This is a genomic window from Paenibacillus sp. PDC88 (assembly GCF_900106725.1).
Taxonomy (GTDB): domain Bacteria; phylum Bacillota; class Bacilli; order Paenibacillales; family Paenibacillaceae; genus Paenibacillus; species Paenibacillus shunpengii.
In genome coordinates, this window is sequence record NZ_FNNT01000005.1 from 1 (window position 1) to 432,393 (window position 432,393).

Sequence of the window (432,393 nt, forward strand, 5' to 3'; positions counted from 1 at the left end):
TGCAAAATTCTGCTCACTCGTTGTTCAGTTTTCAAAGATCAACTTCGTTGCGTTTCAACTCTCGTCGTCAGCAACTTTTATATCATATCATGTCCAGTTTCGAAATGCAAGCTTTTTTTAAAAGTTTTTTTAACTTCTGATCGAAGCTTACTTGCCACGTTCTTGTTTGGAACGGCTTATTTCTTGGCCGGAATTAGAATATACCATGCACATAAAAATTATGCAACACTTTTAAAAAAAAATTAGTTCTTCATTTAGTTTCTATCTATATAAATGGACCGGCTATATAAATGGACCGGCACTCATATCGTTCTCTCTCAGATCAGTCGCTATTGATAGCAAGGCAACAAACAAAGAAAACCCCGTTCATCATGAACAGGGTTTCGCATTCGTAATATAGCACTCTACTATATCTTCTATATATATGTGTTATTCTGCACCAATAAAAATGTATCTAATCAATACAATGATAAACAGCACCCACATCAACCAATGGATCTTCACTTTGCGGCTTGTTGCAATGTTAGAGAAGGCTGCAAGTACTACATAAGAAATAATACCAAGAGATATACCGTTAGCAATACTATTCGTCAGCGGCATCATAACGATTGTCAAGAAAGCTGGGAATGCGTAAAGGAAATCATCCCAATCAATGTTGCGAACTTGACTCATCATCAGAACCCCTACAATAATAAGCGCAGGAGATGTCGCAGCTGAAGGAACGATAAGAGCCAGAGGAGCAATGAACAAGGCGAGCAGGAACATAATCCCTGTTGTTACAGCTGTTAGCCCAGTACGTCCGCCTGCTTCTACACCAGAAGAGCTCTCTACATAAGAAGTGATTGTACTTGTACCAATAACCGCACCAGCACTTACGCCGACAGCATCAACGAGCATTGCTTTGCCGACAATTTTCTCACCTTTTTCTTTATTCTTAAACAGTCCCATACGTGTCGTTGTTCCAACCAAAGTACCGAAGGTATCGAACAATTCCACAAAGGTAAATACAAAGATAATTTCAAAGAGTCCAACCTGGAGTGCTGCTCCCAAATCCAGCTGACCAAATGTCAAATCGTCAAAGCTAGGAAGCCAGCTTGCAGATGACAATCCACTTACATCGGTTACACCCATCGGAATACCGATCAGCGTGGTTGCAACGATACCGATAAGCATCGCACCTTTTACTTTGATTACCATGAGTACTGCAATAATTAAGAGTCCAATCAGCGTCAAAATAACGTCTGCATGTGTCAAGTTACCAAAAGCAAGGTTAAAGCTGCCACCTGGCACAGGGCCAGCAATGTCAGTTCCCGGATTAACATTTGCTACTACAATATTAGCCATTTTCAGACCGATCACAGCGACGAACAAACCAATACCAACGGTTATAGCCATCTTAATGCTCTCAGGTACAGCTACTAGCAGCATCTGACGAACTTTCGTTACCGTAAGCAAGATAAAGATCAAACCTGAAATAAATACCGCACCGAGCGCAGCCTGCCAAGTAATAGCGCCACCCGAGCTAAGTACGACCGTCATAAAATATGCATTAAGACCCATCCCTGGAGCGAGCGCAATCGGAACGTTGACTACAAGCCCCATCAATATGGTTATAAGACCTGCACCCACTGCTGTGGCAAAAAATACACCGTTAGCCGGCATCCCTGCTCCGTCTGGTCCAAGGAATACGTTGTTGACCACCAAAATATAAGCCATGGTCATAAACGTGGTTAAACCTGCAATTACTTCTGTTCTGACATTTGTCCCGTGTTCCCTTAATTTAAAGAACCGCTCCATAATCCGAATATTCCTCCTTAGAGATAAGTCGGTTACCTTAAAACGACAAAAAGCCCGCAAAGATGATTGATCTTCATGGGCTTACGCTAAAAAGAGACGCAAAAGCAACCAAAAAGCAGCTTACACTTTATTCCGGTCAATATGGACAGTGTCAGTACCTTTTGCTCCGAATTGCACTTCTCTTCTTTTCGTAGCCAGATCATTATGGTGATCTCGTAGAAACTCCCGGGCCAAATCCCCGAGATTATACGAAAAAGCATGTGTTTATTGGTTTTCCTTGTCTCATTCTAGGAGGGATATGTAAAATTGTCAATATAAAAATACGAATAATACAAACTTTAATCGTTAGCAATGTTCGGTAATTTCATATTCATGAAAATTCACAGAAAAATGTTGACATCTATTTTCACATTTTTTCTAACACAATTTTCCTAAAAAAAGAAAAGCCTCCGACATTATGTCGAAGACTCTTCGCATCAATACAAGGTGGATTAATCCTACCAAGTAATCCTATTCCCATTCAATGGTTGCTGGCGGCTTGCTCGTCACATCATAAACGATACGGTTTACGTTATCGACTTCGTTGACGATGCGGACAGAGATTTTCTCAAGCACATCCCAAGGGATACGTGCCCAGTCTGCAGTCATACCGTCGATGGACGTTACTGCACGAATACCTACAGTGTAGGAATACGTACGCGCATCACCCATTACACCAACACTCTTCATATTCGGAAGGGCCGTGAAATACTGCCAAATCTCACGATCAAGGCCTGCTTTGGCAATTTCCTCACGCAGAATGTAATCCGAATCACGAACGATCTTCAGCTTCTCTTCTGTTACTTCACCCAGCACACGAATTGCGAGACCTGGACCAGGGAAAGGCTGACGATGAACAATCTCATCCGGCAATCCGCACTCAGATCCTACGATACGCACCTCATCCTTGAACAGAGCGTTAAGCGGCTCGATCAGTTTAAATCTCATATCTTCAGGCAGTCCGCCTACGTTATGGTGAGATTTAATGGTTTGTGCCGTAGCTGTACCACTCTCGACAATATCGGTATACAGCGTACCTTGTGCCAGGAAATCGAAATCGTCGAACTTGCTGGACTCTTCATCAAATACGTAGATGAATTCGTTACCGATGATTTTGCGTTTTTTCTCAGGATCGTCAACGCCTTTAAGCTTGGACATAAACCGCTCGCGAGCATCAATCTTAACAACCTTCATATCGAATTTGCCGACAAAGGTCTCCATAACACTCTCAGCTTCACCTTTACGCAGCAAGCCGTGGTCGATAAACATACAAGTCAACTGATCGCCGATCGCTTTATGGAGCAGGATCGCAACCACTGAAGAATCAACACCGCCGCTTAGTGCACACAGTACCTTCTTGTCACCAACCGTTTCACGAATGTCACGAATCTTATCCTCGATGAAGGTCTCCATGCTCCAGTTGCCTTCACAGCCGCACACTTCATACAGGAAGTTACGAATCATATCGTTACCGTTCAAAGAATGACGTACCTCTGGGTGGAACTGAACCGCGAACAAGTTACGCTCTGGATGGCTCATCGCCGCGATTGGCGCACTTTCCGTACCTGCGTCAAGACGGAAGCCGGAAGGCAGTGTAACCACATGGTCCCCATGACTCATCCATACCGTTTGGTTCGCCTCAAGTCCTTTGGCAAGATGAGAGCCTTCATTGAACAACACGTCCGCTTTGCCGTACTCACGCTTATGCGCACGCTCTACTTTACCTTCAAGCTGATGCGCCATGAGCTGCATACCGTAACAAATACCGAAGATTGGCAAACCCAGGTCATAGATAGCTGGATCTACATGTGGTGCATTTTCTGCATAAACACTGGACGGTCCACCGGAGAAAACAATCCCCTTAGGTGCAATTTCACGAATCTTCTCAACAGGCGTGTTATATGGAAGCAGTTCGCTGTATACTCCGAGATCACGAATTCTTCTCGCAATTAGTTGGTTATATTGTCCCCCGAAATCAAGAACGACAACAATTTCATTTGGCTTTATCATTACCGAGCCTCCCTCAATTAATGAGATTAATTATACTGAACGACAAAACCTAACGTCAAGGATAGCTCGTCCTCTTCATCATTAAGAAATAATGTAAATCAGAATGTCATGGTACAAACTGTTTATATCGTAAATAATTTACTCATTTAAGTGACCTCGAAATCCGCAGACACCGATTCAGAAACGCTACGCTCGATGACCGGGAGAACGGCACTGATGCATAAACCAGCTTCTCCCAATCAGCAGCGAACTGTCGCACGTCATCATGTACGGGAGTACCGCTTAAAGGCAGGGCTGCAGTGTACTCACGCAGCGTCACGCCCTGCTCGCGCACACCATATTTCTGCGCGATCCGTTCCCAGACCGGAGCCCCCACACGCAGTAGGCGCTCACGGTCTGGAAAGGCAGGGCTGTGCGGCCAGCTCAGCATCAGCCGCATCCTTATAGCGGGGCTGTAGCTTCGCCCCGCCTGCACCGCTGCTGCAAGCAGAAGTGCGCAGGCAGCTGCCACAGACAGTGTCAATGGCTGCATGATTAATGTTAGTCCGCTCTTTAGTGAGCTGGCGATTTTTTGCACCACCATGCTGATTACATTGTGTTGTTCTGATGGTACAGTTTCGTCAGTCTCGGCAGCTCCCGCAGCCACAAGCTCTTCTGTGCTATATCCCGGTGTCGCCTCAAAAGGAATCCACCCTACTCCCGGAAAGTACACCTCAGCCCATGCATGAGCATCACCATGAGTCACCGTATATTCATTGGACTCTGGATCACTACGTTCGCCAGGGCCAAATCCCTGTACATATCTCGCTGGAATTCCTTGACTGCGAAGCAGCACAACCATGGCAGTGGAGAAATGATTGCAATAACCCTTTTTCGTGATGAACAAGAAGTCATCTACAAAATCCTTGCCTGACGGAGGCACTCGGGTATCTAGACTGTACGAGTAGTTCGATCTCAAATAGGATGCAACCTTAGTTACAGCATCGTATCTATTCGTTGATCCATCCGTTATATTGGCAGCGAGTTCTCTAACCCTGACTGGAAGAGCCTCAGGGAGCTGCAAATTCATGCGCTTGATCTCTGCCGGATCACTGCCCGTTACTGTGGACAGGCTGCTTAGATCGTCGACGGGAATCAAGACATCAGCACTGTAGCTGGTCACAGACTTATAGCCGCTTGAATACATATCATCAAACCTTAAATTCCCTGAGACATAATCGCTTACTATATACGGAAACTGCTGGTTGCCTTTATTTTGTCCAGTGATCCCTTTCTCATTCTGTGGTGCATCGACATTCTCTGATGGATGAAGAGTCAAACGAACAGGCACTCCACCTGTAAAAATGTCTGCGCCGCCCTGGGCTGGTGTCTGCAGCTCAACAGTTTGTTGAATAAGGCGAAAATACGGATTTTCTTCGATCTCATCCTCCCGGATCCGACCTGAGGTACTTATGTAATGCTTAGATTCGGCATCATTGTATTCACTCTTCCAGCTTCGTCCATCATAAATTGAACGGGACTGGCCTCTCCAGTAAGTTGCCACCGGACTATATGCCGTAAAAAACACTTCATTGTTGGCAACGAGGGGGGCTCCCATTTCACTTCCTCCATTGTCATACCCGGTCCTCGCCAAGGCGGCTTCAGATGGAGATGATTGCAGTCCTTCCGCCCAGTTGATGAGGCGGTCCCTCGTATTAGCCAGAGCATTTAGATCTGGGGACTTGGCAGGAAGAACCGAAGACACAGCAGCCGCACCACCGGCTAGGAGCACAGATCCCATAGCAATGCCTATCCACAACAGATAGCGATGCTTGTCTTTTCCACGAACCGAGAAGCTCATACTGTTAAGCTTCGGAAGCTGCATAAGTGTCTGCAAGAATAAAAAGCAGCTGATAATTCGAATCATTGCACCTGTCGTATTTTCTCCATTTACCAATTCAACACCAAAGATATACAAGGACGTTATCACACCGAATAATAGGACGGTCCTTAATTGGATGACCAGTATTTGTACAGCACTTACGAACAAGGACCAGCCCAGCGCAACCAAGATTGTCTTGGTCTGATCACTGATGAGCCAGAAGCCATCGCGATTTAACCAAATGAATATATCCTGCCTTAGGATCAACGGATAGTGAAGCATCCAATCTGCACCTGAAACCTCCTTCACCATCCACCACAAGCCTGCGAATGAAAGGACACACCGGATCATAAGGGACTTGCCGAGTGACATATTCCATGTGCCAATCAGCAGCAAGAGAAAAGTCATTACCATCAAACTAATGGAGGAGGGGCTCCATAAATCTCCGCTTATCCCTCCGGGTCTGAGCCATTCCAGGAACATAATAAATAATGCGATAGAAGCCACTGCGCGAAAATACCATGGTTCATGAAAGGCTGCTGCTTGCGCTGCCGTCACTGCCGAACCGACTTCTTTTTGCTCAAGACGGTTACGATCGTACATCTTGTCATTCCTCCTCCCTTAGTTCCGATTACACGGCACTTTCACTTGAATTCATCTGATCCGGGCCGTTTCCGGACGTTTCACATAAAATAACTTGTATATGCTGCATGCTGTAATGCTGACAAATTGCTTTATTCAATTCCGTTGACAAGCCAGTAATTATATAGACTTGGGAGCCTGGAACAAGATTGCCGTAAAAAGAGGGCGCATAGATCCTGCTTCCCGTCTCTTGAATCTCGAATTTCCTACTTTGATCTGTCCAGGTCCCTGTCGGTTCAAGACCGGCCAGATAATCCAACTGTTCGTAACCCTTCCCTTCTCCGGCAGCAGCATCAGGTAAAACAGTCCATTTCAGCACAGAATTATTCTCGCCTCCGCCTTCACCCTCAACCGTATCCAAATGAAAAACATTCAGATGAGCATCTATTCCCTCTTCATATGAAGAGCGGAGGAGCTTCGCACAGGTAGAAACTGCCGCCTCATAGGCATCCCATGAAAACTGACTGCCGCCATCTGCCCGTTTAGACATATAGGCATGGATATTGTTATCCAGCAGGAGATAAACCTGCCCGCATCTCTGTTCCTCCGGAATACGTACCTGCAGCTTCCCGCTGCGAGCCGAGCTCTTCCAATGGATATAGCGCATCGGATCACCCTCCACATACTCTCTGACTTCAGTCCCTAATGAGGTCGGATGATAGCGTGATCTTGAAACCTCTCCTTCCCAGGATCTGGTGAAATCAGTACTTATATGACCTGGGCCTGCCTGGAGCGATGGATGAACAATCAATGTACAAGGTGCCTCAACCCGGCAGCTGCCTGTAAACCATCCGAACACATCTCCCCATACCACCTTGCAGGAGTCAAATTCATATACTCCCCTATGGACTGCACGAATGGTATATTCATATTGATAAGAACGTGATCGTGCCGTAAAAATGAACTGCTTGTGTTCAAGCTGAGAATAAGCTGCGGACTCTTCAATCCTAAGCCAGCGCAGTAATATGGGTATATCTGCCTCAAAGCGAACATGCATATTCACTATATTTCCAGCTGCTACTCTGTCCGCTTCTAAAGTCCGAACGATCCGTATATTACGGGGCTTTGCCCATAGAATCAGTAATCCATAACCCGCTATGGCTGCACAGCAAATCAAGAGAAACAGCAACGTACCTCCACCTTGGATTAGGTAAGCAAGTGACAAACCAGCTAACAGCAACGCCATGAACAGCCAGTTAAGATATGTCCTCCACATCTTCCATCACCCTCTTGCCCGTGCAGGCTGAACAGGGACAGGCATTTCCTGAAGCAAAGATCGAATAATGGATTCTGAATTATAAGGATGAGATAAATCTGCACGACTCCGAATACGGTGAGACAGTACGGGAATAGCCACTTCCTTGACATCATCAGGAATGACGTACATTCGGCCGTTCATGTAAGCCGCTGCTTGAGCAGCACACATCCAAGCAATACTTCCTCTTGGACTAATACCAAGTACGAGCTCTGGATGTATTCTCGAGTTAGCTGCAAATCCGGCGATATATTCCTTGATCACGGGATCCACAAAAACAGCCGATGCTTCTCTTTGCATTTTGACAAGCTCTTCTGCCAGCATAACTGGTCTGATGAATTCGTCGCCGAATCCACCCTGCCGGTTCATCATTTCCACTTCCTCATGGACTGTGGGGTAACCCAAGCTCAGCCTCATCATGAAGCGGTCCAGCTGTGCCTCTGGCAGACGAAACGTACCCTCAAATTGTAAAGGATTCTGTGTAGCCATCAGCAAAAAGGGTTTAGGCAATGCATAAGTGGAGCCGTCCACCGTTACACTTCTCTCTTCCATGGCTTCAAGCAGGGCCGATTGGGTTCTTGGGGCAGCCCGGTTAATCTCATCGCCGAGCACAATATTCGCCATAATGGGGCCAGATCTATATTCAAAGTCTCCTGTGATCGGCTTAAACACGGACGTGCCTGTCACATCCGAAGGCATCACATCTGAAGTGAATTGTATTCTCCCGAAGCTTGCGCCGAGACATGAGGCAATCGTCTTGATGAGCTTGGTCTTGCCTGTCCCCGGAACATCTTCCAGCAAAATATGACCTCCCGATAACATCGCGATCAGGATTAAACGAATTTCCTGTGTCTTTCCAACCATCACTGTCTCGACTCGCTGCACCAATCTTTCAAGCAAACTGGCAGCATAATCGCTAGATTTTGAGAATTCCATAATCGCTATCCCTCCTTATTTGGCGCTGGTTCTATGTTAATTTTCACTTGGTTTACTTCTATTATTTCCAATCCACAATTGATATAGACACTAGTACAGCTAAAGTGCTTATAGGTACAAAAAAAGACCCGGAGTTCATATTGAACTCCGGATCTCATCCTCAGTTAGTGCTCTATAAAATTAATTCGATGTATCTTTACCAGGCTGTACTTCCTCGACTTCCTTCGTTGCCACATCCTCAGCAGGAACTTCTTTCTTCGAAGAAGCGAACCATCCAACAACAGCGATCAGCACAAGCACAATATAGAAGCTTGCTTTCCATGCTGCATTATGTGGGAAGTGTTCATCAATCAGAGCTACATCAGGGTGAGCCAGTGTAATTACTGCCAGCTTAACACCTACCCAGCCTACGATAACGAAGGCCGCAAGCTCAAGACCTGGACGTTGCTGCAGCAATTTAACAAAGAAGGTCGCTGCGAAACGCATGATAACAAGCCCGATGAATCCGCCTAAGAAGATAACGATGAACTGTCCGCCATCCAAACCGCCGATTGCAGGTATTCCACTTGGAGGCAGGGCAACAGCAAGAGCTACCGCTGCAAGAATGGAGTCAACCGCAAAAGCGATATCGGCTACTTCCACTTTGAGTACCGTCATCCAGAAACCAGACTGCTTCTTCTGCTTCTCCGGCTTAGGCTTCGCATCCTCTGTCTGCCTCTTGCCAACAAAGTGTTTGACCACATGATTTATGGAAATGTATAAGAGGTAAAGCGCACCAATAGCCTGTACCTGCCATACATCCACCAGGAACGAGATAATAAACAGTGACCCCAAACGAAATACGAATGCACCAAGCAAACCGTAGAACAACGCCTTCTTACGCTGATCCTCAGGCAGGTGCTTAACCATGATTGCGAGAACCAGGGCATTATCTGCCGCAAGTAATCCCTCTAGAGCAACGAGCACAAGCAGTACCCATGCATACTCTAAAAACAGCTCCATGTAACATCCTCCTAGTAATAAAATAAATTAAAAAAACCTTCACCGGCCGGCAAAGGTCTCACAAAAAAGAGACCTCTACCACAGTCTGTGGTAAAGGTCTCGCTAACAACGAATGGTTGCCAACAAAGCCGGGGACTATTCCCGAACTGACGACTTTGCTGTACAGCTACTCCCCTTTAATCACGTTCCTGCTTAACTGATATGATGATCAGCTAAACCGTGATATAAACATATTAAAATCAGAGCTTGAAGTCAAGCATTTTTTGACAACGCATGAATTCCAAGTCTTATCAACGGTTTGCCGGATTTGTATGCATAAAATTGGAATTTCCTACTGTTTACTTAGCGTAGACGACAATTTCTCCTGTTCCACGGACCAGGGATTTCACCTCGAAATGGGCAGCATTCAGTAAGGATCTTAATGGAAGCCACAACACTCCGTTTTCCATATAAATATCGGTCTCTGCTGTATATCCGTGTTCTGAAACAGTGACCATCTGCTCGTCCGCTCTTACCGTAATTGCTCTATTTCCGAACACCGTTTCAGCACTGCGCTCAGTTGTATTCCACTTCACTGAGCCTCCGAATTTCTCGATCACCTCTCTGAGAGGAACGATATACTGTCCATTCTCTAATCGGTATTCGCCGAACTTGAGCTCTGCCACCTGTTTACCTGCCTCAATGACAAGCGCAGGTCCCTCCTCGAATAGTTCAGCGTTAGGAGCGATAACATTATTTATCCATTTGCTGCTCGGCTGAAACTTCTTCTTCGTGGATTCGTCATTTTTCACACGGAACTGAACCGGCTTCTCCGCAGGATCGAGCACGGCAAACTGGTACTTGTGTTTCTGATAGTATTCAATAATGTCCGGCAAGGCTTTAACGGTCTCGCCATGATTTCCTCCATCATGCAGCAGAATAACCAGGTCTTTATCTGAGCTGACCTCTGTTGCCTGCTGAGTGATTTCTGCTGCCGGGACTCCGCTGCGCTTCGAATCACCGCTGTCCACATTCCAATCCACAACGGAATAACCTGCCTGTTTCATCAGTTCAAAATAGGTCTCGTCGAAATGACCAAACGTTCCTCCAGGTGCGCGAACCAGCTGCGGTCTACTGCCGGTAATATGTCGAATTGCTTCTTCTGTTTCTTTAATCTGTGACCAAAAATCAGGGAAATTATCATAAAGTTCATCATAATTGTGATTATACGTATGATTGCCGATGGCATGCCCTTCTTCATGCATTCGATAGATCAGTTCAGGATACGTCTCTACATATTTTCCAAGTACAAAAAAAGTAGCAGGCACCTTGTAACTCTCCAATATATCGAGTACTTCAGCAGTGTGCTTGCCCGGACCGTCATCAAAGGTTAAGTAAACGGTCTTTGGACTGGGTTGAGGATCAGACTTCTCCTTTGTTTCTGCGGATACTTCATTCAGACGACGATTAGCTTCTTTTACTGCACTTGCTTCCTGCTTATTTGCTGCCTGAACAGCTGTCTCTTTTGGCTTCGAATGGTTGAGGTTACGGGGAGCTGCATAAGCTATTTGAGTGATTTCTGCCTGTGGCGAATATTTCACTTCTCTATCTTCAGCGATTACAGAGCTGTTATCTAATCTGCTTTCTTTTTCCGCAGAGGAATTGGCCGAGCTAATGATTTGGGAAGGAACGATGTACGCTGTTATTGCCAATATAACCAAGACAATCATACCTGCTACGATATTCATTTTCGCTTTCATCCTCATTGCCCCCATCTTTTATATTCAATAAGTAGATTTTGAGATTCACAATGCTATCTTATGAAACGGGCGGCTAAAAAAGACTATACAATTGCAAATTGCTAGATTCATATTTTTGTATGAAGTCGGATTCATAAAGGGCATTTAGGGTTATTTCCTATAAAAAAAGCCGATCCTTAATTGGACCGGCAGATATACTCGACTTCTTGGATCGAGACTACTTCTCCATATTGTTCTGAATAAACGCAAGCGCATCATCAATATGGCCCTTCACTTTAACCTTACGCCACTCTTTCACTAATATCCCTTCTTCATTAATTAAAAAGGTGGAGCGAACGATACCCATATACTCTTTGCCGTACAGCTTTTTGAGCTGCCAGACACCGTATAATTCAGACACCTGATGGTCCTCGTCTGACAACAGTGTAAATGGAAGTTCATACTTGGCAATAAATTTATCGTGCCGGCTTGCTGGATCCGTACTTACTCCTAAGATCACAGTATTCAGTGTGCTGAACGATTCGTGAGCATCTCGAAACTGGCATGCTTCATCCGTACAGGAGGCCGTCATATCCTTGGGATAAAAGTAGAGTACAACGCGTTTACCGCGATAGTCAGACAACCGAACCTTCTGTCCTCCGCTTCCTTCAAGCACAAAATCAGGCGCATTTGCGCCAATAGTTAGTTCCATGTTGCAGCAATCCCTTCTTCTATTATGTTGCCTTCATGTGCACAGCCATCCAGAATTGATTTGTATCCTTAAAAGAACTTATAATGTACAAGATATCATATGTATATTATTGTAAATCAACGCCTTCTTGACCTTTATATAACTCATGTGACTGTGAAAGGAAGAGCTCCAGATGACCAAGAAGACCAAACGAATTCTGTGGACCGTTGTTACCGTTGTGATCCTTGCTGTCTTACTGCCTGCAGCTTATTATTTTACTTCGGTTGTAAATGAACTTCAAGATTTGCAGAAGGAAGGTGAGGAGTCCCCTTTCTATAACGTCGAGAAGGTAGACCAGGAGAGAACACCCGAGCCACCAAAATGGGAAGGTAAAGAACCTGTGAACATTCTGCTCATGGGCGTTGACGCCAGAGGCATGGCCGAAGGTGAAATACCAAGATCAGATACGATGATGGTCGCCTCCCTCAACCCGGTTACCAAGAAGATTTCACTGTTCTCTCTCCTTCGTGATACATACACCGAAATTCCCGGATACGGCAGCGATCGCATCAATACTGCGATTACCCATGGTCCTAATGTAGCGATGCAGGCAGCCAGTGATCTGCTCGGCATACCTGTTCAGTATTACGTCTATACGGACTTCCAAGGCTTTATCGCACTGGTCGATGCGATCGGCGGCATTGAATTTGAGGTTGAAAAAGATATGCACTATGTCAGCAAGGCAGATCATCATGAATATGATATTGACCTTAAGCAAGGGCTGCAGCATCTGGATGGTGAAAAGGCATTAATGTATGTCCGATTCCGGCATGATGCCATGTCGGATTTCTCAAGAACCGAACGGCAGCGTGAGCTGATCGGTGCCATTGCGGATAAAATGCAGACAACAACGTCAATAGCCAAGCTGCCAACCATTTTGAATGAGGTGAATCCATATATCGATACGAATCTCACCTTAAATGACATGTGGAAGCTGGCCTCTCTTGGATATCAGAGCAATTTTCAGGGCAGTGAGCAGATACCGCCAATGAGCCTGCTTGTTGAAGAGAAAATCGGCGGCGCTGCTGTTCTTAGCGTAAGAAATGAAGAGGAATTAAGAACCTATGTTCAAGAGATTGTTAACCCAACAGAAACGGAAAAGGTTAATGATCCAACGACCATCGACAAATCAGCCAGCGGCGACAGTCAGTAGGCAGCTTGCCAGAAGTTATTTTCAATCCTGCTGTCTCCCTGCCATAACCATTCACGAAGTGATATACTATAATAGATAAGAACAAGTAAGGGCAGCGAAAGCTGCCCTTTTGAGTTGTCCGCCTGGAGACTTAACTTTACAATATAGAATGCAGAAAGGATGATACAAATGAATCGTACGCAATCGGAGCATCATTACGCTGAGGCTCTTGAGCATATTGTTGGAGGCGTCAACAGTCCTTCACGTTCTTTTAAGGCCGTTGGAGGCGGTGCACCTGTATTTATGAAGCGTGGAGAAGGAGCTTACTTCTATGACGTGGATGACAACCGCTACATAGACTACTTGGCAGCCTATGGTCCAATAATTACGGGACATGCCCATCCGCATATTACGAAAGCCATTACGGATGCAGCAGTGAATGGAACATTATACGGTACACCGACTACACTTGAGGTCAAGCTAGCCAAAATGCTGAAGGAAGCCATCCCCTCCATGGATAAAGTGCGCTTCGTCAACTCCGGTACGGAGGCAGTCATGACGACAATCCGGGTAGCCCGTGCCTATACGAAGCGAAACAAAATCATCAAGTTTGCCGGTAACTATCATGGTCACTCGGATCTGGTACTCGTTGCCGCAGGCTCTGGTCCTGCGACACTCGGAATACCGGACAGTGCGGGTATTCCTGCAAGCATTGCTCAGGAGGTCATTACTGTACCTTACAATGATCTTGGCGGTCTGGAAGAAGCACTTAAGACATGGGGCCATGATGTTGCGGCCGTCATGGTTGAGCCGATTGTCGGCAATTTCGGTATGGTAATGCCAAAGCCCGGATTTCTCGAAGGACTGGTTAAGCTTGCGCATGAGCATGGCTCGCTTGTTATTTACGATGAGGTCATTACCGCATTCCGATTCCACTACGGTTCGACGCAAACCTATGCAGGGCTGGATAACCATGATCTGATCAAACCGGACCTGACTGCCCTCGGGAAAATCATCGGAGGAGGACTCCCTATCGGAGCTTATGGGGGATCGAAGGAGATTATGGAGCAGGTTGCTCCGCTGGGTCCCGCCTATCAGGCCGGAACCATGGCTGGTAATCCAGCTTCGATCTCCGCAGGAATTGCTTGTCTTGAGGTGCTCAGTCAGACTGGTGTGTACGAGGAAATGGAACGCTTGACGATTAAATTGACAGATGGGATTAAAGCTGCTGCTGATCGAAACGGTATTCCGCTGACCATTAACCGGATTCGCGGCTCGTTCTCTACCCATTTCTGCAATCATCCGGTCACGAATTATGAAGAGGCACAGGATACGGATGGAGAAGCGTTTGCGGCATTCTTCCGCCATATGCTGAACCGCGGTGTCCATCTGGCACCTTCCAAGTATGAAGCATGGTTTCTAACCACCGCGCATACAGAGGCAGATATTGATGCCACCATTGAAGCGGCCGAGCAATCCTTTAAAGTAATGGCAGAAGCCTAAACTATATAATAATGATTAGAAGCTGCGGCTTTCAGGAGGGACAATCCCCCTGGAAGCCGCAGCTTCTTTACATCGTTACGCCATATTTTCTTTGTGAATGAAAATTTATACAGCTGCGCACAATTAAATAAGTCTCTCGATATATTTTCAAAGGTGAGCGTATCTAAACAAGAAAGAGGCTGTTTAATGAATCCAGTGAAACCTTCCTTTTTGCAAGCGGCGATGCTGATCATGCTGTCTGTGGGCTTAAGCAATCATGTGTTTATTATTCCGGTTCTGCTCCAAGTCGCAGGTCGGGATTCCTGGTTGTCTGTAGTGATCTCTTCCCTTCCCATCATCCTGTTTACCTTGGTGGTATTTCTCATATCCAAGCAACTGAAAGAAAATACGCTGGCTGAATGGCTATCAAGTAATTTGGGCAAGGCAGGCGGGTTCCTGTTCAAGCTGGTCAGTTCGATTTATTTCCTACAGGTCAGTTATTTTACCTTCTATGACACGGCCATGTGGGCAAAATCATCGTACTTGATAGAGTCCCCCATGTTTGTGATTGGTTTGATTCTGGCCATCCTCTCTGTATTAACAGCCTGCTTGGGGATGCGCACTTTGGCCTTCGCTTCTGGTATTTTGCTGCCTCTGGTCGTCATCTTTGGCTTCTACGTTGCTACCGTTAACGTGCAGTACAAAGACTATAATCGACTTCTGCCCTTATTCGAGCACGGATACACTCCGTTGTTCAGAGGTATATTCTACTGTATGTCCGGTTGGGTTGAAATTGCGCTAATTCTATTCATCCAGCCCTATCTCTCGAAGAAAATCAAGCTTTGGCAGCTGCTTCTGCTCATGTTTATTATGATCGGCCTGACATTCGGCCCACTGACCGGAGCTATAATGGAGTTCGGTCCGTATGAGGCAGAACACATGCGATATCCTGCATTCGAGGAATGGAGGATTGCCTCACTTGGGAAATATATCACCCAGACGGACTTTTTCTCTATTTATCAATGGCTTGCTGGAGCCTTCACCCGAATTAGTCTAGCCATGTATATTGCCGTTGTGGTTTGGGACATTAAGAAGAAACGTAACTTAATCTTCATTATCTGGGGGATTCTGATAAGTGCAAGCTTGATCTACCCTATGAATGACACTGTCTTTCAAAACCTGCTCATCACTTTGATATTCCCGGTAAATTTTGCTTACTTCAGCTTTTTAATTGCTATTGCTCTGATGGCCATTCCAATCGGGAAGCTTAAGAAAAAAAGGAGGGGGAACGGTGCAACCTCACGAGGAAGAAGCTCACCTTAATTATGAAATGCTGAACAACTTGTTTCAGAACTGTGCCGACGTAGTCGTGCACCATTTTACAAATATGTCCACGCCCATCACGCTGGTGTATTGCGACGGATTGACGGATCAGAAAACGATTAACGAAATTGTATTGCCGCGGCTTACCTCTGTGGACTTGACTGATAGCTCCAATCTCTCTTCCAGGCTGGCTCTCACCTTGAATGAAATTGAATTCCCTGTTGATTCCGTTCAAATTGAAGAACCGGTATTCAGTGGACAGCTTCTGATCTTGACTGGAAGTGAACAGAATTCTCGAATATACACACTGGACATTGCCAGTGTGCCGGGCAGAATGCCGGAGGAATCTGCACTTGAATCGGCGGTGAAGGGGGCACGGGATGGATTTACCGAGGAGCTTGCAATCAACGTTGGATTAATTCGGAAGCGGCTGCGAACCAAATCCTTTTGCTATGAGCAATTTGTAACCGGCGAGCGCTCACATACCAAGATTGCTCTGTTCTATGTAGAAGATATTATCAATCCAGAGATCTTAAAAACCATTCGGGAGCGGTTGAGTCAGATTAATATAGATGGGCTCGTTGGGTCATCTATCATTGAACGAACCATTATGGGCAGCATTCCGTCCATTCTGCCGCTCACGGATATGACGCAGCGTCCCGACTATATTGTCACATCTCTCCTTAATGGCCGTTTCGCTGTCATGATGGATGGATCCCCCGTTGCGCATATCGCACCGACTACACTGTTTAACCAGATCCATTCGCCGGAAGACGCCAGCACGCCTTTTTTTATGGTCGCTGTAGAAAGGATGCTTCGAATCTTCGGTCTTCTGGTTGCTTCGGTCTTCTGGTTGCTTCTCTCTTCCCTGGTTTCTATATTGGTCTGACGACCTTTAATCTCGAACAGATTCCGCTGCCGCTCCTGGCTACGGTTGCCGGTACACGGGTCGGACTGCCGTTCCCCGTTCCGCTCGAAACATTTATGATGATCGCAATGTTCGAATTATTCAACGAGGCAGGAAGGAGACTTCCACGTGCGCTTGGGCAGACGGTTACGGTCGTAGGAGGACTGATCATTGGTGACGCAGCAATCCGTGCAGGGGTTACTTCCCCAACCATTATTGTGGCTGTCGCCATCTCCGTTATCTCTTCCTATATGCTCGTTAACACGGTCCTTAGTTCGGTAACATCACTCATTCGGCTGTTCATACTTGCGTTTGCTTCATTGTTGGGAATGTATGGTTTCTTTATTGCAACGTTCATTCTTGTTATTCATCTGGCCTCACTTGAAAGCTACGGCGTTCGCTACCTGTCTCCCGTCACGCCTCTTAAGCTTGGGGATGCCATACAAACCGTTCTCATGAAGCCAAGCTTTGGACGCAAGAAACGACCTGAATCCCTGCAAACTCAGGATAGTACACGTAACGGTAACAAATCATGAGAGCGAGAATACTGCTGCTATGCCTCCTCCTTTCTCTCATGCTTCCACTTAGCGGATGCTGGAGTACGAAGGAAGTTCAAAGCATCAACTTTATTACAACGCTGGGTGTCGATTACCGAGATAAGCAATTTATCGCCTATGCGCAGGTTGTAGATTTTGCCAATATAGCCAAACAGGAAGGCCCCAACCAAGTTAATGAAGGAACGATATGGGTAGGTGAAGGAAAAGGGAAGACACTGATGCTCGCAATTTATGATTTGTACCGCACTTCACAGCAGAGAACCATGTGGACACATGTGAAGGCCATCGTCCTCTCGGAAAATATATTGAACGAGAAGCTGGAGGAGACGCTTGATGTCATCCTGCACTCCGGTGAACTGCGATATACACCATGGATGTATGGTACAAACGAAGATATTAAGACACTGCTGACCGCCTCGTCCTTACTAAACCAATCGGTGCAAAGTATTGAATTGTTTGAGCCTGTTTCTCTTTATCGTCAGAGCTCCGAATACGAGCCGATTCGTATTCACTTTCTGCTGGACGGTTTCCGCGAGCCTGCTTCCACCGTCCTGCTTCCTTCGGTCGCCACAAATACGGGGGCCTGGAATCAAGAGAGTAACAAGAAGCCACGAATGACCTATTTCAATGGTCTTTACCTGATTTCTAAGAAGAAAAATACAGGAAAAGTCAGTGGACAGGAAGCAGATGGCGCAAGGTATGTCAGCTACCGTAAAATGCAGCAGTATCCTCTGGACCTTGATCCTGAAATAAAGAGCTCACATGTAATGCTCGTTCGTGATGCGAAGTCCAATATTTCTGCCAGATCAAAGGGTAACCATACCGTTACCTTCAATATTTCCGTAAATGCCGAGGCGACGGTTCTCGAGGACGAGCAGCTCGCTTCGGACCTTCAACTGAAAAAGGAAACCGAGCGCCGAATTGCGGAGAAAATACGTTACACATTTGAACAGACCAAGGCCAAGAAAATGGATATTTACAGCTTGGAGGAGCATTTGTATCGAAGGCATCTTGACTTGTGGAAGAAAGTGTCCAAGGATAAAGAGCACCCGATTGACAATTACGAGCTGGGAGAAGTAAAGGTGAATGTCCATCCGGTAAATACGACTACCTACAAATAAGCCTGAATATTAGATAAGCCTGAATATTAGAAAGAGGAATGACCAATTTGAGTCATTCCTCTTTCTAATATGAATCTAGATCGGATAAGCCATTACACTCATCAGTGCCAGCTCCGGCTGTGTTGTATCCAGCCTGCTATATTGAACAATGATCGGAATATTACTCTGCACTGTAATTGCATAAGGTACACCGGTAGGGATCTTCTGTCCCTCTACTTCAAGTCCCGCGGTTCGAATATGGCGGGTTCTTCTGGCAGGAACGACGGTCTCGACTCCCTCCAGCGGCTCCCTGTCTTCGAAATAAATGGTCATCACCAAATGAGCATCCTCGCTGCCCGTATTGAGAACACAGATGCTTTCATGACTTTTAAGACGGCCGCTGCTGTCAGGCGGAATGTAACCGTCAGGAATCATCCACGTAGTGCGTCCAAGCGGTTCATATCCCTTTGCCTCTGTTGGATTCATTGCGCTAAATCCCTCACTTATCGATTGATTTGGCCCCGAAGATACATTTGAAGCGGCTGCAATTGAAGCTCGGATATGGCAGCTGCCACCTCTTTGGCCAGCCGGGTGGCTCCGCGGACAGAGAAATGCGTATTGTCCTCGACTCCTGCCGGATGGTTCATGTATTCGCCCGGGAACGCCCATAAAAAGTCATGCTTGCTCGCTTCCACGCCTGCTTCTTCAAAGAGCACCCTGCTGCGTGCGGCTAGGTCGATCATTGGAACCTCTTCCTCCGCGGCAAGCTCCTTAACTGCTGTAATGTAGTCACCATGCGTGTCGATCAAGCTTCCATCCTCATTAAAATATCTTCGGTGCACGGGTGTAATAAGAACCGGATGAGCCTCATGACGCCTTGCCGTATCTATGTATTGGTGTAAGTACTCTTTATAAGTTGTAAACGGCTGTGTCCCCCGCTGCGCATCCGATTTCTCATCATTGTGTCCGAACTGAATGAACAGATAATCCCCAGGTTTAATGCGTTTCTCGATTGCTGCAAGTCTTCCCTCGTCAATAAAGCTCTTCGTGCTGCGCCCGGAATGCGCATGATTGTCCACTACCACGTCATGCTTGAAGCAGGCAGGAAGCATTTGTCCCCAGCCCGAGTACGGGTAGCCTGCTGCAGGCTGGTCGCATACGGTTGAATCTCCGGCAATAAATACCGTCAGTGTTTGATTGGCAGGCATAATCTCCATCGCATTAATCCGCGGCGCAGCTCCCGAGAAAGAGAGTCGTAATGAATCTCCCTCCCTTACATGAACAGTGCATTTCTCCTCAATCCATTGTCCTGGCGGCGTTTGTATCTCAGGGAGAATCAACCTTCCTTCTCCTGCCTTTATGATCGTTCTCGTCTCGGTCAATTCATCACCGATGAGCATATGAATTCGGTAGCTCCCCGCAGGGACATCCAGGCGAAATACGGTGTTCAGCGGAATGCAGAAGCTGTCCTGCAAACGCTTCCTAACTGATCCAGACCCTTCCCCGTTCACTTTGCTCTGTTGATTGGTCGGAGCGAGTCGTGCTTCCGCCCGGTCTCTTCCATAAATTGTGCCGACTGGCTCAAACCCGTATCCAAGTCCCTCATCGTAAATCGTGTCAGGCTGGATTCCAATGTAACCGTTTGCAGTGTTGCCGGGACCAAAGTCAAATTTGAAATGGGACAATGTGCTTGTGCTCAAAGAGTTCGTCCTCCTTACCTACCTTTTACAAAACATCATCTTGCCCTTCTCTTGTAATGAGACGGTGTCATCCCTGTCCATCTCTTGAATACTTGGCTGAAGTAACCTGAATTTCCTCCAAATCCAAACCATTCTGCCAACTCAAAAATTCTGACATCCTCATCTTCCTGCTGGATGTAGCTGCAGGCTTGTCGTATCCGGTATTGATTTAAATATTGAGAGAAATTAAGCCCTGTATCCTTCTTGAACATTTTACCTAAATAATCCGGATTCATGTACAGCATATGTCTTGCTACCGTATTCAGGGATAAATCAGCATCGGCATAATGATTGTGCACCAGCTCCAGCATGGAGCTGACAATCGCCGATTGTTTGACACTGTCCTTCTCCTCTCGGAAGACACGGAGTCTGATTACAGGTGCGGACCTTCTGCTGCCAGAATCCCGAGCACGACTAACAACATGCTCCAAATTATTCATGCATTCGCACGCCTCCTTTTATAGAAGCCTGACCTCAGTACGCCGGTAAATCGGAACAAAATCTGTGATACAGAAATATAAATCATTAATTCTTCTGTGTTTATCTGTAGAAGTCTTTGTTGTTGATTATATTACAAATTCATAATTATTGTACAGTGAATCGAATATGATTTATGAAATTGATTCAATCAATTTTAATTCATTAAAACGAATATTTCGAAACGGAAGTGCAACTAAGAATAATATATAAAAAAGCTGCCCTCATGAAGAGAGCAGCTACAACTGTGAACAGGTATGAAGAGCTGTCATCAGCCTTATTTTTACGGATTGATAAAGACGGCCTTAAGCTTGGCATTGTACTGCACATCATAACCCAGCCCTTCAGCGATAAGGGCAAGAGGTACATAAGTCTTCGCTTCCTTGCCTACTTTATGGAGGAATGGAGCATTCTTTACAGGGATCAGCTGATCATTTACGAGTACGTTCGGCTCATTAATCTGGATCTGCACACGATTCGCATTATAAGTAATCATCGTCGCCTTCGCTTCATGAATCCACTGTGATTTAGCGCCTACGGCACTTACAATATCCTGAATGGCCACATAATTCTGGTTGTTTCGCAGCACCGGCTTATACGGAGTATCCAGCAGCTTCCCGCTGACGATTATGTTCATCGGCTCCCCGGTCTCTGCCGCCTTTAATTTAACGTATTGCCCCCATATCGATTCTGCAAATACTTTGGCAATTGCCTCATAACCGAGCTGATTCGGATGAAAATCCCGGCTGCCGATCATGTGGGTCATCGTCCCCTCGCCGCCGACGAACGCCTCGGCGATGTGTGCGACCTTGATCGAGACGCCCTGAGTGCTGAGTTCAGCAGCTAGTAGATCCACTGTGCGGGTAAAGGCAGCACTTGCTTCCATAAGCTTAGCATAGAGACCTGCATTCCCTACCTTGGGTACCGGCTGATACTGGTCTGCCAGCACGATCATAGCATCACCATTCATGGTGTGAAGCTGCTGAACAGCGGCCGTAACCTCTAATGTATATTTTGCAAGCAGCTCCTCAACTCTGCGATCCAAATCTGAAGCATTCATTCCGTCTGCGGTCATAAGCAGCTCCGATACATCATTGCCGCCGATCGTGATCGTTATGACATCTGCCTCAGTCACATCCTGATTAATCTGATCGATACTTGCCAAATAAGAGGCCACACGAGCATCTGGAAGTCCGGGCTGTATATCCTCAGGTGATACGGACTTCTCGTTTAATATCGCTTCCGTAAACTGCTTCAATCCACTGCTTTTTAAGCCGCCAATTCCGTAGTTTGTTACCACGGTCCGCTCATGCAATAGACCCTGCTCAAGTAAACGCTCGACGTAGCCGTAAGGAGCAGTAGCGTAATCCTCCATTCCCGGTTCATAGCCTACCGTGATGGAGTCCCCGAGTGCCACAATCTTAAACGGCTCAGTGCCAGTCACTTCCTGCGCTTCCACCGCCGTGTGCCCTGCGCACAAGAAGAGCACCCCTGCAAACATTGAGACAACGCCTTGCTTAGCTCTTCTCTTGAAGCCTGCGATCTTCATCATATGTAACAATATCCCCTCTCTCATGCCATGTTCCTTATTTTACCACCAAGCGTATAGAGGGAGATACTACTATTTAAAGCTTCACACGAAAAAAGAGATGCCCCTATATCGGGGCATCTCTGCAGTATTAATTAATGAATAGCGGTTATTACTCGGATAAACCGGCTTTCTTCATATAGTCATCATACCGATGATCTACTTCCTTCGCCATGCTGCGGAACTTCTTCGTTTCTTCTACAATCGGATCAAGCTGTGTTTGAATGCGGATTTCGTGCTTCGGAGATATGTTCTGCCGCTCTCTTTCCTTACGGTCTCCAAATTCAGGTTCTCCTTCGGTCAGCATTTCGCTAAGCTGGCGTTCCAGTTCACGTGAATCCTTCACGATCCATCACTCCTTAGTTTTTTACATACATTATTCCACCGCAGAGGAATTTCTTATGCAGAACTGGCATCAGTTTACGCCGGTTGCATTCTCTTCTGTCAGTGTATGAATGAGTTCTTCATGAATTTGGCCATTGCTTGCTGCAATATACCGAACCGCCAAATGATATGGATTGCCCTGCGTATCCGTCACGGTTCCCCCGGATTCTTGAACCAGCAGGGCCCCTGCAGCGATATCCCAAGGATTGAGTCCAATTTCGGTGTATGCGCTGAGTCTGCCTGCTGCCACATATGCAAGGTGAAGTGCAGCCGAGCCCCCTGCTCTCAAATTGCGAACTTTGGGTGCCAGCGCCTTAGCAACACTCATGTTTGCAGGGAGCGCAAATTCGGGATCAGGAGGAAATCCAATTGCTACCAAGCTGTCTGCCAAGCTCTCTTCACGAGAGACCTTCATTCGATCTCCGTGAACATATGCACCTTTCCCCTTCTCAGCTACAAAGAGCTCATCTCGAACAGGATCATAGATTACACCTACGATAACTTCCCCACGATAGGCAAGTGCAATGGATACAGAGAAAAACGGAAAGCCATGCACGAAGTTGGTCGTGCCGTCAACCGGGTCTACGATCCACAAATATTCTTCCTCACGTGCAGCCTCAAGCGCCTTGGCCGATGCTTCAGCTCCCGGCTCAACCCCTTCTTCGCCAAGAATTGCATGATCGGGGAAATGAGTCAGGATCAGTCTGCGAATCATCTGTTCTGCTCCTTTATCCACCTCGGTCACCAAATCCTGAGCTGAATATTTCGTCGTTGTTTTAAAGGCGGAGCCAGCGCGGCTCTTAATCCACTCTCCCGCTTTGGCAGCAGCATTAATTGCAACAGCAGTATAACTCTTACTAGTGACTACATATGGAATCTTCTGATTGTCGTTCAAAGCGATCACACTACTTTCTTTGTATCTTTGCGCTATACTGAATGAACTATAGCTAAGCTTACTATAATAGTAACGTTTAAAACGTGTTCTCGTTACACGTAAAAAGCCCTATTTCACAATATTGTGCATTTCCTTACATACGAATTGTAGCTCCGTCTAATATTTCAATACCTTCCCCCGAGAGCTTCTCGAAATCCTTCATTAAATTGAATAACGCCTCATCCTTGCGTTTCGCTTCAATCATCACATCAATAGCAGGGGTCCGGTCGGCAATATGACGCAAGAAATCAAGCAGCGGCTCCAGCACAACACCATCTGCATGGCTCCGGATATCCTTCTCATTCTTGGGGCTCGATACGTGAATTTTGGGAGGCAGGGCTTCTTCAGGGGAAGAATCCGCCTGGGCATAGATCGTCTTCCATGTCTCCAGAATATCATCCCACAATTCCCAGGATGCTTCTCCGTCGTTATTCACCCATTGATGATGTATGTCGAGCACCATAGGGAGGCTTGTCTTCTTACATACCTCCAGCGTTTCGACCGCTGTGAAGGTCTTATCATCATTCTCAAGCGTGATCCGCTGCAGTAACTCGGGAGGCAGGGCTTCCGCATTGACGATAAATCGTTCTGCTGCCTTCCTCTTGTCCCCGTAAGCACCGCCGATATGAATATTGTTCTTCGCCCGTGCATCCAGTCCCATCGCATCAAGCATCGCCTTATGGTGCATCAGATCACGAATGGAGCTTCTCAGCACTTCCTCCCGTGGTGTACTTAACACCGTGAAATGATCGGGGTGAAACGAAACTCGCATCCCATGTTTTTTCACAAAATCACCAACCTCCTGAAAAGAGGGGGTTAATGCCGCAAATGGATCCCAATCGGCCAAATCTCCATGTGTAGCAAGCGGAATGAGCTTGGATGAGAAGCGATAGACTTTAATATCACTTGCAAGGTTATGCCTCAGCAGCCTGAGGGTGTTATGTAAATTCTCGGTTGCAATGCGTTCGAGCTTGCGGATCGCTGCTTCCCGGTCTTCTATTTTGTTAAAACTCGCCATCGTCATCGTCTTGGACGGTGACGCGTTCGCTACCACCATTGACATGGCTACATATCCGAATCGTACGATCATGGAAGCGTTTCAATCCCTTCGTCATAATAGTACAGTTATACCCTATGTCTACGGATTAAAACCTTCTTGGAACCTTATTAAAGGCTACTGATTCTGCTCTCCAAAAAACATTTCATAAGCAAGCGCAGTCTGAATCCGGGATTCCTCTTCGTTCAGCTTGCGTTCAAGCACCATTTCCACCTCAGTGACCTCTTGTCCTTGAAAATTAATCTCGGCGATACAGCCGACGATCTTCACTATGGCAACCGCGGTATTCTCAGGTGTATAGGCAATGACCTTCTGGCCAGTGGGGAACACCCGGAAGCCCTGCTTCACCATTTTGCCCCGGCCATATTCCAGCAGCTCGTACAGCTCCTGATCGCTCTTGAATTTACAGACTGAATTAAACTCTGTTTGAAACCCCATCATCAATAACCTCCTGTATCCAAAATGATATGTCCACAAGATTCTGTGGACTTCCTGTATATATGAAAAAAGGAGAGCATATCACTCTCCTTTGTGTTCACATCGACTACCGGTTACCATTCTCGTAATTCAGTGCTTGTTTCTGAGCATACCGCTCCAGAGCAAGCTCAATCATCCGATCCAGCAGCGCTTTGTAGGATACACCTGTCTCCCGCCACAGCAACGGATACATGCTGAACGGCGTAAAGCCCGGCATCGTATTTACTTCATTGATAAGGAGTGCTCCGTCAGATCTGCGAATGAAGAAATCTGCACGTGTAATGCCGTTGCCCTCAATGGCACGAAAAGCCTGGAGAGCAGCCTCACGAACACGGTCAGCCTCTTCCTCATCAAGCGGTGCAGGAATCAGCATCTGTGACTGGCCGTCGATATATTTTGCCGCATAATCATAATACTCACTGGAGGATACAATCTCCCCCGGAACAGAAGCGATCGCTTCCTCGTTACCGAGTACGCTGACTTCGACTTCTCTCGCATCTACAAACTCTTCGACGATGACTTTAATATCGTAGCGGAATGCGAATTCAACCGCCTGAACGAGCTCATCGCGATTACGTGCCTTGGAAATACCAACACTGGATCCAAGATTCGCCGGTTTAATAAACATGGGATAGCCCAGCTGGTCCTCCATTCCCACGATGAGATCGTGACTTGAACGCTTCCACTGCACATGATTGAAATACGCAAATTCACATTGCGCAAGACCCGCCTGTGCAAACAGCTTCTTCATCACGACTTTATCCATGCCTGCTGCAGAGGGCAGCACACCAGCACCCACGTAAGGGATATCAGCCATCTCAAACAAGCCTTGAATCGTGCCGTCTTCACCGTTCGTACCGTGCAAGAGCGGGAACATCACATCTAGTTCACCCTCCGTACCATACAGGCGTCCAAACACGGAATTCAGTGCATCTCTTGTATCTTCCGCACTTCCACCGAGCTTAAGCTCATCTATACTGGCAGGAGGCGCAGTGAGTCTGCCGCCCTTAGCCCAGCTTCCCTGCTTCGAAATAAAGAAAGGAATAATTTCATATTTATCAAAATCAAATGCGCTGATGACGGCAAATGCAGTCTGCAATGATACCTCATGCTCTCCTGACTTGCCTCCATAGACCACGCCTATGGTCATCTTGTTGTCTTTACTGTGTACCATGACTTACCTCCGGTTTCTTAACGGTTACAGGTCCAAGGAAGAAAATCATCTAGATTATCGTATCCGCCAAGGCCTACCGAATTATGCCAGTAGTATATTCATCTTAAGGATGAGCGTTACGCTTTTTTTAGGCTCCAAAAGTATCTGCGATATGGAATAACCGGTATGTTGTGTTCTCGGTCCAGGCATAAGAATCCTTGTAATCCCAATAACGATGCCTGCTGCTTACAGTGTTCGCATTCACAAGGGGCATTCCACCCGCATCAAATGCTGTCACAATCGTACTGTGCTGATACCTGCCGTCCCCATTCCAATCATAGAAAATAACATCGCCCAGCTGCAGCTGCTCGGGCCTCTCAACAAGCGTTGCTGTCAGCCCGCTACGATTGCGCGCAAGATAATTCTCCAAACTATCCGACACAGCCCAGCTGTAGCTCCATTGCTCTTGTCCGGAAACGTAACCTTTATACCACCAGCCTGTTTCTCTCCTACCAGTATAGTTGATCGGCGCTCCCCCTGCAAAGAGACATTGCGAGATATAATTGGTGCAGTTCACTTCGAATTCTTCAAACTCCGGATTACCCGAATTCCACCATTGATCTGCATAAGCCACCGCATCTTCTCTCCGGTATCGAACCAGTCTGGCCGGGATACCTGGATACAGCACTTCTCTATTCAGCAGAGGCTTCCTCTGGATACCTGCCTGCTTGGCATTCTCGGCTGCGATCAACGTCTCATAGGCGACCGGCTTTCGCTCCTGTACATCTCTGACCACACGCGATACGACCCAATGATTACCATCCTTGGTGAAGGTCAGCCGTTCTTTCTCGATGCGGTCCTCCCGGTGAGTAATCCCTCCCTTAGAGTAGAATAACCGGCTGTACAGCTGTACATCGGCCACCGCCTCACCCTTCCGATCCGACAGTGTCCGGAGCAGTTTAGCGCTTGTCTCGCAGCGGAGGGGTACGGCCTGACGATCGCGATACCACTCATCCAGCTGCGCTGCCCGCTTGCCTCGTTCGAGCAGGACTGCAAGGTCCGTAATGATATGCTGCTCCTGCGGCTTATAATCAATCTCGCTCCGATTATACTCTTTCACATAAGAATATAAGGTGTTTTTCCATTCTCGCTCCAACGGCCCATGTCCCCTTTCTTCTCCTCCGCCCAGCCTCTCGATCGTATGTTTACCTTCTCTTTTCACTATATGACTAAGTTTATCTTGGTATGTACGGGGCCTATCCAGAGAGAGCTGAAGCATTCTCTTCCCTGCAAAAATAGGCTTCATTACAAGAAAAAAAACTTTACGTTAATGGATGAAAACGGTATACTAAAGTCAAAAGTTCATTTTTGAAATTACGTTTCACAGCGTGAAACTCCATGGACATTGATCGGATAAAATGAACTTCTGGCATACTATTAATCAAGGAGGTACATCCATGTCTCAACAGAATCATTTCTCTGCTGCAAGCTCGCTTGAAGTCGGAGGCAAAACGTACCGCTATTACAGCCTCAAAACGCTCGAAGAGCAAGGACGCGGCGACATTTCCAAGCTGCCTTTCTCCATTAAGGTGCTCCTCGAAGCGGCGATCCGTCAGTTTGATGGACGCGCTATTACTGAAGATCATGTAAGCCAGCTTACAGGCTGGGCAGAAGGCAAAGATAACAACAAAGAAATTCCTTTTATTCCTGCGCGTATTGTACTGCAGGACTTTACTGGCGTTCCGGTGGTCGTTGACCTTGCCGCTATGCGCGATACGGTGAAGAAAGCCGGCGGCGATCCGAAGAAGATCAATCCGCTCGTTCCTGTCGATCTCGTTATTGACCACTCGGTCATGGTCGATGCATTCGGAACAAACAGCGCACTAGACTATAACATCAAAGTAGAGTTTGAGCGCAATGAAGAGCGTTATCGCTTCCTTCGCTGGGCGCAGACTGCTTTTGACAATTTCCGTGCAGTTCCACCTTCTACAGGGATTGTTCACCAGGTTAACCTTGAATATCTCGCTTCCGTAGCTGCAACCAAAGAGATTGACGGTGAAACCGTTGTGTTCCCGGACTCTCTGGTGGGTACGGATTCTCATACAACGATGATCAACGGTCTCGGCGTCGTAGGCTGGGGTGTCGGCGGTATCGAGGCAGAAGCCGGAATGCTTGGACAACCTCTCTACTTCGTAACGCCTGAGGTTATCGGATTCAAGCTGACAGGCAGCCTGGCAGAGGGCTCTACAGCTACTGACCTTGCCCTGACGGTTACCGAAATGCTTCGTAAGAAGGGTGTTGTCGGCAAATTCGTAGAATTCTATGGTCCTGGCCTGTCCAACATCAGCTTGGCTGACCGTGCGACCGTAGCTAACATGGCTCCGGAATACGGTGCAACTGTTGGTTTCTTCCCGGTCGATCAAGAGACGCTGAACTACCTTCGCAATACGGGTCGTTCTGAAGAACAAATCGAGCTGGTTGAAGCATACTACAAAGCCCAAGGCATGTTCCGTACGAACCATACCGAAGATCCAGTCTTTACAGATACCATTGAGCTTGATCTGGCATCCGTTGTACCGAGCCTTGCAGGACCTAAACGTCCTCAAGATCGGATTGAGCTGTCTCATATGAAAGAGAATTGGGAAGGCATTGTCCGCACACCAATCGACAAGGGCGGTTACGGACTAAGCGATGAGAAGATTGCAGAGAAAGTGCCTGTTACCCATCCTGACGGTTCCAAGAGTGAACTGGCTCCAGGCGCAGTTGTAATTGCTGCAATTACGAGCTGTACGAACACTTCTAACCCAAGTGTTATGGTCGGCGCAGGTCTTCTTGCGAAGAAAGCGGTAGAACGCGGACTGACCAAGCCTGGTTATGTGAAGACCTCGCTGACTCCAGGATCTCTTGTTGTTACAGAGTACCTGACCAAGGCAAACCTGCTCGATCCGCTTGAGAAGCTGGGCTTTAACGTTGCCGGCTACGGATGTGCAACTTGTATCGGTAACTCCGGTCCGCTTCCAGATGAAGTGAGTCAGGCGATTGCTGACAACGATTTGACCGTTGCTGCAGTACTATCGGGTAACCGTAACTTCGAAGGCCGTGTTCATGCTCAGGTCAAAGCAAACTACCTGGCTTCTCCGCCGCTGGTTGTTGCTTATGCGCTGGCAGGTACGGTGAACATCGATCTGCAGAACGATCCGATTGGCTATGATCAGAGCAATCAGCCTGTATATCTTAAGGATATCTGGCCGACTTCCGCAGAAATCCAAGAAGCAATTAATGTCTCGCTTAGCGCAGATATGTTCCGGAATAAATACGCGAACGTCTTCACTGCCAATGAACGCTGGAATGCAATTGAAGTTCCAGAAGGCGAATTGTATGAGTGGGATGAGAACTCGACATACATTCAGAACCCGCCGTTCTTTGAAGGACTTGAAGGTGATCTGAACGATATCCAGAACATTCGTGATGCACGCGTGCTTGCGCTGCTTGGCGATTCTGTAACGACCGACCATATCTCGCCTGCAGGTAATATTTCGCCAACCAGCCCGGCTGGTCTGTACCTCAAAGACCATGGTGTAGAACGCAAGGACTTCAACTCCTACGGTTCTCGCCGCGGTAACCATGAAGTTATGATGCGCGGAACATTTGCCAACATCCGTATTCGTAACCAAGTGGCACCAGGCACGGAAGGCGGGGTTACCAAATACCTCCCTACCGATGAAGTCATGTCCATCTACGATGCTTCTATGAAGTATCAGGAGAAAGGCAGAAACCTCATCGTACTGGCTGGTAAAGAGTATGGTACGGGAAGCTCCCGTGACTGGGCAGCCAAAGGTACGCTTCTTCTAGGCGTCAAAGCTGTTATCGCTGAGAGCTTCGAGCGGATTCACCGCAGTAACCTGGTTGGTATGGGCGTACTTCCGCTTCAGTTCAAAGAAGGCTATGGATGGTCCAGCCTTGGATTGAACGGGCGTGAAACGTTTGATATCGTAGGTCTCTCCAACGAGGTCACTCCAGGTGAAGAATTGACTGTAACTGCAACACGCGAGGACGGTACTAAATTTGAGTTCCCTGTTATCGCGCGTCTCGACAGCATGGTTGACGTGGATTACTACCATAATGGCGGTATTCTGCAAACCGTACTTCGTCAGTTGATGAAATAATCGACGTACAAATAGTAAGGCCGTATCCCCTGCCTCTCGGCAGCTGGATACGGCCTTTTTTAATATCACCTGATTAATAGGTCTCACTGAGATGACAAGCAAGATATACCTTGAGCCAATCATCGGGATCGTTTAGACTGACCTGCATCAGCTCCTCAATCTTATGCAGCCGGTGGTACAGCGTATTGATGTGAATATGCAGCACTTCAGCTGCTGCTGAAGCGGAACGATTCGCAGCCATGTAAGCTTTTAACGTGCGCTCCAGATCCTCACCCTGCTGCTTACCCCTTGAATACAGTGGAGACAGCACACTTTCGATATAATGCCCGATCTTTGCAGGCTCCTGATTGAGAAACAATTGGTTCACCCCGATATCCTCATAACGGGTAAGCCCTGTCTTTTGCCTGCGGAGCAGAAAGGATAAGGCATCGAGTGCCTCATCGTTACTTCTGGCCACCTGTTCAAGACCACTGTACAAGCTGCCAATGCCCCCGCTCACGGATTTGCCTGTAGATTTTGCCCATCGCTCGGCAGCTGCTCTCATCCGTTCCACCATTTGCTTTTGCTGAGTGGAATTCAGCGCTGCTGCAATGATCGTTACTTTATCATGGGAGCCAAACAGCAGCTTCTCAGTATGGCCAAGCTCTTTTTCCAAATCGAGTATTAATTTACGCAAAAAAATCTCACGCTGTTTCAGATCTCCGTGCTCTCCCAGAAGATGAAGGACACTAACGAATAGAGGAACGTCCTTAGGCAGTCCAAAATTACTCATCTTGGCCGCTACACGCTCAGGCTCACGAAACTGCACCAGCTCATTAAAAAACTCATGACTCCGTTTGTAATACATTTCCGTGGCAGAATGCGTGTTCATTAGCTGGAGTGCAACGATCGCACCTCCCTGCTCTAGTACAATATGATCGAGCGGCTCCAACGGACGAAGGAGTGGAATCACGAACACACCCAGCAGCACTGGGCCATTCACGACGGGGTACAGGTAATACGCAGGATCTTGACTACCCGGTATCGTGACAGGAGCTTTATTCTCCTCAAACATTTGGAACAAGTCCAGATCGGAGAGCTCATGCTTATCGTCAGCTGCAGGATGCCAGTTGTTCAGCAGCAGGTCAACAAATTGCAGCGGCAGCTTCAGCATAGCAAGCACTTGACCAACCAGCACCTCCACACTTTCCTGGCGAACAGACAGCTTGGTAAATACATTGTGAATATCGCTCCGTTTCACGAGATACTCATTCGCTTCCCGCAGCTCTGAGTACATCCTCGCATTGGATATCGCAATAGCGGCCTGATCTGCAAAGCCCTGAAGATGCAGCAGGTCCTGATCATGAAAAGGCCTCCTGCCATCCTCTAGCTGATGGACCAGCATGACCCCGATCCGATCCCGATTCATCGTGACTGGGACTGCTATGACAGATATTACCTGCACCACGTCTCCGCCAAAAGCGTTAACAAGATAACTCAGCGCATCCTTTGGAACATCATCCATCGCATCCAGGGCCGATCTTGAGGTATATATTTTGCCGATCCCGCTCGTAAATACTTTACCTGTAATCCCCTGGCTGTGCCTTGTCTGAAACTGATAGATTGTATCTTTAATTCCAATGCTCGCCCTGGGCACCAGCCTCTTCTCTGCCTCGTCATACATCATGAAGAAGCCGCAGTCCGCAGTGGGAATGACCTTCAGTGCATTTTGCATAATGTGCAGAAGCAATTCATTCAGGTCAAGGGAAGAGGTCAGTGCCCGGAGCCCCTCAAGCCAGCGTTCGTGATCCAGCTTTTGCTTCGCAAGCCTTCTCGTCAGCAGCTCCATTCTGGTCAGCAGCTCCAGCTGCTCAAGCTCTCTGTCTGTCATTCCACCTTCGGCTTCAATCAGCATCAGCATGTGTCTCTGCTCTGAGGTATCATTCGGTGTAAAATAGATGGATAAGAGTGCAGATTTCTCCACTCGCATGGAACGGCATACCAGCCTCTCCATATGCTGTTGAAGCGGCAATCCCATTGCGCTCTTCTTCACTTTCTCGATCAACCTGTCTGCTCCGTCTGTTCCCAGCCACAGGTATAAGCTTCCATCATTCTCCGTAAGAAACCATGCTCCATACTCTACGTCTCCAAATTTCTTCTCCAAAAACCGGCGCAAATCCACCTTACCCCCCTCCCCACTCGAATTATGTTAGACAATATAACATAGATGAACACCTTTTAACTTAAAATAGATTGTCATTGGAAATTCATACAATTTTCTATATAAAACATTAGTCAAATGAACAATGATTTTCGTTAACTCACATTATAAAATGTTACCATACTTAACACAACCGTTTGGAGCGTGATGCTATGAAAAAAGAACCTAACAGTAAATGGATACTTACCGCCTTATTTGCAGCCTGGATTGTCTCCTATATCGACCGAGGAGTAATTACGCTTGCTCTCAGTCAAATGGGCAAAGACATGAGTCTGGATGCTTCGGCACTCGGAATTGTGCTGAGCAGCTTTTTCGTCGGCTATGCGCTCATGCAGATTCCCGGCGGATGGCTCGCGGACAAGTTCGGTTCACGCAAGGTCATTGTCGTCGCAATCCTGTTCTGGTCCCTCTTCACCGGTTTATCCGGCGCCGCCTGGTCCCTGGCCTCTCTGCTCGTAATTCGTTTCCTCTTCGGAATTGGGGAAGGGGCTTATCCTTCTGCCAGCACCAAAGCCATCTCTGATTATTTTGCCAGAGAAAAACGCACCAAGGCTCAAACGACCATGATGTCCTCCAATGCACTCGGAGGAGCCATCGCTCCTATAATTTGCACACCGCTGCTCCTGTGGTTAGGATGGAGACATACATTTCTCGCCATTTCCCTGCTTGGTGTAGTTCTCGTTATATGGTTCCTATATATCACCCGCGGATCTTCTGTCAAACAAAGTACGGCTTCACCCCAAGCGGAGAAAGGTGTATACAAGGAACTGCTGCGCAATACGACTTTGTGGAGGGTCATGGCGCTCTTCTTCTTCGCCAACATTGCCAGCTGGGGACTCTCTTCGTGGATGCCTACCTATCTCATAGAAGCACAAGGGATTGATCTGAAGGCAGCTGGTCTTGTGTCCGCTATTCCCGCAGTCGTCGCTGCTCTTGGCATGCTCATCAGCGGCCGGATTATCGATCGAATCGGAGCCAAGGTGAAGTATGTGGTCACAAGCTGCCTGTTCATGTATGCTCTATTCTTATTCCTCGTTACACGTGCCGGCGGACTCGCCGAAATTATGCTATGCATGAGTCTTGCCATGGCGTTTGGCTCCTTCACACTGTCCTTTGTGTTCACGCTGCCTCACCGGCTGATGAAGCAAAGAGTCGTCGGTACCGCCTTTGGTATGATCAACTTTGGTGGACAGGCTGCAGGTATCCTCTCTCCCGCTATAATGGGTTTTCTTATCTCAGCTACAAGCTCTTACAACAGTGCTTTTTTATTCCTCACGGCATCCTGCCTTGTCGCTGCAATCATTTCATTAACCATCCCTAAATTGGACAAACAGCCTGACGAGCCTATTACAGATTCATCTGCAGTCGCTTTGACGGCAAGACACTAAATCTTAGGAGGTATAAGGCATGAGCAAATCAAACCTGATTCAAGCCCTTAACGAAAGTGAGCCGCGTTTCACAAAAATGGCTAAGGATATATGGGAGCATCCGGAGGTCGGCTACACGGAATCCTACGCCTCCTCTCTTCAGGCTGGCCTGCTGGAACAGGAAGGCTTTCGAATCACAACTGGCGTGGGTGAAATTCCTACTGCCTTTGTTGCCGAATATGGTCAGGGCAGTCCGGTGATCGGCATCCTCGGCGAGTTTGACGCCCTTCCTGGTCTGTCCCAAACGGTAAGTCCAGATCAGACACCAATTGTTCCCGGCGGACCCGGTCATGGCTGCGGACACAACCTGCTTGGCACAGCGGGAGTAGAAGCGGTCACCGCGCTTAAGCAGCTCATTCACGAAGGAACGCTCCCCGGTACCGTTCGATATTATGGCTGCCCGGCAGAAGAGCTGTTATCCGGCAAGACCTTTATGGCTCGTGACGGCGTGTTCGACGATCTGGACTGTGTGCTCACTTGGCATCCAGGCAGCTCCAACATGGCGGCGAATTACAGCATGCAGGCACTGACTGGTGTGGAGTTCTTCTTCTCGGGTCGTACCGCACACGCCGGAGCTGCCCCTCACCTTGGCCGCAGCGCCCTGGATGCGGTTGAGCTGATGAACGTCGGCGCCAATTACCTTCGTGAGCATGTGCCGGACGGCAGCCGGATTCATTATCAGATTACAAACGGCGGTCAGGCTCCGAATATCGTGCCGGATGCGGCAAGCGTATACTACTTTTTACGCGGAAAAGACCGTGCAGCCGTCGATCATCTGCTCGAGAGACTCATCAAAATCGCTCAAGGTGCAGCATTGATGACAGAAACGAGTGTACGCTCGAATATCAAAGCAGGCTGCTACGATACACTGCCAAATGCCACGTTGAATGATCTTATGCATGCTCAAACCGAAATTGCAGAAGCTATCCGTTTCACTCCGGAAGAAGAGGCCTTCGCCGAACAGCTGCTGAAAAGCGTTCATCCAGACGTCCTTGCAGCCAATGCAGAAGCTGCCCTGCTCTCTGAACAATCTATTCTCCCAACGGAGTTTATTAACAATAAACATGTCTTCGGTATGACGATGGGCGGCTCCTCTGATGTGGGTGATGTGTCCTGGATCACACCGATGGGTCAGATCATGACGACCTGCGCTCCGCTCGGTGTCCAAGTTCACACTTGGCAGGCCACGGCCGCCTTCGGCTCCTCCATTGGAATGAAGGGGATGCATTATGCCGCGAAGCTGATGGCTCTATCCGCCTATGATCTGCTTCTGAATACGAATGGTGTCATTGAGCAGGCCAAAGCTGAATTTAAGGAAAGAGCAAATGGGGTCACTTTCAGAGCCGGAATTCCCGCTGAAGTGAAGCCTCCGGTGCCGGCTCATATCAAAATGACGGTACCGGCAGGCTGACTATAATGCGTATACTAGATATGCGACCAAGTCGGCGCGCGAATCATGTTCATTCTCTAGCCGATTTTGTTCCCATTAGAAAAACTCCAGCTTCCTCGCTTTCAGGCAAGGGGGAAGCTGGAGTTTTTATGTTGGTTCTACTCGTATTTTCATAAGAAAACCAGGCTGTTATGTGTTTAAATCATTAAGACCTGGGGCATGCTCATTTGGCATGTCTGGCAGCATGGGTACCGGATGACCGATTGGAGGAGGTGTTACCTCAAGCTCACCACCATTGCGGCTTGGAGATTTACCACTGAAAATTTCTCCGATCCGGGTATCGTCCAGCCTAAAGTTAAACTGTGCGTTATGAAAGCCCATGTCCACATATTTTCTGCACTCCGGATACTTGTTGATATCATAATTAGGTACCGGGAACAGTTTGCCCCACTCTACACCAAGCGTCTCAAGCGCTTTGGCGAACGCATTCTGATGGGCATTATCCCGCACGATGAGAAAAGCCAAGGTTTCTCTGAACGTCTTATTGGAGCTCATTTCATAAATACGGGATTTTTGCAGAACTCCTGTTGATTCAAGAACCAGATTATCCATAAGGTCAGCTACAAGATTACCATGGTTATATACGTAGTTGCCCATCCATGGATTCCCGGCCGCATCTACGGGCAGAGACCCTTGTGCACCAACAATGTAATGATGCGGATTTGCATGGCGAACAGCCTCATCCAATGGAGCGCCATCTACTCCTGCATTACCCGGCGTCTCTTCGCCTGATCCATTCAGCAGCTGATTAATGGTCGTTTGCACCAGCTCCACATGGCTGATCTCCTCCAGAAATACACCTCGCATCAAATCCCGATACTGGGTCTTATTCCCACGGAAATTACTGCTCTGAAAAAAATACTGCATCATCGTACGCATTTCGCCGAACCGTCCACCCAAAGCTTCTTGCAGTACCTTAGCTGCAGCGGGATCAGGCTTGTCAGGCACGATAATGTTGATAAGATCTTCTTTGTAGAAATACACAGGGAACACCTACTTTATTGGCGAATTTGAAATACATCCTATTTTGTTTCAAGAGCTCCTGTTTTATGCAAAAAGAGGAAGTCACGATATCTTTCTAGAGCACCTGAAAGGAGTGTACAGATGAATATCGGTTCTGCCAGACAAGCAGCAGTAAATTGGGTAACGAGCCACGGAAGTCAATGTCCCGGTTATCTCGGCGCTTATTTCAGCGGCTCTACTGTTCCTCTACCTGACAACGCTATGCTGCCTCCTGCTTCGGATGTTGATATTGTCCTTGTTACTCAAGAAGTACCTTCTATTAAACTCGGGAAATTCCGATATCAAAATGTCTTGCTGGAAGTAACCTATCTGCCGTGGGATCTGTTCGATTCAGTAGAGAAGGTGCTTACAAACTACCATTTGGCCGGAAGCTTTCGCACGAACACGATCATCGCCGATCCTTATTCACGTCTGTATCCGATATACCAGCAGGTATCTCAGCACTATGCTCAAAAGTCATGGGTCGAGAAGCGATGTAAAAACGCCCTTCATAAAATAGAGGCAGGGCTCCAATCCATAGATATGACGCTGCCTCTCTATGATCGAATCACAGCACTTCTCTTCCCGGCTGCCATTACAACACATGTCCTGCTCACCGCTGCACTGCAAAATCCGACGGTCCGTTTACGGTATCTCCGCGTGCGAGAGGTACTCGCCCAGTATAATCAGCTCCCGGTATACACTGAACTACTGCAGCTGCTCGGCTGTGATCAGATGACCGCGGAACAAGTTCGTCAGCATCTTGAACAGCTTGAAATAACCTTTGATACAGCTGCGGATGTATCGTCTACCCCTTTCTTTTTCAGCTCCGATATTACAGTAAGCGCACGACCCATTGTGATCGAGGGAAGCCGCGAGCTTATTGAATCCGGAAATCACCTTGAGGCTGTGTTTTGGATAGCAGCCACTTTTGCCCGATGTCACAAAATTTTGGATGCTGACGCTTCACCGGAGACTAAGCAGTCACTTGCACCTGCCTTCCAGGCGCTGATCAATGATCTAGGCATCGGTACACCTGAGGATTATCTGAATAGGGCAGGGCAAATTCTAAACTACTTGCCTGCACTTTCCAAGACAGCTGATGATATTATCAACGCCCACCCTCAAATATGGAGTTGATTCACAGCATTAATAATTCATCGCACAAAAAAAGTGGAGGCCCATAGACGGGCCCCCTTTATGTGCAATCCTGTACAAGCTCCGTCACAGATCTACGGTCTTGTTCAAATCCATCTCATTCTTGCCTGTCATTTTGTTGAACAGATTCTTGACCAGCTTCGTTTTACTGCCTGTTTCCCAATACTCGGCGGTATCTGCCTGAATCTTGATGAGCACCAGCGAAGGGTCGTCATAAGAAACATCAAGCAGCATCTCATAGGCTTTGTTCCAGAACTCCTTCACTTTCGCCGGATCCTGAATCAGCTCCGCTTCACCCCGAATGGAAACATAGGATTTACCGACATAGGCTACATTGACCAGCGGATTTTGCATCAATTCCCGATACTTATTTGTGTCCTTTTTCGTCAGGAACCAGAGATCTCCGTCAAATTCAACCTCCTGTGTCTTCATCGGACGCGAGACCAATCCTTCTGGAGTTACGGTGGTCAGCATCGCTGTATCTATATCCTTGATCAAACCTCTTACCGTCTCAATTGCTTCTTGATTCACTACTGGAGTATTCATAAATGTGATTCCCTCCTTGGCTTCTGGCTCTCACATTTATATTAACCAACTGGAGAATCTGCAATCTACGAAACGGGATCTCACATTATTTTCCTCAATCATAGGGAGATCATTCATTCATCTATTCTGACCCCGATATTCTTCTGCCTTCTCCTGCATACCTGCATGGATCGCTTCCTTCTCACTAACTCCCTTAACGGATGCCATATTTCGAATATCCTGAGTGATGCGCATGCTGCAGAATTTCGGACCGCACATCGAACAAAAATGCGCCGTCTTCGCCCCTTCTGCAGGAAGAGTCTCATCATGATAGGATAAGGCACGCTCCGGATCAAGGGACAGATTGAACTGATCCTTCCAGCGGAACTCAAATCTCGCTTTGGAGAGGGCATCATCTCTTCTGTGCGCTCTAGGATGACCCTTGGCCAGATCGGCAGCATGGGCAGCGATCTTATAGGCAATGACCCCTTCCCTTACATCATTCTTATCCGGCAGTCCCAAATGCTCCTTCGGCGTAACGTAGCACAGCATAGAGGTGCCAAACCAGCCGATCATCGCTGCCCCGATCGCAGATGTAATGTGATCATATCCCGGAGCAATATCTGTTGTAAGTGGACCCAGCGTGTAAAATGGAGCTTCCTGACAAATCTCCATCTGCAGATCGACGTTCTCTTTGATCTTATGCATGGGTACATGTCCGGGACCTTCAATCATCACCTGCACATCATGCTTCCAGGCGATCTTCGTCAGCTCCCCGAGCGTCGCCAGCTCTGCCATCTGGGCTTCATCGTTCGCATCATAGATGCTGCCGGGTCTTAGTCCATCTCCAAGTGAAAAAGCAACATCATATCGGCTCATAATCTCACAAATCTCTTCAAAATGAGTGTACAAAAAGTTCTCCTGATGATGTGCCAGACACCAAGCTGCCATGATGGAACCGCCCCGTGACACAATTCCAGTCATCCGCTCTGCTGTCATTGGAATATATCTTAGAAGAACGCCTGCATGAATCGTAAAATAATCAACACCCTGCTCCGCCTGCTCGATCAGCGTATCTCGGTATATTTCCCAGGAGAGCTTCTCTGCCTCCCCGTTCACCTTCTCCAACGCTTGATAGAGTGGAACTGTCCCAATGGGTACAGGAGAATTGCGGATAATCCATTCTCTAGTCGTATGAATATGGCGGCCCGTCGAGAGGTCCATGACTGTATCCGCTCCCCAGTGCACAGCCCAGCTCATCTTCTCTACCTCCTCCTCAATCGAAGAGGAAACAGCAGAGTTTCCGATATTCGCATTGATCTTAACATGGAATCGGCTTCCGATCAGCATCGGCTCACTTTCCGGATGATTAATATTTGCAGGCAGGATTGCCCTTCCTCTTGCAATCTCACTCCTTACAAGCTCCGGATCAAGCCCCTCGCGGATCGCTGCAAACTCCATTTCAGGCGTCACGATCCCTTTTCTGGCATAATGCATCTGAGTTACACATCGCCCTGACTTGGCTCTGAGCGGCTGTCTTCTGACGCCCGGGAACACCTCTACCTCCTGCTGGGCACTTCTGTCCGATCGAATCCCATTATCCTCTGGCCGTATTTCTCTTCCTTCATAAAACTCAACATCTTCACGCTCAAGGATCCAATTCTGACGCAAGAGTGGAAGGCCTTGACGAATATCAACTTCAGTATTCATGTCACCCATGGGTCCACTCGTATCGTAAACCCGAAATGGCTCATTCTGCTCTACTCCTTGGGGTGTGCTGGTGGGATGGAGCTCAATTTCACGTTCGGGTACGGCAATGTCCGGCCTTGATCCTTGGATATATACCCTCTTGCTGGCGGGGAATGGCTGTAGCCTTCCAGATTCGATCTTTAATTGTTCTCCTCTTATAGCCGATGTCTCTGTGTTCAATCCTTTGTTCGAATGATTCATATGTGCTTCCTCCTTTGTCGAGTTGGGTAGCCCTCTCCTGAGCTGCGTTTGAAAGACAGAAGCTTCACAAACGATAGCCAGTTATATAGAAGCTGCGGCAACAAAAAAAGAGCCCATTCCCACAGGGGAATCAGCTCTAATCCAAATAAGATCTTGGTGTACAGGCTAATAGATCTGCATAGACCACTAACAGAGCCATCACCGCATACAACGGATCCTATCCACATTATATCGCCAATTACTTCCCTACGCTGGTATGATCCAGATCAGGTCCAAAGAGTCCGGCACCTTGCAGTGCCATCTCAGCCCGGCATTTCGGGCTCCCCTAGTAAATTGTTATTGTTGTTTAAAAGAAATGGATTGACCTCATCCTTCGTCTGCATCAAGGTCCATACAAGATTATCTCATTCAGAGCATATTTTCAACCTTTATTTTCCATCCAATCCGAGAGAATTACCTCAGCATGAAACCCATTTGTGCCGCCGTCTCCATAACAATAGGCGCATATTCCCGAAGTGTCTCTTCCGACAGCCTGCTGACGGGTCCGGATAATGACAGTGCCGCTGCCACCTTACCCTTGCGATCAAAGATCGGCGCTGATACCGCTGCTGCTCCAGGCTCTCTCTCTTCATAGCTCGTTGCATATCCCAATTCTCGGATCTCTTGCAGCTGACTCATATAAATATCTTGATCAACGGACAAGGGGATATCAAAATTGCGTATCAGCTGCTCCTGCTCTTCTCTTGCTGCAAACGCAACCAACACTTTGCTTGATGCACCAACGGACAAGGGCAGCCTTACACCAACAGGTGCTACCCTTCGGATCGCTTGATTGCTCTGTACGGCCTGAACGCGTATCCGCTCATTGCCGTCCTTCAAATACAAGCTAACGGTCTCTCCCAAGCGATCACGAAGGCGCTCCATCGCAGGCAGCAGTAGAATCGCCGGGTCATCACTCTGGGACATATGTGCCGCAAGCTCCCATATGCGAATACCAAGCCTATACTTCTCCGTTGAAGGATTGCGCACAACAAACCCCCTGTCCTCCAGTGTTGTCATTAAACGATGAACGGTACTTTTATGTAAACCGATCTTACCCGAAATTTCTGTAAGACCCAGATCTGATTGCTCTGTAAAGCATAACAAAATATCCAATGCCCTCTCGACCGCTCGAACCGTTAATTTGCGATCTTGCTCTTCCATGGCATAATCCCCTCTCTGTTTCATCACGTGAAACCTGGTTACATAAATTATATGAGAATCGATGACCAAAGTAAAGGTTTAATTGAGAATTAATCTCAATTAAACCGCTCATTTCTCTCAACAATCGATCATAATGGAGAAATTTTGGAATAAGTCTTCCTTCACTTGACAAACATTTTTCACCAATAATTTCACTTACATTACAAGTGTGTAACAATTAGTCCCAATCAATTGACATTAGACAGGACGCATCATAGGATAAAGAATAAGTTATACCAACCTCAACTTTATTCATAGGTTGGATTTAGTAATTTAGTCCTATATAACATTCTATTGGAAGGAGGAGTATGATGTTTCCTATCTCCGAGAATAGATCCCTTAATCAGAACGTATCGAGTGCTCCTCCCGCACTTTCCACTCGGCTCATCCGTTTTAAGCATATTGTGGTTGCTCTTATTTTATCGATTATATTTTTCCTCGTATTTTGCTTTATTGCTCTTCATGCCTATATCGCATGGGTACTGTCCTACCCGGCAGTAGCTCCGGTATATTCCAATCCCCTGCTGTCCAAGGGTATGGAGTATGAAGAGGTGACTTTCCCTGCTACGGACGGAAGCCGGGACGTCAGCGGCTGGTACATTCCTGCCGAGGAGAACAGCAGCAAAACGATTGTGTTCAGTCACGGCTATGGGGCCAACCGGGAAGAATCCTGGATTCCCATGTATGATTTGGCCCATTACGCTCATCAGCAGAATTTTAATGTCATTATGTTCGATTATGGCTTCGCCTCCCAGAGCACAAGAGTCGTTGCTACGGGCGGGAAGGCAGAATCGAAGCAGCTTCTCGGCGCAGTTCAGCTCGCTAAGCAAAAGGGAGCTCAAGAAGTTGTCGTATGGGGCTTCTCGATGGGTGCAGGGACCGCCCTTCAGGCTGCCCTTCAAACTGAGGACATTGATGCCATGATTCTTGACAGCACCTTCCTGCTGGAGCCGGATACGCTGTATCATAATATACAGAATCAGATTGACTTGCCGAAGCAGCCTACGCTACAAATTCTGACCATGCTGTTTCCAATCCTGAATGGCACCAGTCTAAACTCCATCCCTTATCAGGAGGTAAGATCAAAGGCTTATGACATTCCTATCTTCTTCATCCACGGGACCCAGGATGAGAAGGCGCCTTACCCAATGGCAGAGCTCTTTGCGAGTAACCAGACGAATCCAAACTCTGATGTGTGGATTGTAGAGGAAGCACGTCACGAGCTCATATACAGAGAGCATCCAAGAGAGTACTTGAACAAGGTGTCTTCATTCCTTGGCGGTATAAGTCTCGCTCAAAAATAGATCAAGCTGAGGCACCTTTAAATAGGTGCCTTCTTCGTATTCTTTTTTAAACGCTCTCTTATTTTGACAAGTCATCATAGTCCAAGCCCTAATGAGAATAAGTATACGTTAGATCATTACGCCGCCTGCTGTTATGCACAACATTGATTTGATAAGAATGATTCTTGGGAGGTGCCGAGCTTATGGAGCTCAGTTATGGACCCTATTTACCGCTGCGCGCGCTGGAAGAGATAAGGACTTGGAAGGATACTGAAATGGGTTGCACAAATATGATTACATCGATTGCACCGGAGCTTGAGGAGGCCTATGTGAAGCTTCTCAATGAATGGGGAAGCGTATTCCAGCGATCGGCTGATGCAGCAGATGATCTGCTTCAGCGGGTAAGCACAGGCGTACAGCCTCCAGATGATTATGCGCTTGCTCAGCTGGATGTGCTGCTGGCCGCTTCGTTTACCCAATCGAAGGAATTCCATCGTCACCTCGGCCACATTCTTGAGCATAGCACCGCGTTATCAAGCAACCCTGCTGCCGAGGTTGTTTTTCGATATATCCAGGGCCAATCAGAGCAGACGGTGAACAGGCTCCGAGGACTGGATCAACCCGCAGCCATTTCCCAAAGAGTAAAACCTATAAGCATCTGGAACGAAGAGCCCTTCCCTTATCCGGAGGTGTCGACACCGCGAACTGGAGCTTCGGAGGAATTGGTTCAGCAATTATCCTCAGCTCTCACTGTATCAGACACTGCATCAGCAGACAGTTCCCCTCCTGAGTCTCCTGTTCCGATTGGAGGACACAAGCTGCCGCCGCTGCCTTATCCCTACAATGCGCTGGAGCCCTATATTGATGAGAAGACGATGCGCATCCATCATGACAAGCATCATAAGACGTATGTCGACGATCTTAACACCGCGGAGAAGAAGCTTCAGGAAGCACGGCAAACCGGGAATTTCGAGCTTGTGAAGCATTGGGAACGAGAGCTGGCCTTTAACGGAGCAGGGCATTACCTTCATACCATCTTCTGGAACATCATGAGCCCAAATGGCGGCGGAAAGCCTGTCGGGTCACTGGGAGAACAGATCAGAAAGGATTTTGGAAGCTATGAAGCATTTAAGAAGCACTTTACAGAAGCAGCCAATAAGGTGGAAGGCGGCGGCTGGGCTGTATTGGTGTGGAGCCCAAGAGCGCATCGGTTAGAAATATTACAGGCAGAAAAGCATCAAAATCTATCTCAGTATGATATTGTTCCTCTTCTTCCGCTGGATGTGTGGGAGCATGCCTACTACTTGAAGCATCAGAATGAACGCAAGAAATACATTACCGACTGGTGGAACGTTGTATACTGGCCTGCTGTGGCAGAACGTTTCCAAGAAGCCCGCAAGCTGAAATGGACTCCTTATTGACCGTAGGGAGAACATCAAGGCAGCTCTCCTTATTTTTTCAAAATAAATGTGGGCTCTCTAACTGCACCCCTATTCTCAAAGTAAAAGACCTCCCTCCGAGGTCTTTTATTGTCACTACACCTTTTGGGGATGAGCTTAATCGTAACGTTCCTTTAATACAGCCACTGTGCGTTCCACCTCGGATCGAGGAACAGACGGTCTAACTCCGGTATACACCTTCTCTGCCGAAGAACCGATCGTTTCTATTAAAGACTGCATATACGCCTCAGCAGAAGGTACATCTGACAGTTCATTTAGACTCCCCATACTTCCGTACTTCACTTGAGGATAGCCCTCATCAGCATCTCCGGCTGCCTGATCATAGAACTGGATGATGTCCTCTGTCAGCTCATCCCCTCTTCCTTCCACGATAATAAAGCCAGTAACAAGATAAGCCTTGGCCAAACGACGCTGGGCAATTCCACAAAACTTCCGTCCATTGATCGCTACATCATAGTCTCCCGGGCAATAGGCTCCTTCGATTTCTCCTGCCACTGCATGTCCTCCCCAGGGAAGAATCGCTTTCCGGATATATTCAACCATGGATTTAAAATCATCATGAATATTAATCGCATGTCCAGGGTTCGGAAGAATGAGACTAAGATTCACCACTCCTCTGGTCAGTCTGACCGCCGCACCTCCGGAAGGACGCACACAGGAGCTTATCCCCTTATTCCGAAATTGCTGCATGGCCTCCTCAGCCTGCTTCAGCCTGTGGTCCCGGAGACCGATGACAAGCGCATTCTCGTGACGCCAGAGATGAGCGACAGGGCGATGCCCCAGCCCCACTTGCCTGCACATCACCTCTTCCCATGCAAAAGCTTCAAGCACGTCCTCATCCTTCTTCATGAGCGGCGATTCCCAGATTTGGATCTCCTTGAATTTGTGAAGCATTGTATCTTCGCTCGCCATGCGCCTCATCTCCCCCTAATAAAAAAGCCTTGATCAGTACGATCAAGACTTTCCGAAATTTCAAGATTAACCTTTAACAAGAGATAGGAACTCAGCCCGGGAAGCTGCATTATCCCGGAATGTACCACGTGTAGCAGAAGTTACTGTCTTGCTGCCCGGCTTCTTCACACCACGAGCACACATGCATAGATGTTCTCCTTCTACAACAACCATGACCCCATTCGGGTTAAGCGCATCCTCAAGGATGTCCGCAATTTGAGAAGTAATCCGCTCCTGTACCTGCAGACGACGAGTTACCGCCTCAACCAGTCTCGCAAGCTTGCTAAGCCCGACAATTTGTCCACTTGGTACATATCCGATATGGACCTTACCGAAGAACGGAGCCATATGATGCTCACACTGACTGTAGTACACAATATCCTTCACAATGACAAGCTCTTCATGATTCTCATCAAAAGTGACACCAAGTACATCTCTAGGATCTACTTCATAGCCCGCAAAAATCTCTTCGTACATACGGGTAACTCTAGCCGGTGTTTCCAGCAGACCTTCGCGTTCTGTATCTTCACCGATCAGCTTCAATATCTGTTCAACATGATACTCAATCTTCTCGCGATTAGCGCCGACAGAAGAGTTCATGTAATCTTTAACTCCAGCCATTCCTTCTTCCTCCTCCCAAGCGGCATACACCTGTACCTGGCAGGCAAGATAGCAGCATTATCTTTTTCTTCCCTGATTCTTGCGCATAGGCGGCTGCATCTTGCCTGCACCATTTCCGCCCTGCTGGGATTTCATCATCTGTTGAGCACGCTGCATCTGCTTGCTGTTCAAATTGTAGCCCATTTGTTTTGCCATTTTTTGTAGAGCTTCAGGATCACTCTGCATCTTCTCAAGCTGCTTGCGCAGATAGAATGCACCGATAAAGAATCCCCCAACGAGGCCTACAATTAGTGTAATAATGGGAATAACGATATCCATACTTATACACCCCTGTTTTTTGCTTGATTGCTATTCTTAACGCATCATACACGATATCATAGCATGTAGAAACGCGGCTAGCAAACGCAATTTGGAGTTTTTGTCAATTCGTAGTCTGTGCTTCCAATGAGAGCAGGCGTTCCTTCACATGGAGCCCTCCAGGGTATATCGTTACTCCACCCTCACTTCCCGTCAAACGGTGATGAGGAATAATAATAGGAAGCGGATTTTTTGAAACTGCCGCTACAACCGAGCGAACAGCCTTCGGTCTCCCTATCTTCTCCGCTAATCCGAGACTTGAGACATGCTGACCATATGAAATCTCCATTAGCGCCTGCCATACCTGCAGCTCAAATGGGGTTCCTCTTAGATCCAGCTGAAGCTCGAACTCTGTACGCTCTCCAGACAAGTATTCCTGAAGCTGCCATGTCACCTCTTGGAACCGGGAAGGATCATGTACAAAATGATATTCACCCAGCCAAGTGCGTGCCCACTGCTGCAGATGCGCCTCTCTTACCGTGTAGTTACCAAAATCGAGTCTTGCAAGTCCTTGTTGCGTGGCACAAAGTGTAAGCTCTCCTGCTTCTGTTGATATTTCATGATAATATACAGGCTCACCCGTAAGCTTGGTTACCGGAGTAGGCTTCCAGGCTGCCGTGTTGTCATTGCGATTCAGCGCCATATTAGACTCATTGTTATTGCCATCCGATGAACTCGATTCAGACGAACTATATTCAGCAGCAAACTCTGCTTCGTATTTCTTCTTCTCGGATAGAGGCCCCATGAGCAGCTTCTCCTGGGCTCTCTGCAGCATGTTCAGTACGTTCCCATCTTGTTCTCTTGCAGCAGCTTCCGATATCACATTCATTGCTTCTTCTCCTCCTATTTGGCTGAGCGACCAAGCAGCGGTTCCTCTCAGTTCGGGACGAGGATCCCGCAGCAACACTTCGCTCAGCTCGGGTACAGCGCTTTGATCTTTAAAATTACCAAGCGCGATGACGGCATTGCGTTGTATTGGTTTTTTACCTCGCCAAGCGGCAGAGCTGTGTCCAAACCGTTCCTTAAATTCCTTATTGCTCAGGGAGAGCAGTGGTTTAAGCAAAGGCTTGACAATTTCGGGGTCGGGTGCAAATTCAGGATGATGATCCCAATTCTTCCCTCTATTCTTCGGGCATACGATCTGGCATGTGTCACAGCCGTACAGCCGATTCCCGATTTTCTTCATATATTCTTCGTCCAAAAAGCCTTTGGTTTGCGTCAAAAAAGAAATGCACTTCTGGGCATTCAGCTGTCCCGGGCCAACAAGCGCTCCTGTAGGGCAGGCATCAATGCACTTCGTGCATTCTCCGCATCCTTCTGTCACCGGTGCATCCGGTGTAAAAGGAATGTCTGTTATGAGTTCCCCTAGAAATATCCACGAACCGAATTTGGGTGATATGATTGCGCAGTTCTTGCCGCTGAAGCCAATACCCGCCCGCTCTGAAACAGCCCGGTCCACCAGAACACCCGTGTCCACCATATTCTCAATGCGCGCCTCTGGAACCCTCTCCTGGATAAAGGCGGTGAGCTTGTCCATCGCTGCCCTCAGAACATGATGGTAATCCTGCCCCCACGCTGAGCGGGCCAATATCCCTCTATAGCTGCCAGGCTCCGACTTTGGCGGATCCTTCATCTTGGAAGGGTAGGCGATGGCAATAGCAATAAGCGAAGCAGGCTTACCCGAATCCAGCGCGGGATTCACCCGTTTCTCGATATCAGGCTCTTCAAATCCTGACTCATAGCCTTTGGCACGATGCTCCAGCAATATGGAACGCAAGGATTCAAACGGTTCCGCAGAGGCAAATCCAACATCATCGATTCCAAAAGACGGTGCTGCCTGTTTAATTTCCTGCTTCAGCCACTCAAAATGTACTCCCGGGCTTACAAGCGAATCTCGACTAATCATATTATCACCTCTAATCCAATCAATCTCATAATAACTTTGCTGTCACAAATGGAATAAACGTCAATTCCTCACATATATCTGTATAGCCTGATCTTCTGTTCCCATTCACAGCTTCTTCATATCACTCATGGGCCAAAAAATAAATTCAGCTTTCCCGACGATCTCTTTAGCCGAGACACTCCCGAATGATCGGCTATCCTTGCTCTTACCTGCATGCCTGTTATCTCCCATGACGAAGTAACGGCCTTCTTCCAGCCGGATTGGACCAAAATCCGGATCCTCAATTGAAGTATTTGTATAAGGTTCCGTCTGTGGCTCTTCGTTGATATATAGTACGTGTTCCCGTATTTCTATCATATCGCCGGGAATACCAATGACTCTTTTGACAAGAAACTCTTTACGATCAGGCGTATGGCTCGGATCATGCAGCACGACGACGTCATGACGCTTCGGCGTATCAAATTCGTATACGATCTTATTAATGAACAATCGATCTTGTTCAACTAGGGTTGGCTGCATCGATTCACCCTTAACAATCGAAATATTGAAGACAAACAAATTAAGAAGCAGCATCAGTACGACAGCAATCAAAATGGTCTTAAGCCAATCCAGAAGCTCTCCGGACAGAGTTGAGCCCGAAGAGGATGTTGTCGCCGTATTCTCTATATCTGGCGGTATTTCCCGGCTCATTTGCTTCTATCACCTCAAGGTTATAATAAAAATGCCATATCAATAGAAAAGCATATCTCGGTTCCATTTGCAATTGGACGCCAAGATATGCCTATTATGGATTAACAATAAAAAATAGAATAAAGTCTGTGTTCTCTCTCTCTCTATATCTGATCTCGCTCATTGCTTGAACATGAGACGCCAATCTAGCAAAACTATAACTTGCATTCAGTACACTTCATTAGCTGTGTGCCAGAATACTAAGATTCTGGAATGCCTTCATGACCTGACTAGCTCCGTAACCCATCGCTTCATACAGCGGCATCGCGGCTTTGTTATGCTCGTCACCAGCGACCCACACCCCTCTTACCTTGCGCTGTTGAAAACGCTGTTCAAGCGCCTTAACCAAGGCTTTTCCAACGCCTTGACGTCTGAAATCAGGGTGAACCGCAATACGATAAATACAACCATGGTTCTGATCAATAGTACCGATTAAAGCACCGATCAGCTCCCCATCCTGCTCAGCAACCATAATAAGGTCTGAATCCCAGGATAACTGGCGAGCGAAAGGACCCATCGTGTTCTCAAAGCAATCTTCCGACAAAGCAGCCGCAAGGAGCTCTGTTACACCATTTGCGTCACTCAACTGAAAGGAACGAATGTTCATCTGCTAAATCTCCCTTTTCGTTATCTTTAGTGAGGTTTTACAAAAAAGGCACGCCCTTTTTACCAAAAACCCGATGATGATCCATCTGAATATATTAGAATGATATGTACAGACGGAAAAACCGGCAAAAAGCCGGCCGAAACATCTGCCACGCCTATTAAGGAGAGCCAGAAATGTTCAGGAAATGATAATATGACAAAAAACGAGATATATCTTCTTCATCGTCCATTAAACCACACTTTGCTCCAGAAAACACGCTTTTTCTTCTGTAAGCGCTTAATATCAAGCGCTTACATTTTTATTGCTAAACTTTGTATATTTGGTATTAAACTAGTTAACACAGTAATAGACTTCAAAAACTGTTTTGTTAATTTCATGTTATATTAAAACCCTTTTATAACAGCTTAACAAACAAAAATGTTGATTAAATAGACTGAATAAGGTTTAATATAAGTGTCGAGGGGAAATCTACATAAAGATTTAACCTTTAATTTATTTTTAGGAGGAATTTCAATCATGGCATTCCAATTACCAGCACTTCCTTACGCAAACGATGCATTAGAACCACATATCGACGCTCAAACGATGGAAATCCACCACGATCGCCATCACAATACTTATGTAACGAACCTGAACGCTGCTTTGGAAAGCGCTCCTGAGCTTCAAGAGAAATCCCTTGAAGAGCTGCTTGCGAACCTCGACAGCGTACCTGAGAGCATCCGTACAGCAGTCCGCAACAACGGCGGCGGTCATTACAACCACAGCCTGTTCTGGGAAATTATCGGACCTAACGGCGGCGGCGCTCCTACAGGCGAAATCGCTGCAGCAATTGACAGCGAGCTGGGCGGCTATGACAAATTCAAAGAAGATTTTGCAAAAGCAGCAACAACTCGTTTCGGCAGCGGCTGGGCTTGGCTGGTTGTCGGCAAAGACGGCAAACTGGCAATCACTAGCACACCTAACCAGGACAGCCCTGTATTTGAAGGCTTGACTCCAGTTCTTGGTCTGGATGTATGGGAGCATGCTTACTACCTGAAATATCAAAACAAACGTCCTGACTACATCGGAGCATTCTGGAATGTAATCAACTGGGATGAAGTAAATAAACGTTACGCTGCAGCGAAATAAGAATTAGACCTCTGCAGTTCAACAGCGGTTACCGCTGTTTGCTTCTAAAAAAGCAGTCCAGAATAAAGCGGCCTTTGCCATTTTATTCTAAGACTGCTTTTTTTCTTATACTCTTCACTATCTATTCATTCAATTCATTAAAATAATCGCGCAATAATTTCAGGAATACATTCGGAAAGGCCATGGTGTCCATATCCTTCGGCTCGATCCAGCGGTACAGATGTCTCTCTTCCTTATAAGCTTCCACCTGTTCTGCAACCATAGTGGATGTCAGCACCGCTTCCGCCTCTGCACAATGATATACCTGCAGATTCCAGTGAATATGACTGAAGGTATGCTCGGCCATTCTCCAGAACGAGTTCGGCTTAATATGATAGCCCTCCTCAAGCAAATGTCCAGCAATCAGATCCATCGCAGGCTCGTGAGGAACCAGATGGGCCAGCTCGCCAGGTGCTGATGCCTGCATATGAGGAAGCTCCCACATCTTGGCCAGCAAGCCGGTTGCAGGACGCTGACGAACCAGCACCTTCCCTTCGTTCACCCCCGTACCGACAACAAGCGCAGCAATTCTCTGCTCGGGACGAGGCGGCTTGGCCTTTTTCTTCACTGGTAATGTGTCTTCTCTTCCTTCAATCCGTCCCGTGCACATCTCCATCACTGGACAAGTCAAACAATGTGGGGATTTTGGCGTACATACGAGCGCTCCGAGCTCCATTAATGCCTGATTGAAATCCGATGCTCGTCCCTCCGGGATGAGCTCCTCTGCCAGCGTCTCCATCTTGACTCTTGTGCTGCCCTTCATAATGTCATCTTCGATCAGAAAATAACGTGACAGCACCCGCATGACATTTCCATCCACAGCAGGCTGCGGCTGATTAAACGCGATGCTGAGAATTGCACCCGCTGTGTAAGGACCTACACCTTTAAGATGAAATACCGCATCCTTCTGGTTCGGCACTTCCCCGCCATGCTGCTCCATGACCTGCCTTGCGGCCGCCTGCAGGTTACGGGCACGAGAGTAATATCCGAGCCCCTCCCACAGCTTAAGCACATCCTCCTCAGGCGCCTCTGCCAAATCCTGTATTGTCGGAAAGCGTTCGATAAAACGCTGAAAATACGGAATCACCGTATCTACCCTTGTCTGCTGCAGCATGATCTCCGATACCCATATATAATAGGGGTCCCGATGTCGCCGCCACGGAAGATCACGTTTATTTTGCATATACCAATGAAGCAGCTCCGTACTAAAGAACTTTTTTGCATTGCTCTGATTCATTCGATTCCTATTCTCCCATTCTGTATTACTAAATGATTCGTATAATCCTCAGTTACATCCGTTCAACGATGGCGAACGCAGCTGCAACGCTTGGCTGATGCGAGATGCTGATGTGAACCATGTAAGAATACTCGCCGCTAAGACCAAGCCGTTTCCGAGCAGGCTCAGAGATGGCCGCAGTCGGCTTACCCAGCTTGTTCGGTAAAATCTCAATATCCTGGAAGCCCAGCAGCTCCCCGATTCCACAGCCAAACGCTTTAGATATCGCTTCCTTCGCTGCAAATCTTCCCGATACATACTGAACTTCACTCTGTGTACGCTCACTAAGTATAGCTCGTTCCTCTTCAGTCAGCACTCGGCTGAGAAATCTGGCCCTGTGAGCGCCTTCCATAATTCGAGCAATCCGGTCTGTCTCCAGCACATCGTTGCCAATCCCGTAGATCAAGCTCTTCACCACCTTTTCAACCTAATCTATTGTATCAGTTGTTTGGACAAATCAAAAACCCTCGTCGGGGCAGTAAATTGTCCCATATTACGAGGGTTCTCTTGTTTATAGGTTATAGGTAGCCGCTAATTAGATACCCGGAATCGCATTACGCTTATGTGCTGTACGAAGGTAGGCTGCTTCAAGCTTCTCTCTTGCTTCTGCATGAATTTCCTTGCCTTCCAGATAGTCGCTGTTATCGTCATATGTAATACCAAGTTCCTTCTCATCGGTCTGACCTTCCCATAGTCCCGCTGTCGGCGCCTTGTCCAGAATCTCCTGCGGCACTCCCACATAGGCTGCAATTTGGCGGACCTGACGTTTGTTCAGGCTGGTCAGCGGAGTAATATCAACGGCGCCATCGCCCCATTTCGTGTAGAAGCCCGTAATGGCTTCCGATGCATGATCTGTCCCGACAACGAGCAGATTCATTTCAAACGATAGTGCGTACTGTACAACCATCCGAGTTCTGGCCTTCACATTCCCTTTACCCTGCGGTGTCATATGACGCGGAGATCCAAGAGCTTTGAAGCCATGCTCTACTTCAAGGGCAATCTCGTTAACCGCTTCTTCAATGTTTGTCTCAACCGTATATTTCAGGTCAAATGCCTTCGCTACCGCATAACTGTGCGCAATATCCACTTGTTCTCCGTAAGGCTGGAACACACCCAGTGTCTTGTATTCTTCGCCATTCTCCTCTGTCAGTTCATCCGTAGCCTGCTTGCACAGCGCTGTTGCTACTGCACTATCAATGCCGCCGCTAATCGCAATAAGCAGCCCTTTTGTGCCGGACTTCAGAACATATTCCTTTAGGAAATCCACCCGTTTCCGAACCTCTTCTTCCACGTTGATCTGTGGTTTCACTCGTAATTCTGCGATGATTTGCTCTTGTAAACTCAAGTTTACGCACCCCGTCTCTTAGAGATTAGTAAGTATGAATAATGGAAAAAGCCAAAACGCCCCGTAATTTCGGGACTAATCCGAAAGAATCGGGGCGTTATGTAACTAGCTTATTTGCAATACTGGTTAAAGGCCCCCACTAAATCGGCAGCAATTTCTTCAGCAGAACGATTCTCGATCTGATGACGCTCGATAAAGTGTACCAGCTCTCCATCCTTCATCAAAGCAATGGAAGGGGAGGAAGGCGGGTATGGAGCAAAATATTCACGAGCCTGAGCAGTGGCTTCTTTGTCCTGACCTGCAAACACCGTAAACAAGTGGTCAGGGGTTACTTCATTCTCAAGCGCTCTGGCTACACCAGGACGTGCTTGGCCTGCTGCGCAGCCGCAAACCGAATTGACGACAACAAGGGCAGTTCCTTCAGCACCCGGCAGTTTAGCTTCTACTTCTTCTACGGTACGAAGCTCTTCGATACCGAGGCGTGTCAGTTCATCCCTCATGGGTTGAACCATATCTTTCATGTATTGGTCAAAAGACATTGACATGTTCTATTCACTCCTTCACTAACTTTTATTATACATTCCTAAGTTGTGAACGCAAGAGATGGACATGTCAAACCAGCTGGTGTAACTTACGACACCTCAGATCTTGATGACCAAGATGGGCCTGTAATCTCATGGAGTAACAAACCTACGTTGCCGGGAAATTGTCCCCTTCGAGCTTCTTGTCAACGATTTGACCTTGTCCTCTCTGGTTCTTCTTGTTGGACTGCTTCTGGATTTCCTGTTGTTTGGAATCATTTTTTGCCATGGGAAACTCTCCTTTTTCACTTCAAGATTAGGATTCTCACCCGTTAACTAACAGATGGCCATGTTATTATGACTCCAGACGATCGTTTCTATCCTTCAAGCAGCGTATGCATAGATGCCTCTTTACAGCTTAAAAACAACCGTGAACATCGTGCCTCGTCCATCACCAGATTCCACCTGAATGACGGCATTATGCCGCTCAGCAATACCCCGGCATAACGCAAGTCCGAGACCGGTGCCCTTCGATTTGGTCGTATAGAAAGGCTCGAACAGCTTCTCTTGAACTGCCGGTGGAATACCCGGACCTTCGTCTATCACCTTAAGCAGAATTCGATTCTGCTCACACGATGTCTCGATATAGAGTGTTCCCTTGCTGTCCATGGCCTCCATACCGTTTCGTGCCAAATTCAAGATCAGCTGCTTCATTTCCTTTGAGTTCAGATGATATCTAGGTATCCTATCGCTCAAGTTAAGCTTGACCGTCTGCCCCCTCATGTTCGCATCCGCCTTTAGCAGCGGAAGCATATCATGGATAATGTCATGCAGATGAACCTCTTCCTTCTCGACGATCCGATTCTGAGCAAGGGACAAAAAATCTGTGATAATTCCGTTGGCCCGGTCTAATTCCTCCATAACAATCCGATAATAGTGATCAAGTGACCGTGGACTTCTCTCATGCATCAATTGCAGGAACCCTCTTACGACGGCCATTGGATTCCTCACCTCATGCGTGATGCTTGCAGCCATTTGTCCAACCAGGCTGAGCCTTTCTACATGGGCAAGCTCACTGCGGAGTTTTTCTAGCTCCGTGATATCCTGAAGCACAAGCGAGCTTCCAATCAAGGATCCTTCATAAGGGTCTCTGACTGGCGAGATTAACGTATGGAAGATATAAGGTCCCACATTTAAATACTCTGATGAGATCTCTCCACTCTTCGATGCAACTCGAATTCTCTCTGTTACTCGCGACCCATGCTCTTGTCCAACGATCGATTCAATACGCTTGCCGATCATGTCAGACTCATGATCCATGCCCGGATTTCTTCTCCGCAGCTCATCAAGCATTCGTTCATTCATGTTCACAATTCGACCATCAACATCAAAAGCGACAACCGAGACAGGGATCGTGTTCAGCAGCTGCTTGTTTAAATTAGAATGATGTATGAACTGCCTGCGTTTGGCTTCGATCTCCGAGGCAAGCGCCTGCTGAACGAACTGAAGCTCTATGAATTGAATAATGGCTAGTCCCGTCACTACAGACAAGACCGAGTAAACAAGAGAGTATAGGATAAAATCAATGTGAACCGAGTCTGCCTTGGCGAAATATGAGGCATACGCAGCAGCCATGCTGATCATTGCGAAGAGTGCAAATGGGACGAGGAACAGCTTTCTTTTACCTTGTATTCTGTCTTGCTTGAAGCGCTTTGCCAGCAGCAGCATAATAGGATACAGCAAAATGCCGGATTGAAGAAAGATCAGAGGATCATTCCATAAATCCGTCGTAGTTACAAACAGTAACGTGCTAAAAATCGACACAAATAGACCCGCCGAAGTGCTTCCATACAGAATTGCCACCGTAACAGCGAGCGTATCTAAATTCAAATACAGGGAATCAAATAAAGTCGTAGAGAAAATAACACATAACACCATGGATATTATGCATGCCAGCAATAAATGTCTCTCTGCAGTCTTTGACCTATGAGACGAATTCAAGTCATGAAAATGACTACGCATGCGCCCAATAAATAACGAAAAGAGAAGTGGGGTAATTCCTGCCAGCAGAATCTGCAGCAGAATATTCTTGACAGCAAACACAGGCGTTTATCTCTCCTCTCATTTCGTTCACTATCAATCGACCTTATGTAACCTTATGTAACCTGATTAAAACATAGGCGACACTATATTACAATATTTTCTATGTGTAGTTATGCAAATGCACCATTTTATCTCGGAATAAAACGATGAACTTGTTGATAATAAACAAAACATAAACAAAAAACGACAAGAATCTGGTACGATGTTTGAAGGAATTTGTATTGAAGAGGAGATTTTTAAAATATGAAAAAAGTAATTGTCATCGGTGGAGGACCTTCCGGCCTTATGGCTTCCGTTGCCGCTGCTGAGCATGGTGCATCGGTTGTTCTCGTTGACAAAGGCAATAAACTCGGGCGTAAGCTCGGCATATCCGGCGGAGGACGCTGCAATGTGACCAATGCCAAAGATCAGGATGAGCTAATCAAGCATATCCCCGGGAACGGAAAGTTCCTGTACAGTGCATTTCAGCATATGGATAATCAGGGGATTATGCGCTTTTTTGAAGATCTCGGTATTGCCTTGAAGGAAGAAGATAACGGAAGAATGTTTCCCGTGTCTGACAAAGCCAAGACGGTCGTCGATGCATTGATCGGCAAAGCAAGCTCGCTTGGTGTGAAGATGCTGACAGACTCTCCCGTAGCTGAGGTTCTCTACGAGGAATCCAAGGTTGCTGGTGTGAAACTAGCTTCGGGGAGAGTTCTTGCAGCTGATGCAGTCATTGTAGCTACAGGAGGCAAATCTGTGCCGCAAACCGGGTCAACCGGCGATGGCTATCCATGGGCAGAGGCCGCTGGCCATACCATAACAGAGCTGTATCCAACAGAGGTGCCCATTACCTCTAATGAAGCCTTCATCACCTCTCGGGAGCTGCAGGGTCTGAGCTTAAGCGATGTCGCTCTATCTGTTCACGATGCGAAGGACAAGACGGTCATTCGGCACGAGGGAGATATGATCTTCACCCATTTTGGACTGTCCGGCCCCATTGCGCTGAGATGCAGCCAGTTCATTCGCAAGGTGCAGAAGAAGACGGGGACGAAGAACGTTATTATGAAGCTGGATTTGTATCCGGCATGCTCCTTATCCAAGATGGAGCAGGACCTGAAGCACAAACTTGAATCGGAGCCTAAGAAAGCCATCAAGAACGCGCTGAAGGGCATTGTCCAGGAGCGGCTGATTCCTATCGTATTGACAAAAGCAGAGCTGGACGGTGAGACAACCTATCATCATCTTCCAAAAGGCTCTATTGAAACGCTGGCTGCTGTCATTAAGGGCATGCCGATTCAAGTGAATGGCACACGTTCGCTTGCCGAAGCATTCGTTACCGGGGGCGGGGTGCATTTGAAGGAGATTTACCCCAAGACCATGGAATCTAAACTCATGCCCGGTCTCTTTTTCTGCGGTGAAATCCTGGACGTTCACGGCTATACCGGGGGTTATAATATTACATCCGCCTTCTCCACAGGCTATACGGCTGGCAAGCACGCTGCTATGGAGGACACTTACTAAGGGTCATAAATAAACAATTTAAGATAAGTACACACCAAAAAAAAGCGATCCCTTCTTCATCCATATTGTCGATACGGTGAAGGAGGATCGTTTTTTTGGTGTACAAGCTATTTGAAGTAAAGTTTGCTTGTTATTCAATCACTGTTACGAGACCCGGAGTATTACGCCTTTACGCTTCCAGAGAATCCGCCAAATGAGCCTCCGAATTCGGTATCCTCGGTTCGGTTATGCTCTTCGGCGAACTCTGTGTCATCATCCTCTGATGCTAAATCGTAGCCTGATGACTCCATTCCATAGGGTGAATCGGAGTAACCTGCCATATAGGATTCATCCAAATCCTCATTTACGGTATGTGCAGGAATCGGCATATAGGCAAACTCCGTATCACTTATTTGATTCATCTCTGGAGTCAAAGCCTCATGCACCTGCTCATTGCTGTCATCCTGAACCTCTCCGCCATAGGCTTCAATAATTTCGAGCGCTGAGGTTACATCCTGCCGCTCAATGTTGACGTCCATCATGCCACCGCCAATCATATTGGGCTTGTATCCCAGCTCCACGAGCATATCAAATGCCCCGCGGGCCTTCTGCTCATTCTCAAATTGCACGAGAAATGCTGCATCATTCATTTTACTTCACCCTTTCCTTCTGTCTGTATAAATTAATTACCCTTAACTGTGCCCGTCACGCTAAGGGTAATATTCCACAAGGTGAAGTAAATTATATTAAATCGTTCTTTCGAAACAAAAGAAGCCCGGCTGCTGTTGACACAGTCCGGACTTCCTCTATATAAACACCAATATATAATAACTCTCGTTCATGGATCTCGAAGAAGAATGGCATATTGACTATCACGCTAGCTATTCTTCTCTCTTGCCTGCAATCTGCGCCTGTGCAGCCACTCCTGACTCGACCGGTGACGGCGGCTGCTTGCGCAATCCCGCTGTGACAATAAATCCGCAGATTCCAATGATAAACATGATAAGAAATAAAGAATGCAGGCTTAGTTCCAGTACTTGCTGCAGCAATGCCTGAATTCTCTCGGGCAGCTCAAGCGTTCCGTGCGGCGCCAGAATCGTATTGATATCCTTCTGTGTTACGCCCTGCTCAGCTAAATTCATGGTCTCTGTATGTGCAGAAATCCGTGAGTTCAGCCATGTTCCAAACGCCGCTGCCCCAATCGTTTGTCCTAACGTACGCATAAAGGTGTTGAGCGCAGTCGATGCTCCTCTCTGCCGATAGCCGACAGAGGATTGGGCAATAATCGTAAATACAGTGAAGGAGAAGCCGAAGCCCAGCCCATATACGAACATATAGAAGAGCAGCAGCCAGCTTGGTGAACTCGCGCTAAGGAAGATCAGTCCGGCTGAGCCGGCGACAATCCCGGTCAAACCGATCAGGGAGGTATAACGAGACCCCAGCCTCATCAGCAGCCTTCCTGCAAATATACCGCCAATCAGCCACCCGATGGACATCGGCGCAAGCGCAAGTCCTGATGTCGTAGCGTTCCCGCCCTGCACGCCTTGTATCCATAAGGGAAGGTAACTCGTCAGACCAATCATCAGCGCGCTGGTCAGCAGGCCCGCAATGTTGGCCAATGTAATATCCCGTATCTTAAACAGTCCGAGCGGTACAATTGGCTCCTTCGCTTTGGTCTCCACAAATAGAAAAGCCGCAATAAACACGACGGCAGCTAGTAATAGACCCATGATGAAGGGAGAGCCCCACGAGTAAGCGTGCCCGCCAAGGGATAAAGCAATGAGGAGGGAAGTAATGCCGACGGTAAATGTAATCGCTCCCAGATAGTCAATTTGCACTTTTTGCTTCACAACATCTTCTTTCAAATACCTGCCCACATACCACATGGCCAGCAGACCAAATGGAATATTGAAACCAAATATCCACGGCCAGCCCAGGTAATCTACAAAATATCCACCAATCAGCGGTCCCAGTAACGAAGAAATACCCCATACAGAGCTGATCATGCCCTGAACCTTACCGCGTTCCTCAATGCTGTAGATATCCCCGATAATCGTAAAAGTCACCGGCACCACAGCACCAGCGCCAATCCCTTGTATCGCCCTAAACAGAATCAAGCTCTGCATATTCTCAGCAAAACAGCATAGCAGGCTTCCGATCAGAAATAGCCCGACACCGATCAAAAAGACGGGCTTACGCCCGAACAGGTCACTGATCTTCCCAAAAATCGGCGTACTGACCGCCATCGTCAGCAGATACGAGGTGAAGATCCAGCTGAGCAGCGATACATCACCCAGTTCACTCACGATGGTCGGACCTGCCGGACCGATCACCGTTCCTTCAATTGCGGACAAGAACGTGGCAAGCAGTACACCCGTCAGAATAAAGCCCCGTTTTGGAATGTTAGCCTGTGTATTCAAGATTTATGTACCTTCTCTCTATAATTTACATCACTTCAACCATCATAACATGAGCTTACTTGCCATGGAATAATGAAGTAAAGTTTCGAGAAGGGATGTGGCTTCTTACTTCTGCACATCCAAACGCCCATCTGCAAGATGCCATATTTGATCGGCATGCGCAGCCAAGAGCTCTGTATCATGCGTAATCATCAGGATGGCGGCTCCCTCATTCAGCTTCTGTCTGCACAAATGTATAAGGACCTCAATCAAGGCGTAATCAAGCCCGGCTGTCGGCTCGTCCAAGATGTAGAGCTGCTTCGGGACGACCAGCTGGGCGATAATACTAAGCAGCTTCTTCTCACCGCCGCTGAGCAGATAGGGCGAAGCATTCTTTTTGCCGATTAATCCGGTTACCCTAAGCAGATCCATTGCTGCTTCAGCATGAGCTTCCGGAATAACATCTTCAGGCTTCAGCGACAGTGCTCCCCGAATCCCGTAAATGCATTCCTCCCACACCGTACTCGCCACGAATTGATGCTCCGGCTGCTGAAAGACGTATCCCATCTCTCTGGACAGCTGATGTACTTTGAGCTCAGCGATATCCCTGCCTTGAAAATACAGGCTGCGCTTCGGCACCGGCAGCAAGCCCATCATAAGCCGGCTCAGGGTCGTCTTGCCTGAGCCGTTCTCGCCGGTCAGCAGGGTCCACTGACCTGCTGACAGCGTACCGTTCACCTCCTGCAGCGCCTTGCGGCCAGCAGGATAGGTGAACGTAAGCCCCCGCGCCGCGAGCAGCGGGGGCTGGCCTTGGGCCCGTGCCTCCCGCCCCGCAGCTTCGCGTGTCGGCGGCGGCAGCAGGCCCAAGGCCGCAAGCTCCGCGGCGTGCTCGCGGAGCAGCTCCTGCGGCGTGCCGGCGAAGCGCACGGCACCGCCATCCAGGACGATCACGCGCGACGCTTGCAGCGCGTGATCGTCAAACCGCCCGGACGCGGTGATCAGCGTCCGGCCCTGCTCGTGCAGCGCGCTGCATAGCTGCACGAGTCTGCGCTGCGCCGGCGGGTCAAGGCTCGCCGCCGCATCGTCGAAGACGAGCACCTCTGGTGCGAGCGACAGAATGCTGCTGATCGCTGTCCGCTGCTTCTGCCCCCCAGACAGTCTGGACACTTCATCGTACCGTTTCTCCACAAGCGACACAGCGCTGAGGGCGTCACTTACCCGCTGTTCCAGCAGCTCAGGGGCAAGGCATAAATTCTCCGGGCCAAAAGCCACCTCGTCCTCAACGATGCCTTGAACAAGCTGTGCATCCGGGTCCTGAAATACCAGTCCGCAGACCGCTGCAATATCGGCAATCGAAGCGACGGCCGGGTCCAGTCCACGAACCCGCAGTTCTCCCGAGCGTTTCCCTCCGCCGGACCGGGGCAAGTAACCGTTAAGCAGCTGACATACCGTAGATTTGCCGCTTCCGCTGCCTCCGATCAGAGCAACCCGCTCTCCTTGGCAAATGGAAAAAGAGAGGCCCTTCAGCACAGGGCTGGCCTCTCCTTCGTATTGATAGCTGACATTTTTGAATTCAACCATGGGTTTATGAATCATAAGATTGTCGTGTGCATCCTCCATATCTCCCGCTCCCTTACACTTCTAACGGCTGCTCGGATGAACGATATCTCTTCAAGAGGCCCGTGCGAATCAATCCATCCCCAAGCACTTTCGTCAGCCATCCGCACAGCACGGCACCACTTATGACACGGGTAACAAAAGCACTAATAAGAACAGGCCAGCCCCACGCCGTGTAGCCGAACATTTGCGCTGCGAAGACAAACCATAACGGCACAAGAGCCGCACCTGCGATGAGCATAAAAGTTAGATTCCATTTGTTATATCTTGTGATCCAGCATAGTCCTTCCAGAACGACCATATAGCATAGTGCCGCAACAATGATGGATGCCAGACCGTAGGCGGAGCCTATAAAGCTCTGCACCAGTGCACCTATACTGTATGTAATGACGGCCGTACCGGGCTTGCGGATAATGTAATAGGCCAGTAATCCATAGATCATATATAATCCCACAATTGTCGAAGTGGCAATAGGGCCTCCGAAATTGTTCAGCATTTTGTTCACGACCGACAAGTAAAAGGTCATGGCTCCGTTCGCTGTCGCCAGCATAGCCATCAGAACAATGTCCAGGGTAGTAAACGCTGCAAAATGACGTTTAAGCCGAGATTCTTTTTTTGACACGATCCTCTCTCCATTCTGTTCAGATGTGATATAGCGATATACTCATTCAGATCAGCACGCTCAGTTCAGTCGAGATGTAGGTGCCTTGAGAATGCTTTACTGTACTTAATTTATAGACATGCAGTTCAATTGTCAACATAAAAATGATCGTTATAGGTTAACAATAAGTCCAGAACGAGACGCTATGATGAATGAACCCCGATCACCACAGCGTTCCGATCAAGACCATCAGAACGCTCCCCCCTGCATACCACGCACTATAACGCGAGAACCTGCGAACTCTTAGATAAGTACGCTCCGGATAGGCCCCGAACCCTTTTGCCTCCATTGCTCCAGCCGTTTGCTGCACTCTTCGGACACAGTTGACCAGAATTGAAACACCATAATTTCGATAATAACGAAGCTTATTGCGGATTCCTGTCTTCGGTTCACTTCCTCTCACCTTATGCGCCTGAGCAATCACTCTCCCCTCCTCCTCGAGTAAAGGCAGAAACGTGAGGGCAATCGAGACGCCAAACGCAAACCGGTACGGCACCTTCAAACGAAGTGTCAGTGAATGAACAAAATCCCGTGGATCCGTTGTTGTAATAAACAACAGAGATGAAACAAACAGATTAAACATACGCACGGTTAGCGCGCCGGCCAGCATCATACTGTCCTCTGCGATATGAATCGGGCCCAGCTCCCATAACAGTTCCTTCCCAGGCACTGCGAGTGTAGTTAAGACAAAATACGGAAGACCAAAGCTAAGCACGAAGAAGACCGCTTTTCTCAGCTGTGAGAAGAGCAGTCCTGCACCTAATTTTCCAATTACCAGCAGAACGAGAAACATCAGTCCCTGTACCAGCAAATGCTCCGAATTCAGAACTGCTGCGGTCCACGCCGCAAGCATCACCAATTTGCTTAATGGACTGATCCGGTGCAGTAGAGAGGCTCCCCTCCGATATTGAAGCAGCATTACTCCATATTCCTCCTTTATTCTTCACATTTCTATTTATATTTCCATTCCTCAAACAAAATGGAGTGCATTTGCATATCCTTATATCCAGTCGATGTATAGTGCAGCTGCCTAAGCAGGCCCTCACACTGGAATGACAACGCATGAAGCAGCTGCTGTGAGGCTGTATTTCTAGGATCCACCAGCGCTTCAATTCGATTCAGTCCCATCGTTTCAAATCCGTATTGCAGCAGGGCTCGAAGCGCTTCTGTCATGTATCCCTTGCGCCAATGAATGGAAGCAAGCTCATAGCCAATCTCTCCACGGAATGCACCTTGAAGCTGCCAATAATTAAATCCGCAGCTGCCGATAACAGCGCCGCTCTCTTGGAGAATGATCGCATAGCGGAAGCCGTCTTCTGTCCGTGAGGCCTGATCCAGCAGATCAATCATATCCTCTGCCTCCTGTACGCTGTGCATCGCTGAGATGTTCATATAGGCAGTAACCTTTGGATCGGACCAAATGGTGTAGATCTCTTTGCTATCTTTTCTCATAAGCTTGCGAAGCAGCAACCGCTCCGTCTTCAGCTCAGGAATGTAACCGCCGCATACATACATTACTTCATACTCCTTTTTGCTCATGTACTGAAATGAATAATTCCAATTGTAGTTTATCTAATCACAGGATTGAAATGGTGACAAGCGTTTAATAATAGGTAAATGTGCCAAGTGGACATGAATGGCCGCCGTCATTCTAACAAATACTATTACCGATGTTGAAAGGAGGGTTTTCCATATATGTATCAAATCGCTTTTCTGCTTCTCTCGGTCTATTTCCTGATTGAAGGCATCGTTTCGTTTGGATTTAGGCAAATGATACGGATGAAAGTACGCAGTGAAGACTACCTGTTCTCACTCCTGGAGAAAGCCGGTGTGTATCATCGTTCTGATTTTAAGAAGCTTCAGAAAGAGGATGTCTGGATCCGAAGCCGTGATGGACTTAAGCTGCATGCTGTGATGATTGAAGCGAATCCTTCCTCCAAGCGCTGGATGATTATCGTTCACGGCTATACCGCCTCACACTTTATTTCCACACAATACATTCAAATGTTTCAGGAGTCGGGCTTTAATCTCCTGCTTGTAGATCAGCGCAGACATGGCAAGAGCGAAGGAGTCTACACCACGTTCGGCTATAAGGAAAAGTACGATATTGAAGCCTGGGTGGAATACGTGAATCAGCGGGCTGGCGAGAATTGTATTATAGGTCTGCATGGTCAATCCTTTGGCGGAGGCACCGTACTGGAATATAGCGCAATGGCTGCTTCGAATATCCGGTTCATTATTGCGGACTGCCCCTACTCCGATCTGACCGAGCTGATGAAGTATCAGCTGCGAAGGGTTCGTCTATATCCTGTATCCTGCTTCTACTATCTGGTAAGCCGGCGTGTGATGAAAAAAGCAGGCTTCCGTTTCGAGCAGGTATCCCCGACAAAGGCTGTCCAAATCAGCGATATTCCCACCCTGTTTATTCACGGAACTGAGGATCGCTTCGTACCTACGAAGATGAGCGAGGATTTATATAGGGTCAAAAAAGGGGTCAAGCGGCTGCTCCTGATCGAAGGGGCTGTTCATGCCAACGCTTATATGGTCAATCCGCAATTATATCGTACACAGGTTCTTGAATTTATTGACGAAGTGCTTGAGCATGAGCATATTCAGCTATATCCTGCATCCTCTATTCCTGCTTCCTCTGCTTCGGTAGAACAGCAGCTACGGACCCAATGGGGCTAGAGAAGATGATGATGTTCATAAAAAAAAGTCCGGTACCCCTGAATCGAGCTTCCTGTGACTGTCAGTAATGACAGTAAGGAAGCCTCGCCTTAGAGGTGACGGACTTTTTTTGCCGATGACCCAAATGAAGAAGCCACCGTTGCAAACTACACTTTATTCTTTTCTCCCACTTCAGAGCACACCGTATTCAGAACCGTCTGAATTTCCTTGAATTCATTAATTCCTGCACCGGTAATGCTGAATTGATCATTATGGGAAGTCAGAAAGTTCTCCTGCGTCAGTCTCTCCAGCTCCTGTTTCACTTCCCGTTCACCGACTCGGTAATCTAACGCCTCCAGTCGTGTCAGGACGTCTGTAACCGTCAGATCCTCCGTTTGAGCGAGATGAAGCATATGAATACGAATGAATAAGTTTTGCACATCTGCGAGCATAATCATATCCCCTTTCCGACTTCAATTACAGTATTTACTTCACCAATCCTCTTGCTTAAGAAACGCCAATCCCTTACAATGACAAGGATATTCATTCAAAATTATAGCTGGTGAGTCAATTTCATAACTTTGCACAAAACGTGAAAAGATTTATGGAATGGGCATACCCTATTCATACCGGAAGGTGATAAGAAATGTTCCATGCGATGACTTATGAGGGTACTAGAAGCGAGCAGTACCAAGCTGTTATTGATCAATTGAAGGGCTTAATTTACGAAGAACCCGATGCTGTAGCGAATATGGCCAATGCCTCCGCTCTGCTGAATGTATTCCTTAAGGATATTAACTGGGTCGGATTCTATGTATACGACGGCACAGAGCTTGTGCTGGGTCCCTTCCAAGGGCTGCCTGCCTGCATTCGCATTGCGCTTGGACGCGGCGTGTGTGGAACTGCGGCAGCGGAGCGCAAGACTCAGCTCGTTCGCAATGTTCATGACTTCCCTGGACATATTGCTTGTGATGCTGCGACGAACAGTGAGATTGTCGTGCCGATCGTGAAGAATGGCGAGCTGTTCGGTGTGCTTGATATCGATAGTCCACTGCTTAACCGTTTCGACGAAGAAGATCAGGCGTTCTTGGAGAGATTCGTGAGCATTCTGGCAGAGCAGCTGTAGCTTGCGATATATAAAATCTATCAACACAAATAGCAGGGCGTGGATGGACCACCCCCTGCTATTTGTGTTACGAGCTTCTACATACCGCGGTTCATGACAACCAGTTTCAGCTCTGTCATTGCTTCTATCGCATATTTAATTCCTTCCCGTCCATACCCGCTTTGCTTAACTCCGCCGTATGGCATATGATCCAATCGAAAAGTAGGAATATCATTGATGATGACGCCTCCGACCTCCAATAAATCAGCGGCCATCAGCGCGTGCTGAATATGATTCGTATAGATCCCCGCTTGAAGGCCGTATACCGAATCGTTCACCTTCTCAATTGCCTCTTCAATCGAGCTGACTTCATGAATGACCACCACCGGACCAAACACTTCCTGGCTGGACAGCTTCGCCGAATGCGGCACATGGGTCATGATCGTTGGCGCAAGTACTCGTTGTGAGACCTCACCACCGGTAATGAGCTCAGCACCTTCATGAACGGCTTCCTCGATCCACTCCAGCACCCTGCTCGTATCCTCCTCCGAGATCAAGGCGGATACATCCGTAGCTGAGTCCAGTGGATCGCCAATTACCAGTGCCTCTGTCTTCTCTCTGAGCAGCTCAATAAATGAAGAAGCTGCCGACTCATGGACATAAATCCGCTGGACCGAAATACAGACTTGTCCCTGATAAGAGAATGAACCCTGTGCAATTCGCTCTGCAACAGCATCCAGATTGTCGATATCTTTATCAACAATGACGGCTGAATTCGAACCGAGCTCCAGCGTAACCCCTTTGAGACCTGCCCTCTCCCGAATCCCCTTGCCCACGCCTGGACTGCCTGTAAAAGTAATATGCTTGACCCGTTCATCAGACACCAGCAAATCTCCGATCGTTTTGCCGCTGCCGCTCACTACATTCAGAGCCCCCTTGGGCAGTCCCGCCTCCTCAAACAGCTCGGCTATGAAATAAGCAGATAGCGGGGTCTGACCTGCAGGCTTCAGTACCACTGTATTTCCCGCCGCCACAGCCGGACCCAGCTTGTGTGCGACCAGATTCATGGGGAAATTAAACGGAGTGATGGCCCCAACTACACCGATCGGCTCTCTCACGGTGTAAGCGACTCTTCCCTCTCCTCCAGGCGCAGCATCCATCGGCAGCGATTCCCCCTGGATCCGGCGAGCTTCCTCTGCTGCAAAACGATAGGTCTCAATTGTTCGCTTAACCTCGGCTCTTGCCGCCTTTATTGGCTTGGCTGCCTCCCTTGCTATAAGAGCAGCCGCTTCCTCCTGCCGATGGTGGAGCAGATCCACCACCTTGTTCAATATAGCTGAACGCTCATGCGCCGGCATACGCCGGGTCACTGCATAGGCTTTTTCGGCACTGGCGATCGCTGCTTCGACATGCTGCTCCCCAGCCACTGCAATCTCTGCAAGAGCTTCCCCGGAATAAGGGGAATACAGCGTCTTCCACGAGGTCCCTTCTATCCATTCTCCTCCGATGTATAACTGTTGTTTGCGCATGCTGCTTCCTCCTCATTGTCAATCATTTATCGATATTCTTGTACTTCTCCACAGTCTCTATTACCCAGCGGGCTAACCTAAGTTCAGGACAGCATACATAGGGCCAAGCCAAAGGGACATACAATAAACAAACTAAAGTGCGGACGGTTCGTCCTAAGTACGAAAGGAGCAGCACCATGAAATACCGTATTATTGGTGTATATGGATCAGGTACGATAACCCATACTTCCCGGCAAAAGTATACTGTCATTATCGTGAGCAGCTCAGATATTGCTTATTTTGTATTTACGGATATACTGCTCAATTCATGCTTGTATGCAGCACTCCGTTATATTCATGCCCCATCCCCGATGCTGACTAGCATAGCCGGTACGGAGGCCTTCAAACGCTGGATTATGCGCTCTCCGAAGCACCGCCAGTTGACGATCAGCAGCAGCCGGAGAAAAGCAAACAAGCTGAAATCCTTGCGAAATGCAGGAGCATAGAGCATTAAATCTTATTCCTTGACGGGCTGCATAAACTGCCATCGGAAGCTAGCCGGCTGAACCAAAAAAAAGCTTATTCTCTCCCAGTGAAGAGAATAAGCTTTTTGCGGCCTGCTTGCAAAGGGTCAGCCTTTATATTTCAAGATCCGCATGGAATTGAGTACAGCAAGCACTGTTACACCTACGTCCGAGAATACAGCCTCCCACATCTCTGCCATTCCAAAGGCCCCGAGGATGAGAAACAATCCCTTCACCACAAGAGCAAAGATGATGTTCTGCCAGATGATCACTCTCGTCCGTTTCGCTATACGAATGGCCGTGGCGATCTTCGACGGTTCATCTGTCATAATGACGATATCAGCGGCCTCAATCGCAGCATCCGAGCCCAGACCTCCCATGGCTGCGCCAACATCCGCGCGTGCAAGCACAGGTGTATCATTAATGCCGTCTCCGACAAACATGACCTTCTCCTTGGCCGGCTTGTTCTCCACCAGCCGCTCCAATTGCTCCACCTTGCCGGCAGGCAGCAGCTCTGCATGAATCTCATCGATTCCGAGCTCCTCTCCCACCGACCGCGCAACGGAACGCGCATCCCCGGTCAGCATGACCGTCTTCGTTATATTGAGTGCCTTCAATTCCTTGATAGCTCTTGCCGCATCCTGCTTCACCTTATCCGAGATAACAATGTGTCCTGCATAGCTTCCGCCTATTGCGATATGAACCACGGTACCGTGCTGCACAGGCTCAGCGTAAGAAATTCCGTGCTGCTCCATAAGCTTCTTATTTCCCGCAAGCACCTCTGTACCGTCAAGCAGAGCCCTGATCCCATAACCGCTTAATTCTTCATAGCTTCCGACCCGATCCTGATTCAGCTCCTGACCATATGCGCTTCGGATCGACTCAGCAATCGGATGATTGGAATGATACTCTGCATAGGCTGCATACTTGAGCAGCTCTTCTGGATTCTGCTGCGCGTTATCTGCAGGATATAGGCCAGTAACCTGAAATACGCCTTCTGTCAGCGTACCCGTTTTATCAAAAACGATCGTTGTTACATCACCCAGCGCCTCCAGGTAATTGCCGCCTTTCACTAGCACGCCTGCCCTTGAGGCTGACCCGATCCCTCCGAAGAAGCCCAGCGGAATGGAGACCACGAGCGCACATGGACATGAGATAACCAGAAAGACCAGTGCACGATAGAGCCAATCGGCAAATTCCGCCCCGCTGATGACGAATGGCGGCACTACAGCCAGCAATGCGGCAACAATGACCACAATTGGCGTGTAGACACGCGCAAATTTATTAATGAACGTCTCTGTCGGTGCTTTTTTGCTCGTTGCATTTTGAACAAGCTCCAAAATTTTAGACACCGTTGATTCACTATAATCCTTGGATACTTCCATGGTAAGCACACCATTCAGATTCACGAAGCCGCTAAGCACTTCACTGTCTGGCTGAGCTTCTCTGGGAACAGATTCTCCTGTAAGAGCGGAAGTATCCATCATGGAGGTTCCGCTGATGACTTTCCCGTCGAGCGGTACACGCTCGCCTGGCTTTACAACGATGCGGTCGCCAATGCTCACCTGCTCTGGTGACACTCTGACCACACCCTCCGCTGTTTCGAGATTAGCGTAGTCAGGACGTATATCCATTAGTGATTGAATCGACTTTCGAGAACGGTTTACCGCAAGGCTTTGGAACATTTCACCGACCTGGTAGAACAGCATGACAGCGACGGCTTCAGGATATTCCTGAATGGCAAAGGCGCCAATCGTTGCAATGGTCATCAGGAAATATTCATCAAACACCTGTCCCCTTGAAATATTGCGAACCGCCTGCCATACCACATCACCGCCGACCAAGAGATACGCAAGGATGAATAAACCAATCTCAGCATAGCCTGACATCGGTACGAGCGCAGCTAACGCTGCAAGCGCTGTGCCGACGGCAAGGCGTGCGCCGCGTTTCCACAGCTGAGCCGCTCCTGCGTCATGCTGATGTCCTGCATGTGAGTGTCCGTCCGCATGCTCTTCAGCGTGTGAAGCTGCGTGGTCATGATGATCTTTATGACGATGAGCTGCTGCACTTGCCGGCTCGATTACGGAAACACGAATATGCGGCTCAATGCTTCTCACTTTCTTGGCAGCTTCAGTGAGCACTTCCGCTGATCTGTCAGCATCGGCGGTGATACTCATTCTCGTCGTTGCAAAATTGACAGCAACGGAGGAGACTCCACCGATCTTACCTACACCTTCTTCAATCTTACGGGCACAATTGGCACAATGCAGCCCTTCCAGAAGCAGTTCTTTTTTTATTTGACTTGTATTTGTACTCACCATGTGTCATCTCCTCTTCCCACCGAACAACATCAATATATGAGCAATCATTCATATGTTATGAATCCATTATATGCACCGGGTCAAAAAGAAGTCAATCTTTTGTGTTCTTCAAATTTATCTTTATGCAGACCGCCTGATTTTGGCTATAATAGAGCTATTAAAGAGGCGGTGATATACATGAAAGAACAAAAGGCAACCCCTGTCGTCGAGGAATGCGAGCCTACCTGCTTCGGAACCGAGGCCCAGCTTGACCAGACGAAGATGTCCCTAATGGATAAACCAACTTCGGTGCAAATGGCGGATTGGTTCAAGGCATTCAGCGACCCTACACGTCTCCGGATTATAGATGCGCTTCTGCAGCGCGAATTATGCGTTCACGACCTGACTGTACTGCTTGAAATGGGCCAGTCTGCTATCTCTCATCAGCTGCGCTCCCTGCGTAACATGCGTATCGTCAAGCGTCGCAAAGAAGGTAAGACCGTCTATTATTCCCTTGATGACGGACATATTGAGCAAATTTTTATCCAGACGCTTCAGCATATTAAGCATGAATAGGATTAATTTCATCATATCTTTAACTGCTTAAATCAAGGGTATATAGAGTTTCTAATTCACCTTTTTGATGAAATGGATTCAATAGAGCAAAAAAAGCGCTCAGTGGAATCAGGCTGTACAGCCCTGATACCCTGAGCGCTTTATTTTTATAAAAAAAGAGAAAATCTGCTGCTTAATACACTTAACGTTTGTAGCTGTCTTCCCTGCTCTCCGGACCGTACAGTCCCGATTGGTTCTTAAACCAATTAAAGAGGTGGGTGAATACCACCTTCAGTACAGCATAGCCTGGTACAGCAAGCAGAATTCCGACGACTCCAAACAGATTGCCCGCTGTCAGAATAACAAAGATAATCGTAATCGGATGCACCTTGAGCGATTTGCCCATAATCTGAGGTGAAATAAACTTACCTTCAACGAGCTGTACAATCGTCCATACTGCAATCATCTTGAGCAGCATGATCGGCGAAGTCACCGCTGCGACGATGAGCGCAGGCGTGATGGCAATAGCCGGACCAAGATAAGGTACAATCGCGGTACAAGCTGCGATGACCGCAAGGATCAATGCATAATCAAGTCCGATGATAATGTAGCCGATGTATAGCAGAACACCGATACAGAAGCTGACGATAATCTGACCACGAATATACGAGCTGATCTGATGATTGGACTCCGAAAGTACTCTGGAAGTGCCGCCACGGATATTGGTAGGCAAGAAAGACAGCAAATAGCCAGGAAGCTTCTTCCCGTCCTTCAGCAGGTAGAACAGAATAAAAGGCACCGTAATGATAGCCAGAATAGTTTCGGTCAGTACACCCAGGAAGCCGCCGATTCCCGTAACGGTCGAATCCACAATAGTACTCACCCGCTCAGACAGACTTCCCACAATATCGTTAAAATTAATGCGGAGCGTGTTCTCGATCTGCGTTAAGTAGCCTGTGCCAATGAATTGTTCAAATTGTTGAACAACATTCTCGTAATAGACAGGGAAGTTTTTAACCAGATCCGTAATTTGCTGACGAACAACCGGTATAACCGCGAGTACAACAATAGTAATAATTGCTGCGATCAGCAGATATAAAATAAGTATGGAGTATACACGCTTCACTCTTCGTCTCTCGAGCATATCCACGATCGGATTAAGCAGATAATATACAACACCCGTCAATATGATGGGCAGTATAATCGTCTTGAGCAATACTTCAATCGGGAGAAAAATAAAAGATATTTTGCTGAACACCATTACATTCAGCCCAACTAATAAAACGACCAGCAGGAACAACACAAATTTATTGTTAAGAAAAAATCTCTTGAACCTGTCTGGCCACACCTTCTCTTGTTCCATGCAGCCGCATCCCTCTCTAACTGAATAAAAGCTCTAACTACTTACATACATTCTACTGAAAATAACGTAACAATAATACGTTCATCTCTTATTTTCGTTTCAACAATTGTATAAATGATGCTTCATGTTAACTATTCTATCAATTGAACCGGCTATTTGCCATTATATAAACTCAAATATAGGGCTAATTGCCATTCTATAAATTCAAACAAAAGTCGGAGTTACAAGGTCAATTCGTATGTCGTCTTCACAATATAGGTGATAAAGTGCAAATAATTATGCAAATTTTATGAAAAAACAAGAAAATATAAAAGTTCTTATGTTAGATATATTGACAACAAGTGCTTTTGCACCTAAAATACGGTCAGAGCCTTTAAATAAGGAACCTTAAATCTTCTGAGATTCACTGGTGACTAACCGACTGGAGACGAATCATGATACATACACTGCTTCAGCTTCTTGCAGAATACATGAACGTTCAGATCCTGGCGAGGAAGGTTGTCTATGATTCAACGGCCAAGTCATTACCTTTGCAGCTGAATAGACTGATTTCATGAAACAAGGGGAGTTCGACACTCGCTTGTGCCATAACCATTCTATTTTGAAGCGACTCGGCTATCTTGAAGGTTGTGATTTACAGATTAAGGTTGAAGTAACGGATGTTAAGAAGTCAGAAGGGGCGCATCACACATCATACACAAGGAGTGGATCAGATGGAAATCGGAATCAACAGCGTATGGGTAATGCTCGGAGCTATTCTTGTACTGTTCATGCAAGCCGGATTTATCCTGCTCGAAGCAGGGTCGACTCGGATGAAGAATGCCGGGCACGTCGCAGGTAAAACGATCTTTACAGTTGGTATTGTGTCTGTAGTATTCTGGGCAGTCGGATATGCACTTATTTTTGGTGGTCAAGGTAATTCAATCATCGGATGGGGAGATTACTTCTTCTTTAACGAACCGGAGGTTCCGGCTGACAGCACAGTAGCACCTACCGTTATGTTCATCTTCCAGCTGGCTTTTGCAGCAGTCTCAATGTCCATTGCATGGGGCGGCTTCGCAGAGAGAGCTAAGCTGTCCGCTTACTTAATCTTCGCAGCACTGTTCTCTATCCTTGTATATCCGGTTATCGCACACTGGATCTGGGGCGGTGGCTGGCTGGCAGACCACGGAGATCAAGACTTCGCCGGATCTACCGTTGTCCATCTGACAGGTGCTTGTGCGGCGCTTGCAGCAACACTCCTGCTCAAACCACGTATCGGTAAATATAATAAAGACCGCAAACCTCTTAATATGCCTGGTCATAACCAAGTTTTCACTACACTCGGTGTCATGATCCTCTGGGTAGGCTGGTTTGGATTCAATGCCGGCAGTACGATTACGGTTGAAGATGGTAACTTCTTCGGATATGTCGCTATCAATACGCAGCTCGGTGCAGCAGCCGGTGCCGTAGCCGCCCTTCTGATCGCTTGGGCTGTTATGGGTAAAGCAGATGTATCCATGATGCTTAACGGTGCTCTTGCAGGTCTCGTTGCGATTACTGCATCTTGTGCTTATGTAGATTCCTGGGCAGCCATTGTGATCGGTCTTATCGCTGGTATTCTCGTATTCTTCAGTATCCGTATGTTTGAAAACCTGGGTATCGACGATCCTATCGCAGCACTTTCCGCTCACGGTACAGCAGGGATCTGGGGAACACTCTCCACTGGTTTCTTCGCAACTCCAGAGCTCGTTGAGAAACTGGGTGTTGGTAATGCGGGTCTCTTCTACGGCGGCGGCTTCGGTCAGTTAGGTGTTCAGGCTATGGGTGTTATCGCTTGTGGACTATACGCTTTCATCGTATCCTATGCAATTTTGTGGGTAATGAAGAAGACGATCGGAATTCGTGTATCAGAAGAGGAAGAATTGATCGGTCTGGATATGAGTGAGCACGGAACTTACGGTTATCCAGAGCAATTGTCCGTAGAGAATAACAAAACAAACGCGACGCTTTAAATGTTATAAAATTATGGTCAGTACCCAAACCAAGCCCAGGTCAAATTTGATCTGGGCTTGGTTTTTTTGCGTTGACTATTCCTCTCCTTCAGCTTCCGATATTTACCTGATCCATCACTAAAACAAGGGTATGATATAATAGAAGGAGATGCCTCGGTCATCTTGTATATTAAGCTCCAAGTCTCAAGCAAAGTTGTTGGAGGATAAGATCGTCATCTGGCTTAATCGATGTCGTTATGATTGCGATTATTGATGCTTTCACTCCATTAAAAGTTCACATCTTTAGATCTTAGAGAAAAGGAGTCTTTATTCATGTATCAAGTAGGAGATTGTGTTTTTTATCCAATGTACGGCGCAGGCTTTATTCATTCTTTAGAAGAAAAAGAAATTCTTGGGGAGAAGCAATGGTACTTTGAGGTCCGCATTGACCATCCTCTTATGAATGTATCTATCCCTGTAGCGAAAGTAGATTCTCTAGGAATTCGCTGCATCAGTGATGAAGCAACATTGATGCTGGCCAAAGCCATTTTTCAAGAAGAATGCGGGGATATCCCTTCAAATCCGAACACAAGACAACAACTGATGCTCGGCAAGCTGAAAACCGGAGACATCTGTATGGAGATTCAAGTTATCCGCGACCTAAGTAATTTGATGACTCGCAAAACGTTAGGATGGTCAGACAAGAACATGCTGAACAATGCGCGAAAGCTCGTGATCAGCGAGCTTATTTATGCTCGGAATGTATCACCAGAGCAAGCAACGGAGTTACTTAACGATTCTCTAGTTGCTCTTAATTAAGAATAACCCGGTAGCGCTGACCTTCTCGCGTTCCGGGTTATTTTGTGTTTAATCTCTGCTTAATCTCCCAGCATCAGCGATCAGCAGGATATACGAGTCCGATCTGCTTGCGAACGGTATCCATAATTTCCATCGTTATGCTGGAATGCTGGTGTGAATTGTTAACCGATTGAAGCTCACCGCTCTGAACGAGCCTGATAAACTCTTCCGCTTCATACTTCATGGCTGGTGCTTCGTCCAGTTCAGATATTTGCAGGGAATCGCCGTTTCGATATCGTAAGGTGACCGCTCCGGGTACGTTAATATGATCAATGATCATACTGCCCTCTTCACCTTGGATCTCCGAAGGCAAATAGGAATTGGTGATCTTGGAATAGCTGATCACACCCTCCATATCTTTATATTGAAGCACGATGCTGCCTTCACCATCTACTCCCGAATCCAGCATGACACTTGTCGCTTTGACATTCTCCGGCTGGCCGAACAATACCACCATCGGGTAGATGCAGTAGATCCCAATATCCATGAGTGAGCCATTGGAGAACTCAGGCTTGAATGCATTCTGAATGTCCCCTTGCTTGTAAGCATCATAGCGAGATGAATACTGGCAGTAGTTCACCATATATTTACGCACTTGTCCAAGCTTAAGGATATGCTCCTGCATCGCCTTAAACCCCGGCATAAGCGTTGACTTCATCGCTTCCATGAGCACAACCTTATTGGCTTCTGCCGCAGCAACCATATCTGCTAACTCTTTGCTGTTGGATGCCATTGGCTTCTCACAGAGAATATGCTTGCCGTGCTGCATCAAGAGAACAGCCTGCTTACTGTGATACGAGTTCGGACTCGCTATGTATACCGCATCCAGCACATCGCTTTGGGCCATTTCCTCAAGATCAGTAAATACGTGCTCCGCACCATGCTGTTCCGCAAATTCTCGTCCTCTCTCCTCTGTACGAGAATAGACAGCTGTCAGCTTAAAATCAGGAAGAGTCGATGCCGCTTCAATAAATTGAACCGTAATCTTATTCGTTCCGATAATTCCAAAACGTACCATGTTACCTCACATCCTCTCTATATCCGGCCCATTATAACATATTTTCGTGCAAGGTCAGAATTCAACACTTGGCACTTCCAACTGCCAGCTAAAATCCACATATCCGAAAAAATAGATGATAAAAACAACGGACTCCTTTCTTTATAAGTTGTTTGTCAGCTCTTCACAAAACTGCTTAATGACGTCTTCATTGCGTCTGTAATACGTCCACTGTCCCACTCGTTCCGATATGAGCAGCCCGGCCTTCTGCATCGCAAGGAGATAGCTTGAGATCACCGATTGGGCAAGTCCAGCCTTGACCTGAATATCTCCGACACATACACCCTTTGATACATCACCACCCGGCGGACGATGATACTTCTCGCCGAAATGCTCTTCCGGATTCTTGAGCCATTCAAGAATATCCCGACGCGTCTCATTCGATAACACTTTATGAATCATTATAGGTTCCATGAATATAATTATATCTGCCCTCCTTCATTTGTAAACAAAAGGACCCGTTGTCTAGGTAAAGCCCCTTTCGTTCAAAAGGACGGATTCATCTCATGGATGTACACCTGCTCCTGACGTAAGGGGCTTCGAATTATGCCTTCTTTTTTATTGTACACAGAGCATCACTGCTGCGTAGGCACTCATGACAAACACAAGTCCTGCTATCAGGGAGCTGCCAGGTCTTGATTGATTCCGTCGGAACGAATACACGATGGTTCCAAGGCTGAGCAGCGCAATGATCCCGGGGATCAAGGCCCAGGCAGTTAGGCTGATGGATAGCGGAAGACTCGCTTCCGGATGCAGCATTGTAAACATAGCGGACGGTTCGCTGTATTTAAGCGTCTCCGCCACTTCATGCGGAGGTGTCTGCAGCTTCATAAATGCCGTGAAGCCGAAGACGAGAATCACGATAATAGCTTCTGCTCGAAGCCAAGGAATCGGATTAAAGCTAGGATTGGACTTTAATTTGTGCTTATAAATAAAACCGTTGCCAAAACCAAACACGATCAGCGGAATGAACAGCAGATGTTTCATTAGCAGTGCTTGGCCATAGGATAGTATCCAGGAATTCACATACTCCGGTGTCGTGTAAGACATGGTCATGAGACCGGAGACCAGAATCATGAGCACACCGGCAATCGCCACAGGTGTGTACCATTTTAGAAATGCAGGCCAGTTCCTCGCCTCTTGTGTAAACCAGGCAATCACAAGCAGAATGCCAATCCATACCGCTACACCGAGCATATGCAGAAACTGTATGGCCGCTCCTTTAAGCCCGGCGATCGCCCCCAGATGGCTGGACCATCCGAAGATCGCAATGATACAAACAGTAATCAATACCGATGGATACAGTACTTTCTTCTCCTGCAGTGAATTCTTGAATAGCAGGAATTGGAGCAGGAGCAGGATACATAATCCAACGACAATTAAATACGCTCTGCCTTCTTTGAAAGTAAATAATACACTCGAAATCGCTTGACCATAACCGATGCTCGGCCCAAATCTTATGATGATCTGCAGGAGAGGAGCAGACGCAAGCAGAATAATGCCGACGATGCTCAAATTAACGGTCCAGCGCGGAATCTCTACCAGCGGTTTAGAGCCTGCCGGTGCAAGCTGCACCAGCAGGCTCCCCATTAGAAATGCATAGCAGATATATAATAGTCCATCGCTTAGGAAAGACATGTTTATTTTTTACCTCTCTTACGCATCGCTACATAAACACCCGCAATTACAATGGCAGCCACAATACCAATCCAGAGAGCTGTATTGTTAAAGCCGGATGCTGTCTCAGGCTGTGCAGTCTCTGCCGTATTCTCAGCTGCTTCTCCTGCCGGAGCTTCTGTACTTGTATCCGCAGCAGGCTCCTCTGTTCCCTGATCCTCATTAGATACGGGAGTATCTCCGTTATTCTCCTCTGTAGGCGGTGCATCTGCTTCCGGCGCTGTCTCAGGTGCATTTACGGTAAACGCAACACTGCCTGTGACTTCATGGCCATCTTCCCCGATAATCTTCCAGTTCGCTGTATACTTGCCATTCGCAAACGGAGCAGCTGCGGTTCCCGTAAGCACATTTCCTTCAACTTCCGTTGAAGCCAGCTCTACCTTATCGCCATTTTCACCTACGACTTCTACCGTGCTCAGCTGCTCAATCGGTCCTTCAAAGGTCAGCTGAACCTCTGTCAGCTCTGCGGTGATCTCTTCCCCATCGGCAGGCAATGAGCTCTCGAGATGCGTATGCGCAAACGCTGCTCCCGGCATCAGTAATAGAAATAGGACTAACATTAATACGACTTTTTTCATTATTTTCGTTCCTTTCTGTGCTCAATATTAAATTGATTAAACTCTATGTACATCAGCATAACTTAAATGACTTGCAATGTTGAATAGCCCACTCGGGCCATTCTAGACAACAATGCGGAAGTAATTATCTCAAAAATTGAACAAAAAGCAACAGATTCCCCCCACTGCTATATATATTAGACAAGTTTATCCCACTTCCATCCTTTGCCCGCCAAAAAAACCTTAACCGAATGAAATACTCATTCAGTTAAGGTTCATATATGTTCATTATATATAATAGAAGAAAAAATATTACCAGGCTGCAATGGTACCATCTGTACGGTAATCCGTACCTCCTACCAGCACCCCATTCTCGTTGTCCCGTACAATAATCTGTCCGCGGCCAAAGCCGCCTGTACTGTTCGCCCGCCTTATGTCATGACCTTTTCTGGACAGGCTGAGTGCAATATGATCCGGGAAGTTCGGCTCGACTTCCACTGTCTTGCCTTCAATCCACTGCCAGCGAGGTGCATCCAGTGCAGACTGCGGGTTCAGATTAAAGTCAATCATGTTCATCACAACCTGCATATGACCCTGTGGCTGCATGAATCCACCCATAACACCAAATGGTCCGACCGGCTTGCCATCCTTGGTCAAGAAGCCCGGAATAATGGTATGGTAGGATTTCTTACCGCCTTCGAGCCGGTTGGCATGCGTCTCATCCAGCGAGAAGGAATGTCCGCGGTTTTGCAGCCCGATTCCTGTACCGGGAACGACCACTCCAGAACCGAAGCCCATGTAATTGCTCTGAATAAAGGAGATCATATTCCCTTCACCGTCGGCAGCTGCCAGATATACTGTGCCGCTTCTGGCCGGATTACCCGGTTCCGGCTGGATCGCCTCTTCGCCGATCAGTGCTCTTCTCTCTTCCGCGTACGCATCAGACAGAAGCTCTTCCACGGTCACATTCATTTTGTCAGGCTGAGTGATGTATTTGAGCCCATCCGTAAAGGCCAGCTTCATCGCCTCCATCTGTAGATGGTGGGTATCCACCGTATCACGAGCGGCGAACTCATCCTTCTTCAGCATGTTCAGTGCAAGCAAAGCGACAAGCCCCTGACCGTTCGGCGGAATTTCCCATACGTCATAGCCTTTATAATTTACAGAGATCGGATCTACCCATTCCGGATAATAAGCTGCCAAGTCCTCTTTGCGCAGGAATCCGCCATGCTCGCGGGAGAAGGCATCGATCTGATCAGCAATTTCTCCGCGATAGAAGGACTCTGCTCCTGTCTCCGCAATAGCACGAAGGGTCTTCGCATGTCCCGGTGATTTCCAGATCTCTCCGATCTTCGGAGCTCTTCCTTCCGGTGCAAAGGTTTCGAACCATCCGGCAAATTCAGGACCGTCCAGCTTCTCCTTGAACTTGTTATAGGCCAGATTCCAGTAATAACCCAACGTGGGTGTCAGCGGAAATCCATTCTCCGCATAGTCGATAGCAGGCTGAAGCACTTCCGCAAGTGGAAGCTTGCCGAAGCGGTCAGATAACGCCTTCCAAGCGGATGGCGCACCAGGGACGGTAACAGGAAGCCAGCCATATGTTGGCATCTTGTCATGTCCTTGCTCCTTCACGGACTCAATGGAAATACCTGCGGGTGAAGGTCCACTCGCATTCAAGCCGTGGAGCTCGCCTTTCGTCCAAACGATGGCAAATGCATCTCCGCCGATTCCATTCGAAGTCGGTTCAACGACGGTAAGACAGGCTGCTGTTGCTATAGCTGCATCAATCGCATTGCCTCCGCGCTTCAGAATGTCGAGCCCTGCCTGTGCGGCAAGTGGCTGTGAGGTAGCCACCATTCCGTTCTTTGCGTAGGTCGCATTGCGCTGGGATGTATATGGGTAAGATAATGGGTCGAACGTCTTCATGGATGATTTCCCCCTTGATAGATTGAACTAGTGCACAACACCTTGTGACTCCTTGGCCCGCAGACTCTCGAGTATTTGCTCTGCATAATGGCAGGACACCTGATGTCCGTCGCCAATATCTCTTAGCTGCGGCGCTGTCGTCTTACACTCTTCTGTCGCAAAGCGGCAGCGCGGATGGAACGTGCAGCCTGACGGTGGATTTGCCGGACTCGGCAAGTCGCCTGTCAGCAGGATGCGCTCTCTCTTCAGTCTTGGATTCGCCTGCGGCACCGCAGACAAGAGTGCCTGGGTATAAGGATGACTTGGATTCGCAAACAAACTCCGCTTATCCGCAATCTCTACAATCCGGCCGAGATACATCACGGCAACCCGATCGCACAAATGCTTAACGACAGACAGATCATGAGAGATAAACATCAATGTAAGGTCGAAATCCTGTTTCAAATTCTTGAGCAGATTCAATACCTGTGATTGAATTGAAACGTCCAGGGCAGATACCGGCTCATCGGCAATAATGAGTTTCGGATTCAGCACAAGTGCGCGGGCAATCCCGATCCGCTGGCGCTGCCCGCCGGAGAAGTCATGCGGATGACGATCCAGGTGCTCCCTTTTCAAGCCGACGATCTCGATGATCTTCTCCACCATCTCGTTCCGTTCCTTCGTTGTACCGATCTTGTGAACCGCTAGGGATTCAAGCAAAATCTTACGGATCGTCTTCCGCGGATTAAGCGAGGCGAATGGGTCCTGGAATACCATCTGGATATCGCGTCTTGTCTTACGCATCTCCTCTTTGCCCAGCTTCGCGAGGTCCTTGCCGCCGAAGATCACTTCCCCTTCTGTCGGCTCGTTCAATCTCATAATTGTTCTGCCCGTGGTTGATTTACCGCACCCGGATTCACCTACGATACCAAGGGTTTCACCGGGATAGACTTCCAGATCAATGCCATCGACGGCGCGGACATGTCCGACCACTTTATTGAAGGCTCCGGCATGAATCGGAAAATGCTGCTTCAGACCTTTCACACGTAGTATTGGTTCCATCTTACTCATCCCCTTCCGCGTACAGCCAGCAGCGGCATTTCTGTCCGTCCAGCTTAAACAGTGAAGGCTCCTGCTCCTGACAGATCGGCATCACCTTGCTGCATCTTGGAGCAAAACGGCAGCCCTTCGGCATCTCATGTGCCAGCGGAACCGAACCCGGAATCGTCTCCAGGAACTCCACCTCTTCTGACAGCTCAGGAATCGAGTTCATCAGCCCCACCGTATACGGATGCTTCGGATTCTCGAACAGCTCGAATTTCTCGGCTTCTTCCACGACCTGTCCCGCATACATCACGATAACCCGGTCGCACATCTCTGCTACGACACCGAGATCATGTGTAATCAGCATAATAGACGTATTCGTCTCTTCCTTCACTTTCTGCATAAGCTCCAAGATCTGTGCCTGAATCGTTACATCCAGCGCAGTGGTCGGCTCATCGGCGATAATCAGCTTCGGCTCACAAGACATGGCCATAGCGATCATCACCCGCTGCCGCATACCGCCGGAGAGCTGATGCGGATACTCTCCGTAAATTTCTCCCGCACGCGGCATGCCGACCGCCTTCAGCATTTCGATGGCCCGCTCCTTCGCTTCCTTCTTCGATACCTTCCGGTGCAGCAGGACGGCTTCCTCGATCTGATGACCGACGGTTTGAAGGGGATTCAGCGATGTCATCGGCTCCTGAAAAATCATCGCGATATCGTTACCCCGGATTTTCTGCATTTGTTTCTCCGAAATATCCAGAAGGTTGTTTCCTTTGAATAAGATTTGTCCCTCTGAGGCTCCATTCCCTGCCAGAAGCCGCATGATGGACAAGCTGGTCACGCTCTTGCCGCAGCCAGATTCACCCACGACGCCGAGCGTTTCTCCTTCTTTTATGGAGAAGTCCACGCCATCAACGACCGCGACTTGTCCATAATCAGTCTTAAACCGCGTTCTTAGCTGTTGTACATCTAATATAGTTGTCATGGTTTACGGACCCCCCTTTCTATTTCCTTGCGCGCGGATTCAGGAACTGCTGCAATCCATCACCAAGCAAGTTAAATCCAAGTACAACGACGAAGATCGCCAGACCCGGATACAATGTTGCGTAAGGCGCTACACTCATCAGGCTCTGTGCCTGATTCAGCATGCTTCCCCAAGACGGCGTCGGCGGCTGCACACCCAGTCCCAGATAAGACAGGGAAGCTTCAGCCAGGATTCCACTCGCCATCGTCAAGGTCGCCTGAATAATGATGGGACCCAGTGCATTCGGCAAAATATGACCGAAGATAATACGTCCGTCTTTCGCCCCCACGGATTTGGCTGCATGCACATACTCCATGTTACGGAGACTAAGCACCTGTCCTCTCGTAATCCGTACAAAGGTAGGCGCAAAGCCGATACCGATGGCCAGCATCGCATTACCGAAGCCGGCTCCAAGAACCGCCGAGAGTGCGAGTGCCAGAATGAGAAACGGAAAGGCTTGAAACGAATCGACAATCCGCATCACGACCCACTCATCCCAGAACCCCCGGTAATAACCGGTGAGCAGTCCAATCGGTACCCCGATGCAGACGGCAATGGCTACAGACATCAAGGCTGCTTTAATAGAAATCTGTGCTCCGTATACGACACGGGAGAAGATATCCCGGCCCAGATCATCCGTACCGAACAGATGCTCACTGCTTGGCTCTTGCAGAATCTTGTTATAATCCTGCATATTCGGATCATATGGAGCAATAGAGCTTGCAAATACAGCCGTTATAATAAGGACAAGAATAATGAGTGTTCCTAGGACACCAAGTCCGGATTTAAAGAACTTTTTGAACTTTTTCATCCGTCTATGCCCCCTTACCTGATTTGATACGAGGATCAATGACCGCATAGAGCAGATCCACGATGATGTTGATCACGACGACGAGAAGCGCCGATACGAGAATCGCGCCCTGTACCGTTACATAGTCACGTTTGAACACAGATTCTACGATCAGTCGGCCGAAGCCGGGGATCGAGAAGATGGACTCGGTGATGACTAGACCGCCGATGAGTCCAGCTATAAGAATACCGGAGCTTGTCACGACAGGGATCAAGGCATTTCTCAGCACGTGCTTGAATATCGTTGCCCATTCATTGAGCCCTTTGGCCTTGGCCGTACGGACAAAATCCATATTAACGACCTCAACGAGTGAGGAACGAAGCATCCGCATCAGTTCAGCCGATTCTCTAAGTCCTGTTGCAATACAAGGAAGAATAAGTGCTAATAAATTGGCCTTCCAGTCCACGGAAAAAGGAACGTATCCCGATGAAGGAAGCCAGTTGTTTTCTACGGTAAAATAAATAATGAGCATCATGGCGAGCCAGAAACTCGGAATACTCATGCCGCCAAGCGCTCCAAATGAACTGAGATAGTCAAGCCAAGTGTTACGTTTAACTGCGGCAAGAATCCCCGCGGGTACTGCGATCAGCAGCGCAACGATAAAGCTTCCGATCGTCAGCTGTATCGTGGCAGGCAGCCGCTGTGCGATGAGTTCACTTACGGGTACATGGTCTGTAATCGATGTCCCCAAATCTCCCTGAAGCACATTGCCAAGCCATGTAAAATACTGCTGTACAATCGGCTTGTCGAGGCCAAGCTCGGCTCTCAAGCTCGCGAGCGCCTCCGGTGTAGCCTCTTGACCCAGAATGACTCGGGCAGGATCGCCCGGTATGAGATGGATCAAGGAGAACGTCATGATCGACACCAAGAACAGAATGGGGATCGCGAGTAAAATACGCTTTAATACAAACATCATGAGCTCTCTCTCCCAATTTTGTTTATTTGACAAAAATCCATTATCAATGACACAAGAAAGCGAAATTTGAATTTCGCTTTCTTGTTGTGTTAGAGTGTTATTTTGCAGACTGAGAAAGGGATTATAGGCTTTAGAGGTGAGATGCTAAACATCCTATATTCCTTTTCTCTCCACTGTTATTGAATATCCAGGTTCGCTGTACGAATGATGCCGTCAGGAATGTAGGTAAAGCCCTGTACTTTGTTTGATACACCGAATTTATCGTAGTTATGATAGATGTAGACATAGCTTCCGTTCTCATGAACGATATCCATCGCCTGCTGGTACAGCTCTGCACGCTTCGCTGTGTCCTGCTCCGCACGAGCGGCAATCAATACTTCATCAAGCTCAGGCTCAGAAATACGGCCTTGGTTGTTCGGCATGCCCGTTACCAGGAAGTCATACACGTTCTGATCCGGGTCGATCCGGCCAGACCAGCCCAGTTGCATCGCTTCGAAGTTACCGCTGTCGCCATTCTCCAGCATCGTACCGTACTCGACTTTCTCAAGCTCAACGTTGATCTTGTGTGTCTTCAGCATGTTCTGGATGACGGCACCGAACTGCTCATTCTCTGTCGTTGTAGAAATTTGCATTTTGAAGCTGAAGCCATCCGGCTTTCCGCCTTTTTCAAGCAGCTCTTGAACTTTGGCTGCATCTACTGCAGGAGACTTGTCCTGCTCTTCGTTGTAAGCAAGGCTGCCTGGTGCAAATGGTGTATGTGCCGGTGCACCGTATCCGTCGAACAATACTTTGACAATCGCTTCCCGATCAAGAGCCAGATCAACAGCCTGACGCAGATATTTGTTCTGCAGATCGCCTACGGTGTTATTCAAATGAATCCCCTGGAAGCCCATGTTTGCTTGGGCAACGACCGTCAGGTTCGGGTCACTTTCTACGGTTGGAATTTCTTTCACCGGAATCTCATCAATAATATCGACAACGCCGGAGCGAAGGTTCTGTACCGCCGCACTCGTGTTCGTGAACACTTTGTAGTTCACTTCGTCGATCTTCACTTCATTCTTCCAATAGTTCTCATTCTTCTTCAAAGTCACGTGGTCACCGCTGACCTGCTCAACGAAGGCATATGGACCCGTTCCTACCGGATTCTTAACATAGTTATCGCCATGCTTCTCAACCGCTGCCGGAGATACCATCATGCCGGAACGATCAGATAATACCGACAAGAATGGAGCAAATGGCTCCTTAAGTGTAATCACTACCGTTAACTCATCTGTTGCTTCAACCGTATCAATGGGGTTCAACTCGCTGATCCGCTTCGAGCCTTCCTGCTTATAGCGCTCAAGGTTGAATTTAACCGCCTCTGCATTAAACTCACTTCCATCCTGGAAAGTGATACCGTCATGAAGCGTTAAAGTATACGTAAGACCATCTTCAGAAACCGTATATTCCGATACGAGCATCGGTACCACTTCGCCGTCCGCATTTACATCAAACAGCTTGTCATAAATACTGTTCTGTACTTGGCGGTCATATAGCGAAGAGGATGACATTGGGTCAAGACTTGGAGGATCCGCCTTCAGACCAATGTTAAGCACTTTTTGTCCTGTAGTAGAGCTGCCGGCACCACCTGCATCTGTTGCTGTTTCTCCGCCACCGCCGCCGCCGCATGCAGTTAGCACAAGCAAGCTGCTTAGCACTGCGGATGATAAGAGTTTGTTCATTTTTTTCGTAAACATCTTCATGACCTCACTTTTCTATAGAATAAATTTATAACCAATCCCCTAATTAGGGACAGATCGGAATGAATAACGTGCATAAATATGCACTGAGGGTTAAAAAGATGAAGCTCTAGCGAACGAACTTCAACTTCGATTTGAGAACCTTGAGCTCCATGATGACATTGGTACGAGTAATGCCTTTGACTTTATTCAGCTTTTTCATTAAAAATTCGGAGAATTCATCGGTGTCCTTCGTGAACACTTGAAGCATCAGCTGATATTCACCGGTAATCAGAAGCATCAGCCTGACCTCAGGCATATCGTGAAGTGCTTCTGTGACTTCCTCCATCATTTGATCCTCTACAGCGATAAAGATCAGTGTTTCGGTTCGGATACCGGCTTTTACCGGATTGACGATCCCTACTAAGCTCAGGACACCTTCATCCTGCATCTGCTGGACCCGCAGCCGAACTGTCTTCTCTGTAACGTTTAACTCCTTGGCAATTTGGGTAAAGGGTATACGGGCATTCTCTTGCAGAAATCCAACAATACCGCGATCCAGATCATCAAGACCGGAGTACATTGCCCGCTGATGTTCTTCTTCAGTCACATTAGGGCTCCTTTTTCGACTCGTTTTTTCACTACATTTCCTAATTACATATAGTTTTAGATATTTTTGAGTCTATTTACGATACTTTTTTAGTGAATAGGTACGAATTTAGTTTTTCTGATAGTAAAGCAGGATGGATTTAAAATCAAGCCTTTTTCCAACAAAAATCGACATTTTTAACATAGACTAAATTTATTAGATAAATAAAAATAATTTATCACTTCTATTATCTATATAATTCACTGATTTCCTCTCTCAAGCTCGTTTTATTAGTTTATTAGGTTAAAGTATTATCGCATTGCACCTTTTACATAACGATGTGATGTAGATGTTAATTTCTTCTTTTATTTGGAAAGCAGTAAAAAACACAGGCATCATGAATATCATGACACCTGCGTCTTAATGATAAGGTATAAGTAAATCCATTAACCTTCTAATTTCAGCTCAATCTGAATGATTTCGGAACGGCTGGCAATTCGAATGGGTGGTCCCCAGGAACCGAAGCCGGACGACACAATCACATGCATTTTATCCTTCAGCATATAACCCCAGTCCAGCTCAAACAATCGCTTGGTAATCCAGTGGTTGGGTGCAAATTGTCCTCGGTGGGTGTGTCCGCACAGCAGCAGATCGGCCCCCGCTTCAGCAGCCTTCTCAAAAGCATACGGCTGATGATCCAGCAGAATAATCGGCCGTTCATGATTCAGCGGCTCCAGCAGCTCGGCTACAGGGAGGCGTTTCTTCGGATCCGTCTTCTCCGCAGTAAGATCCTTTCTTCCGGCAATCTGAAGGGCTCCTCCCGCCGTCGTTACCGTCTCATCCTGCAGAACTCGAATGCCGAGCAGCCCCATTTCTTCTACATACTGATCAACGTGTCCGCCATAATACTCATGATTGCCGAGAACAGCATACACTCCATGCTTCGCCTTCAGCTTCTTCATTCCTTCTGACATCTTGTTCCTGAGGAATGGCTCGATTGAATCGTCCAGCACATCTCCGGCAAGCAGAATAAGATCCGGCTTCATTTCATTCATAATGGATACGAGTCTGCCGAGGTGACGATTTCCAACGATGTTGCCTAAATGGATATCCGAAGCAACGGCAATGCGGTACGTTCCAGGCTGACCTCCTGGTTTCTTTTTGTGAATAGAAATCTCATGCTGCCGTACAATAGGACTCCATGCGTTATAGGAACCTGCGACAAGGAACAGAACAAGCAGTCCCGCTACCAGCCAGCCGATAACCGGGATATATACTGCCGATTCTACCCCTGCCAAATGGCTGATCCAGCCGGCAATGTCCGCAATGGGGAGAACGATGATGAAGAACTCCAGCAGCGCGAAATAAAATGAACCCAGTACTTTAATGAACCGCCCTGCATGTCCAAGCCATTTGATCCGACCAATTCCATAGCCAAGTGCAACAATGATCATAATGAGACCCAGCCATAACGGAGAAACTGCCTCAAAATACTGCGTAAGGAACAGATAAATGTTCCAGCCGATATACGTATTGATCCCTGCAAAAGCGACCACAAAGAGCAAAAGATTAATAACCATTCGTCCCGTAATCCTCATCCTGATCTCAAGGCTCCTTTATCCCATAATTCGATGTATAACAATCTATTTTGATTGTATTATACCGATGGATACAAAGCCATTCCACTAAATAATCCGAGCAGCACGATGATCCATGGCGGCAGCTTCCACCAGACCAGCATGACAAACAGGACGAGCGCAAGTACGAAATCATATGGACCGCGGACAGCTGAGGTAAATACCGGATCATAAAAGGCGGCAAGCAATAGTCCGACAACGGCGGCATTCACGCCTTTCAGCGCACCTTGTATTCCATTTCTCCCTCTAAGCTGCTGCCAAAAAGGAATCGCTCCCATAATCAGCAAGGCACCTGGGAGAAATATGGCTACGGTGAATATTACCGCGCCGAGTGCGCCCTCCATAATGGTTCCCAGATAAGAAGCAAACGTAAAGAGCGGCCCTGGAACTGCCTGAGTAAGTCCATAACCTGCCAGGAAGAAGTCAGCATCAATCAATCCTGGCGGAACCAGCTCTCTCTCCAGCATGGGAAGAACGACATGCCCTCCGCCGAATACGAGAGCACCCGCTCGGTAGAAGCTGTCAAAATAAGCGATCCAGGATGAGCCGGTCATTTCACTCAGTAGTGGCAATCCAAAGAGGAGTAGAAAGAATAGCACAAGACAGGAGATACCGAATCCTTTTCCAATCGGAACGTTCTCCACTGATGTGATGCTTTTCTCTTGTGCCCCCCGATACAAGTAGATGCCTGTAATTCCTGCGGCAATAATGAGTAGAACCTGCGTGATAGCGGAAGGCCATATTACGACCAGGACACAGGCAAGCACGGCAATAGTCATTCTACTCCGATCCGGTGCAAGGCTTTTTCCCATATTCCAGACGGCATGTGCCACAATCGCTACAGCAACAATCTTAAGTCCATGCATCCAGCCGATCTCGACGATGCCAGCCTGCTGCAATAAGGAAGCCGCAATAAACAAGGCAATGACAGAAGGCAGCGTAAAACCAAGCCAAGCTATAATCCCGCCGAGTACACCCGCCCTCATCATGCCTACACCCATTCCAACCTGGCTGCTGGCCGGACCCGGCAGGAAGTGGCTTAACGCAACCAGATCTGCGTAGGTACGTTCATCAATCCATTTTCTCCGCATGACATATTCATTGTGAAAGTAGCCGAGGTGAGCAACCGGACCTCCAAATGAAGTGAGTCCGAGCTTTAATGCGGTTGTAAAGACCTCCCATAGTCGTGCTCCCAAGCCCGATATATGAATCTCCTCCTTCATGATCTAATCCTACATTTAAAGTCGTACCGCTTCGGGTAAGCTCTACGTAAATGATGAAGCTCTGAGCAAGCCGTAGACAGTATAACAGTGAAGTATTCGGGCAATGTTAAATTGCAGTTATTGAAGTTGTTGACAACAACTTACACTTGTAACTATAATGATTACATGTTATTGTAACTTATATAGTTACAGGTTTATATACAAATCATTACTAATCCCAAGAACAAACCCATTATTGGAGGAGAATGAAATATGAACATTGGAGTTATTGGAGCAAGCGGCAAGGCAGGAAGACTCATTGCAAAGGAAGCCGCAAGCCGTGGTCATAACGTCACCGCCATTGTCCGTGATGCAAGTAAAGTCTCAGAATTTCCTGTGATAGAGAAAGACGTGTTTCAAATTACAAAAGAAGACCTTCAGGGCCTGGACGTCATCGTTAACGCTTTTGGCGCAGCTCCAGGGCAAGAGCATCTTCATGTGGAAGCAGGGCAGGCTCTTATTCGCCTGCTAAGCAATACCCATATTCGTCTTATTGTAGTCGGAGGTGCAGGCAGCCTCTACGTAGATGAACAGAAAACAACGCAACTTGTCGATACACCCGATTTTCCGGATGCTTACAAGCCAACCGCTAGCAATCAAGCGAGAAACCTTGAGGACCTGAAAGCATCCGAAGGTGTAGACTGGACCTTTATCAGCCCTGCTGCATTCTTTGATCCAGAAGGTGCAAGAACCGGTTCTTATCAAATAGGACAAGACAACCTGATCCTAAACAGCCAGGGCAACAGCTATATCAGTTATGCGGATTATGCAGTAGCGCTCGTGGATGAGATTGAAGCGGCCAAGCATAAGCAGAAGCGTTTTACAGTCGTAGCTGAACAAAGCTAATGACTCTATATAATGAAGAATGGAGATGCCGTTCCTAAGGCTTCTCCATTTTTTTGTATAATGAACTGAATCCATATCGTCCTTTAAAATCCTAAGTTATGAAATGACTAGTACGGCTTGCTGTTATAATATACTCATGTATACTTCTTATATAAGATCGTACAAAGGAGTTATCCGTTTATGATTACCAGCCGATTCTCTGTAGGCATTCATATATTGACACTGCTGCACTACAATAAGGAAGGTGTAAATACATCCGAATTCATTGCTGCAAGCGTAGGAACGAATCCCGTCGTGATCCGCAGAATTATGGGGATGTTGAATAAAGCCGGACTTGTGGAGGTCAGACCCGGGGTCGCAGGTGCAAAGCTTAAAAAAGACATTTCCGATATTACGCTGCTAGATATCTATCACGCGGTTCACGCCGTCAACGAGAATGCCCTGTTCTCACTTCATGATTCCCCCAATCCCGCGTGCGAGGTAGGACGCAGCATTCAAGGGAGTATTGAGCCCATCTTTACTGCTGCACAAAGGGCTATGGAGGACCAGCTTGCACAGGTCAAGCTCCGTGATATCGTAAATGATGTAGCACAAAAAACAGTTCAATAAACGAAAGCATAAGCGAAAGGACAACCCAAATGATTGATTGGATTGTCCTTTTTGGTTAAGCCTCCGGCAGTAAAGGTGTATGCTGCTCAAGTGACGTATTCACTTTAACTTCTGAAAAAATAACATGCGTCAGCGTATTGGCATACGTCGATATCGCATCAATGAACTCCTCAATCTCATCCAGCTGGCTGACGGTAAGCAGCACCATATAGCATGACTTGCCTGCAATCCGGTAACAGGACAGCACCGTCGGATAACTCTCGATCAATGGCTTGAAGCGCTTATGGTCTCCGTGCTGCAGCGTCACTTCGATGAGGCAGTCCATCGTAAACCCAAGCTTCTTGCGATTGACCTGTATGGTATAGCCCTCAATGAGTCCCTGCTCCTCCATTCGTTTGACCCTCTCTGTTACCGAGGGTGCAGACAAATTAACCAGCCTTCCCAGCTCTCTCATAGACAGACGCGCATCCTTCTGAAGCTCGGTCAGGATAGACATGTCCACACGATCTATTTTCATTTGTAAATCAACCTCTCCTAATTCATTCCATTCATAAAGCATTACTCTACATATACCTTAATATTGATATGCCAATAATGCAATCCACCCGATAAAATAGATATCAAGAAAGGTTGTGATCCCTATGAAAGACAACGAGAAAAACCACTGCAGTCAACCTCAACAAAATTCCACACTACATAATCATGGTAAGCCGGCCGACAGCACCCTTGGAACAGAAACCAATACAACAGCCCAAGCTCCGTCAAAGTCCGAAAAAAACTGGATGTACTACTTCCATGAAATCCTGAAGGGTATAGCTATATTCAAGTAACAACGATTAAACTATATCGATTCGTCGTTTACACTCGAAGGCTAGGAGCCCACCATCGTCCCTCCGTTTACATGCAGAACCTGGCCTGTAACATAGCTGGAGTCGTCTGAGGCCAAATACACGTAAGTGGGTGCCAGCTCAAAGGGCTGACCTGCACGCTTCATCGGCGTATCTGCACCCAGCGTCTTGATATACTCTGCCGGATAGCTTGCTGGCTGGAGCGGGGTCCATATCGGACCCGGGGCAACCGCATTGACGCGAATGCCACAGCCGACCAGCTGCTCGGACAAGGACCGTGTGAAGGATACCATCGCTCCCTTGGTAGAGGAATAATCAAGCAGGAGCGGATTGCCTGCATAGGCCGTAACCGAGGTTGTCGAGATGATGGAGCTCCCCGGCTTCAAATACTTCAGTGCTTCCTGTGTCAGAAAAAAGCTGGGGTAAATGTTCGTCCGGAACGTATCATCCAGCTGCTGTGCCGTAATCGAAGTGATGCATTCCTGCGGGAATTGTACGGCCTGATTAATAACAAGAATATCCAGCCTGCCGAAGCAGTTCGCGGTTTCGTTCACGACTGCCCGGCAGTGTCCCTCATTTCTAAGATCGCCGGGAAGCAGAAGACAGCTCCCACCATAGGCCTCCACCATTCGTTTCGTATCTTCTGCATCTTGGTGTTCATCTAGATAAGGGATCGAGACGCTGGCACCTTCCTTGGCAAAAGCAATGGCCACCGCTCTGCCGATTCCACTATCTCCTCCTGTAATGATCGCAATCTTCCCTTTGAGCTTGCCGCTTCCTACATACCCTGGATTGTCCGCAATCGGCAGCGGGTTCATCACATACTCAAACCCGGGCTGGCGGTCCTGCTGCTGGGGCGGGAATGTAATGGGAACTTCTTCGCACTTCACTTCCTTGCCGTAGTATGGATACATCGGAATCATATATTAGCCTCCTGTTCAGCCGTTTTCATCTCGGGTGCATTATATGTGCCCATCTGCCCATTGGAAACTTGCTTTTTTTATGTAAAAAAGTTGTATTACCCTGCACAAGCCTGTAGTATAATAACATTGTTTTACAGAAAACCCTTTATTACCTTTGACAAAAAGGGGGTGAATGATTGGATTGAGTTATGAGTTCCGGAATTTGAGCTTTAAGCTTCACCAATTTAAAAGCGCTTACACTAATAGAATGCGAGGGATTGCATATGGAAAGTAACTTGCAGCAACGCGAGCCTGCCAAGGCAAAACGTACTCCCGAGGAATATTCTAACATTGCTAAGTCTGCTCATTTTCAACAACTGCTTCGAGACAAGAAACGCTTTATTATTCCCTTCACGATCTTTTTCTTCTGCTTCTATTTTGCTCTGCCAATCCTCACCTCCTACACGACGATTCTGAATACACCGCTCATCGGCAGCATTACCTGGGCTTGGGTACTGGCCTTCCTTCAATTTGTCATGACATGGGCTTTCTGCATGATCTACTACAGAAAAGCGTCCAAATTTGATCAGCTGTCCAATCGGATCATTGATGAGGAAAAGAGAGGTGACCTATGAATACAGCTGCTTTTATCATGTTTCTCGTTATCGTCGCCGCCACACTGCTCATCACGTACTGGGCTTCCAAGAAAACGACCTCCGCAAGCGACTTCTACACCGCTGGCGGAGGGCTGACCGGCTGGCAGAATGGACTCGCTATCGCCGGAGATTATATGTCGGCAGCCTCTTTTCTTGGCATTGCGGGTATGATTGCCCTGTCCGGATTTGATGGATTCTTCTACAGCATCGGCTTCCTCGTCGCTTATCTCGTCGTCCTGTTCCTGGTGGCTGAGCCGCTGCGGAATCTGGGCAAATATACGTTTGCCGACATGATCGCCGTTCGCTTCCATATGAAGAAGATTCGAGGCTTCGCCGCCTTCAATACGATTGCCATATCCATCTTCTATATGATTGCACAGCTGGTCGGAGCGGGTGCGCTGATCAAGCTGCTGCTCGGGATCGAATTTACAACCTCGGTCATAATTGTCGGCATTCTAATGACGGTATACGTTATTTTTGGCGGAATGCATGCTACCAGCTGGGTACAGATTGTTAAGGCCTTTCTGCTCATGGGCGGAACCTTCGTTATCTCGATCCTGGTACTCTACAAATTCGATTTCAGCATTACCGGCATGTTCTCACATATGACTACTGCCACGCCGCATAACGAGAACTTCTTGAATCCCGGAATTAAATACAAGGATGGGCTCGACACGCTGTCGCTGACAATGGGTCTTGTACTCGGAACGGCAGGACTCCCGCATATTTTGGTCCGCTTCTTCACCGTAAAAGACGCCAAAACAGCACGCAGCTCTGTCGTATATGCGACCTGGGTCATCGGTATCTTCTATGTTATGACGATCTTCCTTGGCTTCGGTGCTGCCGCATTCGTAGGCAATAGCGCCATCATCGCGCAGGATCAGGCAGGCAACATGGCCGCGCCCCTGCTGGCACAGGCGCTTGGCGGGGACATGATGTTTGCTTTCATTTCTGCTGTAGCCTTTGCCACGATTCTGGCGGTCGTTGCGGGTCTCGTGCTCACTGCGGCTACGGCGTTCTCACATGATTTTTATAATCAAATCTTACGCAAGGGACAGGCGACGGAGAAGGAGCAGATGAACATGGCTCGTTATGCTTCCATCGGAATCTCCATTCTGTCTATTCTGCTTGCGCTTGTCGCGCGAAATCTGAATGTCGCCTTTCTCGTCTCTCTTGCGTTTGCCGTCGCAGCCAGTGCTAATCTGCCGGTTATTTTATACACGATCTACTGGAAAAGATTCAACACCAACGGCGCCATCTGGGCCATGGTGGTTGGTCTTGTCACGTCGGTGGGCCTGGTGCTCGTCAGTCCGAACGTCATTCACCCGGAAGCGGGCAAGGCGATCTTTACTGGCGAACCCCTCTATCCGTTCTCTACACCAGGGCTGATCTCGATTCCGCTAGGCTTCCTCGCTGGTTATGTGGGAACACTGCTTTCCCGCAAGAAAACAATTGAGGAGGACGAGCAAGCAAGCTACGACGAGATTCTGGTGAGGTCCAATACTGGGCTGGATAATACGGTATAGCTAATTCATTATCTTAAATTCAGATGCTTGTATTTTCAGTCATGAAAAAACTGCACCTCTAATGGTAGATCGTACCTACCATTGGGGTGCAGTTTATTTTCAATGTCTATTCAAAGGGGGGCACATTGGATAATTCGAGGTATAAATCATTTCATAAAAGAAATGAAAGTATTTATAAGTCCATGAATGATGTATTGATCTGATACGAATTTGAATTTCATGGTATGTTCCTCGTGGCTGCCTCCAATTTGACCTGTAATGACTAACTGGCCTAACCGACTAACCTTAAATATTATATGTGCATCAGAATCATAATCGTCCAGAGTAATACTACCTAATAAATTTTCTTGCATTTCTCTTAATTTCTCAATTATCAGATTTATTCTTTCTTTTGAGATACAAAAGTTAGACTGACCGCTGAACTCCCCTGATTTTACTCTTATGCTCAAGGTGATATAATCTTCAACTGTATATAAATACTCTAAGCAAAGTAACTGACTATCATTAGATATAACTGCATCTATATCATTCATTTATTCTTCCGCCTTCAACTTTACTATTCAGGCTTTTATTAATTCATAATTTCGAGCTACAACCCAACCACTGAGCCCAAAGGATGATAGTATTTCATAGTAATTATAATTCTCTGTGACTAGTTTTTCTGATAATTCTTCAATGGTGTTATAATCCATCGGCCACGTAGAGTTCTTATATTTATCTAATACATCACGATGATCAATAACAAAATTAGAAATCTCTGATTTTTCAATATCAAGAATAATACTGTTTTCTAATTCAGTTTCAAACATATGGGCAAAAACATCAGAAAACACGACCTTAGTCAGCGATTCAGTTTGATAATCAAATGTGTTCATTATAATCGTACGATTCTTCAAACTAACTTCATAAGATATGATCTCATTATCATGGACACTTGTCATTTTCTTCATCTCCCGCTCTAAATCCCAAGTTAAACGAGCTTGTTAACATTATTCTAGTTAATAGAAACATTAGTTCTAATTCCTAAATCTGGACTTAATCTCATACAAAGTACTCCCTGTTCATCTATAAATAAAGCCTTCCAATCATAATTCTCTTGTTGGTCCAAATAAATCGATATTTCAACACATAGACTTGTTATTTTAGTTACATCTTTAAGATGAACGTCGTCCCATTTCAACATTAAATGCTCAAATAGAGAGCGATACTTATCTTCACTATATCCTACAGCTATTTTTCGTATTTCTTTTCTCATTGTATCTAATTTTAATTCCTGGAAGTGAACCCTACTTGATAAAAACCAATGTAATAAAATATCAGTAGGATTGGCATTAGTTATATACTCCTGATCATCTTCAAAAGCATAACCAAGTCCGTCCCATAATTTCATCAAATCAGACTTTGAAAAGATGAATTGATTTGCGTATTTATAATGCGCATTCATTGGTAGTAATAAGAGATACTCTTCCAAACATTTGATGCTATACAAATAATACGAATATTCTATTCCTGAGAAACCAAAATTCAGATCAAGCCCAAGAACATTATCTACAGAAGTTACTAAGCTATAAGAGGGACCCTCATAAATGATCTGTGACTCTACCTTTAAGGTTACTATTTGATCTGTACCCTCTCCGGTTATTTTGTAGGTGAAGCTATCCATTTTACCCTCCTGACTGGAATAACACTTAAGTATAGAACTTCATCAACTTCGAGGTAATCTCTTCAGGAACGATACAATTTTTAAATTGAAGTGATACTAAATTAGTAATGGCTTCATCCATCGTAAACCACAATTCTTTGTTATAGTCTTTTATCTCGTCACTGAAGCCTGCAACACAAATACCGTAACTCCTCTCTCCCCATATCGCCCATTTCATAGACGAAGACAGCCACACGACCACTTCTGAATTGGATACGATCGAGTCCGCAGGGCTGTCTATAGGACTCTCATTAAGCATATTCCAATATTCATCTGCTGTTGTTCCTTTATTAAGCGTACACCAGTTATACCGGGAGAACTCATTATAGTAGTAGTCTACAGGATGTGGGTCTAAGACAGCCATAATGACATAAGAGTCACCGAATGTATCGATTAGTCGCTTCAGTTCATCCCAAAAGTGATAACTCATTGCATAATCAAAATCAAGTACAGCTGTTTTTTGAAACGGCACTCTAAATACTTGGTTCGGTAGTCGCTGTCGTAAAATACTTTTGAAACGAAGTGTGACGCTTCTTCAAAAACGTTTGTATCTTTTATAAATTGGCTCAATTGGTAGCCCCCTGTCCTCGTCAAAAACACCCCTAATATATCTTCGGTTAAACCCAAGGGTTTTTCCAATATCTATTCTAAGGGGGAGTTTATCTTTCTTGTATTAAAAAATGACTTATTCCTTCAATACAATTAGATCTTTACTTAATATCTCAAGATCCAGAGGCGGCATAGAAATCTTACACTTGAAGTATTTTATTCCATTATAAATACAGTCCTGAAGCTCAATGTTCTGCAAAAAGTACGGGAGTTGATTCCTGGTTAGTTCACGAACAGGCTTCTCTTTATCATAATTTAATGCATGATTGTACTTTATTTGATAACAATTAGAGAATTTTAAAACGACCTCACGATCATCATCCTCATAAATTAGATCCAGTTCATCACCAAAAAAGCTAGTACTTAATCCTTTAACTCTCGCATCCCAATAGTGGGACTCTTCGATCTTCTTTAATAGTTGTTCTGCTTCCATCATGATTACCTCACTTTTTCTCAAGGTTCTATAAATTAGTGTTTTTCTACAAACAGTCCTAAACCTTCAATTCGGGGTATCAATGAATCAATGGATTTGGAAGTATGGAATCCCATTAAATAGTCATATCCAATAAAAACTTTCATTCTCCTAGGATAAAAAACATCAGCACCAAGATCTTCACGTAATTGCAGTCTGCAGAAAGAATCCAATTTATCTTTATCTAACTGCTCTAAGTCATTAGCATTGCTGTATATTTCCAATACTTCTTCAGTATAAAGCTCACGATAATCCTGGATCATTTCCATAAAAGTATCATATGAAAAACTTCGAATCACCTTGTTGATCAACAAAAATGGTGTTTCGAGATAATCCATAACTAAATGAATTGCTTTGATATAACTGTCTTCAACTTCTACATATTTAGCGACAGTCAATGTTTCACCATCAAATGACTTGCCAATGTCACTAATCGCAGTCCAAACTTCCTTATCATCTCCATTTTTATCAACAGTAAGAGGATCATATTTTGTGATTCTATATCTGTGCAAATCATTCACCTATTATTTTCTTTTATTGTCTCCGGATATTGTATAGAGATTATCATTTATTCAATAGCCTGTCGCTACCCTCATGCCTACCCACTTCAACTAACTGTGACCTACGCTGTTTTTCTATGTAAAGCGTAACTTCCTACTAATTTCTGCGTTTAAAATGTGGCAAAGTGCGAGTTCACTTGTCCATAAAGCTATCATTCCAGACATCCAAGAAGGAGAATCAAACAGATGAAACACAAATGGAAGCAAGCCGCTCTCTTCGGTTGTGCCGTTCTTGGCATAACAGCAACGCTTAACTTATCGGGACAAGCTGCTGCAGCGGTGAATACGAGCCCGGATCTCAACACCCTCTTGAAGGACAGCGTAGCGTTGTCGATCGGGAGCCCGAACAGCCTGTCTTTTGGAGAGGCAAAATTCATTGATAAAGAAAATTCCGAAATAACCCCTTATATTAAAAATCAGCGCACATTGACGCCGCTTCGCTTCATCAGCGAGAATCTCGGAGCTACAGTAACTTGGAATCAGGCAGCCTCGACTGTAACGATCAAGGATGGCCCAAATACGATGAAAATTACGCTGGGCAGCAGCACCGTATGGGTTAACGGCAAGAAATCCTTACTGGATGCACCAGCCGAAATTAAGCAGGGCCGTGTCTTCGTGCCGCTCCGTTATATTAGCGAAACCTTGGGACTAACCGTATTTTATGAGCGTGGTCTTATTGTCATTGGTGATAAATCGGTTCTTACACCGAAGCAGGATGCTCAAACGGTCGATTATATTCAGTATGTACTTGCCCCGGATCAGAAAATGCTGCTTACCGAGCATGTTACTGAGGCTGTAAGCCACCCCGACAAGCCGGTCATCTATACGATTGACGACAGCAAATCTCGAATCCGTGCATATGATCTTGTGAATCAAAAACAGGCGGCTGTCTCCCCTGCCTTTAAGGAAACACCAAGAAAGATGACCTACGCAAACGGTGAGTTATACGTCATCTTCACTTACACAGAATACAATAATACGGAGACCGAAGCTGGGGTGATACGGGTGCTTGACCCCGACACGCTGAGTGTTAAGGATTCGTGGGAAATTGATATTACTCCTTACAACATCGTTGCTGACGACAGCGGAAAAGTCTATGTAAATTCTGGTTCCGACAGACAGTACGTGTTCAAGAGCTATGATCGTTATACTCACCAGGAGCTTTCCTCTATACGAAATTATTACAATAAAACCAACATCGTCATGCACCCGGATCAAACTAGAATCTACGGTGTTAATCAAGGGGTAAGTCCAAGAGACATGGAAGTATTTCATGTAAATGAAGGGATATTCACCTCAAGATATGACTCACCTTACCACGGTGATCATGACATGGGTACTGTCATTGCAGTGACTGGCGATGGACGCTATATTATTAACAGCTCAGGCGCTGTATTTACTTCGACCAAAAGCAAGAGCAGTGATATGTATTATGTTGGGGCTATTCCTGCTTTTGATTCCATTGCAACCAGTCCTGACCATGAGGATCAGTTCTTTGTCGTCAAAGGTAATCTGGTCTATCAAATCGACGCAGATACAATGCTGCCTCTGAATACCTTCCGTACAGAGGGCACCGCGGTCCAATTAATGATGTCCAAGGACAAGCTTATTGCCATTACCAAGATCAAAACATCAGGCACCAACATTACCAAATCAGCGATAGAAATGTTGAAGCCTCTATAACCAAGCTATAGTTGCTATATCACTTAAATGAACTTCTCAATTGTTTAAAACATCAAGAAGAGCCTTCCCTTGCGGGTTAGGCTCTTCTTGATGTTTGTTCTTGATCTTTAATGCTATGAAATAAAAGATTCAGCGAATTAATTATCATGATACATATCTCTATTACAAAATAAGAAGCCACAGGTACAAGCCCAGCAGCGTAATAAACAAGGTTGGAATCGTAATCATGATGCCTGTTTTAAAATAAGTCCCCCAGGAGATCTTGATTCCCTTGGCAGACAGTACATGCAGCCAGAGCAGGGTCGCAAGCGACCCGATCGGCGTTATTTTCGGTCCAAGATCAGAACCGATCACGTTCGCATAGATCAGTGCTTCCTTCACCGCATGAGTCGTCTCTACCGCATCAATCGCAAGGGCGCCAATCATTACGGTCGGCAGATTATTCATAATGGATGACAGGATTGCGGCAATGAAGCCCATCCCCATCGTAGCCGCGAACAAACCTTGATCAGCTACAGCACCGATGGCATCCGCCAAAATGTCCGTAAGCCCTGCATTCCGCAGTCCATACACGACGACATACATCCCCACCGAGAAGAACACGATGCTCCACGGTGCACCTCGGACGACCTCCTTGGTCTGAATCGCCGGACTTCTTCTCGCGAGTACAAGGAACAGAATTGCAATGATTCCTGCTACCACCGATACCGGAACACCGACAAACTCACATACAAAATATCCGATGAGCAGCAGTCCCAGCACATACCACGAAATACGGAACAGCTTCGGATCCTTGATCGCTTCAGATGGTGCCTTCAGCTCTGAATCGTCAAACCGCTTGGGAAAGCTCTTACGGAAGAACAGATACAATACGAGGATGCTGGCACCGAGAGAGAACAGACTTGGAACGATCATTCTGCCCGCATATTCGCCGAAGCTGATGCCGAAGAAGTCGGCAGAGACGATGTTAACCAGGTTGCTCACAATGAGCGGCAGTGAAGTTGTATCCGCAATAAACCCGCTTGCAATGATATAAGGGAACACCTTCTTCTCATCGAATCGGAGGGCACGGACCATCGCCAATACAATCGGAGTCAGAATCAAGGCCGCTCCGTCGTTGGCGAAGAAAGCCGATACCAGCGCGCCGAGAACACTGATATACACGAACATCCGAATTCCATTTCCTCTGGCCGCCTTGGCCATATGGAGAGCTGCCCATTCAAAGAACCCGATTTGATCCAGAATCAGGGAGATCAGAATGATGCCAATGAAGGCCAGCGTCGCATTCCAGACAATCTGGGTGACATCATAGACATCTCCGAAGCTCACGACCCCGGCCAGCAGTGCAATAACCGCCCCGCCGCATGCGGACCAGCCGATCGACAGGTTACGAGGCTGCCATATGACAAGTACTAAAGTAATTACAAAAATAACGCAGGCTAATATTGCTGTAGCCACAAATGACATCCCCCATGCTCACGAACTATATTCTTTAAATGCTAATCCATTTCAATATAACGAAACTCATTATATAAGTAATGGCTGATGTTCACAATCATTTTTGAAATGCCATAATCAGACGCAGAAAAGCACCCCTTATCGGAGTGCTCTTTGGAGTGCTCTTCCCTAGTCGCAGGAAAAAATTCAATTACTGCACGCTCGTATACCTCGCATACGCTTCGGTCCGGATCTGAACCAATCGCTCCAGTCCCATATCATTCAGCTGCTTGAGGTATCCATCCCATTCCTCATCAATGTTGCCTTCCGTAATCCATTTGGCACGATTGGTACGGACATAGCCATCAATATCCGTCGTCAGTGTCGGCAGCTCCTGGAACTCCTCACTGCTGTACATGACATTCGGGAATGGTGTCGTCACATAGTCAGCTCCCAGCTTATCAATGACCAGCTTCAGACCATCTCCGACCGTTTCATCCAGAATAATGTTCTGTTCAAAGCTCGGACTGACATATTTCGGTCCAAAATCTCGCAGTGACTGCTCCCAATACCATGCATCTGCGCTCGTACCCTCTGGTGGACTCATCAGTGCATACGTATCATCGTCCTTCTTCTCAATGACAGTACCGATCGCTCCCCAGAAATTCTGGATACTGGCTTCATTCGTATAGAACTGATCTGCCCAGCGGGCGACGACTTCAGGGTATTTGCTGGAAGTCGTGATCAGCAGCTCATTGCGTCTGAAGCTGAGCCCTACAGGGTCTCCTGCCTGATAACGCTGCCCGTCAGGTCCTGCAAGGGTTGGGATCGCCTCATATTCATCCTTCCATTTGCCGAATACCGCATCCGGTATCCACTGGTTCGTGAATCCGATGAGCGCGGCATCCGGGTTCTGATGCTTCGCTGTAGACATCGTATTATCCTGTGTGAACAATTCAGGATCAATCAAGCCTTCTGCATACAGCTGATGCGCCCATTTAATCGCTTCTTTATATTGCTCGGTTACTGGATAGAAGACCGGCTTGCCATCTTGAATCATCATGCTGCTGGCATTAATATCCGTAATACCAAACGGACTCAGCAGATCACTGCTGATATCACCCGAGCCGCTGATCGGGATTTCATCCTGCTTGCCGTTACCGTTCGGGTCCTGCTCCTTGAAGGCCTTGAGCACCTGATACAGTTCATCCGTCGTTTCTGGAACCTCGAGTCCCAGACGATCCAGCCATACCTTGTTAATAATCGGCTGATTCATGGACTTCGGTCTCGAAGGCAGTCTTGCCGGCAGAGAGTAGATTTGCCCATCCGGGAAGGTGCTGATCTTCTTCAGCTCCGGTGTCTCCTCCATAGCAGCCTTCAAATTCGGCATATACTGATCAATATACTCATCCAGCGGACGGAAATAAGCCAGGTTGTTCACAATATCCGAATCCGAGAATACCGCATCACCCAGGATCACGTCCGGGAGCGTGCCGCTCGCCAGCATGATCGATTTTTGCTCACCCCAGTCATTGGAGGACATGACCTGCCAGTTGATCTTGACATTGGTCTGCTGCTCCAAGTCCTTAAGCCACTGGTTTTGCGTAAATGTATCCCCCATATTGCCCCACCGCACCGTCAGCACATCCAGCGTAATCGGTTCATTAACGACAGGCAGCCCCTCTTGATTAAAGACAGCTTCATCTACGGCCTGCGGCTCCTCTGCTGTTTCATTGCTGCAGCCGATCAGCCCCAGGAGCAGTGTTGACGCCAGGACAACCGAAGTCAGCAGCTTCAATCGATAGGCTCTATTCCTATACTTCATCCCCATATTCATCGATCCCCTCTTATAAGATCCAGACCCGATTTCAGAGCACTACAGAATCATGACGACTATTGCTTCACGGCGCCAATCATCACCCCCTGATTGAAATACTTCTGTACGAACGGGTAAATACACATGATCGGCACCGTTGCGACAATAATGACCGCATAACGCATCAGATTGGCAAGACGCAGTGCAACGGCCGCCGCCTCTCCGGTTCCCATACTGGACTGCATCTGATTGGTAATCAGGATATTGCGCAAAATGAGCTGCAGCGGATACAGATTCGGGTCCTTCAAATAGATAAGTGCATTAAAATACGAGTTCCAATGGCCCACCGCCGTCCATAAGGCAATCACAGAGATCACAGCTTTGGACAGCGGAATAACGATCTGCAGGTAGTATCTCAAATTGCCGCAGCCATCGAGCTGTGCCGCTTCCCACAAATCTTCAGGGATGCTGTGCTGAAAAAAAGTCCGGGCGACAATAATGTTATACACGGCAACCGAGAACGGAAGCACCATCACGAGAAAGGTATCATACATATGGAAGTCCCTGATCGTAAGGAAAGTCGGAATGAGCCCTCCATTAAAAAACATCGTGAAGATAAAAAAGAGCGAGATGGCTCTGCGGCCAAACAAATCCTTGCGGGATAACGCATAGGCTGCGGATATATTCACCACAAGGCTGATGACCGTACCAATGACCGTATACAGAATCGTGTTCCGATACCCAATCCATATATTCTCATGCTTTAGCAGCTCCTGATAGCCTGCCAGTGTGAACCCTTTGGGGAACAGCCACACCTGACCGTTCGCCACAGCTGCCGGATCACTGAACGAGGCGATGATAATAAAATATATCGGATACATGAGCACAATGAGCAGCATGACAGCAAACACATACATAGCAATCTCCAGCACTCTATCCGAGGAACGATTGTTAACAGGCCGGGCCGCTTGCCGGGGCGCATCCACATGGTCCACTCTTTATTCCTCCTCTCCTGTAAGCTTCCTACCACAGGCTGTTTTTGCTGTATTTCTTGGATATCTCATTCACCATGATGAGCAGGATGAAATTAATGATCGTATTCGCGAGGTTAATGGCGGACGAGAAGCTGTACTGGCTGCTGAGCATCCCTATCTTATAAACATAAGTGGAGATAACCTCACTTGAGGAGATGTTCAGGTTGTTCTGCATCAGGTAGACCTTCTCGAAACCGACACCAAGCAGGCTCCCCACTCTCAGGATCAGCAGTGTGACGGCTGTCGGCATGAGCATCGGCAGGTCGATGTACCATATTTTTTGCCACCGGCTTGCTCCGTCCATCGTGGCCGCTTCGTACAGACTCGGGCTCACGGCAGACAACGCCGCAATGAAGATAATGCTGTCCCAGCCGGTATGCTGCCACACATCGGACCATACATATACACTGCTGAACAACCCCGGTGATCCCATTAGATTAGGAGCCTCCGCGCCGAACAAGCGGTAAATGTGGCCGATCAGCCCTGTGCTTGGCGATAAGAGGATCAGTAGCAATCCCACCATAACGACGGTCGAGATGAAATGCGGCATATAGGTTACGGTCTGAAAAAAACGCTTGAACCGGTTCTCCCTCATCTGGTTGATCATCAGTGCAAGCATAATGGGAATCGGAAACGTGGCCAGACTGTACAAGCTGAGGATCAGCGTATTCTTGATCGTCGTATCAAATTGATAGGAATTGAAAAACTTCTCGAAGTACTTGAGCCCTGCCCAGGGACTGCCGCCGATGCCAAGGGCCGGACTGTAGTCTTTGAAGGCAATGACGATGCCGTACATCGGAATGTAAGCAAATAGCAGCAGCAATATTACAGCAGGCAGCAGCAGCAAATATAGACCCCAATTCCGCTTGATCTGCTGCACCGCAGGTACTCTTTTCCGATGACTCTGTTTTACACTTAAACCCGCTGTTCTCACATCCGCTCCCCTTTCCTGTCAGCTGCTTATCGAAGCGCTTTCAAACTTAACTCTCTTTTCATGTCTTGAGTATACTCTGCGTGAAGGGTACGTACTGGACTTGTAACCGAGAGGATTCGGACCTTTCTACCGCCCAGCTCCTCTAATCTGTCCTTACACGGCTCGTGCATTATGGGGGATTACGGACTTCTTCATGCACAATCCAGACTTTGTGCAAAAATGACCTGACAGCCATGTTCTTTTGACAGGAGAGGAATTATAATATCAATACCATATAATAAAACGCTTACATTATAAGCGTCAGGAAAGGAAGCTTGACGATGGATAGGGTAATCAAGCATACGCACCGAAGGTCACATCCCATCCGGCATTATGTCAAAATCACGCTCCTGATCACGATCTCCGCTCTTCTGCTTGATCTCGCCATCAGCATGGCCTCCATCTCGATTGTTAAACAGCAGTCCACACGTTACCTCCAGGATACGGCCGATCTCTACCTGACAAGAATCAATCATGACTTTGATTATATCAATCATTATATGGGCTGGACGCTGGCCAACGACGACAACATTGAAGCACTGGTACCCAAGCGGCAGGACGTTAACTACGACGAATTTCTCGCAGCCAATGATAACCTGCGCAAACGCTACACGGAGCTGCAGAAAAATTACGGGCCCGCGTACAATTTCTTCTATTATTCCAGCGATGAGAAGCTCCTCCGCAATTACGCGCCCATGAGCATCACTTATCCCGAGTATCAGGAGCTTGGACAGCAATTGGTCAGCTATACAAGTGATCCCAATGTCTATGACAAGTTCTATTCCAACTGGACGCCCATTCTCATTCAGGATAAGTACTACATTATCAACATCGTGCCTTATCATGAGCAATACCTGATGTGTCTTATTTCTGCGGATGATCTCATCGCGCCGCTAAGACAGATTAATTTAGGAAAGAACGGCTTCTCTACTCTGGTTGATCAGGACGGCAGAATCTTGTCCAGTCCTGCAGCAGATATGGAACAGAGTCAAGAATCCGGGCTCAGCTTCCCATTCATCTCAGGTCCACGGACGACCGTAAGCAAGGCGTTCACCGATTCTACCATTAACGTGAGAATGTTCATTGAGTTCGGCGCATTTGAGAAGATTATGGTCGCTCAGCTCTTGATCCTGCTCCTGTTCGTTCTCGTCGCGTCCTCTCTGATCATTGTCGTTATGTATTTCAAGGGCAGAGTGCTGAAGCCAATCCAGCAATTCTCCAAAAACCTCTCGAGGATGGCAGAGTCCAGCGAGCCGCTGGACTTCACCAGCAGCCCCATTATTGAGCTGTCGGAAGCAGGATTACAATACAGAAATCTCATCGAGCAAATGAAACAAATCAAGATCGATATGTATGAACAGGAGCTGTCCAAGCAGCAGGTACAGCTTGAATATATGAAAATGCAGATCAGGCCGCACTTTTTTCTCAACTGCCTCACCAACATCTACAGTATGGCCCAAATGCAAATGCACAAGGAGATCGAGTATATGGCCCTCTCCACCTCCTCGTACTTCCGGTATATTTTCCAGAATAACGATCACTTTGTACGGCTTGGGGACGAGATTGAGCATGTTACAACCTATCTTGAAATCCAAAAGCACCGGTATCGGAATGCCTTCAGCTACGACATTAAGGGAAGTGACGCTGTCCGGGAGATGCTGCTTCCTCCACTCGTGCTTCAGACCTTCATAGAGAATGCCGTGAAATATGCCGTATCGAGAGATAACAAGCTGCAGATTCAGCTGCAATTGGAACAGAAGATGGATAGCAGCCGCCGTGTCCTCAAGATTGTAATTGAAGATTCAGGACCCGGATTTCCCGCAGAAATTCTGGAGCAGCTTCAGGCTGGTCAGCCGCTTGAGATGCTCCAAGGGCATAGAATCGGGATTATGAACACGCTGAAGCGGCTGGAGTCACTGTATGATGGAGAAGCCCGGGTGGTTTTTTCGAATCGCAGGTATGGCGGTGCCTGTATTCAGCTGTTTCTGCCACAGCCCTTGCAAGCCCAACTTGAAGGAGAAGGAAGGTACAAACATGAATGTATTGCTAGTGGATGATGATTACTTTGTCGTTGCTGCACTGGAGCAGAAGATCGACTGGAGCGCTCTATCCATTGATCAGGTCTACACTGCCTACAATATAGCCCAAGCCAGAGAGATCTTGTTGCAGCAGGATATTGAGATTATGGTATGCGATATTGAAATGCCGCAGGGCAGCGGGCTTGAGCTTCTAGCCTGGATTCGGGAGGAGAACTATGCAGTCCAAACGATCTTCCTAACAAACTATGCCGACTTTAATTACGCGCAGAAGGCGATCGAGCTGCAAAGCTTTGACTATTTTCTGAAGCCGATCGCCTTCGACAAGCTCACGCTGATCCTGTCCAAAGCGATATACAAGGTGCGGGAACAACGAAGGAATGAATCAGCGATTAAGGAGGGGCAGCTCTGGCAGAAAAATCAGCGCAAGCTGGTGGAGCATTTCTGGAGACAGCTCAGCACCGAGAAGAAAAATGCCCCAAGCTCAGCAGCTCTGGCTGAGGCGATCATTGAGCAGAGTCTGCCATATCAGTTGTCCGACCCGTTCCTGCCTCTGCTGATATCCATCTATGCTTACGACCAAAGCCTTGGCAAGGAAGACAAGGCTTTGTTCAACTATGCTCTTCATAACGTACTCACGGAGCTATTTCATCATCCCTCCTTCACCTTGGAAGCTATGATTGAGGTCAAAGACAATCACTATTTTGTCATCCTCAGATGGTCTTCAGATGAAGAAGCCGCTCTTATCGAAACGGCGTGTACCTCCTTTATTCAAAAAGCAAACCGTTTCCTGAAATCCGATGCCTCGTGCTGCATCGGCGTAACCGCCCCCCTGCCAGAGCTGTACCAAGGAATACAGAATTTACTTCGCATGAATGAAGACATCATCAAGCACCGCAATCAAATGCTATATCTGGAGCAGTACCCTCAGGCAGAGGGAGTAAAGGCAGCCGTCTATACAGCGCCGGATTTGACACGGCTTGAAGAATGGCTGCATAAGGATGATCCGGTGTCGTTCTTGATTGAGGCGAAGTGCTGCCTGTATGACCTGATTGCGAACGGGCAGGGTCAAATCTTAAGTGCTTCCGTACTCCGTCTATTCCGATTAGACATGATTCAGCTCGTCTATTCCTATCTAAAGAGCAGAGAAATCCAGGCACATAAGCTGTATACCGGAAAAATTCATGATCAGTTATACGAAGCGTCCCTCTATTCAATAGAGGATATGGAGAAGTATATTGAATACCTGATCACAACTGCAGCGGAATACCGTCGTTATGCAGCCCAGCAGGACTCCGTCGTCGAGGAGATCAAGCAGCATATTCATAAGCACTGCGGTGATGAGCTGACAAGGAACAGTTTGGGGGAAATGGTATATCTGAACCCTGATTATTTGGCACGCATCTTCAAGAAGGAGACCGGCATATCGCTCGGCGCTTACATTATTCAGACCCGGATCAGAAGTGCACGTCAGCTGCTGGAGAGTACATCACTATCCGTCTATTCCATCGCCGGGAAGGTCGGATATGCTAATTATCCCTATTTCTCCAAGCTGTTCAAGCAGGATGTTGGCTGCACTCCAAGTGAATATCGCAAGCTGAGGCAGGAAGCAGCCACCAGCATGTAGCCAGCTTGATTCTCAGACTGCAGCTTTCGTAGACCGCAATTTTCGTAGACCGCAATTTTCGTAGACCGCAAAAGCCCGGAGTTCCCTATCGGAACGCGGGCTTGAGCTCTAGATATCAATGTCATATTCCATTCTCTTCGCCGTCTGTCTCGCTGTCTCTTGACCACAGAAGCGCGATACGAGATGGAAGGACATATTAATACCTGCCGATATCCCCCCTGAGGTTACAATATCTGCTTCATCCACATATTTAACACCCCGCAGCACCTCTACTTCTGGAAACTCCTGCTCGAGACGCTGAGTATCCATCCAGTGGGTTGTAGCCTTTCTGCCGTCCAGCAATCCAGCTTGAGCCAATAATAGCGCTCCCGTGCAGACTGAAGCCATTACAGTGACTGATTTCTTCTGCTCTCTGATCCAGCTGATCACCTCCGGATTGTGAATTTCGATCTCCTCTGCTCCTTTCCCTCCTGGAATGATCGCAATGTCGAGCTTCGGATGGTTTGTCAGGAGATAATCACTTTTCACTTTGAGCCCATTTCGTGCAGAGAGCAGCTCATCCTTCTCTGAAATCGTAATCACGTTGAAGCATTTTTCTCCGCTATCTAGAGCGCTTGCAAGTGAGAACACCTCAAAGGGTCCTGCAAAATCGAGAACCTCTACCTCATCAAATAACAGAATTCCTACTGTCAGCTGCTTCATGGTACTGCCCCCTTTTATAAGAACTTATCATCTAATATATTCTCATAGATTACTATAAAATAGTTCTTCTATACCAGATATCAATTGACGATGATAATCGTTATCAAATATAATAAGCGAAGATAAACCCGATAGGCAATTGTACAACTGACTATGCGGAAAGAAGGAACGTAAATGATGAGCGAACAGCTTGAATTATATGATGTGACGATCATCGGCGGGGGCCCTGCCGGTATGTATACGGCTTTTTACAGTGGAATGAGAGATTTGAAGACCAAGCTGATTGAGGCACGGGAAGAGCTGGGCGGCCGAATTCTGATCTATCCCGAGAAGATGATCTGGGATGTGGGCGGATTAACCCCTACTCTCGGTAAAGACCTGATTAAGCAACTGTCTCAGCAGGCGATGACCTTTGATCCGACGATTGTACTCGGACAGCATATTACCGGGCTGGAGCGTCAATCAGACGGCACCATTATTCTGACATCAGCAACAGGCGAGCGTCACTGGACCAAGACCGTTGTCATGGCCATCGGCTATGGTATTCTCGAAATGGCGAAGCTCGAAATTGAGGGTGCAGACCGCTACGAAGTAAGCAATCTGCATTATACGGTACAGGAGCTGGAAGTATTCCGCGGCAAGCGTGTGCTCATCTCCGGCGGCGGTGATTCTGCCGTGGATTGGGCGAATGCATTGGAGCCGATCGCAGAGAGTCTGATCGTCGTTCATCGGCGGGATCAATTCGGCGGTCATGAGCGCAATGTGGTGAAGATGAAGGAATCCTCCTGCATGGTGCGCACGCCTTATGCTATTGATTCACTGCACAGTGCGAACGGAACGGATATTAACGAAGTGAGCATCCGCCATGTGGAGACAGGTGAACAGGAACGGATCGAAGTCGATGCCGTCATCGTTAATCATGGGATGCGCTACAATTTTGGCCCGATTCGAGAATGGGGCATTGAAATGGGAGATTGGACTTGCAAAGTAGGGAGCAGCATGAACACGAACATTCCGGGTGTATTTGCTGCAGGTGATTTTGTGGATTTTGAAGGTAAGGTGCGTCTCATCGCAGGTACATTCACTGATGCCGTAAGTGCACTGAATGGAGCGAAGCTGTACATAGAGCCTGAAGCTGATAAATACGCCTACGTCTCCTCCCATAACGCGAAATTCAAAGAGAAAAACAAACAGCTCGGTGTTGTGGAGCAACACGAACACTAAGATAAGACCGGTCCTTCTTGAGAAGGCACCGGTTTTTTTGTCTGCAGGATATAAGGACAAGATATTGATATTTCGTGCTAAAATGCTGCAAGAGTCTCAAGCGCTTGAACCTATAGTATATAAGCATACGAGATTTCAATCGAAACGAGGAATGGTTATATGACACAATCAACAACAGCTTTCTCAAACGTTCAAGTCGGTGTCGATTATTATCCTGAGCATTGGGATGAGACCATGTGGGAGCAGGATGCCGCGCTCATGCAGACGACAGGTGTGAAGCTCATTCGGGTTGCCGAGTTTGCTTGGAGTCGTCTTGAGCCTGAAGACGGTCGATTTGATTTTGCCTGGCTGGATCGCGCGATCGATATCTTTCACCGCTACGGCATCCAAGTCGTCATCGGTACACCGACGAATACACCTCCACGCTGGCTTACGAGCATGCATCCAGATATTCTGCCTATCCAGCACAACGGAGATATAGTTCAGCCTGGTGTCCGAGGACATCGCTGCTTCAACAGCCCCTCCCTGCTCCAGTACAGTATCCGGATCGTCAGCGAGCTTGCCAAGCACTATTCTAAGCACCCGGCGGTATGCGGCTGGCAGATTGATAATGAATACTGGCTGCTGGAATGCCACTGCCCCTCCTGTAACACGAGGTTTCGAGAATGGGCAGAGGCAAGATACGCATCGCTCAAGGAACTGAACGATGCATGGGGAACGGTTGTGTGGAGCGGCGAGTACAGTGACTGGAGCGAGATCACCACTCCGCTCGGAGGGACAGCGAATCAGAACCCCTCCTTCCTGCTGGAGTATCACCGCTTTCAGTCCGATTCAGCACTTAGGTTCCAGCGTAAACAGATGGAGGTCATCCGTCAGTATGCGCCCGGGCATTTCATTACTCACAATTTCCACAGCTATCCGCAGAAGATGGATATTCATCTCCTCGGAGCAGAGCTGGACTTCGCTTCCTTCGACTATTATCCGAATACATCACCGGACAAGACAGCGACCGGACCTTACAGCGGAGCGTTATCCCTCGATCTGACCCGCGGCATCAAACGCCGCAACTTCTGGATTATGGAACAGCTCAGCGGACCTCCAGGCTGCTGGTTCCCGAATTGGCGTACGCCTTATCCCGGCTTTATTCGTGCCTTCTCCTGGCAGACGATTGCACGCGGAGCCGATACTGTCGTCCATTTCCGCTGGCGCAGCGCAATTCAGGGAGCTGAGCAATTCTGGCATGGACTCATTGATCACAGCAATGTACCGGGCAGAAGATTCAAGGAGTTTGCAGATCTATGCCGGGAAGTGAACTCCGTTGCTGCACAGCTGGAAGGAACAACCCTGCGAAATGATGCAGCTATTCTATACTCAAGTGACCAGCTCGTTGCCCTTGGCAGCCAGAAGCCCGTCGATGGTTTTGACTATTATGAGAATATCAAAGCATGGCACAGAGCGTTAACGAAGCTCGGTATTGGCGTTGATGTCATCCATACGAAGGAAGCACTGGAGGGATACAAAATTCTCCTTGTCCCTCATCTCTATCTTCTCGATGACCATCTAGCCGGACGAATTGAGCAATTCGCAGCGAGAGGCGGTACCGTCATATTGACACATCGCTCAGGGGTTAAAGACCATTTAAGCGTTTGTCACATGCAGCCCCTTCCAGCGCTGCTGTCTAATTGTGCGGGTGTTGTTGTGAGTGAGTACGATCCTATCGGAAATGATGTCCATCACATCCGGACAAGTGATCAGAAGCAGTTCACTTCTACACAGTGGAATGATCTGCTCGAACCGGTCACCGCAGAAGCCATCGCATGGTATGCGGATGATTTCTACGAAGGGGTACCTGCTGTGACAAGGAACCGCTACGGTAATGGGACAGTCTATTATGTAGGAACCCAGCCTGACGATGCTTACATGGAACGACTGATTCAAGAAGCTGCCGAGGGAGCCGATCTACCGTACTACGAGAATCTGCCAGAAGGCGTGCAATTGTCTGTACGCCAGAACGAGACGAAGGCCTATCTCTTCGTGCTTAATCTAAGCCGGCAGGAAGCTGTCATTGATCTCGGGTATTCCTATGTCAGCTTATTAACCGCTGGCAAGCAGCCTTCCACCTTAGTCCTGCCACCGTATGGGGTTGAGATACTAAATATCTCCACACCATCCTGAAGTAAGAAAGTACAGGGATGATCACAGAGATAAGAAAGAGCATTGTTGTGCATTAAGCGCCAAGCAAAGAAGCCCGATCAATGATCAGGCTTCTTTTTATATTTTTAAACTTGGGGGTAATCCTTCCTTAGATGTTCTTACTTTTGCTGTGCGGGAATGAATAGAGCAATAATACCGAGGCCGGCAAATAGTGTGAAACTAAAAGGATAGCTTGACATTTCTATCGTGCTCCCGGCAATAAGAGAACCCAGGGACTGACCGATTCCTAATGCTAAGAAAGATAAGCTGACACCTAATGCTGGTAAGATGGTGAAGATTCTCGTCGCCCAAACAATAAATAAACCTGTAAGAAAGATATATGTGCTCCCGAACAACCCAGCTGAAATGTAAACTGTAACCTGATTAGGGACCGTAAGGAGCAGGATTGAAATCAGCATGACAACAAGAAGTAACCGGTACGACCTTGACAAGCCCAGCCTTTGTATGAAGCCCCCTGCAAATCCGCCCATTATGCCTGCTATACCTAATATAATCCAGAAAACAACACTCTCATTGGTCGTAAATCCATATTCACTGGTAATAAAGCTTCTGGAAAATGTCCAATATATAGACGAACTAATACCGATCACAAGAGACGCTGTAATCAAAAATTTCGCCTTGTTTATAGCCGACAGCCATTTTGTTTGTGAACGAGCGGATGACTTCTTATCTTGATCAGACGGGATAACCAAATAGTTCCATATCCATACGATGACAGCGATGAATGCAAAGAAGTAGTACGATAGCCGCCAATGCTCTGTAAATAGCAAAACAACAGGTCCTGTTAGAATAACACCAACACTGGTTCCACTATTGATCCACGTGTTTCCTTGATCAAGCTCTTTATTGGACAACGTATGCTGCGCCATCTGACTTAAGGCAGGTGAAGCCAATCCACTTCCCAAGCCTGCTACTAACATACTAATCACTAAATGTAAAAAAGATTGTGAAGCAGCAATGCCTAATAGTCCCAATACCGCTGTCATGCCAGCAATCAGATTCACCTTATACTGTCCTGCTCTCTCAATTAAGAATGATGAAATTAGCAGAGCCAACGAATAGGATACATAAGCTGTTGATCCCACAATCCCACCTTCGCTCTCACTTAAGCCTAACGAATCGGATATATTGGGAAGAAATAGCCCAAAGCTTAAACGAGCCAATGCATAGGTCACTGCAATCATTCCCAGTGCAGGAAAAACAATTCTCCACATAATGAATGTTCACCTCATCTACAAAAGAATTGTATGAATCGTTTTTCTGTGGAATAAGAGTTCATTACCCTTTTATTTCAGAAATTAACTTTTTGAAAGAATACGCTGTTTCCAGAATAAGCATGAAAAAAGAGAAGCCAGATCATATCGATCTGACTTCTCATCCCTTCTAACATTTCTGACTATAGCTGTTCCTTTACCCAGACGGACATTTCGCCCATATCCCGATTCGCCCAGGCATAATACGGAATGAACTTGATTTGCGCCTGCTTCAGCGGTACCGGCTCATCATATTGATACAGTGCTTGACCCCAATGATCCATATTCATCCGCAGCGCTTCTCCTGAGATGGCTACAATTCCCCCGGCAATGGCAGGATCATCGCTCACATGCAGCTCGCTGTCCTGCGGCAGGATCAGCTGCTGAAGCTGCGCCCCATTATCTGCTTCCTCGATACAGTAGACGAACGGACCGCGCTGGAGTGCAACCTTACCCGCGTTTCCTTTGATCAGCGGATGACTTCTAACGCGCTTAATTGGCATCTCCATCACCAGCTCAACCCGGTCACCCGATTTCCACACCCGTTCGATGACGGCATAACCACTCGCGATCTTGTTTGTCACATCGTAAGCCTCGCCATTAACCGTCACCTGTACATTCGCTGCCCACTGCGGTATACGGAGTGCGATACCGAATTCTGCAGATTGATCTACTTCCATCTCGAAGCTGGCCTTGCCTTCCCAAGGAATGCTGGAATCCTGCTTCAGCACCATCTTAGTTCCCGCCACTTCAATCGCAGCTTCACCGCCGATGTATAGATGGGTATATACGGTCTTGTCCTGCACCGAATAAATATATTCACCGAGCGAAGCCAGCAGTCTTGCGATATTCGGCGGGCAGCAGGCACAGCCGAACCACTCCTGACGAACCGGCTTGATATGGTTGTAATTGTGGTTTGCGCCGCTGCACACCTTAGGATTTACCTCCAGCGGGTTGACATAGAAGAAGCGCTTGCCATCTCTCGACATCCCCGCAATGACGGTGTTGTAGAGCGCGCGCTCCATCACTTCCGCGTAAGCACTGTCAGGCTCAAGCTGCAGCATGCGCTGCGCGCTGAACACAAGACCGATGGAAGCACAGGTCTCGGAATATACCGTATCATTCGGCAGATCATAATCGACCGAGAAAGCCTCGCCCTGCGCCATGGAGCCGATGCCGCCTGTGACGTACATTTGCTTGGAGACGATATTATCCCATAGCTTCCGGCAAGCCTCAAACAGGGATGTATCGCCCGTTTCACGTGCAACGTCTGCCATGCCGGCAAGCATGTATACGACACGTACCGCATGCCCCTTCGCTACATCCTGCTCCCTTACCGGCTTATGTGCCTGATAATAGGCCTCATCGAGCTGCAATTTGTTATTACTCCAGATCGTGGTCCAGCCCCTGCGCTCTGCTTCTGCCTCGAAGAAGCTTGGCTTCTGTCCTCTCTCATCTATGAAGTACTTGCTCAGCTCCAGATACTTCTTCTCCCCTGTCACTTCATACAGCTTAACAAGTGCCAGCTCAATCTCCTGATGGCCGTCATAACCTCGAATCTGATCCGGACCATACCCGAATACACGCTCTATGTCATCCGCCGTACGGCAGCATATATCGAGCAGCTTGCGCTTGCCTGTCGCCTGATAATACGCAACACCTGCTTCGATCATGTGACCTGCTGTGTACAGCTCATGGCATTCCGTCAGATTCGTCCACTTCTTATCTGGTTCTTTAATGGTAAAGTAGGTGTTCAGGTAGCCGCTGGATTGCTGTGCATCCCCGATAATATCAATCATGCCGTCTGCAATCTGTTCCAGATCCGTATCCCGCTCATTGATCAAGAGATAGGCGACGGCCTCCAGCCATTTGGCCACATCGGTATCCTGAAACACATAGCCGTAGAATTCCCCTTCCTGAAGACCAGCAGCAATCTTAAAATTGCTCACCGCCCCGCTTCGCTCTGCTCCTTCCACCCGGTCGTTAATCGCTTCCCATTGATAGGGCACAACCACATCCCTGACTAAATCTATGTAATAGCTCCAGAAGTCGTCCTTAATGCTTACTTGCTTCATGGATACCGGCTTGATTCTGTTCATCCGTGCAGTTTGTCCCATACGTATTGCTCCTTTTCATCAGAAGTTGATTCCATTTACTGTTCGACTTCATTTTATGCGTTACAATAGAACAGGAATATAGCTGATACCAACCTGATTTTTATAAAATATCACACAAGCATAGAATAAGGAGCTCATGAATATGCAAGGGAATGGACATATCTATTTCGCCGCGCCTCCCCTGCCCTATTATTTGGAAAGTGGTGCGACAGAATATGCAGCCGGCGACCAGCATCCGAACCGTAACAATCTCGGGATCTTTGATCTGATTCTAGTGGAATCGGGCTGTCTCTACATCGGTGAAGAGGGTACTTCCTGGGCATTGACATCAGGGCAAACGCTGCTTCTACTGCCGGACAAGCATCATTATCCTGTACAGCAGTCAACCGGGCATACCCAATTCTACTGGATACACTTTCAAACCATAGGAGAGTGGATGCAATCGGATCAGGAGGGATTCCATATGGATCAAAATGCACATTATGAGCGTTTCCTGACCTCACCCTACATGCTGCATCTGCACAAATCGTGGACCCTGCCCTATCCAGAACAAGCCTATCGGCTGATGAACAAGCTGAATGCAGCGGCAACCGAGCGTCAGTCCCGTGCATTTTGGACTCAGCAGCAGACCTTCGAGGAGCTTCTCCGATTGATGGATATACGTCAGAACGACGCTTTTGCAGGTCCGGTGATCGCGCTTGCGGAGCAAGTAGAGTCCTATATCAAGAACCATTACCGTTCCGAAATCACGAGCACTACACTGACCGATGCCTTCAATTTTCACTACAACTACATCACCCGCTGCATGAAGCAGGTATATGGAGTAACTCCTGGAGAGTACTTGATGAAATACCGCCTGGAGCAAGCGAAGCTGCTTCTGCTGCAAACCGAATGGCCGGTTGCCGAAATAGCGGTTCAGGTCGGATTCGAGAATATCCCCTACTTCTCTGCCTGCTTCAGCCGGCATATCGGTGTGTCCCCTACCAAGTTCCGTAAGCAATATACGATATAAGAGCTGCTATAGTCAGCCCATGAGACGTGCCATGTCGCACGTCTTTCCTGCTTCCAGATGTCGTCGGATAATAAAAAACAATAAAATTGTGACCACGGATCATGGTCGCCAGTCTAATTAATATCAAGACAAAAACAACGAAAGGAGCAAACGTTGTGGAGATAGCAGTTCTAGCCGCGAAGGCAGCAAAAGGCGATTCCGATGCTTTTGTTCAGCTCGTACAGCAATTGGAAGGATCACTGTATTATATGGCAAGATCCTTGCTGGGCAAGGAAGAAGATGTTGCAGATGCTCTGCAGGAAACGATATTAAAAGCCTTTAAATCCATAGGCACTTTACGAGAACCGAAATTTTTCAAGACATGGCTCTTCCGAATTCTGATTAATGAATGTAACAATATTGGTTCCAAACGCTCCCGTACGATCGCTTACGCCGAAATACCAACCACAGCTGCTTCGATGGGCGGCTACGAAATGGTCGATCTAAGAGAGTCCGTTGAACGGCTTGAGGAGCCCCAGCGCACTGTAGTTATTCTTCATTATTTTGAAGACCTCCCACTCCGTCAGGTAGCTGAGGTTCTCAGCATTTCAGAGAGCGCCGTCAAGATGCGGCTGTCGAGAGCAAGGCAAGCGTTGAAGCACAGTTTACCCAATATCCAAGAAGGGAAGATAAACTATGGCAGCATTTAATATGGAGAAAGAACTTAACAAGGTTGACGTGAGCAATACGGAGATCTCACCCCTGGTCCGGGCAAGGCTCGATGAGACCTATGCCTCTCTGACAGTACAGAAGCAGCATACGACACGGAGGAGATCCTCCACCCTGCGCCGGGCCGTATTAACAGCGGCAGCTGCGGGTATATTGGGTGTCGGGGTGTTCGCTTCCGGCTTCATATCTCCCGTGATGGCAGCTTCCATTAAGAGTATTCCCATTATCGGAAGCCTCTTCAGCATCATTGAGACAGACAGCGGCCTTCGTGCCGGTGGAGAGCTCGGACTTGCAACTAACGTTAACGATGCCGTGTCTTATGAGGATGTAAAGCTCGAAGTCACAGAGACGCTGTATGACGGCACACGAGCGGCTTTTATTGTGAATGTAACTGCACCGAATTTGGATAACGGAACCTATGATAATGGCAGGAAGACGATGAAGCTTAGCAATGCGATTGAGAATGTAACTCTATCCATTAATGGCAAGACTGAGGGGGAAGCCGCTTCTGTATTAGAAGGAGGACTCTTCTACGGAGGTGCGGGTGAGGCGCATCCGAATACGCTTGTATTCGAGCAAGTGCTGAGTCCAACAGATACGAACAGCTTACCAGACCGCTTTACCTCGAAGGTCAGCATCAAGCTGGATGGAATAGATCATGAGTTCAACGTGGATGTCCCTTTTGAGAAGAACAATGTAGAAACCATCGCGCTTAATCCTAATACTGCCATGACGAAAGAGGATCTTACCTTTGGCGTTGCAAATGTTTCCGTATCCCCTATTACGACCCGTTTGACCACATCCATAGCACTTAATAGTGCCAGCTCATTGACTCAGCGTGAGGAAGAGCGTTTACGTGAGATTGGGATCGCGGTCTATGATGATCAAGGCAGACAGCTGACCGCATTGTCCGGGGATGGAGTATATGAGGGTAACCGTCTTATTTTTGACCGGCGCTATGCAACTACCACGGGTGAGAGCAAGTACCTCATCATTAAACCTTTTATAATTAAGGATGACTTTGCAGAGGATGTGCAGGAAGATCAGTTCATTGCAGGACTGGAAACCAAGATTGACCTGTCGGGGAACTGAGAAAGTAACTGTTGCTCTAAAATAACAGAGTTATATAGAAAACAGACTGCGATATGCAGTCTGTTTTCTTGTGTTTTGTGTTTTGTGTTCTGTATTCTGGATTCTTACGTCCAAGCCCAGAGAAATCCATCCCGATCCCAGGCAATTCTTCCTTTATGCAGCTTACGAAATGCCTTCTTCACTTCCTTCTCCAAGGAAGCATTTCCATTCTCATTCACATATACAAACTCTTCTCCAAAGTGCTCTCGTACATATTCAATCGCCTCTGTCTGATAGAGATTCCCTTTGAACCGGATCGTCTCTACCATCCATTCAGCAACCTGCTGTGGTGTATATTCCATATATTTTGATTTCTCCTTGAGCTGCCACTTATTTTATCCCATACGACTTCACGACATTAATCCTACACATCATGTATATTTCTTATGATGAACTTTCCTTTGCTTAGACATTCGTGATAAAATTAAAAGATGTGCCATTTGATACATATACAATTGAGAATGATACAGGATGCTCCTATTTTAATCCATCATCTCCTGTAAATAAAGATTTTGCGTCAATCTAGATCTTCTACAGATGAAATGGCAGGATGCAAAATCCTTAAATATATAAAAAACAAAAAGGGAGAGTTAAATGAAGAAGCACGGATTGCTGGAACATATTCGCAAGATCATTATGATTATTATCGGTGCGGTCATCACTGCTTACGGGCTGGAAGCCGTACTCATTCCTAACGATGTTATCGACGGTGGTGTGACAGGTCTCAGTATCATGGGATCCTCTCTGTTCGGACTTCCGCTTGGCGTATTCCTCTTCGTCTTGAATATTCCTTTTGTCTATCTCGGCTATAAGCAGGTCGGTAAGACCTTTGCCTTAATGAGTGTTGTCGGGATTGTTGCTCTGTCTATATCTACGGTGGTTCTGCATCATGTGGATACGATTCTGGGACCAGAGGACCCGCTCCTCGTTGTCCTGTCTGGCGGAATGCTGCTCGGGATCGGGATCGGGATTGTACTGCGTAACGGGGGTGCGCTGGATGGCTCTGAGGTACTGGCTGTTCTCGTATCACGCAAGATCCCTTTCTCTGTCGGAGATATTATTCTATTCCTTAACGCCTTCGTCTTCATTGCGGCAAGCTTCGTGTACAGTCTGGAAAGTGCATTGTACTCTGCTCTGACCTACTACATTGCGAAGAATGTGATCGATATCATCCAGGTCGGTCTGGAAAAATCCAAATCGGTACGTATTGTCAGTCAAAAATCGGTGGAGATCGGGGATACCATCCAATCCCGCCTGGGGCGGAACGTAACCTATACCCCTGGCCGGGGCGGCTTCTCTAATGAACAATCAGAAATCCTTAACTGTGTTATCAACCGTATGGAAGAGAACAAGCTGCTGACCATCGTCAAAGACATTGACGAAAGTGCCTTTGTTGTCATCTCGGATGTATCCGAGGTTCGCGGCGGCAACTTCAAGAAACGAGACATTCACTAGTATACAAAATACAAAAGCCTGTCCATCAGCTCTTCAGCTGTTAGACAGGCTTTATTGTTATTTCGTAGCCGGTTTACGGAACTTCACGATCGATGTGACGATCAATACCACCAGTACAGCTAAACAAATACTGATGCTGAAGCGGTTCTGGTCATCAATCAGGAAGCCGCACGCAATCACCGACAGGCAGATAATCGTAAAGGTCGTAATGTACGGGTAGCCCCATACCTTAAAGGACGGCTGTATAGGATACTGCTTCCGCAGCTTAAGCTGGGATGAAGCAATGCAGATCCACACGAGCAGCACAGTGAAGCCTGGCACAGCCATGAGAATCCGGAACAGCTGATCCTGGGAAATCAGCCCCAGCATGGACCCCCCGATCAAAATAACAGCACACAGCAGCAGTGTATTATAAGGACTGCCCTTGCGGCTTGTTTTGGTCAGTGCCTTCGGTGCTTCTCCTGCTGCTGCCATGGAATAGAGCATCCGGGATGCCCCGTAGATTCCCGAATTCGCGGCAGAGAGCACCGCTGTAATCAGCACGAAGTTCATAATGTGAGCAGCACCCGTAAGTCCTGTGGAGCTAAGCACCTGTACGAAGGGACTGCTCTCCGGACCAAGCTCATTCCAGGGAATGAGACCGCAGATAATGAGAATCGGCAGTGTAAAGAACAGGATGATCCGTAAAATAAAGTTGCGAACTACCTTCGGCAGAACCCGTTCTGCGTTCTCTGTCTCCGTGAGCGTCAGACCGATCATTTCCGATCCACCATAGGAGAACATGACCACTAACAGTGCAGAAAATATGGAGGTCCAGCCGTTCGGCAGAAATCCGCCATGGTCCGTATAATTGCTAAGGAATGGCGCTTCGCCGCTAGGAATGATGTCAAAGATCAGCGACACACCCAGGACAATAAAGATAATGATCATCGTCACCTTAATGCCGGCAAACCAAAATTCAAACTCTCCAAAGGTACCGACACTAAGTAAATTAATAAAGATCACGATCGCCGCACAGCCCAAGCTGAGCATCCACAGCGGCACATCCGCAAACCAATATTGTAAGAAGCTGCCCGCCGCGATAATCTCGATCACGCATACAGCCAGCCACATGAAACAGTACATCCAGCCCATAATAAACGAGACTCTCTCGCCAAAAGCTTCCCTTACAAAATCCCTCATGTTGCGATTTGGATAGACCGTAGCCATCTCAGCCATGGCCGTCATTACGACGAGAAGCAGCAAGCCCGCGATAATATAGGTGAAGATAACGCCTGGTCCTGCAAGACCAATCGTTTCCGAGCTTCCCTTGAAGATGCCGGTACCAATGACACCGCCCATCGCCATCAGGCTGATATGTCTAGGCTTCAGCTTCTTCTGTAATGATCCTTCTGTATTTCCCATTCGTATCCTCCCTGATGCATTTCATGCTAGTCATTTTATTTACGTTACACACACGTACACGTATGTATTCTTGCAAATGTATTTCTCAGTATATCCTATTCTTCAACTGGAAGCACTCAGAAATCCCCTGCTTACCATAATCTGCAACCCTGTACTTCCCCGCCTCCAATTATAAAAAAACAAGAGACGCCTTGAGCGCCCCTTGCTTGAAAGTCCCTATATCCTGTTGCTATCCGCCCTATATGATCGCATCGAGAATGAACCATACGATCATGAGCAGCTGAATAAGGATTTTGGCAATGCTTCCTCCGAGGAATCCAATGATGGTTGCAAAGCCGACTTTGACCGATTTCGAAGCATCCTTGTGAATGATAAATTCGGTTACCAGCACGGCTAGGAACGGCACAAGCAGAATCCCGAAAGGCGGAAGGATGAACGAGCCTACAATGGTCGCAATGGCTGCGATCGTCTCCGAGGTCTTCGATCCTCCGTACTTTTTAACGAAATAGCTGTTCGCTATGATATCCGCGGCAATAATAACGACGGTTAGTATCGCCATACTAACCCAGAACCACCAGGACAGCTCCTCTGAATTAATGAGGAATTGATAAATGGCGAAGCCACCCCATATGGCCAGAACAGACGGAATGATCGGATACACAATGCCGACGAAGCTAAGTATGAATAATACAATAATTAAGGTCCACCACAAAAAATCCATCTATGTACCTCCCTTAGAACCTATGTTTATCTTAGTTTATGCCATTTAAGTCTATTTTAAAAATAGTCCCAAGACGGTTTCTGGGCTAGACCTCCGTCCAGGATGAATACAGAACGAGTTCCCGCATCAACCCTTCTCCTCCATATCCACGATTGAGTACAAGGTTACGGGATAGTTATTAAATACCCTCTGAAGCATTCGGTATACCTCATTCCAATCCGTCCCATTACGATCCGCACCTATCCTGTAAGGCAGCGCAATAGAGAGATCCCGGGCTTCTGCGTAGATGCGAAGCTCAGTCAACGCCTGCTCCAGTGCCTTGATGCTTGTCAGCTTTTTTCGAAAAAAGCTCTTCTTATAATGCTTCTGTCCAAACAGGTTCGCTATGTACTTATCCTTCGTCTTCACAATCTGCATCTGCCCAAGCGGAGAAATCTCACTGTTCGTCAGTGAAATATAGGCGGCATAAACTTCAGGGTATTCATCTCTGATCTGTTTGGATATTCCGCTGCGCATGACCCCCATACAATTCACCTGGTGACCAATAATGTCTTCTGCAGCCTTAAGGAGCTCGCCCTTCTCGAATGTAATCATCCTTTTACTCTCCTGTTTAAAATAATAAACATGGTTTGATATAAATGAACCAAGTGCTATATATATCGGAATAGCAGCCCTATCGGCTTAATGTTCAGGCATTATATCATCAGCCGAAGCTCCTATTCCCCTCTCCTGATCTCATTTGTTAAGATGAATAGGTTAGAAGAACGGCTGAAAGGAGTCTATGGTCATGTCTCATTTCTTGGACATTCAAGGTTTGACTAAATATATCGGCACATCAACCCAAACGATGCTGTTCTCGGGCGTCGAGGCTCAGGTGGAGCAGGGCGAACGCATCGCTGTCATCGGCGCTTCAGGACAGGGCAAGAGCACACTGCTCCGAATACTGTCGTTACTGGATCGTCCTGATGAAGGGGAAATGGAGTGGAAGGGTGTTTCTTACCTGCGCTGTGATCCGCGATGGTGGAGAATGAAGATTACTTATGTCCCACAGCATCCCGTGATGCTGCCCGGCAGTGTTGAGGATAACCTCAGAATGGTTCATTCCCTGCATAAAGTCCCCTACGACCAAGCTCTTGCACGGCGCCTGCTGGAGAGAAGCGGCCTGTCTGCACTGGATATACACAAGCGGGCCTCTGATCTGTCTGGCGGCGAGAAGCAGCGGATCGCACTCCTCCGCTCAATGATGCTGCGTCCGGAGGCATTGCTGCTGGATGAAGTCACTGCATCACTGGATCCGGCAAATGCAGTTCTTGTGGAACAGCTGCTGACGGCATGGAGTGATCAAGAAGGAACGACTTTGATCTGGGTGACACATGATTTGGAGCAGGCCCGCTCATTCAGCACGACGACCTGGTATATGGGCAGCCATACCCTTCTCGAACGTCAGCCGACAAAACTGTTCTTCTCTCGGCCTGATACCGAATCGGCCCGCCGCTTCATTACCCAATCTATGGATTCAGATAAGGAGGAGCTATGTCCTTCCTTGCTCTAAGTTTCACCATTGTATTTGTCATGGTGACGATGCTGATCTCCGTCTGGCAAAAGCTCGATTTGGAGAAGGATATAGCTATTGGAACCATACGATCAGCCATACAGCTGCTTGCTGTCGGCTACATCCTGCAGTTTATTTTCCATACCGAGCATCCTGCGCTGATTCTGCTCATCGTTACCTTTATGATCACGGTCGCTTCAATGAATGCAGGCAAGCGTGGACAAGGCATTCGGGGTGTCCGCTGGAAGATCGCCTTGTCCATACTGACAACAGAGCTGCTCATGATGGGCTTGCTTCTCGGACTGAACATCATTGAGCCGACGCCGAGGTATATTATTCCCATCAGCGGAATGACGATTGGCAATGCCATGGTCGTATCCGGCTTGTTCCTTAACCATATGAAACGTGAAATGGAGACCTCCAAAGGCGAGATTGAAACTCTGCTTGCTCTTGGCGCTGCGCCCAAACGGGCGATTCAGGATGCACTTAAGCGTTCCGTTAAATCCAGCATGATTCCAACCATCGATGGCATGAAGACGGTAGGTATCGTCCAGCTTCCAGGGATGATGACAGGAATGATCATCGCAGGTGCAGATCCGATCGAGGCTGTCCGGTATCAGATTCTGATCGTATTTGCGTTCACAAGCTCAGCTGCAATCACCAGCATCTTGCTCAGCCAGCTCACCTATCGTGAATGGTTTACTTCAGACATGCGTCTTCGCGATCTGTGATCTGCTTGTATTATTAATGACAGCAAAAAACGAAGGCTTTCGCCGTTAGACCTGGCGATAAGCCTTCGCTTATTAGATATTAATTGACTTTCACATTGTTCTTCAGGCTGACATTGCCGGCTTTATCTTCTGCGTATACTGTCAACACGTCACCTTTTTTCGAGTTCTTTAATGATACTGAAAATTCCCCTTTTCTATTCACCGATGCTTTTCCAACCAACTTTTTGCCGTTGTACACATAGACGGTAGTGTCTGACTCGGCCTTTCCACTCATCTTTTTTATGGTGATTTCATTAACTTCCGGCATGGATGGTGGTGTTTTATCGATAATCTTGATTTTCTCAAGTGAACTCGTATTCCCCCCTTGGTCAACGGCATAAACAGATAGCTCTGTGCCTGCCTTTTGTGCTGGGATATTTATAGAGAAGTTACCTTCGCTATTCGTTATTGCTTCACCTAATACGGTTTTCCCTGCTTTCACATACACAGTAGATCCAGCCTCTGCTGTACCACTCACCGTGGTTGAATTGTCTGCAACAGGGTTTACTTTAGGTTTTGCAGGAGGTTTGTTATCCGCTTTAACCGCAATCGTTATGGGTTGTGTATAAATGTGGTATGACTTGTCTACTGATACTTGTTGTGTATAACGCAGCATCGCATGAACTGTTCCTTCCGCTTGAGCAGTTACCACATTCCCATTAACTTCAACTATATCTTCTCCATCAATAACAACAATTTCAGGCGCAATATCCTTGGTCTGACGATCATAGGTTTCAATCATTGCCTTGATTTCGGTGCTTTCACCTGCATTTAGTTTGAACTCGGCTTGCTTCGGCGTAATACGGGATGCCCACTCAGAAGCCCAATGAGCATAATCCGTTGTTAATCCATAGATACCAAGTAAAAAGTGATCTGTAAACAGCGCCTCATCTCTGTACGTCCACGGCCATACGGTCACACCACGGTGTTTAGCCGCTTCCAAAAAGTTTACACCTAATCCGCCATAGCTTGTATTAAAGGTAGAATTCAAATTTTGAACGGTATTTAAAGTAGAACGTAAGGATGGGTACACGTCTGTTTCATTTGCAATTCCGCTCGTTAAGTAGCCGATAGACATGCCCGGCATCTGCTCAGCTAATAATAGCAATTGAGATGCATTAAATGAGATCACAGATACTTGATTCTCTACGCCTATTTCTTCAATAAGGGATACCAATTTATCAATGATGGCTGGATTACCGGTTTTGATCTCAACAATGTGCTCGACATCTTTTTTGCCTTTAAATTCTTCAAAAAATTGTCTCAGTGTTGGAATCCTTGCGTCAGGATAAGCTTCTGGAAATTGATCATTCGCAAGAAATTGTTCCAATTCTGCAAGAGTATAACTTTCCACTTTTCCGGTTCCATTGGTTGTCCGATCAATCGTTTCATCATGCATGATGACGATATGTCCGTCTTTGGACAGATAAATATCGTTTTCAATATGAGTTGCACCTTTTTCATAAGACAGCTTGGCGCCTTCCAATGTATTCTCCGGTGCAAGTCCAGGTATCCCCCGATGAGCAAAAATAAACGGTGTTCGAGCAAGGGTCACATTCTCATCATAAAAGGATAAAGCGTTAACTGCTTCTTTATACTGATCCGTAACCATTCCGTTCGTGCCCGATGTAATCATGCGGTGAATATCTACATTTGTTGCAGCTGTGTTGGAGTCTTCTTCCACCCATACCGTCATTAATTTTTTCTGTAGGTAGGAGATATTTTCGATACTTCCTGCACTTTCCGGCAAGAGCACAATTTTCGCTAAATGGCTGTTGGTTGTCCTCCGAATGTCCATCAATTGTTCTTCGCTGAGTTCACCCGAAACAGGATATTCAATAATACCGCGAATAATAGGATAAGCTTCTCTTGTCTTCTTCACCAGCTCCGGACGATCAGACAGTACAAAGGCATCCTCAAGGTCAATACTCTTCAAATAATCTGTTAAAGGAACAATCGTAGCTTCTTCTTCAATCGCGAAGGCTGGAATTACGGTCTGATCCAATGTTTCTATCACTGATCCGAGCTCATCAATAACGCTCCCTGCTTCATCTGTTACTTGCAGGCGGCTGTTGACATGGAGAATGGCTGTGGCCGGACGCGTGCCTTCCACTATAGATTGCAGATCTTCACTTGAATCTACTTCTGTAACGATTGTCGGTGCAAGGGAAATGTTCGTTTCCGGTTCTTCAACATGAGTGAAGTTATCACCGGGCTGGACTACCTCAGGCAACGCCTCTGTGTGGAGTGTTACTTTGATATTATCCACCTTTGTTAAACTACCAGCGGCTTGGAATCCAATTCTTCCGGTTGAATAATGGGTTGCAAGATCTGTATCAATGAGTAATTCATCATTTATTAATTCCTGCACTCTGTTACCTTGAGCAATCACTGTATATCGGTACATTTGATCTGCAGCGATTGCCTCACTGAATGAATTTTTGGCAGCAACGTTCCATGCGTTTTCTGGAGTTCTTTCTGCAAATTCAACCCCGTTCGCTGCTGTTGCATTTTGACGGACAGCCATTTGATAGTAAGGGTAGCTATGGTTCTGAACACGGTACATGATTGAATGCCAACGGCTGTTATCATTTGCAGCTAGGTGGCTAACATCTGCTTCTATTTTATAATTACCGAACAAGCCCAAATATTCGGGAAGTAGTACGCCTTTGCCCCCACTGTTATTGCCTCTTCCATCAATTTCAAGGGCTCCGGACTTCACACTAATCTCTTCATCGGTTGTACTGCTAAGCTTAGACCAATCCTGAGGGATACCTCCATCTGCATGGTCATTAAAATCTTCTTCATAGAGGACATATTCTTCCTCATCCTCTCCTTTAACTACCAGAAGTACATTAGCAGAAGCTCCTTCTCTTGTAACCGTTAATGGATAAACCCCATTTTGATGGGCAGTCATCGTATCTTCTGTGATCTCTATTGCATCACGATTCGAAGTCCAGGTTAGCTTGTCCCCAGTAATCTGTTCCTCGGTCAAGTCATCGTAGGCTGCATTCAATATAATACTATTTAAGGAAATTGCTTGTCCGCTTGTGGCTAACACATAACCTTTTTCATGGGCTAAAGACTTTATGGCTGCTTGCCCATTCACTTCTTGTACTTCTGGATTCTGATAAACCGCTTCGCTAACCGTAGCTGCGTTTGCATTGATCGTATGATATGGCAATGTACTAAATAATAGTGTGAAACTGAAGGGTACAAGAAAGTACATCCGCTTCTTCATCAAATTCTCTCCTCTAATAAGATTATTCTTCGGATCTTTTCATTTATTTGACTGTCATTCTAGATGAATTTTTGTAATCTCCCTCCCCTTTTTCTATATGGAACGTGTAAGCATGTAACGAGCTTCACAGTAATGCTAGCAATCTTATGTAAACAGCCATGTATTATCTTGTAAATGAGGAAAAGATAGGATTTATGTAATAGGGATACCCCATTGTCTTAGTTTCAGATGTCCAAACTTAGAGGTAGCAAGTGCTTATAATCACAGAAGAATAGAAGAATTAAATACACTTGGACTGATGTTCGCAGGAGGGCCCCAATACCATTTAATTAACATCTTGAATAATTAGTACTTTAGATTTATTTACCAACAATTTACAAAACATAAGTATCCTGCATTTGTCAGTAAATAGAAAAAGCCTGCGGTTCCCGCAGGCTAGGGTTGCTCAAGGCAAGTGTTAACCACCTTTATCATATATCTAATAAGTGACCTTCTCACTCGATTCCTCTAGACTCATGTCGTTATCGTCTATCCTATTCTCAGGCACTTCCTCCGTTTGAGCATCCGCAGGCTTCAGCACATCCTGTACGTAGCTCTTGAGCTCCTCCTCGTCTCTAACTGTAAGAACCGCTGCTCCGCCAATTCTTTCTTCCTTGAGCAGGCTCATCGGCGGAATCTGTTCGCTGCCTTGGAGCGTACTCTGGTATCCGAGCGAGGCCAGCTTCCAAATATCATTAAGGGACAGATTCGTATCTATATAAGGGTTGATCTCATTTAATATGGACGGAAGCTTGGCGATGGAGGAGGAAGTCAGCATTTTGTCCGCTATCGCCTTCAACAGCTCCCGTTGACGCTCCGTTCTAGCGAAATCTGACATGGCATCATGCCGAAATCTTACATACATGAGCGCTTTCTCTCCATCCAAATGCTGAATTCCTTGCTTCAGATCGATATCATATTGATGATTATCCGCCTTGCTGACGTAATACAGATCCTTCTCTACTTCAAAATCCACTCCACCTAGAGCGTCCACGAGCTTGATGAAGCCCTGAAAATCAGTGTACACATAATATTGCACCGGAATGCCGAGCAGATCGCTCGCTGCCTGCATCGCAACATTCGGACCATGGGTGATGGCCGTATTAATTCGATTGTTGTTATAGCCCGGAATTTCAACATAAGTATCCCGCATGAGCGAGAACAGGGAGATCTTCTTCGCTTCAGGGTCAAGAGAGGCTACCAGCATAGCATCTGAGCGAGGAATCTCTCCCTCCTTCATGCCTCTGGCATCCACGCCCATAATAAGAATATTGACGACCTCATCACCTTCCCATACGGGCGGCTCGATCGTCTGCTCCTGATCAATATGCTCTATATTATGAAATGGGGAGCTTTCTCCTTCCTTTTGCAAGCCTTGAAGCTCCTTCACTATTGAAGAGACGTAGACTCCTCCGAGAGCAATGGCACAAACAACGATACAGAGAATAATTGTCAGCGTAAAACGCTTTGTTCTTCTGGTCATAGATTTGCTGTTCCTTTCACAACGGGGATAAGCTATTTTTGTTTAACTTACAAGATGAACAATTTCATCTTACCAAAGGATCAAATTGATTCTTACTTACTATATTGTAAGATCACGATCAAACCTTTCATTTAGCACGGCCTCTTCTCGAAGAAAAACAGCTTAACACCACTGCATGAAATAAGCCCAGGCATCTCCATCACTTCCGGAGTTGCCTGGGCTGTGTACACCACCCGTATGCTATTTACAATCGTTTTTTTGGCTATCGCCTGTTTAAGATAATCTATCTTCTGCCGCCGCCAAAGCCGCCGTTCACATTCCCTGTTGTTACGCCTGACTCATTCAGCCATGTGGTAGCTGTTTCCCCAAGCTCGAACGACACGACCTCGCTTCCGCCTTCGTAATTACCTGTCTTATACCATCCGCCTGTAACGTCTTCACTGGAGCTTCCTCCGGAATAGAGGGTGTAGGTCTTTCCTTTCTCCAGATCCGGTGAGCTAATGACGACAAACTGATAATCCTTGGACGGTTCAAAAGTCACGATCGTGTTGCCTTCACTGTCTTCTAGATGAACCAACGTTCCTGCAGCCTGTGTTTCAGGATAAGTCATCGCAATCGAGAGCTGAGTGGATTCATCAGATAATGCCTGTGCCATACCTGATGTGCCGGCTCCGATCAAGTAACCCCCGCTCATGTCAAATGTGCTGCCATAATCCAGTGTGCCATTTCCGTTATTGGTTGGACCATTTACGATCACGGTACCATCCGTCATTGTAATGGAACCATTGGCGTCAATCCCATCACCGCCGGCATCGACGGTGAGAAGTCCGCCAGAGATAGTCAGCTTCGCATTCTGATTGCCTTCCATTCCACCGCCGAATCCACCGCCGCCAAAGCCGCCTTGCGGCGGAGTTCCGCTTGGCATCTCGCCATCAGCTGGAGGCTCCGGCATCTCACCATCCGCTGGCCGCTGCGGCATTTCGCCATTCGCAGGAGCATCCGGTCGTTCGCCCGCTGCAGGCGCTTGTTCACTTGTTGTACCCTGTGCTTCATCCGCTGCAGAGGAAGCTTCTGGAGTTCCGGATGCAGAAGCATCCGCTTCACCTGCGGTTGTTCCTGCTGCTTCGGATGTTTCTGTTGTTTCCGCAGCGGCGTCTGTTGTATCGGTCGTCGTATCTGTACCGGACGCATTCACTCCATCATCGGAGGAAACTACATGTGTCTTGCCACCGGAGATCGTAATGTCTGCTCCTTCCAGTCCTTCATAGCTTGCGGTAATGTCCATTGTTCCGCCAGAGATGGATAGCAGAAGGTCCGCATGCACCGCATCATCGCCCGCCGCAATACTGAACTCTCCACCTGTGATCGAAATATTTTGATTACTGTGAACCGCATCATCAGCTGAGTCCATCGTAAATGTTCCGCCATTGATGACCATATCCCCGCCTGCTTTGACCCCTTTTGCACTCGTCGATTCTTCCTCAGCGGCTGTTGTATCCTCTGCATTGTCAGCATCTGCAGTGGAGGCGGCTGTGTCCGTTGTTGTACTTGCCGGCGTGCTTGTTGCTGCTGCCGTGACCACCGTACTGGCCGTATTCGTGCTGGTTGTATTCGCTGTGCCTGCTTCATCTGTATTGTTGCTTGCTTCATCTGATGGATTCGCTGTATCCGAAGGCGCTGCAGGTGCAGACTCTCGGTTCCATTCCCCTCGCATCATGCCGCCGTTGCCATTCATTCTTCCTTGTCCCATTGGATTACTCTCGGTCTTCACCTCAGCGTTCGTACTGCCGCCGCCAGTGACAAGGTTATACGTACCGCCATTAATCAGCAGTGATTTCTCCGATTGAATTCCGTCATTCTCAGCTTCTATCTTAAAAGTACCGCCAGCGATCGCGATGATCCCTTTGTCCTCATCTTCATCATTGGTCGATTTCATGCCGTCTCCACCGGCCTTGATCGTCACGGTACCGTTCTCGGCAGCCAGCCGGTCACGACCTACGATCCCGTCATCCTCGGCATGGATGTCGATGGTGCCTTCTACTAACTTCAAGTCGTCCTTGCTCGTGATTCCATCTTTATAGTTAGCGGTGATGGATAAGCTGCCTGTACCGTTGATGCTCAGATCATTTTTGGCAAAAACAGCCGCACTCGGCTCATCACTTGCTTCGTCCTCATAAACATATGTTTTGCCATCCGTCACTTTATTTTCAGTTCCATCCTCCAGTGTGATGACGGTCTTTCCCGCACCTTTGCTGTAAATCGCCGCACTGTCGCTGTCTGTAATATCGACACCGTTCAGAACCAAGCGCACCAGCTCTTCCTCTGCCGTATCCACGATGATCTGCCCATCACTGAGCGTTCCGCTGAGTACATAGGTACCCGGGCTCGTAATGGTCACAGATCCTTCGACAGCTTCTGCACCCGTTCCGCTAATCTGAGCGTCTGTTCCATTCAGCTCAATCATTACTGCATTCTCTGCACTCCATTCGGTGTTACGGTCCTCCTCATCGAAGGTAATCATATCCTCCAGCTTCAAGCTCGCCAGCTCGGCTGTAGCCTCACTCGCTGTACTTGCTTCGGCTGTTCCTGTATCGTCGGTCGCTGACGCATCACTGCATGCTGTCATCAGGGCCGCACATAAGAATACGACGCTAAGTCTGTTCGCTATGCTTGTCTTTTTCATTTTATTCATCCTTTCAGGGCGCTCGGAAATTGAATTAATTGGTGTGCGGCTTGCTTCCGTTTGTACCGCTCGGTTTTTGGCTGTCTCTCTCCGGTTGGCTTCGCCAAAAGTCGTTCGTCATCCAAAAACCTCGCTTAGTTACGTATGCAAAAACACAACAAATTCAAATTCCTCGCTAAGTATTTTGGGCTCAAATTTCATTTCATTTGAAATTTGAGCTGATTATATGGTCACTCATAACGGAGTGGATACATTAATACTCTGAGGTCGTAGGGCTCATCGTCAGGGAAAGATCCAGATTACCATTACGGCATCGGATTTCGTCCAGGAATTCTTTTTGGTTAGTAAGCTGATTCATCGTCACGCCGTACACGAGTTCATACAAGCTGCCCAGCTCGGTTGTTCTGATCTTTTTCAGCTCATATTGTACGTTGTATTTCTGGAACACCTCGTCAAAGGCATCATCGTAGCTCAAATTCTCAGGAATCGTGATTTTAAGTGTTCTTTGCAATGTTTTTCTTGCACCGAAGTTAAATTTACTCAGGACGAACATCAGGATACACAGGATCAGGGTGAATAACACCGCATACCCGAAGGCTCCCACACCACAGGCAAGACCCGCTGCCATCGTAAACAGGACAAAAGCAATATCCTTCGGATCTCCCGGCGCACTTCGAAACCGGATGATGGAGAACGCTCCCGCCAAGCTAAACGCACGTGCAATATTACTGCCAATCAGCAGAATAATAATGGCCACAATGGCCGGTAAGATGACCATAGTCAAGGAAAAGCTCTGGGTATACCCGTTTGTGTTCGTCTTCATATAGGTAAGACTGATGATGCCGCCTAACAAAATGGCGATGAGAATACTGAGCACCGTGCTCATAAATGTAAGTTCTGTCGTTGTGTCTGTAGCTGCGTTTAATAGGGAATCAAGCATAAAGCATACTCTCCTGTTTCTGTTTTTCGTTTTTGATCATTTTTTTGTATTCATTGCCGTATTTGGAGAAACTCGTCCGATACAGCTGATGCTCTGAGAGCAGGACCGACAGCCACATAGGCACTGTTTTTTCGGCCTTCACTTCCATGAGCCATTGGCCTTCATCCAGCAGCTGCTCGCCGTAATCTCCGTTCTCCAATTTCAAGTCATAGCGTCTTGTGCGAATATTGGTATCAAACGTAATTCGAAGATCGCGGCTGTCTTTGCAAAAGAGTGCTTTTCTGTCATATGACAGGTACAGCTTAGGTGCCAAATCGTACCTCCGCAGGAAATAGCTTATTTCGTTCACGACTTGGGCGTTCATGTAATCCTTCAGCTCCGGTGCCTGTCCGGTACGGACAAATTCGTACGCCTCATCCAGCTTGAGCGCGGTTCTACGCTTGTTGACCAGGCCGAACACCTTCTTCTTGATCTCGAGATACACCTTCGCGTCCTTGCCCGGAACACCGTAGGCTCTGAGTCTGAGCTTTTCCTTATACTTGGGCTTCGCCAGGCTCGCTCTGATCAATGAATCATGTGCTGTGTCGAAGTACAGATTACTTATGGAATAAAATTCATGCTGCTTGTTATATTCATCGGGTTCCATATATTCCATGAGATCGAGATACAGCCTCCGGTACGAGTTGCTGTCGAGCAAATATTTGCTCTCATAGCGGTTAAATACCTCTATAGCCATGTGCTTCAGATCCTTTCTCTGTTGTGGTAAGTCTCTTGTGGTGATGTATGTATCGTAAGCTCTCAACCTTTAATGAATCTTAAATGCATTTAACATTTCGAGAATCTTTTTTACACTGCGTTTACAATCCTGATCTCTAATTAAGAAGCTTCATATAATAGGCACTAATTATTGATCTGAAAGTTATCCATTCGTATGATGGTAGAATAAACAGCTTAAGGTTGGTTAAAGGTACTCCTGCTATACTAGGCCTATTCAAACCTACAGATAATCCATACAGAGGATGAAAAAGCGATGAGAATATTAATTGTGGAAGACGAGCTTCATCTGGCAGAGGCGCTCTCCCAAATCTTAAAAAAACAAAACTATTCCGTAGATATGGTCCATGACGGCAGAAGCGGACTTGATTATACACTCAGCGGGATCTATGATCTGCTGCTGCTTGATATTATGATGCCGGAAATGGATGGGATCAGTGTCCTGAAGGAAATTCGCAGAGAAGGACTGTCCACCCCCGTCATCCTGCTGACGGCCAAAGGCGAGATTGATGACAAAATTACCGGGCTGGATTATGGTGCCGACGACTACGTTGCCAAGCCCTTCTCCTCCGGAGAGCTGCTGGCCCGGATCAGAGCCGTGCTACGGCGAAAGAGCGAGGTTATGCCAGAGGAAGGCCTGAAATTCGGAGACATGGAGCTGAACACTTCTACGCTGAAGCTTTCGGTTAACGGAAAGGAAATGAAGCTAAACTTGAAGGAAAATGAGCTATTGGAGCTGCTAATGGTAAGGAAGCAGTCGATTACCTCCAAGGAGCAGATTATTGAGAAGCTATGGGGCTTTGACTCTGATGTCGAGCACAACAATGTAGAGGTATATATCTCTTTTTTGCGTAAGAAGCTGAACTTCCTGAATTCTGCCGTCCGCATCAGTACCGTTCGAGGCGTTGGGTATGTGTTAGAGGTGAATACCTGATGTTTACCAAGCTTAGAAACCGGTTCCTGATCTTGAATCTCGTCATCATCTCGATCATTATGCTGGTTGCTTTTACCTCCATTTATACGATTACGTATCGGGATGTTCAGCGAAATATTCATATGGAGCTGAATAAAGTAACGGATTCCTACACCCGGGACTTTGATCTTCCGCACGGAGATCGTCCAGGTGCAGATCTGAATATGGGAGGACCGGACGATGGTGAGTTCGGATTCGAAGGAGCACCACCCAAGCGCTCGATCTCTTTCATGCTGGAGACAGATCCTAACCTTACGATTACAGGTCGTGAGACTACACTTGAACTGGAGGAGACGTTCTATCCGCTTGCTCTGGATGCAGCCGTTGCGGAGAACAAAGCGAGTGGACAATTTGAACTGGATGGGAGTCACTGGACTTTTGAGATTCTTCAGACCAGCACAGGCTACATGCTCGTATTTCTCGATACCAGCTCACAGCAGGTTATCCTGACGAATCTGATCTATACCTTCGCGATTGTTGCACTCGTGATGCTGATCGTCATCTTCTTTACGAGCCGCTTCTTTGCCAACCGGTCCATTACACCGATTCAGGAGGCCTTTGACAAGCAGAAGCAGTTCATCGCCGACGCCTCTCATGAGTTAAAGACACCACTGACCATTATCAATACCAATACGGATGTTCTGCTGGCTAACAGTGAGGATCAGATCCGCAACCAGGAAAAATGGCTGTATTATATCAAGTCCGAAACGGAACGTATGACCAGACTGACCAATGATCTTCTATACCTGACGGAGATGGATGATTCTCGTTCGGGTATCCTGTATACGAAATTTGATATGAGCGAGGCGGTCGAAAATATCCTGTTAACGATGGAAGCCGTTATGTTCGAGAAGCAGGTTCACCTCAGCTATGAGATCGAACCCGGTCTTCAGGTGACCGGAGCGAGTGAACAGCTTAAGCAAGTGGTCATGATTCTGCTCGATAATGCCGTCAAATACACGAATGAGGGCGGTTCGGTTCATCTCTCTTTGAAAAAACAACAGCATGAGGTTGTCTTGTCCGTCACGAATACCGGTGAAGGTATTGCTCCTGAGCATTTGTCGCGAATATTCGACCGTTTCTATCGGACAGATTCCGGGAGAGCGCGCAAGCAAGGTGGGTACGGACTAGGTCTCGCCATTGCGAAGTCGATTGTGGAGCAGCACAAGGGCAGGATTTATGCCAAGAGCACCGTAGGTGAATCGACCACATTTTATGTGCATATCTCTTAGCATTCATGCTATGGCTTAGCAAATAAACATTTAACTTGCTTAAGGATTCATCACGTAAATGACCGATATCTTTCCTTGAGAAAATATTCCATATATAATGGGGTAAGATCAGTACATTCGAACTTCATATGTGGAGACGAAGGAGGGAATACGTATGGATCAGCGGATCAACCTCTACCCAGAGGAGCTGCAGCAGATTTCGCGGCAGTTCACTCAGGCATCCCAGAATGGACAAACGGTGGTGCAGCAGCTGAACAAGATGATTCTTGAATCGGAGGGTCAGTGGGAAGGCGAGCGGCAGCGGGAATTTCTCCAGCGGATTCAGGAGAGTCTCACCTCCGTCCGATCCTACTTGAGTGGGTTGCAGGAGACAGGTACGCAGCTGCAGCAGACGGCAGTTCGTTTTCAAAATGCGGACCAATGCAGATAAGGCTTCAGAAGCATAAAAAAAACCATGAGCTTCGGCAGAATAATGCCGTTGACTCATGGTTTTTTGCATACCTTAAAATCGTTGATAAAGTCTACTGCTTTGAGCACACTTCCAGCTAACTCATTATTCCTCCCAGCCTTTGCTGGATACAGGTAACCTCTAAGCCTCTTTTAAACGTGCAGAGAACTGCTCCTCCTCTTGATCCACAAATCCCATGAATACGATCTCCTCAATATCCTCATGATTGAAACCGTACGTATAATCCGGATTGATGTAGCCTTCCGGGTACAGGCATCCGATATAGTCAAAAGTCCGCGGAGGCTCGGTCATCATAATCTGCTTGCGTCCGTAAATCACTAACTTCTTGGACCCTTCCTTCAGTCGGACGATGGAGCCGTTAGGGAGCAGTGTTTCTGAATTGTTCATTGTTAGGTATACCTCCTTTAACCATGCTGAGCAGGCTGCTGATCTCCATTCGGAGCGCTGCTTCCTAGATGAATTCGTCTAATCCAATAGTACCGATGGAGCTCCATGATGAAATGAAACAGTACAAAAGCAAGCATCGAGTACACACACATCAGTACAATCACAACCGTGTTCTCACTCACAAACATCAATGACAGGTTCGCGAGCAGATATCCGAGTCCGGCGATCATCGTTAACGGCAGCAGACGCATCCCCTTGCGTTCTTCCTGCTGCTTCTTCTCTGGTATCCGGAGCTTCCGCAGATGAGAACGCACATAGTGATACAGCGCAAATCCATAAACGGCAAAAGAACCAATCGCATACCATGGTGTCGTTAACTCTAAGCTGCTATATGCAAACTTCTGCGTAGCCAGCATCAGACCAAGTGATGCTACAGTACCGAACACGCCCCTGAACAGAATATAGTTCAGCTGCAGCTTCCGGGGAGCTGCTATCAACGCAAGTGCCCAACCATTCATGACAGCAAGCGGCGGAAACAACAGATAAGCATAAAGCGGTTCATATGGTGCGCTTAAGATGGGAATAATCAAGAACACGTTTAAGAAAAAAAGCACGAGAATACCGGCATTTAGCCGAATGGTGCTTACCGGATACAGTGAGAGATACATCTCAAACTTTTTCCAGTCATAGTCTGTTCCTTCCCAGGTACGGATCTGAGTCTGAGACTTATGCAGCTTACTATGCTTCGCCATCTATTTAAACCAGCCCGATACGGTAGACCAGGCTTCTTTCGCTCCATGCTTAACAACATCCTTCAAGGAGTCGTCCTGTCCATCCTTGTCGAGATCCATGTCCATCTTAATGCCCTCGGCAAGATACGTCAGTCCCACGGATACACCAAGTCCAACAGCCCCGACGGCTAGGACAGGTGCTGCCGCAGGCATCACTGCTGCTGTCAGCAGTGTAGCTCCAACCGTTGTTGCTCCCCCGACGACGACATTGCCGATAATATCTCCGGCTACCTTGTCTGTTGAAGCATTGTTTGCAAGATTTTCTTTGGTATCGGTAAACACATCAATACCGACGCTTGCCCAGCCCAGCTTATCCTTCAGCGCTGCCTTGGCTCCGTACATCGGATCGGCCATGGAATAGATCTCTTTAATTTTGGGAGAGGCGGTTCCATTCGCAATCTTAGCTTCCATATCACGTAAATAATAAATCTTGTAGTTTCTAGGTCTTCCGTTAACCACGGGATTATTCCGAACCGAATCATAGTTGTCGCGAACGAGAATTCTCGGGCTTCTCCGATCCAGCTGCTGTCTGACCATGTATCCGTTATGTACCTTATATCCGAGCCGCGCCACTGCAGCTGCCCCCATGACAGTTCCCGTTATATTCCCCAGACCGTCAATTGGCGCCATAGGATTAAACCCCGTTATCCCAATACCGCCGCCTGACTGATCCTCCTGTTCAAACTGCTGACGAGTCGTATTCACAAAATTGGACAGCTCCTGCATATTCTGAGCGGCTGTCTGGAAATTGCGCTGATGCGCCTGATACATCCCTATGATGGCCTCACGGTTGCCTGTCTGCCAGGCCGCGCCATTCAGCGCATTCATCAGTGCAGTATCCACCTGTGTCAGCTGCTGTGCTACCTGCTCCAGCTGCTGAACCAGCGTGTTCAGATACGCCGATGTCATTACAATCCGAGTCATGCTTCTCCTCCTCTAGATCTGCTCCAATCTTTTAATTTGGCGTAAGAGCAGACAGTGTACGTGTCGTTATCAGATATACGGTCTGTATAAATTCGGGCTCCGTTACCGGATATCCTTGTGCGAGATCCCGCTCTGCATCCTGAATGAATAGCCAGTTTCCCTGTGGGCTTCCTATATAATAAACAGTTGCCGAACGAAGCTCTGTTCCGCGAATGACTGCCTCGAATGTTCCCTGCTGCCGGGCCGAAGCACAGGCTTCCATCAATGCGGGGAATAACGGAGAAGAAGCTTGCGCTATTTGATCATTCTCTAGAATAGATTGCAGCATCGTGTCATCTGGATGGCTCAGCTGATAGACCAGCCGATTCAGCGTCTCCCTCTCCATAGATATTCGTCCGCTTTGTTCTTCCACATCAGGCAGCAACAGATTATCCCCCATACGGGAGACGAATGTCTCAAGTCCTTCCTCAAGCGCAGTAAGCAGCACTTCTCCTGTCTCTGAACTCCACTTCATCTCAATTACCTGAGTTCCAGATATAAATCCATATGTGATAGAAGATTGACCCTGAGCTGTGCAGGCTCTAAGAATCGTCACTGCACTGCTGTATTTGCAGCTGTTTAACAACTCCAGCAGGACAACGTCAAGGATGATCTCTCTGCCCTCCATAGCGAGCAGCCCTGCATCCTCCAAGCCCTTTGCGATTGGAGCGTAGCGTTGTTCCGGCGGGATTTCTTTTCCTCGCTCCTCATTTCCTTCATATATCTTAAACCATGCTTCTCCTTCTGGTATATCCATGAGCTGGAACAAAAACGCCGCCTCGGCAGCGGTTAATTGGACTGTATATGATGATGACAACCATTCGTCCTCCTTCTATAGCAAATGCAGCTTCAATTTATTGTAGGGTGATTTAGAGCAGGACTCAATCACTCCTTACGCCCATGTCCTGCGTCCTATATTTTTAAATAGATACACATTTAGGAAATCCTTGAATCGATGTGCATATAAAAAAACGCAGATATCTTCTGTCAGTGCCTTACAGCGGCGTCCTGTCATTAGAAGATATCTGCGTTTATAGTTTTGTATTGCTGTATTCATGTGCCTGGCAACTTGCCTTTTCAATCAGGCTCAGGCTTTTTGCTTATCTCAGTGTTTTTAGTGCTCCGCTCCAAGCCACCGTTTGATCCAGCATGGCATTCACATTCGTCAAATGCAGCTCCTGTGGCTTAAACACCGTTCCGTTCTCGAAATCAGTGAACAGGGACAATGTTGGATGCACGCGTACGTCGGCAACTAATAACTCCCCAAGGATCCCACGCAGATGCTCTGCTGCACGTGCTCCGCCTGTTGAGCCATAGCTCACAATTCCGGCAGCCTTGTTATTCCATGCTTCACGAGCAAAGTCAATCGCGTTCTTCAGTGCTCCTGTAATACTGTGATTGTACTCCTGCACGATGAATACAAATCCGTCCAGACTGTTCAGCTTCTCGTTCCATGCAGCAATGCCTGGCTCTGAGCCGTCTGTAGTGCCGAGGAACGGCAATTTGTAGTCCGCAATATCGACGATCTCATAATTCGCATCTCCGCGCTTGTCAGCAATAGACTTTACCCATTCTCCTACTTGCGGACTTACGCGTCCTTCCCGTGTACTTCCCAGAATAATACCGATGTTCAATTTTGTCATTTTCTCTTCCTCCTTAGTTTCTTTTCCAAATAATCGATCCATAAAACCCATTCTCTACACCACCTGTATTTCATTTTGCTATGAGCAAAAGATGCATTAAGTTACTTTACGTAAGTTATTGTATTAATTATATTATGTGTTGTCAAGTAAGTAATTAAATAAAATTTAGATTGCATTTAGCCCACACCTCTTCGGCCTTTCGCGACGCCTACATTCTATCCATTAATATGGATCACTGCAAAGAAACATAACTTCCTGCTGTATATACTGCTCAAAAAAAGCCTGAAAGATTCATTTCTGATCCTCCAGGCTGTTAACAACATATGTTTTATTATAAGTGAGCTTGATATGCGAGATTTGAGTAAGAAAAAGCTTATTTACAATTTATACTATACCTCACTTCTACTGTCCTGCCTAGCTGCTCCATTTATGTTCTTCAAAAAAAGCAGCGATAACCTCCTCAAGTCTGCTGTCTACTTTATGCTTTACCTCATCCTTCGTAGAACCTGTGACGATGGCCATTCCTCCATAAAGCAGCTTCTGTCACCTCTTTAAGAAATTGCTGGCGGCGGACTGAATATAAGAGAAGACGATTAGGTGCCCGAATACTCTCGTTTATAGAAGATGGCTTGAAGCACCATTTGAAAGAACAGAAAGACCACCGCACATATCATAGAAGTACGAATGAATCCACTCATGAAACTCATTTGTCCAAAGAACATGCTGACAATAATACCACAGGCCGCACCCAGCAACAGATAGGCTAATAAGAGAAGGATAACTCCCCGAATTCCTTTCATACTAAATCTTCGATACAAGACCCCATCCGTGACTGGAGACAGAATCGGCCCCAATATAATGCACATGAATACGATGGGTACGAAATTAAAGGCAAATATACCAAAGTAAGATGTGTAAGCCGTATCTGCCATCCTTTCTAATTCAGGGGTGTAGATCGTCCACGAGATAAACAAGGTCAATGCAATCGCCGAAACGATGGCGGCAGCTATTTTTATAAACAGTCGTTTGTAATGGTGATCGCGCATTTCTCTCCCTCCTTCCCACCTGCGAGTAAGTAACCAATCAATTCAAATTCAAATTACAATACATTAAAATTAACGCTTCTTTGTGAAGAAAGTTGCAAACTCTAACCAATATGCTCTAAAAAAGATCAAATCGTAATAACCCCTCACCTTAAATGATGAGGGGCCTTAGTGCCTGTATAGGATAGGAGTCCGTTTCTATTTCAATGCCCTATTATCTTGCAGACAGGGGTTTGTATATGACACCTAGCTGATCCAGCTCATCCCCTGCTCTTCCATAAAAACCGGCAATATACCAGCCATCTGGAGCACTAAGCACTATCTGTTCTGAAGTAGCCTGTCCACCAGATACGGTATTCCCTAGGTTCGTCGTAAGCTGCACATAAAAGATCCGCTTCCCACCGCTGCGCGTGCCTTGACCAATAACAGCCTGGGTCAAATATTCACTCGCCCCCAGCTGAAGGGTATTCGCCGTTGCCGTTCCGCCATGGGCAAGTACCGTTCCATCCTCATACTCGGTAGACAAGCCATCCACTCTGCTGCCGCTGTGAATCGTAACAGAGCTCATTCGGGAATCCGGGATCTGATCCAGGTCGTTAAATCCGATTCCTCCCGATCCTCCGATGCTTGAGCTGATCTGCACATCTGGAGAAGTGGAATAGGCAAACTCAGCGGTAATGGGATAGTGGTCAGACAGCTGCTCTCCCGTGCTCGTCAAGAAGTAGGTGTCTTCAATCCGGAAGGACTCCGCATTTAATTGAAGCGCACTGCTGCCACGGTACAAAATTTTGTCCACGATTTCGAAGTTAGGTCCGTTCACATCAGACTCATCCATCAGTGCTTCCCCGTCTGCCGGAATCTCACCGCCCCGCACCAGATCTACCCACGGATCGCTTAATCCGTTACGCGTCATCAAGAGCTCGATATTATCGTCTGCACGGGTGTATCTCGTATTCGTATCGCCAAAGACGATCACGGCATTCCCTTCCGAATGCTGCTCTATATAATTCGACAACTGCTCTATGTTGCTGCGCCGTGCAGCAAGAGACTGTGCGTCCGAGCCCGCATCAGCGTGCAGATTATACACATCAATCTTGACACCAGGTTCAATCTCATAGGTCATGAATGTAAATCCTTTTGGCGTCAGCTCGTCACTTCCACTGTCAAACAGACCATGGCGATCATTCCAAGTGATTCGCTGCAGATCCCGATAGGGATATCTGGACAAGCTGTTCAGCCCGCTTCCAAAACCCGCGACCCCGCTACTTGGTGTGAGATACGGATGTGTCACCTCAGAGATCAGCTCAGCATGATAGTTGAAATCCTCCTGAACGTTGATAATATCGTACGCATTCAGTTTCGGAGAGATCTGCGCCGTATATTCTGCCGGATTGGAGCTTGAGAAAATATCAGGCAGACCTCCTACATTATAACTGAGCACATTGAATGAGCCTGTCTGGATCTGGGCTTCCGCCGCAGCCACTGGCTGTGAAGCCATAGGAATCGAAGTGAACAATACTAGTGCCGGCAGCAGGCTGCGCAGCCATTTGGATTTTAAATTCATTTTTTTAACCTCCTGGTCTTCGTGGATTTTATTTTGAACTTAATTCAGTCCCAGCAATGGATGAGCAACACCGTCCTTCGCCTGTAACGTATGAATCGATCTCAATCTAGCATTAGGCTCCAGCACACAGCAATATGATAATTTCCACCTTCTATAAAAATGGGATAATTCCAAGCCAGGCTGGACATTTTTGTATTTTCGAAGCTGTAATTTTACATTCTGTTAATACAAATCGTGAATGTTTCGGTCGAAGCCTGTCCCTTACATCGGTTATGCTCGAGAGTGGGAGGAGAGTTGATTTGAAAAAGCGGAATTCTGTATTTGCAAACCTGGCCATTTCTCATGTATCCATCGTTCTTGTCATCGTTCTGTTACTGTGCTCTGCCTTCTATGTATTTTTCACGAACAATTATAAGGAAGAGCTTCATAGCAAAAACAGAATTATGATGCAAAACACAGCCCAAACGATTGAATCTAACGTACTGAAGAGAGTCGAACAGATCTATCTCGACATCTCTCTCGATAAGAGTGCAGATCTTCGTTTATTTGCCGATTCTTCCTACACCAGCCATCTCAGTAAGGTCATTGACCTGCAGGAGCTGATCAAGTCCAAGGTAACGAACAATTCGGATCTGGTGCATGCGGTTCATCTCTACTATCCAGAAGAACAGATCATGCTATCTTCAAACCATGGGCTGAATTATAACGCCGATCAGGGCAGCGGCTCTGTATATTTTGCAGACTGGATCAACGGCATGCGAGCGAGCAAGGACAGCAGTCTATGGACAGCGACCCGGCTGGTTCCTCAGGATATCTACTCCAGTCAGCCGGACAGCAATGCGAGTGCCCTATTTACATATGTACACAGCTATCCCGTTCAGTCCTCAGGACAAAATAGCGACCTTCTGATTGCCATCGATGTGAAGGAGAGCGCCGTCAGCTCCATCATTCAGCGTATGATGCCCTCACAGTACAAGGATACCTATACTCTGGATTCGTCGGGAATGACGATAAGCGATGTAAGCAAGGGAAGCATCGGTGTCTATCGGGATTATGATTCGGGGGTACGCAGGGCGCTTATGTCTGAGACCCCGTCGGGAAGCTTCAAGGAAACGATCCATCACACCGACTATGTTGTTTCCTATCAAACGCTTGAGACGACCGGATGGAAGATTTACAGCGCAGTGCCCGCCAGCACCTTTTATGCACCGTCAGAATTTATTCAGAAGCTGATTGTCGGCATCTGCCTGTTTGCCATTCTGCTTGGCACTATTTTATCCGGAATATTGGCACTGGCCAGCTACAATCCAATCAAGCGCATCGTAAACAAGATCAAGGAATCTACAGATCATGCGCCTGATCAGGTTCAGAATGAATACAGCCTTATTGATACGGCCTTTAGTAAGCTTAGTAACAAGGTCAGCAGTCTGGAAGAGACGCTAAATGCAAACAGCTCCGTCATTAAGCATAATGTGGTGCTTAACATACTTCGAAACGCCTACACCCCTGAAGAATTGACAGAAGAGCTGCCTTTTCTCGGTATCCCTCAGCCTTATACGCATTACTGCTGCCTGCTGCTGAATCTGGGGGAAGCCGGCTATAATCCTGACCACGCCAAGGAGACATTTGCCTATCCTATCGTGAACGAGCTGAATGCTGCCTCCCTGCATGAGCGCTATGTGATTGCTGAGGAGCTGCCTGACAATAAAGTGGTGGTCATCGTATGCACGAATAGTGCGGGTGATTCACTGCTTGAACAGATATCCGATCTGCTGTTGTCTTCTGGCAGAAGCCAGTTTTATCGAGATATTCATGTATCCTGGGGCTGCTGGGTACAGAAGATGAAGGATATACACCGCAGCTATAGCGAGGCGGTGACGCTGATGAAATATGGTTACTTCCTGCCGGAGCAGACTATATTGAAGGACCGTCTGATTCTCGCACGAGAAAATAGTGTCGAAGAGATCCCTCAGTCTATGCTGGGCAGGTTCCGAGATAAGCTGCAGAATCGGCAGTCGGAAGACATGATCGGAGCAGTGGATGCCTTGATCAGGACTTTGCAGGAGGGAACATATCCTGCTCACTATTGCCATTTTATCCTGGCAAATATCGTATTTATGTACTCCGATCATCTGAAGAGCATCCGGTATAAGCCCCCAGGCGATGAACATGCCGATCTGTATCAGCAGTATCTTCAGCTGAATCATATTCATGAATTTCGAGCTTGGATTACCGAGTCCATCGTCACATTCACTGCCCAGATGGATAAGAGAAGCAGCGAAAGAGCTGTTTCCAGCATCGAGCTTGCCAGACAGTATATTGACCTCCATCTATCGGAGGATCTGTCACTTGATGCCGTGGCGTCGAAAGTGTTCATCAGTCCGAAGTATTTGAGCCGGCTCTTTAAGGAAGAGCTCGGGGTCACCTACACCGAGTATGTCACCACCCAGCGTCTCGAAAAGGCAAAAACGCTGATCGAAAGTAACCAGCTGACGATCGAGCAGGTTGCAAGTACGGTCGGCTATGGAACTTCCGCCTATTTTATTAAGAAATTCAAGGAAACGTACGGCTGTACGCCGCGCAATTACATGCGCAGCATCGCTGAGCATATGTAGAGATGAGCTGAGCAGCAAGCTACACGCTTCACAGATCAACACGTGAGAGACCTGATAAACGCTTATTACAAACGCCGTCAGTTTAGGATCAAACTTAGCTTAAGGTAGGTTTTCACATGATGATGAAGTCCATTATGTCTCTTACTATTCTTATTGCCCTATTCAGCATACTCAGCGGTTGTGATATGAAGCCGGATGCCGCGTCCGGCCCAGCAGATCCCCAAGCCTCCACCTCCGTGAGTTCACCGCGCTACCAGATTTCATGGACGATGCATCTGAATCTGCCGGTGCCAGAGGATGCAGAGATGGTTCAGCAGGTCGAGAATCAGTTCAGCGTGGATCTGAACATCTGGAATATCGAGAACAACCGTTATGAAGCACTACTCGATAAAAAGCTCGCCCAAGGCGAAATTCCAGATCTGTTCAGGGTTAGACAGCCGCAGGACCTACTTAGGTATCAGCAGCAAGGACTGCTCGCAGAAATTCCCGAGGACATGCTGAAGGAATATGCACCGAACATTATGAAGGCTCTCGAAGCCTATGCTCCGGACTATCAGGACGATGGAATGATTGACGGCAAATATTACGGTATTCCTGGTATCAATCCGACCAATATTTATCGTATGCCGGTCGTCTATCGCCAGGACTGGCTCGACAAGCTTGGTCTGCCTGTGCCGGACACACTGGAAGAATTCGAACAAGTCATCTACGCTTTTGCGAACGAAGATCCGGATGGCAACGGTCAGAAGGATACCTACGGCTTGTCCAGACAAGGAATGAATGTCGTCTTCGGGGCCTTCGGCCAGATCGTCTTCGCAGATCAGCTCTACTTCGGCAAGAAAGATGGGAAGCTCGTCATCGGTGCACTGGAACCGGAAATGAAAGAAGCACTGCAGTATCTTCGCAAATGGTACCAGGACGGTGTCATTGATCCTGAGTTTATTACAGGTGAGAATAAAGGAGGCTACAAGCATCTCTCTCATGCCTTCATTGATGGGAGAATCGGCATGACCTCCATGGGCAATTATTATCACTGGATTCAAGACGGCGATTATATGACACTGGATGCTTATGGCGAAGAGACTCCCGTAGAGGCCGCATTTAATGCGAAGGAATTAAACGTCAAAAATCCGCAGGCCCGAATTACTTTCGGCCGCCCCTTCAGCGGACCCGTTGGACAGCGGGGCTCCCAAGCTTATGATATGCTGATGAGCTTTACAGCCATTGGTGCAGATGCCGCGAAAGAGCCAGGCAAAATGGAGGAAATTCTGAAGATCCTGGACTACGTCAGCGCAAATCCTGATGTGGATCAATATACTTCCATGATTCATGGTATTCAGGATAAGCATTGGCGATGGGCTGGAACCTCACAGGAGGATGTCATTGTGCTTCCTCCCTATGACAAGATGTTCAGCTATCAGAATAGTATTGGCGCTAACATCGGAATGACCGTGCCCCTTATGCCTACAACACGAAGAGAGCAATGGGCGTCTACCTTGGGCCTGGATCAGGATGGCATCTACAATGCCTTGGAGGTTGCAACACCTTCCCTGACCGATAAAGGACCTGATCTGGTTCAATTAAAAAACAAGGCCTATATCTCGATCATTACGGGGGAGAAGCCCCTAAATTACTTTGACGAATTCATTCAGGACTTTATGACAGCCGGTGGAACAGAGGTGATTCAGGAAGCGAATGACTGGTACTCCAAGCATTCGGTGAAGATGGATGCAGAGCGTTGATTGTTAAAAAGAGAAAATGGCGCCTCTCACGGAAATCTCCGTAATAGGCGCCTTATTGCTCACTTTTTAAAGAAGGTCTGAATTTATCTATTTTTCATATCGTGAAAGTACCGATGACAGTGGGCAACAAAGGCCGTTGATATTTTAGTCGGATATGAGTATCGATGCCTTAATAAGCCTATCGTTCGTGTGAATTTCCTATTCATAATTTTTAAGTGCTTCAACTTATTTTCATACAAATCAACTGAGGTTTGAGGAGTAAATGCTGCCCCTCGTCCATTTTTCACTAGCTGTAATATCGTTGTCGCTTCCTCTACTTCTACTTGATAAATCGGCGTATATCCTATTGATTTACAAGCTTGATCGGTAAATTGACGAAAACTAAATCGACTCGAAAGCCCGATAAACGGAAAATCGCCTAACTCCATCAAATCTATTGTCCCTTTTGTAGTTTCTTCAAACGAGTTAGGTACCGTCAAAAAAACTTCCTCGTCAAATAAAGGTAACCACTCCACATTTGAATGATCAATTCGATCTGTCGTAATACATACATCGTATTTCCCATGCTCAATAAACTGCTGCAAATTTTCTTTTGATAAAGGAACTTGTTGGCATTTTACATTCGGGTAGTCCGTCAAAAATAGGTCTATAATATTCGTGAAAGTATATGGCAGGGTTGTGACAATAGATAAGCTTCCACCTCTTTCACCCCTTCTTTCTTCTATTGAACGTTCTAAATTGCTGACTTCAGAGAAAATACGCTCCGCTCTTTGTAATAAAAACTCCCCATTTTCATTTAATGAAATTCGTTTGCCATTTCTAAAAAACAGATCCATTTCTAACTCAGACTCCAGATTTGTGATTGCTTTACTTAATGCTGGCTGTGAAATCAGAAGTTCATTAGCCGCTTGTGACATGTTCCCTAATTTGGCTGTGGTATAAAAATATTTCAGTTTGACTAAGTCCAAGTTTAATCCACCTTTTATAACTACAAGTTATATAGAAATAAAATATATGTATTTTATATTATAAATGAACACGTTTAAAATAGGTAATGTCACTAATATGTGAACAATTTATGAATTTTATTTAGTGTGCATGAGATCTGCTCGCCAAAAAAAAATCATAATTTTGTCATAACTAACTTAGGGGGCTTTTTATATGAGATTGAAGGTAAAGTTGCAGTTATTACAGGAGCAGCATCAGGTATGGGACAAGCCGAAGCAATCCGCTTTGCCAAGGAAGGTGCAAAAGTCGTCGTCGCGGATTTAAATTTAGAAGGTGCTCAGGCCGTTGCTGATGAGATTAAAGCATCTGGTGGAGATGCTATTGCTGTCGCAGTGAACGTTATGAAGACGGAGGATATTATTAACTGCGTAAAAACAACAGAAAGCACCTTTGGACCCGTTGATATCTTAGTAAATAATGCAGGTGTATTTGACAAATATACTGCATCATTAGATACCACTTTGGATCAATGGAATTTCTTTTTAAATGTCAACCTAACAAGTGTATTTGAATTCTCAAATGCGGTATTGCCGAGCATGATTGAGCGTGGTTCGGGCTCGATCGTTAATATAGCTTCAGTAGCCGGTCTTGTTGCAGGCAAAGGCGGGGCTGCTTACACGGCCAGCAAACATGGAGTTATTGGATATACCAAGCATCTATCTTCTGAATATGCTAGATACGGTGTTAAAATTAACGCAATTTGCCCAGGAACAATTGAAACCCCATTAGTTAAAGATGTCTTGGCCGGGATCCCTAAAGATCTTGTACCAACCCGTACTTTTGGACAAGTAGAACAAGTGGCTGATCTGGCGGTATTCTTAGCATCGGACGAAGCCAAATTCATGAGTGGTGTAGCTGTACCAATTGACGGCGGATTTACTATTCAATAATTCACAATTATTAAAGCGCTTCAATTTTTCAATAATATTAAAGGAGGAGCAATCGTGCTTGCTTCTCCTTTGTCATGAGGTGGATATATGAATAAGAAGGGGAAACTTCATTATGCTTGGTGGATCATGATTGCAAGTTCTGCCATTTATGCCGCAAGCGTAGGAATTATCGTCAGCTGTGCCGGTCTACTTTACCGCGCAGTAGCAGAAGATTTTGAAGTGGGTGTTTCCGAGATCAGTTTATACACATCGTTAATGTATTTAACGATTACTGTGCTGCTTCCCTTTGCAGGGAAGATATTAAATAAGTTTGATATTCGCTATGTGTTGACACTTGCTGGGCTTGTTAATGCTTTAGCTTTTGGATTAATGGGTACTTATAACTCGGTGTTCCCATTTTATTTTTCTGGTATTGCTTTAGGTATTGGTAGTACGTTCTTAATCTACGGCTCAATCCCCCTAATCATGAATAACTGGTTCAAAGCTAAAGTTGGAACCACATTAGGGATCGCTATGGCATTTATGGGAATTGGCGGTGCGGTTTTTGCACAAATTACAGCTCTCTTCATTGAGTCGATTGGCTGGCGTTTGACCTATATCGTCTTAGGTATGATCGTAGCCATTCTAATTCTGCCATTCTCTATTTTTGTCATTCGTTCGAAGCCCGAGGAATTAAATATGAGACCTTATGGTGCCGATGAAGCGAAAAACACAGATCATGAGCCTGCTGTACAAAAAACAAGTGCCACAGGCGTGACCAAAAGTGCTGCAATGAGATCTCCCGCATTCTATTTGGTTATGCTCTTTACAGGTCTCTTTGGTTTGGCTTCGACAGTCAGCTTCCACGTACCAAACTTTGTACAATCGGTGGGATTCACTGCTGCAATGGCTGCAGTCGGTGTAACTTGTGTAACCATTGGTCAAACAGGCGGTAAATTTCTACTAGGTGCAATAAATGATAGATTCGGCGTAAAGGCGGCTTTGTTTGTGGGGATCGGCAGTGGGATGATTGGTGTAATTGCACTACTTATCTCTGACTCATTCGGAATAGGTATACTCTATGCCGGTGCATTGCTGTTCGGGGTCGGATTCTCAGGCTCAACTCTACTTCCTCCTGTGGTCATACGTGAAGTATTCGGCGGACGTGATTATGCTTCCATCTATACCACCATTATGTCGGCTTCCACATTAGGTGTCGCATTTGGTACGACATTATTTAGTTACCTATATGACTTAACAAGCTCTTACTATATCGTGTTCATTATCGTAATTGCGATTTTTATTGTTTCTATTTCTTCAAGTTTATTTTCTTTAGCTTGGAAGAAAAGATTAAATGTCTAAGAACTAAACAATCCACTAACAAAATCTTCTGAGATTTTGTTAGTGGATTGTTTGTTGTAAAAATGAAGAATACTGTACATTCCTAACGACTATTCACCATCTGACGCGAAAAACTCTGAGAGAAACTGATAAAACAGCTGCTCTGTTGGCAGTAATTTACGCTGCGTTGGAATGATGACACCGATCGTCCGAGTTACCTCAGGCTCAACGAGAGGAATTTTTACCGTTGAATGCGGAATACTGTCAACCAAGGTAACTTCGGGCATCAGCGCAACGCCAAGTCCTGCGGAGACCAAGCCCTTCAGGGCATCGATATCATCCCCTTCGAAGGCAATATGAGGAGTAAACCCGATCTCACTGCACGCTTGCAGCACAATTTCCCTGAAAATGGTCCCTTCTGGCAGCGTAACGAAGGCATCATCCTGCATTTCTGACAATTGAATTGCAGCTCGGTCCGCAAGCCGATGCTGAAGCGGCAATAGTGCCACAATGCGCTCCGTGAAGAGGAGCTTGGACCGAATCTGCGTATCCTCACTCGGCAGCGGGGCAATCATAGCCAAATTAAATTCGCCATTAATGACACCGTCTATCAAATCCCGATAAAGGGCTTGTCTCATCTGAAATCTCGCTTCCGGATACCGCTGACGGAAGGCATAGATGACAGTGGGCAGTACATGAGCAGCCAAACTAATCGGGAATGCAATGCGGACAACGCCCTTCTCCGGATCCAAATATTCCTTCACTTCTCGTTCCGCCTCACCGATCATATTCATCACTTGCTCTACACGTGCCAGCAAAATTTTCCCGATCGGTGTTAGCTTCACTCGCCGTCCTTTGCGAATAAAGAGATCCACTCCAAGCTCGCTTTCCAGCTGAACGATCTGTCTGCTGACCGAAGATTGGGCAACGTGCAGGGCATTAGCCGCGTCGGTCACATGCTCACGCCTCGCAACCTCAATAAAGTAACGCATCTGCCTAATCTCCATCATTCTCCTCCTCCCTTATGCGCAAAACGCATCAACTTTATCTTATCTATATATTGAATCGATGAATTAGTTGAATTTAATATTAAACTACAATCAGATAAAGAGAAATAGGTAAACGACAAATGTATTCTCAAACATCAAAAGGAGTGGAACAATGAGTTTAGTAAAGGAAGTAGAGCAAGCACCGACTGGGCAGACAGAGGCAGCACAGCAATACGTTAATGAGGTATTCGAAACGATTCAGAAGCGAAACCCGGGTGAAACGGAATTCCATCAAGCGGTCAAAGAAGTCCTGATCTCCTTGATCCCTGTTCTTGCGCGTAATCCGCAGTACGTAAAGCACGCTATCTTGGATCGGTTGGTCGAACCGGACAGGCTCGTATCTTTCCGTGTACCATGGGTAGATGATCATGGTAAGGTACACGTGAACCGAGGATACCGTGTCCAATTCAGCAATGCGATCGGTCCTTACAAGGGCGGGCTTCGGTTCCATCCCACGGTGAACGCAAGCATTATCAAATTTTTAGGGTTTGAACAAATCTTCAAAAATTCGTTAACCGGTCAACCGATTGGCGGCGGTAAAGGCGGCTCTGACTTTGATCCGAAAGGAAAAACCGACCTCGAAATTATGCGCTTCTGCCAAAGCTTCATGACCGAGCTGTCAAAACATATTGGACCGGATACAGATGTTCCTGCCGGCGACATTGGTGTCGGTGCCAGAGAAATCGGCTACATGTTCGGTCACTACAAACGGCTGGTCGGTGCGTACGAAGCAGGCGTTCTAACCGGCAAAGGAATCGGATACGGCGGAAGCCTGGGCCGTAAAGAAGCCACCGGCTACGGAGCCGTATACTTTGTGGAGCAGATGCTGCAGAATGCAGACCTCAGCTTCAACGGAAGCCGCGTCGTGGTATCAGGCTCAGGAAACGTCTCCATCTATGCCATGGAAAAAGCGATGCAGTTAGGTGCCAAGGTTGTCGCATGCAGTGACTCCAGCGGCTATATTTATCATGAAGCAGGTATTAACCTGGATACGATCAAGCGGTTGAAGGAAGTAGAGAATCGCAGATGTGAGGATTACGTACTTGAGCATCCGGATGCCGTCTATGTTGCAGGCTGCTCCGGCATTTGGACCATTCCTTGTGATATCGCCTTGCCATGCGCGACTCAGAACGAAATAGACAAAGCTTCCGCTGAATTACTTGTCCGCAATGGCGTGAAAGCCGTCGGCGAAGGTGCCAACATGCCTTCTACACTCGAAGCTGTGGATGTCTTCCTCGAGAACAACGTCTTATTCGCTCCCGCTAAAGCGGCGAATGCAGGCGGCGTATCCGTATCTGCCTTGGAGATGGCACAGAATAGTGCAAGGCTGTCCTGGACGATGGAGGAAGTCGATGCGAAGCTGCAACAGATCATGAGCAATATTTATAACGAGTGCATGCGCGCTTCCGAGGAATACGGTCTTGCAGGTAACCTGGTCATCGGTGCCAATATTGCCGGTTTTGTCAAAGTGGCCGATGCGATGCTTGCGCAAGGGGTTTAACGTGTGAGCTCCCTACCTCTTATAGAAAAAGCAACTATTATGCAAACAGCTATTGCCGGTATATTACCAGCAATAGCTGTTGTGCGTTAAAGCGTTAATTACAATTCAGTAGTATTTTTGAACATAGAGTCCAGCTAATGGTTCTCATAATCCGATCCGTTAAAGTGTTTGCATGTCCAAATGCAGTAGAAGGCTGCCGCTGAAACCATCCTTTAATAAAAGTTGTGAGCCTTTCACTTCAAGAACGGGAGCCAGATTATATTCCTGTTCGCTATGAGGAGAAGGCGTGACGAACACAGCGCTTGCCATCCAATGAACGCCTGGCGACAATTCTTCCGTCAAGGTCGGCAAGAACGTACTCGGGTGGCAGACATTCGTGTTTGGTTCGGTGTGAATAATTTGCGGCCTTGCTGTTCCGAGCAGCCGTTTAATTCCCGTACCTCCCCATGGAAGCAACACGGCGATTTCGTGGTCGGTTTCAATCGTATTCCAGTCCGCATGACCCTGTCCGTTTTGATCCTTAGGGAATGCAAAACCTCCCTCTGCCACATCCAATTCTCTTGCCGTTCGGATCTTATGGACTCTTGCATGCCAAGGAGCGCCTGGGATGACCCACGTTTCTACTTCAACGTCTCTCCAGGGCTTCCACTTGGCGTATACGCACGAGTCGCTGATTTCGAACTTATCGCATTTCCCGCGCGTACGGTACAGTCCATCCTTCTCCGCTAATGCAAGAGAGTTATCGTATGCCCCTTGGACTAGCCCGTAATTCCCCTTCGAAACACTAAATCCGTATATATTGGAATAAGCGAACTTGGCATATTTGGCAACGTTGTTCGCAGGCTCGAAGCCCGCATATTGGCCCGCTGGAAACATAATGACATGTTTCCCCGTATTTTCCCTTGTCAAGATCATTCGAGCTTCCCGCTGCACGGACTTCTGTTCAAGGTGCGGCAACGGCAGCTCCTCCGACTGCCAGAAGGGATGATCGTCCGCTAGAGCAAGCGGCAGGAATGACTTCATCGCCCAATATGGCGAGCCTGGTGCGTTGTATCCCTCGCTCATATTAAGATTAGAATAGCTGTAGCCTATCGTCAGGATGCCTTCAAGTGAAAAGATAGGCTGGTTGAACCACCATCGTAAATTTCTTAACAAAAGTCCCTTCACGACACCCCAAGGAAAAGCCTCGACCCCTGCGTATGCAAGCGCCCCCCAGAAGCAGCTTTGGGCGAATCGGTAAGTCATGCTTCGTCCAAAAGCAACGGCCTCTCCAGTCTCTCCGAACCAGTAAATAAAATCACGCGCGAAGAGGGAGGCTCTTTCCTTATATAGCTTGCTTCGAATGGGATCCTCATTCTCCATTTGCTTGGCGTAAATCAAGCTATAGTAATGAAAGGCAAACGGTACGTAGTAGTCAATCTGATCCGTATCCCCGTCCGTATACCAGCCTCCAGAGATATAGAATTGATCTAATCGGTTTAGATCCTCCTCCATTTTTTTCGCATCGCCCTTTAATCCCCTTTTATATAGTGCCAGATTGACGAGCACTCGGAAGAATCGCCAATTGGTATCTACGGTTTCACGGGCATTCGTCTGGTTCAGCCAATCCGCGAGCCTGATACGCTCTACTTCATCCAATCGGTTCCATGATTGTTCTGGTGCTAAAATAAGCAGTAGTGCGATTGAGGCAATCTCGACTTGTTTTTGATCATAGCTGCTGATATCGCCCCAATAATCCGCATGTCCCGGATCGGAACCATTTATCAAGCCTCTAATATAAATCTCCCATCCATCCCAACTTCCTCCCCCCGCATATAAAGGAGCAAGTCCCCATAGCGGCCTAAGACAGCCCTCCATTTGAGCAACTCTTCGAGAGGTTTGAGAATAGGTGTCCCCAATATCCAATAATGCCCCGCTATCGCTGAAATAAGGGATAAGCGGATCGCATAGCTGATTAACTGCTTTAACCATATCCGCTTTCGACTTCAGCGGATTTGATGAAATGGCTGTTTTTTGTCGGCTCATTTTTTATCCCCCATCTATATTACCAGTACGGTTTCCAATCTTTCACGAGTCGAACCAGTGCCTCGAAGTAAAAGTAATCGCCCCATATGTTGCATTCGTCAATGCCTTTGCCATGCGGCTTCGCATAAACGGCATGAAGGAGTACGCCGTTGGACTCCGGCTTTTCTTTGCTCGTGTAATGATTCATCAAGGACTGAACCATCAGCATAGCTGCATGTTCATACTCTTCTTTACGCTCGTCCGTAACAGGGAGATATTTGGACAATTCCAGAAGACCGCATGCCGCGATGGCTGTCGCCGAGCTGTCCCTCTCCTCTTCTCCTTCTGTAAAGACGAGATCCCAATAAGAAACCTGGTCTTCCGGTAACCGATTGATGAAGTAATGGGCAATTTTCTTGGCCAGATCGAGCAGTTGGACATCCCCCGTATATTTGTAGCTAAGCGGAAAACCGTAAATGCCCCAAGCTTGCCCTCTCGACCAACAAGAGTTGTCGGAATAACCTTGAACCGTTCGTCCATATTTGGGCTCACCGGTATATATATCCATGAAGTAAGTATGATAAGTCGATGCATCTTCCCGCACGATGTATTTCGCAGCCTGTTTCACATGTTGGTAAGCGGCATCGTAATACTTGGAATCACCCGTCGTCTCGGCAGCCCAATATAATAACGGCAGGTTCATGCAGCAATCGATAATCATACGTCCGCCATTCTCCGGATCGTCGGCCCCCCCCCATGCCTGAATAATGCCCGCCTTCTCGAAGTAGCGCTCCATAAGCTGATCGGCTGCGTTCAAGCTGATCTCTTTCGCCTTTTCACTGCCTGTCAACTTATAAGCCGCTACGCTTGACAACGTGTATAGAAATCCGAGGTCATGGGTTCCAGTATTGATTCTCTCTTCGATACGATGCTTATAGCTTTCAAGTTGAACCTCTGCAATGTTACGGTATTTAGAGTCTCCCGTTACCTCATACGCCAGCCAGATCATTCCTGTCCAGAATGAAGACGTCCACTCAATGTTATCGAGCGCGGGATAAACCAGATTAACGCTTGCAGGCGCCGGATATTGGGTAGCGAAAGTCCCTAGATTCTGATCCACCTTAGTTAAAATATAGGCAATGGCTTCTTCACACTGCGCTTTTGATAATGCAGGTCGATTCGTGTACTTGCTCTTATCTACAATGCCTTCGTCTCGAACTTGTTTCATAATAACCTCCATTTGATGTTTATTTATTCCTCATTATAGTTCAAATCTATCCTCCCGCTTGTTCTTAAGATGCAACAAAATAACGCTACATTGTCACAAACAATTAAAACGGTTACAATCAAGCTATAAATAGAAATCAAGTCGAGGAGATCAAGATGAAAAGCCACCTTGAATTAGGATTCAACTATAATTCATTGGATAAGTCCTTCGACTTTTTATATCGAAGTCAAACTTATCAGAAGGATTGGAATATATACCATATTCATGAGGGAATGGAGTTTCTATATGTTCATGAAGGCATTGGCCAAGCCGTAATTGGACAAAAAATATACGATATTGCGCCCAACACGTTGATCTATTTCCAACCTTACCAGCTCCATGGCGTGCGAATCGAGGCCACTCGTTCAACCTTGTATTCCCGATCCATCCTTTCATTCGAACCGTCTGTAATGCTTTCGTATTTGCACCACTTCCACGATCTGAGAGTTTTTTTTCACAAACTATGGAAATCAAAGCTTCCGACCCAAGTCATTCCATTAGGTACAGAGCGTTATCTCGAGCATTTGTTCGAGCACTATCACACACACTTATCTTCTGGTGATTCAAAAAGAAGTAATGAGCCTTTTGTTATGTTTGTATTGTCCTTCTTACAATACGCGAAAACGATATGGCCCAATCAAAAGCAGCATCAACCGACAGTCCATGAATCTAGCCATATCTCATACATCGAAAGAATTATGACCTGGATTGAAGAGAACTACGCAAAGGAGTTTCGACTTGAAGAGCTCGGTGAAGAACTGCATTTAAGCCGTCATTACGTGTCACGGTTGTTTCAATCTGCTGCCGGAACCACGATTACCGATTATTTGAATGCCAGACGCATGCGTCAAGCTTGCTGGCTGCTGCGCAACAGCGATCTCCCGGTTTACGATATATGCCATCAAGTAGGCCTCACCAACGTATCCTACTTCTGCAAGCGATTCCGCGAGTTTGCCGGGACAACTCCCTATCAGTACAGAATAGGGGTCAGAGACGGGTAGAACCAGGTATTAATTTACTAACCCTGCCCTTTACCGCACACAAGCATAGCATGGGAAAAGCCGAGCATCTGCTGCACTCGGCTTTTTCTAAACGCTATTATTGTTGGTCGCAAGCCTTAATCGTGATGACAGATTCGTTCATATAAGAAATCTACGATATGCTTGACTTCCATCTCCCCAGCCGCCCCATGCTTCTCGACCCCTAGCTTCATTTGCAGCAAGCAACCAGGATTGCTTGTGAGTAGATAACGGGCCTCCGTACGATTGGCATGCTCCATCTTATGTGACAAGATTTCTCCCGCCATCTCCGGCTGCGTTACGTTGTAGATGCCCGCTGACCCGCAGCAACGATCCGCTTCTTTCATCTCAACAAAATTGACGTTTGCGACCTGCTTCATTAGCTGTCTCGGCGCGTTTGAACTCTTCATCACATTGCGTAAGTGGCAGGAGTCCTGGTAGGTTATCGTCACCGTCCCAGACGTACGTTCTTCCGTTTCCGCGAATACAGGAATTCTGCCGTGTTCATGGAGCAGCTGACTGACATCAATCACGCGGGAAGCAAACCATTTGGCCATCTCAGCGTGTTCGCTATCTTCGTGAAGCAAGTGGTCATATTCAACAAGTAAGGCGCCACAACCGCCTGCATTAGAAACGATATAATCGATTCCGGCTTCTTTAAATACACTCAAATTCGTGCGAGCCAAACTTCTAGCCAGCTCCATCTCACCACTGTGCGCATGAAGCGCACCGCAACAAACCTGCTCATTCGGAATAACCACCTCGAAGCCAGCTTCCGACAACAGTTTTACCGTATTCACGTTCGTCTGGGCGAATAGGACGTCCATGATACATCCGCGGAACAAGGCGACACGTGCGACGGTCTCGCCCTTGGCAGGGAAGATCGTACCAATTTGCTCCACCACCCCATTAGCAGATGCCTCAGGTAAGACCTTCTCCATCTCGGCAAGGTGCTTAGGAAACATCCGCATCACTCCGCTATGCCTTGCCATTTTCTGAAGACCTGATTTCTGATAGAAGCCAAGCGCTCCGCCTAAGACCTTGAGCCTTTTTCGATGTGGAAAAAGCCCTTCAAATACTGTTCTTCGCAAGCCTCTCACGGGGATACGATGCTTAACTTCATCTTCTATAGCATCTCGCGCCTGTTCGATTAATTGTCCGTATTTAACATCTGCGGGACAGGCTGGTTCACAAGCCCTGCAGCCGAGACAATGATTCATCTGGTCCTGGAAGGCCTGATCTGGACTCATAAGTCCATCTGCAACGGCTTTCATTAGGGCGATGCGGCCTCTCGGTGATTCCTGTTCAAGCCCTGTCTCCCGGAACGTTGGACAAGCCGGCAGACAAAATCCACAGCGCATGCAATTCGTTAATTGATCGTAATCAAGCTTCAGGTGGAGTCTTTGAGCGAGCGGACTCGTAAGCTGTACATCCGGTTTACGGGGGATTGAGCTTACGTTATTTATATTATTCACGTTGAATCACCACTCTTTTTCTCGTCTCCTTGGCAAAGATCTTGCCTGGATTGAGTATATGATCAGGGTCAAAAGCTTGTTTGATCCCACGCATAACCTCGATGCCCGCCTTCCCTAATTTCCATTCCAGGAACGGTGCTTTGACGAGTCCTACACCATGCTCGCCGGTAATCGTTCCTCCCAGCTCGATCGCTGCTTCGAAAATTTCCTCAAAAGCTTTCTCAACACGATGCACTTCAGCGCTATCACGGGCATCCGTTGTTGCCGTTGGGTGAAGATTCCCATCGCCGGCATGGCCGAATGTAGCAATGGAGACATCGTATTTCCGGGCAATTTGATTAATTTTGAGCACCATATCCGCGATTTTTGACCTTGGAACCGTAGCATCTTCCAGGATTGTCGTGGGTCGCAGGCGGGCTAAGGCCGTAAAAGCGCTGCGCCGAGCGGTCATTAGCTTCTCCGCATGCTCTCGGCTCTCAGCCACTGTAACGCGGTCGGCAAGCTCCGATAAGCAAATATGGCGAATATGATCAATGTCACGTTCGACCGCTTCTGGTTCACCATCTTGTTCAATAAGCAGGATCGCCTCCATATCCCTCGGCAGTCCTAACTTGGCGAAATCGTCCACAACCCGGATTGTAGGATTATCCATGATCTCTAACGTAGCAGGTATAATTTGCGATTCGATAATTCGAGATACCGTTCTAGCTGCTCCATATAGATCTTTGTACATCGCAATCATCGTTTTCTTCGATTTTGGCGGAGGAACTAGCTTTAATGTTGCTTCCGTAATAATAGCCAAAGTCCCTTCTGAGCCGATGAGCAGTTTCGTCAAATCATAACCTGCAACATCCTTCATCAGCTTACCACCTGTACGGATGATTTCTCCGTTCGCAAGAACGGCCTCTAGACCGAGGACATAATCCTTCGTCGTTCCGTATTTCAGGCCTCGCAAGCCCCCTGAGCACTCGGCAATATTGCCGCCAATCGTGGAGATTCGCATACTGCTCGGGTCTGGAGGGTAGAACAGGCCCAGTGACTCAATGTGTGCAATGAACTCAGCCGTAATTAAGCCTGGTTGTACCGTTGCCGTCAGATTTTCCAAATCCACATCGACAATACGATTCATACGATGCATAACCATGACGACCCCACCCTCGACTGGAACGGTTCCCCCGCAGAGATTAGAACCGGAGCCTCGCGAAACAAGCGGTATTCGATGAGCAGCCAGTACGCTCATAATCTCGGACACCTGTTTCGTCGTTTCCGGATAGATAACGCCCTCCGGCAAACTTTGCAGCATCGGGGTCCCGTCATAAGAATGGGCGACCAATGCTTCATTATCGTCTCGAAATTGCTGCGCACCAACAATTTGACGAAGTCGGTTCTTTATTTCTTGTGCCAACATAGTAACATTCCTCCCAATTCATTGACGACCCCTTACCGCACGCAAGAAGAAGCTGTGAATAGAAAGCCGAGCAGCTCTGCTCGGCTATTTCTAACGCATGACGTAATACGCAATTTAGTTCGGGTTGGTTCAGTATACATTGAACCGCTTACATAGACCACTATAAGGCATTAAAGGACTCAAAAGAAATCTCATGAAACGCGATGCGAGTATCCGATGCCAGTACAAATAGAATGACATCCGCCACATCGGACGCGAGTAAAAACTTCTCTCGAGGTACCTGCCTGTTGCCCCAGAAGCCGGTATCCGCCCCTCCTGGGTTAAGCGTGGTGACTCGAATATTCTGCTCTTTGACCTGCATCGCAAGGCCTTGGGAGAACATATTGACAGCCGCTTTAGCGGTACAATAGAGCGGCGCGTTCGGATTGGCTCGCTTTGCCGCCATGGAGCCTATATTAATAATGGATGCACCACTCTCCGGACTCACCACGGGAATAAAATGCTTGCAGCACAGGAAAGTACCCTTCACGTTCACATCCATCGTCAGGTCGTATCGCTCTTCCTCCATAGCTTCGATTTTGTCCGGAATCGACAGACCTACCAGATTAACAAGCATATCGGCATGCCCATACGCCTGCGCTACCTGCTCGAACAACGACCTTACCTGCTCCTCCTTCGTCACATCCGCCCGAACAGCGATAACCGACGCGCCTTTGCCTTCCAATTGCATCCTCAGTTCGGCAAGCTTCTCCTCGTTGGTTGAGGTCAGAACAAGCTTGACGCCTTGGTTGGCGAGCGACTCCGCCAACGCACGGCCCATGCCTCCTGTAGCGCCGGTAATAACAGCCACTTTGTTCCGAAGCGATTTCATGATTATAATCCCCTTTCTCTTCCCGATACGTTGCAGTCGAGCAATATTTTCCCTAAGTTGTCCCCCGCGATCATACGCCGAATGGCTTCCTCCGCCTGCTCCATCGGCATCGTGTCGCTAATGATCCGATCTAAGTCGAATTGCCCGGATTCAACTATTTCTTCGAGCATCCGAACCGTCCGTGTAAAGTCCTGGAATGTGTACACACGGCTGCCTACCACGTTTATTTCCTTGAATATCACCTTTAGAACATCGATCTCCGGTTGCTTGTGCGGGAATCCGACGAGCACGACTGTCCCACGGATGGCACATAGCTCGATCGCGCTGGATAATCCGCCCTGCGAGCCCGACACTTCGAACACGACGTCATATCCGGCCCCATTTGTCAGCTCGGCGGACAGATCCGTAACATCCTGCCGTTTCGGATTAATTGCATCAAATCCAAAGGACTTAATGATCTCGATTCGAGCATCATTCAGCTCGGTAAATACTACCTTCTCCGCCCCGCACCGTTTGGCCGCGATGCCGATGACGAGTCCGATCGGACCTCCTCCGATGATAAGCGCTTTGTCGCCAGCTTTGATTCCTGCCCGCTGATTCACATGGAAACCAACGGCGAAAGGTTCGGTTAATGCGGCAATCCGGTCGCTGATGGAATCCTTCAGCTTGATTACCTTGGCGGCAGGAGCCTTCACGTATTGTGCGAAACCGCCGTCGGTATGAATGCCCAGCAGCTTGAGCGTACGGCATACATGCCAGTTGCCCGAGCTGCATGCCGCGCATTCGCCGCAGCTGATGAGAGGCTCCACGACGACTCTGTCGCCGGGCTGAAGATCGTTCCGTTTAATGGAACGAACCTCCTCAATGACTCCGACAAATTCATGTCCCGGTATAACCGGTGTGCGGGCGGTCGGATGCTTACCTTTGTAGATTGTCACGTCTGATCCGCATACGCCCGCATATTTAACCCGTATTAAAACTTCTTCTTCCTGGAGTTTGGGCTCCGGCACTTCCTTATAGAGGATCTGTTCCCATTCGTTCAGTACTGCCGCTTTCATTCCGGGTACACTCCCTTCAAGTTCATAATTAGAAATAACCGCCGCGCTTTACGACTTCGGTCGGAGTCAGTCCGTCCACAATCATCTGCTTAATGTCTTTCTCGTTCTCCTTGATGTATTCCGCCTTGAGCAACACATCGTATGCCAGCTTGCGCGGAATGACGATGACGCCGTCGATATCACCCAGGATGACATCCCCCGGGAATATCATGACGTCACCGAGCTTGACCGGCATTTGCCAACCGATCATGCGGAAGCGGCCCAGCATGCCGTTCGACGTTTTGTATTTGCAGAAGACGGGAAAGTCCTGCTCCAGCACTTTGTCCGTATCCCGAACGCCTCCATCTACAATAGCCCCCCGACAGCCACGGCGCTTGGATGCCATCGTCATAATTTCGCCCCATTGCGCCGATTCGTCATCACCGCTTGTGTCCCAGACGCATACCGAATCCTCATGAAGCGCCTCCAGCATTTGTGCCCGTTGCTCCATCTCACTCGTCAACGTCAGATTCTTGGAGCCTTTGACGGTAAACGCGATTCCTGCCACTTTCATCTCATCCTTCAAAGGCAATATGCTGTTCGGCAACGTCTGATAGACAAGTCCGAGCTCTCTCAGCACGTCATTAACCGCAGCCGTGAATACCTGCTCGAATCGGTCGCACAGCTCCTTATCCGGAATCGGAAGCTGCACGATCTCGTGCTGCTCCCGTGATGCTGCGAATTGTTCCAAATCCATTTCTATCAGCCTCCTTATACAAGTTGTATATCTTTATCGCTAATCCTGTACGCTCGGTTGGTACGATAATCCGTTACCAGTATCTGGCCTTGTTGCTCGAACCCGACCGCAATTCCTCCCTCGTGCGCCGGAGGTTCGGCAAAGTATTGAGCGGCCTCGTTCTTGTACATATGCCAGCCTCGAATGGACTCCAGACCATCCATAGCGAACGCGTAGACCATAACATGCTCCTTTGCGAAGCATTGGTTCTCATAGGTGAATCGGACCGCACTTCCTTCCTTTCCTTGTCCTTCCTGATTGGGCTGGGGATGATAGTACTGGTGCATGTGGCCCCAAGACATATGTCGCCTGCAAGCAGACGCCTCCCCGTCCGAGATGCTGTCCATGAGGAAAAACTTGACCGCCGCGCCGCCGCGCCGGAGCACAATCTTCGTATCGGAATATAGATTGGTCTGGAGCTTGTTGTCACGGTTATTGGTCATGAAATGAGCTCTTGTCTTTACCGGGACATCGGCCACGATCCGATCCACGATGAATAACAGATGCGGAAATGCCGTAATCCAGGTTCGTTCGGCTCTGCGAATCGGATCACCGTACACACCGGCAATCTCGGATCGAACAACGGTTATACCGTCCATCGTTCCAATCAGCTTCCTGTGCGCAAGGGGTTCGCTGGGATTCCGGAAGTTCGCTCCTTCGATGGATCGCTGCGCGATAGGCTCACTTCTTCCCTCGATCTCGAAGGTCCACGTATTATGGGATTCGGTCGCGATGGATTTCGCCTGCGCATCTAGTCGATAACATGCATGTCCAGGATCAATGAAGAACCTTTCGTTCCTGTGCGCCAGAATGAATGAGCCTTGATCATAATGGTTATGGCTGGTCACCTGCAGCGGTTCATATCCTGCCTGAATGGCAATTACGGAGCTTTCCGCGGTTCTTCCGTCTCGGACAATTACGTTGCCCGTCTCGAACGAGGCAGCCAGCGGAAGCCCAGCCTTCTCCGGAGATAACGGTTCTGCGGCGTCGAGGTAATGAACCATCGTCATGAACTGATAGGAACTGATGAAAGCAAAGGTGCCCAGCTCATTACGTTCCAGCTCAAGACGGTCATAAGTCTGCTCGAAGAGCCATCTGGAGAGACCTGCCTCCATGGGTGCCGCGTTCTTTGCCCTGCAGGCGATATGCAGGAGAATGTCCGCGCTCGGCCGGTAGATAGCCGCCGAGTCTCCGAAGTTCGCAGAGCGGGGATACACAGGATCATCTTCTTTTCCAAGCGGCTTCATGTAGAGCAAGGATTGTACAGCCCAAGGAATACAGCGGACATAACATAAGAAATCCGCGCGCTCTGCCAGCTTCGAATCGTACCGAATCAGCATCTCGTTCAGATGACTGAGATGAAGCGTCGCATAATTCCAATATTGAAGCGATTCCCCATAGCTGTCCCCATTGTACATACGGGTTGCCGTCTGGTAGAAATCAAGTGCTTCTTCGACCGCAGAGCGATCCTCCAGAATGATCGATGCCGTGCCGTAGCCGTTCAAGAGCACCATAAACCAGTTGCTGATGTTCCCCGTATCATCCTTCATCCGAATAAGAGAACGCTTGCAAGGCTCTTGGCAATGCTCTCGGATCGCTTCGAGGAGCTTTGCACGTTCCTCATTGGTAAATAAATCGCCGGCCAAATCATAAGCTGCACACATCGCGAGCCCCACATGGGACGTCTCAAGCACGCCGTGCTGCGGATTGCCCCTGCCCCGGAACCATGGACCGTGCCATTCCGTCCCCGGCTTATCCAGCAGCTCCAGCACGACTTCGCGGAGCCACTGTCCCGCTTCGGCATGGCGATCGACCGCATATACGAATGCCGCGTCGCTAATCCGTTCCCATGCCAAATGCCACCATTCCACCGTATCTCCGTCTTGCACAAGCCCCGGTGTGCAAATTTGGCGCTCCGTCCGCTCCAGCAAATTGTGCCACAGCCGCTCCAGCTTGCCTCCTTCTTGAATGGCGGCTCTTACTGCTTTCAATTCTTCTGACGTCAACATCAACATGACTGACCACTCCTTATCTCAATCGTATACCCTATCGTCCTCACTATTCCGTGATTAACTCGTGATATCCATGCCTATAAGCCTCCGAAAACGCGAGTAAGAACGAGCCGAAGCTATGATGCTCGTTGCGATAAGGAAGAGGAAGAGTAACGTAAGCCTTCACGGTTCCCTTCTCTTCTCCTTCGCCGGGACACAAATTACCGGGGCAGCTAAGCTCGGTGTCGAACTCGGGCGTCACGCCGTGTCTATATAGCCCATTTATTCCGCGCTCAAATGCAGCTCCGAAGCGTTCCTTATCTAGAAGCCCCAGCCGCAACCCCACTCCGTATCCGTACAGAATCAGCCCTGTGCCGGAAGACTCCTCGTACGAATATTCAAACGGAATTTCTTGTCTCCAGAAACCACGTTTGGATTGGTGAGGCAGCATCGCCTCGGACAGTGCCCTGAACTCCCGCTCCGCACGTTCCCGGTACGGTGATTGACGGGGCAAATATTGTACCAGCTCGGTCAAAGCGATGTACCCCCAGCCGTTCCCTCGGCTCCAGTGATCCTCGGAGAATCTTCCGGGACCAACAAAATTTTTACATTGATGAAGCAGTCCGTTCTCGGGATTTCTAAACTCCTCGATCATAAGAAACGTTTGGTTAGCCGCCTCTTCTATATAACGCTCCTCTCGGAGACCAATACCAGAGAACAGCAGATAGGGAGTAGCTGCCATCGCCACGTCGATCCAGATTAGATTTGCCTCTGGAGCGCCGGGCATCTTCAGAATGCCTTTATCATCTCTCGGAGCTTGCATAAGTTCCTCCGCATATTCCCTTATCTGATTCGCTGATTCAGGCACGTGACCTTTCATGAACGCATACGCTCTCGCAATTCCACCAATCCGATAATTCGGAAAGTTGTACGGCGGATGGTCCACTTCATCTGGAAAGCGCTTTAAAATAGCAAGACAGCGTTCCATCAGTAGATTATCTCCTCCCGCTTCTGCTGTTCGAAGCAGACCATAAATGGCTAGAAGCCCATAATAATGCTTAATTTCTTCTAACCGTTCATAATTGTCGTAAAGTTTTACCGCTACCGACAAGGTATTCATATTATTCACCCTCCACAACGACTTCTAATGATTCCATCATAATCCGATTACATTCGTCGAACCATGCCGAGTTCGCCGTTTTATTTGTACAATCTGCCTTTAATTTTCACATGAATATATAACACAAACCTCGTCTCCTGCTCTATAATATATAAAAACGACATGAGGAGGCACCGCTTCCATGAACCATGCAACAACGTTAGCCGGCCATGATTTCGTAGTAACGGATATCATGTATGTTCTCGATCGCCATCCTGATCCCCAGTGGAGGCTGCGAAGCAACTTCTGCAACCCCCATTATGTTATTGCGTATTGCAAGTCCGGTCAGGCTGAATATCATTACAACAACGAGCAAGTAAACGTAGGCAAGGGCGATGTTCTGCTATTCCCCAAGCTCTACCAGCATGGAGCCGCCAGCGACCCTCATGACCCGTGGTCCTTTCTAACCGTTGCTTTTGAACTGGCCGACTTGCAGGGAACGGCGGAAAAAGCCATTGAAAGTCTCCCGCGCTGTATGGCCTCTTCATATGGATATGAAATGCATGAGCTGTTTGGCAAGCTGTATCGGTCATGGACTAGTAAAAAACCAGGTTACTTACTTCTTTGCAGAGGTTTGCTCATGGAGATGCTTTATCTCATTGTCCGACAATTTAGTCAGCCTTTGATTCTTACACCACAAGCCCATACGATTGAAAAATTAATGGATGATTTGCAAGCCCACGTACACAAAACGTACTCTGTCGACGAGCTTGCTGCTCGTGTAGGACTAAGTCCGTCTTACTTTCGCACTGTCTTCAAACAAACAGCCGGCATGACAGCCATCGAATATCAGAACCAGCTAAAAATTAATAAAGCCGGCGATCTTCTGCTCGGGGGCTACTGCAATGTATCAGAAGCAGCGGAAGCAGTTGGCTTCAAAGACATTTATTACTTCAGCAGACTCTTCAAAAAGATAACCGGCATGCCGCCTTCGACTTATCTCAAGAACCGTTAAACGTGGCAAGAGGGGTGTCAAAAGACAGAAGGCCGTACCATCCAATAACGCAATTGGACATGCACGGCCTTTTCTATGTTTATCAAAAGCGTGATAAGCTCTAGGTAGATCCCACCTATATACCCGCAGCGCACGGTAGGTAGCGGATTGACCAAAGGCCTTATTGCTAGCATTCAATTCAAGTCATTTATTTACTCTCTGGTTTTCTTGAACGTTTAAGATCCTTATAGGTATACTTAAGAATTATAATCGCTAAAGTGCATGTAATTAGATTAGCTAGCCAGATAGCCGTCTGTTCGGTTATTAATCCGTAAATGACCCACAGAATCTGGCCTGTTGTTAGAATCAGATACATGCCGAAGGAAATTCCCGCCGTATTTTTAGTCTGAATAACCTTAATCGCCTGGGGCAGGAAGGAAATGGTTGTAAATGCAGCGGCGAGAAAGCCCAGTATGGATAGCATATCGCATGATAACTCCCTTTAAACTGAATGTTTTGTCTCATCAACAAGCTGGATAACCAGATCGAAACGTTATATCGTTCATAGGCCAATTGACAATCTTCGTATATTCGGCAAACCAATGGGATATATCGCCGTGTCCAATTTAGGAAAGTGGTCCCGTCGCTCACTGAGCTCCGGGACCACTTCACCATAAACGTTATTATTCTCCTTGAATGGATTGATACCAAGCGTTTACTTCCTCGGTAATCTTATCTCCGCCTAGTTCCTTCCACTGCGTTACAAAAGTGTCGAATTCATCAACTGGAGCCTTGCCGTAGATGATCTTTGCGAACGTTTCAGTTTCGAGCTTAATCAGCCCTTCCCACTTGGACTTCATCGTCTCTGTCATCGCACCAGTGAAAAGATCCTCAATGGATGTGTCTTTCATGTCCAAGGTGATTTGGGCAGCTTGCCATTCTAATACTGATTTAGGATCTGCTTTTTCTTTATCGGAAATTGAATTATAAAGTTTTGTTTCAAAAGGAGTAGAAGGTTTTTCCCCATTGTAGAACTTCTGGTAAGCATTTAGCTCCTGCATAGGGTCAAAGAACCACTGGCCACCAAGCATATATTTGAAGGGCTCTACTTTCGTTTTATCCGGGAAGTCAGCTTCCACGGAGGAAGGTTTGCCATCCTTCATAACGTAATCGTAACCTTCGAAATATCCATTATCAAACTCTCCGCCTGCCTTCGGATTGGAGAATTCGAACATTTTGTTGACATAGAGAAAAAATGCTTCCGGGTTCTTGAAGTCTTTGTTGATCAGGAAGGCACCAATCTGAACCGGGCTGTAACGTCTACCCGACTTGCCATCCGGACCTGTAGGCACCGGAATAGGCTTCACTGTTGCATCGGGTTCGTTCTTCCACAGGAAATTACGTACAGAGTTTCCTTGGAAGATCGGTCCGGTCATGATTCCGGATTTGCCATTCTTGAAGGATTCGTCACTTTTGCTTACATCGATCATGGCTACGTCCGGAGAGAGATAACCCTTTTTGTACCACTCAGCCAATCGGGCAAGCGCTTGTTTGACCTCCGGTTGAATGGATCCATACTCCAGCTTGTCGCTCCCGTTCCATTTGTTCCAGTAGTGCGGAATAACACCGTATGCACCGAATACCCAGCTAGTATCCCCGCGCCATGATGTATATGGCTTGCCCCCATCTTTAATGGATACAGCAAGCGGAGGGTTACCCAGCTCCGTACCTTTCATTGCTTCCATGACCTTCTCCAGGTCATCTAATGTCTTCGGCTCCTCAAGATTGGCCTTCTTCAGGAAATCAGTTCGGATCCATAGAAGCGGATCGTTATTCATGACTTTACCCAGCTGAGGAAGCCCGTAGCGTTTGCCGTCCTTGGTTACCTGAGCCCAATACATTGGGTCTTTCTCATAAATTTTCTTCACCTCAGGTGAAGCATATTTCTCGAAGTCCTCTGAAATATCTTTAAATCGGCCCGAATCAATCAGGTCGCTCATCAACTGAGGATCGGTGACATAGACAACATCGGGCATCTCCTCTCCGGAGGACATATCAAGCATGATTTTGGTCTTATATTGATCTTCTGCCGTCGTCCAATTGTACTTGATATCTATATTAAGATTGTCCTTTACCCACTTCGTTAAGATGTTGTTCTCCAAGGTCTCACCATTTTTGAATTTAAAGCTCGCGTTCACATATCCTACTGTGGTCATAGTGACCGGTGTCTCGAATTTCCCTTTTGAGAAACCGTTGTCCGAAGACGTCGCAGGAGCCGTTTCCGAACTGGAGTCGGACTGGGAACCCCAATTGCAACCCGTGATCGTCAAAGCGGTGGCTAATACAATAGCCGACAGTTTGTATAATGTTTTTGACATTTTATAACCTCCCTCGTTATTTGAAGCGTATAACAAATCCTAGTTTAAGGATAATGTAACCGGATTCAAAGAGTACATCCTTAAGTTCAGTTATGTTATCTTAAGACCCATTTAAGATTTTAATATTCGAGTATCAGCCCTTAACAGCACCCAGAACAATTCCTTTTACGAAAAACCGCTGGAGGAAAGGGTAGACTACAAGAATAGGGAGTGTACCTATAAATATCTTGGCTGATTTGAGTGTGCGCTCGGTGATATTAGCCGCGTCCTCTGCCGATGTCGTGATGCTGGGATCTGGCGCCTTCACCAAGGATTGCAGCAGAGTGCTCATCGGCCATTTATCCTGCTTCAAATAAATCAGAGCATCAAACCATGCGTTCCAATGGAAGACGGCCACGAACAGGATAATAGTCGCGATGGACGGCAGCGAAACCGGAAGGTAGACCCGAAGAAGGGTTGTGAAATGACCAGCCCCGTCGATCAGACTCGCTTCCTCCAGTTCCTTGGGAATAGCTCGGAAGAAGTTCAGCATAAGGATCATATTATAGACGTTAAGGGCGACCGGAAGAACAAGAGCCCAGATAGAATTCATCAGATGAAGCTTCTGGATGACAATATAAGTAGGGATCAGTCCGCCATGAAACAACATGGTAAACACAAAGTACCACGTGATCATACGGCCACCTTTTAGAGAATCCATCTTCGATAATGGATAAGCAGTCAAAACGGTAACCGTAATACCAATGCTGACGCCGAGTATAAGCCGGAGAACCGAGTTGGCAAACGAACCGATAAAGCCATCATCCTGGAAGGTCTGTATATAAGAGTCCAAATTAAAGTTCACGGGCCAAAAAGTTACACGTCCTGCCGTTACATCTACTCCCTCACTGAAAGAGACGGCCAATACATGGATAAGAGGAAGGATGCATCCGACGGCAACGGCGCCTAGTATCAGAACATTAAATGCGTAAAAGATTTTGTATGGTCTTGTTTTGTAATACATGATTAGTCCCCCTAGAAAATACGATAATCAGCGTAACGGTAGGCCAAAACGTAGGCTATAATGAGCATCACAAATCCTACCACGGACTTAAACATCCCTATTGCCGTAGCAAGTCCGAATTGGGAGCCTACCAATCCCACCCGATAGACGAAGGTGTCAATAATATCACCTTGTTCATAAACCAGAGGATTATACAAGTTAAAGATCTGGTCAAAGCCTGCATTCAGAATATTCCCCATAGCCAAAGTCCCCACTACTACAATAATCGGTACGATAGCCGGGAGAGTAACCGTCCATGTCTGGCGCCAACGGGTGGCTCCATCCATTTCTGCCGCCTCATATAAGGAAGGGTCTACATTGGATAAGGCCGCCAGGAACACAATTGTCGCGAATCCACATTCCTTCCAAATGTCCGATAAGACAACGATGAAACGGAACCAGTTTCCGTCCGCAAGGAACATGATGGGATCAAGACCGAAGAAAGGCAAAATCACCGTATTGATCAACCCCTGAGAAGATACCAGATCCGTAACAATGCCGCCCAGAATAACCCAAGACAAAAAGTGGGGCAAGTAGACGAGAGTTTGTACGATTCTCTTAAACATCATGTGTCGTATTTCATTTAACAACAAGGCGAAAATGATAGGTACAACTAGATTGACTATAATCTTCATAATAGCAATCAAGAACGTATTCCATATCACTTGAACACTGTCAGGTCTCGTAAAGGCTGTCCGAAAATGCTCTAACCCTACCCAATCAGAGTTAGTAATACCCAACCAAGGTTTGAAGTCTTGAAACGCAATAACTAACCCTCCCATGGGCAAGTAATGAAAAATAAATGTTAAAATAAAACCAGGGATCAGCATGAGATATAGCACGCTATTTTGTTTCCTCAAACTCATTTTTCCTCATCTCCTTCAATGTCCTCCAATAGCTGTATGCCGTTATGTTCACTCTAGCACAGGCCTAAAACACCGAAAAAGAACACGTTCTTAAGGTCCGATATGTTATATTAAGAATCCTGAACTCTACTATTTACTTTGCGTCTAGACTTGGTTTAGCATAATGTTAACTAGAGTCAGACAAGCCCGGAGGGGAATAAATTGCGGAAAAATAAGTTTCATACACTCAGTACCTTTGCCAAAATTAACCTGATTCTGCTATTTATGCTTATACCGCTTATTGGACTTAACTACTATCAAAATCTGATTGGAACGAAGGTTGTTCGCAATGAAATTCACCGTTCAAGCGAAACATACATGTCCTTATTAACCAGCCAAATTGAGACTATAGCCAACCAGATGTCAGTCTTCGCCCTGACCATGAACCGGGACAGCAATCTATCGACCTTTACTACATTCGAAGGGTCCAGGCACCCTTACGACAGGTACAACACAATATACAATATCTACGAAAAACTTAAACTCAACAGTCTGTCCCTTCCCTGGAACAACCAGATCACGGTTTATTCTCCCGCAAATAAGAAAGCGGTTTCAGATAGTGGACTAAGCACTTATGACGAGGCGTTTCTGAAGAACAACATGACGCCCGTTTGGAAGTTTATGCCGACCGACTATAAATACGGACAGCCCTATTTCATCCGACATTTTAGCGAGCCCAAGTATTCTTCCAATGCTCCGCTGGATTCCTACAGGATTGTTTCGGAGATTAGCTTTAGTTCAAATAATTTGATCAAAATGTTAGAAAAATTCAAGAACAGACACAATGTGCACGACCCTTTTCTGTACAGTCCTGGCTATGAACCACTTGTAAGCAACACTGCTCAGCTTGCACATATAGAACAACTTGGAACAATTCTGAATGACCAGACGATGACAAGCTCCGGTCATGAGACGTTGGAGCTCCAAGGCGAGAAATACTTGGTCACTTATAAACTAATTGATACGCTTGGCTGGTATCTAGTAGATTATGTTCCAATCCATGAAGCTTTAGCTCCCATTTATCGTTCCAGCCTGATCTTCTATACATCAGCTGCCGTATTAATTGTGCTTTGCCTTATTTTGTCGTATTACATTTACCGTAATGTACAGATTCCCATTCGTAAACTCTTGAAAGGTGCCCGTGCTATTGCGAAGGGAGACTTCTCCACACAGGTCGAGTACCATTCCAAGAACGAGTTTTTCGTATTGGTCTTTCAATTTAACAATATGGCCCGTCAGATCAAGGAGCTGATCGAGTCAATCTACGAGTCCAGAATCCGGTTGCAGCAAGCTACACTGAAGCAACTGCAATCCCAGATCGATCCTCATTTCCTGTACAACAGCTTGAATTTTATTAAGTACAGTGCTAAGAAAGGGGAGGAGGATGCCGTTGTCTCAATGACGGTGCACTTGGGCGCTTATTACCGCTCAGCAACTCGACTAGGTAAAGCCGAGACTACTCTGGAGGAAGAGCTTAAGCTGATATATAACTATCTTGAGATTCACAAGCTCAGAATGCATGGGATGACTTACGATATAAATTTGCCTGAAAATATGGCTGAAGTAGAAGTTCCCCGACTCATTTTGCAGCCTTTGGTGGAGAATGCCATTATTCATGGAATATCCAAGAGTGAACTAGCAGGCTATATTAGAATTACAGCCTCTACTCAGGACGGCTTCTACATGCTCTGTGTGGAGGATAATGGTCCCGGCATTCAGGAGCAGGAACAAAAAGCGTTGATTGCTCAGATCGCAAATTCGAAGGAAGAAGATGATCTGTGCGGATTATGGAACGTAGCCCAGCGGATCAATCTGAAGTACGGCGAATCAGCGGGAATTGGAATAGAATCATCATCTTATGGCGGGCTGAAGATATGGCTGTATTGGCCTTCGGCAGCAGACAAGGGGTAATGAATAATGGCTCAATTATTAATTGTGGATGACGAACGAATGGTAGCGGATTCGTTAGCTGAAACGCTGCCTTGGGTAGATCTTAATATTCACCATGTTTATACCGCATATTCCAGTAAGGAAGCATTGCAGATTCTGGCCACCTCTCCTATAGAAGTGGTTCTGACCGATATACGGATGCCGGGGTTAAGCGGATTGGAGTTGATTGAACGAATTCGCGAATTGAACCAAAAGACCAAATGTATCATTCATTCGGGACATGCTGACTTCGAATACGCCAAGCAAGCGATGGCATTTCAGGTAAGCGAATATCTGCTGAAGCCTGCCAGCGATGAGGAAATCCTTGAAGCGGTCAACCGCATGCTAGAAGCCTATCGTCAGGAGACGGAGGCACTCTATTCCGTCGAGAGCATGGCTTCTGCCATCAGGGAGCAGCTGCCCGTACTCAGGTCTCAGTTCCTCGACAGCTTGCTGGCGGGAAAACGATGGAATTCTTATGAGCTTGAAGGGAAGCTGAATCTGCTGAGACTTGCCTTTCAGCAGGACGACTCCATATCAATACTTGTCGTTCGTCTGGAGGAAGGCTTTCCCACCTCCGATTCACAGAGCCTTACACTGTTCGAGTACGCAGTTAATAACATCGCAGAAGAAACATTTGGAGAGCATTTTGATCTCCTTTCCGGTCGCGATCAACACAATTATTTGGTCTTGGTTGCCAAGCTTAAACAGAAGAAGGCTGCGGAGTTTTCCGAGCTTGGTGTAAACAGCAACGCCAGCTCTACGTTGTTTGAGCAAACCGCGCTCCAACTGCAAGAGAATGTTAAAGCGTATTTGAAACGGAATATTTCCCTGGTTATGAGCAGTTGGGGACAATTTCCTAACGATGTATCCCCGCTTTACCAAGAATCCATCACTATAATGCGACGCAACATCGGCAACGATCGGGATATATTCATACGTATGTCCGATAAAGGCTTTACTAAGCCTTATAAATCACTGCGAAGCCTATATGAAACGCCAACGTTGAATCAGATTATGGATATGGGGCAACGTGAGGCTGCTCTTGCCAAGATCGAGTCTATTACAAGAGAGCTGGAGGAGCATTGGAGCGGCTCCCAAGAGCATATGCAAGAGGTATTCCTGCATTTGGGAGCCTCCTTTACCTATACCGCACACCAGAACGGAAAGCCGCTAGAAGATCTGATTGGTATTGATTATGAGCCCTTTTATTCACGTCAACCGTTCCTGAGCATACGGCAATTAAAGGATTGGGCGCTACGGGTCACATCTAAGATCTTTGATGATCTGAATAAAGAGAACCTTAATGCCAAGAGTAATACAATTCTTCTTATTCAGCAGTTTATTAATGACAGACTGTCAGAGGATGTCAGCTTACAAGCCATATCCGACCATATCGGCATGCATCCGGCCTATCTATCCATGTTGTTCAAGAGTCAGACAGGGGAAAATTTAAGTGAATATATCATTCGTCTTAAGATGGAAAAAGCCGCTATGCTCCTCAAACATACGAATGAGAGGATTTATCAAATCTGTGCCAGTCTTGGATACCAGAACCCTCCATATCTTATTAAATTGTTTAAAAAATACTACGGTGTAACCCCGCAAGAGTACAGGGACGGACTAAACGGGCACCAGTAATAAGACAAGGGGCACCTATAAAGGTGCCCCTTGTCTTATTACGAGCCAGCTAATCTTCAATGATGTTAAATCATCGATGAAAATCCCTTGGCTCCTCACCACATCTTGCAATCAAGCGTTCAAACAATTCTTTAACGTGTCCACCATTTCCACATACAATTTCTCTACTTTTTGCTTGGCTGCCAGTGCCTTCTCCTTTGCCGCTTCGTTATGAATGGCCATATCTAGAACAGCTGGCACCAATCGGCTCATTTCTGCCTCTTGGTCTTGATCGAATAACCAATCACCCAACCCGATGTCCCTCCACATAAAGCCCTTAGTGGTCTGACCTTCCCACCGGCATACGATCGCAGGAATCCCGCTGCCAATACACATAATTGGGGAATGCATCTCACTTCCGAACAACCCCGCAGATTGTCTGTACACGCTTACAGCCTCATCCGTCAGCCAAAATTCACTTTTATAAACAACATTAGGAAGAACATCCTCCGGGAGCAGGTCATAAATCATTTCCTTCTCAAATGCCATCTGGCTCTTGTCCTCCGGGCAGAGCAGTACCTTCAGTCCCGTTTTCCTGACAACTTGAATGATCGCCTCTCGCAACGGCGCATTATCCTGTTCCTTCATTTGCTGGTTGAAAGCATCCTTATCGGCATCATACGGCCAATCTTTAATCTCCCAATATGGAGTATACCGGTGCCTCGAAATACAACAAAGAAACTTTCCTGGCTCCAACTTGTTTTCTCGGAGGAATACTTCTGCTTTCGCATCATTTTCCAAATCCACTGCGAATGCCGCATCTGGCCCGAATTTCATAACCGGACTAGAAACACCATCCTGGATTGCCTTTTGAAGGGATACAGAATCTCTAAAATAAATAAACTTGGCCAGGCTATGAATCTCCCGGCACCATTCACCTTCGTTATAGCCTCCATAAGTAATCCCGAATACCCCAAAAGGCTTCTTGTAAAACTTGACATAAGCTTCCGCCTCATCTCGCCCCACCAGCAAAGGACCGGAGCCGTGCAATAGGAAGGAACTTTCGTCAAGCGCCATCTGCAGCTCTTCATTGGAGGCTTTGCCGTCCTCTCCGATTGTGCCCTTTACCACCTTCAATTGGGGAAATCTGCGGCAGATCATATCCTCTACTTCAACCGTGAAGTCTTTAGAGGGCCATAGAACGACCTGCGTCTGCGGCATATATTTCTCTAAAATCGCTAATAGCCCAGGAGTATGAGCAATATCTCCAATGTTGACTACCTGCCAAGAGGAACGCAAAATAATCGTTTGTCTCATCTTTCCTCATCCTTTCATTATTCAATAATTCGGTTCCCTATAAATATTTTCTCTTCTATGGACCCTTGTCCCTTACAAATAAAATTGATCCGACGTATCTTCCAATAATATTACGTGTAGGCTCAAGAAGCTTAAATACCATTTTCTTAAGAGACATATGATTATCTTAATAAAAAAGATTGCAAAAACCGCTTCGCAGCAAGAAATACCTTATAGACGTCCGGCAGAATCACTTCAGATTTCGTAGTGACTGCTAAGAGCGGATGTACGCACCACAAGGCAACCAACGTATCCGGACCACAATTTGTCCAGGTTATTGTTGATTTGGTATTAAAGGAGAGTATCCAAAAGTATAATAGTGACCTAAAAAAAGAAGCAGTTCTTCAACTGCTTCCTTGTAGATTAAAGCCCAATTCCTCATTATAAAATTCTATTTAGAATCGATAGGCTGCAAAGCTTTCAGGGTTCAATAGTCCCCATCTCTCAACCTTATATCTCATCCTTTTGCAAATTCGGTAAAGCATAGCTCCAGGTACTCTGCGTTCTGTCGTGTGGCCGCTTCAGGCTTCGCCTTCGCGTAAGCCGACTCCTCCTCTACCATAATCCATCCTTCGTAGCCGGCATCACGAAGAAGCGAAACTGCCTCCGAATGAGGCAGCGTTCCCTGGCCCATGGTTCTCCACTCCCGCGTGTTCTCGTCATAATCCTTGAAATGTACATGGACAATACGGTTCCGGTGTCTACGGATCACCTCAAGGACATCCATACCTCCTCTGGCTATATGACCCGAATCCGGGCAATAGCCCACATACCGCTCATCGAGTCCGCGGAACAACACTTCATAGTCAGAAGCGGTACGGAATACAGACCCTGCCGGGGAATTCGGATGATATGCGCAGCAGATTCCAGCCTCTGCTGCCCGCTCCCCGATTGCTGTCTGGCCTCCAGCTCTCTGCGATCTGTACCGGGCAGCTGGACGGTAATCAGCTTGGCACCGGGAAAATGCTGCAGGTAACGAATTAAGCGGTCGGCCTGTTCTCGCTCCGCTGCACTCTCCTTCCCAGCCAGCCACGGCTCCGCCAGCGTTAATGCGGCAAGCTCAAGCCCTCTGGACTCAATTGCCTCTGACAGCAGGGCGGGGTCCTCATAATACGCCCCCAGCATGCAGATCTCCGCCTCGACCCCCTTAAAGCCGGTTCCGGCAATGACGTCGAGGATGTCGGAAAACCGATGTTTATAGACTTGATAAGTCATTTGCCAAGTATAGGTTTGACAGCCAAATCTCATCATTGCGTGGCAGCCTCCTTGACTAGCTGCTTAATGAAGGGAACGGCTTCTCTTCCCCACACTTCCGCCTCCGCATTGAAGCAGAAATCAACACACCACCACGAAAGTGCGTTGAAGGTGGCTGAATGGGATGCAAGGAGTGCTTGAAAGTCGATGTAACCGGCACCGAATTCGGCGTGTGTGCTAGTCTCCTCGCCGTGCAGTGTGCCGTCAGAGTCAATCAGATGAAAGTGCCCGATATGGCCATCAAGCAAAGATGCATACTCAAGGACTCCCCCGGTCAGCAGTTCCCTCTCCCCATCCTGTTTAGCACCTATCACACCGCTCATATAGGCATGGCTCGTGTCAAACAAGATCTGGAAGGAAGGATGCTGTACCTCTCGAACCGTTCTCAGCACCTCACTCGGCTTGTTCAGCCAAAAGCCCGGCTCGAACTCCCAGACCAGCCGAAGGCCGGCCTCAGCAGTGATCTCAGAGGAAGCATGCCACGTATCGATTAAACGTGCAAAGCGTTCCTGATACTCCCGACCGTTTAGCGGACCAGCCGGGGTCACTGTATCCACACGAAGCAAGTCAGCACCAAGATCCTTCGTAAATTCAACATGTCGCTTCAGCAGTTCCAGATAGGACTCCTTCGTTACGATAGCCGGAGGCACCATGCGAAAATCGGGGGCATAGGCGGATACTCCTAACCCATAAGACTGGATGAGCTGCAACAGCTCGGCCCTCATTTGCCGCGTTGGGTAAAGCTCCGGTACCGGGTGAGGAAGGAAGCCGTTCACCTCAATGCCGTCATAACCCGCCTCCTTAGCATATTTCAATACTCGCTCGAAGGGCCAAGGATTTTGCTCAAACGGTCCGAAGGCGAACGCCCAGGAGCCGATAGATAGTTGGGTCATACTTCTCAAGCCTCCCTCTGTTTCATTAGAAATGCTGTCGTAAGCCGATTGAACTCCTCCAACTGATCCCAATGGTGGGTATGCCCGCTGCCTCGGAAGACCGCCAACTCAGCATGAGGGATTTCCTGCTGGATCAATTGTGTTAGGGAAAGCGGTGTGAAAATATCCCGGTCCCCTACCGTTAGCAAGACAGGCACTTGAATTTCCCTTAGCCTTCCCATCGTATCGTGTGCGAGGCAAGCATCGCACTGGGCCTGGAAGGCGTGCACTGGCATCTGTCCTTTAGCGGCTGCAGCCGCTTGCTGCCTCAGGAGGAGATCATCCAAATGGTCCTCATGATATTGAGGAGTGAAGATAAACAGCTGCAGCAGGCGTTGGAATTCCTCTATAGGCAGAACGTCATACGCGGAGCGAAACGTTTCGAATATTCGTCTCGTGTAAGTATCACAAGCCATCCACGAGCAGTGCAAGGATAAGGAAAAGACCCGCTCAGGGCTCTCTAGAGCGACATGCTGCGCAATGGCACTGCCCATTGAGATACCGGCAATATGCGCTTTGGCAATACCAAGCTGATCCATAACCGCCAGCGTGTCCTGGGCCATTTGTTCGGTAGTGTAGGGTCCTGCTGGCTTATCTGAGCCTCCTGCCCCCCGGTTATCAATCCGTATGCACCGATAATGCTTCTCGTATTCTGCTGCATGCAGCTCCCACAAGGATCCGTCGGCCCCCAAACCCATCAGAAGAATGAGCGGGATACCCTTTCCTCGTTGCGTATAATGAATACGAATTCCATTTCGTTCGACATTCGGCATTAATCTGTTCCCCCTGCCTTAAGATGGCGACGAATATAGTCAATTCCGAGCCTGGCTGCATCATCGGTATGCTCGGAATATGCTCGCCAAATATGAAGCCGAGGGATCAGCCCCGGCACTGTTTGACTGAAGGCTTCGATGGTCAGCCATCCGTCATAGTCAATCTCCTGCAGCAGCCGGAACAGTGCTGGTGGAACCGCATGTCCTGAGCCAGGCACGCCTCGGTGATTCTCGGAGATGTGCACGTGATAAATGAACTCGGCGGCTTCCTGCCACGATGTCTCTACATCAGATTCCTCAATATTGCCGTGGTGGGTATCCGCCAGCAGGCCTACGTTGGGAAGTCCAACCTCACGGCAAAACCTCATTCCTTCCCGCAGTGTATTCACCATATACATTTCAAACCGATTCAGCGGCTCCAATGCAAGCCGAATGCCCAAATCCTGAGCATATTCCCCTGCCTCGCGAATCGTCTCTACGGCATAGTTCCACTCCTCTGGCTCGGGCCCACGTCCCGTGAAGCGACCTAATCCTTGAAATAGCGGTCCACAGAGCAGCTCCGCTCCGAGCTCCTTCGTGTTGCGGATAGCTAGCTTTAACGTGTCTGCCGCCGCTCTTCGCAGCATCGGATTCTTGCTTGCCGGGTCGGCGACGTTCGCATCCAAGGCGGCAATCGTCGTGCACTGAAGTCCCACTTCTCTCAGCATAGAAGCGATGCTCGAAGCTTCCGCGGCAGGGATGGCATCAGCGACCAGCTCGACCCCATCGAAGTCCCAATTCTTCAACTTCCATAGCAGCCCTTGGTGCTCCTCCGTTCTAAAGTTTTCTGTCCATAGAAGCGTGTTCATCCCAATTCTCATCATCGATCACCCCATGGATGTAGTAAGATCTTCCCGCTGCGCCCCGATGCCGATACCTCGAAGGCCTCTTGAATACGGCTCATCGGGAACGTATGCGTTATGAGCTGCTTCGCTTGGGGGGAGCTTTGAATCAGCTTGATGAGCTGAGGGTACTCGCGTAGATTATAGTGCCAGGAGCCGATCAGTCGAATACCCTTGCGCAGCAGATCCTGGCTGATCCGAATGGGAGTCTCTGCGTGGCATTCCCCGACAAATGCAATACTCCCCTTTCGCCGGACCGCATCGATTAGCAGACGGTGAGCGGCAACGGCTCCGGAGCAATCCAACCCGAAGTCCGGACCTTGTCCATCGGTCAATGACTTGATCTGATTCACCGCATCTTCCTGACGCGGGTCGATAATTTCATCGGCGCCGAGCCGCTTGGCAAGGTCGATGCGGTATTCGTTCGACTCTACCGCGATGACTCTCGCTCCGCGGTATTTGGCCGTTACGATGGCACCAAGCCCTACTGGTCCTAGTCCTGTAATGAGCACGGTGGAGAAGGCATCCACTCCCATCGTAGAAAAGGCCCCGTGTGACGGCCCTAGCGCGCAGCAGGCAAGCGATGCCTCGTCATAGCTAAGCTGATCCGGGATGGGAAGCAGCAGCCAGGAGGGCTTCGCAATATATTGGGCCATGGTAGGTGCGGAATAGGGAAAGCTGTGCTCGCAGTGGATGAAATCGCCCGTGATGCATAGCTGGCAACGTCCGCAAGGATACTGCGGCATGACGACAACCCTGCTGCCGACGGCAATGTTACTGCCCGAAGCTGTCTCAACGACCTCTCCTGCCGCTTCATGCCCCAGGCAGCTGCTTACATGCCCCTGCAGGAAGCTCTTGTATTCAGCGCACATTGGTGCCGTATGAATCTTCACCAAAGCCCAGCCCTCCGGCAGCGCCGGCTTTTCCCTATCCGTTATTACGGCAAGCTTCTCTCCTATGATTTCGGCTGCCTTCATCATCGACCCTCATCCTCCTTCAGCAGCCAGTGAATGGCATTGTTGATTAATCTTCGAAATTCCGGCATGGTGAACTCCTCCGGATGACCTAGGGTGGTCATGAATACATTGCCTCCCCAAGCATTCCTCCGGGTCCAAGCTACAGGTTGAATTCGAGGGGCATTGATCGTCTGCTCCTTGAGCTCCGGATCCACTGTATGACCGTTCAAGAGCAGCTGTGCTCCTTCAGGCGGATAGGGCAGTACGTGATACAGCCAAGACCGAACGTGAAAGCTTGACGGAAGCCCTTCCACTATGGGATGATGTTCAGCTCCCCGGCAGATCGAGACGTCAGTGCTCGATGAATGCCCATAGTGGCGAATCCAAGGCGCCCCAAGTACCTCGATCCCGAAGCGAGAATTCCATTCCTCCAGCGGATGTCCCTCCGGATAACGGAAACTATGCGTGCTGGTTCGAAAGCCTAAAATAGGCTTGCCAGATTGGACATAAGCGAGCAACGGACGAAACTGCTCCTCTGGCAGCTCGCGAAACCGTAGGTAGAGCACGATCAAATCCACTGAAGCCAGTTTCTCCAATCCCGGTAGATTGGCTGATTCCTTCGGTTCAGGAGAGGCAGTCAGTACTGTCACCCTCGCCCCATGCCCGTCGGAAATCTCCTTTGCTACCTGCGGTAAGGTTATTTCAGACATATACTCATCCTCTCCGGCAATAAATACAATGTGCTTGCCAGTTAGCGAATCTTTCTTCATGTTCAATATCCCGACCATCCTTTACACAAATCAATATATTCATAATTTGATTATAGCTTTCTCTTACTAACTTCACATGGACTAACCGTTTGACAATTTATCTTTTTCTTTTATGATAATTGTAAATGGCATAGGGGGATGAGTATGTCAAACAGCATCCAAGTTACTCTCATGGGAATCAACACGCCACACGAGCCTGATTTCATCTTAGATCGACCTGCCGGCTTCCATGCTTACGTGCTTTTGTGTTTTATGACTCCTTTCGTTGCCCGGACGGCGCAAGGAATGGAACAGGGCCGAATCGGCGATTGCCTTCTCCATGATCCAAGCTTCGGCGAGTATCACCGCTCGGCACCTGGAATGACGGATGGCTTTCGTAACATATGGTTTCACTTATCCGGAGAACAGGTTCCCCTGCTCGCGGAGCAATATGACGTTCCGTTCAATGAAATTATTTCTACAGGCGACCCCGGCTGGCTGCTGCCGACCGCACGTGCGCTGGAGCATGAGCTGTTTCACCGCAAGCCCTACACGGTGGAGCGAATTACCTTGCTGGTCGAGGACCTTTTCCTTCAATTAGGTAGACAGAAGAAGTTAACTCAGGAATTGGAATCATATACGCCCCTGGAGAAGGAGCTGCGATATAAGTTTACTGAGATTCGGGCACAGGTTCACTCCGAATATCAGGAGCCGTGGAACGTGGAGAGGATGGCTAAGCTTGTGAATCTCAGTCCGGAGCGTTTTTGGGTGCTATATCAGAAATTTTTTAAAGCAAGCCCCAAGGATGACTTGATTACCAAACGGCTGGAGGAGGCTAAGGTGCTGCTCATCAGCAGCAGCCGCAGTATCGAGCAGGTTGCCTTGGATTGTGGCTTTAACAGCGTGTTTTATTTCTCCCGAATATTCAAAAAGCGCAACGGCTATTCACCTAGCGTTTTTCGTAAAAACCTCGGCAATTACGACAAAGCAGGCCCTCTAGAATAGAGAGCCTGCTTTGATGTAATTGCCGGTAGGATTTAATTAGTTCCTTCTTACTGCTGTGATGCCCAGTTGTTCCATGCTTCCTTCGGTATGCGAGCTCAAACTTTCGCTGCTTATTGTTTGCCGAGCATAGTTGTTATCAAGCCTCACCTTTCTCCAGAGCGATTACCTGTCCGTCAAGTAGAGCGAAAGGTTGCTCTCTGCATTCGCGACATCGGCCCATACATCCGTTGACCCGGACGTCATATTGCTTATCTTTCAATTTCAAGAGATTATCGTACAGCTCGTGCCTCATCGTATTTCCAGCACAAAATTCCAGCCTCCGGCTTTCCATATTAGCTCCCCCTCCTAGAAGAGATAGTTTCTTGCATGTCTTTGCGTTTGTTCCCTATATTCACCAGGGGTCATCCCCTCTGCCTGTTTAAAGATTCGAATGAAGTAGGCGGAGCTGCCGAGGCCACATTCACCGGCTATCACTTCCAATGTATCGGAGGTGCTCTCCAGCTTCTCCTTTGCCAGACGAAGTCGCAGCGATTTGAGCATGTCCATCGGCGTAACTCCGTAAGTATCCCGAAACACCCGATCGAAATACACCGGATGCAGATGAACCAACTCTGCCAGTCTTTCCCTGCTAATCCTGATCGATAGATGTTCCTTCATATAATGTATTACTTTTGCGAACCGATCTTGGCTTGACATTGCTTCCTCTTCCCGTATAGGCCTGCCTTGCCGCTCCCATTCGAGAAGAATCAGATGAAACAAGCCGGACGTTTCCGCAAAAACGGCTTGATCCCGGAAAGGGTCCATCTTATCCTTCCACTTCGACAACATACGGTAAAACTGTAATACGTATTCCTCACTACGACTAAATTCCAGCGTAAGCGGAACCGGATACAAATGGAACAATTCCAAGTTCTGTGCCAATGTTGCCTGAAAGGCGAACCAGAGATGGGTTCCTGGCGTATCGGTCCACTCCGAGAACGTAATATTAGGCGGATGGAGCATCAGTGAACCGGGCAGCAGCTCCTTTCGTACACCCTTGGTCTCCGTGATGACCCTTCCTCTCTGGACAAAGCTGCAGGTCCAATAAGGAAAACAATAATCCCGGAGCTGTAAGGAAGTATAAGGAGCTTCCGCCGCAACAAGCACGGACAGCTGTAATTGGTAATGTATGCTTTTGCCTGTAACCGGCTGTAACGATTGATTCACTTTGCTCGATCTCCTCTTCTATTTCGAATAGAGATGCATCTTCTCGTATGACATCCATATAGAATTCGATGTCACTTTTGCCTAACCTCCTAAAATGTGCAATTTACCACCCCAATTGGAGCGCTTACTGTCATACGGACAGAAACGCAACACTATGCTTCTCACAACTCGGGAGAAGGCATTCATAGCCCGTTAGACCGTCAGTACCGGCTTGCCGTTTCGTGCAATGACAGGACCGTTGTCAAACTCTTTGCCAGTCCCTGGATCGAATGCGCCATCAACGGAGTATTGCATAATATAACCTTTACGGATCGTCTCGCTGCAATTTGGCGTGCTCCGATGGAAGAGCAAGGAATGGAAAGCCACCATACTGCCTTTGCGTAGAGGCACAGGAATGCCCGGATCCTCACCGAAATAACATTGCTTACCGACATCTGTATCTCGATGCTCCACCAGTCCTAGCTTATGCGTTCCGGGATGAATCCAAATACATCCGTTCTCTATCGTGGCATCTTCCAGAGCGAGCCAACAAGTTACGTAATGCTCCGGCTCAATCGGTCCATAGCCGTTGTCCTGATGCCACGGAAAGTCACGGTTTGCCTCCTGCTTCTTATAAGCGGACTGATCCCAATACAGCTTGACATTAGGACCTAACAGAGCGGTTAGGATAGAAACCATCTTCTCGTTCCCGACGAAACTGTTCATGTAGGGATCCTGTGCTGTTAAATGCATGTTAAAGCTGATCTTATTCTCTACACTGATACCTGACCGTCCAACCTGCTCCATTTTCCTTTCAAACTCTTCGTTTAAGCGGTCAACAATGCTCCGGACTTTGGCTATCTCTCCATCCGAAAACAAATCCTCAAAGATAATATAACCTTGCTCCTCATAATGCTGTAACTGTTCATCCGTAATCATAGTTAAGTCTCCCTTCGTTTTCTACTAAAGCCTTGCTCTCCCTCATTATGTTTCGATGGAGAATATCTCTCAATGGCTGGCATCAACCTGGAATTGTACCATTTCAACTTTATAGCCTCAGCTAGAAGTATCCTCCGGAGCAAGTAAACACTCCTGCGCAGATGTTTTTGCACAACAGGGGCAGCTCCCCTTCAGATCGCTTTTGACACTCCAAAAGTAATATAGAAAACTAAAAAAGAAGCAGTTCTTCAACTGCTTCCTTCGTAGATTAAACTCCTTATAAAATTCTATTTAGAAACGATAGGCTACCAAGCTGTCAGGGTCTAGTATTTCCCAGTTCTCAGGCGGCTTGCCGAAATCAGGAACTTCCATCATCTCGCCGTTATTCAACGATGGACCGCAGTCTTATTCATTAGATTAGTATGATAGATCACACCAGCACCTTTTAGAAAGCGGGATCAATAGGAGCCTTGGTTGGACGCCTTTCCTCAGAGCTGGATTCTACATCAGGTCCCCTCATAGCTAACTGAAAAGCTTTTGGCGTTGAATCGTTCCATCGCTTGAATAGCCTGTTAAAGTGGGATAGGTTGTGGATACCCACTTCGTACGCTGCTTGGGAGACGGTCCTATGATGAATGGTGAGGAGAATTTCAGCCCGCTTAATACGTTTATAATTCATGTATTCAACCATAGACATACCGATTGCCTTCTTAAAGAGGTGTGCAGTATGGTAATAGCTCATATTCAATAAACGACTTATATCGCTTGTTTTCAAGGGCTCGTTTAAATGTTCTTCTATGTAATCTAGTGCCGGCAGCAGTCGTTCCAATATTGGGCCCATCCTCCGCTCATTCAGATTCGGATCAGAACGAAGCAGCAGAAGCAGGATGGAACGGATACTATTCGATATGGCAAGCTCGAAGCCTGCCTCTTTCTTCTCTGCTTCCACATTAATTAATTGAATCTTATCGGATATTTTTTGGCGTAGGGTTGAGTTCACCATAATCACGTGATTTAGTGAGGTAAGCGAGTTCAGTGGATTGAAGAAATAAGGCATATATATCATAGAGCTGCGGTCCAATACCTGCTTCATCTCAAACTGGAGCACAAGATAGATCAGATCATGTTCATCATGATGCTTTTGAGAACGATGCATAATATTCGAGGGAATGAGCAGCACATCACCAGTACGGAGCGGGTAGCCTGTCTGCTCAATATAAATATCCATTCCCCCGTGAAGGATCAACAATAGCTCCGTCTCCTTATGGATATTCCATCTGGTCATTTCTTGGTTCCCCGTCTTCTGAACACGTATGATTCTGGCAGATAAGAATGGTGTCAAGTATTCCACTTTTTCCTTGTACACATCCACTATACTTCCCCTCCCGGTTTCATTGTAACAGAATCGTATCGATTTAGGACAGCTTTAGGAATCGTGCTTCCTCCCCCCTTGCAGTACACTGAGGGGGTATTGATATGGAAGGGAGCATGATTGCATGAAACCAATAGTCAACTGCTACGATCCGAGATTGCCGGATTGGGGACCATACTCCAAAAATTATGCAGGAATTTCACATATAGCCGACCAGGAGAAAGGGCTCCGCTTCGATCTTACTGCAGTACCGGGTATCTACCGCCGTAAGATCTGTCTGCCCAATGCCATGTACGAATGCGGCTACCATCCCACCGCATCTGCACCTGACTATTCCTACTACAGCCATCGGCATGTAATCCTCGAGAACAATCTGATCTATGGGGATATCTCCTTCTCGAAGATATCTGAATCAGCCCGCCTAATTCGATGTGAGTTTGTCAACTGCACCGATCTGCTTCAAAGCTTGACCCTTCATCTCATGGCCTCTCTGCATCCCTACAACCGGAGCAACAAGCTTTATGGTTATGACCTATTGCGGCCTGCCGAGGTGAAGCTGCCAGATGGGGCCTTGTGGGTGGATGCGCAGGATTATACATACATTCATATTGGAGAGGAACGGATGAATCAAGGCTTAGTTTCAGGTGGGGGCAAACGGGGAGAAGCCCTAGAACATGGCTTCGTCAGAGGCTCCGGAGTATTCATCGGTTATCAGGCTGATGATGCCTTAACGTATCGTTTCACTTTGCCTGCTGCGATGAAGGAGACGACTTTACTCATTCGCTGCCGTCTTGGGATCGACAGCCGTTCTTGCCTGCAGCTGTGCATCAGGAATGAATGTGGCTTGCAGCATCATCAAACGATCGAAGTTAACGGCGGTGAAGAATTCCTGCTGGTTCCGCTATTGTGGGGAGAATCGCCAGAGGGTGTCTATGATCTGCATATTGTAGCGAAGGAAGGCGGCCGCCTCCTGCTTGACGGTTTTGCAGTTGTGGAGCTGCAAGCCGCGGATCAGGTGTATTTTAAGGAGACAGAATGGAATCTTGTTCCCGATCAGCTGCCAGGGCCGGATGAACACAGCGTTTTGCTGAAGTATGAGCATACGGAACAAATCTATGGAATCAAGTGGCTGGGTGGGAAAGCACATCTGCGCGAGATCCTGAATGAACCTTTGGATGAGTTCATTCGCATTCACAGCAGAAGAAACTCCACCTCGACCTTTGTCGGGAACCGTCTCGGACATTATACGGAAATCTACATCCATCCGGTCCAAGTGGAGCCTCAAGGATCTCGTACCGTTTATGCCTTGGTCTGCAGCGGTACGCAAGAAGAGGTCCTGCAGCAATTGAATGCCTTCCCCGGGGACCGGGAAGCATGCGAAAGGATATACCTGACTCAACGAGATACGGCGGTCTGTCTTCCGCATAATTCGGCAGGTTCAGAATACGTGCAGAGCCAGCAACTTATGGTAGCCACCATCATGCAGAATGTAGTTTATCCAGTCTATGTGAGGGGTAACTATATCCGCCACTTTACGCCCGGGCACTTCTGGGATTCCTTATATACATGGGATTCAGGCTTTATCGGCATTGGCATGAGCTCCTTCTCGCTCGAACGGTCCATCGATGTGCTAAACACCTACGTTACCGATCCCGGAGATCGCCATTCTGCCTTCCTGCACCATGGTACGATCCTGCCTGTGCAACATTATCAGTTCCAGGAGATATGGAATCGGACTTTATCCAGGGAGCTGCTTGCATTCTTCTATCCGCGACTGCGTCAGTATTATCACTACTACGCCGGTCATTCCATAGGATCCACTATGAGACTCCCCTCCGGGCTGCTTCGACCCTTCGATTACTTCTATAACTCCGGCGGTTGGGATGACTACCCCGCCCAGGAGCATACCCACGAGGCCCGGCTTGCAGACCGCACAGCCCCTGTCGTCAGCACATCCCATGCTATACGAATTGCCAAGCTCCTCCGGATGTGTGCCATTGAACTGGGAGGTCTGGATGAAGATATCGACTTATATACCGGGGATATTACGGAGTGGACAGCACTGCTCCATCAACAATCATGGGACGAGGAGTCGGGCTACTTCGGCTACGTACATCACAATGAGAACGGTCAGCCGACAGGTATACTCAGACATTCAAGCGGCCAGAACTTCAATATGGGCTTGGACGGCATCCAGCCCCTGGTTGCAGGCGTCGTAACAGAGGAGCAAGAGCGCCGGATCATCGGGCATCTTACATCTTCCGAACGGCTCTGGAGCAGCGTTGGAATCTCTACTGTAGACCAGAGCGCCGCTTATTACAACCCTAACGGGTATTGGAATGGCTGTGTCTGGATGCCTCACCAGTGGTTCATCTGGAAATCCTTATTAAACTCTGGCTACAGCGAGCTGGCCGAACAGGTCGCACGCACCGCCCTTAACACGTGGAAGAGCAATGTGGAGCTTACTAATAACACAGCGGAGCACTTTATAATCGAGACTGGGACAGGTGCAGGCTGGCACCATTTCAGTGGCTTATCCAGTCCGGTAGTACACTGGTTCACCTCCCTCTACACACCTGGAACGATTACCGGCGGTTTCGATATATGGAATAAAGCGATCCAGTTTGCTGAAGGATATCGTTCTGCTGCTATCACGCTTCAAAAGCACAATGCGAACCGCTCGCGTCTTCTTGTTGTACTGAATGAGGATCTTGATTATGAAGCCTGCACGGACGAAGGGGTTTCACTGGAGCTGCGGAGTTTGCATCCAGGTACGATTGATATTGCACTGCCAGCCGGAGTTTGGCAGGGTACTATACTTATTCGCTCGACAGGCAGATGATTATAAAGGATAACAAACAGGCGCAGAAGCATGCTTCTGCGCCTGTTTGTCTGTTCTAACCTTCAGAACTTAGTTAGCATTATGCGTCGATAATCTTCGGGAGACATATCCACGAAATGTTTAAAATTGCGATAAAAGGTGGCCATACTTTGAAATCCGCAATCATAGCATATCTCGGTAACCGGCATAACGGTCGTTGCTAATAATCGTTTGGCATGTTGTATTCGAAGCGTGGACATATAGCTTTTGAACTTTCTCCCCGTTGCCTCCGAGATTAATCGGGATAAATGAGACTGGCTTATATGAAATATTGAAGCCAATTGAGACAAGTTGATTTCTTTCTGGTAATGCTGATCCATATACTCCAGTACCGGTCTGATATGCTCGTAATTTCTCATGCCATCCAGCCATGTCGTATTGCTGATCTCTTCTTTGGACATGCGAAGAAGCTCCACGCATATCGACATCAGCAAGCTTTTGACCGCCGTCCGATAACCTGGAGCACGCTGCTTTTTCTCGACATAAATCTGTTTAATCATCGACCGCAGACGTTCCATAACGTCGGTGTTGCCGTGCAGCCGATTTTGAAAATGAAACGGGTAATAACGAAAGGGTACCATGAGCTCAGGCTCTTCTTTGGCAAGCAGCCCCGCATCAAAGTTAAAGAATAGGAACTCACAAGGAAAGCCTTCATCCGATTGCGCTATATGATTTTCCAGTATGTTCACAATGAAAATATCGCCCGGGACTACGGGGTAGACCGTATCGCCAAAATAGAAACGCCCGCTCCCGGACAGACACAAACCCATCTCGAAGCTTTGATGATGATGCTGAGTCTCCAGCTCAAAGCTTGGCGTCCATTTGAAAATATTAATCGGAAGTTCATTATCTTCGTATGTAATGTGCAGAATCATAAGCAATACCTTCCTTAGACCATATTCCACTTTCCTTCCATTGTAATCGAAAAGCGCCTGAACGAGGAAGGATACATCCTCATTCAGACGCCGTAGCGTTAATTTTTTGCTCTCTGCTGCTCCTTCAATTTCAAATAGACTTCGTGACTTCTTCGAGCACACTCCGATATGGCAATCGGGTGAAAGCCGATAACAGCCGAATATAGGGTGTCATGGAGAGGTTCTACCCAGTGGCTTGGCAATGACTTGGCCCCAAGCGAGGCTCCCATAATTGAACCTACCGTCGCTCCATTGCAATCCGTATCCCACCCGCCTAATACCGATGTCGTTATCGCCTTATTGAAATCACCCTTTGCAAATACCAGAGAGGCAGCTACCAGCGCGGCATTATTATTGGTATGCACAGGATCATAATGATTAAAGGCATCCCAGATCTTCTCAACTAAGGCGAGCTGGTCTTCTGTACTTTGCGCAATTTCTACAGCTTGCTGAATATCATGGGCCAGACGGCAGTTTGCAGGGATTTCGCTTAGTCCAATCTCTACGATTTTTACCGGATCCGATTCCAGGAATGCAGCCGCAATCATAGACGCTACGAACATCTCACCATAAATACCGTTACGAACATGTGAGAAGGAGGCGTCCCGCCAAGCGAAATCGGCCGCTAACTCCGGTTGGCCTGCTGCCCCGTAAGCGAAACCGTCTGCACGAATCTGTGCGCCAATAAACTCGCGGTAAGGATTCAAATACGTACGCACCCATTCTTTCTTCTGCTTCCAATCCGCCGGCTTGCCTTGTTCCCCATAATGATACGTGACTTGGGCAAAGTTCAGATAGGACTGCGTTTCGGCCGTACAGACTTGATTATAGGACAAAACTTCATGCCAGAGCTTGCCAATATCCCATGAATCCCAATCAAGTCCTTTTCTTTCCAGCATGATTAAACCAAGCACGGTGTAACGAATATCATCATCTGTCTCCATATAGGAAATACGTTCTCTTGTGCTTGCGGACCCCCACGAAGCAAGCTCGATCCCGTATTCATCCTTTGCCGTGGAGTGCCCGGGAGTATAACCGTTAATCGGATATGCATCTGCTCCCTTGAACCATAAATGCACGTTCTCCCAACCCGCTCTGCCATGCGATCCTGCCATGAAATTGGGCCATTCCAGCGGTTTTCCCAGCGCGCAGCCAATGGCTCTGCCAAGCCATGCGCCATAGAACTTGTCCGACCATTGCTCATGGGTCAGCTCTTTGTCCAGTTGACGGGGACCGTTCGGACGAAGCCGCCGGATTTCCTCCAGTTCATCAGGCTCGTCTTGATTGGGTTGCTGAGGCTCCAAAGCGCATAGTTCCGCATAAATGTCCATTAACTCCGTTTGGTTGTCGCCGGAAGCTTCAATTCGCTCTAAAAATCCATCCACCAAGCATGTCTCATCGCTGCGCTGCTTCACTTCCGCGATCAATAAATCTTTTAGTCCAACCCATCCGGCCATCTTATTACCTCCAATAGTGTATTTCCCTCTACTTCGAGTCTATTGGAGAATGGACCGGAATTCTTCCCAAAATATGCGCCTTATTCTCATTTCTTGTGAAATCATCTATATGAACGTCTCATTGAAATTTCTAAGCTTATAATGGCCAGTAATCATAAAATGAGAGGAATGCGCGAATTCGAAATGTCTTCATCTTATTTAAGCCGCTTCGAGAGGTAATTGCGGAGGTAGGCTACCAGGATACGCCGAATTTCATGAGGAAATTCAAAAACCGGGAAGGTATTACGCCGGGACAATATCGGCAATATTGGCGTTAGCAGATGAATTGTGAAATGAGAAAGGAACCGCTGGAGCTCTCCGCTCTGGCAGTTCCTTTTTTTGCATAAGCACAGCCTACAACGCAAACAATTTGAACCACCTTTGAATCTCCTTTGAGGTATGATCAGCATGTTTAAATCGGATGAGAAAATTTCTACACATCAAAAAACTGCAGAAATGCATCCTTTCGAGTCTCGTATCACATCACTGCGAGAGTAATGCTGCGGTTAGAATAACTCCGCATAACTGTCAGGAGCTTGCTCCGAGCCCCCCTCTTTAGTGCCATCACGACAGACTGATTCTCCTGTGGGAATGTGGTTGTGGTGACTTTATTCTAGACGAATCAGTCCGTGGGCCATTTTTATATTTTTTTGAAATAGGTGTCGCACTTCATATTACAATCCGTCAAATAATATCTAAATACATAACCCTCGATACATCCATGCTTGCAATGAATCAAGGGTTCTCTTTTATTTCCTTAGAATTACTTTATAACATTTATTCCTAACAGCACCAGTATCCCCATTCCGACAGCCCATACGACTATGGCAATCGTCTGCCAAATCATCACATATCGTTTCGATGCACCCGATGCGATACAGACTAAAGCCGCAATATGGTCTCCAATCAACAAAGGACCTAGTAGCGACACTCCGGGAACACCGTACTTTTGGAATAGATTCTGCCCGCGTTCTAGACGTTTATTTTGTTTTTCTTGTTTACGTTCGGACGATTTTCTTCTCTGCAGCCACTGCCTTACGCGATCACTAGCCAGGATAACAACCATAACCGAGATCCAGTTTCCGACGATTGCCGCTACGATCGTCATCACTGCAGGGAACCCGAGCGCAATCCCTACAGGTACTGCAAAGTATCCTTCGAGAAAGGGGATCATTCCTACGAGCATAACCCCCAGGAATTGTAATATCGGACTCGAATCTTGCAGCTGTTGCAAAAATTGTTCCAACTTGCCATCATCCTTTTCTAGTTTGAAATTAATTAATAAATAAATAAATATAAATACCTTTTAATCCTGTTAAATCTTATATGCCTTCATCGCTTTTCTAAGCTCCTTGATGCTTGGGCGTTTGCCATACATCAGCACCCCTGTGCGATAGATCTTAGCCGACAACCAGCCGAACACCAGAATCGACGCAACCAACAGGATGAGCGACACCCAAATTTCCCATACCGCAATTTCACCCATACCGATACGAAGAATCATCACCGTTGGAGAAGTAAACGGAACGAAGCTTGAGATTTGCACGAGCAGGCTGTTCGGCGTACTAAGGCTGAAGATTCCGATATAAAAAGCAACTAAGGACAGCATCGTCATTGGAGTCAGCGCCTGACCCAGCTCTTCGGTACGGCTGACAATGGAACCAATGGCCGCGAACAGAACAGCATACAGGAAGAAGCCCAGGATATAGAATAAGAATCCATAGATCAGTACATCCAAATTCATAGTAGACAAGTCGATATCAATACTGCGAAGCAGCTCGATATTGTGCGGCAGCATCAGGTTTCCGAAGATCACAAGCCCAAAGATTCCGATCTGCGTCAGGCTGAGCAGGAAGATCCCGATGATCTTGCCAAACATTTGAGTCAGCGGCGATACGCTCGTAATGAGAATTTCCATAATCCGCGAGCTCTTCTCTGCCGTAATTTCAGATGCAATCATATTCCCGGTCATAATAATGGAGAAGAAGAACAAAATCATAAGAACATACACAAAAACATAATCAACAGCTGCACTCTCTGCATCTGCTCCCGCACCAGCAGCATCCTGTTCCACGCTTACCTCCTGAACATCAACGACAGCCGGTACGCTGATCGCCTCAATCTGCTCAGGACTAAGCGCATCTTGTACGATCGATTTGGTCTTTGCATTTTGCAGTCCGGTTTGAATAGTTGTCATTACTGCCGGGGACGGATTCGCATCCTCTGCATAATAGGTAGCCATTGGTTCTGTACCGTCTCCTGCAGCATGCAGCTCAACGTATCCCTCGATCACTTCATCTGCCAGGTCCGTCTTCAGCTCTGGTGCATCCGCTTGCTCATAGGATATGAAGCGGAGAGCCGGAACCTGCTGACTTGCTACAAACTCCTCAAGCGCCTGAGCGGACTCCTGCTGCTCACCTACAACAAGCCCAATAGCCGGGATATCGGCGGGAGCATTACCACCACTCTCTCCGTCATTGCCTGCAAACATATCGATTACATAAGGAATATTCATGCCGATGGTCATCAGTATAGCCAGAACCAATGTCGTTATTTTGAATGCCTTCGTCTTGGCCTTCTGCTTGTAAGTAAAACCAATAATCGTCCCGAGTTTATTCATGTCCGGTTCCTACCTCCTTGATAAAGATTTGGTTAAGCGTAGGTTCTTTGATCTCAAAATGCTCGACCGTCGATTCCTGGAGTGCTTTTTGCAGAATCAGCTGAGCCGCATCCAGAGAAGAGATTGTGATCAGATATCCTTTATCCATCGCTTCTACACGAGTGACACCTGCAATCTTCTCAAGTCCATTCAATCTATCGGTTGTTACAAGACGTACATGCTCGCGCGGATACCGTGATTTGACCTCCTGTATATTCCCCTGCACGACCGTATTCGAACGATGGAGAATCGTTATATTCTTACACAGCTCCTCCACATGCTCCATCCGGTGAGTTGAGAACAGAATCGAGGTGCCTTGATCTCGAAGCTCCTTGACCGTCGCTTTGAGCAGCTCAACGTTAACCGGATCGAGTCCACTGAACGCTTCATCGAGGATCAATATTTGCGGATTATGCACGACAGCAGCGATAAAGCCCATCTTCTGCTGATTCCCCTTGGACAGCTCTTCGATCCGTTTATCGTAGTACTCGGGGACTTCGAACCGCTCCAGCCAGTATCGCAGGCTCTGATCCGCGTCCTTCGCATTCATACCGCGCAGCCTGCCCAGATAGTTAATCTGCTCACTGACCTTGACCTTTGGATACATTCCGCGCTCTTCGGGCAGATAACCCATCATATGCTGCAATTCAGGACTGTATTTTTTCCCGTTGTACAAAATCTCTCCGCCGTCCGGGTAGATTAGCCCCAGCACCATGCGCATCGTTGTTGTCTTCCCCGCACCATTGGCGCCAAGCAGGCCGTATATTTCTCCTTCGCCTACTTTAAGTGTTACGCCGTTAACCGCCGTCTTGTCTCCATACTGCTTCATTACTTGGCTCAGTTCTAATCGATTCATCGTATCTTCTCCCCCTTTTTCGTCTCCCAGCCTGCCGGACCGTATCCTTCAATCCAATAAGCCAATATCTCATCCAGCTCTAGAATTCGGGCCTTCACTGGCGTTATGCCAGACTCGGATAGAATCTCCATGACGTCTCTCGTATGTGTTGTTACAATTCGCCGGATACTCCCGGTTTCCTCTGACCAATCCACGATCCCCGGCAGATGCGCCGGCTTGATATCGCCCTCGTACCAAATTTCTCTCCAGCTGTCTAGAAGCAGATCTTTCTCCACCATCCCGAGGGTGTGCCCTCGATGCATGAGGATAATATAGTCAGCAAGCCGCCGGATTTCGTCAAGGATGTGAGTTGCAATGATGACGGTCGTATTCCCTAGATCCATATAACGCTGGAGTTCTGTTATCATCTGCTTCCAAGAGAAGGGATCGAGTCCTGAAGAAGGTTCATCCAGAATGAGCAGCCTAGGCTGTGCTGCCAGCGCTGCTGCGATTTCATACTTCCTGCGCTCCCCCTTCGACATCTTCTTCAGTTTCGACTTGAGAGGAACCTCGAACTTACTCAGCAGCTCTTCAAACAAGCCCTGATTCCAATTGGGATACCAATAGGCCCGAAATTCAGCCGCTTCCATCGCCGTCATATGATCTTCATCCAGAATGGATTTCTCTGTTACCGAACTGATCTTCTCCCGAAGCTCTGGTGGGAGCTCGCCTTCCACTTCACTTCCGTACCAGAGAATCCTTCCCGAATCAGGCATGACAATCTTCTGCAGCATATTCAGCAGCGTGCTCTTGCCTGATCCGTTATGTCCGACAAGGGCATATATATAGCCCTCAGCCAGCTCCATATTAATGGGTCCGATCGTTTTCTCTTTTCGGGATTTATATACCTCTTGCATTGTTATTACGGGAGCTTCTGTCATGACTGCTTCTCCTCCTTACCATCGTAGACCTCACGGAGCACCTCGCTAAACCATGCGGTCAGCTCTTCCTTGGTACTGCCAACGGAGATGCCAACCTTGGCTGCCTGAACAAGCGCATCCTTGACTGCCGTCAGCTTGAACTCATTTCGCTCCTTCATTCCGACTTCAGCTACGAAAGTACCCGTGCCTTGTTTTGTACGAAGAAGCCCTTCATTCTCCAAATCCTGATACACTCTTCGTACCGTAATTACACTGCAGCTAAGACTACCTGCAAATTCACGAATGGACGGCAATAGCGTTCCCTCCTTAACCTGACCGGATATTATTAGTGAACGCAGCTGACTCTCAATTTGATGGTACAAGGGCTCCGCACTGTTCTCATTAATTTGAATGGGTATATTCACAGGATGCGCACCCCCTCAGCCTGTATAGATTCATTCTCGATTGTTCTCATTTGTTCGTCTCCGTCCTGCTCTCTTAACTCAAATCCCTTATTAACAATTGTCTGCGAGTCAACTTGAAGCTGATCGTAAGACTGGCTGCAGCGATAAGCAGCATCCCCCACATTATCGGCGATAATAAACCATAATCAGCACTTTGCTGAAGTGTAATTTTAATCAAATTCTGGTCGAACATCGCAGCTAGCAATGATACGAGCAGAGTGAATAGCATCAGAGCCATGGTTTGAACAAAATATCGCTTGCCGCTGCAATTAAATTCCCAGTAGAAGTAGATCGAGTTAATGAACAGCCCATACCCAATCCACATGATTGTGAACGCCAGGACCCCCGATAGTCCAAATTGCTCTCCTCGAAGAGCTGCTACATAGATCAAGCTGAAGAATGCAATCCCGTTAATTACAAAAGTGATCAGCATTTGAATGATACGATTCAAGAGAAGGGCATCCACAGGAACAGGAATCCGTCTCATATAAGCAAGCATTTGTGTATATGAATCTTCCTGTAAATAACGAAAGGACCTTCTTGAGAAGAAAAAGCCTAAGAATGGAACAAATATAAGAAAAAAGTTATCCCCCATTAACGTATAGCCTTTATCCTTCAGTGCTTCATGCATGGAGGCGCCGCACATAATTGCCGCATACGCTGTGAACAACAGAGTCCAGATCCATTGAAGCCAATCTCGCCCCAATTCCTGCCTCGTCATCCACCAAGCTTGCTTCCTTACTTTCGAACTCATGCTGTATATCCCCCTCACCATTCCAGGTGTGATTACTGTATATATCTTTATACACACTATACAAACTAAACTCATACCAAGTCAATCTCTTTTTGTAAAAAAAGAATGTGACCGCCTTCTGCGTCACATTCTTTACATTTTGTGTATGGCATCATATTCATACCTCTCTCACAGGCACAGCAAACTCCCTCCGCAGCACATCAACAAATGCACTTTGAACAGGTGACTGCCACCTGCTTCCATGATAATAAGCCTGGCTGTATATCTTTGTCGGCATTTGGATCTCCCGATAGATAAGCTGCCCCTTTGCTTCAGCTTCCTTCACAACCATATGCGGCAGTATAGCTATGCCTAATTGAGCCATAACCGATTGTTTAATCACCTCGATGCTCGAGCTCTCCAATGTGCGTTCAGGAGCAGCTCCATTTTGCATGAGCACCCTATGGACCAGCTTGCGGTAGCTGCACTCTGGCTCTGTATATATAAAGGGATATTGCTGCAGCAATTGATAATAACTTTGGTCTGCGTGACCCTCAGGGAGAATCCAGCCAAATTCCTCCTGACGAAGCAATATGGTCACCATTTCATCATATTCCAGCTGCTCTCCAATTCGAAAAACAATGTCTGTCTCGCCTTCTCTCAGCCTTTGCAGCTCATTAACACCAGATGAAGCTTCAATGGTAATATTCACCTTCGGATACTGTTCCCTGAACTTCTTGAGTATCCCAGGCAGTAGATATACAGCAACCGATTCATTCGCTGTAATGCTAAGGCTTCCGGTCACTTCGTGCTTCTCTCTGGATATTTCCTTCGCCTTCTCATAGATGGCAAGCAGCTCTATGGCATATTGATGAAATCGTTCCCCCGGCTCGGTCAGGATCGTCTTCTTGCCAAGACGGTCAAACAGACGCAAGCTCAAATCCTGCTCCAGGGACTGAATATGCATCGTAACGGTGGATTGCGCATAGCTAAGTGCTTCTGCCGCTTTGGAGAAGCCTCCGTGCTTCACTACAGCACAAAATGTTTTGACATGCTTGATATCCATGGCGGTGCTCCTTTATATCATCCTTTGCGAACAACCTTATCGGATCTTCTGATGATCATTATACCACCTGCTGTATTACAATGAATGAATTCAAGATGTGAGGAGGACCATTAATCCATGAAAAAAACAGAGTACCATGTGGCAATCGTCGGCGCTACCGGAGCTGTCGGAACTAAAATTAAGGAACTGCTTGAACAAGACACACATTTTGCAATCGGTCAATTGAAGCTGCTCTCCTCTCGGAGATCTGCAGGCACACTCATCTCGTTTCGAGATGAACAAATCCCGTGTGAAGAGCTGACAGCGTCCAGCTTTGAAGATGTAGATATCGCCTTTTTCAGCGCAGGTGGCGAAGTGTCAAGGCAATTCGTGCCTATTGCGGTGAGAAGCGGGGCGATCGTTATAGATAATACAAGTGAATTCCGTATGCATAAGGAAGTGCCGTTAGTGGTTCCCGAGGTCAATCCACATGTGCTGCAGACCCACCAAGGCATCGTATCCGTACCGAACTGCTCTGCCCTGCAAATGGTCACTGCTCTTACACCTATACACCACACTTACGGTCTCGAACGTATTATCGTCTCCACCTATCAGGCCGTATCGGGTTCAGGTGTCGGGGCCATAACGGAGCTGCTGTCCCAAGCGCAATCCTCTCTTCAAGGAGAACCCGCTCAAGCTAACCTGCTGCCTGCCAAAAAAGATAAAAAGCATTATCCGATAGCATTCAACGTCCTGCCCCAGGTCGATGTATTTACAGAGAATGACTATAGCTTCGAAGAGCAGAAGATGATGGATGAAACGAAAAAAATCATGGAGCTGCCCTTCTTGAAAATGGCTGCAACCTGTGTTCGCGTTCCTGTCGTCACTGGCCATTCCGAATCTGTATACATTGAGTTGGCAGCTCCTGCGTCCGTGAGTGAAATTCGTGAGCTGCTGTCCCAATCACCTGGTGTTGTCGTACAGGATAACCCCTCAGAGCAGCTATACCCCACGCCGCTAACTGCAGCAGGCAGCCCTGATGTATTCGTCGGCCGAATCCGCAAGGACCCGGATATTCCTAATGCATTCCATCTGTGGATCGTTTCTGATAACCTGCTCAAAGGCGCTGCGTGGAATTCACTGCAAATCGCCCACAGCCTGATGGAACAGGACCTTATCTGATTTTAAGCTATTGTCTTTGCTTATAGAAAAGGCCTGCCAACCACGTGTTCATGTGGTTGGCAGGCCTTTATATTACAAGTTTAAATCTTCTCAAAAAGTTTAACCTGATAAATGCTATAAGCTATGAATATTTAACCTTGTGAATCGTATTAAGTACCTATAATGACTTCCCACACAGGCTTGGTATGACCGCCCGGATACATCACGTAGAGAAGCGTATAGACGACAACCCCCGTAATGGCTGTAAAAAACCATACCATCGAGGTCACTCTCCCCAGCTTGCGATGCTTCGCATATTTCTCCTTGAAGCCCCAGACCAGGGTTGTAATCCCGAATACGGCAGCCACGGTTGCCAAAATGATATGAAAAATTAAAAACACTTGGTAGAACAGTTTCAAATCATCAGGCCCACCCCAGGAGGTATTACCAACAATAAAGGTACGGGATGAGTAGATGATAAAAAACAGGATCGCTGCCCAAGCTCCGGCAATCATCATCTTCTTATGCGCCTCTCGTTTACCCTTTACGATGAGATACCAGCCAATCCCTACCAGCACTGCGCTGATCACTATAAAGGCCGTGCTTAGCGTTGGCAGTAAGAAATCCAAGTCCATGTCTTTTCCCCCTCGAGTCTTCACCTGCTTGTAGTCGTTCCTTGAATGCTTTAGTGAATCAATCTTCCCTATAGACCTTTATGCTTCAGTTCTACCTGGTACTTGTAAGGGAATATTCTCGTCATCCTCCTGACTTTCCTTCCGATACCACTGAAAGAACACGTATGCCAGCATCACACCAAATATCAGCTCCTGAATCATCTTCATCACAATGCCGCCGACCTGCTGATCCTGCTGTGCGGTTGACAGGAAATTGAAGAACGAAGGGCCGCCGATACCCTGCAGCCGAAGCTGTGTCTCAGGTGATACGCAGTATCCCATGGCTGCCACCCAGGCATTGGGATTGCTGTAGGTCTCATAGATGGACTCTGAGGCGAAGATGATCAGACCGCAAGCAGGCGTAAGCAGCACCATGTTGAGAAAGATATAGCCGATCTTGTGTAATCCTGACCCCCTGTCCCGCTCCGGTATCGGATGGACAAGTGATCCCCACATCAGCATGGCAGTAATGAATAAGACGATATAATACAGCCGGTGCACGGTGAAATGAAGCATGACATAATCATGAATCACCGGAATGTGATAGAAGGAGAACAGTCCATTAAACAGCAGTGCCGCAACGATCGGATGGCCTAGAAACGAGAACCACCGAACAGGACGATAATCCAGCACTTTGCGCCAGACCCATGCCGGGATCCCTCTCATAATGAGAGGTGGAGCCGCAATATAGGATAAAGCCATGCTGAGCATATGGAAGGTAAACATCGTGTGGCCAAACAAGCTGATCGGCCCGCCCTGTGCCATATACAAAATGAACATCCCGCATAGAAACATCCCTTTTTGCCGTGTCGTTGCCTTCTCACTTCCTCTTGCCTTCTCGGCAATCGGACCAATTACAACAAAATACAGTGCAGTCATTATTATCATAAAAGCCAAAAACAGCGGGCTCCACAGATCATTAAAGCTGAAATATTGTAGACCGAGCATGCTTCTCCTCCTCCTGCCCTGCTCCACGTAGATGAATGGTAATGATTGTCTTTATGAAAATTCGAAAAGGCGGCGAAAGATTCGCCGCCTTCTTGCCTTACTTACCACCACATCCACAATAAGGCGGTAATAATGGCCGTAAAGGCCACGAAGAATCCGAATGCCATAAAGATGAGCGGGATCAGATGCCCTTTGTCCTTCATATGCATCCAATATGCCATCTGAATAATGACCTGAAGCACAGCCATGACCAGCAAAATAATAATCGTAAACGTATTATTTACACCGCCGGCGGCCACTGCAGCAAATGCAATTAGCGTAAGCGCGATCGAGAATATAAAGGCAACAATATGCTTCTCCGGTCCCTCCGGACGATGGCGATGCTTAACACCTTCCGCGCCAGAGCTAGATTGACCATTACCCGCCATGGATTAAACCACCTTCCCAAGCAGATATACGACCGTAAAGATGAAGACCCAGACCACATCGATAAAGTGCCAGTAGATCGCCGACACATAAATCTTCGGTGCGGTTACGACCGTTAATCCTTTTTTGTACAGCTGTCCAATGAGAAGTCCGATCCAGCCTAGACCGAAGGCAACGTGCGCCCCGTGAAAGCCGACCAGCGTGTAGAACGCCGAACTGAATGCGCTCGTTGTCATACCAAATTCTTTATGAACAACATATTCGTAGAACTCATAAATTTCGATACCGAGAAAGACCAGTCCTAGCAAAATAGTAACGCCGAGCCAGCTAATGAGCGCTTTGACGTTATGCTTATGCATCGCCTGAATCGCAAATACGCTCGTCAAGCTGCTCACCAGCAGAGTGAAGGTTGCCGCTGCAACCAAGGGAAGATGAAACAGATCATTTGCTGTTGGTCCATCCAGTGTCTGGTTGCGAAGCGCAAGGAAGGTCGCGAATAGCGTACCGAACAGAACCGCTTCTCCACCCATGAACAGCCAGAAGCCAAGAATCTTGTTGCGGCCCTCTAGCGTTGCTTTTTCCGGTTCATGAGGCAGCTGACCATTTACAGCTTCTGCGTGTGGGTTTGTCATGCTTTTGCCCCCTTATCTTCCAGTTCCTCAGGCTCGATATGCCATCCATGGTCGTCATAAAGGGAACGAACGATCATACATCCGAAGGTAATCCCCAGACCAATAATGACAACTATATAGTTATTGAACATAAAATTCATAAATGCATTGCCGAAGTCATCATTCGTAAACATCAGACCGAGACCCGCGATGAATATCCCTACGGACATTAGAAACGGTAATATGGTCGCCGAAGGCATATGAATCAGTCCGACCGGCTCAGCCGGAGTCATCTCTGAATGGCCAGCCATCTTCTCTTTCCAGTAAGCATCAATTCCGCGTACAAGCGGAGTCTGTTTAAAGTTATATTCTGGCGGCGGAGAAGGAATCGTCCATTCCAGTGTACGTCCATCCTCCCAAGGATCGTTGCCAGCATCAGCAGGCTTCAATGAAGTCTTAACGATATTTACCAGGAATAAAATGACGCCTACACCCATCATGAGTGCACCAACCGTACTGATCAGGTTCAGCATGTCAAAGCCTTGATTCGGTGCATAGGTTGCAACCCGGCGCTGCATCCCCATCAGACCGAGGAAGTGCTGAACGAAGAACGTAAGATGGAAGCCGATAATGAAGATCCAGAACGTAATCTTGCCCAGTCCCTCTGCGAGTACACGACCGAACATCTTCGGCCACCAGTAGTGCAGACCGGAGAACAGTCCGAGGACAAGACCACCCACAATGACGTAGTGAAAGTGCGCGACGACAAAATATGTATCATGGAACTGAAAGTCTGCCGGTGCAGAGGCGAGCATGACGCCGGTTACCCCGCCCATGACAAAGGTAGGAACAAAGCCGATCGCGTACAGATTTGCAGACGTGAACCGGATTTGTCCGCCCCACATTGTAAACAGCCAGTTAAAGATCTTGATCCCCGTAGGTACCGCAATCAGCATTGTAGAGATCGAGAACAGGGCATTCGCTACCGTACCCATTCCTGTCGTGAACATGTGATGCGCCCAAACCATGAAGCCAAGGAACGCAATCAGAATCGTTGCAAATACCATGGAGCTGTAACCGAACAATCTCTTTCTAGAGAAGGTCGGAATAACTTCGGAAATGATTCCGAATGCCGGCAGAATCAGGATATATACTTCAGGGTGACCGAAGATCCAGAAAATATGCTGCCATAATACCGGGTTACCTCCACCTGCAACATCGAAGAAGTTAGCTCCGAGAATTCGGTCAAAGGTTAGTAGAACAAGACCCACCGTAATGGCTGGGAAAGCAAACAGAATAATGGCGGATGTTATAAATGTCGTCCAGGCAAACATCGGCATTCTCATAAAAGACATCCCGGGTGCACGCATCGTAATAATCGTAGCAAGGAAGTTGATGCCCCCGATCAGCGTACCAAGACCTGCAATCTGGAGACCGATGGTGTAGAAATCGACACCGTGTGTGCTGCTGTACTCCGTGCTTGAGAGCGGGACATAGGATGTCCAACCTGCGTCCGGAGCACCACCCATCAACCAGCTCAGATTAAGCAGCAATCCTCCGAACAGAAAGGTCCAGAAGCCGAGCGAGTTCAGAAAAGGAAACGCAACGTCCCTTGCCCCAATCTGCAGTGGAAGCACCGCATTCATCAGTGCGAATATGATCGGCATAACGCCGAGGAAGATCATTGTCGTTCCATGCATTGTAATCATTTCATTAAATGTCTGGGTAGTCATCATACCATTGTAAGGAATAATTAATTGAAGACGAATCAGAATGGCTTCAATCCCACCGATCCCGAAGAACAAGCCTCCTGCCGCCAAGTAAAGAATCGCGATTTTTTTGTGGTCAACGGTCGTCAGCCAATCCATAATTCCTGTATACCGTTTAACCGTATGAGCGTGAGCCAAGTTCAAGTACCTCCTTCTCAATCCGCACTGTTCGTTTCATAATCCAGCTTGTAATCGGCCAAATACTCGGCTATTGCATCGACCTCTTCAGTGGTCAGTCCAAGCTCCGCCGGAGACGGCATCTCATTGCCCGGTTTGATAGCCTGCGGATCATGAAGCCATTCTTTGAGGTTCTCCTCTACAGGTGCACCCTCCTGACCTTCACGTTCATTCAGAAGCATGCTCGCAATGGATTCCCTGCCGCCGATTCCTGTAAGATTCGGACCTAGCGGACCGCCTTGATCGCCCACAGCATGGCAGCTCAGACAAGCAGACTTGAATTTCTCGGCAAGCTGCTCATCTTCAGGCAGAACAGCCGGCGCCTGCATCGCAGTCACCCAATTATCAAATTCCTCTTGGCTGACAGCCTTAACCTTGAATTCCATATATGCATGGGATGGTCCGCACAGCTCTGCGCACTTCCCGCGGTAAACGCCTTCATTCGGTGCAGAGAAATGGAATTTGTTCAAGGTTCCGTCAAAGTTCGTGTCAATCTTACCTGCCAGGGACGGTACCCAGAAGGAGTGAATTACATCATTACTTTCAAGTACAAATGAAATCGTCTTATCGGTTGGAATAATGAGGTCTTGTGCGGTCGTCACACCGAGATCAGGATAGCTGAATTCCCACCAGTACTGGTGAGCTGTCACTTTAACCTGAAGGGCGTTTTCGTCTTTGGTGTAGTCCTTGCCTAAAGCGGAGAGCTGCTGAACGGTTGGAACAGCCAGTATAATGACAAGCACGAGAGGAATGACGGTCCATATAATCTCCAGCTTGTGATTACCTTCCACTTGTTCAGGAATTTCATTCTGTCCTGGCCTCCGCCGGAACTTGATCAATACAAAGGCCGCAATCGCAAACACCACAAGGAGTACGACGACCATGATCGTTATGGCAAGCTTCATTAGATCAAGCTGCCCTTGTGCTACGGGACCCTGCGGTCTCAATACAGACAAATCCTCACGGCCGCAAGCGGACAATAACAATGAGAATGCTGCCAGCAATGGGAGGATTCTTTTTCCGTGCCGCCACCTTTTCATCACCTATCTACCCCACTTTTCCCAATTTCGCTGATTACCATCTGGTTCCAAAAAGCGAGTATTCTACCTGCTCTAGTACCTTTGTTGTAATCCTGTAAATTAATACAATCACTTATTAAATATAAGTCGACCCCCTGTTTTTGTCAATCTTTAGACACATGTTCACAAATTGTTCAAAAAGTCCCAGAAACCGCGCCATTATTATGTTTGTTAACGATTTCACGACTGAATAATAGCGCAATATTCCATTGTTTTCTTCCAAATTACGGATAATACGGGAGCTTTCGAGCAAGTTTGGCAGATTACTGATTTATGTAGTTTAGTGCAAATAATTTGCTGGCAACACTAGCAATCTATTTATAGAATGCATCTCTCTTTTTTGCCATCTCAGCATATGAAATGCCATCTCATTTCTAATTCCATCCATCATTTACCACAAAAGAAAACCCGATCCTATACAGAAGCGGGTTACTAGGAAGCCAGAAGTATCTTACTGAAAATCTCGGATAAATTATTAGACAGAATAAGCTATTGTTTCAACTCAAACGGTTAGCAGCAGAGGGCCGTCCTTTGTAATGGCTACCGTATGCTCATACTGGGCTCCGATGCTGCCATCCGCAGAACGGATCGTCCAGCCGTCATCTTCCCAGTAGACGGCACCTGTCGGCCCCATGGTTAGAACAGGCTCTACTGTGATAACCATCCCCTCTTCAAGCCGGATGCCTTGACCGGGCTTGCCATAAGGGAAAATGTCTGGCTGCTCATGCATGATGCGGCCAATGCCATGTCCGACAAGCGGCTTGACGATCCCGTAGCGCCAAGGCTTCACGCATTTTTCGATGGCGTAACCGATATCTCCTACCGTCTTGCCCGGCAGCGCTGCGGCAATCCCTTGATGCATTGCCTTTTCCGTCCGTTTCAGAAATCTCTCGGTCTTGGCATCGGTCTTCCCTACCGCATAAGTCCATGCGGAATCCGCCAGCCAGCCATCCTTGTTGACTACCATATCAATGGTTACTACATCTCCATTGACTAATGCTGTATCGGAAGGGAAGCCATGACATACAATTTCATTCACTGATGCGCATATCGCATAGGGATAGCCTTTATACCCCTTCTGTTCCGGCGTTGCGCCCTGTTCGGCAAGGAAGTCCTCAACAAAGCTATCAATCGCTTGAGTTGTTATTCCTGGCGTAAGCATGGATTCGATCTTTTGATGACAAGCCTTCAGTATTCTCCCTGCCTCCCGCATGTACCCGATTTCCTCTTTTGTCTTCAGGATCACAGACATCTACAGGTCAGCCCCTTCCCGTTGTGGCGCTAACTCTATGTATATGCATACTCCCGCGCAAAAAAAACCGCCTCTCCTGCATCCATTCACAGGCGGGCGGTTCTATTCAAATAAGAACAGTATATTCAGATGCTCGATTACAGTAGTGACGCAAAAGTGAAGAATCAGGAGACTGAGGAATTCAGTCTTGTCAGTTCACGCTCGACGACGAGCGTAAGCTCCTCTTCGTAACCTCCTGTTATCCGGTATTTTTTCACATACTCCTTCACGAATTTTTTAGGATCCTTCGGCCTGAAAATCCGAGTCATTTCTCGTAAACTTTCTTTGACCTCATTATGACCTTTTGTTGCCATGATAACTCCCTCCCAAAACGTTCAAAAGTAAATGCTCCGTTTAGAGAATCCGTAGAAAAAAAAGATCTAAGTGATACCATGAAGAAGTGTGTGCAGCTGTAATTAGCTTCAGGCCGGGAATCCCTGACTTAAACAGGTACCTGACATTATAAATACCCGAAACGATTCTTTTTGAATCACACTTCTATTGTATCATATTCAAAGCTTGCGTACAGCTTTCCAGAAATATCAATTTTGTAAAATCAAAATCAAATTCTGAATACCGTACTCCATACATAATATATCGGCCAATGTTTAATTCGGATTCAGTCAATGTCTTGAATACCAATCGTTTACATACATTTATTATGCCGTGAACACGGATAGTTATGCACCGAAACGGATAACCTAACTTACTGAAGTAAGAGCTTAAAGCCGCTTATATAAGCGGCCGCACTTCCTAAGATTCATGTTTCATTAAATAAAATAAGTTCAAGGAGGCTCCTGATATGAGCAGCAAGGATAAGGACATGCTCCCGATCACGCGGGAAAAGGTTGAGGTAGATGGAGTATATACCAATGAACGCGGACTGACGGAACATCTGCATAGAGGACAGCATTTTCCGCCGGACCCGATTCATGGAGCTACGGAATGGGAGCTGACGGAGTTTGCGTTTGAGAATCATCATGAAGGCAGAACAGACGAGCGCCTCGTTCCCAAAGAGGACGATGAGAATAAAAAAGGCAAAATAACAAGCCCGCGTCGTCAATTTCAAGGCGGAAGCTGATTCTGGTTAGAGAATACATATCACTGTTCCTTCATGGAAGAGTGATATTTTTTTATTTTGATGGTTGTTCAACTCCACGCCCCTCTCTCATATGATGCTTAAGAGAGATGGACAAAGGAGGAGGATACTTGATGTCCCCATTCAAATCATCGACCGGACTGGATGAGAATATTGCAGGTGCACTGTGCTACTTCTTCGGTTTTATCGGAGCCATATTGCTGCTTGCGCTCGAGAAGCGAAGCCGCTTCGTTATGTTTCATGCACTTCAGTCCCTGTTTGCCTTCGGAGCTATTGTCGTCGGTCATGTACTCAGCGGCTTGATCCCTTTGCTTGGCCCCCTGCTCGCTGCGCTGCTGTCACTGCTTGGTGTGGCGATATGGGTAATTATGCTGGCAGCAACACTGCAAGGGAAGTGGCTCAAGCTTCCTCTAGTAGGCGACCTTGCTGAGAAGCAGATGCGCAAGCTGTAATCTCACTCATGAACAGAGCAGCTGGCAAATATACTTTGCCGCCTGCCTGCCCCTTGCAAGCTTCATAGCACACAAAAAAACCGCTGATGACCCTCAAACAGGATAACCAGCGGCTAGAATTATGAAAAAATTAGACGGATTCAGTTGTCGTGTCCAGTTCAGCCTTTTTCTGCGGTTTGGGACCCAATCCGTTAAAAATCAGATTCAGCAAAATCGCAGTAAAGCTGCCGACCACAATTCCGTTATTCAGCAAAATACCGATCTCGGAAGGAAGCTGTGAGAACAGATTCGGTACAACCGTAACGCCGAGACCCATCCCTACGGACACTGCAATAATAAGCAGATTCTCGTATCGGTTAAAGTCTACCTGATCGGCCAGCATCCGGATACCAGAGGATACGACCATCCCAAACAAGGCTACGGTAGCGCCGCCAAGCACGGCAGGAGGAATCATCTGAGCCGTTGCTGCAATCTTGGGAACAAATCCGATCAGAATGAGCAGCAGACCGGCTACAGCGATAACGTCCCGTGTCTTCACACGGCTCATTTGGAGCAGACCAACGTTCTGGGAGTACGTTGTATACGGGAAGGAGTTAAAGATCCCACCAACCACAATCGCAAGCCCTTCTGCTCTGTATCCTCTGGACAGGTCCTTGGAGTCAATTTCTTTGTTCAAAATTTTGCCCAGAGCCATAAATACCCCTGTTGATTCCGCGATACTGACGATCGCAACCAGGATCATCGTCAGAATAGCAGACAGGTTAAAGGTAGGCGTTCCAAAATGGAACGGTTCAGGTGCACGGAACCAGCTTGCTTCAAGCATTGGAGACAAGTCTACTTTACCGAAGAACAGTCCTGCAACCAATGTGCCGGCAACAAGACCGAGCAGGATCGAAATCGACTGGATAAATCCCTTTGTTAAACGGTTCAAGACAATAATGAATAATAGTACACCAAAGCCCAGCAGCAGATTCACAGGATCGCCGAAATCCGCAGCCCCATTACCGCCGCCAAGATCGTTTAACGCAACCGGAATAAGTGTGAGACCAATAATGGTGACGACCGAGCCTGTAACGACCGGCGGGAAGAAACGAATCAGCTTGCCGAACAATCCGCCAAAGATCATGACGAACAGACCAGAGGCGATAATCGCACCATAAATGGCGCTAACACCATATTGATTACCGATTAGAATCATCGGCGAAACCGCCTGGAAGGCACAGCCGAGCATTACGGGAAGGCCGATACCGAAATATTTGCCGCCCCATACTTGCAGCAGTGTTGCCAGACCACAGGCCAGCAGGTCAATTGCAATCAGATAGGTGATTTGATCTGGAGGCAGATTCAGACCGCTCGGTCCACCGACGATCAGGGGAACGATGACAGCTCCCGCATACATAGCCAAGACGTGCTGAATGCCTAGCGAAAATGTTTTTAAAGGGTGACGATTACGGTTAAATATACGTTCACGTGACATTAGATTCCATCCTCTTCATCTGCAAATGTAACTTGTCCATTCTCAAGTGATGCAATTCGCACCAGTGATTCAACACGGTAGCCTTTCTCTTGAAGCAGACGACCGCCAGGCTGGAACGCTTTTTCAATTACGATACCGATACCGACAACCTCAGCACCTGCCTGCTCAACAATCCGCGCAAGACCAAACGCCGCTTCCCCATTCGCAAGGAAATCATCAATAATAAGTACGCGGTCGCCCGGCTTCATAAACTTCTTAGCCACCGTAATTTCGTTAGACTCCTGCTTGGTGAAGGAATAAACCTTCTCTACAAAAATATCATCACGCAGGGTCAAAGACTTCTGCTTGCGGGCAAAGATCAGCGGCGCTTCCAGCTCAAGTGCAGTCATAATGCCAGGCGCAATCCCGGAGGATTCAATGGTGAGCACACGATTAATATCCTCTCCCTCAAACCGTCTGACAAACTCGCGGCCGACTTCCTTCATTAGAATCGGGTCCATCTGATGGTTCAGGAATGAATCCACCTTCAGTACCTGATCTGACAACACAATCCCTTCGTTTATCACTTTTTCCTTTAGCAGCTTCAAGTGGTATCTCTCCTCCTGTATGGATATTTCTTAAATTTGAGCCTGACCCGGCAAAATGCAAATAACCCATTCCAAATCAACCGCCGAAAACACGGATGGATTAGAACAGGTACTGGTTAGAATAAAGATGCAGTAAAGATTTCAAGCTCACATGCAGCAGTATAGCAGAGGCCTTCAAATTTTGTTGCATTCTTCATATTCCTCCCGTAGTCCAATCATTTCCGGTGATCGGGTAGAGACATGCCGGCCCATTCCAGCACATATACGAGTTAATTGTATATTTCACGACATGAGCAAAGGAGCAAATTACCTTATCGGTGTACTCCCTCGCCTATGTTAGAACAATGTTAGAAGTATAACGAATTAATGTTGCAAAATAAAGTGTTATTTTCAAGAAACTTTTCCAAAGATCTTTTCAAAGGGCCAAGCCTAATGTTTAAATGGAGGGGAAGGTTCTTGCTCTGACGGTATATAGAGCACAGGTTAGGAGAGTTGATATGAAGAAAATATTGAATGAATTCAAGGAGTTTGCCGTTCGCGGCAACGTCATTGATCTGGCTGTCGGAGTCATTATCGGGGGGGCATTCGGCAAAATTGTAACCTCGTTCGTCAATGACATCCTCATGCCGCCAATCGGACTTCTGATGGGGAACAAGAGCTTCGAGCAATTGTTCATTCCGCTGGAGCGAGGGGTGCTGACTTCAGAAGGCAGCAAGTACACGACACTCGCCATGGCTGAAGCAGACGCCATCCCAGTGCTGAAGTATGGACAATTTATCAATGTCGTACTGGACTTTCTGATCGTGGCATTCTGTATCTTCCTGTTCATTAAAGGGATTAATCGACTGAAACGCAAAAAAGAGGAGCCCGCACAGCCAGAGCTGACAACGAAGGCTTGTCCTTACTGTCTCTCGGACATCCCGCTTGCCGCTACGCGCTGCGCTCACTGCACCTCTGTGCTGGAAGTGGAGAGATCTTCCTAGAGAAGATTCTCCAGAATTCTGCGCAGGTTCGCATCTTCCCTGTAGACTTCTTCACCTGTATCAAGCTCGGTCACACGAAGTCTGATGTAATCTGCGCCAGGATTCACCGGCTTGAAGGTCAGGTCGTCGGGATTCTCGGTGACCACTTCATAACCCAAGCGTTTAAACATCGGGATAAGCTGCTCCGGTCCGGGAGGCGTATTATTATCCATGAGCAGAAGCCCTCTTAACGGTTTAGGCTCATCTTTTTTGTAGATTATTTGAAATTTCACAATGCATTCCATCGTTTTTATAAGCTCCTTTCTATCTCATCATCCATTTTCATTGTAATTATATTCCCCTGAAAAAGATGTAATGATGCTGACATAAGATCATCGCATTGTATGTTATATCACATCTCTGGAGGTCAACCGAAATGAGTGAAGAGCATTTTGATATATACGATCCATCTGGTGCACACATCGGTACAGCACCGCGTTCTGAGGTTCACCGCGAAGGCCACTGGCACAAATCCTTTCACTGCTGGCTGGTGCGGGACACCCCGCAAGGTAGAAGGGTTCTGTTCCAGAAGCGGACGAGCAGCAAGGATACCTTTCCCTCTTGTTATGATATCACTGCTGCCGGCCATCTCACGGCCGGAGAAACGGTTCGGGATGCAGCAAGAGAGCTGGAAGAAGAGCTTGGTCTCCGTACCGAATTCGAGCAGCTTACCCATTTGTTCGAAGTCACCGAGGAAATGAGCGGCGAGATTTCCGGCGTACCCTTCATTGATCGAGAGATTAGTAATGTGTACGGCTGCCTTAGTTCTTGGGAGCTGACAGAATACAAGCTGCAAGCGAGTGAGGTTGCAGGATTGTACGAAGCAGATCTTAAGCAGATGCTCGATATGTTCCTCGGCGGTCCAAGCAACATAACAGCAACCGGCATCCTCTATCATGAAGAAGACGGCCATTATACCAAGGTTACAGAGCCTATTCGTCCAGGACAATTTGTTGCCCGCCCTTATTCCTACTACGTTTCTGCCTTCCAAAAGTTACAGCAGCTATAGACGCAGGGACATAAAAAAAGGTTCTCTGCCGTGATGGTGCACCAAGGCAAACCATCTGCGGGCAGAGAACCTGTAACCTACATACAGTACAGTGTTACCTCTCTACAACATATTTGTTCATCATATGCTCGAAGCGCCGGCCATAACGTCTCTCCAGCTCCTCACCCATATCTTCTTCTAATTCGTACAAAATCAACTCCTGCGCAAAGTACTCCAGCAGCAGCTTGACCATCAGTGGATGCTCCGTGACGAGTGCCTGTGTCATGCATTCTTCCCCTCGAAGTCCCAGCATGCACCATTGCCGGTCAATGACAAAAGAAAACTTCCGTCCGCATAACTCGGCCGAGGGCTCAAAGGGATCCCAAGGGAGCATGGAATACTGCTCCCCTGAATCAGCATCGTAAGACCAGAGCAGCCTAACGCCCCGTTCCTCTGCAGCTCTCAGCTCCTCGTGGAACAGCGCCGCCTCCTCTGCACACATATCTATGACGATCTCCTTCTCTGCCTGAGCAACCCGAACCAATAAGGTGTCCAGCACCTGGCGGTCTCCCTCCATGTTATAGAAGTTCGGAGATCCCGGATGATGTCTTGGCAAGGATCTTTCAACGAAATGAAGGGACTGTCTCACATTGTCCGAAATCTTGCTTGTCAGCTCTTCCGGTGTAAGCATGCTGTATCTAGCCGGCTCCCCCTTGCTGCAATGAAGATAGCCTTCCGCATTCAAGCGCTGGAGCATCGCATATATGTTCGAACGTGAAGCGCCAAGACGCTTAGCTACCTCATAGCCTGATGAAGCCCCCTGGCGGGACAGATCAACCATAATTTTGGATTCCATCTCTGTAAAGCCCAGATTCTTAAGATGCGCAAGCAGCTGCTCCATCGTCACTGTCCTCCCATGCTGTTAAGGAACCTATGCGTACCTTATCGTTAGATCTGCTCTGCACCACAATGCGGACACCATTTCGATCCTTTTGGCAGCTCAGAGGCGCAAATTTGACATTTGACGCTATCTCTCGGCACCTCTGCTTTGACAGGCGCCTCCATGTGCTCATTGTTCTCTTTCCAGTAACGGATTCGCTCGTCCAGCTCCTGCTGTCTCTCCCGCTCCCGCTGCAGTTCCTCTTGACGTCTGCGTTCCCACTCCGCGTCAAACTCTTCCTTCTCTTCAGGGAGGAAATCCTTCAGATCGTAGTCTTCCTCATCCGGTGGCAGCACATCATCATCGAGCAATAGATCAGGGAAGAGTTCCTCCTTCTCCTCTTCAGCTACAACCTCTTCTGCTGCCGCAGCTTCCGGTTTAGCCGGACTCGTATAAGTCTCAGAGTTCGCAGGTGTCAACGGACGACCGCATTTCGGACAGAAATTGGCATCCAGATCAGATACATGTCCACATACACAGACCCGTTCGTTCTTCAGTACTGCGATCTTCTCACGAAGCTCATTGATCTCTTCCTGCAGCTCGTCACATGCTTCTGACAGCTCCATCATTCTCTGTTCAGCGATCGACATGTCTTGAGCACGGTAACCCTCGTAGAAGATACGGCCCATTTCTGTATAATTCACCGACATTTCGTGTTTGATATTCGCAATTTGTGAGTTTAGTTTGTTGATTTCCACGGCATGCTGTGCCTTCTCCGTTGCACGGCCTGCCCCGTCTTTAATTCGCTGTAAAAAATTCATCTCAGGTTCTTCCTCCTCTTTCCCATGACAAGCTGAAAGTTAATTCACTTAACAGCTAAGCCTTCACTCATTACTTAGCCAAGACCCAAAAAGATAAAACCTGAATCAATTTCATAACCCGTTAACCTTGATTGGAGCAGCTAAAGAATATGAAAATGATTCACCTGCCGTTAAATTATACCGTATACTTCGCAGAAGTCTGTTCATTTAGGTATAATAGAGAGCGGTTTGTTTATACTTATTTGCTTCCATTTTGTGATGGCTCAGACATGATTAGAATCGTGCTATGATGCACCTTAGCACTGCTGCAGTAGCTAAGGTGACTCTATCATACCAAATTTACAGCCCTCTTGTGAAAAGGGCAATGATTTACTTTAAAATTAGATGAGGTGTACGGTTTTTATGTATAGTGTGAACCCCATTTTTCATCTGCGTCCGCTGGGTGTTACCGGAAATTCGAGATTTCCTCAAGCCAAACCTGCGCCTGATCAGACAAGTATTGAGCTTGTGTCTGACAGAGAGAAGGATGCTTACTTCTTCAGGTCACTTGAGCAGGCAGGTATTCTGCTGAATGCTCCTCAGATCAAGGCCGTACGACACGGCAAGGGGCCGCTCCTGACACTTGCTGGCGCAGGCTGCGGCAAGACCACGGTACTGACTTCCCGGACAGGCTATCTTATCCAGGTCGCTAATGTCCCGGCCGGTAGTATACTGCTCGTCACGTTTACGAGCAAGGCAGCCGGCGAGATGAAATCAAGAATTGCGGCCATTCCCGGTATTCGTCCGGCGGCCGCCCGTGCGGTCCAGGCACGGACATTTCATTCCTTTGCACTGATGCTGCTGCGCCACTATGGCATGACCGAAGATATTTTTGGCGATACCAAAGCCCAGCATACGATCATTAAGATGATTCAGCGCAAGCACGGACTCAGTGATGCCTTTCAGCCCGAGAGCCTGCTCTCCTCCCTATCCGCCTGGAAGATGGAGGGAAAAACCGCGGATGAGCTGCCGGACGCAAGCCGTGAGGAGCGGGAGACCAAGCAAATACTGCTCGGCTATGAAGCATGGAAGAAGGAACGTCACAAAATGGATTTTGACGACATCCTGCTTCATGCGAACCGGCTGCTGTCTGACCCTCACATCCTTCGCCCGCTTCAGCAGCGCTTTCAATATATTATGGTGGATGAATTTCAGGATACGAACGGATTACAGTACGAAATTGTACGCAAGCTGGCCGCAGCGCATCGGAATTTGATGGTCGTAGGAGATGATGACCAGACGATCTACACCTTCAACGGGGCTAAACAAGAGGTCATACTGGAATTCGACAAGCTGTACCCCGGCGCATCGGTCATTACGCTCGACATTAATTATCGCTCTGACGCCCACATCCTGGGGCTGGGTACCGAGATCATTAAGCATAATAAGAAACGCAGATATAAACGGCTTGTTTCTGCCGGCAAGCAAGGCTCACAGCCCTTGTATGCAACTCCTTCCGGTGTAGAAGAGGAAGCCGCCTGGATCGTAGGTCATCTGCAGGAGCAGATTGAGAACGGACAGCATTCTTATAAGGATATCGCCATTCTGCATCGAACGGCGAGCAGCAGCCGCGCGATTTTTGAACAGCTTGTACTGAAGGACGTTCCGTTTATACAGCACGGTGCAGGACCGGTGTTCTACGATCAGAGCTTGGTCAAGCCGCTGATGGATCATCTCAGGCTGTCTCTCAATCCGCGGAATTTTGAGGCTATTCCCAGTACACTGGGTCCTCTCTACATTTCCAGGGACGCGGGTCTGCTCTATCTGGATCAGCAGGAGAAGCAGCAGCCGAAGAAGTATCCATTGATCCATTTTACCCGTTGGGAACAGCTGAAGCCGTTTCAGCAGGAGGCAGTGAAGGAACGTATCAAACTGATTAAGATGCTGAAGTCCATGACGCCGCTTGCTGCCATTCAGGAGATGAGAAGACAATTCTACGATTCCTATATGGAAAGTGGAGATCCAAGCATCTACACCCATTATCGTGAGACGATTCTTGAAACACTCGATGAGCTTGAAGCGGCAGTTAAGCGTTTTGAAACGGTGGAGAGCTTTGTGGCTTTTGCAGATGAGCTTACAAGACGGCATAAGGAAATGGAAAGCCTGCAGGCAGCAAGTGACAGTGACGCCGTTCAGCTCATGACGATTCATCGGGCAAAAGGACTTGAGTTCCCTATCGTCTACTTAATTGGAGCAAGTGAAGGGATCCTGCCGCACAGCTCTGCGCTCACAAAGGAAGCACCCGAGGATCGAAAGGCAGCTCTGAATGCAGGTGCTTCCAGCACGGAAGTCGAGGAGGCTCTGCTTGAAGAGGAGCGCAGACTCGCCTATGTTGCGGTCACAAGAGCCAAGAAGCAGCTGTATATCACATCACCGGCAAGTCAGCACGGCAAGCCGGCCCCGGTGTCCAGATTTCTGCTGGAGGCGTTCGGTATCAAAGATTCGCAGGAACAGCGAGGGCCTGTGAGCGAGCGCAAAGCCTATACAAAGGACCATTCCCGTTCCAAAGAGAAGGAGCAGCACAGCCGCTCCGATCGATCTTCACATCAGCGGATGGAAACGGTGCCTGTATGGTCCTGCACTTCCAGCTCCTGTCCTGCCTGGATTAGACAGCATCCCGCTCAAGGTACGAGTACGCCGTCTAACAAACCACCGTCCTGTCCGCTGTGCAAGTCGGCGATGGAGAAATCAATGCGCGAGGTCCCTGCCATACCCAAGCATTACAGATGAAATGATTCATTCATGGAGAAAACCGTGTAAGAACTCATAAGCGCTGCGTTACGCGAATTTATAGAATAAATTAAATTTGAGTATGCCGCAGGCAGCTTAAGAGGAGGTGCTCCAATGGGAAAACAAACCTATTATGTATCCATCACTCAAAAGTTGATTCATCAAGATTCCTCTGAATCGAGTGATTATGAAGTCCACTTAGATGATGAACAGCTAAGTATTCTTCAGGATATGCTCAGGGCCATGGATCAAGAGGACAGATACACGTTGCAGCGGACCCCTGTGCCTTACAAATCAGCCGATCACGATGATGCAAACGATGAGTTTACAGGTCAATTAAAAGAATTGTATCAGTTCATCTACGACGCAGGAACCGATGACACCCGTGCCGAGATCCGTAATCTTCGGATCTTGGACAAGCTAGAACATACCGACTATAACAATAGAGGCTATGAGAATTCACCCATGAACAAGTAAACTCGATAAGAAATGAAGCGACGTAACGAAGGCTTCATCTTACGAAAAGACCAAATTCGCATCAACGAATTTGGTCTTTTCGTATTTAAGCAAAAATAACCTGACATGAACCCTTCAACAGTTCTATTCAACGATTTTTCGTAATATTTAAAAGTAACCGCTTCAAGCTAACACCAAATTTCGTAGATCGGTCTTGGCAGTGATCACAGCAGCGTTTCCCGTCAAATATGTTTACATCATATTGACAAGGATGTGAGATGATCATGTTTTCATTTCTGCGAACGTGTGGTTTATTGAGCCTCGTATTAGGACTCTTCTTAATTTATGTCCCCCCTTATTCTGTTACCGCAGCAGCCCGGATTACGATTGACTCGCATCAGGATGGACAGACGATCTCCCCAGGCTTGACCCAGCTCTATGGTACGTATACCGATGTGTATGAAGTGGAACTGATTGTGAACGGCGAGATGGTAACCGATGTGCAGATGGATGATCCGGACGGTAACGACAGCGGAGATTGGTCTTATTCCCTCGATACTTCACAATGGGACGGTCCGATTGAGGTTGTCTTGAAGTCAAAGGATACCGGCACCAGATATGGGATATGGTCCTCCTTTATGTCACTTGTCGTGGATAACCCTGCAGCACACATCCCTGAGGTTCTTGTTACAGGTCCGGCCGAACGCGCTATGCTGAAGGCCAAAGAGCGGGTCAATATTGCGGTTAACAGCAAGAACCCCATTACAGCAGTTGAGCTTCGCATTGATGGTAAAGAGTGGATTCCACTTGCATCCAGCCGTGATGGATATTCCTATACCTGGGATACACGCATGGAAGCGAAGAAGGTACACAGTCTGGAAGCTAGAGCGACCGACGCGAACGGGAATACAGGATACAGTCCGACGATTTACGCAGACACAAGGAAGATTTCAAATGCCGGGGAGTTAAACGACGCGGCGAATGATATGGAGATGGGTATAGAGAATGATGTAGATAGTGAAACAGTGAATGACGGATCATTACAGATGGACCTCGAATCCATTGATTCGGTTGATTCGGTCGTAGACAGTGTATATGAATCGGATTCGGTGACAGATAGTGTCTATGAACCAGACTCTTCCACAGAGGAATTGGGGGAATTGCTGGCTGAGCCTTCTCCACTCCCTGATCAGGATCGGGCGATATGGATATGGGAGACCGCGTCTTATCATCTCGTACGGAACCCAAATTCCTGGCCTGTCTTGTCCTCGCTTGCATCCGATACAACGACCTTTAATCAGCGGCCCATCACGACATTATACTTAGGTGTTGACCAATATGATGGAGCCTCTATGCTGGAGGATTATCGCAGTGAAGTCCGGCAGTTTATTACATGGGCTCATGGAGCAGGATTTCGGGTGGAAGCTCTGATTGCCGGTGGAACCAAGCCACCTTATTTTGGAGCCTACACAAGATACCGTACACAGGCGGTGCGGGAGTTTGAAAAAGTGCTGAATTACAATATTGCTTCTGATTCCGAAGCGCAGTTTGATGGCATCAATCTCGATACAGAGCCTTACATCCTGCCTGATTTCAAGACAGCCAAACCGTCTGTCCAGGTTCAGTATCTTGATATGCTTGCCGCACTTATGGAACGCAAGGCTGCTTCCGGCCTCACATTCCCAGTTGGAGCAGCGATCCCAAGATGGTACGACACATCAGCCGATGCCAGCAACATTCCTTGGAATGGAGCAACCAAATGGATGTCGGAACATATTCAGGATACAGCAGATTATATCTCGATTATGAACTATCGTGATCAGGCGGAAGGAAGCGCCGGCATCATCAATCATGCACTTGGTGAGGCTGCTTATGCGAATGCAATCGGCAAGCCGAAATCCGTCATTATCGGAGTGGAAACCAAAGACATTGCGGATGGTGGAGACCCGGAGACGATCAGTTTCCATGAAGAAGGAAGAACCTACATGGAACAGGAGCTGGCCAAGGTCTACACTGCCTTTGAGAATGACCCTGCCTTCGGCGGCGTTGCGCTGCACCATTATTCATCACTGATTGATTTCCCTAGCAAGTGGGGACCTGGAGGATATCGATGGGCACCTCCTGCGGACAGCGAGCCGCCAACCGCTCCTGCCGGACAGGTGCAGGCTGTAACCTTTGACCATCAACGGATCGACCTCTCTTACGGGATGGCACAGGATAATACCGCCATCAACGATTATCGGATTTATCGCAGTACAGATGCTGCATTTAGTATTGGGCCGGAGACGTATGCAGGCACAGCCAAAGGATTATCGTTCATAGACAAAGGGCTGCTGCCGGATACGACCTACTACTATCAAGTGACAGCTGTCGATATTCAGGGCAATGAAGGTCCGGCGAGCAGCATCGGTTCTGCGACCACTGGCTCTTCCACACTCAAGCCTATGGTCATCCGTGATATGAACATCGAATTTACTGGCGGAAAAGCAGCCGTCTCCTTCAGTGTCATCGACCGCGACACCGGAGAACCGGTGCCTGCCAAGGTCAGCGGCAGATTCACACGCATGGCAGGCAAGTATGTTACCGCCGCTACGGATGCGAACGGACTTTTTCAAGCGGTGTCTGAGAGCATGACCGCCGCTGACGGCGAGATCAGCTTCGAGCCCCGCCGCATGATGGCATCCGGATATTACTGGGCAGGCGCGTACGATGAACTGCCTTATCTAAGTGTCACATGGGGACCGTAAATCGGTGAAATGATAAGAAGGCAGAGCGATCTATGTGAACAGCCATTTTAGCGCTTCGGGAAAGTGCTTCGCAAAAAACATAGCGTCATGTGTTCCGCCTTCTTCGACCGTGAACTTTAGCCGATCCTCGGGAAAGCCTTTATCAATCAGTGCTCTGTAGGCTTCATGTGTATTCTCTACCATATTTCGCTGGATACTTTCTTTATATACACCTTCCAGGCTGCCTACAGACATATACAGCTTCTGATCACATGAGGGCACTTCCGTATTCTGAATAAAGGCCAGCATCCCCTCGTACCACATCGAGGCAGATATAGCACCGATTCTTCCGAACAGATCCGGGCGCTGATATGCCGCATAGATCGAGATCATTCCGCCCAGAGAGGCTCCTGCCATTGCTGTATTCTCTGGACCGGAAAGGGTGCGGTAAGTCTGGTCCATATGCGGCTTCAGCACGTCCGCAACGTACGATATATACTCCTCTCCCATGCCGCCAAAACCCGCTGACCTTCCATTTAATGACGGAGCAGGCCATGGAGTATACTCATCATTGCGATGAATAGGTACGATACCCACAAATATGATCTCGGGAAGCTCCTTGATCCGAAGCTTGTGTTCTAGCAGATTCAAGCAATCTCGTACCAATGTCATTCCGTCCTGTATATAAACAACGGGAAATCGTGCAGCACCTTGATGATAGGATGGAGGCAAATATATGTGCACGTCCCTCCCTCCTATTTTTTCTTGCTTAAAGGTTTCTCTCATCTGTCTCTATTCTCCTCGCTATCTTAGAACAGGGTATTATGGAAGTCATCATCCCTAATTTTATTAACATAAGGCAGCAACATCCATGGACTATGTACGGAAGAGTATAGGGATAGGAGCTAAGCACCAGTATTGAGGACATTGCAACCTTCATCGGATTGACTTCGTCTAATAACTTGTCAACCGCTGGACCATTCGCCGCTTCATGGTGACCACCACCGTAGCTTGCGTTGTTCTTACGGCTGAAGTGACACTTACATCAAGACGAAGGAGAGATCAAGATCGAATGAACAAGAAAATGAAAACCGGCGCAGCTGCACTCGCACTGACCGCAGCCCTAAGCAGTGGATATGTGTACGCTAACGGTAACACCGACGCCCCTGTATCTGTCTCCACCACAGCGGCAGGCAAGGTGAGTATTACAGTCAACGGTCATGCCATTGATGCAGGATTTATACTGCCTGATGCCGAGCATCCAATGATTCCTGTCCGCGCCCTCGCAGAAGCGCTTGGTATGGAGCTCACATGGGTGAAGGATAGCAAGACAGCGGAATTAACTAAAGGTAATGTATGGACTGCTATACCGACAGGTAAAGATCAGTATAATGTGAATCGCATGTACGTCGAGCTTGGACAAGTACCTGTCATTGTCGAGGGCACACAATACGTTCCGCTAAACTTTGCAAGTGAAGTACTGCATGCCAATGTAAAAACGGAAGGAGGCTCCGTAACGATTACGACGGAAGAAGTACAGGAATTTGCAACCTCAGTGGGTGTCGTTACTTATGCTGATGATTCCAGAGTCCACATTAACGGAGTCGGCCCAGAGAGCTTAATCCTGAATGCTATTGACGACACGGAATACCTGTTAGCGGATGGTACTAGCCTGGATATCACCGATCTTAAAGTCGGGGATCAAGTGGAAGCACAGCATTCCATCGTAATGGCACTCAGCATGCCGCCTCAATCTGCTGTGTACAAGATCACCGTCACAGAGCAGGCTCAAGAGAACCTTCACAGCGTTGAAGGGACCATCGGTGATATTCGTGTAACAGATAACGGTGACCGCAGCCTCCTCATTCAGAGCGGAATGCTTGCAGCAAACCCGCAGTCTGAAATCGTACTGCAGATTAATGAGGATACTCAGGTCGTGAATACCAAAGGCGAGAAGGTTGATCCGGCATCCATTACGAACGAGGATTATGTAATCGGCTTCCACAATGGTGTTCTGACCCGCAGCCTGCCTCCAATCGGCAATGCAATCAAGATCGTTGTTGATTCGGTAGATGTCAGTCAGTCCCCTGAAGAGTCAGCTGAAGCACCAGCAGAAGCTGAAGATTCGACAGAGACAATCAAGCCATTCCCAGCTGAATAACGTATAAAACAGACGTAGATGACAAAAAGAAGCAGGAGATCTTCATGGATCTCCTGCTTCTTGTCTAATTACAGCTTAATATTCGCTTCGTCAAAGTACTCCTCAAGCGTAAGTCCACTTGCAGCAATATCCGGTGCCAGCTCTTTGCCTACATAACGGATGTGCCAAGGCTCGTAAACATAGCCTGTCGTTTCTTCCCGACCTTCCAGATAACGAATAATGAATCCAAATTCAGGCGCGTGCTCAGCAAGCCACTTACCTTCCTCGGTGTCGCCAAGGATTTCTTCCAATACATTGCCTACGCTTGGGCTGGATACATCAATAGACAGTCCGGTCTGATGCTCACTCTTCCCTGGCTGTGCGCTTACACGGAGCGCGTATTCTTCGCCATTACGCTCTACACTGCTGTTGAATACGGCAACCTGACGGTCATAAGAGCGATATCCCGATACCGCACGAAGCTCAATATTATCCGCTTCTGCTGCGGCAAACAGCTCCTCCAGTGCATCTGCGGCCTCTTTACGCAAATGCCGTTTCTCGTGAGGCTCATCGAATGAGAAGCGAACGTCCGGCTCTACAAGATCTGTCGGCTCGTATCCATCAGGCAGACTGCGTTCTTTGTTGACGATGACCGTAATCGCATCCGGGTTCGTAACCACATTCTTATCTCCAATGACTTCTACCGTACTTTGCAGGGAGCTTGCAGCCCGAAGCGCCATAATGCTGTCTTCCTCTGCACTTCCTGTGCTGTCATCCTCTCCCGCACCTTCCGAAGGCTCCTCGGCGTCATCGTCCTTATTATCTTGGTCTCCGTTAGGAGCTTCACCGTTCTCGTTCGCATCGTTATCTGCAGGCGCATCTTCACCTGTGTTGTCGTCTTCCGACGCATCTGGCGTTTCCTCCTGTGAAGGATTCTCCGCTCCATCCGGCGTCGTCTGCGTCTGATCTTCCTGTGGATCTTCCCCGTTCCCACAGCCTGCCAGTGCAAAGGCAGAGAACAGCATGATCGTAAACAGAACCATCGTCCAGCGTCGTTTCTTGGTTATTGAAGTCGTCATTTTGTTATTTCCCCTATCCCAAATTTATAGCTGTTCAAATCTCTCTCATTCATTATAGACCTATCGAGGTAGAGCTTCAAACCCTCATCTTGGTATAGGTCAATATAAGGTGGCAGATACAAAAAACCACCGAGCCTAGGATCCGCGCCTGCTCGGTGGTCTTCATTCAGTTCTAAGTAGGCGGGTTACCGACTTCCGTTCATTTCTTGGCTGTCTTGAGATTCAGTTCCTCTGCCCACTTGGACGCTCTCTGCGAAACCTGCTTGCGGATATGCTCTAAAGCTGCCTCCGCAGGAACTGACGGCACAAGCTGAGCAATACCGGACGACGGCGGAGTCAGCTCTCCAGGTGGAGATAACTTCACTTCAATAGCATCGAATTCTGGACCCGGCATGTGCAGCGAACGATTGCCAGCGGCATCGCCGATGTAGTCCAGAATGGCTGAAGAATTGCCGCCTGCGCGCTGGGTTTTGCGTTCCAGTAACGACGCTGCCTGAGAAGTGCTGGTGGATACCGATTCAAGGGACCACCTGCGAAACACCTCTGTAAGCAGCTCCTCACGCGCCAGACCCAGCATATCAAGCAGTCTCAGCGTATCTGCAGCGGCCCATTCTGCAGCCGCCTGCAAGGCGACTTCGATATGAGGGCATGCGATGCGATTACAGGAGCAGCTCACATCTGCATATTTTACCCAGGAGATCAGCACCGAATTCTCGAGCTCAACTGCGCCTCCTGCAAGAAGGAGGTACAAGGTATAGGCGTCTTCTTGCAGCTCTTCGAGCAATTCGGCTCTTTGCTCTTCGTTAAGCTGTCTATAAGTGGCTTCGACCTCCACCTCGCGCTCTGGTGCTTGTGAGTCATTCTCCGCTGTGTCCTCAATGCTTGCCTTCCAGCCGTGAGGCTCCAGTTTAAAATGGTTTACTTGATAGGTCACTACAGCCTCACCTCCTGTTTAATTGCTGTTCTATACCCACATCTCACCTTGAAGACTTACGAGGCCCTTCAGCTCATCATCAGACATTTCTGTAATCCAGTTCTCACCCGAACCGACCACTTGCTCCGACAGCTGTTTCTTGCTCTCGATCAGCTCGTCAATTCGCTCTTCCAGCGTCCCCTGGCATATCAGTTTATGCACCTGGACATTTCGTTTCTGTCCAATTCGGAATACCCGATCTGTCGCCTGATTCTCTACCGCAGGATTCCACCAGCGATCATAATGGATGACATGACTCGCATGAGTCAGGTTGAGGCCTACCCCGCCTGCCCGCAAGGAGAGAACGAAGATGGAAGGACCCTTGCCGTTCTGGAATTGCTCTACCATTTCGTCTCGTTCTGCCTTCGAAACCCCTCCGTGAAGGAAGAAAGGCTTCTCATCATACCGCTGAGACAATTGCTGAACGAGAATCTCCCCCATCGACACATACTGGGTAAAAATAAGGGCTGCCTCACCATTATCACGAATTGCATCTGTCAGCTCCATCAAGCGCTCAAGCTTGCCTGACGCCTCTACGCGCCCCGCATCCTTGCGGCTGTGCTCAACGAGTACAGGATGATCGCATATTTGCTTCAGCTTGGTCAAGGAGGATAATACAACACCTTTGCGTGTAAACCCCGTTTGCCCCTCGATGCCGGTCAGCAGCTGATCAACAACGCCTTTATATATAGCTGCCTGCTCTACTGTAAGTGAACAGTAGGATTTAAGCTCCAGCTTCTCCGGCAGATCCTTGCGAATATCGGGATCACTCTTGAGCCTTCTCAGCATAAATGGCGATACCAGGCGATGAAGCTCACGCAGAGAGCTCGTGTCCTCCTGAGCACCTATTGTATAACGCTGTCTAAAGGACGCTGCCGTACCCAGATAGCCGGGATTCAGAAATTGAAAGATGGACCACAGCTCACTAAGCCTGTTCTCTACAGGCGTCCCAGTCATGGCAATACGGTGCGGCGCAGACAGCTTCATGACACTTTGCGCCTGCTTGGTTCGATAATTCTTAATATACTGGGCTTCATCCAGCACAACAGAGGACCACTCAATCGAGGCCAGATCTGCCCCGTCCCTGCCCGCCAGATGATACGTCGTGAGAATAATATCGTGCTCCCCAGCCTGCTTCCGAAAGGCTTCTCCGTGCAGCCGCTGTGTACCATGATGAATATATAATTTAAAGTCCGGTGCAAAACGCTTAATTTCCCGCTGCCAGTTCCCAAGCAGGGAGGTGGGACAGATGATGAGGGCCGGATGCTCCGTATCGAATTCATCATCTTCCAGGATATCTAACCCGCCATGACGATCTTCCAGCTCCCGCTCCGCTTCCCTCGCTTCCCGTGCCGCAAGCTTGGAATCCAGCAGACAGGTAATAACCTGTATGGTCTTCCCAAGACCCATATCATCGGCAAGGCATACCCCGAAGCCAAGATCACGCATGGCAGCTAGCCACTGATAGCCACGCTGCTGATACGGCCGCAGATTACCATGAAGGGAAGGCGGCGTATCCCTGATCTGGGTCCGACTCAGCACCTGGCCATCCAGAAGGAAGGACAGCATGCCAAATGATTCAGCGCCAAAAATGGACATCCCTTTCCAGCTCGCTTCCTCATCCTCATCAACAGCCAGATGAATCCATTCAGACAGGGCCATGGAGCCTTCCTCATTTTTCTTCATAAAACGCAGCACCTGGCGAATTTCTTTCGGATCAATCTCGATCCATTCCCCCCGGAACTCCACGAGCGGAATCGAAGATGCCGCAAGCTGTGCAAGCTCCTCCTTCGTTACCGGCATCCCGTTCAGGACAGCTTCAGCCTCAAACTTAACGAGCTGCTCCATTCCAAGGGCCGGTGCCTTCTGTGCACCCGGTGCCTCGCCATTTTGCAGCATCCGCAGCCGAAGCCCGGTCTTCCGCTTCCCTTCCCGGCTCCAGCGGGAGGGCATCAATATGGTAATTCCCATCTGCTGCAGCTTGGGAACAGAAGAAGACATAAATTCATAAAATTGCTGTGCATCCATCTCAATCTCATGAGGAGCTGCCCCCATAGCCGACTGCAGGCTGGGTGCAGCTTCACTTGCTTTGCCTAAGGCGAGGAGCATCTGCTCCTGGACCCGGCTGTATTTTACCGTTCCTCGATCCACATCTGGCGAAGGATAAGCCCATATCGCCTGGATCGGCACCCGAAAATCAGCTTCGTTCTCACTCTCTGCCCAGAAGCTCACTTTCCATGCAGAGGACCGCTCCAGCTCTGACGGCTCAAGCCGCAGGCTCAGCTTCAATCTTCCCTCTTCAGGGCCAGCAGCTTCCCCTTCAATCCCTGGTGGAGCACTCTCTGCCGCTTGAATCACGCTGTCACTCAATTCCTCAATCTCTTGAACAGCGGCCTGCACACTCAGCTCCCGCGAGCCTGTCAGCAGACTGTTCCACCACAGCTCCGTGAGTGGAGAATACCCTCGTCTGTAATTAGCCCGGTAACGAGACAGACTGCTCTCTACAGAGGCAATCTCGGCAGACACTGCTGCATGAATCGTTTGTCTGAGGAAAGAGTACAGGACAGCTGCTCCTGCCTCCTTCACCGTGCTGGCTTCCGATTCCGCGTACGCACTGGATGCGGTCAGACAGATGGCTGGGATGGATTCAGCCAGCTTCAGGAAGCGTTCTGTATCCATAGGCTCCGTTATTTTGGGAAGCCATACGGCTGTTACAGCAGACTGATTGCCTCTGCGCCTTCCACCGGCTGAGGTCACAGGGGCTGTGCCTGGAGTAATCTGCCCTCGAATCAGCAGCTCCATGGCAAATCTAGCCGCCTTAGCCCAGTATTCCATTTCACCGCCTGGGTCAAAGCCTGCCTGCTCTGCCTCTTCCTTATTCCAGCGAATCAGCAGCTCAAATGCATCTCTTGGAGTGAGCGCCAAGCCTTCCAGCGTCCGGCCAAATGCGGGCCGCTTCTTCCTCGGACCTGCACTCGCTTCCTGCTGGACCGATTTCATCTGCCATCTCAGCTCTGCAAGACGCAGAGCGGCATGTTGAAATGGACGGTAGGTCCCGTCCTTCAGCTTCATTTTTCTTATTAAATGACTCCAAGCATCGACTTTTGGTTCCGATGTTTCTCCTGAAAAACAAAAAAACACATCTCCGAGCCATATTCCATAAAGTGGTTGATTCATCGTAAGTCACCCGTTAGCCCCTTTAGATTGTTACTCTCCATCATATACGAAAATCGCTCTTTTTAAAATTGTTAAGTCGAATTCAAGGGTAATCCCTTGGTTTACTTGACTCCATCTCACAGAAAAAGAGACAGCCCTTCGATTACGGAGCCGTCTCTAAGCCATCTCTTACGTTTTCTCTATATCTATGGTATCCATACGCTTACTTCATCTACTCCTTAAGGCTGTCCCAGCTCTTCTGCATATCTTCCAGCAGCTTCGCCGGGTCCGGATTGGCAATGTAGGCCTGCATCACAGCACCATACTCCTGCGGCACACCTTCCGGAAAACGGTTGAAGTTCCAGCTCAGCAACTTATCCTGATCACTGTAATTTATAATTTCTGCCGCCAGATCTCCGAGCACCTCACCGTCAGCCGTCACGCTCTTAAAGGCCGGAATAAACTTGAATTCCTCGGTCATGTACCGCTTACCTGTCTCCGAGGTTACGAGCCATTCCAAGAAGTCCTTCGCCTCTTCCTTCACCTCAGAGTTCTTGTTAATCACATAGTTGTTCGGTACGCCGACAAAAAGCTTATCATACACCTCAGCATCTTCGCCGATTGGCATTGGCAGAATGCCGAGGTTCAGATCCGGGTTGATTCCATCGATCTGCACTTGTGTCCAGTTCCCCTGCTGCATCATTGCAGCCTCACCCGTAGCAAAGAGAGTGACCTGCGTATTATAGTCTGTCGTCAGCGGGTTCTTATTCCCATAGGCAAGGGTCAGATCGAGCAGATTAACCCAGTCTTCAAAAATAGCATTGCCCGGAATCGTCTCTGTTCCCGCATTCAGACCATCAATAAAGGCAACCGGATCCGGCTGATGCGCAAAGGGAACGTTGGCATTGTGATTCCCGAGCACCCACCACTCCTGATAACCATTCGAGAATGGCACGATGCCGGCATCCTGCAGCTGCTGTGCCACGGCTTCAAGCTCTGTCAGTGTCTTCGGAAGCTCGGTGATGCCAGCCTGCTCGAACAAGTCCTTGTTATAAATAAATCCATATCCTTCAAGCCCAAGCGGCTGACCGTACAGCTTGCCATCCTTCGTCATCGGCTCTTTGGCGACTTCGATGATATCATCTACCCACGGCTCATTCGACAGATCCTCAAGAGAATCAATCCATGTGTCCAGCTCACGGTAACCGGCAACGTTGAAGATATCCGGATGCTCTGTACCTGCGAACTTGGTCTTCAGCGCTGCACTATAGTCACTGCCGCCGCCGACCGTCTCAATTTCGATATTGATATCCGGATGCTCCGCCTCATACTCCGCAATAAGCCGATCGAAGGCCTCCGCAATTTCGACCTTGTATTGAAAAATCTTAATCGTCGTCTTTCCATCCTCAGTGCCGCTGCCTGAACCTCCGCCACAGCCGGATAGAACGACAGCACATACCCATACCAGCGTAAACAAGAACAACCCTTTTCTCTTCAAGACGAATTCCTCCTCATATGAATTAACGTGATTGATTCACGGAATCGATGCTTAACCTTTGACCGAGCCTGCTGTAATCCCCTGAATGATGTGCTTCTGCATCAGAAGGAAGAACAGGATGACCGGTGTGATCCCTAGTACCAGTGCTGGCAGCGCCAGATCCCACTGCTTGGTGTATTGACCGAAGAAGGCATAGGTTGCGATCGGAATTGTATGCAGCTCAGCATCCTGCAGCACAATGGATGGCAGCAAGTAATCATTCCAGATCCACAGTGTGTTCAAGATGATAATCGTGACATACATCGGTCGCATGAGCGGATATACAATTCGGAAAAATACGCCGTAGGCATTGCTGCCATCCACTCTTGCTGCTTCCTCGATCTCGACAGGCACGGACTTCACAAATCCGTGGAAGAGAAACACCGACATTGGAACCCCGAAGCCGAGGTAACAGATAATAAGTCCCCAATGGCTGTTCATCAGACCTACCGTACTCGTCACTTTAACAAGCGGAATCATAATGGATTGGAACGGAATAACCATCGCCGCAACGAACAGCGCAAACAGTAAACGATTAAATTTGGTGTTGTGCCGAACCATCCGGTAGGCGCTCATCGAGCTGATCAGCACAAGCAGCAGATTACTGATAACGGTTACAATTAAGGAGTTCGTAAGCACCTTGGGAAAATGAGTAATCTCCCATGCTCGTTGATAGTTGCTCCACTCGAACGCCTGCGGCCAGGCGGCTGCATTGGTCAGCAGATCGCCAAACGTTTTGACCGAATTCGCGAACAGAAAATAGAAAGGAACAAGAAAGATAAGAGCCAGCAGAATCATCATAATCTCCGTTATGAACGTGCCAACTCGATAGCTTTTTGTAGATTCCATCTTAGGCTTCAACCTCCTTGCTCTTCGTCACTCGAACCTGAATGAACGTAATAATGGCTACGATAATGAAGAAGATCAGAGCTTTAGCCGTACCCAGTCCGTACCTGCCGTTCACAAACGCCTCGTTGTATATATTCAGCGCCACCGATTCGGTCGAACGGAAAGGTCCACCCTTCGTAAGTGACAGGTTGAGATCAAACATTTTGAAGGACCAGGAGATAGCGAGGAACAAACATACAGTTACCCCCGGCATAATCAGCGGTACGATGATGCTCTTCAGAATCTGTCCCTTGCTCGCGCCGTCGATTTGAGCCGCTTCAATGACTTCATGGGGAATGTTATTCAGTGAAGATATGTAGATTACCATCAGATATCCGGCCGTCTGCCACACAAAGACGATCACAATCGCCCAGAAGGCTGTCGGCTCATCTCCAAGCCAAGGAAGATTAAAGAAGCCAAGCCCTGTCGCTTCCCCTACGGATGCGAAGCCACGGACAAAAATGAACTGCCAGATAAAACCGAGCAGCAGACCGCCGATGACATTCGGCATAAAGAAGATCGTGCGCAGGACATTTTTCGTCTTGAGCGGTCTAGTTAGAAAATAAGCAAGAAAGAAACCAAGCACGTTCGTCAGCAGCACACCGGCAAGTGTAAACCACGCTGTAAACGTGAAGGATTTGAGAAAGGCGGGGTCATCCGTAAAAATCTTTACGAAATTGGTTAGTCCAGCCCACTCCGGCTCGCTGGCTGCCCCATTCCAGTTTGTGAAGGAATAGTACATCCCCAGCAGAAAAGGAGCCACAATAATGAGAAGGAAAAAGATAAGTGAAGGACCGACAAAGATAAGCTGCTGCAGCCACTGTGAAGACCTTTTGCTAATCACGCTGGCCAAGCCCCCTTTCAAGTAGCAATATTGTATCTCTAACTATCTTTAACCCATATGAATGGAAATGAATGAACATTACGGAAAAATAAAACTTTTGATGCATATCATTACTTGTCTGCTCTTTTGCATACACTTATTTTGAACGTGAAATTATTGGGTAAGGATATACAGGAGTACTTAATTAACCATAGAGTCAAATTTTATAATTGCGAGGAGGACTTTTATGCTGCGCACCACTAACGGGAACCCTTATAAATGGCTTAACGTCATCGGATTTGTACTTGTGATCGTCATGAACGTGCTGGCCAACCTGCTGCCGATTGGCGGTAGAACCACTTCGGAGGTGTCTGCTCTATATCCTGTACTGATTACACCCGCCGGATATGCCTTTGCCATCTGGTCTGTCATTTATGCCTTACTAGCCGGTTTTATCATTCTGCAGTTCCTGCCGTCCCAGAAGCAGCGCAATACGGCGGCAGTCCTTAAATTCTGGTTCTTCATCAGCTGTCTGGCGAATGCAGGCTGGATTGTCCTCTGGCAAAATCTCTGGTTCGGCTGGTCCGTACTCGTCATCTTTATTCTGCTGTTCTCTTTGAGCCAAATGTATGTGCGTGTCATGGCACTTCAAAATCTAACCACAGGTGAAAAATGGTTCGTTCAGCTCCCCTTCCGGATCTATCTCGGTTGGGTCAGTGTGGCATCGATTATCAATGTGACGGTTTGGCTTAGCAAGCTGGGATGGGATGGATTCGGCCTTGGGGATGAGACCTGGGCGATCCTTCTCCTGTTGATTGGAGGCATTGTAGCCCTGGCGGTCAGCTTCTCCTATCATGATGCGATACTGCCGCTTGTCTTCGTATGGGCATATATTGCGATTAGTGTTAAGCAATGGGATATCAGCTCAGTAGCCTATACGGCTGCTGGAATTGCAGCCTTGCTGCTGATCTACTCGATCTGGTTGTTCTTCTCCAAACGAAGACAGTAGTGCTGCATATAAAAAGAGAAGGACCGTCTGCCCTGTCAAATCAGGGGAGGCGGTCCTTCTCTTTTTTTCTTCTACGATAGTTCTGTCAGCTCTCACGTCGTAGCTCTTGTATGAATCAAGCTCTCGTGTCGTAGCTCTTATTATTTCTTAAGCGTAATCGTCTCGATTTCGACCAGTGCATCCTTCGGCAGGCGTGCGACCTCAACTGCACTGCGTGCAGGATAAGGCTGGTTGAAGAACGAGCTGTACACCTCATTGACACGAGCAAAATCATTCATGTCCTTCAGGAATACCGTCGTCTTCACCACTTGATCCAAACTTGAGCCTGCTGCTTCAAGAATGGCCTTCACATTCTCAAGGGAGAGACGAGCCTGCTCCTCAACGGTATCACCAAATTCCCCAGTCTGCGGATTAATGCCGAGCTGTCCGGAAGTAAAGATAAAGCCTCCCGCTTCGACGGCCTGGCTATAAGGTCCAATGGCTCCAGGTGCATTCTCTGTGGAAATCGTGTTCTTACTCATATGTATCTCCTCCTCTTATTTTGTTTATCCAAGCTTTGCTATAGTCATTGTAGTCAAAGGAAGCAGGCTTGTCTATTGATGTTGTTCGGCCAGCTTCCAAATGTCTTTGTTCGAATGGCGATAGACTCCGCTCTGATCCCTTAGTGCTGCTATAATCATCGCCTTCGCAACATGAGTAACCGGCATCGCCCGGTACTCCCGGCCTTTTCCTTTACGAAGAAGCGGATCGGCTAGTGTCAACATCCATTCACTCATCTTCTCCCCTATGCGCTTCTCTTCTCTGTCGCCAAGCAGCAAGGATGGTCTAAGAAAATGAACACCGCGATAGCCAAGTCTCGCGATATCGTCCTCAAACTCTCCCTTCGTTCGGAGGTAGAAGATGCGTGAGGTACTGTCGGCCCCCATGGAGGTCACAGCGATCATCTGCTTCGCCCCATGAGACAACGCGAGTCTGGCTGCAGTAACGGGGTACTCCAGATCAACTTTGCGGAACGCCGCCTGCGATCCTGCCTTCTTGATGGTCGTGCCCATACAGCAGAACAATTCGTCTGCTCCAATGAAGGCCTCCTCATGCCTTTCAAGCTCGTCCCAGTTCACAATCACTTGAGACAGTTTAGGGTGGGATATCGGAAGCTCCTGTCTCACGAGCGCGGTAACCTGTTCATATTCATCATGTGCGAGCAGCTGTGATACGAGCTGCTTGCCAACCAATCCAGTAGCCCCAATGACTATTCCTTTTCGTCCCACTAGCTAGACCTCCTGAAAAACTCACTTTTCCCTATCATACCATGCAAAGAGAGCACAAATCCTCTATGGGATCTGTGCTCTCTAAATTTGGATTCATCGTTATGAAATTGATGCATTAAAGCTTCTATATAGAATGAACTGAATAACTCATAGTTACATGCCCTTAGCTTTAGCTGAGGCTGGACCCGAGTACGAGTTCAAACTAGATTAACGGTACGTTCTGCTCCAGTTATCATATTCCTTCTCGGCTTCGTCGCGGGAGTGACCATATCGCTCCTGAAGCTTGCCGACCAGCTTGTCCTTCTCACCATCGATGACATCCAGATCATCATCTGTCAGCTTACCCCATTGCTTCTTGGCTTCGCCCTTCACTTGATTCCATTTACCTTTAAATACGTTGTTATCCATTCTTCTCATCTCCTTGTCTGTATGGTGATCCCAAGTTCCTAGAGACTAGAAAGTATGTCACCAGCGTGTTATATTCTTAACCCGAATCGGGGTCGTTGAATCGACAAAGTAGGAGATGAAGTTCTTAACAGCAGGATGGTCTGCACCGGTACTGGTCTACAAATATACCTGCAATGATCGGGTCCCACTGTGTCCCTCGGCCCTGCTCCAGTATAGAGATGGCCTCCTCATCCTTCATCCCTTTACGGTAAGGCCGGTCTGAGGTCATGGCGTCGAAGGCGTCCGCCACTGCGATAATTCTGCCAAATAGCGGAATCCGCTCTCCAGCCAGCTGATCCGGATATCCCTTACCGTCATAACGCTCATGATGGGAACGCACCCCGGACAGGAACGGCTTAATCGACTGCGCCGGCTGTACATGCTGCAATATAGATTCGCCAAGCACCGGGTGACGCTGAATTGTCAGATACTCCTCTTCACTGAGCTTACCCTCCTTCAGGAGCACCATATCGGGGATGCCTACTTTTCCGATGTCGTGAATAAGCGCAGTTTTGTAGAGGGTATCAAGCTCTTCCTCTGCAAGCCCCAGCTTGCGGCCAATCATGACCGAGTATTCTGCCACCCGCATAGAATGACCCGCAGTATATGGATCTCTGGCGTCCAGCGCTGCCGATAGTGTACAAAAATAGCTGTCCTGCAGCTGCTTCACCAGCTCGTCTCTCTCTTTCAGCTCTAGACTTAATCGATTAAACCCTTCTGTCATAGAGTAGAATGCCGAATGACAGGTGCTTGGTTCGATCTGTCCATCTTTTGTTTGCGAGTCCTGTTCTACAGCCTCCAGCGTATCTCGTTTTATAAGACAAGCTGCTGCAAACATAGAGAAACCGATGCCAAGCAGCAGAAGCCATACGCCAAGTCCGCCGGCATACTCCCTCATGACAATTTCAGAAAAATAAAATTGTTGAACTTCAGTTATAAAGAATATGAGCAGCGAAGGATACATGATGATAATAAAGGTCGTCCTCATCCCTGTTGTGGAACCAAGAGAAACGAACTGTTTCCCTGTATAAGTCAGCAGGGCTCCGATTGCCTTCGCTTTATTTTTAACAGCTGTTATGTAAGGTCTTATCGCTCTCGTTGTCATAATAAATTCAATGATGGCATGCAGGTGAGCAGCGAAAAAAAGGCTTATTACAATATATAAAGTATGTATAAATGATAGATGGAGAAGATCTAATCGCCCCAGAATCGTGCTCAGCAGCACGACAGGTAAAGACAAGCAAATATAATGAAGGTACAGTATCCGACAGAAGGCATAAGTCGGCAAGGTGTGGAGAAAATCATACGCTTGCTGAAGACCTGTGCCGGTCTCCACTTGAAGCTGTATATCTCTATACGGTCTAACCTGCCTGAAGATAAGGTATATTCCAATCAGCAGTGAAAGAAGTAATGCGGCAGTCAAGATCCCTGCCAAATAGCGGGACTCTGCCGCATGCAGATGAAGTGTTAAAGATCGTATAGACAGAAGCGCCAGTACAGCAGTTGCAGCCCAGCTAGCGATGTAGTTAACAGCCAATCTTTTGCGCAGCGCTTGATACCGTGGCAAGATGAATACAACCTCGCTTTCCCTAGAAGCTTATTCTCAAGTTCTATTATAGCCCAGAAGTCCCAATTCCGAGAATATGCTTTTTCCTGTTTTCCCTGAAGGAGTTCTTTATTTGTAAATTGCTGTCATCTATGATATACTAGGTAGTATTATGAATATTTAACCCCATTACATTCCTCTTTGAAGGTCATGCATTTATTCGCGGCTGACATAAGAATAATGCATATGATCCGGATTAAGATAACTCTTCATTTAACCCCATGGAGTAATCGCGTTATAACCCAAACACGAGATTTTATGATTTTCATTCAAACTGGCGCGGTCATCGGAGCCGTAAGGACAAAAGAGAGGCAGGGCTTTTGTTGTGTGAAATGTAAGTAGAGGAATACAATGCAGCAGTAGTTTCTACGCTACTACGAAGTGCAGCATTAGAATATAGGTTAAATTTATATTGCTTAACCAAGCCGCTTTTGATCATTTAGACGAGGGCGACCTTGGGAGCACAAACATTAAGCCCCCGAGCATACATCGCACGGGGGCTGTCCAACGTTCTATGGCATACAGCATATACTGATTGAATTCACATGGTCACGAGCACGGCTCTCTGCTTATGGAGACGACTATGTATACTTATTCAGGGCAGTACGATTACATCGTGTACTCTCTGCCAAAACTTCAGGCCTGCCCAAATAAGCAGGCAGACCTTAAGTTTATATCATGGTCAAATCATTACCAGCAGAAAGCTTTAACGATAATAACCAAGAGAATAAACAATACCAAGATTGCACCGAGGGATTTACCTCCATCGTAACCGCCGAATCCGCCTACTTGGCCGCCGTATCCGTATCCTACTTCGCTCATTGTAACTCCTCCTTTCTGTTTACTACACTCATACCATATGTTGCTCGGCTCTGTTTCGACCGGGCTTTTTGCCCTTTTATTTAATTTCGTGCTGTCGTTTAATCAGAATGCGATGGTGATCGGTGATCAGGATGGGGACGACCAGGGTGGAATAAGTGGGGAGATGAAGCTTGCGGGTGTGGTCCATGGGGATAGGACGGATGAGGTAGGTGGTGAGGGACTCCCTGGAGATGTGGTCCATTGGGATGATGCAGAAGCGGTTGTTGTTGAGGTCTTCCCTGAGGATGAGGGCCATTCGGACCTGGCGGATGGTGCGGGTATTGATGTGGTGCCTGCTGAACCTGCGGCTTGTTCGGTAATCCCTGCGATGATCCCTGAGGATTCGGTAAGGCTTGCACAGTTTGATTCACTCCCGCTGGGGCCATTTGATCCAGATTCATCTGCTTCAATCTCTGCCCAAGCTCACCCAATGCAGCCTTATATTTCTTCGGCAGATTGAGCTGGTCGGATTGATCAAGGAACTGCACGATCAGACCGTGCATTTTCTGCTTCTTCTCAGGCTTCACCTCTTTAAATATGTCGACAACCCCATCCTTCATCTCAATTAAGGTACTGCATAGAGCCAAGAACTGCTCCGGGGATAAGTTCTCCAGGAGCTTCGATGACAATAGAGAAAAAGCATTAGAGGCAGCTTCACGCTTTGCTGACTTCTTTGTCCTTTTCCTGATCGGAGCCTTTGACACTTTCCTTCTTATACCGGTTTGCTGTTTATTCACGGGCTTCTCTCCTTTCGGGTAAATATCACTTGGGAAAGCACCCTTTTTTAGAACGCCTTCCTATGAGCATTCATAAACTAGAAGAAAGAACGGAGGCATCTTGAGCAAAGAGGGTGACGCGGATGAAAAAAAGCAGCATATCAAGCAAGAATAGAAACAGTATTGGCAACACTGCGGAAGAAGCTGCAGAAAATAAGATCGAATACTTAGCCCTGATCGCTGCTATCCTTGCATTCATTGCTGCAGGCATCGGACTATATATAGCGATGAAAGATCTATACCTGCCGAACGTAACAGAGGTTATTACTTGATGCAGAAAATTCACATTACCTAGAGTAGCTTATGCGATCCCTCATCAATTGATATGGGCAGTCGTTTCACGATAAGAAGAATAGCGGGAAGGTTTTCGGCTGATTTTTTTATAGTTCATTCGATCTGGCCAGAGCTTATCCCGCATTTTTGTATATAACTGAAATAAGCAGCTCTTCGTGGAAAAAAGAGGATGTTTTTTTATCTTAAAATTAAGTATAATCAAATTACTTAACTGTTTTTTTGTTCCATTATTATCATTTGCGACCATCTAGTCGATACATAGAGTATGTAATATTTTTGGAATGGAGGGATTCTCATGCTTGACACACTGAAATATGCAGAAGATAAAGGATACAGCGTATGCTTAGTGATGCATAACGGCACATCCTACTTCGGTGAAATCGAAATCAGCCCTGATTCAGAGAACCTGGTCATTATCTGTGACCAAGGACGGATATCAGCTAACATACATGATATTAAACACTCCTCTACCATCGTTGCTGCTCACTTCTAAAGTTCGATCTGCACCCACTGCACAAAATTTTACATCAAGATATTGACATACAAGCACCTATATAGCTCTAACAAGACCAAAGAAGCGAGCGCTATTACAGCGTTCGCTTCTTTATGTGAATCTATCTGCAATAATAGGTTGGCATAATACAAGGACATCCACAGCGCTTACGCAAGCGGTGACAAGCCGCCCTTATCGTACAGCACGGGTCCCTTAGACCATGCAACAGCAAGATGCATCAGCAGCGCTGTCTTCAGCTTTTCCCGAATTCCCGCATGCTCCTCCGCTTCATACAGGTTAACCCACTCACCAGGATCAGCCGCAAGGTCATACAGCTCTCCCTTGGTGTGCTGTACTCTTGAGGCAGCATCCCGCACCGATCCCTCAATATACAAGATCAGCTTCCACTCCTTCGTCCGCCACATATAGGCCGGTGCGGAATGCGGTGCGCTGACTCCTTTTCCGTGGAATTCACAGAATGTCCCTTGCCGCCTCAAGTCTCCCAGCAGATCAAATCCCGGCAGCATGGGATTGCGCGGCAATCCAGCAGCAACGCTTAGCGTAGGAACGAGATCGACAAGCTCTGCCGGACGGTCATCGATGGTCCCCCGCCGCGCTTCAGCAATCCACGAGCCCGATAAGATCAATGGCACCCGGACACTTGCATCATACAAATTATATTTGGAGAACCGGAATTGCCGTTCACCGAGCATTTCTCCGTGATCTGAAACAAAGACGATCAGCGCATCCTCCAGCCTTCCCAGCCGTTCAAGCTTCTCAAGCGCCAAGCCAAAGTAATGATCGAGCCAGGAACAATTGGCAAAATACCGGAGTGTTGTACGTCTGCGCTCCTCTTCGCTCATCGCAAGGAATACCTTTTTCTTGTCCAGATAGAACTCCCTGCTTCGGCTGTTAAGTTCATCTGATGCTGCAAGGTGAGTATTCTCTTCGTCGAGCCATGGGGGCTGCGGAATATCCGGGATATCGGCAATAGAGTACAAATCCTCGAATGCCTTAGGAACATTCAAGCCGGCATGGGGTTTAAGAAACGACAGATAGAAAAAAAGCGGACGATCCGGATCTACACCTTCATCCAGGAACTTGAGACTTTGCTCGGCGACCCATCCGTCACGATGCTGCTCCATTGGTACCCGGCTGGTCATGCCTATATAACCGTGAACATTCTCCTCACCACTGCCAAAGTGAGCCGTTTCACTGGTGTAAGCTTCAAGATAATCGGGATGGGTGTCGCCCATCATGATTGCATTCTCCTCGTAATGTCCGCTGTCCCGCGCAAGTCCTACGGCCCTCACCTCAAACCCGCGGGCAGAAGGAATCTCCGTCCGCTCGCTGTGATTCCAGTGCGTTTTCCCGAATCCAGCTGTCTGGTATCCTGCCTTGCGCATCAATTCGGGAAGCGGATCAGAGGGCAGCCTGTCCTCATCGTAAATGCCGCCGTAATTGGTTCTGACCCCTGTCTGAGAAGGATAATATCCGAACATCATGGAGGTCCGGCTGGGTACGCACATCGGAGACTGGCAAACGGCCTGACTGTATGTGATGCCCTCGGCAGCCAAACGATCTAAATTAGGCGTGTGTATATGCTCGTTAAATTTACCTATGCAATCCCAGCGCTGCTGATCTGTCATGAAAAAGATAATATTGGGCTTATCCTGCGGCATTTCCCCTTCATCCTCTCTGCATCTATTCGAGAACTTCAAGGCAAGACGGAACATTTAGACAGTCCGGTCATTATATATACTACATGTAGATGGAATCGAGTCGGGCAGGGCGCGGAAATGAATGATGAGAAGACATCAAAATCTACAGCTTCTCTCTGACTGAAGCCAGCTTCTGGGCACTGGAGGACGGCTTGTCACGGCGGTCATCAATCTTAACCGAGGTAGAGACCCGCTGTGCGCCTGCACCGAATGGAGTCTCGTGCAATGCCCGAATGGCTGCAAATATATCGTCCAGTTCACCTTCGATAATGGTGCTCATGGATGTAAGCTCGTATTGGATTCCAGGCTGCTTAGCCAGCGTACGCTGCAGCTCGGCCACATAAGGACTCAGACTTGTGCTCCCTGTCCCAATCGGAATAATAGTCACCTCAGCTATAGCCATTTATATCCCCTCCAAATTAGTCGAAATTCCAATTATTGATAATTTACCCTTTGTGGGCTCTTCGCATGATTCAACATTCTGACTTTTGTTGACGATATACCCATTGTAGCATGATCCTTGTTCACAGAAAAAAAATATTTAAGAGATTCTACTACTTCTTCCAACCCTTTTCCTTTGCGGTATGTTGGGATATTTGCTATAATCGCAAATGCGTTTCAACATCAAGGTGGTGTTTACAAGCACAACATATTGGGGTAATCTTGTAATACATCAACCAAATGTAGTGTTGAACCGGAATCGACCATTGTACGAATCTCTATAACTGTCAAGCTTTTTTTAGTAGAAATTTATGCTACTCCACAATAGGCAATTCTAGAGATTTAAGAGCTTCATGTTACGGGACAACGAACTGAGCAGGTACATATGGGCTATCCAATAATCCTATATTTACACCTTAACTCGCGTTTCCCCTGCGAACAGTATAACCATACCAGCAAGCGGGGACGCAAATGGCATTTATCTGGCCGCGAGAAAGCCGGAAAATGCTTTTTCTATGTACGATGACTTCAAGTACGATTCTCTAGCCCGAAAATTCACGATGTAGATGCAGCGAAATTCACAGCAGGATGATCTTACTTTTTTAATGCTTTACTCCATTTATCACTATCATAAGAAAGCGAGGGCTCTTCATGCCACAAGTGGTTAATAAACCAAACAATCGTCAGCTTGCCTTTGACGAGATCCGTATTTCCGTATACGCAGACCGTATTCTTGCTGATCTGCCTATGCTTGATAAAGAAAAACTCGTACGTGGTGTAACCTCTAAACTGCGCCGTGACGAAGTATCCAGTGAAGAAATCAGCAATGCCTTCTCCATGTCTGCTCTTGAGCTGGTAACCAAAGAGGAGCCGAACTGGAAATATGCAGCAGCTCGTTCACTGCTCACTTCTCTATATAAAAAAGCGGCTAACAACCGCCGTTATAAAGCATATCCGGAAGAGCCGTACGGTGCATTCTATCCACTGATCACGACACTTGTGAAAAAAGGCATCTATCGCGAAGAGCTGCTCGATTGCTATACAAAAGAACAAATTGAAGAACTAGGCGCCACCATTGAAGCCAAAAATGACCTACTGTTTGATTACATCGGTCTCTTGACGCTGGCAGAGCGTTATCTTGCGAACGACTTTGACGGCAGAGTTATGGAGCTTCCGCAGGAGCGCTACATGGTTATCGCGATGTACCTCATGCACAAAGAGCCAGAAGACAGACGTCTTGAGCTCGTTAAGGAAGCTTACTGGGCGATGAGTAATCTCTATATGACAGCAGCTACCCCAACGATGTCCAATGCAGGTAAGAAGGTAGCCGGCCAGCTGTCCAGCTGCTTCATTGATACGGTTGACGACTCGCTGGAAGGAATCTTCGATTCCAATACGGATGTAGCACGTCTCAGCAAAATGGGCGGCGGCATCGGCGTATATCTCGGAAAAGTACGTTCCAGAGGCTCCGATATCCGTGGACATAAGAACACAAGCTCCGGCGTTATCCCTTGGATTCGCCAGCTGAACAACACAGCCGTCAGCGTAGACCAGCTTGGTACGCGTAAAGGTGCGATTGCGGTATACCTTGATGTTTTCCATAAAGACATCCTGGCATTCCTGGATCTTAAGCTGAACAATGGTGACGAGCGCATGCGTGCCCATGACATTTTCCACGGCATCTGCCTGCCGGACTTGTTCCTTGAGCGTGTAGAGAGCCGCGGCGAATGGAATCTGTTCGATCCGCATGAAGTGAAGAAAGTGATGGGCTGGAAGGATGAGAATGGCCGTGCTCTGGGTCTTGAAGACTTCTATGATGAAGAATTCGGCAAAGGCACTTTCCGTGAAAGATACGAGGAAGCGACCAATCATCCGGACCTGTCCCGCATCACGGTACAAGCGATTGATATCATGAAGCGTGTCATGAAATCACAACTGGAAACAGGCACACCGTACATGTTCTACCGTGATACGGTAAACCGTGCGAACCCGAATCGTCACAAAGGAATGATCTACTCTTCCAACCTGTGTACAGAAATTATGCAGAATCAGTCTGCTACAACGATTGAGCAGGAAGAGCTTGTGACCAAGGACGGCGAGACCCGCATCATCATTACCAAGAAGCCGGGCGATTTTGTTGTCTGCAACCTGAACTCGATCCATCTTGCACGCGCTGTACCACATGGTGTTCTGGATCGTCTGGTTCCGATTCAAATGCGTATGCTCGATAATGTCATTGACATTAATAATATTGAAGTTCTTCAAGCACAATATACGAACAGCCAGTACCGTGCTGTCGGTCTTGGTACCTTCGGTCTTCATCACCTGCTTGCGCTTGAGGGTATTCGCTGGGAATCCGAAGAAGCAGTAACCTACAATGACAACCTGTATGAGAAGATCAGCTATATTGCCATTAAATCCAGTATGGAGCTGGCAAAGGAAAAAGGAAGATTCCCTAAATTTGCGGGATCTGATTGGGAGAACGGTAACTACTTCGCATCCCGCGGCTACACGGACGGAAGCCGTGAAGGCAAATTTGTCAGCACAGCACAGTGGAATGAGCTTGCAGCAGAAGTAAGTGAACATGGTGTACGCAACGGATGGATGATGGCGATCGCACCAAACGCATCGACTTCGATCATTGCCGGTTCCACAGCAAGTATTGACCCGCTGTATGAGCTACTGTCTTATGAAGAGAAGACAACTTACAAGATTGCGAATCCAGCACCGGATCTGTCCGAGAAGACGATTTGGTATTACAAGACTGCATTTAATATCGATCAGCACGCTTCCATTGATATGGCTGCTGCGCGTCAGCGTCACATTGACCAGGCACAGAGCTTTAACTTGTACGTGCGCCCTGATATCCGTGCAAAAGATTTCCTTGATCTTCACCTGCATGCTTGGAAGGCGGGCATCAAGTCCACTTACTACGTACGCAGCCGTGCGCTTACGATTGAGAACGAATGTGAATCATGTGAATCTTAAGGAGGCAACACCCGAATGAATGAGCAAAAGATCTTCAACACTGAGGCACCAAATAAATCTACCCGTATCATTAACGGCGAGAACTCCGGGATTCTGAACTGGAACGATATTCGCATGCCTCATATGTATAAACTCTACAAAGTGCTGCTGCTGAATTACTGGATCGCTGACGAAATTCCAATGTCCAAGGATGCTCAGCAGTTCCCGCATCTGGATGCCGAAGAGCAGCGCACATTCAAGATCAATATCGGCCTGCTGGCCGTGCTCGACTCCATGCAGACGATGTTTGTCGGTGACGTCAGAGAATATCTGACCGATTCGTCGCTTGAAGCGATCTCTGCTATTATTGCCCAGCAGGAAGTCGTGCATAATCAGTCTTATTCTTATGTGCTCTCTTCCCTCGTATCCTGGGATGAGCAGAAGGAAATCTTCGAGTACTGGAAGCATGACCCCGTCCTGCTGGAGCGGAATCGATTCATAGCGGATATTTATCAGAACTTCCGTGACGAAGCTACGCCGCAGACATTCTTTGAGGCGCTTGTTGCCGATATGATTCTCGAAGGTATTTTCTTCTATAGCACGTTTGCTTTCTTCTACAATCTGGCACGGGATCAGAAGATGATGGGAACGGCACAGATGATCTCTTACATTCAGCGGGATGAGAACCAGCATTGCTATTTCTTCGCTGAAGTTTACAAGCAGCTGCTGGCTGACTATCCAGAGCTGAATACAAAAGAGAACATGGACTATGTCTATCGTACGATCAACCGTGCAGTAGAGCTCGAAACGAACTGGGCACACTACACACTGCAAAAAGTACGCGGCATCAATCTTCCTGAGCTTGAGGACTACATCAAGTTCACAGCGAACAAGCGTCTTCGCCTGATGGGTATGGACAAAGCGTACGAGGGCGTTGACGTCAACAGTATGCCTTGGATTAAACCGTTCTCTGATGAGGCGTTGAATGCAACGAAGACGGACTTCTTCGAAGCCAAATCCCGTAACTACGGTAAAGTTGGTGATGATAACGGATTTGACGATCTGTAAGATCATCTGTCTTCTATCAAGCGATAAATCATTTAACGGATAAACTATTAACGATATCAAAAAGCGATCTTCCGTCTCGGCGGGAAGATCGCTTTTTTGGGTGCAGTTAGTTGAATCGGAATATCAGGCGTGAACCTCTACACTTGCTTGATGCTTGTCGAGGAAGTCGGCCATCGCTGTATATACAAGAATTTCGTTCGCCTTACGAGAGAAGCCATGGCCCTCATCTTCCAGAACAATATATTCGACCTCTGTCCCCTGCTCCTTCAGCGCCGCAACAATCTGATCTGATTCAGCCTGTACTACGCGCGGATCATTCGCTCCCTGGATGACGAGCATCGGCTTCACCATCTGCTTCAGGTAAGTAATCGGTGAATCCTTGATCAGTCGTTCACGGTCTTTCACCGGATCTCCCAGCCACTGCTCCATCATCGGCTTCCAGGAATCCGGAACCGATTCGATGAAGGTGAATAGATTGGACGGTCCGAAGATGTCTACTGCTGCGCGGAACAGCTCGGGATGACGTCCGGCAAGCAGCAGCGTCATATAGCCGCCATAGCTGCCTCCCACGATAAATAGACGATCTGGTGAGCTTATACCCTGTTCAAACAGCCATTCGATACCTGCTACGCAGTCCAATCGAGGACCTTCACCCCAGTCCCCTTCCACCAGCTTGATGAAGGTCGCCCCATATCCTGCACTTCCGCGGAAGTTAGGCGCGAAGATGTTATACCCCCGGGCCAGGAGGAACTGGAACATCGGTCTAAAAAACTTGCCTTCTGAAGCCTGCGGTCCCCCGTGCGGCCAGAAGACCGTATAACCGTTAGCCGTTTCAGGCTTCGCCTTAAACAGCAAGGCCTCAATCTCCATTCCGTCGAAGGAGGTATAACTAACGACATCCGGGTAACACAAATCCTCTTCCGTCAGCCCCACGACGACGTTATTCGTGAGCTGCTCCCACTCCCCATTCACATGGCGGTAAATGTTGAAGGGCTTCACTGCCCCGCGGCCAAGAATGTATACATTTCCCGATTCAGCCACCGATATCTGCTCCACGAAATCAACAGGCAGAGGAACTGACGTATACCCTTCCTCACCGTATGGGACAGCATACATTCGGTTCTCAATTCCCACACTCGTAACCATATACAAAGTCTGAGACTCTTTGTGCCACTCGATGGCTCCAACCTCTTCCTGATCAAAGGCTTGGACCGTTCTCACTTCACCCCTTGAGATGTTGTATTCAGCTGCATAAGAGAATTCCTTCCCTTGGTTGGTCACAAACAGCAGCGTATCGTCATCGATAAAAGTAACACTTCTAATGACTTGCACCTCATCTTCAGGGAGTACGTACTTTACCTCAGTCTCTCCATTCGATTGAATGAGCAAGGACTGATGTGTATTCGAGAACATCTTGAGATAGGCTCTTCGCTTCTCATCCGGGCTGATCGCCGCAAGATAAGTCGGCCGATCTGCTCCTTCATGAAGCAGCTCGTCCTGCCCGGATTCAAGGTCAAGGCATCTGGAATTCAGATACACCGGATTATCCTTGGAGGTGTCATAGTATATTCTTTTCCCATCCTTCGACAGCTTCACGAAATAGAACTTATCGTCTGCTTCACCGGGCACAATCTTAACCGGCTTGCCGCCGCTCGGCTTCAGCAGATACAGATGCAGATTCTCATCACCGTCTTTGTCAAAATCAGCTAATATAAACTCGCCGTTCGGGTCTGTCTTAATAAAGCTTCCTGACTGATTCTCGTATGTAAGCGGATAAGGAAAGCCGCCAGGCAGGTCCATGGCCCACAGGTTCGGCTGACCGTTCAAGTTGCTGTTAAACAATAGCCTGGATTCATCCTTGGTAACCGTAAAATAGCGAATAACACTGGTTTGGAAAAATTGAGCCACGTCGGGGACAGGAAAGTTAATCATTGCGATAAAGCCTCCTTTATATTCGTTTGCTCACTTCCTCTACATCATAATTTACGCACCCTTCACAATCAAGAAACCGGACTAATACAACGAAAAAAGAGGCTCCTGATCATTCAGAAGTCTCTTTCCACGCGAAGTCCTGCTTCAAAAAAACTTGATATGCGGCTTATCTTCCCTATAGTAATTCATTCGGTCCTGCAATGTCCCAGTATGGAACTCAAACATATGCCCATCCGGGTCGAGAAAATATATGGACTGTTGATCTCTTGCATCCCGCTCTCTGCCTGGCAATATCTTGGCATTCACCTCTGCGAGCCGTTGCCGCAGCTCATTCAAATCCTGTTCATCTACGGTAAATGCGATATGTGTATAGGTCGGTATCGTGTAATTGCGCGGGACATTCTCCTGGTTCAATGCAATCCATATTCCGTTCAGGTCAAAGTAGGCAAGCGTACGTCCTTCAAGCAGAATTTTGGCCCCAAATACGGTTTCATAGAACCGGATAGAATGACTCAGATTGGAAACTGAAAAACAAAGATGATTAATACCTTGGATATTCAAGCTATGGCTCACCTCCGTTAAATAGGATACACTCCTATAATACCATATTTAACCATGTCTTATTTCTTGACCCTCTCGCTCACAGAATTCACTTATAAAAAAAGTCCAGCTGACGACGTTCATCAACTGGACTTCTCTATTCATATGCTTATTTCAGACTCTTCTGGGTCTCTCGAAGCTGAATTTCCTCGGTAAATTCCTGGATTCCGGCTTGCAGACGCTCTACCAGGTCTGGAGCAATATCCAGGCCCCCTTGATCATTACGTGCAACCTGTCCATCCACCGTATAAACACCAGCCAAAATATGACGAGCACCGAGCACGGAAAGTACAGGCTTCAGTGCATAATCCATCGTCAGCAGATGCGCCAGGCTCCCTCCAATAAAGAGCGGAAGGATGGTCTTGCCGGCAAGACCCCGTTCCGGAATCAGATCCAGGAATGTCTTGAGTACGCCTGTATATGAAGCCTTGTATACCGGGCTCGCAATAATCACGGCATCTGCTTCAGCAACAATACCGTTCGCCTTCACGATCGGCTCACTCTCAAATTTCGTATGAATCAGGTCTCCTGGCGGGAGCTCAGCAACGTTAATGCGTTCGACTTCAAAACCTGCTTCTCTAAGACTATTTTCTGCAAACTCGATAACAGCATTGATCCGGGAAGTCAGGGAAGGGCTTCCGTTAATGACAGCGATTTTGGCCACGTTATTCACCTCTGATAAGTATTTGAATTTCGTATCTATTGTTAATTCCTACTTATTTTCTTGGTATATTGTAACATGATTCCCCTTTCCGCTGTCAACCTGGGGAACAAGCTGTATTCTGTGTATTACATGTCCTTTGCCACGATCAGTAGATCAATATGCCGTGCATTACGTACCAGATGATGGGCAACGCCTCTTCTCCTGCTTGATCCCATTAATCGATAGCGATGCCTGGACTGGCCTGCAATGATCTGTGTGGCCTTATCCTGGTTTGCCAATTGAATCAGCAGCTCCGGCACCTCACTTCGATCATCTGCCTGAACGATACGGAAGACTCCTCCAAGCCGCTCTGTCATCAATTTCAACTGTTCCAGCCTATGCTCATACTCCTTATGCAAGGAGGTGTCCCGATCCGTAACCTGTACATGATTCACGTACCAGACCGCTTTGAGCCTGTGAGCAATTCGAAACCCTCGCCTGATGAGACGAGCTGCCTCTTCGTGTGCATCTACACAGACATGAATTACCTCTTCCCTGCGCCATGGACCGCGGAGTGAATGGTTTCGCTCCCAGGCTTCCAGTCGTTCATCCACATCATCTGCCAGCTCTCGAAGTGCAAGCTCTCTCAGCGCAATCAGATTGGCCTCTTTGAAAAAATGCTGCAAAGCCTGATCGACCTTTTCCAGAGCATAAATCTTACCCTCACGCATCCGCTTTCTCAGTGCCCTTGGCGCGACATCGACAATCTGTACCTCGTCGGCGAGGTGTAGGATGGAATCCGGCACTGTCTCTCTTACTTTAACCCCGGTGATGTGCTCTACCGTATCATTCAAGCTCTCTAGATGCTGAACATTCATGGTTGAGATGACGGTAATGCCAGCCTCAAGAATTTCAAGGACATCCTCATACCTCTTTCTCAACCGGCTGCCCGGGACATTGGTATGAGCAAGCTCATCCACCAGCACCACATCCGGTGCTTCCCTTAGTATCGCTTCTGTATCCATCTCTGTCAGCTCAGTCCCCCGATAAGCAATTCTCTTCCGTTCGATGAACGGAAGCTGACCTGTCTGTGCCTCTGTCTCCTGGCGTCCATGTGTTTCAAGCAGACCGATCCGGACATCAAGACCGCTGTGCAGAAGCTCATTACCTTCCCGCAGCATGGTGTACGTCTTGCCTACACCCGGAGCAGCCCCAATGTATACTTTGAAGTGTCCTCTGATGCTGTTATTATGCCGTTCCCTTATCTCTACTAGGGAGGAGCTCCCGGCAGTATTCAAGGATTTCGTAGGCAGAATCCGCTCCCCATCATGATCAGCCCGGTCCGCGACCAGAAACAAATCCACATGACGGATCTTGCGAAGCACCTCCTTAACAACGGACCCCTGCCGCAGCTCCTGAAGGAAGCTCTGCTTAGAATGACCCATGACGATGCGTGTCACTCCATTTCTTAAGGCGTAGTCAACGAGCTGATCCGGCAGCATTCGTCTTGAGCGAAGCGGCAGCTCTTCGAATTTGGCCCCAATTTTATCAGCAAGCTGAATCATCGCTTTGCGAAATGCCTCCTCCTCTTTGGTCCGTTTCCGGTCAGGGTCTACAAACGTAACAATTCGCAGATCCCCATTCAGCCTTCTTGCAATTTGCTGTCCTCTACGGATATAGATGGAGCCGTTAAAGTGATACTGTACCGAGACAAGGATCCGTTCTCCCGTGCGGGAAGGCCCGGTATATCCCTGTTCTTCTCGCAGCTTGATCAAGGATTCGCCAACGCCTTCTGCCACCAGCCGCAGGGCAAGCTCACGCAGGACCGAGAGATTCCCCTCCTTCACGACGGAGGAGTGCTGATCAACCCGGAGTTTGTGCTGCTCCACCCTGCTGAGCAGCTTCTCTGGCGTCACATCTACAAGTCTTACTTCATCCGCCATCTCCAGCACATGACCAGGCAGAACCTCCGCCGCTTTGATTCCTGTCAGCTGACTGGCTGTATGCTGAACCCCTTCCAGTTCATAGACATTCACGGTCGTGACCACACTGATCCCATGCTCAAGGAGCCGCTCTACTTCCTCAAGCCGTGTTCTTGCAGGTGCATCTGGACGATTACGGTGGGCAAGCTCATCGACCATGACCCATTCTGGACGACAGCAGAGGATGGCTTCCACGTCCAGATCCTCTGTCTCTGTCCCGCCTCTGCTCCAGATAATTCCAGGAACTCGGTCCAGCCCGTTCATGAGCTGGGATGTCTCAACCCGGTCGGAAGCCGTCATGGATCCGATCACAACATGGACTCCCTGCTCACTTAACGATCGTCCCTCCAGCAGCATATGGTACGTCTTGCCTGTACCACTGGCCGCACCAATCAGGATGTGCAGCCTGCCTCGGCCCTGCTTCTGAATAGCCGCCAATATTTCTTCCGGTGTTTTTCTGCGATAGGTATCGATTCAGCTCCCCTCCTGCTGCCTTTATTGAATTAAAAGCTTCGATTGAAGTTCAAGATTAAGCTCTAGGACATTAACGACAGGCTCTCCCAGGAAGCCGAATTGTCTGTCCTTGGTATGCTGGTCGATCATTTGCATAAGCTCTTCCTCAGAGATGCCGGTTTCAGCACTGATTCGTGGAATCTGTACCCTTGCCGACTCAGGACTAATATGCGGATCAAGTCCCGAGCCTGAATTAGTAATAAGATCTGCGGGCAGCTGGCTTATGGGCACTTCGGGGTTCTCCTTCTGCCACTCTTGTATGGAGGCTTCCATACGAGCAATCAAATCAGGATTTGAAGGAGCATAGTTGCCCGAGCCCGAGCCTGCCGCATTATACTCGATGCTGGATACTCTCCCATGAAAATACGCGGGCTCTGTAAACTGCTGCCCAATTAGCTCTGATCCAATCGGCTCCTGCTCCTCATTGTAGATCAGGCTGCCATTCGCCTGATGCGGCATGGTGAGCTGTGCAATGCCGGTGACCAGCAGATTGTAACCGAGCCCCAGCAGCAGCATCAGCGCAAGGCTTACCCTCAGTGATATCGTCCATACTTGCATATCTGTATCTTCCTCCTATACCCAAATGTGTACAATCAAGTCAATTATTTTGATGCCGATAAACGGAGCAATAACTCCGCCGACACCATAGATCAGCAGATTCTGGCGAAGCAGGCCTGCCGTACTCATTGGTTTATACCGAATCCCCCTCATCGCCAGCGGAATCAGCAGCGGAATAATAATCGCGTTAAATATAAGAGCAGACAGGATGGCAGATGACGGTGAGCCCAGCTTCATGATGTTGAGTGCTTCAAGCTGAGGAATAGCCAGCATGAACATCGCCGGAATAATGGCAAAATACTTGGCGATATCATTCGCGATACTGAACGTCGTCAGCGCTCCGCGTGTCATCAACAGCTGCTTCCCGATCGCGACCACCTCAATAATCTTGGAGGGATCAGAATCAAGATCGACCATATTGGCCGCCTCCTTGGCAGCAACCGTACCACTGTTCATCGCAATCCCTACATCCGCTTGGGCCAACGCCGGTGCGTCATTCGTCCCGTCTCCCGTCATCGCGACGAGCTTGCCTTCCGCCTGCTCTCGTCGAATCACTGCAATCTTATCCTCTGGGGTACTTTCCGCAATGTAATCATCCACCCCGGCCTCTCTGGCGATGGTTGCTGCGGTCAGCGGATTGTCACCTGTACACATGATGGTCTTGATCCCCATCTCACGCATCTGATCAAAGCGCTCCTTCATCCCTGGCTTGACCGTATCCTTCAAATAGATCAGTCCGTAGATTTTACTGTCGACTGCAACCGCGAGCGGAGTTCCCCCGGCCGTTGCAATGGCATCACTGTTCGTATCAAGGTTCGACGGAATGCTGCCACCTTGCTCCTTCACCCATTTTTTAATGGAATCCACTGCGCCCTTTCGTACCCGTCTTCCATCAAGAAGATCCAGCCCACTCATTCTTGTCTCGGCTCTAAAAGGTACAAACTCCCCTTCAGCTGCATTTTCATCCATCGTGATCGACATCTTCTTCATGAGCTCCAGCACCGATCGCCCTTCCGGCGTCTCATCTTTCACTGAGCTGACGGCAGACCAGTACACAAGGGATTGCTGCGTCTCATCTCCAACCGGCACAAACTCACTTGCCATTCGGTTACCATAAGTGATCGTACCCGTCTTATCCAATATAATGGTGCTCACATCCCCTGAAGCTTCCACGGCCTTACCAGACATCGCCAGCACATTAAACTGAGTAACCCGATCCATGCCTGCAATCCCGATAGCAGACAGCAGACCGCCGATGGTTGTCGGAATCAGACAGACCAGCAGAGCGATAAGGATTGGAATCCCCAGCTGGATTCCCAGATAATCCGCATAAAACGGAAGCGTAACAACAACGAGCAGGAAGATAATTGTTAGACTCATCAGTACGGTGTTTAGCGCAATCTCATTCGGTGTCTTCTGTCGCTTGGCACCTTCCACTAGGGAGATCATCCGGTCAAGGAACGACTCTCCCGGATCACTCGTAATCCGGACCTTAATCTGGTCACTGACAACTCTTGTTCCGCCCGTCACCGAGCTGAAATCCCCGCCAGCCTCCTTAATGACTGGTGCCGATTCTCCCGTAATTGCTGATTCATCGACGGAAGCCAGCCCTTCAATCACTTCGCCATCACCCGGTATCAGCTCGCCTTCTCTCACAAATACGACATCGCCTTTACGGAGCTCTGAAGAGGATACCACCTTGATATGATCGCCAGCCACCTTGTTTGCCTTAATGTCCTGCTTGGTCTGCTTCAGGCTGTCGGCCTGTGCTTTCCCCCGCCCTTCAGCAAGCGCCTCGGCAAAATTAGCGAACCAGACCGTGATCAGCAGGATCACCGTGACGGTCAGATTAAATCCCCGTGAACCTTCCGTACCGAGCAGATCCGGAAACAGGGTCAACAGTAACGAGATCACCATACCCACTTCGACGACGAACATGATCGGATTTTGCAGCATCACCTTCGGATTCAATTTATAGACAGCTTCAAGCATCGCTCTCTGCACGAGCTTCTTGTTCAGCATTGATTTCTTTTGTCCCATTGACGAACGTTCCTCCATTCAAATAAGAGCTTCAACTTTTTATGAAAATCATTCCTGCACTATCTGCTCAGCGTCAAATGCTCTGCAATCGGCCCAAGCACCATCGCTGGGAGATAAGTTAGTGCCCCTACAATCAGTACCGTACCAACAAAGACCGCGGCAAACAGATAGGTGTCCGTCCTAAATGTACCTGAGGTCACAGGAATGCTCTTCTTCACAGCCAGTGATCCTACAACCGCGAGCAGCAGCACAATGGAGAGATATCTGCCCAAGTACATGACAATTCCGGTAGAAATGTTCCAGAACGGTGTGGCATCTCCCAAGCCTTCAAATCCGGAGCCATTATTGGCTGCCGATGAAGTGTACTCATACAGGACCTGTGACAGACCATGGTATCCAGGATTTGATATCGTGTCCGCATTGGTGAACAGCGCCAGCGCTGTAGGAGCCAGAATGAGCAGAGGCTGAATCAGCAGGCTGATCGCAATCAGCTTGATTTCTTTGCCCTCCAGCTTCTTGCCGAGAAATTCCGGGGTGCGTCCCACCATAAGACCGGATAAAAAGACAGCAATGAGTGCGTACATGAGCACGTTCAGGAAGCCGGCTCCCATACCGCCGAACACCGTGTTCAGCATCATATTAGCCAAAGTGACCAGTCCGCCAAGCGGTGTCAGTGTATCATGCATCGTGTTGACGGCTCCTGTCTCGGAGGCGGTCGTTACGACCGAATATAGAGAAGACAAGGCCACACCGAAGCGAGCTTCCTTCCCCTCCATGCTGCCGCCTTCCTGCTGAACTCCAACAGCCTCCATTGCAGGATTACCGTTCGTTTCAGCACCGAGTGATACCCCCATCAGCACGAGAAACATAATCGCCATGGAGACGAACAGGACACGTCCCTGCTTCTTGTTTCCCACCATTTTGCCATAAGCGAAGGGCAGGGACACCGGGAACAGAAGCATCAGCACCATCTGCAGCAGGTTCGTAAATACATTAGGATTTTCAAACGGATGAGCCGAGTTTACTCCGAAAAATCCACCGCCGTTATTCCCCACCTGTTTAATGGACAGGAAAGAGCCTACCGGACCTCTTGCAATTTCCTGCACACCACCTTCGAGCGTCGTTACCGCTGCTGTTGCTTTTAACGTCTGTGGAACACCAGCAGCAATAAACAGAATAGCTGATACAAAAGCAACCGGAAGCAATACCCTTGTTATACTTCGAACGACATCCACGAAGAAGTTACCGAGCGGCTTACCCGTAAGTCCTCTAATAAATGCGATCGCGACCGCAAAGGCCGAAGCCGGTGCAGTGAACATCATGAACACAATGGCGATCATCTGTGATAAATAGCTGAGACCGGATTCTCCGCTGTAATGCTGCAGATTCGTATTGGTCATGAAGCTGATCGCCGTATTAAAAGCAAGCGTCGGCTCCATAACCGCTACACCGCTCGGGTTCAGCGGCAGATGAGCCTGTATCCGAAAGATCAGATAGACGAGTACGATCATGACCGTATTACTGATGACAAAGGAAGCTGCGTACTGCTTCCAGGTTTGATTCGTCTCCTTGATGCCGCTGACAGCATAGAGGGGTCTCTCTATCCATCTGAACCACGGATCGATCCGGGTTGGTTCATAACGAAATGCACTTGCAATATATAGACCTGCAGGACGAGCCAGCAGGAGCACGACCGCTAGGGTCACACAGACGGAAATAACGGTTAACATATCGACTTATCAGCCTCCTGGTAGTTATCATTAGCTCATTGTTAGTCGAATTAATTTCTTAATTCGGTTTCAAAATTTCTCTGGGTTAAGCAGTGCGTAGACCAAATAAATGAATACAGCAGCTGCAATAGCGAGCAGCACCCACATCATTTTTGTTCGCTCCCTTCCGAAGTGATTTTGTCTGAGCCTTTAATAACTCCGATTGAAATAAGCGTCAACAAGCTGATCAATACAATCATGATAAAATCCAGCATTTGCTTAGCACCTCCCGATTCCGGTTTAGAGTAAGAAAGAGCAGTCGCTGCCGCGGCTGTAGATGACATGTGTCGCACCAAGCCCTCTGTAGATGAGCCGCGGTTTGCTTCGCTCTGTAATGACATAAATTGGCTTACAAGTCCATGACCGGCAAACTTGGATATACTTACAGCACACCGGCAGACTCTCCTCGAACAGAAATACATTACCTACATGGAAATCAGGCGGCTCAGGTGCTTGTTCAGAGAAATCCACTTGGATGACCGGCTCCGCATAGAGCCTTTGCATTTCTTTACGCTCATGTTCAGAGCTAACTATGATCGCGAATGGCAAGCCCTTCATTCTCAGTGTCTTAATGAATAATCTGCCGGGCTTGCTCCCGGCCGATACGATGATGACGTCGTCGTCTTCAACGGACATCTGTTCATTCCCCTCCTGTTTCTCCCTTCCATCCGGCCATAAAAAAAGAAGCTGGGCAAGAGAAATCTCTCCTGCACAGCTTCTTATTCAGGCAGGCGGGAACAAGCCGCTGCCTATTAAGAGCTCGGATATAAGAAAGTCTCTCTGGATACGCTGACGAGGTTAGCTGTCGGATTCGGGCGTGAGAGTCGCCCTACCTGTACGAAGCACAAATTTTATGCTCTTTAGGATTCACCCCAAGAAGCCTTATAACAGGCCTCAATGGTTCCCCCGCTCCTTTTAAGGATTAAGCGGTATGAAATTGTATGGCGCTAAGCTTTTATGCCATGAATCATAATCCTCACCCGATGCGCTGTAAAGAAAGTCCGGTCCCCATATATACGAATTTGAATTCATGAGAGGATTGATATCTCCATTATTCTCTTCATTACTCTCTCTAACTCCATTTTTCTTGCTTTTTGCGCAAGAAGCTGACAACGATAGATAAAGGTTCAATAGGTCGAGATTAGCCATGAATTAACCGCTTACTTTCATCCATTTCGTCCAATTTGCTAAAAAAAAGGCTTTTTTAGAACAAGAGTCATTTTACTCCTCGGTGGCATCTGCTATATGATGATCAACATAATAATGAGGATGATTAATGGAGGATGAATGCTCGTGGCACTCGCCTATATGGGGAATAATTCAGTACCTGCTTACCAGACGGATGCGATCAGCTCGATGGAAATCATACGCTATGATTCACGCCGGCTTCCTTATTTGACAGAGGAGAAACATCATTACTGCGGATTATTTAAAATAACCTGCGGGACGGCACACGGTTTTGCCGAATTTGAGCTGCCACAGGAGAGTGCTCCGGGGGATCTGATCCCATGGATCTCTGTGTTTGCCGTACTGAAGGAGCTGACCGTGGAGCAGGCCAAGCTCTGTGTTGCAGATCATGAGCAGGAATGGGGAATGGAACGGACCCGAATAGCCGAGGAAGCACTCGCAGATCTGCAAATGATGCAGGAAGCGGACGAAGATCTGCATTCTATCATAAGCTCCAGACTGCTCGTTCGTTCTTTTTTGATGGAGTATGGGCTGACGTATTATTCCTTCTAGATTCCCATGATGATAAAACCCGCGGCGGTTAGATACACTTCAATTCAGAACGTAAAAAGGACACGCTTCTGCGTGTCCTTAAATTTGACTTGTAGATCTGTCTGCAGGCGCCTTACCGGCGGATCCTTGCCAATACGCTGTATTACAATGCGTCAATAATGTCGCCGGCGGTAATGCCTCCCGGATGATGCCGCTTGTAAGCAGCACGTTCTCCGGAGAGTCCGTGCAGATATACACCATATGCTGCTGCCTGCTCAGCGCTCCAACCTTGGGCCAATAGACCCGCTATGATGCCGGTCAGCACATCCCCCGCCCCTCCGGTTCCCATGCCGGGATGTCCGGTCAGGTTAATATAGGTGCTGCCTGAAGGAGCAGCAATGACCGTGCGCGAGCCCTTGAGCACAAGGATAACGCCTGTACGCTCTGCATATGCTTCCGCATGGGTAATCCGATCTCGCTGGACGTCCTTCGTAGATATCCCCATCAATCGAGCCATCTCCCCTGGATGCGGCGTCAGAATGAGCGGTGCAGTCCGGGACATCCCTAGGAAGAAATCCTCCCCTCCTGCTGCAGCCATATTGAGTGCATCGGCATCAAGTACAATAGGTACATCACATGCTTCAACAATGCGGCGAAGCCACCTTGTATCTCCCTCAAAGCGCCCAAGCCCCGGCCCAATGGCCAGTACATCCTTGCCCTCCGCAAGCTGTATAACTCGCTCGGCTGACTCCTCCGTCCACAGCCCGTCATTTCCTCTCACCGCATCGGCGAGCATCAGCTCAGGCACCTTGCCGATGACATGCGGCATCAGCTCGTAAGGCAGCGCCCAAGTGGCAAGACCGCAGCCTGACCGGAGCGAAGCACGCGCACTAAGAAGCCCGGCCCCGCTCATGGCAAGTGTCCCGGCAGTAAGCAGCACATGTCCATAGGTTCCCTTATGCCCTTCGCCTGATCTTCGGAGCGCCAGATCCATTCCAAGCGACCCTTCCAGCACCTCTTCTGTAAGGACTTGTACAGTTCCGCCCTGATCCGCTGCGAGCTTAGAAGGAATTCCAATGGATCTTACAACGATGCGGCCTGCTGCCTCTGCACCGGGATACTGAGTCAGTCCGCGTTTCAACAACCCGAAGCACACTGTTATCTCTGCCCGGATATGAGGCTCATAGAGCTCTCCCGTATCTGCATTTAAACCGCTTGGAATATCTGCTGAGACAATAGGGAGTCCGCTCTCATTAGCCTCACGGATCAAGGCTGCATAAGCCTTGCGCGGCGCACCGTTGCTTCCAGTACCCAGCAGCGCATCTACAATACCGGTAACGCCATGAAATGACAGCGGCTCCTTCTCGCTATATACGACTGCCGGAATGCTGTATGCCGCAGCCGCATCCCTTTGAAGTGCAGCATCCTGCTCCAGCGTTGAAGGTGAAACAGCATAAACAATCGTTACTTTCATACCTGCCTCTTGCAAATGCCGGGCGCACACGAGTCCATCGCCGCCGTTATTTCCTTTTCCAGTGAGTATATACCAATGTTCCTGGCTTCGGTCATTGATGTGTAATGTCTCTTCAGTACGAATCGTACCTCTCACACCACGCCACTCTTCAAATACCCTGCGATCGTTATCCTCATCTTCCTGCAATGGGTCCCCCGGTGTTCTCCGATCTATCCGCCCATTCTGCGCTTCACGGCACAGCTTCATCACTTCTTCGGCGAGTGCCTTGCCTGCATTCTCCATCAGGCTTGCCGAAGGAACGCCGATCTTCTCGATTACGATGTGATCAAGCTCACGCATCTGCTTCGCGGTTACAACATACATCTTCCAGCCCCTCCTATCAAAAAGAGCGAGGGATCTATACCTCGCTCGCTAAGATGAACTTTCTTCTAATAGGCCACGGTAAATCGGGACCCGCTGAAATACGGATCATCCGCTTCATCCACCATAGCCGCTGCATAATCTTCGACAGATATTCGGCTCTGCCCTGCTTCATCCAGAATAAGACGATCTGTGCCAATTCGGAAATTGCCTGTACGGCGGCCAGGTTCAATCGTTGCTGCCGGACTCAAATAAGTCCAGTCCAGATCGGACTCCTCGTAAATATGAAATGCATCCCGATGTGCGAGCGCCAGCGGTCTAACCTCTTCGGGAAATTCCGGAGTCTCCATCAGCGGCACTCCGCTATCGGTCAGCAGACTGCCTGCTCCGCCAACGACAAGGAGACGCTGGACTCCACTGTTTCGAATGCCCTCGACAAGGGAGCGTGCGGCCTCGACCAATTCCTCTTCCTTACCGAACTCAGGACCGTATGCGCTAATAACCACATCATGTCCCTTCACGGCTTCAGCAACTGATTCAGGCTTAAGAATGTCGCCCTCGACGATGGTGAGTCCCTCACGCTTCTCGTTAAACTTAAACCGATTACGCACAATCGCAGTTACTGTCATTTTTCTTCCCAATGCTTCATCCAAGATCGCTTGTCCAATCGTTCCCGTTGCTCCAAATAAAGCTATGTTCATATTATTCAGTCCTCATTTCTGTTCTATGCTAGTGTAAGCTTACTTTATATTAATCAGGTACGCTCTCTATTAAAACGTCAATTGTTTACATCTCCTGCTCCATGGCTTAGTTATGCTTCTCTCATCCACAAAAGATACGCCAAGCAATATTAGAAACGATCCCTCTTCACCATACACTATTCGATATTCACAAGAAAAGCCATCTTGCCCAACTGGAGCGAGATGGCTTCCTACTAATAATTTGTATATGTTCTATTATGTCAGCGCCTTAGGAATCGTATCTCCCGGGTTCAGCAGCGGAACATCGCCGGATATCGTTTCCGGATACTTAATGCCCGTACCCGTATTGAGGACAATCACCTTCTCGTTGTCCTGAATCCATCCGTTAGCCCGAAGTATACGTGCGGCAGCAAAAGCAGCAGCACCTTCCGGACAAATGAACGATCCTTCCAACCGGGCTGACAAACGCTGTTCAGACAAAATTTCCTCTTCCGTTACAGCGATGGCAGCTCCATCCGTCTCATATATGGCATCCAGTACAAGAAAATCTCCAATCGCTTTGGGTACATTAATACCAAAGGCAATCGTCTCCGAGTCGGACCAGAATTCCGATTCAGACGCATTCTGCTCCCAAGCTTTCACAATTGGAGCACAGCCAGCAGCCTGTACAGCTACCAGCTTCGGCAGACGACCGGTTATAAAGCCCAATTCTTGAAGTTCTAGCAGACCCTTAAAGATTCCGATCAAGCCGACACCGCCGCCTGTCGGATACAGAATAACGTCCGGCATCTGCCAGCCCAGCTGTTCTGCAATCTCCAGTCCCATCGTCTTCTTGCCCTCAATCCGATAAGGCTCCTTAAGCGTGGATGCATCGTAGATCCCCTCTGATCGGACCTTATCTGCAACAATCTTGCCTGCATCACTGATTAGTCCGTTCACGAGGTACAAATCCGCACCTGCGGCAATACATTCATTACGCGTAATCAGCGGCGCGTCAACAGGCATTACAATGGTTGCCTGAATTCCGGCACGAGCTGCATATAAGGACCAGGCTGCGCCCGCATTCCCATTCGTCGGCATTGCAAATTTGGATACGCCAAGCTCTTTGGCTTTGGATATACCAACGGCAGCACCACGTGACTTGAATGACCCGCTCGGAGTCAAGCCTTCATCCTTCATATACAGCTGAGGAATCGCCATATCCATCCCGAGACTCGGCATACGAAGCAGCGGTGTCATCCCCTCACCCAATGTAATCACATGCTCCGGCTCCCTTACGGGAAGCAGCTCATGGTATCTCCACAGGTTCATCTCCCTGCCTAGTAAAGATTCAGGGTTCCATACCTTCTTAAGACTATCCAGATCGTATCTGGCGTTTAACGGAGATCCGCAAGTGCACAGTTGTTGAACGCCGGTTGTATGATATATCAGTCCGCACTTTGGACATTCCAAATGACTCAAATAGCTGTATTGTCCCATATGAACATACATCTCCTCACTTTTATAACGACCTAAGTGACGTGAAAAAGATTAGTGCTATGAATGTAAATAAGTCTTCACTCTTCTATTACAGAGTGAGGACACAGTAATATCTTGATGCAGCCTATTTACTACTCTGTAATGATGAGCAATGAGCTAAAAAAATGGCCTCCTATTGCTTCTGAAACATCTCAGAATATAAGGGGCCGTTTACAATCATTCGCATCTAAAATGTATATCTATCATCTTTTCATAGTGAAAGTTGTTTGTCAATGCGGCCAAAAGTCTTATTCCCTCTTATTTACATTATTCTCTATTTTTGTTTCCAATGCATGCCTGCAGATTCCGGTGCGGAATGTGTAAATCCATACTGCTCATATAACCGATCAGCCGGGATATCGGCCAGAAGTGACACGAGGCCCTTCTCAGGGACATGCTCATCCAAGTATTTTCGAATCTCTCCCATAATGGTCTTCCCATATCCTTTGCCCTGGTAATCGGGATGAACGGCAATATCTGTCACGAAAAACTGTAATCCACCGTCGCCGACAACCCTGCCCATGCCGATGAGCTTGCCTTCTTCCATTAAACTGACCGCGAATAGCGTATTCGGCAGTCCTTTCTGAGCACCCTCAAGACTCATCACAGACAGGCCCGCAGCTTTTCGAAGATCCAAATAGTCTTGTGGCGAAGGAATCTGATATGTAACTTCCATGTCTATAGTCCACCCCATATGATTTTTTTAGTAAAAGTAACTCCATTTCATACCTTATTAAAACGATAAATTTGATTCCAATATACTGCCTCTCTAGACTTACCATATTACGAATTAATTATTTCAGGCTGCTCCATAACTCGATCTGATCCACGAAGCTAGTTTACGATATTTATAGCAATAAAGAAAACACACGTTCCTTTTCTGCATGCTTCTCATGTTTAATTTTTCCCACGTTCCCTTTTCGACTTGAAAACCCCTGGTTCGTGTGCAATAGTGAGAGAAGGTATCGCCGCTATTCGTGTAAAGGAGGGAGAAGCCTGAGCTCTATTGTACAAATTGACGGCATCTCGCTGTCCGCACAGGTGATTGCTATTGCCGCCTTCATAATCGTGCTGCTGCTGTGGCTCTACATATATCATGCATCCAGCTTGCGACAGGGCAAGTACCGACGAATGGATGATCTTCAGGACACGCTCTACACCTACTCCAAGCTTGCAGGACATTTGACCCTGGGGCTGAAGAATGACGGTCTTCCCGGGGAGCCTCTGCACGGAGCACTTATCCTTGCACTTCAGGAGAGCAAATCCGCACCCTGCCTCACGCCGCATCTGAGAGAGCAGATTCAGGCCTGCCTTGCAGAAGGAGACGAAGCAGGGCTCCAATTACTCTCACGTTCGCTGGAGCGGGAAATGACCCGGCTGGCTGCCGAACGAGACCGATTGTTCTCTTCCGTGCACTCCCCAAGATGGGGGCAAGCACTATGGCAGATTATCCAGCCTCTGTTCGCCCCCCTTGCAGCGGTAGGTATCGCTGTTCTGTTGTACCAGTTCATGACAGGAGCAAGAGATATTACCGAGGGAAGCTCGGCATGGGAATGGGTGTTGCTGAGCGCAAGACTTGTATCCGGCATGATATCAATCGCATACGTTTATATCCTCATCTTGATGAGGCCGCGTACGGCCGCCGGATTAATAACCAATCTGCTGTCCTTAGCCATTATTCTGGCGGCACTATTTCATCTGATCGGGCTTGCTGCTGCTCCTTATGTTCTGGGAGGACAGCTGATTCTGTTCCTGCTCGGATTCAAATGGAGCAAACCGCCTTCCCGCAAAGAACGGCCTTATGCCGGGCAATTCGCAGCCATGGACAAGCAAGATTCACAGCTCTATCGTTAGCACAACCTAAATAAGCAGCTCCCCTGGCTTCTGTAGAATCCAGGGGAGCTGCTTATTTTCATTTCAACATACAATAATAATGTTTATGAAGACCCAGATTTGCGCAGTGCACGCGGACCACTCGCTACGGAGTCAGCTGATCCTGCAGCTGCACTGCGAGGTTTGCCCGATTTAGAGGTATTGGAAGATGTGTTCTCATAACGTTTGCGCTCGGTCCGCTCCATCTGCACAATCTGTCCTTCATGGACAATGATGGACAAGGAACCAAATTCCATTTCATTCAACAAACTGGCGATACGATCCATCCACACTTCATCGACTTTTAGCGGTTTAGTCATTATTAACGCCTCCTATTAAATCGGGCCTATTAGCGTACCCTGCTTACTTATTCAAACCTATAGCTCGAATCTGCAGGAACACACCCTGACTTCAGAAAGCTCTAATGCGTACCCTTCCTTGTAAACCAGCTCTTGAGTATAAGTGTAATGAGGGCAAGCACGAGCAGCAGGGATGCAACCGCAAATGAAGCGGCGAACTGATACTCGTTATACAGAATTTCCACGTGGAGCGGCAGCGTATTCGTCAGTCCGCGAATGTGACCCGATACGACAGACACCGCTCCGAATTCCCCCATCGCTCTGGCATTACACAAGATGACACCGTACAGCAGCCCCCATTTAATATTAGGAAGCGTCACCTGGAAGAACACTCTCCAGCCCTTGGCTCCCAGCATCACAGCGGCTTCTTCCTCCTGTGTTCCCTGATCCTCCATCAGCGGGATCAGCTCGCGTGCTACAAATGGGAACGTGATGAACAAAGTCGCAAGCACAATACCCGGAACAGCAAAAATGATGCTCACATTCCATGATTCTAATAAAGGTCCCAGCCACCCGTGAGATCCAAAGACAAGAACAAGCATCAAGCCGGCCACAACAGGTGAGATGGAGAAGGGCAGATCGATCAAGGTAATGAGCAGACCCTTCCCGCGGAATTGGAATTTCGTAATAACCCAAGCGGCCGCAATCCCGAACACCGTATTCAGCGGCACAGTAATCACAGCGACCAGCAGTGTAAGTCTAAGCGCAGACAGCGCATCCGGATCCGAGAGTGCAGCAAAGAACACCCCAACCCCCTGTTTCAGCGCTTCAGCAATAACAATAACCAGCGGCAAAATCAGCAGCCAGCCCATAACGAGTATGGCTGCTCCGATGAGCGCCCACTTCACCCAAGGCGCTTCAGTCGTCGCCCGGGACTGGCTCTTATTCGTCCGTCTAGTTGCTCCTACAGGTACGGTTCCTGCCATAATCTATTCCTCCTATTTGCGGGATGTCTTCCGGCTCCAGCGCTGTAATGTATTAATAAGAAACAACAGAACGAAGGAGACGATAAGCAGCAGCAGCGCAACCGCTGTTGCCCCTGCATAATCAAACCGCTCAAGCTGGGTCATGATGAGGAGCGGAGCAATCTCCGTCTTCATCGGCATGTTGCCTGAAATGAACACAACCGAGCCGTATTCACCGATTCCTCTCGCGAATGCAAGAGCAAATCCGGTCAGCAAAGGAGGAATAAGCTCTGGCAGAACGACCTTCCGAAAAGTAAGCCAGCGTCCAGCTCCCAGAGTAGCCGCCGCTTCTTCTACATCCTTCTCCAGTTCAGCCAGTACTGGCTGGACTGTACGTACCACAAATGGAATACCGATGAACATCAGGGCAAGCGTAATCCCAAGCTGAGAGAATGCAATCTGAATCCCCAGCGGTTCAACAATGGAACCAATCCACCCGTTCGGTGCATAGAGTGCCGTAAGTGCCACACCCGCAACTGCCGTTGGAAGTGCAAAGGGCAGATCAATGATAGCATCAAATATTTTCTTGCCGGGGAACTCGTATCGAACCAGCACCCAGGCTAGCAGCAGCCCCAGAAACAAATTGGCGAATGCAGCGAAGCCTGCAGTGGTAAAGCTGACTCGGAAGGAAGCAAGAATTCGCGGATCCGTAGCCATCTCTGCAAACTTGGCCCAAGTGAGCCCTGTTGAATTAAACAGCAGTGCTGCAAGTGGAATTAAGACAACCAAACTTAAATACAGCACCGTAAACCCCATATTTATTCCAAAACCCGGAAGTACTCTGATCCGGGCCGTTCCTGCCCTGCTCATGCTTACTCATCCCTTCATGCCTCCAGTCGTCTCCGGTCGGCATCTCTAGTCTTGTATGGCTGCAATGTCGTGTTCATATGAATAGTAATGTAAGTTCATTGCTTCAATTGCTTCATTACCTAATTGCTTGGCACGTAGATTTGAGAGAATATTCCGTCTTCGCTAAAGTGCTTCTCTTGAGTTTCTTTCCATGTACCAAATACATCGTTCAGTGTGAACAGCTCAAGCTCTGGGAAATTCTCTTTATATTGTTCAGCAACAGAAGCAAGCGTCGGTCGGTAAAAGTTCTCGGCGGCAATCTTCTGTCCTTCTTCACTGTACAAGTATTCAAGATAAGCCTCCGCCGCTTCCCGTGTTCCATTGGCATCTACATTCTTGTCTACTACGGCTACAGGAGGTTCAGCCAAGATACTGATGGATGGGTAGACAATATCGAATTTATCTGCACCTTGTTCCTTAATCGACAGCAAGGCCTCATTCTCCCATGCAAGCAGGACATCGCCTATTCCCCGTTCCACGAAGGTCGTTGTTGAACCTCGGGCTCCTGTATCAAGTACAGGCGTATGCTTAAACAGCTCTGTAATAAACTCCTTGGCCTTCGCTTCATCATTGTTGTTCTGCTTCAGGGCATAACCCCATGCGGCCAGATAATTCCAGCGTGCTCCTCCTGACGTCTGAGGATTCGGAGTTATGACCTCTACCCCTTCTTTAATGAGATCATCCCAATCCTGAATATCCTTCGGATTTCCTTTTCTTACGAGAAACACAATGGTTGATGTGTAAGGTGAACTATTAAGCTCATATTCATCCTGCCAGCCTGCATCAATAAGTCCAGCTTCTTCAATAGCATCAATATCATAGCCAAGAGCGAGAGTAACCACATCGGCTTTCAATCCGTCGATTACCGAACGGCTTTGTTTCCCTGAACCTCCGTGTGACTCATTAATTGTGACCTTCTGCCCCTTCTCTTTCTCCCAATAGGCAGCAAACGCCGCATTGTATTGTTCATACAGCTCACGAGTAGGATCATAGGACACATTCAGCAGCTTCAGAGAACCATTGCCCTCATTACCGCTTCCGCAAGCTGTAAGTGACATCGCAAGAGAAGCAGCGAGCAATACCCCAACACCTATTTTTAGACGGTTACGAACACCCTTTTTCATAGTAAACATCCTTTCTTTTATAGAAGCCGCCCATCTATTGAATAGTAAAAACGGAGGAACATGGCCCGCAATAGAAGGGTCAAACCGGTTATCATCCGTGTCTGCTGTTCTATGCTGCCGCTGCTCATCCGCTGCCCTGCGGTAGGCTGATAATATATCGTTTATTCCTACCTGTTTAGTATGTTATGTTACATTTTAATAACGCAGACCAGCGCTGTCAAACATTTTTTAACAATTATAGATAGGAAAAGATACGCGCTCTCTTTTTTCCAAATCTTGTTTCAATCCTCTCTAATCTATTGGCTCAACAAAAAAAGAACCGCACTAAAAATGCGGTCCTTCGATACCTGATTATTCAGTTCTTCGTTAAGGTCCTCCGACCAGTCGAATATTCGGTGCAGGCGGCGTGCTCATCCCCGTTCCCAAGTAGAAGCCGGTATGCGGCGGCTGATTGTAGGCCACATTTTGCCATGCGATGCCAAGACGGTAGATCGGGTCGTGCATCAAGGTGTAGATCCGCTGTTCTGTAACTGCAGTCGTTGTGTAGATCCGAAGAGCTGTACTGTCATCTGTCCGCCACACCGCTTCCTCCCGCCAGTCTCCCAGCAGGTCAGCCTGAAGGTTTGGAGTCGCCTTCGTTCCATTATTGCTTGCTGCTCCTGTAGCAGTCAGCAGATTCGTTGTTGTGGATGTTTCATAATTCCATTTATCAATTCGGTTATTATCCAGCAGATCCCTGCTCAGATCTCCGTCCCACCAGATTCCAAAATTCGTAGACGGTACCTTGTTAACAATAACCTGCCCCTTCGCTGTGTACAGTACTCCGTTGGCCCAAACCTCCGCTCCTTTGTAACGAGGATCAATGTCTGAGGCCATTCCTCTGCCTATGTCCTTGGTCGTTGGTACTCCCCAGATTAAGGCCCCGGAATCGGCATCTCTGAATTCGATACCCGCATTTGAAGGAACCTCATGAACCTGAAATACCTCAAGCCCTGCACGATCCGGATCCAGATCGCTGAGGTGCATAGCATCGCCATGGCCAAGTCCTGTCGTATACAAGCCTTGACCATTATCGTCAACCGCCATTGCGCCATATATAATTTCATCCCGTCCATCGTTATCCACGTCGCCCACACTTAGGTTATGATTCCCTTGGCCGGCATACCCCGAATTCCCTGACGAATTGGAATCAAAGGTCCACCGCTTGGTGAGCTGTCCATTTCTAAAATCATAGGCTACTAGAACAGAACGGGTGTAATACCCTCTCGCCATGACCAGACTCGGTCTTTCTCCATCAAGATAGGCAATCCCTGCAAGGAAGCGGTCAACCCGATTGCCATAATTATCTCCCCAATTGCTTACAGTTCCACGTGGCGGCTCGTAATTCACTGTAGTGTGCACTCGGCCCGTCTGGCCGTTAAATACGGTTAGATACTCCGGCCCCGATAATATATAGCCGCTGCTGTTCCGATAATCCTTGCTTCCATCACCGATGACCGTGCCTGCAGCGTCTTTGGTACCGTCAGCCGTTTTCATTGCAACTTCGGCCTTGCCGTCGCCATCCAGATCGTAGACCATAAACTGAGTATAATGCGCGCCTGCCCGAATATTTTTGCCGAGACTGATCCGCCAGAGTCTTGTTCCATCAAGCTTGTACGCATCAATAAATACTTCACCTGTATAGCCGCTCTGCGAATTGTCTTTGGCGTTTGACGGGTCCCATTTTACAATCAGCTCATATTTGCCGTCTCCATCCAGATCGCCCGCGCTCGCATCATTGGCACTATACGTATAAGCTACACCGTCAGGAGTTGTCCCGCCAGCGGGTTTCATCAGAGGCACATTCAAATAGTTTGTTCCCCACACGCTTGCTGCCGGAGAAGCCGCCTGCTCCGTACCATTCACGACGGCTCTTACCGTATATTTCGAGCTTGTTGATCCCGCATTATCCTGCAGATTCGTACTGTTTGTTATTGGGGAGGAATTCACCTTCGTCCCATCCCGATACACATTGAATCCAACGTTAGAGCCTTCGGTTCCGAGAAGCCGCCAGCTGACGAATACACCTGTGCCTGTTTTTACAGCAACGACGCCTCGATCCAGGTACTCCATTTGTCTAGGATTTGCTGCTCTGGCGTCATCTGGCGATACACCAAAGCACCCACCAATCATGGCTGCACTGAGCATAGCGAGCCCGGCCGTTCGCCAGCTGCGTTTTTTGGTTAACATGACATAGCCTCCTTTAATTTAAGAAAACGATCTGCCTGGGATACCCATTATTGTAAGCGCTTTATATTGTGAGTAGAATTATATTTTATACAAGTAATTCCATAAATAGGTCCTTTATCATAAATCGTATTTAAATATCAGACTTTTTCGGGCAGGCAAAGGATATTGGCTATTGGAGGACACAAGTTTTACTCATAGGGGATGAATGCTTATACGAGATCGCGGTGCCCGGAATACAACTAAAGAAGAGCAAAGATATAAGTAAAGACCTGCAACCTGCGGCAGGCCTGTTAGAAAAGAGGGGATTTTCTTGAGAATCGATCTAGGCTGTGGACGGCAGAAATTTCCCGGATGCATCGGTATTGACTTGATTCCTTATGATGGGGTGGATCTGGTCCATAATATAAATGATCCTCTTCCGTTTAATGACAACAGTGCTGAATTTCTTATTGCTTCACACAGCCTTCAGTATGTACATGATCTGAATAACGTCTTGCGTGAGATTTACCGGGTATGTAAGCATAAAGCCATTGTATGTATCGTGGCTCCTTATGCCCACGTAACTGCCAATATGGTGAACCCGCTGTATAAACAGCAATTCAACGAGCATTCCCCCCGCTACTGGACACAGGATAATCACAAGCTGATTGGTGATGAGGAGCATTTCTTCTCCTGGCCATCCACATGGTCCCTCGCTGAACCGATCCCTGGAGCGGCTCCAATCGATTTAAGACTGATCCGAATGGAGTTTTTTTATTTCCCTGAATACGGAGCGTATGATGATCTGGAGCTCGTGCTCCTTCGGCAGAGCCAATTAAATGTGGCCTATCAAATTATGTATCATTTCCTTGTTATCAAGGAACCTGTATCATCACCCGATCTTGAAATGTGGGGATCCTGCGAATTGGAAGAGCCGCTGTACATTAAGGAACAGAGAGCTTCATTCCGAAATCTCCGCTATGGCGATCAATGGGTGCAGACAGAACATCTCTCCGCAATATTGGACGCAGATCACTCACGACATTCACATCATGTACTTGAAGGAAGCACCGCCCCATCCGCTCGTGATCCTCATCCGGCCGTTCCAGAGCCTTCTCCTGATATCGCTCCCTTGGACAAGAAGCGTCCCCATAGGTCCGGCAGGAGTACGAAGGCAAATCAATCTCGCGTTTCCAGATACAGCAGATCAAAGAATGGGTCTGCCAAAAACAAATCAAAGATAAACAAGAAGAAGCCCGGGAAAAGGTATTGATTCCCCCGGGCCTTTCATTTGTGCCTTGTTTATTACTATTCTGCCTTATTCATCTCCACCCGGAACGACCCTGATATTGACGATGACCGTATAGATCTCGCCCGAAGCAAGCGTAACGATGAACGTAATCTGATCAGGCCCGATATAATCGAGGTCCGGTATATAAGTGAAGGTGCCATTGGCATTTAACGTGACCCGTCCGTTATTCGGCGGATCCACGAGCTGTGCTGTAGACAATCGTCCAAATGAGTTCAGATCCCCAGATACAGAAGTATTCTCCTCTGTTCTTAGATCAATTAGCACCGTGTTGGATAACGCCACTACATTCACGGTCACTACATATAGATAAACTGCTCCTCTGGCATCGGTATATCGGATGGTAAACGCATCGCTGCCAATAAAGCCTGGATTTGGCGTATACGTAAACGTGCCGTCTGGACGTAGCCTTAGATTTCCATTCGCAGGCTGGCTATACACCTGATATACGGCGCCTGGTCCGCCATCAGCCGCTCCGCTTACCGGTCTGCCTTGAGGTGTCGTCAGCTGAACTTGAATGGTCGTCTCTCCTCCCGTATCTGCTGAAGGATATACAACGACGGTCACTGTTGAAACGGCTGCCCGGCCCTGGCTGTCTGTTACTGTAATCGAGAAAGTATCTATACCACTAAAGCCTGGATTCGGTGTATAAATAAAGCTTCCATCCGGGTTCAGCTCCAGTGATCCGTTAGCTGGCGATTGCAGGACGATATATGCTAATGCGAGCCCTGCCGGGCTGCTGGCCAGAATCTGTCCGGTGACCGACTGCCCCTGATTCGTTCCAATACCGATATCTGTCGTGATTGGTCCCGCTGTAAAAGGAGGACTATCCTGAAGCACCGTTACCGTGGCAAAGGCCACTGTAAACAGTCCTGCACTGTTGGTCACGATCACAGTAAAGGTATCGGTTCCGACAAAGTCCGGATCTGGCGTGTACGTAAACGTGCCGTCCGGATTGACAACCACCGTACCATTTAATGGAGGAATGCCCAGCGAGAACGTCAGCGCGAGTCCATTCGGGTCGTTCGCGATAACCGTACCACTGACAGGCTGGCCCTCCGTAGTTCTTACATTCACCGGAGATGCAACCGGCGAATCGCCGCCTACAATGACCGTAACCGGTGCAACTGCCGATATTCCTGCACTATTGGTCACGATCACACTAAACGTATCTGTACCGGTAAAGCCAGGATTCGGTGTATACGTAAACGTACCATCCGGGCCCACAACAGCCGTTCCGTTCGTCGGTGGATTCCCGAGGGTGAAGGTCAGCGGCAATCCGGCGGGATCCTCTGCCGGTATAAACCCGGTGACCGGCTGCCCCGCGGCAGTCCCTACATTCACCGGAGTCGCAATGGGTACATCTTCACCTACCACGATGGTCACACGAGAAATTCCGTTCTCCCCATACAAGTCAGACACAATAATCGGGAAGGTATCGACACCTGTAAAGCCCGGGTTCGGCGTATACGTAAACGTGCCGTCCGGATTAACCACAACCGTACCATTGCTCGGCAGAGGTACGTATTGGGTGTAGATCAAAGTGCTTGCTTGCGGATCAGATGCAATCACTGCGCCGCTCACCGGCGTGTTAATCGGGGTTGTGAGGAATACATCCGGTGCCACCGGTGGAGCAGAGAACACCGTAATGGTCACTCTGCCGGTTGTTGAAGCCCCGAACGGATCACTGACAACCACTGTAAAGGTATCTGTTCCAATAAAGGCGACATCCGGCGTGTACGTAAACGTCCCATCTGGATTGACCGCTACCGTTCCGCTCAAAGGCGCAGTGCCGAGCGCATAAGTAAGCGGGTTGCCCTCCGGATCTACGGCTGGAATTTGAGAAGTTACAGGTGTGCCGACAAGTGTGCTTGTTGCAAAGTCAGATACAATTGGCGGGAGGTTCGGTATCGTAATACTGACCGTGGATACGGCAGACCCTCCTGTTCCATCCAGCACCCATACCGTAAATGAATCGGTACCGACAAAGCCGGTATTCGGTGTATAGGTGAAGCTGCCGTCTGCATTCAATACGACGGTACCATTCGTCGGGAAAGATCCAATGACATAAGTCAGCATATCTCCATCTGGATCTGACGCAATAATCTGTCCGTCTACACTCGTATTTGGTCCCGTTTCAATGGATTGATCCTGCGTAATCGGCGGACGACCTGTGACGGTAATCGTCACCAGGGCAATCGCCGTACCTCCAAGTCCGTCACTGACCAAAACGGTGAAGGAATCTGCACCGACAAATCCGGTGTTTGGTGTATACGTAAATGAACCGTCTGCATTCAAGATCACCGTTCCGCTTGATGGTGTCGAATTTAAGGTGAACGTCAGTGTATTACCGTCCGGATCACTAGCTGTCACCGCTCCTGACACAGGCGTATTCTGGATCGTTGTCAAGCTTGCACCATCTGCGGTAGGAGGCACATTGGACACAGTCACCGTCACGGTACCCACACCCGAACCGCCTGCTGAATTCACCGCCAGAACCGTGAAGCTGTCGGTACCGATAAATCCGGGATCCGGTGTATAGGTGAATGTTCCATCTGGATTGACAATAACTGAACCGTTTAGAGGTGGAGACAGCAGTGTGACCGTCATCGGCAATCCATTAGGATCTGTTACTGCTACCTGCGAAGATACAGGTATATTTCCTCCCGTAGTTATGCTCAGATCCTGCACAACAGGTGGATTAATAGAAACCTCAATCGTAATTACCCCAAAGGTGATTCCACCCCGTCCGTCACTGACCGCTACGGTGAAGAAATCGGTCCCGAAGAAGGTCGGAATGGGTGTGTAAGTGAAGGTACCATCCGGGTTAAGCAATACCGTTCCACTCGCGGGAGCTGTATCTATCACATAGCTCAGCGGATCGCCGTCCGGATCACTTGCTGTAACAACACCAGATACGGGTGAAGGCTGTACCGTACCGTATGTTGTATTGGATACAACAGGCGGACGATTGACGACTTGGATCGTGACGGTGGATACTGCCGTTCCGCCCTTCCCGTCGCTCACCAGCACAGTGAAGCTGTCAGGTCCGCTGTAACCTGTGTTCGGCGTATAGATAAACGTTCCATCCAGATTCACCTCGGCAATACCATTTGCTGCAAGTGACAGGATGCTGAAGGTCAGTGGATCGCCATCCGGATCTGTCGCTGTTACTTGCCCGGCTACCGGCGTGTTAATATTCGTCGTCAGACTTAGATCTGATGTCACCGGCGGATTGTCTGTGACGGTAACTTCAACCGAGGCAATGGCCGTGCCTCCCAATCCATCACTTACAAGGACCGTGAAGCTGTCCGGCCCTACATAACCGGTATTCGGGAAATAAGTGAACGTACCGTCAGCATTAACAACTGCCGTTCCATTCACCGGTGAACTGAGCAGTGCGAAGGTCAGCGGATTGCCTTCCGGATCGACGGCAGTGACCGCACCATTGACTGGTGTATTCTGCGGCGTCGTCACACTCGTCCCTGTCGCTACAGGCGGAGCATTGGTCACTGTAATACTCACCGTAGAGATGGCGGTGCCGCCTTTTCCGTCATCTACCAGAACGGTGAAGCTGTCTGGTCCTACATAGCCTGCATTTGGTGTATAGGTGAATGTACCGTCCGGGTTGACCACAGCTGTTCCAAAGACCGGAGCAGCATTGAGACTGAAGGTGAGCGGATCCCCGTCCGGATCGGTGGCGGTCACAGCGCCAGCCACTGGCGTGCTGTTCGGTGTACTTAGACTTACATCCTGGGTTACCGGCGGACGATCAATAATATTCACTGTAACGACGGAGGTCGCTGTTCCACCCCGTCCATCATCGACAAGCACAGAGAACGTATCTACTCCAACGACGCCCGCATTTGGTGTATAGGTAAACGTACCATCCGCAGGATTTAGCAATACGCTACCCAGTGCAGGCGGAACAGACAAGGTGTAGTTCAGCGGATTGCCGTCAGGATCGCTCGCTGGAATTTGGCCTGCAATCGGAATGTTCTGGAACGTATCCAGCGTCAGGTTGCCTGCAATCGGTGGAACGTTGCTGACGTTGACCGTAACCTGTGAATCTGAGAATACGCCGCTTGTATTCGTAACTCGGACCGTGAAGGTATCTGTCCCGGTAAAGCCTGCATTTGGTGTATAGGTAAACGTACCATCCGCCGGATTCAGCAGCACTGTACCATTCGCTGGCGGAACCAGCACGGCATAGGTCAGCGTCTGGCCTTGTGGATCAGTCGCAATGACCTGACCGAGGGCGGGGACATCCGTGGTCGTATTCAAGGTGACATCTGAGGTTACCGGCCCATCAACAGGTACACCGATCGTAACCGTGGAAGTCGCAGTACCTCCCTTGCCATCACTGACGAGCACCGAGAATGTATCTGTCCCTACAAAATTAAAATTGGGAGTATACGTGAAGCTGCCGTCTGGATTCAGTACTACTGTTCCGTTTGCTGGTGGAACAGATAAGGTATAGGTCAGCGGATCGCCATCTGGATCGGTCGCCGGAATTTGACCTGCTACCGGTGTATTGACGTTTGTTGTGAGTGTCAAATCCTGTGCTACCGGAGGCTGATCGATGACCGTGATAATGGCTGTACCGACGGCAGTGCCGCCTTTGCCATCGCTGATCAGAGCTGTGAACGAATCAGTACCCACAAATCCAGCAGCGGGGGTATACGTGAAAGTACCATCAGGATTGACAACCGCTGTTCCATTCGCTGGAGGAGACAGGAGCGTAAAGGTCAGCGGATCGCCATCCGGATCGGTGGCAAGCAGTTGTCCCGGCAGCGGTGTATTTTGCAGCGTGCTGAAATTCTGGGTCTGCCCAATCGGCGGCTGATCGATCACTGTGATGAACACCGTGGATATAGCCGTGCCGCCGAGCCCATCCGATACAAGCACCGTGAAGCTGTCTGGACCCACATAACCCGTATTCGGCGTATAAGTAAACGTTCCGTCCGGATTCACTACCACGCTTCCATTCACCGGTGCAGACAATTGGGAAAAGGTCAGCGGATCCCCGTTCGGATCGGTCGCTACAACTTGACCCCCTGCTGGCAGATTCTGCAGTGTAGATAGAGAAACATCGCTGGTTACCGGCGGCAGGTTCTGGACATTAACCGTTACCGTGCCAATAGCTGTGCCGCCAAAGCCATCAGATACGAGAACCGTGAAGGAATCCACTCCAGCAAAGCCAGGGTTCGGCGTATACGTGAACGTACCATCCGGATTCACAATTACAGATCCGTTCATTGGCAGTGAATTCAGGCTGAATGTCAGTGGATTTCCATCCGGATCGGTCGCAATGACCTGACCTCCAGCTGGTGTATTCCCTAACGTAGACAACGATAAATTCTGGACGATTGGCGGCTGATTCGTGACCATAACGGTGACAACAGAAACTGCCGTCCCTCCATTCGGGTCGCTTACCAGCACGTTAAAGTTATCTACTCCAAGGAAGCCAGGATTCGGAGTGTACGTGAACGTACCATCCGGGTTGACCACGGCTGTACCATTGGATGGAGCAGACTGCAGTGTGAAGGTCAGCGGATCCCCGTTCGGATCGGTTGCTGTAACCTGACCTTCTGCAGGCACACCTAATGTTGTCGCTATACTCAGATTACTTGTTACCGGCGGCAGATTGATTACCTCTATCGTCACGGTAGAGATGGCAGTGCCCCCGCTCGGATCAGTGACCAGCACCGTGAAGGTATCTGTACCGATGAATCCAGGATTCGGATTGTACTGGAACGTTCCGTCTGCATTCACCACTACCGTTCCATTTACTGGCGGAGCATTTAATGTAAACGTCAGTGTATCCCCATCCGGATCGGTCGCAATCACCTGACCTGTAATAAACAGATTCTCTGGCGTTATCAGATCTAGGTTCTGTGCCACGGGCGGCTGATTGAGAACGTGAACCGTGACGATTCCAATGGCTGTGCCTCCATTCGGATCGCTGACGAGATAGGTGAACGAATCATTGCCCGCAAAGCCAGGGTTCGGATTATACTGGAACGTTCCGTCTGAATTGAAGACAACCGTGCCGTTTGACGGCGATGAATTCAGACTGAACGTGAGCAGGTCTCCATTTGGATCCGTCGCTGTAACCTGACCTGTTGCAGGAACATTCTTCGTTGTGGACACATCCAGGTTATTAGCAATAGGCGGCTGATTAAGCACCGTTACTGCAATCGTTGAAACCGCTGTGCCGCCGAAGCCATCGCTGACCAATACGGTAAACGAATCGTTCCCGACGAACCCTGTGTTAGGGGTATATTGATAAGTGCCATCGGGATTGACGATTGCTGTCCCGCTTGTCGGCACCGAATTCAGTGAGAAGGTCAGTGCATCTCCGTCCGGATCGACACCTGTAACCTGACCCCCGGCGGGAATATTCTCATTGGTGACAAGAGAATAGTTCTGTGTCGTTGGCGGCCGGTTGCCGATCGAAATGCTATTGCCGTTCGATTGGGACATCCCTTGGAAAGTCGGCCCGCCCGGAAGACTTTGAAAATTGTAGGTGAGATTTGCTACGTTCGACTGCGTTGATCCTGGCGGCCTAGACACAATTTGAACCGAGTAGATAATCGTCAGCGTCTGTCCTGGAGCCACAGTGCCCAGATTGACACCGACCGTTGGATCTGCCCCCGGCTGTGTAACCCCATTCACCGAGAAGGAGCCAGGGACGAAGACGCCGGAAGCAGGAAATGTATCCTGCAGCAGCACTAAATTGGCAAAGGCCGTACCTGTATTGCCTGCGGTGAGTGTATACTGAACTACATCTCCGACCAGTGCACTGCTCACATTGGAGCTCTTACTGAACACAAAAAAAGGTGCATTGACATCGACTTGAAGCCCAAGACCATTTACAAGATAAGCATCGCCCTGAGATGTGGCCTGTATGACGGCAGAAGTCTGTGAATTGACAAGCCTGGAGGATACGTCGACATTGGTTATATCCCAGCCTTGTCTGGCACCAATGACCGCATTACCTGGCGTACTATTCAGACTGCCAAACGTTCCCCTTGTATCCAAGAGCCCCAGATTGTTGTTAATCTGTGAACCAAAAAAGTTACTGACCGGATTGTTCGGACCTGATATGGCTACAAGCGTTGCTGCTGTAGGCCCAAACCTCAGCTGATCACCTAACAGCTGAGGATCTCCCTCTCCTGCGCTGACCATCAGCCTTCCGCTCACGACACCGGTAACGGGTGTAGCGAATCCGGTAATCGTAGCCGTCGCGGCACCGAGCGCCTGGTTTACGACCTCTGCACCGACAAACACGCTCATGTTCCTTGACGGGAGGAACGGATTCTCATACACGACAGCAAGCGTCCATCCGGCAAAGTTATCATTGTTATTAGATGCTGTGACCGTCCCCGGCACCGCCCCTGTTATATAAGTACCGGCTCCCCCTTGCTGGACAAGAGCCGTTACATTCGCCGAATTGACATAATCATTCGCTGTCGGTGCGGTATTCCGCGCTGTCGCCGGATCAGGAGCAACGGAGAAGGTTCCTGCCGGCGTAGTGAATAATACGGGATTGCCAATCTGCCCAATGACGTTATTTCCCCCCGTATTATAGCTGGCTGCCCAGATCAATTCGGCATACAGCACCGTCGAACCGCTCGGCAGATCCAAAATAGCGGTTGATGCATTCTGGGTGTAATCCAGCGTTGTGCCCAGCGGGAAATTACCGACTCGAACCGAAGTATTCAACGTGCTGAATGCTCCAATTGAGCCTGTATTTCCCTGATTATTCTGATTGGTTACCTTGTTTAGCCCCAGTGTATTTCCTGTAAAAGTCATAGCCCCGTTCATTGTTGTATTAAACCTTAATATAAAAGGCATCTTGCGCTGTCCACCCCCAAAAATAGCATAAATCCCCATACAATATATTGTTTATGACGCTGTACTATGCAGTTTAATTATGAGTAACAGCAAAAAAGACATGATCCAGATCTGGATCATGCCTCACAAGAGCGATATAATTCATGGCATTTCATATTTATATAGTGAAAATGTTAACCCTTGTTACAGGGTTCAATGCATACTGGAGCAGGAATTTCGAGCTCGTACCCCGTAGGTGTAAGCCGCCCGTTTTCACTGTCTATTTTGAAGGAAACCAGATTGTCACTGTCCTGGTTTGCTGCGATCAGCAATCCACCCTCCAGCAGATTGAAGTTTCTCGGCGTCTTGCCCTCTGTACCCACACACTCTACTGCGGTAAGCTCACCACTCTCCTCATTAATATGGAACAGTGCGATTGAATCATCACCACGGTTGGATACATAGAGGAAACGACCGCAGGAGGATATGCGAATATCCGCACCTGTATTTTCTGACTGTTCTGTTTCATCCCGTGTTGAGATATGATGCGTGATCTGGAACTCTCCACGATTCTTGTTGAAGGTTAGCGCCGTAACCGTATTGTTCAGCTCATTAACGACATAAGCAAATTTCTCATTAGGATGGATCACCAAATGTCTCGGACCAGAACCGGCGGGCAGCTTCAGCTCATAATGGGTTGACAGCTTACCCTCCTGCATGCGGTACACAATGATCTGATCCAGCCCAAGGTCACACACGATAGCATACTCACCTGCCGGATCCGGTACGATGGAATGCGCATGCGGTCCCTCCTGCCGATCTTCACGGAAGCCCTTGCCTACATGCTCAATCTTCGCAGACATCTCCACAGGAGTGGAGGATTCATCCAGCTTATATACACTTACACTTCCACTTGAATAGTTAGCTACCAGCACATAGCTGCCGCTCTGATCCACCGAAACATAGCAAGGGTCAGCACCTTCGGTCGGTTTGCGGTCCAGCAGATGCAGCTCACTCGTCGACGGATCTATTTTATAAGTAAACAGTTCCCCTTCACCTGTCTCGCTCACCGCATACAATACTTCTCCATTCGGATGCAGCGCAAGGAAGGAGGGGCGCTCGATTCCCGATGCCTGGTTCACGATTCGCATTTCTCCGCTTTCCTTGTTCACGGCCACCAAATAAATGCCAGGGTCTGCTGCCGCAGAATAAGTCCCCGTATAGAAACAAACCTCGTCTGATTTCTTCGCTTGTGGGTTCATCATCGATCGCTCCTTATATTCAGATCATCACTGGATAGACTACTGGAATTGATATTAATCTATTAACCACAAATGACTTCCATCCCTTCAAAAACAAGGCGGTTTACAAAAATTTCACGAATAGACTATTGCTCTGAAATGCATTTCATAACTTAAGATACATATGTAAAAGCTATGGTCAGCTGTAATCATAGACATAACTCGTAAGGAGGAGATAAAATATGATACACGAAAAATTACCGCCCTTCCCCGCGGACTTTCTCTGGGGCTCTGCTTCTGCTGCCTATCAGATTGAAGGCGCTTGGAATGAAGACGGCAAAGGACCTTCCGTATGGGATCTATATACCAAAATTCCAGGCACCACATACAAGGAGACCAATGGGGATATCGCTGTAGACCACTATCACAGATACAAGGAAGACGTACAGCTTATGGCTGAGATGGGTCTTAAATCGTACCGATTCTCGGTCAGCTGGCCAAGAATTTATCCGCATGGCACAGGTGAAGTCAACGAAGCCGGGCTCGCATTCTACGACAGGCTGATTGATGAGCTGGTCGCCCATAGCATTGAACCCGTGCTGACCCTGTATCATTGGGATGTGCCGCAGGCACTTCAAGACCGGTACGGCGGCTGGGAATCACGTGAAATTATTGAAGATTTCAACCAGTACTGCATCACCTTGTACAAAAGATTCGGAGACCGCGTAAAATACTGGGTGTCCCTCAATGAACAGAATCATAATACCAATCATGCGTACATGCTTGGCATGCATCCACCCGCGGTCAAGGACCGCAAACGCTTCTATGAGGCCAACCACATTATGTTCCTTGCGAATGCGCAGGCCATCGCCTCCTTCCGCAAGCATGTGCCTGACGGCAAGATTGGACCCAGCTTTGCCTATACTCCTTCCTATCCGGCTTCCAGCTCACCAGAAGACATGCTGGCATATGAGAATGCAGAGGAGTTCACAAGCTATTGGTGGCTTGATGTCTATTGCCGGGGTGAATATCCCAGCATTCCTTACCGCCACTTGAAACAGCAGGGACTCGCTCCTGTGTTTGAGGATGGAGATCAGGAGCTGCTGAAGCAGGGGATGCCTGATTTTGTCGGTGTCAATTATTATCAGACCATTACGTACGAGCATAATCCGCTTCATGGGGGTGTCTCTTCAGGCAAAATGAACAATACCGGCAAGAAGGGCAGCAATGAATCAACCGGAATTCCAGGTCTATATAAGACAGCGAACAATCCTCATGTTGAAAAATCGAACTGGGACTGGAATATTGATCCCATCGGTCTTCGTATCGGTATGCGCAGGATTACGAGCCGCTATGATCTCCCCATCTTTATTACGGAGAATGGTTTAGGTGAGTTCGACAAGCTCGAGCCAGGGGACCAGATTCATGATGAGTACCGGATCGCCTACCTTAAGTCCCATCTTCATCAGTGCAAGCAGGCGATTGCTGACGGGGTGGAGCTGATTGGCTATTGCAGCTGGTCCTTCACGGATCTGCTCAGCTGGCTGAACGGCTATCAGAAGAGGTACGGCTTCGTCTACGTCAACCAGGATGAGGAAGGCGGCAAGGATCTTCGCCGCATCAGGAAAGACAGCTACTTCTGGTACCAGGATGTTATTAAGACGAACGGAGAAAACATCTAGGTTGTTTGGATTTGGATCCTCTGAAATTTCTGGATTCACTAGATTCCCTATGTGTTCTATATGCAACAACGCTTCTTCTTAGCCCCTTAGCCCCTTCCAAAGGGGCTTTTTTGTGCAAGCATTTCGTGATTAACAGTGTACAAGGGTATAATGTCGTTAGATCAGGAGGTGTAACGTTTAAATGGCCAATGTTAAATCCATTGCCAAGCTCGCTGGCGTATCTGTAACTACCGTGTCCCGCGTGCTGAACAATCATCCATACGTCAATGAAGCAACTCGCCAGAAAGTACAGCACATTATGGAGAAGGAAGGATACAGGCCGAATTCGAGTGCGGTGCATTTGATTAAAGGTCATACAGATCGTGTCGGGGTCATCGTCCCGAACAATCATCCCTATTTTCAAGCGATATTGTCAGGCGTTATGGATGAAGCTGCTAAATCCGGCTATGGAACGCTGCTATACCAATCTCGGTATGAGACACAAGAAGAGCATAAAGCACTTCAGCTGCTATCCACTAAACAGATTGACGGTCTCCTCTTCTGCTCCCGTGCACTTGAGCTTGAAGCTATTGCCGCTTACGCCAAGTATGGCCCGATCGTTACTTGTGAGTATACAGAGAATGAGCAAATTGCGGCTGTCTATACCGATCATTATGAAGCCTTTCAAAAGGGAATACAGTACCTGATTCAGCACGGTCATAGGGCCATCGGTTATTGCGTGGGTCGGCCTGACAGTGCAAGCAGCCAGGCCAGGTATCTCGCTTATAAGACCCTGCTTCATGAGCAGGGAGAAGTCTTGCATCCGGAATGGATCTTCACCGATTGCACAGAGATTAAAGACGGTATCCGTGTCATTGATACCCTCATGAAGATGGAGGAACGCCCCACCGCCCTGCTCGTTACAGGCGATGAAGCGGCAGCCGGTGTCATCCTGAGAGCTCAAGCCCTCGGGCTTCGCATTCCCGAGGATCTTGCCATTATCGGCTTCGACAATCTCCCAATCTCCGAGGCACTTGGTCTTACGACCATTGACCAGCATCTGCAGGAGATCGGAAGAGAAGCCTTTCGCACGTTCTATAACAGCAGGAATGTGGAAGTGAAGGACAATGCGCCTAGTTCAAAGACCGTCATTCCTTTTGAATTAGTTGAAAGATCCAGTGTCTAATCGCGGTAGCTTCATAGCGTCTAATCCTGTGGATTTATAATGAGGGGAACTGAAATACGACCTTCCAGCGGATCATAATTCGCTAGGTTATTGTCCGCACTCCGTTGATCCTGGTCCAGTATTGAGAAGTAAAATGTAAGCGGCTGTTCATAATCTAGATCAGCAATGTTCATTCTGACATTGTCGACTTCAAATATGTTATCTATCGCTGGATACACCTGACCTGCCGCATCCGTATAATAATCCGAAATCTCATATTGAATTCCTTCCCAAGCAGGAAAGTAGATCGTATGATATGGACCATCTGTATGCCCTGCATAGGTGACCCCGTAGGATTCAGGCTCCATTCCTTTAGGATACTGGACAAGATTAAGATTATTTAGATCAATAACAAAAGGAGTCTCCAAGCTGAACAGCTCCTCATCCAAGGTAAGCTGGAGTTCTTCATATGAATCCTCGTAATAGATGGATGGAAAGATCAGGTCGTCCCCTGCAATCTCCACTACTCTGCTTCCGGACCTCGAATTCTCTCTTACTCGGTCCAGACGAACATTCTTCAGACTCTCTATCCCTTTCTCATTGTGAATATCAGGCCCCATCTTCACCCGCGTGTAGTCTGAGCTGATTGTCAGCCCGGTAATATGGTAGGTCTGGCCTTCAATCGTAAAGCTCTCATCAATCTCGATCTCTTTGGCCGGCTGCTCGACCTCATGAGGATAGTCTGTTTCCAACATGACGGTATGCGCCTCATCCCCCTGTACCTCAACTTCGAACTGGAGCAAGGCTCCTTCCGTAGAAACCGTGGGATTGGTTCGAACAAACGTAACAAAACCTTTCTCAGCCTTCTCTGTCTCTTCGAGAACCATCTGATTCTGCAAATAACCTAACAGCAGCAAAGTCGAGCGCTCCAAAATGGATCCATCCACGATCGAAGTGGAGACCTCGGGCTCTCTCTTTTCCAGCGTATACATTAACAATGTTTCTCTCCCATAATCGATCGCTCCGTCAATGATCAGCCGGGATCCATCATCTAATTTCATTGCATATCCGAGCTTCTTGTAATCACCATCCGCAACCCGTGATCTGTAATCCCCATCGCTGCTCGCAGTACTATAGATTAAGCTCTCGTCCGGAACGACCCTTGTGCCGGAAAGATTAAGAGACGCGTGGGTCTCCTTTTCGCGGAAAGGATTAAGCACAATGATAGCAAGGACAACTACACCAAGCGATACACCAAGGGTCCAAGCCCATATCTTCTTGTTCCTGTGCCTCGGGAGGACACCTTGCCCAGCATGGAGCAGTCCCTTCTGTACTGCTGCGTCTGCATCGTTACTCATTTCCACTGAGCTCAAGTATTCTTTTTCCTTGGAAAAATGTTTGCGGATAAAAGACGAGACCGCTGTAGTTTCACCTTCCCCCATCTCTTTGGCCACAGCATTCAGCATCTCATCAAGCCGTCTAGAAGTCGTCTTCTCCGTTCTTGATATGTATTTTGCTATCTCTGCTATAGGTTGTTCTGCAATATAATTCAGCAGGAATACGACACTGTGTTCAAAGCTCATCTGGCTGATAAGTGTCTCCATCAAGTCGGCTCGGTTGCTGCGCATTACTTGAACATGCTCACCCGCTACAGCCGAGTCACCCAGCTTATTTGAGCTAGGTGTAAGATCATCAGGTTCCCCCACTGCAGCGGATGGTTCTATTGCAGCATCAGCTCCACCTGCCCTCCTCAACCTTTTGGCATGGAGCATCATATTATGAAACAAGGCAGTCACGAGATCCTCTCGCTGCTTCCCTGCTTTGACCTGATGCCAGGTGATGGACACCGTGGCCGATACGAGTGCATCCGCGGTGCTCCTGCTTCGAGAGATAGCGTAGGCCACGATAAACAAACTTGCAGCATGACGCTTCAACAGGTGCTCATAAGCATCGAAATCCCCACTAAACGCCATTTTCTCTAAATCCCGATCATTCATCTCATCAAAACTTTGCACCGTATCACCTCTTTTTCCAAATCGGATCAAAGCCTGGGGGTGTCTGCCCTTATTTTTTTACCAAGGTTAGGCTAATGCTACTACGGTTGTCTAAGCGAGGATATATATCTTTTTGCTATGGCGCTTAATTAGCTCCTCATATGCTTCAAAATCACCTTGGCATGCAGCGATCGACAATTCGGAATCCTTAAGATCAGTATAGGTTCTCATAGGTCCATCTCTTTTCAATTATTGTTTAATAGAATCAATTTCATAATACCTTTAGCCGCTTAAATCAAGGGTATATATAGTTTCAAGTTCACCGTTTTAATGTTTTATGAAATTGATTCATAAGAGAGGAATATTTAATGTCTCCTCGTCTACTTTTTCGTAAACTACAGGAATCGTAATCGGCTGAGGATAATCCGCATCCTGAATGTAGTACGTGCGCCATTCTCCCTCATAACCTGTTCCGCTGGAAGCATAATAATTGCCCTCCGCATCATAAAAGTCAAATACCAGCTGTGCATTCGGTACACCCTCTAAAGAGGACAACACCTCTTCGTTGATGTATCCCGCATCCTTAAAGTACAGCTTAATCTCAGAACCATCACCTGAGCGCTTCATTTTAAAATCTCCATTGAAATGATCTGGATAACCAACTAATTTCCCCTCATCCAAATCTACTTTAAACTCTTCGGTTATGGTTACAAGTCCAACATCCTTCACCAGAGATAATCCACTGTAATCAAGATAATGCACTGGAGGATATATCAGCGTCGTTCGCCCTTCTGCGTCAGTCTCGTAGTTCATCAACTGTCCATTCAAACCCAAGTAACTCTGATCATTATTACTAAGCCTCAGCCTCAAGCTGTGTAGTAGTGCTGCATCCTCCTCGTGCCTTGATTCTGATTCAATCACAATCTTGGTATAGTTCTCGGCAAGCTCGGCCTGCTTGATCATAAAAGAACGATTATTCAGTTGAAATACCTGGTTGACTGTAATCAGCTCAGGCTTCTGTGATGGCACGGATGGAACCGTAAGGCTTAGAGAGATTACTGACTCCGGACGCTCCGCATCTGCCGCATTAAAGATGACAACCCATTCCTCCGGGACTGTCTGATGGACGATATCATGCCGGCTATCGAATACCATCATCCCTTGTATGGTGGAAGGACTCTCCGTTTGTACAATCTTATTTCCCGTTCGAGTCCATATCGTTTCACCCGAATTAAAGCTGTCGCTCCCATACATATAGCCGCTAAACTTATCCGGCATCTCTTGCCCGTTCTTCACAGTTAAGGTATACCAGATCATGGTCGATTCGCCTTGTGTCATCATTCCATCAATAATCAGCTTAAGTCCGTTCTGTTCAACCACATAGCCGAGATATTGAGCTTCCCCCTCCTGCAGCCTTCTTTCGGCAACGCGATCCGAGCTTACGGTGCTCAGCCAATAGCGGTCATCCGGCACGACTCGGGTTCCCGCCCGGTCAAGGGGCTCATGGATCCCCTTCTCTCCCCAAGGGTTAAGGCCAACTACGAGTATGATTATTGTAATACCGATCACCAAAACTCCTGCTGCACCCCATGTTCTCATTAGCCGCTTGGAGAATCTGCCAGCCCTAGCATCGGTTAAACCTTGTTGAAGTGCGTCTTCCAAATTTTCATGCTCGTGTACATATACGATCTTTCGATCCTTCTCGAAAAAGGTATTAAGAAATGACGATGATTCATTCATCATCTGCTTGGCTTGCTGTAAACTGGCGGCAGCCCGCATCTCCCCTATTCCCGTATAATCTCCGAATTCGGCAGGCGTTTTGCCTAATATGTATGAGGCTAGTAACATCGTACGTTCTTCAAACGACAGACTATTCATTTTTTGTAACAGCAAACGGTCGGTATCCCTTATCATTTGGGATGTAGTCTCGTCTTGCGTCGTCGATCGAGAGGGAGATATCTTATTCCAAGCAGCAGCTCTATATTGCATCCTCGCAGTACTGTACATCGTTTGAAATAGGAGCTCTACAAGCTGAGCCTTGTCCTTAGGTTTATTGCGCTGATACCAGCTCTTCGAAATCGATTCTATGAGTAAACGTCGCCTATCCTGTCCTTTTCTGCTGTATATATAAGACCACGCATAGAGCTCCTTGCCATAACGCCGAACCAGCTCCTCATACGCTTCAAAATCACCCTGGCATGCAGCGATCGACAATTCGGAATCCTCCATCTGTACGTATAAGTCCATGCCTGATCTCATAAGGTCACCCCTTAATTAAAATTGCAAGATAGCGGCTGCTTCCATTGTATATTAAAATCCATTTTAAGGTAAAATAATCCTTCTGAGTACTATTAATGGAAACAAAAAAAGACCCGGTACCCGACCGGATCTTTCATAAACCATAGACTTAGGTTAAATCTCTATTCTTCCATTTATCCTCCAGACGATGCTTCACTTCTGCAAGGGTAATGCTGTCCAGGTATTGTTCCACCACATGCTCTCCATCATGATATATGGTACCCATGACTTCCTTAATATTAGAAGATACCATGCAGCTGGAGTCCTCATCCCCCGAACGCCAATGAGGCCCAAAGGATCCTAACGCAAACAAGCGATACAAATCACCAAGTCTCACTTCTTCCGGCTTACTGTTCAGCATATAACCGCCGTGAGCCCCTTCCTTCGTCATTACATACTGATGCTTGCGCAGCACACTAAGCACTTTCCGTACTCTGGCAGGATGCGTAGATACACTCTCTGCAATGTCCTCACTATTTGCGATGCGTCCTTCACGGATACCCAAAAACAACAGGCAATGCACTGCAATCGTGAACTCACTGTTCATTACCCTGACCTCCTGTATTAGCGCTCAAAGCTTCCTGTCTCCCGTACTTTATCAATTAGTTATGCCCTGAAATCGTCTATTAATCTCGGACTCATCATTCATATACATCTTCAGTTAAGATAAACGTACTTCCTAGCAACTGTTATTCTATTGATAACAGTTTTGTTTGTCAAGTTTACATCCAATCCAAAACTTACAAAAGAAAGAGTCCACAGATTCTTCTGTATAGACTCTTCTTTGTCATTTTCATATATATTAAACCCGCTTACTCTCAATATCAGACAAAATGGTCTTCATCAAGGGAATATAAATCTGCCAGTAAAAAGCATTTGGACTGGAATCCGAAATAAAGGTACCGACAAACTGATCCCAGCCTTTATATTGAACCATCAATGGCGAGACCGTTCGTTCTGCAAAATCACCCGCAAAGTAATAAGATTGATGCGAATTCTGCTCATACTGAATAATGGCCGGGAACTGTGCAGGAACCCCTGCCCTTCTCAGCTTCTCCGAACCGGAGCTTGTTAATTCGAGCTTGTAATCGGCTACAGTCTCCGTGCCTGGCTTGGGAGTGACAACCTCGAACCATTGATGATAGCGAGCTGATCTTTCGACATTGTATTTATCACTGTTTTCTTTGGAAAAAGAGATGGACATGCCCGGCTCCCTTAGATCTTGTCTGCCCAGCACAATGACCTCCCCTTCATGATGAACGAGTACCATCCCTATGCCGCTGTAAGACCATTCCTTGCCGGTCTGTCCTGTATACTTCTCCATGATATGGAGGGGCACTTCTGTTGATAAATCCTCATAAAATTTCCCGGCCCAGCCCTTCCATTCCACGCCCAGCAGCTTCTGCAGCTGCCTGCTAACGGATTCTGCCGTCGGGGCTGCCAGTACACTGTGTTCAGCAATGATTGTTGTTCCTGTCATAGCAGCAGCCTGAATTTTTTGGACATCTGTCAAATTCATTCCGCCATACACCAATCGCTCGACATGTTCCTCCCTTTCTTCCTTCGAACGTACAGATTCATAGATGCCATAGGAGTCTGCAAGATAGATCAGATCAGTCCCGCGAAGCGTAGCAGGTAAACGCCTCATCCGTTCATCTCCGGCTTTGTGAGGATGATATCCATAATAAGATTCATCATATGCGTACCCCGCTCCATTCTGATCCACTACCTTCTGCTGATTGAGCAGCCAGGTCAGGCCTTTATGCTCACGGTATGTAATGTCCGGAACCGTTTTATCTATAATGACAACATCAATAACCCGGCTCGGCGCCGCTCTCCATTGAATCCAGGGGAAAGTGAGAAGCAGCAATACACCAACCAAAAACGCAAGTCCTGCTTTGAGCTTCCATTCCCTTGGTCTCACTTCTCTCCCCCCTTTATTTAAAAAATATTTATATACACAGAGATTTATTTCATAAAAATATAGAAGCACACTCCTAGTATATGACCTGTTTCCGCAAATTGGAAGATAAGTTCTTGATCATTCGATAATCTTCTACAAATTCCTACAACAACGAACTATCGATCCGATGAACTCTTCATATTTCACCGGATATACTTACAGTATTTCTAAGAATTTATGATATACTAAGGAAAAATGATTTCCAATTAGAGAGAGGTCCTATTCGTGGCTATTAACTCCTCATTTCTTCAGATCGCCGCAACGGTCGGCATGATCTTTATTGCTGTGAGTGCTATCTTTATTCGTATGAAGGCAGCTAATCGGCCAATCAACAAGAAAAGAATCATTATCCCTCCGCTCGGTATGAGCACGGGATTTCTTATGTTTGTTGTTCCGGAGACGCATATTCCGTGGCTGTGGGCACTCATCGCGTTTTTGGTCGGCTGGTTTATTTTCTCGTATCCGCTGATCAAGAGCACCAAGTTTGAAGTTAGAGACGGAGAGGTCTTTGTTACCAGCTCCAAGAGCTTCATGTTCATTCTGGTCGGTCTTCTGATCGTCAGACTAGTGCTGCATGAAGTCGTTTATCAGTATATTACTGTCGTACAGACCGGAGCCGTCTTCTTCATTCTAGCCTTCGGTATGCTGCTCCACTGGAGACTATATATGCTGAAGCATTACAACGAAACTTATGGGTCGGCATTTGAATCTTCAGCCAAACAGTAACGAATGTCTGTATACATCGTGATATAATTAGCTTCGTTCAAAGCCGACTCAAAATATACAAAAAAGCTCAGTACAAGGGATGAAATTCTCCTGCTTGTACTGAGCTTTTTTTAGAAGTATGCTCCCTCGAAATAATAAAGAGCAGCATCCCTTCCTATGGAGGATAGAAGGAATCCTGCTCTCTATACTGCGGCCGTATGGCCTTGAATGATCTTAGAACAGCAAGCGTCCCTGCTGCAGGTCATTCCTGTTATTGCTCGGTTAGAATAACCGGGCCGTCTGCTGTAATGGCAATGGTATGTTCGTACTGTGCAGACAATTCGCCGTCCTGTGTACGGGCTGTCCATCCGTCACTGTCCAGCTTGCTGCGGAAGGTACCGACATTCAGCATCGGCTCAATCGTAATGACCATGCCTTCCTTCAGACGCGGTCCGCGTCCGGCTGGTCCGTAATGAGGCACTTGGGGCTCTTCATGCATATCCTGACCGATCCCATGCCCAATGAATTCCCGAACGACCGAGAATCCTTCGCCCTCGGCATACACCTGGATCGCATTGGAAATATCCCCGATCCGGTTGCCAATAACCGCTTTTTCAATCCCCTTGTACAGGGATTCTTTGGTCACATCCAGCAGCTTCTGTGCCTGCTCGGATACATTGCCGACCGCATAAGACCAAGCGGAATCCGCCAGCCAGCCATCCAGATTAACGACCATATCCACCGTTACGATATCCCCGTCCTTCAGCGCGTATTTTCCAGGGAACCCATGGCAGATTACGTCATTTACTGAAGCGCAGGTAGCATACGGATAACCGTTGTAGCCCTTTTGCTCTGGAGTCGCTCCATGCTTCTTCATGAAGCTCTCTGCAAATGCATCAATCTCTTGGGTCTGAATGCCAGGGCGAATGAGCCCGGCAATCTCTCTATGGCAAGCAGCGAGAATCTCGCCAGCCTTCTTCATATACTGTATTTCATCTTTGCTCTTCAAAATAATCATTTATGGCTCTCCTTGTCGCTAGTATCAATCACTCCTTTCTATTGTAACTCTAATACTGTAAAAATAAAAACAAATTCCTATGCTTTAGGCGGTCCTGTATCCTGATTCGTCACTTTTTGATGCAGGGTGGCGTAAATGAATTTTCGCATCATCACGCCTCCCTCCTACTCTTTGGGAGCAATCCGAACAGCATCCTCAGTGAGTGTCCCCTCTGCTTGGGCTTTGGCTTCTGATTACGCCCCTGATAGCTTCGCAAATTTGTGATCAGCTGACGGTCGCGATCCTCATCCAGCTTCTCCTTAATCCATAAGCGCTGTTCTTCTACCTGCTCCTGCAGCTGTTCATTCTGCTTCATCAGCTTCGTTTGTTCACGCTCAAGCTCAGCCATGCGTTCCTGCAGAATTTGCCATTCCGAATTGAGCTGCTTAACTTGCTCCTGCTCTACTCCTGCCTTCTGAAGCACCTTCTCCTGCTCAATGAGGGGTGCATGTGCACCTGTCTGTTGTTGATCCGAGCCATCCTTGGCCGCCGCAGCCATCTCATGATTCAGTTCCATAACGAGCACGGCTGCATCATTCAGCGGCAGGTTCTGCTCTCTCATCAAATTCATCATTTCCTTAATCCGCTCTATTTCAAGCGTTCCGAACAGTCTCGATTTATTCGCAGCCCGTTCAAAACGATGTCCATGCTCCTCCAGCGCAGCCGCGTATTTGCGGAGTGTGCTTGCGCCGATCCCCAGTTCCTTAGCCGTTTCCGTCGTAGCTCCTGCTTCATTCATATTCAAATGCATATTCATTATCATTCCCTCCCGAATTTTTTAGGGTCTAATAAATCATTAACGTATGCCGACAGTTATCAAACCTCATACCATGCACTTGCCCGTTAAGAAACAGCGCTATTTCTTCCGCTTGATCAGGGCGGACAGAGCGAAATAGTTGTCTGTGAGATAAGCAATTCGCCTCTCTGCCCTGCAATTCCTTTGGCATATTTCTTCTAAGAATGTGGTATCGTAAGAAGTTTTGTCAGGGTGAAATTACGACAGGTTCGACAGATTCTGTAGATTTATTAAGAAATATCGAGCAGCAGTTTCATCACACGTCACTTATTTGTAATAAATGTTCACTTGATTCTCTGGGTAATCCGAATTTCCATTGCTGTTTAGGAGAAAATTATGTTATCTTATGTAACGTTGAATAGACATATGCATACAATACATTTATAGATGATAGACCGATAACGATATGGAGACAGGGGGCAAGCAGGTTATGCGAAACCGAACAGGAAAAGTGGCGATTGTTGGAGCGGGGCTTGTCGGATCAAGCGCAGCTTATTCCATGATTAATCAGGCGATCGCTGGAGAAATCATGCTCATTGGCCGAACATATGAGAAGGCTCTCGGGCAAGCGCTCGACTTGTCCCACAGCATGGATTTTACGTATCAGCGCACCAAGGTCCATGCCGGAACATATGCGGACTGCAAGGACATGGATGTCATTGTCCTGACCGCAGGAGCCAATGTCAAACCAGGTCAGACCCGGCTTGATATTCTGAGTGAAGCAGAGATTATAACGAAAGATATCGTTCAGCCTATTATGGAAAGCGGCTTTAACGGTGTATTTGTCGTAGCGGCGAATCCGGTAGATATTATTACGTATCTGGTATGGAAGCTGTCAGGACTGCCGCGGAATCAGGTCATCGGCACAGGCACATCCATCGATTCTTCGCGGCTCAAGACCATTCTGTCGGAAGTGTTCTCCATTGATCCGCGCAGTGTTCACGGCTATGCGCTCGGCGAGCATGGAGAATCTCAATTTGTCGCCTGGTCTCATGTCACGATTGGAGGAAAGCCGATCCTGCACATTCTTGAGCAGCATAAAGAAAGATTCAAGACACTGGATCTTGAGGATATTGCACGAAAGACCCGAGATGCGGGCTGGGAGATCTTCACCCGCAAAGGCTCTACCCAATTTGGCATCGGCAGCGCCATCGCTTTTATTACCCGTTCCATTCTAACAGATGATCATAAGATTATAGCGGTGTCCGCAATTCTTGACGGTGAGTACGGCGAGAGTGACTTGTGCATCGGGGTGCCAGCCATTATTGGCAGCGACGGAATTAAGGAGCTGCTGGAATTAAACCTAAGCCAGGAAGAAATGGTCAAGTTCAAGCACTCTTGCCACATTCTTAGAAACAACATCAACAACTTAACGATCGACGATATCGCAATGCGCTGATGCCCTCGATTTGAAGCGGTGAAGAGACTTATCAAATATGAATACAGGGCTGCCTCTCCATTGTTTCATAGCGGGAGCAGCCCTGTTTGGGTATTCAGCTTATCATCAATTCATTTCTGTATTCATATCAGAAGCGGATCCAAATCTCTTCCAGGAATTCCAGCAGCGCTTGGAGGAGCACACCACCGTAGAGTCAGATTTCCTTCTGTCTAAAGTACATCGCGCCAAGGAGTATAAACAGAAGCGCACTCCCGAGTACTACAGGCAATATGGTCGACAACGGTACCATAAACGCCCCGAAACTGAATTCTTCTCTCGGCATCATCAGCAGGAAGGGCTGCGCCCACGGATAATACGGTGCAATGTCGCTGGAGTTCACGATCAGCAGGTTTGGTATCGTCAACATAAAATTAATGCCGAGCGGCGCACCAAAGCTGCTCCACATCAAGGAGACGAGCAGCTGCAGCGCTGCCAGAGGCAGTGCAGCGATCCACCCTGCTCCTATACTCTGGAGTAGCATTCCCCAAGGAATATCGTTACCCATTCCATGATAAGCTCCTGCCGCAAGCAAACTGAGCAATAGAAGCAGCTGGATGATCAGGATTAACAACATAATCACCGTCAGCTTGGCTGCATAGAAGGTGAAACGGCTTACCGGCAGTACCAATACCTGCTTCCATCCACCCGCCGCATGCTCAAATCTGCAGATAAAAGAAGCGAATACCCCTGTGAAAATAGGTAGAAACAGCATCGCATGAAAGGTTGCCTGGGAAGCCATTAGATCCCAATAGCTGACTGGCTCCGCAATAAATCCTAGCAGCAGAGCAATGGCTGGACTGACGAGCACCAGCAGCCAAACCCACGATTTCATGATTTTAAGTCTTTCCGCAGATAATAGACGAAAGTATGCACTCATGGTCAGGCCACCTCCTTTTTACCGAATAACGACATTCCGGCTAGAAGCAGTACTGCCCCAAGACCTAGTCCAAACAAAGCCAGCATCTCTCCATCTGGCAGCATAATACTGAACATTGGCCAGGAGAGCGGCACAAATTCGGGAAGCTGGGCACTAAACAAGCCCATGATGGCAAGTGTAATCCCGATGGTCACAGACAAGGCCTGATTCTCATACGTCATCGTCAGCATAAACAGTAATGCAATCATCGGCGAAGACGCCGCAAGCGGAAGGAAGCATAGCTTCAGCAGCTCCAGCCAGGGAATATGCATATTGAATCCAAGGGACAGTCCAAGCAGAACGATGCCGATATACAGCAGTGCACAAGAGCACAATAGCAGCAGAAAAATGACTGAAAACTTGGAACAATACACCTTCCATCTGGATACGGGAAGAGCAAGCAGCTGCTTCCAGGAGCCCTGCTGATACTCTATCCCTGCCAGCATGGAGCTCAGGATGGTAGCGCCAAGAAGAATGGCAAGCGGCACAAAAGGTTCAAAATTGTAGAGTAGTCCATCCCACATCCCCTCTTCACCGTACAATCCCTGTAAATAATCCAGACGAAGTCCGAAATTAAGGGCATTCATCGCAACCAGACCAATGGGAGCCAGAAAGACGAGAAACCACAAGCCTTTTTTACGTATCTTGAGAAGATCACTATGAAACAGCCGCATCATCATTTAACGACCCCTCCAACCACTTCTAGGAAGAAGTCCTCCAGCGACTGCCTATGCTCCTCAACCCGGTATATGCTGTGATCCTGCTCCACCAATCGGCGGACCAGCGCGGCAATGAGATGATCGTCCATATGGTTAAACGTAAGCCTCGCTCCTTCGACTTGACCCCATTGTCCCAGCTCTCTGGCAATTTGCAGAGCAGCTTCAGCATCAGATACGGTGAGACGAATCGTGCTTCCAGCTTCCTGGTGCAGCCGCTCAATCGTATTCTGAAATACGAGCTGTCCTTCGCGAATAATACCGACGGTGCTTGCCATCTGCTCCACTTCGCTAAGCAAGTGGCTGGAGACAAGTACGGTAATGCCGTATTCCTGCGGCATTCGTTTGATGAGCTCACGAATCTCCTGAATTCCTGAAGGATCAAGACCATTTGTCGGTTCATCCAGGATGAGCAGCTCAGGATTACCAAGCAGCGCATTTGCAATACCGAGCCTCTGCTTCATTCCGAGAGAGTACCCCTTCACCGGCCGCTTGGCATCCTTCGTCAGATCGACAATACGCAGTACTTCGTCGATTCTCGATTTCGGTACATCCAGCAGGAGACGGCTTGTCTCCAAATTTTGAATAGCATTCAAATGGCCATAGTAGGATGGATACTCGACCAGGGAACCCACCTTCCGGAGAATTTCCATCCGGTGGTTACGGATATCCTTGCCGAAGATACGGATATATCCCTTCGTCGGTTTAATAAGACCGAGCAGCATCCGAATCATCGTTGTTTTTCCAGCGCCGTTCGGTCCCAGGAAGCCGTAAATTTCACCTTTCTTTATTTGCAAGCTGAGCTCTTTGACCGCTGCCTTGCCGCGGTATGTCTTCCACACATCAGCTGTTTCAATCATCCATTCATTCATTTGTTTATCACCTCGGGAACTATCATAACGCTCCCGGTTTAAGGTGAGGTAGGCACGAAGTTTAAGTTTTGTTTAAATTGTACTTATCACGGGGATCGCGGAAGCGGGGCCCAATCGTGATGCTTGTCCCCCGTGCAGAGCTTTCTGCCTCCCGCGAGAGCTCCATTCCTTCAAGCAGCAGATCCACGATTCGAAGTCCGATTCCTGCACCAGCTGATGCAGAATCTCCGCTTATGCCAGGTCCATGATCCTCAATCACAATGCAAGTCTCCCCAAGATGCTGTGCTGTTGCAACTCTCACATACCTGCCTGATTTGGCATGACGCATTATATTCTGAAACAGATTGTCCAGTACGCGGCGGAAGCCTTGAATATCCACATTCCATATCAATGGCTGCTCGCTGAGCTCAATATCGATGGTAAATTCAGCGGATTCCCATAATGGATACCAAGCTGCTGTGCTCTCTCTTACAATGCGGACGACATCCGCTTGCTGCAGCTTCATCGTATACTTTCCGCTCGACAGTAAGTTATAGGACAGCAGGTTGTCGATCAGTCCCCCCAGGTCGTCAATCTTCCCCTCAATTCGGTGGAGCGATTCCTGTCCAATTGCTGTGAGCGGCTCTTTATGAAGCGCATGCAGATGCCCGCGCACGACAGTCAGCGGCGTTCCTAGATCATGCGACAGGTCAGCGATCAAATTTTTACGCAGCTGCTCCTCCTCCTGCTGTCTCCCCCTGCTGTCTCTCAGCTGATGCACCATCCCATTGAATGACTTCTCGAGCTGTCCAATTTCGTCGGGCTGTCTGACTTCTACCGGCAGCGGAATACCGTCAGCGCCAGGCGTCGATACCGCGACCTCAAGCCTTGTCAGTCGCTTGCTGATGCGCCGGAAGAATGACCAGGAAATGAGCATAAACAGCCCTAAAATGATGATCATAGCGAGCGTGTTATAGATGGCCCAGCCTCCCGTGTCAGAAGAGCGGCTCAGCACATCCCTTGGCAGCGCGAGGGATATAAATCCTTCACCCAGATCCTCCTGCCCGCCTCCGATAAAGGCTACGACAGTATAGACTTCCGTGTTGCCTTGTGCATTCTTCATATATTCCACAGCATCAGAAGGCTTCCAGCGGGACTGAACCTGCAGGGTGTCCGGCTTCTTGAAGCTGGTCATACCCGTATCATCCACCCAAAGAATCGTCGATTCCTTATAATGCTCGCCAAGCTCTGCCAGCCTCGACCTAACGCTGTCCTCCGGCAATCCGCTGAGCTTCTTCGCTTCTTCATGCCAGTCCGTTTCGATCTGAATGGAGCTGCCGTAAGGCAGATTATCGTCCTTAGCCGAATGGACAAAAGGATACAGAACACCGAAGAGAAGCCCTGTTGACATAAAGGCAATCGGCAGGAACACCATCGCAATAATGACGATCAGCAGATAACGCGACATCAGTGAATTTTTAAAATGAATTCTCCCATTGCGTTGGCGAAGCCCCCGTTTGTTCTCCTCGCCTTCTCTTAGGTCTTGTCTCATCCTATATCTCATGCCTTCACCCGGTAGCCTACACCCCTGATCGTCTCAATAATTTGGGGTTCAGCGGGATCCTGCTCCAGCTTCTCTCGCAGATGACGAATATGGACCATAAGCGTCTTGTCTCCTTCCATATAAGGCTCACCCCATACGGATTCATAGATCTGCTCTTTTGTTTTGATCTGTCCCAGATGTCTCAGCAAGTAATTAAAAATATGAAACTGCTTGCCGGTGAGCACGATTTCTTCATTCGCTGACGTATCGATGATTCGCTGTTCGTCCATATAGACATTCAGATGATGGAGCACGATATGCTCTAAACGGGGCAGCGCCTGGCCATTCCGCCGAAGCAGCACCTCTACTCTGGCTGCCAGCTCATCCGGATGAAAGGGCTTGGTCAAATAATCATCAGCAAATTCGAGTCCCTGCAGCTTGTCATCAATGGACGTACGTGCAGAGAGCATCAAGATTGGCAGCTCCGGAAGCTCCTTCTTAAGCCGCTGGCCAACCGTGAAGCCATCAAGTCCGGGCAGCATGACATCGAGAATGGCCAGATGCGCTTCACGTGCCATGGAGACAGCCTTCTCTCCGCTCTTTAACCAGAGCACATCATAACCCCGGTCCTCAAGATCGGCCCTTACCAAATTCCCAATTTCGATATCATCCTCAATATAGAGCAGTGTTGTCATTCCAGTAACACCTCATTTATAAATTATGTACGCGCTTCATTGCAGAAACCAGGATCTGCATGGTATATTACAAATTGAAGCTAATCTGCTGCAAAGTTCTACAACCCAGTATAACTTCACGCATTTTAACTCACAATTAAAAGGCCATGATATCTGTGATGAATCCAGTACAGGTACAACCTCGGAGAACATTATCTCTCTTTGGTTGTGCCTTTTGTTTTTTATGATCAGGACAGAACCGGTATCTCACCTTAACACTATGGCCCTCATTCCATTCATCTTATTATGTGGAAATATACAAAGGAGGATTAATACTATGCAATTAGAAGCCATTTATCATCACCCTAAACAGCAGTGGTCCTGTGCTTATGACAAGGATACCATTATCATTCGGATTCGCACCAAAAGAGATGACGTTCATAAGGTCTCCATTATAACCGGAGATAAATACGACTGGGAGCGAACTAAAAAATACATACCCCTTAGCAAGATGACCTCCGATTCCATGTTCGACTATTTCAGCTGTGAAGTACAGCCGCCTTACCGTCGCCTGCGCTACGCCTTCCTGCTGGAAGATGGGGAAGAGAGCATATGGATGGATGAGAATAACTTTCTCGAGGAAGAGCCTGACAATCCGGACCGTATGTTTGAATTCCCGTATATAAATGGAGTGGATGTATTTACCCCGCCGGCTTGGGTGAAGGACGCTATATTTTATCAGATCTTCCCGGAGCGTTTTGCCAACGGTGACAAGAGTAATGATCCGGAGAATGTACTGCCTTGGGGCGGCAAGCCTGAGCGTGATAACTTTTTTGGAGGCGATCTTCAAGGGGTCATTGATCACCTGGATTATTTGAGCGAGCTCGGAATTACAGCCATTTATTTTACTCCGATCTTTGAAGCGACCACCAACCACAAGTATGACACCGAGGATTATATGCGGATTGACCCGCACTTTGGCGATGCCGACACATTGAAGAAGCTGGTGAAGCAGTGCCATAAGCGCGGTATCCGAGTACTGCTTGATGCGGTGTTTAACCATTCCGGCCGTACATTCAAGCCCTTCGTTGATCTGCAGAAGAATGGCGAGCAGTCCAAATACAAGGATTGGTTCTATATTCGCAGCTTCCCGATTGAAGTCGTTGACGGCATTCCAAGCTATGAAACGTTCTCTTTTGAGCCGCTCATGCCGAAGCTGAACACCGAGAATCCTGAGGTCAAGGAATATCTTCTGAATGTGGCGGAGTACTGGATTAAGGAGATCGGAGTAGACGGCTGGCGTCTTGATGTGGCGAATGAGGTAGATCATGAATTTTGGAGAGAATTCCGTCACACCGTCAAAAAGGTAAATCCGGATGCCTACATCCTTGGAGAAGTGTGGAATGATGCTTCCCCATGGCTGCAAGGGGATCAATTCGATGCGGCTATGAACTATCCGTTTACCAATGCAGTCGTTGACTTCTTCATCAAGGATGAGATTGACGCTTATCATTTTGCCAATTCGATCGGGCGGCAGCTATCCCGTTACTCGCTTCAAGCGACAGAGGTAGCCTTCAACCTTCTGGATAGCCACGATACCCCCCGCCTGCTCACCTTGAGCAAGGGAGACAAACGCAAAATGAAGCTGGCCGCCCTCTTCCAGTTCACTTATATCGGTACTCCTTGTATTTACTATGGAGATGAGATCGGGATGGATGGAGAACACGACCCGGGCTGCCGCAAATGTATGGAATGGGATGAATCCAAACAGGACCGTGAGCTGTTCACTTACTATCAGCATCTGATTGAATTGCGCAAATCTCATCCTGCCCTTCGTACTGGCAGTGTTCACTTCCTTGAAGCTGAGCAGGACGGCAAGAAGCTGGCCTACGCACGGAAAGACGAGAATGAAACCATCGTTATATTGACCAGCACTTCCGAGGATCCAGAATCCTTCGCTGTTCAGGTGGATGGAGCCTCTTACCTCGATCTCCTGTCCGGTAATGAATGGCCGGTTACGAACGGTAAGCTGAACATGGAGCTCCCTCCATTCGGTTATGCGGTTCTGAAATCTGTATAAGTACACACAGCCGGATGTTATCCTTCCTTGTGATTTACTTTCCCAGGGAAGCAGCATCTGGCTTTTTTATGCAAATGGAGCTTACGGTTGATTTATATATCACTATATCGTAATATTACAATATAATGATTTATAATAACAAATGAATCATAATTTTAAGTTTTCATAACGATTCGTTTATTACCCATCACCTTGAAGTTCTTAAGAGGAGGCTGTTATCAGTGGATAATAATATCAAAATATATAACGAAATGGCCGAATGTCTGAAGGCGCTGGCCCATCCGGTTCGGCTATGTATTTTAAGGGGACTGCTTCAGAAGGGCAGCTGTAACGTCAGCTACATGCAGGAATGTCTGGAGCTTCCTCAATCGACCGTATCCCAGCATCTGCAGAAGCTGCGGAGCCTGGGCATTGTCGAGGCTGAACGGCATGGACTCGAAGTGACTTATTCCGTAAAAGATCCCCGAGTTAAAGGGATTATCGAAGTATTTTTTCAGGAGGAAGAGAAATGAGTAAAAAGGTAATTATTGTCGGCGGCGTTGCTGGCGGCGCTTCTGCTGCTGCACGGCTGCGGCGGCTGGATGAAACAGCACATATCATCATGTTCGAACGGGACGAGTACATCTCATTTGCCAATTGCGGACTTCCCTACTACATCGGAAATACGATTCAGGACCGCTCCAAACTGATTGTTCAAACACCGGAAGCGATGACGAAGCGTTTTAATCTGGATATTCGCACTCGAAGTGAAGTCATCTCCATTGATCCTGACGCCAAAAAGGTAACGGTTAGAAGCTTGGAGCATGGAACCTACGAGGAGACCTACGATGCACTTGTGCTCTCACCCGGAGCCAGACCCATTCGTCCGGAGCTGCCAGGCATTGATCTTCCGCATATCTATTCCGTACGCAACATTCCGGACACCGATCGGATTAAGCAGCAGGTCATCTCGCCAGACACCCGCTCTGCGATTGTTATCGGCGGAGGATATATCGGTGTGGAGATGGCTGAGAACCTGAAGCTGGCTGGCCTTGAAGTGACACTCGTGCAATCTGGACCGCAGATTATGAATTCCTTTGACCCGGAAATGGCAGGGATGCTGGCGAAGGAAATGGAAGAGCAAGGTGTACAGCTGATCCTTAATGATAAGGTGCGGTCGTTTAAGGAGCATGGCGTTCAAGTTGAAGCGTTACTGGAGAGCGGACAGACGCTGCATAGCGATATCGTTATTCTTGCTGTAGGGGTTGCACCGGATACAGGCTTCCTGACAGGAAGCGGCATCAAGCTGGGAGCGCGCGGTCATATCCAGGTGAACGAAGCACTTGAGACCAACGTGGAAGGGGTCTATGCCGTAGGAGACGCTGTCGAGATTCATGCGGGTAACGGAAAGACAGCTATCCCTCTTGCCGGACCGGCAAATAAGCAGGGAAGAATTGCGGCTGACCGCATTGCAGGTCTAAGCACAACATACAGCGTATCTCAAGGAACCTCTATTATTAAAGTGTTTGATGTGACAGGAGCCCAAACCGGGCTAAGTGAGAAAACGTTGAAATTACTTGGGCTAGCATATCATGCAGTTTACATTCATCCGAATGCACATGCCGCATATTACCCTGGCGCAACTCCCCTTACGATGAAGCTGCTCTTTGATTCCGAGGGTAAGATTCTGGGGGCTTCAGCTGTCGGGCGTACAGGAGTAGATAAACGGATAGATGATATTGCAGCTGTGCTGCATTTTGGAGGGACGGTCACCGACTTAACCGAGCTGGATCTTGCTTATGCCCCGCCCTTCTCATCTGCCAAGGATCCCGTCAATATGCTTGGATATGTTGCCGAGAATGTGGTAACCGGGAAAACGACGGTATATGTGAGCGAAGACTTGCAGAACCGAAATCCGGACACGACACTGCTCGTCGATGTCAGATCAGAGCTCGAGCATCAGAACGGTCACATCCCTGATTCGGTTAATATTCCGGTCGATGAGCTGAGAGATCGATTATCTGAGCTGGATCGAAATAAAGAAATCTGGGTGTATTGCCAGGTGGGGCTGCGCGGATACACATCAGCCCGTATTCTGCAGCAGCACGGATATCGGGTCCGCAACCTGACAGGAGGATATAAAACCTATATGATGAACAAATTTGAGCCAAAAAAGCCGGACAGAAAGGAAGCTTCCACTGAAATCGGACAAAAGCCTGAATCTCCAGCTAAGGAAAAAGGATCAGGAACAGAATCACGTTCCGGCTCCGCTGTGACCGCATCCCCTGCCTCCGTTCCGGTGGTCGAGAAGGAAAGCTCCATACCAGAAGGTATGCCTATCCATGCAAATATGAAGCTGGATGCATGCGGCTTGTCCTGTCCTGGGCCTCTTGTGGAAGCGAAGCAAGCGATGGATGGGCTTGCAGCAGGACAGATCCTGCATATTACCGCTACCGACCCCGGCTTTTATGAAGATGTACAATCCTTTGCCCGTATGTCGGGTCATGAAGTACTGTCCGTAATTAAACAGCCGAACGGAGAAATAAGCGCACATCTGAAAAAGGATGGCGTTAAGCAACAAGCTGCTGTGCTTTCACTGCAAAATGAGTCCCAAGCCTTCGCAAGACCGGAAGGCACTACCATGGTCGTATTCAGCGGCGATCTGGATAAAGCGATCGCTTCCTTCATTATTGCAAACGGTGCTGCAGCAAGCGGCAAGAAGGTTACCCTGTTCTTCACCTTCTGGGGACTGAATATTCTTCGGAAAACCGAGCCGGTGGATGTGAAGAAGAACTTCATGGGGCGCATGTTCGGAATGATGATGCCAAGAGGAAGCCGGAAGCTTGGCCTCTCTCGTATGAACATGCTGGGTGCAGGCTCCAAGATGATTCGCAGTGTGATGAAGCGAAGCAACATCTCCTCGCTGGAAGAGCTGATGGACACCGCAGTTTCTCAGGGTGTTGAGCTTGTCGCTTGCCAGATGTCGATGGATGTAATGGGCATCAAGCACGAAGAGCTGATCGATGGGGTGAAGATCGGCGGTGTCGGGTACTATTTGGGACAAGCCGATCAATCCGGAATTAATTTGTTTATCTAAAATTTAAATTAACAAGAGGAGCAGCACTCATGGTTAATACCACGAGAGCTGCTCCCTTTGCTATCCCCGATCTGGAGTTCGGAGACGTCTTTAAATCGCTGATTTCTCCAGTCTTTTTTTATTCATATACATAATGACGCCGACGAGCATAATTCCGATAGCGGTGAGCACTGCAGCCGATACGTATGCACTTGTAAATGCTCCTGTCGTTTCTTTATAGTAGGAGGCAATCCGCGGGCCCACAAATGAACCGCCGGAATAACCAACAAACACGATCGCATAATTGATACCCAGATTCTTAGGTCCAAACGACTTGCTCGTCAGTGGAGGGAACACAACAAGTAAACCCCCAAAGGAAAAACCAAGCAATATGATACAGATTGCAAAGAATGTATAATCCTTAGCTACCGTCATCAATAGAAGTGCCGCAATGGTCATGAGCAGACTTACAAGCAATGCGGCGTAGTCACCAAATTTATCGTAAATGACGCCAAAGCTGAGTCTACCAACAAAGTTGGCAAGCGTACTGATGCTGACAATGATTGCACCTGCTGCAGCTGTTAATCCAATCTGGTCCTGAGCTATAATGGAAGCCGAGCTGACCATCATGGTACCCGCTGTACTTGCGCTGACCAGCGTTAAGAAGAGCAGATAGAACAGCGGTGATTTCAGCATTTCCTTCCAGTTATAATTCATCACCGTGCCCGTTGAAGTGCTGCCGGAGGTGGATTGATCCGGATTCCAGCCCTTAGGTCTGTAATCCGCAGGCGGAGAGACTAACAACCACCCCGTAAGGAGAATCGCAATGGTATAGAATATCCCCAGGATCTGATAGGATGATACAACCCCCATCCGTTCAATCAACGTTGCAGAAACCGGTGACAGAATAAACGGACCAATTGCCGCACTGGACAATAATAGACCGGAAATTTTCCCACCCTTATCGGGGAACCAACGGACCGCTGTAACAAGGGCGGAGTTGTACATCAGTCCTGCTCCTCCACCGGCAATCAAGCTAAAGGTTACATAGAACATCGGAATACTTTGGACATAACCAGTAAGAAACCAACCAAGTCCGAATAGTACACCCCCTACATACATTAACACTCTAGCGCCATATTTATCCGTTATTCCTCCTGCATAAATAGCAATCAAAGCAAAAATCAAGGTGTACAAGGAATAAGCCAAGTTGTAATCTGATGTGGCCCATCCATGAGCTTTGGTCATCGGATCCGAAAATACACTGTAGATGGCTACAGAGGATACACAGAATATAATAATCCAAGCTGCTGCAAAAACAGCCCATCGGTTAAACTGTTTGGGTTGAGATGACATGCATAACATCCCCTTTCTCTTTTTTCAACTCATTTTTTGAAAGCGTTTACTCAAAGAGGCGTCACAACTTATAGAAGCAACTATTACAATAAGAAATCCCCTGTAGGGTCGTTGGCCATGACTTCTCGATTCATTAAATTGTCCCTATATACACATCATAAAATTGACGGAATTGTGACATCGCTCTTTCTTCCCCTATCTTATAAGAATATAATAACAATGTATAATACATATTTATTAATAAAATCATTCCATTGAGGTTATCAATTATAGAAAGCAGGTTACAACGATATGGAACTTCAGCAGCTTCGCTACTTTCAAGTTACCGCCCGCTGTGAACACATGACGAAGGCAGCTCAGGAACTCAATGTTTCTCAGCCTGCACTAAGCAAAACCATTGCCCGCCTTGAAGAAGGACTCGGAGCACCACTCTTCCATCGGGAAGGCAGACAAATCAGACTCAATAATTTCGGGAGTTCGTTTCTTGTACGAGTCGATCGTATCTTTCAAGAGATTGAAGAAGGTCAGCGCCAAATTCGCGATATGTCCGGTCTCGATAATGGCATCATATCGGTTGGCATTTCGTTGCCGCATATTTTGCCCTTTCTGCTGACTGATTTCTTGAAGCTCCACCCCAAGGTCGAAATCAAGCAATATCAAATTCATTCAAAAGATATGAGGGGCCCGCTTGAACAAGGCAGTATGGACATATGCATTTCCTCCAGCCCTATATTTGGAGGTCATATCGAATGGATGCCGCTGCTTGAAGAGGAGATTTTCCTCTCCGTTCCGAGCAACCACCCCTTTGCAGACCGCAACAGCATTTCTCTCGAAGAAGTCAAGGATGAGATCTTTATTAATCGTTTTATTGGATATGAATTTCGGGATCTATGTGATCACTTCTGCAGTCAGGCTGGATTTACAGCGAACACTTCAATTGAACTGGAGGAGGCAGGGGCGATCCTGCGATTGGTAGAGCTCGGTGCAGGCATCTCTTTTACGCCTCAATTATCTCTACTGAACAAGTGGGGTCCGAATACGGTCCAGCTTCGGATCAGCAACCCGAACTGTAAGCGTACCATCGGTATTGCTTGGAACAAGGAACATTATCTTACCAAAGCGGCCGTGGAATTCCGGCAGTTTACGGTTGATTTTTTTCGCAACATCGTCTCTACGTATTACCATCAAACCTAGAATTACTCGAAATCTTGTTTATAACTTTAAGGTTATAGAATTATGTCTAAATATGTATTAGATATTATATAAGAGAAGTCTATAATTAAACCTGTAAGAGTTAGTTACATTCATCCACTTTACAGGGGGTAATTATAATGAGATTACAAAATAAAGTCGCAATCATTACCGGATCAGCCTCCGGTATGGGTAAAGCGGAAGCGCTTGCATTTGCTAGAGAAGGCGCTAAAGTCATCGTAGCCGATATGAACCTCGAAGGAGCAGAGCAAGTCGCAGCGCAAATTAAAGAGAACGGCGGTCAAGCCGCAGCGGTCAAAGTGAACGTCACTGTGCTGGAAGATCTCTCGAATATGGTTGAATATACGAAGAATACCTTCGGTCAGATTGACATCGTTGTTAACAACGCAGGGATCTTTGACAAGTATACGAACAGTCTGGAAACGACTGAAGAACAATGGGACTTAATGTTCGATATTAATCTCAAAGCCATCTTCCGTATTTCCAATCTAGTACTGCCTCATATGATCGAACGTAAACAAGGAACCATCGTGAATATTGCTTCTATTGCTGGACTCGTTGCCCAGATGGGAGGCGCAGCCTATACTGCATCCAAGCATGGAGTGATTGGTTATACGAAGCATCTCGCGGCAGTGTATGGCAAGCACAATATTAAGATCAATGCGATTTGCCCGGGTACAATCTCTACTCCAATGACAGAAGAGATGCTCAAGACTCGTCCTACCGACAAGATTCCATTGGATCGCTTCGGTCAAGCCCAAGAAGTTGCTGATCTAGCTGTATTCCTCGCTTCTGATGAGGCCAAATTCATGAACGGTGCTATGGTACCGATTGACGGCGGATACACTATCGTTTAATTCTTCTTGATGAACTGAATTCTATTTGTGATAAACAAGCCGGCTCCGCTATATGGAGCTGGCTTTTTTACATGCATGCCAGAGCCCCATCTTACACATAACTAATATGAATCCAGACAAAATCCACATATCTATAATTTATGATATAATGGAAATGCTATTCTTTTTGTGCCTTATCTCGAAAGATTAACGATACATCTTAACTACAAGGAGGCTTACTACAAATCAATGACTACTGAATCTACAACCCATAAGAAATTAGAGGAGATTCCCTTCTCCATTCTGGATCTGGCGACAGTAACAGAAGGGTCCAACATCAGCAGTGCGCTGAAGAACTCCCTTGAGCTGGCTCAGCATGCAGACGAGCTTGGATATAACCGTTTCTGGCTGGCCGAGCATCATAACATGCCGGGGATTGCAAGCTCCGCAACTTCTGTAGTCATCGGACATATTGCAGGCGGGACGAAGCGTATTCGTGTCGGCTCTGGCGGTATTATGCTGCCGAACCATGCCCCTCTCGTTATTGCAGAGCAATTTGGTACACTTGAATCTCTGTATCCGGGACGTATTGATCTTGGCCTTGGACGCGCTCCAGGTTCTGACCAGCTGACATCTCGCGCGCTTCGCCGCGGACCAGGAAGTGACGGTCAGGATTTCCCGCAGCGCCTTGAGGAGCTGCAGCATTATTTTAAGCCGACCTCGACCTCATCAATGCAGGTGCATGCATATCCAGGACGTGGACTCGACATCCCGATCTGGCTGCTCGGGTCAAGCGGCTTCAGTGCTGAGCTCGCGGCTCGCAAAGGTCTCCCGTTTTCTTTTGCCAGCCATTTCGCTCCAGACTATCTGCTGCCTGCGCTGGATTACTACTATAACAACTTCCAGCCTTCAGAAGTGCTAGAGGAGCCTTATGCTATGGTCGCTCTGAACGCTTTTGTGGCAGAGACAGATGCGGAAGCCCATAAGCTTGCGACTTCACATCAGAAGCAATTCCTCAATATGATCCGTGGGCGCTTCGGTCTCATGCAGCCTCCCGTTGACGAACTGGACTGGAATATGCAAGAGAAAGCCATTGTAAAAGGACAGCTCCGCTATTCTGTCATGGGAGATAAGGACAGTGTCCGTGATCAATTGAATCAAATGCTGAAGCAAACCGGCGCTAATGAGTTCATTGTAACCAGCCCGATCTATGATCATCAGGCAAGATTACATTCGATTAAGCTGCTCAGTGAAATATTTAACCAAGCGTAATAAGAACAAGTAAAAAAGCCAAGACGAAATAGGGATTTCAAATGAATTAGATTCCCCTATACATCGTCTTGGCATTTTTTATATTTTGCAGTGTTACACAAGAGATACACCACAGTGGAGCTCGGTATATTCCTTGGCACACGGTGGATTTAACCGTTCCATATTCTTAGGCTCCTGAATTTACACCAGTATGCTTCAACTCTTGAATCCACCTCATTAAGCTTCATCTACCGCTTTCTTAGGCTTGGTTTTTTCCTTCTTCGTGTCTGCCAGCTGTTTCGTCAGCTTCTTGCCCGTTGGCGTCTGTGCAAGTCCGCCCTGTGCGGTCTCCCGATGCCGACTCGGCATTGCGCTCCCCACCTCAAGCATGACGTCGATGACTTCGTCAGAAGGAATCGCGCTTCGCACCCCTGCGAGGGCCATATCTGCAGCTGCAAGCGCTGTAACTGCCCCCAATCCGTTTCGTACAATACACGGAATCTCAACCAGCCCTGCCACCGGATCGCAGATCAATCCAAGTGTATTTTTCAGAGCTAAGCCGACCGCGTGCACGACCTGCTCCGGTGTTCCGCCTCGCAGCTCAACCATTGCCCCTGCTGCCATCCCGATCGCTGATCCGACTTCTGCCTGACATCCTCCCTCGGCACCCGATATGAAGGAATTGTTGGCAATGACATAACCAATGGCCCCAGCAGAGAATAAGCCATTAACCATATGCTCATCTTCCCAGCCAAAACGCTCCTGTGCACTTACGAATACACCGGGAATGATGCCTGCCGAACCCGCCGTAGGCGTTGCCACAATTCTTCCCATGGAAGCATTCACTTCCGACACACCAAGCGCATAGGCCATAGCAAGTGTAGAGGCGTCACCCGAGCAGCTCTGATTGTTCTGCAAATAATGGCGGACCCGCTGGCCGTCTCCACCCGTCAGTCCACTGCGCGAGGTTGTATCCTCGTTCATCCCTTTATTCACAGCCTGCTTCATGACCTGATAGTAATCCGACATCTGCCTCACAACCTCAGCCTCTGGTGTTCCGGTCTCCTTCACCTGTTCTTCAATCATCAGCTCAGCTAGTGTCTTGCCTTCTGCCGTACAGATTGCATTCAGATCCTTTAAGTGCTTAAACCGCATCCGTATCGTCCCCCTTCTTCAAATCAATGACCTTGATATCATAAATATGAGGCAGAGACTTCAGCCTGATGAGCACGTCAGAGGCCGGTATCGTGTCTGTCTCCATCGCTGTCAGTGCTTCCCCATCCCGGCCCTTACGATCGACCTGCATGAAGCCAATGTTAACACCGGACTCACTTATCGCAGATGTTACCGAAGCGATGACTCCGGCTTTGTCCGAGTGTCTCAATACCACCGCAGGAAAATCACCTGTCAGCTGCACACGAAAATCATCCAATAAAGAGACGGTAACGTTTCCTCCACCAATAGAGGCTCCCACCATCGTACAAGCCCGTTCGCCTGCAGACAGCTCAAATTTGACGGTATTCGGATGTGCCGCCGGAAGACCACTCGTGACAAACTCATATTCCATTCCCAGCTTCTCAGCCCATTCCTCTGCATTCGGTATCCGCTCATCATCGGTAGCCATATTCATCAGTCCACTGATCAGCGCCAGATCTGTTCCATGTCCGGTATAAGTGTCGGCAAATGAGCCGTATAATATCATTTTTGCTTTTTCTGGTCTCGTTCCAAGCCACTGCCTGGCGATACGCCCAAGTCTAACAGCCCCTGCAGTATGGGAGCTGGACGGTCCCGTCATTGCCGGTCCGATAATTGAGAATACATCCTTGAACCTTGTCATCATAACTCCCCATTTCGTATTGTTCTATCTTATATTGTGCAGAAATATCCGTTCTTCCACGCAAAAAAGGACAGAGTAAGGGTGTAATCCCCTCTCTCTGTCCTGGTACCTGAAAGTTTCGTCAGAAGTGGCCGGCGCATCGAAATCCGCCCTCACTCTCACTTACCCCTTTGGCGGCGCATCGGCTCTCTCCAGAGTTGCGTCGAATCAAGGTTCTTCTACCTGAGAGATTCTGCTGTATAAGCCGGGTGCTTATCAGCTTGCTCCTTCGGTGTCCCGTGGTTTCCCCACGCGATCTCTCCCATTGATCTTCATCCGCTGTTCTATTCATTTTGAACTTATTTGAAATTATAAATTTACTATAAACAGATTAATCGATAAGCTGACCGCATGTCAACAAAAGTAACGAAGAGGCCTGGTATAGAAATGAGTTGCGTTATATTTCCTTACACAGCAGTATTGAATTCAGATAATATTCACTCTTGTTCTGATCATATATTATGCGCATTCTTTCTAATTCGCTTATACTTCTACCCCTGTTAATGCCATTGCATACGCTCATGTTAGTCTGTCCTACAATCTAATCTGTGACTTGTCTTCATCGAAATAGCCGCCTCTCGAACGCTGAAGACTAATTAACCAGAGCAACAACGATAGAAGGACAAGCACGATCGATACTGTAAAATAGACGTAACGCAGCGACACGAGCTCGGCAATAACACCAAACGTTATAATAGCAGCTATCTGAAGCAGACTAACCATCAGGCCGAATATGCTTGTTACCCTGCCCATCATGGCTGCAGGAACATTATTTTGATAAAAGGTCGCCAGACCCGTATTGGAGAAAGACGAGAAAAAGCCCAGTAGGATGAAACCAGCTGCAGCCCATACGAATGAATTCGAGATGGAGAAGATCAGATACCCTGCAGATACAAGCAGCATTCCCCCTCCCAGCATATGTTTGACTGGAATCCATTTTGCTAAGATTGAATTCAGAAATGCTCCGGCGACACTTCCTGCTCCTGTCAGACTGACAATCAATCCGTATTCCAGCTCAGACATCTTAAGGGTACTGCGAATAAACACAACCTCCTGTGAGTCCAGCGCCATACCTAGCAGTAAAATAAAATGAAACAGGCTGTAGACAAATATGACATATGCGTTAGATCTACTGAACTTCATTACACCGCTCCAATCAGCTGCTATCATGCGATATGTTATCCTCTGTCCTGCCGCTTCTCCCTCTTGCACCTCTATAGGTAGCTTGGGGAGCAGCGATAACAAGAAGGCTGATATCAAGAAGGATGCTGCGTTAATATAGATCGCAATATCAGGCTTCATATATATGAGCAGCACCCCGGCAATGGCCGGACCCACCAGAAAAGCCCCCGAGGTCGTTAAACCCTGAAAAGCATTAAACTGCTTGCGTTCTGCTGCTGGTACAAGTCTAACGATATAGGTCATCGAAGCCGGTTGAAAAATAGAAGAGGCCATACTGTTAATCATCAGGCAGGCATAAATCATCCACAGCTCGGGCAGCAGCGGGAGGGCAGCTACAAATACAGTCCGGATCAAATCAGTAATGATCATAATCTGCCGCTGATTGTATCGATCCACCAAGCTTCCAGCCCAGAATTTCGTCAGTAGTGAGGCTGCTGGTGCAATGATCCATAATCCTGCAACGGCTGCAGGAGAACCCGTCATATTCAGAATCAACACGTTAATCGCAATGAGATAGACAAAATCTCCAATCCTGGAGATCCCGATACTTCCAAGCAGCAAGCCTTTTCGACGCCAATTGGCGAATGATTGCTCCATAAATAGTCCCTTTCAGGTTAGCATTGGATTGAAGAAGCTTATTTATACTTTTTCTATATTTATCCATTCAAACCCTCTCTCTAATAACCTGACTCAACGGACTACTATGCAAAAAGAGCACAGCCTCGGCTCATGAAGCCGTAAATAAGCTGTGCTCTTCTGAATATTATGAATACTCGATGATTTTGGATCAGCCGAAACGTCCCATAATATATTCTTGAGTCGATTGGTTCTCCGGATTGGAGAAGATTTTCTCGGTTACATCACGTTCCATGAGATTGCCCAGGAAGAAGTACGCTGTAAAATCGGAAATTCGTGCTGCCTGCTGCATGTTATGAGTAACAATAACGATACGCAGATCTTTCTTGAGCTCTGTAATCAGCTCTTCAATCTTACCTGTAGATACCGGGTCTAGTGCCGAGGCCGGCTCATCCAGCAGCAATATTTGCGGCTCGACCGACAGTGCGCGAGCGATGCATAGACGCTGCTGTTGTCCACCCGACAGTGCCAGGGCAGAATCGTTCAGCCGATCTTTAACCTCGTCCCACAGAGCGGCACGACGCAGGCTTTTCTCCACAATTTCGTCCAGATCCTTCTTCTTCTTCATACCACGGTATTTCGGACCAAATGCAATATTGTTATAGATCGATTTATGGAACGGGTTTGGCTTCTGCCACACCATTCCGATGTTCTGCCGAAGCTTGATAACATCTGTGCCTGGCGCATTCAAGTCTTTGCCGTCCATCCAGATATGACCTGTAACGCGAGCCCCTGCGATCTCATCATTCATTCGGTTCAAAGATCTCAGGAATGTGGATTTACCGCATCCAGAAGGACCGATCAAGGCCGTTACGGTATTCTTCGGGAACTCCATGCTGATTCCCTTCACCGCTTCTTTCTCGCCGTAAAAAACACTCAGATCCTCTGTGCTAAAAGGTTGTTGTGGCATTATTCAAAGTACCTCCCTATATACAAAAAGCCGATTCTACTAGTTCATACGCTTAGCTGCTGTCATCTTGCGATATACAACGCGTCCAAGCCAGCGCGCAAGCAGGTTAAAGATGAGAACAAGGATAACGAGCACAGCTGAAGCTCCTGCCGCAATCTCAACCGCATCAGGCGCAAGCTGCTCACTATTTACTTTCCATATATGCACGGCAAGTGTTTCTGCCGGACGCATCGGATTCAGCGGTGATCTTTCGCTGAACGGGTTCCAGTCCGTAAAGTCAAGCGGCGGACTACTCATACCGGCTGTATACATCAGGGCTGCCGCTTCACCGAAGATCCGTCCGGCAGCAAGAATCGTACCGGTAATCATGCTGGGCAGAGCAACAGGAAGCAGAATGGAAGTAATGATCTTCCACTTGGACAAGCCGAGTGCAAGACCTGCCTCCTTCTGTGCCGTTGGAACAGAACGGAAGGCCTGCTCTGTTGTACGCACCATCAGCGGCAGATTAAATACCGCCAGCGCGAGTGCACCAGACAAGAGCGAGAAGCCAAATCCAAAGGTGTTAACAAGTAATAACAAACCGAACAAACCGATAACGATGGAAGGGAACGAAGACAGTACTTCAACAACCAATCGAATAAAGTTTGTAATTTTGCCTGGCTTCGCATATTCCGCCATATAAATACCGGCTCCCCAGCCGAGCGGAATGGTAATGATCAGGGTCAAGACAAGCAGGAACACGGAGTTAAAGAGCTGCGGCCCAATACCGCCTCCTCCGCGAAGATTTTGCGGCCGGCTGGTAAGGAAGTCCCAGCTGATATGACTGACGCCGCGGAATATAATATAACCGATCAATCCCACCAAGATCGCAATAATAAATACAGCGAAAGCGATGATGATGCCAGTAGCTAATTTGTCGGCTGTTTTTGGTTTCATCATACCCGGTTTCTCCTTTCAAGCAAACGCACCAGCAGGACGAACAAGAAGGTCATAATCAGCAGGACAAGTGCCATACTCCACAATGCATTGTTGTGTACTGAACCCATTGCCGTGTTACCCATGCTAAGCGTAATTACACTCGTTAGTGTTGATGCTGACTCCAGTAATGAAGTTGGAACAAATGGAGCGTTACCGATGACCATCTGTACTGCCAGCGCTTCACCAAACGCACGCGCCATACCGAGCACAACACCCGTCAGGAGCGCAGGAAGCATTGTCGGAATAACAACACGGGCAATGGTCTGCCAGCGAGTAGCTCCGAGCGCGTATGAGGATTCACGGAGTCCTCCAGGAAGAGACGTAATCGCATCTGCCATAATACTTGTAATGGTAGGAAGAATCATGACGGATAAGACTAGGCATCCTGCAAGAATACCAACCCCTGTACCTCCAAAGATTGAACGCAGTAACGGAACGATGACACTCAGACCAACAAAACCATAGACAACCGAAGGAATACCGGACAGGAGCTCAATGGCTGGCTGCAGTATTCGCTTGCCCTTGCCAGGTACAATCTCGGTCATAAATAGTGCCGCACAGAGCGCCAAGGGACTTGCAATCAGTGCTGCCAGAATTGTAACAGCGAAGGAGCCGACAATGAATGGCAGAGCCCCGTAAGAAGCCGGATCAGATGTTGGACTCCATGTTGCTGATGTAAAAAATTCTTTGACGCTTACGCCGTCAACAAAGAAGGTAGCAAGCCCTTTGGAGGCTACAAAATAAACAATTGATACAATGACGACGATAAGGAAAACTACACAGATGGAAGTATATATTTTACCGATCCAATCCTCGTAGAAATGCTTCTCCCGCTTGGGACGAGACTGTTCACCGGACTCAAGCGCCGGCTCCCTCTTCGTTAGGCTCATCTAAACCATCCTTTTGAATCATTTTAGTATAATTTGTATATCATCTCGTTAACCGAACGAAAGAGGTCGGGCAAATTTGCCCGCCTCTTCTCATTAGGTCATGTACGAAATCATGATAGAAATCACAATTTCATACCGCTTAATTCGTTTTCAGCATTATTTTTTAGTGATGTTACCTTCTACGTCACGCTCAACTTGCATACCGCTAACCGGGATGTAACCAAGCTCTACAACATAAGTGTTCTGAACTTCGTCAGAAACCATGTAGTCAAGGAATGCTTTTGTTACTTCATTCGGCTCGCCGTTTGTGTACATATGCTGGTAAGCCCACACTGGATATTCACCAGATTCAATGTTTTCAACTGTTGCTTCAATACCTTCATATTTAACTGCAGTCAGCGTGTCATCCAAGTAGGACAATGCAAGGTAGCCGATTGCACCAGGAGTTTCTGTTACGAGCTTCTTAACGTTACCTGAGGATTCTTCTTGGATGGATCCTTCAAGGTCAGGAGCAGCTCCGCCAAGTGCATATTTCTCAAAAGTAGCACGTGTACCAGAGCTTGCTGGGCGGTTGATGATGACGATATCTTGATCCGCTCCACCAACTTCACTCCAGTTCGTTACTTTACCGTTGAAGATATCGGACAGCTGTTGTTTAGTCAGATCTGTCACGCCTACTTCTTTGTTTACTACAGCTGCCATACCAACGACAGCTACTTGGTGATCAACAAGTTGCGATGCTTGATCAGCTTCTAGCTTCTCTTCAGCAAATACGTCGGAGTTACCGATGTCTGCTTGCTTATCAGCGACTTGTGTAAGACCCGTACCGCTACCGCCGCCTTGAACTTGAACCGTGATGTTCTCATTGCCTTCTACCATCATGAAGTCTTGTGCAGCTTGGTCAACAAGCGGCTGAAGCGCTGTAGATCCTACTGCAAGCACGGAACCGCTAAGCTGTGTTGCTTCTCCGCCTCCATTAGAACTTCCTGCTGGGTCTGTATCTCCAGATCCGCTCGTACTTGTACCTGATCCGCAGGCTGCGAGTACGACGGTCATCGCTAGTGTAGTCATCATTAAAGGTAATTTCTTAACTCTTTTGAACATGTTAGGTTGTCCTCCCCCAATTTGTGTGTGGTCTTATTTGTGTTCACCACTTACATTATTCATTCTAGTGGCGGTGCATCATCTTAAAATTTATCCTTTGTTAAATGTGTATTAAATATGTATACATGAAATCTATTAAAACATATAATAAATCTATAATAGATATAAAGAAGCACGCCTTTTTACCTGCAATCTCTCTTATAATGAACCTATTTATGAGCTTATATCCCAAATGTTGCGTCTATTTTAACAATATCACTATATGTTGATGTTAAAAGTTCGTTTACAAATGTCAAAGCTTCAACCAGGAGGAACATGGTAATGAATTTAATCAAATTTCAAATCCTTGTGTTAATAGATAAGTGGAACAAAGTTACGGATGTCGCCAAGGAGCTTGATATGAAGCAGCCCACGGTTTCTTTTCATATGAAGAGCCTTGAGAAGGATATGGGGACTGCTCTATTTATCTCAGCACGGGGAAGAATCATGCTTACCGAAGCGGGAAAAGCCATCCTGCCCTATGCTAAGCAAATGATCAATCTGGATCAGACGGCACGGCGGACCGCACAGCTGTTCACTGAGCTGAATCAAGGAAGTCTTCAGATCAAATCAGATCCCCTTGTCTCGAGCTATTATCTATCTAGTCTTATCGCAGAATTTGCAGATCAATATCCGGGCATCCGGATTTCAAACCGCTTGTTTGATGAGGTATCAGATCCAGGCAGTGAGGAGAACTTTATTGCGGCCAGGCTGGACAAGCTGGGCAGCCCATTAGAGGAGTCTTCTGATAAGGTTTTGATTCAAACAGATGAACTGATTCTTCTCGTCCCGGAGAACCACCCCTTTACGCAAGAGCCAGATTTACATCCTGGAGAACTCAGTAAGTATATGTTTGTGAATTATGAGAGCTGCGGATGGATATCCGAGCGAATGGAGCGTTTTACACAGATCACGGGAGCTCATTTGTGGGAGAGAGTGTATGCAGCGACACCCGAAGCAGCTGTAAATATGGTTGCTGCAGGCAAAGCGATTACTTTTTTTCCGGCAAGTGCTGTACGATCTGCAGATAGTCGAGTCGCAAAGCTCCCGATCCCCGGTCTATCGAAGGAGGATGTCATGATGTGCGTGACATTATCTAAAATGAACGAGCTAACACCAGCAGGTCAACAATTTTGGTCCTTTCTCAGCCACGATCATAGGAACCCAGAAGCTCCCTAATCCATATATATAAGAACATGGGCGTATGCACCAAGTTACAGGATGGGAGCTGATTCAATTGTCATTCATACCGATATTTCCCCCTTCAGTGGCAGGAGGCGGAACTAGTTCACTTCAAAGTTTGCTAGGGTCTATTAATGTTGCAAGCTTAGCTGCCACACCGAATGCTACTCAAGCCGTTCCTTCTAATATACTTACCTCATTGCCGAGTCCTCCATTTCAAGCCATTCAACAGTATCAGCAGTTAACTTCAAATCCGGCACAGGCGCAAAGCTTAGTTGCTCAGTCCAGTCAACAGACAGGACCTGGGGGCTCCGCCTGGCAGATCCTTTCAGGTGGAATAGGCTCTTCTTCCATTGGAGGAATTGGCGGACCAAGCGGGATCGGTTCTCCTGGAGGAATTCTAGGCAATCTTCTCCCTGGCTTAGGCGGGCCAAGACCAGAAGAGGCACCTGCTTACTCAGAGGATACGGAAGCAGAGCAGACCGAATATCGCAGCGCCCGCTTCCCTTGGTTGCTGCCTTATTGTACGTACCGCTGGGCCGTCTTGATCACCGGACCGAATCCTTTTAACTTAACTGTTCGTCTTGGTATTGTTCTCTTCACCAATCCAGGGGTAACCGTACTGCTTCAGACGCAGCCCTTCCCGATTATTCAGGCATTTCCAACTTGGCAAATTCTATATGTGCAGTGCTATTGATCAGATAGCTGCCCGTTTCTCTGCTTCTGCCTGTCCTTTGTCTCAATAACGAGAAAGAAAGACCCTCTCCTGCATGGCCCTGGTCAAGGAAATGGACTCGGCGCTACAGAGAGGGTCTTTCTTCATTATAAGATAGCTGAATTATTGTAAAATCACTGAAGTATAGGGTGGCAGCGTCAATGTCTGATCTGTCCATTGCACTTCAGCATTCGTGGCATGTATAAGCTCGGTATACTTCACTTCTGAATCGTCCAGAACAACTTCCTTCTCCTCATTAGAGAGGTTATGAAGGACAAGCACCCGCTCACCCTCTGCTGCCCTGACATACCCTAGCAATTGATCGTCATCCAGATCATAATCGGCAATAGTCCCATCTGTAAGGGCTCTGCTTCCATTTCTCCAATCGATCAGTTCACGATAGTGAGACAGAAGGGATGAGCTGTCCTGCAGCTGACTCTCGACACTAACAGCAGCCTCGCCCAGATTATGCTTCGGTGTCTGCCAGGTCGTCTGTCCCTCACCGGCCTCTGCCTGATACCATAGCATCGGCTCGCGAATCTGCTCATCCGGCTTGGCACCTTCCATCCCAATCTCCTCACCATAATAGATGAAGGGATTACCGGAAAGAGTCAATAGAATGGATGCCGCCATTTGTGCATGATCTGCCGATCCGCCCAGCTGACTCATGACGCGATTCTGATCGTGATTGGCCAGAAAGACGGCATCAACAAATGCTCCGCCAGACTTCTCATTAAACAGCTCGTAATTACGGGTCAGCTGAGTTACAAATCCGCCGTTCGTTTCGCTCGACACCGTACGAATGATTTGATCTGCCAGACCGAAGTTGAATCCCGAATCAAACGCATTGTCCAAGTAAGGTGCTACAGAGACCGGGGAGTTCTCCCACACCTCTCCAACAATATAGGCATCTTCCTTGACCTCATTCATCGCCGTTCTAAACTCCTGCCACCAAGAGACATTCTTCGCCGTTGTCTCAGCACTTCGATCGCTCTGCACATCTTCGTAGATATGCTTTGCTGCATCGAGCCGGAAGCCGTCAAAACCGAATTCCAGCCAGTACTGACCGATCCTCAGCATCTCAGTTCGAACTTCTTCATTATCGAAGTTGAGATCAGGCATTCCACTCCAGAAGGTACCCAAATAATGATTGCCGCCAAGTTCGTGCCAAGCCGGTCCACTGCCTGCGGCACTCATGCCTGTTGTATTCTCGCCAGTGTCCTCCGCCCAGCTGTACCAGTCACGGTATGCACTATCCGAGGAAGTACTCGATTCCTTAAACCACGGGTGCTCTGTGCTCGTATGATTGACGACCAGATCCATAATGACCTTGATGCCCCGCTCATGCGCTTCATCCAGCAGGCGCTTCAAGTCATCCTTCGTTCCATAATCAGGATGGACATCATAATAATCCGTTACATCATATCCATGATAGCTTGGAGAGGGATTGATTGGCATCAGCCAGATGCCTCCCACACCAAGATCATCTCCGCCGGGCTGACCATCATTTAAGTAGTCCAGCTTCTCCGTAATTCCGTTCAAATCCCCGATCCCATCCCCATCCGAATCATAGAAGGAACGAACAAAGATTTCATAATAAACGGTTGACGGCTGTTCAAGGGCAGCAAGCTCAGCTTTACCTTGTCCCCCTGCTTCAGATTCCTCGGCTAGATCATTCTCATCCGCGCTCTTCTGCCCAGCTTCGGTACCTGCCGCAGCAGGGTCTTCTCCTTGCTGCGGCGTCTGTTCTACTCCTTTACTGCTGCACGCAGCCAGCATGCAAGCCATTAAGAGAACAATGGCGGGATAAGCAAATCGTTTGTTTAACCCAAGCAGATGGCGCGGCGCCATAGAGCCTCATCCTTTCGTTGCTCCCGCAGTCAAGCCATCCACCAAGAAGCGCTGCAGGAACATGTATAGGAGTGTAATCGGCAGGGCTACGAGAACAGATCCCGCCGCAAACAGCGTAAATTCGGTACTTGTGTAGCTGTTCACCAGCTCATACAAGCCGACGGCCAATGTCCAATTTTCACGTGAGCGCAGGATCAGTCTGGCAAATATAAAGTCCACCCATGCTCCGCTGAATGTCATCAAAGAAATGTACGTAATAATTGGTTTCGATAACGGCAGTATAATAGAAACAAAAATTCTCATATGACTTGCCCCATCGAGCAATGCCGATTCTTCAAGTGCACGCGGAATGGTATCGAAGAAGCCCTTCGCTACAAACATACCGAGTGCTGCACCCGATGTATACACCAGAATAAGAGCCCACGCTGAATCAAGCAAATTCATTTGCAGGAGCATTACGTATACCGCAATCATACTCATGAAACCTGGGAACATCCCAAGAATCAGGATAACTGACATGGCCGTCTTACGTCCCTTGAACCGGAACCGAGACATCGCATAGGCAGTAAGCACTTGGATAATCGTACCGAGCACCATGCTGGTGACCGCAATCTTCAACGTGTTCCAATACCACTGGAGAAAAGGAATGTCCTTGTCTGCCTGCGGCAAAAACAGATCTTTATAGTGCTGAAGTGTAAACTGTTCAGGTATGATCGTCTCACTGTATAAGGAATCCCCGACTTTAAAGGAGGACATAATAATCCATAGAGCAGGATATATACATACGATGGCGATCAGAATCAGCAAAATATAACTGAAGGTGAGCTTAATCCGTTTTTTTCTCTTCATTGAATCATATCCTCCTCTTTAAACGAACGACTTCTGCGATAGTTATAGATCGAGAACGAGGCGATGATTAAGAATATGAGAATGCCGATCGCAGATGCAAAGTTGTACCTTTGATTATCCAGCGTCAGCTTGTAAAGCCACGTTACGAGAAGGTCTGTACTACCCGCAAATGCGTAGTCACCGTTCGCCGGAGCACCTCCGGTCAACAGGAAGATGACGTTAAAGTTATTGATGTTACCCGCAAACTGCATGATCAGAATCGGTGCAGTCTGGAATAATACAAAGGGCATTGTAATGTTACGGAATTTCTGGAATGCAGAAGCACCGTCTACTTCGGCCGCTTCATACAAATCCTTCGGAATCGCTGTAAGCACACCAAGCACAAGAATCATGGATACCGGAATACCAATCCACATATTGACGAGGATAACGGTGACTTTGGCCATGAATGGATCATTCAGCCACGGCAGCCCGCCAAGTCCCAGCATGCCTAAATACTGATTGATTGGTCCAAATTGCGAATTGAACAGGTTCTTCATAATCAGCAGCGAGATGAACTGTGGTATCGCATACGGGATAATGAAAATCGTCCGCCACATCGTCTTGAAGCGAATACCGTGCTGCTGAATGAGCAATGCGACCAGGATACCTCCAAAATACGTCGTTACCGTAGCCACAATCGCCCAGATAATAGTCCAGATCAATACGCCAAAGAAGGTATTGCTCCAAGCCGTCAGCGTAAAGAGATTCTTAAAGGTATCGAAGCCGACCCAATCCACAAGATTCTTCGGCGGGATATGGTCAGGAGCGGAATAATTCGTGAAGGCCATCAGGACCATGAACAAAATCGGTAATATAGTAAAAAAGAGCACACCGATGGTCGGAAGTGACAGCAGCAGATACGGGAAGCCTTTGTCCAGCAGCTGCTTTACCGTTTCGCGGAAGGATGGTGCCTGCTTCCCTTGATCACGGAGCTGTCCGATACGATGAGCATCCTTAATATTTCCAATGTAAAAAGCAATAAGAAGCACGAAGTATATCAATGCCACAAGCCCATATATCATCATGAATATGGAATGATCGCCCGGCACATTTTGATATAGTCGTCCTACCTTCTCCATTCTGGCAGGTGAATCTCCAAGTGTTACGAGCCCCCATAAATTGGCCCCCAGCTGTGTAATGATCAAATATAAACTAATGACTTCGACTAGAAAAAAGATTGCGCCTTTTACCCATTGTCTGTGATACCATTGCCCAAGCCCCATGAATACTGCTGATAAAATAGCGCCTGTGCGGGCATGGCTCCCCGAAGCCGACTGCGGCTTCCCGGTTGACATCATTGCCGGTGATTGTCCTCTACTCATGTATGGTCCCAGCCCTTCCTTCCGATAGATGGTATGGAGCCACCGCGAGAAACTCATGTTACTGAAGTCTCACGCGATGGCCTCTTTTCTTTTTCTACATATTAATCTACGTATTAAGAACCTGTTTGAATGTTGCTCTTCATTTGTTCTACCATGCTGTCCATCGCTGCTTTAGGATCTTTGTTGTTATTCCACAGCTCGGACAGAGCTGCTTCCATTGGGGACCAGAATTGTGCCATAGCCGGAATGGAAGGCATAGGAATGGAATTCTCGAATTGTGTAAGGAAGGCAGACGCAATCTCATCGCTCTTCACCGCTTCACTTGCTGCAGCTTCAGTATTTGCAGGAAGCGCACCTGTCATTTCAAAGTTCTTCGTTTGGTTCTCAGCATTTGTAATATAGTCAGCGAACAGTTTAGCCGCATTCGGGTACTTCGTATTTGCATTTACAAAATAGCTCTTCACGCCAGAGAACGGCTTCATCGGCTCACCATTAGGCAGGTTAGGATATACGCCAACTCCGAGATTAGCTACACCTTCCTTCAGAGAACCCACATCCCAAGGACCTGATACGTTCATCGCCAGCTTGCCTTCCGTGAACAAGGATTTACGGATGTCACCATTAATGTTGGAGGAATTAAGCGGCAGGATTTCTTTCAGACTTTGCAGGAAAGTCGCTGCTTCAATTCCTTGCTCATTGTTCAAGCCGATATCTGTAGGATCTGTACCATCACTTCCAAATACATAAGAACCATATCCGCCAAAGAACGGGAACGCGTTATAACCATTACCTACATCCCACATAATTGCGAATTTATTGCTCTTCGTATCATTAAAAGTGCTTGCAAACTCCTTCACACCATCCCAGTCAGCAGGAACAGCATCAATCAGATCTTTGTTGTAGAATACAGCCGTTGTTTCAACCGATTTTGGATAACCATATAAAATTCCGTCATATGTCAGAGCATTAACAGCCACTTCGCTGTTTCTCGCTTTGGTCTCTTCTTCAAACCAGTCATTTGGCATAATAACCCCTGCAGTAACCCCTTGACCAATCTGATCATGTACGCCTGCGAATACGTCAGCGCCTACACCAGCAGGTCCGTCCGTTACCATCTGGCTCATTGCCTTGTCAGCTCCAAGCTCAGTGAAGGTGACTTTGACTCCATGCTTCTCTTCAAATGCTTTCGCCACTTCTTCAATAAATGCTTTTTGATCGCCGCCATCCCATACGGTAAGCTCAGCGCCTTCTTCAGGAAGCAGCTCCTCTACTTCAGCAGGTGGTGTCTCTGCCCCAGGTGCTGGTTCAGTTTCGGCCGGTGCATTGTTACCGGTGCCGCATGCAGCCAAAAAGACCGTCATGGCAAGCGAGAGTGTCATAAAGCTAAATTTTTTACCTTTTTTCATGTGTAAATCATCCCTTCCCCTTTTTGTTCTGCATGCGCTTAACCCGATCAAGCCCCTGTTCAGAATTTTGGATTTCATACAAATGTTTGCGTTTTTGTTAATCTAGAAATTGTGCAAACGTTTGTCCCAATCGTAAGCATTTTCCTCTTTCAATAGGCACTTGACTCAAATTTCAGAGGTTATTGATAAGTTTCAGGTTAAGTAAGCGCTTTATCAGCAAGCTAATCATAACCGAGAATTCAAATTTGTTAAAACGTTTGCACATGTCGTTTTCAGCCAAATTTACTCATTTTATTCATACTTTCACCTTGTTATCTTCATTATCCGTTTCTATACTTCTATTTACTTGATTTATTACTATTTATACTTGTAAAACCTAGGTATTTTATACCAAAAATTTTTATTATGCCTTGATCAGGGGTAAATATATGGTGTGAGTTTCTAGGATTTATTACGGGGTATGTATTAAATCGACTTAATTTTGATGATGATCTCCACAGCGGGCAAAAAAATCTCATTTACAAACATGCAATTCATGGATTAACATAATCGGTAAAACGCAAACGGTTCCATGGAGGAGGTGAAATAAATGGCGGTAACGATCAAAGACGTGGCAAAGATGGCAGGGGTATCACCATCCACGGTATCACGTGTCCTGTCTGGGCACCCGAGAATCAGCCAGAAGACAGCCAGTAAGGTTCGTACGATCATGACGGAGCTGGGTTATCATCCGAACATGATGGCAAAAAGCCTCGTATCCAAAACAACCAAAAGTATTGGTGTCATATTACCCAAACCGGCAGAAGAGCTGTTCCTTAACACCTTCTTTATGGAGCTTATTCGTGGAATTGTATCCCAGGCCAACAAGTCAGGCTACGATATTGTGATCAGCTCGGGAGCCAATGAGCAGGAGGAAGTCGAAGCTGTTGGAAGACTGGTCCATGGCGGACGAATTGACGGTGCGGTACTACTTCACTCCAGGCAAAATGATCCCGTTGTAGAATATTTGCATAATCTGGACTTTCCATTTGTACTTGTGGGACGTAATGAACAGTATCAGGATGTATTATCAGTCGATACGGACAATGTACAGGCCGCCTATGATGCAACCCGTCATCTCATATCCTTCGGCCATGAACGAATAGGCTTTGTCAGCGGTCCAAAGAACCTCATTGTATCCAAAGACCGGATGAAGGGCTATAAGAAAGCCATGCATGAAGCGGGACTCTCTACCAAATCAGAATGGATTGTCGAAGATGATTTCCTGCAGGAGAGCGGGTATCGAGCAATGTCATTTTTCATGACGCTTCCCGAACGCCCAACCGCCCTTGTCGTCATTGATGATGTGGTGAGCTTCGGTGTTCTTCGCGGGTTAAATGAATTAGGCTATAAGGTCCCTGAGGACTTATGTATTGTCAGCTTTAACAATAATGCAGTCTCCGAGCTGTACAGCCCTCCACTGAGCAGTGTAGACATCGGGATATACCATCTTGGATATGTGGCATCACAGGCACTCATCCAGGCGATTCAAGGAGATGACAAGTCGCTGTTCTGCAAGCGCCACATCATTCCACACCGATTAATGGTTAGACAATCCTCCATGCACAATGTGATGAGAACCACATAATGATGTGTTGAAATTTGCGAAACAAATGAAGCCCTACCCAAAGAATCGGCTTCGGTTCAAACGTTTGCATAACGTTAACAACTTATTATTAATATTGAAATAGCGACATATGAGCAAACAACTTTATTTGCACTATTTTACTAATAGTAGCACAAAAAATAGTGTACCCGCAGTCCTCCCGGGCAGCGGGTAATTCGTGCAACAAATAACTACCATAATGACTAAACTTCCTCCTCTACTCCTTCTCTTCCGAGCCTTTCTTCTCGTTACGCTCCTCTTCATACTGGGTGCTGTTTCTGATCAGCTCAATTAATTCGAGCTTCATACTTTGCAGCGCATCCTCCTTGGGCATCGGAATATACCGGCTTAAGAGCCGCATATCTTCTTCGAACATCTCGATAATGCGGGCCATACTCTCTTCATCTCCTTGCTTAACTCCTGCCACGAGCCTTAGGAACTCATTCTCTGGGATATGCTCTGGATCGATTTTCTTTTCCATTTGTTCACCGCCTGCTGGCTTATATTCATTCGTTTGGATATTTCTGCTTCACTGTGACCTTCTATATAGAACAACCGGACCACTCGCTTGCCTGTCTCGGAGGGAATCAGCCCCAGCAGATATTCAACGTACAGCTTCGAGTCGACTTCCTGCTCAGGAGAGCTTGCAGACAAATGCACATGCTCCAGCATGATAGGTATCTCCCTGCGGCGCTCCGAGCGGGCCCGATAACCAAGACGCCAAGCGATACGTTTAAGCTCCTGTTGATAATACTGAACGGTCTGAACCATATTCATACCACCTTTCGATTTAGAAAAACAAGAACATGTGTTCTTATTTTTATGCACATTATAATCGATCCCCCTCTTTCTTCCAAGTCCCAAAAATAGAGTTCTAATCTCCTACCGCTTGAGTGTACAGCTGCTTGGCTGTTCTTTCTTGAATTTTCGCCATATCCTCGATGTAGAAAAATGTTTTAAAACTTTTTTTGTGTAATAGGTTGTAAAAAGAACGGTTAAAACTCCTTTATAAGTGAAAACAAATTCATAGCTCATTGCAAAAGGTACTATGAAATTGTTTCAAGGAACAACAAAAAAACATTGTAGGAGGATGAACATAATGAGCTGCAAACAAACCAATCTGCCTGTAGAAACTTTAACTGTACCGGGGAACATCAACATCGATATCGCTTCGGCTTCAAGAGGAGACGAACGACGTTTAATGGTGAGCGATAACCCCGAAACTCTGACTGCCGAGAGCTTCCCGGTTGAGTACGGAACACTGTGGCATGATGTTGTCCAAACATCAAAACGTTCCATGAAGCATCGTATATTTGGATGGCACTACAATCGCACGGGTGCTCCCGTTAAGTTGGGTGTTACGATTGAGAATAAAGACAAGGAACGGATTGAAGTACGTCATATTGAGAGAGATCTAATCCTCGGACCGTCTACGGTCAGCTGGATTATAGATGTTGGGCAATGCATTGCTAAATCCTGCCTTGGCGGAACACTTGACCGGATCAAGCCCGTTGATCATCACAAATTTGGAACTGGGGTTGCACTTATCGAGGAATTTATTGTAGAGGAGGATGTACTCGCGGGATTTATCTATGAGTTCACAGTGGAGCATGCGGATGGAAAGGGAAGTCAGGATTATGAGATTCGTACCGTCGCATCCAAACTGCTGGACAAGGATCTGCGTGAAATTACGACAGAGCCTGTACCTCCCCGCCCAGCGCCTCAAGCACATCCTCGCGGCAGCTGGACATTCTCTGAAACAGATGCCGTTACCCCTGTATACCGGATAGGACAAAGTGCGAACTACCGCACATGTGCAGGAACCAAGCTCACGGGAGAAGCGCCCGCTGACCTGCTGTTTACCGCCGAGAATAGTACATTGCCGAACTCACTGACGAATCGCGGACAATTTGGTGCTGTCTATCAGGTGACCATTCCCATTCTGAATGAGACGGACAGTGAAGCGTCCGTACGTATACGTGTCAATCCTCGAGGCGGGGCCTTTGCTGGAGCTGCCCTGATTGATGGCAAGACCTATGGAATTCCGCTGCTGCGTAACAACACCCAGCTCAGCCCGATCGCGGATATTACGGTTCCGCCGGGTGAGAGCTCCTACAGCTTCAAATACATGACGGCAGGCAGTGCAAGCACGCCGCTTGGCATCTACGTAACCACCATTGTCTAGCTCAATGTCTAAGTGTGCCGATCGACGCATCTGAACAGAGATCAACACATCTACGTTCAAGCACTGCTCTTCCTCAATAGAAATCCTCCCACACACAAAAAAACGTACCCGCTGGCCAGCTCCTGGCTCCTGCGGGTACGTTTTCTTAGTTTCTTTTCTGCATCTTACGATGCAGGGATAATAATTTTTTGTCCTATTTGCAGCTGGTGTACATTGTTTATTTTATTTGCCTTGGCGATTGCATTCCAATCAACGCCATATTTCAGACCAATTCGGTACAGGTTGTCCCCTTTCTTGATGACATACACCCGTTCCTTGCCCGCTTCCGGTTTCACAGGCTTAGGCTCCGGCTTCGGTGCTGGAGTTGTCGGTTTTGGTTTCGCCGGCGTCTCTTCCGCTTCCGGCTCTTGAGCTTCTGGAGCGGCCGTGTCTGTATCGCCTGATAAATCTAGGGAATACTTGCCGAAGCCATCCTTATTGTCACCAAGATAAGTCATTGCCCCGCTTAACTTCGCATCGGCAGTAACTATGCTGCTGGCTGCAGGAGAGGTATTGAAGATAATTTCCGGCGTACCGGATACCTTGGCGAATGACCAGTTTCCATCAGCAGACGGGTTAATCGTCTTGTTCTGTGCAATATAGTCAATAATGACTTGACGGCTCTCATCTGGAGCAGCCATAATAATACGCTTGCCGTCCGGATTTGCCAACTTGCTGGAGCCTGCACGATAGTTATTTGTCGCTACAATAAATTTTTGCTCAGGATCGATTGCTTTGCCTTCGTATTTCAGGTTCTTGATCCGGTTTGAAGAGGCACTCACGACGTTGCCTTTGCTGTCATATTTCGCTGGCTCCGTCACATCAATCTCGTAGGTTACACCATCAATGACATCATAATTGTATGTCGGGAAGTCAACATTCACGAGTTCCTGCTCTCCACTCTTAGATGGATCAATGGTATTGAACTGTCCTGCGGACCATTCCAGCCATTCCTTCACTTCTGCTCCAGTCAGCTCAACTGCATGAACGGTATTAGGGTATACATATAGGTCAGCGACATTCTTAATTGCGATTGTACCTGCCGGAATATCTGTATAATAGTCCGGGCCCATGCGTCCGCCTGCCTTAAATGGAGCCCCTGCGGACAGAACTGGAATTCCCTCATACTCTGTGCCTTTTAGCTTGTTCTCAACATACCATTTCTGTGCATTGGTTACGATTTGAATGGATGGATCATCCTGTACCAGTGCAAAATAACTCGTGATCGGCGCGGTCGTTTCCCCTACCGGACCTCGCACGTATTCCACAGTTGCTTCGTGTTCCGCTTGTACCGCTGCCGCTATTTCTTCATCTAATGCTGCAAGCGATTTAGCATTGGCTGAATCGTAGATTGGACGGGATACGGCTGCCGAATTGACGACCTCCCATTCTCCATTCACCTGCGTAAGCTCCAGATCAATGACTCCAAGATTATCTCCCCAAGCTCCCGGCTCAACGGCTGCGACACCATTAATCGTGCCTTTCTCCAGATCAACGCCATTCATTCCTTCAAAAGCAGCACTAGGGAATATCTTATGGGCATGTCCGAACAGAATCGCGTCGATACCTTCGACCTCACTTAGCGGAAGCACAGCGTTCTCCGCCATATCTGCTGGTGGATTCTCATCATAGCCCGTATGTGCCAGAGCTACGATCAGATCAGCCCCTGCCGCCTCAATCTCGGGTATGAACTTCTCAGCTGTTTTGACAATGTCCTTGGTGATGACTTTGCCTGTTAGGTATGCGCTGTCCCATTGCATAATTTGAGGAGTAACAAGACCGATGACCCCGACCTTGAGCGTGTGCTCCTTACCTGACTCATCCGTTACTTTCTTCTCAATAATCTCATACGGTTTATAATAATTCACATCATTGCTCTCATCCTTATCGCCGTCATCCTTGTAGATGTTAGCATTCACATAAGGGAAGTCTGCCCCTTTTAGCACCTGATCAAAAAACTCCAGTCCATAGTTGAACTCATGATTCCCAGGAGTTGCCGCATCATAATCAAGCAGATTCATTGCTTTATATACCGGATGGACCTCGTCCCCCTTCAGCGGCTTAACCTTGGCTACATAATCACCCAGCGGCGTGCCTTGAATGAGATCCCCATTGTCAAACAGCATGCTGTTCTTCGCTTCACCGCGTGCTTGCTTGATCAGCGTTGCCGTTCTTGCCAGACCATAGGTCTCAATAGCTTTATCCGTATAGTAATCATAGTCTATCAAGTTGGCATGAATATCTGTCGTTTCGAGAATACGAAGCTTAACCTTCGCGGCTTCCTCTGCGGAGACCGGTTGTCCTGGAATGGCAAAGAGCTGAAACAACAGGGCTGCCGTTGTCATCCCTGCCAATAATGTATTTCTCTTCTTCAAATGTACCCCTCCTGTATTAGGTCCTTCTTTACCCTTGCCACAGTTGCTGTTATCAAGCCTGACGACTGGAAGAAATAAACTGCTAAATGATATTTTATACCAATAATTAGATGTGTTAAAGAGAGAAGTTTTTGATCAGTGCACAATATTTATACTTATTTTTATGAAAAACACACAAAAATGACTTTATCCTACAACGAGTAAGTAATGTAATTTGACATCACGATGTCGGTTATTTATGTAATTTGTCCCTGTACCCCTATCCATCCTGAGTCATCATCAAACAAAAAGAAAAGCAAGAGAAGCTCCATACCGCCTCCCTTGCTCTTCCATCAATACTCATGGTTCTCTGCTGTTTAATGATCGCTGATCATACGACTCACCAGATTACGCTTCCCATACCTGCAATTCCTGACCCTTGCCCGTATACTCAATCCGTTTAGGCGTGATATCCAGGATGACGTAATTGGGATCATCAGGTCCTGTGAACCATTTTTCCATATTGTTATTCCACAGCTGCTTACGGAGTTCACCATTACGGCTCACTTCTGCTGTACCTTCGATCTCCAGCAGATCCTTCGTTCCACCTGATTCGTAGCCGAGCAGCAGGCTGACATTCGGATTATCCTCCAGTTCCTCTACTTTGTGGGTACAACGGTTGGTCGCCATATAAATGCTCAGACCGTCATTATAGACAGCCATATATCTCGCTTTCGGCTTACCGCCCTCCACCGTTGCAAGCGAGCAATACGGATTGTCCTCAATAGCTTGTATAATATGTTGTTCCAGATCTGTTTTATTCATCGCACTTCAGGTCTCCTTTCAAAAATACACTCTATTATTAGTGTACCCTGCTCCTGAAAGTTGAACCCATGGATTATATAAGTAAAATCTATTGAACAGGAAGGAGTCTCTCTCGATTTCCCATGTAAGGACGGAGCGCCTTCGGTATATAAATGCTGCCATCCTCCTGCTGGTGATTCTCGAGAAGTGGAATCAGGATTCTTGGCGAGGCCACGGCCGTGTTGTTCAATGTATGGCAATACCTCAGATGACCTTCGTTATCCCGATAGCGGATATTAGAGCGGCGTGCCTGAAAATCATGCAGGTTCGACGACGAATGCGTCTCCCCATAGCTGACCCGGCTAGGCATCCAGGTTTCAATATCGTACTGTTTATATGTCTTTTGCGACATATCGCCTGTGCACACTGCCACGACCTGGTATGGAAGCTCCAGCGCCTGAAGCAGCTCTTCTGCGTAGCCCGTTATTTCCTGGAGCACCTGCTCCGACACCTCCGGATCAGCCTCTGTTAGTACGACCATCTCTACTTTGGCAAACTGGTGCACCCGATAGAGCCCGCGCACATCACGTCCTGCAGAGCCTACTTCGCTCCGGAAGCTTGTCGATACGGCCGCAAGCCGAACGGGTGCTGCCACATCAATGACCTCCCCTGCATAATACGAGATGAGCGGAACCTCTGAAGTACCGATCAGAAATTTGTCCTCTCCTGCAAGCTCATAAGTCTGGTCTCGACCAGTTGGAAAAAATCCTGTGTTCTCCAGCGCCTCTTCCCGGACCATGATCGGCACCTCCATCGGCACGAAGCCGTGCTTCATCACGATATCCAGCGCAAGCTGCTGAACGGCGCGATGCAGCAGGACTCCGTCTCCCTTTAAATAGTAGCTGCGCGAGCCGCCAACCTTGACGCCACGTGGAGCATCAATGAGCTCATGGAGCTCTCCAAGTTCCATATGGTCCTTGATCGGGAACAGAGGATCACTGACCTCTCCGACCTGTCTTACAATGACATTATCCTTATCGCTCTGTCCTCTAGGCGTGTCAGGAGATACCATATTCGGGACGAGCAGCCGCAGCGCATTATAACGTTCCGTCACTTCGGCTAGCCTTGCTTCTGCTTTTTCAATCTGCCCATTCAACTGCCGCACTTCTTCACGGGCCGCTGCTGCCTCCTCCCGATTCCCCTCTCTCATCAGCTGTCCTATTCTCTCCGAATCCATATTTCGCTGTTGCCGGAGCTTCTCCACTTCCGTAATCAGCTCTCGACGTACATCATCACACGTCAGCAGCTCGTCTATAGATACGTCTATCTTCTTCCAATCCGCTGCTTCCTGAACCTGTACAGCATGGTCCCTTATCCATTTCATATCCAGCATTGTCGTCACCCCTAAGTTAATTTGGTCAAGCTAAAAAAAGCATAGAGCGCCCTCATCCGTTGGGACGAGGAGCGCTCTATGCTCGCGGTGCCACCCAATTTATTGAAGCAGACCTCATGCGGTCAGCATTAGGTTCCACTTCAATCACTTTGGTTCCGCGATAACGGGCGGTGCCGATTAACTTAGGGGAAGGCTAGCGCCTTCCCTTGGCGAGAATACCTCCGAGTTGGATGCTCTTCACAGGCATTTTTTCACGTTTTCAATTAAAGGTATTATAATTTAGACATTTCCATATGACAATGATTTTATTCTTGATTATGCTGTACTTTCCAGCCAAGGAGGGCTATAATTAGCTTCTGAAATGTCCTAAACTTCATATTCAACCTCAAGGGGTGCTGGGTTAGCCGGCTGAGATAGTATCCGTGAAAGCGTGTTAGATACGTACCCTTTAAACCTGATCTGGGTAATGCCAGCGTAGGAATGGAGAGAATTCGAGTGTGCTGTTCTATTTTACTGACAGCCCTTAGCCCTTACGTCTGCATGCGTCCCTTATCCGGGACGCTTTTTTTATTATGGTCGCAAGAATGCCATTGCACTCTATCCGATCTCCCTTATCAGTATGGCTGTCAAGGAAGCCTCAATTGAAATTATAGGAGTTATTATGGAAATTTCGTCAAGAATAGGGGTAATTGAAAAGGAGAGAGAAACGTGTACAAAAAGTTAGGAATGTTGTTGCTGGCGGTACTCATGATGATCATCACTGCCTGCGGCAATAGCGGCACATCGAATGAGGAATCTGGTGCAGGCGCGGAGGAGCCGGCAGCGAGCGATAGCCTCCGCGACATCAAGGTCGTCCTGGACTGGACGCCAAATACGAATCATACCGGCTTATATGCTGCAGTAAGTCAAGGCTTCTACGAGGAAGAAGGTCTGAATGTCGAGATTATTCAGCCCGGCCAGGCCGGTGCAGATACGATGGTCGCTTCCGGAGAGGTGCCTTTTGGCGTAAGCTATCAGGAAGGGGTCACCCAAGCACGGACACAAGGCGTGCCGATCGTATCCATTGCTGCTGTCATTCAGCATAATACTTCCGGCTTTGCAGCTCCTGCTGACCGTAATATTGAATCTCCGAAGGACTTCGAGGGTAAAACCTATGGAGGATGGGGCAACCCAATTGACTCAGCGGTTCTTGATACAATTATGGGTCTCGAAGGTGCGGATGTAAGCAAAGTGAACAATATAAACATGGGGGATGCAGATTTCTTCACCGCAACGAAGCGAGACATCGATTTTGCCTGGATCTTCTACGCCTGGACGGGTATTGAAGCCGAGCTTCGCGGGGAACCGATCGATATGTTCTACGTTAAAGACTATTCCGAGAAGCTGGATTACTATACACCTGTACTTATTACGAATGAGGCAACCATTGACGAGGATCCGGAGCTGGTCAAAGCCTTCATGCGCGCAACGACCAAAGGCTATGAATATACAATTGATCATCCGGAGGAAGCCGCGGCGATACTTAGCGAGGCCGTGCCTGACCTCGATAAAGAGCTTGTGCTTGAGAGTCAGAAATGGCTCAGTCCGAAATATCAGGATGATGCCGCTCGCTGGGGCGAGCAAAAAGCAGAGGTATGGCAGAACTATTCCGACTGGATGGTTGAGCACGAGCTGCTGGACCAGCCACTGGATGTCGAGAAAGCTTTTACGAATGAATTTCTGCCACAACAATAATTACTGAAGAAAGCGTTGGTGACCCATATGGCTCAAACATTGCTAAGTATTCAAGTCATTCCGAAGACACCGAATGGAGAAGATTCGATCCCTTATGTAGACCGTGCCATTGAAGTGATACAGCAATCCGGGGTGAAATATCAGGTCCATCCCCTTGAAACGACGCTGGAGGGCGAGCTTCCTGAGCTGCTCCAAATTGTGCAGAGAGTTCATGAGGTACTCGTTGAGGCTGGCAGCCCGAGCATTATTTCACAAATCAAGATTGCCCATTACCCAAGCGGAATCAGCATGGAAGGACTAACGGAGAAGTATCCATCATGAAGCGTGTTGTAAGAAGTGTGCTGCCGCCTGTCGCGGCGGTCATTCTCTTTTTGGCGGTATGGCAAATAGCCGTGCCGCTTTTTCACATTGAGAAGTGGATTCTGCCAAGTCCTGTTGATATTACCCGTGAAGCAGCTGCACAGGCTGCAAGTCTTACTGAACATACTTGGGCGACTGTACAGCTCACCCTGCTCGGCTTCGGCATTGGTGCTGCCATTGGTCTTCTGACAGCCATGGTGCTGCATCTGGTTCCATTTATGAAAACGGCCCTTTATCCATTGCTCATTCTTAGCCAGAATATACCTACGATTGCACTCGCACCGCTTCTGATGATCTGGTTCGGATTCGGTCTGCTGCCCAAGATCATCGTTATTACACTGGTCTGCTTCTTTCCGATCGCAGTATCTGCTATGGACGGACTGATGCAAACGGACCGCGCGATGCTGAGCTACATGAGAATGGCCGGGGCCAGCAAGGGGCAAATCTTCCGCAAGCTGGAAGTGCCTCACGCGCTCCCGTCCATCTTCTCAGGTCTCAAGATCGCAGCCACCTACAGCGTCATGGGTGCAGTCATTGCCGAATGGATCGGGACAGACAAGGGCATCGGCTATTATATGATGCTGCAAAAATCGGCCTATCGGACAGATCGGGTATTCGTCGCCATGGCTATCATCGTTCTCTTGAGCCTGCTCCTCTTCGCCATCATCGCTATGCTGGAGAGAGCGCTCGTCCGCTATAAGACAGATGATCATAGAAAATCGGGTTCATAAGACGGTTTGAGTCGATGAATCTTGATCCAATTACGAAAGGAGGATATCCTAATGCATCCTTTATTAGAAGTGTCAGACATCCGCTTATCATTTCGTCAGAGAAAGCAGCAACTTCATGTCCTTGATCACATATCACTTACGGTCGGCCAGGGTGAATTCGTCTCGATTATCGGACCCTCGGGCAGTGGAAAGAGCTCTTTATTTCAAATCATTGGCGGACTTCTACAGCCCGATGCAGGAACAATACGCCTGGATGGAGAAGTGGTAACAGGAACTCGTGGCAATATCAGCTATATGCCACAGCAGCCAGCCCTGCTCCCATGGCGGACCATCGCGGATAACATCAAGCTCGGCAGCGAGGTTGCCCCTGCTAAATTCCGCAGCAGACAAGGAGCAGATGACGACATTACCACGCAGCAATGGATTACTAAGGCTGGTCTGAGCGGCTTTGAAGATATGTATCCGCACAAGCTGTCAGGTGGAATGCAGCAGCGGGCTGCCTTTTTACGCGCGCTTTTAAGTCCACAGGAGCTTATGCTGCTCGATGAGCCGTTCAGTGCGCTGGATGCACTGACGAGAAGCGAGATGCAGGAGTGGCTGCTCGGAATATGGGAGCAATCGAAGCGTTCAGTGCTATTCATTACGCATAATATTGAAGAAGCGCTTCTGCTCTCAGATCGGATCTATGTATTTTCAAATCGCCCGGCAAACGTACTCCATGAGGTGAAGGTTCCATTCGTCCGTCCAAGACAGGAAGCGTTGACAGAGGACCCCCAATTCCTCCGCTTGAAGCGTGAAATATCTGAATGGATGCGGGAGGAAAGACGTAAACAGCCGGTGACTGCCGGCTCTTATCCGAACACGAAGTAAATCAAGCTAGGAGGTGATAAAGTAATGCAGCAGTCTGAAGAGGATTTAGCGCCTGTCATTGACTCGCATATTCACCTGGACCAGTATGAAGACGAGAAGCAGCCCTTGCGTCTGTCGTTCGCACAGCATCAAGTGGAGGCTGTAATTGCTGTATCCACCCATCTTGTCTCCTGCCAGAGAACGGAGAAATTAGCGGCCTCCTCTCCTTCAGTGATCTATCCTGCGTATGGATATCATCCTGAGCAGCCCGTCCCTTCTGAGTCGGAGCTAACAGCATTATTTGAGTGGATGGAAGAGCATCTGAACCACATGATCGCCGTAGGTGAAGTCGGCCTGCCCTACTACACGAGATTGGAAGCCGAAGCCGATGGTAAGTCTCTGGAGATGCAGCCTTACATCGATATGCTGGACAAGTTCATCGGGTTCGCCAAGAAGCACGATAAGCCGATCATTCTGCATGCAGTCTATGAGGATGCAGACATTGCCGTCGAGCTCTTGGAGTCTCATCGCTATGCCAAAGCGCATTTCCACTGGTTCAAGGGTGCAGAGCACACAGTCATGCGCATGGCGAAGAACGGATATTTCATCTCTTTTACACCAGACATCGTATATGAAAAAGAAATTCAGGATCTTGCCAGCATCTATCCTCACGAACAGATTATGGCAGAGACTGACGGCCCATGGCCTTTTGAAGGCCCTTTTGCTGCGCATAAAACACATCCCCGCATGGTCAAGGACGTAATCCGCGCTTGGTGTGATGTTACAGGAATGAAGCTGCAGGCAGCATTTGATTTATTTTATAACAATACCAAACGCTTCTATGGCATTTGAGACCCAAGTAGAAACAAGTCATGCATCTTACATATCAGCCTGCCCCTGAGGATTCAGGGGTTTTTTCAGCTTCATGCTGAAATGATCTTCTACATCTCTTTGTCCATTTCGTTCTCGTAATTCCCCTTTTCATGCAGCCATTATTTGAACTATTGTCGTAAACGCAGGAAAGAATTAAAATTTGAGAGCATGCAGCATATTGGCACAAGAAACAGCTGAAGGAATGGACCGTAACACATGCTCCGCTCACTTCCGTCTGATCTTATTCCATTTTGTCGCCTTCAAAAATGTAAGCACTTTCAAAAAATGAAAGGAAACGTGGATTATATGCTGGGCTCCCGTTACTTTAATACACTTCGCAGCCAAATATTTATAGGTTCTTTGATCGTTATGCTGCTCGTTCTCGGCTCCATCGCACTTATCGTATACAACCAAATATCTGTACTCCTCCGCAGCAACGCAGAGAGCCATATTCAGCAGACCGCTGTTCAGGCATCCGGCAAGCTGGATGTCCTTCTGAATCAGATTGAGAACTGGACATCCCAGGTGGCAACCGATGCCACTGTTCAGCGTGATCTGGCACTTGAGGCCGCAGGGCAGCACATCAGCTTCTCACAGCGGCAGCAGCTGCAGGAGGAGGTTCGCAAGCTTGAGGCGTATGCCACATCGATTCGTTCTATTGAAATATATACTGCCGATTATCGCAGAATGCTTCCGCTTGATGATGCGGAGCTTGATGATCGTGTGCCTGCGGGATGGATTACGAGGACGGATGAGGCTGAAGGCCGGCTTGTGTGGTTTGGCATTGATGCCAGAGATCCGGCCAGCGTTGTTGCCATTCGAAATATACGAATTATTAATCAATCCTACCAGGCGGCAGGATATGTCGTTGTTCGTATTGATAAGAGCTTCTTCCAGCTCACAGACAATGACTCCGGGAAGCTTGAATTCCTGAATTTGTTTGATCATGAAGGGAAGCCGATCTCCCTCGCAGCTATGCCAGGGGTGAGTCCTGATATCCATCTTCGGGAGCTGCAGTCCTCTGTAGAGCTGGATGGTGAGCCTTATATCACGGTTGAGCGGCAATCCGAGAAGACCGGCTGGAATCTCGTCATCTTGTCTCCTGCCGATTATCAGGCAGAGGGGATCAGCCTGCTACTCACCGTTATGATAGTTTCCGTGATCGGCGGGGCTTTGCTGTTCGTCATCCTCTCCTTCTTCCTGTCGACGATGATTACACAGCCCATTCTGAATATGATTAAGGTGATGAGGACCTCTAAGTTCGGCACGCTCAAACCTAGTAAGGTCACTTCCGCTACGCTTGAAATTCAAGAGCTAAGCAACACATACAATCAGATGGCGGACCGAATGAATGAGCTTGTTGAGGTCGTATATCAGAAGGAGATCCTGCAGAGCCGCACGGAGCTCAAAGCGCTGCAATCGCAGATTAATCCACACTTCCTGTTTAACACGCTGGAGGCACTGTACTGGGCTCTCGATGAAAAAGGAGAAGAAGAGCTTGGCGAGGTCGTCATTGCGATGTCCGGTCTGTTCCGGTATGTCATCAGCCGGGGCGATGATGACGAGTGGGTAACGATTGATGATGAGCTCAGCCATGTAGAACGTTATCTAACGATTATGGATATCCGCATGGGAGACAGACTCTCCTGGAGGATCACTTGTGACGAATCCATGAGATCTGTGCCGATCCCCAAGCTGCTGATCCAGCCGCTCGTGGAAAATGCCATTCTTCACGGACTGGAACAGCAAGTCGGTGCGGGAAGCATTGAAGTTCTCGTTGCTCCCTCCGACCGTGCGGGTTATATCGATGTCATGATCAAGGACAGCGGCCCCGGCATGAGCGAAGCGAAGCTTCGCTCCCTGTACACGGCTATGGAGGGGGGGCATTCCGCTTCCTCTAAGGGAACGGGCATCGGCATTGCCAACATCTACAGGAGACTAAAGCTCAGCTACAACCGGGAAGGAAGCGGACTTCACATTGCCAGCGATTTAGGCATAGGCACGGTTGTTACAATGACGATACCCAATGAACCAGGAGGTACTTTTTATCATGAAAAAGATACTTATCGTGGATGATGAGCCCAGAACGAGAGAAGGGATTCGCAAAACACTGGAATCCTGGTCTTCCGGGCAGCATGAGATTGAGACCTCGGCCAGTGCGGTGGAAGCCCTCGAGCGGCTTAAGATCAATAACGCGCATCTCGTCATTACGGATATTCGCATGCCCGAGATCAGCGGACTTGATCTGATTGAGCAGATTCATGACTCCCCTGTTCCACCCGTTGTCATTGTCATCTCAGGTCATGCTGAATTCGATTATGCACAGCGAGCGCTGAAATATGGTGTGGTGGAATATTTGCTCAAGCCGATTGACAAGAAGAAGCTGGTTTCTGCTGCAGAGCTTGCTCTTCAGCGTTATGAGGATCAGAACCAGATTAAGAAGATGAAGAAGCTCGTCGATCCGAAACTGATGGCGACCACGCAGGAAGAGCGCCAGTACAGCCTCCCTGTCCAGGAAGCGATTGATTATCTGGAGCAGCATTTGCATGAATCTGTCTCCTTACGCGATCTATCGGAGGTGCTCCACATGAACACAAGCTACCTGAGCGCCTTATTCAAGGAACAGACCGGGCTTACATTCAGTGATTATCTGACACGCAAGAGGCTTCAGCGGGCCAAGGAGCTGCTGCTAAATACCAGGCACTCTATCAATGAAATATCGGAGATGGTTGGATACCAGACCCCCAAATATTTTGTGAAAGTGTTCCGAACCGCCGAAAATGTAAGCCCCGGGAGATACAGACAGCACATGCTGGAGGGTTCAGAGGAAAAGATCCAATAAAAGTGGTATTTAACCCAAAACCTGTTACGTTATGCGCTTACAAAAGCTTTGCTACAATTCAACATAGAGACAAATAAAGCGGTTTCAATAACCGACTTAGATCATAAAGCAAAGGGGATGTAAACGTGTTTAAGACAAAAAAGAAGTGGTCATTCATGGCTGTGACTCTCTGCTGTGCTATCGCACTTGCAGGCTGTGGAAACAGTGAATCCGGCGGTAGTGCAGAAGGAACAGATGGCGGAGATAAAACAACGATTAATTTCATGCACTTGTGGCCGGAAGGCGTGTCTGCCGGACAGAACAAGATCGTAAATCAAATCATAGAAGACTACCAGACAGAGAACCCGGATATCACCATCAAGACAGAGGTTCTCGATAACGAGCAATACAAGAATAAGCTTAAGGTCCTCTCTGCTTCCAATGAATTACCCGATGTCGGCATTACTTGGGCAGCAGGCTTCATGACACCTTACGTCGAAGGCGGATTGTTTACCCCTATTGATGATCTGCTTGACGGCGAGCTGAACGGCAAGTTCGTAGAAGGAACGACCGAAGCCTTCAACATTGACGGCAAGACGTACGGACTTCCACTGGAGTTTAATATTACACCTGTGTTCTATAACAAAGCGATCTTTGAGCAGTATGGACTCGAGACTCCGCAAACCTATGAAGAACTAAAGGCAATCATTTCGACCCTTACCGAAAATGGAGTAGCTCCGATTGCACTGGGGAATAAGGACCGCTGGACGGGGTCACTGATTTATATGTTCCTTGCTGAACGCTTTGGCGGACAAGAAGCACTCGCCAGCGCCATTAATGGAGAAGGCTCCTTCACAGACGAAGGCCTGACAAAAGCGGCGGCAGAAGTACAGTCCCTTGTAGACAGCAATGCATTTATTAAAGGCTTTAACGGCCTGTCTAATGAAGAAGCCAAATCAGAGTTCCTGAACGGCAATGCAGCCATGTACATCATGAGCACATGGGAGCTTCCTAATTTTACAACGAATGAAGAAATTCCGCAGGAGTTCCGCGACAGCGTAGGATTCTTCAAGTTCCCTGAAGCCGAAGGCGGTAAAGGAAATGTGGACAGCTGGGTTGGCGGCCCTGGGGTTGGACTCTTCGTGTCGGAGAATTCAGAGGTCAAGGATGAAGCGAAGAAATTCGTTGAATACTTTGTATCCCAATGGGGTGAGCAATCCGTAACCGGTGCAGGCGTAATTCCTGCAACCAAGGTTGATACAGCATCACTTGAGCTTCCTCAGCTGTATATCGACCTGTTCAATGAAATGAACAAAGCAACCAGCATCACCTTGTATGCCGATGTGCAGATGCAGGCATCTGCTGCAGAGACGCATCTGAATCAAATCCAGGCATTGTTCGGCAAGGCCGTGACTCCTGAAGTATTCGCGGAAGAGCATGACAAAGCCATTTCCGGAAACTAACCAAACACAGCTTAGAATAATCATAACAGGTGAACTGGCCCGGTCCTGTACCGGGTCAGCTCGTTATATAACGGAAAGGAGTTTGATTCCTATGGACAAAGTGATGTCTAACAAGAAAATCATTGCCCTATACGTGCTTCCAGCCCTGCTGCTGATCTTAACGCTTGTATATATTCCGATCATCTTGACCGGCTATTATGGTCTGCATGAGTGGAACGGCATTGGTGCCATGAAATTTATTGGATTCGATAATTATGCTAATCTGCTTCAAGATAAAACGTTTTGGGATAGTGCCTGGCACTCCCTGCTGCTTGCGATATTCTCCGGCCTGAGTCTCCTTGTCTACTTGGCTGTGGCGATGGTCGTGGCGGGACGCATCAAAGGAGCCAATCTATTCCGCAAAATTTATCTTGTGCCAATGCTCCTGTCATCGGTTGCAATTGCACAGCTATGGCTTCGGATGTACCATCCAACAAACGGTGTCATTAACAGCTTCTTAACCTCTATAGGCATTGATAACCCTCCTGCATGGCTGGCAGAGCCTTCACTTGTACTGATTGCGCTCTTCATCCCGATTCTGTGGCAGTATGCAGGTTTTTATATCTTGATCTACTACTCTGCACTGAAGAATATCCCTACTTCACTTGAAGAAGCGGCCAAAATTGACGGTGCTACCGGAATTCAAATTGCACTAAGAATCAAGCTTCCGCTCATTATGGAAGTGATCAAGGTTACCATCGTGCTTTCTCTAGTCGGTTCCCTTAAATATTTCGATTTGATCTACGTCATGACAGGCGGCGGACCCAATGGTTCTAGTGAAGTTATGGCCTCCTATATGTACAGTGAGGCGTTCAAATCCTACGACTTCGGCTACGGCAGTGCCATCGGCTTCTTCCTGCTCATTATCTGTCTTGTCGTGACCTGGATCATTCGTAAGCTGACAGCGACGAAAGATACGATTCAATACTCATAAGGAGGTAACCTTCATGATGCACACATCTGCTCAGATCGGCGGTACCGTAAAGTCCGGGTCCAGCATACTGAGAAAAATCGGCTATGCGCTGCTGTACATTATTCTCATCGGCGTGGCCGCATTTCAGCTGTTCCCGCTGCTATGGCTGCTGCTCTTCTCGCTTAAAAATAATCAGGAGGTCTTCAACCTGCCTCCCCTATCCCTCCCGCAGAATCCGAAGTGGGAGAACTACGCAAAGGTATGGAATTCAGGTAATATTGATGTATACTTCTTCAACAGTGTATGGATAACGGTTGCGGCAACGGTCATCACCGTCGTGCTTGGAAGCCTGGTGACCTTCGCGATTACACGGATGAAATGGAAAGGCAGCTCTCTTGTGCTCGGCCTGTTCATGGTTGCCATGATGATTCCCGTTCACTCCACGCTGATTCCTTTGTTCAGCATGTTCAACAAGGTGGGTCTGACCGACCATCCGCTGTCACTGGTGCTCTCCTATGTTGCATTTAATATGCCGATCACCATCATGATCCTGTTAGGCTTCTATTATGCGCTGCCTAAGGAAGTGGAAGAGGCTGCTATCATTGACGGCTGCAGCGTGAACCGTATGTTCTTCCGCATTGTGCTGCCAATGACAAGCTCGGTTATTGCAACGACAGGCATTATTAACATGATCTATAACTGGAATGAGTTCATCTTCGTCAACACCTTTATCAGTTCAGATCATTACAAGACGCTTACGGTAGGCGTGCAGAACTTTATTGGACAATACACGACAGATTGGGGAGCCATCGGCGCTACGCTGATGATCAGCATTCTGCCCATCCTCATAGCCTATATGTTCCTTAGCGACCGGATCGTGGAAGGTATGGCGGCAGGAGCAGTAAAAGGTTAACGGTGAGTTTTAAAAAAGCTCCGAACCCTTCCGCATGGTGTTCATCCCATGCGAGGTGTTCGGAGCTTTTTTATGACTGAAGATATTATGAAATAGATTCGCTCTTATAGATAAAGTAATCAAAATCAGCTGGCAGGCTCTGTCCCGACGTATCCTGGCTGCGCATGCCGACGAACGCTCCTGTGAAGAAGCCGCCGCCCTGAATGTAATCATCAGACAGCTTATGAGATTGGAATTGCACCGGAATGGTCGTCCAGTCCTCTCCATTCCAAGAATAGGAGTACTCATAAACGTCATATTTTACATCTACACGGAGGTATACGTATTCTACCTCATCTGGAATGACAATTTCATTCCCCTGCAAAGGCTGGGAGAAGGAGAAGTTATCGCAAGCGACGAGCTCGAGGATTCTTCCCTTCTCCTCGTTCCATGTGATCTGGCAGGAAGTCCAGTTCTGCGTATTGTAATAGTTGCTGAGTCCTGCAGACTGCTGGAATGTCGTCGGATTAAATGCCACCTTGGTCTCTGCTGTGAACCGGAAGTGCTGCCAGCGTCTCGCGATAAATGCCTGTGTGAACTTCGATGAGAACGACTCTTTGCCGTACAGTCTTAAATGTCCCGGACGATCTGTGAGTGACATAATCTCACTTCCGAGCGGAATCCGCAGGCTTTGGAAATGCAGGTTCAGCACTTCGCTGTCAAAATCGTCCTTCTCCGGGAAGTCCGGACCCCAAATGACCTCTTCCATATTCGGCCCTTCAATCTGAAGCGAAGGCTGGTTGCCGCCGACTACGTAAGGCCATCCATCTCTCCATTCGAGACGCTGAATCGCAGTTTCGCGGCCGAGCGGACAGTATCCTCTTGGATCAAGCAGCGGTTGTCCTTCTCTCGAGAGTGGTCTGCCGGTCAGATGCACCAGGAACCATTCATCTGTATGGGTATGCACGATCGAGGAATGTCCTGCCTTCTGCAAAGGATTGCGCGGATGAGCAAAGGAAGATATAAGCGGGTTCTCCGGATGCACCTCATAAGGACCACGCAGGTCTTTGGAACGCGCAAGTGTCGAGCAGTGATCATACTTCGTTCCGCCTTCTGCCGTGAGCAGGAAGTAAGTACCGTCAATTTTGTATAAATGCGGAGCTTCTGTCAGCTTAATGTCGGTTCCCTTAAAAATAATCTCAGATTTGCCAATAAGCTTCTGCTGCTCAGGATCATATTCTTGAAGCGCGATACCATAGAAAGGGTGATTCGAGGCCCGTTGATCCCATACCATGTTAACCAGGTACTTCTTGCCATCCTCATCATGGAATAACGACGGGTCAAAGCCGGAGCTGTTCAGGTAGATCGGCTCAGACCACTCTCCATCAATCGTGTCACAGGTTACCAAGTAGTTATGGGAATCCTTCCACTGCCCCTCTGTCACTTTGACATCGGTGTAGATGAGCCAGAATTTGTCGTCATGATAGGACAATGCAGGTGCCCATATCCCTCCAGAGTCGGGATTACCCATCATATTCAGCTGACTCAAGCGATTAAGCGGTCTTGATACAAGTCTCCAGTTCTTAAGATCTCTTGAATGGTAGATTCCCACACCAGGAAACCACTCGAATGTCGATACGGCAATATAATAGTCATCCCCGGCACGGCAAATGCTTGGGTCCGGGTTAAATCCCGTCAAGATCGGGTTCTGGATTGTAGCCATCGATTATGCTCCTTCTCATTACGGTCCATGCTGTTGTTTCTATAGTTATCATTTACCCAACTTATTCAGCATGATATTCCCCGTATATTTTTAGTAGTATGCTATAATCATAGCAAGGTTTATCTCGTTTACCCATATCCAGAAGAGGTCACAATTTATCCAAATCGAGCAAATAAAAATCAAATTATAAAGAAGGTTAAGAAGGTGAATCCAGCATGAACAATAGCAACGAACGCAAAAACGAGCAGCCCAAACATCGGCTCAAGTTTCCGGCGGCAGAGCTTGGTCAGGACGAGCACAAGCGCACGGAATTTATGCTGCCGGATATGAATTCTACATTCCGTGTCTTTGCCGCCCATTACCGCACTGTAGACTCCAATTGGAGTTACCCTGCTCATTCGCATCCCTTTTTCGAGGTTAACCTCGTTCTATCCGGATCACAGCGTATGAAGGCAAACGGGCAGCCTTACCTTCAGCAGCCCGGCGACTTGATGCTGCTCATTCCTGGTGAGGAGCATGAGAGCTATGCAGCTTCTGCACAGGGAATGACCTATTATTGCATTCATTTTGACGTGGATGAGCCTGCATTCAGAGAGCTGCTATGTGCCCGAAGCGGTCCTTTCTTTGATTCGGGAAGTGAACTCAGCAAGCAGATCCGGCCTGCACTGGACAAGCTTATTATGCTTACTCTGGATGAAGCGGGTATGCGTGTACAATCACGAATGATGATCCTCTCGGCCTTGTTCGAGCTGTTTGGGGCACTCAGTCATGTGCTGTCCCAGGAAGAACACAGTACGCCTTCGCAGATTAACCCGACTGCGTCTTACGTAGCCTCCAGACTGGAACAGATGGTAGGAGATATTGAGAATGAGGATGGGGATGCCTTGGCGCATGATACCGTGGAGTCCATCGCTCAGGAGGTCGGCTATAGCACATCTTCGGTGAATCGGATGTTTTCCCGTGCGTTTGGCTTATCGCCAAGACAGTATATGTCCATGTTAATTCTTAAGAAAGCCAAGCTGCTGCTGATGGATCCCGATCTGTCCATCGAGGAGATCTCGATGAAGCTGGGATATAAGAACATCGCTCACTTCAGCAGACAATACAAGCGGTGGACGGATGAATCGCCCAGCCAGTTCCGTGCAAGATTTCATAAATAGGACAATAAATTGGCATACCGACCGTAGTAACTAATAGAAGGCACGCATTACAACTCAGAATTGTTCATTATAAAAAAGACACTGTCCGTTTAACGCAGGGACAGTGTCTTTGGTTCGAAGTATATACTTAACGCTTCATAAAGCCCTTGCTCTCAAGAAATGCCTTCAGCTGCAAGCGGGCAGGCTGCGTCAGACGCTTCGCCATCATTTCAGACCACGTTGCGGTCTGCTTGCCGGAGGAACGTTCTTGCATATAAGACGATAGTGTCTTGTCGTATTCCTTGACCTGTACCCTGGTCTCTTCACGGTCATATCCGTTCTTGTGAAGCACTGCAGGCAGCGGCAGGCGGGGCCGAAGCAGCGGCTCCTGATCCGGAACACCAAGGCACATACCGAACACGGGATATACCAGCTCAGGCAGACCCAGCAGATCAGCAACCTCGGCAATTTGATTGCGAATGCCTCCAATATATACGATACCGAGACCGAGTGACTCGGCTGCAATCGCTGCATTTTGTGCAGCAAGCGCGACGTCAATCGTCGCCACCGTATAATTCTCCGTCGTATCCTCATAGGTCTCCTCGCCAGCTGCCTCCGAAACGGCCGCTTCGCGAAGTCGATACAAATCGGCACACCAGACAAGGAAGACCGGACATTCCTGAATATAGGCCTGGTTGCCGGCAAGCGAAGCCAGCTCATTTTTCAAGCCTGAATCTGTGACGGCGATAACGCTGTAGGCTTGCACATTACTGGATGAGGAAGCCATTTGAGCCGCAGCAATGATCGTGTTAAGCTGCTCATCCGTGACAGGCTCATTTTTGTATTTACGGATCGAACGATGATTCATTAACAGGTTAATCGTATCATTCACGACTTCTTTCACTCCGTTTTCTATATAAATTTTCATAGGCGATAGTTACGTCTTTAAGTCTACTCCCTTGCCGGGACCCTTTCAAGGCAGGCCCCGGCCGTTCATATAAGCCTTTGATCACTCTGCATCACAATGATTATACAATTCCCGGTGCGGACAAAAGAATCGCGGCAATAAACACCAGCTGGAGCAATGTTCGGACAGGCAGTGTTGGAACGGGCCGCCCGCCAATCGTTAGCCTTTCATTCGCAGCCTTCATGTTGGCGGGGAACATGGCAGCCAAGAGTACGACCAAGCAAACCGCCGCCAGCGTAGAGAGAGCGGGAATTACGAGTCCAATTGCACCTGCGATTTCCAGCAATCCGGTAATTGTCACTACCCACTCCGGCTTTGGCACCCAGCTTGGCACCATCCTGACGAGATCACCACGCTTGCTCCCCCAATGGGCAGAAGCCCCGAGCAGAAGCATGATGCCGGATGCTGCCTGAAGGGCATGCTGCCAGCTGTCGAAGTAATCCCACCCTGCCAATCCTAAACATCTCAAGACGATGAATGAAACAATAAGAGCATAAAAAGGTATCATACCCAGCTCCACTCCTTTTCATGATTCATATCAATTGATAATTATCCGACAGCTAATCCCTTTTCAACATGCTCTGGATCAACGATGTAAAATCATCCGCTCTGAACAACCCCGGAGCAATTCCAGGAATAGACGACCGCAGTCGTTGGCCGAGTGAAATAAGCACCAGCAGCTCTGCCATCCGGTTGGCATCGACCGAATCGTGAATGACGCCTGCTTGCTGCCCGGTAACTATCCACTCCCGGGAATAGCGGAATGTCTGCTCATAAAAAGCCTGCAGCACCTCCGCAACCGCCGGCTCCTGCTCCTTGCCCAGCAAATACATCAGAATTTGGTTCGTTACGTTTTTTCCGTCCTCGAGTGCAGGAAAACTTTCCGCTATGCGGCTCATCGGCCCGTCAAACGTCTTCCCCCGCTCCTCTACTTCAGCCTCAAAACGGGCATGTGTTTCAGCCACAGCCTCCTGCAGAACCATTGCAAAAATTTCATCCTTCGTTTTTACATAATGGAAAATTGCCCCCTTGGATAGCTGTGAACGCTCCATGATGTCCTTCATTTTAATCGTCTCACACCCTTGCTCCCGCACAAGCTCCTTCGTTGCATCCAGCAGATTCCTGACCGTTTGCCTCTTCCGTTCCTCCTGTTTCACTGGCTTCCTCCTAATCGTTACACTGTAATTATTTGGTTATGATCTTATTATAAAAACCGACCATCGGTTTGTAAATTGTTTTTTCATGCACGTTTATCTTTGATTGTATTCCCCCACAAAGGAGCCTCCGCACTGTGGAGAACCAGCTGACCGAATAACCTCTGTCTTAAGCGTAAGTAGAATGAGCAAGGAGGCTTGTTTTTCATGGATGATCTCTCCCTTCTTCAAGTATCTTCCGATATGCTTATCCGATTCTTAAGATTAAAATGAAATTGCTGATCAGGTTGAATCAACCGCCTGTTGTAGTCCATGCCTCTTCTGAGGAGAGGCAGCGTACAACCGAAGGTACCCATACCCCAGCGAGTGTTTACACGCAGAGCGACTTTTGGCTTTGGATGCTCTGTTTTCACTTCGAGAAAATGCTTCGCATCCAAAACAACCCGGAGCGTGGCAGGCAATACAGGAGCGACTGGAACTTTTTGCGCGATTCCTAAGTCTAATGGGAAGAGAGGTGACGCACTTGGACTCAGATCATCAGATTTTATATAAACTCATGGACGAGTATGGCAACGACGTCTGGAATTACGCCTATTTTTTGACGAGAAACCGCGATCACGCAGATGATATCTCCCAAGAAGTTTTTATCAAGGTATATCAAGGGATGCATACATTTCGCGGAGACGCCTCTACGAAGACATGGCTGTTTACGATTACTCGAAATACCGCTTTTTCCTATCGAAGATCCCGCTTCTTCAAGCAGGGTCTGCTTGGCGGCCGGATCGCTTCATTGGATTATCCGGTGGAAGGCAGCAGCACTGCAAAATACAGTACAAGCACCTCACCTTCTGCCGAGACGGAGGTTATGGAACAGCAGTACGCTGATGCGATATGGGATATCATTATGGAGCTTCCCGACAAATTCAGGGAGGTTCTTGTGCTGTCATTAAAATATGACATGAAAATAAAAGAGATTGCAGAGCTGCTGAACATCTCGGAAGGCACCGTAAAATCCAGACTGTCCCGTGCCAAGCTGAAGGCGCAAAAAGAATTAAGGAGGCTCGAAGAATGACCGATCAACATGAAGACTGGCAGGAGCGATTGAAGAAGGGGCCTTTTACAGAGGAGCCTTTTACAGAAGAGCATAAGCAGCGAGTCATCCAAACGGTACAGAATCTGACTCCTCATTCTCAGCCTAAGCCACGACCTTGGCAGTGGAGACGTATACTTATCACTGTTGGTATCAGTGGAGCGGTACTCGCTTCCGCATGGTGGCTTACACCCAATGGTGCTGTTACCGAGAACATAGCAAGTATATCGGATGAAGCGGCTGAGACCAGCCAAACCGAATCCATGGGAGCCGAGTTACATTCGTTCCCCAATCAGAAAAACAACGATAATGCCAGCTCCGAACGCACTTCTCCCTCCTCAGCTTCGGAGCAGTACAACCAGCAAGATGAGGCCGCAGCCGAGAAGGAAGACAGCTCCGGCAGCGCATCAGAGAATGTGGAAGAGCAGCTTATGACACAACAAGGCTCAGCAACGGGCACAACCGGCTCTGCCGAGAGTATGGCTGTCTCGTATTCCAGCTTCGAGGAGCTCTTAGCTGATTCCGTGCTGGCTGCCGAGATTGAAGTCTTAAATGCCAAATCAGACCCTTATGAAATTGAAGTTAAGGACGTTCTCTACTCCACAACCGGGGTTACACCCGGCGAGAAGATTAAGCTGAATTATACCGGCGTGAAGCAAGAGCACGAGCCTACCCGAGCTCAAGACAGCTACAATCCACTGTTATCGAGCGGAGACCATGCCATTCTGTTCTTACAGAAACGCGGAGATTCAGATTCTTATTATATTGCTGGAGTCTACCAAGGGAACTACATGGTGGAACAGGGTAAAGTCTCCTCTATAGGAGAAGGACCAAGCGCCGAGGAGCTGGAGCACATGAAGGAAGACAGCAGCACCTCACGGTTCGTCACAGATATGGAACTAACGAAATTTAAAGAAATGCTCCGAACCATTGTCAAAAAGTAAAACATTGGACTGAACAAATCTTATGAATTCACTATTCATTTATCCGTTAGCGACTATTGAATAAGCTAAAAAATACCTGGTCATCTCCACAATGAGATGCCAGGTATTTTCTTTCTTTGCTTCGAGCTTGATTTTACAGCTTAATCCGCTGAAGTCTTAAGGCATTGAGCACAACAGAGATTGAACTGAGCGCCATAGCCGCTCCTGCCAGCCACGGAGCGAGAAATCCGGCTGCAGCAATCGGAATGCCAATGACATTGTACCCCAGTGCCCAGAATAGATTCTGCTTGATGTTCCCCATCGTTCTGCGGCTCATTAGAATCGCATCAGGAATGCTGTTCAGGTCGCCGCGCATAAGCGTGACATCTGCTGCCTCCATGGCAACATCCGTACCTGTACCCATTGCCATGCCAGTATCTGCTGTCGCCAGAGCCGGTGCGTCGTTGATCCCATCACCTACCATCGCAACTTTTTGACCAGAAGCTTGAAGCTTCTTAATCTCTTCCGCCTTTCCTTCTGGCAGCACCTCGGCAAGCACATGGTCGATTCCCGCCTCAGCTGCAACCGCCTCTGCAGTGCGCCGATTATCCCCGGTCATCATGATCACTTCAATCCCCATTGACTTCAGACGTTCAACTGCTGCCCGGGATGTGCCCTTAATCGTATCGGCAACCGCAATGGTTCCGGCATAGACGCCGTCCACGGCGATGAGCATAGCCGTTTTGCCAGCAGCTTCAAGCTCTTCCATTCCTTTCTCAGCAGCGGAACGATCCACCTTGTGTGCATCAAGCAAGCGCCGCGTACCAATCAGCAGCTCATGCCCTTGTACTACAGACTTAATCCCATAGCCCGGCACATTCTCAAACCGCTCAGCCTCCGGAACAGCGACACCTCGCTCCCCGATCCCTGAAACGATCGCGCCTGCCAATGGATGCTCCGAAGCCGCTTCTGCTGCTCCAACAAGAGACAGCAGCTCTACTTCAGATCGACCCTCAGCAATGATGACATCGGTCAGCTTTGGCTTACCCTCCGTAACCGTACCCGTCTTATCCAGTACAACTGTCGCGATCTCCTGAGCACGCTCCAGGTGCTCTCCACCTTTAAACAGAATGCCATACTCGGCCGCTCTGCCCGAGCCTGCCATAATAGAGGTCGGAGTCGCTAAACCGAGCGCACAAGGGCAGGCAATGACGAGTACAGCGATTGCTTTTTCCAGAGCTGCCGCGAATTGGCCCTGCTCCACGAAGAAGAACCACACCACAAATGTCACTACCGCAATCCCTACAACGATGGGGACAAAGATACCCGAGATGACATCGGCGATTCGCTGAATCGGTGCCTTGGACCCCTGTGCTTCTTCAACCACCTTAATAATCTGTGAAAGCGCCGTGTCTGAGCCTACCCGTGTAGCTCTCACTGTGAGCACGCCATTTTTATTAATCGTCGCACCGGTTACGGAGTCGCCCACTTGTTTATCTACAGGCAGGCTCTCACCGCTCAGCATGGATTCATCTACAGAGGAATTCCCTTTCTCAACAATTCCATCCACAGGAAACTTCTCACCAGGCTTCACAATAAGCAGGTCGGATACAACAACATCTGCAGCCGGAATACTTATCTCCTGCCCGTCACGTATGACCATTGCCGATTGCGGTGCCAGCTCCATCAAACTGCGGATGGCCTGAGAGGATCGGCCTTTGGCCACACTTTCAAACCATTTGCCCACCAGTACCAGTGTAATCAGAATTGCACTGGTCTCGTAATACAGCTCGGCCCCATGATGGCCACCCTCCATTGTCCAGCTGATCGTCAGATACAGACTGTAGAAGTAGGCCGCCGACGTACCGAGGGCAACAAGCACGTCCATATTCGCACTCTTGCTGCGAAGAGCTGCATAGGCACCTTTATAGAACTGAAAACCGATAATGAACTGAACCGGTGTTGCCAGGAGGAGTTGAAACCAAGGGTTCATGAACAGCTCAGGCACATAAATCCACGAAGTGAATGAGAAATGGCCTACCATAGCCCACAATAATGGAATCGATAATATGGCAGATATGATCCATTTCCATTTTTTGCGCGCCATCTCCTTCTGCCTGATTGCCGTGATGTCTTCCTTCGATTTCTGCAGCAGAGCGCCATAGCCAAGCTGTTCCACCTTACGGACGAAATCCTCGGGCGCAGTCTCACTCCCATCATATTCAACGTGGGCTGTTTCCAAAGCGAGATTAACACTCGCACTCGTCACGCCAGGTATTCGGCTAAGCCCTTTTTCAATACGTGTCGCACATGCCGCGCAGGTCATCCCTGTAATGTCCAGATCTACCCGTTCCACTACCGTTCCATACCCGAGTGCTTCGACCTTGCTTCTAAGATCACTGACTTGAACGACGGCCGGATCATAACTTACAGAAGCTTGCTCTATAGCGAGATTAACATTTGCACTGTGTACACCCTCCATGCGTGATAGTCCTTTCTCAATGCGGGCAGAACAAGCAGCACAGGTCATTCCTGTAATATTTAACTTTGTATGCTTCTCGCCGCTTACGGTAGGCGAATTCATATGAATCATCCCCTAATACCCCTTAGGGGTATATAATTGATCTGAAAAAAGCAGACCAGAACGGACTGCTCTTCGCTCATTGTTCACTTCATATAATCCATTCTCAAATAGATTAAACCACGTCATAACCTTGATCTTCGATCGCATGCTTCACTTGATCCACAGTTACCTTTTGTTCATCATATTCTATCTTAACCGTACCGGAGGCCAAGTCCACTGTACCTTTTGCTCCGACGCTTTCTAGTGCACCTTCAACAGACTTCACACAATGGTTACAAGACATACCTTGTACATTCAACGTTACGTTACTCATATTCAATTCCTCCCATTTTCATTGTGATTTATATTATAATCCAGACTTTCAGCACCATCGGCAACAATACTACTTCATAAGCTTCTTAACCGTCACCAGCAGCTCGTCAATCACTTCATGCTCACCTGCCTGGATTCGATCAATGACACAGCTCTTCATATGCCCCTCTAACAGAAGCTTGCCGACACCGTTTAGTGCAGATTGAACAGCCGCAATTTGCGTGAGCACATCATCACAATAGGTATCTCTCTCAATCATGCCCTTTATACCGCGAATTTGACCCTCAATCCGGTTCAGACGGGTTGTCAGAATATTCTTCATTTCATCAGAGTGATGACTGTGCCTTACTCCTTCCTCTTGATGGCCTGAATGGGAATCATGGCAATGTACTGTGTTCTCACCTTCAACAGCTATCTTCTTAACATCCATTCACATGACCTCCTTCCATTCCTACACTCAATATATTATACCCCCATAGGGTATGTCAATACACCAATACACACTTCATCTGCGATTATTTTTAAAAAATTTGTAGGTCTATGTACCTTTTCATAAATATTTGAAGTGAATTTCTAGTCATAAGTCAGATAATGATTCAGAATCAGACAAGAAAATGGGTATCAGACAAATTAATCAAAAAAATTTCTAAATTTTTTTAAAATTCATGAAGGATTTACCAAATTGAAGTCGAATAACAATGCTACGATAAAAATTTGAAACTAACGGAGATTGATACATGGTCTATGATGGTATAATTCTAGGACTTATCGTAGGACTTTTCAGAGGCGGCTTTAAGCACGGTCTCATGCAGTTTGGACAGATCAAGCTACGAGGCGGATTAATTTTCCCGATATTGCTGCTTATCCAGTTTATCATTTTCCGTTTTCAAGGCAACGCAGATTGGCTTGCACCTGTTTCAGGATATTTCTTTATGTTCCTCTACATTGTAGGAATGTTCTTCTTGTGGGTGAACCGTCAGAACAAGGGATTTCTGATCATTCTGATTGGCGTATTCCTGAACTTTATCGTCATGGCTGTCAACGGCGGCCGTATGCCTGTCTCTTTAGAAGCTGCCCAAGTTCTCGGGCCTTACTATACAGAGCTTCTGACCAGCGGTGACGCTGTGTACAAGCATTACATGCTTGATGCCTCCACCCGCTTATCCTTTCTGGGAGATATTATCCCGCTCTCGAGTCCTTACCCTCGAACCCAAGTCATTAGTATCGGGGACGTTGTCATGAACCTGGGTATATTCCTGTACATCCAGAGTATTATGGTACCGCCGAAGAAGGATTCTGAAGATCAAGATCTCGCACCAAGTTTAAATACATCAAATTAAGACGAAGGAGGATACATACCATGAAAAAATCTAACATCGCCCGCATCATCATGAACGGGGTAATTGTTGCTTCTGTCGTTGTGGCATTGACTTCTGGATTTGCTTTCGGCTAGGACTTATCAGCTTTATTCTTTTTTCAAAACAGGCCACATAGCCTGTTTTTTTCTTTATACACGAATCTATTTCATCGATAATCCCAAGCCGCTCTAGTCGAGAGTATATCATTTTAGATTCTTCGTTTAATGAGTTGTGAAATTAATTCACACAGTCGTTTAATGTCATGATAAATTATATAAACATACGATGAATTTAATAGGAGAAATTAGATTTCATGACAACCTTTCTATCAAAAATAAAAAAAGTAGATATTAGCCAGTGGTATATCGCAGCTCTCTGCTTAGCGGGCATGATTACCTTCAGTCAATATAATGGCGGAGCCTTCTTCAGCTACTCACCGGAAGAATGGGTCACCTTATACATCATGCTGGGTGCCACGCTGATACTTAATAGCCTTACCTTTCGATTACCTCCCGAAGGAAATGTGATGTCGTTTGACTCTTCTATATACCTTGCATGCATTTTCATATATGGGGGCGAAATGGCATTAAGCGTGTTGCTTTTTTCGTTTCTATGTTATTTGATCTACAAACGAAATGTCCCATGGTGGAAGCAGCTAACGAACTTCACTCTGTACTCATTGATGATATCACTATCGGATACGGTATACGAATCTCTAGGCGGAACACGTGGCAGTGTAGATGATCAAAATCTCCCCGTGTATATGATTTCGCTTGCGGTATATTTTTCGGTCAATACATTTGGAATGTTCATGTACTACTACCTTTTATACAGGAAGGATCTGTACAACACACTCAAAGGTTTTGTCAAAGAGACTATGCTCGTGTATTTATGTATGCTTATTCTGTCTCTCGTCCTTACCGTGCTGATTGTGCATAATGGAGTGTTGGGCCTCATCCTGTTTCTAGGTTTGGCTATATTGCTGTCTCACGCGTTTCGACAACTGTTTAATATGTATCATCAGATTCTGAATCGTTCAAATTTGGATCAACGAACCGGACTGTACAATCACAGTTATTTTGAGAGCTCACTGGAGACAAGCATCGAGGAAGCACGCAAGAACGATACACCGCTCACTTTAGCGATGATTGATATCGATGATTTCAAGAAATACAATGACAGCTTCGGACACCTCAAGGGGGATACACTTATCAGCTTTTTGGGTTCTCTCCTCAAGGAGGAAACCAAAGGCACTCCTATCATTGCATCAAGATATGGCGGGGAAGAATTCACCCTGCTGATGCCTGGATATGCCATAGAAGAAGCGCGCTCATTCGTCGATCGAATTCGAAAAAAATTAAACGATACTCCTTTTGATGGTGTAGAAGTTTTTCCTCATAAATGCTTGTCCTTCTCTGCCGGTATTGCCGAATACGAAATTGAACTGTATGACAAATCCCAGCTGGTCGATTATGCGGATAAAGCGCTCTACTATGCGAAGAAGCAAGGCAAGAACACCGTGCATACTTACGGATGTAATATCGAGATGGAAGCGGATATTGATCTGGATCAAGAAATTCATTATATCGAGCAGCAGCTTAATCTGTTTATATATAAGGACATTGATACATTCAAGCATTCGAAGCGAGTATATAAGTATGCGCTTGATATGAGCGGACATCTTGCTCTGGAGAAGGAAGAGCGGCGAAATTTTATACTCGGGGCCTTAATTCATGACATTGGTAAGCTCGAAATCCCTTGGGGTGTGCTCAACAAAAAAGGCAAGCTGACCTCAGAAGAATGGGAAACTGTCAAACAGCATGTCACTTGGGGCAAAAAAATCGCCATGACAGATCATCGGTTCAAGGACCTGATCCCCTATATCGAGCTTCATCATGAACGGTATGATGGCAAAGGCTATCCCCACGGACTTAAAGGCAAGGAGATTCCGAAGTTGTGCCGAATGCTTACCGTAATCGATTCCTTCGATGCTATGACTTCAGAAAGACCATATCAGAAGACAAAGACGTTCGAGGAAGCCATTGTGGAGCTGCGTGACTGTTCAGGAACACAGTTTGATCCGAAGCTGGTGGAGCTGTTCATCTCTTACATCCAAATGCAAATGCCGAGATCAGAGTACATGGAGATGGGCAACACCACTGTCCTATCCAATTAACAGCCAGCTCAGCCCTTACGATATTAGAATTACCGATATACCCTGACATCAAAAAACCTATGTGATTCTACGAATAGCCGTAGTAATCGCATAGGTTTTTTTACATGTTAGAACAACAAGCTTCTAAATTAAATTATGATTTCTTTACATCCAGTTCATGAGAGGTTTGATGAAGCTCTTTAATCATTTGTTGTAAAAACATACTTTGCTGTCTCGTAATGCCCCGCTGATTCTCTCTAATCAGCATCCGTTCGATATTCTTCTTGAGTATTTCACTTCGACGCTCCAATACGGCTTGACTCATGCTTTTACTACACTCTCCTTCAATCCTTTTCTCTTTCTCTATACAAGTATATCGAATTGACCTTGGGTTAAGGAAGGGTGATTCTCTGTAATAATTTCATCTCAGAAGTGCTTAGCTGGTATTTAACGTACACCTTCTACTATAGGCATACAATTCCTCTTGAATGCTTGGGCATCTTAGGCTATAGTGTTCGTTCGTCTCCAGATTAAAGGTATAATAGAAATTAATTCACAACATGCCTAGAAGGAGACTGAAGCTGGCAATGAGCTATAAACAAATGAAATTGATGATCTTATTCATCCCAACCATTACCGTTGGTTTGTGGGAATATATACGTCACCAGTTTCTCATGCCCTATCTCTCAATGGAGGCAGGAAACTGGCTGACGCCGGTAATTATCTATCTCATCAGCGTCACTTTATTGAATAAATTGTTTACGATTATGGAGAAATCGCAGGCTGAGCTGGAACGAGAGAAGGCAGCGAAATCTGCGCTGGAAGCCAGGGAGCACCTGGCACGGGAATTGCATGATGGTATAGCCCAGTCGTTATTCCTTCTATCTGTCCAGCTTGATAAAGCCGAACGTAAACTGACAGGCACCCCTAACGAAGGCGAACTGCAGGATGTTAGAAAAACTGTACACGAAGTGCATCACTATGCCAGACAAGCGATCGCCCAGCTGAGAGTTCCTCATAGTGAAGAGAACAACGTCGATTCTCCTCAGCAGCTGCTCAGACAGATCGAGGACATGGTTGCAGACGGCAGATATGATTCCCGTATTCAATGGAAGCTCTCCGATGAAGCGCTCACGACCAAAGAACATATCGAGCTCATTGCCTGTATGCGTGAAGCCATTCTAAATATTCGCAAGCATGCCAATGCCAGCACAATCTCTATAACAGGAACAGGAAATAAGGAGCATTGGAAGGTGTCCATTACAGATGACGGAATTGGCTATACAGGTGATCCGGAACAGCGCAAAGGCCGGTATGGGCTTCGTATAACGAGAGGTCGTGCGGAAGAAATGGGCTGGAGATTTCACTTCAGCAACATGGAGGGCGGCGGAACCTGCATGCAGATTATCAAAGGAGAGGATGCTTCATGAACAAGACACGCGTACTGATCGTCGACGATTCAGCCCATGCCCGAGCTGCCATGGAGTCGATATTATCGGAGGAGCCGTTGTTTGATATTGTAGCTACCGCATCAAGCGGTGAAGAAGCACTGGTGTTGACCGAGGAATGGATGCCTGATCTCATCCTCATGGATATCCGTATGCCAGGGATGGACGGACTGGAGACCACACGGGCGATCAAGCAGCGCTATCCGTATGTGATTATTGTGATGGTTACGGTCTCTGATGATGTGACACATCTGTTCGAAGCACTCAAACAAGGAGCACAAGGATACCTGTTCAAGAACTTGTCCTCCTCAACCTGGCTGGAATATCTAAAGGCTGTCGTCAGTGACGAAGCCCCGGTTAACCCGGAGCTGGCCTACCGCATATTGCAGGAGTTCCCGAAGACCAAGAAGAGGGATGATGGCAGCACACCGCTGACCACCCGAGAACGAGAAATTCTGAACTGGGTTGCCTCCGGCAAGACCAATCGGGAGATCGCCGACCGACTTGGGATTTCGGATCAGACCGTGAAGAATCATCTCAAAAATATTTTACAGAAGCTCCAGCTGGAGAATCGTGTCCAGCTCACCAGGTATGCACTGGAGCAGGGCTGGATCGAACGTGATTTTGAGAACTGAGCTGTACATACAGGCCCCGTTCTCCGCCGCACGAATGCAGCTGCAGTCTCTTTTAAAAACAGCTGTTTCCTGAATGCAGGAAACAGCTGTTTGACTTATATCGCGACAAAATCGATTAGGCCAGTGCCAGCTGCAATGCGGTCAGAACAATCCCGATCATAAAACCGGTTACCGCACCGTTAATCCGAATCCACTGCAGATCCTCACCGAGCTTATCCTCCATCATCGCAATAAGGGTTTTGTTATCCATTTTATCGATATTTTCACGTACGAGCTGGCCGATCTTGGAATGATTACGCTCCAGCAAGGTTGTGACACTGACTACAATCTTCTGGTTGATGCGTTCCAGAAGCTCAGCATCCTCTTTCACCTCTGCAACGAGGGATGAAATGACCGGAATGAGCTGTTTCTCTACGTAACTTCCATCCTCCATATAACCCAGCATTTGTTCACGGAATTCCACCAGCTTCTTAAGCACAGCTGATTCTGCATCCCAGTTCTGAAGCATGGAATCCCTCCACTCTTCCAGACCGTTTGTCACTTTCTTGCTGTGCGCTAAACGCTGCACTTGTCCGCGAATGGCATTTAGTACACTTTGTCTGCGAGGGTGACCCTCATATTTCAGGTCCTGTACCTGATCATACAAGAAACGCTGAAGAATCCCTCCAAGCCGTTCCTCATTCAAATATCCCATGACTGCATTCAGAGCAAACTGCATCAGACCGTTAACCTGCAGGGAGTTCATCGCTCTCATCCCAATTTCGCCGAGTGTATACTGGGTATCCGGTTTAACGAGCCACTCCTCTGCCTGATCAAGCCCATAGTCCAGAGCCATTCGGTCATATCCCTTACTCGTAATGTACTGCTCTGCCTTTGACAGCAGCGGCTCTATCTCTACACGTCCAACCTGGCGCTTAATCTCCTCAGCAACAAGTGGAGCGATCTTCTCCAGAGGTAATGACGAAATGACGCGTTTGGCAAGCTTATCAATCGCCTCATGTGTTGTTGTCGTATGAAGCTCTTTCTCTGCCATCTCCAGGATCATTTGTGATACCGGCATTTCGGCAATCTTAGCTGCAATGCTGTCTTTGTTCAGCAGATTGTTCTCTACTGCAGATACAAGGGCCTCCGTAATTTTCTTGCGGTTCTTCGGGAGCAGCGCAGTATGCGGAATTTTGAGACCCAGCGGATGGCGAAAGAGTGCCGTTACTGCAAACCAGTCAGCAAGCCCGCCAACGAGTCCGGCTTCAAAGGAACCGACAAGCATTTTACCAACCGTACTATCTTGAAACGGCAGCGACGCCGCGAACCCAGCACCCATAATAACAAGCGACCATGCTGCGGCTTTTTTCGTCTGTTTAACCATTTGAATTAACTCCTTCAACGACTTAATCTATGTACAATACATGTGTATATCATGCGAATGGATAGCGCTATGTATAATATTCATCTTATCACCACAATTGTATTATTCCAAACTCTGGATATACAAAAAATAACGGGCCGACCTATGGTCGCCCCGTGTATGTGCTGAGTCTTTGCACGAATCTATTCCGCCCTATGGAGCCGGATATATCTCCAATCCGCTAAGGCTCAGCTTTAAACCTACGAGCTTGCTACTCTTTACGTTGGATCAGCCGGAAATCATCATAGTGGAATCCGGGTGCAACCACACAGGATACAAGCACCGGTTCATCTCCGAGCGGCCGTGCCATCTGCCATTGTCCGCCTGGCGCCAGCGCCTGCGGATGCTGTCCTGCTACAACGTCCGGACCAAGGATAAAGGATTCGGTCTGAGTGGGATCCCCTTCACCGCTGCCGCCGATGATAAGCTCGAGTGGACTGCCAGAGTGCCACATCCACAGCTCATCGGAATGAACGACGTGCCAATCCGAGAATTCACCCGGGTGCAGCAAGAAATAAATCGAAGTAGCCGCTGGGCGCGGCCCGGAGTATACGCCTGGCAGTACAGATTGAGGAATTTGGTATGCCGCCTTCCAGATCTCCTTGTACCAGCCACCTTCTGGATGCGGCTCCATGGAGAGCGCAGCAACCAGCGGCGATAGATTACGTTCTGTCATATTCGTTAACCCTGCCTTTTATCCAATAATTTCTAACAGCTTCGTTAATACTATAGAGTGTATCATACTAGAAAATGTGACTGCTCTCAAACAAATAGAATCACAGGCTGCTTCATTTCCATTCAATGATTCGGCTGCACAGCTGAGACAGCAGGCTTCCCTCATGGCTAATGACCAGTATACCCAGCTCGCGTTCTACAGCCATTTTCTTAACGGCATTCCAGATCTGAGCCTGAGTTACGGCATCCAGCATTGTGGTCATTTCATCAGCAATGAGAAATTTGGTGCCTGCTCCAAGTGCACGGGCTACACAAAAGCGCTGCAGCTCGCCGCCTGACAGCTCACCCGGTCTTCGTGCAAGCCAGGACTTTTCAATTCCTAGCGAATGCAGCAGCTCTGCATCATGCTGACCCGCTTCCTGCAGCACTTTATGCATGCGCCATCTCGGATTAATTGCGGATTCTGGATGCTGTAAGACCAACTGAACCGGAGCATAGCCTTTATATAAAGACAGCGGTGTGCCATCCAGAAGCACTACTCCCTCATCCGGCTCCAAATAGCCCGCCAGCAATCGAGCCAGTGTTGATTTCCCCGCACCACTCGGGCCGCGAAGTCCCACCATCTCTCCAGATGAAATAGACAGATGAACATTCCTCATACACCAATCCTGACGACGATCGTATCGAAATCCAAGGTTCTTCGCCTCAAGTTGCATGAATGCATCTCACCTCTCCGCCCCGCAGCTCTCGGAGCAGCGGAAGCTCTTCTGTACATTCCCATGTGGCCATTGGACATCGGTGGGCATACTTACACCCACTTGAATGAAGATCTCTGTCTAGCGTCAGCTGAGGTCCTGGGGGCATCTTAAAGCCATTATGCGGCAATGCGTTCCAGAGCGCCTTCGAATACGGATGTCTCAGCAGCTCCCCGCTGCCTGTAAAATCCTCCGGACGCGCGGTTTCTACATTGGTTCCTGCGTAAAAAACAACGAGCTCATCTGCGATTTGAAGCGCGGATTCAATATCATGGGTTATCCATAGAATGCCTGCCCCTTGGTCGGCAATGGAGCGAAAATGTCTCAGCGTCTCAGACAGTGCCTCCACATGAATGCCGGGCGTCGGCTCATCTGCAATAATCAGCTCCGGTTCGCCTGCCGTTGCAATGGATAACAGCACTCGCCTCGCCATACCGCCGGACAGCTCAAACGGATATCGCTCTTTCACATCGGTGGCCAAGCCATATTTGCGGAGAATCACACCCAGCCTCTCCTGCATAAGCTTCTTTCTCGCATGTATTCGGGAGGTGTTAGCGCCTTTCATCTTGATGGGGTCATTACGTTCATTACTTCCTTCAAGGCTGTAGCTTACCTGGGCGCCTACCTTCATCAGAGGGTCGAGGTATTGTACAGACTGAGGTACCAGCGCAAGACGGCGGCCTCGAAGCTCTGTTTTAGCGGCGTTATTCATTGGCGCACCCTTAAAATAAAGTGTTCCCCGAGTAATCGCATTGGACGGGAGAATGCCCAGAATCGCATGGGCCAGCAGACTTTTTCCCGACCCGCTCGCCCCGATCACTGCTGTAATTCGGCCTGCTTGGGCGGTCATACTCAGTCCATGGATGACCTCGGTCTCCTCGACCCGGAATAATCCCTTGCCGCGCGCAAATGAGACCGATAAGTTGTCTATTTTGAGCAAAGTCATATTAACCCCAGCCCTCTCTCTATCGTTCAAGTCTGATCGGTTCACTATAGCTTCTAATTCCGTGACCCAGAGTATCAAAAGCAAGCACCGTAAGAACGAGTGCCAGTCCGGGGAAGAAGGCGAGCCACCACATTCCTGCCGATAAATATCGCATCGATTCTGACAAGATAATGCCGATGGCAGGCTGCTGGGGTGATAAACCAAGACCTAGAAAGGTAATGGCTGCCTCATGCAATATCGCATGGGGGAACACGAGCAGCAGACCGACCAGCAGCTGCGGGATCAGATGCGGAAGCATATGATGCAGGGCAATATAGCCCTGTGACTTCCCCATTCTCCGAGATACCTGTATATAATCGGCTGATTTCAGCTGAAGCATGTCAGCACGGATCACTCGGGCCAGCTGCGGCCAGTGTGTGCATGCGATAGCGATAATGACTCCTTTGGCGCCGCCGCCGAAGACGAAGGCAAGCAAGATGAGCGATACCAAATGCGGAACGCTCATAAACAAATCAATAAACCAAGACACGGCCTGATCCATTCTTCTGTCCGCAGCTGCAAGCAGGCCGACCAGCAAGGCGATAAGGCTGGAGCAGGCTGCTGCCGTGAGCCCAACTTGTATGCTGTAAGCAAGTCCTTTCAAGGTGCGGTCCAACATATCACGCCCAAGCCAGTCCGTCCCGAACAAATGCCCGGCACCCGGTGCCAGGTTACGTTCCGATAGCGACGTATGGGCTGCCTGCTCTGGCAGGAATGAGCCCAAGAGCAGGACCGCAGCCAGGAATCCGGCACTTATTAGGATTCGAATCACATTTTTGCCTCGGGTATTCAGTGTTCGCCTGACTTCGGCAGGTGCAGAAGATCGTCGTTCCAGCTGCTGCATTTACACCGCCTCCTTTGTATCAAACCGTGGATCAATCCAGCGGTATAACAGGTCGGCAATGAAATTGCCGGTGAAGACAAACAGCGTGCTGCACAGAACAAGACCCAGCAGGAGAGGTACGTCGCCGCGAAGCCCTGCTTCAACCGTGGCTTGTCCCAGTCCGGGGTAAGAGAATACCTGTTCCGCCAATATGGCTCCGCCAAACAATTCACTAAAGGACGCAAATTGAAGCGTTACTGCAGGCAGCATAATATTACGCAGGCCGTGTCGCCGGAATAGCGTGAACCCCTGCTCTCCTCTTGCACGCGCATAGAGCACGTAATCTGAATCCAGCACGTCGATCAGCTTCTGACGTGTGTGAAGCGCAATATTTGCTACTCCCGCTACACTTAGTGTCAGAGCAGGGAGAATCATATGCCGCACCCGTTCTATAATGGTCACCTCACTGCTGAGCACCCCCGCAGGTACACCGAGACCAATGGGAAACCAGCCAAGCCAGACACCAAATACCATTAGCGCTAGCAGGGCAAGCCAGAAGGCGGGTGTGGAAGCGAGCACGTAGCAGTACCCTTTTACCACATGATCCAGCCAGCTTCCCTTATTCATTGCGGCTAACGAGCCGAGTGCAAACCCGAGGACACCCGAGATCGTCCAAGCAGCTCCCATCAGTGCAAGAGAAGCCATAAATCGGTGCTGGATCAAATCCAGAACCGGCTCCCGATAGATCATGGAAGTACCAAAATCTCCTTGCAAAAGGGATGACAACCACTTACTGTACCTGACCAGCGGCTCATCGTTTAATCCCCAGCGCTCTCTGATCTGCTCCAGCTGCTCAGGACTTACCTTCATGGCATCCGCACCTACATAGGCCATCACGGGATCAACCGGTGAGTACTCAATCAGCATAAAGGCAATGAAACTGACCGCGGCCAGGAGTGAAGCCAGCCGGAGCAATTTTTTCAATAGATATAACATCCAACTGCTAAATGGTCCTCGCTGCTGTCTGTCTTGCATTATTCCGATCCTTCCCAGAACCACTCTTCGATGTTAGAGGTAATTGGCCATCCGTGACCGTGCGGATGAATCTGCTGCTCGCCGATATTAAGCCCTTCACGCACCAGATAAATATGATCCACGTTAACGAGCCATGCCCATGGCGCGTCACCTTGGAAGCTAAAGCCTGTCGTTCCATCCCATAATGCCTTCTGCCAATACCCCCACGCTTCCTCTTCGTCGGTTGCCTTCATTGCCTTGTCCATCCAAGCATCGACTGTAGGATTGCTGTATTGTCCAGCATTGTAATATCCCACCCCGTTATTGGTACTGGAGTATAGATTGTAGGTTTCCAGCGGATCATGACTTCCCCACCCGAACAGCACCGGATTTGCGTACATCAGCTTCTGTACTTCTTCCCGGCTCTTCCCTTCGACCTCAATCTGAATACCCGCCGCCTTCACCATATCGGCTACAGTCAGGGCAATCGACTGTCTAGTCATGTCTCCGGCAAAATAATACAGCTTAAAGCTCGCTTCAAGCGTACCTTTCTCTACAATTCCATCCTTATCTGTATCATGCCATCCTGCTGCTTCCAGAATCCGCCTCGCTTCTGCCGGATCCCCGTCCGCAAACTGTGCTTCCTCACTGCCCCACGGCAGATCATCCGCTACAGAGTATGCCGGACGACCATACCCCTCCAGCACACCTTCCACCAGCGCCTCTCGGTCAATCGCCACATTCACAGCCTTCCGGATCGCCGCATCAGCGGTTACATCATTGCCGGTCATTATCCCTTCTGAGGTTGTCCCTCCTGCCGGATTGTACGGAAATACAATTCCACGATTGTCTACGGTTTTCACCGCTTCAAGCTTCATGCCCGGAACCTCTTGTCTAGTAAAAGCGGCCGGAATCGCTGCAACATCCACCGTACCAGCCTGCGCCGCAGCATAGGCCGCGTCTTCCTCCAGGAACAAGAAGGTCAAGCGATTGAAATACGGCTGTTCCCCGTAGTACTCCGGATTCCGCTCTACGATGACCTGCTGGCCCTTGTCCCACTGCACCAGCTTATACGGGCCCGAACCGATGGGCTGCTCCGCGTAGCTCTCATCATAAGCATGCTCAGGCACAATGCCGAGTGTAGTCAGAAGAGATATAAACGTTGACTGCGCTTCTTTTAAAGTGAACACTACCGTCGTATCATCCGCCGCCTCTACTTTCTCCATGTTGGTTAGATCAATGATGGACGCGCTCTTCGCGGCTGTCTCGAAGGTAAAGGCTACATCCTCTGCTGTCAGTGCCTCACCGTCCGAGAACCGAACATCCTCTCTCAGCTTGATCGTCCAGGTCTTGCCATCCTCGCTTACTGTATAGTCGGTTGCCAGATCATTCACCACATTAAGATCAGCATCCCTTTTAAGTAATGTACTTTGAAAGAGAGGAGAACCATATTGGCCCCACCCTGTTGTCGGGTCATATCCTGCCTCCGTCTCTGTACCGATGGCCAGAATCAGTTCGTCCCTCACTTCAGGGGCTGTATCCTGGCTTTGTGTGACTATATTCTCTTCCCCCTGGGTACAGCCTGCAAGAATGATTGAGAATGATGTTGCCATAACTAACATGGATTTTAATAAGCGAAGCTTCATTGGACCGTTCTCCCCCGTTTTTTGCATATATTTAGATATCGTGCTACAAATTTCACTAATTGTAGCACGATATTCAAACAGTCATCAACCATATTTTGGGCTAAAACCACTGGTGGCGTAATGAAAGTTGACATAAGTCAATCATGCGAGAAAAAATCAACTTGGAGAGAAATCATAAACCGAATAAAAAAGAGGATCCACATTCGCCATTAGGCAAATTGAAGATCCTCAACTGATATATAGACTGCAGCTATACCTTAAGAAGCACAGTTCTCACATTCAAAATAACGATTGGATGCGTCCATCGTTTTGAGCAGTTTACCCACGATGACATCCTCCAGGTCTGTAAATTCAAGATCAGCGATCCGCTCACGGACAGCTTCTTTTGCCTTCTCTTCAGACTCCTCTACCCAGCTGAATTCACCGCGGAAGCCAGTGGATTGTAGTTCATATTCGAATAGATAGCGGTTCATCTAATATTCCCTCCCATTTCTATATCGCAGCTTAAAAATACCAATATAATACAACAGATAGTGGCAACCTCTATTGTATACCCCTATATATAGTCTGTAAAGAGGGATAGCTGCTTAAATATGTGAATGGGCTTTCTCAGCATCATTAAACGTCACAGACAGCTCAGCATAGTGTACACCCTTCTGAACCTGGATCTGTTGATGCAATGAGCGAAGGCTGCTGACAGATCCGCGAACAGCAATGACTTCAAGACACTGATGATGATTTAGATGAACGTGCATATTTGAAATAATGTCTTGGTGATAATGATGCTGCAATTCCATAAGCTTACTCGGCAGCTCACTGGCATGATGGTCATAGACCATCACAATCACGCCGGCAACCTGCTCGTCCGAATGCAGCCTTGAAGGCTCGAGCATCGTTCTTCTAGCCAGATCACGAATGGCTTCCGAACGATTCTTATAGCCCTGTTCCAGTATATATTTGTCAAACTGCTCGATCAGCGGCGTTGGGAACGCTACACCGAATCGAGTCAGCTCTTCCTTATCATTCATAATGGACCCTCCTGTCCTTCAGTTAAGCATCATATGAACAGAAGTTTAACACAGGAGCTGGTTTTGAAATATAGAAATGAATCCTGACCGCTGACGGCCGCTTTATCTTCTCCGGATCAGCGAGCCGCTTCGTACGCCTGGGCCTGCTGATATTTGGCATTCTTCCTGCCCGCTTGAGACTCCGTAGACAATGCCGGTACTATCTGACCCTGTCACCATGAGCAGCCTTCCATCAGCTCCTAGTCCATCGATCTCAGACAGCTCTACACCACGGCATTGGTGCAGGCTGACAAGAGAGCCCTGATCCACCTTTGCTGTAATATGTGTCAGCTCCAGATGCTTGGCCTGAGAACATATAAACCCGTTTGCCGCGTGTACGTGGTAATTGTTCACACTTATATCTTCCACAGGCATTTCAGCGAGACCACTTACGTACATTGCAGTTTGGGCTCCGCTGCATACCACCTCACGAATGGAAATGTTACGAAAAATCGGCGTCCCCTCGCCCACGGCATAGATCTTCTCATCTCCTCGGCCCGAACCTTCCTTTCCCTCATAGAAGAGCGAGAAGGAAATGGCCTCCTTTGTGATATCAAGCATCCGGATCCGCTCAATGATAATATCCTCTACGATCCCGCCGCGGCCTCTCGCGCTCTTAAAGCGCAGACCGATATCGGTTCCCATAAACATGCAATCGGAGACTCGAACATGCCGAACGCCTCCGGACATTTCGCTGCCGATGACAAAGCCGCCATGCCCATGATAGACCGTAGAGTGGCGAATGGTCACATATTCAGTAGGGATGCCAAGCTCGCGCCCCTCTGCGTCTTTGCCTGATTTAAGACAGATGGCATCGTCTCCGACATCGAAGGAGCAGTACTCAACGAGCGCATGCCTTACTGAATCCAGATCGAGCCCGTCCCCGTTCTGTGCATACCAAGGATTCCTGACGTTTACTTGGCGAATCGTGACATGCTCACAGGCCCATGGGTGCAGGTTCCAGGCCGGGGAATTCTGAAAGGTAACTCCTTCCAAGAGCACTCGCTTACAACGGCGCAGACTGAGCAGATTAGGACGCAGATATTCATGAGCTGGCTCATAAGCTGCCTTATCCCGCACACCGGAGGTATGCAGTGCTTCTGTGAAGGACGCCCCGTTCATTGCCCGTTCGGACGGCCACCATATGGAATTACCCCCTCCACGCTCATTAACGGCACCACCGGAGGCGACGAGTGCTTCCCAGGCTGAAGCGGTGAGCTTGTTCTGCTTCACGGGTCTCCATGCGTCACCGCTTCCATCGAATATACCTTCCCCGGTTATAGCCACATCTGTGAGATTCTCTCCGTCCAGCGGAGATCTTGAGCGTATCGCCTGACGTCCTTCATAGCTTGATAGAATAAGCGGATAATCTGTATATTCTCTGCTAAACCGAACCAGTGCCCCCCGCTCTAAATGCAGCTCTGTTCGGCTCTGAAGCAGGATCGGCCCTGTCAGCCATATACCGGCAGGGATAATGACTCTGCCCCCGCCCGCCTGAGCACAGGCCGTCAATGCTGAATTAATATGATCCGTATTATCGTATAGACCATTGCCTATAGCACCAAAATCCACAATTTGAAATTCTCGCTGCGGAATATCCGGCAGTTCGACATGATACAGAGCAGCTTCGGTCCCATCGATCTCATGCACATTCAGTTCCTTCACAGGCATCAAATCTCCTTTGCTTTTATATTAATGAAGTGCAGGATTCCATCGCTCTCCCGTGATATATTCGCAGCTTCTCTACCATATTCCTTGCAAAAAAGATCATATTTTTTAAAATATTGCTTATTTATGTTTTAAGACCCATTTTATAGACAATGCCAGCACCTCAATTTCATTATTCCTAACAAGCAACTCACATTCATACAACAAAAGTACTAGATCAATTGCTACTTATGTAATGTTTCATGACAAATAGATTGCTCTACTCTTTGGTCTTATTGTATCATTATATTCATATTTCCTTTATATTCCTTAGATGGATGAGTAGAAATAGAAAAGGGCGGTGATCTCCCATTGATTGAGTTTAAAAATGTTAACAAACATTACGGCAGCTTTCACGTACTCAAGAACATCGACCTCCAGATTAAGGAAGGCGAAGTCGTCGTGATCATCGGCCCTTCCGGTTCAGGCAAGAGTACCCTGCTGCGCTGCATCAATCGTCTGGAGACGATATCCGGCGGAGAGCTGCATGTCAGCGGCGTTCCTCTGCATCAGCGCAAGATCGACATTAACAAATTCCGCAAAGACATCAGCATGGTATTCCAGCATTTCAATCTATACCCCCACAAGAAGGTTATCGAGAATATTACACTGGCTCCCATCAAGGTGAAGAAGGAGTCCAAGGCCGCTGCAGCTGAGACCGCGATGAAATATTTATCCCGTGTCGGCATTGCAGAGAAGGCAGATAGTTATCCCAGCCAGCTCTCCGGCGGACAGCAGCAGCGTGTAGCCATCGCGAGAGGACTCGCCATGGATCCCAAAATCATGCTGTTTGACGAACCCACCTCGGCACTCGATCCCGAGATGATCGGCGAAGTTCTTGATGTCATGCGAACTTTGGCGAACTCGGGGATGACGATGGTGATCGTCACACATGAGATGGGCTTCGCCCGCGAAGTAGCCGACCGGGTTATTTTTATGGACGAGGGACAGATCGTGGAGGATGCTGCCGCAGAACAATTCTTCTCTAACCCTAGAGAAGAACGCGCACGCCAATTTCTCAGCCGTTTAATCCATCATTAATTCATAAATGATAAAAAAAGGGGTGTTTTTATTTATGAAAACGAAGAAGAGATTTAAAGGCTCCAAGCTCTCGCTCTTATTCATGCTTATGTTTGTTATTGTACTCGCCGGCTGCGGCAATGATGAAGCATCGCCAGCCACAGGCTCCTCAGGAACCTCAGGCGGCCAGGAAGCATCGGAGAATATCGATACTATCGCAGCGATCAAGGAACGCGGCAAGGTCATTGCAGGTGTTAAATACGACACCCGGCTGTTTGGATTGAAGGATCCTATATCCGGCAATGTCGAAGGCTTCGATATCGATATGGCCAAGGCGCTCGCCAAGAAGATACTCGGCGATGAGACAAAAGTAGAGCTGAAAGAGGTCACCTCCAAGACCCGGACACCGCTTCTTCAGAACGGCGAGATCGACATCATCATCGCGACGATGACCATTACCGAGGATCGCAAGAAGGAAGTGGATTTCAGTGATGTTTATTTCAATGCAGGTCAGTCACTGCTTGTAGCCAAGGGCAGCCCGATCACAGGGATCGAAAGCCTGAATGCGGATACGACAGTACTTGCAGTTAAAGGTTCAACCTCTGTTACAAATATCAAGGAGAAAGCGCCGGATGCCAAAGTACTCGAGTTCGAAAACTACCAGGAAGCCTTCACTGCGCTGAAAGCGGGCAAAGGCGATACGCTGACCACAGACAACTCCATTCTCCTAGGTATGATGCAGGATGATCCGAACTACGAGATGGTTGGAGACATCTTCACTGACGAGCCTTACGGCATGGCCATTCGCAAAGGCGATCAGCAAATGGTCGATACCGTCAACGAAATGCTTCAGGAGATGAAAGACAGCGGAGAATATGATGAGCTCTATGAAAAATGGCTGGGAACAAGTCCGCCAAGCGCGGAGTAACCCGTATAAACATCCTTTCGTAAGGGCGGCTCGGCCGCCCTTCTTTATTTGCAACTAAGAAGGAGGGAATCCGATGCCAGAAATTGATATAAGTGTGCTATGGCGATACTGGGATGATTTCTCGGCAGGCTTTCTGAATACGCTGAAGATCAGTCTCATGGCGCTTACCGGCAGCTTTCTGATCGGTGCCGTTATCGCCGTATTTCGCATTGCTCCCATCAAACCGCTCAACTGGTTTGGTGCGGCCTATGTTGAATTCATACGTAATATTCCACTGCTTGTGACGATATTCTTTTTCTATTACGGGCTCTCATCTGTAGGACTCAATCTGGATGGCTTTGTATCCGGGACACTCGGTCTGACCATCTACACCTCTGCCTTTGTGGCCGAATCCATTCGTGCAGGGATTCAATCCGTACCCAAGGGGCAGCTGGAGGCTGCACGCTCTTCAGGTCTCAGCTACATCCAGACGATGGTGCATGTCGTTATGCCTCAGGCTGTTCGGATCGTGCTTCCCGCCATGGGGAACCAGTCCATCAATCTGGTGAAGAATTCTTCCATACTGGCTGTCGTTGCAGGACTTGATCTGATGTATTTTGCAGACAGTGTCAATTCAGCTACCTTCCAGACGCTATCGGTCTATACCGTTGTTGCTATTCTCTATCTCGTGATCACACTTCCGTTAAACTTCCTTGTCCATTACTTGGAGAAACGCTTGAATCAGCGCGAGATCCGGAATACAACCCACAAACCGCGTTCACGCAAGCTGTCAAGAGGACTGGACAGGCCGCTTAACTAGCTTCTTCAGACGTGAAAGGAGGAGGACAAAATGGATTTTGCAGGCGCTTATACCTGGCCCTATATACGATTTCTTCTTGAAGGCTTCATGCTGACATTGCAGGTCGCCGGTGTCGCCATCCTGCTCAGCTTTGTCGTTGGCATCATCCTAGGCACCATTCGATATACGAAGTTTCCCGTTATTTCGCAGATCGTTGCCGTGGTCGTGGATACGATCCGCAACCTCCCGCTCTTTCTCATCATTCTGGTGTCATACCTGATCCTTCCTCAGTTCGGCATCAACATGTCCGTATTCTGGGCTGCTGTATTCGGACTGACGATATTTGAAGGCTGTATGATCGCTGAGATACTCCGCGGCGGACTTAATTCCATTGATAAAGGGCAGATTGAGGCAGCGCGTTCCTCGGGTCTCAGTTATTTTCAGACACTGCGTCTGATTACGCTCCCGCAGGCTCTGCGCCGAATGGTGCCTCCCCTGCTCAGCCAGACCATATCTTTGCTGAAGGATACTTCACTTGCTGTTGCCATCTCCTTGCCGGAGCTGATGAATCATGTACGTATTGTCGGAGGCCAGAATCCAGATTTCTACCTTCCGATGATTGTTTTTGCCGCAATGCTTTACTTTATCGTCAATTATTCACTATCACTCTTTGCCCGGAGACTGGAGACCCGCGTCGACGCTTAATCGTCTTATGGGTACAGGCTGGATAAGTGAAACTGCACCCCGATTGTTAGATACTCACTAACAGTTGGAGGTGCAGTTTTTATATGATTAAATAGACTTTGAACTGTATCCACTAGTTAGCATAGGAGGATCAATCATTTTGAAGAAAAAGAAATGGATCTTATCGTTTATTTCCTTGTTTATTATCATTTACATTGCATTCGGCTTTTGGATAGCGAGTGATACCAAACTAATTTTAGAAAAATCTCTTGAATCTGATGATGATTATACCGAATACATGAGCCAATCATTTTTTGATAACACCAATTTAACAGCAAGAGGCGATACTTCAAGCCGTTTTACATATCATCCTGAAAATCATAAAATAGGCACTGTTTTTCCACTACATTTCTTCTTCATTTCAAAAGTATTTGTAACGCATGAATACGATCAGCCTGACTTCGGATTTCGTGAGACACTCACAATAAATCTAAAGCTTATGAACGGGCATTGGTATGCTTTAAACGTTAAATTTAATCCGTAGCGGCTCAGGCAACCCCATACCCTTCTTCAAGTCAAACAAAGCGCAGATCATCCTTTTTTCTCATTTCCACACAGAACCTGAATATCCTATTCATAAGGATTGCCAGGTTCTTTTGTATGCATCGTCTTGAAGATGTCGATACTTGCAATAAAAGGAGGCTGCCTTGACGTGAACACCTTGTTTATTGCCCTGTTTATTATTCTACCCTTCATTCTGAGTGCCCTTTCTCTGCTCTTCAAGCCGATACAGAGAGTGCTGCACTTCATTGCCTTGTTCTGTTTCTATGCTGCAGGGGTGTGCCTGCTGATCTCTGTTTATCACACGAATATGAGCGGCATGACCTTCACGACGCAGATTCATCACATCCTGCTCGACCCGCTGTTCGTCATTCCTGCGGCTTATCTTGGAATCTACATTCCATTCCTAATCATTACGTACCTTCTGATCCCCAAAAAGAAATGACCATTGGCACGGATTATTAAAAATAATTCAACAAAATACAGATTAACAATTGCAATTTGATGAGAAAACATGCATAATAAAATCATTGATAATGATTATCATTATTGTAGGTTGTCTTCGTGACAAACTGCAAATTTCTTATATAAAGGGGACTCTAAGACAGAATGAAAGCATCGGTAACCAAAACAACACTTCAGCTTGATGATTATCTGGACCTGCTTAATCTGGCGGTGTCCATTGGCGACGAGAAATGGCAGAAGGAAATTATTCGCAAATTGTCTTATACTTACCCTGCAAAAGCCGCTACCCATATGAAGTAACTCATACTTAACGCACATATAGAATCGAGAGCCTGCTGTCGATTCTTATCCAATTCAAAGACACCCATTCCAGAGCGGCGGGTGTCTATTTCATTTATCCAACGATTATTTTATAGTCTGCAAATTTTCGAAGAACACACATGATTCGAAGGGCAGCCGCAAATTTCATGCAGCTCCTTCAGCTCACGAATGAGTATTTTCCCTTGGGTCACTTCAATGATCCCTTGATCCTTCCATCCGCTCAACGTCTTCGTCACATTCTCACGTGTCGCCCCAATCATCTCAGCAAGATCGGCATGGTTCAGCTTTTTCATAATTAGAATTCCTTCCGGCGTCGCTTTACCATAACTGTTGCTCGCTCTCACCAGCATCGATGCCAGCGCTCCCGCCTTGCCGTTCATTAGCAAATCGCGCAGCTTAAGCTGCGTAATCCGCTGCATCGTTCCCATCCACCGAATGAACTCCAGCGCTATATTTCCGTTCTCACTAAGGAGCTTCTCCAGATCATTCATCATGATGACCCCGACCACGCCGCTCTCAACCACTTCCGCCCCTTGCCCGTAGACTTCACCGTCTACACCGCCGAACTCCCCTAGCAGATCGCCGGCATGCATGAAGGACAATATGATCTGCTTCCCGTCCTCGCTCATCTTGGTCATCTTGATCCGACCAGATTTGACATAATAAATCGCTTCTACATCGTCACCTTCGTAATACAATATTTCTCCGGCTGTGATTGTCTTGGGCTGCATGATGCTTAGAAGGGCTTCTTTAACCAACGCCTCTCCTTGAATGTCCGTTCCGCCAATACCACTCACCGTCGCCACACGTCTCCTTTGATTAAGTACGATTGTCATCTCCATCCGCCTCCACTCGCTCTTTGATTCTATTGTACCGTGTGCGGGACCGGGCTGTGATCAGGGAAACACCTGATTTTTGAAGTGAATTCCCCCTAAATTCATCCATTATTTCTCTAAGTGAAGTTTTTCACTGCCGCCGTATACATTTACGGTAATGATTAATGTATGAATCCACTTCGTTCATCATTAGAATAGTCAAGTTAATTCGTATAGATGTGAAAAAAACAAAAAAAGGATGTGATGACCCATGCACCGCTTAACCCTATTGGACGAAGAGGCTTTAAACCGTTTGCATCAAAATTTAACCTCCGACTTTACTGCGATCGTGCTTCTCACAAAGCCTGGGGGCAAGCTTAGGGTCATTTCAAGCATAGGCCGTCGCAGCGAACGCACGAGCAAGCTGGCCTTCCGCCCAAGCCAAGGAATAGCCCAGCATGTATTTAAGTATGGGCGTAAATATATAATTGATGGATCCAGTCTGGACCTGTCCGGGCTCCGCCAGACCTGCCCCCTCCTCCTCGCTGAGCGGCTGAAGAGCATCATCGCCGTACCGATCCTGCATTACAAACTACCTGTCGGTCTGATCATTACCGGCCATCGTTCTAACTACACTTTCACCGACACCGATATTAAACGAGCACAGAATGAAGCCAATGTTATTTCTCAATCTGTAAACGCGTTTTATCCTGTATCTCCCTAATCATTCACACACCTCTGTATATAAGAGCATGTTGATATGGATTCGTCTGTGCAGCGTTTTCCTGTGTGTAGTAGAATGGTAGTTAGATGACACTGTCAGGGAAACGGAGGAGAGTCTATTGATTAGGATCGTGATTGTAGATGACCACGTCGTCGTTCGTTCCGGACTCAGCGCACTGCTGAACGGCAAACATGATATCGAAGTGATCGGCGATGCTGCAGACGGTGATGAAGCCATTACCAAGACAGAGGAGCTGAGGCCTGATGTCGTGCTCATGGACTTCAGCATGCCTCCAGGTAAGGATGGTCTCACCGCAACAACAGAGCTGAAGAAGAAAATGCCCGATGTCCACGTCCTTATTCTTACCATGCATGATGATGAAGAATATTTGTTTCGCGCCATTCAGGCAGGCGCATCCGGATATATTTTGAAGAGTGCACCGTATGAGGAGCTGATCACCGCTATTCGTTCTGTTGCGGAAGGCAGCGCATATCTATATCCCAGTGCAACGAAGAAGCTGATGCAGGAATACTCTGAAATGTTACGCCGGGGAGATACAGACGGACCGTTCGAATCTCTATCTGAGCGGGAAAAAGAAATTATGGCCTGGATTGCCAAGGGCTACTCCAATAAAGAAATTGCCGAGCATCTCGTCATCAGCGTGAAGACGGTCGAATCTCACAAGAGCAACCTAATGGATAAGCTTGGCTTGAAGAGCCGGCCAGAGCTGGTCAAGCTCGCCATGAAGAAGGGACTGCTCTCTTATGACTGATCAGCAGCAGAGCTTTACCACCCCGTTTGGCAGCTATTCAGTTGATACATTACTGACCGAAGTGGATCGGCATATCGAGGAACTCACTGTCAAAACAGAGCTGAAAAGCGCGCTTCGCGAGCTCAGCGACCTGAAGCTCGCGCTCGACGAGTCTTCAATCGTTGCCCTGACCGACCAGAGGGGAACGATTCTGTATGTCAACGATAAATTTTGCGAAGTGTCCAAATTTTCCAGAGGAGAGCTGATCGGTCAGGACCACCGGATTATCAACTCAAAATATCACAGCAAGGAATTTATGAAGGACATGTGGCGGACCATCGGTCAAGGTAAAGTATGGCATGGCGAGCTACGGAACATTGCGAAGGATGGCAGCATTTACTGGGTGAACACAACGATTGTCCCGATCTTGAATGAACAAGGAAGACCCAAGCATTACCTCGCTGTGCGAAATGAGGTTACCAAGCTCAAGGAGGTTGAAGCCGAGCTGCAATCTATGATGAGCAAAGTGATCAGCATCCAGGAGGAAGAACGCAAACGCTTCTCACGAGAGCTTCATGACGGTCTCGGGCAGAGCCTCTACTCCCTCGTCATCCAGATTGATCAGCTTGCTTCGAGTCAGAGCGAAGGGCCGAATGACCTCGGGCCTCTGCGGGATCAAGTCACTTCCATTATTGAAGAGGTTCGAGGACTTGCCTGGCAGCTTCGCCCCTCTGTGCTCGATGATCTCGGTGTCGTTCCTGCCATCCGTTCTTATATTGAGAATTATCGTAATTACTACGGGATCGAAGTTACCTTCGAATGCAGTCTGCACCGTCGTCTGCCCCATCATCAGGAAATCGCTGTCTATCGGATCATTCAGGAGGCGCTCACCAATACGGCGAAGCATGCCGATGCATCCGAAGCCAGTGTCAGTATTAATGACAGCGCTCATGGGCTGACGATTGTCATTGCTGATCAGGGCGAGGGCTTCAATCGAGAAATCCCTGGAGCCGGCGTCGGTATGTTCAGTATGGAGGAGCGCGCACGAAGCGCGGGCGGAACCCTATCGATTGAAACGAGTATTGGCGAAGGCACGAGGATTACGTTGTCCTTCCCGAATAAATAGAACAAATGAAAGACATGCTGCTCGCAGCATGTCTTTCTGCATCCACATACATCCTTGTATCCTTATACAACCTTGCATCCTCATACATCCTTATGTCCTTATATGTGTTAAGACCTCCTTCTCTTCTGTTCTCACCTTCCCTCTCTCTGTCAGCTTGTTATCTGATTTAATTGGTTAGGAGCCATACACTCACTTATTTGGTTGCCGCAATTTGAGGAGCAGCTACCTTATTCTTCACGCCTGCGTCCCCTTTGACGAACAAGAACAGCACCCCTCCGATGAGCAGAAGAACGCCGGATAGATAGAATCCTACCTCAATGTTCCCTGTAACGTCTGACAAGTAGCCTGTAATATACGGCGCAAAGATCGAGGAGAGCATGCCTGCAAAGTTAAAGAAGCTGTAAGCTTTAGAATACATATGAGACTTCGTGTTATCTGCTACAAAAGAGATCAGAATCGGATCCAAAGCCAGCTTGCCTACGAAACCATAGATGATTAGTCCAACAATCATGAGCGAATAATTTTCAACATAAGGAATGACAAATTGGCATATTGCACCGAAGAATACGAGGATAAGAATAAGCGGCTTCTTGTTCTTCGCCCGATCGGACAAATAACCGAACAAGATCGCTCCCGGAATCGAGGCCCACGGAACCAGCGAGGCAATGATACCCGTCTCGGAGCCCTCAAGACCGCGTGACTCCTGCAGATAGAATGGCAGCCAGGTCATCATTCCGAAGAAGCCGTAGAGTGAGCAGAAGATGAGAACATACGTTAGAATGTGATTTCTAGTGAAAAGATCGCGGATATTCCCCTTCTCTGCCGGTGCTGCGGTTTCCGATTGAACCACTTCTTTGCTGCGGTCGTCTTTGACGAATACAGCAATCGCAATGGCCACGAGAATCGTCAGCACTCCGAATAGATAAAAAGTGAACTGCCAGCTCATGCCGAGCTCGAAGGTAAAATAACTGGAGGCGATAAAGCCAAGGGAGATGCCGAGTGCCATGCCGCTGTTGATCAGTGCCGAGGATACGCCCCGATACTTCTTGGGGATCGCATTAGCTGATATACCGTACTGGGGACCGTAATAGGTTCCTTCTCCAAGCCCGGTAATTGCGCGTATAACGAGGAATACAATAAAGCCGGGAGCAAATCCACTGAGAATGGTACCAATTCCAAACAGGATGTAGCCGGCTACAAGCACCTTCACTCTACCGAAGCGGTCTGCCAAATAGCCCGAAGGAATCTGCATTGCAGCATAAGTAATAAAAAACACCGTCGACATTAGACCCAGCTCTGTGTTATTTAATCCCCAATCCTCCCCAATGACACCCATGACCGGAGATAAAATATTGCGATCTGCGTACATAAAAGTCCAGCCTAATGCAAACAAAATGATAAGTACCACAGGATTACTTGTCTTCAAGGATTTCATCACAAATCACTCCCTAATATAGTATGTAAATTTTAATGACACAAAAATATATAAATGGGCTAATTTTCGAGCTAAAACCTCCTTATCATTAAAAAAATGCAAACAATAATAATGAAGTCGAGATACAAGTGTCACTTAAACTAACATGTTGAAAGAATATCATGACCTTTTCATAGTAGTCAACAACGTTTTGAAAGCAACAGGAATATAAAATGAACATTTCGAATAAAAATTATTGACTTATCTTTCGAAAAGTTTTTAAATAGGCAATGTGAGTTACATAAAGATGGTTTTGGAATGAAATAATGTGCTTTCAGCTTACATCATGTAAGAAAGGTGGTTTTTTGAAGTGAGTGAGGAATTTTATGTAAAAAAGAACTCAACAGAGATTCCGCATATGCACAGTCTCGATGAGATAGATCGCAAAATATTAATTGCACTGCATCAGAACAGCCGGATTTCCTATACGGATCTAGGGCAGCAGATCGGACTATCGCGCGTAGCCGTCCAAGCTCGAATTAACGCACTCGCTGAGAAGGAGATTATTGAACGCTTTACAGTTGTCATTAATCCGGTCAAGGTGGGGTTGTCCGTGTCCGCCTTCTTTAATGTGGACATTGAGCCCATGTATTTAGATGAAGTAGCTGAGCGGCTCGATCAAGAGCCTGCTGTAACAAGCTTGTACCATATGACAGGTCCGAGCACGCTGCACATGCATGGTATTTTTGCGGATATGGAAGAGATGGAGCAATTTCTGCTTGAGAAATTATACAAAATGCCCGGGATCGTCAAAGTCGAATCCCAGCTGCTGCTCAAACGCTACAAGAGCCGCATGGGCATGCGCTTATAGGAGGGAACACCTACGATGGACTTACAGCCTTACAAGGAACTTGCGATTGGGATGGCCAGAACAGGCGTGCTTGGCTATGGAGGCGGCCCGTCCGTAATTCCGCTCATTCGCTATGAAGCAGTGACCAGATACAAGTGGATGGAAGATGAAGAATTCGGGGAAACACTCGCGCTCGCGAATGCACTTCCCGGTCCAATTGCCACCAAGATGGCAGCGTATCTTGGATACAAGAAGAAGGGCGTGCTTGGCGCTATTATCTCTGTACTCGCTCATATTTTGCCTTCAAGCATCGCGATTGTCGCTCTACTCGGTGTCATGTATACCCTGAAAGACTCGAAATACATAGCAGGCATGATTGCCGCCGTACGTCCTGTAATTGTCGTCATGCTTGGAATTATGGCTTACGAATTTGCGACGAAGGCCTGGAAAGGGCTGGGCAAGGGGTTCGCGATATTGTTCGGCGTGCTCGCGTTTGTCCTGCTTCAGCTGCTTCAGGTTCACCCGGGTATTGTCGTCATCCTCTTCCTCGGCTATGGCATGCTCCATTTAAATCTGGTGCAGAAATACAAGCGGAATAAACAGAACGATAAAGGAGTGTCTTAAGCGATGGAACGTTTGCAAACATGGTGGGAACTATTCTGGGGCTTCTTTGTCGCGAATGTACTCGGTTACGGCGGAGGACCTGCCTCCATTCCGCTCATGCAGGAAGAGATCGTTAATCACTATAACTGGATGACGAATGAACAATTCGGTGACGTCCTTGCGATCGGGAATGCCCTGCCGGGTCCAATAGCGACGAAAATAGCAGCATTTGTCGGCTATCAAGTCGCCAGCTGGCCGGGGTTTATTATTGCGACCTTCGCTACCGTCGTTCCTTCAGCAGCAGCCCTGATCCTTCTGCTCAGTCTCCTGAATAAATACCGTACCTCGAATGTCGTGAAAGGCATGACACTGCTCGTACAGCCTGTAATTGCTGTATTGATGATCCTGCTGACATGGGAGATGGGTGTCGTCTCTGTCGAGGTCATCAACTTGTGGCAGACGCTCGCTATAGCTGCGATCGCGCTATGGGTACTGACCAAGACCAAGATTCACCCTGCGCTTGTCATTCTGGCGTCTTTTGCATATGGTGCACTGGTCATATCTCATACGATATAATGTAAGGTATAAAAAAGAGGCGCCCCGGTCTCCTGCTCCCTATGGGACAGAACTCCGGCAAACGCCTCTTTTTTATAATCAATTCATTTTATTATAGAATCTATAAACTACTCTGTAACAATAACGCTGACCTTCGTCTTCTCTCCAGCAAAATCAACGGTAATTGTTGCTTTACCTTTACCTGTGGCCTTAACCACGCCATCCTTCACCGTAGCAACAGTGATGCGGGAGGATTTCCAGAGGGCAGGCTTGGACACATTGGCTTCCGTACCATCTGCATAAGTAGCTGTAGCGATGACGCTGGCAGATTTGCCTTTTTTCAGCTCCAGCACAACCTCATCGGTTTGCAAATACTTGAGTGTATCGACATCGAGCGGAATGCTGACCGATTTGGTTCCGTATTTGCCTGTGATTTTGGTCTTGCCATATCCTACAGCTGTTACTTCTCCCTTGCTGACCGACGCTACTTTGTAGCTGCTTGCCTTCCATTCAGCAATGTCAGTGACATCGCGGGAGGAACCATCGCTCAGGAATACCGTGAGCGTAATCTCCGCTTTGTCTCCTGACTTCATGGACAGAGATTCCACCGAAGCCTCAATCCGATCGATATCATCCACTTCTACCGATACCGTAATCTTCTGCTCGCCGTACTCTGCCGTAATCGTGGACTTGCCTTTGCTGTATGCCGTAACGAGTCCTTTCTTCACATCGGCAACGCGAGCGATGCTTGATTTCCATATTGCATCATTACTTACATCCTGTTCATTTCCATACTGATCAGACGCCGTCAGCTTGATTTGATAAGTTTCTTTGGACAATAGAGCAACAACAGGTACATCGGCGGACAAGCCGCTTGCCAGGCCTACTTCTACAGACATCGTGTACGACTTACCGTCATACTTTGCCGTAATGTTTGCCTTACCTGTTGCAACGCCTGTAATCAGCCCCTCCGACGAAACCCCAGCGACCTTCTCATTACTGGAGCTCCACTCTGCTTCCTCATTGATGACAACCTCACGGTTATCTCCATCGAGCGCATAAGTGGCGATCAAGTTCGCCTGCAGTGTACCCGCTTCAGGTAACGCGCCTTTCTTATTTTGAAGCTCTACCTTGGTCGGGATATCGACACTGATTGCAACTTGGACGGTTTTGCCGCCATAAGAGGCCTTGATCGTTGCTTTTCCTGATTTATAAGCATGTACGTTACCTTTAGACACATAAACGATATCTGGTTCACTGGAAGTCCAGTCTGCCTTGCCTGTAACCTCTTCCGTTGTACCATCCAGGTAAGTTGCATTCAGCTTAAAAGCATGCGTGCCGCCTACCGTCATCCCCAGTTCTTCTTCCATGATATCCAGATATCTTGCCACTTCAACGTCTACCGGAATTTCGATGCTGCGATCTCCGTACTTGGCTGTAATTGTAGCTGAGCCAGAAGCATTGGCATATACTTTGCCATTAATGACATCAACTACTTTTTCATTACTGGATGTCCATGTCGCATGATTGGTAACAACCGTTTCCTTGTCGTCTGGATATACTGCCGTCAGGCTCAGATTGTCTGTATCTCCAATCTTCATAAACAGACTCGGCTTGTTCACGGTCAGCTTACGTGTCTTATCGACATCTACTTCCAGCGTTGTTGTCTTGGTTCCATACTCCGCTGTAATCGTCGCTGTTCCAGCCTTGTAAGCAACCACTTTGCCCTGATAAGCATCTGCTACCTTCTCGTTGCTGGAGGACCATACGGCCTCTGTGGTTACATCCTTGGTTGATCCGTCCGGATAGGTAGCAATCAGCTCCACTGTCTGCTCTTCTGTTAGAAGCAGGGATAACTTAGCGTAATCTTTAACTTCAATGCGTCTTACAACTTCTACATTCACATCAAGCGACACACTTTGCTTGCCCAGCTTGGCTGTAATTGTTGCCGTACCCGCAGATAAGCCTCTTATGCTTCCGTTAATGACTGTAGCTACTTTGCCATCCGAGGACGACCATTCCGCCTTATTCGACACCGCTTCCGTAGTGTTGTCACTATAGATGGCTGTAAGCTCTATCTCCTCTGTGTCCCCGATGCGAAGATCCAGACTTTGTTTATCCTTTGTCAATGCCTTTACTTTCTTCGTTACTTTGACTTCAACTGCCTGGGATTCTCCTTCATAAGCAGCGACAATTGTCGCTGTTCCCTCTCCCTTGGCTGTGATCGTTCCGTTATATACCGAAGCGACTGTACTGTCTTCACTTGTCCAATCTGTATTCACCGTTACATTGCTCGACTTACCATCACTGTATACGGCTGTCGCCGTAAGCGTAATCGAATCTTCCATTTCCAGATTCACTGTGTTCGTCGATAGCACAAGTTTGCTTAGTTCAGCATCTGCAGCAGAGACGCTCTTCATGGAAGTCAGTCCTGTCGTTGATAGAATCAGGAGCAGTGCCATAAATACCGTGAACACTTTTGCATAGCTATGCTTTAACATGATTTCCCCCCAAATATGAATAAAAGTATTGTCTTCTCTTATGTCGGTCAGGGGTGAGCAATTAATTAGTTTTATAAGTCTTTTTTATGTAATGAATTCACTTCAATCTCCCTATGTGAAGAGTGTGCCGCGAGGTGCAGACGGCTGGAGCATGGAATACGACAATACAAAGCATACCTGGGGCAGGATGTCGCATACGTTACAGGAGAGGAGGGAAGTACATATGTCATTTGACTATATAGGATATTGGGAGAACACTTACAAGAACGGGGGCAACTCCGGAGCTGGCTCGTACGGGATGCTGGCTGAATTCAAGGCAGAGGTCATTAATCGAATCATTGCATTGCATAAGCTTATGCGCGTTATTGAATTCGGCTGTGGAGACGGCAATCAACTGAGCTACATGGACTATAAAAAGTATCTCGGGCTGGACGTATCCGCCTCTTCCATTCAGATGTGCGCGAAACGATTCGCTTCCGATCCTTCCAAGAGCTTCATGTTATACAACCCAGGCTCGTTTCTCAATCAGGGGTTTATAGAAGCCGACCTTGCTGTATGTCTGGATGTGCTGTATCACATTACCAACGAAGAGGACTACATCAGCACGCTTCGAGATCTGCTCAGCGTATCGGCCGATTGGGTGATCATCTATACGCGAATAACGAATGCCCATTCTGCCTCGGGAGTAGAAACCATTCAGGATCGAAACATATTTGATTACTTGGCGGCATTCCCGGAGTACAAGGTAGAGGAGATCATTCCACAGCGTTATCCGGACTTATCCTCTGCTGATTTTTTGCTGCTGCGAAAGGCTTGAGCACTTTTGTTTTGAAAAAATTATAATTTTGTCTCTTTTTACTAACATTTGATGTGTATAATAGCTAATGATGCCATTATTAATTAAGGATCTTCATCCATCGCACGCAAATGAATAGGTAAAAGGAGTTTATTATGCTACAAAAGTTAGTGTTCTGGACCGTGGGCGCCGCTGTCATCATCAGCATCGTGGTGCTGTCCATTTATTTCAACAGCGGAATTGTTCCACAGGATACGATTCAATAGTACACAAGATCATTGGCCGCTGAAAAAGGCTGCGAGAGCATAGGTTTCTCTGCAGCCTTTTTTGATTTTATTTAATTATGCAGTTCTTCATTATTTATTGGAGGTCATGCTCTCCTGCCCGCATTTCAAACTCTAGCCTGCAATGTGTTTCAAGCTCTGCAGATGGAGCATTCCTATGTGCAAGGCAGGTCGTATAAAAAGTAAACGGATGTCCATCATGATCCACATGATCAGTAGAGTACATGGACACCTCCAGCAGCTCCGGATCATAGCTTAACTGAAGCACGGCCCGCGTCCCATACCAATACACTGTTCCTTTTTCCACAATTACCGGCTTAAAGCGGCTGATCAGCCGCTCCTCAAAATGCTTCTCCTCGCCACTCCAGATGAACCGATCTGTCAGCTCTATCGTGACCGTGTCCTCGGCAGGAGGACAAATCCACTGTGCATAACGGGTATAGCGAGCAAGCCCTGCATCGGGATAGGCCTCTGTCAAATCCAGCTCTACCTCAAGCCCGAGCTCATTCGTTCTCTGCATGATGGTTCTGGCGCGATATTCATTACCGCTTCCTTGCATAACCCTGTTAATGACAGGAACATTGTGCCCGCCGGACGATATGTTAATGATCTGCTCTCTTCCTGCTTGAAAGTATGCCTGAGTATACATCCCTGCACCAAGGTCACACAGGATATTCTCTCCGCCTCCATGCATTATAAATTGACCCAGATCATTATGATTATGCGGCTCTCCGTTATGCCCGCCTTTGATGGCAAATCCATAGGCTAGAGGTCTCTTCTCATGCTCATGCTTATGCTTATGCTCATGCTCATTCTGATTCGCTCCCGATCGCTCAGCGCGGCAGATCCACCATCCGAGTTCGTTGAATACACTGACATTCGAATGAGAGGAATTATGCTCCTCCACCTTCATCGAGAGTTCCACGACCTGAGCCTCTTCTCCAGCTGTCCACAGTCCATTTCGCAGCACATGCGCCCATCGCCTCACGGGATCACTTAGCAATCCCGGTACAGCGTCATAAGGAACGACTCGCGATCCAGTCCGCTCCATTAGACGATGAAGCAGACCTGTGGGGAGCACCTCCTTCTCACCACTATCGGAGAAATTGACATACACACCTTGAGACAGGTGAATTCGCTCTGGGAAACCGGCTATATTGCGGGGGTGGGCTGATGCCAGCAAATCCAGCCCGCCATTCGTCCGCTCTCTCAGCATTTCCGAAAAATAAGTGTAGTACCCAAAGCCGTACACCCAATATCCCAGTCCCTCCGCACATCCCCCATCTGCTCCATAGCCGCTAAGAAAGGATTCAAGCGATGCACAGACCTGCTCAATGGCAGCTGCAAGCTCGTCTGCATCATCCATGAGTAAGAGTGCAGCCATCCCGCTCCCTCCTGCACATACAGCCGACCAGTTGTGATCGGCCCGCCTCCAGAAGAAGGGCTTATTCTGTATGAACACCGGTTCAAGTACCCGCTGCCGTACTTCTCTTCTGATGCGCTCTGCTATCCGGCGATCCAATACATCTTCATACATATATAACAGCTCAGCGAGTGTCTCCGCCGTCTCGGCAGCAAACAGATCCACCTCTGACACCGGATCGCTCTCTGCCGGAAGGTGGGCAGTCAAGCACCAGGTGTACTCTCCGCAGACATCCCAGAGAGCATCCTCCAGAGCAGCTAGATATGCCCGCTCTTCATCGCTGTTCGCTGCTACAGCTGCCTGAATTCCTAGAGCCGCAAGCCTTGCTCTGCGTTCAAAGTATACGTCCTCATAGCCTTTACGCGCGCCTGTCTCTGCAAACTGGCGGAAGTTAGAATAGGTGAGCGGAGGCAGCGGCTCCTGCATGGCGACCCGTGCCGTTTCGGCAATCTGCTGCCAGTACAGACTGAATTCAGGCCTATCTGTCGTCTCCTGCAGCTGTGCCTTCCAATCTGCTGTCCCTAGCAGGGAGGCCGGCTGTTTGCTGCTGTGGACCAAAGCCTCTCTGATCTGGCTGCTGTCAACGTTCAAGTATGGAGGCCTGTCGCCTGTCAGTTCAACATTCTTCATATCGATCCTTACCACCTTTGCATAGGATAGTATGTATTCGTTTACATTTTTTAATTGATATCGTCAATGAATTAAGACCTACAAAAGGGTTATAAAATGAGTTATACTGTGGTAAGAATAAGTAAGGAGCCGTGCTGGAACACGACTCCACTGTACAATAACTGCATAAAGAGCAGTCGGCCACACAGTTAGGTCGAGAATAGACCGTTACCCTGCCGAGGGCGGTCTATTTTTTCATGTAGGAAAGAAGCGCCAAAATGAACATACCGAACATGAACATTAAGGAAAGTGCATCTTTAACCTCCACGGGCATCACCTCCCTTCTGGGAGACTAGCCGACCGCCCTTCTAGCCGTATACTGTACTAGCAAATTATAGCATAAAAGGACAATTAAAAATCCAGATTTATACATAAATCAGATCATCTACCGTAAACTACTCAAAGAACAGCTCATCCACCATAAGGATCAGCTGTTCTTTAATTTTATGGAACTTTTTTTCATATAACAGAGTCCAATTTTAAGTATCCTGATAAGCAATTCAATGAAATGGGGTCTTCAATTTGAGAAAACAAGCACTACCGCTCTTTGTACTGCTGATGCTTACCGTATCCGGCTGTACTACGAATGCAGAGCTGGAACCACCTCAGCCTGAGATTCAGACACCGAAGGAATCACCTGCCGATCAGGAAGTCATCAACCTGCACGGACAAGTTACAGGGCTGTATTACCTTGAAGAATTTCTGAATAAAGAACGCTCTTCTCAGAAGATTGTATCTTACACCATTGAAGGTGATCCAATTTATCACACCCTAACACACAAGGAGGACGGTACAATTCAGGTGGTCTATGATCCAACCCAGGATGCCTACGGTTCAAACGAAATCAGTACATTCAGCTGTAATGCCCTGCAAAAAACAGATACAGACGAATCCTTAGTCTATTCCCTCTCGCTGTGTGATAACGGAAATTTAAGTGAACCCATCATCCAGCTTGATTACCAGCTGGGCATTTGGAATCACTGGACTTTCGGCTGGAATATGGCCTGAATCAAGGAAATGTGATCGATACAGAGAAGAAGCAGATTACAGCCAATTTAGAGAACGGAGAGTCTGTTACAGCGAGTGATGTTCATCTGAATATAAAGACCCGAACGCAAATCTATAAAGAAATGGTCAAGCATGGGGCATTTTCCGCGAGCAGCGAGGGAACTACAACTTGCACCAAGACACCATTTGAGAGCTACAGCCTTATCGTAAAATTCAGGGATGAAACTTATCATCACGAATGGAATGGATGTGATAAGACACATCAGGATCTGACACGATTAGCTGAAAAAATCACTGGCCTGATCGATACCTACTACGAATCAAACATAACTTTGGGGAAGGTATCCATGCATAAGGCGTCTGAGCCGCAACAAGCGGAACAACTGTCTCTAAGCACTGAAAAGAGTGAATACTTGCGCGGAGAAAGGGTGACCTATATCATTGCGAATCACTCTGAAGAGTACAATCTCACTTACAGACTAATTAAGAAAGTTACAATTTACGATCCAGAAGAACGTGAAAACAAGAGGAATCTTGCCATGATCAGCAATTCATTTCACCTAAAGCCGCTTAATTCCCTGTAAAGCCTTAATCTAACAAACCAGCCTTCCTGATCGCAGTACTCGGGGAGGTTATTCAAGTTGGCAAAAAAATCAAAAGTGCTCCTTTTGTTTTGCTATCCTTATAGACAAAGGAGGGCCTGACCTTGAGTACCCAGCACACCATTCAACAAAGCATCGACTATATGGAAGCACATTTGGAGGATCCACTGTCACTTGAGAGCATCGCTTCTCATGTTGGCTTCTCCCCCTATCACTTTCACCGTATGTTTCGGAGACAGGTTGGGATGAACGTAGCCGATTATTTACGAAGAAGACGGCTGTGTTACGCAGCCCAGCTGCTGCTATACTCCGATGCCTCCATTATCGATATTTCATTGCACTGTCATTTTGAGAGCCAGGAGTCATTTACAAGGGCTTTTAAGAAGCTCTACGGTATGCCGCCTGGCCGTTATCGCAAATTATTTATGCTTCACACCTATAACCGTGAACAAGGAGAGAATCCAATGAAGGAACAGATCGCTTCACCGATTAAGGGCTGGTTTATTAGCGGGAGTCACCCCCAGGACTATGAAATGGGCATCGACCGGAATACGGTACACCAAGGAAGCACCTCTGGTTATCTAAAAGCCCGGACTCCCATGGATGACGGCGCCTTCGCTACGATGATGCAGCAATTCAAGGCAGACAAATACACAGGGAAAAGAATGCGCTTCTCCGGATTTGTCAAAACCGAAAATGTAAAAGAATACTGCGGGCTGTGGATGCGTGTAGACAGCCACTCAGAGGATGTGCTCCAATTCGACAATATGAATGACCGCCGCATTACGGGAGATACACACTGGAATCATTATGCGATCGTACTCGATGTCCCTGAGGAGAGCGGCACCATCTCGTTCGGAGTCCTGCTTATGGGTGAAGGGAAAGTATGGGTCGACGGTTTTCAATTTGAGGAAGTCGATCTCAGTGTGCCAACCACGAGTTTAAAGCTTGACTACGCAATGAGTGACGAACCGACTAATCTTTCTTTTGAGGAGTAAAAAATAGGAGCCCTCCTGAGGTGGAGGGCTCCTTCTTGCGTTTATTTCTTATCTATCTTTTTCGAATCGTAAATTCAAAGGACAGATCCTGCGCAGGATCGATCAGATACTCATCCAGCACTGGCGCACCCCAGCTGTCATCCCCGCCGACACCCATCTGGCGTCCAGCAATAGTCACGACCGTATGATGCACATTCGGCAGCTCGTAATGATGCGTCGCATTCTCCAGCTCGAATGCAGTGAACGGCGAAATGTTGGCTTCCACCGGCTGCGTATTCGGAGCTGTGATCTCGATCCCTTGTCCGAGCTCATTCGTAATCGCAACACGTCTTACACCCGTGCGGTTACCAGACTCCTGCGGTACCAAATAAGCCGCTACGTTGTCCTCCGCTCTGTTCTGGAAGCGGCCAAGTCTCGCTCCATAGGCACGGTCAATGTAATTCTCCTCTGGTCCCTGAGCATAATAGTCCAGATTCGCATAATCAGCCGGCACCTTGAAGGACAATGCAAAGATCGGGAATTTAGGCAGGCCAGCTGCCCCTTTATAATCCGACTTCACTTTGATACTGCCATCTGCAAATACGGTGTAGGCAACCTTGACGCTGACTTCATCCGATACACTGAGTCTATACGTATACGCTACAGTCGCCTGATTCGCTTCCTCGCTCAGCTCCCACTTCACACATCTGCGGGAGAGGCTGGCTGCATACCAGGCAGAAGATTCGAAGTGGAGACCTGCTCCCTTGTCATTATCTGTCATCGCTCTCCAGAAGAGCGGCGCTGGCGGTGCGGAGATCATCTCGCGTCCTCCATAATTCACAGAGATCAGCGTACCTGCTTGCTTCGAGAACATGATCGAGAAGCTTCGGCCATGCACACCAATGTTCACGTCACCTTCAACTACACGGAATTCACTGCATGCTGCAGGCGCTGTGGCTGCTTCGGCTGCTTCTTCTACTTGGAAGATATGCTGTCCAAAGGCCACCTCAAAGCCTGCTTCGGCCCACAGCTCTTCTTCTCTCAGTACAAGCGATACATCTACCGTGTATACCCCTGCTTCCGTTTGCTCTGGCAGATCAAGACTTACATACTGCTCTTCGCCAGGAGCAACAGATACGCTCTCTTCACTGCGGAACAGCTCTACACCTTCCCGCTTCAAGCTGCATACGAGGTCAAACTGATCTGTATTCACGAACAGATTCTCATTCTTCACCGTTACACCCTTCGCGTCCGGCAGCAGCTTCACGTTCTGATACACGAACTTCACTTCCTGCATCTTCGGCGACCATCTGCGATCCGCATAGACGATCCCGTTACCCGAGAAGTTATAGTCGGTTGAACGGTCATCGAAGTCACCGCCGTAGGCCATGAATTCCTTGCCGTAGCGGTCTTTCTTCACAATCACCTGATCCATGTAATCCCAGATGAATCCGCCTTGGTACATTGGGTACTTCTCTTCCAGCTCGGTGTATTTTACAATGCCGCCAACGGAGTTCCCCATCGCATGCATATATTCACAGCTGATATACGGCTTCTGCGGATCTGCATTCAAGTACTCTTCGATATCCGCCACTTTCGCATACATCCGGCTCTCCATATCACTCGCTGCATCATAATCCCGATTGTGGAATACACCCTCGTAATGAACGAGACGTGAAGGATCGCGGTCGCGGAAATAATTCGAGACGTTAACGATAACTTCACCTGCATAAGATTCGTTGCCGCACGACCAGATCAGGATGGACGGATGATTCTTGTCCCGCTCTACCATCGACACGGCCCGATCCATAACGATATCCTGCCACTCCGGAAGATTGCCCGGAACGTTCCAGGACGGCTCAACTGCACCCATCTTCTGCCACGAGCCATGCGTCTCCAGATTCATTTCATCAATAACGTACACACCATATTCATCACACAGCTCGTACCATAGCGACGCATTCGGATAATGAGAAGTACGGACGGCGTTCATATTCCCCTGCTTCAGCGTCTTAATGTCCCAGAGCATATCTTCCTTCGTAATGCTGCGTCCTCTGTGCGGATTGAATTCGTGACGGTTTACGCCCTTGAATACAATACGTTTGCCATTCAGATGCATCACTTTATCCTTCATCTCGAACTTGCGGAAGCCAACACGCTGAGGTACAACTTCCACCAGCTCACCTGTCGCATCATAGACCGAGATGTACATCGTATAGAGATTCGGTGCCTCTGCACTCCATAGCTCAACCACGCCTGCATTCAGCGTCAGGCTTAAGGATTGCCCCGGTGAGCTCACATCGCCGAGAGCCGTAACCTGACCTGCTTCATTCTTCAGCTCTACGGCTACCTTGGATGCGGGAGCTCCGCTTAGCTTCACATCGACGGTTAGCGTTCCCTGCTCATAACGCTCATCCAGATCCGTATGAACAAACAGGTCCTGAACATGAACCTCAGGTACAGCGTACAAGTAGACATCCCGGAAAATACCCGAGAAGCGCCAGAAGTCCTGATCCTCCAGCCAGCTGCCTGTACTGCGCTGATACACTTCAACCGCGAGCTTGTTCTCTCCGTCCGTAAGATAAGGCGTCAGATCAAATTCACTTGGAGTGAAGCTGTCTTCACTGTAACCGACAAATTCACCGTTCAGCCATACATAGAAAGCGGATTCAACCCCTTGAAAAGAGATAAATACCGGGCGCTTTCCCCACTCCTTAGGCACTTCAAAATATTTCACATAGCTTCCCACCGGATTATGCTCCTCCGAGATCATCGGCGGACGAAGATGCTCATGTCCATCCCACGGATACATCGTATTGACATATTGGGGCTTCCCGTATCCCTGCAGCTGGATATGTCCTGGCACCTCAATAGCATCCCAGCCTCTTACAGAGACTTCGGTCTTGTAAAAATCAGCCTGTCGCTGTGCCGGATTGACAGCATAGCTAAATTTCCAGCTGCCGTTCAGGCTATGGCGGAGCGGCATCTCCAAGCGCTGCTTCGCTTCCTCCAGCGTTTCATAATAATAGTGATCGGAGTGAGTCGGCACCCGATTCACCGAAAATACGTTTACGTCAGACAGCCAGGCAAGGCTCGGTTTCTGTTGATGCGTCATTCGTATGATTCCTCCTGTCATAAAATGAAGAGGACTGCTGATATTCCAAGATTGTACTCTTCGAGTATGCAGACAGTCCTTCTTCCGTTTCATCCTTGCATAAGGGATATATGATAATCCTCATTTAATAATTATTTAACGGACCCCGTCATTCCTGCAACAAAATGCTTTTGCATCAAGAAGAATACGATGGCCGTCGGCAATGTTGTAATAACAATTGCGGACATGATCAATCCGTAGTCCGGAGCGTACCCCGATCCGAGATTGGAGATCAGAAGCGGCACTGTCATATTTTCCGGTGATTGAAGCACGATGAGCGGCCACAGGTAGTTGTTCCAGCTGTTCAGGAACGTAATGATCGCTGCTGCTGCATACGTCGATTTCATCGTCGGCATATACACTCGGAAGAACAATCCAAGCTCTGTTAATCCATCCATACGCCCTGCTTCGAGCAGATCCTTCGGAAACATCTTCGTGCTCTGACGGAAGAAGAAGATCAGGAACGCCGTTGTAAAGGTTGGCAGGATAACAGCCGCCGCTGAGTCGATACCGAAGAACGGTGCTACGTTGGATACCTTCGCAAACATTTGATACAAAGGCACCATTATTGCGGCAAACGGAATCATCATGGACGCAAGCAGGATGTTAAATACGACATCCTTGGCTTTGCTGCGGTAAACCTCAAATCCATAACCGGCTGCCGATGCAACGAGCAAGGACAGAATGGTTGTGATGATGGAGATTTTGGCCGAATTCCAGAGCGCCTGCCACATATCTACGCTGTTGAATAAGTTCGTAACGTTCTCTATAAGATGGGACCCCGGCAGCAATGTTCCCTTCGTAACATCCACGGACTGGTTTGTTGCGCTTACGATCATCCATATGAACGGGAAGATAGAAACAAGGGTGGCGATAATAAGGAACAGGTACGTAAAAAAGCGTTTCGGCTTGATCATTTTTTATCGCCTCCAATCTTGTTCTGAATGATAGTAAGCAGTACAACCATAACCACGATGGAGTAGGATACTGTTGCTGCATAGCCGAAGTCCGGCGTGTATTCAAAGGATAGGTTATAAATATATTGCGAGATGGACATGGTCGAGTTACCCGGTCCGCCCTTCGTGATATTGACGACCTCATCAAACAATTGAAGTGTACCAATCGTAGAGGTAATCCCTGTGAACAGGATCATCGGTTTGAGCAGCGGAATCGTAATTTTGAAGAACTGGGTGAACGCATTCGCCCCATCAATTCGCGCAGCCTCGTACACCGATTTGTCGATGTTTTGCAGGGAAGATAAGTAAAAGATCATGTTATAGCCTGTAAAGCGCCACGTAATAGCGATAATAATTGTAACCTTTGCCCAGAACGGATCTGTAATCCATTGAATCGGCTCAGAGATCAGATGGAAGTTCATCAGCATTTTGTTGACGATTCCGTCTGCACCGAACATGTATTTAAATACGACCGAGTAAGCAACGAGAGATGTTACCGTCGGCAGGAAGATTGCTGTTCTGAAAAAACCTTTGAATTTCAAATTCTCATCATTCAACAAAACGGCGATAAAGATCGCCAGTACGAGCATGACTGGAACCTGAATAATCAAGTAAATAAACGTATTTTTTACCGCTGTAATGAAGTTAGCATCACTGAACAACCGGATGTAGTTGTCAAATCCGACAAAATCCAGATTCATTCCCCGGCCGGATTTAAACGACAGGATCAACGCCTGAATCATCGGATAGAAATAGAAAATACTGATTGCCAGAACCGGTATCAATATAAAGAACCAGCCCGCTAAATTCGTGCGATTGTGACTGACTAAACTTTTGCGGCCTGAGGTCAACTTCGCAGGTTTCACGCCACTCCACTTCCTTCCATAACTAAGCTTCTATTTATCTAGGCTATCTTATCTGTTCTTTAGAAAACCCCTGCCCCTTCTCCTCTAAAGAGCAATCCTCTTAAGAAGCAGCGTAAAGAGCAAGGGTTTGTTGTTATTCCAGCTTTGTGAGAATTTTTAGATTAACGAATTTGCGTTTCTGCTTGAGTCTGAGCATCCGCCAGAACAGCATCTAGATCCTGTCCGCCTAGGTAGCTCTGCATCGCGACAACCAAAATGTCTTCAATTGCATACGTGTTCAGACCATAGTTCACATTCGGAATTTGTTCTGTCCAAGCTGCAAAATCGGATACGACTTTTTGATTCTTGAAGAATTCATCCTCAGCTTTGTACGCTTCACCTTCTGCAGCGGCTTTAAGTGTACCGATAACACCTACATCTGTGTTCAAGGTTTGATACAGATCCACATCAGATCCAAAAGTTTGCTTCAAGAATTCTGCTGCTGCTTCTTTGCCATCGACATTCATGACATACCAGGAGCTTCCTCCAAGGTTAGATGCATGAACAGATCCTTCAACACCAGGAAGCGTAGGAAGTGGAGCTACTGCCCATTGACCGGACTGAGATGCCTCGGCTTTGATGGATGGTGTAATCCAGTTACCTGTAGGCACAGATGCAACTTCTCCACTATTCATTCCACCAACAAATTGGCTCCAGTCTGAAATAACTTTGACGATACCGGAATCCATCAATTCTTTATAAGTCTCAAATGCCGTCTTCATAGCAGCGTTATCAGCAATCGCTGGAGTTGAGCCGTCTTCAGCGGTATACCAGCTGCCTGCAGATTGGATCATCATACGAATGATGCCCAGATCGTTAGGGTCTTGAGTCAGCATCGCTTTGCCTGTCTTCTCTTTCACATCTTTACCGATTTCAATGTACTGCTTCCAGTCGATATCCTGCAGATCTTCAAGCGTATAGCCTGCCTGCTCCAGATAGTCGGTTCTGACATACATGCCGGTTACACCCGAGTCAAACGGTACGCCATACTGCTTGCCGTCTACACTCGTTGGGCCGATCTTATAATCTGCAAAGTCCTCTGCATTGATCACATCGGTCAATTCATAGAAAGCATCCGGGTAGGATTGAAGGAAGCTCTGTGCTCTATAGTCTTCAATCAATACAATGTTTGGAAGTCCTTTTGTCGATCCAGAGTTAAGTCCCGTGTTCAGCTTCTGTACAATGTCATTCTGTGCATTTTCAACGATGTTAACTGTCAAGTCCGGATTAACCTCAGCATAAGCTTCTTTTGCTTTATTCATTGCCGCAATATTGAATGCCGGGTCCCAAGCCCAAACGGTAATTTCATTCGTTTCTGCGCTTTGGCCTGAGTCGGATTCTCCTCCTCCACCGCCACAAGCGGTCAGCAGCACTGCACTTGCCAGCATAACAGACAATAATTTTTTCAAAAAAATAACCCCCTCAAGGCTTGTAAATGAGATACTGAAAAACTGAAAATAAAAGATGGAAGCGTTTACTCTTGCTATGCTCCCATCTTATCACTCTTGTATGCGTTTTCTTTAGAACTATCTTTGCAAGCTTTTGTTCTTTTATTGGGTGTTCGCAAGAGTACAAGAGTCTCTGTCAGGTAATATATTTAGCTTTTTGCAATATTTTTATGACAGCCTGTACTCATTTCTTGTGGTTTGGGATTTTTTTCATGAGTTTAAGTATCAATAGGAAATAAGCGGCAGACTAATTCTCACCTTGGTTCCTTCCCCGAGCTTGCTTGTAATTTGGACCCCATAGTCTTCTCCGTACATAATTTTGATCCGCTCATCCACATTTTTGATCCCGATGCCTGAGAATAGCTTACGATTCCGCTTGGTCTGCGGGAGCTTGGTCTCTGGAAGCCCGCTTCCATCCTCACGGACTGGACGCTCCCGAACAGATTCCATTTCCATTCCGTCCCCATTATCCACGACCTCACAGATCAGCTGTTCATGCTGACTGGATATCATAATGAGGATGCTTCCTTCCCCTTTGTGATTAAAAGCATGAAAGAATGCATTCTCGATAAAAGGCTGAATAATGAGCTTAGGCACCTCGTAATCCATGACATCCGGCTCGATAAAATAGTTCACGCGAATTTTGTCTCCGTAGCGAACATGGTTAATATACACATAGTTTTTCAGTGTCTCGATTTCCTGCCTCACCGGAATGGTGGATTCCACGTCGCTTACCGTATTTTGCAGCAGCGTAATTAAAGAGTTAATCGTCTCTGCTGCCCGTTCACGGTCTCCCTGCTGAACCAGAAATTTAATGGACGCGAGCGTGTTGTATAGAAAATGAGGATTAATCTGCATCTGCAGCGCCGCGAGCTCGGCATTACGCTGCTGCTTCTCAGTCTGAACAAGTCTGTCCACATAGTCATTCAGCTCGTCCAGCATAAAATTGAACGCATTTCCGAGCTCCCGCGCCTCCAGGCTGCTGGTCGAGACATCAACATAATTGCTGAAGCCCTTTGTCGGAATACCCGACATTTGATGAATAAGCCCTCGCAGAGATCTTGTCATTTTTCTAGTCATAAAATACACGATAATGAGGGATATACCCACAATTCCCAGGGTGGTCAGTGTTAACGCTCTTACATTAACCATCTGTCCGATGGCAGCATCCTTATCGATTAGATTGACGAGATAGAAATCGAACTCAGGTAAGTATTCGGAGAATAAGATGCGGTCATCACCCAGCAGATCGGCGTTCTTACCTAGCTCCCCACTGCGCTGGTCGGCAACGACTTTGGTCAGCAGTGCCTTATCCGTCATTCCAATCAGCTCCTGCTGATTGCTGGAGATCACTAATCCTTCATCGTTCATCAGGAGCACATCATTTCCATCACTTGTGAAGTTGGCATAGAAAGGCTTAAATATACTGTCTCTGATCATGACGTACATTGTTCCATAAATCTCATCCGAGCCATGATGATACAGCGCCTTGGAAGCAACCAGAACAGGCTCCTTCCATGTGCCGGACTGACTGTCATCATGGTAGAGCTGATATACAATCTTGTGAGGATCACGAATCGTTCTTTCTGTAATCGGATGATCTTCAAGCTCTGCTGCTGTCGCGGACCAATACCACGGATCTGTCGTATAGCTGCGTCCATTGGCGCCCAGTACCATAATACTGACTTCATAAGCGCTTAAGTTAGAGCTGATCGTCTTCATTCGCTGTGTCATATTGAATGTCTGCATTGCCAAAGACACTGAATCCGTATCTCCATTCGTCAAATAGTTACGTATCGTTCCGCTCTGACTAACTAAGTTCGTGGTGGTAGCCACGGCGCCGTTATAGGATTCAAGATTCGACTTCATCTGATTAAGCAGCTTCGTATTCGTAATGCTGAAAGTCTGCAGGAAGAGCTGCTCCGACATCCTTATCGTTATTGCCAGTGTGAGTACAGATACCGCAATAAGACTGATCAAGGTCACCAGGAACAGCTTGACAAACAAGCTTTGATTATTGAACATTTTCATGTGTCTCAATCCTCTTTTGCAAATTGCTCTCTGCGGTAGGTGCTTGGTGACAGACCCGTAAGCTTCTTGAACACTTTTGTAAAATAGCTCTGATCTGAGTACCCTACCTGTGCACTGATTTCGGAGATGGACTCCTCTGTTGAAGTCAGCAGCTCCTTGGCTTTTTGAACACGGATCTTATTCAGATACTCGCTGAACCCCTCATTATTATGAGCTGAGAAATAACTCGACAAATAGGATGGGTTAAAATGAAATTGCTTCGCTACTTCAGTCAGCGTAATCGGCTCCCTGTAATGCTCCTGAATATAGCTCAGCAGCATCGCCATATTCGGATTTACCGCAGTGTTGGTTTCGCCGATCACCTGCTCGGCTTCATGAATGAAATCAACAATGCGCTGGATCGCATCCCGGGCATATGCTGCCTCATCAATTCTGCGGAAGAACTCATATTTGCTCTGCTCGAGCCGCTCTGTATCATATTTCAGCTTTCCGAGTGTATTTGTTACATTGAAAATAAAGTTGCCCAGATAGGCTTTGAATTCGAAAATATCCGTTCGATAATCCATGGATTTGAGATGAATGTGCTCCAGAAATCCGGCGAAACCTTTCTGAAACTGCTTCCGCTTCAGCTGCTCTGTCAGCTCTCCCATGTCGAGGTCTGCTGTCACCTGAGGCAAGTCCGGCAGATCCCCTACATAGATAAAATGCTTATCCGGCATATAGAAGGAATACCGTGCAAGCGACAAGAACTGATTCCGATACACCGCTCCTAACTGATAAAAATCCGTAAACCGCTCCGTCATGACCATATGGACGCCGGATTTTTGTTCCGGCGGCAACTGCCCTATTCCTCCTCTAACGTCCATAATGAGACTGTTCCAAATCTCAGAGTTCATGTTCAGTATATATAGGGCCTGGTCCTTCATATTCAAATGGATGCTTGCCGTATCAGCAATCTGTGAGATCATGGTTTCTACCATCTGAATCAAGCTGGACCTCACTTCCTGCACTGCGATGTGCTTCAAATCCATGCCTATAAGGACGTAGCTATCCCCTGGCAGGACAGAATTCAGCACTCCGGGTGGTAGCTCCGCTTCATAACCTGCGATCAGCTTCTCAGCCGCCTGTTCGATATATCTCTCCTCGGCAGGTTCTTCGAGTGCGGTTTCCTGTAATTCCGCAATCCGGGCTGCCGTTTTATTCAGAATACTGAGCAGATATTCGGCTTCCAGCTTTGGTTTTAATATATAATCCGCTACACCGCTCTGGAAGGTGGATCTAACGTATTCGAATTCACTAAAACTGCTGAGAACGATAACTTCCATCTTGGGATGCCGTTCCTTCACAATTTTCACGAATTTCTCACCATCCATGATGGGCATCACAATATCGGTCAGAATAATATGAGGTTTAACTTCCTCCACAAGATCAAGCGCCTCAAGTCCGTTCGCAGCCTCGCCGACAATTCGAAATCCGGCCTGTTCCCAGTTCATTAGATGCTTAATGCCCTGCCTTACCAGCATTTCGTCATCAACGATCATCACTTTGCATAGGGATTTCAAAATTTTATACCTCCTTTAAATACAAAAAAGCCCAGCTAATCCGCCAGGCGCCCGTTCTTTTGGGACACGTGTATCTTAGATCTGCAGAAAATGGTTATTGAAACGCTTCCGTGCATTTGTTTTATCTATTGTAAAGATGATATCGTACACAAACAAGCTTAAGTCACGAACGAATTGATTTCTATGTAGGCAAATAAAATAAGCTAAGATGATATTTCATGCAAATACCTTCTTAGCTTATACAGCTCATTTCTATCATATCGCTATACACTTGGTTTAATACTCGCAATGATGGGTTTTGAAATTTTAACAGACCGTTGTCAGACGCTGTCCACAACTAATGCGCCGCTCTCGTCATTCCTCCGCCCTGGTAATCTGTCTCATCTTCCTTAATCTGCACCCCTTTGCTTCTGGCTGCTTCAAGCAGGTCGGCAGCATCGTCCCGGGGCTTGTACCCGATCAGCGTTTCCAAATATCCGATATCATAATAATTATCGGTATTTGCCGAGGTGCCGTACAAGCATAGAAACTTATGCTCATCCGAGGCCTCAATGCATTTCTCAGCTAATTGCACCATATCCCGCTCCGAAATCCAAATGTGGGCAGCTCTTTCCGAATGCGGACGGTCATCACCTGGAAAATTGCCGATTCGAATGTTAATGGAGGAAATCCCATGCCGATCTGCATACAATCTCCCGAGCAGCTCAATATAACACTTGCTTAATCCGTAAAAGCTGTCAGGCCGATAAGGGTCTGTTACCTCTACTTCTTCATCCACTTTATAGAAACCGGTCGCATGGTTCGAGCTTGCAAAAATAATCCGTCTCACTCCTTGCTTGCGTGCCGCTTCGTACAAATGATAAGCCCCTGTTACATTGATGGGCAGCACTTTGCCCAGGAAATCTTCTTCATCCTTCGCCCATGCAATATGAAGCACGGTGTCTACACCTTCAGTAAGAGCAAGCAGCTGTTCCGCATTGGTAACATCCAGCGGTTTAATGCCCTGTTCCTCATTTGCATTCAGATCTGCGGCAATAATGTTATACGCCCCTGTTGCCTGTAACCCTTGGACAAGACACCCTCCAATTCTTCCTGCCGCCCCTGTGATGAGTATATTCCGTCTATTCGTCATTCCTTCCTTCCACCCTTCGTAAGATTATTTCCCGGGATATAATGAGGAGTTCTGCTATACCCAGTATTAACCTAAAAACAAAAAACACATGCACCATAATTTCAATTGTACATGTGTTCTTGATGGGATTAATTCAAATACCTTAATTACAAAGTGTTATAGCCGTTCGGTGCATAAGGCTGAAGCTTCTCAAGCCAGCTCGCCTCCAGCTTCTTCAGCGCATCCTTCGCATCGTAGAAGGGATTACCCTCCGGCACCTTCAGCTTCTCGAGCACTTCAATCTCGAAAGCACGCTCACCAAGCTCTGCCCACTCCTGCTGCAGCCCGCGATTACGGTGACTACCCATGTTCAGCATAAATTGCTGACCGTTGATAGATTTCAAATTCGGTGTGCTGGCGACGTAGAGCTTACCGTTCTGCTTATTGCGAATTTGGTAAACCCCTGCCTCGATCTTCACTTCTTTGGCCTGCTGCTGTAATTCCTCTCTCCGGTTCATCTTCTTATCCTCCGCTCCTACAGAATCAGCCAACACATAACGGCTTCCATCTTCTTCTCTGCTCAGAATTCCGTAATCCACCATATATCTGCGAATCGTCACATAATCCTCATATACTTGTTCGAGTATACGGTTGACCTCAGGCTCCGTGTACACGGCCCCGGGTACGAAGCGCTTAGCAAGCTCGTTCATTACAATGATGCGATGCTTCTCCTGCATGGAAAAGGTCTTAAGCGGCCCATCCACTCCATGAGGGAAGTATTTCTTAAGCACCTTGTCTTGTTCGGATGTGGTAATGCTGTACCTGTCATCATCGTGACCGGCACGTTTGCTGATCGGTGCCGCAAGCTCGGCAGGGCGATTCGGATCATGCTCATTCAGCAGCTCCATGACCGCGAGCAGCACCTTGGCCTGACGCTCCTTCTCCTTCAACACAAAACGATGATTGCGTATGGTTGATGTGGACCCTGTACCAAGCTCCTTCTGAATGTCAGCATCCTTCTTGCCTTCATAGAATTTCGCTAACAGCTTACGTTGTATATCCGAGAGTCCGCTCACACTCTTATCCAGAGATATCAAATATTCAAACACAGACCCATGCTCCTGCTCAATATGGATCTGAACATATCTGAATGCTTCATACAAGATACCATCAACTGGATAAATTACTCCCTTCTCAACCCGTTTGCCGCAGCATACACAGATGAACTCGAGATCGTGCTCCATATATCCACGCTTGATATCCACAAGCCCCGCATCATCCATATAAGCTTTATTCACTTCCATATCATTCGCACTCTCCATCACATTTTATATAGATATAGTATTATTATGTTTGTTTATTGTCAAACAAATATATATATTGTCTATATTATATCATTTCATCCATGAATCGAGATTAAATCTGCAGCTCACTCCTCTTCGTACAGTCAGAATGATACGAACATCAAAAAAAAAGCAGGACCATGAGGGTAAACTCCCTTCATAATCCTGCTTATTCATCTGTTTCAGCCAAGCGCCAGCTTGCCCATTACAACCCGGCGGCCCGCTCCTGTAGCGGAAGGCACATTGTTTGGTATGCCGTGAATACATTCGTTACCGAGCAGTGCAAAGATCAGCGCTTCTTTTGCATCGTCATCTATTCCGAACGAGCTTGCCTTGGCAACGGTCCGGCCAGGAAGCAGTTCACTCAGCATAGATAGAAGCACCTCGTTATGTGCACCCCCGCCAGATATGATGATTTCGTCGATTTTGTATTCAGGGAATACCCAGCGTTTGTAGCTATCTGTAATAGATTTTGCTGTGAACCATGTTGCCGTAGCTACGATATCCGCTGAGGACAATCCACGTTCCCCTGCACCCGCTAAAAAGGCTGCCGCATATGCCGCCCCAAATTGTTCACGTCCAGTGGATTTAGGCGGCATTAGTGAGAAATAAGGATGCTGCATCATTTCACTCACCCATGCTTGATCCGGTGTTCCCTCAGCTGCCCATTTCCCATTCTCATCATAGGCAAGCTTTCCTCCGGACAATTCGAGCACAACTTGGTCGATAATCATGTTACCCGGCCCCGTATCATAAGCCGTTACTTGATCAGCTGTGCAGGCTGCAGGAAGAATCGAACAATTCCCGATCCCTCCGATGTTTTGTAAGATCCTCCCCCGCTGTGGATCACCGAATAGAATCAGATCTCCATAAGAAACCAGCGGAGCACCCTGCCCTCCGGCCGCCATATCGGCTGGTCTGAAATCACCCACAACCGGTCTTCCGGTTCGGGCTGCGATGACCGACAAATCCCCAAGCTGTAAGGTGGAGCGTGCAAGCGACCGTCCCGCATCTTCCTTCGGAATATGCCATACCGTCTGTCCGTGCGAGCTGATGAAGTCCACTTCATCCATAGCGATGCCTGCTTGATGGCATACAGCGTGAGCAGCAGCGGCAAATTGGTCCGCAAGCAGAAAATTCATAGAACAAATGTCTTCTACATTAGAATGTTCAATCGTACACAGCGCTTTGATCCGCTCTCTAAATTCTTCTTCATACGGGAGCTGTACATAGGCAAGCAGTCTGGATGCTGTGCTCAGTCCGCTCCCTTTGATTCGAACCAGCGCTGCATCCACACCATCCAGCGATGTGCCTGACATGAGCCCGATGACCAGACTCTCTGCTTGGAAGCCTGTAATGCGGATCATCGTGATGAGCTGCCTGCCGTCAGCTCATCACTAAGGGTGACGGGCAGCTTGCCCATGAACGGAATCAAACCAAGCAAGGCACTTGCCACGCTTCTCATGGCGATTGGCCTGCTCTCATAAGCCGCAATGTATACTTTAATATCGGGAAACGCCATAAGGTCATAGGGATTGCGTGTAGCGACCACCGCAAGCGGCTTGCCCGTAGCCTGCAGCTGTTTCACCAGCTCTGCTTGCTCAGAATAGAAGTGAGCATTATAGGTAGCGATCACAATTTGCTCAATATCCGGGCTTGCTGCTGCGGTGATGACCGATTCGCTCTGCTCAGCCACCTCTGCTGCCGCTATGCTAAGGTCTTCTACATGAATTCCCTGCTCGATCAGCGCAGCACCAAGACTCAGCTGATCCTTGATCTTCTCATCGGCAATGGTCATCGCTGAGGATGCAACTGTCACAGCAAGCACCTTCTTGCCAGACAGCGGAAGCATACCCGCATCATCACGAACGAGTGTCACGCTGCGTTCACTGATTCGGCGAGCGATATCTCCGTGCTCTGCAAGCCCGACGCCGGCAGGCAAGCCGCTTGCGTCGATGACGGGTGCAGCCTGTACCTCTTCAGGGAAGCTGCCATCCTCCATCATGATGCCGCGCCGGATCTTCAGCGAAAGCAAACGGCGGACTGACTCATCGATCCGCTCTTCAGCAAGCCTACCCGATAGCACAGCCTGTTCAATCGCTTGATATGCTCCAGTGAGCAGCTCATGGGTATGACTGATCAGCACCAGATCGGCTCCGGCTTCGAGCGCCATCACCGAAGCCTCCACGGTGCCGTAGGTATCGGCAATGGCATGCATCTCCATACAGTCGGTCATGATCAATCCCTCATAGCCCAGCTGATCTCTCAGCAGCCCTGTAAGTACAGAGGAAGACAGGGTTGCCGGCTTCTTCTCCGCTTCGAGCGCCGGAAAGTAGATGTGAGCAGACATAATAAAGTCCACTCCCTCTTCAATCGCCTTCACGAAAGGTGTCAGCTCCAGTCCTTTCATTCGCTCCAAGTCATGGGAAACCATCGGCAGATCCAGATGCGAGTCGGCTGCTGTATCGCCATGTCCAGGGAAATGCTTCGCACAAGCAGACACACCGGCATCCTGATATCCCCGAACCGCCTGAGCACCATACTCGGCCACCATTTGTGCCGACTCACCGAAGGAGCGAACCCCAATCACTGGATTAAGTGGATTGTTGTTTACATCCAGAACGGGTGCAAAATTCAAATTAATGCCGAGCGCACTTAATTCCTTGCCACTGGCCAGGGCCGCTTCATAGGCATCGTCACTTGCGCCTGCAGCTGCAATTGCCATATTGCCAGGAAATAAGGTGATTCCATCCGCTATACGAGCCACCATACCACCTTCCTGATCAATGGATATCAGCAGCGGCAGCTGGCTGGCCTCCCTCGCAGTGGTTTGCAGCTGATGAGTAAGCTGAGCTACCTGTCCGGGACTCTCTACGTTACGGGCAAAATAAATAATGCCCCCGACAGGATGCGCCTTAATAAATTCTGCGAGCGGCACTGTCAATTCTGGACCCGGAAGTCCGCACAACAGCAGTTGACCGATTTTTTCCCGCAGACTTAAACGAGCAAGCAGTGCTTCTACATTGGAATTTGAATTCATATTCTCAGCTCCCATAGATCAGATAAGATGCTCTTCTCTCACGCCATTTCTCTTCATCCTGATGCCAATTCGCCATGATCTGCCGAAGTCCTTCTTCGTCCCGAACCCGTTCTCTAATTTCCCTTCCCCCCGTGAGGAGATCAATAAAATAACGGCCGCCGCCTGGAGGAGGCGGGGTCCATTCAAAGTGCTGAGGGTACGAGCGTGCAATTTCGTGTAGCAGCATCAGCCCTGTCTCTACTGCTATGAATTGGTCTCTATCCGTAATGAACAGCCGAACGCCCCCGCACAGTGCGCCTTGATGCTTGGAATATACCGGTGAAGCATATACGGGATGAATATGGACACCCGGAAGCTGATGCACTTCCATTTGCCGTGCAATTCGTTCGCCGTCCATCCAAGGTGCCCCTATCCACTCAAAGGGTCTGGTCGTGCCTCGTCCTTCAGACACATTCGTCCCTTCAAACAAACAAGTCCCTGCATAGACCTCAGCCGTTTCTGGTGAGGGAATATTTGGTGACGGCATCATCCATGGCTGCCCCGTCTCGGCATAGGTCATGGATCGCCTCCAGCCTTCAAGCCTGACGACATCCAGCTCGCATCCGCTCCCCTCTTCCTTGTTCCGCATCAACGCAATCTCTCCGATCGTCATCCCATAGCGTATTGGCATATGCCAGGCACCCACAAAGGATTCATAGCCTTGCTGCAGTATGCCTCCTTCTACCTTCATTCCCCCCATTGGATTGATTCGATCAAGAACAAGTAGTGACTTTCCGCTGACAGCACAGGCATCCATCATATAAAAGAGAGTCGATAAATACGTATAGAAGCGCACCCCTGCATCCTGCATATCAAAAATAACCGTATCCACCTGTTCCAGCATTTCCGGCGTCGGTTTCTTCTGCTTGCCATACAGGCTGAATACGGGAATCCCTAGCACCGGATGCATTTCATCCTCGAACGGAACTCCTGCCTGACGCTCACCGTACAGCCCGTGTTCTCCCGCAAACAAGGCGGTCAGCCGGCTGTTCTCAAGCTGTGCACATACCTCGATCGTCGTCCTGAAATCAGCAGTTATGCCTGTAGGGTTCGTAACCAGCCCTATTCGTTTGCCTTCAAGAAATGGATGCGATAATTCGGATAACCGATCAGCTCCGGTAAGCACATTTGCCTTCATGCCAACCCCTCCCTTGGTTATAGAGAAGGCGCAGGATATCACTCCCTGCGCCTTCATTGTTATTTTTGCAGCAAGCTTCTCTATTTAACAGAGCCTGCCGTTACCGCCTGTTCATTCCACTCATCTGCGGCAGGCTCTTCTTCCTCAATTAAATTAGCAGTCACCTTATGCATATAAATTCCCATCATTCCGTTAAACAGCACGAGGAAGCCGACTGCCGTCAGAGCGAGCAGCACAGTAAGACATACCGTCTGGAAGAAGGCGCCGACGGTGTACCCCGGATGTCTGAGGAGCAGCTTGACACTTTCCCCCATTGCCTTGAAGATCCCCAGCTCCTTCTGCAGAACGAGCTGGAACGTATGGAATTGAGAGATCAATGCCATGATCACAAAATAAGTCTGGAACACAGCGATAATGGTATAGAGCATGCCGTCTTTGCCGCCGTAATACCACCAGGTGGACCAGAGAATGAATACGAGCAGTGATACGAACAGCCCCATGACAACCGCGGGGAAATATCCTTTTCGCACGCCGTCAGCCAAGTCCTTGAGCCCGTTTCTTCTGCTCTTACGCTCCATTTTATGATGGAACACATGCAGTACACCAAAGAACAGCGGCATATAAATGAAAGGAATGACAAACAAGGCAGCCGTTATGGGCAGCAGCAGTACCGTGGGAATGAGTATTAGTGAACTGAGTACACTGTACAAGGCAACGGGAATGATCTCCCGATAAATCTCCGCTCCCGTCTTGACCAACACCTCACTCAGCTTACGCATCGCATTTCACTCCTTGTTCTCTTCGATCTGGCATGAACCGTTTCAATTCAGCCTAATTCTTTGTTCTGTCTCCGGATCAAAATAATGGGCCTTATGCAAATGGAGCAAGAAGTTCTTGGACATGCCCGTATAAGCTGTCGTTTCGGGATTAACCTTCGCTGTAACCAAACGGCTTCCAATATGAAAATAGATCAGGTTCTCCGACCCAAGATGCTCAACGACATCGATCTTCGCCTCAATCTTGTGATATTCATTCAGACTCGGCGCAATGTCTTCTCCATAGATATGCTCTGGGCGGATGCCGAGCACCACCTTCTTGCCATGGTAACCTGCAAGCCCGGCAGCTACCTCATCTGTAAGCGTCAGCTCAGCCCCTTCGATGCGAATTCTGTTGCCCTCCACGACAGCATCAATGAAGTTCATCGCTGGAGATCCGATAAATCCGGCAACAAACATATTTTGCGGATTCGCATACAGCTCCGTCGGGGAGTCAATCTGCTGGATAATACCGTTGTTCATGACTACAATTCGCTCCCCGAGGGTCATCGCTTCTACCTGGTCATGGGTAACATATACAATCGTTGCTCCAAGCCGCTTGTGAAGCTCGCTAAGCTCTACCCGCATCTGAATGCGAAGCTTGGCGTCAAGGTTCGAGAGCGGCTCATCGAACAGAAACACCTGCGGGTCCCGGACGATGGCCCGGCCGACAGCCACACGCTGGCGCTGACCGCCGGACAGCTCTCTCGGCTTACGTTCAAGCATATGTGTGAGTCCCAAAATACCGGCGGCATTTTCCACCTGCTGATTAATATACTCTTTATCCTTCTTCAGATTGCGAAGACCAAAAGACAGGTTCTCCCGAATCGTCATGTGAGGATAGAGTGCATAATCCTGAAACACCATGGCAATGTCCCGGTCCTTCGGATGCAAGTCGTTGACGACCCTCTCACCGATGAGAATATCGCCGCTCGTCTGCTTCTCTAGTCCTGCAATCATTCGAAGCGAAGTGGTCTTTCCACAGCCGGAGGGACCAACGAACACGACAAATTCTTGATCCTCAATAACGAAGTCGGAGCCCGCTACTGCGGTAAAGGTCCCTTTTTTGTCATCACTAAACTGCTTGCGTACTTGTCGAAACTCCACCCGTGCCATAGGTATTCCTCCTTTCACGTATCAGCCTTTAACGGCTCCAATAGTAATGCCTTGCAGGAAATAGCGCTGCAGGGAGAAGAACAGAATAATCATCGGCAGAGCGCCCACGGTCGCTCCCGCCATCATGGCGGCAAAATCGGACGCATCGCCGAACACGAAGGAAGCAAGCCCGACCTGTATAGTCCGCATATCGCTTGAATTCGTAATGAGGAACGGCCAGAAGAACTCATTCCACGAGGCAACGAAGCTGAAGATCGCAAGGACGGCAAGTCCCGGCTTCGCCATCGGCAGTATGACCTTCCAGAAGATCCCGAACTCGCTGCAGGCATCAATCCGTGCCGCATGAATAAGTGAAGTGGGAAGGGAGGACATATACTGCTTCATGAGAAAGATGTTTCCCACACTGACCGCCGTTGGCAAGATGATCGCTGTATACGTGTCTCCGATGTTAAATACATTGACCATAAGTATATACAGGGGAATCAGCGTAACCTGCGCAGGAATCATCATCGTGCTGAGCAGGACCCAGAAGATCGCTTTGTCCCCCGGGAACTTGAGCTTGGCGAAGGCATAACCGGCGAGCGAAGCGAAGAACACGTTCGTAATCGTGGTAATCGCTGCGATAATAAACGAATTCCATAACCAGCGCCAGGCATCTGTTTTGCCAAAGAACCGCTCATAAGGCGTCATCGAGATCACTTCAGGAATCATCTGCGGCCGAAAAGTAGCCGACACCTTCGTATCCTGAACAGAGCCGACCAGCATCCAGTACAGCGGAATGATCGTTACAATCGCCCAGAGTAAAATAATAACGGCTGCCAGAATGAGCAGGACCGATTTTTTTTGTAGTTTCATCGTCATACATCACACCCCCTCTATAGCTGCCTTTAATATTCAACATCACTGGAGAAGTATTTAAACTGGATTATGGAGATGACCACGATGATAAGAGCAAGTACGAAGGACTGAGCCGAAGCCAGACCAAACTCATAGAATACGAAAGCGGTCTGATAGATCAAATAAGCGATTGTCGTTGTCGCAAAATTCGGACCCCCCTGGGTCATTAGATACACCGAAATGAAGACCTGGAACGACCCGATTACACCTGTAACGAGCAGATAGAGCGTCGTTGGTTTAAGCAGGGGCCACGTAATCTTCGTAAATTTGGTCCATGCACTGGCATGATCAATATCTGCCGCTTCATAGAGCGACTTCGGAATGCCGCCCAGAGCGGCCATGTAGAGAATGATCCCTGCCCCATGGGAGCCGAGCCAGCTCATGAGGATGAGCGAGAAGAGTGCTGTACTGGATTGTCCCAGCCAGATTACAGGATCAAGCCCGAACCAGCTGAGGAATCTGTTGAGAAGTCCGACTTCGGTTGGATCAAATATAGCCAGCCACACCACGGAGATTGTCACGCCGGAGGCAACAGCCGGCAGGTATAGCGTTGCCTTGAAGAAGGTCTGCCACTTGCTCTTCATTTGAAAGATCAGCACAGACAAGACGAAGGTAATGATAATGTTGACCGGCACGGTTCCCAGTGTAAAAATAACGGTGTTTCGCATCGACTTCCAGAATGTAGCGTCCTGGAACAACCGGCTGTAGTTATCCATCCCTACCCAGGTGGAATTCATAATGCCATACTCCTGAAAGCTCATAAAAAAAGCATGACCTACGGGATACAGTGTAAATACGAGGAACAAGAGAACCGGAGCTAAGATGAAGAGATAAGCCCAGCCATATTCCTTAATCGCTCGCATTGGGCTTTGGCGGGAAGGTGTCCTTTTTGGCGCAAGTGATGTCTGCATCGTTCTCTCACCCCTTGTGTTTGTCGTAGAATTGACCATTCCTTCTAGCGAAAAAGGCTCCTGAGGACTTCGTCCTCAGGACAGCCTCCTCTGCAGATGACGCTATTTATTTGAGCATTTGCTCTGCCTTTGCCTTGAAGTCCTCCGCAATTTGCTCAGGTGTCTTCTCGCCGGAGAACAGGGCTTGAATGTTTGGCTTGACGACTTGTTCCTTGAACTGCTTCTGCTGCGCAGACTTGTCAATGTCGAGTGAGAGGGTTACCGGAATTTCGATATGCTCTGCCATCATATTCGCGGCTTCTATGGTGTCCGGTGTGCCCAGGCCCTTGCCTTCAAAGTACTCAGCTTGTGAGTTTCGAACGAAAGGAAGTACAAGCTCGTTAGCCGAGTTCCCTGCTTTGGCGCCGCTCAGTGCCTCCATCACAAGGAACGTGTTCTTGGCATGCTGCTCGCCCTTGTCATTCTTTTGCTTGAAGGCAACATAACCTTCTCCGCCCATGGTTGTCTTAGGCTCCGCCCCGTCGTTATGAGGTACGGGAAGCAGTACAAATTCGATTTTTTCGCCTTGGACCGTGCCGGCATCAATATCTTTGTTACGGTTCTGAATCATGACATCGTAATAGGGAAGTGCTTTGGAGATGATTGCCGCTTGCCCGGCATAGAACATATCCGTTCGTTTGGCGGGAGCGATAGCTGCGGTTTCTTTCGGCATATAGCCTTGATCAATGAGGTTGTCTATGAAGGTAAGGGTGTCTAATATACGATGGTCATTCCACTGAAATTCGCCGCTGGCGTTAAGCACATCGGGCATTCCGTTATTGCGTGTCAGCATTTCGATAAAATCTAACGAGGTTCCGTCTGTGACGAGCGCATACTGCGTGGTGCCGTCAGGAGCCGTACCTGTAAGCTTGGCCGCCGCCTCGTTAAATTCACTCCAGGTCCAGCCCTCCTGCTGGATCTGCTTCCAGTCGATTCCCGCTTCCTCCAGGATGCGCTTATTGCCGCCCCAAGCCCACTGGAATTGATAGAGCGGCAGTCCATACTGTTTGCCTTGAATTTGGCCAAGCTCTAGTGTGCCGGGCACGTAGTCATTCTTGATCTCATCGGTCAGGTAAGAGTCCAATTCAAGCGCAAGCCCTGTCTTCACATAAGCGCCATCGACACTGTGAAAATACAGATCTGGCGGATTACCTGCATTCAGAGCGACGTCAAACTTCTTAGGCCCCTCTGCCCATGTAAGCATTTCGTACTCAACCGTAATATGGGGATGCTCCTGATTAAAATCAGCGATAAGCTCCTTCAGCTCATCTTCGTATGTGCCATGAACAGGGTAAGTCCACACGGTTACCGTATCCTTGGCATCGGCATCGACGGTCTCCGCATCACTCCCTGAATTGCCGCCGCAGGCTGTCACGATGAGCATCATCATAGCGATCATAAGCGCAAGCGGTTTTTTCATATACACTTCCCCCTTTTTCGCATCGCATCTAAGAATCTACTTGAACATCTCTTCTCCCTTAGCCTTAAACTCGGCCGCTATCTCTTCGGCTGTCTTCTCACCTGTAAATAACGCCTGAATGTTCGGCTTCATTACCTGTTCCTTGAACTGCTTCTGCTTCGCTGCCAGCGCTGAATCAAGCGAGAGAACAACCGGCTGCTCCATATGCTCTGCCATGATACGGGCTGCCTCCAGCGTTTCCGGCGTGCCCAGACCCTTGCCTTCAAAATATTCAGCCTGTGACTTTCTAACAAACGGCAGCACGAGCTCATTGGCCGAATTCCCGGCTTTGGCACCACTCAGCGCTTCCATAACGAGGAACGTGTTCTTGGCATGCTGCTCGCCCTTATCATTCTTTTGCCTAAAAGCTACGTAGCCCTCGCCGCCCATCGTTGATTTCTGAGGAGCATCCTTATGATGTGGGACCGGCAGCAATACGAATTCAACCTTGGCACCTTGCACTGTTCCTGCATCAATATCCGCATTCCGCTGCTTGATGAGCACATCGTAATATGGAATTGCCTTGGAGATAATGGCCGCCTGCTCTGCATAGAACATTTCTACACGTTTCGCAGGAGCAATGGCTGCGGTCTCTTTGGGCATATAACCTTCTGTACGAAGGGTCTCCAGGAATTTAAGTGTCTCCAGAATTCGGTCATCATTCCACTGGAACTCACCTTCCGCATTCAGCACATCCGGCATGTTGTTATTGCGGGACAGCAGCTCCATAATCTCCATCGTCTGCCCTTCAGTTACAAAGGCATATTGCGGAGATCCGTCAGGAGCAGTCCCCATCAGCTTAGGTGCGAGCTCCAGGAATTCATCCCAAGTCCATCCCTCCTGCTGGATCTTCTGCCAATCGACTCCGGCTTCCTCAAGAATACGTTTGTTGCCGCCCCAGCCCCATTGGTACTGATAGATCGGAAGCCCGTATTGTTTGCCTTGAATCTGCCCGAGCTCAAGCGTTCCCGGGTAATAATCCTCCTTGATCTCAGGCGTCAGATAATCATCCAGCTGAATAGCCAGACCAGAATCGACGTAACTTCCATCTACACTGTGAAAATACAGATCGGGCGGATTGCCCGCATTCAGGGCAACATCAAATTTCTTGGGGCCTTCAGCCCAGGTGAGCATCTCGGTCTTGACGGTAATATTCGGGTGCTCCTTATTAAAATCAGCGAGGAGCTCCTTCAGGTCCTCTTCATACTTGTTATGAACAGGATATGTCCAGACTGTCACCGTATCCTTGGCATCCGCGCTTTGCTCGCTGCTTCCTCCCCCGCCGCTGCAGGCTGTCACCGCAAACATCAGAATAGAGGTCAGCATAATCCATGTCTTACGCATTAGCACCTATCTCCCCTCGTTCGTTCCACGTAAAGGAACACCGTAGATTAGACTACCTTCTCAGGGCCCGCCTGCTCTCCTCCAGATATTTGACCGACTGCTCGTAATTCTTGCTGGCTACACAGAGATACAAAATATCAATCAGATTAAGCTGAGTCATCCGGGAACCCATCGCACCGCTTCGAATCTCACTCTCTGTGGATGATGTGTATAGAGGTACGGTCGCCAGCTTGCTCAGCTTGGAATGGCCGTACTTGGTCATGCTGATCACTTCTGCCCCCCGCTTCCGAACCAGTTCGGCGACACGAAGCACTTCTTCCGTTTCACCCGAATAGGAAATGCAGACGGCTACATCTTCTTCTGTCATTGTGACCGCTGATGTGAGCTGCTGATGCGGATCAGCGAAGGAGAAGCTCATCTTGTTAATTCTTAGAAATTTCTGCTGTGCATCCATAGCTATCAGATTGGAAGCTCCAACGCCAAAAAAATAAATACGCCTTGCCTGATCCATTAAAGAAACGGCTCGCTCAACCATCGCCTCGTCCATAATCTTCAGCGTATCCCGGATGGACTGAATATTATTGTTCGATACACTTCGGATCATCGCAGATACACTGTCATTCGGTCTGATCTCCTGATAGCCTGCCTGCTCATCCGACCCCTGCAAGTCACCAGCCACCTTAATTTTCAGGTCCTGATAACCTTTGAAGCCGATCGTTTTGCATAGGCGGATGATCGCTGCCTGACTTGCACCGCTCTTCGCTGCCAGCTCGGCAACGGAGAGCTCGATGATCTCGCCAGGCTGCTGCAGAATATAAGCCGCAATCTTACGCTCCGAAGGATTCAGTGTTTCATAGGCTTCCTTGAGACGAACCAAGCCACCATTCATGAGAGCAGTTCCACCTCCATTTCAATAAAATATGTACTAATAGGTTAGATAAACTAACATAATCGGTTCTCTATCCTTCCAAATATGCTTGGATTGATATTATTATATGAGGTATGAAATATAATTTCAATAATAATTTATTTACTTAAAATTTTATTTTACATTCTGGAAATTATGACCTATACTTAATAAAAAATGAGAAGGGGTGAAGCGATGAATGTCTTTATTGGCGTGGATGGTGGCGGTTCCAAAACCGAAGTAGTAACCATGCTCGAAGATAAATCTATTCTCGCTCAATTCGATGGCGGGGCAACAAATCCCTATACAACTTCACCTCTTGAAGCTGCTAATGAGCTCAATCGATTACTGGAAACAACATTCACGTTTATTAATGAGCGCTCAATTATGTGTAAAGGAATTTGTCTTGGTATGTCAGGTATACAATCGGATGAAGAGAAGAGCACACTTATTAATCAGGTCAGACAATGTATGAAGCACAGATCTCTCTCCTTTCCGATTACCGTTTGTACAGAGGGCGAGATATCTCTCATGGCAGCATCAGGGGAGCATACAGGTGTGCTCGTGATCGCCGGAACAGGCTCCATTGTTTATGGATTCACAAGAGAGGGAAGCATTCACCGTGCAGGAGGCTGGGGGCATCTCCTTGGCGATGAGGGCAGCGGTTATCAGATTGGTCTGCAGACCCTTCAAGGGATCATGAGAAGTTATGACCGAATCGCCCCACCTACCTTGCTGACTTCCCTCGTTCAAGAAGCCTGTCAATTAAACGAGATCACAGAGCTCCGCACCTTCATCTATCAACAACCCTTCAGTAAGAAGAGCATCGCTTCTTATGCTAAGCTGTGCATCCGTGCCGCTGAGGAAGGAGATCCGCTTGCAATCAGCATACTTAGATCTCAGGCCGCAAGTCTGGCCGACACAACTACCGCTCTGCTGCATTCTCACCCTGATCTCCAACAAGAAACTGTAGCTGCAACCGGTTCTATCTTTCTCCACTCCTCCATATATAGAACGCACTATAAGGAATGCTTAAGTAAGATCTTTCCCCACCTTCATATGGTTACAGGTTCAGCAGACAGACCGCCGGCTTACGGCGCAGCCCTGATAGCACGACAGCGGTTCTTCTACCCCGATCAAGGAGCCGATGGACTCGTATAGTATGGTGTAATCCCGAGTGAATTTGCCTTTCCGTTACTTACAAACAAAGGTTCATTAATATAGAAAAGCTTGCAATCAAGATGCCCCGTATATATACGAATAGCACAAATCACTTTCTATTCTAGAATGGGGGCCAGGAGCGAAGGAGGCCGTACCTTATTATGAATCATCTAAGCCATAAACTTAGCCAGTTGATTACTGAACAGCCCAATCCGAGAACAGATCATATTGATCAGCTGGATTCCATTGAAATCATGAAGCTCATTAACGATGAGGATCAGCAGATCGCCAAGGTAATCAGGCCACTCATACCCGATATTGCAAAGGTTGCCGATTGTATAGTGGAGAGCTTTGAACGAGGTGGACGTTTATTTTATGTCGGTGCCGGTACCAGCGGCAGAATCGGCATCCTCGATGCATCTGAGTGTCCCCCCACCTACGGTACGGATCCATCACTGGTTCAGGGGGTTATCGCAGGCGGCTTCGAGGCCGTCCGAACACCTGTGGAAGGTGCGGAGGACAGCGAACAAGGGGGCAGCGAAGATATGAAATCCCATCAGGTCGGCCCCAATGATGTTGTCATTGGCATTGCCGCGAGCGGCAGAACACCTTATGTACTGGGTGCCATGAAGGAAGCCCGCGCTCTGGGCGCTCTTGTAGTCGGACTGTGCAATAACCCCAATTCGGACATGAAACCGCTGGCAGACTATACGATTGAAGCCGTAACCGGACCCGAAGTCATCATGGGTTCTACCCGAATGAAGTCCGGGTCCGCACAGAAGCTGATTCTCAATATGCTGACGACCACAGCCATGATCCGCTCCGGTAAAGTATACCGGAATTTGATGATTGATCTTAACCCTTCCAATGAGAAGCTGGTCGATCGTGCCAAACGTATCATCAAGCTGGCAACCGGAGCCTCCGAGGAGCAGATCAAGGATGCCTATATCGAATCAGATGGCCATGTCAAGACCGCCATTGTTATGATTATGACCGGTTCAGACGCATCCTCAGCGAGGAAGCTGCTCCTTTCATCCAAAGGCTATGTTCGTAAGGCGATTGACAGCAATCCCACTTCATAAGAAAAGAGCGCCCCTCTATCCTTAGCACTAAGGAATAGATGGGGCACTCTGTCATTTCAATCTACAATTTGAAACGCTGAATAATCTCCTGAAGCTCATCCGCTATATTAGATAAAGTTACTGCAGAAGAAGCGACCTCCTGCATGGCTGCCAGCTGCTCTTCCGAAGCCGCAGACCCTTCCTGTGCGCCAGCGGATATCTGATCCGAGATCGCTACAGCGACCTCAAATGATTCTCCGACATGGGCCATAGAGGCATCCATCTGCTTCGAGGCTGAGGATACTTCCTCCATCTGAGCCGCAACCTCTTGAATGGAGTGCAGAATCACTCTGAACCGCTCGCCTGCCTCCTGGACTGTAGCGATCCCTTTCGTAATTTCTTTAGATGCCGTGCCCATCGATGCTGTCGCAGCTCCTGTTCCCTGCTCCATTTCATGGGTCAATTTAGCAATTTGTGCTGCAGAAGCGGCCGACTGCGCTGCCAGCTCCTTCACTTCGTTCGCTACAACAGCGAATCCCCGCCCATGCTCACCTGCTCTTGACGCTTCAATTGAAGCATTCAGCGATAAAATATTCGTCTGTTTCGCGATATTCGTAATGACTTCAACAATCTTACGTATCTCTAATGATTTATCTCCGAGCCCTTGAATCACCTCATTGAGGTCACCCGCTGAAGCACCGATCTGATCCATTTGATGCTTCGCTTGATCGATACTCGCCATACCGGCCTGGGACTCTTCAGATACCTGCTTGGCTGCCAGAGTCACTTCTCCAGCTTGGTTTGTAATAGCTCTTACACCGCGGGACATCTCTTCAACGAGCTGCTTGGCTTCGCCAAGGCTTTGATTGGATTGAATCGTCCCCGTTGCCGTCTCCTGCATAATTGTGGCCAGCTGTTCTGTTGCCTTTGTTGTCTGCTCGGAGCTTGCTGCCAGCTGCTGAGAGGACGCTGCAAGCTGATGCGACGTTTCACTCACTTCTCCGAGTACGGATCGGAGGGAGCTGGTCATTCTATTAAACCCTTCCGCCAGAATGCCGTATTCGTCCCTGCGCTTCACGGTCAGATCGATGGTCAGATCCCCATTTCCAATATCACGGGACGCTCTGACCATTGCCTGTATCGGGCGATGCAAGCTGCGAATCATCAGTACCATAAGCCCCATTCCCACAATGGCAGAAATACCAAGCACGACGATCAGTGCGTTAAGGATCGGACGAGAGGCTTCTTCCACTTCGGCATAGTCCATTTCTGCAACGAGCTTCCAGCCTGTAGCTCCATGCGTGCTAAAGAATGCATATTTCTCCGCATTTCCTATGGTATAACTCAGGTCCCCGTTATCCTGTGCCAACACCGAATTGGATAGCGTCTCCAGGGCACTGGTTCCTGCATTAAAACGGGAATGCACAAGATAATTTCCATCACCATCTACCAGATACACGATACCTGTTTCTCCAATATGTACATCATTCACTGTAGAAGTCAGTGCTGCCAGACTGATCTGCATACTTGCTACCCCTTGACCATCGGATAATACTTTGGCCAACGTTACAACTACATTACCTGTCGAGCTCGATTTATAAGGCTTCGTTACGATAACCTCTTCACTGCTTTGAGCATCCTGATACCAGGGCTGATCTGTCACAGATTCATTCATTCCATACATTGGGGCTTTCATTTGCTGGTCTCCGCGAGACGATACGATGACGAGAGATTCAACCTGAGGGTTGGCATCCTTCAAATCATCAAGCAGCCGCTGGGCCTGTGGACTTTGATTGGCAATTTGCGCCGCATTCGTCTGTCTTGCAAGCAAATTGATATTTGCCTTCTGACTGTCAATCAAGGAGTCAATCTGCTTGCTGACAAGGGCAAGGGATTGCTCCATTGTCTCCTGATCCGACTTCCGAATCTCTGAATCAGCCGTATGATATGAAACCCAGAAGATCGCTATACTAGGCAGGAACAGGAAGAATAGAAATGCTGCAATCAACCTTACTCTAAAAGACAACAAGCTCTTCTTTTCTTTGCTAACCTTTTCATTTCTTGAATTCTCATTACTGCTATCTTCCTTGTTCTTATTTGCTTCGCTTTTGTTAGCCAGCTTCACTTTTGCTAAGCTTTTTTTCAATAATTCCTTCATAAAGAAAAAGCCCCCCTTTCTACAAAATGTGTAATTTATGCAGCTTGTTAATGCATCACTGAAGATGACGCCAACTGCATACTGTCTATAAAAAAAGACAGAACATCTTATCTATCGGCAAGTGGAGGCTGAGATTTTATACATTTTCTGAAATTTTTCATTTTAGTTTACATTCAATGTAAGATAACAGCTTGCTAAGCAGATACGTCAGTATAAAATAGATCAGCGCAGCTGTTAAGTACGGCTCCCAGATCGCATAATACTGACCTCTCATCGCGTTGCTCCAGAACATAATTTCCTGAACAGAAATGATCGCAAGCAGCGAGGAATCCTTGACCAGCACGATGAATTCATTACCAAACGCCGGAATCATGCGCTTTATAGCCTGAGGCATGATGATATAACGCATCGTCTGGTAGCGGTTCATTCCGGAGGAATAGGCTGCTTCAAACTGACCTTGATCGACGGATTGAATTCCTGCTCGATAAATCTCTGCCATATACGCGGCAGAATTCAGCGTCATGGACAAGATTCCCGCCGTGATTGCATCCGTGCTCCCATAGAACATCGGCACAACACCGAAGTGAACAATCAGAATTTGAACATAAAAAGGCGTTCCTCGAAAAAAGTTGATATACAGGCTCGCAGGCCAGTTCAAGTACTTCGGCTTCGCCATTTTTCCGAATGAAATAAACAATCCCAGGACAGCACCAAGCAGAATGGAAACGATGGAGAGCCCGATCGTCAGAAGCATGCCTCTCAGTATCAATGGCAGATACTCCACGATAATATCAAATCTAAAATTATCCATGAGCTGCACTCCCTTAATTTAATGGGCAGCAAGAAAAGCATGCGCCGCACATACCGCCGACCCATGCTTCCCGGTTCCTGCCTGTGCGCTTACTCTGCTGCCTTATCCAATTCTTCCTTCAATCGGGTCAAATCCGGCTCATTTCCAAACCACTTTTTGTATACCTCAGCATATTTCCCATTATCAATAACTGCCTTGATTGCAGGATCAAGCTTTGCCTTCAGCTCCGACCCCTTAGGATATAGAATCCCGTAATATTCGGAATCAAAGTTCTCCGGATCGAGGATGCTCTCGAATGCTTTATCCGGATTGTTCTTCATGTACTCCTGCACAATCGCTACGTCCGCCACCGCAGCATCCACACCGCCGCTCTCAAGCTCCATGAAGGCAAGGACATTGCTCTCAAATTTCTTAAGGCTGCTGTTACCCTGGCCCATGATCTCTGTCATCAGTGTATCGGCCGTTGTAGCACCCTGAACCGCAACCTTCATATCCTTCAGATCCATTGCACTCGTTATGCCGGCTCCTTCTTTAAACAGAATCATGTTCGTCGATTCGAAATAGGGCAGGGAATAATCATACGTTGCTTTACGCTCTTCGGTGATGGATACACTAGATATGCCCGCAGCAAATTCTGTCCCCTGCTGGACACTAGTCAGCATCGCATCCCAGCCTGTATTGCTGAGCTCATATTCAATGCCTGCTTCAGCCATCACTTCTTTAAGAAAATCAATGTCAAAGCCGGTAATCTCACCCTTATCCATAAATTCCATAGGAGCATATGCCGCATCCGTCGCTATTTTGACAGTCTCGGGTGATTCCTTTGCTTCTCCAGCTCCTCCCGCTCCTGTCGTAGCAGTCTCTTCATTGCCACAGGCCGACAAAACTATCACTAGAAAAGCAATTAACATAACACCGAATCTCTTAATCATATGAACCCTCCCTATAGGAATCTAGTAATATAAACAGATTCTATCAACAGTTCCATAGATTAACAATACATTTTATTGCATGCGTCAATAAACATAACATATCAATATAAGTTCCATTATGATGAAGCTCACAAAAAGCCTCGCTGAGGAGTCAGGAGGCTTTTGCTTCTCTCTATATTTAAAGCTAGCATAGTGAACCTGTATCATTCTGAATGGTGTGTCTGTTTATTCATTCGTATTTGTATCATTTCTACTCTACTGAATTAATTTCATAAATACCTCTTAATGAAGATGAAATTGATTCACTGCTGTACGTAACCTTTCTCATCACTTAAGTGGTTCCAATTCGGACACCCATCTGATTAATCCAGCGGCGGTAAGCGACCGATAACAGATCGGCTTTATGATTCAGCTCTGCCTGCAGATCCAGCGGCAATAACTCGGGCTTCTGGGTTTCAATAATCCACTTGTCCTGCTCGAATACGGTATCCTGAAAATCAATAAACTGCTGATCATCCACCTCATGCGCATAATTGCGAGATACCGGCATATACACGATACACTCCTGCTCTGACACCGGCAGCACAGTCAGCATAATCCAGAGCGTCTGCCCCGTTGCCTGATCTCTCTTGGATAAACGGGCCGCAAGCGGTCTAAACACCTCCTTTACATAGATATAAGTGGTCCCCTCACGATGATCTGACCCGGAATGGGCAACCGGCTGGAAGATTGGCACATCTCCGGTATACACCCGATCCGGTTCTTTGAACACCTCAAAGTCCGGCAGCTCCGAATAATCCGGGTGACCAAGCAGACCGCCATGTACATACATCAGATGGGCAAAATCCGTAAAATTCTCAATGACTCTCGTCCCTGCAGCCTTCACATGATAAGGACCACATACGAGCGGCCGATATTCCGGATTCTCAAATTCCTCGAAGCTGGGCAAATCCGCCCTTGGCTCACCGATACACACCCACACGATACCGAATTTCTCCTGGCAATGATATTTGGTTGCCTTCGCTCTTGGCGGAATACGGTCATCCTTTCCTTGAGCAGGGATACATACGCATTTGCCGTCCGAATTGTACTGCCATCCATGATAAGGACAGACCAGATTTTCATTCTTGTCTACCCAGCCTTTGGACAGCATGGCTCCGCGGTGAACACAGAGATCACGCAGTGCATGCACACCTTTGCTTGACCGGTAAACAGCGACCCGCTCCTCCAGCACGATGACAGATACTGGCTTGTCAGCAAGCTCATGTGAACCACATACCGGATGCCATTCATTCTCTAGCACGGTATCTGACAAGGCGGATGAACCTAACGGTTTAAGCAGTTTCTGATCAATCATTGTAATCCCCTCCTAAATTTTCATATTCTTTCTGCCTATTCCATCACCACTACTCATTTTGAACTGAAATCTCTCCGCTCTTCAGGGCGTCGATCGTAGCCTGAACCTGATCCTTAATTTCCTGAGTCATTTTCTCCTCGAACCCATGGTAGGGACTCATGTATACCGCACCGTCTTTTACGCCTAGGGACATCGGCTCTGCCTTCATCGTTCCCTCCATGATGGATTTGATCGTAGCGGTCATCGCTGTTGGATAATCTTGAATCACACTGGTAATGACGGTGTCCGGAGCAACGGGGTTTAAATCTTCATTGGACCCGATGGCAAGTACACCCTCCTGCTTAGCAGCATCAATACCGCCCATTCCCGCTTGGTTTGCATTGGTCATAACGACATCTGCACCCTTTTCGATGAGGGAGATCGCAGTCTCCTTGGCCTTAGCGACATCCTCACTGGAACCCGTCATGGTCGTCAGGACGTTAATACCAGGAACAGCCGCCTTCGCACCTTCTTCGAACCCTTTGACAGAATTCGTAATTGGCGGAATCTCCTGCCCGCCGATCGCCGCTACTGTCCCCGATTCAGACATCAAAGCCGCTACCGTTCCCATCAGATATCCCTGCTCCCGATTATTGATACTGATGGAAGCGACATTTGGACTTTGACTCACCGTGGCACTGGTGACCAGAAACCAAGTGTCTGGATACTCCCCGGCGACAGACATCATAGGTTCTGCGAATTCAAATCCATGACCGATAACGACATCATATCCATCTGTCCCATACCCACGAATAAACTCCGCCATATCGGACTGGGCAACCTTCTCGGAATACTGCACTTCCGCACCAAGCTCACTCTCAATCTGCTTAAGCCCCTTATACGCTGTGGCGTTCCATCCGTTATCATTTACCGGGCCCGGCGTAAGCAGAGCGACCTTAAGCGGCTGATTTATTTCTGTAGCAGCCGTACTGGAGCCTGCCGCTGCCTCCTCGCTCTGCCCGCTTTCTGCAGCACCACCGCACCCTGCGAGCAGAACAACAGCAAGAATCAACGTACACAACAAGTGGAATCGTCTATTCAACATTTTGGTGAATCCCCCTTTGATTGATTTAATCTATCATCCCGGCCATGCTGCGGCCGATTCGTTCTCGCGTTGCCTCTTCCCTGCTCACCATGTCCACAATTCGGCCTTTGAATAGAACAGCGATTCGGTCTGAGAGTGACATCACCTCTTCAAGCTCCGTAGAGATGAGCAGAATGCCAACTCCCCGATCTCTCTCGGCCAGGAGCCGCTTATGTACATACTCCGCAGCTCCTACATCCATTCCGCGGGTTGGCTGCATCGCGATGAGGAGCTTTGGATTCAGCATCAGCTCTCTGGCAAGAATGACTTTTTGCTGATTGCCTCCTGACAGCTGACCGGCCGCATGCTCGCTCGAGGGTGTTCTGATATCAAACTCCTGCACAGCTTGTTCAGCAGTCTTCCTAATCGCTCCTTTTCGCAGCATGCCGAATTTGCTGAAGATGGGTGACTTGTACTGCTTAGCAATTAAATTCTCGCCAATGCTCATGGGCAGCATGAGCCCTTCCTTGTGCCGATCCTCGGGAATGTAACCTACACCTTGCTCGGTCATGTATCGGGGATGCAGACGCTGTACAGGCCTGCCGTCAAGCTTGACCTCTCCACTCGACAGCTCCGCTAGACCCATGAGTGCCTCACTCAGCTCACGCTGGCCGTTGCCGTCTACACCAGCAATGCCGACAATCTCCCCTTCCTGAACCGTGAGTTTGATATCAGATAACACGGGTACCTGGCTCCGCACCACCGATAGATCCTGCACCTCGAGCAAGCAGCGCTGACTATTGGTATAAGGACTATGCTTCAGTGCTGTGACCTCCCTTCCAACCATGAGCCTTGCCAGCTCCGCAGGAGTTGTTTCCTTCATGGCCATAGAGCCTTCCCATTGTCCGGCACGCAGCACAGTCACCTGATCACAGACCGCCTCCACCTCCTGCAGCTTATGGCTTATAAAGACGATCGTTTTCCCTTGCTCCTTCAGCGACCGCAGAACAACGAACAAATCCTTAACCTCCGGTGGAGTAAGCACGGCGGTTGGTTCGTCCATAATGATGAACTCTGCGCCGCGGTATAACGTCTTCACAATTTCAACACGCTGCTGCTGACCGACAGATAATTCACTGACCCGCTTTGCGGGATCTACATCAAGACCGTAGGCATCTGAGATCTTCTTAATCTCTGCACAAGCTCTGCGAAAATGAAACCAAGGACTTCGGCCCTCCTTCAGCCCAAGCACCACATTCTCTGCCACGGTCAATGCCGGTATCAGCATAAAATGCTGATGGACCATACCGATTCCGATCTCCATCGCCTGTCTGGGTGAATCAAAATTGACTTGCTTACCTTTAAACAGAAGCTCTCCCTCATCAGGATGAAGAAGGCCTGACAGCATATTCATCAGCGTGCTCTTCCCTGCACCGTTCTCGCCCAGGATGGCATGGATTTCGCCATACTTGATGCGGAGATCAAGACGATCATTGGCTGTGAACGATCCAAACCGCTTGGTGAGTCCTCTGGTTTCCAAAATATAATCATCATGCTCGGGGGACGAGTATCTCTGTCCAACCGAAGGCTGTTCTATAGGCTCAGAAGTGTGTGACTGCATTAGTTCATCTCCTCCTTCCGTGTATCAATCATCCAGGCACTGCTCATGCATGACGATTGGCTGCACTTTTATAAGGTTTGCCTGTCGCAGCCGGCTGTCTTGCCTTACCTGAGAACCAGGCCAGCGCAAGCATGGTCAGAAGATAAGGAAACATCAGCATGAACTGGTAAGGAATCTCGATGCCGAAGGACTGGATACGAAGCTGAAGCGCATCAGCTCCTCCGAATAATAAGGAAGCTCCCATCGTCCCCGCGGGTGTCCAGCGGCCAAAGATTACAGCCGATAGTGCGATAAAGCCTCTGCCCGCTACCATATTCTCCGTGAATTGATTCAGAATGCCGAGTGACAGTGCACAGCCTGCCAGACCTGCGAGCATACCGCCAATGAGACAGCAGGTGTATCGAACCCGATGCACCCTTACCCCGAGCGTATCTGTCGCAAGCGGGTTCTCGCCTACAGCGCGGACTGTCAGTCCCCACCGGGTTCGGTATAAGACAACACTTGTGATCGGAACCAGTAAAAATGCGAGGTAAGCCAGCAGGTTTTGTTCAAATACAGCGGGGCCGATCCAGGGTATATTTTGAAGAAAAGGGATATGAGGTACGGGAACCGCATCCACTTGAATCGTTTCTGTACCCATACCTAGAAGACTCCTGCCAAAGACTGTCGTCAGACCAAGACCGAGAAGATTCAGCGCTGTGCCGATGATGACCTGGTCCGCTCCGGTCGTTACAGTCAAGAATGCAAAGATGATGCCAACCAATCCGCAGACCAGAACTCCAGCAGCCAGCCCGGCCCATACATTACCGCCATAGTACGCACCCACGACTCCAGCCAGTGCCCCGATCAGCACCATGCCCTCCATGCCGATGTTCAGAATCCCACTTTTGGACATGAACAGCACACCAATTGCGGCCAGTAGCAGGGGTATGGAGAGCCGGATTGCAGCAGCCACATAACTAATCCATAGCTCTTCACCCATTTTTTCCGCCTCCTGCCTTGGACAGAGACACCTTGCCCGGATGAGCACCAGCCTGCGCTCCTTCGAGTTTGTGCAGCATCCAATTTGTAATTTGACGTTTGTATTTGCCAAACCAATATCTGTTGCATACTACGATGATAATCATCAGCGCCTGAATGACGAGCACGAGCGAGGTTGAAGCACCGGTCACTCGCTGCATTGCATTCGCTCCGCTCTTCATCCCTCCGAATAATAGTGCCGATACCATATTGCCGAGCGGATGCGTATTTCCGAGCAGTGCGACCGCAATTCCCTCATAGCCATAGCCTGGTGAGAAATTTTGCAATAGCCTGTGCTGAACGCCGGCAATTTCGATGTATCCGCCGAGCCCGGCCAGCCCACCGCTGACGAGCATCACCATGACCATGTTCCTTCTCACCGGCATCCCCATGACTTTGGCCGCCTGTCCGTTAAGTCCTGTGGAGCGTATCTCATAGCCCCAGGTCGTCCTGTGGAGCAGGAAATACATAAGAACCGCAACGACAATGGCGATGATAAAACCATAGTGCAGCCTGGACCCGAGCAGTGTCGGCAGAACCGAGCTATCCGGAAGGGGGGCCGATTGAGGCATACTCCCATTCGGATCCTTCAGAGGGCCTGTGACCATATAGCTGATCAAATAAATTGCGATATAATTCAGCATAATGGTGTTAATGATCTCGCTTGCTCCCCGCCCTACCTTAAGCAGTCCGGCGATGCTGCCCCAGATTGCTCCGCCAAGACAGCCGCACAAGAGAGAGAGCGGTAAATGCAAGAGAAACGGAGTATCTGCCGGCATAAGCAGGGCAGCCATCGCCCCTGTAAGGGCTCCAATGTAGATCTGACCCTCCGCTCCAATATTGAACAGCCCGCTTCGATAAGCAAAGCTGTAGCTCAGGCCCGCAAACAAGAGCGGAGTTGCTTTTACCAGAGTCTCTTTGATACTGTTCACACTGCCTGCTGCCCCCTGCCAGATCAGCCCGTATGCTTCGAGCGGTGATACACCCGCCGCAGCCATCACAAGCCCTCCTGCAACCAGGGCCAGCAGAATGGCAAACGCATAGAAGATAAGCTCCATCCCCCACTCTACGCTTCTGGTCACCCACCTTCGATGTGACATTCCATCCCCTCCTTCTATAGAAGACGTAGTTAGCTGCGGACACTGTAAACAGGATAACGGTTCATCAGCTTCTCCCTTAACCGATCCACCCTTGCCTGTGCCCGCCTGATGATCTCCTCCTCATCAACGAGCGTGCAGCGTCCAGCTTCCACAACTATCTGTCCATTTACAAGCACCGTATGAACATCGTTCCCATTGGCGTTATAGACGAGTGCAGAGGAATAACGATGAATTGGGGCAATATGGGCTTTTTGCATATCAATAATGACGATATCTGCCTTCTTCCCGGGCTCAAGCGAGCCCAAATCCTTCTCTCTGCCCATCGCCTTGGCTCCGCCGCGGGTACCCATTTCGAGTACCTCCATGGGAGGGAGCATCGTGGAATCCAAATGATGCACTTTATGCAGACATGCCGTGAACTTCAGCACTTCAAGATTATCCTGACAGTTGTTACTGCCCGGTCCATCTGTACCTAGCGCAACATTGATGCCTGCCTTTCGCATTTCAGGCACCCTTGCAACGCCGGAGGCAAGATACATATTAGATACCGGACAATGAATAACGGATGCCTGGTGCTTAGCAAGGAGTTCAAGCTCGCCGTCATCGAGCCATATTCCGTGCACCACCTGAGTCCTTGGACCAAGCATGCCGACTGCTTCGACCAGCTCCAGATTCCGAAGTCCAAACCGGGACAGCGTATTGTCAATCTGATCACTCGTTTCGGCGACATGAATATGCGTGATCAAGTTCCGGTCCCGGCTGAATTTGGCCGCCCGTTCAAGGAACGGTCTGGAGCAGCCGTACAAATTTAATGGACCCATAGCAATCTCGATCCGTCCTGTTCCTTCCCCCTGCCAGCGGTCTAGCAGCGCTGCTGTACGCTCGAAGATGACGTCCTCCTCTTCTCTCAGCCTCGGCTCGTAGCTTAGGTCCACTCCCCCGCGAGCCAGATGTCCGCGGATCCCTGACTCCACCATGGCCCGGAGTACATTCTCCGTATTCTCCTCGTAGGTATGAATATAATGGTGATCCATGATGTATGTAGCGCCTGACTTTAAATTTTCGATACATCCAATCAGTGCTGCCAAATAAAAATCCTCTGCCTCCATAGCAAGCGATCCCGGCCAAATCACCTGCCGCAGCCACTCGGATAAGGGATGATCATCTGACACGCCGCGAAGAAAGGTCTGAAATAGATGCGTGTGGCCGTTAATGAGACCGGGGATGACCGCTTTGCCGCCAGCGTCTATTTTGCGATCTGCCTCCAGCAGATGGCGGATACTCCCTTCCTCCAGAGGCCATGCTCCTGTCTCTACAATTTGGTCATGCTGGATGTATACATAGCCTGGAGAATACACTTCATTGTCCGCATTCATCGTCAGAATCGTGCCATTATATATAAGCGTTGTACTAATGATGATCACTTCCTGCCTAATGTTAGTATTTGTTACATTTCTGTGAATTGATCTCATCATAAAGGATTGAATATTTCATTGTCATTGGCTATAGTAGACTAAAACATTTTAATTTGTTGGTTAAGTTAACCATTTAATTGTAGTAACCTAACGTATATCTAACATATTATGTTTGAAAAAATGAGCGTTTTCGCTTCCTCACTATTTCTAGCTATTAAGAATCTTCACGCATGACTCAATCCTTCAACAGGATAGCATTCTGATAAAATTCTGATACAGAAGTACTCCTCATGAATCGAAACCTTCGGAGGTAATCTATGAAAATATCCGATTTGCTCGACATTCCCATGCTCGCCAGCTCCCGGGTAACCGCCGGACGCGAGGGACTTTATCGTGATGTGTACTCAGTCAATATGATGGACTCGCCCGACATCTTCGAATACCTCAAGCCTAATGAGCTCCTCCTTACCACCGGATATGCCATCAAAGACAAGCCCGAGATATTAACACAGCTGGTCACAAGGATGGCTGAGCTGGGCTGTGCCGGACTTGGCATTAAGACAAAGCGGTATCTTGATCACATTCCTGAAGAGGCCAAAGAGGCCGCGGACCGTCTTCAGTTTCCACTACTGGAGCTGTCGCTCGACTGCGCGCTCTCCGAAGCGCTGCATCAGCTGCTGGCCCGTATTATGGAATCCCGAACAGAGGAGATGAGATATGCACTTGAGAGCCACCGATACTTCTCCGACATTCTTCTGGAAGGCAAAAGCCTTCAAACGATTCTGGAGGAGCTCGCAAGGCTCCTCTCCTATCCCGTACTTCTTGTGAACCGCAGCTTGGAGCCTTTTGCTACATCATCCGGATTTGGAACTGCCTACTCCTCGTTCCTGCAAGATATCTCGAACTGGCTGCCATCTATGCTGCATGGGGCCCGCTCTCCCAGCATCCCGCTGCCACCCGGCAGTGCTGTTCCTTTTTCCTATTTGCTTCAGTATCCGATCCAGACTGATCAGTCCCAAGGGTACCTGCTGTCCTTTACGAATCAGAATCCGGTCAGCACGCTCTCCTTGCTCACACTCGAGCAGGCAGCGAACGTAATCAGCTTTGATCTGCTGAAGCGCCAGGCTGTCAAGGAACGCTCCCGCCGCTACAAGAACGACTTCTTCGGCGACCTTGTGGATGGACTGATCTCAGACAAGCAGGACCTGATTCATCGCGGGCGCCGATATGGACTCAGTGAACAGCGCTCGTATTACTGTGTTGTGCTGAAGAAGGATGCCCCTCTCCGCAGCCACAATAGCTTCAGCTCCTATTCACCATTGCTGCCGAGTGACTCCATCAGAGGGCGCACAGCTTCAATGAAGGAAGATCTGTATGAGCTCGTGAAGGGGGAAGCTAAGGCGAGCGATTTCTCATTCATTCTTTTTTCCAAAAATGATGCCGTCGTCATGCTGCTTCCAGTGAATACCCTCGAGGAAGCGGCCCCAGACGAGCACCAGCTGCCTGAACGTCTTCTCGCCTCACGCTTGAAGCAGATGATTCATTCGCTCTGGTCTCAGCATGAAGTATCGCTGTCCGTCGGGGTCAGCAATACTGCAGATGAGCTGTCTCAGCTGCCGCGAGCTTACCAAGAAGCACTCGATGCATTGCAGACGGGTCTGCACAGCCAGCAGCAGCGCTACGTGCAGTTCTATCATGTCAAGGAGTTATCTGACCTGTTGCGGATGCTTCCGCAGGAGGACCTGCAGGAGTTTATCAAAGAAACGTTCGCACACTTGCTCTTTCTGGAGGACAAGGAACGCGGAGAGCTCTTGAAGACGCTGCGGAGTTTTTTGGATAATCACTGCCATATTGCCGATACGGCCAAGCAATTGTACCTTCACCGAAATACGGTGATTTATCGGCTGGACAAATGTGAGCAGCTGACAGGCCGCTCTCTGCGCCTGCCTGCCAACAGCCTGCGCTTTAGAGCAGCGTTTTTGATGGAGGAGTTATTAAATTAATGCACCATTATATGGGTTGTTTACCAACTTTCAATCCTATAAAATGAAACCAGTGTGGTTAGATCCATTACATAAGGTCATAATCAGAATTGGAGGCTTACTTACAACATGATTAGATTCAGCACGTCTGTTCATAAAATATCGATGTTTAACCGAACATTATCAGCTATACTTGTCACCTCTGCATTACTATCACAGTCAGTAGGCATTTCGCCGGTTCAGGCTGCTTCCGCAGCTTCTGTTGCTTCCGCCGTGACCAAGCCAGCTTCCATTACAGTCGACAGCCAGTCCGTCACGTGGGAATACGCCCCTTTTGTTGAGAAGGGAACGACCTACGCCCCCCTTAGACAGGCGGCCGCTGCTCTCGGCGGGCAAGTGAAATGGAACCAAGCCAAACAAACGGTGGAAATTTATGATCATGGCGATACCATTACACATCGTGCAGGAACCAACGTTATTCAAATCAATGAAGTTCGGCTCATGCTCCCTGCCCCATCCAAGAACATGAGCGGCACACTTATGATTCCGCTTCGTTCTCTCTCGGATGCGATGAAAGCAGGGCTGCAGTTAACGAATACCTCTTCCCAGATGATCATCACCCTGAAATCAGATTCGTCGACGATCATGAGTAGTGAATCGGCAGCGATTGACCAGTATCTTAAGGAAGCAGGGTATTCAGGCATTGCACTCATTGCAAGCAACGGAGACATTCAGTTGAGAAAAGGTTACGGGTTATCCGACCACAATTCCCTTGTTCGCCCGGATCAAAAATCGCGCATTGCCTCCATCACCAAAGGCTTTACAGCCGCAGCGATCATGCAGCAGGTTCAGCAGGGAAATATTTCGCTTGAAGACCCTGTTTCCAAATACGTATCCGGAATTGACCGCGGTAATGAGATTACCATTCATATGCTGCTCTCACATACTTCCGGGCTTCCTTCCAATTTTACGCGCGCGGAAGGAATTACTATGGAGGATACACTGGCGGAGATTCGTACGAAGAAGCTGATGGCAGAGCCAGGTGCTGAATACCGGTACAGCAATAACGGATACATTTTGCTGGCTGCTATTCTGGAGCGTGTGTCGGGCAAAGAGTACGGCGTATATCTCCATGAGCAGTTCTTCAAGCCGATTGGCATGAAGGATACAGGTACGGCAACCCCTTCTACCAAAACGATCAAAGGCTATACGGATCAGAAGGGTACATGGGCTGAGGCCAGCTATTATGTTTCCCAATCCGGAACCGGTACGCTGTATTCTACAGTCGATGATCTGCTGAAATGGGATCAGGCTCTGCGAGGAAATAAGGTGCTGTCGGAGGAAATTCAAGAGACCATGTACACGCCATATTCTGATCGAAACTATGGATACGGCTGGATGGTCAGTGAAACAGAAGAGGGTACGGTCGTATTCCATAACGGCAGCGGTACAGGCTACTCCACAGGTATTTCACGCAATCTGGATAACGGCATAACGGTCATCCTGCTCGGCAACCATGCTGGAATGGATATGACAGGCATGCTCAACCATATTCAGGAGATGGCTCTCAAGTAATAGACGTTAATTTCAGGTCAGACCAACGAAGAGAGGTGTCACTCGTGTTTCATAAACCACAGAAGGATCATATTGAGATCATCGGAAGCATAGCCGATCAGCATATGGATAGTGCAGCAAGAGCAGATGAGCAGAATGAGCTGAACTACGCACTAATAGAAGATCTGCTGTCAGCAGGCTACCACACCTATTCTGTTCCCAAGGAGTATGGAGGACTCGGCGTATCTCTCTCTGATTTCTTACAGTGTCAGGAGCGTATCGCCATGGTGGATGCTGCAACAGCTCTCGCCATTGGATGGCATCATATTACGGTATTCAACGTAGGTCAGAATCAGCTATGGGATGAAGCAGCCTTTCATGCTTTATGCAGAGCCGTTGTATCGGAAGGTGCCTTGGTTAATGCAGCAGATTCGGAAAAAGCGACGGGAAGCCCTTCACGTGGCGGGAAGCCGCAGACCTCTGCAGAGAAGACTTCGGATGGCAATGGCTATGTGCTGACAGGGCGGAAGACATTTACGTCGCTATCGACGGCGCTGCATTATTATGTCGTATCCGCCACAGATACGGTGACTGGTGAAGTAGGTGAGTATCTGGTTCATAAAGATAATCCAGGTGTAAGTATTGAGCCCACCTGGAACATGACAGGCATGCGCGGGACGGCCAGCCATGATCTTGTGCTGAACCAAGTGCAGCTGCCTGAAAATGCGCTGGTTCGAAGACGCCCTGCAGGGAAGAAATCCATTCGTCCCAACGCCTACTTGCTTAACATTCCAGCCGTATATCTTGGGATCGCCCAAGGAGCAAGGAGAGAAGCACTTCGTTTCGCTGCGGCATATCAGCCGAATAGCCTGACCCATCCCATTATCGAGCTGCCTCACATTCAGCACAAGATCGGGCAGCTCGAGATGGAGCTGACGATAGCCCGGCATTTTTTGTACAGTGTAGCGGCTAGATGGGAGCAGCTGGAGCGGCCTTTGACAGACAGCGACTTGGCCCGAATCGCTCCCGATCTTGGCGCAGCCAAGACCTTTGCCGTTCAGAACGCACTCTCTATTGTGGATACAGCCATGCGAATCGTCGGAGTTCACAGTCTGGCCAGCTCCCACCCGCTCTCACGCATGTATCGTGATGTAAGATTCGGACTCCATAATCCGCCGATGGACGACGCTGTTTATCAGATGCTGGCCAATCGCGCCATCAGTGAAGTTCCCTTAAGCTAAATTTTTAAATGAAAAAAGAAGCTACGAAACACTGCCTTCCGCCTAAAGCTGGCATGTGATTCGTAGCTTCCTATCATTCTTCTCACCTGATATTATTTTCTATTAGATATAGCTGGCAGCAACACCGTAAGCTTATCCTGATTTTTGCTCATATTACTAGTTTTCACTACCAACCTAACCTGAACCTTCTACTCATCCCATATTTTTATTTAATTTGGCCGTTTCGTATTTATCCCAGCCCACCATATTCTCTAAAATAATGACTAGCACTACTCCTATCACAAGTCCATTGGACAACAGGGGCGTAAGCAGCGGAGGAAAGTCTCTAAAAGCAGAGATCGGTATGTTCATGATGCTTATTCCAACAAGCACAGGCAGTGCCACCCGATAGATGGTCTTCGGATTAAATACCGCACCTTGGAACGTGCGAATGGCCGTACCGAACATTTGAAGATACGCGGCAAACAGTACCGCATTTCCGACCGTTAGAGGCAGCTGGGCCAGCCATCCGCTTAACGAAGGGAACACCCCGACAATAATGAACATCAGAGATCCAGCTAGTAGAGCCGCACGCCGGAGAACCTTTGTATTCTCTAGAAATCCGATCGAGGACGCAAATGTGCCAAAGGGAATCAATCCCAGGCATCCTCCGAGCACCGAGAATAGATTGGTGAATATAAATGCCCTTTTGTACTGCCCCGAAGTTGCTGTTCGATTGAATAATTTCCCTGCAGCGGTTAGGCTCGTTAACGTATTCGTCATGTTCACAAGTCCGGCAAGCAGCCCAACCATTATAATCCCCGGCTCTAATCCAAAATTACCCCAGGGCATCCACTGCCATAATGCATCACTGCCTGCCGAGCCCCCTGTAGAAGCAGCAGATGCGGCCGATCCCGAATTCTGACCAAACAACAATGTATAGGCTATCCAGCCAAACACAATTCCCCCAAGAAGCGAGAATTGTCCCCATTTCCCTTTACCTTTGAGATGAATAACAGCGACTACCAGGATAATCACTAGGGATAGACCTGCAAGAGGCAGATTCCATGTACCGTTCTGATCATAGCCGATCATACCTTTGAAGAATGTATTAGCCAACTGAAATGTAAGCAGCAACAGATACACGCCCATTACGATCGGGGTAAACACACGCTGCAATATGCGAATAAATCCGCACATCGCCAAAATAATGACCATCACACTCGACAAGATAAACCCGCTCATCAAACTCGACGCTACTGTTGCGAGATCCATTCCCATTGCGGGAGCAGACGCACAAATACTAAGCACCACACCCCACCACACGCCGGCAGGTCCATCCATGAGTGCATATCGGTGCCCCCATATAACCTGGACGATACATAGCAGCCCCGTCAAAATAAAAGAACGCTGCATCGAAGCAGCTATTTCTTCAGGCGGTAGCCCTAACGCATGACCAATCGATAGCGGCACCATCACGGTATTCGTAAACAAAAAGAAGAGCCACTGCACACCGGCAAGCAGCACATTCCATGAAAACCTCGATCTGAGCTCAACGCGAGATACTTTCGATCGCAGGTCAGAAATTGTAGTCTTTGATCTTAACTCAGCACGCGTTGTCTGATTCTTGTCATGGTCGAATTCGTTTTTTTCTCCGATCTTATCGAGCATTGTATTCGATGCCTTGTTTAGATGATTCTCTTTATCTTTCATTTCCCATCTCGATGTGGGTGTCTTCTCTGTACTCATTATTAAACCAGCTTTCAAATTTCAATATATCTAATATCCTTGTTGAATCTCACTCATATTTATGTTGTAATCGTTAGTCCTTCTATTTAGCACCAGCATTCTCCAGGATTGCAATTATATCCGTGTAATTTCGGCTCTTCGCATGCGCCAGGGGCGATACACCTTCTCCATCAGCCAGGTTCACATCTGCACCATGTTCAACGAGCAGCTTCACAATTTGAGTATGCCGTTCTCCGCCATCTCCTAGAATAACCGCCTCTAACAGCGCAGTCCATCCGAGATTGTTGATATGATCAATATCTACATCCGAATGCTCAAGCAGATATTCGACAATCTGAACATGGCCTCGATCAGCTGCCGGTATTAATGCAGTGCCTCCGAACCGATTCGTAAGTGTTGTATCTGCACCTGCTTCAACCATCAGCTTCACAATCTCCGGTCTGCCTTCAGCTCCAGCATAGAGAAGCGGGTTATCGCTGCGCTGATCTCTCAGGTTCAAATCTGCCCCTTTCTGGATAAGAGCCTCTACCGTATCAGGCTTATTACCATAAGTCGCTGCAAGGATCGCCGTTCTTCCTCGTTCATCCGTAACATTAATATCAATACCTTGCTCCAGCATGGTAAGAACCTTGTCCGTATCTCCAAGCTCTGCTGCATTTATAAAATCCGTAGAGTTCACTTGATCATCCTCCTGACTATGATTCTTATTGTTATTTTGCTGTGCTCCTGCGTTGGGAGAATCCTCAGATTCGATGGCGCGATCAGCTGTGCCCGAATTCATAGATTGATCTGCTTCTGTATCAGAAGCCGTTTGTGCATCATGCCGGGATTTTTCTGAATCTCCATCCATTGCACAGCCTGCGATCAACGTCATCATAACTAATATTGATAAGGAAGTCTGTAATAACCTCACATCATCCCTCCACCACTGTGCTATGTTTTTATGGTATCATGGGGAATACTATATTAAAAATATTTAAAACCTTGCTAAAGTATAGGATTATCATATAGATAAGGATGAGGATTTAACGGATGGATATTAAGCAGCTACGTTATTTTATTGCTTTGGCAGAAGAATTGCAGGTTACCTCAGCAGCGCATAGACTTCATATGTCACAGCCTCCTCTGAGCCAGCAGCTGAAGCTGATGGAAACAGAACTCGGTGTCCCTTTGTTCTATCGGAACGGGAGACAGTTAGAGCTTACTTCCTCGGGAAAGACGTTATATGAGCATGCGTTAACCATCACCCGCTTGATGGAAGAAGCTACTGCAGAGGTGCAGGAATCGGGTCTTGGAGTCAGAGGAAAATTGTCCATTGGCATCAACACACTGTCAGATGAGAAGCTGCCAAAGGTACTGAGTACTTTTCGCACCCTCTATCCGAAAGTTACTTTTAAAATTCAACAGAACGAAACCAACACACTTGCCAAACTAATCAAAGAAAGAACACTGGATTTAGCCATAATACGCCTCCCCATAGCACTAGAGGAGTTTGACTATGAAGTGCTTGGCACGGAGCCTCTATATTTTGTAACTGGAGCCCATCAAGCAAGCACAGATCAGTTAGACCATGAATCCGTAGATTCCATTCCTTATGAGAGGGTGTCGGAGTATCCTTTAATCCTGCCAAGTACAGAAGGACTGGGCTTATATCACTTGATCCTGGATCAGTTTCACAGTCGAGGCCTGTCGCCTGTAATCATAGGAGAATGCTCTGATATTGGAATGCTCGTTGAACTCGTCGCCTCAGGATTCGGCTCTTCGATTCTGCCTAGAAGCTCCTTGCATCGATATAAAGGTGAACGAATCCTCACTTATCAAATTGCGGGGCCTCAGGAAACATCTAGTTCAGCCGTCATTTGGCTCAAGCAGCATTACCTTAGCAAAGCCGCTCAGAAGCTCATTGATCTGTACAAGACTTTGTGATTCGCTTGTGGAATAACAATTATGCGTAGTAAACCATCGCAGTATTATAGTGACGAAACAGACATAGTTAAGTTAATTTGTAATATATTCTAATGCTGTGCACAAAAAAAGCCTTCCGCATAAAGCGAAAGGCTTTTCTTAAGTAAGCGGGTGATGGGAATCGAACCCACGCTACCAGCTTGGAAGGCTGGAGTTCTACCATTGAACTACACCCGCAAAATATATAAAATCGGGATGACACGATTTGAACATGCGACCCCCTGGTCCCAAACCAGGTGCTCTACCAAGCTGAGCTACATCCCGTTACACAGATTAAGAATGATAATGGCCTGTTATCATTTCATAAAAGTGGCGCGCCCTGAGAGATTCGAACTCCCGACCTTTTGATTCGTAGTCAAACGCTCTATCCAGCTGAGCTAAGGGCGCGTATTATGGAGCGGAAGACGGGAATCGAACCCGCGACCCTCGCCTTGGCAAGGCGATGCTCTACCGCTGAGCCACTTCCGCAAAACATATGGTGCGGTCGAGAGGACTCGAACCTCCACGGCTGTTACACCACTAGAACCTGAATCTAGCGCGTCTGCCAATTCCGCCACGACCGCATATGTTATTTAAAAAAGTGAGCCATGAAGGACTCGAACCTTCGACACCCTGATTAAAAGTCAGGTGCTCTACCAACTGAGCTAATGGCTCTCATTAAAATGGCTGGGGATATAGGATTCGAACCTATGCATGACGGAGTCAAAGTCCGTTGCCTTACCGCTTGGCTAATCCCCAACAGTGATAAGGAGTAAATAATGGGGCGATCGATGGGACTTGAACCCACGAGTGCCGGAGCCACAATCCGGTGCGTTAACCCCTTCGCCACGACCGCCATATTTTTAAAAAAACTGGTGGAGGATGATGGATTCGAACCACCGAACCCTTACGGGAGCAGATTTACAGTCTGATGCGTTTGGCCACTTCGCTAATCCTCCATATGAAACTATGGTGCCGGCGAGAGGACTTGAACCCCCAACCTACTGATTACAAGTCAGTTGCTCTACCAGTTGAGCTACACCGGCGAATTGATTACCAAAACTGTATTCCAAATCAGAAGTAAACAATGAAATGGCGGAACTGACGGGATTCGAACCCGCGATCTCCTGCGTGACAGGCAGGCATGTTAGGCCTCTACACCACAGTTCCATGTAATTTAATTGCGGGGGCAGGATTTGAACCTGCGACCTTCGGGTTATGAGCCCGACGAGCTACCGAGCTGCTCCACCCCGCGATATTAAGAATGGAGACTGAGGGGATCGAACCCCCGACCCTCTGCTTGTAAGGCAGATGCTCTCCCAGCTGAGCTAAGTCTCCATATAAAGTGACCCGTAGGGGATTCGAACCCCTGTTACCTCCGTGAAAGGGAGGTGTCTTAACCCCTTGACCAACGGGCCTTACTAAAAGTATTACTTGTCCAATAAGTTAGTGGCGGAGAAAGAGGGATTCGAACCCTCGAGACGCTTGTGACGCCTACACGATTTCCAATCGTGCTCCTTCGGCCAGCTCGGACACTTCTCCGTGAGAGCTAAGTCCCTGAGAGCAAATGAATGCTCTCAGGATATTGGACTCCCCGAACAGGACTCGAACCTGTGACAACTCGATTAACAGTCGAGTGCTCTACCAACTGAGCTATCAGGGATCAATGGTGGAGCCAAGCGGGATCGAACCGCTGACCTCCTGCTTGCAAGGCAGGCGCTCTCCCAGCTGAGCTATGGCCCCAAAATAAAGGAATGTTAAGTTAAATGGTGGGCCCTAGTGGACTCGAACCACCGACCTCACCCTTATCAGGGGTGCGCTCTAACCAGCTGAGCTAAGGGCCCTAATATTTAAAAATACTGTACAGGGCAAAAAAATAACCCTTAGGGTTTGCTTGGCGGCGTCCTACTCTCCCAGGACCCTGCGGTCCAAGTACCATCGGCGCTGGAGGGCTTAACGGTCGTGTTCGGGATGGGTACGTGTGGAACCCCTCCGCTATCGCCACCAAACATGATTTTTGCGCTGTGATATCTTCGGCGAATCATCACCAGCAAAATATCAATCCTTAAAAAGGACATGCAGCTTCAAATCTTTACAAGGATTTACTCCCTGAAAACTAGACACGAAACAATTCACGATTTATGCTTATGCTTTCGAAGCAAGTTTTCTTCGAAAACTCTTAGGATAAGCCCTCGACCGATTAGTACTGGTCAGCTCCATGCATTGCTGCACTTCCACCCCCAGCCTATCTACCTCGTCGTCTTCAAGGGGTCTTAC

General features: G+C 47.9%; 373 protein-coding genes, 18 tRNA genes, 2 rRNA genes and 6 riboswitches. Of the genes, 123 read left to right on the plus strand and 270 right to left on the minus strand.

The genetic code is table 11. From position 1 onward, the window contains the following. Positions 1 to 429 precede the first annotated feature (429 nt). From BLW49_RS15950 to bcp, 8 genes are all read right to left on the minus strand, one after another. Positions 430 to 1,797 carry an NCS2 family permease gene (locus BLW49_RS15950; protein ID WP_076314620.1) on the minus strand — a complete coding sequence of 456 codons (1,368 nt, stop codon included), beginning with the start codon at positions 1,795 to 1,797 and terminating at the stop codon, positions 430 to 432. Between the two features lie 171 nt (positions 1,798 to 1,968). Continuing rightward, positions 1,969 to 2,069: riboswitch (purine riboswitch) on the minus strand. 238 nt (positions 2,070 to 2,307) lie between these two features. Then, complete coding sequence (gene guaA, locus BLW49_RS15955; RefSeq protein WP_076314621.1) at positions 2,308 to 3,846, minus strand: glutamine-hydrolyzing GMP synthase; 1,539 nt, start codon at positions 3,844 to 3,846, stop codon at positions 2,308 to 2,310. 142 nt (positions 3,847 to 3,988) lie between these two features. Next, entirely contained in the window at positions 3,989 to 6,310 is a 2,322-nt protein-coding gene (locus BLW49_RS15960; RefSeq protein WP_090725542.1) for a transglutaminase-like domain-containing protein, read from the minus strand. Positions 6,311 to 6,338: 28 nt separating this feature from the next. Further along, positions 6,339 to 7,565, minus strand: coding sequence for a DUF58 domain-containing protein (locus BLW49_RS15965; RefSeq protein ID WP_090725544.1), 1,227 nt, complete (start codon positions 7,563 to 7,565; stop codon positions 6,339 to 6,341). A gap of 6 nt (positions 7,566 to 7,571) precedes the next feature. Next, entirely contained in the window at positions 7,572 to 8,540 is a 969-nt protein-coding gene (locus BLW49_RS15970) for an AAA family ATPase (protein ID WP_090725545.1), read from the minus strand. A gap of 180 nt (positions 8,541 to 8,720) precedes the next feature. Beyond that, positions 8,721 to 9,542: a TerC family protein gene (locus BLW49_RS15975; RefSeq protein WP_076314625.1), complete on the minus strand. Its 822-nt coding sequence runs from the start codon at positions 9,540 to 9,542 to the stop codon at positions 8,721 to 8,723. A 338-nt stretch (positions 9,543 to 9,880) separates the two neighbouring features. Continuing rightward, a complete protein-coding gene (locus BLW49_RS15980) occupies positions 9,881 to 11,281 on the minus strand; it encodes a polysaccharide deacetylase family protein (protein ID WP_256209780.1) in 1,401 nt (466 codons plus the stop codon). 217 nt (positions 11,282 to 11,498) lie between these two features. Further along, entirely contained in the window at positions 11,499 to 11,972 is a 474-nt protein-coding gene (bcp, locus tag BLW49_RS15985) for a thioredoxin-dependent thiol peroxidase (RefSeq protein WP_090725547.1), read from the minus strand. A gap of 172 nt (positions 11,973 to 12,144) precedes the next feature. Between bcp and BLW49_RS15990 the strand changes: the two genes are divergently transcribed. The 6 genes from BLW49_RS15990 to BLW49_RS16010 all read left to right on the plus strand — a co-directional run bounded on the left by BLW49_RS15990 (position 12,145) and on the right by BLW49_RS16010 (position 18,533). After that, positions 12,145 to 13,164, plus strand: coding sequence for an LCP family protein (locus tag BLW49_RS15990; RefSeq protein WP_090725548.1), 1,020 nt, complete (start codon positions 12,145 to 12,147; stop codon positions 13,162 to 13,164). Between the two features lie 168 nt (positions 13,165 to 13,332). Next, entirely contained in the window at positions 13,333 to 14,646 is a 1,314-nt protein-coding gene (locus BLW49_RS15995; RefSeq protein WP_090725550.1) for a glutamate-1-semialdehyde 2,1-aminomutase, read from the plus strand. A gap of 186 nt (positions 14,647 to 14,832) precedes the next feature. Beyond that, a complete protein-coding gene (locus BLW49_RS16000) occupies positions 14,833 to 15,948 on the plus strand; it encodes a GerAB/ArcD/ProY family transporter (RefSeq protein WP_090725552.1) in 1,116 nt (371 codons plus the stop codon). Further along, on the plus strand, positions 15,917 to 16,837 hold the full coding sequence (locus BLW49_RS29230) for a spore germination protein (protein WP_256209781.1): 921 nt from the start codon (positions 15,917 to 15,919) through the stop codon (positions 16,835 to 16,837). The genes BLW49_RS16000 and BLW49_RS29230 overlap by 32 nt, the downstream gene beginning before the upstream one ends. Continuing rightward, complete coding sequence (locus tag BLW49_RS29235; protein ID WP_256209812.1) at positions 16,828 to 17,391, plus strand: spore germination protein; 564 nt, start codon at positions 16,828 to 16,830, stop codon at positions 17,389 to 17,391. The genes BLW49_RS29230 and BLW49_RS29235 overlap by 10 nt, the downstream gene beginning before the upstream one ends. Beyond that, positions 17,388 to 18,533: a Ger(x)C family spore germination protein gene (locus BLW49_RS16010; protein WP_090725553.1), complete on the plus strand. Its 1,146-nt coding sequence runs from the start codon at positions 17,388 to 17,390 to the stop codon at positions 18,531 to 18,533. Before BLW49_RS29235 ends, BLW49_RS16010 begins: the two co-directional genes overlap by 4 nt. Before the next feature lie 75 nt (positions 18,534 to 18,608). Here the strand turns inward: BLW49_RS16010 and BLW49_RS16015 are convergent, their stop codons facing one another. The 10 genes from BLW49_RS16015 to BLW49_RS16060 form a co-directional block, all read right to left on the minus strand. After that, entirely contained in the window at positions 18,609 to 18,998 is a 390-nt protein-coding gene (locus tag BLW49_RS16015; protein WP_090725555.1) for a sensory rhodopsin transducer, read from the minus strand. A 17-nt stretch (positions 18,999 to 19,015) separates the two neighbouring features. Beyond that, on the minus strand, positions 19,016 to 20,212 hold the full coding sequence (locus BLW49_RS29240; RefSeq protein ID WP_256209782.1) for a rhamnogalacturonan acetylesterase: 1,197 nt from the start codon (positions 20,210 to 20,212) through the stop codon (positions 19,016 to 19,018). 35 nt (positions 20,213 to 20,247) lie between these two features. Further along, positions 20,248 to 20,691 carry a helix-turn-helix domain-containing protein gene (locus BLW49_RS16025; protein WP_076314633.1) on the minus strand — a complete coding sequence of 148 codons (444 nt, stop codon included), beginning with the start codon at positions 20,689 to 20,691 and terminating at the stop codon, positions 20,248 to 20,250. 320 nt (positions 20,692 to 21,011) lie between these two features. Then, on the minus strand, positions 21,012 to 22,280 hold the full coding sequence (locus BLW49_RS16030; protein WP_177178757.1) for an SGNH/GDSL hydrolase family protein: 1,269 nt from the start codon (positions 22,278 to 22,280) through the stop codon (positions 21,012 to 21,014). Between the two features lie 148 nt (positions 22,281 to 22,428). Beyond that, positions 22,429 to 22,662 (minus strand): hypothetical protein, encoded by a 234-nt coding sequence (locus BLW49_RS16035; protein ID WP_177178758.1) that lies wholly within the window; start codon positions 22,660 to 22,662, stop codon positions 22,429 to 22,431. 69 nt (positions 22,663 to 22,731) lie between these two features. Then, complete coding sequence (locus tag BLW49_RS16040) at positions 22,732 to 23,595, minus strand: inositol monophosphatase family protein (RefSeq protein ID WP_083656136.1); 864 nt, start codon at positions 23,593 to 23,595, stop codon at positions 22,732 to 22,734. 133 nt (positions 23,596 to 23,728) lie between these two features. Further along, complete coding sequence (uvsE, locus tag BLW49_RS16045) at positions 23,729 to 24,724, minus strand: UV DNA damage repair endonuclease UvsE (protein WP_090725558.1); 996 nt, start codon at positions 24,722 to 24,724, stop codon at positions 23,729 to 23,731. Between the two features lie 84 nt (positions 24,725 to 24,808). After that, positions 24,809 to 25,129, minus strand: coding sequence for a hypothetical protein (locus tag BLW49_RS16050; RefSeq protein ID WP_076314636.1), 321 nt, complete (start codon positions 25,127 to 25,129; stop codon positions 24,809 to 24,811). A gap of 106 nt (positions 25,130 to 25,235) precedes the next feature. Beyond that, entirely contained in the window at positions 25,236 to 26,342 is a 1,107-nt protein-coding gene (locus BLW49_RS16055) for a D-alanine--D-alanine ligase (protein WP_076314637.1), read from the minus strand. 127 nt (positions 26,343 to 26,469) lie between these two features. Then, positions 26,470 to 27,477, minus strand: a complete 1,008-nt coding sequence (locus BLW49_RS16060) for an amidase domain-containing protein (RefSeq protein ID WP_256209783.1) — start codon at positions 27,475 to 27,477, stop codon at positions 26,470 to 26,472. Positions 27,478 to 27,778: 301 nt separating this feature from the next. Here BLW49_RS16060 and acnA point away from each other — a divergent pair, with 301 nt between their 5' ends. Beyond that, the gene (acnA, locus tag BLW49_RS16065; RefSeq protein ID WP_090725561.1) at positions 27,779 to 30,487 is read left to right on the plus strand and encodes an aconitate hydratase AcnA; all 2,709 of its coding nucleotides are present in this window, start codon (positions 27,779 to 27,781) and stop codon (positions 30,485 to 30,487) included. A gap of 73 nt (positions 30,488 to 30,560) precedes the next feature. On the opposite strand, the gene BLW49_RS16070 is transcribed toward acnA, so the two are convergent. Further along, positions 30,561 to 32,648, minus strand: a complete 2,088-nt coding sequence (locus BLW49_RS16070; RefSeq protein WP_090725563.1) for a helix-turn-helix domain-containing protein — start codon at positions 32,646 to 32,648, stop codon at positions 30,561 to 30,563. A 191-nt stretch (positions 32,649 to 32,839) separates the two neighbouring features. Here BLW49_RS16070 and BLW49_RS16075 point away from each other — a divergent pair, with 191 nt between their 5' ends. Both BLW49_RS16075 and BLW49_RS16080 read left to right on the plus strand, forming a co-directional pair. Beyond that, complete coding sequence (locus BLW49_RS16075; protein ID WP_076314641.1) at positions 32,840 to 34,075, plus strand: MFS transporter; 1,236 nt, start codon at positions 32,840 to 32,842, stop codon at positions 34,073 to 34,075. 19 nt (positions 34,076 to 34,094) lie between these two features. Then, positions 34,095 to 35,525 (plus strand): amidohydrolase, encoded by a 1,431-nt coding sequence (locus BLW49_RS16080; protein ID WP_076314642.1) that lies wholly within the window; start codon positions 34,095 to 34,097, stop codon positions 35,523 to 35,525. Between the two features lie 168 nt (positions 35,526 to 35,693). On the opposite strand, the gene BLW49_RS16085 is transcribed toward BLW49_RS16080, so the two are convergent. Further along, entirely contained in the window at positions 35,694 to 36,548 is an 855-nt protein-coding gene (locus BLW49_RS16085) for a manganese catalase family protein (protein ID WP_076314643.1), read from the minus strand. 120 nt (positions 36,549 to 36,668) lie between these two features. Between BLW49_RS16085 and BLW49_RS16090 the strand changes: the two genes are divergently transcribed. Continuing rightward, positions 36,669 to 37,706 carry a hypothetical protein gene (locus BLW49_RS16090; protein WP_076314644.1) on the plus strand — a complete coding sequence of 346 codons (1,038 nt, stop codon included), beginning with the start codon at positions 36,669 to 36,671 and terminating at the stop codon, positions 37,704 to 37,706. Positions 37,707 to 37,790: 84 nt separating this feature from the next. Here BLW49_RS16090 and BLW49_RS16095 read toward each other — a convergent pair whose 3' ends face one another. The 3 genes from BLW49_RS16095 to BLW49_RS16105 all read right to left on the minus strand — a co-directional run bounded on the left by BLW49_RS16095 (position 37,791) and on the right by BLW49_RS16105 (position 41,402). Then, the gene (locus tag BLW49_RS16095) at positions 37,791 to 38,270 is read right to left on the minus strand and encodes a pyridoxamine 5'-phosphate oxidase family protein (RefSeq protein ID WP_090725564.1); all 480 of its coding nucleotides are present in this window, start codon (positions 38,268 to 38,270) and stop codon (positions 37,791 to 37,793) included. Positions 38,271 to 38,387: 117 nt separating this feature from the next. Beyond that, the gene (thiC, locus tag BLW49_RS16100; RefSeq protein WP_090725566.1) at positions 38,388 to 40,199 is read right to left on the minus strand and encodes a phosphomethylpyrimidine synthase ThiC; all 1,812 of its coding nucleotides are present in this window, start codon (positions 40,197 to 40,199) and stop codon (positions 38,388 to 38,390) included. Positions 40,200 to 40,425: 226 nt separating this feature from the next. Further along, positions 40,426 to 40,536: riboswitch (TPP riboswitch) on the minus strand. 116 nt (positions 40,537 to 40,652) lie between these two features. After that, complete coding sequence (locus BLW49_RS16105; protein WP_076314647.1) at positions 40,653 to 41,402, minus strand: IclR family transcriptional regulator; 750 nt, start codon at positions 41,400 to 41,402, stop codon at positions 40,653 to 40,655. Between the two features lie 350 nt (positions 41,403 to 41,752). Here BLW49_RS16105 and BLW49_RS16110 point away from each other — a divergent pair, with 350 nt between their 5' ends. Both BLW49_RS16110 and BLW49_RS16115 read left to right on the plus strand, forming a co-directional pair. Then, positions 41,753 to 42,745 (plus strand): alpha/beta hydrolase, encoded by a 993-nt coding sequence (locus BLW49_RS16110; protein WP_090725567.1) that lies wholly within the window; start codon positions 41,753 to 41,755, stop codon positions 42,743 to 42,745. 182 nt (positions 42,746 to 42,927) lie between these two features. Further along, on the plus strand, positions 42,928 to 44,145 hold the full coding sequence (locus BLW49_RS16115) for a Fe-Mn family superoxide dismutase (protein WP_076314648.1): 1,218 nt from the start codon (positions 42,928 to 42,930) through the stop codon (positions 44,143 to 44,145). 135 nt (positions 44,146 to 44,280) lie between these two features. Here BLW49_RS16115 and BLW49_RS16120 read toward each other — a convergent pair whose 3' ends face one another. From BLW49_RS16120 to BLW49_RS16145, 6 genes are all read right to left on the minus strand, one after another. Further along, positions 44,281 to 45,096, minus strand: coding sequence for a lipoate--protein ligase family protein (locus tag BLW49_RS16120; RefSeq protein ID WP_256209785.1), 816 nt, complete (start codon positions 45,094 to 45,096; stop codon positions 44,281 to 44,283). Between the two features lie 66 nt (positions 45,097 to 45,162). Then, entirely contained in the window at positions 45,163 to 45,756 is a 594-nt protein-coding gene (folE, locus tag BLW49_RS16125; protein WP_076314650.1) for a GTP cyclohydrolase I FolE, read from the minus strand. 57 nt (positions 45,757 to 45,813) lie between these two features. Continuing rightward, positions 45,814 to 46,074, minus strand: coding sequence for a YneF family protein (locus BLW49_RS16130; protein ID WP_076314651.1), 261 nt, complete (start codon positions 46,072 to 46,074; stop codon positions 45,814 to 45,816). 103 nt (positions 46,075 to 46,177) lie between these two features. Further along, positions 46,178 to 48,019 carry a tRNA epoxyqueuosine(34) reductase QueG gene (gene queG / locus BLW49_RS16135; protein ID WP_076314652.1) on the minus strand — a complete coding sequence of 614 codons (1,842 nt, stop codon included), beginning with the start codon at positions 48,017 to 48,019 and terminating at the stop codon, positions 46,178 to 46,180. Between the two features lie 105 nt (positions 48,020 to 48,124). Then, positions 48,125 to 48,709, minus strand: a complete 585-nt coding sequence (lepB, locus tag BLW49_RS16140; RefSeq protein ID WP_076314653.1) for a signal peptidase I — start codon at positions 48,707 to 48,709, stop codon at positions 48,125 to 48,127. 220 nt (positions 48,710 to 48,929) lie between these two features. Continuing rightward, a complete protein-coding gene (locus tag BLW49_RS16145; protein WP_047911583.1) occupies positions 48,930 to 49,355 on the minus strand; it encodes a GNAT family N-acetyltransferase in 426 nt (141 codons plus the stop codon). A 516-nt stretch (positions 49,356 to 49,871) separates the two neighbouring features. Here BLW49_RS16145 and BLW49_RS16150 point away from each other — a divergent pair. Beyond that, a complete protein-coding gene (locus BLW49_RS16150) occupies positions 49,872 to 50,483 on the plus strand; it encodes a superoxide dismutase (RefSeq protein ID WP_076314654.1) in 612 nt (203 codons plus the stop codon). Positions 50,484 to 50,604: 121 nt separating this feature from the next. On the opposite strand, the gene mutY is transcribed toward BLW49_RS16150, so the two are convergent. From mutY to BLW49_RS16175, 5 genes are all read right to left on the minus strand, one after another. Further along, a complete protein-coding gene (gene mutY / locus BLW49_RS16155) occupies positions 50,605 to 51,759 on the minus strand; it encodes an A/G-specific adenine glycosylase (protein WP_076314655.1) in 1,155 nt (384 codons plus the stop codon). Between the two features lie 52 nt (positions 51,760 to 51,811). Beyond that, positions 51,812 to 52,213, minus strand: coding sequence for a holo-ACP synthase (gene acpS / locus BLW49_RS16160; RefSeq protein WP_305954050.1), 402 nt, complete (start codon positions 52,211 to 52,213; stop codon positions 51,812 to 51,814). Between the two features lie 120 nt (positions 52,214 to 52,333). Beyond that, on the minus strand, positions 52,334 to 53,143 hold the full coding sequence (gene nadE / locus BLW49_RS16165; RefSeq protein ID WP_090725571.1) for an ammonia-dependent NAD(+) synthetase: 810 nt from the start codon (positions 53,141 to 53,143) through the stop codon (positions 52,334 to 52,336). Between the two features lie 110 nt (positions 53,144 to 53,253). Next, positions 53,254 to 53,688: a BrxA/BrxB family bacilliredoxin gene (locus BLW49_RS16170; RefSeq protein ID WP_076314658.1), complete on the minus strand. Its 435-nt coding sequence runs from the start codon at positions 53,686 to 53,688 to the stop codon at positions 53,254 to 53,256. 387 nt (positions 53,689 to 54,075) lie between these two features. Beyond that, positions 54,076 to 55,767: an ATP-binding protein gene (locus BLW49_RS16175; RefSeq protein WP_090725572.1), complete on the minus strand. Its 1,692-nt coding sequence runs from the start codon at positions 55,765 to 55,767 to the stop codon at positions 54,076 to 54,078. 243 nt (positions 55,768 to 56,010) lie between these two features. Between BLW49_RS16175 and BLW49_RS16180 the strand changes: the two genes are divergently transcribed. Then, positions 56,011 to 57,273: a BaiN/RdsA family NAD(P)/FAD-dependent oxidoreductase gene (locus tag BLW49_RS16180; protein WP_090725574.1), complete on the plus strand. Its 1,263-nt coding sequence runs from the start codon at positions 56,011 to 56,013 to the stop codon at positions 57,271 to 57,273. 161 nt (positions 57,274 to 57,434) lie between these two features. On the opposite strand, the gene BLW49_RS16185 is transcribed toward BLW49_RS16180, so the two are convergent. From BLW49_RS16185 to BLW49_RS16210, 6 genes are all read right to left on the minus strand, one after another. Continuing rightward, a complete protein-coding gene (locus tag BLW49_RS16185; protein WP_076314661.1) occupies positions 57,435 to 57,902 on the minus strand; it encodes a hypothetical protein in 468 nt (155 codons plus the stop codon). A 231-nt stretch (positions 57,903 to 58,133) separates the two neighbouring features. Then, on the minus strand, positions 58,134 to 59,672 hold the full coding sequence (locus tag BLW49_RS16190; protein ID WP_256209787.1) for an MDR family MFS transporter: 1,539 nt from the start codon (positions 59,670 to 59,672) through the stop codon (positions 58,134 to 58,136). Positions 59,673 to 59,777: 105 nt separating this feature from the next. After that, entirely contained in the window at positions 59,778 to 61,271 is a 1,494-nt protein-coding gene (locus tag BLW49_RS16195; RefSeq protein WP_090725576.1) for an ABC transporter ATP-binding protein, read from the minus strand. A 13-nt stretch (positions 61,272 to 61,284) separates the two neighbouring features. Next, positions 61,285 to 61,824, minus strand: coding sequence for an ECF transporter S component (locus tag BLW49_RS16200; protein WP_090725892.1), 540 nt, complete (start codon positions 61,822 to 61,824; stop codon positions 61,285 to 61,287). A gap of 268 nt (positions 61,825 to 62,092) precedes the next feature. Beyond that, complete coding sequence (locus BLW49_RS16205; RefSeq protein WP_090725577.1) at positions 62,093 to 62,848, minus strand: energy-coupling factor transporter transmembrane component T family protein; 756 nt, start codon at positions 62,846 to 62,848, stop codon at positions 62,093 to 62,095. 32 nt (positions 62,849 to 62,880) lie between these two features. Continuing rightward, on the minus strand, positions 62,881 to 63,444 hold the full coding sequence (locus BLW49_RS16210; RefSeq protein WP_090725579.1) for a GNAT family N-acetyltransferase: 564 nt from the start codon (positions 63,442 to 63,444) through the stop codon (positions 62,881 to 62,883). Between the two features lie 180 nt (positions 63,445 to 63,624). Here BLW49_RS16210 and BLW49_RS16215 point away from each other — a divergent pair, with 180 nt between their 5' ends. Then, positions 63,625 to 64,617 (plus strand): alpha/beta hydrolase, encoded by a 993-nt coding sequence (locus BLW49_RS16215; RefSeq protein WP_090725580.1) that lies wholly within the window; start codon positions 63,625 to 63,627, stop codon positions 64,615 to 64,617. 146 nt (positions 64,618 to 64,763) lie between these two features. Here BLW49_RS16215 and BLW49_RS16220 read toward each other — a convergent pair whose 3' ends face one another. Further along, a complete protein-coding gene (locus tag BLW49_RS16220) occupies positions 64,764 to 65,048 on the minus strand; it encodes a hypothetical protein (protein ID WP_090725582.1) in 285 nt (94 codons plus the stop codon). 194 nt (positions 65,049 to 65,242) lie between these two features. On the opposite strand from BLW49_RS16220, the gene BLW49_RS16225 reads away from it, so the two are divergent. Beyond that, the gene (locus BLW49_RS16225) at positions 65,243 to 65,722 is read left to right on the plus strand and encodes a GAF domain-containing protein (protein WP_090725583.1); all 480 of its coding nucleotides are present in this window, start codon (positions 65,243 to 65,245) and stop codon (positions 65,720 to 65,722) included. A 77-nt stretch (positions 65,723 to 65,799) separates the two neighbouring features. Here the strand turns inward: BLW49_RS16225 and BLW49_RS16230 are convergent, their stop codons facing one another. Continuing rightward, complete coding sequence (locus tag BLW49_RS16230) at positions 65,800 to 67,230, minus strand: aldehyde dehydrogenase family protein (RefSeq protein WP_090725585.1); 1,431 nt, start codon at positions 67,228 to 67,230, stop codon at positions 65,800 to 65,802. 176 nt (positions 67,231 to 67,406) lie between these two features. Here BLW49_RS16230 and BLW49_RS16235 point away from each other — a divergent pair, with 176 nt between their 5' ends. Further along, positions 67,407 to 67,715: a hypothetical protein gene (locus BLW49_RS16235; protein WP_076314669.1), complete on the plus strand. Its 309-nt coding sequence runs from the start codon at positions 67,407 to 67,409 to the stop codon at positions 67,713 to 67,715. Between the two features lie 125 nt (positions 67,716 to 67,840). On the opposite strand, the gene BLW49_RS16240 is transcribed toward BLW49_RS16235, so the two are convergent. Next, positions 67,841 to 70,054 (minus strand): heavy metal translocating P-type ATPase, encoded by a 2,214-nt coding sequence (locus BLW49_RS16240; protein WP_090725586.1) that lies wholly within the window; start codon positions 70,052 to 70,054, stop codon positions 67,841 to 67,843. 177 nt (positions 70,055 to 70,231) lie between these two features. Between BLW49_RS16240 and BLW49_RS16245 the strand changes: the two genes are divergently transcribed. Further along, positions 70,232 to 70,609 carry an ArsR/SmtB family transcription factor gene (locus tag BLW49_RS16245; protein ID WP_090725587.1) on the plus strand — a complete coding sequence of 126 codons (378 nt, stop codon included), beginning with the start codon at positions 70,232 to 70,234 and terminating at the stop codon, positions 70,607 to 70,609. A 181-nt stretch (positions 70,610 to 70,790) separates the two neighbouring features. Here BLW49_RS16245 and BLW49_RS16250 read toward each other — a convergent pair whose 3' ends face one another. Further along, a complete protein-coding gene (locus BLW49_RS16250) occupies positions 70,791 to 71,951 on the minus strand; it encodes an AI-2E family transporter (RefSeq protein WP_076314672.1) in 1,161 nt (386 codons plus the stop codon). A 434-nt stretch (positions 71,952 to 72,385) separates the two neighbouring features. On the opposite strand from BLW49_RS16250, the gene BLW49_RS29245 reads away from it, so the two are divergent. The 3 genes from BLW49_RS29245 (at position 72,386) to BLW49_RS16260 (ending at position 74,743) form a co-directional block, all read left to right on the plus strand. Then, complete coding sequence (locus tag BLW49_RS29245) at positions 72,386 to 72,508, plus strand: hypothetical protein (RefSeq protein ID WP_256209788.1); 123 nt, start codon at positions 72,386 to 72,388, stop codon at positions 72,506 to 72,508. A gap of 156 nt (positions 72,509 to 72,664) precedes the next feature. After that, positions 72,665 to 73,945: an ammonium transporter gene (locus BLW49_RS16255; protein WP_081872379.1), complete on the plus strand. Its 1,281-nt coding sequence runs from the start codon at positions 72,665 to 72,667 to the stop codon at positions 73,943 to 73,945. Positions 73,946 to 74,257: 312 nt separating this feature from the next. Next, positions 74,258 to 74,743 carry a CarD family transcriptional regulator gene (locus tag BLW49_RS16260; RefSeq protein ID WP_076314673.1) on the plus strand — a complete coding sequence of 162 codons (486 nt, stop codon included), beginning with the start codon at positions 74,258 to 74,260 and terminating at the stop codon, positions 74,741 to 74,743. Positions 74,744 to 74,816: 73 nt separating this feature from the next. Here the strand turns inward: BLW49_RS16260 and BLW49_RS16265 are convergent, their stop codons facing one another. The 13 genes from BLW49_RS16265 to BLW49_RS16325 form a co-directional block, all read right to left on the minus strand. Continuing rightward, the gene (locus BLW49_RS16265; protein WP_076314674.1) at positions 74,817 to 75,800 is read right to left on the minus strand and encodes a Gfo/Idh/MocA family protein; all 984 of its coding nucleotides are present in this window, start codon (positions 75,798 to 75,800) and stop codon (positions 74,817 to 74,819) included. A gap of 141 nt (positions 75,801 to 75,941) precedes the next feature. Next, positions 75,942 to 76,253, minus strand: coding sequence for an ArsR/SmtB family transcription factor (locus BLW49_RS16270; protein ID WP_076314675.1), 312 nt, complete (start codon positions 76,251 to 76,253; stop codon positions 75,942 to 75,944). A gap of 144 nt (positions 76,254 to 76,397) precedes the next feature. After that, entirely contained in the window at positions 76,398 to 77,477 is a 1,080-nt protein-coding gene (locus BLW49_RS16275) for a copper resistance D family protein (RefSeq protein WP_090725589.1), read from the minus strand. Between the two features lie 2 nt (positions 77,478 to 77,479). Further along, positions 77,480 to 78,094: a copper resistance CopC family protein gene (locus tag BLW49_RS16280; protein WP_090725590.1), complete on the minus strand. Its 615-nt coding sequence runs from the start codon at positions 78,092 to 78,094 to the stop codon at positions 77,480 to 77,482. Positions 78,095 to 78,385: 291 nt separating this feature from the next. Further along, the gene (locus tag BLW49_RS16285; RefSeq protein WP_076314678.1) at positions 78,386 to 79,999 is read right to left on the minus strand and encodes a gamma-glutamyltransferase family protein; all 1,614 of its coding nucleotides are present in this window, start codon (positions 79,997 to 79,999) and stop codon (positions 78,386 to 78,388) included. Positions 80,000 to 80,026: 27 nt separating this feature from the next. Beyond that, positions 80,027 to 81,040, minus strand: coding sequence for an ABC transporter ATP-binding protein (locus BLW49_RS16290; protein ID WP_076314679.1), 1,014 nt, complete (start codon positions 81,038 to 81,040; stop codon positions 80,027 to 80,029). A gap of 1 nt (position 81,041) precedes the next feature. Next, positions 81,042 to 82,010, minus strand: a complete 969-nt coding sequence (locus tag BLW49_RS16295; protein ID WP_047911558.1) for an ABC transporter ATP-binding protein — start codon at positions 82,008 to 82,010, stop codon at positions 81,042 to 81,044. A gap of 19 nt (positions 82,011 to 82,029) precedes the next feature. Beyond that, positions 82,030 to 82,860, minus strand: a complete 831-nt coding sequence (locus BLW49_RS16300) for an ABC transporter permease (protein ID WP_076314680.1) — start codon at positions 82,858 to 82,860, stop codon at positions 82,030 to 82,032. A gap of 4 nt (positions 82,861 to 82,864) precedes the next feature. After that, the gene (locus BLW49_RS16305) at positions 82,865 to 83,815 is read right to left on the minus strand and encodes an ABC transporter permease (protein WP_090725592.1); all 951 of its coding nucleotides are present in this window, start codon (positions 83,813 to 83,815) and stop codon (positions 82,865 to 82,867) included. A gap of 176 nt (positions 83,816 to 83,991) precedes the next feature. Continuing rightward, positions 83,992 to 85,551 (minus strand): ABC transporter substrate-binding protein, encoded by a 1,560-nt coding sequence (locus tag BLW49_RS16310; protein WP_090725593.1) that lies wholly within the window; start codon positions 85,549 to 85,551, stop codon positions 83,992 to 83,994. Positions 85,552 to 85,663: 112 nt separating this feature from the next. Next, positions 85,664 to 86,143 (minus strand): Lrp/AsnC family transcriptional regulator, encoded by a 480-nt coding sequence (locus tag BLW49_RS16315; RefSeq protein WP_256209789.1) that lies wholly within the window; start codon positions 86,141 to 86,143, stop codon positions 85,664 to 85,666. A 425-nt stretch (positions 86,144 to 86,568) separates the two neighbouring features. Beyond that, positions 86,569 to 87,702 (minus strand): metallophosphoesterase, encoded by a 1,134-nt coding sequence (locus tag BLW49_RS16320; RefSeq protein ID WP_256209790.1) that lies wholly within the window; start codon positions 87,700 to 87,702, stop codon positions 86,569 to 86,571. A gap of 77 nt (positions 87,703 to 87,779) precedes the next feature. Beyond that, positions 87,780 to 88,982: a chromate transporter gene (locus BLW49_RS16325; protein ID WP_090725595.1), complete on the minus strand. Its 1,203-nt coding sequence runs from the start codon at positions 88,980 to 88,982 to the stop codon at positions 87,780 to 87,782. A gap of 252 nt (positions 88,983 to 89,234) precedes the next feature. Here BLW49_RS16325 and BLW49_RS16330 point away from each other — a divergent pair, with 252 nt between their 5' ends. Beyond that, a complete protein-coding gene (locus BLW49_RS16330; protein ID WP_090725597.1) occupies positions 89,235 to 89,867 on the plus strand; it encodes an NAD(P)-dependent oxidoreductase in 633 nt (210 codons plus the stop codon). 180 nt (positions 89,868 to 90,047) lie between these two features. Further along, complete coding sequence (locus tag BLW49_RS16335) at positions 90,048 to 90,476, plus strand: Rrf2 family transcriptional regulator (RefSeq protein ID WP_076314685.1); 429 nt, start codon at positions 90,048 to 90,050, stop codon at positions 90,474 to 90,476. A gap of 55 nt (positions 90,477 to 90,531) precedes the next feature. On the opposite strand, the gene BLW49_RS16340 is transcribed toward BLW49_RS16335, so the two are convergent. Together BLW49_RS16340 and BLW49_RS16350 are read right to left on the minus strand one after the other, a co-directional pair. Continuing rightward, entirely contained in the window at positions 90,532 to 90,993 is a 462-nt protein-coding gene (locus BLW49_RS16340; protein ID WP_076314686.1) for an Lrp/AsnC family transcriptional regulator, read from the minus strand. A 354-nt stretch (positions 90,994 to 91,347) separates the two neighbouring features. Then, the gene (locus BLW49_RS16350; RefSeq protein WP_090725600.1) at positions 91,348 to 92,247 is read right to left on the minus strand and encodes an SDR family oxidoreductase; all 900 of its coding nucleotides are present in this window, start codon (positions 92,245 to 92,247) and stop codon (positions 91,348 to 91,350) included. Between the two features lie 263 nt (positions 92,248 to 92,510). On the opposite strand from BLW49_RS16350, the gene BLW49_RS16355 reads away from it, so the two are divergent. Together BLW49_RS16355 and BLW49_RS16360 are read left to right on the plus strand one after the other, a co-directional pair. Continuing rightward, positions 92,511 to 92,861: a DUF485 domain-containing protein gene (locus BLW49_RS16355; protein ID WP_076314688.1), complete on the plus strand. Its 351-nt coding sequence runs from the start codon at positions 92,511 to 92,513 to the stop codon at positions 92,859 to 92,861. Further along, positions 92,858 to 94,408: a solute symporter family protein gene (locus BLW49_RS16360; protein WP_076314689.1), complete on the plus strand. Its 1,551-nt coding sequence runs from the start codon at positions 92,858 to 92,860 to the stop codon at positions 94,406 to 94,408. The genes BLW49_RS16355 and BLW49_RS16360 overlap by 4 nt, the downstream gene beginning before the upstream one ends. A 146-nt stretch (positions 94,409 to 94,554) precedes the next feature. On the opposite strand, the gene BLW49_RS16365 is transcribed toward BLW49_RS16360, so the two are convergent. The 6 genes from BLW49_RS16365 to BLW49_RS16390 form a co-directional block, all read right to left on the minus strand. Continuing rightward, positions 94,555 to 94,941 (minus strand): WapI family immunity protein, encoded by a 387-nt coding sequence (locus BLW49_RS16365; protein WP_090725602.1) that lies wholly within the window; start codon positions 94,939 to 94,941, stop codon positions 94,555 to 94,557. A 27-nt stretch (positions 94,942 to 94,968) separates the two neighbouring features. Further along, positions 94,969 to 95,349 (minus strand): hypothetical protein, encoded by a 381-nt coding sequence (locus BLW49_RS16370; protein ID WP_090725603.1) that lies wholly within the window; start codon positions 95,347 to 95,349, stop codon positions 94,969 to 94,971. A 53-nt stretch (positions 95,350 to 95,402) separates the two neighbouring features. Continuing rightward, positions 95,403 to 96,071 (minus strand): hypothetical protein, encoded by a 669-nt coding sequence (locus BLW49_RS16375; RefSeq protein WP_090725605.1) that lies wholly within the window; start codon positions 96,069 to 96,071, stop codon positions 95,403 to 95,405. 25 nt (positions 96,072 to 96,096) lie between these two features. Continuing rightward, positions 96,097 to 96,582, minus strand: a complete 486-nt coding sequence (locus BLW49_RS16380; RefSeq protein ID WP_143042126.1) for a diadenosine tetraphosphatase — start codon at positions 96,580 to 96,582, stop codon at positions 96,097 to 96,099. 213 nt (positions 96,583 to 96,795) lie between these two features. Next, complete coding sequence (locus BLW49_RS16385; RefSeq protein WP_256209791.1) at positions 96,796 to 97,155, minus strand: hypothetical protein; 360 nt, start codon at positions 97,153 to 97,155, stop codon at positions 96,796 to 96,798. Positions 97,156 to 97,187: 32 nt separating this feature from the next. Beyond that, positions 97,188 to 97,712 carry a hypothetical protein gene (locus BLW49_RS16390; protein ID WP_143042127.1) on the minus strand — a complete coding sequence of 175 codons (525 nt, stop codon included), beginning with the start codon at positions 97,710 to 97,712 and terminating at the stop codon, positions 97,188 to 97,190. A gap of 225 nt (positions 97,713 to 97,937) precedes the next feature. Here BLW49_RS16390 and BLW49_RS16395 point away from each other — a divergent pair, with 225 nt between their 5' ends. After that, positions 97,938 to 99,434, plus strand: a complete 1,497-nt coding sequence (locus tag BLW49_RS16395) for a copper amine oxidase N-terminal domain-containing protein (RefSeq protein WP_090725611.1) — start codon at positions 97,938 to 97,940, stop codon at positions 99,432 to 99,434. Positions 99,435 to 99,596: 162 nt separating this feature from the next. Here the strand turns inward: BLW49_RS16395 and BLW49_RS16400 are convergent, their stop codons facing one another. From BLW49_RS16400 to BLW49_RS16415, 4 genes are all read right to left on the minus strand, one after another. Further along, positions 99,597 to 100,892 (minus strand): arsenic transporter, encoded by a 1,296-nt coding sequence (locus BLW49_RS16400; protein ID WP_090725613.1) that lies wholly within the window; start codon positions 100,890 to 100,892, stop codon positions 99,597 to 99,599. Between the two features lie 190 nt (positions 100,893 to 101,082). Then, on the minus strand, positions 101,083 to 102,702 hold the full coding sequence (locus BLW49_RS16405; protein ID WP_090725896.1) for an extracellular solute-binding protein: 1,620 nt from the start codon (positions 102,700 to 102,702) through the stop codon (positions 101,083 to 101,085). A 62-nt stretch (positions 102,703 to 102,764) separates the two neighbouring features. After that, positions 102,765 to 103,604 carry a carbohydrate ABC transporter permease gene (locus BLW49_RS16410; RefSeq protein ID WP_090725898.1) on the minus strand — a complete coding sequence of 280 codons (840 nt, stop codon included), beginning with the start codon at positions 103,602 to 103,604 and terminating at the stop codon, positions 102,765 to 102,767. A gap of 106 nt (positions 103,605 to 103,710) precedes the next feature. Beyond that, positions 103,711 to 104,565 carry an ABC transporter permease gene (locus tag BLW49_RS16415; protein WP_090725900.1) on the minus strand — a complete coding sequence of 285 codons (855 nt, stop codon included), beginning with the start codon at positions 104,563 to 104,565 and terminating at the stop codon, positions 103,711 to 103,713. A 410-nt stretch (positions 104,566 to 104,975) separates the two neighbouring features. Here BLW49_RS16415 and BLW49_RS16420 point away from each other — a divergent pair, with 410 nt between their 5' ends. Together BLW49_RS16420 and BLW49_RS16425 are read left to right on the plus strand one after the other, a co-directional pair. Further along, the gene (locus tag BLW49_RS16420) at positions 104,976 to 106,751 is read left to right on the plus strand and encodes a cache domain-containing sensor histidine kinase (RefSeq protein ID WP_090725615.1); all 1,776 of its coding nucleotides are present in this window, start codon (positions 104,976 to 104,978) and stop codon (positions 106,749 to 106,751) included. Beyond that, positions 106,729 to 108,357, plus strand: coding sequence for a response regulator transcription factor (locus tag BLW49_RS16425; protein ID WP_090725616.1), 1,629 nt, complete (start codon positions 106,729 to 106,731; stop codon positions 108,355 to 108,357). The genes BLW49_RS16420 and BLW49_RS16425 overlap by 23 nt, the downstream gene beginning before the upstream one ends. 108 nt (positions 108,358 to 108,465) lie before the next feature. Here the strand turns inward: BLW49_RS16425 and BLW49_RS16430 are convergent, their stop codons facing one another. Beyond that, the gene (locus tag BLW49_RS16430; protein ID WP_076314705.1) at positions 108,466 to 109,059 is read right to left on the minus strand and encodes a DJ-1/PfpI family protein; all 594 of its coding nucleotides are present in this window, start codon (positions 109,057 to 109,059) and stop codon (positions 108,466 to 108,468) included. A 177-nt stretch (positions 109,060 to 109,236) separates the two neighbouring features. Between BLW49_RS16430 and BLW49_RS16435 the strand changes: the two genes are divergently transcribed. Next, the gene (locus BLW49_RS16435; protein WP_076314939.1) at positions 109,237 to 110,283 is read left to right on the plus strand and encodes an NAD(P)/FAD-dependent oxidoreductase; all 1,047 of its coding nucleotides are present in this window, start codon (positions 109,237 to 109,239) and stop codon (positions 110,281 to 110,283) included. 159 nt (positions 110,284 to 110,442) lie between these two features. After that, positions 110,443 to 112,458 carry a beta-galactosidase gene (locus BLW49_RS16440; protein ID WP_090725618.1) on the plus strand — a complete coding sequence of 672 codons (2,016 nt, stop codon included), beginning with the start codon at positions 110,443 to 110,445 and terminating at the stop codon, positions 112,456 to 112,458. 137 nt (positions 112,459 to 112,595) lie between these two features. Here BLW49_RS16440 and BLW49_RS16445 read toward each other — a convergent pair whose 3' ends face one another. Together BLW49_RS16445 and BLW49_RS16450 are read right to left on the minus strand one after the other, a co-directional pair. After that, positions 112,596 to 113,711: an MFS transporter gene (locus BLW49_RS16445; RefSeq protein WP_090725619.1), complete on the minus strand. Its 1,116-nt coding sequence runs from the start codon at positions 113,709 to 113,711 to the stop codon at positions 112,596 to 112,598. A 182-nt stretch (positions 113,712 to 113,893) separates the two neighbouring features. After that, positions 113,894 to 115,867: a glycoside hydrolase family 127 protein gene (locus BLW49_RS16450; RefSeq protein WP_256209792.1), complete on the minus strand. Its 1,974-nt coding sequence runs from the start codon at positions 115,865 to 115,867 to the stop codon at positions 113,894 to 113,896. A gap of 142 nt (positions 115,868 to 116,009) precedes the next feature. Between BLW49_RS16450 and BLW49_RS16455 the strand changes: the two genes are divergently transcribed. The 3 genes from BLW49_RS16455 to BLW49_RS16465 all read left to right on the plus strand — a co-directional run bounded on the left by BLW49_RS16455 (position 116,010) and on the right by BLW49_RS16465 (position 118,679). Beyond that, complete coding sequence (locus BLW49_RS16455; protein WP_090725621.1) at positions 116,010 to 116,879, plus strand: helix-turn-helix transcriptional regulator; 870 nt, start codon at positions 116,010 to 116,012, stop codon at positions 116,877 to 116,879. 155 nt (positions 116,880 to 117,034) lie between these two features. Then, positions 117,035 to 117,568, plus strand: a complete 534-nt coding sequence (locus tag BLW49_RS16460; RefSeq protein ID WP_256209793.1) for an RNA polymerase sigma factor — start codon at positions 117,035 to 117,037, stop codon at positions 117,566 to 117,568. Then, on the plus strand, positions 117,555 to 118,679 hold the full coding sequence (locus BLW49_RS16465) for a DUF4179 domain-containing protein (protein ID WP_090725624.1): 1,125 nt from the start codon (positions 117,555 to 117,557) through the stop codon (positions 118,677 to 118,679). The genes BLW49_RS16460 and BLW49_RS16465 overlap by 14 nt, the downstream gene beginning before the upstream one ends. 104 nt (positions 118,680 to 118,783) lie before the next feature. Here the strand turns inward: BLW49_RS16465 and BLW49_RS16470 are convergent, their stop codons facing one another. Next, a complete protein-coding gene (locus tag BLW49_RS16470; protein WP_076314712.1) occupies positions 118,784 to 119,020 on the minus strand; it encodes a DUF6953 family protein in 237 nt (78 codons plus the stop codon). A gap of 292 nt (positions 119,021 to 119,312) precedes the next feature. Here BLW49_RS16470 and BLW49_RS16475 point away from each other — a divergent pair, with 292 nt between their 5' ends. Continuing rightward, complete coding sequence (locus tag BLW49_RS16475; protein WP_047911532.1) at positions 119,313 to 120,173, plus strand: YitT family protein; 861 nt, start codon at positions 119,313 to 119,315, stop codon at positions 120,171 to 120,173. 57 nt (positions 120,174 to 120,230) lie between these two features. Here the strand turns inward: BLW49_RS16475 and BLW49_RS16480 are convergent, their stop codons facing one another. From BLW49_RS16480 to BLW49_RS16490, 3 genes are all read right to left on the minus strand, one after another. Continuing rightward, complete coding sequence (locus BLW49_RS16480; RefSeq protein ID WP_090725626.1) at positions 120,231 to 121,577, minus strand: amino acid permease; 1,347 nt, start codon at positions 121,575 to 121,577, stop codon at positions 120,231 to 120,233. Positions 121,578 to 121,815: 238 nt separating this feature from the next. Then, on the minus strand, positions 121,816 to 122,298 hold the full coding sequence (locus BLW49_RS16485; protein WP_076314714.1) for a DUF456 domain-containing protein: 483 nt from the start codon (positions 122,296 to 122,298) through the stop codon (positions 121,816 to 121,818). Between the two features lie 126 nt (positions 122,299 to 122,424). Continuing rightward, positions 122,425 to 122,892 (minus strand): macro domain-containing protein, encoded by a 468-nt coding sequence (locus BLW49_RS16490; protein WP_090725627.1) that lies wholly within the window; start codon positions 122,890 to 122,892, stop codon positions 122,425 to 122,427. 193 nt (positions 122,893 to 123,085) lie between these two features. Here BLW49_RS16490 and BLW49_RS16495 point away from each other — a divergent pair, with 193 nt between their 5' ends. Next, positions 123,086 to 123,850 carry an ABC transporter ATP-binding protein gene (locus BLW49_RS16495; protein ID WP_090725629.1) on the plus strand — a complete coding sequence of 255 codons (765 nt, stop codon included), beginning with the start codon at positions 123,086 to 123,088 and terminating at the stop codon, positions 123,848 to 123,850. Further along, entirely contained in the window at positions 123,832 to 124,581 is a 750-nt protein-coding gene (fetB, locus tag BLW49_RS16500) for an ABC transporter permease (protein WP_090725630.1), read from the plus strand. Before BLW49_RS16495 ends, fetB begins: the two co-directional genes overlap by 19 nt. Positions 124,582 to 124,660: 79 nt before the next feature. Here fetB and BLW49_RS16505 read toward each other — a convergent pair whose 3' ends face one another. The 5 genes from BLW49_RS16505 to BLW49_RS16525 all read right to left on the minus strand — a co-directional run bounded on the left by BLW49_RS16505 (position 124,661) and on the right by BLW49_RS16525 (position 133,742). Continuing rightward, the gene (locus tag BLW49_RS16505) at positions 124,661 to 127,861 is read right to left on the minus strand and encodes a glycerophosphodiester phosphodiesterase family protein (protein WP_090725632.1); all 3,201 of its coding nucleotides are present in this window, start codon (positions 127,859 to 127,861) and stop codon (positions 124,661 to 124,663) included. Between the two features lie 478 nt (positions 127,862 to 128,339). Then, complete coding sequence (locus tag BLW49_RS16510) at positions 128,340 to 129,383, minus strand: LCP family protein (protein ID WP_090725633.1); 1,044 nt, start codon at positions 129,381 to 129,383, stop codon at positions 128,340 to 128,342. Positions 129,384 to 129,666: 283 nt separating this feature from the next. After that, the gene (locus tag BLW49_RS16515; protein ID WP_256209795.1) at positions 129,667 to 132,066 is read right to left on the minus strand and encodes a carbohydrate-binding domain-containing protein; all 2,400 of its coding nucleotides are present in this window, start codon (positions 132,064 to 132,066) and stop codon (positions 129,667 to 129,669) included. A 253-nt stretch (positions 132,067 to 132,319) separates the two neighbouring features. Then, positions 132,320 to 133,006 carry a DUF4956 domain-containing protein gene (locus tag BLW49_RS16520; RefSeq protein ID WP_047911525.1) on the minus strand — a complete coding sequence of 229 codons (687 nt, stop codon included), beginning with the start codon at positions 133,004 to 133,006 and terminating at the stop codon, positions 132,320 to 132,322. Next, positions 132,999 to 133,742, minus strand: coding sequence for a polyphosphate polymerase domain-containing protein (locus BLW49_RS16525; RefSeq protein WP_076314722.1), 744 nt, complete (start codon positions 133,740 to 133,742; stop codon positions 132,999 to 133,001). Before BLW49_RS16525 ends, BLW49_RS16520 begins: the two co-directional genes overlap by 8 nt. 294 nt (positions 133,743 to 134,036) lie before the next feature. On the opposite strand from BLW49_RS16525, the gene BLW49_RS16530 reads away from it, so the two are divergent. The 3 genes from BLW49_RS16530 (at position 134,037) to BLW49_RS16540 (ending at position 136,415) form a co-directional block, all read left to right on the plus strand. Further along, complete coding sequence (locus BLW49_RS16530; RefSeq protein ID WP_090725636.1) at positions 134,037 to 134,714, plus strand: response regulator transcription factor; 678 nt, start codon at positions 134,037 to 134,039, stop codon at positions 134,712 to 134,714. Beyond that, positions 134,714 to 135,985 (plus strand): sensor histidine kinase, encoded by a 1,272-nt coding sequence (locus tag BLW49_RS16535; protein ID WP_090725638.1) that lies wholly within the window; start codon positions 134,714 to 134,716, stop codon positions 135,983 to 135,985. The genes BLW49_RS16530 and BLW49_RS16535 overlap by 1 nt, the downstream gene beginning before the upstream one ends. A 154-nt stretch (positions 135,986 to 136,139) precedes the next feature. Then, positions 136,140 to 136,415: a WXG100 family type VII secretion target gene (locus BLW49_RS16540; RefSeq protein WP_090725639.1), complete on the plus strand. Its 276-nt coding sequence runs from the start codon at positions 136,140 to 136,142 to the stop codon at positions 136,413 to 136,415. Positions 136,416 to 136,574: 159 nt separating this feature from the next. Here BLW49_RS16540 and BLW49_RS16545 read toward each other — a convergent pair whose 3' ends face one another. The 7 genes from BLW49_RS16545 to BLW49_RS16575 form a co-directional block, all read right to left on the minus strand. Then, positions 136,575 to 136,841 carry a DUF4176 domain-containing protein gene (locus BLW49_RS16545; RefSeq protein ID WP_090725641.1) on the minus strand — a complete coding sequence of 89 codons (267 nt, stop codon included), beginning with the start codon at positions 136,839 to 136,841 and terminating at the stop codon, positions 136,575 to 136,577. 17 nt (positions 136,842 to 136,858) lie between these two features. Continuing rightward, positions 136,859 to 137,593, minus strand: coding sequence for a hypothetical protein (locus tag BLW49_RS16550; protein WP_256209796.1), 735 nt, complete (start codon positions 137,591 to 137,593; stop codon positions 136,859 to 136,861). Then, positions 137,594 to 138,556, minus strand: a complete 963-nt coding sequence (locus tag BLW49_RS29250; protein WP_256209797.1) for a WXG100 family type VII secretion target — start codon at positions 138,554 to 138,556, stop codon at positions 137,594 to 137,596. Between the two features lie 31 nt (positions 138,557 to 138,587). Further along, positions 138,588 to 139,412 carry a hypothetical protein gene (locus tag BLW49_RS16560; protein ID WP_090725642.1) on the minus strand — a complete coding sequence of 275 codons (825 nt, stop codon included), beginning with the start codon at positions 139,410 to 139,412 and terminating at the stop codon, positions 138,588 to 138,590. A 283-nt stretch (positions 139,413 to 139,695) separates the two neighbouring features. Beyond that, a complete protein-coding gene (locus BLW49_RS16565; RefSeq protein WP_076314728.1) occupies positions 139,696 to 140,289 on the minus strand; it encodes an NADPH-dependent FMN reductase in 594 nt (197 codons plus the stop codon). 542 nt (positions 140,290 to 140,831) lie between these two features. Next, positions 140,832 to 141,284, minus strand: a complete 453-nt coding sequence (locus tag BLW49_RS16570) for a hypothetical protein (protein WP_090725644.1) — start codon at positions 141,282 to 141,284, stop codon at positions 140,832 to 140,834. Positions 141,285 to 141,495: 211 nt separating this feature from the next. Then, entirely contained in the window at positions 141,496 to 142,845 is a 1,350-nt protein-coding gene (locus tag BLW49_RS16575; RefSeq protein WP_177178760.1) for a jacalin-like lectin, read from the minus strand. A gap of 299 nt (positions 142,846 to 143,144) precedes the next feature. Between BLW49_RS16575 and BLW49_RS16580 the strand changes: the two genes are divergently transcribed. Both BLW49_RS16580 and BLW49_RS16585 read left to right on the plus strand, forming a co-directional pair. Next, positions 143,145 to 145,460, plus strand: coding sequence for an AraC family transcriptional regulator (locus BLW49_RS16580; RefSeq protein WP_090725645.1), 2,316 nt, complete (start codon positions 143,145 to 143,147; stop codon positions 145,458 to 145,460). 116 nt (positions 145,461 to 145,576) lie between these two features. Further along, positions 145,577 to 147,202, plus strand: a complete 1,626-nt coding sequence (locus tag BLW49_RS16585; RefSeq protein WP_090725646.1) for an extracellular solute-binding protein — start codon at positions 145,577 to 145,579, stop codon at positions 147,200 to 147,202. Positions 147,203 to 147,285: 83 nt separating this feature from the next. On the opposite strand, the gene BLW49_RS16590 is transcribed toward BLW49_RS16585, so the two are convergent. Further along, the gene (locus BLW49_RS16590) at positions 147,286 to 148,170 is read right to left on the minus strand and encodes a LysR family transcriptional regulator (protein WP_090725648.1); all 885 of its coding nucleotides are present in this window, start codon (positions 148,168 to 148,170) and stop codon (positions 147,286 to 147,288) included. A gap of 198 nt (positions 148,171 to 148,368) precedes the next feature. On the opposite strand from BLW49_RS16590, the gene BLW49_RS16595 reads away from it, so the two are divergent. Together BLW49_RS16595 and BLW49_RS16600 are read left to right on the plus strand one after the other, a co-directional pair. Beyond that, positions 148,369 to 149,100: an SDR family NAD(P)-dependent oxidoreductase gene (locus BLW49_RS16595; RefSeq protein ID WP_090725908.1), complete on the plus strand. Its 732-nt coding sequence runs from the start codon at positions 148,369 to 148,371 to the stop codon at positions 149,098 to 149,100. Between the two features lie 87 nt (positions 149,101 to 149,187). Continuing rightward, positions 149,188 to 150,441, plus strand: coding sequence for an MFS transporter (locus BLW49_RS16600; RefSeq protein ID WP_090725649.1), 1,254 nt, complete (start codon positions 149,188 to 149,190; stop codon positions 150,439 to 150,441). Positions 150,442 to 150,530: 89 nt separating this feature from the next. On the opposite strand, the gene BLW49_RS16605 is transcribed toward BLW49_RS16600, so the two are convergent. Further along, positions 150,531 to 151,427 (minus strand): glutamate biosynthesis transcriptional regulator GltC, encoded by an 897-nt coding sequence (locus BLW49_RS16605; RefSeq protein WP_076314735.1) that lies wholly within the window; start codon positions 151,425 to 151,427, stop codon positions 150,531 to 150,533. 154 nt (positions 151,428 to 151,581) lie between these two features. Between BLW49_RS16605 and gdhA the strand changes: the two genes are divergently transcribed. Then, a complete protein-coding gene (gene gdhA / locus BLW49_RS16610; protein ID WP_090725651.1) occupies positions 151,582 to 152,970 on the plus strand; it encodes an NADP-specific glutamate dehydrogenase in 1,389 nt (462 codons plus the stop codon). Positions 152,971 to 153,129: 159 nt separating this feature from the next. Here the strand turns inward: gdhA and BLW49_RS16615 are convergent, their stop codons facing one another. After that, a complete protein-coding gene (locus BLW49_RS16615) occupies positions 153,130 to 154,995 on the minus strand; it encodes a DUF2264 domain-containing protein (protein WP_090725652.1) in 1,866 nt (621 codons plus the stop codon). A 19-nt stretch (positions 154,996 to 155,014) separates the two neighbouring features. After that, on the minus strand, positions 155,015 to 156,202 hold the full coding sequence (locus tag BLW49_RS16620) for a glycoside hydrolase family 88 protein (RefSeq protein ID WP_090725654.1): 1,188 nt from the start codon (positions 156,200 to 156,202) through the stop codon (positions 155,015 to 155,017). A gap of 155 nt (positions 156,203 to 156,357) precedes the next feature. On the opposite strand from BLW49_RS16620, the gene BLW49_RS16625 reads away from it, so the two are divergent. Beyond that, entirely contained in the window at positions 156,358 to 157,242 is an 885-nt protein-coding gene (locus BLW49_RS16625; protein ID WP_076314739.1) for an AraC family transcriptional regulator, read from the plus strand. A 116-nt stretch (positions 157,243 to 157,358) separates the two neighbouring features. Here the strand turns inward: BLW49_RS16625 and BLW49_RS16630 are convergent, their stop codons facing one another. The 7 genes from BLW49_RS16630 to BLW49_RS16660 form a co-directional block, all read right to left on the minus strand. Further along, on the minus strand, positions 157,359 to 158,726 hold the full coding sequence (locus tag BLW49_RS16630; protein WP_076314943.1) for a (Fe-S)-binding protein: 1,368 nt from the start codon (positions 158,724 to 158,726) through the stop codon (positions 157,359 to 157,361). 1 nt (position 158,727) lies between these two features. Then, the gene (locus BLW49_RS16635) at positions 158,728 to 160,143 is read right to left on the minus strand and encodes an FAD-linked oxidase C-terminal domain-containing protein (protein WP_090725655.1); all 1,416 of its coding nucleotides are present in this window, start codon (positions 160,141 to 160,143) and stop codon (positions 158,728 to 158,730) included. 160 nt (positions 160,144 to 160,303) lie between these two features. Beyond that, positions 160,304 to 161,014, minus strand: a complete 711-nt coding sequence (locus tag BLW49_RS16640) for an SDR family NAD(P)-dependent oxidoreductase (protein WP_090725656.1) — start codon at positions 161,012 to 161,014, stop codon at positions 160,304 to 160,306. Between the two features lie 2 nt (positions 161,015 to 161,016). Beyond that, positions 161,017 to 162,072 carry a zinc-dependent alcohol dehydrogenase gene (locus BLW49_RS16645; protein ID WP_076314742.1) on the minus strand — a complete coding sequence of 352 codons (1,056 nt, stop codon included), beginning with the start codon at positions 162,070 to 162,072 and terminating at the stop codon, positions 161,017 to 161,019. A 28-nt stretch (positions 162,073 to 162,100) separates the two neighbouring features. Continuing rightward, the gene (locus BLW49_RS16650; RefSeq protein WP_076314743.1) at positions 162,101 to 162,808 is read right to left on the minus strand and encodes an RraA family protein; all 708 of its coding nucleotides are present in this window, start codon (positions 162,806 to 162,808) and stop codon (positions 162,101 to 162,103) included. Between the two features lie 14 nt (positions 162,809 to 162,822). Beyond that, positions 162,823 to 164,862, minus strand: coding sequence for a heparinase II/III domain-containing protein (locus BLW49_RS16655; RefSeq protein WP_090725658.1), 2,040 nt, complete (start codon positions 164,860 to 164,862; stop codon positions 162,823 to 162,825). Between the two features lie 43 nt (positions 164,863 to 164,905). Further along, positions 164,906 to 165,958 carry a glycoside hydrolase family 88 protein gene (locus BLW49_RS16660; protein WP_090725660.1) on the minus strand — a complete coding sequence of 351 codons (1,053 nt, stop codon included), beginning with the start codon at positions 165,956 to 165,958 and terminating at the stop codon, positions 164,906 to 164,908. A gap of 181 nt (positions 165,959 to 166,139) precedes the next feature. On the opposite strand from BLW49_RS16660, the gene BLW49_RS16665 reads away from it, so the two are divergent. Next, on the plus strand, positions 166,140 to 166,952 hold the full coding sequence (locus tag BLW49_RS16665; RefSeq protein WP_090725661.1) for an AraC family transcriptional regulator: 813 nt from the start codon (positions 166,140 to 166,142) through the stop codon (positions 166,950 to 166,952). Positions 166,953 to 167,139: 187 nt separating this feature from the next. On the opposite strand, the gene BLW49_RS16670 is transcribed toward BLW49_RS16665, so the two are convergent. From BLW49_RS16670 to BLW49_RS16685, 4 genes are all read right to left on the minus strand, one after another. Beyond that, complete coding sequence (locus BLW49_RS16670; RefSeq protein WP_076314747.1) at positions 167,140 to 167,415, minus strand: SemiSWEET family sugar transporter; 276 nt, start codon at positions 167,413 to 167,415, stop codon at positions 167,140 to 167,142. A gap of 199 nt (positions 167,416 to 167,614) precedes the next feature. Beyond that, positions 167,615 to 169,309, minus strand: a complete 1,695-nt coding sequence (locus BLW49_RS16675) for a type 2 periplasmic-binding domain-containing protein (RefSeq protein ID WP_090725663.1) — start codon at positions 169,307 to 169,309, stop codon at positions 167,615 to 167,617. 133 nt (positions 169,310 to 169,442) lie between these two features. Next, positions 169,443 to 170,312, minus strand: a complete 870-nt coding sequence (locus BLW49_RS16680) for a carbohydrate ABC transporter permease (RefSeq protein WP_076314749.1) — start codon at positions 170,310 to 170,312, stop codon at positions 169,443 to 169,445. Positions 170,313 to 170,323: 11 nt separating this feature from the next. After that, the gene (locus BLW49_RS16685; protein ID WP_076314750.1) at positions 170,324 to 171,217 is read right to left on the minus strand and encodes an ABC transporter permease; all 894 of its coding nucleotides are present in this window, start codon (positions 171,215 to 171,217) and stop codon (positions 170,324 to 170,326) included. Between the two features lie 201 nt (positions 171,218 to 171,418). On the opposite strand from BLW49_RS16685, the gene BLW49_RS16690 reads away from it, so the two are divergent. Beyond that, complete coding sequence (locus BLW49_RS16690) at positions 171,419 to 173,167, plus strand: sensor histidine kinase (protein WP_256209799.1); 1,749 nt, start codon at positions 171,419 to 171,421, stop codon at positions 173,165 to 173,167. A 6-nt stretch (positions 173,168 to 173,173) separates the two neighbouring features. Continuing rightward, on the plus strand, positions 173,174 to 174,826 hold the full coding sequence (locus BLW49_RS16695) for a response regulator (RefSeq protein WP_090725664.1): 1,653 nt from the start codon (positions 173,174 to 173,176) through the stop codon (positions 174,824 to 174,826). 111 nt (positions 174,827 to 174,937) lie between these two features. On the opposite strand, the gene BLW49_RS16700 is transcribed toward BLW49_RS16695, so the two are convergent. The 7 genes from BLW49_RS16700 to BLW49_RS16730 form a co-directional block, all read right to left on the minus strand. Next, complete coding sequence (locus BLW49_RS16700; RefSeq protein WP_090725666.1) at positions 174,938 to 176,122, minus strand: polysaccharide pyruvyl transferase family protein; 1,185 nt, start codon at positions 176,120 to 176,122, stop codon at positions 174,938 to 174,940. Between the two features lie 496 nt (positions 176,123 to 176,618). Further along, the gene (locus BLW49_RS16705; protein ID WP_177178761.1) at positions 176,619 to 177,194 is read right to left on the minus strand and encodes a sugar phosphate isomerase/epimerase family protein; all 576 of its coding nucleotides are present in this window, start codon (positions 177,192 to 177,194) and stop codon (positions 176,619 to 176,621) included. Positions 177,195 to 177,408: 214 nt separating this feature from the next. After that, positions 177,409 to 178,308, minus strand: coding sequence for a sugar phosphate isomerase/epimerase family protein (locus BLW49_RS16710; RefSeq protein WP_090725669.1), 900 nt, complete (start codon positions 178,306 to 178,308; stop codon positions 177,409 to 177,411). Between the two features lie 5 nt (positions 178,309 to 178,313). After that, positions 178,314 to 179,120 carry an alpha/beta fold hydrolase gene (locus tag BLW49_RS16715; protein ID WP_076314755.1) on the minus strand — a complete coding sequence of 269 codons (807 nt, stop codon included), beginning with the start codon at positions 179,118 to 179,120 and terminating at the stop codon, positions 178,314 to 178,316. Beyond that, complete coding sequence (locus tag BLW49_RS16720; protein ID WP_090725671.1) at positions 179,120 to 179,983, minus strand: sugar phosphate isomerase/epimerase family protein; 864 nt, start codon at positions 179,981 to 179,983, stop codon at positions 179,120 to 179,122. The genes BLW49_RS16715 and BLW49_RS16720 overlap by 1 nt, the downstream gene beginning before the upstream one ends. After that, positions 179,980 to 180,981 carry a zinc-dependent alcohol dehydrogenase gene (locus BLW49_RS16725; protein WP_090725672.1) on the minus strand — a complete coding sequence of 334 codons (1,002 nt, stop codon included), beginning with the start codon at positions 180,979 to 180,981 and terminating at the stop codon, positions 179,980 to 179,982. Before BLW49_RS16725 ends, BLW49_RS16720 begins: the two co-directional genes overlap by 4 nt. After that, positions 180,978 to 181,727 (minus strand): ThuA domain-containing protein, encoded by a 750-nt coding sequence (locus tag BLW49_RS16730; RefSeq protein WP_256209814.1) that lies wholly within the window; start codon positions 181,725 to 181,727, stop codon positions 180,978 to 180,980. The genes BLW49_RS16725 and BLW49_RS16730 overlap by 4 nt, the downstream gene beginning before the upstream one ends. Positions 181,728 to 181,871: 144 nt before the next feature. On the opposite strand from BLW49_RS16730, the gene BLW49_RS16735 reads away from it, so the two are divergent. Then, on the plus strand, positions 181,872 to 182,711 hold the full coding sequence (locus tag BLW49_RS16735) for a helix-turn-helix transcriptional regulator (RefSeq protein ID WP_177178763.1): 840 nt from the start codon (positions 181,872 to 181,874) through the stop codon (positions 182,709 to 182,711). Between the two features lie 136 nt (positions 182,712 to 182,847). Here BLW49_RS16735 and BLW49_RS16740 read toward each other — a convergent pair whose 3' ends face one another. The 4 genes from BLW49_RS16740 to BLW49_RS16755 all read right to left on the minus strand — a co-directional run bounded on the left by BLW49_RS16740 (position 182,848) and on the right by BLW49_RS16755 (position 186,207). After that, positions 182,848 to 183,042 (minus strand): DUF1450 domain-containing protein, encoded by a 195-nt coding sequence (locus BLW49_RS16740; RefSeq protein ID WP_076314759.1) that lies wholly within the window; start codon positions 183,040 to 183,042, stop codon positions 182,848 to 182,850. Positions 183,043 to 183,056: 14 nt separating this feature from the next. After that, a complete protein-coding gene (locus BLW49_RS16745) occupies positions 183,057 to 183,917 on the minus strand; it encodes a helix-turn-helix domain-containing protein (RefSeq protein WP_090725676.1) in 861 nt (286 codons plus the stop codon). A 192-nt stretch (positions 183,918 to 184,109) separates the two neighbouring features. Continuing rightward, the gene (locus BLW49_RS16750; RefSeq protein WP_076314761.1) at positions 184,110 to 184,835 is read right to left on the minus strand and encodes a phytanoyl-CoA dioxygenase family protein; all 726 of its coding nucleotides are present in this window, start codon (positions 184,833 to 184,835) and stop codon (positions 184,110 to 184,112) included. A 445-nt stretch (positions 184,836 to 185,280) separates the two neighbouring features. Continuing rightward, positions 185,281 to 186,207 carry a helix-turn-helix domain-containing protein gene (locus tag BLW49_RS16755; protein WP_090725678.1) on the minus strand — a complete coding sequence of 309 codons (927 nt, stop codon included), beginning with the start codon at positions 186,205 to 186,207 and terminating at the stop codon, positions 185,281 to 185,283. 124 nt (positions 186,208 to 186,331) lie between these two features. Here BLW49_RS16755 and BLW49_RS16760 point away from each other — a divergent pair, with 124 nt between their 5' ends. Continuing rightward, positions 186,332 to 189,049 (plus strand): MGH1-like glycoside hydrolase domain-containing protein, encoded by a 2,718-nt coding sequence (locus BLW49_RS16760; protein ID WP_090725679.1) that lies wholly within the window; start codon positions 186,332 to 186,334, stop codon positions 189,047 to 189,049. Positions 189,050 to 189,111: 62 nt separating this feature from the next. On the opposite strand, the gene BLW49_RS16765 is transcribed toward BLW49_RS16760, so the two are convergent. Together BLW49_RS16765 and BLW49_RS16770 are read right to left on the minus strand one after the other, a co-directional pair. Next, entirely contained in the window at positions 189,112 to 189,963 is an 852-nt protein-coding gene (locus BLW49_RS16765; protein WP_076314946.1) for an AraC family transcriptional regulator, read from the minus strand. 98 nt (positions 189,964 to 190,061) lie between these two features. Beyond that, entirely contained in the window at positions 190,062 to 191,459 is a 1,398-nt protein-coding gene (locus BLW49_RS16770; protein ID WP_090725681.1) for an ADP-ribosylglycohydrolase family protein, read from the minus strand. A 218-nt stretch (positions 191,460 to 191,677) separates the two neighbouring features. Between BLW49_RS16770 and BLW49_RS16775 the strand changes: the two genes are divergently transcribed. Continuing rightward, positions 191,678 to 191,776: an AraC family transcriptional regulator gene (locus BLW49_RS16775; RefSeq protein ID WP_371264577.1), complete on the plus strand. Its 99-nt coding sequence runs from the start codon at positions 191,678 to 191,680 to the stop codon at positions 191,774 to 191,776. Positions 191,777 to 192,261: 485 nt separating this feature from the next. Here the strand turns inward: BLW49_RS16775 and BLW49_RS16780 are convergent, their stop codons facing one another. The 7 genes from BLW49_RS16780 to BLW49_RS16810 form a co-directional block, all read right to left on the minus strand. Then, complete coding sequence (locus BLW49_RS16780; RefSeq protein WP_090725682.1) at positions 192,262 to 192,744, minus strand: small multi-drug export protein; 483 nt, start codon at positions 192,742 to 192,744, stop codon at positions 192,262 to 192,264. A gap of 69 nt (positions 192,745 to 192,813) precedes the next feature. Beyond that, positions 192,814 to 194,118 carry an ABC transporter permease gene (locus tag BLW49_RS16785; protein WP_090725684.1) on the minus strand — a complete coding sequence of 435 codons (1,305 nt, stop codon included), beginning with the start codon at positions 194,116 to 194,118 and terminating at the stop codon, positions 192,814 to 192,816. Continuing rightward, a complete protein-coding gene (locus BLW49_RS16790; RefSeq protein ID WP_076314764.1) occupies positions 194,111 to 195,013 on the minus strand; it encodes an ABC transporter ATP-binding protein in 903 nt (300 codons plus the stop codon). Before BLW49_RS16790 ends, BLW49_RS16785 begins: the two co-directional genes overlap by 8 nt. After that, on the minus strand, positions 195,010 to 195,933 hold the full coding sequence (locus BLW49_RS16795; protein ID WP_090725685.1) for an ATP-binding cassette domain-containing protein: 924 nt from the start codon (positions 195,931 to 195,933) through the stop codon (positions 195,010 to 195,012). Before BLW49_RS16795 ends, BLW49_RS16790 begins: the two co-directional genes overlap by 4 nt. Next, positions 195,930 to 196,337 (minus strand): GntR family transcriptional regulator, encoded by a 408-nt coding sequence (locus BLW49_RS16800; RefSeq protein WP_090725686.1) that lies wholly within the window; start codon positions 196,335 to 196,337, stop codon positions 195,930 to 195,932. The genes BLW49_RS16795 and BLW49_RS16800 overlap by 4 nt, the downstream gene beginning before the upstream one ends. 73 nt (positions 196,338 to 196,410) lie before the next feature. Continuing rightward, positions 196,411 to 197,130: an ABC-2 transporter permease gene (locus BLW49_RS16805; protein WP_076314767.1), complete on the minus strand. Its 720-nt coding sequence runs from the start codon at positions 197,128 to 197,130 to the stop codon at positions 196,411 to 196,413. A gap of 157 nt (positions 197,131 to 197,287) precedes the next feature. Continuing rightward, positions 197,288 to 198,175, minus strand: coding sequence for a LysR family transcriptional regulator (locus BLW49_RS16810; RefSeq protein ID WP_090725687.1), 888 nt, complete (start codon positions 198,173 to 198,175; stop codon positions 197,288 to 197,290). 117 nt (positions 198,176 to 198,292) lie between these two features. Between BLW49_RS16810 and BLW49_RS16815 the strand changes: the two genes are divergently transcribed. Beyond that, positions 198,293 to 199,336: an aspartate-semialdehyde dehydrogenase gene (locus BLW49_RS16815; RefSeq protein ID WP_090725689.1), complete on the plus strand. Its 1,044-nt coding sequence runs from the start codon at positions 198,293 to 198,295 to the stop codon at positions 199,334 to 199,336. Between the two features lie 149 nt (positions 199,337 to 199,485). Here BLW49_RS16815 and BLW49_RS16820 read toward each other — a convergent pair whose 3' ends face one another. The 8 genes from BLW49_RS16820 to BLW49_RS16855 all read right to left on the minus strand — a co-directional run bounded on the left by BLW49_RS16820 (position 199,486) and on the right by BLW49_RS16855 (position 206,604). Continuing rightward, positions 199,486 to 199,950: a DUF420 domain-containing protein gene (locus BLW49_RS16820; protein ID WP_090725690.1), complete on the minus strand. Its 465-nt coding sequence runs from the start codon at positions 199,948 to 199,950 to the stop codon at positions 199,486 to 199,488. A gap of 78 nt (positions 199,951 to 200,028) precedes the next feature. Next, complete coding sequence (ctaG, locus tag BLW49_RS16825; protein WP_090725691.1) at positions 200,029 to 200,937, minus strand: cytochrome c oxidase assembly factor CtaG; 909 nt, start codon at positions 200,935 to 200,937, stop codon at positions 200,029 to 200,031. A 101-nt stretch (positions 200,938 to 201,038) separates the two neighbouring features. After that, the gene (locus BLW49_RS16830; protein ID WP_047911494.1) at positions 201,039 to 201,365 is read right to left on the minus strand and encodes a cytochrome C oxidase subunit IV family protein; all 327 of its coding nucleotides are present in this window, start codon (positions 201,363 to 201,365) and stop codon (positions 201,039 to 201,041) included. Positions 201,366 to 201,368: 3 nt separating this feature from the next. Then, positions 201,369 to 201,995, minus strand: a complete 627-nt coding sequence (locus BLW49_RS16835) for a cytochrome (ubi)quinol oxidase subunit III (RefSeq protein WP_047911493.1) — start codon at positions 201,993 to 201,995, stop codon at positions 201,369 to 201,371. Further along, positions 201,992 to 203,842, minus strand: a complete 1,851-nt coding sequence (gene ctaD, locus BLW49_RS16840; protein WP_371264578.1) for a cytochrome c oxidase subunit I — start codon at positions 203,840 to 203,842, stop codon at positions 201,992 to 201,994. Before ctaD ends, BLW49_RS16835 begins: the two co-directional genes overlap by 4 nt. A gap of 56 nt (positions 203,843 to 203,898) precedes the next feature. Next, on the minus strand, positions 203,899 to 204,963 hold the full coding sequence (gene coxB / locus BLW49_RS16845) for a cytochrome c oxidase subunit II (protein ID WP_076314773.1): 1,065 nt from the start codon (positions 204,961 to 204,963) through the stop codon (positions 203,899 to 203,901). Between the two features lie 538 nt (positions 204,964 to 205,501). Continuing rightward, on the minus strand, positions 205,502 to 206,251 hold the full coding sequence (map, locus tag BLW49_RS16850) for a type I methionyl aminopeptidase (protein ID WP_090725694.1): 750 nt from the start codon (positions 206,249 to 206,251) through the stop codon (positions 205,502 to 205,504). Positions 206,252 to 206,415: 164 nt separating this feature from the next. Beyond that, positions 206,416 to 206,604 carry a hypothetical protein gene (locus BLW49_RS16855; RefSeq protein WP_047911489.1) on the minus strand — a complete coding sequence of 63 codons (189 nt, stop codon included), beginning with the start codon at positions 206,602 to 206,604 and terminating at the stop codon, positions 206,416 to 206,418. Between the two features lie 488 nt (positions 206,605 to 207,092). Between BLW49_RS16855 and BLW49_RS16860 the strand changes: the two genes are divergently transcribed. Both BLW49_RS16860 and BLW49_RS16865 read left to right on the plus strand, forming a co-directional pair. After that, a complete protein-coding gene (locus BLW49_RS16860; protein ID WP_047911488.1) occupies positions 207,093 to 207,371 on the plus strand; it encodes a hypothetical protein in 279 nt (92 codons plus the stop codon). 131 nt (positions 207,372 to 207,502) lie between these two features. After that, a complete protein-coding gene (locus tag BLW49_RS16865) occupies positions 207,503 to 207,841 on the plus strand; it encodes a DUF4870 domain-containing protein (RefSeq protein ID WP_076314775.1) in 339 nt (112 codons plus the stop codon). Between the two features lie 130 nt (positions 207,842 to 207,971). Here BLW49_RS16865 and BLW49_RS16870 read toward each other — a convergent pair whose 3' ends face one another. Further along, on the minus strand, positions 207,972 to 209,318 hold the full coding sequence (locus tag BLW49_RS16870; RefSeq protein ID WP_090725696.1) for a nucleobase:cation symporter-2 family protein: 1,347 nt from the start codon (positions 209,316 to 209,318) through the stop codon (positions 207,972 to 207,974). Next, complete coding sequence (locus BLW49_RS16875; RefSeq protein WP_047911485.1) at positions 209,318 to 209,905, minus strand: xanthine phosphoribosyltransferase; 588 nt, start codon at positions 209,903 to 209,905, stop codon at positions 209,318 to 209,320. The genes BLW49_RS16870 and BLW49_RS16875 overlap by 1 nt, the downstream gene beginning before the upstream one ends. Positions 209,906 to 210,092: 187 nt before the next feature. Further along, positions 210,093 to 210,193, minus strand: a riboswitch (purine riboswitch). A 209-nt stretch (positions 210,194 to 210,402) separates the two neighbouring features. On the opposite strand from BLW49_RS16875, the gene mscL reads away from it, so the two are divergent. Next, positions 210,403 to 210,888 (plus strand): large-conductance mechanosensitive channel protein MscL, encoded by a 486-nt coding sequence (gene mscL, locus BLW49_RS16880; protein WP_090725697.1) that lies wholly within the window; start codon positions 210,403 to 210,405, stop codon positions 210,886 to 210,888. Here the strand turns inward: mscL and BLW49_RS16885 are convergent. Then, positions 210,885 to 211,172 carry a hypothetical protein gene (locus BLW49_RS16885; protein WP_090725699.1) on the minus strand — a complete coding sequence of 96 codons (288 nt, stop codon included), beginning with the start codon at positions 211,170 to 211,172 and terminating at the stop codon, positions 210,885 to 210,887. The two genes, mscL and BLW49_RS16885, sit on opposite strands and share 4 nt — an antisense overlap. 131 nt (positions 211,173 to 211,303) lie before the next feature. Here BLW49_RS16885 and BLW49_RS16890 point away from each other — a divergent pair, with 131 nt between their 5' ends. After that, positions 211,304 to 211,936, plus strand: coding sequence for an NUDIX hydrolase (locus BLW49_RS16890; RefSeq protein WP_076314780.1), 633 nt, complete (start codon positions 211,304 to 211,306; stop codon positions 211,934 to 211,936). Positions 211,937 to 212,030: 94 nt separating this feature from the next. Here BLW49_RS16890 and BLW49_RS16895 read toward each other — a convergent pair whose 3' ends face one another. Further along, on the minus strand, positions 212,031 to 212,816 hold the full coding sequence (locus BLW49_RS16895) for a TrmB family transcriptional regulator (protein WP_090725700.1): 786 nt from the start codon (positions 212,814 to 212,816) through the stop codon (positions 212,031 to 212,033). Between the two features lie 47 nt (positions 212,817 to 212,863). Beyond that, positions 212,864 to 213,616 (minus strand): zinc ribbon domain-containing protein, encoded by a 753-nt coding sequence (locus BLW49_RS16900; RefSeq protein ID WP_076314782.1) that lies wholly within the window; start codon positions 213,614 to 213,616, stop codon positions 212,864 to 212,866. Between the two features lie 402 nt (positions 213,617 to 214,018). Here BLW49_RS16900 and BLW49_RS16905 point away from each other — a divergent pair, with 402 nt between their 5' ends. From BLW49_RS16905 to BLW49_RS16915, 3 genes are all read left to right on the plus strand, one after another. Beyond that, entirely contained in the window at positions 214,019 to 216,385 is a 2,367-nt protein-coding gene (locus BLW49_RS16905; RefSeq protein WP_090725702.1) for a UvrD-helicase domain-containing protein, read from the plus strand. 114 nt (positions 216,386 to 216,499) lie between these two features. Beyond that, positions 216,500 to 216,862, plus strand: coding sequence for a hypothetical protein (locus BLW49_RS16910; RefSeq protein WP_090725704.1), 363 nt, complete (start codon positions 216,500 to 216,502; stop codon positions 216,860 to 216,862). A gap of 263 nt (positions 216,863 to 217,125) precedes the next feature. Further along, positions 217,126 to 219,588 (plus strand): Ig-like domain-containing protein, encoded by a 2,463-nt coding sequence (locus BLW49_RS16915; protein ID WP_256209800.1) that lies wholly within the window; start codon positions 217,126 to 217,128, stop codon positions 219,586 to 219,588. Positions 219,589 to 219,618: 30 nt separating this feature from the next. On the opposite strand, the gene BLW49_RS16920 is transcribed toward BLW49_RS16915, so the two are convergent. Continuing rightward, entirely contained in the window at positions 219,619 to 220,311 is a 693-nt protein-coding gene (locus tag BLW49_RS16920; RefSeq protein ID WP_256209801.1) for an alpha/beta hydrolase, read from the minus strand. Between the two features lie 328 nt (positions 220,312 to 220,639). Between BLW49_RS16920 and BLW49_RS16925 the strand changes: the two genes are divergently transcribed. Continuing rightward, the gene (locus BLW49_RS16925) at positions 220,640 to 221,728 is read left to right on the plus strand and encodes a copper amine oxidase N-terminal domain-containing protein (RefSeq protein ID WP_177178765.1); all 1,089 of its coding nucleotides are present in this window, start codon (positions 220,640 to 220,642) and stop codon (positions 221,726 to 221,728) included. A gap of 68 nt (positions 221,729 to 221,796) precedes the next feature. On the opposite strand, the gene BLW49_RS16930 is transcribed toward BLW49_RS16925, so the two are convergent. The 6 genes from BLW49_RS16930 to BLW49_RS16955 all read right to left on the minus strand — a co-directional run bounded on the left by BLW49_RS16930 (position 221,797) and on the right by BLW49_RS16955 (position 230,184). Beyond that, positions 221,797 to 222,786 (minus strand): M15 family metallopeptidase, encoded by a 990-nt coding sequence (locus BLW49_RS16930; protein ID WP_090725708.1) that lies wholly within the window; start codon positions 222,784 to 222,786, stop codon positions 221,797 to 221,799. Between the two features lie 199 nt (positions 222,787 to 222,985). Next, on the minus strand, positions 222,986 to 223,720 hold the full coding sequence (locus BLW49_RS16935) for a hypothetical protein (RefSeq protein WP_090725710.1): 735 nt from the start codon (positions 223,718 to 223,720) through the stop codon (positions 222,986 to 222,988). A 30-nt stretch (positions 223,721 to 223,750) separates the two neighbouring features. Beyond that, on the minus strand, positions 223,751 to 226,936 hold the full coding sequence (locus BLW49_RS16940) for a DEAD/DEAH box helicase (RefSeq protein WP_090725711.1): 3,186 nt from the start codon (positions 226,934 to 226,936) through the stop codon (positions 223,751 to 223,753). Between the two features lie 211 nt (positions 226,937 to 227,147). After that, positions 227,148 to 228,413: an ABC transporter substrate-binding protein gene (locus BLW49_RS16945; RefSeq protein WP_090725713.1), complete on the minus strand. Its 1,266-nt coding sequence runs from the start codon at positions 228,411 to 228,413 to the stop codon at positions 227,148 to 227,150. A gap of 51 nt (positions 228,414 to 228,464) precedes the next feature. Then, positions 228,465 to 229,301, minus strand: a complete 837-nt coding sequence (locus BLW49_RS16950; protein WP_090725715.1) for a carbohydrate ABC transporter permease — start codon at positions 229,299 to 229,301, stop codon at positions 228,465 to 228,467. A gap of 1 nt (position 229,302) precedes the next feature. Next, complete coding sequence (locus tag BLW49_RS16955; RefSeq protein ID WP_090725717.1) at positions 229,303 to 230,184, minus strand: carbohydrate ABC transporter permease; 882 nt, start codon at positions 230,182 to 230,184, stop codon at positions 229,303 to 229,305. A gap of 226 nt (positions 230,185 to 230,410) precedes the next feature. On the opposite strand from BLW49_RS16955, the gene BLW49_RS16960 reads away from it, so the two are divergent. Beyond that, on the plus strand, positions 230,411 to 231,172 hold the full coding sequence (locus tag BLW49_RS16960) for a tryptophan-rich sensory protein (RefSeq protein WP_076314795.1): 762 nt from the start codon (positions 230,411 to 230,413) through the stop codon (positions 231,170 to 231,172). Between the two features lie 140 nt (positions 231,173 to 231,312). Here BLW49_RS16960 and BLW49_RS16965 read toward each other — a convergent pair whose 3' ends face one another. From BLW49_RS16965 to BLW49_RS29050, 5 genes are all read right to left on the minus strand, one after another. Then, complete coding sequence (locus BLW49_RS16965) at positions 231,313 to 231,693, minus strand: RidA family protein (RefSeq protein ID WP_090725719.1); 381 nt, start codon at positions 231,691 to 231,693, stop codon at positions 231,313 to 231,315. 72 nt (positions 231,694 to 231,765) lie between these two features. Beyond that, complete coding sequence (locus BLW49_RS16970; RefSeq protein WP_090725721.1) at positions 231,766 to 232,440, minus strand: oxidoreductase; 675 nt, start codon at positions 232,438 to 232,440, stop codon at positions 231,766 to 231,768. Between the two features lie 207 nt (positions 232,441 to 232,647). Next, on the minus strand, positions 232,648 to 232,848 hold the full coding sequence (locus BLW49_RS16975; RefSeq protein ID WP_047911464.1) for a CsbD family protein: 201 nt from the start codon (positions 232,846 to 232,848) through the stop codon (positions 232,648 to 232,650). 124 nt (positions 232,849 to 232,972) lie between these two features. Further along, positions 232,973 to 234,454, minus strand: coding sequence for an HD-GYP domain-containing protein (locus BLW49_RS16980; protein ID WP_090725723.1), 1,482 nt, complete (start codon positions 234,452 to 234,454; stop codon positions 232,973 to 232,975). A 729-nt stretch (positions 234,455 to 235,183) separates the two neighbouring features. After that, complete coding sequence (locus BLW49_RS29050) at positions 235,184 to 235,315, minus strand: YjcZ family sporulation protein (RefSeq protein ID WP_218145894.1); 132 nt, start codon at positions 235,313 to 235,315, stop codon at positions 235,184 to 235,186. A gap of 112 nt (positions 235,316 to 235,427) precedes the next feature. On the opposite strand from BLW49_RS29050, the gene BLW49_RS16985 reads away from it, so the two are divergent. From BLW49_RS16985 to BLW49_RS16995, 3 genes are all read left to right on the plus strand, one after another. After that, positions 235,428 to 235,814 carry a hypothetical protein gene (locus BLW49_RS16985; RefSeq protein ID WP_090725725.1) on the plus strand — a complete coding sequence of 129 codons (387 nt, stop codon included), beginning with the start codon at positions 235,428 to 235,430 and terminating at the stop codon, positions 235,812 to 235,814. A gap of 399 nt (positions 235,815 to 236,213) precedes the next feature. Then, positions 236,214 to 236,402, plus strand: a complete 189-nt coding sequence (locus BLW49_RS16990; protein ID WP_090725727.1) for a hypothetical protein — start codon at positions 236,214 to 236,216, stop codon at positions 236,400 to 236,402. Positions 236,403 to 236,719: 317 nt separating this feature from the next. After that, positions 236,720 to 236,917, plus strand: coding sequence for a hypothetical protein (locus BLW49_RS16995; RefSeq protein ID WP_047911460.1), 198 nt, complete (start codon positions 236,720 to 236,722; stop codon positions 236,915 to 236,917). Between the two features lie 167 nt (positions 236,918 to 237,084). On the opposite strand, the gene BLW49_RS17000 is transcribed toward BLW49_RS16995, so the two are convergent. After that, positions 237,085 to 238,599: a sulfatase family protein gene (locus tag BLW49_RS17000; RefSeq protein ID WP_090725728.1), complete on the minus strand. Its 1,515-nt coding sequence runs from the start codon at positions 238,597 to 238,599 to the stop codon at positions 237,085 to 237,087. Positions 238,600 to 238,741: 142 nt separating this feature from the next. Continuing rightward, entirely contained in the window at positions 238,742 to 239,041 is a 300-nt protein-coding gene (locus BLW49_RS17005; RefSeq protein WP_090725730.1) for an MTH1187 family thiamine-binding protein, read from the minus strand. 689 nt (positions 239,042 to 239,730) lie between these two features. Here BLW49_RS17005 and BLW49_RS17010 point away from each other — a divergent pair. Continuing rightward, entirely contained in the window at positions 239,731 to 242,067 is a 2,337-nt protein-coding gene (locus BLW49_RS17010) for a ribonucleoside-diphosphate reductase subunit alpha (protein ID WP_090725732.1), read from the plus strand. A gap of 15 nt (positions 242,068 to 242,082) precedes the next feature. Continuing rightward, positions 242,083 to 243,114: a ribonucleotide-diphosphate reductase subunit beta gene (locus BLW49_RS17015; RefSeq protein ID WP_076314804.1), complete on the plus strand. Its 1,032-nt coding sequence runs from the start codon at positions 242,083 to 242,085 to the stop codon at positions 243,112 to 243,114. A 123-nt stretch (positions 243,115 to 243,237) separates the two neighbouring features. Here BLW49_RS17015 and BLW49_RS17020 read toward each other — a convergent pair whose 3' ends face one another. From BLW49_RS17020 to BLW49_RS17060, 9 genes are all read right to left on the minus strand, one after another. Beyond that, positions 243,238 to 245,046 (minus strand): S9 family peptidase, encoded by a 1,809-nt coding sequence (locus BLW49_RS17020; RefSeq protein WP_090725734.1) that lies wholly within the window; start codon positions 245,044 to 245,046, stop codon positions 243,238 to 243,240. 144 nt (positions 245,047 to 245,190) lie between these two features. Further along, positions 245,191 to 245,607, minus strand: coding sequence for a metallothiol transferase FosB (gene fosB / locus BLW49_RS17025; protein WP_076314806.1), 417 nt, complete (start codon positions 245,605 to 245,607; stop codon positions 245,191 to 245,193). A 148-nt stretch (positions 245,608 to 245,755) separates the two neighbouring features. Further along, a complete protein-coding gene (gene ssuE, locus BLW49_RS17030; protein ID WP_090725737.1) occupies positions 245,756 to 246,310 on the minus strand; it encodes an NADPH-dependent FMN reductase in 555 nt (184 codons plus the stop codon). Positions 246,311 to 246,435: 125 nt separating this feature from the next. Continuing rightward, a complete protein-coding gene (locus BLW49_RS17035) occupies positions 246,436 to 248,745 on the minus strand; it encodes a universal stress protein (RefSeq protein ID WP_090725739.1) in 2,310 nt (769 codons plus the stop codon). Between the two features lie 21 nt (positions 248,746 to 248,766). Next, positions 248,767 to 249,342, minus strand: coding sequence for a potassium-transporting ATPase subunit KdpC (gene kdpC, locus BLW49_RS17040; RefSeq protein ID WP_090725740.1), 576 nt, complete (start codon positions 249,340 to 249,342; stop codon positions 248,767 to 248,769). A 15-nt stretch (positions 249,343 to 249,357) separates the two neighbouring features. Continuing rightward, entirely contained in the window at positions 249,358 to 251,382 is a 2,025-nt protein-coding gene (gene kdpB, locus BLW49_RS17045; RefSeq protein ID WP_090725742.1) for a potassium-transporting ATPase subunit KdpB, read from the minus strand. Between the two features lie 59 nt (positions 251,383 to 251,441). Next, the gene (gene kdpA / locus BLW49_RS17050; RefSeq protein WP_090725744.1) at positions 251,442 to 253,112 is read right to left on the minus strand and encodes a potassium-transporting ATPase subunit KdpA; all 1,671 of its coding nucleotides are present in this window, start codon (positions 253,110 to 253,112) and stop codon (positions 251,442 to 251,444) included. Positions 253,113 to 253,181: 69 nt separating this feature from the next. Next, positions 253,182 to 253,262, minus strand: a complete 81-nt coding sequence (kdpF, locus tag BLW49_RS29495; RefSeq protein ID WP_076314812.1) for a K(+)-transporting ATPase subunit F — start codon at positions 253,260 to 253,262, stop codon at positions 253,182 to 253,184. 129 nt (positions 253,263 to 253,391) lie between these two features. Further along, the gene (locus BLW49_RS17060) at positions 253,392 to 253,787 is read right to left on the minus strand and encodes a hypothetical protein (protein ID WP_090725746.1); all 396 of its coding nucleotides are present in this window, start codon (positions 253,785 to 253,787) and stop codon (positions 253,392 to 253,394) included. Between the two features lie 135 nt (positions 253,788 to 253,922). Next, a riboswitch (cyclic di-AMP (ydaO/yuaA leader) is annotated at positions 253,923 to 254,090 on the minus strand. Between the two features lie 354 nt (positions 254,091 to 254,444). Here BLW49_RS17060 and BLW49_RS17065 point away from each other — a divergent pair. Further along, the gene (locus tag BLW49_RS17065; protein WP_143042128.1) at positions 254,445 to 254,891 is read left to right on the plus strand and encodes a hypothetical protein; all 447 of its coding nucleotides are present in this window, start codon (positions 254,445 to 254,447) and stop codon (positions 254,889 to 254,891) included. A gap of 142 nt (positions 254,892 to 255,033) precedes the next feature. Here BLW49_RS17065 and BLW49_RS17070 read toward each other — a convergent pair whose 3' ends face one another. From BLW49_RS17070 to BLW49_RS17085, 4 genes are all read right to left on the minus strand, one after another. Then, on the minus strand, positions 255,034 to 256,707 hold the full coding sequence (locus BLW49_RS17070; RefSeq protein ID WP_090725749.1) for an NAD(P)H-hydrate dehydratase: 1,674 nt from the start codon (positions 256,705 to 256,707) through the stop codon (positions 255,034 to 255,036). Between the two features lie 65 nt (positions 256,708 to 256,772). Then, positions 256,773 to 257,405 carry an NAD(P)-dependent oxidoreductase gene (locus BLW49_RS17075; RefSeq protein ID WP_090725751.1) on the minus strand — a complete coding sequence of 211 codons (633 nt, stop codon included), beginning with the start codon at positions 257,403 to 257,405 and terminating at the stop codon, positions 256,773 to 256,775. Positions 257,406 to 257,660: 255 nt separating this feature from the next. Next, positions 257,661 to 258,884: a threonine synthase gene (locus BLW49_RS17080; protein WP_090725753.1), complete on the minus strand. Its 1,224-nt coding sequence runs from the start codon at positions 258,882 to 258,884 to the stop codon at positions 257,661 to 257,663. A 313-nt stretch (positions 258,885 to 259,197) separates the two neighbouring features. Beyond that, positions 259,198 to 259,599 carry a GNAT family N-acetyltransferase gene (locus BLW49_RS17085; protein ID WP_090725755.1) on the minus strand — a complete coding sequence of 134 codons (402 nt, stop codon included), beginning with the start codon at positions 259,597 to 259,599 and terminating at the stop codon, positions 259,198 to 259,200. 266 nt (positions 259,600 to 259,865) lie between these two features. Here BLW49_RS17085 and BLW49_RS17090 point away from each other — a divergent pair, with 266 nt between their 5' ends. Then, a complete protein-coding gene (locus tag BLW49_RS17090) occupies positions 259,866 to 260,777 on the plus strand; it encodes a hypothetical protein (protein ID WP_143042129.1) in 912 nt (303 codons plus the stop codon). Between the two features lie 83 nt (positions 260,778 to 260,860). Here BLW49_RS17090 and BLW49_RS17095 read toward each other — a convergent pair whose 3' ends face one another. The 5 genes from BLW49_RS17095 to BLW49_RS17115 all read right to left on the minus strand — a co-directional run bounded on the left by BLW49_RS17095 (position 260,861) and on the right by BLW49_RS17115 (position 266,264). After that, entirely contained in the window at positions 260,861 to 261,115 is a 255-nt protein-coding gene (locus tag BLW49_RS17095) for a YezD family protein (RefSeq protein WP_090725759.1), read from the minus strand. A gap of 101 nt (positions 261,116 to 261,216) precedes the next feature. Then, the gene (gene cysW / locus BLW49_RS17100) at positions 261,217 to 262,080 is read right to left on the minus strand and encodes a sulfate ABC transporter permease subunit CysW (protein ID WP_090725761.1); all 864 of its coding nucleotides are present in this window, start codon (positions 262,078 to 262,080) and stop codon (positions 261,217 to 261,219) included. Positions 262,081 to 262,092: 12 nt separating this feature from the next. Next, positions 262,093 to 262,929, minus strand: a complete 837-nt coding sequence (gene cysT, locus BLW49_RS17105; protein ID WP_090725762.1) for a sulfate ABC transporter permease subunit CysT — start codon at positions 262,927 to 262,929, stop codon at positions 262,093 to 262,095. A gap of 119 nt (positions 262,930 to 263,048) precedes the next feature. Further along, positions 263,049 to 264,092, minus strand: coding sequence for a sulfate ABC transporter substrate-binding protein (locus BLW49_RS17110; RefSeq protein ID WP_090725764.1), 1,044 nt, complete (start codon positions 264,090 to 264,092; stop codon positions 263,049 to 263,051). 366 nt (positions 264,093 to 264,458) lie between these two features. Further along, positions 264,459 to 266,264 carry a rhamnogalacturonan lyase gene (locus tag BLW49_RS17115; protein ID WP_218145896.1) on the minus strand — a complete coding sequence of 602 codons (1,806 nt, stop codon included), beginning with the start codon at positions 266,262 to 266,264 and terminating at the stop codon, positions 264,459 to 264,461. A 367-nt stretch (positions 266,265 to 266,631) separates the two neighbouring features. Between BLW49_RS17115 and BLW49_RS17120 the strand changes: the two genes are divergently transcribed. After that, positions 266,632 to 267,573, plus strand: a complete 942-nt coding sequence (locus BLW49_RS17120; protein ID WP_177178767.1) for a class I SAM-dependent methyltransferase — start codon at positions 266,632 to 266,634, stop codon at positions 267,571 to 267,573. Between the two features lie 45 nt (positions 267,574 to 267,618). Here BLW49_RS17120 and BLW49_RS17125 read toward each other — a convergent pair whose 3' ends face one another. Then, positions 267,619 to 275,469 carry an Ig-like domain-containing protein gene (locus BLW49_RS17125; RefSeq protein WP_177178768.1) on the minus strand — a complete coding sequence of 2,617 codons (7,851 nt, stop codon included), beginning with the start codon at positions 275,467 to 275,469 and terminating at the stop codon, positions 267,619 to 267,621. 173 nt (positions 275,470 to 275,642) lie between these two features. Next, on the minus strand, positions 275,643 to 276,713 hold the full coding sequence (locus BLW49_RS17130; RefSeq protein ID WP_256209802.1) for a lactonase family protein: 1,071 nt from the start codon (positions 276,711 to 276,713) through the stop codon (positions 275,643 to 275,645). Between the two features lie 218 nt (positions 276,714 to 276,931). On the opposite strand from BLW49_RS17130, the gene BLW49_RS17135 reads away from it, so the two are divergent. Together BLW49_RS17135 and BLW49_RS17140 are read left to right on the plus strand one after the other, a co-directional pair. Further along, positions 276,932 to 278,371 (plus strand): glycoside hydrolase family 1 protein, encoded by a 1,440-nt coding sequence (locus BLW49_RS17135; RefSeq protein WP_090725772.1) that lies wholly within the window; start codon positions 276,932 to 276,934, stop codon positions 278,369 to 278,371. A gap of 181 nt (positions 278,372 to 278,552) precedes the next feature. Further along, a complete protein-coding gene (locus BLW49_RS17140; protein ID WP_090725775.1) occupies positions 278,553 to 279,536 on the plus strand; it encodes a LacI family DNA-binding transcriptional regulator in 984 nt (327 codons plus the stop codon). Positions 279,537 to 279,556: 20 nt separating this feature from the next. On the opposite strand, the gene BLW49_RS17145 is transcribed toward BLW49_RS17140, so the two are convergent. From BLW49_RS17145 to BLW49_RS17160, 4 genes are all read right to left on the minus strand, one after another. Further along, positions 279,557 to 281,530, minus strand: coding sequence for an RNA polymerase sigma factor (locus BLW49_RS17145; protein WP_090725777.1), 1,974 nt, complete (start codon positions 281,528 to 281,530; stop codon positions 279,557 to 279,559). A 327-nt stretch (positions 281,531 to 281,857) separates the two neighbouring features. Then, positions 281,858 to 283,768: a sigma-70 family RNA polymerase sigma factor gene (locus tag BLW49_RS17150; RefSeq protein WP_090725778.1), complete on the minus strand. Its 1,911-nt coding sequence runs from the start codon at positions 283,766 to 283,768 to the stop codon at positions 281,858 to 281,860. A gap of 148 nt (positions 283,769 to 283,916) precedes the next feature. Beyond that, positions 283,917 to 284,354, minus strand: a complete 438-nt coding sequence (locus BLW49_RS17155; RefSeq protein WP_076314832.1) for an RrF2 family transcriptional regulator — start codon at positions 284,352 to 284,354, stop codon at positions 283,917 to 283,919. 255 nt (positions 284,355 to 284,609) lie between these two features. Then, positions 284,610 to 285,731, minus strand: a complete 1,122-nt coding sequence (locus tag BLW49_RS17160; RefSeq protein WP_076314833.1) for a hypothetical protein — start codon at positions 285,729 to 285,731, stop codon at positions 284,610 to 284,612. A 264-nt stretch (positions 285,732 to 285,995) separates the two neighbouring features. Between BLW49_RS17160 and BLW49_RS17165 the strand changes: the two genes are divergently transcribed. Further along, positions 285,996 to 286,496, plus strand: coding sequence for a CcdC family protein (locus BLW49_RS17165; RefSeq protein ID WP_256209803.1), 501 nt, complete (start codon positions 285,996 to 285,998; stop codon positions 286,494 to 286,496). A gap of 250 nt (positions 286,497 to 286,746) precedes the next feature. Here BLW49_RS17165 and map (BLW49_RS17170) read toward each other — a convergent pair whose 3' ends face one another. Together map (BLW49_RS17170) and BLW49_RS17175 are read right to left on the minus strand one after the other, a co-directional pair. Then, a complete protein-coding gene (gene map / locus BLW49_RS17170; RefSeq protein ID WP_076314834.1) occupies positions 286,747 to 287,493 on the minus strand; it encodes a type I methionyl aminopeptidase in 747 nt (248 codons plus the stop codon). A gap of 151 nt (positions 287,494 to 287,644) precedes the next feature. Further along, a complete protein-coding gene (locus tag BLW49_RS17175) occupies positions 287,645 to 288,289 on the minus strand; it encodes a hypothetical protein (RefSeq protein WP_090725780.1) in 645 nt (214 codons plus the stop codon). Between the two features lie 469 nt (positions 288,290 to 288,758). Here BLW49_RS17175 and BLW49_RS17180 point away from each other — a divergent pair, with 469 nt between their 5' ends. Then, positions 288,759 to 289,727 (plus strand): L-lactate dehydrogenase, encoded by a 969-nt coding sequence (locus BLW49_RS17180; protein ID WP_076314836.1) that lies wholly within the window; start codon positions 288,759 to 288,761, stop codon positions 289,725 to 289,727. Between the two features lie 193 nt (positions 289,728 to 289,920). Here the strand turns inward: BLW49_RS17180 and BLW49_RS17185 are convergent, their stop codons facing one another. From BLW49_RS17185 to BLW49_RS17205, 5 genes are all read right to left on the minus strand, one after another. Further along, positions 289,921 to 290,643, minus strand: a complete 723-nt coding sequence (locus tag BLW49_RS17185) for an ABC transporter permease (RefSeq protein ID WP_076314837.1) — start codon at positions 290,641 to 290,643, stop codon at positions 289,921 to 289,923. A 2-nt stretch (positions 290,644 to 290,645) separates the two neighbouring features. Then, positions 290,646 to 291,362, minus strand: coding sequence for an ABC transporter permease (locus BLW49_RS17190; RefSeq protein ID WP_076314838.1), 717 nt, complete (start codon positions 291,360 to 291,362; stop codon positions 290,646 to 290,648). After that, the gene (locus tag BLW49_RS17195; RefSeq protein ID WP_076314839.1) at positions 291,359 to 292,270 is read right to left on the minus strand and encodes an ABC transporter ATP-binding protein; all 912 of its coding nucleotides are present in this window, start codon (positions 292,268 to 292,270) and stop codon (positions 291,359 to 291,361) included. Before BLW49_RS17195 ends, BLW49_RS17190 begins: the two co-directional genes overlap by 4 nt. A gap of 61 nt (positions 292,271 to 292,331) precedes the next feature. Next, positions 292,332 to 293,801 (minus strand): HAMP domain-containing sensor histidine kinase, encoded by a 1,470-nt coding sequence (locus BLW49_RS17200; RefSeq protein ID WP_256209804.1) that lies wholly within the window; start codon positions 293,799 to 293,801, stop codon positions 292,332 to 292,334. An 8-nt stretch (positions 293,802 to 293,809) separates the two neighbouring features. Then, entirely contained in the window at positions 293,810 to 294,487 is a 678-nt protein-coding gene (locus BLW49_RS17205) for a response regulator transcription factor (RefSeq protein WP_076314840.1), read from the minus strand. A gap of 316 nt (positions 294,488 to 294,803) precedes the next feature. Here BLW49_RS17205 and BLW49_RS17210 point away from each other — a divergent pair, with 316 nt between their 5' ends. From BLW49_RS17210 to BLW49_RS17220, 3 genes are all read left to right on the plus strand, one after another. Continuing rightward, positions 294,804 to 296,546 (plus strand): alpha-glycosidase, encoded by a 1,743-nt coding sequence (locus tag BLW49_RS17210; RefSeq protein WP_090725782.1) that lies wholly within the window; start codon positions 294,804 to 294,806, stop codon positions 296,544 to 296,546. 221 nt (positions 296,547 to 296,767) lie between these two features. Beyond that, positions 296,768 to 297,058: an ArsR/SmtB family transcription factor gene (locus BLW49_RS17215; RefSeq protein WP_090725784.1), complete on the plus strand. Its 291-nt coding sequence runs from the start codon at positions 296,768 to 296,770 to the stop codon at positions 297,056 to 297,058. Further along, positions 297,055 to 299,622: an FAD-dependent oxidoreductase gene (locus BLW49_RS17220; RefSeq protein ID WP_090725785.1), complete on the plus strand. Its 2,568-nt coding sequence runs from the start codon at positions 297,055 to 297,057 to the stop codon at positions 299,620 to 299,622. The genes BLW49_RS17215 and BLW49_RS17220 overlap by 4 nt, the downstream gene beginning before the upstream one ends. A 90-nt stretch (positions 299,623 to 299,712) precedes the next feature. Here the strand turns inward: BLW49_RS17220 and BLW49_RS17225 are convergent, their stop codons facing one another. Continuing rightward, entirely contained in the window at positions 299,713 to 300,957 is a 1,245-nt protein-coding gene (locus BLW49_RS17225; RefSeq protein ID WP_076314844.1) for an L-lactate MFS transporter, read from the minus strand. Positions 300,958 to 301,248: 291 nt separating this feature from the next. Between BLW49_RS17225 and BLW49_RS17230 the strand changes: the two genes are divergently transcribed. The 3 genes from BLW49_RS17230 (at position 301,249) to BLW49_RS17240 (ending at position 304,277) form a co-directional block, all read left to right on the plus strand. Continuing rightward, positions 301,249 to 302,151, plus strand: coding sequence for a LysR family transcriptional regulator (locus BLW49_RS17230; RefSeq protein ID WP_090725787.1), 903 nt, complete (start codon positions 301,249 to 301,251; stop codon positions 302,149 to 302,151). A 137-nt stretch (positions 302,152 to 302,288) separates the two neighbouring features. Next, a complete protein-coding gene (locus BLW49_RS17235; RefSeq protein ID WP_177178769.1) occupies positions 302,289 to 303,026 on the plus strand; it encodes an SDR family NAD(P)-dependent oxidoreductase in 738 nt (245 codons plus the stop codon). A 228-nt stretch (positions 303,027 to 303,254) separates the two neighbouring features. Then, positions 303,255 to 304,277 carry an LLM class flavin-dependent oxidoreductase gene (locus BLW49_RS17240; protein WP_076314847.1) on the plus strand — a complete coding sequence of 341 codons (1,023 nt, stop codon included), beginning with the start codon at positions 303,255 to 303,257 and terminating at the stop codon, positions 304,275 to 304,277. Positions 304,278 to 304,493: 216 nt separating this feature from the next. Here the strand turns inward: BLW49_RS17240 and sdaAA are convergent, their stop codons facing one another. The 7 genes from sdaAA to BLW49_RS17275 form a co-directional block, all read right to left on the minus strand. Further along, positions 304,494 to 305,411, minus strand: a complete 918-nt coding sequence (gene sdaAA / locus BLW49_RS17245; protein WP_090725791.1) for an L-serine ammonia-lyase, iron-sulfur-dependent, subunit alpha — start codon at positions 305,409 to 305,411, stop codon at positions 304,494 to 304,496. Continuing rightward, a complete protein-coding gene (sdaAB, locus tag BLW49_RS17250; protein WP_256209805.1) occupies positions 305,401 to 306,096 on the minus strand; it encodes an L-serine ammonia-lyase, iron-sulfur-dependent subunit beta in 696 nt (231 codons plus the stop codon). The genes sdaAA and sdaAB overlap by 11 nt, the downstream gene beginning before the upstream one ends. A 198-nt stretch (positions 306,097 to 306,294) precedes the next feature. After that, positions 306,295 to 306,407: riboswitch (glycine riboswitch) on the minus strand. A gap of 259 nt (positions 306,408 to 306,666) precedes the next feature. Continuing rightward, positions 306,667 to 307,911 carry an MFS transporter gene (locus BLW49_RS17255; RefSeq protein ID WP_047911395.1) on the minus strand — a complete coding sequence of 415 codons (1,245 nt, stop codon included), beginning with the start codon at positions 307,909 to 307,911 and terminating at the stop codon, positions 306,667 to 306,669. 190 nt (positions 307,912 to 308,101) lie between these two features. Then, the gene (pstB, locus tag BLW49_RS17260) at positions 308,102 to 308,860 is read right to left on the minus strand and encodes a phosphate ABC transporter ATP-binding protein PstB (protein WP_047911394.1); all 759 of its coding nucleotides are present in this window, start codon (positions 308,858 to 308,860) and stop codon (positions 308,102 to 308,104) included. Between the two features lie 39 nt (positions 308,861 to 308,899). Next, complete coding sequence (pstA, locus tag BLW49_RS17265; protein WP_047911641.1) at positions 308,900 to 309,796, minus strand: phosphate ABC transporter permease PstA; 897 nt, start codon at positions 309,794 to 309,796, stop codon at positions 308,900 to 308,902. Continuing rightward, positions 309,796 to 310,728, minus strand: coding sequence for a phosphate ABC transporter permease subunit PstC (pstC, locus tag BLW49_RS17270; protein ID WP_047911393.1), 933 nt, complete (start codon positions 310,726 to 310,728; stop codon positions 309,796 to 309,798). Before pstC ends, pstA begins: the two co-directional genes overlap by 1 nt. A 156-nt stretch (positions 310,729 to 310,884) precedes the next feature. Beyond that, positions 310,885 to 311,832, minus strand: a complete 948-nt coding sequence (locus BLW49_RS17275; protein WP_090725793.1) for a phosphate ABC transporter substrate-binding protein — start codon at positions 311,830 to 311,832, stop codon at positions 310,885 to 310,887. A gap of 321 nt (positions 311,833 to 312,153) precedes the next feature. Between BLW49_RS17275 and BLW49_RS17280 the strand changes: the two genes are divergently transcribed. After that, a complete protein-coding gene (locus tag BLW49_RS17280; RefSeq protein WP_177178770.1) occupies positions 312,154 to 313,050 on the plus strand; it encodes a LysR family transcriptional regulator in 897 nt (298 codons plus the stop codon). 58 nt (positions 313,051 to 313,108) lie between these two features. Then, on the plus strand, positions 313,109 to 313,750 hold the full coding sequence (locus BLW49_RS17285) for a hypothetical protein (RefSeq protein WP_143042130.1): 642 nt from the start codon (positions 313,109 to 313,111) through the stop codon (positions 313,748 to 313,750). A gap of 141 nt (positions 313,751 to 313,891) precedes the next feature. Here the strand turns inward: BLW49_RS17285 and BLW49_RS17290 are convergent, their stop codons facing one another. From BLW49_RS17290 to BLW49_RS17305, 4 genes are all read right to left on the minus strand, one after another. Next, positions 313,892 to 315,619: an alpha-amylase family glycosyl hydrolase gene (locus BLW49_RS17290; RefSeq protein WP_090725799.1), complete on the minus strand. Its 1,728-nt coding sequence runs from the start codon at positions 315,617 to 315,619 to the stop codon at positions 313,892 to 313,894. Between the two features lie 6 nt (positions 315,620 to 315,625). Continuing rightward, complete coding sequence (locus tag BLW49_RS17295) at positions 315,626 to 316,468, minus strand: sugar ABC transporter permease (RefSeq protein WP_090725802.1); 843 nt, start codon at positions 316,466 to 316,468, stop codon at positions 315,626 to 315,628. Continuing rightward, the gene (locus tag BLW49_RS17300) at positions 316,465 to 317,805 is read right to left on the minus strand and encodes a carbohydrate ABC transporter permease (protein WP_047911639.1); all 1,341 of its coding nucleotides are present in this window, start codon (positions 317,803 to 317,805) and stop codon (positions 316,465 to 316,467) included. Before BLW49_RS17300 ends, BLW49_RS17295 begins: the two co-directional genes overlap by 4 nt. 140 nt (positions 317,806 to 317,945) lie before the next feature. Then, positions 317,946 to 319,238 carry a sugar ABC transporter substrate-binding protein gene (locus BLW49_RS17305; RefSeq protein ID WP_083656114.1) on the minus strand — a complete coding sequence of 431 codons (1,293 nt, stop codon included), beginning with the start codon at positions 319,236 to 319,238 and terminating at the stop codon, positions 317,946 to 317,948. 589 nt (positions 319,239 to 319,827) lie between these two features. On the opposite strand from BLW49_RS17305, the gene BLW49_RS17310 reads away from it, so the two are divergent. Continuing rightward, positions 319,828 to 320,865: a LacI family DNA-binding transcriptional regulator gene (locus BLW49_RS17310; RefSeq protein ID WP_076314856.1), complete on the plus strand. Its 1,038-nt coding sequence runs from the start codon at positions 319,828 to 319,830 to the stop codon at positions 320,863 to 320,865. A gap of 235 nt (positions 320,866 to 321,100) precedes the next feature. Here the strand turns inward: BLW49_RS17310 and BLW49_RS17315 are convergent, their stop codons facing one another. Together BLW49_RS17315 and BLW49_RS17320 are read right to left on the minus strand one after the other, a co-directional pair. Then, entirely contained in the window at positions 321,101 to 321,364 is a 264-nt protein-coding gene (locus tag BLW49_RS17315) for a hypothetical protein (protein WP_076314857.1), read from the minus strand. Then, positions 321,316 to 321,654 carry an RNA polymerase sigma factor gene (locus tag BLW49_RS17320; RefSeq protein ID WP_090725804.1) on the minus strand — a complete coding sequence of 113 codons (339 nt, stop codon included), beginning with the start codon at positions 321,652 to 321,654 and terminating at the stop codon, positions 321,316 to 321,318. Before BLW49_RS17320 ends, BLW49_RS17315 begins: the two co-directional genes overlap by 49 nt. Positions 321,655 to 321,982: 328 nt before the next feature. Here BLW49_RS17320 and BLW49_RS17325 point away from each other — a divergent pair, with 328 nt between their 5' ends. Continuing rightward, positions 321,983 to 323,068, plus strand: coding sequence for a hypothetical protein (locus tag BLW49_RS17325; RefSeq protein WP_371264572.1), 1,086 nt, complete (start codon positions 321,983 to 321,985; stop codon positions 323,066 to 323,068). 164 nt (positions 323,069 to 323,232) lie between these two features. Here BLW49_RS17325 and BLW49_RS17330 read toward each other — a convergent pair whose 3' ends face one another. From BLW49_RS17330 to serS, 3 genes are all read right to left on the minus strand, one after another. Continuing rightward, positions 323,233 to 325,482, minus strand: a complete 2,250-nt coding sequence (locus BLW49_RS17330) for a bifunctional 2',3'-cyclic-nucleotide 2'-phosphodiesterase/3'-nucleotidase (RefSeq protein WP_371264573.1) — start codon at positions 325,480 to 325,482, stop codon at positions 323,233 to 323,235. A 387-nt stretch (positions 325,483 to 325,869) separates the two neighbouring features. Beyond that, positions 325,870 to 326,286, minus strand: coding sequence for a pyridoxamine 5'-phosphate oxidase family protein (locus tag BLW49_RS17335; RefSeq protein ID WP_076314860.1), 417 nt, complete (start codon positions 326,284 to 326,286; stop codon positions 325,870 to 325,872). A gap of 88 nt (positions 326,287 to 326,374) precedes the next feature. Continuing rightward, positions 326,375 to 327,658, minus strand: coding sequence for a serine--tRNA ligase (serS, locus tag BLW49_RS17340; RefSeq protein WP_090725808.1), 1,284 nt, complete (start codon positions 327,656 to 327,658; stop codon positions 326,375 to 326,377). 378 nt (positions 327,659 to 328,036) lie between these two features. After that, positions 328,037 to 328,156: riboswitch (TPP riboswitch) on the plus strand. A gap of 228 nt (positions 328,157 to 328,384) precedes the next feature. On the opposite strand from serS, the gene BLW49_RS17345 reads away from it, so the two are divergent. The 10 genes from BLW49_RS17345 to BLW49_RS17390 all read left to right on the plus strand — a co-directional run bounded on the left by BLW49_RS17345 (position 328,385) and on the right by BLW49_RS17390 (position 338,354). After that, a complete protein-coding gene (locus BLW49_RS17345) occupies positions 328,385 to 329,392 on the plus strand; it encodes an ABC transporter substrate-binding protein (RefSeq protein WP_076314954.1) in 1,008 nt (335 codons plus the stop codon). Positions 329,393 to 329,419: 27 nt separating this feature from the next. Continuing rightward, on the plus strand, positions 329,420 to 329,713 hold the full coding sequence (locus tag BLW49_RS17350) for a thiamine-binding protein (protein WP_076314862.1): 294 nt from the start codon (positions 329,420 to 329,422) through the stop codon (positions 329,711 to 329,713). Further along, positions 329,710 to 330,483, plus strand: a complete 774-nt coding sequence (locus BLW49_RS17355; protein ID WP_076314863.1) for an ABC transporter permease — start codon at positions 329,710 to 329,712, stop codon at positions 330,481 to 330,483. Before BLW49_RS17350 ends, BLW49_RS17355 begins: the two co-directional genes overlap by 4 nt. Before the next feature lie 51 nt (positions 330,484 to 330,534). After that, positions 330,535 to 331,353, plus strand: coding sequence for an ABC transporter ATP-binding protein (locus BLW49_RS17360; protein WP_076314864.1), 819 nt, complete (start codon positions 330,535 to 330,537; stop codon positions 331,351 to 331,353). A gap of 24 nt (positions 331,354 to 331,377) precedes the next feature. Beyond that, positions 331,378 to 332,184: a TatD family hydrolase gene (locus tag BLW49_RS17365; RefSeq protein WP_076314865.1), complete on the plus strand. Its 807-nt coding sequence runs from the start codon at positions 331,378 to 331,380 to the stop codon at positions 332,182 to 332,184. A 306-nt stretch (positions 332,185 to 332,490) separates the two neighbouring features. After that, positions 332,491 to 334,281 carry a sensor histidine kinase gene (locus tag BLW49_RS17370; RefSeq protein ID WP_256209807.1) on the plus strand — a complete coding sequence of 597 codons (1,791 nt, stop codon included), beginning with the start codon at positions 332,491 to 332,493 and terminating at the stop codon, positions 334,279 to 334,281. Beyond that, the gene (locus BLW49_RS17375; protein WP_076314867.1) at positions 334,256 to 335,047 is read left to right on the plus strand and encodes a response regulator transcription factor; all 792 of its coding nucleotides are present in this window, start codon (positions 334,256 to 334,258) and stop codon (positions 335,045 to 335,047) included. Before BLW49_RS17370 ends, BLW49_RS17375 begins: the two co-directional genes overlap by 26 nt. Positions 335,048 to 335,202: 155 nt before the next feature. Next, on the plus strand, positions 335,203 to 336,489 hold the full coding sequence (locus BLW49_RS17380; protein ID WP_090725921.1) for an ABC transporter substrate-binding protein: 1,287 nt from the start codon (positions 335,203 to 335,205) through the stop codon (positions 336,487 to 336,489). A 91-nt stretch (positions 336,490 to 336,580) separates the two neighbouring features. Further along, positions 336,581 to 337,462: a carbohydrate ABC transporter permease gene (locus BLW49_RS17385; RefSeq protein WP_076314868.1), complete on the plus strand. Its 882-nt coding sequence runs from the start codon at positions 336,581 to 336,583 to the stop codon at positions 337,460 to 337,462. A gap of 13 nt (positions 337,463 to 337,475) precedes the next feature. Next, positions 337,476 to 338,354 (plus strand): carbohydrate ABC transporter permease, encoded by an 879-nt coding sequence (locus BLW49_RS17390; protein WP_076314869.1) that lies wholly within the window; start codon positions 337,476 to 337,478, stop codon positions 338,352 to 338,354. Positions 338,355 to 338,439: 85 nt separating this feature from the next. On the opposite strand, the gene BLW49_RS17395 is transcribed toward BLW49_RS17390, so the two are convergent. Next, the gene (locus tag BLW49_RS17395) at positions 338,440 to 340,056 is read right to left on the minus strand and encodes a glycoside hydrolase family 43 protein (RefSeq protein WP_090725810.1); all 1,617 of its coding nucleotides are present in this window, start codon (positions 340,054 to 340,056) and stop codon (positions 338,440 to 338,442) included. Between the two features lie 215 nt (positions 340,057 to 340,271). Between BLW49_RS17395 and BLW49_RS17400 the strand changes: the two genes are divergently transcribed. Next, entirely contained in the window at positions 340,272 to 341,216 is a 945-nt protein-coding gene (locus BLW49_RS17400) for an AraC family transcriptional regulator (protein WP_090725812.1), read from the plus strand. 127 nt (positions 341,217 to 341,343) lie between these two features. Here BLW49_RS17400 and nfsA read toward each other — a convergent pair whose 3' ends face one another. The 3 genes from nfsA to BLW49_RS17415 all read right to left on the minus strand — a co-directional run bounded on the left by nfsA (position 341,344) and on the right by BLW49_RS17415 (position 343,319). Next, positions 341,344 to 342,087: an oxygen-insensitive NADPH nitroreductase gene (nfsA, locus tag BLW49_RS17405; protein WP_076314957.1), complete on the minus strand. Its 744-nt coding sequence runs from the start codon at positions 342,085 to 342,087 to the stop codon at positions 341,344 to 341,346. 136 nt (positions 342,088 to 342,223) lie between these two features. Then, positions 342,224 to 342,670, minus strand: a complete 447-nt coding sequence (locus tag BLW49_RS17410; RefSeq protein ID WP_090725814.1) for a DoxX family protein — start codon at positions 342,668 to 342,670, stop codon at positions 342,224 to 342,226. 52 nt (positions 342,671 to 342,722) lie between these two features. Continuing rightward, complete coding sequence (locus BLW49_RS17415; RefSeq protein ID WP_076314872.1) at positions 342,723 to 343,319, minus strand: TetR/AcrR family transcriptional regulator; 597 nt, start codon at positions 343,317 to 343,319, stop codon at positions 342,723 to 342,725. 511 nt (positions 343,320 to 343,830) lie between these two features. On the opposite strand from BLW49_RS17415, the gene BLW49_RS17420 reads away from it, so the two are divergent. Both BLW49_RS17420 and BLW49_RS17425 read left to right on the plus strand, forming a co-directional pair. Further along, positions 343,831 to 344,388, plus strand: coding sequence for an RNA polymerase sigma factor (locus tag BLW49_RS17420; protein ID WP_371264574.1), 558 nt, complete (start codon positions 343,831 to 343,833; stop codon positions 344,386 to 344,388). Continuing rightward, positions 344,385 to 345,350 carry a hypothetical protein gene (locus BLW49_RS17425; protein WP_090725816.1) on the plus strand — a complete coding sequence of 322 codons (966 nt, stop codon included), beginning with the start codon at positions 344,385 to 344,387 and terminating at the stop codon, positions 345,348 to 345,350. Before BLW49_RS17420 ends, BLW49_RS17425 begins: the two co-directional genes overlap by 4 nt. A 133-nt stretch (positions 345,351 to 345,483) precedes the next feature. Here the strand turns inward: BLW49_RS17425 and BLW49_RS17430 are convergent, their stop codons facing one another. From BLW49_RS17430 to BLW49_RS17440, 3 genes are all read right to left on the minus strand, one after another. Next, the gene (locus BLW49_RS17430; protein ID WP_090725923.1) at positions 345,484 to 347,913 is read right to left on the minus strand and encodes a heavy metal translocating P-type ATPase; all 2,430 of its coding nucleotides are present in this window, start codon (positions 347,911 to 347,913) and stop codon (positions 345,484 to 345,486) included. A gap of 112 nt (positions 347,914 to 348,025) precedes the next feature. Further along, complete coding sequence (locus BLW49_RS17435) at positions 348,026 to 348,226, minus strand: copper ion binding protein (RefSeq protein ID WP_076314875.1); 201 nt, start codon at positions 348,224 to 348,226, stop codon at positions 348,026 to 348,028. Between the two features lie 69 nt (positions 348,227 to 348,295). Beyond that, positions 348,296 to 348,655 (minus strand): metal-sensitive transcriptional regulator, encoded by a 360-nt coding sequence (locus BLW49_RS17440; RefSeq protein WP_076314876.1) that lies wholly within the window; start codon positions 348,653 to 348,655, stop codon positions 348,296 to 348,298. 307 nt (positions 348,656 to 348,962) lie between these two features. On the opposite strand from BLW49_RS17440, the gene BLW49_RS17445 reads away from it, so the two are divergent. Both BLW49_RS17445 and BLW49_RS17450 read left to right on the plus strand, forming a co-directional pair. Beyond that, positions 348,963 to 349,565 carry a DUF5317 domain-containing protein gene (locus tag BLW49_RS17445; protein ID WP_076314877.1) on the plus strand — a complete coding sequence of 201 codons (603 nt, stop codon included), beginning with the start codon at positions 348,963 to 348,965 and terminating at the stop codon, positions 349,563 to 349,565. A 331-nt stretch (positions 349,566 to 349,896) separates the two neighbouring features. Continuing rightward, on the plus strand, positions 349,897 to 351,759 hold the full coding sequence (locus BLW49_RS17450; protein WP_076314878.1) for a bifunctional diguanylate cyclase/phosphohydrolase: 1,863 nt from the start codon (positions 349,897 to 349,899) through the stop codon (positions 351,757 to 351,759). A 133-nt stretch (positions 351,760 to 351,892) separates the two neighbouring features. On the opposite strand, the gene BLW49_RS28835 is transcribed toward BLW49_RS17450, so the two are convergent. After that, positions 351,893 to 352,063: a hypothetical protein gene (locus tag BLW49_RS28835; protein WP_170862498.1), complete on the minus strand. Its 171-nt coding sequence runs from the start codon at positions 352,061 to 352,063 to the stop codon at positions 351,893 to 351,895. A gap of 262 nt (positions 352,064 to 352,325) precedes the next feature. On the opposite strand from BLW49_RS28835, the gene BLW49_RS17455 reads away from it, so the two are divergent. Together BLW49_RS17455 and BLW49_RS17460 are read left to right on the plus strand one after the other, a co-directional pair. After that, a complete protein-coding gene (locus tag BLW49_RS17455) occupies positions 352,326 to 353,168 on the plus strand; it encodes a sensor histidine kinase (RefSeq protein ID WP_090725818.1) in 843 nt (280 codons plus the stop codon). Then, positions 353,165 to 353,821, plus strand: a complete 657-nt coding sequence (locus tag BLW49_RS17460) for a response regulator (protein ID WP_090725820.1) — start codon at positions 353,165 to 353,167, stop codon at positions 353,819 to 353,821. Before BLW49_RS17455 ends, BLW49_RS17460 begins: the two co-directional genes overlap by 4 nt. Before the next feature lie 115 nt (positions 353,822 to 353,936). On the opposite strand, the gene BLW49_RS17465 is transcribed toward BLW49_RS17460, so the two are convergent. The 10 genes from BLW49_RS17465 to BLW49_RS17510 form a co-directional block, all read right to left on the minus strand. After that, a complete protein-coding gene (locus BLW49_RS17465; RefSeq protein ID WP_076314881.1) occupies positions 353,937 to 355,187 on the minus strand; it encodes a DUF445 domain-containing protein in 1,251 nt (416 codons plus the stop codon). A gap of 250 nt (positions 355,188 to 355,437) precedes the next feature. Beyond that, entirely contained in the window at positions 355,438 to 355,902 is a 465-nt protein-coding gene (locus BLW49_RS17470; protein WP_076314882.1) for a cupin domain-containing protein, read from the minus strand. A gap of 112 nt (positions 355,903 to 356,014) precedes the next feature. Continuing rightward, positions 356,015 to 356,617: an ABC transporter ATP-binding protein gene (locus BLW49_RS17475; RefSeq protein ID WP_090725822.1), complete on the minus strand. Its 603-nt coding sequence runs from the start codon at positions 356,615 to 356,617 to the stop codon at positions 356,015 to 356,017. After that, positions 356,607 to 357,602 carry an ATP-binding cassette domain-containing protein gene (locus tag BLW49_RS17480; protein ID WP_076314884.1) on the minus strand — a complete coding sequence of 332 codons (996 nt, stop codon included), beginning with the start codon at positions 357,600 to 357,602 and terminating at the stop codon, positions 356,607 to 356,609. The genes BLW49_RS17475 and BLW49_RS17480 overlap by 11 nt, the downstream gene beginning before the upstream one ends. A 19-nt stretch (positions 357,603 to 357,621) precedes the next feature. Continuing rightward, positions 357,622 to 358,485, minus strand: coding sequence for an ABC transporter permease (locus tag BLW49_RS17485; RefSeq protein WP_076314885.1), 864 nt, complete (start codon positions 358,483 to 358,485; stop codon positions 357,622 to 357,624). Beyond that, positions 358,486 to 359,460, minus strand: a complete 975-nt coding sequence (locus BLW49_RS17490; RefSeq protein ID WP_177178778.1) for an ABC transporter permease — start codon at positions 359,458 to 359,460, stop codon at positions 358,486 to 358,488. Between the two features lie 38 nt (positions 359,461 to 359,498). Then, positions 359,499 to 361,124 carry an ABC transporter substrate-binding protein gene (locus BLW49_RS17495; RefSeq protein WP_076314886.1) on the minus strand — a complete coding sequence of 542 codons (1,626 nt, stop codon included), beginning with the start codon at positions 361,122 to 361,124 and terminating at the stop codon, positions 359,499 to 359,501. Between the two features lie 257 nt (positions 361,125 to 361,381). Then, entirely contained in the window at positions 361,382 to 361,597 is a 216-nt protein-coding gene (locus BLW49_RS17500) for a hypothetical protein (protein ID WP_076314887.1), read from the minus strand. A gap of 114 nt (positions 361,598 to 361,711) precedes the next feature. After that, on the minus strand, positions 361,712 to 362,152 hold the full coding sequence (nikR, locus tag BLW49_RS17505; protein WP_076314888.1) for a nickel-responsive transcriptional regulator NikR: 441 nt from the start codon (positions 362,150 to 362,152) through the stop codon (positions 361,712 to 361,714). 102 nt (positions 362,153 to 362,254) lie between these two features. Then, positions 362,255 to 363,856, minus strand: coding sequence for a glycoside hydrolase family 28 protein (locus BLW49_RS17510; RefSeq protein WP_371264575.1), 1,602 nt, complete (start codon positions 363,854 to 363,856; stop codon positions 362,255 to 362,257). A gap of 354 nt (positions 363,857 to 364,210) precedes the next feature. Between BLW49_RS17510 and BLW49_RS17515 the strand changes: the two genes are divergently transcribed. The 7 genes from BLW49_RS17515 to BLW49_RS28840 all read left to right on the plus strand — a co-directional run bounded on the left by BLW49_RS17515 (position 364,211) and on the right by BLW49_RS28840 (position 368,634). Then, positions 364,211 to 364,939: an amino acid ABC transporter ATP-binding protein gene (locus BLW49_RS17515; RefSeq protein WP_083656122.1), complete on the plus strand. Its 729-nt coding sequence runs from the start codon at positions 364,211 to 364,213 to the stop codon at positions 364,937 to 364,939. 34 nt (positions 364,940 to 364,973) lie between these two features. Beyond that, entirely contained in the window at positions 364,974 to 365,846 is an 873-nt protein-coding gene (locus BLW49_RS17520; RefSeq protein WP_090725828.1) for a glutamate ABC transporter substrate-binding protein, read from the plus strand. Between the two features lie 73 nt (positions 365,847 to 365,919). Then, positions 365,920 to 366,645, plus strand: coding sequence for an amino acid ABC transporter permease (locus tag BLW49_RS17525; protein ID WP_090725830.1), 726 nt, complete (start codon positions 365,920 to 365,922; stop codon positions 366,643 to 366,645). Positions 366,646 to 366,675: 30 nt separating this feature from the next. Beyond that, positions 366,676 to 367,329: an amino acid ABC transporter permease gene (locus BLW49_RS17530; RefSeq protein WP_076314893.1), complete on the plus strand. Its 654-nt coding sequence runs from the start codon at positions 366,676 to 366,678 to the stop codon at positions 367,327 to 367,329. 139 nt (positions 367,330 to 367,468) lie between these two features. After that, on the plus strand, positions 367,469 to 367,852 hold the full coding sequence (locus BLW49_RS17535) for a hypothetical protein (RefSeq protein ID WP_090725832.1): 384 nt from the start codon (positions 367,469 to 367,471) through the stop codon (positions 367,850 to 367,852). Positions 367,853 to 368,020: 168 nt separating this feature from the next. Then, positions 368,021 to 368,314: a hypothetical protein gene (locus tag BLW49_RS17540; protein WP_083656124.1), complete on the plus strand. Its 294-nt coding sequence runs from the start codon at positions 368,021 to 368,023 to the stop codon at positions 368,312 to 368,314. 164 nt (positions 368,315 to 368,478) lie between these two features. Next, positions 368,479 to 368,634, plus strand: a complete 156-nt coding sequence (locus tag BLW49_RS28840; RefSeq protein WP_177178771.1) for a hypothetical protein — start codon at positions 368,479 to 368,481, stop codon at positions 368,632 to 368,634. 110 nt (positions 368,635 to 368,744) lie between these two features. Here BLW49_RS28840 and BLW49_RS17545 read toward each other — a convergent pair whose 3' ends face one another. Continuing rightward, a complete protein-coding gene (locus BLW49_RS17545) occupies positions 368,745 to 369,491 on the minus strand; it encodes a Crp/Fnr family transcriptional regulator (protein WP_177178772.1) in 747 nt (248 codons plus the stop codon). A gap of 250 nt (positions 369,492 to 369,741) precedes the next feature. On the opposite strand from BLW49_RS17545, the gene BLW49_RS17550 reads away from it, so the two are divergent. From BLW49_RS17550 to BLW49_RS17560, 3 genes are all read left to right on the plus strand, one after another. Then, positions 369,742 to 370,194: a GAF domain-containing protein gene (locus BLW49_RS17550; protein ID WP_090725836.1), complete on the plus strand. Its 453-nt coding sequence runs from the start codon at positions 369,742 to 369,744 to the stop codon at positions 370,192 to 370,194. Between the two features lie 118 nt (positions 370,195 to 370,312). Continuing rightward, positions 370,313 to 370,966 (plus strand): response regulator, encoded by a 654-nt coding sequence (locus BLW49_RS17555; protein ID WP_076314896.1) that lies wholly within the window; start codon positions 370,313 to 370,315, stop codon positions 370,964 to 370,966. Beyond that, positions 370,959 to 372,071 carry a PAS domain-containing sensor histidine kinase gene (locus BLW49_RS17560; protein ID WP_076314897.1) on the plus strand — a complete coding sequence of 371 codons (1,113 nt, stop codon included), beginning with the start codon at positions 370,959 to 370,961 and terminating at the stop codon, positions 372,069 to 372,071. The genes BLW49_RS17555 and BLW49_RS17560 overlap by 8 nt, the downstream gene beginning before the upstream one ends. A gap of 193 nt (positions 372,072 to 372,264) precedes the next feature. On the opposite strand, the gene BLW49_RS17565 is transcribed toward BLW49_RS17560, so the two are convergent. Continuing rightward, entirely contained in the window at positions 372,265 to 373,497 is a 1,233-nt protein-coding gene (locus BLW49_RS17565) for an MFS transporter (RefSeq protein ID WP_177178780.1), read from the minus strand. Between the two features lie 406 nt (positions 373,498 to 373,903). Between BLW49_RS17565 and BLW49_RS17570 the strand changes: the two genes are divergently transcribed. Genes BLW49_RS17570 through BLW49_RS17580 form a run of 3 tightly spaced genes read left to right on the plus strand, consistent with a single transcriptional unit; the run spans position 373,904 to position 375,514 of the window. After that, complete coding sequence (locus BLW49_RS17570) at positions 373,904 to 374,356, plus strand: chromate efflux transcriptional regulator ChrS (RefSeq protein ID WP_076314962.1); 453 nt, start codon at positions 373,904 to 373,906, stop codon at positions 374,354 to 374,356. 15 nt (positions 374,357 to 374,371) lie between these two features. Further along, a complete protein-coding gene (locus BLW49_RS17575; protein ID WP_076314899.1) occupies positions 374,372 to 374,959 on the plus strand; it encodes a chromate efflux transporter ChrB in 588 nt (195 codons plus the stop codon). A gap of 3 nt (positions 374,960 to 374,962) precedes the next feature. Then, positions 374,963 to 375,514, plus strand: coding sequence for a chromate efflux transporter ChrA (locus BLW49_RS17580; RefSeq protein ID WP_047912475.1), 552 nt, complete (start codon positions 374,963 to 374,965; stop codon positions 375,512 to 375,514). A gap of 107 nt (positions 375,515 to 375,621) precedes the next feature. On the opposite strand, the gene BLW49_RS17585 is transcribed toward BLW49_RS17580, so the two are convergent. Continuing rightward, positions 375,622 to 377,994, minus strand: coding sequence for an Ig-like domain-containing protein (locus BLW49_RS17585; protein WP_090725838.1), 2,373 nt, complete (start codon positions 377,992 to 377,994; stop codon positions 375,622 to 375,624). A 223-nt stretch (positions 377,995 to 378,217) separates the two neighbouring features. Between BLW49_RS17585 and BLW49_RS17590 the strand changes: the two genes are divergently transcribed. Next, positions 378,218 to 378,811, plus strand: coding sequence for a class I SAM-dependent methyltransferase (locus BLW49_RS17590; protein ID WP_090725840.1), 594 nt, complete (start codon positions 378,218 to 378,220; stop codon positions 378,809 to 378,811). A 339-nt stretch (positions 378,812 to 379,150) separates the two neighbouring features. Here BLW49_RS17590 and BLW49_RS17595 read toward each other — a convergent pair whose 3' ends face one another. Both BLW49_RS17595 and BLW49_RS29500 read right to left on the minus strand, forming a co-directional pair. Then, complete coding sequence (locus BLW49_RS17595) at positions 379,151 to 381,127, minus strand: heparinase II/III family protein (protein WP_090725841.1); 1,977 nt, start codon at positions 381,125 to 381,127, stop codon at positions 379,151 to 379,153. 226 nt (positions 381,128 to 381,353) lie between these two features. After that, a complete protein-coding gene (locus tag BLW49_RS29500) occupies positions 381,354 to 381,434 on the minus strand; it encodes a putative holin-like toxin (protein ID WP_305954055.1) in 81 nt (26 codons plus the stop codon). Between the two features lie 254 nt (positions 381,435 to 381,688). On the opposite strand from BLW49_RS29500, the gene BLW49_RS17600 reads away from it, so the two are divergent. From BLW49_RS17600 to BLW49_RS17610, 3 genes are all read left to right on the plus strand, one after another. Beyond that, positions 381,689 to 382,174 (plus strand): DUF4362 domain-containing protein, encoded by a 486-nt coding sequence (locus BLW49_RS17600; RefSeq protein ID WP_090725843.1) that lies wholly within the window; start codon positions 381,689 to 381,691, stop codon positions 382,172 to 382,174. Then, positions 382,138 to 382,758, plus strand: coding sequence for a hypothetical protein (locus BLW49_RS17605; protein WP_090725845.1), 621 nt, complete (start codon positions 382,138 to 382,140; stop codon positions 382,756 to 382,758). Before BLW49_RS17600 ends, BLW49_RS17605 begins: the two co-directional genes overlap by 37 nt. 122 nt (positions 382,759 to 382,880) lie before the next feature. Further along, positions 382,881 to 383,774: a helix-turn-helix domain-containing protein gene (locus tag BLW49_RS17610; protein WP_090725847.1), complete on the plus strand. Its 894-nt coding sequence runs from the start codon at positions 382,881 to 382,883 to the stop codon at positions 383,772 to 383,774. 52 nt (positions 383,775 to 383,826) lie between these two features. On the opposite strand, the gene BLW49_RS17615 is transcribed toward BLW49_RS17610, so the two are convergent. From BLW49_RS17615 to BLW49_RS17700, 18 genes are all read right to left on the minus strand, one after another. Continuing rightward, the gene (locus tag BLW49_RS17615) at positions 383,827 to 386,868 is read right to left on the minus strand and encodes a beta-galactosidase, LacZ type (RefSeq protein ID WP_090725848.1); all 3,042 of its coding nucleotides are present in this window, start codon (positions 386,866 to 386,868) and stop codon (positions 383,827 to 383,829) included. A 131-nt stretch (positions 386,869 to 386,999) separates the two neighbouring features. Beyond that, complete coding sequence (locus BLW49_RS17620; RefSeq protein WP_177178773.1) at positions 387,000 to 387,824, minus strand: carbohydrate ABC transporter permease; 825 nt, start codon at positions 387,822 to 387,824, stop codon at positions 387,000 to 387,002. Next, positions 387,821 to 388,714, minus strand: a complete 894-nt coding sequence (locus BLW49_RS17625) for a carbohydrate ABC transporter permease (RefSeq protein WP_076314964.1) — start codon at positions 388,712 to 388,714, stop codon at positions 387,821 to 387,823. The genes BLW49_RS17620 and BLW49_RS17625 overlap by 4 nt, the downstream gene beginning before the upstream one ends. Before the next feature lie 176 nt (positions 388,715 to 388,890). Continuing rightward, positions 388,891 to 390,177: an ABC transporter substrate-binding protein gene (locus BLW49_RS17630; RefSeq protein WP_090725850.1), complete on the minus strand. Its 1,287-nt coding sequence runs from the start codon at positions 390,175 to 390,177 to the stop codon at positions 388,891 to 388,893. 264 nt (positions 390,178 to 390,441) lie between these two features. Next, positions 390,442 to 392,247: a cache domain-containing sensor histidine kinase gene (locus BLW49_RS17635; protein WP_090725852.1), complete on the minus strand. Its 1,806-nt coding sequence runs from the start codon at positions 392,245 to 392,247 to the stop codon at positions 390,442 to 390,444. 5 nt (positions 392,248 to 392,252) lie between these two features. Further along, a complete protein-coding gene (locus BLW49_RS17640; protein WP_090725854.1) occupies positions 392,253 to 393,809 on the minus strand; it encodes a response regulator transcription factor in 1,557 nt (518 codons plus the stop codon). Between the two features lie 337 nt (positions 393,810 to 394,146). Beyond that, on the minus strand, positions 394,147 to 394,941 hold the full coding sequence (locus tag BLW49_RS17645) for an NAD-dependent epimerase/dehydratase family protein (RefSeq protein WP_090725856.1): 795 nt from the start codon (positions 394,939 to 394,941) through the stop codon (positions 394,147 to 394,149). 146 nt (positions 394,942 to 395,087) lie between these two features. Then, positions 395,088 to 396,224, minus strand: a complete 1,137-nt coding sequence (locus BLW49_RS17650; RefSeq protein WP_076314910.1) for a DUF2087 domain-containing protein — start codon at positions 396,222 to 396,224, stop codon at positions 395,088 to 395,090. A gap of 221 nt (positions 396,225 to 396,445) precedes the next feature. After that, on the minus strand, positions 396,446 to 397,630 hold the full coding sequence (locus tag BLW49_RS17655; protein WP_090725858.1) for an anhydro-N-acetylmuramic acid kinase: 1,185 nt from the start codon (positions 397,628 to 397,630) through the stop codon (positions 396,446 to 396,448). After that, entirely contained in the window at positions 397,627 to 399,303 is a 1,677-nt protein-coding gene (gene nagZ / locus BLW49_RS17660; protein ID WP_090725925.1) for a beta-N-acetylhexosaminidase, read from the minus strand. Before nagZ ends, BLW49_RS17655 begins: the two co-directional genes overlap by 4 nt. Positions 399,304 to 399,307: 4 nt before the next feature. Then, positions 399,308 to 400,480: an exo-beta-N-acetylmuramidase NamZ family protein gene (locus tag BLW49_RS17665; protein ID WP_090725860.1), complete on the minus strand. Its 1,173-nt coding sequence runs from the start codon at positions 400,478 to 400,480 to the stop codon at positions 399,308 to 399,310. A gap of 80 nt (positions 400,481 to 400,560) precedes the next feature. Continuing rightward, a complete protein-coding gene (locus BLW49_RS17670; protein ID WP_090725862.1) occupies positions 400,561 to 401,259 on the minus strand; it encodes a hypothetical protein in 699 nt (232 codons plus the stop codon). 42 nt (positions 401,260 to 401,301) lie between these two features. After that, on the minus strand, positions 401,302 to 402,411 hold the full coding sequence (locus BLW49_RS17675; protein WP_076314914.1) for an ABC transporter ATP-binding protein: 1,110 nt from the start codon (positions 402,409 to 402,411) through the stop codon (positions 401,302 to 401,304). A 21-nt stretch (positions 402,412 to 402,432) separates the two neighbouring features. Beyond that, complete coding sequence (locus BLW49_RS17680; RefSeq protein WP_076314966.1) at positions 402,433 to 403,266, minus strand: carbohydrate ABC transporter permease; 834 nt, start codon at positions 403,264 to 403,266, stop codon at positions 402,433 to 402,435. Between the two features lie 32 nt (positions 403,267 to 403,298). Then, entirely contained in the window at positions 403,299 to 404,219 is a 921-nt protein-coding gene (locus tag BLW49_RS17685; protein WP_076314915.1) for a carbohydrate ABC transporter permease, read from the minus strand. A gap of 106 nt (positions 404,220 to 404,325) precedes the next feature. Beyond that, positions 404,326 to 405,678, minus strand: coding sequence for an ABC transporter substrate-binding protein (locus tag BLW49_RS17690; protein WP_090725864.1), 1,353 nt, complete (start codon positions 405,676 to 405,678; stop codon positions 404,326 to 404,328). A 36-nt stretch (positions 405,679 to 405,714) separates the two neighbouring features. Beyond that, complete coding sequence (locus BLW49_RS17695) at positions 405,715 to 407,061, minus strand: ABC transporter substrate-binding protein (RefSeq protein ID WP_090725865.1); 1,347 nt, start codon at positions 407,059 to 407,061, stop codon at positions 405,715 to 405,717. A gap of 52 nt (positions 407,062 to 407,113) precedes the next feature. Continuing rightward, positions 407,114 to 407,950 (minus strand): MurR/RpiR family transcriptional regulator, encoded by an 837-nt coding sequence (locus BLW49_RS17700; RefSeq protein ID WP_076314918.1) that lies wholly within the window; start codon positions 407,948 to 407,950, stop codon positions 407,114 to 407,116. A 213-nt stretch (positions 407,951 to 408,163) separates the two neighbouring features. Between BLW49_RS17700 and BLW49_RS17705 the strand changes: the two genes are divergently transcribed. Together BLW49_RS17705 and murQ are read left to right on the plus strand one after the other, a co-directional pair. Further along, on the plus strand, positions 408,164 to 409,129 hold the full coding sequence (locus tag BLW49_RS17705) for an N-acetylglucosamine kinase (RefSeq protein ID WP_177178774.1): 966 nt from the start codon (positions 408,164 to 408,166) through the stop codon (positions 409,127 to 409,129). A 161-nt stretch (positions 409,130 to 409,290) separates the two neighbouring features. Continuing rightward, on the plus strand, positions 409,291 to 410,211 hold the full coding sequence (gene murQ, locus BLW49_RS17710) for an N-acetylmuramic acid 6-phosphate etherase (RefSeq protein ID WP_090725869.1): 921 nt from the start codon (positions 409,291 to 409,293) through the stop codon (positions 410,209 to 410,211). A gap of 61 nt (positions 410,212 to 410,272) precedes the next feature. Here the strand turns inward: murQ and BLW49_RS17715 are convergent, their stop codons facing one another. The 9 genes from BLW49_RS17715 to BLW49_RS17755 all read right to left on the minus strand — a co-directional run bounded on the left by BLW49_RS17715 (position 410,273) and on the right by BLW49_RS17755 (position 421,676). Beyond that, on the minus strand, positions 410,273 to 412,348 hold the full coding sequence (locus tag BLW49_RS17715) for a methyl-accepting chemotaxis protein (protein ID WP_076314921.1): 2,076 nt from the start codon (positions 412,346 to 412,348) through the stop codon (positions 410,273 to 410,275). Positions 412,349 to 412,505: 157 nt separating this feature from the next. After that, positions 412,506 to 413,159 (minus strand): amino acid ABC transporter permease, encoded by a 654-nt coding sequence (locus BLW49_RS17720; protein ID WP_090725871.1) that lies wholly within the window; start codon positions 413,157 to 413,159, stop codon positions 412,506 to 412,508. Between the two features lie 89 nt (positions 413,160 to 413,248). Continuing rightward, complete coding sequence (locus tag BLW49_RS17725; protein WP_076314923.1) at positions 413,249 to 414,091, minus strand: basic amino acid ABC transporter substrate-binding protein; 843 nt, start codon at positions 414,089 to 414,091, stop codon at positions 413,249 to 413,251. Positions 414,092 to 414,422: 331 nt separating this feature from the next. Next, positions 414,423 to 415,448 carry an aromatic ring-hydroxylating dioxygenase subunit alpha gene (locus tag BLW49_RS17730; protein WP_090725873.1) on the minus strand — a complete coding sequence of 342 codons (1,026 nt, stop codon included), beginning with the start codon at positions 415,446 to 415,448 and terminating at the stop codon, positions 414,423 to 414,425. A gap of 49 nt (positions 415,449 to 415,497) precedes the next feature. Beyond that, positions 415,498 to 416,532 carry a BMP family protein gene (locus tag BLW49_RS17735; protein ID WP_090725875.1) on the minus strand — a complete coding sequence of 345 codons (1,035 nt, stop codon included), beginning with the start codon at positions 416,530 to 416,532 and terminating at the stop codon, positions 415,498 to 415,500. Between the two features lie 25 nt (positions 416,533 to 416,557). After that, positions 416,558 to 418,132, minus strand: a complete 1,575-nt coding sequence (locus BLW49_RS17740) for an ABC transporter ATP-binding protein (RefSeq protein ID WP_083656130.1) — start codon at positions 418,130 to 418,132, stop codon at positions 416,558 to 416,560. 43 nt (positions 418,133 to 418,175) lie between these two features. Then, complete coding sequence (locus tag BLW49_RS17745) at positions 418,176 to 419,114, minus strand: ABC transporter permease (protein WP_090725877.1); 939 nt, start codon at positions 419,112 to 419,114, stop codon at positions 418,176 to 418,178. Then, positions 419,107 to 420,252 carry an ABC transporter permease gene (locus tag BLW49_RS17750; protein WP_090725879.1) on the minus strand — a complete coding sequence of 382 codons (1,146 nt, stop codon included), beginning with the start codon at positions 420,250 to 420,252 and terminating at the stop codon, positions 419,107 to 419,109. The genes BLW49_RS17745 and BLW49_RS17750 overlap by 8 nt, the downstream gene beginning before the upstream one ends. Before the next feature lie 29 nt (positions 420,253 to 420,281). Next, positions 420,282 to 421,676 carry an amidohydrolase family protein gene (locus BLW49_RS17755; protein WP_256209809.1) on the minus strand — a complete coding sequence of 465 codons (1,395 nt, stop codon included), beginning with the start codon at positions 421,674 to 421,676 and terminating at the stop codon, positions 420,282 to 420,284. A gap of 308 nt (positions 421,677 to 421,984) precedes the next feature. On the opposite strand from BLW49_RS17755, the gene BLW49_RS17760 reads away from it, so the two are divergent. The 3 genes from BLW49_RS17760 (at position 421,985) to BLW49_RS17770 (ending at position 426,444) form a co-directional block, all read left to right on the plus strand. Beyond that, positions 421,985 to 423,670, plus strand: coding sequence for a PucR family transcriptional regulator (locus BLW49_RS17760; RefSeq protein WP_090725881.1), 1,686 nt, complete (start codon positions 421,985 to 421,987; stop codon positions 423,668 to 423,670). A 108-nt stretch (positions 423,671 to 423,778) separates the two neighbouring features. Beyond that, positions 423,779 to 425,224 (plus strand): serine hydrolase domain-containing protein, encoded by a 1,446-nt coding sequence (locus tag BLW49_RS17765; protein ID WP_090725883.1) that lies wholly within the window; start codon positions 423,779 to 423,781, stop codon positions 425,222 to 425,224. 44 nt (positions 425,225 to 425,268) lie between these two features. Then, positions 425,269 to 426,444 (plus strand): acyl-CoA dehydrogenase family protein, encoded by a 1,176-nt coding sequence (locus BLW49_RS17770; protein WP_256209810.1) that lies wholly within the window; start codon positions 425,269 to 425,271, stop codon positions 426,442 to 426,444. A 192-nt stretch (positions 426,445 to 426,636) separates the two neighbouring features. Here the strand turns inward: BLW49_RS17770 and BLW49_RS17775 are convergent, their stop codons facing one another. After that, on the minus strand, positions 426,637 to 428,172 hold the full coding sequence (locus BLW49_RS17775; protein ID WP_256209811.1) for a uracil/xanthine transporter: 1,536 nt from the start codon (positions 428,170 to 428,172) through the stop codon (positions 426,637 to 426,639). An 82-nt stretch (positions 428,173 to 428,254) separates the two neighbouring features. Beyond that, complete coding sequence (locus tag BLW49_RS17780) at positions 428,255 to 429,085, minus strand: ankyrin repeat domain-containing protein (RefSeq protein ID WP_371264576.1); 831 nt, start codon at positions 429,083 to 429,085, stop codon at positions 428,255 to 428,257. A gap of 119 nt (positions 429,086 to 429,204) precedes the next feature. Here BLW49_RS17780 and BLW49_RS17785 point away from each other — a divergent pair, with 119 nt between their 5' ends. Then, positions 429,205 to 430,098 carry a LysR family transcriptional regulator gene (locus BLW49_RS17785; protein ID WP_076314931.1) on the plus strand — a complete coding sequence of 298 codons (894 nt, stop codon included), beginning with the start codon at positions 429,205 to 429,207 and terminating at the stop codon, positions 430,096 to 430,098. Between the two features lie 145 nt (positions 430,099 to 430,243). On the opposite strand, the gene BLW49_RS17790 is transcribed toward BLW49_RS17785, so the two are convergent. The 20 genes from BLW49_RS17790 to BLW49_RS17885 form a co-directional block, all read right to left on the minus strand. Continuing rightward, positions 430,244 to 430,314, minus strand: a tRNA-Gly gene (locus BLW49_RS17790). 13 nt (positions 430,315 to 430,327) lie between these two features. Next, positions 430,328 to 430,401 (minus strand) — tRNA-Pro (locus BLW49_RS17795). A 46-nt stretch (positions 430,402 to 430,447) separates the two neighbouring features. Beyond that, a tRNA-Arg gene (locus BLW49_RS17800) sits at positions 430,448 to 430,524 on the minus strand. 6 nt (positions 430,525 to 430,530) lie between these two features. Then, positions 430,531 to 430,605, minus strand: a tRNA-Gly gene (locus BLW49_RS17805). 8 nt (positions 430,606 to 430,613) lie between these two features. Further along, positions 430,614 to 430,700: transfer RNA gene (locus tag BLW49_RS17810), tRNA-Leu, on the minus strand. 18 nt (positions 430,701 to 430,718) lie between these two features. Further along, positions 430,719 to 430,791 (minus strand) — tRNA-Lys (locus BLW49_RS17815). 9 nt (positions 430,792 to 430,800) lie between these two features. Then, positions 430,801 to 430,875: transfer RNA gene (locus tag BLW49_RS17820), tRNA-Gln, on the minus strand. Positions 430,876 to 430,896: 21 nt separating this feature from the next. Next, positions 430,897 to 430,972, minus strand: a tRNA-His gene (locus BLW49_RS17825). A gap of 17 nt (positions 430,973 to 430,989) precedes the next feature. Further along, positions 430,990 to 431,075: transfer RNA gene (locus tag BLW49_RS17830), tRNA-Tyr, on the minus strand. 11 nt (positions 431,076 to 431,086) lie between these two features. Continuing rightward, positions 431,087 to 431,162, minus strand: a tRNA-Thr gene (locus tag BLW49_RS17835). Positions 431,163 to 431,209: 47 nt separating this feature from the next. Continuing rightward, a tRNA-Asp gene (locus tag BLW49_RS17840) sits at positions 431,210 to 431,286 on the minus strand. Between the two features lie 11 nt (positions 431,287 to 431,297). After that, positions 431,298 to 431,371 (minus strand) — tRNA-Met (locus tag BLW49_RS17845). Positions 431,372 to 431,381: 10 nt separating this feature from the next. Then, positions 431,382 to 431,454 (minus strand) — tRNA-Val (locus BLW49_RS17850). A gap of 8 nt (positions 431,455 to 431,462) precedes the next feature. After that, positions 431,463 to 431,534 (minus strand) — tRNA-Glu (locus BLW49_RS17855). 32 nt (positions 431,535 to 431,566) lie between these two features. Further along, a tRNA-Ser gene (locus BLW49_RS17860) sits at positions 431,567 to 431,658 on the minus strand. 48 nt (positions 431,659 to 431,706) lie between these two features. Next, positions 431,707 to 431,779: transfer RNA gene (locus BLW49_RS17865), tRNA-Asn, on the minus strand. A 4-nt stretch (positions 431,780 to 431,783) separates the two neighbouring features. Beyond that, positions 431,784 to 431,859 (minus strand) — tRNA-Ala (locus BLW49_RS17870). 24 nt (positions 431,860 to 431,883) lie between these two features. Then, positions 431,884 to 431,960, minus strand: a tRNA-Ile gene (locus BLW49_RS17875). Between the two features lie 48 nt (positions 431,961 to 432,008). Then, positions 432,009 to 432,125 (minus strand): 5S ribosomal RNA (gene rrf, locus BLW49_RS17880). Between the two features lie 171 nt (positions 432,126 to 432,296). Next, a 23S ribosomal RNA gene (locus BLW49_RS17885) occupies positions 432,297 to 432,393 on the minus strand; the annotation flags it as partial.

Bases quoted from the DNA above. Each gene is read 5' to 3' on its own strand.
- BLW49_RS15950 (WP_076314620.1), bottom strand. From the start codon at position 1,797: ATGGAGCGGTTCTTTAAATTAAGGGAACACGGGACAAATGTCAGAACA.
- guaA (WP_076314621.1), bottom strand. From the start codon at position 3,846: ATGATAAAGCCAAATGAAATTGTTGTCGTTCTTGATTTCGGGGGACAA.
- BLW49_RS15960 (WP_090725542.1), bottom strand. From the start codon at position 6,310: ATGTACGATCGTAACCGTCTTGAGCAAAAAGAAGTCGGTTCGGCAGTG.
- BLW49_RS15965 (WP_090725544.1), bottom strand. From the start codon at position 7,565: ATGTGGAGGACATATCTTAACTGGCTGTTCATGGCGTTGCTGTTAGCT.
- BLW49_RS15970 (WP_090725545.1), bottom strand. From the start codon at position 8,540: ATGGAATTCTCAAAATCTAGCGATTATGCTGCCAGTTTGCTTGAAAGA.
- BLW49_RS15975 (WP_076314625.1), bottom strand. From the start codon at position 9,542: ATGGAGCTGTTTTTAGAGTATGCATGGGTACTGCTTGTGCTCGTTGCT.
- BLW49_RS15980 (WP_256209780.1), bottom strand. From the start codon at position 11,281: ATGAAAGCGAAAATGAATATCGTAGCAGGTATGATTGTCTTGGTTATA.
- bcp (WP_090725547.1), bottom strand. From the start codon at position 11,972: ATGGAACTAACTATTGGCGCAAATGCGCCTGATTTTGTGCTTGAAGGA.
- BLW49_RS15990 (WP_090725548.1), top strand. From the start codon at position 12,145: ATGACCAAGAAGACCAAACGAATTCTGTGGACCGTTGTTACCGTTGTG.
- BLW49_RS15995 (WP_090725550.1), top strand. From the start codon at position 13,333: ATGAATCGTACGCAATCGGAGCATCATTACGCTGAGGCTCTTGAGCAT.
- BLW49_RS16000 (WP_090725552.1), top strand. From the start codon at position 14,833: ATGAATCCAGTGAAACCTTCCTTTTTGCAAGCGGCGATGCTGATCATG.
- BLW49_RS16010 (WP_090725553.1), top strand. From the start codon at position 17,388: ATGAGAGCGAGAATACTGCTGCTATGCCTCCTCCTTTCTCTCATGCTT.
- BLW49_RS16015 (WP_090725555.1), bottom strand. From the start codon at position 18,998: ATGAATCCAACAGAGGCAAAGGGATATGAACCGCTTGGACGCACTACG.
- BLW49_RS16025 (WP_076314633.1), bottom strand. From the start codon at position 20,691: ATGAATAATTTGGAGCATGTTGTTAGTCGTGCTCGGGATTCTGGCAGC.
- BLW49_RS16030 (WP_177178757.1), bottom strand. From the start codon at position 22,280: ATGATGAAGATCGCAGGCTTCAAGAGAAGAGCTAAGCAAGGCGTTGTC.
- uvsE (WP_090725558.1), bottom strand. From the start codon at position 24,724: ATGATCGTACGATTCGGATATGTAGCCATGTCAATGGTGGTAGCGAAC.
- BLW49_RS16050 (WP_076314636.1), bottom strand. From the start codon at position 25,129: ATGGGGTTTCAAACAGAGTTTAATTCAGTCTGTAAATTCAAGAGCGAT.
- BLW49_RS16055 (WP_076314637.1), bottom strand. From the start codon at position 26,342: ATGGTACACAGTAAAGACAACAAGATGACCATAGGCGTGGTCTATGGA.
- acnA (WP_090725561.1), top strand. From the start codon at position 27,779: ATGTCTCAACAGAATCATTTCTCTGCTGCAAGCTCGCTTGAAGTCGGA.
- BLW49_RS16075 (WP_076314641.1), top strand. From the start codon at position 32,840: ATGAAAAAAGAACCTAACAGTAAATGGATACTTACCGCCTTATTTGCA.
- BLW49_RS16080 (WP_076314642.1), top strand. From the start codon at position 34,095: ATGAGCAAATCAAACCTGATTCAAGCCCTTAACGAAAGTGAGCCGCGT.
- BLW49_RS16090 (WP_076314644.1), top strand. From the start codon at position 36,669: ATGAATATCGGTTCTGCCAGACAAGCAGCAGTAAATTGGGTAACGAGC.
- BLW49_RS16095 (WP_090725564.1), bottom strand. From the start codon at position 38,270: ATGAATACTCCAGTAGTGAATCAAGAAGCAATTGAGACGGTAAGAGGT.
- thiC (WP_090725566.1), bottom strand. From the start codon at position 40,199: ATGAATCATTCGAACAAAGGATTGAACACAGAGACATCGGCTATAAGA.
- BLW49_RS16105 (WP_076314647.1), bottom strand. From the start codon at position 41,402: ATGGAAGAGCAAGATCGCAAATTAACGGTTCGAGCGGTCGAGAGGGCA.
- BLW49_RS16110 (WP_090725567.1), top strand. From the start codon at position 41,753: ATGTTTCCTATCTCCGAGAATAGATCCCTTAATCAGAACGTATCGAGT.
- BLW49_RS16115 (WP_076314648.1), top strand. From the start codon at position 42,928: ATGGAGCTCAGTTATGGACCCTATTTACCGCTGCGCGCGCTGGAAGAG.
- BLW49_RS16120 (WP_256209785.1), bottom strand. From the start codon at position 45,096: ATGGCGAGCGAAGATACAATGCTTCACAAATTCAAGGAGATCCAAATC.
- folE (WP_076314650.1), bottom strand. From the start codon at position 45,756: ATGGCTGGAGTTAAAGATTACATGAACTCTTCTGTCGGCGCTAATCGC.
- BLW49_RS16130 (WP_076314651.1), bottom strand. From the start codon at position 46,074: ATGGATATCGTTATTCCCATTATTACACTAATTGTAGGCCTCGTTGGG.
- queG (WP_076314652.1), bottom strand. From the start codon at position 48,019: ATGATTAGTCGAGATTCGCTTGTAAGCCCGGGAGTACATTTTGAGTGG.
- lepB (WP_076314653.1), bottom strand. From the start codon at position 48,709: ATGAGCCGGGAAATACCGCCAGATATAGAGAATACGGCGACAACATCC.
- BLW49_RS16145 (WP_047911583.1), bottom strand. From the start codon at position 49,355: ATGAACATTCGTTCCTTTCAGTTGAGTGACGCAAATGGTGTAACAGAG.
- BLW49_RS16150 (WP_076314654.1), top strand. From the start codon at position 49,872: ATGGCATTCCAATTACCAGCACTTCCTTACGCAAACGATGCATTAGAA.
- mutY (WP_076314655.1), bottom strand. From the start codon at position 51,759: ATGAATCAGAGCAATGCAAAAAAGTTCTTTAGTACGGAGCTGCTTCAT.
- BLW49_RS16170 (WP_076314658.1), bottom strand. From the start codon at position 53,688: ATGTCAATGTCTTTTGACCAATACATGAAAGATATGGTTCAACCCATG.
- BLW49_RS16180 (WP_090725574.1), top strand. From the start codon at position 56,011: ATGAAAAAAGTAATTGTCATCGGTGGAGGACCTTCCGGCCTTATGGCT.
- BLW49_RS16185 (WP_076314661.1), bottom strand. From the start codon at position 57,902: ATGAATGATGCAGCATTTCTCGTGCAATTTGAGAATGAGCAGAAGGCC.
- BLW49_RS16195 (WP_090725576.1), bottom strand. From the start codon at position 61,271: ATGGAGGATGCACACGACAATCTTATGATTCATAAACCCATGGTTGAA.
- BLW49_RS16200 (WP_090725892.1), bottom strand. From the start codon at position 61,824: ATGGCTATGCTGGCGACAGCGAACGGAGCCATGACCTTTTACTTGTCG.
- BLW49_RS16205 (WP_090725577.1), bottom strand. From the start codon at position 62,848: ATGCTGCTTCAATATCGGAGGGGAGCCTCTCTACTGCACCGGATCAGT.
- BLW49_RS16210 (WP_090725579.1), bottom strand. From the start codon at position 63,444: ATGTATGTATGCGGCGGTTACATTCCTGAGCTGAAGACGGAGCGGTTG.
- BLW49_RS16215 (WP_090725580.1), top strand. From the start codon at position 63,625: ATGTATCAAATCGCTTTTCTGCTTCTCTCGGTCTATTTCCTGATTGAA.
- BLW49_RS16220 (WP_090725582.1), bottom strand. From the start codon at position 65,048: ATGCTCGCAGATGTGCAAAACTTATTCATTCGTATTCATATGCTTCAT.
- BLW49_RS16225 (WP_090725583.1), top strand. From the start codon at position 65,243: ATGTTCCATGCGATGACTTATGAGGGTACTAGAAGCGAGCAGTACCAA.
- BLW49_RS16230 (WP_090725585.1), bottom strand. From the start codon at position 67,230: ATGCGCAAACAACAGTTATACATCGGAGGAGAATGGATAGAAGGGACC.
- BLW49_RS16235 (WP_076314669.1), top strand. From the start codon at position 67,407: ATGAAATACCGTATTATTGGTGTATATGGATCAGGTACGATAACCCAT.
- BLW49_RS16240 (WP_090725586.1), bottom strand. From the start codon at position 70,054: ATGGTGAGTACAAATACAAGTCAAATAAAAAAAGAACTGCTTCTGGAA.
- BLW49_RS16245 (WP_090725587.1), top strand. From the start codon at position 70,232: ATGAAAGAACAAAAGGCAACCCCTGTCGTCGAGGAATGCGAGCCTACC.
- BLW49_RS16250 (WP_076314672.1), bottom strand. From the start codon at position 71,951: ATGGAACAAGAGAAGGTGTGGCCAGACAGGTTCAAGAGATTTTTTCTT.
- BLW49_RS29245 (WP_256209788.1), top strand. From the start codon at position 72,386: ATGATACATACACTGCTTCAGCTTCTTGCAGAATACATGAACGTTCAG.
- BLW49_RS16255 (WP_081872379.1), top strand. From the start codon at position 72,665: ATGGAAATCGGAATCAACAGCGTATGGGTAATGCTCGGAGCTATTCTT.
- BLW49_RS16260 (WP_076314673.1), top strand. From the start codon at position 74,258: ATGTATCAAGTAGGAGATTGTGTTTTTTATCCAATGTACGGCGCAGGC.
- BLW49_RS16265 (WP_076314674.1), bottom strand. From the start codon at position 75,800: ATGGTACGTTTTGGAATTATCGGAACGAATAAGATTACGGTTCAATTT.
- BLW49_RS16270 (WP_076314675.1), bottom strand. From the start codon at position 76,253: ATGGAACCTATAATGATTCATAAAGTGTTATCGAATGAGACGCGTCGG.
- BLW49_RS16275 (WP_090725589.1), bottom strand. From the start codon at position 77,477: ATGTCTTTCCTAAGCGATGGACTATTATATATCTGCTATGCATTTCTA.
- BLW49_RS16280 (WP_090725590.1), bottom strand. From the start codon at position 78,094: ATGAAAAAAGTCGTATTAATGTTAGTCCTATTTCTATTACTGATGCCG.
- BLW49_RS16285 (WP_076314678.1), bottom strand. From the start codon at position 79,999: ATGAAGACGTTCGACCCATTATCTTACCCATATACATCCCAGCGCAAT.
- BLW49_RS16290 (WP_076314679.1), bottom strand. From the start codon at position 81,040: ATGGAACCAATACTACGTGTGAAAGGTCTGAAGCAGCATTTTCCGATT.
- BLW49_RS16295 (WP_047911558.1), bottom strand. From the start codon at position 82,010: ATGACAACTATATTAGATGTACAACAGCTAAGAACGCGGTTTAAGACT.
- BLW49_RS16300 (WP_076314680.1), bottom strand. From the start codon at position 82,860: ATGAAAAAGTTCAAAAAGTTCTTTAAATCCGGACTTGGTGTCCTAGGA.
- BLW49_RS16305 (WP_090725592.1), bottom strand. From the start codon at position 83,815: ATGATGTTTGTATTAAAGCGTATTTTACTCGCGATCCCCATTCTGTTC.
- BLW49_RS16310 (WP_090725593.1), bottom strand. From the start codon at position 85,551: ATGTTTACGAAAAAAATGAACAAACTCTTATCATCCGCAGTGCTAAGC.
- BLW49_RS16320 (WP_256209790.1), bottom strand. From the start codon at position 87,702: ATGGTTATTAATCTTTTGCTCTTTGTGGTCGCTTTTGCAGGGATCAAT.
- BLW49_RS16325 (WP_090725595.1), bottom strand. From the start codon at position 88,982: ATGAAGGAGGAGATTCATATATCGGGCTTGGGAGCACGACTATGGGAG.
- BLW49_RS16330 (WP_090725597.1), top strand. From the start codon at position 89,235: ATGAACATTGGAGTTATTGGAGCAAGCGGCAAGGCAGGAAGACTCATT.
- BLW49_RS16335 (WP_076314685.1), top strand. From the start codon at position 90,048: ATGATTACCAGCCGATTCTCTGTAGGCATTCATATATTGACACTGCTG.
- BLW49_RS16340 (WP_076314686.1), bottom strand. From the start codon at position 90,993: ATGAAAATAGATCGTGTGGACATGTCTATCCTGACCGAGCTTCAGAAG.
- BLW49_RS16350 (WP_090725600.1), bottom strand. From the start codon at position 92,247: ATGATTCCGATGTATCCATACTACGGCAAGGAAGTGAAGTGCGAAGAA.
- BLW49_RS16355 (WP_076314688.1), top strand. From the start codon at position 92,511: ATGGAAAGTAACTTGCAGCAACGCGAGCCTGCCAAGGCAAAACGTACT.
- BLW49_RS16360 (WP_076314689.1), top strand. From the start codon at position 92,858: ATGAATACAGCTGCTTTTATCATGTTTCTCGTTATCGTCGCCGCCACA.
- BLW49_RS16365 (WP_090725602.1), bottom strand. From the start codon at position 94,941: ATGAATGATATAGATGCAGTTATATCTAATGATAGTCAGTTACTTTGC.
- BLW49_RS16370 (WP_090725603.1), bottom strand. From the start codon at position 95,349: ATGACAAGTGTCCATGATAATGAGATCATATCTTATGAAGTTAGTTTG.
- BLW49_RS16375 (WP_090725605.1), bottom strand. From the start codon at position 96,071: ATGGATAGCTTCACCTACAAAATAACCGGAGAGGGTACAGATCAAATA.
- BLW49_RS16385 (WP_256209791.1), bottom strand. From the start codon at position 97,155: ATGATGGAAGCAGAACAACTATTAAAGAAGATCGAAGAGTCCCACTAT.
- BLW49_RS16395 (WP_090725611.1), top strand. From the start codon at position 97,938: ATGAAACACAAATGGAAGCAAGCCGCTCTCTTCGGTTGTGCCGTTCTT.
- BLW49_RS16405 (WP_090725896.1), bottom strand. From the start codon at position 102,702: ATGGGGATGAAGTATAGGAATAGAGCCTATCGATTGAAGCTGCTGACT.
- BLW49_RS16410 (WP_090725898.1), bottom strand. From the start codon at position 103,604: ATGTATGTGTTTGCTGTCATGCTGCTCATTGTGCTCATGTATCCGATA.
- BLW49_RS16420 (WP_090725615.1), top strand. From the start codon at position 104,976: ATGGATAGGGTAATCAAGCATACGCACCGAAGGTCACATCCCATCCGG.
- BLW49_RS16425 (WP_090725616.1), top strand. From the start codon at position 106,729: ATGAATGTATTGCTAGTGGATGATGATTACTTTGTCGTTGCTGCACTG.
- BLW49_RS16430 (WP_076314705.1), bottom strand. From the start codon at position 109,059: ATGAAGCAGCTGACAGTAGGAATTCTGTTATTTGATGAGGTAGAGGTT.
- BLW49_RS16435 (WP_076314939.1), top strand. From the start codon at position 109,237: ATGAGCGAACAGCTTGAATTATATGATGTGACGATCATCGGCGGGGGC.
- BLW49_RS16440 (WP_090725618.1), top strand. From the start codon at position 110,443: ATGACACAATCAACAACAGCTTTCTCAAACGTTCAAGTCGGTGTCGAT.
- BLW49_RS16445 (WP_090725619.1), bottom strand. From the start codon at position 113,711: ATGTGGAGAATTGTTTTTCCTGCACTGGGAATGATTGCAGTGACCTAT.
- BLW49_RS16450 (WP_256209792.1), bottom strand. From the start codon at position 115,867: ATGGGACAAACTGCACGGATGAACAGAATCAAGCCGGTATCCATGAAG.
- BLW49_RS16455 (WP_090725621.1), top strand. From the start codon at position 116,010: ATGCAAGGGAATGGACATATCTATTTCGCCGCGCCTCCCCTGCCCTAT.
- BLW49_RS16465 (WP_090725624.1), top strand. From the start codon at position 117,555: ATGGCAGCATTTAATATGGAGAAAGAACTTAACAAGGTTGACGTGAGC.
- BLW49_RS16470 (WP_076314712.1), bottom strand. From the start codon at position 119,020: ATGGAATATACACCACAGCAGGTTGCTGAATGGATGGTAGAGACGATC.
- BLW49_RS16475 (WP_047911532.1), top strand. From the start codon at position 119,313: ATGAAGAAGCACGGATTGCTGGAACATATTCGCAAGATCATTATGATT.
- BLW49_RS16480 (WP_090725626.1), bottom strand. From the start codon at position 121,577: ATGGGAAATACAGAAGGATCATTACAGAAGAAGCTGAAGCCTAGACAT.
- BLW49_RS16485 (WP_076314714.1), bottom strand. From the start codon at position 122,298: ATGGATTTTTTGTGGTGGACCTTAATTATTGTATTATTCATACTTAGC.
- BLW49_RS16490 (WP_090725627.1), bottom strand. From the start codon at position 122,892: ATGATTACATTCGAGAAGGGCGAGCTCCTTAAGGCTGCAGAAGACATT.
- BLW49_RS16495 (WP_090725629.1), top strand. From the start codon at position 123,086: ATGTCTCATTTCTTGGACATTCAAGGTTTGACTAAATATATCGGCACA.
- fetB (WP_090725630.1), top strand. From the start codon at position 123,832: ATGTCCTTCCTTGCTCTAAGTTTCACCATTGTATTTGTCATGGTGACG.
- BLW49_RS16505 (WP_090725632.1), bottom strand. From the start codon at position 127,861: ATGAAGAAGCGGATGTACTTTCTTGTACCCTTCAGTTTCACACTATTA.
- BLW49_RS16510 (WP_090725633.1), bottom strand. From the start codon at position 129,383: ATGACCAGAAGAACAAAGCGTTTTACGCTGACAATTATTCTCTGTATC.
- BLW49_RS16515 (WP_256209795.1), bottom strand. From the start codon at position 132,066: ATGAAAAAGACAAGCATAGCGAACAGACTTAGCGTCGTATTCTTATGT.
- BLW49_RS16520 (WP_047911525.1), bottom strand. From the start codon at position 133,006: ATGCTTGATTCCCTATTAAACGCAGCTACAGACACAACGACAGAACTT.
- BLW49_RS16525 (WP_076314722.1), bottom strand. From the start codon at position 133,742: ATGGCTATAGAGGTATTTAACCGCTATGAGAGCAAATATTTGCTCGAC.
- BLW49_RS16530 (WP_090725636.1), top strand. From the start codon at position 134,037: ATGAGAATATTAATTGTGGAAGACGAGCTTCATCTGGCAGAGGCGCTC.
- BLW49_RS16535 (WP_090725638.1), top strand. From the start codon at position 134,714: ATGTTTACCAAGCTTAGAAACCGGTTCCTGATCTTGAATCTCGTCATC.
- BLW49_RS16540 (WP_090725639.1), top strand. From the start codon at position 136,140: ATGGATCAGCGGATCAACCTCTACCCAGAGGAGCTGCAGCAGATTTCG.
- BLW49_RS16545 (WP_090725641.1), bottom strand. From the start codon at position 136,841: ATGAACAATTCAGAAACACTGCTCCCTAACGGCTCCATCGTCCGACTG.
- BLW49_RS16550 (WP_256209796.1), bottom strand. From the start codon at position 137,593: ATGGCGAAGCATAGTAAGCTGCATAAGTCTCAGACTCAGATCCGTACC.
- BLW49_RS29250 (WP_256209797.1), bottom strand. From the start codon at position 138,556: ATGACTCGGATTGTAATGACATCGGCGTATCTGAACACGCTGGTTCAG.
- BLW49_RS16565 (WP_076314728.1), bottom strand. From the start codon at position 140,289: ATGGGTTTTATGGATCGATTATTTGGAAAAGAAACTAAGGAGGAAGAG.
- BLW49_RS16570 (WP_090725644.1), bottom strand. From the start codon at position 141,284: ATGCGCGATCACCATTACAAACGACTGTTTATAAAAATAGCTGCCGCC.
- BLW49_RS16575 (WP_177178760.1), bottom strand. From the start codon at position 142,845: ATGAATTTAAAATCCAAATGGCTGCGCAGCCTGCTGCCGGCACTAGTA.
- BLW49_RS16585 (WP_090725646.1), top strand. From the start codon at position 145,577: ATGATGATGAAGTCCATTATGTCTCTTACTATTCTTATTGCCCTATTC.
- BLW49_RS16600 (WP_090725649.1), top strand. From the start codon at position 149,188: ATGAATAAGAAGGGGAAACTTCATTATGCTTGGTGGATCATGATTGCA.
- BLW49_RS16605 (WP_076314735.1), bottom strand. From the start codon at position 151,427: ATGGAGATTAGGCAGATGCGTTACTTTATTGAGGTTGCGAGGCGTGAG.
- gdhA (WP_090725651.1), top strand. From the start codon at position 151,582: ATGAGTTTAGTAAAGGAAGTAGAGCAAGCACCGACTGGGCAGACAGAG.
- BLW49_RS16615 (WP_090725652.1), bottom strand. From the start codon at position 154,995: ATGAGCCGACAAAAAACAGCCATTTCATCAAATCCGCTGAAGTCGAAA.
- BLW49_RS16620 (WP_090725654.1), bottom strand. From the start codon at position 156,202: ATGAAACAAGTTCGAGACGAAGGCATTGTAGATAAGAGCAAGTACACG.
- BLW49_RS16625 (WP_076314739.1), top strand. From the start codon at position 156,358: ATGAAAAGCCACCTTGAATTAGGATTCAACTATAATTCATTGGATAAG.
- BLW49_RS16635 (WP_090725655.1), bottom strand. From the start codon at position 160,143: ATGTTGGCACAAGAAATAAAGAACCGACTTCGTCAAATTGTTGGTGCG.
- BLW49_RS16640 (WP_090725656.1), bottom strand. From the start codon at position 161,014: ATGAAATCGCTTCGGAACAAAGTGGCTGTTATTACCGGCGCTACAGGA.
- BLW49_RS16645 (WP_076314742.1), bottom strand. From the start codon at position 162,072: ATGAAAGCGGCAGTACTGAACGAATGGGAACAGATCCTCTATAAGGAA.
- BLW49_RS16650 (WP_076314743.1), bottom strand. From the start codon at position 162,808: ATGGATTTGGAACAATTCGCAGCATCACGGGAGCAGCACGAGATCGTG.
- BLW49_RS16655 (WP_090725658.1), bottom strand. From the start codon at position 164,862: ATGTTGATGTTGACGTCAGAAGAATTGAAAGCAGTAAGAGCCGCCATT.
- BLW49_RS16660 (WP_090725660.1), bottom strand. From the start codon at position 165,958: ATGAATACCTTGTCGGTAGCGGTAAAACTTTACGACAATTATGAACGG.
- BLW49_RS16665 (WP_090725661.1), top strand. From the start codon at position 166,140: ATGAACCATGCAACAACGTTAGCCGGCCATGATTTCGTAGTAACGGAT.
- BLW49_RS16670 (WP_076314747.1), bottom strand. From the start codon at position 167,415: ATGCTATCCATACTGGGCTTTCTCGCCGCTGCATTTACAACCATTTCC.
- BLW49_RS16675 (WP_090725663.1), bottom strand. From the start codon at position 169,309: ATGTCAAAAACATTATACAAACTGTCGGCTATTGTATTAGCCACCGCT.
- BLW49_RS16680 (WP_076314749.1), bottom strand. From the start codon at position 170,312: ATGTATTACAAAACAAGACCATACAAAATCTTTTACGCATTTAATGTT.
- BLW49_RS16685 (WP_076314750.1), bottom strand. From the start codon at position 171,217: ATGAGTTTGAGGAAACAAAATAGCGTGCTATATCTCATGCTGATCCCT.
- BLW49_RS16695 (WP_090725664.1), top strand. From the start codon at position 173,174: ATGGCTCAATTATTAATTGTGGATGACGAACGAATGGTAGCGGATTCG.
- BLW49_RS16700 (WP_090725666.1), bottom strand. From the start codon at position 176,122: ATGAGACAAACGATTATTTTGCGTTCCTCTTGGCAGGTAGTCAACATT.
- BLW49_RS16710 (WP_090725669.1), bottom strand. From the start codon at position 178,308: ATGACCCAACTATCTATCGGCTCCTGGGCGTTCGCCTTCGGACCGTTT.
- BLW49_RS16715 (WP_076314755.1), bottom strand. From the start codon at position 179,120: ATGCCGAATGTCGAACGAAATGGAATTCGTATTCATTATACGCAACGA.
- BLW49_RS16720 (WP_090725671.1), bottom strand. From the start codon at position 179,983: ATGATGAGAATTGGGATGAACACGCTTCTATGGACAGAAAACTTTAGA.
- BLW49_RS16725 (WP_090725672.1), bottom strand. From the start codon at position 180,981: ATGATGAAGGCAGCCGAAATCATAGGAGAGAAGCTTGCCGTAATAACG.
- BLW49_RS16730 (WP_256209814.1), bottom strand. From the start codon at position 181,727: ATGAAGAAAGATTCGCTAACTGGCAAGCACATTGTATTTATTGCCGGA.
- BLW49_RS16735 (WP_177178763.1), top strand. From the start codon at position 181,872: ATGTCAAACAGCATCCAAGTTACTCTCATGGGAATCAACACGCCACAC.
- BLW49_RS16740 (WP_076314759.1), bottom strand. From the start codon at position 183,042: ATGGAAAGCCGGAGGCTGGAATTTTGTGCTGGAAATACGATGAGGCAC.
- BLW49_RS16750 (WP_076314761.1), bottom strand. From the start codon at position 184,835: ATGATTACGGATGAACAGTTACAGCATTATGAGGAGCAAGGTTATATT.
- BLW49_RS16760 (WP_090725679.1), top strand. From the start codon at position 186,332: ATGAAACCAATAGTCAACTGCTACGATCCGAGATTGCCGGATTGGGGA.
- BLW49_RS16765 (WP_076314946.1), bottom strand. From the start codon at position 189,963: ATGATTCTGCACATTACATACGAAGATAATGAACTTCCGATTAATATT.
- BLW49_RS16770 (WP_090725681.1), bottom strand. From the start codon at position 191,459: ATGGCCGGATGGGTTGGACTAAAAGATTTATTGATCGCGGAAGTGAAG.
- BLW49_RS16785 (WP_090725684.1), bottom strand. From the start codon at position 194,118: ATGAATAAACTCGGGACGATTATTGGTTTTACTTACAAGCAGAAGGCC.
- BLW49_RS16790 (WP_076314764.1), bottom strand. From the start codon at position 195,013: ATGAATCGATTAGAACTGAGCCAAGTAATGAAGCAGTATGGAGACAAG.
- BLW49_RS16795 (WP_090725685.1), bottom strand. From the start codon at position 195,933: ATGACAGAAGCTCCCGTAATAACAATGCAAGAGGTATATAAATCCCGA.
- BLW49_RS16805 (WP_076314767.1), bottom strand. From the start codon at position 197,130: ATGAGTTCGAAAGTAAGGAAGCAAGCTTGGTGGATGACGAGGCAGGAA.
- BLW49_RS16810 (WP_090725687.1), bottom strand. From the start codon at position 198,175: ATGGATATCAAGCATGTCAAAACATTTTGTGCTGTAGTGAAGCACGGA.
- BLW49_RS16815 (WP_090725689.1), top strand. From the start codon at position 198,293: ATGAAAAAAACAGAGTACCATGTGGCAATCGTCGGCGCTACCGGAGCT.
- BLW49_RS16820 (WP_090725690.1), bottom strand. From the start codon at position 199,950: ATGGACTTGGATTTCTTACTGCCAACGCTAAGCACGGCCTTTATAGTG.
- ctaG (WP_090725691.1), bottom strand. From the start codon at position 200,937: ATGCTCGGTCTACAATATTTCAGCTTTAATGATCTGTGGAGCCCGCTG.
- BLW49_RS16830 (WP_047911494.1), bottom strand. From the start codon at position 201,365: ATGGCGGGTAATGGTCAATCTAGCTCTGGCGCGGAAGGTGTTAAGCAT.
- BLW49_RS16835 (WP_047911493.1), bottom strand. From the start codon at position 201,995: ATGACAAACCCACACGCAGAAGCTGTAAATGGTCAGCTGCCTCATGAA.
- ctaD (WP_371264578.1), bottom strand. From the start codon at position 203,842: ATGGATTGGCTGACGACCGTTGACCACAAAAAAATCGCGATTCTTTAC.
- map (WP_090725694.1), bottom strand. From the start codon at position 206,251: ATGTCTGTGATCCTGAAGACAAAAGAGGAAATCGGGTACATGCGGGAG.
- BLW49_RS16855 (WP_047911489.1), bottom strand. From the start codon at position 206,604: ATGGCAACAAAAGGTCATAATGAGGTCAAAGAAAGTTTACGAGAAATG.
- BLW49_RS16860 (WP_047911488.1), top strand. From the start codon at position 207,093: ATGAGCAGCAAGGATAAGGACATGCTCCCGATCACGCGGGAAAAGGTT.
- BLW49_RS16865 (WP_076314775.1), top strand. From the start codon at position 207,503: ATGTCCCCATTCAAATCATCGACCGGACTGGATGAGAATATTGCAGGT.
- BLW49_RS16870 (WP_090725696.1), bottom strand. From the start codon at position 209,318: ATGTCACGTGAACGTATATTTAACCGTAATCGTCACCCTTTAAAAACA.
- mscL (WP_090725697.1), top strand. From the start codon at position 210,403: ATGAAGAAAATATTGAATGAATTCAAGGAGTTTGCCGTTCGCGGCAAC.
- BLW49_RS16885 (WP_090725699.1), bottom strand. From the start codon at position 211,172: ATGGAATGCATTGTGAAATTTCAAATAATCTACAAAAAAGATGAGCCT.
- BLW49_RS16890 (WP_076314780.1), top strand. From the start codon at position 211,304: ATGAGTGAAGAGCATTTTGATATATACGATCCATCTGGTGCACACATC.
- BLW49_RS16895 (WP_090725700.1), bottom strand. From the start codon at position 212,816: ATGGAGCAGCTGCTTGCGCATCTTAAGAATCTGGGCTTTACAGAGATG.
- BLW49_RS16900 (WP_076314782.1), bottom strand. From the start codon at position 213,616: ATGAATTTTTTACAGCGAATTAAAGACGGGGCAGGCCGTGCAACGGAG.
- BLW49_RS16905 (WP_090725702.1), top strand. From the start codon at position 214,019: ATGTATAGTGTGAACCCCATTTTTCATCTGCGTCCGCTGGGTGTTACC.
- BLW49_RS16910 (WP_090725704.1), top strand. From the start codon at position 216,500: ATGGGAAAACAAACCTATTATGTATCCATCACTCAAAAGTTGATTCAT.
- BLW49_RS16915 (WP_256209800.1), top strand. From the start codon at position 217,126: ATGTTTTCATTTCTGCGAACGTGTGGTTTATTGAGCCTCGTATTAGGA.
- BLW49_RS16925 (WP_177178765.1), top strand. From the start codon at position 220,640: ATGAACAAGAAAATGAAAACCGGCGCAGCTGCACTCGCACTGACCGCA.
- BLW49_RS16930 (WP_090725708.1), bottom strand. From the start codon at position 222,786: ATGACGACTTCAATAACCAAGAAACGACGCTGGACGATGGTTCTGTTT.
- BLW49_RS16940 (WP_090725711.1), bottom strand. From the start codon at position 226,936: ATGAATCAACCACTTTATGGAATATGGCTCGGAGATGTGTTTTTTTGT.
- BLW49_RS16950 (WP_090725715.1), bottom strand. From the start codon at position 229,301: ATGGAATCTACAAAAAGCTATCGAGTTGGCACGTTCATAACGGAGATT.
- BLW49_RS16960 (WP_076314795.1), top strand. From the start codon at position 230,411: ATGCTGCGCACCACTAACGGGAACCCTTATAAATGGCTTAACGTCATC.
- BLW49_RS16965 (WP_090725719.1), bottom strand. From the start codon at position 231,693: ATGAGTAAGAACACGATTTCCACAGAGAATGCACCTGGAGCCATTGGA.
- BLW49_RS16975 (WP_047911464.1), bottom strand. From the start codon at position 232,848: ATGGATAACAACGTATTTAAAGGTAAATGGAATCAAGTGAAGGGCGAA.
- BLW49_RS29050 (WP_218145894.1), bottom strand. From the start codon at position 235,315: ATGAGCGAAGTAGGATACGGATACGGCGGCCAAGTAGGCGGATTCGGC.
- BLW49_RS16985 (WP_090725725.1), top strand. From the start codon at position 235,428: ATGGTGATCGGTGATCAGGATGGGGACGACCAGGGTGGAATAAGTGGG.
- BLW49_RS16990 (WP_090725727.1), top strand. From the start codon at position 236,214: ATGAAAAAAAGCAGCATATCAAGCAAGAATAGAAACAGTATTGGCAAC.
- BLW49_RS16995 (WP_047911460.1), top strand. From the start codon at position 236,720: ATGCTTGACACACTGAAATATGCAGAAGATAAAGGATACAGCGTATGC.
- BLW49_RS17000 (WP_090725728.1), bottom strand. From the start codon at position 238,599: ATGCCGCAGGATAAGCCCAATATTATCTTTTTCATGACAGATCAGCAG.
- BLW49_RS17005 (WP_090725730.1), bottom strand. From the start codon at position 239,041: ATGGCTATAGCTGAGGTGACTATTATTCCGATTGGGACAGGGAGCACA.
- BLW49_RS17010 (WP_090725732.1), top strand. From the start codon at position 239,731: ATGCCACAAGTGGTTAATAAACCAAACAATCGTCAGCTTGCCTTTGAC.
- BLW49_RS17015 (WP_076314804.1), top strand. From the start codon at position 242,083: ATGAATGAGCAAAAGATCTTCAACACTGAGGCACCAAATAAATCTACC.
- BLW49_RS17020 (WP_090725734.1), bottom strand. From the start codon at position 245,046: ATGATTAACTTTCCTGTCCCCGACGTGGCTCAATTTTTCCAAACCAGT.
- kdpC (WP_090725740.1), bottom strand. From the start codon at position 249,342: ATGCAAGTATGGACGATATCACTGAGGGTAAGCCTTGCGCTGATGCTG.
- kdpB (WP_090725742.1), bottom strand. From the start codon at position 251,382: ATGGGACAAAAGAAATCAATGCTGAACAAGAAGCTCGTGCAGAGAGCG.
- kdpA (WP_090725744.1), bottom strand. From the start codon at position 253,112: ATGTTAACCGTTATTTCCGTCTGTGTGACCCTAGCGGTCGTGCTCCTG.
- kdpF (WP_076314812.1), bottom strand. From the start codon at position 253,262: ATGATGTGGGTGCTGCTCGCTATTGCAGCTGCTGTATTCATTTATTTG.
- BLW49_RS17060 (WP_090725746.1), bottom strand. From the start codon at position 253,787: ATGTCCGTTGAAGACGACGACGTCATCATCGTATCGGCCGGGAGCAAG.
- BLW49_RS17070 (WP_090725749.1), bottom strand. From the start codon at position 256,707: ATGTATGTTGTAACCGCGAAGCAGATGCGTGAGCTTGATCACATCGTA.
- BLW49_RS17075 (WP_090725751.1), bottom strand. From the start codon at position 257,405: ATGAACATAGCTTTATTTGGAGCAACGGGAACGATTGGACAAGCGATC.
- BLW49_RS17080 (WP_090725753.1), bottom strand. From the start codon at position 258,884: ATGGGACAATACAGCTATTTGAGTCATTTGGAATGTCCAAAGTGCGGA.
- BLW49_RS17085 (WP_090725755.1), bottom strand. From the start codon at position 259,599: ATGGAAGTTACATATCAGATTCCTTCGCCACAAGACTATTTGGATCTT.
- BLW49_RS17095 (WP_090725759.1), bottom strand. From the start codon at position 261,115: ATGACTAAACCGCTAAAAGTCGATGAAGTGTGGATGGATCGTATCGCC.
- cysW (WP_090725761.1), bottom strand. From the start codon at position 262,080: ATGGCAGGAACCGTACCTGTAGGAGCAACTAGACGGACGAATAAGAGC.
- cysT (WP_090725762.1), bottom strand. From the start codon at position 262,929: ATGAGCAGGGCAGGAACGGCCCGGATCAGAGTACTTCCGGGTTTTGGA.
- BLW49_RS17110 (WP_090725764.1), bottom strand. From the start codon at position 264,092: ATGAAAAAGGGTGTTCGTAACCGTCTAAAAATAGGTGTTGGGGTATTG.
- BLW49_RS17115 (WP_218145896.1), bottom strand. From the start codon at position 266,264: ATGATTGGTGGGTGCTTTGGTGTATCGCCAGATGACGCCAGAGCAGCA.
- BLW49_RS17125 (WP_177178768.1), bottom strand. From the start codon at position 275,469: ATGCCTTTTATATTAAGGTTTAATACAACAATGAACGGGGCTATGACT.
- BLW49_RS17130 (WP_256209802.1), bottom strand. From the start codon at position 276,713: ATGATGAACCCACAAGCGAAGAAATCAGACGAGGTTTGTTTCTATACG.
- BLW49_RS17135 (WP_090725772.1), top strand. From the start codon at position 276,932: ATGATACACGAAAAATTACCGCCCTTCCCCGCGGACTTTCTCTGGGGC.
- BLW49_RS17140 (WP_090725775.1), top strand. From the start codon at position 278,553: ATGGCCAATGTTAAATCCATTGCCAAGCTCGCTGGCGTATCTGTAACT.
- BLW49_RS17150 (WP_090725778.1), bottom strand. From the start codon at position 283,768: ATGAGATCAGGCATGGACTTATACGTACAGATGGAGGATTCCGAATTG.
- BLW49_RS17155 (WP_076314832.1), bottom strand. From the start codon at position 284,354: ATGAACAGTGAGTTCACGATTGCAGTGCATTGCCTGTTGTTTTTGGGT.
- map (WP_076314834.1), bottom strand. From the start codon at position 287,493: ATGATTATTTTGAAGAGCAAAGATGAAATACAGTATATGAAGAAGGCT.
- BLW49_RS17175 (WP_090725780.1), bottom strand. From the start codon at position 288,289: ATGAATATGCATTTGAATATGAATGAAGCAGGAGCTACGACGGAAACG.
- BLW49_RS17180 (WP_076314836.1), top strand. From the start codon at position 288,759: ATGCGAAACCGAACAGGAAAAGTGGCGATTGTTGGAGCGGGGCTTGTC.
- BLW49_RS17185 (WP_076314837.1), bottom strand. From the start codon at position 290,643: ATGAGTGCATACTTTCGTCTATTATCTGCGGAAAGACTTAAAATCATG.
- BLW49_RS17190 (WP_076314838.1), bottom strand. From the start codon at position 291,362: ATGATGATGCGGCTGTTTCATAGTGATCTTCTCAAGATACGTAAAAAA.
- BLW49_RS17195 (WP_076314839.1), bottom strand. From the start codon at position 292,270: ATGAATGAATGGATGATTGAAACAGCTGATGTGTGGAAGACATACCGC.
- BLW49_RS17200 (WP_256209804.1), bottom strand. From the start codon at position 293,801: ATGAGACAAGACCTAAGAGAAGGCGAGGAGAACAAACGGGGGCTTCGC.
- BLW49_RS17205 (WP_076314840.1), bottom strand. From the start codon at position 294,487: ATGACAACACTGCTCTATATTGAGGATGATATCGAAATTGGGAATTTG.
- BLW49_RS17210 (WP_090725782.1), top strand. From the start codon at position 294,804: ATGCAATTAGAAGCCATTTATCATCACCCTAAACAGCAGTGGTCCTGT.
- BLW49_RS17220 (WP_090725785.1), top strand. From the start codon at position 297,055: ATGAGTAAAAAGGTAATTATTGTCGGCGGCGTTGCTGGCGGCGCTTCT.
- BLW49_RS17225 (WP_076314844.1), bottom strand. From the start codon at position 300,957: ATGTCATCTCAACCCAAACAGTTTAACCGATGGGCTGTTTTTGCAGCA.
- BLW49_RS17230 (WP_090725787.1), top strand. From the start codon at position 301,249: ATGGAACTTCAGCAGCTTCGCTACTTTCAAGTTACCGCCCGCTGTGAA.
- BLW49_RS17235 (WP_177178769.1), top strand. From the start codon at position 302,289: ATGAGATTACAAAATAAAGTCGCAATCATTACCGGATCAGCCTCCGGT.
- BLW49_RS17240 (WP_076314847.1), top strand. From the start codon at position 303,255: ATGACTACTGAATCTACAACCCATAAGAAATTAGAGGAGATTCCCTTC.
- sdaAA (WP_090725791.1), bottom strand. From the start codon at position 305,411: ATGCGGTTTAAGCACTTAAAGGATCTGAATGCAATCTGTACGGCAGAA.
- sdaAB (WP_256209805.1), bottom strand. From the start codon at position 306,096: ATGATGACAAGGTTCAAGGATGTATTCTCAATTATCGGACCGGCAATG.
- BLW49_RS17255 (WP_047911395.1), bottom strand. From the start codon at position 307,911: ATGGAGCAATCATTCGCCAATTGGCGTCGAAAAGGCTTGCTGCTTGGA.
- pstB (WP_047911394.1), bottom strand. From the start codon at position 308,860: ATGCCACAACAACCTTTTAGCACAGAGGATCTGAGTGTTTTTTACGGC.
- pstA (WP_047911641.1), bottom strand. From the start codon at position 309,796: ATGAAACCAAAAACAGCCGACAAATTAGCTACTGGCATCATCATCGCT.
- pstC (WP_047911393.1), bottom strand. From the start codon at position 310,728: ATGAGCCTAACGAAGAGGGAGCCGGCGCTTGAGTCCGGTGAACAGTCT.
- BLW49_RS17275 (WP_090725793.1), bottom strand. From the start codon at position 311,832: ATGTTCAAAAGAGTTAAGAAATTACCTTTAATGATGACTACACTAGCG.
- BLW49_RS17280 (WP_177178770.1), top strand. From the start codon at position 312,154: ATGAATTTAATCAAATTTCAAATCCTTGTGTTAATAGATAAGTGGAAC.
- BLW49_RS17290 (WP_090725799.1), bottom strand. From the start codon at position 315,619: ATGGCGCCGCGCCATCTGCTTGGGTTAAACAAACGATTTGCTTATCCC.
- BLW49_RS17295 (WP_090725802.1), bottom strand. From the start codon at position 316,468: ATGAAGAGAAAAAAACGGATTAAGCTCACCTTCAGTTATATTTTGCTG.
- BLW49_RS17300 (WP_047911639.1), bottom strand. From the start codon at position 317,805: ATGTCAACCGGGAAGCCGCAGTCGGCTTCGGGGAGCCATGCCCGCACA.
- BLW49_RS17305 (WP_083656114.1), bottom strand. From the start codon at position 319,238: ATGAAAAAAGGTAAAAAATTTAGCTTTATGACACTCTCGCTTGCCATG.
- BLW49_RS17310 (WP_076314856.1), top strand. From the start codon at position 319,828: ATGGCGGTAACGATCAAAGACGTGGCAAAGATGGCAGGGGTATCACCA.
- BLW49_RS17315 (WP_076314857.1), bottom strand. From the start codon at position 321,364: ATGGAAAAGAAAATCGATCCAGAGCATATCCCAGAGAATGAGTTCCTA.
- BLW49_RS17320 (WP_090725804.1), bottom strand. From the start codon at position 321,654: ATGGTTCAGACCGTTCAGTATTATCAACAGGAGCTTAAACGTATCGCT.
- BLW49_RS17325 (WP_371264572.1), top strand. From the start codon at position 321,983: ATGAGCTGCAAACAAACCAATCTGCCTGTAGAAACTTTAACTGTACCG.
- BLW49_RS17335 (WP_076314860.1), bottom strand. From the start codon at position 326,286: ATGAATAAAACAGATCTGGAACAACATATTATACAAGCTATTGAGGAC.
- serS (WP_090725808.1), bottom strand. From the start codon at position 327,658: ATGCTGGATATGAAATGGATAAGGGACCATGCTGTACAGGTTCAGGAA.
- BLW49_RS17345 (WP_076314954.1), top strand. From the start codon at position 328,385: ATGTTGTTGCTGGCGGTACTCATGATGATCATCACTGCCTGCGGCAAT.
- BLW49_RS17350 (WP_076314862.1), top strand. From the start codon at position 329,420: ATGGCTCAAACATTGCTAAGTATTCAAGTCATTCCGAAGACACCGAAT.
- BLW49_RS17355 (WP_076314863.1), top strand. From the start codon at position 329,710: ATGAAGCGTGTTGTAAGAAGTGTGCTGCCGCCTGTCGCGGCGGTCATT.
- BLW49_RS17360 (WP_076314864.1), top strand. From the start codon at position 330,535: ATGCATCCTTTATTAGAAGTGTCAGACATCCGCTTATCATTTCGTCAG.
- BLW49_RS17365 (WP_076314865.1), top strand. From the start codon at position 331,378: ATGCAGCAGTCTGAAGAGGATTTAGCGCCTGTCATTGACTCGCATATT.
- BLW49_RS17370 (WP_256209807.1), top strand. From the start codon at position 332,491: ATGAAAGGAAACGTGGATTATATGCTGGGCTCCCGTTACTTTAATACA.
- BLW49_RS17375 (WP_076314867.1), top strand. From the start codon at position 334,256: ATGAAAAAGATACTTATCGTGGATGATGAGCCCAGAACGAGAGAAGGG.
- BLW49_RS17380 (WP_090725921.1), top strand. From the start codon at position 335,203: ATGGCTGTGACTCTCTGCTGTGCTATCGCACTTGCAGGCTGTGGAAAC.
- BLW49_RS17385 (WP_076314868.1), top strand. From the start codon at position 336,581: ATGGACAAAGTGATGTCTAACAAGAAAATCATTGCCCTATACGTGCTT.
- BLW49_RS17390 (WP_076314869.1), top strand. From the start codon at position 337,476: ATGATGCACACATCTGCTCAGATCGGCGGTACCGTAAAGTCCGGGTCC.
- BLW49_RS17395 (WP_090725810.1), bottom strand. From the start codon at position 340,056: ATGGCTACAATCCAGAACCCGATCTTGACGGGATTTAACCCGGACCCA.
- BLW49_RS17400 (WP_090725812.1), top strand. From the start codon at position 340,272: ATGAACAATAGCAACGAACGCAAAAACGAGCAGCCCAAACATCGGCTC.
- BLW49_RS17410 (WP_090725814.1), bottom strand. From the start codon at position 342,670: ATGATACCTTTTTATGCTCTTATTGTTTCATTCATCGTCTTGAGATGT.
- BLW49_RS17425 (WP_090725816.1), top strand. From the start codon at position 344,385: ATGACCGATCAACATGAAGACTGGCAGGAGCGATTGAAGAAGGGGCCT.
- BLW49_RS17430 (WP_090725923.1), bottom strand. From the start codon at position 347,913: ATGAATTCGCCTACCGTAAGCGGCGAGAAGCATACAAAGTTAAATATT.
- BLW49_RS17435 (WP_076314875.1), bottom strand. From the start codon at position 348,226: ATGAGTAACGTAACGTTGAATGTACAAGGTATGTCTTGTAACCATTGT.
- BLW49_RS17440 (WP_076314876.1), bottom strand. From the start codon at position 348,655: ATGGATGTTAAGAAGATAGCTGTTGAAGGTGAGAACACAGTACATTGC.
- BLW49_RS17445 (WP_076314877.1), top strand. From the start codon at position 348,963: ATGGTCTATGATGGTATAATTCTAGGACTTATCGTAGGACTTTTCAGA.
- BLW49_RS17450 (WP_076314878.1), top strand. From the start codon at position 349,897: ATGACAACCTTTCTATCAAAAATAAAAAAAGTAGATATTAGCCAGTGG.
- BLW49_RS28835 (WP_170862498.1), bottom strand. From the start codon at position 352,063: ATGAGTCAAGCCGTATTGGAGCGTCGAAGTGAAATACTCAAGAAGAAT.
- BLW49_RS17455 (WP_090725818.1), top strand. From the start codon at position 352,326: ATGAGCTATAAACAAATGAAATTGATGATCTTATTCATCCCAACCATT.
- BLW49_RS17460 (WP_090725820.1), top strand. From the start codon at position 353,165: ATGAACAAGACACGCGTACTGATCGTCGACGATTCAGCCCATGCCCGA.
- BLW49_RS17465 (WP_076314881.1), bottom strand. From the start codon at position 355,187: ATGGTTAAACAGACGAAAAAAGCCGCAGCATGGTCGCTTGTTATTATG.
- BLW49_RS17470 (WP_076314882.1), bottom strand. From the start codon at position 355,902: ATGACAGAACGTAATCTATCGCCGCTGGTTGCTGCGCTCTCCATGGAG.
- BLW49_RS17475 (WP_090725822.1), bottom strand. From the start codon at position 356,617: ATGCAACTTGAGGCGAAGAACCTTGGATTTCGATACGATCGTCGTCAG.
- BLW49_RS17480 (WP_076314884.1), bottom strand. From the start codon at position 357,602: ATGACTTTGCTCAAAATAGACAACTTATCGGTCTCATTTGCGCGCGGC.
- BLW49_RS17485 (WP_076314885.1), bottom strand. From the start codon at position 358,485: ATGCAGCAGCTGGAACGACGATCTTCTGCACCTGCCGAAGTCAGGCGA.
- BLW49_RS17490 (WP_177178778.1), bottom strand. From the start codon at position 359,460: ATGTTATATCTATTGAAAAAATTGCTCCGGCTGGCTTCACTCCTGGCC.
- BLW49_RS17495 (WP_076314886.1), bottom strand. From the start codon at position 361,124: ATGAAGCTTCGCTTATTAAAATCCATGTTAGTTATGGCAACATCATTC.
- BLW49_RS17500 (WP_076314887.1), bottom strand. From the start codon at position 361,597: ATGAACCGCTATCTATTCGAATATGAACTACAATCCACTGGCTTCCGC.
- nikR (WP_076314888.1), bottom strand. From the start codon at position 362,152: ATGAATGATAAGGAAGAGCTGACTCGATTCGGTGTAGCGTTCCCAACG.
- BLW49_RS17520 (WP_090725828.1), top strand. From the start codon at position 364,974: ATGAAAACGAAGAAGAGATTTAAAGGCTCCAAGCTCTCGCTCTTATTC.
- BLW49_RS17525 (WP_090725830.1), top strand. From the start codon at position 365,920: ATGCCAGAAATTGATATAAGTGTGCTATGGCGATACTGGGATGATTTC.
- BLW49_RS17530 (WP_076314893.1), top strand. From the start codon at position 366,676: ATGGATTTTGCAGGCGCTTATACCTGGCCCTATATACGATTTCTTCTT.
- BLW49_RS28840 (WP_177178771.1), top strand. From the start codon at position 368,479: ATGAAAGCATCGGTAACCAAAACAACACTTCAGCTTGATGATTATCTG.
- BLW49_RS17545 (WP_177178772.1), bottom strand. From the start codon at position 369,491: ATGACAATCGTACTTAATCAAAGGAGACGTGTGGCGACGGTGAGTGGT.
- BLW49_RS17550 (WP_090725836.1), top strand. From the start codon at position 369,742: ATGCACCGCTTAACCCTATTGGACGAAGAGGCTTTAAACCGTTTGCAT.
- BLW49_RS17560 (WP_076314897.1), top strand. From the start codon at position 370,959: ATGACTGATCAGCAGCAGAGCTTTACCACCCCGTTTGGCAGCTATTCA.
- BLW49_RS17570 (WP_076314962.1), top strand. From the start codon at position 373,904: ATGCACAGTCTCGATGAGATAGATCGCAAAATATTAATTGCACTGCAT.
- BLW49_RS17575 (WP_076314899.1), top strand. From the start codon at position 374,372: ATGGACTTACAGCCTTACAAGGAACTTGCGATTGGGATGGCCAGAACA.
- BLW49_RS17580 (WP_047912475.1), top strand. From the start codon at position 374,963: ATGGAACGTTTGCAAACATGGTGGGAACTATTCTGGGGCTTCTTTGTC.
- BLW49_RS17585 (WP_090725838.1), bottom strand. From the start codon at position 377,994: ATGTTAAAGCATAGCTATGCAAAAGTGTTCACGGTATTTATGGCACTG.
- BLW49_RS17590 (WP_090725840.1), top strand. From the start codon at position 378,218: ATGTCATTTGACTATATAGGATATTGGGAGAACACTTACAAGAACGGG.
- BLW49_RS17595 (WP_090725841.1), bottom strand. From the start codon at position 381,127: ATGAAGAATGTTGAACTGACAGGCGACAGGCCTCCATACTTGAACGTT.
- BLW49_RS17615 (WP_090725848.1), bottom strand. From the start codon at position 386,868: ATGACGCATCAACAGAAACCGAGCCTTGCCTGGCTGTCTGACGTAAAC.
- BLW49_RS17620 (WP_177178773.1), bottom strand. From the start codon at position 387,824: ATGATCAAGCCGAAACGCTTTTTTACGTACCTGTTCCTTATTATCGCC.
- BLW49_RS17635 (WP_090725852.1), bottom strand. From the start codon at position 392,247: ATGAAAATGTTCAATAATCAAAGCTTGTTTGTCAAGCTGTTCCTGGTG.
- BLW49_RS17645 (WP_090725856.1), bottom strand. From the start codon at position 394,941: ATGACGAATAGACGGAATATACTCATCACAGGGGCGGCAGGAAGAATT.
- BLW49_RS17650 (WP_076314910.1), bottom strand. From the start codon at position 396,224: ATGGAAGTGAATAAAGCTTATATGGATGATGCGGGGCTTGTGGATATC.
- BLW49_RS17655 (WP_090725858.1), bottom strand. From the start codon at position 397,630: ATGATCCGCATTACAGGCTTCCAAGCAGAGAGTCTGGTCATCGGGCTC.
- nagZ (WP_090725925.1), bottom strand. From the start codon at position 399,303: ATGAATTCAAATTCCAATGTAGAAGCACTGCTTGCTCGTTTAAGTCTG.
- BLW49_RS17665 (WP_090725860.1), bottom strand. From the start codon at position 400,480: ATGAAGGCAAATGTGCTTACCGGAGCTGATCGGTTATCCGAATTATCG.
- BLW49_RS17670 (WP_090725862.1), bottom strand. From the start codon at position 401,259: ATGCGTAAGCTGAGTGAGGTGTTGGTCAAGACGGGAGCGGAGATTTAT.
- BLW49_RS17675 (WP_076314914.1), bottom strand. From the start codon at position 402,411: ATGGCACGGGTGGAGTTTCGACAAGTACGCAAGCAGTTTAGTGATGAC.
- BLW49_RS17680 (WP_076314966.1), bottom strand. From the start codon at position 403,266: ATGAAACTACAAAAAAAATCGGTCCTGCTCATTCTGGCAGCCGTTATT.
- BLW49_RS17685 (WP_076314915.1), bottom strand. From the start codon at position 404,219: ATGCAGACATCACTTGCGCCAAAAAGGACACCTTCCCGCCAAAGCCCA.
- BLW49_RS17690 (WP_090725864.1), bottom strand. From the start codon at position 405,678: ATGAAAAAACCGCTTGCGCTTATGATCGCTATGATGATGCTCATCGTG.
- BLW49_RS17695 (WP_090725865.1), bottom strand. From the start codon at position 407,061: ATGCGTAAGACATGGATTATGCTGACCTCTATTCTGATGTTTGCGGTG.
- BLW49_RS17700 (WP_076314918.1), bottom strand. From the start codon at position 407,950: ATGAATGGTGGCTTGGTTCGTCTCAAGGAAGCCTATGAAACACTGAAT.
- BLW49_RS17705 (WP_177178774.1), top strand. From the start codon at position 408,164: ATGAATGTCTTTATTGGCGTGGATGGTGGCGGTTCCAAAACCGAAGTA.
- murQ (WP_090725869.1), top strand. From the start codon at position 409,291: ATGAATCATCTAAGCCATAAACTTAGCCAGTTGATTACTGAACAGCCC.
- BLW49_RS17715 (WP_076314921.1), bottom strand. From the start codon at position 412,348: ATGAAGGAATTATTGAAAAAAAGCTTAGCAAAAGTGAAGCTGGCTAAC.
- BLW49_RS17720 (WP_090725871.1), bottom strand. From the start codon at position 413,159: ATGGATAATTTTAGATTTGATATTATCGTGGAGTATCTGCCATTGATA.
- BLW49_RS17725 (WP_076314923.1), bottom strand. From the start codon at position 414,091: ATGATTAAGAGATTCGGTGTTATGTTAATTGCTTTTCTAGTGATAGTT.
- BLW49_RS17730 (WP_090725873.1), bottom strand. From the start codon at position 415,448: ATGATTGATCAGAAACTGCTTAAACCGTTAGGTTCATCCGCCTTGTCA.
- BLW49_RS17735 (WP_090725875.1), bottom strand. From the start codon at position 416,532: ATGTTGAATAGACGATTCCACTTGTTGTGTACGTTGATTCTTGCTGTT.
- BLW49_RS17740 (WP_083656130.1), bottom strand. From the start codon at position 418,132: ATGCAGTCACACACTTCTGAGCCTATAGAACAGCCTTCGGTTGGACAG.
- BLW49_RS17745 (WP_090725877.1), bottom strand. From the start codon at position 419,114: ATGGGTGAAGAGCTATGGATTAGTTATGTGGCTGCTGCAATCCGGCTC.
- BLW49_RS17750 (WP_090725879.1), bottom strand. From the start codon at position 420,252: ATGTCACATCGAAGGTGGGTGACCAGAAGCGTAGAGTGGGGGATGGAG.
- BLW49_RS17760 (WP_090725881.1), top strand. From the start codon at position 421,985: ATGAAAATATCCGATTTGCTCGACATTCCCATGCTCGCCAGCTCCCGG.
- BLW49_RS17765 (WP_090725883.1), top strand. From the start codon at position 423,779: ATGATTAGATTCAGCACGTCTGTTCATAAAATATCGATGTTTAACCGA.
- BLW49_RS17775 (WP_256209811.1), bottom strand. From the start codon at position 428,172: ATGAGTACAGAGAAGACACCCACATCGAGATGGGAAATGAAAGATAAA.
- BLW49_RS17785 (WP_076314931.1), top strand. From the start codon at position 429,205: ATGGATATTAAGCAGCTACGTTATTTTATTGCTTTGGCAGAAGAATTG.